This window comes from Acinetobacter ihumii, from assembly GCF_900625095.1.
Taxonomy (GTDB): domain Bacteria; phylum Pseudomonadota; class Gammaproteobacteria; order Pseudomonadales; family Moraxellaceae; genus Acinetobacter; species Acinetobacter ihumii.
Window position 1 is genome coordinate 1,720,798 of record NZ_LR130760.1, and the last position, 461,373, is coordinate 2,182,170.

419 protein-coding genes, 17 tRNA genes, 1 rRNA gene, 6 pseudogenes and 2 riboswitches (2 of these 445 cut by a window edge) are annotated in these 461,373 nt (G+C 41.3%); of the genes and pseudogenes, 167 read left to right on the top strand and 276 right to left on the bottom strand.

The features are described from left to right. A protein-coding gene (gene wrbA, locus E0D95_RS08030; protein WP_130803385.1) for an NAD(P)H:quinone oxidoreductase crosses the window boundary here: on the bottom strand, nt 1–233 show its 5' portion. It extends 358 nt beyond the left edge of the window; 233 of the gene's 591 nt are visible here — the first part of the coding sequence; it begins with the start codon at nt 231–233; the stop codon falls past the left edge of the window. A gap of 109 nt (nt 234–342) precedes the next feature. On the opposite strand from wrbA, the gene E0D95_RS08035 reads away from it, so the two are divergent. After that, on the top strand, nt 343–1,587 hold the full coding sequence (locus E0D95_RS08035) for a YihY family inner membrane protein (protein WP_130803386.1): 1,245 nt from the start codon (nt 343–345) through the stop codon (nt 1,585–1,587). A gap of 76 nt (nt 1,588–1,663) precedes the next feature. Here E0D95_RS08035 and E0D95_RS08040 read toward each other — a convergent pair whose 3' ends face one another. Further along, complete coding sequence (locus tag E0D95_RS08040; RefSeq protein ID WP_130803387.1) at nt 1,664–2,560, bottom strand: LysR family transcriptional regulator; 897 nt, start codon at nt 2,558–2,560, stop codon at nt 1,664–1,666. A gap of 170 nt (nt 2,561–2,730) precedes the next feature. On the opposite strand from E0D95_RS08040, the gene E0D95_RS08045 reads away from it, so the two are divergent. Next, nucleotides 2,731–3,966: an MFS transporter gene (locus E0D95_RS08045; RefSeq protein WP_431830761.1), complete on the top strand. Its 1,236-nt coding sequence runs from the start codon at nt 2,731–2,733 to the stop codon at nt 3,964–3,966. Nucleotides 3,967–4,008: 42 nt separating this feature from the next. After that, nucleotides 4,009–4,389 (top strand): VOC family protein, encoded by a 381-nt coding sequence (locus tag E0D95_RS08050; RefSeq protein ID WP_130803389.1) that lies wholly within the window; start codon nt 4,009–4,011, stop codon nt 4,387–4,389. 52 nt (nt 4,390–4,441) lie between these two features. Here E0D95_RS08050 and E0D95_RS08055 read toward each other — a convergent pair whose 3' ends face one another. Both E0D95_RS08055 and E0D95_RS08060 read right to left on the bottom strand, forming a co-directional pair. Next, complete coding sequence (locus tag E0D95_RS08055; protein WP_130803390.1) at nt 4,442–5,083, bottom strand: fumarylacetoacetate hydrolase family protein; 642 nt, start codon at nt 5,081–5,083, stop codon at nt 4,442–4,444. A 32-nt stretch (nt 5,084–5,115) separates the two neighbouring features. After that, nucleotides 5,116–5,613, bottom strand: a complete 498-nt coding sequence (locus E0D95_RS08060) for a YcxB family protein (protein ID WP_130803391.1) — start codon at nt 5,611–5,613, stop codon at nt 5,116–5,118. A gap of 212 nt (nt 5,614–5,825) precedes the next feature. Here E0D95_RS08060 and E0D95_RS08065 point away from each other — a divergent pair, with 212 nt between their 5' ends. Next, nucleotides 5,826–7,130: an SRPBCC family protein gene (locus E0D95_RS08065; RefSeq protein WP_130804864.1), complete on the top strand. Its 1,305-nt coding sequence runs from the start codon at nt 5,826–5,828 to the stop codon at nt 7,128–7,130. A gap of 81 nt (nt 7,131–7,211) precedes the next feature. On the opposite strand, the gene E0D95_RS08070 is transcribed toward E0D95_RS08065, so the two are convergent. The 4 genes from E0D95_RS08070 to E0D95_RS08085 form a co-directional block, all read right to left on the bottom strand. Beyond that, a tRNA-Arg gene (locus E0D95_RS08070) sits at nt 7,212–7,288 on the bottom strand. A gap of 197 nt (nt 7,289–7,485) precedes the next feature. Next, nucleotides 7,486–7,562 (bottom strand) — tRNA-Arg (locus E0D95_RS08075). 52 nt (nt 7,563–7,614) lie between these two features. After that, a tRNA-Arg gene (locus E0D95_RS08080) sits at nt 7,615–7,691 on the bottom strand. Between the two features lie 15 nt (nt 7,692–7,706). Continuing rightward, nucleotides 7,707–7,796 (bottom strand) — tRNA-Ser (locus tag E0D95_RS08085). Between the two features lie 263 nt (nt 7,797–8,059). On the opposite strand from E0D95_RS08085, the gene rnr reads away from it, so the two are divergent. The 4 genes from rnr to E0D95_RS08105 all read left to right on the top strand — a co-directional run bounded on the left by rnr (nt 8,060) and on the right by E0D95_RS08105 (nt 13,391). Continuing rightward, complete coding sequence (gene rnr, locus E0D95_RS08090; protein ID WP_213073711.1) at nt 8,060–10,477, top strand: ribonuclease R; 2,418 nt, start codon at nt 8,060–8,062, stop codon at nt 10,475–10,477. 156 nt (nt 10,478–10,633) lie between these two features. After that, nucleotides 10,634–12,688, top strand: coding sequence for a M3 family metallopeptidase (locus tag E0D95_RS08095; RefSeq protein ID WP_431830746.1), 2,055 nt, complete (start codon nt 10,634–10,636; stop codon nt 12,686–12,688). Between the two features lie 43 nt (nt 12,689–12,731). Then, entirely contained in the window at nt 12,732–12,941 is a 210-nt protein-coding gene (locus E0D95_RS08100; RefSeq protein WP_130803393.1) for a YheV family putative zinc ribbon protein, read from the top strand. A gap of 12 nt (nt 12,942–12,953) precedes the next feature. Further along, a complete protein-coding gene (locus E0D95_RS08105; RefSeq protein WP_130803394.1) occupies nt 12,954–13,391 on the top strand; it encodes a hypothetical protein in 438 nt (145 codons plus the stop codon). A 421-nt stretch (nt 13,392–13,812) separates the two neighbouring features. Here E0D95_RS08105 and E0D95_RS08110 read toward each other — a convergent pair whose 3' ends face one another. The 5 genes from E0D95_RS08110 to E0D95_RS08130 form a co-directional block, all read right to left on the bottom strand. Next, entirely contained in the window at nt 13,813–16,011 is a 2,199-nt protein-coding gene (locus E0D95_RS08110; RefSeq protein ID WP_130803395.1) for a TRAP transporter large permease subunit, read from the bottom strand. A gap of 162 nt (nt 16,012–16,173) precedes the next feature. Continuing rightward, on the bottom strand, nt 16,174–16,758 hold the full coding sequence (gene rrtA, locus E0D95_RS08115) for a rhombosortase (protein WP_130803396.1): 585 nt from the start codon (nt 16,756–16,758) through the stop codon (nt 16,174–16,176). 115 nt (nt 16,759–16,873) lie between these two features. Further along, the gene (locus E0D95_RS08120) at nt 16,874–17,980 is read right to left on the bottom strand and encodes a hypothetical protein (protein WP_130803397.1); all 1,107 of its coding nucleotides are present in this window, start codon (nt 17,978–17,980) and stop codon (nt 16,874–16,876) included. Between the two features lie 545 nt (nt 17,981–18,525). Further along, nucleotides 18,526–18,909 carry a hypothetical protein gene (locus tag E0D95_RS08125; protein WP_130803398.1) on the bottom strand — a complete coding sequence of 128 codons (384 nt, stop codon included), beginning with the start codon at nt 18,907–18,909 and terminating at the stop codon, nt 18,526–18,528. Beyond that, nucleotides 18,902–19,159, bottom strand: coding sequence for an FAD assembly factor SdhE (locus tag E0D95_RS08130; RefSeq protein WP_130803399.1), 258 nt, complete (start codon nt 19,157–19,159; stop codon nt 18,902–18,904). The genes E0D95_RS08125 and E0D95_RS08130 overlap by 8 nt, the downstream gene beginning before the upstream one ends. A 186-nt stretch (nt 19,160–19,345) precedes the next feature. Between E0D95_RS08130 and E0D95_RS08135 the strand changes: the two genes are divergently transcribed. Continuing rightward, complete coding sequence (locus tag E0D95_RS08135) at nt 19,346–20,518, top strand: acyl-CoA dehydrogenase family protein (protein ID WP_130803400.1); 1,173 nt, start codon at nt 19,346–19,348, stop codon at nt 20,516–20,518. 65 nt (nt 20,519–20,583) lie between these two features. Here E0D95_RS08135 and E0D95_RS08140 read toward each other — a convergent pair whose 3' ends face one another. The 30 genes and pseudogenes from E0D95_RS08140 to E0D95_RS08285 all read right to left on the bottom strand — a co-directional run bounded on the left by E0D95_RS08140 (nt 20,584) and on the right by E0D95_RS08285 (nt 36,785). Then, nucleotides 20,584–22,080, bottom strand: a complete 1,497-nt coding sequence (locus E0D95_RS08140; RefSeq protein ID WP_130803401.1) for a flavin-containing monooxygenase — start codon at nt 22,078–22,080, stop codon at nt 20,584–20,586. 170 nt (nt 22,081–22,250) lie between these two features. Next, nucleotides 22,251–22,628 carry a 50S ribosomal protein L17 gene (rplQ, locus tag E0D95_RS08145; RefSeq protein WP_004924167.1) on the bottom strand — a complete coding sequence of 126 codons (378 nt, stop codon included), beginning with the start codon at nt 22,626–22,628 and terminating at the stop codon, nt 22,251–22,253. 18 nt (nt 22,629–22,646) lie between these two features. Then, nucleotides 22,647–23,654, bottom strand: a complete 1,008-nt coding sequence (locus E0D95_RS08150; protein ID WP_130803402.1) for a DNA-directed RNA polymerase subunit alpha — start codon at nt 23,652–23,654, stop codon at nt 22,647–22,649. Between the two features lie 18 nt (nt 23,655–23,672). Next, a complete protein-coding gene (rpsD, locus tag E0D95_RS08155; RefSeq protein WP_130803403.1) occupies nt 23,673–24,296 on the bottom strand; it encodes a 30S ribosomal protein S4 in 624 nt (207 codons plus the stop codon). A gap of 12 nt (nt 24,297–24,308) precedes the next feature. After that, a complete protein-coding gene (gene rpsK, locus E0D95_RS08160; protein ID WP_001040166.1) occupies nt 24,309–24,695 on the bottom strand; it encodes a 30S ribosomal protein S11 in 387 nt (128 codons plus the stop codon). Nucleotides 24,696–24,714: 19 nt separating this feature from the next. Beyond that, complete coding sequence (rpsM, locus tag E0D95_RS08165) at nt 24,715–25,071, bottom strand: 30S ribosomal protein S13 (RefSeq protein WP_004985363.1); 357 nt, start codon at nt 25,069–25,071, stop codon at nt 24,715–24,717. Between the two features lie 108 nt (nt 25,072–25,179). Then, nucleotides 25,180–25,296, bottom strand: coding sequence for a 50S ribosomal protein L36 (gene rpmJ, locus E0D95_RS08170; RefSeq protein WP_000867907.1), 117 nt, complete (start codon nt 25,294–25,296; stop codon nt 25,180–25,182). 20 nt (nt 25,297–25,316) lie between these two features. Beyond that, on the bottom strand, nt 25,317–26,636 hold the full coding sequence (secY, locus tag E0D95_RS08175) for a preprotein translocase subunit SecY (protein WP_171478580.1): 1,320 nt from the start codon (nt 26,634–26,636) through the stop codon (nt 25,317–25,319). Nucleotides 26,637–26,681: 45 nt separating this feature from the next. After that, on the bottom strand, nt 26,682–27,122 hold the full coding sequence (gene rplO / locus E0D95_RS08180) for a 50S ribosomal protein L15 (protein WP_130803404.1): 441 nt from the start codon (nt 27,120–27,122) through the stop codon (nt 26,682–26,684). 3 nt (nt 27,123–27,125) lie between these two features. Beyond that, on the bottom strand, nt 27,126–27,302 hold the full coding sequence (gene rpmD, locus E0D95_RS08185) for a 50S ribosomal protein L30 (protein WP_004985357.1): 177 nt from the start codon (nt 27,300–27,302) through the stop codon (nt 27,126–27,128). Between the two features lie 6 nt (nt 27,303–27,308). Beyond that, nucleotides 27,309–27,806, bottom strand: coding sequence for a 30S ribosomal protein S5 (gene rpsE, locus E0D95_RS08190; RefSeq protein WP_004657688.1), 498 nt, complete (start codon nt 27,804–27,806; stop codon nt 27,309–27,311). A 2-nt stretch (nt 27,807–27,808) separates the two neighbouring features. Further along, the gene (rplR, locus tag E0D95_RS08195; protein WP_002049741.1) at nt 27,809–28,159 is read right to left on the bottom strand and encodes a 50S ribosomal protein L18; all 351 of its coding nucleotides are present in this window, start codon (nt 28,157–28,159) and stop codon (nt 27,809–27,811) included. Between the two features lie 14 nt (nt 28,160–28,173). Further along, complete coding sequence (rplF, locus tag E0D95_RS08200) at nt 28,174–28,707, bottom strand: 50S ribosomal protein L6 (protein WP_130803405.1); 534 nt, start codon at nt 28,705–28,707, stop codon at nt 28,174–28,176. A 13-nt stretch (nt 28,708–28,720) separates the two neighbouring features. Further along, nucleotides 28,721–29,116, bottom strand: coding sequence for a 30S ribosomal protein S8 (rpsH, locus tag E0D95_RS08205; RefSeq protein WP_130803406.1), 396 nt, complete (start codon nt 29,114–29,116; stop codon nt 28,721–28,723). 11 nt (nt 29,117–29,127) lie between these two features. Then, nucleotides 29,128–29,433 (bottom strand): 30S ribosomal protein S14, encoded by a 306-nt coding sequence (rpsN, locus tag E0D95_RS08210; protein ID WP_130803407.1) that lies wholly within the window; start codon nt 29,431–29,433, stop codon nt 29,128–29,130. A 9-nt stretch (nt 29,434–29,442) separates the two neighbouring features. Continuing rightward, nucleotides 29,443–29,979, bottom strand: a complete 537-nt coding sequence (rplE, locus tag E0D95_RS08215; RefSeq protein ID WP_130803408.1) for a 50S ribosomal protein L5 — start codon at nt 29,977–29,979, stop codon at nt 29,443–29,445. Between the two features lie 15 nt (nt 29,980–29,994). Continuing rightward, entirely contained in the window at nt 29,995–30,315 is a 321-nt protein-coding gene (gene rplX / locus E0D95_RS08220) for a 50S ribosomal protein L24 (protein WP_130803409.1), read from the bottom strand. A gap of 9 nt (nt 30,316–30,324) precedes the next feature. Next, nucleotides 30,325–30,693, bottom strand: a complete 369-nt coding sequence (gene rplN, locus E0D95_RS08225; protein WP_004924120.1) for a 50S ribosomal protein L14 — start codon at nt 30,691–30,693, stop codon at nt 30,325–30,327. A 90-nt stretch (nt 30,694–30,783) separates the two neighbouring features. Continuing rightward, complete coding sequence (rpsQ, locus tag E0D95_RS08230) at nt 30,784–31,041, bottom strand: 30S ribosomal protein S17 (protein WP_004924117.1); 258 nt, start codon at nt 31,039–31,041, stop codon at nt 30,784–30,786. After that, nucleotides 31,038–31,235, bottom strand: coding sequence for a 50S ribosomal protein L29 (gene rpmC / locus E0D95_RS08235; RefSeq protein WP_000849927.1), 198 nt, complete (start codon nt 31,233–31,235; stop codon nt 31,038–31,040). The genes rpsQ and rpmC overlap by 4 nt, the downstream gene beginning before the upstream one ends. Further along, nucleotides 31,235–31,648: a 50S ribosomal protein L16 gene (gene rplP / locus E0D95_RS08240; protein WP_004985344.1), complete on the bottom strand. Its 414-nt coding sequence runs from the start codon at nt 31,646–31,648 to the stop codon at nt 31,235–31,237. Before rplP ends, rpmC begins: the two co-directional genes overlap by 1 nt. Beyond that, a pseudogene (gene rpsC / locus E0D95_RS08245) lies at nt 31,588–32,407 on the bottom strand (30S ribosomal protein S3). The gene rplP and the pseudogene rpsC overlap by 61 nt, the downstream one beginning before the upstream one ends. Before the next feature lies 1 nt (nt 32,408). Continuing rightward, the gene (gene rplV / locus E0D95_RS08250; protein WP_004754247.1) at nt 32,409–32,738 is read right to left on the bottom strand and encodes a 50S ribosomal protein L22; all 330 of its coding nucleotides are present in this window, start codon (nt 32,736–32,738) and stop codon (nt 32,409–32,411) included. Between the two features lie 11 nt (nt 32,739–32,749). Then, complete coding sequence (rpsS, locus tag E0D95_RS08255) at nt 32,750–33,025, bottom strand: 30S ribosomal protein S19 (RefSeq protein ID WP_004678590.1); 276 nt, start codon at nt 33,023–33,025, stop codon at nt 32,750–32,752. Nucleotides 33,026–33,038: 13 nt separating this feature from the next. Continuing rightward, a complete protein-coding gene (rplB, locus tag E0D95_RS08260; protein ID WP_130803410.1) occupies nt 33,039–33,863 on the bottom strand; it encodes a 50S ribosomal protein L2 in 825 nt (274 codons plus the stop codon). 11 nt (nt 33,864–33,874) lie between these two features. After that, a complete protein-coding gene (gene rplW, locus E0D95_RS08265) occupies nt 33,875–34,195 on the bottom strand; it encodes a 50S ribosomal protein L23 (RefSeq protein WP_004985330.1) in 321 nt (106 codons plus the stop codon). Then, on the bottom strand, nt 34,192–34,794 hold the full coding sequence (gene rplD, locus E0D95_RS08270) for a 50S ribosomal protein L4 (RefSeq protein WP_004985328.1): 603 nt from the start codon (nt 34,792–34,794) through the stop codon (nt 34,192–34,194). Before rplD ends, rplW begins: the two co-directional genes overlap by 4 nt. A gap of 11 nt (nt 34,795–34,805) precedes the next feature. Continuing rightward, nucleotides 34,806–35,444: a 50S ribosomal protein L3 gene (gene rplC / locus E0D95_RS08275; protein ID WP_130803411.1), complete on the bottom strand. Its 639-nt coding sequence runs from the start codon at nt 35,442–35,444 to the stop codon at nt 34,806–34,808. 59 nt (nt 35,445–35,503) lie between these two features. Next, nucleotides 35,504–35,815 carry a 30S ribosomal protein S10 gene (rpsJ, locus tag E0D95_RS08280; protein ID WP_004725677.1) on the bottom strand — a complete coding sequence of 104 codons (312 nt, stop codon included), beginning with the start codon at nt 35,813–35,815 and terminating at the stop codon, nt 35,504–35,506. Nucleotides 35,816–36,053: 238 nt separating this feature from the next. After that, complete coding sequence (locus E0D95_RS08285) at nt 36,054–36,785, bottom strand: type 1 glutamine amidotransferase (RefSeq protein ID WP_130803412.1); 732 nt, start codon at nt 36,783–36,785, stop codon at nt 36,054–36,056. 168 nt (nt 36,786–36,953) lie between these two features. Here E0D95_RS08285 and E0D95_RS08290 point away from each other — a divergent pair, with 168 nt between their 5' ends. From E0D95_RS08290 to E0D95_RS08320, 7 genes are all read left to right on the top strand, one after another. Continuing rightward, nucleotides 36,954–38,150, top strand: a complete 1,197-nt coding sequence (locus E0D95_RS08290) for a PLP-dependent transferase (RefSeq protein ID WP_130803413.1) — start codon at nt 36,954–36,956, stop codon at nt 38,148–38,150. Nucleotides 38,151–38,167: 17 nt separating this feature from the next. Beyond that, a complete protein-coding gene (locus E0D95_RS08295) occupies nt 38,168–39,718 on the top strand; it encodes a helicase HerA-like domain-containing protein (protein ID WP_130803414.1) in 1,551 nt (516 codons plus the stop codon). A gap of 322 nt (nt 39,719–40,040) precedes the next feature. Next, nucleotides 40,041–40,940, top strand: coding sequence for a LysR family transcriptional regulator (locus E0D95_RS08300; protein WP_130803415.1), 900 nt, complete (start codon nt 40,041–40,043; stop codon nt 40,938–40,940). Nucleotides 40,941–41,024: 84 nt separating this feature from the next. Further along, a complete protein-coding gene (locus E0D95_RS08305) occupies nt 41,025–41,792 on the top strand; it encodes a globin domain-containing protein (RefSeq protein WP_130803416.1) in 768 nt (255 codons plus the stop codon). 113 nt (nt 41,793–41,905) lie between these two features. Beyond that, on the top strand, nt 41,906–42,346 hold the full coding sequence (locus E0D95_RS08310) for an RrF2 family transcriptional regulator (protein ID WP_130803417.1): 441 nt from the start codon (nt 41,906–41,908) through the stop codon (nt 42,344–42,346). A 91-nt stretch (nt 42,347–42,437) separates the two neighbouring features. Further along, on the top strand, nt 42,438–43,262 hold the full coding sequence (yihA, locus tag E0D95_RS08315) for a ribosome biogenesis GTP-binding protein YihA/YsxC (protein ID WP_130803418.1): 825 nt from the start codon (nt 42,438–42,440) through the stop codon (nt 43,260–43,262). Nucleotides 43,263–43,395: 133 nt separating this feature from the next. Continuing rightward, nucleotides 43,396–44,340, top strand: coding sequence for a metal-dependent hydrolase (locus tag E0D95_RS08320; protein WP_130803419.1), 945 nt, complete (start codon nt 43,396–43,398; stop codon nt 44,338–44,340). Nucleotides 44,341–44,437: 97 nt separating this feature from the next. Here E0D95_RS08320 and E0D95_RS08325 read toward each other — a convergent pair whose 3' ends face one another. Both E0D95_RS08325 and E0D95_RS08330 read right to left on the bottom strand, forming a co-directional pair. After that, nucleotides 44,438–45,673, bottom strand: coding sequence for a dicarboxylate/amino acid:cation symporter (locus tag E0D95_RS08325; protein WP_130804867.1), 1,236 nt, complete (start codon nt 45,671–45,673; stop codon nt 44,438–44,440). A 134-nt stretch (nt 45,674–45,807) separates the two neighbouring features. Next, entirely contained in the window at nt 45,808–46,683 is an 876-nt protein-coding gene (locus E0D95_RS08330) for an acyl-CoA thioesterase (protein ID WP_130803420.1), read from the bottom strand. A 283-nt stretch (nt 46,684–46,966) separates the two neighbouring features. Here E0D95_RS08330 and plsB point away from each other — a divergent pair, with 283 nt between their 5' ends. Next, on the top strand, nt 46,967–49,534 hold the full coding sequence (gene plsB, locus E0D95_RS08335) for a glycerol-3-phosphate 1-O-acyltransferase PlsB (protein WP_130803421.1): 2,568 nt from the start codon (nt 46,967–46,969) through the stop codon (nt 49,532–49,534). A gap of 40 nt (nt 49,535–49,574) precedes the next feature. On the opposite strand, the gene E0D95_RS08340 is transcribed toward plsB, so the two are convergent. Next, nucleotides 49,575–50,567, bottom strand: a complete 993-nt coding sequence (locus E0D95_RS08340) for a putative solute-binding protein (protein ID WP_130804868.1) — start codon at nt 50,565–50,567, stop codon at nt 49,575–49,577. 75 nt (nt 50,568–50,642) lie between these two features. Further along, a complete protein-coding gene (locus E0D95_RS08345; protein ID WP_130803422.1) occupies nt 50,643–51,473 on the bottom strand; it encodes a Rossmann-fold NAD(P)-binding domain-containing protein in 831 nt (276 codons plus the stop codon). 38 nt (nt 51,474–51,511) lie between these two features. On the opposite strand from E0D95_RS08345, the gene recG reads away from it, so the two are divergent. Continuing rightward, entirely contained in the window at nt 51,512–53,557 is a 2,046-nt protein-coding gene (gene recG, locus E0D95_RS08350; protein ID WP_130803423.1) for an ATP-dependent DNA helicase RecG, read from the top strand. Next, nucleotides 53,544–54,224 carry a ComF family protein gene (locus E0D95_RS08355; protein ID WP_130803424.1) on the top strand — a complete coding sequence of 227 codons (681 nt, stop codon included), beginning with the start codon at nt 53,544–53,546 and terminating at the stop codon, nt 54,222–54,224. Before recG ends, E0D95_RS08355 begins: the two co-directional genes overlap by 14 nt. Here the strand turns inward: E0D95_RS08355 and E0D95_RS08360 are convergent. Both E0D95_RS08360 and E0D95_RS08365 read right to left on the bottom strand, forming a co-directional pair. Next, entirely contained in the window at nt 54,187–54,585 is a 399-nt protein-coding gene (locus E0D95_RS08360) for an NUDIX hydrolase (protein WP_130803425.1), read from the bottom strand. The two genes, E0D95_RS08355 and E0D95_RS08360, sit on opposite strands and share 38 nt — an antisense overlap. Nucleotides 54,586–54,620: 35 nt before the next feature. Then, the gene (locus E0D95_RS08365; protein WP_130803426.1) at nt 54,621–55,205 is read right to left on the bottom strand and encodes an LOG family protein; all 585 of its coding nucleotides are present in this window, start codon (nt 55,203–55,205) and stop codon (nt 54,621–54,623) included. A gap of 157 nt (nt 55,206–55,362) precedes the next feature. Here E0D95_RS08365 and E0D95_RS08370 point away from each other — a divergent pair, with 157 nt between their 5' ends. Further along, a complete protein-coding gene (locus E0D95_RS08370; RefSeq protein ID WP_130803427.1) occupies nt 55,363–56,376 on the top strand; it encodes a CorA family divalent cation transporter in 1,014 nt (337 codons plus the stop codon). Between the two features lie 55 nt (nt 56,377–56,431). On the opposite strand, the gene E0D95_RS08375 is transcribed toward E0D95_RS08370, so the two are convergent. The 7 genes from E0D95_RS08375 to E0D95_RS08405 all read right to left on the bottom strand — a co-directional run bounded on the left by E0D95_RS08375 (nt 56,432) and on the right by E0D95_RS08405 (nt 61,983). Continuing rightward, nucleotides 56,432–56,725 (bottom strand): STAS domain-containing protein, encoded by a 294-nt coding sequence (locus E0D95_RS08375; protein WP_130803428.1) that lies wholly within the window; start codon nt 56,723–56,725, stop codon nt 56,432–56,434. Nucleotides 56,726–56,738: 13 nt separating this feature from the next. Next, nucleotides 56,739–57,371 carry an MlaC/ttg2D family ABC transporter substrate-binding protein gene (locus E0D95_RS08380; protein WP_130803429.1) on the bottom strand — a complete coding sequence of 211 codons (633 nt, stop codon included), beginning with the start codon at nt 57,369–57,371 and terminating at the stop codon, nt 56,739–56,741. A gap of 18 nt (nt 57,372–57,389) precedes the next feature. Then, nucleotides 57,390–58,073, bottom strand: coding sequence for an outer membrane lipid asymmetry maintenance protein MlaD (locus E0D95_RS08385; protein WP_130803430.1), 684 nt, complete (start codon nt 58,071–58,073; stop codon nt 57,390–57,392). Further along, a complete protein-coding gene (gene mlaE, locus E0D95_RS08390; protein WP_130803431.1) occupies nt 58,073–58,852 on the bottom strand; it encodes a lipid asymmetry maintenance ABC transporter permease subunit MlaE in 780 nt (259 codons plus the stop codon). The genes E0D95_RS08385 and mlaE overlap by 1 nt, the downstream gene beginning before the upstream one ends. Further along, complete coding sequence (locus E0D95_RS08395; protein WP_130804869.1) at nt 58,849–59,667, bottom strand: ABC transporter ATP-binding protein; 819 nt, start codon at nt 59,665–59,667, stop codon at nt 58,849–58,851. The genes mlaE and E0D95_RS08395 overlap by 4 nt, the downstream gene beginning before the upstream one ends. A gap of 89 nt (nt 59,668–59,756) precedes the next feature. Continuing rightward, nucleotides 59,757–59,945: a hypothetical protein gene (locus E0D95_RS08400; protein WP_130803432.1), complete on the bottom strand. Its 189-nt coding sequence runs from the start codon at nt 59,943–59,945 to the stop codon at nt 59,757–59,759. A gap of 109 nt (nt 59,946–60,054) precedes the next feature. Further along, entirely contained in the window at nt 60,055–61,983 is a 1,929-nt protein-coding gene (locus tag E0D95_RS08405; RefSeq protein WP_130803433.1) for a DEAD/DEAH box helicase, read from the bottom strand. 404 nt (nt 61,984–62,387) lie between these two features. Between E0D95_RS08405 and E0D95_RS08410 the strand changes: the two genes are divergently transcribed. Then, complete coding sequence (locus E0D95_RS08410) at nt 62,388–62,846, top strand: hypothetical protein (RefSeq protein ID WP_130803434.1); 459 nt, start codon at nt 62,388–62,390, stop codon at nt 62,844–62,846. Between the two features lie 437 nt (nt 62,847–63,283). Here E0D95_RS08410 and E0D95_RS08415 read toward each other — a convergent pair whose 3' ends face one another. Together E0D95_RS08415 and dxs are read right to left on the bottom strand one after the other, a co-directional pair. Then, nucleotides 63,284–64,114, bottom strand: a complete 831-nt coding sequence (locus tag E0D95_RS08415; RefSeq protein WP_130803435.1) for an inositol monophosphatase family protein — start codon at nt 64,112–64,114, stop codon at nt 63,284–63,286. 119 nt (nt 64,115–64,233) lie between these two features. Next, complete coding sequence (gene dxs / locus E0D95_RS08420; RefSeq protein WP_130803436.1) at nt 64,234–66,147, bottom strand: 1-deoxy-D-xylulose-5-phosphate synthase; 1,914 nt, start codon at nt 66,145–66,147, stop codon at nt 64,234–64,236. Between the two features lie 309 nt (nt 66,148–66,456). Here dxs and ribA point away from each other — a divergent pair, with 309 nt between their 5' ends. The 3 genes from ribA to E0D95_RS08435 all read left to right on the top strand — a co-directional run bounded on the left by ribA (nt 66,457) and on the right by E0D95_RS08435 (nt 68,541). Next, a complete protein-coding gene (gene ribA, locus E0D95_RS08425; protein ID WP_130803437.1) occupies nt 66,457–67,059 on the top strand; it encodes a GTP cyclohydrolase II in 603 nt (200 codons plus the stop codon). 131 nt (nt 67,060–67,190) lie between these two features. Then, on the top strand, nt 67,191–68,129 hold the full coding sequence (gene hemF / locus E0D95_RS08430) for an oxygen-dependent coproporphyrinogen oxidase (protein WP_130803438.1): 939 nt from the start codon (nt 67,191–67,193) through the stop codon (nt 68,127–68,129). 190 nt (nt 68,130–68,319) lie between these two features. Continuing rightward, nucleotides 68,320–68,541, top strand: coding sequence for a hypothetical protein (locus E0D95_RS08435; protein WP_130803439.1), 222 nt, complete (start codon nt 68,320–68,322; stop codon nt 68,539–68,541). A 174-nt stretch (nt 68,542–68,715) separates the two neighbouring features. On the opposite strand, the gene E0D95_RS08440 is transcribed toward E0D95_RS08435, so the two are convergent. Continuing rightward, nucleotides 68,716–70,152 carry an OmpA family protein gene (locus tag E0D95_RS08440; protein ID WP_130803440.1) on the bottom strand — a complete coding sequence of 479 codons (1,437 nt, stop codon included), beginning with the start codon at nt 70,150–70,152 and terminating at the stop codon, nt 68,716–68,718. Nucleotides 70,153–70,397: 245 nt separating this feature from the next. On the opposite strand from E0D95_RS08440, the gene aroE reads away from it, so the two are divergent. Further along, nucleotides 70,398–71,186 (top strand): shikimate dehydrogenase, encoded by a 789-nt coding sequence (aroE, locus tag E0D95_RS08445; RefSeq protein ID WP_130803441.1) that lies wholly within the window; start codon nt 70,398–70,400, stop codon nt 71,184–71,186. 532 nt (nt 71,187–71,718) lie between these two features. Beyond that, nucleotides 71,719–73,542 (top strand): acyl-CoA dehydrogenase C-terminal domain-containing protein, encoded by a 1,824-nt coding sequence (locus E0D95_RS08450; RefSeq protein WP_130803442.1) that lies wholly within the window; start codon nt 71,719–71,721, stop codon nt 73,540–73,542. Nucleotides 73,543–73,630: 88 nt separating this feature from the next. Here the strand turns inward: E0D95_RS08450 and E0D95_RS08455 are convergent, their stop codons facing one another. Further along, entirely contained in the window at nt 73,631–74,314 is a 684-nt protein-coding gene (locus E0D95_RS08455; RefSeq protein WP_130803443.1) for a hypothetical protein, read from the bottom strand. Between the two features lie 297 nt (nt 74,315–74,611). On the opposite strand from E0D95_RS08455, the gene E0D95_RS08460 reads away from it, so the two are divergent. Continuing rightward, nucleotides 74,612–74,878: a PspC domain-containing protein gene (locus E0D95_RS08460; RefSeq protein WP_130803444.1), complete on the top strand. Its 267-nt coding sequence runs from the start codon at nt 74,612–74,614 to the stop codon at nt 74,876–74,878. A 103-nt stretch (nt 74,879–74,981) separates the two neighbouring features. Here the strand turns inward: E0D95_RS08460 and E0D95_RS08465 are convergent, their stop codons facing one another. Further along, nucleotides 74,982–75,380 (bottom strand): lysozyme inhibitor LprI family protein, encoded by a 399-nt coding sequence (locus E0D95_RS08465; protein WP_130803445.1) that lies wholly within the window; start codon nt 75,378–75,380, stop codon nt 74,982–74,984. An 11-nt stretch (nt 75,381–75,391) separates the two neighbouring features. Continuing rightward, complete coding sequence (locus E0D95_RS08470) at nt 75,392–76,360, bottom strand: CE1 family esterase (protein ID WP_130803446.1); 969 nt, start codon at nt 76,358–76,360, stop codon at nt 75,392–75,394. Nucleotides 76,361–76,541: 181 nt separating this feature from the next. Between E0D95_RS08470 and glyQ the strand changes: the two genes are divergently transcribed. The 4 genes from glyQ to E0D95_RS08490 all read left to right on the top strand — a co-directional run bounded on the left by glyQ (nt 76,542) and on the right by E0D95_RS08490 (nt 80,994). Continuing rightward, complete coding sequence (gene glyQ, locus E0D95_RS08475; RefSeq protein WP_130803447.1) at nt 76,542–77,528, top strand: glycine--tRNA ligase subunit alpha; 987 nt, start codon at nt 76,542–76,544, stop codon at nt 77,526–77,528. Beyond that, nucleotides 77,528–79,627: a glycine--tRNA ligase subunit beta gene (glyS, locus tag E0D95_RS08480; RefSeq protein ID WP_130803448.1), complete on the top strand. Its 2,100-nt coding sequence runs from the start codon at nt 77,528–77,530 to the stop codon at nt 79,625–79,627. The genes glyQ and glyS overlap by 1 nt, the downstream gene beginning before the upstream one ends. Before the next feature lie 70 nt (nt 79,628–79,697). Next, on the top strand, nt 79,698–80,417 hold the full coding sequence (locus tag E0D95_RS08485; protein ID WP_130803449.1) for an adenylate/guanylate cyclase domain-containing protein: 720 nt from the start codon (nt 79,698–79,700) through the stop codon (nt 80,415–80,417). Next, nucleotides 80,410–80,994 carry a hypothetical protein gene (locus E0D95_RS08490; protein ID WP_130803450.1) on the top strand — a complete coding sequence of 195 codons (585 nt, stop codon included), beginning with the start codon at nt 80,410–80,412 and terminating at the stop codon, nt 80,992–80,994. The genes E0D95_RS08485 and E0D95_RS08490 overlap by 8 nt, the downstream gene beginning before the upstream one ends. 55 nt (nt 80,995–81,049) lie before the next feature. Here E0D95_RS08490 and E0D95_RS08495 read toward each other — a convergent pair whose 3' ends face one another. Further along, entirely contained in the window at nt 81,050–81,937 is an 888-nt protein-coding gene (locus E0D95_RS08495; RefSeq protein ID WP_130803451.1) for a DMT family transporter, read from the bottom strand. A 104-nt stretch (nt 81,938–82,041) separates the two neighbouring features. Between E0D95_RS08495 and E0D95_RS08500 the strand changes: the two genes are divergently transcribed. The 3 genes from E0D95_RS08500 to E0D95_RS08510 all read left to right on the top strand — a co-directional run bounded on the left by E0D95_RS08500 (nt 82,042) and on the right by E0D95_RS08510 (nt 84,092). Next, nucleotides 82,042–82,914 carry a LysR family transcriptional regulator gene (locus E0D95_RS08500; RefSeq protein WP_130803452.1) on the top strand — a complete coding sequence of 291 codons (873 nt, stop codon included), beginning with the start codon at nt 82,042–82,044 and terminating at the stop codon, nt 82,912–82,914. An 86-nt stretch (nt 82,915–83,000) separates the two neighbouring features. Continuing rightward, nucleotides 83,001–83,390 (top strand): hypothetical protein, encoded by a 390-nt coding sequence (locus E0D95_RS08505; RefSeq protein ID WP_130803453.1) that lies wholly within the window; start codon nt 83,001–83,003, stop codon nt 83,388–83,390. A gap of 186 nt (nt 83,391–83,576) precedes the next feature. Continuing rightward, nucleotides 83,577–84,092, top strand: coding sequence for a hypothetical protein (locus E0D95_RS08510; protein WP_130803454.1), 516 nt, complete (start codon nt 83,577–83,579; stop codon nt 84,090–84,092). A gap of 116 nt (nt 84,093–84,208) precedes the next feature. Here E0D95_RS08510 and E0D95_RS08515 read toward each other — a convergent pair whose 3' ends face one another. Then, the gene (locus tag E0D95_RS08515; RefSeq protein ID WP_130803455.1) at nt 84,209–85,171 is read right to left on the bottom strand and encodes a 2-hydroxyacid dehydrogenase; all 963 of its coding nucleotides are present in this window, start codon (nt 85,169–85,171) and stop codon (nt 84,209–84,211) included. Between the two features lie 318 nt (nt 85,172–85,489). On the opposite strand from E0D95_RS08515, the gene E0D95_RS08520 reads away from it, so the two are divergent. Further along, nucleotides 85,490–86,077 (top strand): hypothetical protein, encoded by a 588-nt coding sequence (locus E0D95_RS08520; RefSeq protein ID WP_130803456.1) that lies wholly within the window; start codon nt 85,490–85,492, stop codon nt 86,075–86,077. A gap of 125 nt (nt 86,078–86,202) precedes the next feature. Here E0D95_RS08520 and E0D95_RS08525 read toward each other — a convergent pair whose 3' ends face one another. Then, nucleotides 86,203–87,474 carry a hypothetical protein gene (locus tag E0D95_RS08525; protein ID WP_130803457.1) on the bottom strand — a complete coding sequence of 424 codons (1,272 nt, stop codon included), beginning with the start codon at nt 87,472–87,474 and terminating at the stop codon, nt 86,203–86,205. A 177-nt stretch (nt 87,475–87,651) separates the two neighbouring features. Further along, nucleotides 87,652–88,500, bottom strand: a complete 849-nt coding sequence (locus E0D95_RS08530) for an aldo/keto reductase (RefSeq protein WP_130803458.1) — start codon at nt 88,498–88,500, stop codon at nt 87,652–87,654. A 206-nt stretch (nt 88,501–88,706) separates the two neighbouring features. Between E0D95_RS08530 and E0D95_RS08535 the strand changes: the two genes are divergently transcribed. Next, nucleotides 88,707–89,495, top strand: a complete 789-nt coding sequence (locus tag E0D95_RS08535; protein ID WP_130803459.1) for a class I SAM-dependent methyltransferase — start codon at nt 88,707–88,709, stop codon at nt 89,493–89,495. A gap of 18 nt (nt 89,496–89,513) precedes the next feature. Further along, nucleotides 89,514–90,062, top strand: coding sequence for a hypothetical protein (locus E0D95_RS08540; RefSeq protein ID WP_130803460.1), 549 nt, complete (start codon nt 89,514–89,516; stop codon nt 90,060–90,062). A 45-nt stretch (nt 90,063–90,107) separates the two neighbouring features. Here E0D95_RS08540 and E0D95_RS08545 read toward each other — a convergent pair whose 3' ends face one another. Both E0D95_RS08545 and E0D95_RS08550 read right to left on the bottom strand, forming a co-directional pair. Continuing rightward, a complete protein-coding gene (locus tag E0D95_RS08545; protein ID WP_130803461.1) occupies nt 90,108–90,668 on the bottom strand; it encodes a hypothetical protein in 561 nt (186 codons plus the stop codon). A 243-nt stretch (nt 90,669–90,911) separates the two neighbouring features. Further along, nucleotides 90,912–91,385, bottom strand: a complete 474-nt coding sequence (locus E0D95_RS08550) for a Holliday junction resolvase-like protein (protein WP_130803462.1) — start codon at nt 91,383–91,385, stop codon at nt 90,912–90,914. A 121-nt stretch (nt 91,386–91,506) separates the two neighbouring features. On the opposite strand from E0D95_RS08550, the gene E0D95_RS08555 reads away from it, so the two are divergent. Together E0D95_RS08555 and E0D95_RS08560 are read left to right on the top strand one after the other, a co-directional pair. Continuing rightward, nucleotides 91,507–92,151, top strand: a complete 645-nt coding sequence (locus tag E0D95_RS08555) for a ParA family protein (RefSeq protein WP_130803463.1) — start codon at nt 91,507–91,509, stop codon at nt 92,149–92,151. A 133-nt stretch (nt 92,152–92,284) separates the two neighbouring features. Continuing rightward, nucleotides 92,285–93,394, top strand: coding sequence for an AI-2E family transporter (locus E0D95_RS08560; RefSeq protein WP_130803464.1), 1,110 nt, complete (start codon nt 92,285–92,287; stop codon nt 93,392–93,394). Nucleotides 93,395–93,585: 191 nt separating this feature from the next. On the opposite strand, the gene E0D95_RS08565 is transcribed toward E0D95_RS08560, so the two are convergent. From E0D95_RS08565 to E0D95_RS08575, 3 genes are all read right to left on the bottom strand, one after another. Continuing rightward, entirely contained in the window at nt 93,586–93,840 is a 255-nt protein-coding gene (locus tag E0D95_RS08565) for a CPCC family cysteine-rich protein (protein ID WP_130803465.1), read from the bottom strand. A 120-nt stretch (nt 93,841–93,960) separates the two neighbouring features. Next, complete coding sequence (locus tag E0D95_RS08570; protein ID WP_130803466.1) at nt 93,961–94,251, bottom strand: type II toxin-antitoxin system YafQ family toxin; 291 nt, start codon at nt 94,249–94,251, stop codon at nt 93,961–93,963. Continuing rightward, on the bottom strand, nt 94,238–94,498 hold the full coding sequence (locus tag E0D95_RS08575; RefSeq protein WP_130803467.1) for a type II toxin-antitoxin system RelB/DinJ family antitoxin: 261 nt from the start codon (nt 94,496–94,498) through the stop codon (nt 94,238–94,240). Before E0D95_RS08575 ends, E0D95_RS08570 begins: the two co-directional genes overlap by 14 nt. A 331-nt stretch (nt 94,499–94,829) precedes the next feature. On the opposite strand from E0D95_RS08575, the gene E0D95_RS08580 reads away from it, so the two are divergent. The 3 genes from E0D95_RS08580 to E0D95_RS08590 all read left to right on the top strand — a co-directional run bounded on the left by E0D95_RS08580 (nt 94,830) and on the right by E0D95_RS08590 (nt 98,123). Next, nucleotides 94,830–95,441 carry an NAD(P)-dependent oxidoreductase gene (locus E0D95_RS08580; protein WP_130803468.1) on the top strand — a complete coding sequence of 204 codons (612 nt, stop codon included), beginning with the start codon at nt 94,830–94,832 and terminating at the stop codon, nt 95,439–95,441. A 185-nt stretch (nt 95,442–95,626) separates the two neighbouring features. After that, on the top strand, nt 95,627–97,777 hold the full coding sequence (gene yccS / locus E0D95_RS08585; protein ID WP_130803469.1) for a YccS family putative transporter: 2,151 nt from the start codon (nt 95,627–95,629) through the stop codon (nt 97,775–97,777). 58 nt (nt 97,778–97,835) lie between these two features. Next, the gene (locus E0D95_RS08590) at nt 97,836–98,123 is read left to right on the top strand and encodes a DUF3817 domain-containing protein (protein ID WP_130803470.1); all 288 of its coding nucleotides are present in this window, start codon (nt 97,836–97,838) and stop codon (nt 98,121–98,123) included. Nucleotides 98,124–98,194: 71 nt separating this feature from the next. Here E0D95_RS08590 and E0D95_RS08595 read toward each other — a convergent pair whose 3' ends face one another. After that, nucleotides 98,195–98,563 (bottom strand): hypothetical protein, encoded by a 369-nt coding sequence (locus tag E0D95_RS08595; RefSeq protein WP_130803471.1) that lies wholly within the window; start codon nt 98,561–98,563, stop codon nt 98,195–98,197. A 98-nt stretch (nt 98,564–98,661) separates the two neighbouring features. Continuing rightward, entirely contained in the window at nt 98,662–100,071 is a 1,410-nt protein-coding gene (locus E0D95_RS08600; RefSeq protein WP_130803472.1) for an FAD-binding oxidoreductase, read from the bottom strand. A 378-nt stretch (nt 100,072–100,449) separates the two neighbouring features. Between E0D95_RS08600 and serA the strand changes: the two genes are divergently transcribed. The 3 genes from serA (at nt 100,450) to E0D95_RS08615 (ending at nt 103,637) form a co-directional block, all read left to right on the top strand. Beyond that, nucleotides 100,450–101,682: a phosphoglycerate dehydrogenase gene (serA, locus tag E0D95_RS08605; protein WP_130803473.1), complete on the top strand. Its 1,233-nt coding sequence runs from the start codon at nt 100,450–100,452 to the stop codon at nt 101,680–101,682. 94 nt (nt 101,683–101,776) lie between these two features. After that, nucleotides 101,777–102,658 carry an EamA family transporter gene (locus tag E0D95_RS08610; protein ID WP_130803474.1) on the top strand — a complete coding sequence of 294 codons (882 nt, stop codon included), beginning with the start codon at nt 101,777–101,779 and terminating at the stop codon, nt 102,656–102,658. A gap of 97 nt (nt 102,659–102,755) precedes the next feature. Further along, nucleotides 102,756–103,637, top strand: a complete 882-nt coding sequence (locus E0D95_RS08615; protein WP_130803475.1) for an EamA family transporter — start codon at nt 102,756–102,758, stop codon at nt 103,635–103,637. A 65-nt stretch (nt 103,638–103,702) separates the two neighbouring features. Here the strand turns inward: E0D95_RS08615 and E0D95_RS08620 are convergent, their stop codons facing one another. From E0D95_RS08620 to truB, 3 genes are all read right to left on the bottom strand, one after another. Then, complete coding sequence (locus tag E0D95_RS08620) at nt 103,703–104,152, bottom strand: hemerythrin domain-containing protein (protein WP_130803476.1); 450 nt, start codon at nt 104,150–104,152, stop codon at nt 103,703–103,705. A 145-nt stretch (nt 104,153–104,297) separates the two neighbouring features. Further along, nucleotides 104,298–105,068: a sulfite exporter TauE/SafE family protein gene (locus E0D95_RS08625; RefSeq protein WP_130803477.1), complete on the bottom strand. Its 771-nt coding sequence runs from the start codon at nt 105,066–105,068 to the stop codon at nt 104,298–104,300. Between the two features lie 11 nt (nt 105,069–105,079). Then, the gene (gene truB, locus E0D95_RS08630) at nt 105,080–105,985 is read right to left on the bottom strand and encodes a tRNA pseudouridine(55) synthase TruB (RefSeq protein ID WP_130804870.1); all 906 of its coding nucleotides are present in this window, start codon (nt 105,983–105,985) and stop codon (nt 105,080–105,082) included. Between the two features lie 149 nt (nt 105,986–106,134). On the opposite strand from truB, the gene E0D95_RS08635 reads away from it, so the two are divergent. After that, a complete protein-coding gene (locus tag E0D95_RS08635; RefSeq protein WP_130803478.1) occupies nt 106,135–107,169 on the top strand; it encodes a lipase secretion chaperone in 1,035 nt (344 codons plus the stop codon). Nucleotides 107,170–107,302: 133 nt separating this feature from the next. Then, nucleotides 107,303–108,271 carry a lipase family alpha/beta hydrolase gene (locus tag E0D95_RS08640; protein ID WP_130803479.1) on the top strand — a complete coding sequence of 323 codons (969 nt, stop codon included), beginning with the start codon at nt 107,303–107,305 and terminating at the stop codon, nt 108,269–108,271. Nucleotides 108,272–108,339: 68 nt separating this feature from the next. Here the strand turns inward: E0D95_RS08640 and rplS are convergent, their stop codons facing one another. The 12 genes from rplS to ispH form a co-directional block, all read right to left on the bottom strand. Continuing rightward, nucleotides 108,340–108,711, bottom strand: coding sequence for a 50S ribosomal protein L19 (gene rplS, locus E0D95_RS08645; RefSeq protein WP_130803480.1), 372 nt, complete (start codon nt 108,709–108,711; stop codon nt 108,340–108,342). Between the two features lie 147 nt (nt 108,712–108,858). After that, nucleotides 108,859–109,602, bottom strand: coding sequence for a tRNA (guanosine(37)-N1)-methyltransferase TrmD (gene trmD / locus E0D95_RS08650; RefSeq protein WP_130803481.1), 744 nt, complete (start codon nt 109,600–109,602; stop codon nt 108,859–108,861). A gap of 53 nt (nt 109,603–109,655) precedes the next feature. Continuing rightward, nucleotides 109,656–110,204: a ribosome maturation factor RimM gene (rimM, locus tag E0D95_RS08655; RefSeq protein WP_130803482.1), complete on the bottom strand. Its 549-nt coding sequence runs from the start codon at nt 110,202–110,204 to the stop codon at nt 109,656–109,658. A 17-nt stretch (nt 110,205–110,221) separates the two neighbouring features. Then, nucleotides 110,222–110,479, bottom strand: coding sequence for a 30S ribosomal protein S16 (gene rpsP / locus E0D95_RS08660; protein ID WP_004923845.1), 258 nt, complete (start codon nt 110,477–110,479; stop codon nt 110,222–110,224). A gap of 149 nt (nt 110,480–110,628) precedes the next feature. Further along, on the bottom strand, nt 110,629–111,093 hold the full coding sequence (locus tag E0D95_RS08665; protein ID WP_130803483.1) for a type IV pilin protein: 465 nt from the start codon (nt 111,091–111,093) through the stop codon (nt 110,629–110,631). Further along, on the bottom strand, nt 111,087–111,581 hold the full coding sequence (locus E0D95_RS08670) for a type II secretion system protein (protein WP_130803484.1): 495 nt from the start codon (nt 111,579–111,581) through the stop codon (nt 111,087–111,089). The genes E0D95_RS08665 and E0D95_RS08670 overlap by 7 nt, the downstream gene beginning before the upstream one ends. 12 nt (nt 111,582–111,593) lie before the next feature. Next, entirely contained in the window at nt 111,594–115,517 is a 3,924-nt protein-coding gene (locus tag E0D95_RS08675) for a PilC/PilY family type IV pilus protein (protein WP_130803485.1), read from the bottom strand. 14 nt (nt 115,518–115,531) lie between these two features. Continuing rightward, nucleotides 115,532–116,320, bottom strand: coding sequence for a pilus assembly PilX family protein (locus tag E0D95_RS08680; protein ID WP_130803486.1), 789 nt, complete (start codon nt 116,318–116,320; stop codon nt 115,532–115,534). Next, a complete protein-coding gene (locus E0D95_RS08685; protein ID WP_130803487.1) occupies nt 116,317–117,360 on the bottom strand; it encodes a PilW family protein in 1,044 nt (347 codons plus the stop codon). Before E0D95_RS08685 ends, E0D95_RS08680 begins: the two co-directional genes overlap by 4 nt. After that, entirely contained in the window at nt 117,361–117,864 is a 504-nt protein-coding gene (gene pilV / locus E0D95_RS08690) for a type IV pilus modification protein PilV (protein ID WP_130803488.1), read from the bottom strand. Further along, complete coding sequence (locus E0D95_RS08695) at nt 117,861–118,334, bottom strand: pilus assembly FimT family protein (RefSeq protein WP_130804871.1); 474 nt, start codon at nt 118,332–118,334, stop codon at nt 117,861–117,863. The genes pilV and E0D95_RS08695 overlap by 4 nt, the downstream gene beginning before the upstream one ends. 142 nt (nt 118,335–118,476) lie before the next feature. Next, nucleotides 118,477–119,427: a 4-hydroxy-3-methylbut-2-enyl diphosphate reductase gene (gene ispH, locus E0D95_RS08700; RefSeq protein WP_130803489.1), complete on the bottom strand. Its 951-nt coding sequence runs from the start codon at nt 119,425–119,427 to the stop codon at nt 118,477–118,479. 144 nt (nt 119,428–119,571) lie between these two features. Here ispH and gmk point away from each other — a divergent pair, with 144 nt between their 5' ends. The 6 genes from gmk (at nt 119,572) to bfr (ending at nt 124,668) form a co-directional block, all read left to right on the top strand. After that, nucleotides 119,572–120,195 carry a guanylate kinase gene (gene gmk, locus E0D95_RS08705; RefSeq protein WP_130803490.1) on the top strand — a complete coding sequence of 208 codons (624 nt, stop codon included), beginning with the start codon at nt 119,572–119,574 and terminating at the stop codon, nt 120,193–120,195. Nucleotides 120,196–120,262: 67 nt separating this feature from the next. Beyond that, nucleotides 120,263–120,544 carry a DNA-directed RNA polymerase subunit omega gene (rpoZ, locus tag E0D95_RS08710; protein ID WP_130803491.1) on the top strand — a complete coding sequence of 94 codons (282 nt, stop codon included), beginning with the start codon at nt 120,263–120,265 and terminating at the stop codon, nt 120,542–120,544. A 444-nt stretch (nt 120,545–120,988) separates the two neighbouring features. Next, nucleotides 120,989–123,100, top strand: a complete 2,112-nt coding sequence (locus E0D95_RS08715) for a RelA/SpoT family protein (protein ID WP_130803492.1) — start codon at nt 120,989–120,991, stop codon at nt 123,098–123,100. Nucleotides 123,101–123,216: 116 nt separating this feature from the next. Then, a complete protein-coding gene (locus tag E0D95_RS08720; protein ID WP_130803493.1) occupies nt 123,217–123,600 on the top strand; it encodes a RidA family protein in 384 nt (127 codons plus the stop codon). Nucleotides 123,601–123,752: 152 nt separating this feature from the next. Next, nucleotides 123,753–123,947: a bacterioferritin-associated ferredoxin gene (locus E0D95_RS08725; RefSeq protein WP_130803494.1), complete on the top strand. Its 195-nt coding sequence runs from the start codon at nt 123,753–123,755 to the stop codon at nt 123,945–123,947. Nucleotides 123,948–124,203: 256 nt separating this feature from the next. Continuing rightward, nucleotides 124,204–124,668: a heteropolymeric bacterioferritin subunit Bfr gene (gene bfr / locus E0D95_RS08730; protein WP_130803495.1), complete on the top strand. Its 465-nt coding sequence runs from the start codon at nt 124,204–124,206 to the stop codon at nt 124,666–124,668. A 75-nt stretch (nt 124,669–124,743) separates the two neighbouring features. On the opposite strand, the gene E0D95_RS08735 is transcribed toward bfr, so the two are convergent. After that, complete coding sequence (locus tag E0D95_RS08735; RefSeq protein ID WP_130803496.1) at nt 124,744–125,520, bottom strand: hypothetical protein; 777 nt, start codon at nt 125,518–125,520, stop codon at nt 124,744–124,746. A gap of 184 nt (nt 125,521–125,704) precedes the next feature. Here E0D95_RS08735 and E0D95_RS08740 point away from each other — a divergent pair, with 184 nt between their 5' ends. After that, complete coding sequence (locus tag E0D95_RS08740) at nt 125,705–126,397, top strand: DsbA family oxidoreductase (protein ID WP_130803497.1); 693 nt, start codon at nt 125,705–125,707, stop codon at nt 126,395–126,397. A gap of 212 nt (nt 126,398–126,609) precedes the next feature. On the opposite strand, the gene E0D95_RS08745 is transcribed toward E0D95_RS08740, so the two are convergent. Next, nucleotides 126,610–126,972 carry an ASCH domain-containing protein gene (locus E0D95_RS08745; protein WP_228258841.1) on the bottom strand — a complete coding sequence of 121 codons (363 nt, stop codon included), beginning with the start codon at nt 126,970–126,972 and terminating at the stop codon, nt 126,610–126,612. Nucleotides 126,973–127,252: 280 nt separating this feature from the next. On the opposite strand from E0D95_RS08745, the gene E0D95_RS08750 reads away from it, so the two are divergent. From E0D95_RS08750 to E0D95_RS08760, 3 genes are all read left to right on the top strand, one after another. After that, the gene (locus E0D95_RS08750; RefSeq protein WP_130803499.1) at nt 127,253–127,510 is read left to right on the top strand and encodes a hypothetical protein; all 258 of its coding nucleotides are present in this window, start codon (nt 127,253–127,255) and stop codon (nt 127,508–127,510) included. Nucleotides 127,511–127,815: 305 nt separating this feature from the next. Next, nucleotides 127,816–129,018: a hypothetical protein gene (locus E0D95_RS08755; protein ID WP_130803500.1), complete on the top strand. Its 1,203-nt coding sequence runs from the start codon at nt 127,816–127,818 to the stop codon at nt 129,016–129,018. A gap of 136 nt (nt 129,019–129,154) precedes the next feature. Beyond that, on the top strand, nt 129,155–130,063 hold the full coding sequence (locus E0D95_RS08760; RefSeq protein WP_130803501.1) for a selenocysteine synthase: 909 nt from the start codon (nt 129,155–129,157) through the stop codon (nt 130,061–130,063). Nucleotides 130,064–130,172: 109 nt separating this feature from the next. On the opposite strand, the gene htpG is transcribed toward E0D95_RS08760, so the two are convergent. From htpG to E0D95_RS08785, 5 genes are all read right to left on the bottom strand, one after another. Further along, nucleotides 130,173–132,098 (bottom strand): molecular chaperone HtpG, encoded by a 1,926-nt coding sequence (gene htpG / locus E0D95_RS08765; protein WP_130803502.1) that lies wholly within the window; start codon nt 132,096–132,098, stop codon nt 130,173–130,175. 105 nt (nt 132,099–132,203) lie between these two features. After that, nucleotides 132,204–132,572, bottom strand: a complete 369-nt coding sequence (locus E0D95_RS08770) for a lysozyme inhibitor LprI family protein (protein ID WP_130803503.1) — start codon at nt 132,570–132,572, stop codon at nt 132,204–132,206. Between the two features lie 255 nt (nt 132,573–132,827). After that, complete coding sequence (locus E0D95_RS08775) at nt 132,828–133,412, bottom strand: OmpW/AlkL family protein (protein ID WP_130803504.1); 585 nt, start codon at nt 133,410–133,412, stop codon at nt 132,828–132,830. Nucleotides 133,413–133,672: 260 nt separating this feature from the next. Beyond that, entirely contained in the window at nt 133,673–135,094 is a 1,422-nt protein-coding gene (locus E0D95_RS08780; protein WP_130803505.1) for a Na+/H+ antiporter family protein, read from the bottom strand. A gap of 148 nt (nt 135,095–135,242) precedes the next feature. After that, the gene (locus E0D95_RS08785; RefSeq protein ID WP_171478538.1) at nt 135,243–136,121 is read right to left on the bottom strand and encodes an alpha/beta fold hydrolase; all 879 of its coding nucleotides are present in this window, start codon (nt 136,119–136,121) and stop codon (nt 135,243–135,245) included. Nucleotides 136,122–136,241: 120 nt separating this feature from the next. Here E0D95_RS08785 and E0D95_RS08790 point away from each other — a divergent pair, with 120 nt between their 5' ends. Further along, on the top strand, nt 136,242–136,727 hold the full coding sequence (locus E0D95_RS08790; RefSeq protein WP_130803506.1) for a DUF4442 domain-containing protein: 486 nt from the start codon (nt 136,242–136,244) through the stop codon (nt 136,725–136,727). Nucleotides 136,728–136,790: 63 nt separating this feature from the next. On the opposite strand, the gene E0D95_RS08795 is transcribed toward E0D95_RS08790, so the two are convergent. The 11 genes from E0D95_RS08795 to tuf form a co-directional block, all read right to left on the bottom strand. Next, nucleotides 136,791–137,147, bottom strand: coding sequence for a DNA transfer protein p32 (locus E0D95_RS08795; protein ID WP_130803507.1), 357 nt, complete (start codon nt 137,145–137,147; stop codon nt 136,791–136,793). A gap of 177 nt (nt 137,148–137,324) precedes the next feature. Next, nucleotides 137,325–141,518, bottom strand: coding sequence for a DNA-directed RNA polymerase subunit beta' (rpoC, locus tag E0D95_RS08800; RefSeq protein ID WP_130803508.1), 4,194 nt, complete (start codon nt 141,516–141,518; stop codon nt 137,325–137,327). Between the two features lie 123 nt (nt 141,519–141,641). Next, on the bottom strand, nt 141,642–145,730 hold the full coding sequence (rpoB, locus tag E0D95_RS08805; protein ID WP_130803509.1) for a DNA-directed RNA polymerase subunit beta: 4,089 nt from the start codon (nt 145,728–145,730) through the stop codon (nt 141,642–141,644). Between the two features lie 308 nt (nt 145,731–146,038). Next, entirely contained in the window at nt 146,039–146,410 is a 372-nt protein-coding gene (gene rplL, locus E0D95_RS08810) for a 50S ribosomal protein L7/L12 (protein WP_130803510.1), read from the bottom strand. Nucleotides 146,411–146,452: 42 nt separating this feature from the next. Further along, nucleotides 146,453–146,959 (bottom strand): 50S ribosomal protein L10, encoded by a 507-nt coding sequence (gene rplJ / locus E0D95_RS08815; RefSeq protein ID WP_130803511.1) that lies wholly within the window; start codon nt 146,957–146,959, stop codon nt 146,453–146,455. Nucleotides 146,960–147,221: 262 nt separating this feature from the next. After that, nucleotides 147,222–147,917 (bottom strand): 50S ribosomal protein L1, encoded by a 696-nt coding sequence (gene rplA, locus E0D95_RS08820; RefSeq protein WP_130803512.1) that lies wholly within the window; start codon nt 147,915–147,917, stop codon nt 147,222–147,224. A 3-nt stretch (nt 147,918–147,920) separates the two neighbouring features. Beyond that, a complete protein-coding gene (gene rplK, locus E0D95_RS08825) occupies nt 147,921–148,349 on the bottom strand; it encodes a 50S ribosomal protein L11 (RefSeq protein WP_004637639.1) in 429 nt (142 codons plus the stop codon). Between the two features lie 114 nt (nt 148,350–148,463). After that, nucleotides 148,464–148,997, bottom strand: a complete 534-nt coding sequence (gene nusG, locus E0D95_RS08830; RefSeq protein WP_130803513.1) for a transcription termination/antitermination protein NusG — start codon at nt 148,995–148,997, stop codon at nt 148,464–148,466. Between the two features lie 7 nt (nt 148,998–149,004). Then, nucleotides 149,005–149,445, bottom strand: a complete 441-nt coding sequence (gene secE / locus E0D95_RS08835) for a preprotein translocase subunit SecE (protein WP_130803514.1) — start codon at nt 149,443–149,445, stop codon at nt 149,005–149,007. Between the two features lie 69 nt (nt 149,446–149,514). Next, nucleotides 149,515–149,590: transfer RNA gene (locus tag E0D95_RS08840), tRNA-Trp, on the bottom strand. A 57-nt stretch (nt 149,591–149,647) separates the two neighbouring features. Continuing rightward, nucleotides 149,648–150,838 carry an elongation factor Tu gene (tuf, locus tag E0D95_RS08845; RefSeq protein ID WP_130803515.1) on the bottom strand — a complete coding sequence of 397 codons (1,191 nt, stop codon included), beginning with the start codon at nt 150,836–150,838 and terminating at the stop codon, nt 149,648–149,650. On the opposite strand from tuf, the gene E0D95_RS15915 reads away from it, so the two are divergent. Then, the gene (locus E0D95_RS15915; protein WP_284690729.1) at nt 150,837–150,959 is read left to right on the top strand and encodes a hypothetical protein; all 123 of its coding nucleotides are present in this window, start codon (nt 150,837–150,839) and stop codon (nt 150,957–150,959) included. The genes tuf and E0D95_RS15915 overlap by 2 nt on opposite strands. Before the next feature lie 49 nt (nt 150,960–151,008). Here the strand turns inward: E0D95_RS15915 and E0D95_RS08850 are convergent. From E0D95_RS08850 to E0D95_RS08935, 18 genes are all read right to left on the bottom strand, one after another. Continuing rightward, nucleotides 151,009–151,083: transfer RNA gene (locus tag E0D95_RS08850), tRNA-Thr, on the bottom strand. A gap of 13 nt (nt 151,084–151,096) precedes the next feature. Next, nucleotides 151,097–151,172, bottom strand: a tRNA-Gly gene (locus tag E0D95_RS08855). 37 nt (nt 151,173–151,209) lie between these two features. After that, nucleotides 151,210–151,293: transfer RNA gene (locus E0D95_RS08860), tRNA-Tyr, on the bottom strand. 58 nt (nt 151,294–151,351) lie between these two features. Next, nucleotides 151,352–151,427 (bottom strand) — tRNA-Thr (locus E0D95_RS08865). 98 nt (nt 151,428–151,525) lie between these two features. Continuing rightward, nucleotides 151,526–153,019 carry an anthranilate synthase component I gene (gene trpE / locus E0D95_RS08870; RefSeq protein ID WP_130803516.1) on the bottom strand — a complete coding sequence of 498 codons (1,494 nt, stop codon included), beginning with the start codon at nt 153,017–153,019 and terminating at the stop codon, nt 151,526–151,528. A 206-nt stretch (nt 153,020–153,225) separates the two neighbouring features. Further along, a complete protein-coding gene (locus E0D95_RS08875) occupies nt 153,226–153,894 on the bottom strand; it encodes a phosphoglycolate phosphatase (RefSeq protein WP_130803517.1) in 669 nt (222 codons plus the stop codon). Between the two features lie 80 nt (nt 153,895–153,974). Further along, nucleotides 153,975–154,649, bottom strand: coding sequence for an FHA domain-containing protein (locus E0D95_RS08880; RefSeq protein WP_130803518.1), 675 nt, complete (start codon nt 154,647–154,649; stop codon nt 153,975–153,977). Nucleotides 154,650–154,718: 69 nt separating this feature from the next. Further along, nucleotides 154,719–156,986 carry a type II secretion system secretin GspD gene (gene gspD, locus E0D95_RS08885; protein WP_130803519.1) on the bottom strand — a complete coding sequence of 756 codons (2,268 nt, stop codon included), beginning with the start codon at nt 156,984–156,986 and terminating at the stop codon, nt 154,719–154,721. A 42-nt stretch (nt 156,987–157,028) separates the two neighbouring features. After that, entirely contained in the window at nt 157,029–157,865 is an 837-nt protein-coding gene (locus E0D95_RS08890) for a type II secretion system protein N (protein ID WP_130803520.1), read from the bottom strand. Further along, nucleotides 157,865–158,608 carry a type II secretion system protein N gene (gene gspN / locus E0D95_RS08895; RefSeq protein WP_130803521.1) on the bottom strand — a complete coding sequence of 248 codons (744 nt, stop codon included), beginning with the start codon at nt 158,606–158,608 and terminating at the stop codon, nt 157,865–157,867. The genes E0D95_RS08890 and gspN overlap by 1 nt, the downstream gene beginning before the upstream one ends. 163 nt (nt 158,609–158,771) lie before the next feature. Continuing rightward, nucleotides 158,772–159,098 (bottom strand): H-NS histone family protein, encoded by a 327-nt coding sequence (locus tag E0D95_RS08900; protein WP_130803522.1) that lies wholly within the window; start codon nt 159,096–159,098, stop codon nt 158,772–158,774. A gap of 668 nt (nt 159,099–159,766) precedes the next feature. Beyond that, the gene (locus E0D95_RS08905; protein ID WP_130803523.1) at nt 159,767–160,201 is read right to left on the bottom strand and encodes an acyl-CoA thioesterase; all 435 of its coding nucleotides are present in this window, start codon (nt 160,199–160,201) and stop codon (nt 159,767–159,769) included. An 8-nt stretch (nt 160,202–160,209) separates the two neighbouring features. Further along, nucleotides 160,210–161,397, bottom strand: coding sequence for a heme biosynthesis protein HemY (locus tag E0D95_RS08910; RefSeq protein WP_130803524.1), 1,188 nt, complete (start codon nt 161,395–161,397; stop codon nt 160,210–160,212). Between the two features lie 9 nt (nt 161,398–161,406). Then, on the bottom strand, nt 161,407–162,222 hold the full coding sequence (locus tag E0D95_RS08915; RefSeq protein ID WP_228258842.1) for a hypothetical protein: 816 nt from the start codon (nt 162,220–162,222) through the stop codon (nt 161,407–161,409). Between the two features lie 26 nt (nt 162,223–162,248). Beyond that, nucleotides 162,249–163,025 (bottom strand): uroporphyrinogen-III synthase, encoded by a 777-nt coding sequence (locus E0D95_RS08920; protein WP_130803526.1) that lies wholly within the window; start codon nt 163,023–163,025, stop codon nt 162,249–162,251. Between the two features lie 6 nt (nt 163,026–163,031). Beyond that, on the bottom strand, nt 163,032–163,949 hold the full coding sequence (gene hemC, locus E0D95_RS08925; protein ID WP_130803527.1) for a hydroxymethylbilane synthase: 918 nt from the start codon (nt 163,947–163,949) through the stop codon (nt 163,032–163,034). Nucleotides 163,950–164,057: 108 nt separating this feature from the next. Then, a complete protein-coding gene (locus E0D95_RS08930) occupies nt 164,058–164,798 on the bottom strand; it encodes a LytR/AlgR family response regulator transcription factor (protein ID WP_130803528.1) in 741 nt (246 codons plus the stop codon). A 36-nt stretch (nt 164,799–164,834) separates the two neighbouring features. Continuing rightward, a complete protein-coding gene (locus E0D95_RS08935) occupies nt 164,835–166,019 on the bottom strand; it encodes a sensor histidine kinase (RefSeq protein ID WP_130803529.1) in 1,185 nt (394 codons plus the stop codon). Here E0D95_RS08935 and argH point away from each other — a divergent pair. Both argH and E0D95_RS08945 read left to right on the top strand, forming a co-directional pair. After that, nucleotides 166,010–167,443 (top strand): argininosuccinate lyase, encoded by a 1,434-nt coding sequence (gene argH / locus E0D95_RS08940; RefSeq protein WP_130803530.1) that lies wholly within the window; start codon nt 166,010–166,012, stop codon nt 167,441–167,443. The genes E0D95_RS08935 and argH overlap by 10 nt on opposite strands. A 9-nt stretch (nt 167,444–167,452) precedes the next feature. After that, nucleotides 167,453–167,728 carry an oxidative damage protection protein gene (locus tag E0D95_RS08945; RefSeq protein WP_130803531.1) on the top strand — a complete coding sequence of 92 codons (276 nt, stop codon included), beginning with the start codon at nt 167,453–167,455 and terminating at the stop codon, nt 167,726–167,728. A gap of 146 nt (nt 167,729–167,874) precedes the next feature. On the opposite strand, the gene E0D95_RS08950 is transcribed toward E0D95_RS08945, so the two are convergent. The 5 genes from E0D95_RS08950 to E0D95_RS08970 form a co-directional block, all read right to left on the bottom strand. Further along, nucleotides 167,875–168,198, bottom strand: a complete 324-nt coding sequence (locus E0D95_RS08950) for a chorismate mutase (protein WP_130803532.1) — start codon at nt 168,196–168,198, stop codon at nt 167,875–167,877. A gap of 476 nt (nt 168,199–168,674) precedes the next feature. After that, complete coding sequence (gene phoU, locus E0D95_RS08955; RefSeq protein ID WP_130803533.1) at nt 168,675–169,397, bottom strand: phosphate signaling complex protein PhoU; 723 nt, start codon at nt 169,395–169,397, stop codon at nt 168,675–168,677. 100 nt (nt 169,398–169,497) lie between these two features. Then, nucleotides 169,498–170,859 carry a multidrug efflux outer membrane protein AbuO gene (locus tag E0D95_RS08960; protein WP_130803534.1) on the bottom strand — a complete coding sequence of 454 codons (1,362 nt, stop codon included), beginning with the start codon at nt 170,857–170,859 and terminating at the stop codon, nt 169,498–169,500. Nucleotides 170,860–171,186: 327 nt separating this feature from the next. Further along, entirely contained in the window at nt 171,187–171,969 is a 783-nt protein-coding gene (locus E0D95_RS08965) for a hypothetical protein (RefSeq protein WP_228258843.1), read from the bottom strand. Nucleotides 171,970–171,983: 14 nt separating this feature from the next. Further along, nucleotides 171,984–172,814: a hypothetical protein gene (locus tag E0D95_RS08970; protein WP_130803535.1), complete on the bottom strand. Its 831-nt coding sequence runs from the start codon at nt 172,812–172,814 to the stop codon at nt 171,984–171,986. Nucleotides 172,815–173,151: 337 nt separating this feature from the next. Then, nucleotides 173,152–173,286, top strand: a riboswitch (TPP riboswitch). Nucleotides 173,287–173,374: 88 nt separating this feature from the next. Here E0D95_RS08970 and thiC point away from each other — a divergent pair. The 5 genes from thiC to gluQRS all read left to right on the top strand — a co-directional run bounded on the left by thiC (nt 173,375) and on the right by gluQRS (nt 178,499). After that, a complete protein-coding gene (gene thiC / locus E0D95_RS08975) occupies nt 173,375–175,291 on the top strand; it encodes a phosphomethylpyrimidine synthase ThiC (protein WP_130803536.1) in 1,917 nt (638 codons plus the stop codon). Nucleotides 175,292–175,366: 75 nt separating this feature from the next. Then, entirely contained in the window at nt 175,367–175,987 is a 621-nt protein-coding gene (locus E0D95_RS08980) for an NUDIX domain-containing protein (protein ID WP_130803537.1), read from the top strand. Nucleotides 175,988–175,997: 10 nt separating this feature from the next. Beyond that, nucleotides 175,998–176,810, top strand: a complete 813-nt coding sequence (gene cpdA, locus E0D95_RS08985) for a 3',5'-cyclic-AMP phosphodiesterase (RefSeq protein WP_130803538.1) — start codon at nt 175,998–176,000, stop codon at nt 176,808–176,810. A 211-nt stretch (nt 176,811–177,021) separates the two neighbouring features. After that, complete coding sequence (gene dksA, locus E0D95_RS08990; RefSeq protein WP_130803539.1) at nt 177,022–177,555, top strand: RNA polymerase-binding protein DksA; 534 nt, start codon at nt 177,022–177,024, stop codon at nt 177,553–177,555. 62 nt (nt 177,556–177,617) lie between these two features. Next, the gene (gluQRS, locus tag E0D95_RS08995) at nt 177,618–178,499 is read left to right on the top strand and encodes a tRNA glutamyl-Q(34) synthetase GluQRS (protein ID WP_228258895.1); all 882 of its coding nucleotides are present in this window, start codon (nt 177,618–177,620) and stop codon (nt 178,497–178,499) included. A gap of 49 nt (nt 178,500–178,548) precedes the next feature. Here the strand turns inward: gluQRS and ftsW are convergent, their stop codons facing one another. From ftsW to E0D95_RS09020, 5 genes are all read right to left on the bottom strand, one after another. Next, entirely contained in the window at nt 178,549–179,745 is a 1,197-nt protein-coding gene (gene ftsW, locus E0D95_RS09000) for a putative lipid II flippase FtsW (RefSeq protein ID WP_130803541.1), read from the bottom strand. A gap of 26 nt (nt 179,746–179,771) precedes the next feature. After that, nucleotides 179,772–181,118 (bottom strand): UDP-N-acetylmuramoyl-L-alanine--D-glutamate ligase, encoded by a 1,347-nt coding sequence (murD, locus tag E0D95_RS09005; protein ID WP_130803542.1) that lies wholly within the window; start codon nt 181,116–181,118, stop codon nt 179,772–179,774. A 158-nt stretch (nt 181,119–181,276) separates the two neighbouring features. Further along, entirely contained in the window at nt 181,277–181,528 is a 252-nt protein-coding gene (locus E0D95_RS09010) for a DUF6587 family protein (protein WP_130803543.1), read from the bottom strand. Between the two features lie 30 nt (nt 181,529–181,558). Then, entirely contained in the window at nt 181,559–183,412 is a 1,854-nt protein-coding gene (feoB, locus tag E0D95_RS09015) for a ferrous iron transporter B (protein WP_130803544.1), read from the bottom strand. Then, on the bottom strand, nt 183,409–183,675 hold the full coding sequence (locus E0D95_RS09020; RefSeq protein ID WP_130804874.1) for a FeoA family protein: 267 nt from the start codon (nt 183,673–183,675) through the stop codon (nt 183,409–183,411). Before E0D95_RS09020 ends, feoB begins: the two co-directional genes overlap by 4 nt. Nucleotides 183,676–183,823: 148 nt before the next feature. On the opposite strand from E0D95_RS09020, the gene xerD reads away from it, so the two are divergent. The 4 genes from xerD to thrC all read left to right on the top strand — a co-directional run bounded on the left by xerD (nt 183,824) and on the right by thrC (nt 188,338). After that, nucleotides 183,824–184,744 carry a site-specific tyrosine recombinase XerD gene (gene xerD / locus E0D95_RS09025; protein WP_130803545.1) on the top strand — a complete coding sequence of 307 codons (921 nt, stop codon included), beginning with the start codon at nt 183,824–183,826 and terminating at the stop codon, nt 184,742–184,744. A 140-nt stretch (nt 184,745–184,884) separates the two neighbouring features. Then, nucleotides 184,885–185,700 carry a DsbC family protein gene (locus E0D95_RS09030; protein ID WP_130803546.1) on the top strand — a complete coding sequence of 272 codons (816 nt, stop codon included), beginning with the start codon at nt 184,885–184,887 and terminating at the stop codon, nt 185,698–185,700. Nucleotides 185,701–185,836: 136 nt separating this feature from the next. Next, on the top strand, nt 185,837–187,138 hold the full coding sequence (locus E0D95_RS09035; RefSeq protein ID WP_130803547.1) for a homoserine dehydrogenase: 1,302 nt from the start codon (nt 185,837–185,839) through the stop codon (nt 187,136–187,138). Nucleotides 187,139–187,198: 60 nt separating this feature from the next. Next, on the top strand, nt 187,199–188,338 hold the full coding sequence (gene thrC, locus E0D95_RS09040; protein ID WP_130803548.1) for a threonine synthase: 1,140 nt from the start codon (nt 187,199–187,201) through the stop codon (nt 188,336–188,338). Nucleotides 188,339–188,450: 112 nt separating this feature from the next. On the opposite strand, the gene pbpG is transcribed toward thrC, so the two are convergent. Continuing rightward, nucleotides 188,451–189,518: a D-alanyl-D-alanine endopeptidase PBP7/8 gene (pbpG, locus tag E0D95_RS09045; protein WP_130803549.1), complete on the bottom strand. Its 1,068-nt coding sequence runs from the start codon at nt 189,516–189,518 to the stop codon at nt 188,451–188,453. 213 nt (nt 189,519–189,731) lie between these two features. On the opposite strand from pbpG, the gene gacA reads away from it, so the two are divergent. The 3 genes from gacA (at nt 189,732) to E0D95_RS09060 (ending at nt 193,426) form a co-directional block, all read left to right on the top strand. Beyond that, the gene (gene gacA / locus E0D95_RS09050) at nt 189,732–190,367 is read left to right on the top strand and encodes a response regulator transcription factor GacA (RefSeq protein WP_130803550.1); all 636 of its coding nucleotides are present in this window, start codon (nt 189,732–189,734) and stop codon (nt 190,365–190,367) included. Nucleotides 190,368–190,390: 23 nt separating this feature from the next. Next, on the top strand, nt 190,391–191,959 hold the full coding sequence (locus E0D95_RS09055) for a sensor histidine kinase (protein ID WP_130803551.1): 1,569 nt from the start codon (nt 190,391–190,393) through the stop codon (nt 191,957–191,959). A gap of 78 nt (nt 191,960–192,037) precedes the next feature. Then, entirely contained in the window at nt 192,038–193,426 is a 1,389-nt protein-coding gene (locus E0D95_RS09060) for a sigma-54-dependent transcriptional regulator (RefSeq protein ID WP_250645237.1), read from the top strand. 13 nt (nt 193,427–193,439) lie between these two features. Here the strand turns inward: E0D95_RS09060 and E0D95_RS09065 are convergent, their stop codons facing one another. The 4 genes from E0D95_RS09065 to lptF form a co-directional block, all read right to left on the bottom strand. Next, nucleotides 193,440–194,618, bottom strand: coding sequence for a S41 family peptidase (locus E0D95_RS09065; RefSeq protein WP_130803553.1), 1,179 nt, complete (start codon nt 194,616–194,618; stop codon nt 193,440–193,442). A gap of 28 nt (nt 194,619–194,646) precedes the next feature. Continuing rightward, nucleotides 194,647–196,197, bottom strand: coding sequence for a 2,3-bisphosphoglycerate-independent phosphoglycerate mutase (gene gpmI / locus E0D95_RS09070; protein WP_130803554.1), 1,551 nt, complete (start codon nt 196,195–196,197; stop codon nt 194,647–194,649). A gap of 131 nt (nt 196,198–196,328) precedes the next feature. Further along, nucleotides 196,329–197,399, bottom strand: a complete 1,071-nt coding sequence (gene lptG / locus E0D95_RS09075) for an LPS export ABC transporter permease LptG (protein WP_130803555.1) — start codon at nt 197,397–197,399, stop codon at nt 196,329–196,331. Then, on the bottom strand, nt 197,399–198,502 hold the full coding sequence (gene lptF, locus E0D95_RS09080; RefSeq protein ID WP_130803556.1) for an LPS export ABC transporter permease LptF: 1,104 nt from the start codon (nt 198,500–198,502) through the stop codon (nt 197,399–197,401). Before lptF ends, lptG begins: the two co-directional genes overlap by 1 nt. 160 nt (nt 198,503–198,662) lie before the next feature. Here lptF and E0D95_RS09085 point away from each other — a divergent pair, with 160 nt between their 5' ends. Genes E0D95_RS09085 through blhA form a run of 3 tightly spaced genes read left to right on the top strand, consistent with a single transcriptional unit; the run spans nt 198,663 to nt 201,146 of the window. After that, the gene (locus E0D95_RS09085; RefSeq protein ID WP_130803557.1) at nt 198,663–200,111 is read left to right on the top strand and encodes a leucyl aminopeptidase; all 1,449 of its coding nucleotides are present in this window, start codon (nt 198,663–198,665) and stop codon (nt 200,109–200,111) included. Next, entirely contained in the window at nt 200,104–200,511 is a 408-nt protein-coding gene (locus E0D95_RS09090) for a DNA polymerase III subunit chi (RefSeq protein WP_130803558.1), read from the top strand. The genes E0D95_RS09085 and E0D95_RS09090 overlap by 8 nt, the downstream gene beginning before the upstream one ends. Before the next feature lie 29 nt (nt 200,512–200,540). After that, the gene (blhA, locus tag E0D95_RS09095; protein WP_130803559.1) at nt 200,541–201,146 is read left to right on the top strand and encodes a cell division protein BlhA; all 606 of its coding nucleotides are present in this window, start codon (nt 200,541–200,543) and stop codon (nt 201,144–201,146) included. A 75-nt stretch (nt 201,147–201,221) separates the two neighbouring features. Here the strand turns inward: blhA and E0D95_RS09100 are convergent, their stop codons facing one another. From E0D95_RS09100 to glnK, 6 genes are all read right to left on the bottom strand, one after another. Continuing rightward, nucleotides 201,222–201,881, bottom strand: coding sequence for a riboflavin synthase (locus E0D95_RS09100; RefSeq protein WP_130803560.1), 660 nt, complete (start codon nt 201,879–201,881; stop codon nt 201,222–201,224). Between the two features lie 39 nt (nt 201,882–201,920). Continuing rightward, nucleotides 201,921–203,213: a DNA adenine methylase gene (locus E0D95_RS09105; RefSeq protein ID WP_130803561.1), complete on the bottom strand. Its 1,293-nt coding sequence runs from the start codon at nt 203,211–203,213 to the stop codon at nt 201,921–201,923. After that, complete coding sequence (gene ribD, locus E0D95_RS09110) at nt 203,210–204,304, bottom strand: bifunctional diaminohydroxyphosphoribosylaminopyrimidine deaminase/5-amino-6-(5-phosphoribosylamino)uracil reductase RibD (protein ID WP_130803562.1); 1,095 nt, start codon at nt 204,302–204,304, stop codon at nt 203,210–203,212. Before ribD ends, E0D95_RS09105 begins: the two co-directional genes overlap by 4 nt. Nucleotides 204,305–204,307: 3 nt before the next feature. Continuing rightward, a complete protein-coding gene (nrdR, locus tag E0D95_RS09115) occupies nt 204,308–204,772 on the bottom strand; it encodes a transcriptional regulator NrdR (RefSeq protein WP_130803563.1) in 465 nt (154 codons plus the stop codon). A 130-nt stretch (nt 204,773–204,902) separates the two neighbouring features. Next, nucleotides 204,903–206,303: an ammonium transporter gene (locus tag E0D95_RS09120; RefSeq protein WP_130803564.1), complete on the bottom strand. Its 1,401-nt coding sequence runs from the start codon at nt 206,301–206,303 to the stop codon at nt 204,903–204,905. A 62-nt stretch (nt 206,304–206,365) separates the two neighbouring features. Further along, a complete protein-coding gene (gene glnK, locus E0D95_RS09125) occupies nt 206,366–206,704 on the bottom strand; it encodes a P-II family nitrogen regulator (protein ID WP_004656379.1) in 339 nt (112 codons plus the stop codon). Between the two features lie 275 nt (nt 206,705–206,979). Here glnK and E0D95_RS09130 point away from each other — a divergent pair, with 275 nt between their 5' ends. Together E0D95_RS09130 and E0D95_RS09135 are read left to right on the top strand one after the other, a co-directional pair. Next, nucleotides 206,980–207,207: an accessory factor UbiK family protein gene (locus E0D95_RS09130; protein WP_130803565.1), complete on the top strand. Its 228-nt coding sequence runs from the start codon at nt 206,980–206,982 to the stop codon at nt 207,205–207,207. 67 nt (nt 207,208–207,274) lie between these two features. Beyond that, on the top strand, nt 207,275–208,759 hold the full coding sequence (locus E0D95_RS09135; RefSeq protein WP_130803566.1) for a YifB family Mg chelatase-like AAA ATPase: 1,485 nt from the start codon (nt 207,275–207,277) through the stop codon (nt 208,757–208,759). A 45-nt stretch (nt 208,760–208,804) separates the two neighbouring features. Here the strand turns inward: E0D95_RS09135 and E0D95_RS09140 are convergent, their stop codons facing one another. Then, complete coding sequence (locus E0D95_RS09140) at nt 208,805–209,578, bottom strand: TorF family putative porin (protein WP_130803567.1); 774 nt, start codon at nt 209,576–209,578, stop codon at nt 208,805–208,807. A 658-nt stretch (nt 209,579–210,236) separates the two neighbouring features. Between E0D95_RS09140 and E0D95_RS09145 the strand changes: the two genes are divergently transcribed. Beyond that, on the top strand, nt 210,237–211,532 hold the full coding sequence (locus tag E0D95_RS09145; RefSeq protein ID WP_130803568.1) for an OprD family outer membrane porin: 1,296 nt from the start codon (nt 210,237–210,239) through the stop codon (nt 211,530–211,532). Between the two features lie 82 nt (nt 211,533–211,614). Here E0D95_RS09145 and ppa read toward each other — a convergent pair whose 3' ends face one another. Together ppa and E0D95_RS09155 are read right to left on the bottom strand one after the other, a co-directional pair. Next, nucleotides 211,615–212,142: an inorganic diphosphatase gene (ppa, locus tag E0D95_RS09150; RefSeq protein ID WP_130803569.1), complete on the bottom strand. Its 528-nt coding sequence runs from the start codon at nt 212,140–212,142 to the stop codon at nt 211,615–211,617. Between the two features lie 154 nt (nt 212,143–212,296). Further along, nucleotides 212,297–212,695 (bottom strand): MAPEG family protein, encoded by a 399-nt coding sequence (locus tag E0D95_RS09155; protein WP_130803570.1) that lies wholly within the window; start codon nt 212,693–212,695, stop codon nt 212,297–212,299. Nucleotides 212,696–212,808: 113 nt separating this feature from the next. On the opposite strand from E0D95_RS09155, the gene E0D95_RS09160 reads away from it, so the two are divergent. Continuing rightward, a complete protein-coding gene (locus E0D95_RS09160; RefSeq protein WP_130803571.1) occupies nt 212,809–213,195 on the top strand; it encodes a hypothetical protein in 387 nt (128 codons plus the stop codon). A gap of 57 nt (nt 213,196–213,252) precedes the next feature. On the opposite strand, the gene E0D95_RS09165 is transcribed toward E0D95_RS09160, so the two are convergent. The 7 genes from E0D95_RS09165 to E0D95_RS09195 form a co-directional block, all read right to left on the bottom strand. Then, entirely contained in the window at nt 213,253–214,932 is a 1,680-nt protein-coding gene (locus tag E0D95_RS09165; RefSeq protein ID WP_130803572.1) for a long-chain-fatty-acid--CoA ligase, read from the bottom strand. 143 nt (nt 214,933–215,075) lie between these two features. Further along, nucleotides 215,076–217,295 carry a DNA topoisomerase IV subunit A gene (gene parC, locus E0D95_RS09170; protein ID WP_130803573.1) on the bottom strand — a complete coding sequence of 740 codons (2,220 nt, stop codon included), beginning with the start codon at nt 217,293–217,295 and terminating at the stop codon, nt 215,076–215,078. A 165-nt stretch (nt 217,296–217,460) separates the two neighbouring features. Next, complete coding sequence (gene niaP / locus E0D95_RS09175; protein WP_130803574.1) at nt 217,461–218,780, bottom strand: niacin transporter NiaP; 1,320 nt, start codon at nt 218,778–218,780, stop codon at nt 217,461–217,463. Nucleotides 218,781–218,929: 149 nt separating this feature from the next. Next, nucleotides 218,930–219,454, bottom strand: coding sequence for a GNAT family N-acetyltransferase (locus tag E0D95_RS09180; RefSeq protein WP_130803575.1), 525 nt, complete (start codon nt 219,452–219,454; stop codon nt 218,930–218,932). Between the two features lie 37 nt (nt 219,455–219,491). Next, nucleotides 219,492–220,136, bottom strand: a complete 645-nt coding sequence (locus E0D95_RS09185; protein WP_130803576.1) for a trimeric intracellular cation channel family protein — start codon at nt 220,134–220,136, stop codon at nt 219,492–219,494. 49 nt (nt 220,137–220,185) lie between these two features. Beyond that, a complete protein-coding gene (locus E0D95_RS09190; RefSeq protein WP_130804875.1) occupies nt 220,186–220,656 on the bottom strand; it encodes a YchJ family protein in 471 nt (156 codons plus the stop codon). A gap of 77 nt (nt 220,657–220,733) precedes the next feature. Beyond that, nucleotides 220,734–222,329 carry a TerC family protein gene (locus E0D95_RS09195; RefSeq protein ID WP_130803577.1) on the bottom strand — a complete coding sequence of 532 codons (1,596 nt, stop codon included), beginning with the start codon at nt 222,327–222,329 and terminating at the stop codon, nt 220,734–220,736. A 331-nt stretch (nt 222,330–222,660) separates the two neighbouring features. Between E0D95_RS09195 and E0D95_RS09205 the strand changes: the two genes are divergently transcribed. The 4 genes from E0D95_RS09205 (at nt 222,661) to dinB (ending at nt 226,789) form a co-directional block, all read left to right on the top strand. Next, nucleotides 222,661–223,278, top strand: coding sequence for an LOG family protein (locus E0D95_RS09205; RefSeq protein ID WP_130803579.1), 618 nt, complete (start codon nt 222,661–222,663; stop codon nt 223,276–223,278). 204 nt (nt 223,279–223,482) lie between these two features. Continuing rightward, nucleotides 223,483–224,874, top strand: coding sequence for a multidrug transporter subunit MdtD (gene mdtD, locus E0D95_RS09210; RefSeq protein ID WP_130803580.1), 1,392 nt, complete (start codon nt 223,483–223,485; stop codon nt 224,872–224,874). Between the two features lie 89 nt (nt 224,875–224,963). Next, nucleotides 224,964–225,731 (top strand): glycoside hydrolase family 25 protein, encoded by a 768-nt coding sequence (locus tag E0D95_RS09215; RefSeq protein ID WP_431830747.1) that lies wholly within the window; start codon nt 224,964–224,966, stop codon nt 225,729–225,731. Further along, complete coding sequence (gene dinB, locus E0D95_RS09220; RefSeq protein ID WP_130803581.1) at nt 225,728–226,789, top strand: DNA polymerase IV; 1,062 nt, start codon at nt 225,728–225,730, stop codon at nt 226,787–226,789. Before E0D95_RS09215 ends, dinB begins: the two co-directional genes overlap by 4 nt. 217 nt (nt 226,790–227,006) lie before the next feature. On the opposite strand, the gene E0D95_RS09225 is transcribed toward dinB, so the two are convergent. After that, nucleotides 227,007–227,813, bottom strand: a complete 807-nt coding sequence (locus tag E0D95_RS09225) for a hypothetical protein (protein ID WP_228258844.1) — start codon at nt 227,811–227,813, stop codon at nt 227,007–227,009. Between the two features lie 229 nt (nt 227,814–228,042). On the opposite strand from E0D95_RS09225, the gene E0D95_RS09230 reads away from it, so the two are divergent. Further along, nucleotides 228,043–228,396 (top strand): RidA family protein, encoded by a 354-nt coding sequence (locus E0D95_RS09230; RefSeq protein ID WP_130803582.1) that lies wholly within the window; start codon nt 228,043–228,045, stop codon nt 228,394–228,396. Here E0D95_RS09230 and E0D95_RS09235 read toward each other — a convergent pair. From E0D95_RS09235 to rrf, 4 genes are all read right to left on the bottom strand, one after another. Next, complete coding sequence (locus E0D95_RS09235; protein WP_130803583.1) at nt 228,386–228,913, bottom strand: DUF2726 domain-containing protein; 528 nt, start codon at nt 228,911–228,913, stop codon at nt 228,386–228,388. The two genes, E0D95_RS09230 and E0D95_RS09235, sit on opposite strands and share 11 nt — an antisense overlap. Before the next feature lie 437 nt (nt 228,914–229,350). Continuing rightward, the gene (locus tag E0D95_RS09240; protein WP_130803584.1) at nt 229,351–231,744 is read right to left on the bottom strand and encodes a YgiQ family radical SAM protein; all 2,394 of its coding nucleotides are present in this window, start codon (nt 231,742–231,744) and stop codon (nt 229,351–229,353) included. A 191-nt stretch (nt 231,745–231,935) separates the two neighbouring features. Next, nucleotides 231,936–232,541: a lipase family protein gene (locus E0D95_RS09245; protein WP_130803585.1), complete on the bottom strand. Its 606-nt coding sequence runs from the start codon at nt 232,539–232,541 to the stop codon at nt 231,936–231,938. Between the two features lie 322 nt (nt 232,542–232,863). Then, a 5S ribosomal RNA gene (gene rrf / locus E0D95_RS09250) occupies nt 232,864–232,978 on the bottom strand. Between the two features lie 4 nt (nt 232,979–232,982). Here rrf and E0D95_RS09255 point away from each other — a divergent pair. Further along, nucleotides 232,983–233,714: pseudogene (locus tag E0D95_RS09255) on the top strand (electron transfer flavoprotein-ubiquinone oxidoreductase); the annotation flags it as partial. Nucleotides 233,715–233,807: 93 nt separating this feature from the next. Here the strand turns inward: E0D95_RS09255 and E0D95_RS09260 are convergent. Together E0D95_RS09260 and tusA are read right to left on the bottom strand one after the other, a co-directional pair. After that, entirely contained in the window at nt 233,808–234,401 is a 594-nt protein-coding gene (locus E0D95_RS09260) for a LysE/ArgO family amino acid transporter (protein ID WP_130803586.1), read from the bottom strand. A 2-nt stretch (nt 234,402–234,403) separates the two neighbouring features. After that, nucleotides 234,404–234,658, bottom strand: a complete 255-nt coding sequence (gene tusA, locus E0D95_RS09265; protein WP_130803587.1) for a sulfurtransferase TusA — start codon at nt 234,656–234,658, stop codon at nt 234,404–234,406. 191 nt (nt 234,659–234,849) lie between these two features. On the opposite strand from tusA, the gene E0D95_RS09270 reads away from it, so the two are divergent. Together E0D95_RS09270 and lnt are read left to right on the top strand one after the other, a co-directional pair. After that, complete coding sequence (locus tag E0D95_RS09270) at nt 234,850–235,689, top strand: CorC family transporter (RefSeq protein ID WP_130803588.1); 840 nt, start codon at nt 234,850–234,852, stop codon at nt 235,687–235,689. Then, nucleotides 235,686–237,245, top strand: a complete 1,560-nt coding sequence (gene lnt, locus E0D95_RS09275) for an apolipoprotein N-acyltransferase (protein WP_130803589.1) — start codon at nt 235,686–235,688, stop codon at nt 237,243–237,245. The genes E0D95_RS09270 and lnt overlap by 4 nt, the downstream gene beginning before the upstream one ends. 68 nt (nt 237,246–237,313) lie before the next feature. Here lnt and E0D95_RS09280 read toward each other — a convergent pair whose 3' ends face one another. The 4 genes from E0D95_RS09280 to gspF form a co-directional block, all read right to left on the bottom strand. Continuing rightward, nucleotides 237,314–237,652, bottom strand: a complete 339-nt coding sequence (locus E0D95_RS09280; RefSeq protein ID WP_130803590.1) for a tRNA-binding protein — start codon at nt 237,650–237,652, stop codon at nt 237,314–237,316. Between the two features lie 144 nt (nt 237,653–237,796). Then, complete coding sequence (locus tag E0D95_RS09285) at nt 237,797–238,135, bottom strand: hypothetical protein (RefSeq protein WP_130803591.1); 339 nt, start codon at nt 238,133–238,135, stop codon at nt 237,797–237,799. Nucleotides 238,136–238,487: 352 nt separating this feature from the next. Next, on the bottom strand, nt 238,488–239,057 hold the full coding sequence (gene gspG / locus E0D95_RS09290; protein ID WP_130803592.1) for a type II secretion system major pseudopilin GspG: 570 nt from the start codon (nt 239,055–239,057) through the stop codon (nt 238,488–238,490). Nucleotides 239,058–239,065: 8 nt separating this feature from the next. Continuing rightward, nucleotides 239,066–240,271, bottom strand: coding sequence for a type II secretion system inner membrane protein GspF (gspF, locus tag E0D95_RS09295; RefSeq protein WP_130803593.1), 1,206 nt, complete (start codon nt 240,269–240,271; stop codon nt 239,066–239,068). 156 nt (nt 240,272–240,427) lie between these two features. On the opposite strand from gspF, the gene E0D95_RS09300 reads away from it, so the two are divergent. The 5 genes from E0D95_RS09300 (at nt 240,428) to E0D95_RS09320 (ending at nt 247,064) form a co-directional block, all read left to right on the top strand. Further along, nucleotides 240,428–242,656, top strand: a complete 2,229-nt coding sequence (locus E0D95_RS09300) for a primosomal protein N' (protein ID WP_130803594.1) — start codon at nt 240,428–240,430, stop codon at nt 242,654–242,656. A 171-nt stretch (nt 242,657–242,827) separates the two neighbouring features. After that, entirely contained in the window at nt 242,828–244,681 is a 1,854-nt protein-coding gene (locus tag E0D95_RS09305; protein ID WP_130803595.1) for a monovalent cation:proton antiporter-2 (CPA2) family protein, read from the top strand. A 50-nt stretch (nt 244,682–244,731) separates the two neighbouring features. Next, nucleotides 244,732–245,607 (top strand): Hsp33 family molecular chaperone HslO, encoded by an 876-nt coding sequence (locus E0D95_RS09310; RefSeq protein ID WP_130803596.1) that lies wholly within the window; start codon nt 244,732–244,734, stop codon nt 245,605–245,607. A 171-nt stretch (nt 245,608–245,778) separates the two neighbouring features. Continuing rightward, nucleotides 245,779–246,723 carry a DnaJ C-terminal domain-containing protein gene (locus E0D95_RS09315; protein ID WP_130803597.1) on the top strand — a complete coding sequence of 315 codons (945 nt, stop codon included), beginning with the start codon at nt 245,779–245,781 and terminating at the stop codon, nt 246,721–246,723. Nucleotides 246,724–246,734: 11 nt separating this feature from the next. Next, nucleotides 246,735–247,064, top strand: coding sequence for a chaperone modulator CbpM (locus tag E0D95_RS09320; protein WP_130803598.1), 330 nt, complete (start codon nt 246,735–246,737; stop codon nt 247,062–247,064). Between the two features lie 61 nt (nt 247,065–247,125). Here the strand turns inward: E0D95_RS09320 and crcB are convergent, their stop codons facing one another. Both crcB and E0D95_RS09330 read right to left on the bottom strand, forming a co-directional pair. Then, nucleotides 247,126–247,506, bottom strand: a complete 381-nt coding sequence (crcB, locus tag E0D95_RS09325) for a fluoride efflux transporter CrcB (protein ID WP_130803599.1) — start codon at nt 247,504–247,506, stop codon at nt 247,126–247,128. A 69-nt stretch (nt 247,507–247,575) separates the two neighbouring features. Further along, nucleotides 247,576–247,644, bottom strand: a riboswitch (Fluoride riboswitch). A gap of 48 nt (nt 247,645–247,692) precedes the next feature. Continuing rightward, nucleotides 247,693–248,916 (bottom strand): magnesium transporter CorA family protein, encoded by a 1,224-nt coding sequence (locus tag E0D95_RS09330; RefSeq protein WP_130803600.1) that lies wholly within the window; start codon nt 248,914–248,916, stop codon nt 247,693–247,695. Between the two features lie 333 nt (nt 248,917–249,249). On the opposite strand from E0D95_RS09330, the gene E0D95_RS09335 reads away from it, so the two are divergent. Beyond that, nucleotides 249,250–249,465 (top strand): HP1242/YdcH family protein, encoded by a 216-nt coding sequence (locus tag E0D95_RS09335; protein WP_130803601.1) that lies wholly within the window; start codon nt 249,250–249,252, stop codon nt 249,463–249,465. Between the two features lie 63 nt (nt 249,466–249,528). Here E0D95_RS09335 and pnp read toward each other — a convergent pair whose 3' ends face one another. Together pnp and rpsO are read right to left on the bottom strand one after the other, a co-directional pair. Further along, on the bottom strand, nt 249,529–251,616 hold the full coding sequence (gene pnp, locus E0D95_RS09340; RefSeq protein WP_171478583.1) for a polyribonucleotide nucleotidyltransferase: 2,088 nt from the start codon (nt 251,614–251,616) through the stop codon (nt 249,529–249,531). Between the two features lie 281 nt (nt 251,617–251,897). Then, nucleotides 251,898–252,167, bottom strand: a complete 270-nt coding sequence (gene rpsO / locus E0D95_RS09345; protein ID WP_130803603.1) for a 30S ribosomal protein S15 — start codon at nt 252,165–252,167, stop codon at nt 251,898–251,900. Between the two features lie 275 nt (nt 252,168–252,442). Between rpsO and E0D95_RS09350 the strand changes: the two genes are divergently transcribed. Continuing rightward, complete coding sequence (locus E0D95_RS09350) at nt 252,443–253,741, top strand: serine hydrolase domain-containing protein (RefSeq protein ID WP_130803604.1); 1,299 nt, start codon at nt 252,443–252,445, stop codon at nt 253,739–253,741. A gap of 553 nt (nt 253,742–254,294) precedes the next feature. Here the strand turns inward: E0D95_RS09350 and recD are convergent. The 3 genes from recD to E0D95_RS09365 form a co-directional block, all read right to left on the bottom strand. Beyond that, on the bottom strand, nt 254,295–256,061 hold the full coding sequence (gene recD, locus E0D95_RS09355) for an exodeoxyribonuclease V subunit alpha (RefSeq protein WP_130803605.1): 1,767 nt from the start codon (nt 256,059–256,061) through the stop codon (nt 254,295–254,297). Between the two features lie 96 nt (nt 256,062–256,157). Further along, nucleotides 256,158–259,853, bottom strand: a complete 3,696-nt coding sequence (locus tag E0D95_RS09360) for a UvrD-helicase domain-containing protein (protein ID WP_130803606.1) — start codon at nt 259,851–259,853, stop codon at nt 256,158–256,160. Nucleotides 259,854–259,856: 3 nt separating this feature from the next. Next, the gene (locus E0D95_RS09365) at nt 259,857–263,501 is read right to left on the bottom strand and encodes an exodeoxyribonuclease V subunit gamma (protein ID WP_130803607.1); all 3,645 of its coding nucleotides are present in this window, start codon (nt 263,499–263,501) and stop codon (nt 259,857–259,859) included. A 168-nt stretch (nt 263,502–263,669) separates the two neighbouring features. Between E0D95_RS09365 and E0D95_RS09370 the strand changes: the two genes are divergently transcribed. Together E0D95_RS09370 and E0D95_RS09375 are read left to right on the top strand one after the other, a co-directional pair. Continuing rightward, nucleotides 263,670–264,179: a hypothetical protein gene (locus E0D95_RS09370; protein ID WP_130803608.1), complete on the top strand. Its 510-nt coding sequence runs from the start codon at nt 263,670–263,672 to the stop codon at nt 264,177–264,179. A gap of 200 nt (nt 264,180–264,379) precedes the next feature. Then, nucleotides 264,380–265,702 (top strand): MFS transporter, encoded by a 1,323-nt coding sequence (locus tag E0D95_RS09375; RefSeq protein ID WP_130803609.1) that lies wholly within the window; start codon nt 264,380–264,382, stop codon nt 265,700–265,702. 71 nt (nt 265,703–265,773) lie between these two features. Here E0D95_RS09375 and pap read toward each other — a convergent pair whose 3' ends face one another. Beyond that, a complete protein-coding gene (gene pap, locus E0D95_RS09380; protein WP_130803610.1) occupies nt 265,774–267,192 on the bottom strand; it encodes a polyphosphate:AMP phosphotransferase in 1,419 nt (472 codons plus the stop codon). A 166-nt stretch (nt 267,193–267,358) separates the two neighbouring features. After that, nucleotides 267,359–267,694: a type 1 fimbrial protein gene (locus E0D95_RS09385; RefSeq protein WP_130803611.1), complete on the bottom strand. Its 336-nt coding sequence runs from the start codon at nt 267,692–267,694 to the stop codon at nt 267,359–267,361. 301 nt (nt 267,695–267,995) lie between these two features. Here E0D95_RS09385 and E0D95_RS09390 point away from each other — a divergent pair, with 301 nt between their 5' ends. From E0D95_RS09390 to E0D95_RS09475, 18 genes are all read left to right on the top strand, one after another. Then, complete coding sequence (locus E0D95_RS09390; RefSeq protein WP_130803612.1) at nt 267,996–268,529, top strand: fimbrial protein; 534 nt, start codon at nt 267,996–267,998, stop codon at nt 268,527–268,529. A gap of 24 nt (nt 268,530–268,553) precedes the next feature. Beyond that, nucleotides 268,554–269,261 (top strand): fimbrial biogenesis chaperone, encoded by a 708-nt coding sequence (locus tag E0D95_RS09395; RefSeq protein WP_228258845.1) that lies wholly within the window; start codon nt 268,554–268,556, stop codon nt 269,259–269,261. Between the two features lie 12 nt (nt 269,262–269,273). Next, nucleotides 269,274–271,868 carry a fimbria/pilus outer membrane usher protein gene (locus tag E0D95_RS09400; protein WP_130803613.1) on the top strand — a complete coding sequence of 865 codons (2,595 nt, stop codon included), beginning with the start codon at nt 269,274–269,276 and terminating at the stop codon, nt 271,866–271,868. A 1-nt stretch (nt 271,869) separates the two neighbouring features. Then, nucleotides 271,870–272,946, top strand: coding sequence for a hypothetical protein (locus E0D95_RS09405; protein ID WP_130803614.1), 1,077 nt, complete (start codon nt 271,870–271,872; stop codon nt 272,944–272,946). A 103-nt stretch (nt 272,947–273,049) separates the two neighbouring features. Then, a complete protein-coding gene (locus E0D95_RS09410; protein ID WP_130803615.1) occupies nt 273,050–273,754 on the top strand; it encodes a DUF8198 family protein in 705 nt (234 codons plus the stop codon). 171 nt (nt 273,755–273,925) lie between these two features. After that, nucleotides 273,926–274,870 carry a bifunctional demethylmenaquinone methyltransferase/2-methoxy-6-polyprenyl-1,4-benzoquinol methylase UbiE gene (gene ubiE / locus E0D95_RS09415; RefSeq protein WP_130803616.1) on the top strand — a complete coding sequence of 315 codons (945 nt, stop codon included), beginning with the start codon at nt 273,926–273,928 and terminating at the stop codon, nt 274,868–274,870. A 12-nt stretch (nt 274,871–274,882) separates the two neighbouring features. Beyond that, nucleotides 274,883–275,551 (top strand): ubiquinone biosynthesis accessory factor UbiJ, encoded by a 669-nt coding sequence (locus E0D95_RS09420; protein WP_130803617.1) that lies wholly within the window; start codon nt 274,883–274,885, stop codon nt 275,549–275,551. A 13-nt stretch (nt 275,552–275,564) separates the two neighbouring features. Next, a complete protein-coding gene (locus tag E0D95_RS09425) occupies nt 275,565–277,184 on the top strand; it encodes an ABC1 kinase family protein (RefSeq protein WP_130803618.1) in 1,620 nt (539 codons plus the stop codon). A gap of 70 nt (nt 277,185–277,254) precedes the next feature. Continuing rightward, nucleotides 277,255–278,550 (top strand): FAD-dependent oxidoreductase, encoded by a 1,296-nt coding sequence (locus E0D95_RS09430; RefSeq protein WP_130803619.1) that lies wholly within the window; start codon nt 277,255–277,257, stop codon nt 278,548–278,550. 137 nt (nt 278,551–278,687) lie between these two features. Then, complete coding sequence (gene hisIE, locus E0D95_RS09435; RefSeq protein ID WP_130803620.1) at nt 278,688–279,461, top strand: bifunctional phosphoribosyl-AMP cyclohydrolase/phosphoribosyl-ATP diphosphatase HisIE; 774 nt, start codon at nt 278,688–278,690, stop codon at nt 279,459–279,461. A 9-nt stretch (nt 279,462–279,470) separates the two neighbouring features. After that, nucleotides 279,471–280,976, top strand: coding sequence for a UvrD-helicase domain-containing protein (locus E0D95_RS09440; RefSeq protein ID WP_130803621.1), 1,506 nt, complete (start codon nt 279,471–279,473; stop codon nt 280,974–280,976). Between the two features lie 28 nt (nt 280,977–281,004). Next, nucleotides 281,005–282,375, top strand: a complete 1,371-nt coding sequence (locus tag E0D95_RS09445) for an AAA family ATPase (RefSeq protein ID WP_130803622.1) — start codon at nt 281,005–281,007, stop codon at nt 282,373–282,375. Nucleotides 282,376–282,702: 327 nt separating this feature from the next. After that, nucleotides 282,703–285,552 (top strand): monovalent cation/H+ antiporter subunit A, encoded by a 2,850-nt coding sequence (locus tag E0D95_RS09450; protein WP_130803623.1) that lies wholly within the window; start codon nt 282,703–282,705, stop codon nt 285,550–285,552. Beyond that, the gene (locus E0D95_RS09455) at nt 285,549–285,917 is read left to right on the top strand and encodes a Na+/H+ antiporter subunit C (protein ID WP_130803624.1); all 369 of its coding nucleotides are present in this window, start codon (nt 285,549–285,551) and stop codon (nt 285,915–285,917) included. Before E0D95_RS09450 ends, E0D95_RS09455 begins: the two co-directional genes overlap by 4 nt. Beyond that, the gene (locus E0D95_RS09460; RefSeq protein WP_130803625.1) at nt 285,917–287,725 is read left to right on the top strand and encodes a monovalent cation/H+ antiporter subunit D; all 1,809 of its coding nucleotides are present in this window, start codon (nt 285,917–285,919) and stop codon (nt 287,723–287,725) included. Before E0D95_RS09455 ends, E0D95_RS09460 begins: the two co-directional genes overlap by 1 nt. A gap of 2 nt (nt 287,726–287,727) precedes the next feature. Beyond that, nucleotides 287,728–288,258 (top strand): Na+/H+ antiporter subunit E, encoded by a 531-nt coding sequence (locus E0D95_RS09465; protein WP_130803626.1) that lies wholly within the window; start codon nt 287,728–287,730, stop codon nt 288,256–288,258. Continuing rightward, nucleotides 288,255–288,530 carry a monovalent cation/H+ antiporter subunit F gene (locus E0D95_RS09470; protein ID WP_130803627.1) on the top strand — a complete coding sequence of 92 codons (276 nt, stop codon included), beginning with the start codon at nt 288,255–288,257 and terminating at the stop codon, nt 288,528–288,530. Before E0D95_RS09465 ends, E0D95_RS09470 begins: the two co-directional genes overlap by 4 nt. A gap of 10 nt (nt 288,531–288,540) precedes the next feature. After that, entirely contained in the window at nt 288,541–288,951 is a 411-nt protein-coding gene (locus E0D95_RS09475; RefSeq protein WP_130803628.1) for a Na+/H+ antiporter subunit G, read from the top strand. Between the two features lie 95 nt (nt 288,952–289,046). Here E0D95_RS09475 and mhpT read toward each other — a convergent pair whose 3' ends face one another. Continuing rightward, a complete protein-coding gene (gene mhpT, locus E0D95_RS09480; RefSeq protein WP_130803629.1) occupies nt 289,047–290,261 on the bottom strand; it encodes a 3-(3-hydroxy-phenyl)propionate transporter MhpT in 1,215 nt (404 codons plus the stop codon). Between the two features lie 15 nt (nt 290,262–290,276). Next, the gene (locus E0D95_RS09485; protein ID WP_130803630.1) at nt 290,277–291,524 is read right to left on the bottom strand and encodes an OprD family outer membrane porin; all 1,248 of its coding nucleotides are present in this window, start codon (nt 291,522–291,524) and stop codon (nt 290,277–290,279) included. 765 nt (nt 291,525–292,289) lie between these two features. Between E0D95_RS09485 and E0D95_RS09490 the strand changes: the two genes are divergently transcribed. Next, nucleotides 292,290–293,558 (top strand): aromatic ring-hydroxylating oxygenase subunit alpha, encoded by a 1,269-nt coding sequence (locus E0D95_RS09490; RefSeq protein WP_213073712.1) that lies wholly within the window; start codon nt 292,290–292,292, stop codon nt 293,556–293,558. On the opposite strand, the gene E0D95_RS09495 is transcribed toward E0D95_RS09490, so the two are convergent. From E0D95_RS09495 to tpiA, 9 genes are all read right to left on the bottom strand, one after another. Then, nucleotides 293,553–293,960 carry a ribosome-binding factor A gene (locus E0D95_RS09495; protein ID WP_130803631.1) on the bottom strand — a complete coding sequence of 136 codons (408 nt, stop codon included), beginning with the start codon at nt 293,958–293,960 and terminating at the stop codon, nt 293,553–293,555. The genes E0D95_RS09490 and E0D95_RS09495 overlap by 6 nt on opposite strands. After that, a complete protein-coding gene (gene infB / locus E0D95_RS09500) occupies nt 293,960–296,674 on the bottom strand; it encodes a translation initiation factor IF-2 (RefSeq protein ID WP_130803632.1) in 2,715 nt (904 codons plus the stop codon). Before infB ends, E0D95_RS09495 begins: the two co-directional genes overlap by 1 nt. 10 nt (nt 296,675–296,684) lie before the next feature. Further along, nucleotides 296,685–298,169 carry a transcription termination factor NusA gene (gene nusA / locus E0D95_RS09505; protein ID WP_130803633.1) on the bottom strand — a complete coding sequence of 495 codons (1,485 nt, stop codon included), beginning with the start codon at nt 298,167–298,169 and terminating at the stop codon, nt 296,685–296,687. Nucleotides 298,170–298,204: 35 nt separating this feature from the next. Further along, nucleotides 298,205–298,729 (bottom strand): ribosome maturation factor RimP, encoded by a 525-nt coding sequence (gene rimP, locus E0D95_RS09510; protein WP_130803634.1) that lies wholly within the window; start codon nt 298,727–298,729, stop codon nt 298,205–298,207. A 218-nt stretch (nt 298,730–298,947) separates the two neighbouring features. Next, a tRNA-Met gene (locus E0D95_RS09515) sits at nt 298,948–299,024 on the bottom strand. A gap of 191 nt (nt 299,025–299,215) precedes the next feature. Next, nucleotides 299,216–299,292: transfer RNA gene (locus E0D95_RS09520), tRNA-Met, on the bottom strand. Nucleotides 299,293–299,332: 40 nt separating this feature from the next. Further along, a tRNA-Leu gene (locus tag E0D95_RS09525) sits at nt 299,333–299,417 on the bottom strand. Between the two features lie 56 nt (nt 299,418–299,473). After that, nucleotides 299,474–299,803, bottom strand: a complete 330-nt coding sequence (secG, locus tag E0D95_RS09530) for a preprotein translocase subunit SecG (RefSeq protein ID WP_130803635.1) — start codon at nt 299,801–299,803, stop codon at nt 299,474–299,476. Between the two features lie 9 nt (nt 299,804–299,812). After that, entirely contained in the window at nt 299,813–300,610 is a 798-nt protein-coding gene (gene tpiA / locus E0D95_RS09535) for a triose-phosphate isomerase (RefSeq protein WP_130803636.1), read from the bottom strand. A 328-nt stretch (nt 300,611–300,938) separates the two neighbouring features. Here tpiA and pilB point away from each other — a divergent pair, with 328 nt between their 5' ends. From pilB to coaE, 4 genes are read left to right on the top strand one after another with little or no spacing between them, the layout of a single operon-like run. Beyond that, nucleotides 300,939–302,660 carry a type IV-A pilus assembly ATPase PilB gene (gene pilB / locus E0D95_RS09540; RefSeq protein ID WP_130803637.1) on the top strand — a complete coding sequence of 574 codons (1,722 nt, stop codon included), beginning with the start codon at nt 300,939–300,941 and terminating at the stop codon, nt 302,658–302,660. 30 nt (nt 302,661–302,690) lie between these two features. Further along, on the top strand, nt 302,691–303,917 hold the full coding sequence (locus E0D95_RS09545; protein WP_130803638.1) for a type II secretion system F family protein: 1,227 nt from the start codon (nt 302,691–302,693) through the stop codon (nt 303,915–303,917). Next, nucleotides 303,917–304,777 (top strand): prepilin peptidase, encoded by an 861-nt coding sequence (locus E0D95_RS15920; protein WP_130803639.1) that lies wholly within the window; start codon nt 303,917–303,919, stop codon nt 304,775–304,777. The genes E0D95_RS09545 and E0D95_RS15920 overlap by 1 nt, the downstream gene beginning before the upstream one ends. 2 nt (nt 304,778–304,779) lie before the next feature. Beyond that, nucleotides 304,780–305,373, top strand: coding sequence for a dephospho-CoA kinase (gene coaE / locus E0D95_RS09555; protein ID WP_130803640.1), 594 nt, complete (start codon nt 304,780–304,782; stop codon nt 305,371–305,373). Here coaE and E0D95_RS09560 read toward each other — a convergent pair. From E0D95_RS09560 to E0D95_RS09570, 3 genes are all read right to left on the bottom strand, one after another. Next, entirely contained in the window at nt 305,355–306,278 is a 924-nt protein-coding gene (locus tag E0D95_RS09560) for a DMT family transporter (RefSeq protein ID WP_130803641.1), read from the bottom strand. The two genes, coaE and E0D95_RS09560, sit on opposite strands and share 19 nt — an antisense overlap. Before the next feature lie 38 nt (nt 306,279–306,316). Then, entirely contained in the window at nt 306,317–307,066 is a 750-nt protein-coding gene (gene rlmB, locus E0D95_RS09565; RefSeq protein ID WP_130803642.1) for a 23S rRNA (guanosine(2251)-2'-O)-methyltransferase RlmB, read from the bottom strand. Nucleotides 307,067–307,185: 119 nt separating this feature from the next. Continuing rightward, the gene (locus E0D95_RS09570) at nt 307,186–307,512 is read right to left on the bottom strand and encodes a pyrimidine/purine nucleoside phosphorylase (RefSeq protein ID WP_004991681.1); all 327 of its coding nucleotides are present in this window, start codon (nt 307,510–307,512) and stop codon (nt 307,186–307,188) included. A 436-nt stretch (nt 307,513–307,948) separates the two neighbouring features. Between E0D95_RS09570 and recN the strand changes: the two genes are divergently transcribed. The 3 genes from recN (at nt 307,949) to ruvX (ending at nt 310,755) form a co-directional block, all read left to right on the top strand. Next, a complete protein-coding gene (recN, locus tag E0D95_RS09575) occupies nt 307,949–309,610 on the top strand; it encodes a DNA repair protein RecN (protein WP_130803643.1) in 1,662 nt (553 codons plus the stop codon). Between the two features lie 154 nt (nt 309,611–309,764). Further along, on the top strand, nt 309,765–310,319 hold the full coding sequence (locus E0D95_RS09580) for a YqgE/AlgH family protein (protein ID WP_130803644.1): 555 nt from the start codon (nt 309,765–309,767) through the stop codon (nt 310,317–310,319). Next, nucleotides 310,312–310,755 carry a Holliday junction resolvase RuvX gene (ruvX, locus tag E0D95_RS09585; protein ID WP_130803645.1) on the top strand — a complete coding sequence of 148 codons (444 nt, stop codon included), beginning with the start codon at nt 310,312–310,314 and terminating at the stop codon, nt 310,753–310,755. Before E0D95_RS09580 ends, ruvX begins: the two co-directional genes overlap by 8 nt. 68 nt (nt 310,756–310,823) lie before the next feature. Here the strand turns inward: ruvX and E0D95_RS09590 are convergent, their stop codons facing one another. The 3 genes from E0D95_RS09590 to E0D95_RS09600 all read right to left on the bottom strand — a co-directional run bounded on the left by E0D95_RS09590 (nt 310,824) and on the right by E0D95_RS09600 (nt 314,172). Further along, the gene (locus E0D95_RS09590; RefSeq protein WP_130803646.1) at nt 310,824–311,822 is read right to left on the bottom strand and encodes an HlyD family secretion protein; all 999 of its coding nucleotides are present in this window, start codon (nt 311,820–311,822) and stop codon (nt 310,824–310,826) included. A gap of 66 nt (nt 311,823–311,888) precedes the next feature. Further along, a complete protein-coding gene (locus E0D95_RS09595) occupies nt 311,889–312,098 on the bottom strand; it encodes a DUF1656 domain-containing protein (protein WP_130803647.1) in 210 nt (69 codons plus the stop codon). Then, on the bottom strand, nt 312,091–314,172 hold the full coding sequence (locus E0D95_RS09600) for an FUSC family protein (RefSeq protein ID WP_130803648.1): 2,082 nt from the start codon (nt 314,170–314,172) through the stop codon (nt 312,091–312,093). The genes E0D95_RS09595 and E0D95_RS09600 overlap by 8 nt, the downstream gene beginning before the upstream one ends. A gap of 546 nt (nt 314,173–314,718) precedes the next feature. On the opposite strand from E0D95_RS09600, the gene E0D95_RS09605 reads away from it, so the two are divergent. Together E0D95_RS09605 and E0D95_RS09610 are read left to right on the top strand one after the other, a co-directional pair. Then, nucleotides 314,719–315,531 carry an IclR family transcriptional regulator gene (locus tag E0D95_RS09605; protein ID WP_130803649.1) on the top strand — a complete coding sequence of 271 codons (813 nt, stop codon included), beginning with the start codon at nt 314,719–314,721 and terminating at the stop codon, nt 315,529–315,531. Nucleotides 315,532–315,768: 237 nt separating this feature from the next. Next, nucleotides 315,769–317,562: an ABC transporter ATP-binding protein gene (locus tag E0D95_RS09610; protein WP_130803650.1), complete on the top strand. Its 1,794-nt coding sequence runs from the start codon at nt 315,769–315,771 to the stop codon at nt 317,560–317,562. Nucleotides 317,563–317,608: 46 nt separating this feature from the next. Here E0D95_RS09610 and E0D95_RS09615 read toward each other — a convergent pair whose 3' ends face one another. From E0D95_RS09615 to lpxO, 7 genes are all read right to left on the bottom strand, one after another. Then, entirely contained in the window at nt 317,609–318,217 is a 609-nt protein-coding gene (locus E0D95_RS09615; RefSeq protein ID WP_130803651.1) for an alpha-ketoglutarate-dependent dioxygenase AlkB family protein, read from the bottom strand. Beyond that, a complete protein-coding gene (locus E0D95_RS09620; protein ID WP_130803652.1) occupies nt 318,214–319,074 on the bottom strand; it encodes a bifunctional transcriptional activator/DNA repair enzyme AdaA in 861 nt (286 codons plus the stop codon). Before E0D95_RS09620 ends, E0D95_RS09615 begins: the two co-directional genes overlap by 4 nt. Nucleotides 319,075–319,193: 119 nt before the next feature. Further along, complete coding sequence (pgsA, locus tag E0D95_RS09625) at nt 319,194–319,781, bottom strand: CDP-diacylglycerol--glycerol-3-phosphate 3-phosphatidyltransferase (RefSeq protein WP_126624528.1); 588 nt, start codon at nt 319,779–319,781, stop codon at nt 319,194–319,196. A 104-nt stretch (nt 319,782–319,885) separates the two neighbouring features. Continuing rightward, nucleotides 319,886–320,680, bottom strand: a complete 795-nt coding sequence (locus E0D95_RS09630; protein WP_130803653.1) for a thioesterase family protein — start codon at nt 320,678–320,680, stop codon at nt 319,886–319,888. 119 nt (nt 320,681–320,799) lie between these two features. Further along, nucleotides 320,800–322,599 carry an excinuclease ABC subunit UvrC gene (gene uvrC / locus E0D95_RS09635; protein ID WP_130803654.1) on the bottom strand — a complete coding sequence of 600 codons (1,800 nt, stop codon included), beginning with the start codon at nt 322,597–322,599 and terminating at the stop codon, nt 320,800–320,802. Between the two features lie 122 nt (nt 322,600–322,721). After that, nucleotides 322,722–323,138 (bottom strand): PH domain-containing protein, encoded by a 417-nt coding sequence (locus E0D95_RS09640; protein WP_130803655.1) that lies wholly within the window; start codon nt 323,136–323,138, stop codon nt 322,722–322,724. Between the two features lie 169 nt (nt 323,139–323,307). Then, nucleotides 323,308–324,252, bottom strand: coding sequence for a lipid A hydroxylase LpxO (lpxO, locus tag E0D95_RS09645; RefSeq protein WP_130803656.1), 945 nt, complete (start codon nt 324,250–324,252; stop codon nt 323,308–323,310). 517 nt (nt 324,253–324,769) lie between these two features. Between lpxO and fadB the strand changes: the two genes are divergently transcribed. Further along, nucleotides 324,770–326,923, top strand: coding sequence for a fatty acid oxidation complex subunit alpha FadB (gene fadB / locus E0D95_RS09650; RefSeq protein ID WP_130803657.1), 2,154 nt, complete (start codon nt 324,770–324,772; stop codon nt 326,921–326,923). Nucleotides 326,924–326,935: 12 nt separating this feature from the next. After that, on the top strand, nt 326,936–328,108 hold the full coding sequence (gene fadA, locus E0D95_RS09655) for an acetyl-CoA C-acyltransferase FadA (RefSeq protein WP_126624258.1): 1,173 nt from the start codon (nt 326,936–326,938) through the stop codon (nt 328,106–328,108). 63 nt (nt 328,109–328,171) lie between these two features. On the opposite strand, the gene E0D95_RS09660 is transcribed toward fadA, so the two are convergent. From E0D95_RS09660 to E0D95_RS09760, 20 genes and pseudogenes are all read right to left on the bottom strand, one after another. Beyond that, nucleotides 328,172–328,684: a hypothetical protein gene (locus E0D95_RS09660; protein ID WP_130803658.1), complete on the bottom strand. Its 513-nt coding sequence runs from the start codon at nt 328,682–328,684 to the stop codon at nt 328,172–328,174. A gap of 128 nt (nt 328,685–328,812) precedes the next feature. Further along, the gene (locus E0D95_RS09665) at nt 328,813–330,477 is read right to left on the bottom strand and encodes a PglL family O-oligosaccharyltransferase (RefSeq protein WP_130803659.1); all 1,665 of its coding nucleotides are present in this window, start codon (nt 330,475–330,477) and stop codon (nt 328,813–328,815) included. A gap of 76 nt (nt 330,478–330,553) precedes the next feature. Continuing rightward, nucleotides 330,554–331,300 carry a TfpX/TfpZ family type IV pilin accessory protein gene (gene tfpZ / locus E0D95_RS09670; RefSeq protein WP_130803660.1) on the bottom strand — a complete coding sequence of 249 codons (747 nt, stop codon included), beginning with the start codon at nt 331,298–331,300 and terminating at the stop codon, nt 330,554–330,556. Then, nucleotides 331,297–332,967, bottom strand: a complete 1,671-nt coding sequence (locus E0D95_RS09675) for a PglL family O-oligosaccharyltransferase (RefSeq protein WP_130803661.1) — start codon at nt 332,965–332,967, stop codon at nt 331,297–331,299. Before E0D95_RS09675 ends, tfpZ begins: the two co-directional genes overlap by 4 nt. A 65-nt stretch (nt 332,968–333,032) precedes the next feature. Further along, nucleotides 333,033–333,491, bottom strand: a complete 459-nt coding sequence (locus E0D95_RS09680) for a pilin (RefSeq protein WP_130803662.1) — start codon at nt 333,489–333,491, stop codon at nt 333,033–333,035. 204 nt (nt 333,492–333,695) lie between these two features. Beyond that, on the bottom strand, nt 333,696–334,256 hold the full coding sequence (locus E0D95_RS09685; RefSeq protein WP_130803663.1) for a TPM domain-containing protein: 561 nt from the start codon (nt 334,254–334,256) through the stop codon (nt 333,696–333,698). Continuing rightward, a pseudogene (locus E0D95_RS09690) lies at nt 334,253–335,344 on the bottom strand (TPM domain-containing protein); the annotation flags it as partial. The pseudogene E0D95_RS09690 and the gene E0D95_RS09685, both read right to left, overlap by 4 nt. 26 nt (nt 335,345–335,370) lie before the next feature. After that, a complete protein-coding gene (locus tag E0D95_RS09695) occupies nt 335,371–335,961 on the bottom strand; it encodes a LemA family protein (RefSeq protein ID WP_004991738.1) in 591 nt (196 codons plus the stop codon). Between the two features lie 148 nt (nt 335,962–336,109). Continuing rightward, complete coding sequence (locus E0D95_RS09700) at nt 336,110–337,000, bottom strand: metal-dependent hydrolase (RefSeq protein ID WP_104794737.1); 891 nt, start codon at nt 336,998–337,000, stop codon at nt 336,110–336,112. Between the two features lie 172 nt (nt 337,001–337,172). Next, on the bottom strand, nt 337,173–337,511 hold the full coding sequence (locus E0D95_RS09705; RefSeq protein ID WP_130803664.1) for an SDR family NAD(P)-dependent oxidoreductase: 339 nt from the start codon (nt 337,509–337,511) through the stop codon (nt 337,173–337,175). Between the two features lie 243 nt (nt 337,512–337,754). Beyond that, nucleotides 337,755–339,176, bottom strand: coding sequence for an FAD-dependent oxidoreductase (locus tag E0D95_RS09715; protein ID WP_125269331.1), 1,422 nt, complete (start codon nt 339,174–339,176; stop codon nt 337,755–337,757). A gap of 69 nt (nt 339,177–339,245) precedes the next feature. Continuing rightward, nucleotides 339,246–343,727: a glutamate synthase large subunit gene (gene gltB / locus E0D95_RS09720; RefSeq protein ID WP_130803665.1), complete on the bottom strand. Its 4,482-nt coding sequence runs from the start codon at nt 343,725–343,727 to the stop codon at nt 339,246–339,248. 445 nt (nt 343,728–344,172) lie between these two features. Beyond that, a complete protein-coding gene (locus tag E0D95_RS09725) occupies nt 344,173–345,027 on the bottom strand; it encodes a hypothetical protein (protein WP_130803666.1) in 855 nt (284 codons plus the stop codon). A gap of 18 nt (nt 345,028–345,045) precedes the next feature. Then, nucleotides 345,046–346,128 (bottom strand): 3-dehydroquinate synthase, encoded by a 1,083-nt coding sequence (aroB, locus tag E0D95_RS09730; RefSeq protein ID WP_130803667.1) that lies wholly within the window; start codon nt 346,126–346,128, stop codon nt 345,046–345,048. A 39-nt stretch (nt 346,129–346,167) separates the two neighbouring features. Further along, nucleotides 346,168–346,704, bottom strand: coding sequence for a shikimate kinase AroK (gene aroK / locus E0D95_RS15850; protein ID WP_130803668.1), 537 nt, complete (start codon nt 346,702–346,704; stop codon nt 346,168–346,170). A 36-nt stretch (nt 346,705–346,740) separates the two neighbouring features. Next, nucleotides 346,741–348,876 carry a type IV pilus secretin PilQ gene (gene pilQ / locus E0D95_RS09740; RefSeq protein ID WP_165443262.1) on the bottom strand — a complete coding sequence of 712 codons (2,136 nt, stop codon included), beginning with the start codon at nt 348,874–348,876 and terminating at the stop codon, nt 346,741–346,743. Nucleotides 348,877–348,938: 62 nt separating this feature from the next. Next, the gene (locus tag E0D95_RS09745; protein ID WP_130803670.1) at nt 348,939–349,463 is read right to left on the bottom strand and encodes a pilus assembly protein PilP; all 525 of its coding nucleotides are present in this window, start codon (nt 349,461–349,463) and stop codon (nt 348,939–348,941) included. Then, a complete protein-coding gene (locus E0D95_RS09750; RefSeq protein ID WP_130803671.1) occupies nt 349,463–350,176 on the bottom strand; it encodes a type IV pilus inner membrane component PilO in 714 nt (237 codons plus the stop codon). Before E0D95_RS09750 ends, E0D95_RS09745 begins: the two co-directional genes overlap by 1 nt. After that, nucleotides 350,173–350,811, bottom strand: coding sequence for a PilN domain-containing protein (locus E0D95_RS09755; RefSeq protein ID WP_130803672.1), 639 nt, complete (start codon nt 350,809–350,811; stop codon nt 350,173–350,175). Before E0D95_RS09755 ends, E0D95_RS09750 begins: the two co-directional genes overlap by 4 nt. Then, nucleotides 350,811–351,869: a pilus assembly protein PilM gene (locus tag E0D95_RS09760; protein WP_130803673.1), complete on the bottom strand. Its 1,059-nt coding sequence runs from the start codon at nt 351,867–351,869 to the stop codon at nt 350,811–350,813. The genes E0D95_RS09755 and E0D95_RS09760 overlap by 1 nt, the downstream gene beginning before the upstream one ends. Nucleotides 351,870–352,032: 163 nt before the next feature. Between E0D95_RS09760 and ponA the strand changes: the two genes are divergently transcribed. After that, the gene (ponA, locus tag E0D95_RS09765) at nt 352,033–354,588 is read left to right on the top strand and encodes a penicillin-binding protein PBP1a (RefSeq protein WP_130803674.1); all 2,556 of its coding nucleotides are present in this window, start codon (nt 352,033–352,035) and stop codon (nt 354,586–354,588) included. Between the two features lie 43 nt (nt 354,589–354,631). Here the strand turns inward: ponA and E0D95_RS09770 are convergent, their stop codons facing one another. The 8 genes from E0D95_RS09770 to E0D95_RS09805 form a co-directional block, all read right to left on the bottom strand. Further along, on the bottom strand, nt 354,632–355,435 hold the full coding sequence (locus E0D95_RS09770; protein WP_130803675.1) for a putative RNA methyltransferase: 804 nt from the start codon (nt 355,433–355,435) through the stop codon (nt 354,632–354,634). A gap of 57 nt (nt 355,436–355,492) precedes the next feature. Beyond that, a complete protein-coding gene (gene mraY / locus E0D95_RS09775; protein ID WP_004991766.1) occupies nt 355,493–356,611 on the bottom strand; it encodes a phospho-N-acetylmuramoyl-pentapeptide-transferase in 1,119 nt (372 codons plus the stop codon). Next, nucleotides 356,612–358,018 (bottom strand): UDP-N-acetylmuramoyl-tripeptide--D-alanyl-D-alanine ligase, encoded by a 1,407-nt coding sequence (locus tag E0D95_RS09780; protein ID WP_130803676.1) that lies wholly within the window; start codon nt 358,016–358,018, stop codon nt 356,612–356,614. Nucleotides 358,019–358,030: 12 nt separating this feature from the next. Next, nucleotides 358,031–359,530: a UDP-N-acetylmuramoyl-L-alanyl-D-glutamate--2,6-diaminopimelate ligase gene (locus tag E0D95_RS09785; RefSeq protein WP_130803677.1), complete on the bottom strand. Its 1,500-nt coding sequence runs from the start codon at nt 359,528–359,530 to the stop codon at nt 358,031–358,033. Nucleotides 359,531–359,541: 11 nt separating this feature from the next. Beyond that, a complete protein-coding gene (ftsI, locus tag E0D95_RS09790; protein WP_130803678.1) occupies nt 359,542–361,368 on the bottom strand; it encodes a penicillin-binding protein PBP3 in 1,827 nt (608 codons plus the stop codon). Nucleotides 361,369–361,378: 10 nt separating this feature from the next. Continuing rightward, nucleotides 361,379–361,711, bottom strand: a complete 333-nt coding sequence (gene ftsL / locus E0D95_RS09795; RefSeq protein WP_130804879.1) for a cell division protein FtsL — start codon at nt 361,709–361,711, stop codon at nt 361,379–361,381. Between the two features lie 11 nt (nt 361,712–361,722). Beyond that, nucleotides 361,723–362,634 carry a 16S rRNA (cytosine(1402)-N(4))-methyltransferase RsmH gene (gene rsmH, locus E0D95_RS09800; protein ID WP_130803679.1) on the bottom strand — a complete coding sequence of 304 codons (912 nt, stop codon included), beginning with the start codon at nt 362,632–362,634 and terminating at the stop codon, nt 361,723–361,725. Between the two features lie 237 nt (nt 362,635–362,871). Then, the gene (locus E0D95_RS09805) at nt 362,872–363,876 is read right to left on the bottom strand and encodes a sulfate ABC transporter substrate-binding protein (RefSeq protein WP_130803680.1); all 1,005 of its coding nucleotides are present in this window, start codon (nt 363,874–363,876) and stop codon (nt 362,872–362,874) included. 387 nt (nt 363,877–364,263) lie between these two features. Here E0D95_RS09805 and E0D95_RS09810 point away from each other — a divergent pair, with 387 nt between their 5' ends. The 5 genes from E0D95_RS09810 to E0D95_RS09830 all read left to right on the top strand — a co-directional run bounded on the left by E0D95_RS09810 (nt 364,264) and on the right by E0D95_RS09830 (nt 366,865). Continuing rightward, complete coding sequence (locus tag E0D95_RS09810; RefSeq protein WP_130803681.1) at nt 364,264–364,557, top strand: DUF4179 domain-containing protein; 294 nt, start codon at nt 364,264–364,266, stop codon at nt 364,555–364,557. Between the two features lie 126 nt (nt 364,558–364,683). After that, on the top strand, nt 364,684–366,192 hold the full coding sequence (gene gltX / locus E0D95_RS09815; protein WP_130804880.1) for a glutamate--tRNA ligase: 1,509 nt from the start codon (nt 364,684–364,686) through the stop codon (nt 366,190–366,192). Between the two features lie 57 nt (nt 366,193–366,249). Then, nucleotides 366,250–366,325 (top strand) — tRNA-Ala (locus E0D95_RS09820). 26 nt (nt 366,326–366,351) lie between these two features. Beyond that, nucleotides 366,352–366,427, top strand: a tRNA-Glu gene (locus E0D95_RS09825). Between the two features lie 99 nt (nt 366,428–366,526). Beyond that, nucleotides 366,527–366,865 (top strand): zinc-ribbon domain-containing protein, encoded by a 339-nt coding sequence (locus E0D95_RS09830; RefSeq protein WP_130803682.1) that lies wholly within the window; start codon nt 366,527–366,529, stop codon nt 366,863–366,865. Between the two features lie 9 nt (nt 366,866–366,874). On the opposite strand, the gene E0D95_RS09835 is transcribed toward E0D95_RS09830, so the two are convergent. The 5 genes from E0D95_RS09835 to E0D95_RS09855 all read right to left on the bottom strand — a co-directional run bounded on the left by E0D95_RS09835 (nt 366,875) and on the right by E0D95_RS09855 (nt 374,193). Continuing rightward, nucleotides 366,875–367,819 (bottom strand): cation diffusion facilitator family transporter, encoded by a 945-nt coding sequence (locus tag E0D95_RS09835; RefSeq protein WP_130803683.1) that lies wholly within the window; start codon nt 367,817–367,819, stop codon nt 366,875–366,877. A gap of 111 nt (nt 367,820–367,930) precedes the next feature. After that, a complete protein-coding gene (locus E0D95_RS09840) occupies nt 367,931–371,104 on the bottom strand; it encodes an efflux RND transporter permease subunit (protein ID WP_130803684.1) in 3,174 nt (1,057 codons plus the stop codon). Beyond that, entirely contained in the window at nt 371,094–372,326 is a 1,233-nt protein-coding gene (locus E0D95_RS09845) for an efflux RND transporter periplasmic adaptor subunit (RefSeq protein ID WP_130803685.1), read from the bottom strand. Before E0D95_RS09845 ends, E0D95_RS09840 begins: the two co-directional genes overlap by 11 nt. Further along, nucleotides 372,326–373,726 (bottom strand): TolC family protein, encoded by a 1,401-nt coding sequence (locus tag E0D95_RS09850; protein ID WP_130803686.1) that lies wholly within the window; start codon nt 373,724–373,726, stop codon nt 372,326–372,328. The genes E0D95_RS09845 and E0D95_RS09850 overlap by 1 nt, the downstream gene beginning before the upstream one ends. Before the next feature lie 65 nt (nt 373,727–373,791). Continuing rightward, a complete protein-coding gene (locus E0D95_RS09855) occupies nt 373,792–374,193 on the bottom strand; it encodes a cation efflux protein, CzcI-like (RefSeq protein WP_171478541.1) in 402 nt (133 codons plus the stop codon). A gap of 250 nt (nt 374,194–374,443) precedes the next feature. Between E0D95_RS09855 and E0D95_RS09860 the strand changes: the two genes are divergently transcribed. Further along, nucleotides 374,444–374,887 carry an SEL1-like repeat protein gene (locus tag E0D95_RS09860; RefSeq protein WP_130803687.1) on the top strand — a complete coding sequence of 148 codons (444 nt, stop codon included), beginning with the start codon at nt 374,444–374,446 and terminating at the stop codon, nt 374,885–374,887. A 71-nt stretch (nt 374,888–374,958) separates the two neighbouring features. Here E0D95_RS09860 and ettA read toward each other — a convergent pair whose 3' ends face one another. Then, nucleotides 374,959–376,620: an energy-dependent translational throttle protein EttA gene (gene ettA, locus E0D95_RS09865; protein WP_130803688.1), complete on the bottom strand. Its 1,662-nt coding sequence runs from the start codon at nt 376,618–376,620 to the stop codon at nt 374,959–374,961. 223 nt (nt 376,621–376,843) lie between these two features. Beyond that, the gene (locus E0D95_RS09870; protein WP_130803689.1) at nt 376,844–378,565 is read right to left on the bottom strand and encodes a thiamine pyrophosphate-dependent enzyme; all 1,722 of its coding nucleotides are present in this window, start codon (nt 378,563–378,565) and stop codon (nt 376,844–376,846) included. A 369-nt stretch (nt 378,566–378,934) separates the two neighbouring features. On the opposite strand from E0D95_RS09870, the gene E0D95_RS09875 reads away from it, so the two are divergent. Together E0D95_RS09875 and E0D95_RS09880 are read left to right on the top strand one after the other, a co-directional pair. Beyond that, entirely contained in the window at nt 378,935–380,218 is a 1,284-nt protein-coding gene (locus tag E0D95_RS09875; RefSeq protein ID WP_130803690.1) for an O-acetylhomoserine aminocarboxypropyltransferase/cysteine synthase family protein, read from the top strand. Between the two features lie 276 nt (nt 380,219–380,494). Beyond that, nucleotides 380,495–381,385: an SDR family NAD(P)-dependent oxidoreductase gene (locus tag E0D95_RS09880; RefSeq protein WP_130803691.1), complete on the top strand. Its 891-nt coding sequence runs from the start codon at nt 380,495–380,497 to the stop codon at nt 381,383–381,385. Between the two features lie 122 nt (nt 381,386–381,507). Here the strand turns inward: E0D95_RS09880 and E0D95_RS09885 are convergent, their stop codons facing one another. After that, a complete protein-coding gene (locus E0D95_RS09885; protein ID WP_130803692.1) occupies nt 381,508–383,697 on the bottom strand; it encodes a SulP family inorganic anion transporter in 2,190 nt (729 codons plus the stop codon). Between the two features lie 468 nt (nt 383,698–384,165). Then, nucleotides 384,166–386,520 (bottom strand): Tex family protein, encoded by a 2,355-nt coding sequence (locus tag E0D95_RS09890; RefSeq protein ID WP_130803693.1) that lies wholly within the window; start codon nt 386,518–386,520, stop codon nt 384,166–384,168. Between the two features lie 585 nt (nt 386,521–387,105). Between E0D95_RS09890 and ompR the strand changes: the two genes are divergently transcribed. The 4 genes from ompR to E0D95_RS09910 all read left to right on the top strand — a co-directional run bounded on the left by ompR (nt 387,106) and on the right by E0D95_RS09910 (nt 391,631). Continuing rightward, a complete protein-coding gene (gene ompR, locus E0D95_RS09895) occupies nt 387,106–387,870 on the top strand; it encodes an osmolarity response regulator transcription factor OmpR (protein ID WP_130803694.1) in 765 nt (254 codons plus the stop codon). Nucleotides 387,871–387,893: 23 nt separating this feature from the next. Beyond that, nucleotides 387,894–389,351 (top strand): ATP-binding protein, encoded by a 1,458-nt coding sequence (locus E0D95_RS09900; RefSeq protein WP_130803695.1) that lies wholly within the window; start codon nt 387,894–387,896, stop codon nt 389,349–389,351. 207 nt (nt 389,352–389,558) lie between these two features. Further along, nucleotides 389,559–391,076 carry a succinyl-CoA:acetate CoA-transferase ScpC gene (locus E0D95_RS09905; RefSeq protein ID WP_130803696.1) on the top strand — a complete coding sequence of 506 codons (1,518 nt, stop codon included), beginning with the start codon at nt 389,559–389,561 and terminating at the stop codon, nt 391,074–391,076. A gap of 135 nt (nt 391,077–391,211) precedes the next feature. After that, on the top strand, nt 391,212–391,631 hold the full coding sequence (locus tag E0D95_RS09910; protein WP_130803697.1) for a GNAT family acetyltransferase: 420 nt from the start codon (nt 391,212–391,214) through the stop codon (nt 391,629–391,631). A gap of 224 nt (nt 391,632–391,855) precedes the next feature. On the opposite strand, the pseudogene E0D95_RS09915 reads toward E0D95_RS09910, so the two are convergent. The 5 genes and pseudogenes from E0D95_RS09915 to E0D95_RS09935 all read right to left on the bottom strand — a co-directional run bounded on the left by E0D95_RS09915 (nt 391,856) and on the right by E0D95_RS09935 (nt 394,866). Then, a pseudogene (locus E0D95_RS09915) lies at nt 391,856–393,066 on the bottom strand (OmpP1/FadL family transporter). Between the two features lie 174 nt (nt 393,067–393,240). Further along, complete coding sequence (locus tag E0D95_RS09920) at nt 393,241–393,969, bottom strand: class I SAM-dependent methyltransferase (RefSeq protein WP_130803698.1); 729 nt, start codon at nt 393,967–393,969, stop codon at nt 393,241–393,243. 119 nt (nt 393,970–394,088) lie between these two features. Next, nucleotides 394,089–394,164: transfer RNA gene (locus tag E0D95_RS09925), tRNA-Phe, on the bottom strand. A 137-nt stretch (nt 394,165–394,301) separates the two neighbouring features. Next, nucleotides 394,302–394,377, bottom strand: a tRNA-Phe gene (locus tag E0D95_RS09930). A gap of 105 nt (nt 394,378–394,482) precedes the next feature. Further along, nucleotides 394,483–394,866, bottom strand: a complete 384-nt coding sequence (locus E0D95_RS09935; protein WP_130803699.1) for a GNAT family N-acetyltransferase — start codon at nt 394,864–394,866, stop codon at nt 394,483–394,485. Nucleotides 394,867–394,966: 100 nt separating this feature from the next. Here E0D95_RS09935 and hisB point away from each other — a divergent pair, with 100 nt between their 5' ends. The 4 genes from hisB to hisA all read left to right on the top strand — a co-directional run bounded on the left by hisB (nt 394,967) and on the right by hisA (nt 397,720). Beyond that, nucleotides 394,967–395,560 carry an imidazoleglycerol-phosphate dehydratase HisB gene (gene hisB, locus E0D95_RS09940; RefSeq protein ID WP_130803700.1) on the top strand — a complete coding sequence of 198 codons (594 nt, stop codon included), beginning with the start codon at nt 394,967–394,969 and terminating at the stop codon, nt 395,558–395,560. Next, complete coding sequence (gene hisH / locus E0D95_RS09945; RefSeq protein ID WP_130803701.1) at nt 395,560–396,177, top strand: imidazole glycerol phosphate synthase subunit HisH; 618 nt, start codon at nt 395,560–395,562, stop codon at nt 396,175–396,177. The genes hisB and hisH overlap by 1 nt, the downstream gene beginning before the upstream one ends. Before the next feature lie 161 nt (nt 396,178–396,338). Beyond that, nucleotides 396,339–396,848, top strand: a complete 510-nt coding sequence (locus tag E0D95_RS09950; protein ID WP_130803702.1) for a DUF805 domain-containing protein — start codon at nt 396,339–396,341, stop codon at nt 396,846–396,848. A gap of 140 nt (nt 396,849–396,988) precedes the next feature. Continuing rightward, nucleotides 396,989–397,720, top strand: coding sequence for a 1-(5-phosphoribosyl)-5-[(5-phosphoribosylamino)methylideneamino]imidazole-4-carboxamide isomerase (gene hisA / locus E0D95_RS09955; protein WP_130803703.1), 732 nt, complete (start codon nt 396,989–396,991; stop codon nt 397,718–397,720). Nucleotides 397,721–397,918: 198 nt separating this feature from the next. On the opposite strand, the gene E0D95_RS09960 is transcribed toward hisA, so the two are convergent. Together E0D95_RS09960 and E0D95_RS09965 are read right to left on the bottom strand one after the other, a co-directional pair. Continuing rightward, on the bottom strand, nt 397,919–399,337 hold the full coding sequence (locus E0D95_RS09960; RefSeq protein ID WP_130803704.1) for an NAD(P)/FAD-dependent oxidoreductase: 1,419 nt from the start codon (nt 399,335–399,337) through the stop codon (nt 397,919–397,921). A 30-nt stretch (nt 399,338–399,367) separates the two neighbouring features. Next, nucleotides 399,368–400,696 (bottom strand): APC family permease, encoded by a 1,329-nt coding sequence (locus E0D95_RS09965; protein WP_130803705.1) that lies wholly within the window; start codon nt 400,694–400,696, stop codon nt 399,368–399,370. Between the two features lie 100 nt (nt 400,697–400,796). On the opposite strand from E0D95_RS09965, the gene E0D95_RS09970 reads away from it, so the two are divergent. Beyond that, the gene (locus E0D95_RS09970; protein WP_130803706.1) at nt 400,797–401,156 is read left to right on the top strand and encodes a COG3415 family protein; all 360 of its coding nucleotides are present in this window, start codon (nt 400,797–400,799) and stop codon (nt 401,154–401,156) included. A 323-nt stretch (nt 401,157–401,479) separates the two neighbouring features. Here E0D95_RS09970 and E0D95_RS09975 read toward each other — a convergent pair whose 3' ends face one another. From E0D95_RS09975 to E0D95_RS09985, 3 genes are read right to left on the bottom strand one after another with little or no spacing between them, the layout of a single operon-like run. Next, nucleotides 401,480–401,875, bottom strand: coding sequence for a DUF4870 family protein (locus E0D95_RS09975; RefSeq protein WP_130803707.1), 396 nt, complete (start codon nt 401,873–401,875; stop codon nt 401,480–401,482). Between the two features lie 32 nt (nt 401,876–401,907). Beyond that, on the bottom strand, nt 401,908–402,540 hold the full coding sequence (locus E0D95_RS09980; RefSeq protein ID WP_130803708.1) for a DUF1294 domain-containing protein: 633 nt from the start codon (nt 402,538–402,540) through the stop codon (nt 401,908–401,910). 22 nt (nt 402,541–402,562) lie between these two features. Beyond that, a complete protein-coding gene (locus E0D95_RS09985) occupies nt 402,563–403,513 on the bottom strand; it encodes a homoserine kinase (protein WP_130803709.1) in 951 nt (316 codons plus the stop codon). A 113-nt stretch (nt 403,514–403,626) separates the two neighbouring features. Between E0D95_RS09985 and hisF the strand changes: the two genes are divergently transcribed. Continuing rightward, nucleotides 403,627–404,385, top strand: a complete 759-nt coding sequence (gene hisF, locus E0D95_RS09990; protein ID WP_130803710.1) for an imidazole glycerol phosphate synthase subunit HisF — start codon at nt 403,627–403,629, stop codon at nt 404,383–404,385. A gap of 96 nt (nt 404,386–404,481) precedes the next feature. Here the strand turns inward: hisF and E0D95_RS09995 are convergent, their stop codons facing one another. Continuing rightward, entirely contained in the window at nt 404,482–405,135 is a 654-nt protein-coding gene (locus E0D95_RS09995) for a sterol desaturase family protein (RefSeq protein ID WP_130803711.1), read from the bottom strand. Nucleotides 405,136–405,242: 107 nt separating this feature from the next. Here E0D95_RS09995 and E0D95_RS10000 point away from each other — a divergent pair, with 107 nt between their 5' ends. Continuing rightward, entirely contained in the window at nt 405,243–406,241 is a 999-nt protein-coding gene (locus E0D95_RS10000; RefSeq protein WP_130803712.1) for an AraC family transcriptional regulator, read from the top strand. 1 nt (nt 406,242) lies between these two features. On the opposite strand, the gene E0D95_RS10005 is transcribed toward E0D95_RS10000, so the two are convergent. Beyond that, entirely contained in the window at nt 406,243–406,485 is a 243-nt protein-coding gene (locus E0D95_RS10005; protein ID WP_130803713.1) for a hypothetical protein, read from the bottom strand. A gap of 66 nt (nt 406,486–406,551) precedes the next feature. Beyond that, the gene (locus E0D95_RS10010; RefSeq protein WP_284690733.1) at nt 406,552–407,625 is read right to left on the bottom strand and encodes a DNA/RNA non-specific endonuclease; all 1,074 of its coding nucleotides are present in this window, start codon (nt 407,623–407,625) and stop codon (nt 406,552–406,554) included. A gap of 254 nt (nt 407,626–407,879) precedes the next feature. Between E0D95_RS10010 and E0D95_RS10015 the strand changes: the two genes are divergently transcribed. Continuing rightward, nucleotides 407,880–408,323: a hypothetical protein gene (locus E0D95_RS10015; protein WP_228258846.1), complete on the top strand. Its 444-nt coding sequence runs from the start codon at nt 407,880–407,882 to the stop codon at nt 408,321–408,323. 98 nt (nt 408,324–408,421) lie between these two features. Here the strand turns inward: E0D95_RS10015 and E0D95_RS10020 are convergent, their stop codons facing one another. Continuing rightward, a complete protein-coding gene (locus tag E0D95_RS10020; RefSeq protein WP_130803716.1) occupies nt 408,422–410,302 on the bottom strand; it encodes a potassium transporter Kup in 1,881 nt (626 codons plus the stop codon). 123 nt (nt 410,303–410,425) lie between these two features. Here E0D95_RS10020 and E0D95_RS10025 point away from each other — a divergent pair. The 3 genes from E0D95_RS10025 to E0D95_RS10035 all read left to right on the top strand — a co-directional run bounded on the left by E0D95_RS10025 (nt 410,426) and on the right by E0D95_RS10035 (nt 412,588). Next, nucleotides 410,426–410,515 (top strand) — tRNA-Ser (locus E0D95_RS10025). A 184-nt stretch (nt 410,516–410,699) separates the two neighbouring features. Beyond that, the gene (locus E0D95_RS10030; protein WP_130803717.1) at nt 410,700–411,875 is read left to right on the top strand and encodes a tyrosine-type recombinase/integrase; all 1,176 of its coding nucleotides are present in this window, start codon (nt 410,700–410,702) and stop codon (nt 411,873–411,875) included. 119 nt (nt 411,876–411,994) lie between these two features. Continuing rightward, the gene (locus tag E0D95_RS10035) at nt 411,995–412,588 is read left to right on the top strand and encodes a hypothetical protein (RefSeq protein ID WP_130803718.1); all 594 of its coding nucleotides are present in this window, start codon (nt 411,995–411,997) and stop codon (nt 412,586–412,588) included. Nucleotides 412,589–412,653: 65 nt separating this feature from the next. Here E0D95_RS10035 and E0D95_RS10040 read toward each other — a convergent pair whose 3' ends face one another. The 3 genes from E0D95_RS10040 to E0D95_RS10050 all read right to left on the bottom strand — a co-directional run bounded on the left by E0D95_RS10040 (nt 412,654) and on the right by E0D95_RS10050 (nt 421,156). Then, nucleotides 412,654–414,531 carry a DUF262 domain-containing protein gene (locus E0D95_RS10040; RefSeq protein WP_130803719.1) on the bottom strand — a complete coding sequence of 626 codons (1,878 nt, stop codon included), beginning with the start codon at nt 414,529–414,531 and terminating at the stop codon, nt 412,654–412,656. Nucleotides 414,532–414,598: 67 nt separating this feature from the next. Next, nucleotides 414,599–418,021 (bottom strand): DEAD/DEAH box helicase family protein, encoded by a 3,423-nt coding sequence (locus tag E0D95_RS10045; RefSeq protein WP_130803720.1) that lies wholly within the window; start codon nt 418,019–418,021, stop codon nt 414,599–414,601. 6 nt (nt 418,022–418,027) lie between these two features. Further along, the gene (locus E0D95_RS10050) at nt 418,028–421,156 is read right to left on the bottom strand and encodes a site-specific DNA-methyltransferase (protein WP_130803721.1); all 3,129 of its coding nucleotides are present in this window, start codon (nt 421,154–421,156) and stop codon (nt 418,028–418,030) included. Between the two features lie 190 nt (nt 421,157–421,346). On the opposite strand from E0D95_RS10050, the gene E0D95_RS10055 reads away from it, so the two are divergent. Beyond that, nucleotides 421,347–423,476, top strand: a complete 2,130-nt coding sequence (locus tag E0D95_RS10055) for a nuclease-related domain-containing DEAD/DEAH box helicase (RefSeq protein WP_130803722.1) — start codon at nt 421,347–421,349, stop codon at nt 423,474–423,476. A 59-nt stretch (nt 423,477–423,535) separates the two neighbouring features. Here E0D95_RS10055 and E0D95_RS10060 read toward each other — a convergent pair whose 3' ends face one another. The 7 genes from E0D95_RS10060 to E0D95_RS15755 all read right to left on the bottom strand — a co-directional run bounded on the left by E0D95_RS10060 (nt 423,536) and on the right by E0D95_RS15755 (nt 431,703). Then, nucleotides 423,536–423,808, bottom strand: coding sequence for a hypothetical protein (locus tag E0D95_RS10060; RefSeq protein ID WP_130803723.1), 273 nt, complete (start codon nt 423,806–423,808; stop codon nt 423,536–423,538). A gap of 42 nt (nt 423,809–423,850) precedes the next feature. Continuing rightward, entirely contained in the window at nt 423,851–426,688 is a 2,838-nt protein-coding gene (locus tag E0D95_RS10065) for an SNF2-related protein (protein ID WP_130803724.1), read from the bottom strand. A 116-nt stretch (nt 426,689–426,804) separates the two neighbouring features. After that, entirely contained in the window at nt 426,805–427,032 is a 228-nt protein-coding gene (locus E0D95_RS10070; protein ID WP_049174026.1) for a helix-turn-helix transcriptional regulator, read from the bottom strand. 95 nt (nt 427,033–427,127) lie between these two features. After that, a complete protein-coding gene (locus E0D95_RS10075; protein ID WP_431830748.1) occupies nt 427,128–428,204 on the bottom strand; it encodes a recombination directionality factor in 1,077 nt (358 codons plus the stop codon). Between the two features lie 248 nt (nt 428,205–428,452). Next, entirely contained in the window at nt 428,453–429,565 is a 1,113-nt protein-coding gene (locus tag E0D95_RS10080) for a YqaJ viral recombinase family nuclease (protein ID WP_130804882.1), read from the bottom strand. A 232-nt stretch (nt 429,566–429,797) separates the two neighbouring features. Further along, complete coding sequence (locus E0D95_RS10085; RefSeq protein ID WP_130803725.1) at nt 429,798–430,835, bottom strand: DUF932 domain-containing protein; 1,038 nt, start codon at nt 430,833–430,835, stop codon at nt 429,798–429,800. Nucleotides 430,836–430,992: 157 nt separating this feature from the next. Next, the gene (locus E0D95_RS15755; protein WP_213073700.1) at nt 430,993–431,703 is read right to left on the bottom strand and encodes a hypothetical protein; all 711 of its coding nucleotides are present in this window, start codon (nt 431,701–431,703) and stop codon (nt 430,993–430,995) included. A 648-nt stretch (nt 431,704–432,351) separates the two neighbouring features. On the opposite strand from E0D95_RS15755, the gene E0D95_RS10100 reads away from it, so the two are divergent. From E0D95_RS10100 to E0D95_RS10110, 4 genes are all read left to right on the top strand, one after another. Then, complete coding sequence (locus tag E0D95_RS10100) at nt 432,352–432,612, top strand: hypothetical protein (protein ID WP_130803727.1); 261 nt, start codon at nt 432,352–432,354, stop codon at nt 432,610–432,612. A gap of 2 nt (nt 432,613–432,614) precedes the next feature. Further along, nucleotides 432,615–432,746, top strand: a complete 132-nt coding sequence (locus E0D95_RS15925; protein ID WP_262382084.1) for a hypothetical protein — start codon at nt 432,615–432,617, stop codon at nt 432,744–432,746. A gap of 1 nt (nt 432,747) precedes the next feature. Continuing rightward, nucleotides 432,748–432,975, top strand: a complete 228-nt coding sequence (locus E0D95_RS10105; RefSeq protein ID WP_130803728.1) for a hypothetical protein — start codon at nt 432,748–432,750, stop codon at nt 432,973–432,975. Between the two features lie 180 nt (nt 432,976–433,155). Beyond that, the gene (locus tag E0D95_RS10110; RefSeq protein WP_130803729.1) at nt 433,156–433,764 is read left to right on the top strand and encodes a hypothetical protein; all 609 of its coding nucleotides are present in this window, start codon (nt 433,156–433,158) and stop codon (nt 433,762–433,764) included. Nucleotides 433,765–433,821: 57 nt separating this feature from the next. Here the strand turns inward: E0D95_RS10110 and E0D95_RS10115 are convergent, their stop codons facing one another. The 3 genes from E0D95_RS10115 to E0D95_RS10125 all read right to left on the bottom strand — a co-directional run bounded on the left by E0D95_RS10115 (nt 433,822) and on the right by E0D95_RS10125 (nt 437,209). Continuing rightward, entirely contained in the window at nt 433,822–434,097 is a 276-nt protein-coding gene (locus tag E0D95_RS10115) for a hypothetical protein (protein ID WP_130803730.1), read from the bottom strand. Between the two features lie 129 nt (nt 434,098–434,226). Next, nucleotides 434,227–435,150, bottom strand: coding sequence for a YagK/YfjJ domain-containing protein (locus tag E0D95_RS10120; protein ID WP_130803731.1), 924 nt, complete (start codon nt 435,148–435,150; stop codon nt 434,227–434,229). 499 nt (nt 435,151–435,649) lie between these two features. Then, nucleotides 435,650–437,209 (bottom strand): hypothetical protein, encoded by a 1,560-nt coding sequence (locus E0D95_RS10125; RefSeq protein WP_130803732.1) that lies wholly within the window; start codon nt 437,207–437,209, stop codon nt 435,650–435,652. A 273-nt stretch (nt 437,210–437,482) separates the two neighbouring features. On the opposite strand from E0D95_RS10125, the pseudogene E0D95_RS15855 reads away from it, so the two are divergent. The 4 genes and pseudogenes from E0D95_RS15855 to E0D95_RS15860 form a co-directional block, all read left to right on the top strand. Beyond that, nucleotides 437,483–437,663, top strand: a pseudogene (locus tag E0D95_RS15855) (transcriptional regulator); the annotation flags it as partial. Nucleotides 437,664–437,865: 202 nt separating this feature from the next. Beyond that, nucleotides 437,866–438,981, top strand: a complete 1,116-nt coding sequence (gene fic, locus E0D95_RS10135; RefSeq protein ID WP_130803733.1) for a protein adenylyltransferase Fic — start codon at nt 437,866–437,868, stop codon at nt 438,979–438,981. A gap of 176 nt (nt 438,982–439,157) precedes the next feature. Beyond that, complete coding sequence (locus E0D95_RS10140; protein WP_130803734.1) at nt 439,158–439,418, top strand: helix-turn-helix domain-containing protein; 261 nt, start codon at nt 439,158–439,160, stop codon at nt 439,416–439,418. A 550-nt stretch (nt 439,419–439,968) separates the two neighbouring features. Further along, nucleotides 439,969–440,076: pseudogene (locus tag E0D95_RS15860) on the top strand (Arm DNA-binding domain-containing protein); the annotation flags it as partial. An 82-nt stretch (nt 440,077–440,158) separates the two neighbouring features. On the opposite strand, the gene E0D95_RS10150 reads toward E0D95_RS15860, so the two are convergent. Further along, nucleotides 440,159–441,655: a MocR-like pyridoxine biosynthesis transcription factor PdxR gene (locus E0D95_RS10150; RefSeq protein ID WP_130803735.1), complete on the bottom strand. Its 1,497-nt coding sequence runs from the start codon at nt 441,653–441,655 to the stop codon at nt 440,159–440,161. Nucleotides 441,656–441,935: 280 nt separating this feature from the next. On the opposite strand from E0D95_RS10150, the gene E0D95_RS10155 reads away from it, so the two are divergent. From E0D95_RS10155 to E0D95_RS10170, 4 genes are all read left to right on the top strand, one after another. Next, nucleotides 441,936–442,331 carry a nuclear transport factor 2 family protein gene (locus tag E0D95_RS10155; RefSeq protein WP_130803736.1) on the top strand — a complete coding sequence of 132 codons (396 nt, stop codon included), beginning with the start codon at nt 441,936–441,938 and terminating at the stop codon, nt 442,329–442,331. Nucleotides 442,332–442,342: 11 nt separating this feature from the next. Beyond that, entirely contained in the window at nt 442,343–443,779 is a 1,437-nt protein-coding gene (locus E0D95_RS10160) for an NAD(P)/FAD-dependent oxidoreductase (protein WP_130803737.1), read from the top strand. 60 nt (nt 443,780–443,839) lie between these two features. Further along, nucleotides 443,840–445,279 (top strand): amino acid permease, encoded by a 1,440-nt coding sequence (locus E0D95_RS10165; protein WP_130803738.1) that lies wholly within the window; start codon nt 443,840–443,842, stop codon nt 445,277–445,279. 86 nt (nt 445,280–445,365) lie between these two features. Further along, on the top strand, nt 445,366–446,262 hold the full coding sequence (locus E0D95_RS10170) for an EamA family transporter (RefSeq protein ID WP_130803739.1): 897 nt from the start codon (nt 445,366–445,368) through the stop codon (nt 446,260–446,262). A 289-nt stretch (nt 446,263–446,551) separates the two neighbouring features. Here the strand turns inward: E0D95_RS10170 and E0D95_RS10175 are convergent, their stop codons facing one another. The 7 genes from E0D95_RS10175 to E0D95_RS10205 form a co-directional block, all read right to left on the bottom strand. Next, nucleotides 446,552–446,830, bottom strand: a complete 279-nt coding sequence (locus E0D95_RS10175; protein ID WP_130803740.1) for a gamma-butyrobetaine hydroxylase-like domain-containing protein — start codon at nt 446,828–446,830, stop codon at nt 446,552–446,554. Next, complete coding sequence (locus tag E0D95_RS10180; protein ID WP_130803741.1) at nt 446,820–447,812, bottom strand: HEAT repeat domain-containing protein; 993 nt, start codon at nt 447,810–447,812, stop codon at nt 446,820–446,822. The genes E0D95_RS10175 and E0D95_RS10180 overlap by 11 nt, the downstream gene beginning before the upstream one ends. Nucleotides 447,813–447,916: 104 nt before the next feature. Further along, nucleotides 447,917–448,162 (bottom strand): 4Fe-4S dicluster domain-containing protein, encoded by a 246-nt coding sequence (locus E0D95_RS10185; protein ID WP_130803742.1) that lies wholly within the window; start codon nt 448,160–448,162, stop codon nt 447,917–447,919. Nucleotides 448,163–448,179: 17 nt separating this feature from the next. Continuing rightward, the gene (locus E0D95_RS10190; RefSeq protein ID WP_130803743.1) at nt 448,180–449,919 is read right to left on the bottom strand and encodes a fumarate reductase/succinate dehydrogenase flavoprotein subunit; all 1,740 of its coding nucleotides are present in this window, start codon (nt 449,917–449,919) and stop codon (nt 448,180–448,182) included. Between the two features lie 27 nt (nt 449,920–449,946). Continuing rightward, nucleotides 449,947–450,690 carry a GntR family transcriptional regulator gene (locus E0D95_RS10195; RefSeq protein ID WP_130803744.1) on the bottom strand — a complete coding sequence of 248 codons (744 nt, stop codon included), beginning with the start codon at nt 450,688–450,690 and terminating at the stop codon, nt 449,947–449,949. 198 nt (nt 450,691–450,888) lie between these two features. Beyond that, nucleotides 450,889–451,986: an ABC transporter substrate-binding protein gene (locus E0D95_RS10200; RefSeq protein WP_130803745.1), complete on the bottom strand. Its 1,098-nt coding sequence runs from the start codon at nt 451,984–451,986 to the stop codon at nt 450,889–450,891. 121 nt (nt 451,987–452,107) lie between these two features. Next, on the bottom strand, nt 452,108–453,061 hold the full coding sequence (locus E0D95_RS10205) for a TauD/TfdA dioxygenase family protein (RefSeq protein WP_130803746.1): 954 nt from the start codon (nt 453,059–453,061) through the stop codon (nt 452,108–452,110). 229 nt (nt 453,062–453,290) lie between these two features. Between E0D95_RS10205 and E0D95_RS10210 the strand changes: the two genes are divergently transcribed. Both E0D95_RS10210 and E0D95_RS10215 read left to right on the top strand, forming a co-directional pair. Next, complete coding sequence (locus tag E0D95_RS10210) at nt 453,291–454,100, top strand: Crp/Fnr family transcriptional regulator (RefSeq protein ID WP_130803747.1); 810 nt, start codon at nt 453,291–453,293, stop codon at nt 454,098–454,100. Nucleotides 454,101–454,259: 159 nt separating this feature from the next. Then, nucleotides 454,260–455,927, top strand: coding sequence for an arylsulfatase (locus E0D95_RS10215; protein ID WP_130803748.1), 1,668 nt, complete (start codon nt 454,260–454,262; stop codon nt 455,925–455,927). Between the two features lie 403 nt (nt 455,928–456,330). Here E0D95_RS10215 and E0D95_RS10220 read toward each other — a convergent pair whose 3' ends face one another. From E0D95_RS10220 to E0D95_RS10240, 5 genes are read right to left on the bottom strand one after another with little or no spacing between them, the layout of a single operon-like run. After that, nucleotides 456,331–456,738, bottom strand: a complete 408-nt coding sequence (locus tag E0D95_RS10220) for an ExbD/TolR family protein (protein WP_130803749.1) — start codon at nt 456,736–456,738, stop codon at nt 456,331–456,333. Continuing rightward, nucleotides 456,738–457,484, bottom strand: a complete 747-nt coding sequence (locus E0D95_RS10225) for a MotA/TolQ/ExbB proton channel family protein (RefSeq protein ID WP_130803750.1) — start codon at nt 457,482–457,484, stop codon at nt 456,738–456,740. The genes E0D95_RS10220 and E0D95_RS10225 overlap by 1 nt, the downstream gene beginning before the upstream one ends. Before the next feature lie 46 nt (nt 457,485–457,530). Then, nucleotides 457,531–458,370 (bottom strand): energy transducer TonB, encoded by an 840-nt coding sequence (locus E0D95_RS10230; RefSeq protein ID WP_130803751.1) that lies wholly within the window; start codon nt 458,368–458,370, stop codon nt 457,531–457,533. Nucleotides 458,371–458,381: 11 nt separating this feature from the next. Continuing rightward, the gene (locus E0D95_RS10235; RefSeq protein ID WP_431830762.1) at nt 458,382–459,191 is read right to left on the bottom strand and encodes an ABC transporter ATP-binding protein; all 810 of its coding nucleotides are present in this window, start codon (nt 459,189–459,191) and stop codon (nt 458,382–458,384) included. Nucleotides 459,192–459,201: 10 nt separating this feature from the next. Beyond that, the gene (locus tag E0D95_RS10240) at nt 459,202–460,815 is read right to left on the bottom strand and encodes an ABC transporter permease (RefSeq protein WP_130803753.1); all 1,614 of its coding nucleotides are present in this window, start codon (nt 460,813–460,815) and stop codon (nt 459,202–459,204) included. A 476-nt stretch (nt 460,816–461,291) separates the two neighbouring features. Between E0D95_RS10240 and E0D95_RS10245 the strand changes: the two genes are divergently transcribed. Continuing rightward, on the top strand, nt 461,292–461,373 hold the 5' portion of the coding sequence (locus E0D95_RS10245; RefSeq protein ID WP_130803754.1) for a TonB-dependent receptor. The gene runs 2,402 nt beyond the window's last position; only the first 82 of its 2,484 coding nucleotides appear in the window; it begins with the start codon at nt 461,292–461,294; its stop codon lies beyond the right edge, outside the window.

A 461,373-nucleotide genomic window follows, 5' to 3' on the forward strand; every position in this document is an offset into this window, starting at 1 on the left:
GTCGGCGAACCTAAGGCTAAGCCTGCACAATTGGCAAGATCATCCAGCGTACAATAAATATCACCCTCTTGCGGAATACTTGCTTCAGCTTGCTTAACTACTGTGGCTAATTGGGGAACCGTGCGAATTTTGACTGCAATGCCTGTTGCTTCAATTCCGTTGGCAATCAGATGCGCCATATGTTTGGTCGATCCATATTTACTGTAATAAAGAACAAGGATATAAGGTTGCATGTCAGGCTAAATCAGTTTGTTAAAACAAAACTATACGATATTTGCAGCATTTTTTGGTTAAGCTTTGTTTTAATAAGCGAAAAAGATTAAGAAAAGAGACTTTATTTATATGTTGAATTTTTTAAAAAAATTACCTTTTTACGATAAAACATGGTTTCAGTTTATTCTCTTTGTTCTACGTCGTTTTGAAGCAGATCGTTGCCGTGAACATGCAGGAGCATTAACTTACACCACCTTGTTTGCGGTCGTTCCCATGTTAACCGTTTTTCTGGTGATTATCTCCTCAATCAAAGCACTTGAACCTGCCCGACAACAATTACAACAACTGATTTATAGCAATTTCCTTCCTAAAAGTACCATTGCATTTGACCGCATTCTTAATTCATTCACGGACAAATCCAGCAATCTTACGGTCATTGGTATTTTATTTCTGTTTGTGACTACGGTGATGATGCTAAGTACCATCGAAACCGCCTTTAACCGTATTTGGCGAGTGAGGGAAACGCGTGGTGGTATTGTTGGGTTTATGCGTTATTGGACCATTATCTCTTTAGGTCCAATTATTTTGGGTAGTGCTTTTGTACTGTCATCCACAGTCGCGTCCATGAATATTTTGAGTAATAATTTTGCTGGCTATGAGCTAAATGGCGCGTTTATTTTGTGGCTGATTTCTTTTGGTTTAACCATCTTAGGTTTTTTCTTTTTATATTGGACCATTCCTAATCGAACGGTACCACTCTATTCGGCAGCCATTGCAGCTTGTTTTAGTGCCACACTGTTTGAACTGCTTAAAAATATCTTTAGCTTTATTATGTCGAACTTTACCAGTTACGAGCTGGTGTATGGTGCTTTTGCTGCCATTCCAATTTTTCTACTTTGGGTATTTTTGTCATGGAATATTGTGCTGCTTGGCGTTGAGGTCAGTTACGCCTTAACCGCTTTTCATTCAGAAAAAATCCAGACGCGTCATCCTGTCCTCATGTTGCTTGATGTGCTGGAATTGTTTTATAAAAAGCAAAAACTGGGTGAAAGTGTCACCGATTTGGAAGCACTGGATATTTTAGGACGTGGTGAAATTGGACGTTGGCCGAGCTACGTGGAAATGCTGGAAAAACAAAATCTGATTAAACGCACCGACAAAGATGAATATGTGCTGGTGCGCAATCTATCTCAGGTTGATTTCTGGTCTTTTTTCACAGCACTTCCCTTTCCCTTGCCACGCCGTCAGGATGTCGGCAATGTCCATCAAGATGATGAATGGATGCAAAAGCTTGGGCCAGCATTGATTGAAGCTGATGACTATCTGGCAGCCAAACTGGCCATTCCACTTTCTACTATTTTTGAAGATCAATAAAGTGTATTGAAGATACCAGCAAACTTAGAGACTGGTATCTTCAAAAATAATGCATTTGGCATTCATAAATGCCCCACTAATCCAAAGTCTTAACCAAAGACTGAATCAAACTGGAAAAATTAATTGCTGCTTGTGAATGTGTATTGCGCCGATAAGCTAATGAAAATCCGACAGCAGGTTTAGGTTCTGCCACATCCAGATACTGAACGCCTTTAATTCCTAATTGCATGGCCGAAACAGGCACCAGTGATACGCCTAGATTTGCAGCCACCAAAGATACGATTGATAAAATTTGTGGCGCATTTTGTCCAATCTTGGGTTCCAAACCATGACTACGACAAGCCTGTAACACAGCATCATGTAAACCCGCACTGACTGAACGTGGTGCCATAATAAAATTTTCGTGCTTTAAGGTTTGCAGTTGAATCGCAATATCCTTTTCAATAACACGTTCCAATGGCATAACCACCACCAAAGGTTCATTCATTAAGGTCAAAATATGTAAATCGGCAGGAATATGTTGTGGTGGACGAATCAAGGCAATATCAAGCTGATCATTGAGCAACCGATCAATCAGTAGCAAAGAATTCCCTTCTTCGAGTCGCAATTGTATTTTGGGATACTGCTGCTGAAATAAGCGAACACTGTGCGGCAATACAGGATTTAGCATGGCTGTGCCTGTAAAGCCAAGGCGTAATTGACCCAACTCACCATTGGCAACCTGCTGCGCAAGGTTTACGGCGTCATCTACACGTTGCTGGATGGACTGAACTGCATTCAAAAATGCTTCCCCGGCGGGTGTTAAATCTGCACCATGTGCTGAACGAAAAAACAGTTCAGTGCCAATTTCATCTTCTAAATGTTTAATTTGCATACTGAGTGGCGGCTGACTAATCCCAAGTCGCTGTGCTGCACGAGTAAAACTTTTTTCATCAGCAACCACTAAGAAATAGCGAATATGACGTAGTTCCATATATAAAACATATAGAGATTGATATTTATATATATTAGACAAATATCGACTCGATTGCTAATCTATATCCGTTGGCAGAAGGCAAGCACTGCCAACAAACTCCCTCCTTTTAAAAAATTCTGGTTTATTTCATGACGATTCCTTCAACAGCAAGCGAGTCAGACAGCCGTATTGATTCATCGCACAGCATTTCGCCAGCCAACACCGAGCACTGGATTAGCCGTGGAAGCCCAGCTTATCTTAAGGCGGGACTTGCTCTATTCCTGCTCGGTTTTGCCAGCTTTTCCATGATCTACTGTGTGCAACCGTTGTTGCCAGAATTTACCCATACGTTTCATATCAGTCCGGGTACCAGTGCGCTTGCCCTGTCACTCACCACAGGTTTACTGGCTTTTTCAATTGTTTTATCCAGTGCATTTTCGCAAGCTCTAGGACGTAAAGGCTTAATGTTTATTTCCATGGGCTTAGCTGCTTTATTAAATATTTTGTGCGGTTTTGCGCCCAATTGGCATATTTTATTGGTTGCCCGTGCGCTACAGGGTTTCGTCATTGGCGGTGTTCCTGCGGTGGCTATGGCATGGATTGCAGAAGAAATTCATCCTACCCATTTGGGTAAAACCATGGGACTTTATATTGCAGGTACTGCATTTGGTGGCATGATGGGTCGTGTTGGTATGGGGTTACTCACCCAATATTTCTCATGGCGTGTGGCATTGGGTGTACTGGGTGGAATTTGTCTAATCTGTGCTTTCGGTTTTTTATGGTTACTGCCTAAATCGCAAAACTTTATTGCACAAAAAGGGATTCAGCTTCGATTTCATTTATCCGCGTGGAAAAATCATTTAAATAACCCGAGACTGTTACGGATCTATTTCATTGGTTTTCTCATCACCAGTATTTTTGTGACCTTATTTAACTATGTCACGTTTCGCTTGGCTGCTGCGCCCTATCATTTAAGTCAAACTCAAATTAGCCTGATCTTTTTGTCATATAGTTTGGGCATGATTTCTTCATCTTTGGCAGGTTCACTGGTCGATAAGTTTGGTCGAAAAACTGCAATGCTCATCGGCTTCGTGTTTATGTTGACTGGAATTATGTTAACCCTAAATGCAGGCTTGTTTGCAATTGTGTTGGGAATTGCGGCGATTACTACAGGCTATTTTATTGCACACGCGATTGCCAGTAGTAATGTTGGCTTAGAAGCGAAACAAGCCAAAGGACATGCAACTGCGCTCTATCTATTATTTTATTATTTAGGTTCCAGCATTATTGGTTCGGCTGGTGGGTGGTTCTGGCAATATGGCGGCTGGCATGCGGTGGTCTATTTGACCCTTGCATTGGTAGCAACCGCGATTTTGATTGTCCTGACAGCACCTAAACCTGCACAGGCTTCAGTTGTAAAGTAAGACTTTAATAAGCTGGACTACAGGCTACAGGAGATCATTGGTATGCAAATTTCTCATCTTGATCATCTGGTACTGACCGTTGCAGATATTGAAACGACCTGCGATTTTTATCGGCACGTACTAAACTTTGAAGTCATTGAATTTGGAGAGCAGCGAAAAGCGCTTAAATTTGGTTCTCAAAAAATAAATCTACACCAAGCTGGGCATGAATTTGAACCGAAAGCGGCATTTCCAACCCGAGGTTCTGCTGATCTTTGCTTTATCAGCGAAACGCCAGTTGAACAAATCATTCAAGATTTAGAACAACGACATATTGTGATTGAACAGGGGCCAATTCAACGTACAGGTGCATTGGGAGCGATTTTATCCGTCTATATCCGCGATCCTGATCAAAACCTGATTGAAATCTCAAATTATCTTTAAGCTATAAAAAAGCCTGCTTCGAATGTGCAGGCTTTTTTCGTCACAACAATATTTAAGCTTTAACAAAGGTTTCCCAAACAAACTGTTGCGTTTTACCATTGAGTTGCATCTTTAGTTGATCACCACATTCGAGTGGGCCAACACCTGCGGGTGTACCTGTCATCACCACGTCACCAGCTTCTATGCTAAAAGCTTGACTCATATCACACAGATATTCACCAATGCTCAGTAATAAGTAAGCAGTATCACCCTGCTGACGCAGCACGTCATTAATATAAAAACTGTAAGTGACATGCGTCCAGTCTTCAATTTCACTGACATCGACCCAATCTGCCAAGACACAGGCCCCATCAAACGCTTTGGCACGTTCCCATGGCTGACCTTTGTTTTTTAATTCGTTTTGCAAATCACGCAAGGTCAAATCCAGACCTATCGTGACCGCACCAATCGCGGCTAAAGCTTTTGCTGGATCAGTCTCATTCTTAAGCGGTTGATCAATTCGTAAAGTCAATTCACATTCAAAGTGGCAACTTCCATTGGCGGAGTTCCATTCAATTCCATCTTGCAAACCAATCAAGCTACTCGGCGGTTTAATAAATAGCACTGGACGATCAGGAATCGCATTGCCCAGCTCTTTAGCATGCTCGGCATAACTTCTTCCCACACAAATAATTTTTGATGGACGTACGTTCATAAGACTTCCCTATTTGTGGCATTGTATATGGATTATTTTTTAAAGATATTTTCAAACTGAGTTTGTTGCGTCTTGTCACTAAAAGCCCGTTTAGGAACAATCACCACAGTGCGATTTTTCAGTTCAATCATGTAGGTCAATTTACCTTGAGCAAAATTAACCACCTCACTATACGTGAATTGTTGCTTGCGACCATTCGCATAAAGTTCCATACGATCCTGATACAAGTCGATGCCTTGTTCACTTTTACCAAATTGGTATTTTACAAACTGACGTTTAAACATCATTGGTAAAAACCAATAGCGCATCAAAATTTGCATCACCAGAAAAAATGCACCCAGTGCCACGTAATAACGACCTACACCAGAAAAACCTAGATAAAAGCCCCAAATGATAATCGCAAGACTAATGACTGGCGTAATAAAACGGGTAAATTGTTTTTTTCCAAACGTCGCAAGTGCAAAACCATCTTGAGATTCTTCTAAATTTAGTTGATAACGCAATGAAATGGTCGGTTTAAGTTCTGACATAAGATGTTCAACATAAGCGATGAATGACCTGCAAAATACTACACCAGTTCGACTCTTTTATTTAGGGCTGAATCATCTTTGATTAAGATTTTAATACGTCGGACATTGATCGGTATTTACATAAAATGGCTTTTTTTAGAATGTAAAACGTTTTAAACACTTAAGATGCAATTAAAACCATGACCCCAAGCATGAACGATTTCGAGGACACTATGCAACGCTTTGCCTATGGATGTGGCATCTTTTTAACGCTGATCAGTTATAGCAATATCAGTGTTGCCCAACTAATCACATGGAATGAAAATATTCCAAGTAGTCTGGCATTGTTTCAACAAAATCCACAACAACTGGCTGATTTGACTCAAAATAATATCCTGATTTATGCACAACCCTATAGCAAAACCAACATTCCCACCCAGAAGAAAAACCCTCAACCCACCGTTCAATTTGTCAGTGCAGCGATTATTGTACCTGTCAGCATTCAGGAAGTAGCTAAAGTATTAACCGACTACAACCATTATGTTAGGTTATTTCCGACTTTAAAATCTGCAAAAATTGAAGAAAAAAATGGCACTACCACGCGGGTTAAATACAAAGTTCAAATTCCCACCCCCATTCCAGTTTTAAACTTTAATGAAGATATTTCCATGCAACACCAAGTGGGAAATAACAGTGTGGCCAGCTTAATTACCGATGCGCCTGTACCCTACGGTGCAGGCAAATTTGAATGGTTTTCTTTAGCACCACAGAAAACCCTGATTACCTTAACCCAATGGGGCGATCTGAATCAGATCAATAGTTATTTACTGCGTAAGATTTTAGCGGCTGTCCCAGACGCCAAGCTCGGAATTCCAATCGGCAGCAATGCCTTTATATTGGAGTCCTTAAAACGCAAATGGACAAAAAATCAGATCACCGCGCTAGATGCTGGTCAATTTCCGCCTTTGCAACTCAATAACAATCAAATTAAAAAAATAAGTGAACTCAGTCGAAGTACAGGTTATCCCGTTTCGTTTATTCAACCAGCATCTACAGTGCCTTATGCTCATGGACGCGAAAGCATGCGCTTTACCACCACTTATCAGTATTACCCCAAAACACCGCAACAACTACAAAGCTGGCTCAATCCTGTTTCTTTTCAAAGTTTATTTCCACGCCAAATTAAAAAAGTAGAGCTGAGTTCTCCTGCACCACAATTACAAGATGCTCATTTTAAAGTGTCGGTGGGTTTGGGAGTAATGAATATTCCATTTGACTTTAAAATGCGTTTTAACTACATCGATGCCAATCAATCACAGTATAGTGCCATAGGTGGCGATCTTCGTTTTGTTAAAGGAGAAATGCAGCTCCTGCCGCAAAATAATGGAACCCTTTTAAAGATGACCAACGCTGGCAAGATTGACGATAAAGCGCCTTTTTTATTACGCGCGATGCGTAGCTTACCTTACCACGATATATTACCCGCAGCGGGGGGTAATGCCGTATTTAGCCTTAAAATTAAAGAGAAAATGAAATAATTCTGTAAAAAATAACGTTTATGCTAGGCACAAAAAAACCACTTAAAAAGTGGTTTCATTTAACTCATATCGAGTTCAAGTTGGTGCGCTCAGAGAGATTCGAACTCCCGACCCCTTAGTTCGTAGCCAAGTGCTCTATCCAGCTGAGCTATGAGCGCGTACTTGATGGAGCGCATTATACGCGTTTTTTATCGATTGATAAGTCTTTTTTCACAAAACTGTCACTAAACGTTTAGTTATTAAACAAGAATGCATGATTCAGAATCATTTCTAAGATTCAGCGGAGGCCAATCAAATTACTGGTAATAAAATTCAGACACAAAAAAACCGCATCTAAGCGGTTGATTATTCAAGTTGGTGCGCTCAGAGAGATTCGAACTCCCGACCCCTTAGTTCGTAGCCAAGTGCTCTATCCAGCTGAGCTATGAGCGCATTACTTGTGTGCCTATATAAAGGCTTCGTTAATTTCGAATACTTATTTAGTTGGTGCGCTCAGAGAGATTCGAACTCCCGACCCCTTAGTTCGTAGCCAAGTGCTCTATCCAGCTGAGCTATGAGCGCATCATGAGTATTCGTTGGCGGTGAGAGAGGGATTCGAACCCTCGGTACAGTTACCCGTACGCATCCTTAGCAGGGATGTGGTTTAAGCCACTCACCCATCTCACCGTAACGAGCCGCCATAATACAAACTTAGCCTGTGAACTGCAAGTCATCACATCTAATTTTTCTTAGTTTTTTATCCAATCATCTATTTTTTAAACAAAATGATCGTTTGTCGAATTAATCAGTGTTTACAGCTTGTTAATATAATGACTATGTTTGCCCTATACGCATTCAAATTGAAATAACATAGACTTGTCATGATCATCATGCAGAATGTTCCTGCATAAGCTATGCTAAACTTATCTTCAAATATGAAGCCAAAAGACATTATGAAAAACTGGGTCGACCCTGAAGCGAAAGCAGAATCTGAGCGTTACGACAATCCTATCCCAAGCCGTACACTCATTTTAAATACACTAGAACGCATCGACACGCCTCTTTCGCATGCCGAATTGGTCGATCATTTTGAAATCAAAGATCAAAAAAGTATCGACGCCTTAAGTCACCGTTTGAGTGCGATGGTGCGTGATGGTCAAATTGCCAAAGATGGATTTAAATTTCAGCTTCTTGGCGATCAACCGACTTTTGATGCAACCGTTTATATTAATAACAAAGGTTTAGGTTCAGCCCATATCGACGGGCAAAATGACCTATTGCTGCCTGAACGCGAATTACGCTTGGTATTTAATGGCGATCGGGTCAAAGTTCGCCAGACTTCGGTGGACCGCAAAGGCAAAGGCTGGGGTTTTATTACCGAAGTGACACAGCATCGTGTTAAACAACTGATTGGTAAAGTCGCAGAACATGACGGTGAATTTCATATTCAGCCTGCTGCACCGAATGCCCATCAACCGATTCCTTTAGAAAAACAATTGATTGATCATGCCAACGCTAAAGTCGGCGATTATTTGCGGATTGAAATTGATGATTATCCTACCCGTGAAGAATTTGCTACGGGGCATGTGATTCAATCGATGGCAGACAAAGCGGATACTGAGATCATTATTCCTCAAACGATTTTAGAATACGGTCTGCCTTATGAGTTTCCAAAAGAAGTGGTTGAGGAAGCCGAAAGTTTTAAAGAACCCTCTAAAAAAGATATCGAAGGTCGTATCGATTTACGTGACTTACCATTAGTCACCATTGATGGTGAAGATGCTCGTGACTTTGATGATGCGGTCTATGCAGAAAAGCGTGCAGGCGGTGGTTATCGCGTAGTCGTGGCGATTGCCGATGTCAGTCATTATGTGCGTTTGGGCAAACCACTGGATGATGAAGCTCAGGAACGTGGTACTTCGGTCTATTTCCCGCATTTTGTATTGCCGATGTTGCCAGAAGCACTTTCGAACGGTCTTTGTTCACTCAATCCGCATGTAGATCGTTTGTGTATGGTCTGCGACCTGAAACTCTCCCGCGCGGGTCGTGTGATGAGCTATGAGTTTTATCCATCAGTGATGCATTCCCAAGCACGTTTAACCTATACCCAGGTCGGTCAATATTTTGATGGTCAAACCGATGCCATTCCTGCGGATAAAAATATTCAAAAATCCTTAAATACTTTATTTCAACTCTATCAAACCCTCAAAGAGCTACGCGCCAAACGCCATGCGATGGAGTTTGAAACCATCGAAACTTACATGACTTTTGATGAGTTGGGTGGAATCAAGGAAATTTTACCGCGTACTCGCAATGAAGCACATAAGCTGATTGAAGAATGCATGTTGCTCGCCAATGTCGCAGCGGCAGAATATGCTTTAGAGCATGATATTCCAATGCTGTATCGTGTGCATGAAGCACCAGAATTTTCACGGATTCAAAAGGTCAAAGACTTTGTTAAATTGCTCGGTTTGCCATTTCCGGATCAACCGACACAGGCCGATTATCAGCGTGTGATTGAAGCAACTAAAGATCGTATCGATGCACCGAGTATTCATGCGGTGCTATTGCGCTCCATGATGCAGGCTTATTATGGCGCAAAAAATGCAGGTCACTATGGCTTGGCGTACGAAGCCTATACGCATTTTACTTCGCCGATTCGTCGTTATCCTGATTTACTGTTGCATCGTTCAATTAAGGCGCAGTTACAGCAAAAGCCGTATCCTCTTTCTGGTGCGGCACTGGATGATGCCGGCGAGCATTTTTCCAAGACCGAACGCCGTGCGGATGAAGCGTCGCGTAGCGTGACCTCATGGTTGAAATGTCACTATATGCAGCAGCATTTGGGTGAAGAATTTGTCGGAGTGATCAGTGCGGTCACCGAGTTTGGTTTATTCGTGACGTTAAAAGATTTATATGTCGATGGCATGATTCATGTCAGCCATTTAGGTGATGATTTCTTCCTCTATGATCAGGCTAGCCAAAGTCTGGTCGGTCAAAATCGTGGACAAATCTTTGGTCTTGGAGATGAAGTTAAAATTAAAGTGGCTGCGGTGAATCTGGAAGAACGCAAGATTGATTTTGAGTTGATTCAGCAAGTGACACATGCAGGTCGAATCATTCGTAGTCGTGCGCCACGTACCACGAAAACACAAGCGACTGAGCAAGTCTTTAATGCGCAAAGTGAAGCGGTTGAATCCAAAGAACAATCTGCGCGTAAAAAAGACAAATCCAAAAGCAAACCAAGTTCTTATGGCAAAAAGTCAGGCAAAAAAGCGGCTGCTCCTGTAGCAGCGAAAGCAGAAAAGCCCAAGAAAAAGCCGAAACCGAAACGCAAAAAATCCAATGCAAAATCTAAGCAGGAATGACAAACTAAACCATAAAAGATAGAGTACTTCGGTACTCTTTTTTTTCGAAACACACACCGCTATTACTTATTTTCGATCGTCACGAATGGTAATTAAAATCACGATAAACTTGATTTCCCTGCTTTTAACCCTTACATCTAGTCATAAGTTTAAATAATGATGGCAAAGACAATGACCTTAGAACAAGCAACCCTTCCCGTTCCTCAGTTTGATCAAATTCAACTTGATGCCCTTAAATCAGACATTGAAAAAAACATTGCTGATGGTCAGCAATTTTTAGAAAATTTGCAGCAAGTGCCGGCAGATTTTGCGGCACAAGTCAAAGTGCTGGAACAGATGGACGAGCTTGAAAATAACATGAGTGAATCATGGGGTGTTTTATCGCATCTGAATGCCGTCATGAACAATGCACAAACCCGAGAAGTCTATCAATCTTTACTCCCAGCTTTGAGTGAATATTATACGCAACTCGGTCAACACACCGTACTATACCAGACCTACCAACAGATTCATGATAGCGCGAAGTTTTCTAGTCTGAGTGCCGCACAACAAAGCGCCATCCGTTTGGCACTACGTGATTTTAAACTTTCAGGTGTTGCTCTCGAAGGTGAAGCAAAAAAACGTTACGCAGAAATTTCAGCACGTTTATCACAACTTTCTTCTGACTTTTCCAATCATGTGCTTGATGCCACTCAAGCTTATTTTAAACCTTTAAATCCAGAACAACTCAAAGGTTTATCACCAAGCAGCATAGAATTACTCAAGCAATATGGTCAGCAGCGTGAACTCGATCAACCTGTAGCAACACTGGACATGCCAGCTTATCTGGCGATTATGACCTATGCCGATGATCGCAATTTACGTGAAGAATTGTATAAAGCTTATACGACACGTGCATCGGATCAATCAGATCATCGTGAATTTGATAATACTGCGGTGATGGAAGAAATCCTGAAATTGCGTCAGGAAATGGCAGTACTACTTGGTTTTCATAATTTTGCTGAATATTCTTTGGCCAGCAAAATGGCACCCGATGTTCAAACTGTTCATGACTTTTTAGTTGATTTGGCGGAACACGCACACACGCCTGCACAACAAGAGGTAGCGGAACTTAAAGCGATTGCTCAACAAGATGGAATTGAACAATTACAACCTTGGGACAGTGGTTATTATTCAGAAAAACTTAAACAACAACAATTTAATTTATCTCAAGAAACTTTAAAGCCTTATTTCCCTGCACCGAAAATCATTCAAGGGCTGTTCCAGATTGTCAATCGCTTATATGGCGTTCAAATCGTTGAACGTCAAGCTCCTATTTGGCACCCCGATGTTCATTATTATGAACTTCAAGATCAGGGCAAAGTCATTGCTGGCTTCTACTTCGATTTGTATGCACGAAGTGGCAAACGCGGTGGTGCTTGGATGAGTGGCTTCCGTTCGCGCATGCAAACTGCACAAGGTTTACAAAAACCAATTTGCTATATGGTGTGTAACTTTACCCCGCCTGTTGGCAATCAGCCTGCACTCTTGACCCATGATGAAGTCAATACATTGTTTCATGAGTTTGGACACGGTTTACACCACATGCTCACCGAAGTTGATAACATTTCCGTTGCAGGTACGCATGGCGTGGCATGGGATGCAGTAGAGCTTCCAAGTCAGTTTATGGAGTTCTGGACTTGGGACAAAGAAAGTCTGGACATACTCAGTGAACATATCGAAACCAAGCAAGCCTTACCTGAGGAATTACTCAGCGCATTGTTAAATGCTCGCTTTTTTCAGTCCGGAATGCAGACCCTTAGACAAATTGAATTTGCTTTATTCGACTTAAGCATTCATTCTAAAAATCCTGCACTGAATAGCACACAAATTCAGTCTGTTTTAGATGATATTCGCAGTCAATTTTCAGTATTGCCAACTGCTTCCTATAACCGTTTTCAACATAGTTTTAGCCATATTTTTGCAGGCGGTTATGCCGCAGGATATTACTCTTACAAATGGGCTGAAGTCCTTGCCAGTGATGCGTTTGACCGCTTTGAAGTAGACGGTATTTTCAACACCCAAACAGGGCATGAGTTCCGTGAAGCGATCCTTGCGGTAGGTGGTAAAGACACGGCTTTAGAGGCCTTTGTCAAATTCCGTGGTCGTGAACCCAAAATTGATGCATTATTACGTCATCAGGGTTGGACGAGCGACCATAAAACGGCTTAAACTAAGCGTTAAAATTGTTCGTAAGTGGTTAGGAAGTGACAAAATGAAACGTCGGTTTATTGCAGGTGCTAAGTGTCCAAAATGCGGTGCCACTGATCGGATTGTCATGCTAACCACAAACGACGACGAATGGATTGAATGTATCGAGTGTGATTATAGTGAAAATCGTCCCACTCATGTTGAAGAACCCGATGTTCCAGCCATCGCCGATGAAGTCGGCGTGATACAGTTCAAACCGCGTCGCTCAAAATAAAAGGTTTAAGCAATGACGTTAAAACAACGCCATGACTCTCGTTTGTTATGGATGATTATTGGGGGAATCAGCATTGTTGTGTTGCTTTTTTTAGCGGCACAATGGTTTTTTGCTGAACAACACAACACCCAAGAGCCAACCACACCAAAGGTTTCGGCACCAGTCGCCTCTTCAGATCATCAAAATTTAAAAACAGCAGCCACAGCAGATTCTGACGCGGCCAGTGAACCTGCACCCAATACGCTGATTGATGAGTCTATTTTAAAAACACCTGTGCCTGAGCACCCTTCTCTAGCCAAAGAAGAAGTTGCGAAACTGGATGATATTCAAGCACAACTTAAAGATCAGCAAGCCACGCTCAAAGCTCAACATCAGGATGCCGATACGCTCATTAAGCTAAAAGAAGAACAACTTAAGTTACTTGAAACTCAACTTGCTGAACAAAAATAAAGCTTAAATCTCAGCATTGGACTTGCTAACGGAGAGCCCATTATTTCTATGTTTGGCTCCTAAAAGGTCAGCTGATATTACGTATCAGACTGGAAGAGAATGCTTATTGAAGCGATTAAAGTTTTAATTGATATGATTTCATTACTGATTGAACAAAGATTAAATGTTGCATCACTGATTGGATAATTTTGACCAAATCTACGACTTGCCACCTCAATATTCATACATGTAAAAATTTTCATTTTAAATGTACACCTTATGCTCAGCTTGTTTTCCAAATAATGTATCAATTTATTGTTATTTATTAACCTTGTTCCTTAACTCAAAAAAAATGAACAGGATTTTATTCTTAGCTCATCGCGAAGATCAAAAATAAAGCATCCGAAGGTGCTTTATGGTGTGGCTCAGATTAATCTTTCAATTAATGATACCAGCCGAACATCTTAAAGATATAAGGTGCAAAGGTCACAATCATTAAAGCTGGGAACAATACGATGATTGGTAATAGCCAACGTTCATAACGGAAATAGAAACTGGTGTATTTCTGTTTGGCTTCACGATCTGCTGCCGCAACCTCTTCATCGCCCACGGACAGCCTCGTCAGCAAGTGATTTAGTGCCACTGGCGGCGTCACATAACCCAATTCAAATGCTACCAATACAATCATCCAGAAATGAATTGGATGAATACCATTTTCATAAGCCACGGGCGCAATAGTCGCCGCCACCAGAATCACTGCACCAAATGGGTCAGTACACATTCCAATCAAGGCAAGCAACAAGGCAATAAATAACAGTGAAATATAGATACTACCCAAGTGAGTTGGTAAATATTCCACAATTTCAGTTCGTTCGATCAAACCACCGACACTGGCAGAAAGTGCCATCAAAATAATGAGCGCACCGATATGTCCGACTGTTTCTGCGGTAGCAAAGTGCATGGAACCAAAGAAGCCACGACGGTATTGATCACTTTGCGCACCATGCTCACGTAAGTACGGTGAATCTTGTTCGTGTTGTTTCACCAAAGATTCATGTGCCTGTACTTGCGGCAAATGCTCTGGCTCTTTACGCAATTTATCAAACAAAATGATCGCGATCAGAACCAATGGTAAAATCACGGGTGCAGTAAATTCGTTCATGCTGGTATCCAAACCATATTTATAGAACGCCAATACCACCACTGTAATCAAGATATAAGGAATCACAGGAACAAACGCACGTAACATACCTGGCACGGCAACTTTAGGCGAGTTTACCCGGAACTTGGTTTCAGCCAGTAATAATGAAACACCCAAGAAAATAAATGCAGTCAGCCAGAAGACATAAAAACCATGATCGAATAATTCATCTGAGGTGACATGGCGGCTATCCAGCATTGCAATCAAAACGACCAATAGACATGGACGAATGACCACACCCAATGAACCTGACATTGCAGAAACAGCAAGTGCATACTGACGACGCGCGCCTGAGTTCCAGACTTCCTTATAAATGATCGCACCGGCCGCGATTACGAAAATCCCTGATGCGCCGGTATACGCAGTCGGAATTGCTGCTGCCAATAGAATTAACCAAGTTAGTGTTTCAGGTGCAAGATTCCATGGACGTAAAATGTTCAGGAATAAATCCATAACACGCGTCTGAGTCAACAACATCCCTGCCCAGATGAACAAGGCAAGGTTGAGGAAAATGCCTGAGAATTCAACCAGAATGCTCAGATAAATCCCTTGACCCATTGGATAATCCATAAAGAAGGTAAATGCAATACCCGTCAAAATGGACATAAATGCGTACAAAGGCACACTGAGTAAGGCTAATCCAAAATTTCCTCCAGCAGGTGCAGTTTTCGGAATTCTGAAGAATTGATACACACTGATTAAGGTCAGAATGCCAAACAGCCCCATCCATAACCACGAAATCACTAAAGTTTCATGATTCAGCGCCACCCCAGAATTAAGCAATGAACGATATTGACTAATCGTAGATGCAGTCAATAACGCATTACCCAATACCATCGCCGCAGAATACACCTGAAAGTCAATGCGTGTTTTAGGACTGCGCAAGCCAATATGATGGATCTTTAAACTTGCGGTAATGGCCGCAAAGAACACCATAATCAGCAGGAAGATGGTGCGATTTTCTGTACCAAACTTAAAGATCCCAAAGAACGTCGTTTCCATCGTGCGATAACTACGCAGGGAAGGATGCGACTCAATGTGATGAACCGCTTTATCATAGAACTGGTATTTTTCTTCACAGAGTTGCTGCGCCGCGACCAGCGAAGCACGCACATCAGACTCAGATGCTGCACCGAAAAAGTCAGCAAATTCATCATTTTTGTTGGCTTGCATTTGTTGCTGTACTTGCGCATCAATGTTCGGATGACGCTCACACTCAGGTTTTTGTGGCTCAGCTCGCAAAAAGGAATATTGCATCCCACTTGCTGGATCGCCATATAAACGCTCACCCATACGCAGCATCTGACCATGAATCATTTCCCCTGTACCAATAATCAGGGTGAGCAATAACATGATGAGAATGACGTATGTTGAAATCCATTCGTTCCAGATGTAGCCGAGCAACGCCAAGCCAGATCTTTTTTCTTGATTTTCTTGCATGTCTTTTCCAGTTTTTTTTACAGCATCACACTAGCCAGCGATAGCTCAGCGTGATCTCTCCTTGGCAATGAGTCATCCATCCTCATTGCAGTCCTTTTCCATTGACTAAATTTGAACCATACCTTTACATTAAAGAATGGCTTGATCTCAATTTTTAGCCGTTTATTTTGTCACTTTGCCCGATTTTAATTTTGCTTTGAGTATATAAGTACCGCCTAGCAATACTCCCCCTAAAGCACCCAACCAGTGTGCTTCAACCAGTACAGGACTACCAATCAATTGTGCTGTGCTGCTATTTCCCCACGTATTTTCCCAAATCAGCTTCATACTTACCAAAGCCAGAACCAACAGTGCAAAATTACGTTCTTTGGGATATTTCAAATCCACCAGTGCAACAGCAACATACATCCCATGCAACACACCAGAAAGACCGGCATAGGCTTCTATCTGTGGCATGAAAAAGAAAAACATCAAACTAATAAATGGTGATAACAGCAGCAATAAAATTGTTAATAGTCGAGTTTTTGCATGTGGAAAAATGAACGGCAAACACGCAAAAGCCAACATATTTAGAAAAAAATGCATCCAGCCCACATGTACCCAATGTGCTGTCCACAGTCGCCAGAACTGCTCAGGCAAGCTTTCCCGCCAATAAATAAAGGCATCTGAAAAAACTTGTAAACTTGCAGAAATAGAAATGCAAACTGCAATAAAAATCACTTTTTTAATGAGATTCTTATCGTTCATGGCATCTCCTTCATTGACGGATATAAAAGGGATAAGATATTAAATCGTATCTCATCCCTTATATTCACATCAAAATATTCTGGATACTTTGTTACAGTTTATAACGCATGCGATGTTATTCAGCCGGCTGTTCTGCTGGTTGCGGTTCGGCTGGTTGTGATTCAGTTGCTCCTGCATCTGCCCCGCTGTCATTGAATAGATCCTCAAGCTCTGAAGAAGTTTTGCCACTTTCATCCCAGAATGTGGACATGCCAGTGTCACCTGTGCGCACTCCTGTATTTTCAGTCCAATAACGATCAGAAATGCCACGGATCATGACACCAGCCATCGCATCAAATAATCTAAAATCTGGATTCACGGGTTTATCATCAGTACGTGATTCCGCATAAGACCGCAACGCATCACGAATTTTATTGTCATCACCACTGGCTTGAGCTGCAACTGCATACAAGGCATGCGGTAAACGTACGCCTTTTTGTTCACCAATTTGCATGGATTGTTTGAGCGTCACATAAGGATCTGGCTTACCTTCATCCGCTCCTGGTAATAAAGTCCAGATTACAGCACGAGTCGCATTTGGTACGCCCCAGAATTTATTATTATCCAGACAGGCCATACTGCGTTCTACAATGCCAGCAATGTCTTTAGGTACATTCACATCACCGCCTGAGTTAATGTCATTGGTCACCGCCTGTAACCCGCTTAACAGCCCAAGCATGTAAGTTAACTGATCCTTGTCGCTGCGCATTTTTGGACAAGATTCACCTAACTGATATTTATATTTTGTTTGCCAGCGTTCTGAAAATAATTGATACGCATTGTATTGACGCTGTGCTGCAACGGCTGCCCAGCGTTTCTGTTCGATACGAGCATCCTGAGCTTCAGTCACCTGACCTGCTTTAGATGCGCGTAAATAACGTAATTCATTTTCCAGTGCCTGATTTTCTGCACACATACCTGCACCTGCATAAAGCAATACAGCCATGTTAGTTGGATCAGCTCCCATATCTTTGGTCGCCATAATGGCTGGGGTCAACGCATTTCCTGAATTACAGATCATATCCACATCACCCATGGCTAAGATAGGCGGAACGATATGATTTTCACTGAAACTTAATGCAATATTGGCGCCTGACTTGATGACTTGGGAACATCCAGACAAGACGGATGAGGCAAGTACAGCAATGGCAAAACCTTGAGCTATTTTGATTTTTTTTGACATTTCCAATCCCTTAGAATCATTTTATTCTTCCCTTTGGTTTGTACCTTATCAGATGCACAATCCGAATAAAAGAGTAATTACTCTAATATTAATTCTGTAATATGTCACAAATAAATCAGAAAAAGATTGGCAGTTATTACGCCATTTAGTAATTTTTAGGCAAAAAAAAGTAGCATTGCGACGGTTCAGCACATGCTACTTGTTAACTTGAGAATGGGTTGTACTCTTATTTATTGATGGTGTTCAATATAATCCCTGAGTAAAGTTCCTGTTCGTCCTATAACCACTGCCAGAACAAAAGCAATGACTGGAAACAACCACGCTGGAATATCGATCATCTCTGACCTCCTTCATACTTTACGTTGGTGTATTTAATTTAACCGAAGTTTTTCAGATCACATCTTAAAATTGTCTAACAATTCAATGATGTCGCTTATTTTTGAGTTTTTGATTAGACAAGATAAATTTTAAAAGTTAAGTACAATGATAAACTATTGAATATTATTATTTTTATAAAATTTAACTTTTTCTCAATTGTTTAACAATTATAGTAGTTTTGCCATGACTTTTAGCTTTTTCCATGCCTCCAAACTGACTTGATCACGCCAGATTACGTGTGGCGCTGTCTTTTTTTCAAAATGCAATACCATATAAAAATAGTGATCAAACATCTTTTCCAGCTTTAACTGCGAGTCAAGTGAATGATCGCTCCATTGAATTGACCAGCACTTATGATCCAGATATTCAAACGCAAGTACTTGAGGACGTTTTAAAAATAAAAACAACGCCAGTAGAGCAATAACAATCAACATCAAGGCGAGAGAGAAAGGAAAAATACGGATCCAGATCAGACCCATCAGCAGCAGCAATGCCAACTGAAACAACAGGGCAAGCAGGCTGCGTTTCAGTTGAAATTGATGATTAACCATGCACGTAATGCTTAAGCTTTAAAATTAAATCTTTCAGCTCAGGCTTTGGTGGTTCAGATACTTCCATAAACCAATCCAGTAAATCAGGATCTTCTTGATCCACCAGCTCAGCAAACAATGCTTTTTCTTCAGCACTGGCGGCCAAATAATGGTTTTTTACGTAAGGATCAAAGTAAACATCAATTTCTTTTAGACCACGACGTGCACGGTAAATCACTTTACGTTCTTCGAGTGTGAGTTCTTCAGACATTCGTTTCCCCAAGTCGATAAAAACCCAGTTAGTTTAACCGATCAACCTTGGCTTGTGGTCAATTGATTTGACCGAATGACTAAATCCATCATCAAAACACTACTTTTGAGCATTCATCCCATTGTTTGCCCAAGTCAGATGTTTTTTACTTTCTACTGTAAAATAAACTGTAAGGATAAAACAACAATGCAATCAGGTGCGATTCGTCCCATTCCCAATATGCTTGAGCGTCATCTCTTTAATGAAGAGCATGAAGCCTTTCGTGAAACTGTGCGTAGATTTTATGAGAAAGAAGTCGTTCCAAATATCGAAAAATATGAAAAACAACAGCATGTCGATCGGGATGTATGGAACAAGGCCGGCGAACTCGGATTGTTATGCAGCACCATGCCCGAGCAATATGGCGGTTCGGGGGTTGATCGTTTATATAGCATGATTCTGATTGAAGAACAGGCCTATGCGATGGATTCAAGTACAGGCTTTTCCTTGCATTCCGATATTGTCGCTAACTACATCAACAACTTTGGTAATGAAACTCAAAAACAATACTGGCTTCCCAAAATGGCGAGTGGTGAAGTGGTCACAGCCATTGCCATGACTGAGCCTGGCACAGGTTCAGATTTACAAGCGGTGCGTACGACTGCGGAACTTGATGGCGATGACTATGTCATCAATGGGTCTAAAATTTTTATTACCAATGGCTATCTGTGTGACATGGCGATTGTAGTATGTAAAACCGGCAGTAGTGATAAAGGTTCAGCAAACTTATCACTCATTATTGTTGAAGCAGACAGAGCTGGCTTTAGTAAAGGTAAGCCACTCAATAAAATTGGTATGAAAGGTCAAGACACGTGCGAGCTGTTTTTTGACAATGTGCGTGTACCCAAAGAAAATCTACTGGGCATGTCTGGCATAGGTTTTATGATGCTTATGAAAGAATTGGCATGGGAGCGAATGCTGGTTGCCATTATTTGTCAGGCAGGTGCTGAGGCTGCTTTTGCACATACTGTGCAATATACTAAAGACCGCAAAGCTTTTGGCAAAGCTATTGGAACATTTCAGAACAGCCGCTTTAAACTGGCGGAACTGCGTACCGAGATCGATTTTTGTCGCGCTTATCTTGACCGTTGTATGCAATTACAACTCGAAGAACGTTTAGGCATAGATGCAGCCGCAGCAGCCAAGTATAAAATTTCAGAGATGTTTTCAAAAGTGGTAGATGAATGCCTTCAACTACATGGTGGCTATGGCTATATGCTGGAATATCCAATTGCACGTGCTTACATTGACAATCGTGCCAATCGAATTTATGCGGGCACCAATGAAATTATGAAAGAACTCATTTCACGCACCTTATAAAGCCAAATTACCATTCAAACAAAAGGAGCTTTTAATCAGCTCCTTTTATCATTCAGACCTAACGATTATGACACTAATTTGGGCTTAGATTTACGCTCAGTATTGGCGTCTACTTTATGAAACTGTAAAACACCATCATCAAATCGCGCATTTTTAAGTGCCTTACGATCGGCTAAATAATTATTGGTGACTTTCCATGGCGCATGTTTACCTTGTTTTGGCATAACATTGGCTGCACGTGCAATATAACCTGATGATAAACTTCCCATCACGGTGTCATCCATTAATTCAGTCTGATCACCTTGTGGAATCACTTCGTCATAGCCATTTTTATCCATATAATTCATTAAGCGACAAATATAGTCTGCGGCCACATCGACTTTTAATGTCCATGATGCGTTGATATAACCAATAATCATGGCCATATTTGGCACATCACTCACCATAACACCCTGATACAGCATCGATTTTGAGGTATCTAAAGGCTGACCATCAATCGTACCTTTAATCCCACCCAAAATCTGAATTTCCAAACCTGTCGCAGATACCACAATATCCGCGTCCAGATGTTTACCCGATTTTAACTGAATACCCGTTTCAGTAAATTTTTCAATCTGATCTGTTTCGACACTGGCTTTACCTGAACGTAAAATTTTAAATAAATCGCCATCAGGTACGACACACAAACGCTGATCCCAAGGATTATAACTAGGGGTAAAGTGTTTCATATCAACTTTCCCCTTTAATTGCATTTCAATCGATTTTAACAACAACTTGCGCACTAACTTTGGTTGCTTTTGAGAAAGTGCATAAATGCCACGTTGTACCCCAATATTGCGTGCACGAGTCAGTTTATATGCTACGTCTTCTGGTAAAAGCTTACGCATTTTGTCATAAACAAAATCAATTGAAGGAATAGAGGCAATATAAGTCGGTGAACGTTGTAGCATTGTGACATGCCCTGCGCCACCTTTTACCATTGCAGGAACAAGCGTAATCGCAGTCGCGCCACTACCAATAATTACGACTTTCTTACCTGCATAATTAAGGTGTTCAGGCCAGTGTTGTGGGTGAATAAATTGACCTTTAAAGGCATCTTTGTTCGGGAAATCAGGTTCGAAACCATGATCATAATTATAGTAACCCGTACAACCGACTACAAAGTTCGCAATCCATATCTGTTTCTTTTGATTAGCGTCTTCAATTTCAACAAACCATTTTTTTTGAGCTGTGTCATAGTTTGCAGAAAGCACCCTATGTTGAAAATGAATTTTCTTATTCAATTCAAATTCATCAACCACTTCACTTAAATACCCTTTAATTGCCGGACCCGCAGCAAGGACATTGGCACTGCGCCATGGTTTGAAATTAAATCCAAAGGTTGACATATCCGAATCAGAACGAATACCCGGATAACGGAACAAGTCCCACGTTCCACCAATACTTTCACGACGCTCAATAATGGCAAACTCACGTTGCGGGCAGTTCTTTGAAAGATGCGCAGCGACTCCAATACCAGAGATACCTGCACCCACAATTAAAACATCAATTTGCTTGTCCATGTTGTTTTTATAACCTTGTCTAAAGTTCCATTTTATTAAAGCACAAATTTGACAATGTGCAATGTCAAGTTTGAGTCATTTGTCGCTTTTTTTTTATCACTTAAGGACAACTTTAAAAAAGACATAAAAAAAGATCGGTATAAAACCGATCTTTTTTTTGAATAAGTATCTTATTCTGCTGAAGTGTTTACTTCGCGATCTACAAGCTCAACATAAGCCATTGGTGCAGCATCACCTGCACGGAAGCCCGCTTTAAGCACACGTAGATAACCGCCGTTACGCTCTTTGTAACGAGGGCCAAGTACGGTAAATAATTTACCTACAGTTGCAGCTGAACGAGTACGAGCAAACGCTAAACGACGGTTTGCTACTGTATCGTTTTTTGCTAGAGTGATTAAAGGCTCAGCAACACGACGTAATTCTTTTGCTTTAGGCACAGTTGTTTTAATCAACTCGTGTTCAAACAAAGAATTCGCCAAGTTTTGGAACATCGCTTTACGATGGCTGCTGGTACGGCCTAATTTCACACCACTATTACGATGACGCATGGTGATAGTCCTACTTAATTAACGGCTACGATAGGCGAAACGATCGTCCATGCGTAAACTAGCAGGTGGCCAGTTTTCTAAACGCATGCCGAGTTGCAAGCCTTTCGAAGCTAAAACATCTTTAATCTCAGTCAACGATTTTTTACCTAAGTTAGGAGTTTTTAACAACTCAACTTCAGTACGTTGAACAAGATCACCAATGTAGTAAATATTTTCTGCCTTCAAACAGTTAGCAGAACGAACAGTAAGCTCTAGATCATCTACTGGACGAAGCAAGATTGGGTCAACTTCTTCACGAGGCTCTTGAGCCACTGGAGCTTGATCTTTCTGAAGATCAACAAAAATTGCAATTTGTTGTTGCAAGATTGTCGCCGCTTTGCGGATCGCTTCTTCTGGATCAACAGTTCCATTGGTTTCAAGATCAATGACCAGCTTATCAAGGTCAGTACGTTGTTCTACACGCGCATTTTCAACGGTATAAGACACACGTTTAATTGGGCTATAAGAAGCATCTAACTGTAGGCGACCTACAGGACGAGTTTCACCTTCTGGGAAACGCGAATCAGATGTTTCATAACCACGACCTTGAGTCACTTTCAGGCGCATTTTAATTGAACCTGAAGCACTTAATGTGCCGATCAAATGCTCTGGGTTAACCACTTCAACGTTATGAGGTAAACGAAGATCCGCAGCAGTAATATCGCCTGGACCTTGTTTTTCCAACGTTAAATATGCTTCATTTTGATCGAACAGCTTAATAGACAATCCTTTTAGGTTCAGCAAGAGCTCGACGATGTCCTGCTGCAAGCCTTCTAAAGTACTGTACTCGTGCTCGACGCCTTCTATTTCAACTTCAACCACAGCAGCGCCAGGCAAAGAAGACAATAGAATGCGACGTAAAGCATTACCTAGAGTATGACCAAAGCCACGCTCTAAAGGTTCCAGAATCACTTTTGCCGAGGTCCCGCTTACCGCTTCGACCTTGATCGCTTGCGGAGTTAGAAACTCGTTTGCAGTACGCGTCATTTATTGCTACCTCAAGGATTATTTAGAATACAATTCTACAATCAAGCTTTCGTTGATTTCAGCAGGTAAATCAGAACGATCCGGCGCAGCTTTAAACGTGCCTTCAAGCTTAGAATGATCGATTTCGATCCAAGCTGGAATACCACGTTGAGCAGCTAACTCAATTGCGTTTTTAATACGTAATTGTTGTTTAGCACCTTCATGTACTGCAATTACATCACCTGGTTTTACTTGAATAGACGCAATGTTAACACGACGACCATTTAAAGTAATAGAACGGTGAGATACTAACTGACGAGCTTCTGCGCGTGTAGAACCAAAACCCATGCGATAAACGACGTTATCAAGGCGGCTTTCAAGCAATTTCAACAAGTTTTCACCTGTTGCACCTTTTACACGAGCAGCTTCTTTATAGTAATTACTAAATTGACGCTCTAACACACCGTACATACGACGTACTTTTTGTTTTTCACGTAATTGTAGTGAATACTCAGATTGCTTACCACGAGCTTGGCCATGTTGACCAGGCGCTTTAGCATGTTTTTTAGTTTTGACGTCAAATGGTTTAACGCCAGATTTTAGTTGCAGGTCTGTCCCTTCGCGGCGAGAGAGTTTGCATTTTGGACCAATATAACGAGCCATGAATGTTTCTCCTTACACGCGACGTTTTTTAGGTGGACGGCAACCGTTGTGAGGGATTGGAGTCACATCGGTAATGCTGTTGATCTTATAACCCACTGCGCCTAATGCACGAACCGCAGACTCACGACCTGGACCAGGACCTTTTACAAGGACGTCTAGGTTTTTCAAACCGTAATCCAAAGCTGCTTTACCAGCAACTTCAGCCGCTACCTGAGCAGCAAACGGAGTTGATTTACGTGAACCACGGAAGCCTTGTCCACCTGAGGTGGCCCAAGCCAATGCATTACCTTGACGATCGGTAATCGTAACAATGGTGTTATTAAAAGACGCGTGAATGTGTGCAACACCTTCAGAGACGGTACGGGTGACCTTCTTGCGTGTGCGAGTATCTTTAGCCATCTTTTAGCTTCCAGAAATCTTACTTTTTAATCGGTTTGCGCGGACCTTTACGGGTACGTGCGTTAGTTTTGGTGCGTTGTCCACGGACAGGCAAGCTGCGACGATGACGAAGACCGCGGTAGCAGCCTAAATCCATTAAACGTTTAATGTTCATGGAAATTTCACGACGTAAGTCACCTTCGGTCGGAACCTTGGCAACTTCTGCGCGAATCGCATCAAGCTGAGCATCATCCAACTCACGAATTTTTGTTGTTGGTGCAATACCTACAGCAGCTAAGATATTCTTAGATGTGTGGCGACCAATACCAAAAATATAAGTAAGTGAGATAACAGCATGCTTGTTATCCGGAATGTTTACACCGGCAATACGAGCCATTCACTTTTCTCCAAAAAGGCAGTAGATAAATCAACCGCCCCACAAAAAAACTTTGAGGGGCGGATATTAACCTAATTCGCCTACTGAAATCAACAGGTCTTGATCAGATTAACCTTGACGCTGCTTATGACGAGGTTCTGCGCTGCAAATCACGCGAATAACCCCATTACGACGGATAACTTTACAGCTACCACAAATTTTCTTTACAGAAGCCTGTACTTTCATGATGAAACCTCTAAGTGCGCTTATCCCTTAGGATGAGCAGTCGTTTTTCTCATTAACGTTTGGTTGTCATATTGATGTGAGGTCAGATGCGCTTGAAGTTGCGCCATAAAGTCCATCACCACCACGACCACAATCAGCAACGAAGTACCACCAAGGTGAAATGGAATACCAAATGAACTTTGCAGAATCATTGGCATCAAACACACTACAGTAATATAAATCGCACCGATAAACGTCAAACGATTAAGAATATGATCTAAATAACGAGCCGTTTGCTCACCTGGGCGTATACCAGGTACATATGCACCGCTACGTTTTAAGTTTTCTGAAACTTCTTTAGGACTAAATACGAGTGCCGTATAGAAATAACAGAAGAAAATAATTAACGCACCGAAAAGCATGAGATATAACGGCTGTCCAGGCGATAACACGAGTGCCAAATCTTGCAAAGCACGTTTTACAACCCCTGCATTTGGATCAGCACTTCCTAACCATTGTCCCAAGCTCGCTGGAAATAATAACAATGAGCTTGCAAAAATTGCTGGAATTACACCTGCCATATTAATTTTTAACGGCAAATGCGTTTGCTGTGCAGTAAAGACACGACGACCTTGTTGTTTTTGAGCATAGTTGACTGGAATACGACGTTGCGCTTTTTCAATAAACACAATCGCAGCAAGTACAGCCAAAGAGAGCAATCCAAAGACTGCCATGCCAATGAGGCTGCCTTGACCATTTTGTACAGATGTAAAGCCTTGAATCACCAGATTCGGTAAACCCGCGACAATACCTGCAAAAATAATCATGGAGATTCCATTACCAATACCACGTTCGGTAATTTGCTCTCCCAGCCACATCAAAAACATGGTTCCAGCAACCAAAGAGGTTACTGCTGGAACATAAAATGCCAAACCAGAAGTCAAGGTAATACCTTGACTAATCAGTCCAGCACACATCCCTACCCCTTGCACGAGTGCAAGCAATAAAGTGCCGTAGCGTGTATATTGGTTGATTTTACGTTTGCCTTGTTCGCCTTCTTTTTTCAAAGCTTCTAGCGAAGGAACCACTGTTGACATTAACTGCACAATAATTGAGGCAGAAATGTATGGCATGATTCCCAAAGCCAGAATTGACATACGTTCTAATGCACCGCCAGAGAACATATTAAATAAACCCAAGAAGGTTCCTTCATTGGCTTTAAAAAAACGGGCTAGCGCTACATTATCAATACCCGGTAACGGAATATGCGCTCCTAGTCGAAAGACCAGCAATGCACCAACCAAGAACATTAATCGGCGAATAATTTCACGGTATTTCACGTGAAATGGCTGACCCTTCATCATGTGTACATGACCTGAAGAACTAGGAGACATAGACACTCGGTATTACTCCTCGACTTTACCGCCAGCTGCTTCAATCGCAGCTTTAGCGCCTTTAGTCAAAGCAACACCTTGCACTGTAAACGCGCGAGTGATTTCGCCAGAAAGAACAACACGTGCACGAATCTGGTCACGACGAACAACATTTGCAGCTTTTAAAGTTTCAAGTGAAATAATATCACCTTCAACTTTCGCAAGTTCAGACAAACGTACTTCCGCAGTTTTCAATGCGATTTGGCTAGTGAAACCGAATTTAGGCAAACGACGATAAATCGCTGTTTGACCGCCTTCAAAGCCTGGACGTACGCCACCACTTTTACGTGATTTTTGGCCTTTAACACCGCGACCACCAGTTTTACCGACACCAGAACCGATACCACGACCCAAGCGACGATGCTCACGCTTTGCACCTTCAGCAGGTGAAAGCTCATTTAAACGCAGAGTCATGGCTTATTCCTCTACACTAACCATATAGTAAACTTTGTTGATCATACCACGGTTAGACGGAGTGTCCTGAACCTCTACAGTATGACCAATACGACGCAGACCTAAACCTTGTAGGCAAAGTTTGTGATTTTTCAAACGATGCGAAGCAGATTTAGTCTGGGTAACTTTAATCGTTTTCATGATTGATTACCCTTGAATTTGTTCTACTGAAAGACCACGTTTTGCAGCAACTTTCTCAGGAGAAGTCATATCACGCAAACCTTTAAAAGTCGCGTTTACAACGTTCGCAGCATTCGTAGAACCATAACATTTAGCAAGTACGTTATGTACACCAGCCGCTTCAAGAACAGCACGCATCGCGCCACCAGCAATTACGCCAGTACCTTCAGAAGCAGGTTGCATGTACACACGGCTTGCGCCATGACGAGCATTCACAGGGTGTTGCAATGTAGTACCAGCAAGGTCTACAGTAATCATATTGCGACGTGCAGCTTCAAGTGCTTTAGAAATAGCAGCTGGAACTTCACGTGCTTTACCACGACCAAAACCTACACGACCATTCCCATCGCCCACAACAGTTAATGCTGTGAAAGAGAAGATACGACCACCCTTAACAACTTTGGCTACACGATCAACGGCAACCAGCTTTTCAACAAGACCTTCGTTTTGTTCAACTTTAGCCATGATTAGAACTCCAAGCCGTTTTCACGAGCAGCATCAGCCAAGGCTTTGATACGACCATGATATTTAAAACCAGAACGGTCAAATGCAACTTTCGTTACACCAGCAGCTTTCGCACGTTCTGCGATTAAAGCACCTACTTTAGTAGCTGCGTCTACGTTACCAGTTGTACCGCTGCGTAAAGAGGCATCCAAAGTAGAAGCTTGCGCTAATACTTTGCCACCATCTGCAGAAATCACTTGAGCATAGATGTGACGCGGAGTGCGGTTTACACACAAACGAGTCGCACCCAATGCACGAATGTGCAAGCGTGTGCTTTTCGCACGACGCAAACGGGATTGTTTCTTTTCGTTCATAAGAACCTCGCGCCTTATTTCTTCTTAGCTTCTTTACGAAGAACAACTTCGTTCGAGTAACGTACACCCTTACCTTTATAAGGCTCTGGCGGACGATAACCACGGATTTCAGAAGCAACTTGACCAAGTAACTGCTTATCTGCTGACTTCAATACAATTTCAGTCGCAGTTGGAGTTTCAGCAGTTACGCCTTCAGGAAGGTTGTAATCGATTGGGTGAGAAAAACCAAGGTTAAGGTTTACAGTCGTACCTTTAACCGCAGCTTTATAACCGACACCAATAAGTTGCAACTTACGTTCGAAGCCTTCACTTACACCTTTTACAAGGTTGTTAAGTACAGCGCGAGCAGTACCAGCTTGCATCCAAGCGTCTTTCGACTCTTTTGCAGGAGCTAGTTGAAGTTTACCTTCTTCCTGTTTAAGCTCGACCAGCGCATGCAGGTTGAAAGACAATGTACCTTTAGTGCCTTTCACTTCGACCTGCCGGCCGTTCTGAGTAACTGTTACACCGTTAGGTACAGTTACTGGGGCTTTAGCCACACGAGACATGAGGAATCACCTATTAAGAAACAAAAGCAATAACTTCACCACCAATGCCTGCAGCACGTGCAGCGCGATCAGTCATGATGCCTTTGCTTGTAGAAATAATTGCAACACCTAAACCTTGCTTAACGCTTGGAAGTTTATCTTTACCGCGATATTGACGTAGTCCTGGACGGCTTACGCGCTTCACAGTTTCGATAACTGGCTTGCCTTCAAAATATTTTAACGTAATAGTCAAAGTAGACTTTACTTCTTCTTGAGTAACTTCTACGTTTGAAATATAACCTTCTTGTTGAAGTACGTTTGCAATTGCAACTTTCAACTTAGAAGACGGCATAGAAACAGTTTGTTTCTTTGCCATTTGTGCGTTACGAACACGTGTTAGCATGTCGGCAACGGTATCTTGCATACTCATTTAGTCGCTCCTTACCAGCTTGCCTTAACAACGCCCGGTACATCACCCTGCATTACTGTATCGCGTAATTTGTTACGGCTTAAACCGAACTTACGGAAGTAACCATGAGGACGACCAGTTAAACCACAACGGTTACGTAGACGTACTGGAGAGGCATTACGTGGCAATGCCTGTAACTTTAAAGTCGCTTGGAAACGCTCTTCATCGCTTGCATTTACGTTTGCAATCGTTGCTTTTAATTCAGCACGTTTTGCAGCATATTTTGCAACGGTTTTTTCGCGTTTCAACTCGCGATTAATCATACTTTTCTTAGCCATATCGACCTCTTATTTGAACGGGAAGCCAAATGCACGCATAAGCGCACGGCCTTCGTCATCGGTGCGAGCAGTGGTAGTGATAGTAATATCCATACCACGAATACGATCAATCTTGTCAAAATCGATTTCAGGGAAAACGATTTGCTCTTTCAAGCCCATTGAGTAGTTACCACGACCGTCGAAAGATTTCGCTGAGAAACCACGGAAGTCACGGATACGAGGGATTGCGATTGAGATCAAACGGTCCAAGAATTCGTACATTTGTTCGCCACGTAAAGTCACTTTACAACCAATTGGCCAACCATCACGGATTTTGAAACCTGCGATTGATTTACGAGCAAGTGTAACTACTGGTTTTTGACCAGCAATTAGCGTCATGTCAGCAACAGCACCATCCAATAATTTCTTATCAGTTGCAGCTGCGCCTACACCCATGTTTAGGGTGATTTTTGTAATGCGAGGAATCTCCATTACATTCTTAACACTAAGTTCTTGTTGTAACTTAGCTTTAAGTTCTTCATTGTAACGTGTTTTAAGTCTGGCCATCGCCGTTTCAACCTATTACTTCGCTACCGCCACTGATTCACCATTTGACTTATAAACACGAGTTTTCGTGCCATTTTCGTCAATCTGGTAACCAACACGGTCAGCCTTTTGGGTTGTAGCATTAAAAATTGCCACGTTTGAGATATGAAGCGAAGCTTCCTGAGTAACAATACCGCCTTCAGCGCCAGTTACACGGTTCGGCTTTTGATGCTTCTTCACTAAGTTAAGGCCTTCAACCTTAACGCGGTCTTCAGAAACAGACAAAACAGTACCCTGTTTGCCTTTTTCTTTACCTGCGATCACGATAACCGTATCGCCTTTTTTAATCTTAGCCATGATTGCCTCTTATAGAACTTCAGGAGCCAATGAAATGATTTTCATGAACTGTTCAGTACGAAGTTCACGAGTCACTGGTCCGAAAATACGAGTGGCAATCGGAGCTTTATTGTTGTTTAACAATACAGCTGCATTGTCATCAAAACGGATCACAGAACCGTCTGGACGACGAATACCAAACTTAGTACGTACCACAACAGCATTCATTACGTCGCCCTTTTTAACACGGCCACGTGGAATTGCTTCTTTAACAGTAACTTTAATAATGTCGCCAACAGAAGCATAACGACGATGTGAACCACCTAGTACTTTAATACATTGTACGCGGCGTGCACCACTATTGTCTGCTACGTCGAGCATACTTTCGGTTTGAATCATTGCCCTACTCCAAAACCGAGCAACACCGGTCGCAATTTCGAAAGGCTCAAAGAGTACTCGAAATTGACCGATGATGCAACAAGAACGTAATTACTCAGCAGCTACTTCAACTACTTCCACTAAAGTCCAAGCTTTAGTTTTAGAAATTGGGCGGCTTTCTTTAATGGTCACTAGGTCGCCAAGTTTAGCAACGTTGTTCTCATCATGAGCGTGTAGTTTAGTTGAACGGCGGATTGATTTGCCATACAACGGGTGTTGAACGCGGCGTTCAATAAGTACAACAATAGACTTGTCCATTTTGTCGCTTACGACTTTGCCGGTTAACGTGCGGACTGTTTTTTCACTCATTGTCCGTTCCCCTGTTTTTCGGTAAGGAGTGTCTTAATACGAGCGATAGTTTTACGAGCAATTTGCACTTCGTGCGATTTACCCAATTGACCAGTCGCTTTCGCCATACGAAGACGGAATTGGTTAAGCTGTTGCTCATCAAGCAACGCTTTCAACTCTTCTACCGATTTTTCACGTAGATCTTTAGTTTTCATTACATTACCGTCCGAGTCACGATAGTGGTTTTAAACGGAAGTTTAGCAGCAGCAAGCTTAAACGCTTCAGTTGCTAATTCATCGTTCACACCTTCAATTTCGTACAGGATCTTACCTGGCTTGATCTCGCAAACCCAGTATTCCACATTACCTTTACCGTTACCCATACGAACTTCTAATGGCTTTTCGGTAATTGGTTTGTCCGGGAATACGCGGATGAAGATTTTACCACCACGCTTAATACGACGGCTAATAGTACGACGCGCAGCTTCAATCTGACGCGCAGTCATACGACCACGTTCAGTCGCTTTAATCGCAATCGAACCAAATGATACTGTACTACCACGATGCGCTAGACCAGTGTTACGGCCTTTGTGCATCTTACGGAATTTGGTACGTTTAGGTTGCAACATGGATTATTCTCCCTTGTCAGCAGCACGGTCATTACGACGTCCACGACGCTGTTCTTGACCTTCACCACGACCACGACCGCGTTTAGCTGGACGTTCTTCAGCAGGAGCAGGGTTCATGACTTGTTTCATGCCACCTAAAATCTCACCACGGAAAATCCAAACTTTAACACCAATCGTACCGTAAGTTGTTTCCGCACGCATAGTTGCATAATCGATGTCCGCACGAAGTGTATGCAAAGGTACACGACCTTCACGATACCACTCAGTACGTGCAATCTCTGCACCACCTAAACGGCCTGAAACTTCAACTTTGATACCTTTAGCACCAGCACGCATGGTGTTTTGTACCGCACGCTTCATTGCACGACGGAACATTACACGTTTTTCTAATTGAGAAGCGATAGCTTCAGCAACTAAACGCGCGTCTAAGTCTGGGCGATCGATTTCGTTGATGCTTACTTGCGCTGGAACACCCATAATATTGGTAAGTTCGCGCTGTAATTTTTCAATGTCTTCGCCTTTTTTACCGATCACGATACCAGGACGAGCAGTGCTAATTGTTACTTTAGCAGCACCTGTCGGACGTTCGATAAGAATATTGCTGACCATCGCGCTCTTAAGTTTTTTAGTCAAAAACTCACGAACTTGAAGATCTTTAAGCAAGTATTCAGCGTATTGCTTCGGATTCGCATACCAGTTAGCGTTATGACGTTTCACAACACCTAGGCGGATACCGATTGGATGAACCTTCTGACCCATATCAAACCCCTACCTTAACGGTGATGTGACAAGTACGCTTAGTAATACGATCTGCACGGCCTTTAGCACGTGGCATAATACGTTTAAGGCTAATGCCTTCATCAACGTAAATCGTAGAAACTTTAAGGTCGTCTACATCTAAACTGTTATTGTGTTCAGCATTTGCAATTGCAGATTCCAAAGCTTTTTTCACTAGAACCGCAGCTTTTTTGTTGCTGAAGTTTAAGATATTAAGCGCGTGAGCAACAGATTTGCCACGGATTAGGTCTGCAACCAAACGTGCCTTTTGTGCCGAGATAGCGGCACCGCGTAATTTAGCAGTTACTTCCATCATGACACCTATTAACGTTTAGATTTCTTGTCAACACCGTGACCACGATAGGTACGAGTTGGCGCGAATTCACCGAGTTTATGACCAACCATGTGCTCAGTAATAATAACTGGAACGTGGTTACGACCATTGTGAACAGAAATTGTTAAACCAACAAAATCTGGAAGAATCATTGAGCGACGAGACCAAGTTTTGATCGGCTTACGGTTGTTTGCAGCAATAGCAGCTTCAACCTTAGCGAACAAATGCGCGTCGACGAATGGACCTTTTTTTAATGAACGAGGCATTAGTCAGATTCCTTTACTTGACGCGACGGTCGCGGATAATCATCTTAGTCGTACGCTTATTGGTACGAGTCTTGTACCCTTTCGCTTTTTGACCCCATGGGCTTACAGGTTGGATACCTTTGTTACGCCCTTCACCACCACCGTGTGGATGGTCAACTGGGTTCATCGCCATACCACGAACGGTAGGACGAACACCACGCCAGCGCGCTGCACCAGCTTTACCCAATGAACGTAGGTTGCTTTCTTGGTTAGAAACTTCACCAATTACAGCACGGCATTCAACATGCACTTTACGCATTTCGCCTGAACGAAGACGAATAATCGCGTAAGAACCATCACGACCCAACAACTGAACTGATGTACCAGCAGAACGTGCAATTTGAGCACCTTTACCGATTTTAAGTTCAACGTTATGTAGTGTAGAACCGATAGGCATATTACGAAGTGGCAAGCAGTTACCTGGACGAATTGGAGCATCGTTACCAGATTGAACTTTATCACCCGCACGCACACCTTTAGGTGCAATGATGTAACGACGTTCACCATCAGCATATTTCAATAAAGCAATATGCGCTGTACGGTTAGGATCGTACTCAATGCGTTCTACAGTTGCAGGCACGCCATCTTTGTTACGTTTAAAGTCAACGATACGGTAGTTTTGCTTGTGTCCACCACCAACGTGACGAGTCGTAATGTGACCGTTGTTATTACGACCACCAGTACGTTTTTTAGCTTCAACCAACGGTGCATAAGGCGCGCCTTTGTGAAGATGGTCATGAACCACTTTCTCTACAAAGCGACGTCCTGGAGACGTTGGCTTACATTTTTGAATCGGCATAATTTTCGTCCTTATTCCGCTGCGCTTTCAGCGGTATCGCCCAAGTCAGCCATTTCAACATCTTGGCCAGCTTTCAGGGTGACGTATGCTTTTTTAACATCAGAACGACGTCCTAATGTTTTACCAAAGCGCTTAGTCTTACCTTTAGTAATAGTTGTGTTAACTTTAACAACTTCTACACCAAATAGTTGTTCTACTGCTTTTTTGACTTCAAGCTTAGTTGCATTAATATCAACTTTAAATACTTGAACACCAGCAGTATCACCTAAAACTTGTGCCTTTTCTGAGAAGACCGGTCCTTTTAGGACTTGATAGATACGTTCGTTGTTCATCCGAGTTCTACCTCAATTTTCTTAGCAGCAGCTACAGACATGACAACTTTATCAAACGCGATCAAGCTAACAGGATCGATTGCAGCAGCATCAACCACATCAACGTGTGGAAGGTTACGTGCAGCAAGATATAAGTTCTCATCTACAGCATCAGTCACGATAAGTGCACGAGCTGCATTCAAGTCGTTAAGTTTTGCAAGCAATTCTTTAGTTTTAGGAGCAGCAACAGCAAACTCTTCAACCAATACCAGACGATCCTGACGAACAAGTTCAGCAAGGATACATTGCATTGCACCGCGGTACATTTTGCGGTTTACTTTTTGAGACCAGTCTTGTGGACGTGCAGCAAAAGTTTTACCACCGCCAACCCAGATTGGGCTACGAATAGAACCAGCACGAGCGCGGCCAGTACCTTTTTGACGGAATGGCTTTTTACCACCACCAGATACTTCAGCACGTGATTTTTGAGCACGTGTACCTTGACGGCCACCAGCTAAATAAGCTGTAACCACTTGGTGTACAAGCGCTTCATTAAATTCACGTCCGAAAGCAACTTCAGACAACTCAACAGCAGAGCCGGAAACAGTTTTTAAATTCACGTTATTTCCCCTCAGGCCTTGATCGTAGGACGAACGATAACGTCGCCACCAGTAGCACCAGGAATCGCACCTTTAACAACAAGAACTGAACGCTCTGTGTCGATAGATACAATTTCAAGACCTTGTACTGTTACGCGTTCATCACCTAGGTGACCGGCCATTTTTTTGCCTTTGAACACGCGTCCAGGAGTTTGGTTTTGACCTGTAGAACCTAAAACACGGTGAGAAACTGAGTTACCGTGAGTCGCGTCTTGGGTACGGAAGTTCCAACGCTTAACACCACCTTGGAAACCTTTACCTTTTGATTGACCAGTAACGTCAACAACTTGACCTACTGTGAACAAATCAACACCAATTGTGCCGCCAACTTCACGACCTTCAAGCTCAGCTTCAGTTACGCGAAACTCTTTAACCAAACGACCAGCAGCAACACCCGCTTTCGCAAAGTGACCTTTCTGAGCATTTGTTACGCGAGATTCACGACGTTCGCCAGTTGTAACTTGAACCGCTTGATAACCATCAGTTTCAAGCGTTTTAATTTGAGTGATACGGTTAGGATCAACCTCAATCACTGTAACAGGCACAGAGACGCCGGCATCTGTAAAGATACGGGTCATACCGCACTTGCGGCCGACTAAACCAATAGCCATGTGTGTAACCTCTAAAAAAGCAGCTTAATTAATGCCAGGCACTAATTAACCCGAAAGCCTTAACCCAATGCGATCTGAACATCAACACCAGCCGCAAGATCTAATTTCATCAACGCATCAACAGTTTTATCTGTTGGTTGAACGATATCGATCAAACGTTTGTAGGTGCGGATTTCGTACTGATCACGCGCATCTTTGTTAACGTGCGGTGAAGTAAGAACGTTGAAGCGTTCGATGCGAGTAGGCATCGGGATTGGACCACACACTTGTGCGCCAGTACGCTTAGCGGTTTCTACGATCTCTTGAGAAGATTGATCAATCAGACGATGATCAAAAGACTTCAAACGGATACGGATTCTCTGGTTAGACATACCAGTAAACTCCAAGCCAAAATATATAAAGAATCACCCTTGACGCATCTCACCTATTGGTAAGTGTCAAAGGCAGTGAAAATCACTAAGGTCACGATCGATGCCGCGACTGTCATGCATTTACTCCGATTTTACGCAGTAAACGACCTCACAATTTGAGGGTCGCCCATTATAGCGACTGTTTAACTCTTATGCAATTCGATTTAATGGCAAATAAAGAAAAAGACGCGTTTTGTAGTTAAGAGGCGTTCAATACATATTCGATTGCTTGATTCAGCAATTGATTTCCTTCATTGAAATTGATTTTTTTTGATTTTTTAAGTACCACGGGTGATTGCACATATTCTCCTTCAAAAATAGATACTTGTTCATCATCTTCTAAAAATAACTCCAGTGTTTCAGGTGTCATTTCAGGATGGAACTGGAAACCCAGAACATTATTGCCGATTTGATACATCTGGTTACGACAAACGCTATTTTCTGCAAGATGAATCGCACCTTTTGGAATTTCAAAGGTTTCACTATGCCATTGCATCACTTTAAAATATTCTGGCAATGGAAAACAATGCGGAGGAACTTGCGGTACGCGATGCACCGTCGTCCAGCCTAATTCCTGAAAAGTATTACGACTCACCGCAGCACCCAATGCGTTGGCAATCATTTGTCCACCCAGACATAGTCCAATGGCAGGCTTTCCTGCTGCCAGATAACGTCTGAGCCAGCGTTTTTCAATTTTTAACCATGGGAAGTTCGCTTCATCATTCACACTCATAGTACCCCCCATAATGATTAATAAATCGACATCTTCAATACGAGGTAATGCTTCAATTTCCAGTGGCAAATCGACGGGCAATGCAAAAAACTCTGTTGCTGTGATTTTTGCCTGATGTGCTTTTAAAAAATCATAACAACTCCCGAATCCTTCACCGGCAATATGCTGAAAATAATGCACTTTTAAATGCGACTTCATGCACTCAAAACCTATATTCTTGTTGGTATTAATTAAGTCTTAGCAAAAATGAAGCCAACTTTAACTGAGAATGAAAGTTGTAAAGAAATACTCACAAAAATAATCTTAAACTAGCCGAAACGATTTATTTTTTTTACTCTAAGTGTGAATCCATTCGATGATTGCACCATGACTGACAATAAAGAAACGCAGACGCGCTTAATTCATGCCCCAAGAAACGCCCCTCAATATATTCAAACGATTCAACCTCCCTTGTTTCGTGCATCTACCATTATTTTTAAAACCACAACGCACCTTTTTGATCGTCACTGGAGCGATCCTTATGATTATAGTTATGGCACACACGGTACGCCAACCACGTACACGCTAGGTGACCAGCTTGCGCAACTTGAAGGAGGAACTTATTGTTTACTTGCGCCTAGCGGTTTGTCTGCAATTAATCTGGTCAATTCCACTTTTTTAAGTCACGGTGATGAGGTTTGGGTTCCTGATAATATTTACGGACCAAACATGGAACATCTTCGAAATTTGCAGCAGCGTTATGGCATCAGTGTCAAAGTGTATGATGCGCTTGATGTCTCTAGCTTTACTCCTTCTGTCAAAGCAAAATTACTTTGGCTGGAAGCCGCAGGCTCAGTGACGCTTGAATTTCCCGACCTCAAAAATCTGGTCAAAAAAGCACAACAAGCCAATGTATTGACTGCCCTAGACAATACATGGGGCGCTGGACTGGCGTTTAATGCCTTTGATTTCTCTGATGAACATTTGTCCGTCGATCTAACTGTGCATGCATTAACCAAATATCCAAGCGGTGGTGGCGACATTTTAATGGGAAGTGTCATTAGCCGTGACCAAACACTCCATCATCAACTGTTTAAAATGCATGCCACGCAGGGTATTTGTGTTTCAGGAGATGATACCGCACAGATTATCCGCAGTTTGCCACATATGCGCTTACGCTATCAGCAACAAGCGCAGAATGCTCAAGAGATATTGACTTGGTTAAAGCAACAGCCTGAGTTTATGCAAGTGTTGCATCCAGCCGATGCCAGCAGCCCCGGGCACTGTTATTGGAAAGAAACCTGTCTGGAGGGTCAAAGTGCGGGACTGCTCAGTGTGATTTTTGATCCAAAATATGATTTGGCTGCAATCCGCCGTTTTTGTGATGGGCTGAAATTATTTAAATTGGGCTTTAGTTGGGGCGGCCCTGTGAGTTTGGTCATGCTTTATGATTTAAAGCCTATGCGAGTATTGCCAAATACACATTTACAACAGGGCTTGCTGGTTCGCTTTTGCGTAGGACTAGAATCTGCGCAAGATTTAATACAAGATATCCAAAATGCACTCCAACAAATTGAAAAGTGATAAGAATAGGAAAAAGTATGGGTACACCAATTGTCATTGCTAAAAAAACCACTGATATCCATCAGGATATTGTTTTACATTCAGAGTTTGCCAATCGTCACGGGTTGATTGCAGGTGCAACGGGAACAGGCAAAACCATCACCTTAAAAGTCATGGCTGAAAATTTTTCCCGTATTGGCGTTCCTGTTTTTTTAGCCGATGCCAAAGGGGATGTATCCAGTATTGCCAAAGCAGGGAGTGACAATCCAAAATTTGATGCACGTATTCAATCGTTAGGCATAGACAGTATTGCTTTTGCAGCCTCACCGACCATTTTTTGGGATTTATTTGGTGAACAAGGCCATCCGATTCGTACCACAGTCTCTGAAATTGGTCCGCTACTTTTAGCACAAATGCTGAATTTAAATGATACACAGGAAGGTGTGCTTTCTGCGGTATTTCGAATTGCTGATGATCAAGGCTTATTGCTGGTGGATTTTAAAGATTTAAAAGCCATGCTCAGTTATGTCAGTGAAAATGCTGCTGATTTAAAAGCAGAATATGGCAATTTATCCCCTGCTAGCTTAGGTGCCATCCAGCGTAATTTACTGGCTTTGGGTGATCAGGGCGGTGAACAGTTTTTTGGTGAACCCAGTTTAAATATTTTAGATTTTATCCAGACCGATAGCAATGGTCATGGCTACATCAATCTATTAGCTGCTGATAAATTGATGAATACCCCCAAACTCTATGCGACTTTTTTACTGTGGATGCTTTCGGAGTTGTTTGAACAACTACCTGAAGTTGGTGATTTAGACAAACCGAAACTAGTGTTTTTCTTTGATGAAGCACATTTGTTATTTGACAATGCCAGCCCTGCCCTACAGCAAAAAATTGAGCAAGTCGTTCGGCTGATTCGCTCCAAAGGCGTGGGGATTTATTTTATTAGCCAAAATCCACTCGATATACCAGAAGCAGTGTTAGGACAACTGGGCAATCGTGTTCAACATGCCTTACGTGCATTTACCCCCAAAGATCAAAAAGCAGTTAAGACCGCAGCCGAGACCTTTCGTGCTAATCCTGAATTTAAAGTCGACCAAGCCATTACTGAACTTGCAGTGGGTGAAGCACTGATTAGCTTTTTAGATGAACAAGGTACGCCGCAGATTGTAGAACGTGGCTGGATAATGCCGCCCTATTCGGCATTTAGTCCATTAAGTCCTGAAGAACGCAAGGCATTTATGCAGCAGAGTATTGTGGCAGGTGTTTATGAACAAGCCGTTGATCGGGATAGTGCTTATGAAATGCTACAACGAAAAGTCAGCGAAAATGCGAATCAGCAACAACTAGAAGCTCAAGCTGCTGAACAAGCCAAACAACAGGAAGCTTTTGCAAAACAACAAGCCAAAGAACAGGAACGTCTAGCACGAGAACAGCAAAAAGCCGATGAAAAAGCGCAACGAGAACGAGACAAACTGACGCAGGACGTGATTGGCACTTTTGCGAAAAGTGCTGCGCGAAGTCTAGGCGGCCCGACAGGACAAAAAATTGTTCGCGGCTTATTGGGTTCTTTGTTTGGTAAACGCTAACTCATTATTTATTAGACAGTAGGCTTCTTTAAACTTAAAGCACAAAGCTTTTCATTAAAGGTGCCTATTGACTTTGATTATTTTGTTTTAACCGATCAATCAGTCTATGTATTGAAGCGCAGCCTCATTAGATGCCTGTCGATACGTCTTGAATACGGATCTGTCATATTGATTCGCGAGTAAAAAAATCATGAGTATTAAAGCCATAACTAAAATTTTATTGCGCATGCAATTGTCCTAACATTTTCTTAGGATTTAGCATATAAAAACTATTTGATCTGATCTAATATAGAAAAATCGCCTACCTATCTTATTTTTAGATATGTCTACTTTAAAGCAATTCCACTATTTCATAACTATCGTAGAAACTGGAAGTTTCAGTGCCGCGTCAGCACAATTATTTATTGCTCAATCCGCTTTAAGTAGACAAATTATGTTGTTAGAAGATGAACTTGGCTTTTTAATTTTTGATCGGAGTGAGAAAAAAATAAAGTTAACTACTGCTGGCGATCAATTTTATCGAGATATCAAGAAACAACTTTCTGCCCTTCATAATACAATTCTCTCTGCCCAGAATCTGGCTAAAGGTAAAGGACGTATCTTTAGAATTGCACATTCGAGTAGCGTCATACTCAATAAGGAAAAACTAAATCTATTTAAGCAGTTATGTGTTCAACATCAAATCGAGATTGAGATTGAAACGCTGGCTTCAGAATTACAAATTGAAGCGATCGAAAATGGTAGCCTCGATATCGGATTTATCCGTCCACCTGTTTTAACTTCTCTCGAAAAACTAAATCATCAGATAATTTACAGCAGTCAACTTTGTGTTGCGATGTGCATGGAACAGGAACAATTCAACCCTCAAAAAGTGAAGCTAACTGATTTAAAAGATGTTCCTTTTGTTTCAATTCCACATGATGAGCGCGGAGGCTTAAGTTATCTCGCTGCCAATTTATGTTTAAGTCATGGTTTTTCACCAAAACCCGCCTTCATTCGTTCTAGAAAAATTAGCCAATTACAGTTAGTTTCTCAAAATCTGGGCATATGCATTGTCCCCCAAGACTTTGAAAGTGTACTTCCTCACAACGTCCGTTTAATTGAACTCGACAATGAACCCTATTTTTCTTCTGTGGTGTTGTTGTGGAAGAAAGAAACTGATCCGCTACTTGAGCAGTGTGTTGACCATATACTCAAATATTTTTCCGATTCAAAGGTTTGAATGAAAGAGTTAAAGATATATTGCAAATACACTTTATAAAATGTATTTTAAATATATCTTATAAGCCAGATCACAGGTCTCGCCATGACACCACAACAAATCGAACTCGTAAAATCAACTGTCCCTGTACTACGCGAACACGGCGTGACGCTCACCAGTTACTTTTATCATCGCATGCTCAATAATCATCCTGAGTTGAAAAATGTGTTTAATCTGGATCATCAAACGACAGGACGTCAACCACGTGCCCTAGCCGCAGCAGTTTTAGCTTATGCAGAATTTATTGAAACACCTGAAAAATTAGCCAAAGCAGTTGAACATATAACAAACAAACATGTCAGCCTGAATATTCAACCCGAACAATATGCAATTGTGGGTGAAAACTTATTGCACTCGATCAGTGAAGTTTTAAATGTTCCCTTTGAATCGGATTTAATCGAAGCATGGAAGCAGGCATATTTAAAATTAGCGGATATTTTGATTGGGGTTGAACAACAAAAATATGATCAGTTGGCTGCACAAAATGGTGGTTGGGCGGGCTGGCGTAATTTTAAGATTGTTTCAATTGAACAACAGCCTGAAGGTAAATTTTTCATCATTTCCGCAGCCGATCAGCAGCTCATTCCTGTTGCAAAATCTGGTGAATACATCTCGGTCAAAGTGCATGTTCCAGCTAAAGGTATTGATCAGCCCCAACAATTTATATTTAGCTCGGTTCAAGACACAGCTCAACAATATGGTTTCTTGGTCAAATCACAACCTGAACATAGCGAGTACGATGTCGCCAATATTCTGTTAACTCACTATCGAGTGGGTGACGAATTGGCTGTTTCTGCCCCACTCAAGGGCTAAGCTGAATGCATAGAGACTCCTGAAGTCAGCTTTGATTGATGCAGGTCTGGAGTTTCCTTCGGGAAACTTTCAGGCTAAGATGATCTTGATAGATTTCTGGTATTTAGCTCAACATGCAACTCAATAAATTTACCGATTATGCTTTACGTATATTAATGTACATTTCACGCCCCCATGAAATGCCATATACCATTGCAGAAATCGCCCAGGATTTGCATGTGTCTCAAAATCATTTGGTCAAAATTGTACATTTTATGGGAAAACAAAAATGGATTTTAACCACGCGTGGGAAAGGTGGTGGGATCCGATTAAACCCTCAAACACTCGAATTAACATTGGGTCATCTTGTGCGTATTTTACAAGGGGATCAACAAATCGTGGAATGTCATAATCCTCCCTGTGTTTTACGCGTAAATTGTGGCTTAAAAGGAATTTTGGATCAGGCGTTACACAGCTTTTATCAGTCACTTGATCAATATACGCTGGCAGATGCTTTAGCCACACCTGCCACTTTTTCAACTCATTCTCCAATTGAATTGCTCAATATAAATTGATAGCTTGAACGTGTTGATTTTAAAATTCGCGTGAATCGATCTCATCCTTTATAATGTGTTTTGTATCTTCACATTGTAAAAGTTAAGCTCTATGCATCGCTATGCGAAATCCAAAGACACCAAGGCCAAACTCGCACCCAAACAAAAAATTAGTTATGAGAAAAAGGCTGATCCTGCAATTACTGAATATGCAGTGAAATCCCTGAATTGGCTGCGTAAAGCTGAGTTTCTAATGAGTGCACCCAAGCTCGCACTCTGTGTTGAAGATACAGGCTATGAAATTGCCTTTGCTGGTCGCTCTAATGCCGGAAAGTCAAGTGCCATCAACACTTTAACCAATCAAAAACAACTGGCTCGTGCATCAAAAAAACCGGGACGCACCCAGATGATTAACTTTTTTAGTCTGGGCAATCCTAATCAACGTCTGGTCGATTTACCCGGTTACGGTTATGCCGCCGTTCCTGAAGATATGAAACGAGTCTGGCAAAAAGAATTAGAAAATTACTTGATCCATCGCCAAAGTTTACAAGGTTTGGTATTGCTCATGGATATTCGCCATCCGTTACAGCATTTCGACACCATGATGCTGGAATGGGCACATTCGCGTAAACTGTTTGTGCATATCTTATTGACCAAAGCAGACAAATTAAATCGTGGGCCTGCCAATAAAGCCTTGTTAGACGTTAAACAACAACTCAAGAAAATGAAACTGAATTTTTCGATTCAGTTATTTTCATCCTTAAATAAACAAGGTTTGGAAGAACTCGCCAGCGTGATGGCAGGACGTTTAAATTACACGCTAGACCATGAGCCAGAATTTGATTTAACCCAGATTGCAGAAGCCAGTGAAGATGATGTGGATGATGATCTTGCCACTGACCTAGAGAATCATGAGATTGATCAAAAAATAGATTAATCCAACTGAATTTGTATCATTTCATCACCTATTGACAATGGAATGTCCCGTATTGCAAAGAAAAATACAGGGGCATTTTTTATACTCAAAAAAACAGCCAATCGTTCTCAGATGAACGTCTTAAGGTAAACCTATGAGTATTTTGTCTTTTTTAAAGCGTCAATTGCCTGGCTCTTCCATTGATTATCGTATTCAGCCACGTAAAGTAAAATTTGACTGGAAAGAAACCCCTGTTGATTGGATTCCCGAGCAGCCTTTTGCCAGTTATTTCATCAATGAAATTAATAATATTTTGCCCGCAGGCGAGTTCTGGTTTTGTCGTTTATATAACAAAGTCCTTCCGCAAATTAGCGATGAAAAATTAAAACAGGATGTGCAGGCGTTTATTCGTCAGGAAGCCATGCATGCCAATGCCCATACCTCAGCAAATAAAGAATATCTATCCGCGCGCCAGATCGATATTCAACGTAACTTAGACATTATGAATTTTTTATTCACTAAGCTACTTGCTGATCAGCCACTGGATTATGAAGTTCCTAAAGTACTGGAAAAACAATGGGACTTATTTCGTTTAGGCGTCATTGCTACGGTAGAACATATGACCTGTGTACTGGGGAAATATGCACTTTATAATGAAAAATGGCATGCATTGGGTGCTGACCCTGAAATGATCGACCTGATCAAATGGCACGGCGCAGAAGAAATAGAACATCGTACGGTGGCTTTTGATTTATATCGCCATTTGGGTGGCGGCTATATTGCGCGTTATTATTTGAGTGTGATTGTGATTGCAGTGGTGCTTGGTTTATGGGTGGATGGCGCTGCTCATATTATGAAACAAGACCCACGTTTTGCAGATAAAAATCCAAGTTTATGGCGACCTTGGGTCTGGTTGGAATGGTATAAACAAGGGCGAAAAGACAACCAGATTTTACCAAATCCAATCTGGTTAGTCGCACAGCAAATTGATTATTTAATGCCATGGTATGATCCAGTCAAAGAAGGAAGCACTGAAGATGCGGTTCGCTATCTGAATCAGTCACCTGCGGCAAAACGTGCATTACTCAACGCAGCATAACACCGCAAAACTTCATCTTCACAGAAGCAAAAGTGATACATCGCTTTTGCTTTTTTGATTGAAGTGAACTACAACTCATTTTTTATGTTTGATGGATTTAATCTATGTCCTTGGCTTGGGTATAGCGGTCGACCACCACACTAATCATCATATCCCCTTGTACATTGACTACAGTACGCACGGTATCCAAAAGACGATCTATCGGCAGTAAAATCGCAATTGCCTCAGCAGGCAAGCCTACTGACTGTAATACCATGATCATAGTCACCATGCCCGCACTCGGAATGCCAGGTGCTCCGAGTGATGCAATCATCGCAGTCAAACACACGATCAGTTGCTGAGTCAGGGTTAAATCCATTCCAACTAAATTGGCAATAAATAAAGCGGCGGCGGCTTCGTAAAGTGCCGTCCCATCCATGTTGAGTTGTGTGCCAAGCGGAATTACGAAGCCCGCCGTTTGGGGACGAACTTTCAGGTTTTCCTGAGCACATTTCATACTGAGTGGCATGGTGGCTGAACTGGAACTGGTGGCGAAAGCTGTAATCAGTGCCAAACGTGTTCCTTTAAAAAAGGTCACTGGATTCATTTTGCCAAATATCCAGAGTAATAGCGGCAAGACCACTGCACCATGGAAAATCGTAGTTCCCGTGACCACTAAGGCAAATTCAGCCAGACTCCCTAAAATTTTTAAATCTTCAGTTGCAATCAACTTAGCAAGTAAAGCCAAAATCCCCAACGGAGCGAGCTTCATAACCCAACCCACCAGCATCATCATAATGTCAAAAAATTGAAGACTCAGCACACGCACAGACTGAAAACGATCTCCACCTTTAATCAGAGCTGCCCCGACAAATAAGGCGAATACCACCACGGCCAGCACATTGCCATCACTAAATGCTTTGAATGGATTAATCAGGGTATTTTGAATAAAATTAGTAAAAAAAGCTGAAGGCGATAACTGATCTGGGGCTTGATGATTACTCATGGCATCGCTAAAAATAGAGATGTCCATGCCTTTACCAACCCCAAACAAGTGCGCACAGCTAATCCCCAAAATCAGTGCCAAGGTTGTAGTGGTCAAACAGCACAGCGCGGTAATTTTCCAAACTCGTCCAAATTGACCACTGGCTTGTAAATTAGAAACGCCAACCACAATCGAAGAAAAAATTAGAGGAATGAGCAGCATTTTTAGCAAGCCAATAAAAATGCTACTCACGATGCCCAAGCCATAAATACTATGATCAAAAAAAGCCGTGTCTGGGTAAAGATTTAATAAACAACCAAAGGCAATACCCAATATCGCTGCAACTAGAATCTGCGTGTTTAAACTCATCATGATCGTTTCATGTTTTTTGATTTTTTTCACTATGACACGAGTTATATTCAGAATCGAATTATTTTTTTAAGCAATCGACTTATCAAAAATCTAAAAGCCGCATGATTGCGGCTTAAAATGTTTAAATTCAATTATTGGTTGTTGGCAATTTCACGCAGTCGTATCAACCCTTCTTGCGTCGTACTACAAACCAACTGACCATGTTGCCACATGCGACCAAAATTTAGTCCACGCGAATTAGCGGTAACTGTGGCTTCCATATCGTAGAGCATCCACTCATCCGCCCGTACAGCACGATGGAAATAAATCGCATGATCGATACTTGCACATTGCAGACTAGGAGAAATATAGCTTAAACCATGCGGCTTTAAAGACGTCGTCATTAAAGTAAAGTCTGAATAGAACGCGACAATCGCCTGATGTAAAGACTGATCATCCAGATGTTCAGGAATACGGTCATGGGTTCTTAAATAATGGGCATTGCTTGGTGCTTGTGGCTGCGGTTGAAACGGATTGATCGGATCAATCGGACGGATTTCAACATGTCGATCACGCATAAAACTGGCACGTACATTTTCAGGTAGAAAATTGACCAAGCCTTCTTTCAGTTCATTTTCTGATTTGAGCTCTTCGGGTGCCGGATAGTCAGGTTCTTCAGGCTGATAATTTAAACCATCCTCTGGATAGGCAAAAGACACCATTGCAGAAAAAATCTTACGTCCATGCTGAATGGCATGCACCTGCCGACTGGCGAAACTACGTCCGTCACGCAATGGCTCCACTTCATAAATAATCGGTGCATTGACATCACCCCCGTAGAGGAAATAAGCATGTAGCGAATGCGCAGGACGATCTGTTGTATAAGATGCAGCACGTAGAGCTTGCCCCAGAACCTGTCCACCGAATACGCGTTTACCTACCAGATTTCGGCTCATACCGCGGTATAAATTCTCTTCAAGCTTTTCAAGGGATAAAAGCTCGACCAGCTCCTGAGTCAATGTATTCATGGGCTACCTATTAAAATGTCGGCAATTTAAAATCGATATAACTGCGAACTATAGAACAAATTTAGTGTATTTTTCCATAAATTCAGAGCATCACGATATAGATTTGCTGACTATCATGTCACATTTTTAAATTGCCATTCGTATTAAAAATACGTTTTTTAACGATAAACACTGGCGTAGTTCATTCAATTATCAGAAAATAGCCCATTGTTTTTCACATCAATTCGCAAACGCATTTTCCATCCCAGCCGATGGATGCATTGTTGTATGAGTAGGAGTTGTTATGGCCAAGCGTGGTTTCGGTCAAATGTATCGACGCATGTCGAGTAAATTGCTTGACCTCGTGGTAACACCACATGTTCTTGGGGAAGTTCCTTCTGAGCCCACTGCAACCGAAACGGCTGAGCCTACAGCACCGCACAAAATCGTTTGCTACGTATTACAGAATTATTCACGCAGCAATGCTTTGGTCATTGATGGTGAAACACGACGTTTACAGCTCAAACCTGCCTTAGACCCGTTGGTGGTGGGCGAGCATCGTGAAAAAGCATCGGTGTTGTTTTTGCAACATCATGATGAAAAAAATTTACTCAATCCGCCGCCGCATGCCTTTCCACCGCGCTTATTACGTTTAATTGAATTTTTGGATCATCATCCCGAATATGACATTGAACTGGTGCCTGTGACGGTACTGTGGGGTCGTTCTCCTGATAAAGAAGACTCATGGTTTAAGCTATTATTTACTGACACATGGGCCACCCCAAGCAAGGTTAAACAGTTGGTCAATATTGGTTTGCATGGTCGTCAAACCTATGTCGAGTTTCATGAGCCACAATCCTTGCGTCAACTGGTGAATTACGCCACGACGCATTATCCAAATTTATCGCCAGCGACCTATATTGTCAGCACCTTAAATGACTATCTGGATGGTCAGCGTGAAGTGGTTTTAGGGCCTGACTTGTCAGACCGCCGTAATGTGATGGAATCTCTGATCAAATCACGTGATGTACAAGACGCCATTCGCCGTGAAAGTATTCGCGGCAAAGTCAGTATGCTGGAAGCAGAACGCCGTGCGATTGGTTATTTAAATGAAATCGTCTCGGATTATTCTTATTCCGCGGTGCGTTTTGCCGATATGGCACTGACCCGTTTATGGACACAACTGTATGACGGTGTCGATGTACATAACTTCAGTACGGTGCGTGAGCTAGCCAAAGATTACGAAATTATTTACACACCATGTCACCGTAGTCATATCGACTATTTACTGTTGTCTTATGTGATTTATCGTCGTGGTTTGATGGTGCCTTATATTGCAGCAGGCGATAACCTGAACTTACCTTTTGTTGGGCAGTTATTGCGTGGTGGTGGTGCGTTCTTTATACGTCGATCATTTCGTGGCAATGCACTATATACTTCTGTATTTAAAGAATATTTATACAGCATTTTGGCGCGCAATACGCCGTTAGAATATTTTATTGAAGGTGGACGTTCACGTACTGGGCGCTTGCTGCCACCGAAAACAGGGATGCTCGCGATGACCGTACATAGCCATTTGCGTGGTCGTGCCAAACCGATTGTTTTTGTACCGACCTATATTGGTTATGAACGTTTAATGGAAGGTTCTACCTATGTCGGGGAAATGCAGGGCAAACCGAAAGAAGCAGAATCGATCTTTGGTATTGTTAAAACTTTACGCAAAATTGAGCGTATTTTCGGTAAAGTGCATGTCAATTTTGGTGAACCTGTTTTTCTGGATGATGTACTTAAAGCGCACGGCGCAGATCAGATCAAAATTGAAAAAAATGATGATCCTATTCCGCCACAAGTGTCAGATGCCATTAACAGTTCAGCACATGCCATTTTGGAAAATATCAACCGTGCGGTGGTCATCAATCCAGTTTCCTTATTGTCGCTCATTTTACTGGCGACTCCAAAACATACGCTGGATGAAGAGCTGTGCATTAAACAATTAGATGCTTATCGTCATTTAATTAGCACATTACCTTATGATGAACGTGTTCAAGTCACTCCTCTTTCTGGTAAAGAAATCATTGCTTATGGCTTAAAACTGAAACTGATTAAGCGCGTACAACATGTGTTAGGTGATATTATTGCGATTGAAGACAATCAAGCTGTGTTATTGACCTATTTCCGCAATAATATTCTGCATGCCTTTGTATTACCTTCATTGATTGCTGCGTTGGTTGAACACAATGGTAAAATTAGTCAGAAAAATCTGATTAATGTCATTCATACTTTATATCCATTCTTACAAGCTGAACTCTTCTTAAAATGGAAACCAGAACAACTGCAAGAACAGATTCGTCAGTATGCTGAGGCGTTGGTGAAGGCCAAGTTGATTGAACAAAATCATGAAGGCGACCTGATCAGTCCAGCACCTAATTCAGAAGACCATAATCAATTGGTCATTTTAGCTGCACCAGTCAAACAAAGTCTGGAACGTTACTACATGACGCTGGCACTGATTGCCCAACGTGGTTCAGGCAATATTTCGGTTAGACAAGTTGAAGATTTAAGTCATTTACTCGGTCAGCGTTTATCCGTGTTATATGAGTTTAATTCACCCGAATTTTTTGACAAATCCTTATTCCAGAGCTTTATTAAAGTCCTGACTCAACAAGGTTATATTTGCACCAATGAACAAGGCGCGATTGAGTTTGAACGTAATTTTAGCAATATGGCAGAAGGTGCCAAACTGGTGCTAGATGAGGCAACGCTGCAAATGTTGCAACACATTACCACTTTTAATGATGACGAGCTGAAAGCCGCACTTGATGCAGTGGCATCGCAGCAAGCCAAACGCCGCCTAAAACGTAAAAAAGCTTAATTCGACTTTTCAATTTAAATGGCAACTTCGGTTGCCATTTTTATGACCATGTCTGACACTCAAAATATTGAGGTTCATCTTTACAACGTAATTTTTTAATCAGTTTAACAAAGCGTGGATCGTAAAAATAATTCTTTGAATACTGATTTCTAACTCTGGCAATGACGACATCATACGCTTGTCTTTCCGAAGCAGAAACGTCCATCCAGTAATAAGCAGGCAAACGATTTTCCCAGCGTATCACCTGCCCAATCATAACCCCCGCTTGCTCTGAAAACCACTGACGTAAATGAGTGCCAAAGTTTGCCGGATATTCAGCCGAGCGAATCACTATGTTTAAACCCGCATATACCACTGGAAAATTGATCACACGTGTCGATTCGCCAAATTCTTTTTTCAGGTTATAAGGCAATAAACCATAAATAGGAATAGGCAGGATATCGACCTGATTGTTTTTAAAAGACTGGATTGCAGTATCAAGATTCAAGGCAACAGGTTGAGCGCGTACACTACGCACTAGAGCACTTTGCGGTGCCAGTTCAGACAAAACCCCAATTTTCTTATTTTTCAGATCAGTTACTTTATAAATGGTCGGGGTTTTCAGCATCATATACGCCATGCCTAATGGAATAAATCCAGCTACTTCATATTCACCCTGTCGCATTGCCTGACGTAGCGCGGGTTGATCCAGCAACTGAATAAAATTTTGTGCAGTTCTATTATTGGAAATAAAGCCTACCCCTGCTGTACTTCCCATAAATGCATTATAAGATCGTGTATGGAAATTGGTTGCCACCAAACCTGAACATTTTTTTTGTTGAAATTGAGCAAGGCTCTCCGCTTCACGCTGATAAACTTTAAACTGTAAATTCACCTGATCACGTTGTGCCTGAAGTGCCACATCCTTTAAACGACGCGTAATATCGCCCTGTACACCTGCTGGATCATAGACACACCATGTGGTGTCCACTGCCGCAAATGATGACTGGATTCCCCCGAATAAAAACACACTGGCCAACATTTTTTTATACATCATTTCATATCTTCCACTGATCCATTTAAATTCAGTTTTGTTATACAGTGATCCATATTTTTCAGTTTAATTAAATTATTCACTTTGACTATGTTGTTTTAAACACATCAGGTAGTCATTAAAGCAAATAGGGTGCTGGAGCTGAAACCCCGTTTGCATCATTCGTGTCGCATACAGCTGTTTTCCTGAGAGCTTATGGCTATTCAGTTGTAGCAATGGCAACTGTAACTGCTGTTGAAACCACACTATTAGCTCATGCAAGGGCAACGGATGATTATTGCTGACAATATATGAAGGACTTACTTGCTTTGCATGGGCTAAATAAGCCAGAAACCTTGCCAAATCATGGATATGAATTCGGTTACTATAATGAATATCAGGATAGTACTGTGTGTCCTTCGCCAGTTTAATTAAACGTGCAACAGATGTGCCATAAATCCCAGAGGGTCGAATAATGACGGTCTGCTCAGGATATAACGCCTGCCACTTGAGCTCCATGCCACGCAAAATTTGCCCTTGTTCATCACTGGGCTGAATCCCTGAATCATCATCGATTTTTTCGCCTTGATGTTCGCCATATACGCGGGTGGAAGACACCACAATGATCCGTTGCACAGGATGGGCTTTTAAAGCGCGTGCAATCGGTTCAATCGAATCCAGATAAGTCCGTTGATATTGCGCTATCCCACTTTGGGACGGTGCCAATACAATATAGACCAGATCAATCGGTGCAAGATGATCCAATTGAAGCGAATGAACATCCTGACTCAGATGCTGTGCAAATACATCACGTTTCGGGCTACGACTAATTGTGGTAATTTGATCAGATTCAGTCACATCCTGTTCAAATAAATATTGGGCAACACGTTGAGATGTTTTACCATAGCCAATAAATAAAATATGCATGCATGATCCTGATGATGCGGATTGTGATGTGGAGAAATATGACTTCAGTCCAGCAACTACAAGGTGTAGGCGCAGCCGCAGCAACACTTCTTGAAAAGCTTCATATCTTTACGACAGATGACTTACTTTTTCATCTGCCTCGTGATTACGAAGATCGTAGCACGCGTATTCCTATGAACCAACTGGTAGTAGGGCGTAGTTATTTACTTGAAGGCGAAGTTAAATCGCTGGAGTTTCCGCCCGGTAAACGTAAATCTTTGGCCGCTTTGCTTCAGGATGATTATGGTAAAGTCACCTTACGCTTTTATCATATTTATAAAAACCTGACTGATAAACTGAAAAGCGGACAACGTTTGCGCGTGTTTGGAGAGGTTCGCGTCGGTGCACGTGGTCTGGAACTTTATCATCCTGAAATTGAAGTGGTGACTCAGCAGCAAAGCTTACCCAAAACCCAACTGACTGCAATTTATCCAAGCACCGAAGGCCTGACACAGCCTAAACTACGAGAATACGTTAGACAGGCGTTGAAGCAATACAGCGACCATTTACCTGAACTATTGCCTGAACAATATACCAATGGTTATGCCCTTAAACAGGCCCTACACTATATTCATGAACCACCTGTCGATGCCAATATGCAACAATTGGCGCAAGGTTCACATCCTGCACAGCAGCGTCTGATTTTTGAAGAATTAGTGGCCCATCAGGTCAGTTTACTCACTCGACGCGCGTACATCCGACAAATTGCATCGCCCAGCTTTAGTGCCAGTCAAACCTTAGCAAAAGCCTTATTGGCTGGACTCCCGTTTGCAATGACACAAGCACAAAAAAGAGTTTCAAAAGAAATCCTCACCGATTTAAAACAAAAACAACCGATGTTACGTTTAGTACAAGGTGATGTCGGAGCAGGTAAAACTTTGGTTGCTGCTGTGGCCGCATGTCATGCGCTAGAAGCTGGATGGCAAGTCGCACTGATGGCACCGACTGAAATCTTGGCAGAGCAACACTATTTAAATTTTAAGCGCTGGTTTGAACCATTAGGTATTGAAGTGGCATGGCTTTCAGGCAAACAAAAAGGCAAAGCACGCGCGCTGGCAGAACAACAAATTAAAAACGGAACTGCACAATTGGTGGTTGGCACACACGCATTGTTTCAAGACAATGTTGAATTTGCTCAATTAGGACTGGTGATTATTGATGAGCAACACCGTTTTGGTGTGGATCAACGGCTGGCACTTAGAAATAAAGGAAGTGATCAACTCACGCCGCATCAATTGGTCATGACGGCCACCCCAATTCCTCGCACCCTAGCAATGAGTGCCTATGGTGATCTGGATACATCGATTATTGATGAATTACCGCCGGGTCGTACCCCAATTCAAACTGTGACTATTCCACTGGATCGGCGTGAACAAGTACTTACTCGTATTGCCAGTAATTGTGCGGAAGGTAAACAAGCGTATTGGGTCTGTACATTGGTCGAACAGTCTGAAACCTTAGATGCACAGGCGGCTGAGGCAACTTATCAGGAGATGAAACAACGCTTTCCTGAGCTCAATATTGGACTGGTGCATGGCAAAATGAAAGCCGATGAAAAGCAAAGCGTGATGCAGGCTTTTAAAGACAATCAATTACAACTGCTTATTGCCACTACTGTCATTGAAGTAGGAGTCGATGTTCCAAATGCCTCAATCATGGTCATTGAAAATGCAGAGCGGCTCGGACTTTCCCAGTTACATCAATTACGTGGTCGAGTGGGACGCGGTGCAACTGCCAGTTTTTGTGCCCTACTGTATAAAACACCGCTGTCGCAAAATGGACATGAACGTTTGTCCATTTTAAGAGAAAGCAATGATGGCTTTGTGATTGCAGAAAAAGATCTGGAAATTCGTGGTCCGGGAGAGCTACTCGGCACCAAACAAACAGGAGATATGGGGTTTCGGGTGGCTCGCTTGGAGCGAGATGATCATTTGCTGACACAGGCACATTATGTCGCGCAGCAAGTACTTACTCATTATCCAGCGCAGGCAGAGGCTTTGCTCAAACGCTGGCTACCAGAAGCACCACGCTATGCCTATGTATAATCTGTTTAAAGGCTCTGTACATAGCCTTAAACAACGTCTTTTGCCATGTCGTCTTTGCGAATCCAGCCCACGCCTGAAACATTATTTACTTTGTCAAAATTGTTGGCAGAACCTGCCATGGCTCAAACAAAATATTCAACGCCATGAACAAAGCATCATGGTGGCGTGTCATTATCAATATCCAATCGATCGAATCTTGCAGCAATTTAAATATGAGCAACAACTGCATTATCAGCCACTCTTAAAACAACTAGTGGATCAGCTTCAACTCCCCAAAGTACATGCCATTGTGCCTATGCCGATCTCGGAAGCACGATTAATTGAACGTGGTTATAATCAGTCTTTGTTGTTGGCTCAGCAATTGAGCAAAAAACTAAAGGTGCCTGTATGGCAACCTGTCCAAAGACAGCAGCAACATTCACAAAAAGGACTCAATCGGCTGGAACGAATTGAGGGCATCGAACAACAATTTATCCTGCCCCATCGTCCTAAACTCCGCTATCGCAAAGTCTTGATTATTGACGATGTGGTGACCACAGGCAGCTCCATTCATGCATTGGCTCAGGTGTTACGGCAAATCGGCTGTCAACATATCTATGCCTGTTGCGTTGCGGCGGCACAACAGCACGTCAGTAGTATGCTAAATGTTGATGACACCACGGAATAACCACTTCGCGAGTTAGAGGAGCCAAAGCTGTTACGTTATCGTCCAATGTAACCCATTTCATTTCAGCAATTTCAGCCGCAATTTTGGGCTGTTGCTGTAACTGAATCAGATAAAGGTAACTGATCAGCAGATGATCAGGCTCATTGGCTGTCGGCGTTTCAAATCGACCAATAAACTGTTCAATCTGAATGTCACAACCAATTTCTTCTTTAATTTCTCTAATCATGGTTTGTTCAGGGGGTTCATTCTCTTCCAATTTGCCACCCACCTGCATGAATACTCGCGTATTTTGCTTACGCACCACCAGCAATTCGTGGGCTTCATTTAAAATAATAGCAGCCGCTACAGTAATGATATTCACATTCTTCTCAATACAATCAACCAAACATTCAACATTTAGGGCTGTACTTCAGCCTGTGCACCCCATTTTGGTGTGGCAGGTTGATAATGTTCAAATGCATTTAAAATGTTGTCAATCTGATCCGATGCAATCAATTTTTCAACAAAACGGGTTTGAGTAAATCCTTTATCGGCAGTTCCCTGAATCATTTTAAGCAATTCATCGTAAAAACCCTGAACATTTAAAAACGCACACGGCTTTTGATGAATACCGAGTTGCGACCACGTCCATTGCTCAAAAATTTCTTCCAGAGTGCCTGCTCCACCGGGGAGTGCAATAAAACCCTCAGACAATTCAGCCATTTTGGTTTTACGTTCATGCATATTTTTAACCACATGCAATTCAGTCAGGTGTGGATGTGCCAATTCACGATCAACCAATGCAGTTGGAATCACACCAATGACACATCCACCTGCCTGTAAGGCACTGTCTGCAACTACGCCCATTAATCCTGACCGACCACCGCCATAGACCAGTGTTTTCCCTTGCTTGGCAATGGTCTCGCCTGTCATTTGAGCTGCCTGTAAAAATAGCGGATCTGTACCCACTGCTGAACCACAAAAAATACAAATCGAATTCATAAACTTTTTAACCATGTTTTGAAGCTGTCATGCTTAGAATATAAGCTTAAGCAAGATTTTTTCATAAAAAATGACAACAACGAGTGTTTTTCCGTGAATCCTTGTCTAAAATACACCCATCAAATTTACATATACTGCGCAAAGGAGAAAAGACATAATGCTTGAAGCCTTTTACGCCACAGAGCGCGGTAGCCTTGAAGATGCAACCATTAATGGCGGCTTCGACCTGCATGCTGATTTAGTCTGGATTGACCTGATTGCGCCATCTCAGGAAGAGCAACAATGGGTGATTGATGCCTATGATCGAAATCTCCCCACCCTAAAATCACTCGAAGACATTTCATCCTCTGCCCGATTTTACCGCGATGACGATGGAATTTTGCATATCAGCACCTATTTTTTAACGAAAAATAAAAATTATCAGGTCGATGGTGACAATGAAGACACCAGTCATATATTAGCGACCGTACAAACCGTTGCGTTTATTTTGCACAAAGAACGTCTGTTTACCTTACGGGGTGAAAAACTGGTGGCGTTCCGCGCTTTTCGTGCCCGTGCGCGACGTAACGACTACGACATGGATTACAAAGATCCGACGTGGATTTTACTCGGTTTGCTTGAAGCCAAACTGGACGAACTTGCGGATATCCTTGAAGATATCCACAAGGATCTGGAAAAGTACTCCACTGAAGTATTGAACAATCATCATCGTGAAAAGATTTTAGATCTGGATGACATGATTACCCGTCTAGCACAACAAGAAGACGTTTTAGGGAAAGCACAGCTTTGTCTGATTGATTTACGTCGCGTACTGACCTTCTTGGCACGTCCACGTGCGCTAGGTAGTCATATTTATGATGCCGATATTCGCGAATTAAGTGAAGATGTCCGCTCACTGGTCGAACATGATGCCTTTCTTTTCCAAAAAGTGCGTTTCTTACTCGATACCACTTCTGGATTTATTAATACCGAACAGAACGATACCATTCGTCGATTCTCGATTTTACCAAGTATGCTTGCGCCACCCATGCTGGTTGCCAGTATCTATGGAATGAACACGCAGGAATTACCTTTTGCACATGGCGCGATGAGCTTTTTAATCGTCGCCCTCATTATTTCCGTTTCATTTATTGGGCCAATGATGTATTTCCGCTGGAAAAAATGGGTCTAAAATTTTACATATGAAAAAGCACCGAGATTTCGGTGCTTTTTTTATTGAAACAGGTCTAGCTGTGTAACAAAGTCAAATCATCCTGTAAATGACAAGACTGAATAATCTTCAGCATCTTTTCAGGAACATCCTGAAAATGGAGTCCTTTGGCATCGGGTGTTTTGCGCAGCCACTGCACCAGTACCGCCAACGCCAATGTACTGCCATGTTGCAGTTGGCTCAAATTCACCACCAAAGGAAATTGTTGATGTTGTTGAATCAAGCGCAAACCCTGCTGATAAACAATTTGCGCATTGTCAAAATCAATCTTTCCTGAGACCTTTAATTGCTGATCGACGATTTCAATCACAGTAAACCTTCACTTATTTTTTATTTACAGCAGCATCTGCATCTGGTTTAAAGTTAGCAATTGCTTTATCCAGATTTCCACCATTACGTTGTACAGTTGAGGCAAACTGATTGCGGAACTGTAAACCTAAATCGATACCTGACACATTGATGTTACGGATTTTCCACTGGCTTCCTGCATCAGCAAGCTGGAAAGATACCGGAATTTTCTCACCCTTGTTATTAAAATCAATAGTCACCACAGGATTACGACTGCCCGTTTCCTTGTAAGGACGCATGCTATAGCTTTGATTGCTATATTTAGCGAACGCAGTACCATAGTTTTCAATTAAGGTTTCGCGGAAGTTCTTTTCAAACTGAGCGCGTTGAGCTGCTGTACTGTTCTGATTAGTCGCATAAGTACCCATGACAATACGGGTAAACGCCTGCGAGTCAATGTACGGATCAAGGTTTTGGCGCACAATCGCTTTCACGGCTGCCGGGTTATTTTGCAGCTTGGCATGATCAGCTTGTAAACGTGAAATAAAATTATCTGCCACACGTTTAATAAATGCTGGCGGTGCTTCACTTGGTGCTGCAAACGCAGTGCCTGCAATAAGTGTTGATAGCACACTGGCTGTAAGGGTTTGCTTAAACAATGTATTCACTAGAATCGCTCCTATAAATTATTCAACAAAAGAAGGAGTTGCATCATTTGATGCTGCCGCATGTTGCGACTCATCCGAACTTTGTGCTGTGCTATCTGATGATGTCTTGTTTGCACCACCTGTAATAAACTTGCTAATTAAGTCCTCAAGATCCATGGTTCCTTGAGTATTACTCATACTTTCACCACGTTTGAGATAGTTAAATCCACCACCCGGTACAATTTTCAAGTATTTCTCACCCAACAAACCATTGGTCGCTACCATGATATAAGCATCCTCATCGATATTGGTGATGGATTTCATGTTAGCGATTAGTTGCTGTTCCATTTCTTTTTGTTTTGCTGGATCTGCTTGTGTGTAATCTGAACTATACCGCAATTCTTCCAGTGCATTTTTCTCAACGGTCTTTAACTGCTCGGCATTAAATGAAGTCAATTTACCATCCAGATCAAAATTCACCGTTGCCAAACGCGTCACAGGATCAAGTGTAATCGACTCAACTCGTCCCACGGTAACACCGCTCATGGTCACTTTTGCGCGTGGTTTTAAACCATTGACGTTGTCAAAATTGGCCGTCATTTTATAGCTTTCATTCAGGTTGGTGCCGACCAGACCACTGACTTTCATTGCCAGAAAGAACAACGCCACAGCAAAGATAATGACAAATATACCGACGGCCAGCTCACTAGTACGTGACTTCATTAAACACCTCCGAACATGACCGCAGTCAACACAAAATCGAAACCTAAAACACACAGCGAAGAATACACCACGGTACGTGTTGTGGATGTCGCTATTCCCTCTGATGTCGGCTCACAGGCATAACCCTGATACACCGCAATCCATGTACAAATCAGTGCAAAAACAATACTTTTAATAATGGTTCCATTAAAAATATCGTGCATAAACTGAATTGAACTTTGCATGCCACTCCAGAACGACCCGTCATCGGCACCCAAAAAATCAACCCCAACAATTTTCCCGCCAAAAATACCAATCGCAGCAAAAATAATAGAAAGCATTGGCAGGCTGACAATACCCGCCCATAGACGTGGTGAAACCACACGTTTGAGTGGATCCACCCCAATCATTTCCATACTGGAAAGTTGCTCGGTGGCTTTCATAAGACCAATTTCAGCCGTTAAGGCAGAACCAGCGCGACCTGCAAATAACAAAGCCGCAACCACAGGTGCCAGCTCGCGCAACAAAGTAAGCGCAATGGCTGTGCCTAACATCGCCTCGCTACCGAAAGTGACCAGAATGTTATACATCTGCAAGCCTAGCACTGCACCGATGAACAAGCCTGAAACTGCGATAATCAGTAAGGACATGACTCCTACTCGATACATCTGATAGACAAAGCGACCAAAACCACCAGCAGAAGGAAGAGAGAAGATAATTTGCAACAACATGGTGGTGGCAACACCAATCCCTCTGATCCGTTCAATAACGAGTCTACCTAACCATGCAATTGCATTCATGGATGTACCTCGTGATTTAAATAAGCCTGATGACTAAATTGATACTCAACAGGACCTTCAACAGAGCCTGTTAAAAATTGTTTTACGAATGGCGAAGCATTTTCCTGCAATTGTGCTGGTGTACCTTCACCCTGAATTTTTCCTTCAGCAATCACATAAATGTAATCGGAAATCTCCAGCGTTTCTGCGACATCATGTGAGACAATAATCGTGGTCAAATCCAAGGCTTCACGTAATGAACGAATCAAACGCGTCAACACACCTTTTACAATCGGATCTTGGCCAGCAAAGGGTTCGTCATACATAATTAAATCAGGATCAAGTGCAATCGCACGTGCCAATGCAACCCTTCGATTCATACCACCTGAAAGCTCGCTAGGCATTAATTGCTCTGCACCGCGTAAACCAACAGACTCCAGTTTTAAGCCCACCAGTTCTGCAATTAAATGCTCAGGTAAATGCGTATGCGCACGAATCGGGAACGCAACATTCTCATAAACCGACATATCGGTAAACAATGCGCCACTTTGAAATAACATGCCCATTCGCGCCCGAGCTGTAAATAACTCCTGACGAGACATACTCGCAATGTCTTTACCATCGAGTAAAACCTCACCACGATCAGGGGTTAATTGCCCACCGATGAGACGTAACAATGTAGTTTTACCTGTTCCTGATGGTCCCATAATGCCTGTGATTTGACCACGTCGGATGGATAAATCAACATTGTCATAAATGACACGCTCTCCACGATTAAAACTCAGGTTTTTTACTTCAATCAATGCCTGAGCCGTCGAAAGTGTTGGATTATTCATCGCAGTATTTGTTCCTGCATATTTTAAGCTCGCATAATATAGCATTGAATGTGCATTGGATTCTTGTCATTTAACAATGAAACGACCAATTACTTGGTCAATTGAATTTGATTATTTTGATCAGGTTGTGATGCATTTATGCCTGAAAGATTGTGCTGTTCTAAATAAAAACTATATGAAAAGTAAAGCGCGTTTCCAATCACCAGCACCGCACAAAGTTGCGGTAGGTTAAAACCACGCAATTTATTTTTGAGCCATGTTGTGAAATCTTGTTTCATACCAAATAAATTTGAACTGTTTCACATATTATATCTTTTATGTAAAATTTATTACAACAAAAAACCGATGCCTAGGCATCGGTTTTTTTACGATTAAATCGATGTGGTCTTAACGATCATTTTTACGTGAACGGTCACGACCAAAACTTTCTTCGTTTACACCGCGACGTGGACGGTCTTCACCAAAACGCTTTGGACGATCTTCACCACCGAAACTACGTTTAGGACGATCCTCACCAAATGAACGTTGTGGACGGTCACCAAAACCACCTTCACGACGCGCTGGACGATCACCGAAATCACGTTTCGGACGATCACCAAAGCCACCTTCGCGACGTGGTTTATAATCTACGCGGTTACCACGGTTGTCATCATTGGCATCGAAACGCGGTTTATCATTGAAACCACCTTCACGGCGCGGACGGTCTGAATTGAACTCGCGACGTGGACGGTCTTCAACACCGAAGCTACGTTTTGGACGGTCGTCAAAACCACCTTCGCGACGCGCTGGACGGTCACCGAAATCACGTTTTGGACGATCACCAAAGCCACCTTCACGGCGTGGACGATCTTCGCCACCAAAGCTACGCTTTGGACGGTCATCAAAACCACCTTCGCGACGTGGACGATCTGAATTAAACTCGCGACGCGGACGATCTTCACCACCAAATGCAGGACGTTCACCACGTGGCTTATCATCAAAGCTACGACGTGGACGGTCTTCACCACGACCACCATCACGACGTTTAAAGTTGCTTTCGCCTTCAAAACGACGACCGCCACCAAAACCACCGCGACCACCGTCACGACGACCACCGCCATTACCACTGCGGCCACGACCACCACCATCACGACCTGAACGTGCAGGAGGTGGAGATGGCTCTAAACCTTCAATTTCAGACACACTTAAACGTGCTTCTAAATAATCTTCAAGGGCACGGATTTTTCCGCGCTCACGATAAGTCGCCAAAGTAATCGCTTGACCAGTACGACCTGCACGACCTGTACGACCAATACGGTGTACATAGTCTTCGTGTTTCATTGGTAAACCAAAGTTAATCACGTGAGAAATGGTCGGTACGTCTAAACCACGTGCAGCAACGTCAGTTGCCACCAAGATTTTAGCTTTACCTTCACGAATGCTACGTAAACGGCGGTTACGCACGGTTTGTGGCATCGCACCATGAAGCGCAACCACTGAATGACCCGCTTCTGCAAGCTCTTCAGCAAGCATATCGGTATCTTCTTGCGTGCTTGCAAAAACAACAGCCTGATCTAGATTTTCATCGCTTAACCAATGAGTCAACAATTTTTTCTTGTGCTCAAAACCATCAGTCCAGTGTAAAGTCTGGGTAATGTCCGTGTTGGTTGAATGACCTGTTTCAATCGCAATACGCATTGGATCTTGCATCATGCATTCAGCAAGACGAATAATACGATCAGCAAATGTCGCAGAGAACATTAGCGTTTGCTTACGGTTTGCAGCCAACTCATTAATCGCTTCAAGATCTTCAGAGAAACCAAGATCAAGCATACGATCGGCTTCATCGACAATCAACGCATCTACTTTGTCTAATTTAATTTGACGACGATTTACTAAATCCAACAAACGACCTGGAGTGGCAACAACCACTTGCGCGCCTTTTAATTGTTGAATTTGTTTTGCAAATGGCATACCGCCCATAATTGCAGCAATACGAACACCTTTCATGTGACGTACAAATGCAATGGCATCTTGACTCACTTGTTGAGCCAATTCACGAGTAGGTGAAATCACCAAGATATTCGGTTGAGTCACTGCTTTCATGCGCTCTTTAAATGGCACAAAAGTGTCTTGACCCGCAAGTGCATGTAATGTTGGTAATAAAAATGCTGCTGTTTTACCAGAACCTGTTTGGCTAGAGACTAAAAGGTCTTTACCTTCAATAGCGGCTGGAATCGCTTGTTCTTGCACTGGAGTTGGTGAAGTAAACCCAAGATCCTGTAGTGCTTGTTGTAAAGATTCATGTAGAGAGAAATCGGCAAAAGTTTTGCTCATAGAGAGTCTCACCCTGATGGGTGCTCCATTTTAATAAATACAAATATGGACATCGACAAAAGGCGGCACGGCATCTTAGCCTGAATAATTTGATATTCAGCAGCAATCCGAATAACGACGATGTGGACTATACGCACGCATGATTACGGCCGCAACCTGAAGAATCGCTGAGCGATTGGGGCGCAAGATATGGTCCTCTCTATGGACAGCGTGCGCATACAATGAATAGAACAGAATGTTCAGGTAATGAACGGAAATTTAAGTGCGTGGCGAGAGTATAACAGAAAGTTTTTAAAAGTCACCTTTTTTCACGAAAATAATAAAAATGGCATGTTTAAGTTTTGTAGAATGAGTTTTTTTTAATAACCGACGCATAAATCCAACAATACTTCCCGCGATAAATTATGAAAAATCATTATCTCATCACTTTCTTTAAGATCAATCGACTGATTTTAAATATGTTGAACTCTGGAGCTTTCCTTTTAATAGCATGGTTCTTTTCCAGTCTTTATATCATTTATCTGGGCTTTAAGCCTTATCGTGTTTTTGCTAAAGAGGAGCTACAGACGAACTACCCTATCAATGGTGTTATTTTAACCTTAGTTCTTTCTTCTATTTACTATGTATATGCTTTTTTCAATAAAATTTTTCTAGCACAGCATGTTGCTACTTATTCTCAATACCTTAGCAAATCCTGCATCATTATTTTCTTGCTATACATGATATGTATGGGAGCAATGCACTCTCCACCCTATTGGTACAGATTATTTATTAATCTTGCTGTGCTGAGTATTTGTCATTTTATCGTTTACCCCATCCTGTTTTTCATCGATAAATTTATGGGAGCAAAATACCTTGCCTAACTTCATTAAGCAAAACCAGTCGATTCTAATCTTTTGGTTATTGGGATGTTTAAATATTATGAATCAAGGTCGACATCCAAATCACCACGTCTTATCCCATGAACCAGATAAAATTCAGGCCTATCCTACCGAAGGTGTTCTTTTCACCTGTGCCATTTTTTCGATTTATTTTATTGTGATTCTGCTATTTAAACTTTCAGCATTCACCACAAAGCATTCCTTTATTTCTTATTTTATTTGTACGCTAGTGGCTATTATGTTGTTTTTATTAGCAGGATTAGGTGCGATGCATACCCCACCCTATTGGGGAGCATTTATCATGAACACTTTATTTTTAGTCATCTTTCAATTTTTATCTTTCTTCACTTTATTTAAAAACAAAAAAAGGAATCGTGATAATACGATTCCTTAAAATAAATCAGCGAATACGATAAAAATTATTTCGCCATTTCGCCCCAAGCTGGAACTACGGTTTGCATCAAAGGTTTTAACATTTTCAGTGAAGATGCCAGAACCTGACCATTTTCCATGGAGTCGTTACCACCACGTGCATCAACCACCACACCGCCTGCTTCTTTAACAATTAACTCGCCTGCCGCGATATCCCACGGTTTTAAACCCACTTCAAAGAAACCATCAAAGCGACCAGCTGCCACATAAGCCAAGTCCAATGCAGCAGAACCCGCACGACGAATATGTGCGCCCGCTTGAGTCACCGCCAATAAGGCAGCAAAATGTTGTTCTGCATAAGACACGATTTCGCCATTACGTTTGGCACGATACGGATGTCCAACCGCTAAAAAGGTATTTTCCAGACTATCACGGACATTCACACGGATACGACGCTGGTTCATGACCGCACCACGACCACGGCTAGCTGAAAATAATTCATCGCGGACTGGATCGTAAATTACCCCATGTTGGGTAATACCTTTATGTTGCACAGCAATTGAGATGCAGAAATGAGGGAAACCATTGATAAAGTTTTGTGTGCCATCTAATGGATCAATCACCCAACACCAATCGGCATCGTGACCTTTGCCTTCTTGCAGGCCAAATTCTTCGCCTAGAAAGCTGTGGTTCTTATAACTTTTACGTAAGGTATCAATAGTGAGTTGTTCCAAGTAACGATCAACACGTGTTACTGGACCTTCAATGCCTTTTTCTTCAACTTGTAGATCGAGCTTATGACGATTCTGATGCGCTTTTAAAAGCTCTTGACCAACTGTTTGAGCTGCACGCGCAGCCATGACCACCATAGGTTCCATTGAACACCCACTACAAATTTGAAGATTTTGACAAAGAATAATGCATAAAAGCGCGCTAATTCTATCAAATTAGCGCGCTTTTAGGTAAAAAATGTTAGGATTTTTTTTAGCGAAAGACCTTAAACAGTCTGTACAAGCTTTAACCATACTTTTTCAATGGATTTTTGAATCCCTTCTGCATCAAGTCCACAACTTTGTAACATTTGTGCATGTGTCGCTTGTGGCATAAAACTGTCAGGTAAACCGAGATTCAGCGTTGGCTTGAGAATTTGTGCTTTGGCGAAAAACTCATTCACAGCACTGCCCGCACCTGCCATAACTGCATGTTCTTCAACTGTGACAAATAAGCTGGTTCTTGCAGTCAAATCACGAATGATTTGTTCATCCAAAGGTTTGACAAAACGCATGTTGACCACGCGTACACCAATATCATGAGTTTTGCTGAGTTGTTCAGCTGCTTCTATTGCTACGGTCACACGGCTACCAAACCCCAAAATACTGATTTGTTCCTCATATTCAGCATGGTATTCCGCCACAATTTCAGCTTTGCCTATTTCTAGGGTGGTCAATGTCTGCTGAATTTCAACGCCAACCCCATTGCCTCGTGGATAACGCACCGCCGCAGGACCAGCGTGTAAATATGCTGTATGCAACATTTGGCGGCATTCATTTTCATCTTTAGGCGCCATGATTACGATGTTCGGCACGGTACGCATATAGGCATAATCGTAAGCCCCTGCATGGGTTGGACCATCTTCACCGACCAAACCTGCACGATCAATACCAAAGGTCACATCCAAGTTTTGCAAGGCAACATCATGAATCAGTTGATCATAACCACGCTGTAAAAAGGTAGAGTAAATCGCGACCACAGGCTTTAAGCCTTCACACGCCATGCCCGCAGCCAATGTCACAGCATGTTGTTCAGCTATCGCGACATCGAAGAAACGTTCAGGATATTGTTTGGCGAATTTGACCATGCCCGAACCTTCACACATAGCCGGGGTAATGGCCAGAAGTCGATCATCCTGTGCAGCTTCATCGCAAAGCCACTGACCAAAAACATCGGAATATTTTGGTGGCAATTTCTTGCCGGGTACACTAGAAGTTGCTGATATTTTAGTAATGGCATGGTAGGTGATTGGATCTGCCTCAGCAGGCTCAAAGCCTTTGCCTTTTTTGGTATACACATGAACCAGACGCGGTCCTTTGCGTTTTTTCAATGCATTAAATACAGTGACCAAGTGCTCGACATCATGACCATCAAATGGACCAAAATAATCAAAGCCAATGGCTTTAAATAAGTTATCTGCGGCATCCGTAGCAGACTGATGCAAACGTGAGTTGTAAGTCCATTGTGGATGTGGCTGTACATAAGCCTCACCGTCATCATTAATGTTGACTGAATGACCATGTTCCCAAATGGCGGCCAAGTGTTTGGCAAAACCACCGGTGCTACAGGAAATTGACATATCATTGTCATTTAATACCACAATCAGATCTGCATCATGCGCCACAGCGTCGTTCATGGCTTCAAATGCCATGCCTGCGGTCATGGCACCATCTCCTACAACACAGACCACTTCGCAAGGATTTTGCTGATAACGGCGCGCAAGTGACATGCCAAGTCCAGCCGAAATTGCAGTTGAGGAATGTCCAACACCAAAAGTGTCAAATACAGATTCTTCACGCGCTGGAAATGCAGCCAAGCCATGTTGTGCACGGATGCTATACAGTTGATCACGGCGACCTGTCAAAGCTTTGTGTGGATAGGCCTGATGACCGACATCCCAAATCAAACGATCATGTGGCGTATTAAAACTGTAATGGAGGGCAACGGTGAGCTCAATCACGCCCAGATTTGCGCCAAAGTGTCCACCACTTTGTCCTGCCGCATATAAAATAAACTGACGCAACTCATCAGCCACTTGAGACAACTGGCCATGCTCGAGCTGACGTAATTGTTGTGGATGATCAATCTCATCTAACAATGGCGTAACAGGGCGTTGAGTTGGTATTTCGGTATACAACATATGTGGCAAAGCCTTTTTAAGCCTGGCAAATCCTAAGCTGGGTAAATGGGATTCGGTATAAGCAGTTGAATTTACTTATGATCGAATTAAAGTCACCTTCAATCAGCCACATGTCTAACAAGGTCGCATGGCATATTTGCTTGCGGCGTGGTTGGCTAGATTATCCAGAATAATCTGACTATTTATCAACTATTATCGTGCGCATTATACAAAAAAGAAATTATTATGCATAAATTCAGCGCAGCAATTCTACCAATATGTGACCAATACGCTATACTTTAGCCGTTTTCATGACGAGATATGTAACCAGTGGCTATTGAGTTTGTCGCAACTTCAAAACTCCCAACCAAATTTGGTGACTTCAATATTTCTGTGTTTCAAGACCCTGAGACGGGTGAAGAACATGTCGCTTTATCCAAAGGTTTAGAAACTGCACCGAATGAGCCTGTGTTGGTTCGTATTCATTCGGAGTGTTTAACTGGTGATGCATTTGCTTCGCTCAAATGTGATTGCGGTCCGCAGTTACAAGCGACACAACAATTGATTAATGATGTCGGTCAAGGTGTGATTTTATATTTACGCCAAGAAGGACGTGGTATTGGGTTGACCAATAAAATTCGTGCTTATGCCCTACAAGATCAGGGACACGATACTGTGGATGCCAATCTGTTATTAAACCTGCCTGCTGATGCACGTCAGTATGATATGTGCACCATTATGCTGGATCATTTACAGGTCAAAGCCGTCAAACTGATCACCAATAACCCACTCAAATTGAAAGCCTTGACTGATTTGGGTATTCATGTAGTGGAGCGTGTTCCACTTACAGTGGGTCGCAATCCGTTTAATGAGCATTATTTAAAAACTAAACGTGAACGTATGGATCATTTATACAAAAAAGATGATTTCTAATCAAAGTTCACGCTCAGTATTCATAAAAAAATGACTTTATTCAAGTATTTAATAAAATCATTTGTTCACTCCCCACCCTGTTTTTTTCTTGATGCTTTGTTTAAAGAAAGCCAGATCATTTGAGGTTCATTATGCAGCATCCAACTTCGGCTGATATTCTACGAGTTCGCGAATTTTTACTGGACTTACAGGCACGTATTTGTGATGCACTTGAACAGCAGGAGCAAAAAGGCGGTGGTTCTGCACAGTTTGTGATTGACGACTGGCAACGTGTTGAAGGGGGTGGCGGTCGTTCGCGTGTTTTGCAAGAAGGTGAGGTCATTGAGAAAGGCGGTGTGATGTTTTCACATATTGATATTCGCCAACTCCCTGCTTCTGCAACACAGCGTCATCCTCATATTGCTGGAGCTAAAGCCCAAGCATTGGGGGTTTCATTGGTGATTCACCCTAAAAACCCCAACATTCCAACTTCACATGCCAATGTCCGCTTATTTGTTGCACAGCCCGAAGGTCAGCAACCAATTTGGTGGTTCGGGGGCGGTTTCGATTTAACGCCCTTTTATCCTGACAACCAAGACATTAAGCATTGGCATCAAACAGCTTTTGATTTATGTCAGCCTTTTGGTGAGCATGTCTATGCTGAACACAAAAAATGGTGTGATGATTATTTTTATTTAAAACATCGCGATGAACAACGTGGTATTGGCGGTTTATTTTTTGATGACTTAAATCAATGGGATTTTGAGACTTGTTTTGACTACATCAAAGCTGTTGGCAATGGTTATCTTGCAGCCATTCTTCCCATTTTTGAAAAGCATCGCGAACAGCCTTATACCGAAGCACAACGCGAATTTCAGTTATATCGACGCGGTCGCTATGTCGAATACAATCTCGTTTATGACCGTGGTACCTTGTTTGGTCTACAAACTGGAGGTCGGATTGAATCTATTCTCGTCAGTCTACCGAATCTTGCTGCATGGTCATATCGCCCAGAGTGGGAGGAGAATTCAATCGAGAAGCAACTGACTGATTATTATCTAAAACCTCATGATTGGCTAGCTGAACTGTAATATTCACTTGCAAATGAGAGTCTTTATTATTCAATCATCTCTTGTATGTTTTAGGCAATCGTTTATGCTGATCATTACATTATGTCATTACAAAGTTTGAAAAGAGCGCAACAGAGTTGAACACTTAGCGTTGTCATCTTGATTTAATATTGTTTTGATCTAATTTTAGAAAAAAATGAAAGGTCGTTTTATGTCTCGTCGTCTTCTTGCAGATTTTTTAGAGAATCACCGTCTTTTAATTCTGGCAGTGTTGGTGATCACTGTATTCATTTCTACTAGCGTGACTGTGGAATTTGAAAATATTTATTCAGACAGTATCTCCATTTCAGTGACCGTACTTGCAGCAATTGGTTTGGTATTAGCGGCAATCATCTTTTTAATCGAAAAGCTCGAATCAATTTGTAATCCATAATTTTTTTAATTTTATGATTGGCTTCAATGTGTCAATCTTTAGCCTGCGTTTAAACAATCCTAAACCAATTCTGTGCTTATTTTAACGTTATCAGGCATAAACAAAAGCCACCTTGAGGCGACTTCTATCATAAACTTTGGACGTTACATCATCTTTTGATTCTTACCGAGTACTTTACGAACCCGCCAACTTAAACTCAATTCGACGGTTACGGAATTTACCCTGTTCAGTTTCATTGTCTGCTACAGGATTTTCAGCACCATAACCTACTGCTTTGAGTGTCGAAGAACTTACACCTTTGGCTGTTAAATAGTCCACCACCGATTGCGCACGTTTTTGTGATAATGCTTTATTGGTGTCAGCATTCCCAGTTGAATCAGTATAGCCTTCTACATTTAAACTCAGATTTGGTACTTTTTGTAGTAATGTCGCCGCTTGATCAAGTACCGCTTTATTTTCATCTGGAATTGCTGCCGAACCTGTCGCAAAATTAATAATTTGCATATTTAAGGCCTGTACAATTTGTTCTGGCGTTGAAGACTCATTTAAGCCAGACAATGCTTGCGTAGTGGCATCAATACTGCTGGAAACGGATTGTTCAACATTTAAAGGCTGCGCAGCCTCTACATTTAATTCTGGCGCAATGGCTTTAATTTGATCAATTAAACCAGTTAAGGCAGTTGCATCTGGGGCGTTTACGCTGAGATGATCACCCACCCATTCGATGCTGGCATTAGGCACAGCTTTGACCAGATTTAAAATGCCATCAAGTTTATCCTGAGCAGGAAGCTGTGTAGCAAACGAAGCATCTGTATTGATATTACAATTGGCAGCTGTACCAAAGACTTTTGTAAGTGCTGTTTGTAATAAAGAGCCAAGTTGACTATCACCCACGCTAGATTGACATCCCAAAACCTGATTACCTGTTCCTGAAGTTAAGCTCAAGCTAGCAGGAGATGCCGCAGCAACCGTACTCGCAGGTTCAGAGCTTGCCGCAGGTTCAGCAACACTGGCAGGTGCCGGGGTTTGTTTTTGACAAGAACGCCATAAAAATAATAATAACAAGGCTAAAATCAGTAAAGCTAACCACGGCCATATCTTTTTAAATCCGCTACTGGCTGGTGGAGGGGTAGAATTTAAAGGTTGAGCCGAACTGGTTTTAAGCAAACCACCGATGCCAAGCGCAGATAAAATTGGTGCAGCCCACGCAGGCAATTGACTACTAATTTGCGGCAAATAAGATCCCAAATAAGAGACGATATTGCCCTCACCCACCTCTTCTTTTAAGGCACGAGCACTAAATGGAATCGCATGGTTAAATAAAGATTCAATGGTGGCGGGTTGTACACTATGATGCCTTGAAAAACCCTCCAGAATTTGATTTAAAACGCCTTGCTGATTACCTAGTAATTCCTGTAAAGGCGCTTGACTACCATTGAGTACACTGCTTAAACGCTCTGGAAAGCGATGAAAAAGTGCCAGCATGATCGGGTAAAATTGTTTGAGTAATGAGGATTTTTTATCGATATCAATGTCCAGTTGACTCTGATCAACGACGAGCGGAGTTACTCGCTCTACCAGCAACTCAAGTGGATTGAGATTTGAGGTCATTATTGTTCTCCATTTTTGTAGTGCGACTCAATATTTGAGTAATGTTATTTATAGGTATTACGAAATCGCGTTTACATTTTGATCAGAAACAAAATATGAGACAATCACATGCAACATAAATGCACGATAAAGATACAAAGTCACGTACAAGCAGATCTTTTGGCAAATCTCGTTTAGCGCAAATGTATGTCGCTCAGGTTTTAGCGTATAGTGATGGCATTTTTTGAGGTAGATGGATTTTCCACATGGTCAAGCGATTTGCCGTTATTGGCAACCCAATCGAACAATCACGCTCGCCTGAACTTCACTTTGCTTTTGCAAAAAAACTGGGCATTGAACTTGATTATCAAAAACGTCTGGCGCCAATAGATGCTTTTGCCAGCCATGTCACCGATTTTTTTGCACAGGGTGGCTCTGGCATGAATGTTACGGTTCCCTTTAAAGAACAAGCCTATGCCCTGTGTGACGTGTTGACAGAACGTGCGCAAATTGCCAAAGCGGTTAACACGCTCTGGCAACAGGATGGCAAATTACATGGTGACAATACTGATGGACAAGGTTTGGTGGATGCCATTTTAGCTTTGAACTGGTCCTTGCAAGATGCACGTATCCTCATTCTTGGGGCAGGCGGTGCAACACGAGGGGTGATTTATCCACTGGTGAAAGCAGGAGCCAAACAAATCGTGATTGCCAATCGGACTTTACAACGTGCGCAGCAATTGCAGTCAGATTTAAAAGGTGCTGTCCCTGAAGTTGAACTTCAAGTAATGGAACTTACAGCACTGAGCGGTGAGTTTGATCTGGTCATTAATGCGACTTCAGCCAGCTTAACGGGCGAAGCACTGAGTTTACCGCCTGAACTTAAATTTCATCACGCCTATGAAATGGCATACGGAAAGCCTTCTACTTTTATCGATCAGGCTAAAGCCCGTGGTGTTCCTCATACCGAAGGATTTGGCATGCTGGTGGGACAAGCCATAGAAGCTTTTTCAATCTGGCATGGAGTCAAACCAGAACTTAAAGATTTTCTTTAATCAAAATCACCTGTCACAACAAATGTGACAGGTATTCTAGCTTTATCACATTTACAGCATGTTGAAGAGTGATCAGCTATAACACACCTGTCCAGATCATTCGTAACTGATATACATCATAAGGAAGTTGTGTCAAACCCTGAACCGATGCCTGTATCAATTTTACTGATCTACATCTAAAAAAGTCTGAACTAAAATTTTATTGGTCTGGATTGATTTTAATGACATCCGGCGTGCAGGCTAAAAGACTTAAAGCAAGTACACAATAAGTTAAATATTTTAAACGAAGCCTCATGCTTTACACCTTTAATATAATGATGGTTACGAGTTAAATAAAACTGTTTTTTAACTAGACAATAGCTTTAGACTGTATTTAAAAATGCTCAGATCGCGTTTGTCATACACGACAAAATTCGCTTTTCTGACATTTTTTTCATAGATGAGTATCAATGCATTTTTCCCCATGACTAGGAATAATCCAGATCATCGATACAGATAATCCAGAACTATTTCTAAATTAGGATTAAAGATTATGCCAGCGTATAAAGCCCCGCTCCGTGACATTCGTTTCTTGATGAATGAAGTATTTGACTATGCTTCTCACTACAAAACACTTTCTAACGGTGAAAATGCCGACGCAGATACAGTCGATATGATCCTTGAAGGTGCTGCTGATTATTGTGAAAATGTACTTTCACCTCTTAACCAATCGGGTGATGAAGAAGGCTGTCATTTTGACAATGGTGAAGTAAAAACACCAAAAGGCTTTAAAGAAGCTTATGATCAGTTCGTACAAGGCGGCTGGCAAGGTCTGTCTTATCCAGAAGAATTTGGCGGTCAAGGCTTGCCAATGTCTTTGAACCTCATCAAATCTGAAATGATGGGAACAGCAAACTGGTCATTTACCATGTATCCCGGTTTGAGCATGGGTTGTATGAATACCATCATGCAATTTGGTACAGATGAACAAAAAGCGACTTACATGCCGAAACTGGTTGAAGGCACTTGGTCTGGCACTATGTGTTTGACTGAGCCTCAGTGTGGTACAGATTTAGGTCAAGTCAAAACCAAAGCAGAACCACAAGCAGATGGCACTTATAAGATTTCAGGGACTAAAATCTTTATCTCAGCGGGTGAACATGATTTAACGGACAATATCATTCATATTGTGCTTGCTCGTCTTCCAGATGCACCAGCAGGTACACGTGGTATTTCATTGTTTATCGTACCGAAATTCATCCCCACGGCGGATGGCGGTGTAGGTGAACGTAATGGCGTGGTGTGTGGTTCAATTGAACACAAAATGGGGATTAAAGCCTCTGCCACTGCGGTCTTGAATTTTGACGGTGCAACAGGTTATCTCATCGGTGAAATCAACAAAGGTTTACACGCGATGTTTACCTTTATGAACACTGCCCGTATTGGTACAGCGGTTCAAGGGATTGCTCACGCGGAATTATCATTCCAAGGGGCGCTACCATATGCCAAAGACCGTATGTCAATGCGTGCACTTTCAGGTAAAAAAGATCCAGATAAAGTTGCAGATGCCATTATTCACCATGCCGATGTACGTCGTATGTTGTTAACTCAAAAAGCGATTGCGGAAGGTGGTCGTTCAATGATTTATCATGCAGCACAGCTTGCAGATAAAATGACCGATGCTTTAATTACAGGTGATCAGGCAAAATTTGAAGATTACGATGACAAACTTGGTTTCTTCACCCCAATTCTAAAAGGCTTCTTGACTGAGCTTGGTTTGGAAGCGGCCAATCATGGTATGCAAGTGTACGGTGGTCACGGCTATATCCGCGAATGGGGTATGGAACAAATTGCACGTGATGCCCGTATTGCAACACTTTATGAAGGTACAACAGGTGTACAAGCACTCGATTTGATTGGTCGTAAAGTGTTGTTGTCTTCTAAAGGTAAAGTGGTTCGTGACTATACTGCTGAAATTTTGAAATTCTGTGGTCGTCATGCCCGTAATAAATACCTTCGTCGTTTTGCATGGGACTTAACCAAGCTTTGCGCACAATGGAATACCCTAACCGTTCGTATTATGCTGGCTGCGCGTAAAGATCGTGACATCGTATCGTCTGCATCAGTCGATTATTTGATGTTCTCTGGTTATGTCATGATGGCTTTCTTCTGGGCCCAACAAGCCGTGATTGCTTCTGAAAAACTGGAAGCAGGCGACGGTAAAGAAACACCTGAGTTCTATAAAGCGAAGATCAAAGTCGCTGACTTCTATTTTGATCGCTTATTACCACGCGCTCAAGGTCATGCAGAATCAATGGTTACACCATCTCGCACATTGACCTCTTTGGCTTCAGAACATTTTAGCTTTGACTACTAAGGGTAACTAGCCAGCTAAAAAAAGGATGCTTCGGCATCCTTTTTAATTTCTCTTATTTTTGCTTTTTCAAATTCAATCAATATAAAAGCTAAGGCAATTTGGTCAGCACACGTGCTTTTTGAGGCAAAATAAATTGCTCCCCCAAATTCTTGCGATTTTGACCATTTTCAACATGAATGATTTTATCCAAATTGGCTTTTAAATGATTCGCATCGATAATTTTAAAATACAGTTTTCCGCCATCAAATAAGGTCAATATAATTTCTTTGTGCTGTGCATCAAATGCCCAGCGATCTGGCTCATAGTTTTTGGTGTTTTGGCGCTCATCAATACTGATACGTCCTAAACTTACTCGCTTCCGATAAGCTGTTCCGTCTGCCAATAAACTCAGAACATAATCAATTTGTCCTTCTGACTCTTTGCAAAGCGCAACTGGATCACTACAAGGCACATGCACATGATAACGACCCACATATTTCATGGCATTCACAGGAAGTGGCGCCGCCGGATTATTTGTAACTTCAGTGCTTTCAGCAGGCAGCATCGATTGACCCGCAACATCAGCCAGTTTATTGCCCTCTTGCGGTTGGTCAGTTGGAGTTGCTTGATTAGGGACAGACGCCGCAGAAATCTTTTCATCCTGTTCCGCCAGTTTGCTGCTATCGGATGAATGACGATCACAGGCAGATAAAGCCGCACTTAAAATCATTACAATACACAGACGGTTGTAGGCAGTAGATGGGGGAGCTGAGAGAAATTTAAGCTTAATCATAGAAAATATTGTTCACCATTTCTCTCATAATAAAAAAGTCCATTTATCCCCCCGAACTTGATCTCATGATTGTTTTTCAGTTCACCATCAGTGGCTTGAAAAAATCATATTTTTGTAAGTTCATTAAACTGAATTTTTATCGAGTCTTGGACAGACTCAGTGCTTTTCTTTACATAAAATAACTTTTTTCTGGATTTAATGCCTTTAAAGCAGTCAATTGATTCCCCATTTAAAAAATAACACATGAAAAATTCGAAAAAATTTCATGTCATATTTATTTTTGAGGAGATGTTATCGATGGCCAATTCTGGTTTATATCGTTCAAACCGACAACATATGATCGCCGGTGTCATGGGCGGTATTGCTGAACGTTTTGGTTGGAACGCAAATTTGCTACGGCTTATTTTTGTGATTGTATCGCTTATGAGTGCAGCTTTTCCTGGCATTTTGGTTTACCTGATTTTATGGTTAATTATGCCGAAACAGAATCAACGACTGGACTATACATCAGGTTATTCACAATCGATGCGTACTGTTCAAGAAGAACAGCGTAGTAAACGCTAATCAGACATCATTTGACCTTGTCATTTTGGTCGCTACAGTTGTTATCCCCCTAAAACGCAACTGTAGCTTTTTTTTGTCTTCTACATTTGCTTTACGACTACGCTCAATCCACAAAGTGTTTTAAATTGTCTAACCGCTGTTGATATTGCTGCATAGGACAATATCCATACATGGGTGAACCAATATAATCGCCTGCATTTTTGCATTCCTGATCCACATATTGTTTCCACAAACGCTGTGATTTCATAATGTCTTGATAACGTTCAGAACTCCCCTGTTCTTTAATTTTATCCAATAATTTTACAATTTGTGTTTCATAAGCTGCTTTCGCCTGCTGGCTACACACCTCCACGACAGCATTATTGATACTGGCTAACTGTTGTGTCTGTATGGTTTCATCAACACACTGGCTATATAGATCGGGTTCCTCCTGCTGTGCGTTGGCATAGGACACAGCAGTAATCATGCACAGAAAAAGTAATCTAATCTTATTATTCAGCATAGCTCATCCTTTTAACGCGCGTATTGTCTAAAAAAAGACCAAATTACTTGAGTCGCATCAAAACCCTCATCATGATGATCAACTGTTGGCCAAACGTGTTGCCCTTGAGTCACATCATAAAGCACAACATCGGCTTTGCAGTTTAGACCTTTTTCAATCCTCAACATCGCAGTTTTCTGTACCAGCATATTCCCTTGACATTGATTGTTTGTTTTCCAATAGTTCATGGCATAAGTCACTGATTGGAACGACTGTTTTTGGGCTCTGGCAACAAAATGGGTTGGACTCATACCTCCATGAAAAGGCACCACAGAATCCTGCTCACCATGAATCATTAAAATAGGGACAGGACTTTTTGCAGCAGTTTCATTTCCAAATAATGCACCCGAAACTACAGCTACTGCTGCCAGTTGACTTCCCATGCTGATGGCTAGCTGATGCGCCAGCATCCCTCCATTTGAAAAGCCAACCATATAGATTTTGTTATGATCTATTGGGGTATTTCGTGAAACATCTTTTAAAATTTGTTGAACAAATTCAAGGTCATTGACTTTCTTCTTCATGGCTTCGCCACAGCAGCCTTGTGCATTCCATGTGCCCATTCTGGCATTTGCACCTATACCCTGCGGCGCAATTAAAATAAAGTCTTGTTGCTCTGCCATGGTTTGCCAGCGTTTCATCATTTGACTGGCATTACCACCGCCTCCATGTAAGGCAATCACCACAGGTAAGTTATGTATTGTAGAAGAAGAAGCTGGCTCGTAAATTTGATACGTCCGCTGCATGCCATCGAAGTCTATTCGCCGTGTTGACTGTTGCACATGCTGCATCGTTATTCGTTGCTCAATTCTTTGTTTGATTTTCTCTGCTATAAAACCATTGCCATCCCATGCGGCTTGTACGTATTGGCAAGAGATGCTTAAGGCAATGATGGAAGATGTTAAACTCAATGATTTCGCTGATTTTTTTATAGGAGTCATATATTTGAGCCTCTGTGTCCCCTTTATCATGATATTCAATTTACGCTTAAATTCAGTAGAAAAGATGAAGTTTGATCTATGCTACTTTTTATTCATAAGAACTCGACAGAACCTTTGCCACTCTCCTTTAAAATCCTTATACTTGAACGCAATTTTTCTCTAATTTTTTAATGGATGCACCATGAGTCGCGCCATATCGCATATTGATACCTTTCAGGGCTTAATTCTTGCCCTACAAAACTATTGGGCAGAACAAGGCTGCGTGGTTTTACAACCTTATGACATGGAAATGGGCGCAGGAACTTTCCATACCGCAACCTTCTTACGTGCGCTTGGCCCTGAAACATGGAATGCCGCTTATGTACAACCTTCACGCCGCCCAAAAGATGGCCGCTATGGTGAAAATCCAAACCGCTTGCAGCATTACTACCAGTTCCAAGTCGTACTCAAGCCAAACCCAGATAATATTCAACAGCTTTACCTAGACTCCCTCAAAGCAATTGGGATTGATACTTTGACTCATGATATTCGTTTTGTCGAAGACAACTGGGAATCTCCAACCCTCGGTGCTTGGGGCTTAGGCTGGGAAGTCTGGCTCAATGGTATGGAAGTCACTCAGTTTACTTACTTCCAGCAAGTCGGTGGGGTTGAATGTTACCCTGTCACAGGTGAAATCACTTACGGTCTTGAACGTTTAGCGATGTACCTTCAAGGGGTAGACTCGGTTTATGATCTGGTTTGGACCAAAGGTCAGTTTGGCACCGTGACTTATGGAGATGTGTTCCATCAAAATGAAGTGGAACAGTCCACCTATAACTTTGAATACGCGCCAGTCGATAAACTGTTTGAGTTGTTTGATTTTTATGAATCAGAAGCGGTTCGTTTAATAGACGCAAAACTGTCTTTACCTGCCTACGAACAGGTAGTGAAAGCCTCGCATACCTTTAACTTACTCGATGCACGCGGTGCAATTTCTGTCACTGAGCGTCAACGTTATATTTTACGCGTACGTACTTTAGCCCGTGCTATTGCGCAAAGTTATGTTCAGGCACGTGCTGAACTCGGTTTCCCAATGGCAGAACCTCATTTACGTGATGAAGTTTTAGCTCAACTTAAAGCCCAAGCAGACAGTGATGCAGCCAAAGCACAAAAAGCGGAGAACAAATAATGAGTCAACATACGGTCTTATTTGAACTTGGCTGCGAAGAGTTGCCACCAAAAAGCTTAAAAACATTACGCGATGCATTACAGGCAGAAACCATCAAAGGTTTAACCGATGCAGGCTTAAACTTTGCAAGCGTTGAAGCGTATGCTGCACCACGTCGTCTTGCACTTAAAATTATAGATGTGGATGGTGCTCAAGCAGATACGCAAAAACGCTTTGATGGCCCTGCCCTGCAAGCGGCTTATGACAGCGAAGGTAAACCGACCAAAGCCCTTGAAGGCTTTATGCGCGGTCAAGGCATTGAAGCTGATCAAGTTTCAACCTTCCAAGCAGGAAAAGTTGAAAAAGTGTGTTATTACAAAGACATCAAAGGTCAAAGCCTTGATGAATTATTGCCGAACATACTACAAACAGCTTTGGACAATTTACCCATTGCCAAACGCATGCGTTCCGCGGCAGAGCGTAACGAGTTTGTTCGCCCTGTCAAATGGATGGTTTTAATCAAAGATAGTGAAGTGATACCAGCAACAATTCAAGGTTTAACTTCTGGTGTTAAAACAGAACAAGGTTTTGAGACAGGCAGGTATAGTTTAGGACACCGTTTTCATCATCCAGACATGGTTAAGATTGAACATGCAAATGACTACTTAACCGTTCTTGAAAACGCTTATGTCATTGCTGACTTTGAAAAGCGTCAAGCTTTGATTCAAGACCAAGTCAAAACATTGGCAGATGAAGTCAATGCCACTGCGATTGTCCCTGCTGACTTACTTGATGAAGTAACTGCACTGGTGGAATGGCCTATTGCACTACGCGCTACGTTTGAAGAGCGTTATTTGGCAGTTCCGCAAGAAGCCCTAATCACCACCATGCAGGATAACCAGAAATATTTCTGTTTGGTCGATGCTGAAGGCAAACTACAGCCGTATTTCATTACTGTTTCCAATATTGAATCAAAAGATCCAACTCAAATTATTGAAGGTAATGAAAAAGTCGTACGTCCACGTTTGAGTGATGCAGAATTCTTTTTCTTACAAGATCAAAAACAACCACTGGCGAGTCGTAAAGATAAATTAGCCAATATGGTATTCCAAGCTGAATTAGGTACGCTTTGGGATAAATCTCAGCGTATTGCCAAATTAGCCAGCCAAATTGCCACGTTAACGCAGGGTGACAGTGCTGCCGCAGAACAAGCTGGTCTTTTAGCAAAATGCGATTTAACTTCTGAATTGGTCGGTGAGTTCCCTGAATTACAGGGTACTGCGGGAACCTATTATGCACGTTTGGAAGGTTTACCAAGCGAAGTGGCAGATGCCATTGCTGAACAATATTTACCGCGTTTTTCAGGGGATGTGTTACCACAAACCCAAACGGGTACGGCACTCGCATTGGCAGATCGTTTAGATACTTTGGTCGGTATTTTTGGCATTGGTCAAGCACCCACAGGTTCAAAAGATCCGTTCAGCTTACGCCGTGCAGCCATTGGTGTATTGCGTCTATTGATCGAAAAAGAGTTAGATCTGCCATTGGTCGAACTCACTAAAATTGCCTCTGAAAACTATCATGGCAAGTTACGTGAGCCAGTGAAAGCGCAGCATGAAGCATTGAACTTTATCGAAGCACGTTACCGCGCGATGTATGAAGATCAAGGCGTTGCCATTGATGTGATTCAGTCTGTTCAGGCCTTATCACCAAAATCACCACTGGACTTTGATCATCGTGTTAAAGCCGTTAATCACTTTAAAACCTTGCCAGAAGCACAAGCTTTAGCGGCTGCCAATAAGCGTGTTGCCAATATCTTGGCGAAAGAAGGTCAGATTGTCGGTGAAGTAGATGCAAATCTATTGATTGAAGATGCTGAAAAAGCGTTATTTGCTGCATTGCAAACAGTGACTCCAGTGGTACAGCCATTGCTTGAAGCGCATAACTATACCGATGCATTGTCACAATTAGCGTCTTTACGTGAACCGATTGATGCGTTCTTTGATAGCGTTATGGTGATGGCAGAAGACCCTCAATTGAAAGCCAACCGTTTGCGTTTACTAGCACAGTTACGTGGTTTATTTACTGCGATTGCGGATGTAAGTATGTTGCAGGGTTAAGCCTTTAAGATTATTGATTTTTTAAATAAACCTCGCTATAAATTAGTGGGGTTTATTTTTGGAATAACTAATGGAAGCAAACTATAAAGAATATGATTTTGAAAAAAGTCGTGAAAGAATTGATGAAATCTTGAATGCTTCTGAAAATAATTATCTTGAAAGTAATCAAATACCGAGCATTGATAACTTAACATACACAAATGGCTATCATATCAATTGTTCTGCCTTATTTATTGACATACGCGGCTCAAAAGAGTTAGCAACAAAACATCAAAAAAAGGTTTTAGCAAAAATTTATAGAGCCTATATTTCAGAACTTGTTGCCTTACTTAATGGAAATCCAAATATTAGACAAATCTATATTGAAGGTGATTGCGTTTGGGGTGTATTCAATACAGAAACTAAAGATCAAATCGATAAAGTTTTTCAAACTGCTTTTGAAGCTAATTCATTAATTCAAACACTTAATATAAAACTAAAGAAAAGGTCCTACTCTCAACTTAAAATAGGTATAGGATTACATTATGGACAAGCATTAGTTATAAAAGCTGGCTATAAAGGAAGTGGTATTAATGAAGTTACATGGATTGGTGAGCTTATTGGCAAAACAGCACAATATTGTAGTTACGCCAGTAAAGGATATAGGAAAACTATTATCTTATCTGATGTGTTTCATCAAAATTTAAATGAACATAATAGAAGTCTTTGTCAAAAAGTAAGTTATACGGATTACTATGAAGGTGACATTGTTAGTACCTATATGAATGATTGGGTACAACAAAATGGATAAATCCACTTTTTTACAGTCTGCCATTCAAGACACTCAACAAAATATTCGTGCTATTGATTTTAAAATTGGAGCATTGCTAGCAGGTTGTATTGTTCCATTTCCACAAATTAGAACTATTTATGAGTTTTTAAGTTCCAACGGACTTTGGTGGCAACAAGGTTTAGCTTGGATTATTTTTTCAATTTGGCTAATTGCTGTTTTAATTCTATTGGCAGCACTTTCAGCTATTGATAATCCTAGTAAACATATTAATGATGGCTATGCCCAAAAAGGTACTTATTACGGAGGTGGAATTTTTAAATTTAATTTAATTAATGGATTCTTGCGTACAGATATTCGCACCAATAAAACTGTATTAAATTATTCTAATGAATTAGATGATCCCAATTTTCCATTTATAAATGAACTTGCTTTTGAACATCTAAAATTAATCTATATTCGTGATTTAAAATTATTTAGGCTCAAGTTTGCTGTCGGTTTGATTGCTTGCTTAATTTTTCTTGGATCAATTTCATTCCTAGTAACACCAAATGTCAAAAAAATAGAAGTGCAAAATACACAGCAGCAGGAACACTAAGAAAAAATTTCAAATGTTTACTACGAGTTGTTATAGCTATCCAATTAATAATAATTTATATTTTCCAATTCATCCACCCGATACTGCCCACAATCATTAATCCTCCAACCAACACATATATCGATGGTCGTTCTCCTAAAAAAAGCACCGCAATCAACATTGCCACCAACGGCGTACAATACAAAAAATTAGACGCCTGCATTAACGGCATGTGCTTGAGTACATAGCCCCAAAGCAAATACGCCAATGCACTCGGAAAGAGCCCTAATAGGACTACTGCAATATTTGCCTGCCACGTTGCATCCTGCATTTGCGCTATCAGATCAGAACCATAAAACAATAAAGGCAGCGTTCCAAACCAGATCACATAACACATCATACTGATCGAGTCATAAGGCAAATTAAATTTTTTATACAGTACAAAATAAATCGCCCAACACATTGCCGCGAGTAAAATCAATAAGCTATGTGCATTCGGCAAAATCAAACCCTGATCACCACTGACCACCAAAATTGCACCAGCCAATCCCAATACGATGCATACGCTTTGTTTCAGTGAAATTTTATCTTTAAAAACCAATGCTGAAATAATTAAGGTAAACAATGGAATCGACTGACTTAAAATACTTGATGCCGTTGCGGTGACATACTGCTGTCCCGTATTGATCAACACATGATGCAAGGTCACAGAACATAAACCCAATATTAAAAATAGAGGAAGATCACGTATTTTCGGAATCATTATTCCTTTTTGCAATGCAATGACCAGTAATACAGCCGAGGCAATCAAAAAACGCAACAGTGCAATATGTTCAGGTGAATAAGATACTAAAGCACTGTGTACCCCTACAGGTGAATATCCCCAACACATCACCACTAGAGCAATGTAGAAATAGAGTTTGAGGGGCTGGTGGTTAACAAATGAAATGGATAAATGATGCATCGAACATAACCAGATATAGGCTTTGTTGCATCATAAATGGATAGATGATTGAATAAAATTAACTTATATTAATCTTATCATTCATTTTTATTCAATCACAAAACATGGATATCCAACAACTGAGAATGTTTCAAAGCATTGTAGAATGTGGCAGCATGGTGCAAGCAGCCACCAAGCTGCATTGTGTTCCATCGAATATCACCACTCGCATCAAACAACTTGAAGAAGAACTCAGCGCACCGTTATTTTTACGTGAAGGCAAAATGCTGAAACTGACGGCTTCGGGCGAAGTGTTTTTGGAATATTGCCAAAAAATTTTAGCCTTGTGTGATGAAGCCAAACGCAGTATTCACCCTGATGCAGCCCCATCAGGGCCATTAAGAATTGGCGCGATCGAATCTTCAGCAACCACTCGCTTACCACGTCTGCTGGCTGAATATCACCAGCAGTATCCAGATGTTTCGATTCAAATTACCACAGGAACATGGAAACAACTTTTACAAGATGTACTTCAGCATAAACTAGATGGCGCGATTGTCGCGGGACAGATTCAATTCCCATTGCTACATCAACTTGAAATTTATCAGGAAAATATGGTGCTCATTGCAGCACCCTCCATCGGTAAAATTCACTGTCAGGAAGATTTGATCGATAAAGAAATATTTATGTGGACGGAGGGTTGTCCTTATCGTGCAGCACTTGAAGAATGGCTCAAGTTAAAGAAGCTTGCTTTGCCCATGACGGGCATTACCAGTTATGCCACGATTATTGGCTGTGTCAGTGCAGGTTCTGGCGTGTCCTTAGTTCCACAAAGTATTTTTGAACAATATAAAAGTATGACCCATCTTTGCGCTTATCAATTCCCCCATCTTGCCTCCATGCAAAATCAATTTTTCTGGCATGAAAATGTGCAACAGCATAAAGCCCGTGATGCATTTATTGCTTTATTAAAAACAGAATTTTCAAATAAAAAATAGCGTCTTTTTTTGCTGCTTTACTCTAGCTGAATAGTCAAATAGCGTTATACTTATGCTCAATAACAACACATGTAAGCCATTAAATGATGAAACTTAATCCTCTTTTTTTAGTCACCGCGACCTGTTTAACGCTCACAGCATGTTCAACGACTCCCCCTCTTCCAGAAACCACTGTGGGCGTGATTGAAGAAGTGACCAACATCAAAGCCTTTCCTGATACCAAAAACAATAAGGCAAAACTGATTAAGATGGGAGATCACTGTAATATTGAATTTACGGGTGTTCTGGATGCCGCTCGCGCACGTGAAAACTGGGTATTTAAGGGCAATACTTTAATTTCAGCTGGAACGGTGATTGTTGCCAAAGATGGAACCAGCTCAGCCAAGTCGTTTGATTTGTATGACAAACAGGTACAAGCCAATTTCCTTTCACTTCGTGACAATTTCAAAAAAGAAAACGTCGCTGCTTGTGAATAGTGAATAAGTTTGGGGGTTTTGTCCTTCATGTCTGTTAAGGGCAAAACCTGTTTGGTTGTCCTATTTCACTCCTTGAGTGTATATCCCTTGTAGCAAGCTGTATCAGTTTGATCTCTTTTATTTTTAAATTGAGCGGATCTCGCTAAGATGATTCACATTACAGAATCAGGAAAAAGGATGGCTAAAATGCTTAAGCATGCCCTGTATGGTGCAACACTCAGCTTGTTTGTTATTCTACCCATTGCAGCCAGTGCTAATGAAACTGTGACTCCGCAAGTAGCAAACTCCTCTACAGATCAGCCTAAAAGCATGCCTTATGGTGATAATCCCAATATTTTTCGGGTACTCACTTATAAAACTGGACAAAGCATTAGCCGTTTAGGCAACTCGATTCAGCGTGGTGCGGATAAATCTTCCACCAAAATCAGTGAAAAATGGCAAGACAGCAAAGCGTATGGTGCAGAGCAGTCACAGGTTGCTCAACAAAAAGCCAGTGAAGCAAAAACGTATACTGAACAAAAGTGGCAGCAAACCAAAGATGCCGTGGTCGGTACCAATGGGGGTACAGTGCCTATTGAGCAAAGTAGTTTAAGTCAATCTTCAGCCGCACCAGTGGCAGCCGCCCCTGAAAGCACACCTTCTGCAACTGCAATGCCCGCGACAACACCAGCTGCACCATTGCCTGAAAGCGCAAATCCTTAAACATTAGATTTCATCCATCACTGTTTTAGCTCTTTTCGTTTTCGCGCCAAGAGAGAATTAAAAGGAACTGATGAAAGAAATCTATTGAGGGCTTCAAAACTTTAGACTTAAAAAATTTAAGAATTGACCTGACGTACAATTTGACCCGTAATAAATCCTTGTGCATTTTCAGCCAATTGTTCCACCATGCGTTGTCTGGATTGAACACTGCCCCAAGCAGCGTGTGGGGTGATGATTAAATTCGGAAGATCTGCATCTAGTAAAACATTGCCGTCTTTAGGCGGTTCAACGCTGAGTACATCTGTTGCTGCACCTGCAATTTTTCCATGTTTTAAGGCATCTAATAAATCACTTTCATGCACAATACCACCACGTGCGCAATTGATTAGAAATGCAGAAGGTTTCATCATATCAAAGGCGTTTGCATTGATCAGATTTCGGGTATTTTCTGTCAATGGGCAGTGTAGGCTTAAAAAATCGACTTGAGGCAATAACTCAGACAGCTCTAATCCATGGGCATGTTTAGGTCGGTTTGGAATATTTGCAATGCGGATCTGCATACCAAACGCCTGAGCCAATCGTGCGACTTCCTGCCCCAACTCACCGTAACCGACGATGCCCAAAGTCTTTCCAGACAACTCCATAATCGGATAGTCCAGAAAACAAAATTGTGATGATTGCTGCCAGCGTCCTTGTCGAACTGCGCTATCGTAGTGTAGCAATGACGTGGCTAATACAAGCATTAGGGTCAAAGTGTGCTGTGCAACCGAAGCAGTTCCATAGCCCTGACAATTACACACCACAACTCCCTGTGCTGTGGCTGCTTCCAAATCGACATTGTTGGTGCCTGTAGCAGAAATTAAAATCAACTTTAGTTGGGGAAGTTGTTGAATAGTTTGTGCATCAATGACGACTTTATTACTAATGACGACTTCAACATTGGTTAATCGCTCGACCACTTGTTCAGGTGCTGTACTTGCATACAACTGAAGCTCACTAAAACAAGCCCGCAAAGAGCTAAAATCCAGATCATTCATGTCCAGTGAACCATAGTCTAAAAATGCGGCGGCTAAACTCATCATGTACTCTTATGTAAATTGATAAATGAAAAGTCAGCATGCACGATGAACAATGCATACTGTTTATTTCTTCATGTACATCTGACTATCTATCTGAAATTACAATGCGTCAAGGCAGATTTCGCATAAATCCATCATTTTACCTCCTGTTTAAAATCTTATTTTTCTCATTCTCCACAATTTCTCCTTCACTTTAAGATCACGGTTAACTGCTTGTAATTTTTTTGAACTGAGTCACACATATCCCACTTTGTTGATTATGATAGCCACGTCGATCACTTATCATGAGATAAAGTGGATTCACAAAAGGAAAGAAAAATGAAAATGATGAAAACTGCTATTTTAACTGCAAGTATTTTAGCTTCTGCAACCGTGTTTGCAGGTAATGCTTCTGTCAATGTCGGCGCAAATGCTCAAGTCGAATCAGACGGCGTGCTTAGTCGTATTGGCAATGGGGTAAAAACGGGTGTTAGCAATACCGCACATGCAGTTCATTCTACTGCAACCAAGGCAACTGATGCCACAGTCAATGCAGGAAGTCATGTCGCACACAAAACCCATGATGTAGCCGTAACAGCCAAAGATAAAACCGTAAATGCGGCTGAAAAAGTAGGTGACAAAAGTCAGCAAGCTTGGCAAAGCACCAAACAAGGAACAAAGAAAGCTGTTGCAAATACCAAAGATTTCAGCGCAGAGCAAAAAGCCAAAGCTGAATCACGCTGGGATGCAACTAAAAATGCTTCAGCCAACAGTGGCATCAATGCCAACACACAAGCGGGTGTAAAAGTCGGTTCAGTCAATGCCAATGCAGGTGTTGCGGCGAATGCATCAACACGTAATTTAGGTGTTCAAGGTCAAGCAGGCGTTGAAAGACAGCCAACCAAACAAAACACTGCGACTAACTAAGCCGCTCTAGCACTTCTAGCCAATTATTAGTCGAATCACATCAGCACAGGGACGATCAATCGTCCCTGTGTGCGTTTCATCCTCAATTTAAATACACCATAAATTCAATATTCTATGCAGCAGCGCTAAATGGTTTTAAACTTTTCTGCATCTTGTGTTGAATTTTCAGTAAAGCTACAGACGCCATGTTCGTCACTATGCAGATTCAACTGTTTATAACTCAGGACAAAGTAATCTGTGTATTTTTTAATTAAAATTGGGCTCATGTCGGTACTCAATGCATCATCTTCTTTAAATAGTTTCATCACACGTCGGTCATTCATAGCCACGATATAACGTTCAGCATTAATCACAATTTTGACAATACCGCTACTTTTGGCATGAATACTGATGAGATATTTATTATTGAGTTGTACCGCATCTACCCGATAACTTTCTAGCTTATGGCTAATCAGATTAAACACCAGATGTTGTCCAAAACGATCCTGCAATTCTCCACTGGCTTCAAGTTGTGAAATTGGCAAATTCACTTTAATACCTAATTTTTGCAGATCTTGTTCTGTGACTTGTCGTTTGCTTAACATGACACGGGTGATCAGTTGCTTTAAATTGGCATCAAAATATTGATCATCCAGATGCAATTCATTATTTCTTAAAATACGCCCTAGTGCAGCACTATGCCGCGACATTAAATTTGCAATCACGGTACGATAATAAAACTTGCTATTTTTCTTTACGCTACGCATTTGCTGGTAAAAATAGCCCTGATCATACGGGTGGCGAATAAAATCATTCAGTAAACTTGAACTTGCCAAGACCGCAAGGGCATCATGTCCTGTAAAGGGTAGTTTCAGAGTATGTAATGCTGGAATGATTTTTTTGATTTTTAAGTAATGTTCACGATCTTCTTTATAGTAAGGATCATAAACCACAATATACTCAGTTCCAGCACTGACATCGTTCGATTGAATTTGCATATCACGGTTTAAGTTGACATCAAAGAACTCGGCATAACGGCGGTCTTCGACTTGCTGCGGATCAATACTAAATTGCGGAACAAAGGCAATCACACGCTTCATGTTAAGCAATTTGGCATATTTAATGGTGGCATAACCGCCCATCGATCCACCATAGCCGATAATAGATGCAAACTGATCGAGTATTGGCTGCACACTTTCCATCATCTGTTGCATAGATGCTTGCGGAAACCATGATTTGAGTTTGGGCATAATCCCCAGCACATTATAATCATATTTCATCAATGATTTTTCGGCATTAATACTTAGACCTTTGGCACGGCTAATTAAGTCTCCAAATGAAATCACCAATTCGCTGGATGTACCTTTTAGAAAAATAACGCGGATGTGTTCGTCTTCAAAAATAATTTGTTTGTCCATTCGACTACCGAAAAATAGTGACTGCGCTAATGGCACTGGCATCAGTCACAAAAATGCTGGAACTTATTATTTTATAAGGACTGTGGTAAGAAAACAGGGCAAAAGTTACCACAATGTTGCAATCTTGTTTTGCCCAATCCGCTTGCTTTCTCCTGACAGTATCTTTTTTTCGAGGCTTTAAAACTCTTCATACACCGCAGGATCCTGATCGGCTAAACGACCATCGGAACGTGTCAATTGATTAATCTGTTGCATCTGCTGATCACTTAATGAAAAGTCAAAAATTTGCTGATTTGCCAATTGATTTTTATCACTGCTCGATTTTGGAATAGGAATTACCCCCAATTGATGTTGCCATCTTAAAATCACTTGCTGTACAGAATAATCCAGCTCCTGTGCAATCTTTTTTAACGTTTCATTTTCATTGACTTCACTGCCACGACCCAGTGGACTCCACGCCATGGTTAAAATTTGTTTGGATTGATCATATTCGCGTTGTTTGGATTGATTAAAATAAGGATGTAGTTCAATCTGATTAATCACAGGTAAAACCCCTGTTTCACGCTGCAAAGTGTCAATATGTTCAGGCAAAAAGTTACTTACCCCAATCGACTTAATCAGCCCTTCATTCTGGGCATCAATCAGAGCTTGCCAAGCTTCAACATATAAACCCTGTTTTGGATTTGGCCAATGAATTAAATATAGATCGAGATAATCCAGTTGCATCCGATATAAAGATTCTTGAATCGTTTGACGCGCCTCGTCATAGGCATGGTGTCGACCGGGTAATTTCGAAGTAATAAAAAGCTCTTCACGCGCTAAACCCGATTGGCGAACCGCTTCTCCAACAGCTCCTTCGTTTTCATAATTAAATGCCGAATCCAGCATACGGTAACCATGACCTAGGGCACGCAGCATCACCTCAACCCCTTCGCTGGCTTTTAATGTATATGTCCCAAAGCCCAAGGCTGGAATTTGATGACCGTCATGTAACTGCAAATTCGGAATTTTTATGTGTTCAGTCATGTCTGATTCTCTTTTATTCATTACTATTGAGCTTCGTTTTTAGCATGTAAAACACGACTACACTGCTGTATCCCCATATAAAAATGTTATAAAACTCATCAAATTGTATGAGAAATGCTATTGGCTAGCAGGCTTATGTCTTGTAAAGGTACATAATAACGGCATGCTACATCCTGTAATTATTCTTTATTTAATGAGTCTGAGCTATGCAACCCATTCATCACACTGCACAACAGGGTTTTAGTCAAACGGCGGCACTTTATCAGCAAGTACGACCAGATTATCCCAAGGAAATCGTGAATTGGCTCAAGCAGGAATTAGATCTAAATCAGGCTTCGCGTGTGGTCGATTTAGGTGCAGGCACAGGTAAATTTATTCCTTACTTGCAGCAACTCAGCTCGGAGATTATTGCTGTTGAACCTGTACAGGCCATGCGCGAACAACTTCATTTGGCTTACCCTGAGGTCAACCTTGTAGATGCGTATAGCGCAAATATTCCACTGTCTGCCCAAAGTGTAAATGCCGTGCTATGTGCACAATCATTCCATTGGTTTTCTAACCTTCAAACATTGACCGAATTAAATCGAATATTAAAAACAGGCGGACATTTAGGGCTAATCTGGAACCAGCGTGATGTCAGTGTCGACTGGGTCAAAGCTCTGGCCGATGTGTTACAACCCTTGGAACAAGATACGCCACGTTACCATAGTGGCAACTGGAAAAACGTTTTCGAAGATCAACAACTTTTTGAGTTTTCTGGTGTTCAGACCTTTACCCAAACCCAAAAAGGAAGCGTTGAGCAAGTGGTCAGTAAACGACTGCTCTCAACCAGTTTTATTGCCGCGATGCCCATACAACAACAATTAGAACTTAAACAGCAATTTGAACAAATTGTTTTTAAATTTAAAGGGTTACAGGTGCAGGATGAAATTGAATTTCCTTATATTACCTATGCTTATCATTATAAAAAACGTGAACCCCTGATAAATCTTTAAAATGAGGAATCCTTCTTTATGTCAAACTCCAGCAAAATTAATCTGTTTATTCTTCCTGTATTATTGGGAAGTAGCCTGTTGCTTTCTGCCTGTAATAAAAATAAAGAGAATCCTCCAGAGCAAGCCACAACGCAACAAGCACAGGATGAATTACAAACAGCACCCGTTAAAGCCTATCCTGCCACTGAAAATGATGCACACGATATTGCACTGCTTGATGATTTCGATGAAAAATTCACTGCAATGAGTGATGATATGGAAAATGAACTGGCTCAGATGCAACAAGCTGGCAATTTAACCCCAGAATTTGAACGAAATCGCAAGCTTGATCATATTCAATCCGCTTTAAATATGCTCAAAGAACTCGATTTAAAAACCGCACAAGGTCGCTATATTCAAGGCATGTTATATCAATATTGGGAGTCACAAGGACAGTTGATTCAGCAGCACACTGCTTCAGGCACGAGCCAAGATAGAGCTCAAGCCATAACCGCAAAAAATCTAGCTGAATATTTACAAGCACAAAAACAGCTCAAACATTGGAAGCAACAGCAAAAAGCATCTTAAATCACTTTTATACTGTGTTAGGTAAGCGGCATTCCGCTCTGTCGCTTATATTTTTTGGTGCTCAATCCACTGGATAGAGTGAACACGAAATACCTCACATGCGCCATCGCCGACACCACCGGGTGTCAGGGACGATGTCCACACCAGATTATTGTCTTTGACTTCAACCAATTCACCTTTTAGACGAACCAAGTCTCCTCGTTTGACTTGAGTAATTTGTTTGGCAATATCAGGATTGGCTGGAATAATATGCATATTCGACACCAGTTTCATCGCCTGATCAGGCGGCACAGGTAAGGTCTGTAAACTCCAGTTCAGGTAACGATCATACTGGTTAATTTTGATCTGCGAGGCAATTTGAGGATGCGCAAATAAACCATAACTGACTGCAAAATCAATCGGAGAAAACTTGGCTTGTTCATCATCGCGATATTGCTTGGAACCCAAAATTCGAAAATCACCTTTGAAGGGCTTTAATACCGAAATAGATTGCCCCTGTGCTTTTGGTGCAAGTCCTTTCGCAATATTATAATCACTGGAAGCTGAAGCACTGGCTTGCCCAATCCACAACGCAGTCATCAATCCCAAAGCTAGATGCTTCAACATTTTATATGCTCCTCCGCAACCATCGAATATGACACCCAATCATCTCATTTTATTCCTTTCATCTTATGCCTAAAACTCATAAAAAATAGGCATATTGGGTAACATTAAAGATTAATTTGGTGTTTTTTTGTCTGCGGCTTTTTATACCTTATGTAAGGTTGAAGCAGTAAAATTTGCTTTATTCTTTACGTAGCAGGATACACGTACAATAACTCAATAAATTCATTTTTCAAGATAGGCGAGTTAGCCTTGATCATCAAAATCTATTCTTAAGGTTTCAAAACGAACCCGTCCCTCGCGTATTGCCTGCGCAATGGCTTGTTGACCTTTCGTGAGTCGTGCCCCACCGCTTTTTATGTCAATCAGGACGACATCAATATCTTCAGCTAAACCCTCTCCATCACGAAAATCGGTATATCCATCAAAAACAACATAATCCACAGGATCACCCAAAAATTTGGCGTCACTGGGCAAGTAACAAAACTCAGGCAACATTGGTGCGAGTTGCTCTGCCATTTTTCCTTTTAAAACCGCACGACTGGTGTTCACACTACGCTTTTGTGCCTGAAGCAAGCTTTGCTGATGCTCAAGTTGTAACTGTGCAATATATTGTTCGTATTCTGCCTGAATCCGTCCATTTCTCGTGTTGGACAATATGATGGTGGTGATGACGACCCCAATACATACGCCAATTAACATTGCCATCCAGATGGACATGATTTTACCTGCTAGAAACTTTGCTTAACACTTTAAATAAGCGCAAGACTTTTGTCATGTGTAACCTTTCACTGATAAAAAAATGCTAATCTAATTTCAGATACGGAGAATAATCTTAGGCATGAAAACCATACTTATAGCAAATCAAAAGGGTGGATGCGGTAAAACCATTACAGCCATTACTTTGGCATCAGCTCTGGCACAAAAAGGATATAAAGTCGCACTTGCCGATGCAGACAATCAAAAATCCGCTATGCAATGGCTGAAACAGCGACCTAAAACGGCGTCTTCTATTCAAACGCTAGACTGGCGTCATGAAAAATCGATTGGTGATGCACCCAAAACACTGGATTATTTAATTATTGATGCACCGGGTGCGCTCTCAGGCGAACATGCCGAACAACTAATCAGTGAAGCACATGCGATTGTAACGCCGTTACAACCTTCTTTTTTTGACATTGACAGCACCAAGCGTTTTTTAAAACATTTACAGGACATTAAACGGATTCGTAAAGGCAAGGTGAGCATTCATTTACTTGCCAATCGCATGAAAACCAATAGCTCTAGCAGCAAAGATATCCAGCAGTTTTTTGAGAAAATTGAACAACCACCAATTGCAGCCATTTCTGAGCGCAGTGCTTATGGTCAATTGGCGATGCAGGGTTTGAGTATTTTTGACCGTTCCCAAAAAAATTTCCTGACTTTACAAACTCAATGGCAACCTCTTTTAGATGTATTAATTGAAGATCATTCAGAATGGTTCTAGGCATTTTTAGGCGTTAAAAAACCAAGATATTTTTGCATGCATTTTAACAACGTAATGAAACTCAACATTTATTTTCGTATCGCTGTTTTTCAGTTAAGATGAATCGTTCAGTGTTAGCCCAATAGAGAGTTCAGTGCAACAATACGCGCCAACAATACAACGAGCTTTATTGTTCGGATTACTTATTATCCTGATGCTTTTGGGATTCCATATCCTGAAATATTTTATTGTTCCTGTGCTCTGGGCGGCCATCATTGCTTATATGACATGGCCGATTTATCTATTTATCCAGCGTTTGTTTGGAGCACACCGCCCGAGCTTAAATGCATCTATCATGATTTTAATGATTATTTTAGTGATTGGGATTCCCCTAACTTTTGCTGTATTTATTTTGCAGCACGAAGGACGTAATTTATTTTTCGAATTACAAAAACAGATTTTTTCAGGCCATTTAGATGTGCCTGATTTTATTCGGGAATTGCCTATTATTGGTAAAGAAATTAGTCGGACTTTAAATGAGATCAACACTGACCCCAATAGCATCACTCAAAATGTAGCGATCTGGATTCAGGGACATATGGGTTATGGTCGTTTTGTGCTGAGTGAAATCAGTAAAAATCTGGTTAAATTAGGTTTTGCACTGCTATCGCTATTTTTCTTTTATCGTGATGGCCCCACTATTTTAAGTCAGGTCAGCAAAGCCATGGAAATGGTGATTGGTCCTCGCGTTCATCATTATTTAGATACGATTTCTGAAACCACACGTGCGGTGGTCTATGGCGTGGGGTTAACGGCTGTTGCACAAGCCATTTTAGCGGGTCTGAGTTATTTTGTAGCAGGTGTACCAAACCCAATGGTGCTCACTATTGTCACTTTCTTGTTGGCTCTCATTCCTTTTGGAACGCCTGTGGCTTATAGCTCAGTGGCACTTTGGTTATTTTCACAAGATCAGATGGTGGGTGCGATTGGCGTCATGATCTGGGGCGTTTGTATTGTGAGCACCTCAGATAATGTCATTCGACCTCTGGTGATTTCTGGTGCAACCAAGATTCCGTTTTTGTTGATTATGTTTGGGGTATTGGGTGGACTCGCCAGTTTTGGTTTAGTGGGTCTGTTTATTGGTCCTGTCATTCTGGCGATTCTACTGGCAATTTGGCGTGAATGGTTGCATGAAACCATTGAACCAGAACCGATGCCGAAAACCACCATGATTTATGATGATCTGGATGAGCCTAAAATTTAATTACTGAATGTTTTAACGTTTTGAAGCAAATGAGTTGAGCCGATTGATATCAATCGGCTTTTTTATAGAGTTTTTTAAAGGTGAAATTAAATTGATTCAATAGATTTTTTATCAAGGTCATAAAACTAAAAATTGTCTTAAAGAAGACATTTTTGTTTATTTTTAGAATACAACATATAAGCACTATAATATTAATAGGGGTATTCAGACTCATATGGTGTTCGGACATTTTTTATTGATCCTTGTTCTTTTGCTCCAAATTTTTTAAAATTAATACGTGCTTGATTAAGAGATGGAATATTTGCTCCGCCACTAAACTCAGGATCATCATTCTGTACAGGATCATTTTCCCAGAAACAGACAGGGCAAATATCGTAATCGTCATTGCTCGGCTCAGACCTAGTTAAAAAACCACAGCACACACATGGATATGTATCTTCTTTCAATTATTCCCCCCTATGTTTTCTAGAATTAGCACAATACACTTTATGTAAAATCAAAAATGAGCGTTATCAACTCTCATTTTTGAAGATACATTTTAAATTTTGTTGTTGAAATTAGGTCAATCAAATTGCCAATTCACTATGGCTACCCAATCGAATTAATTTCAAAATGAGCAGCTCATCTTCTTCAGTTTTCTTATAGATTAAAACAAGATCTGGCTTGATATGACAATCACGATGACCTACCCAATTACTGACTAAAGCATGGTCACGATACTTTTCAGGTAAAGGTTCATCGGCTTGCAATAACTCTAAAACAGTTTGTAGTTCAGCATCTAGGATTCTTCGATGCTGACCTTTTTTCTCACGCTTATAGTCTTTCTTGAATGCTGATGTGTACTTAATCGTCCGCATTCAGATCAGCCATTAAATCTTTTACAGAAGTAAAGCTTTTTGCTTTGCTGAGATCTTCTCCCATTGCCGCAGTGGTTTCAGCATTCGGTTGCCAAATTTCAAAAGGTAGAGCCTTTTCTTTAGCTACTTTTGTCAACAACAAACGAATTGCATCTGAGACAGTTAAGCCCATTGTTGCGAGAACTTCTGTTGCTTCATGCTTAATGTTCTCATTAATGCGAGTAGTTACTAGTGCATTTGAAGCCATATTAAGCCCCCTTGATTAACATTGTTAATCAATACTATATTCCTAGATGAAGAAAAGTTCAATTCGTATATGCACCATTATGTTAAATGCATATCAAGAATCATCTGGGAGAGGCCAAGTAATATTATTATGAAATTGCTCATACCAATTAGTGTCTTATATATTCATCACTAGCTCTATCAAAATTACTATCCAATTTAAATTTCTTATTCATACTTCAACACTTATACCCAAACTGTTACAGGGCATGGACATAAAACGAACGTAATTTACAGCAGAATTTGTCATCATAAATCTTTCCAAAATTTTATTAGAACAAATGAGGACGAACATGAAAATTGCATTAATTGGCGCAACAGGTATGGCTGGTTCACGTATTTTAGAAGAACTAGTGTCACGTGGAAACTATGTGAAAGCGATTGCACGGGATACTCATAAGGTGGCAGATACAGAACGCGTCCTGACTGAAAATATTGATTTGAATGATCATGAGGCATTGGTAGACGCACTTAAAGGTCAAGATGCTGTCATTAGTGCGGTACGCTTTCAGGGTCTGGATGCCAATGCTCTTATTGAAGCAATTCGCGACTCTAAAGTAAAACGTTACGTGGTGGTAGGCGGTGCAGGCAGCTTGCATGTACCAAATCAAAATGTACGCGTCATGGATACACCAGATTTCCCAGAGGCTTATAAAGCAGAAGCTGAAGGTGCTGCAAATTTTCTGGATAAACTCAAAGAAGTTGATGATCTTGACTGGACATTTATTTCACCTTCTGCCGAATTCGGTCCAGGTAAACGTACTGGCGAATTCCGTTTAGGTAAAGATGAACTATTGGTCGGCGAAGAAGGCAGTAAAATCTCAACAGAAGATTTCGCTGTAGCACTTGCCGATGAGCTAGAACATAACAATCATGTTCAACAACGTTTCACGGTCGGTTATTAAACTGATCATTTCATTTTGATGATTCAATATGAGTCAGATTGAAATACTCATTTTATGAAATATGATTATTTCATGGGATGCAAAAGAAGCAGTTTGCCTGCTTCTTTTTTTGTTTATTTTTCAACAATTGACAGGGCGTTAAAAAAAGCTCAACCTTACTGGGAATACGAATTTTCTGATCTTAAATGAACGGTCTGACCCGATTTTTAAAACCCTATCAGGTGAATGCCACACTGGTATATTGCCTTCAAATTTTTATTGTGTTGATGGGCACTACACTCGGACTTCGCTGGCTCGGACATGATGAATTGATTGTACCTGTCACGCTCGGTGCGATCGCCACTGCCCTGACTGACTTTGATGATCGTTTGAGTATCCGTTTAAGAAATTTACTATATGTCAGTATTTTATTTTTTAGTGTTAGCAGCATTATTGAATATTTAGCACCGTATAAAGCACTACTGATTTTATATCTCTCCCTTTCCAGTGGTTTTTTAATCTTATTGGGTGCACTGGGGCAACGCTATGCCACCATCTCCTTTGGAACGATTTTACTTTCTATTTATAGCCTATTTGGTTTAAGTGAATATCAGCATTGGTACCAACAACCCCTGTATTTTGTTTATGGGGTACTCTGGTACGGTCTGAGCTCCGTTGTCTTTTTTCTAATTAAACCCACGCTTGCTGTTCAAGATAATTTATCTCACGTATTTCAAGGCTTAGCCGCAGTACTCAACACCAAAGCACGTCTGTTTGACCCTGATAATAAAGATAATGTCGAACAGCTTTTGTTTGAACTTTCAAATGAACATGCGCAAGTGGTACAAGGTTTAAATGTCACTAAAGCATCCCTACTCACTCGATTAAAAGCTTCAAGAGTCAATAAAAACAGTATTTATTGGCTAAATCTATATTTTGTTGCACAGGATATTCATGAACAAGTCAGTGCCAATTATTTACATTATGAACAGATCCAACAGAACTTTAGCCGTAGCGATCTGATTTTTCGTTTTCAAAAAAATATTCGGCTGTTAGCACTTTCTTGTCAGCAATTATCTGAATGTATTTTACGTAATGAGGCATTTACTCCTAGTCATGATCCAACAGATGCTTTAGAAAATCTGGAGCTTTCGCTACACGACTGGATTCACGATCATCCTCATAACACCGAAGTTAAAAATCTAAAATTGATCGTTCAGAACCTCAAAGATTTGCATGATCAACTCAGTCATTTACATGATGTGCAGCACACCTACCCTGAACGTTTTCAACAACATGTCGATAATTTAAATCTGCTGGATGATGATATTCACGGCATCAAAGATTTATGGCTTAAATTTAAACAGCACTTGAGCCCTAAATCTGCCTTATTCCGTCACGCAACTCGAATTGCATTTGTCTTTGCCGCAGGCTCTTTAGTCTCACTGCTTCCCTTTGCTCAAAATGGTTACTGGATTGTGCTGACCAGTTTATTTGTTTGTCAGGTGACCTATTTCGCCACCAAAAGCCGTTTAAAATTAAGAACATTAGGAACATTACTCGGTGTCCTTTTAGGTCTGCCCATTTTGTATTTTGTTCCAAGTGTTGAAGGTCAATTGATCATCACCGTCATTTGTGGCGTGTTTTTTTTCTACTTACGCCAAAAGAAATATGCACTTGCAACTTCAATGGCCACCTTAATGGTTTTGCTGATTTTTAATCTTAAAGGATTTGGCTACAGTATTATTGCCCCGCGTATTCTGGATACACTCATTGGCTGTGGTATCGCATGGTTTGCCGTAAGTTTTATTTGGCCTGACTGGAATTTTCGTAATATTTCCAACAACATCCTAAAAAGTACGCAAGCCATTATTGATTATTTCAAGGCGGTGGTTGAACAGTACCAAACTGGACGAAACAACAGTGTACAGTATCGAACGGCTCGACGTCTGGCGCACAATTCGCAAACTGAACTTTCCAGTATGATTTCCAGTTTAAGCGCAGAACCACATCCCAATCCGCAATTAATCCACTCTGCTTTTCGTTATCTGGTCTATAGTCATAGTCAGCTGAGTTATATTTCAGCTTTGGGAAGCCATCGCGAGAAAATTGAAGATCAGCATATTTTAGACTTACTCATCTGGTGCAAAGAAACCTTAGAACAGGCTTTGATTGATCAGCGTCCACTTCATCCTCAAGATATGAGCAACAAATTAGTAGAAATGAAAACTCTGGCGCAGCAAGCTTCGACTTCAGACTATGACCTTTTGATTTTAAAGCAAATTAGTTTATTGATTGAAACCTTGCCAGAGTTATTAATCTTAAAAACAGAATTACTCCATTTAGAGATTAAATAAGGTTGCTATTTTTAGATGGTCGGCTACACTCAGTTTTTGCTTGTATTTTAGGTTCATGATGAACGTTAAAACCTTACGTATCGTTGGATTTTTAGAGGGCATTTCTTTTTTATTGCTGTTGTTTGTCGCGATGCCATTGAAATATATTTGGGGCAATCCGCTTTGGGTCAAATATGTCGGGATGGGGCATGGTCTTTTGTTTATTTTATTCTTGGTGGTGTTATTGGTGGTCTGCCAACGGATGAAATGGTCAGTTCATATGTTTATTTTAGGGTTCATTGCATCCATCCTACCTTTTGGCCCTTTCGTTTTTGATCATAAATTAAAACGATTTACAGATGCATAAAATTTAAGTCAGAAAGCGAATCAAACGATACGCTTTCTCTGCATATCTACGGAATCAAATTTTAATCGATATCAAGAACACAACTTGCTCTGAAAACCTCGAGGATTCTTGCCTCTGGCACATTGGTAACTTTGCTGTTTATTTTGCAACTGCCATTTCTTATCGTCAAATTTAAATAAATATTCAGTCTTAACGGCAGACACAGCATCATCCATTAACCCTGTTTGAATTACCGTAATGCGAGAAACAGTCGGCGATTCAACTCGATTAAACACTTGCTGAATCGAGGTATTTTGATGCTCATGGCTAATCTCAGGTTGTGCTTTTAAAACCTGTTGCATCGGGCTTTCGCCACTACCGAATGACATCAGCTTGGTAGTCGTGGCACAGCCTGTCATCAGTCCCAAACATAATCCTGAAATCGCAAGTAAACGTAACATTTTTTTCACACATCTAAAAACAAAAAGCGTAGCTTTATGATGCTACGCCCTTCTTCATTACACTGTAGAAACTATGTAGCTTCTACAGTTTTGTCCTTTTATAAATCGAACAATTTACCCGGATTCATAATGCCATTTGGGTCAAATGCCAATTTTAAGGCTTTCATATAGCCAATTTCTTCGGGTGAACGTGAATATTCCAGATACGGTTTTTTGGTCATGCCCACGCCATGTTCAGCCGAAATTGAACCATCATATTTTTTCACGGTATCGAATACATATTTATTCACCACCTGACATTTAGCGAAAAATTCATCCTTGCTTAAATTCTCAGGTTTTAAAATATTTAAGTGCAAGTTGCCGTCACCAATATGACCAAACCAGCAAATCTCAAAATCTGGATAATTGTCCTGCACAATCGCATCAATTTCTTTTATAAAAGCAGGAACATGCGTGATCAAAACTGAAATATCATTTTTATAGGGAATAAACGGCGCAATAGACTCAGAAATATCTTCACGCAAACGCCATAAGCTCTCAACCTGATCCAGACTTTGGCTCATCACTCCATCAAGTACCCAACCTTGTTCCATACAATGTTCAAATATCTGCATGGCTTTATCCATAATTGGCTCATACGGCGCTTCAAATTCAAGCAAGACATAAAATGGACATTGGGTTTCAAACGGACGTTGGACATGACCACGATCCAACACTTTTTGCATGGCAAGTTCACCAAAGAACTCAAATGCAGTCAAATCAATTTCTTTTTGAAAGGCATGTAACACTGGCATGACCGCATCAAAATCCGGAACACCTAAAACCAGCACTTGTAAGTTTTGGGGTTGACGCTCCAGTTTAATTTCAGCTTCAGTCACTAAACCTAAAGTTCCTTCACCACCAATAAATAAATGCTGCAAGGCATAACCGGTAGCATTTTTAATCATGCCTTTATTTAAGCGTAAAATATCGCCTTTACCTGTCACCACGGTTAGACCCAGTACCCAGTTACGCGTCATGCCGTATTTAATGACTTTGATCCCGCCTGCATTGGTACCAATATTTCCGCCGATCTGGCTCGAACCTGCCGATGCAAAATCAACAGGATAGTACATGCCTTGTTGTTCAGCATAATTTTGCAGTTGCTCAGTCACCACGCCTGCTTGTACCCGTACCATCCGGTCAGCTGGGAAAAACTCCAAAATCTGGTTCATTTTGTCCATACTGATGACAATTTCACCATTGGCAGCAACAGCACCTGCCGATAAACCTGTACGACCTCCAGACGGCGTAATCGCCACATGAAACTGATTCGCCAGTTTTACAACGGCTTGCACTTGCTCAGTGGTCGATGGAAAAACGATGACTGATGGGTGTGGATCAAAATGCTTAGTATGATCGCGCCCCCAGTTTTCGAGACTATCCGCATCGGTTTTTATACGGTTTTCACCGACAATCGCGGTTAATTGGCTAAGTAACTCAGGTGTTAAAGCGACTGGAGCATTCATCGTTTACAGGCCTAGCAAGAAATAAACAGGTGGGTTTAACAAATTTGGGAAATGTACTGAACTCAAATATAGTCGTTGCAGCTTTTCCAACAAATTTTTAAACATGTTTGATGTTTTAGCAAACATTCGCTTTATTTTACATGTAAGCAGGCGTCGGATAAAGCTTCGCGTCAACATGCCGTCCTACAAAATAGGTTGCACTCAACCTCTCATCTTTCGTATTTTTTTATTTTGCTAATCACAACTTGAATCAGATTGTCAATAAACTGAAATTTATTCATTCATTGATTCCATATCGTCTATTTATAACGCATCAACAACTGGCAGGACTTGTGATATAATTTCGCGACTAAATTTGGCCTTTGTAGCGGAGCCGTAATGAGCCAACATCTATCACTACCTAAAGATAAAATTCGTTTCTTATTGTTAGAGGGTGTTCACCAAAACGCCATCGATACTCTCAATGCAGCGGGTTATACCAACATCGATTATCACAAAACTGCGCTTGAAGGCGACGCTTTGAAAGAAGCGGTCAAAGATGCGCACTTTATTGGTATTCGTTCGCGCACTCAACTGACTGAAGAAGTGTTTGAAGCTGCGAATAAATTGATCGCGGTCGGCTGTTTCTGTATCGGAACAAACCAAGTTGATTTAAAAGCAGCGATGGCGCGTGGGATCCCTGTTTTTAACGCGCCGTATTCAAATACGCGCTCGGTTGCTGAACTGGTTCTTGCTGAAACAATTTTGTTGTTACGTCGTGTTCCTGAAAAATCAACAGATACGCATGCAGGTGGATGGAATAAATCTGCGGTGGGTTCGTTTGAAACACGTGGGAAAACTTTAGGTATTGTCGGTTACGGTTCAATTGGTTCTCAACTTTCTGTATTGGCAGAAAGCCTAGGCATGAAAGTGATTTATTTTGATGCGGTAACTAAATTACCATTAGGTAATGCACGTCAAGTGGGTTCACTCGATGAATTACTGGCTACTGCCGATGTCGTTACCTTGCATGTACCAGATGTACCTTCTACGCGTAACTTCTTTAAGAAAGAACAGTTCGCCAAGATGAAAGAAGGTGCGATCTTCCTGAATGCGGCACGTGGTACCTGTGTGGTGATTGAAGATTTAGCCGATGCGCTTAAATCTGGTCATTTAGGTGGTGCTGCGGTTGATGTATTCCCGAAAGAACCGAAAGCCAATGGTGAAGAATTTGTTTCTCCATTACGTGGTTTAGACAATGTGATTTTGACACCACACGTGGGCGGTTCAACCATGGAAGCGCAAGCGAACATTGGTCTTGAAGTCGCTGAAAAGTTTGTGGCGTATTCAGACAAAGGGATGACGCTGTCTGCGGTCAACTTCCCAGAAATTGCGTTGCCATTGACTGAAGGTAAACATCGTTTATTGCATATTCACAAGAATATTCCAGGCGTATTATCAAAAATCAACAACTTGTTTGCTGAACAAAATATTAACATCTCTGGTCAAAGCTTAATGACCAAAGGCGATATTGGTTATCTGGTGATGGATGTTGACGCATCTGCTTCACAAGAAGCTGTCGATATGTTGAGTGAAGTTGAAGGCACGATTCGCGTACGCGTCCTGTTCTAATTCAAGCTGTTAAAAAAAAGCCACAGCCCTGTCTGTGGCTTTTTTATGTCAAGATGAATTATCATGCTAAAAATATACCTATCGTTCAAAAAAAATGTCTTTATCCAGTCCAAAATCGCAGCTACAGGCACTTGTGTTTCTGCTTGTCGCCATGATTAGTGTGCAAAGTAGCGGTTCTTTGGCCAAAGTGTTATTCCAAAATTTTCCTGTCTTAACGGTGTCTGCCTTACGTTTATGCTTTGGTGCGATCATTCTCGCCATTATTTTTAAGGCTTGGAAAATTCAATGGCGTAACATTCGCTGGAAAGCGATTGTCAGCTATGGTGTTGCGCTCGCTGGAATGAATGCCTTGTTTTATTTATCTCTACAACGCTTACCGTTAGGGATTGCTGTTGCATTTGAATTTATTGGCCCGCTGAGTGTAGCCTTATATTATGCACGACAGAAATACGATTTAATCTGGATTGCTTGTGCCATCGTAGGCTTGCTATTGCTCTTCCCTTTTCATCAGACCAATCATGGGTTAGATTTACTCGGGATTGTATTTGCGGTTGCGGCAGGTGCCTGTTGGGCATTGTATATTATTGCAGGTCAGAAACCCTCTGGTGTCTCTGGCAACCATACCGTATTTTTAGGGATGAGTGTCGGTATGTTGTTTCTGTTACCGATTGCCCTATGCACTGGCTCGTTTGCACATGTTTTTGAATCACCTCATATTTTTTATTTTATTGCACTGGCAATTTTAGCCAGTGCTTTGCCTTTTTCTCTGGAAATGCTGGCTCTAAAGCGTTTAACGGCATTGAGTTTTGGGACACTGATGAGTTTAGAACCTGCGGTTGCAGCGTTTTCAGGTTTTATTTTTCTGGGTGAAAAATTAATGTGGAATCAATGGCTAGCATTAGCAACCATTATTACGGCTTCGCTCGGCTGTACCATTACGACACAACGTGCCAGACAGCGGAATGAATCATTGTGATGGAATTTGCTCTCTTATCTCAACGATCTGGCTTACAGTATTTTTCAGCTTCGCCAACATCTAGTGATGCCTTAGATTTCAGCTTGGAGTGCTGCTGATGTCGAATAGCTCCTTGATTGCTATTTTTGCCATGCTGCTTTCAATGATGTGTTATCAAATTAGCGCGTCTTTTGCCAAGCAACTGATTGCAGTATTAGACCCCTTAACCGTCACATTATTAAGACTCTGCTTTGCCTCAGTTCTGGTCATTTTCATGTTTCGCTCGTGGAAAATCCTGTCCCGACTATCTGACTTAAAATGGCGTGATTTACTGGGTTATAGTGGTGCTTTAGGTCTCATGAATGTGCTGTTTTATATGTCATTGGGCAAGCTACCACAAGGTATTGCAGTAGGCCTAGAATTTATTGGTCCGCTTGGGCTTGCTCTACTTTCGATTCAACAACGCCGCGATTATGTTTGGGTTTTATGTGCCATTTTAGGGATTGCACTTATGGTGCCGTGGCAACAGGCAGCTCAGGCCAACTTTTCCCTCGTTGGTGCTGCATGTGCATTGGGTGCTGGATTATGTTGGGCACTGTATATTTATTTTGGCCATAAAGTTGTTCGTCAAAATATTGGCATGCATGCGCTGAGTATCGCCATTTGTTTATCTGCACTGGTGCTGTTGCCGATTGGCGCGGTTCAACATCCAGATCATTTACTGCAAACCCAATATTGGGACAAAGCATTGCTGATCGCCATTTTAGCCACTGCCATTCCCTATGCATTAGACTTATTTGCCTTAAAACGTTTAACTAAACTGAGTTATGGTACGCTTTCCAGCTTGTCGCCTGCGTTGGCAGCATTGGCGGGTTTATTATTGCTAAATGAAAAAATTAGTGTACTGCAATGGATGGCCCTTGGCTGTATTATGCTCGCATCAATTGGTGTAAGTTTTCGCAGTCAAACAGACGACACAAACCCCTCAACTCAAGGCTGAAATAATAGCCACGAGATCATTCTGCAACACTCAGCCTGATCTCATCATGAGTTAAAACAAATTAGTTAAACCAACTCAGGCTTTTTATATTTGGCATATTCTTTAAGGTATTGTTGAGCCAATTTTTCTTTCTCATGATCAGTTAATATTTTACCCGCCTGCTGGAAAAACTTGTGTTCTTCTTCTTTTAAATGATGATGTACCACTTCACTGAGTTGTTTGGCAACCGCTAACCAACTCGGACTGCTCATATCTGTTTTCTCAAGTTGCTCAACCAATTCGTCCATTTCGTGATGTTCTGACAGCGCATGTCGGGTAATATCCAGTCCTGTGTCATTAAACATCAATGGAATATATAAATAACGATCTTCCGCTACCGAGTGCGCCCATAACTCGTTTTTAAGCGCTTTAAATAATTGTTCCCGCTCTTCACTATGTCCGCTGGTTTGTACGAGTTGCTCTGATAAACGACGTTGATGATCGTGGCTTTCTCGTAAAGCTTCAAAAATGTTCATGTATTCATTAATCCTATTCTGGCTATTTTTATGGGCTATCAATAAGAAAAAAGGCAGCACTTTGGCTACCTTCTAGTTTATTTTTATACATTTTTTAGACTAGTTGTTTCGTGTCAAAATCTGTATCAGAACTTTGCTTGTACGATTAACCTGTAACAAACATTTGATAGCCAATACGACAGATTAAGATGGACACCAAAATCAAAAAGATAATACGTACAAAACCGCTACCGTATTTTAAAGCAACACGCACCCCTACAATTGAGCCAATGACATTGGCAACTGCCATCATCAAACCGATATGGAAAATAACATGACCAGTCGGAGCCAAAAAGCTCAGTGCTGCAATATTGGTCATAAAGTTTCCGATTTTCGACATGGCCGAAGCATGTAAAAAATCAACATTTAAAAACCGGATAAAGAAGAAGATAAAAAAACTTCCGGTTCCCGGCCCAAAAATACCATCATAGAATCCAATCAGTAAGCTACCGATTGCAGCCAATACCAAGACTTTAGGGGTAATGCTTAAAGCCACATGCACCTGACCAAAATTCTTTTTGAGCAAGGTATAAATAGCAATCACAATCAGCATTACAAACACAAAAGGACGCAAATAAGACTGCGGAATCAATGACAAACAGGCCGCTCCTAGAAAAGAGCTGATCAAGGCACAGATGGCAATAACAGCCAATAATTTCCATTGCAACTTGACTTTACGTACAAATGTATAGGCAGCCGAAGCCGTACCAAACACAGAAGATAGTTTATTGGTTCCAATCACAGTCGCAGGCGACATTTGGGGAAAAGTACTCATAATCGCTGGAATTTGAATAAGGCCACCACCTCCAACCGCCGCATCAATTGCACCTGCACAAAACGCAAAAAAGATTAAGCTGAGTATGACTTCAATTTCCATCTGGACTATGCCTATAAATTTAAAAGACGCTTCGGCACCAATCGTTTTTTATCCGTGATTTCAGCCAGCCCCAAACATTGATCTTGATCAAATACCAGTACTTCAGGCGCAGGCGCATGTTCAATATTGCTTTCCTGACCATTGCAAAAATATTTGTGACGACCTTCAGGGATTTGAACTTTTGGTAAATATTCGACGGGTGCGTAGGCCGGCAATAATAGCATATCGCGCTCGGATTCATTCAGCTGTTCTAAATATTCAATGCTATATTCAGGAATGAGTTGAAAATGGCCAGTCTGAATACGATGCAAATGGGTCAAATGCCCACCACAGCCCAAAGCTTCACCAATATCTTCACCCAAGACCCGAATATAAGTCCCTTTAGAACACGTGACATCCAAGGTTAAACTTTCAGCATCAAAATCGACCAGTTTTAAATCATAGATCGTCACTGGGCGCGCTTCACGTTCAATTTCAATGCCCTGTCTTGCCAGTTCATACAACGGGCGTCCATCACGTTTTAACGCTGAATACATCGGTGGAACCTGCTGTGTCTCACCACGAAACTGATTCAGGACTTGCTCAATACGCTCAATGGTTAAGGCAGGAATAGCACGAGTCTGGAGAATTGCGCCCTCAACATCCCCTGTTGTGGTGGTTTGTCCAAGTTTCACCACCGTTTGATAACGCTTGGTCGAATCGAGCAAATAATGCGAAAACTTGGTGGCTTCGCCCAGACAAATCGGCAATAAACCCGTGGCCAGCGGATCAAGTGCACCCGTATGTCCTGCTTTTTGTGCCCGAAACAACCAGCGAACTTTTTGCAGTGCAGCATTCGAGCTTAAACCTAGAGGCTTATTCAGTAAAAAAACACCACTCAAGTGGCGACGAGAAATTTTTTCAGATTTAGCCGTCATGTCGATCCAGTGCAAGGCAGTCAATGCTGCCGCCATGTTATCAAATCCGCTTATCTATTTTTACAGTATTTTAGGTGAACTATGCTATTTTTAATCACGGCTTGAATTTCAGGCTAAAGTAAAATAATTAAATCGACAGGAATGTTGGTATGCAAGGATTTCGCAGCAATTACCTTTGGATCATCATGGGTATTATTGTACTCATCATGATCGCGTTAGTGATAGGACTAAAACCTCAATCGAGTAATGGTTCTACCTCAACAGTTTCAACAGACTTACCAGATCAGCCAATGAATTTTCAATCTGGTGACTCATCTACTTTGACGATGTCAAATTTTCATAGCCAAAGTCAGTCAGACACCCAGATTAATTGTCAACTGCAACTAGATAATGCCAATCATTTAATCGTCAATGAACAAACACGTAATTGTTTTGAGTATTTTCTCACACAATATGGCGAGAAGACGCTGGCTCAAATTGATCAGGACATGAAAAAATACTTAGCTCAGTATCTGATACAACCTGCACGTGATCAGACACAAGATTTATGGCAACGTTATCTCAAATACCGTGAAGAATTAGCAGACTTAAAAGAGCCATCGCTTGCCAAAACTGATGTGGCTTATTATCAAGCCATATTTACATCCAGACAGATGCTTAGACAACGATTTTTTTCTGCTACAGAAATTGAAGGCTTATTTGGCACTGAAGATATTTACAATCAATATACTTTAGACCGCATGGCTATTTTAAATCAGCCTCAACTCAATGAAATTGAAAAAGCCAAACAACTTAAAGCCCTATTTGACCAACTTCCACAGGACTGGAAAGCCAATCTTGAGCAACTCTCAAAACTGGATGATCTCAGGCAATTGACAGCATCCATCAAAAAAAATGGAGGCTCAGCACAACAATTACATGACATGCGAACCAATCTGGTCGGCGCAGATGCCACAGCACGTTTAGAACAACTCGATCTGGAACGCTCAAACTGGAAAAATAATGTAACGCAATATCTTAATGAACGTCAGACAATTTTAAATAGCAACATGAGTGATACAGCCAAACAAAGCGCAATTGATTCTCTTAGGAATCAGGCTTTTGCCACACCACAGGATCAGATAAGGGTACATGCATTTGAATCGGCAAAAGATCAAGGGCAAAGCTTACCCTTCTCTGAATAAATACAAATCGAGGTTTAATATGAGGAGATGCTTTACTTTCATTCACCTTTAACTCCAGCGTTAATGGCAATCATATACGGTTTGAAATGGAGCAATTTTCAAACTTAGAAAAATGAAATTTAGGGAAATTAAAATGAAATTTAAATTATTAGTCATGAGCGTATTCATGGTGGTAACACAACCGATATGGGCCAGCAGTCCTATTCAAAATCCGTCTGCACAATTTGTTATCTCGGATTATGCAAAAACCAAATATCCGCTTGTACTGGCACATGGTTTATTCGGCTTTAATAAATTAGGAACTGAAGCATTAGGCTTAGACTACTGGTATCAAATTCCTCAAGATTTGGCTCGAAATGGAGCAAATGTCTGGGTCACACGTCAATCTGCAGCCAATACATCTGAATTTAGAGGTGAGCAATTATTGGCCGAAGTTCAGGATATTCTCGCAATTACAGGTTCACAGAAAGTTAATTTGATTGGTCATAGTCATGGTTCTCAATCTGTACGCTATGTTGCCGGTGTTCTTCCTGCCCACGTTGCTTCTGTTTCAACCATAGGTGGTCCTGCCAAAGGCGCACCACTGGCGGATCTCATTTATAAGACACTGGGTGGAACACCATTAGAAGCTCCTATTGCAACCATCGTTAATATCGCAACCAGTTTACTGACCCTTGGGCAGTTAGATGACCCACGTAAATATCCGATGAACTCACTAGGCGCAGCTTATAGTTTATCAACTGAAGGTGCGGGTAAGTTTAATGCGATGTTTCCGGCAGGTGTGCCCACTACAGCATGTGGTCAAGGTGCATCTGAAGTGAATGGAATACGCTATTATTCATGGAGTGGTGCGTCTGTATTAACCAATCCACTTGATCCTGTAGATTATGGATTAAGTTTAACCAGTGTATTTAGCGGTAAAAACAATGATGGTCTGGTACCGGCTTGTAGCAGTCACTTAGGTAGTGTCATTCGAGATGATTATGCATGGAATCATCTGGATGAGGTCAATCAAATTTTAGGTTTACGCAATCTCTTTGCACAAGATCCTGTAGCAGTCTTTAGACAACATGCCAACCGCTTAAAAGGTCAAAATTTATAATCCATTTTAGCCAGATATAAAAAATGCGCCCATGAGGCGCATTTTTTTGCTCGAAAACAACGTTAAGATTAACCTTGTTTACGTGCTGGCAATTTTTCACGAATACGTGCAGCTTTACCAGACAATTCACGAAGATAGTAAAGTTTCGCACGGCGAACATCACCACGACGTTTCACTTCAATTTTAGCAACAACGGGTGAGTGAGTTTGGAAAACACGCTCAACACCAACACCGCTAGAAATTTTACGAACAGTGAACGCAGAGTTTAGGCCACGGTTTTTCTTCGCAATGACCACACCTTCAAATGCCTGAAGACGCTCACGATCACCTTCCTTTACTTTAACTTGAACGATGACAGTGTCACCTGGAGCAAAAGCTGGAACGTCTGATTTTAACTGTGAATTTTCAATTGCTTGAATTAAAGGATGTTTACCACTCATTGTGGAATCTCCAATATGTGCGGGAGAGAAGAGGTCTCTTACGCCGCTGGGGACAGAGGCTAAATCGCATATCAACCCGTTTAACTTTCCCTTTATCATTTATACTCAACGCATAAAAATAAAGAGCCTATAAAAGATGTTTCATTTTCATGATTCATCTAAATTTTTTAGCCATTTTTCTTGCTGCTTGGTCAATGTCACTTGTTCGATCAACTCAGGTCGACGCTCAAGTGTCCGTTGATAACGCTGCAAAAAACGCCATTTTTCAATATTGGCATGATGTCCTGATTTAAGTACCTCAGGCACATCTAGCCCTTCAAAATGATCAGGCTTGGTATATTGTGGGCAGTCGAGTAAACCATCCACAAAAGAATCCTGTATATGCGATTGTTCATCAGACATCACATCAGGCAATCGCCGAATAATACTGTCCAACAGCACCATCGCGGGCAGTTCACCACCCGACAAAACGTAATCCCCAATCGACCATTCCTGATCAACATAACGCTGGATTAAACGTTCATCGACCCCTTCATAACGACCACAAAGTACAATCAAACCATCGTATTCAACGAATTGTTGCACTGCGGATTCATTTAAAGTTTGACCTTGTGGCGACATATACACCACAGGGACGTGAACACATCCTGCTTGGCTCGCAAGCTGTTTGGCATGTTGAATTGCTTGCGCCAAAGGCTCAGCCATCATCACCATACCTGGGCCACCACCAAATGGACGCTCATCCACTCGTTTGTAGTTACCCTGTGCAAAATCACGTGGATTGATACAAGTTACCTGTACCATGTCACGCTTGGCTGCACGACCACTAATCCCGTAGGCAGTAATCGCTTCGAACATTTCAGGAAACAGTGTAATGACTGCAAAAAACATCGCAGACTCCTCTATTTCCCTACTGCGTTCGCACTAAACCACTGATATGTAATTTAGTAATCTACGCCCCAATTGACGTAAATACGATTTGCTTCAAGATCCACACGCTGTACTACATCTTTATGCCACGGAATCATGCGCTCTTCAGCATCAATACTGTCAGCCGTGGCGCGAACCACCATGACATCATTGGCACCTGTTTCAAAAAGCTCATGAATCTGCCCGAGATTGACTTCCTGCTCATCATCATTCAGCCCTAACACTGTAAGACCTTTGAGATCAGACCAGTAATACTCGTCCACATCTGCTTTTGGCAATTGTGATTTGGCAATCCAGATATTGGCACCAACCAGACTGTCAGCCGCAGTGCGATCACTCACACCTTTTAAGCTCACCACCAGACCTTTGCCATGCGGTTTCCAACGCTTTACATCAATGGTTTGCCAACCTGCTTTGGTCTCAATGTACCAAGGCAGATAGTCAAACATATTGCTCATGGGTTCTGTATTGGAATACACCCAGAGCCATCCATTTAAACCATAGGCTGAACGTAACTGTCCAATCTGAATACGATCTTCAGGAAGATTCAGCGTTGTTGTCATGGATGATCTACTTCCAATTAAGCAGCAGTCGCCGCTTTTTTAGCTTGAGCAGCTAAAGAAGCAACACGCTCAGATGGTTGAGCACCTTGAGAAACCCAGTGAGCAAAACGGTCTGCATCTAAACGAAGTTTTTCAGCTTGACCTTGTGCAGTCGGGTTAAAGAAACCAATACGTTCGATGAAACGACCATCACGTGCATTGCGGCTATCAGTCACAACGATTTGATAGAATGGACGTTTTTTTGCACCACCGCGCGCTAAACGAATAACAACCATGATAAAAGCCTTATAATTCTTACGGATTATCCCTGCAACCGACCATCGGTTACGCTTCAAACCCCTTTCATAGAGGGCGATATTGTACGCGATATTTAATCTGAATGAAAGATGGTTTTTGAAGTTATCCGCAGCTTTGAATTTAGAGTTTAACGGCCGTCCCAATTGGTAGTTGCGGATGGAGTACAAACTGTACCTCCAGCCTTATCACTTCCCTTAACCCAACAACGCTCTCCTCTATGATTCATTACAATATGTCCATCACCAAATTGACTAGCGCTTGTAATTGGGGTAGCTGTTAAAGTCCATGTCCCAGCAGTGACATTAGATAAGGCTAAGTTATATAAAGGAGTACCAGATTGAGGGCTTACACTACTTCGTCCTATATCCGAAAAGCCAATCGGATTACCATCTGATTTTAAAAAAGTAAAATTAGCTATCTTATATTTCTGTATGCTTGTGGCAATATCAGCCATATCACTTTCAGCATCTGTTCTTTTAGTTTTACGAACTGAATCTTGATAAGAGGGATATATTATCGCAGCTAAAATACCAATAATTGCAACCACAATTATAACTTCAAGAAGAGTGAAAGCCTTAATATCATTCACCATGGTTCTCCTCCTGTTCCACAGGTTGCATTTGATACATTTGTTGCCGTAATATTTCCTCGAGTTTTATTCTTACAGCGCAAACCTGCACTAGTCATCATAAAACTGTAATTAGAGGAATCAGAAGAATCAGCCCGTATAATCCAGCTTTGCCCCGAGGCAGTAGTATCAGTAAGTGATCTAGATGTATTCTCTCCATCTGATATAGTAATTGTATATTTAATGGCTCCACCACTTGCACCAACTGGTAAAACGAATGGACTTGGAGTTGTTAAAAATCCAAGATAATTAAAATTACGCACCTTATTCTTTTCTAGTAAAATTGCAAATTGCTGAATTTGCTGTTGAGCCTGTGAAGCTATTGCCCTTTTTACGTACTCTTGATAACTAGGGATCGCAATAGCCGCAAAAATTGCGACTATTACGATGACAATCATTAGTTCGATTAAAGTAAAACCAGTTTGGGAATGCCTTAATTGATTAATTTTCATTAGACATCCTTTTTATTTAAGCGCTGACAGCTCATACCAGCGTTGCGGCACTAAACAAATTTTACTACTTCCAGCAGAAACAATACCTGAAATAGTAGTAGCGCCGCGATTACCCGTTGAAATACAGTAATTTAGGTTGTTGCTTTTCTCATCTTCTTCATCATCATCATCCTTATCACATTTCTCAATCGCTGGATTACACTTTTTATCATCTACAATCGTTGTACGTTGATCTCCTGGACCAATTGAGCAGCCATCAGGAGATGTACATTCTGGATCTGAATCTGGGTCATTAGCAGTAGTCTTTGCACATTGACCATACGGCATACAAAATTGTTGTAAGAAGCTTTCACCTTTTACACCCGCACCACAATCTCCAGATAAACCTGGTTTACTGCCATCAAATATTGAGACAAACATTCTTGAGTTTAAGACTATAGGTGTTGAAAATACTTTTGCACTTTGTAGTTTTGCAGCTGACCCAGAGGATTTAAAGCGATAATACCACCCGTATTTAGTATACGGTGCGACTAAAGTTGTATTATTATTTCGATTGTCCTGAGTAATTTCACCTAAATCAGTTTTTGCTAAAGTCTTGGTAAATGTTGTAGCGGAGTATAAATCTTTCCGAGTCACATCTTTATCATAGATATTATAAACAGCATCATAATCATAACCAGATGTGCCAACTGTATAATCTTTTAATGGCAAACTCCTATTACCTGTACCAATAGAAATGACTGCAAATGTTTTACCAGCATAATCGTAGATAGAGAATCCAGGCATTTCATAAAACCTCGGACTTTTTTCACTGGCATTCAGATTGAGCAATAGTCTTGGAGTTTTTGCAAATGCTCCTAAACTAGAGGCATTATTATCAAGATCAATTCGGAATAATTGTCCCCCTAAATCACCAAAATAAAGATGATCAACCAAACCGTCCCCATTTCGATCCTCAGTTCGTATTTCACTGACTACACTATATTTTAGGTTCTCATTATTTAAGCCAATGACACCACTATTTGTAGTGGTCGAACTAGATGTTGCATTTTTGCTTGCCCACCACAATAAATCACCATTATCGGCATCAAACATGTAAACGCCACCACCTTTGGCATTAGTTTGGTTATATGTATCACTTTCATAACCCGAATAGGCACCCTTTACACCATTAATACGCGCATCACCATCATCACCGCCAGCATCATACCCCCCTCCTACAAACATGACCCGTTTACGACTTTTACCCCATTTCACCCAAGCAATTGCGGGTTTAGACCAACTCTGCCCCATATATTGTAAAGCTGGGAAGCTTTTACTAGTGCCATTGTAATAAACTTTTTGGTCAGATGGAGATATCTGGAAAAGCAATTTTGGATTATCTATATCTGCAAGGTCTAGCGCATAATAACTTCGCCCTCCCATACGTAAACCACCATAGGCAATTTGCTTACCTTTCTGAGAGTTTCTTCCTGTAGAGACCGTGAGATTACTTGAACTGTCAACGACATATTCTGTATAAGTAGTCCAAGGAGCATCAATACCATAATATAATTTACTTAAGCCTCCACTTGTGGTGTCATATTTCAAGAAAGCCTCTTTCTGATTTTCAACCATTTCATTTGGCACAAATGCAAATTTTTCTTTCCCCGTGGTTGCATCGACTACATGTAAAAGACCTTGTGTTGTACCAAATAAAATAAAATCCTGCCGATTCTCAGACCCTAGAATATTATTGCTATAAGTAATTTTGCCCTTATTGGTCACCAATATAGGTGAAGAATGCATCACAGCACCAACCTGTCTGAGCTCTGGAGCAGTTGATAAGTTGATATTATTGGGATTCGCAGCATCTACAGCATAACCTAGTAAACTAATAAGATAACCACGATTAAAATCATTTTTATAAGTATTATCTGTTAAATCACTTATTTTAACCTGACGTAAAGTTGTACTATTCACAAATGTTGCAGATGAACCAGATCCTTGTGAAATACGATTTGTCAAAAGCTTTCTGTTCTCAGTATTTGCATCTGTACGCAATTTAAGTTGAGATTTAATCCCACCCATGAGTGCAAACTTGGTGCTACCATAAGTTGTTTCATCAGCATCTTTTACACTTGCATCAACATTAGGCGCCCACAAGTCATAATTATCAATAAGACGACCATTCGTATCAACAATCTTATTGCCCCCCTTATCTTTTAATATCCCCTCCACTACATTATATTTTTTTAAATTCCCAGCCCATAATTGATAGGTTTTATCTGGAGTTGGTTGAAACTGGGGGTAGTAAGCCACTTTCTGTAATACTGATGGATTAAGACTGTCTTTAGGTATCGTTGGAGCACCTGTCGTTACAGCTGGGATGGCACTCCCCAAATTACTAATAAATTCATTCACACTCTTAACAATATCCTCAGACTGGCTTCCAGAATACCATCCACCTTCGCCAATTATGCCCCAATAAGCAGCCTTTTTAACATTCTCCTCCGCGTTTGAATCATTAATATTCGCAATATTTTGCTCTTGTGTGAGCGCGCTACTATAAGATGGAATACCATTAAAATCACTACCAAATCCCACAACTGCGGTTTTGACTTTAAGGCCCAATGGATTCTTAGAAGGACTTAATAAATTTTGTACAAAATTAAGCATACAGTCCCATCCAGAGTTAGAATCAGAACAACTCAATGTAGATTGATATTGGGAAGTTAAAGCTGCCTGCATTAGTTTTTTTGCAGAACTATTATTATTAGGTTGACCATCTGTCAATACATATATACCCTGCCCACTACATTTTTTAATATCATCCGTTTGCATTAAAGATGTTGGCTTAGAATATAACGTCTGATCAGAGTTTTTAGTATCATTATATGAATAATAAAATCCACTGGACGAAGAATTTGCAATATTATTTCTATAATAATAGTAATAGGAACCACTTCTCACATAATCATCGTAATTAGGTAGTGTTGTATAACTGCTAGAATAACCATTACATCCTCCTGATGGAGTCTGATCAATGCATTTATAAAATCGACTTGTATCATATATAGAAGTATATCCAATAATACCCTTTTCGGTTCCACCTGTTGTGGAACCAAATAAGTAAGCTGCCGTATCTGCATATGCATTTGCTGTCGGTGTGCCTCCTCGAGCACTTAATTTAGCAATTTCATTGAGCAGTATTTGTCTTTGTGTCACTCCCCCAATGACTGCATCTAACCGTCTCGCTGGTATCCGAATTTGACCACTCACATTGTCAGCATCTGTTGGTTCTCCACTACTATTAAAAGTAGTAGGACGCGAAAATGTACTCAAACCGATTACCTTATCATCTGCAATACGTGCAATACCTGTAACACTATTTCCATATAAGAGATCAAACATTCCATCTTTCAATCGAGTTATACGATCATAATATTTTCGTACCATTCCATCATAAAAGTATGTATACGAGCCTAGAGAGTCACTATAAGGAGCTGTCGTAGACGGCATACTTGTTGTTTCTGAACCCCAAGTGCATGCCGAGTAAGTTGTTGCACTATTTGTACAGAGCTGATAGCGTGTTTTACCGTTACTTTTATAACTCCGATACTTGTATGTCTTTGTATCAATGACATTACAGTAGTAACGCGTATAAGATGGGGAACCGTTTGTAGAAGTTTCCGAACTATTACCATTTATTGTTGCACCATCAGGGACATCACACGAACTACTATTCCCTACTTGCTGCGGGTAACCCATACTTCCTGAAATATCCAACAGCATCATCAAACTAATTGTTCCAGATTTTGCTTGTTGATAAATATCAATATCACTTGCCTGTGTACTACTAGTAATTAATAGGCCGCTACATAATGCAGAAAGGCTGATCACCGCTACATTTTTACAATATGATTGGAGCTTAATTTTATAATTTAACTTTTTCATTTCACTGACTCCCGTTATGTAAAATTCTGCGCAATAGTGTATTCACTTACCTGCGTTGTAAAAGGAATATTTAAACTTGCCAAACAATCTGTGACGCTCACTAATGGATTATCTTTTGGTGCAACATCTGTACCTATAGTTGGAGTTGTTGTGTCAGTTGGAATCGTTACCTCACTCATATGAGATTGAAGGCAAGTATTAATATCAGAACGGGAAGCACTTGCTAAACTTGGCATCAGTGAAACAGCAAATATCTTTACTCGTTTCGTATCCTCAACCCGACCTGTTTTATTATCTGTAGCACGAGTCCTGTCATAAAAAGGATCCAACTCTTCAACAGTTGAGAATTTCACCGATACTTGTGTCATCACTGCACGGCGTCCACTGGTAAACCAATTACTACTTGCAATCTGGCTAGCATCACAATAACCATCCGTACCAAATGCATCATTAGTCGGTTTATCTTTTCCTGATTCCCATTGCATAATATTTGCTCGAGAAATGTCAAAGAAGTTGGATTGATCACCTCGATAGCAAAATACAAGCTCTTTATTCTTATCGCTCACATTACTTATATAGCCAAACATGCCACTACCACTTAGGCTCTGAACCAAATTATTCGTATCTTCTGTACTAAAAAAAGCTGAATCTGAATTCTGCGATAATAGTTGCTGCACCTGACTATTAGTAGCAATACTCAATCCCACCATACTTTGGCGGATAGCAACTGTTCCAATTACCATTATGGCAACTAGAAAAATGAGTATAACAATCAATGTTGCACCAACTTCGTTCTTTCTCATTTCCCACGCTCCCCAATTGAATTCCTTAAAGCTACGGTTTGTGAAACAACTTGACGAACATATTTGGAAGTCGTTGTTTTTGGTTTTTTTACTTGTACCGTTTGATCAAGCACAACAAATTGCTGGTCATCATTAATGAGTGAATCATTGCCTACATTTTGACTCGATCTAGTTAATAGACCGATTTGAACTGAAATTATTCTTGGTCGTGGTTTAGCAAGTAGCATATAATCTTTAATTGACAAATAGCCATATTGACTATTATTTTGAACACCTAAGAGAACTCGAAAATAATCAACTCTTTTTATTACAATTTCACCTGCATCACCATAGCCTGTAACAGTTGTGGGACTCCCCGTGACAGAATAAAAACCAGCATCGCAAGCAAGCGAAAGAGGTTGATTTGGTTCATAAGCCTGATTATTTGCATCTACTCTTAAGAAATAACGTTGTACAATTACTTGAGGACCAAATGGTTTTCCATTCCCTGGATCAACAACTGGAAACTCCAGTTTATTGCCCTCGCAATCAAACCCTCCTATTAAATTATTACCACTTTTTATATATTGAGGAGTATATTGGATAACAAGTTGATCACTGGTTATATCAGTGCCATTAACTTGTACATTTGAGGCGCCTGTCCAAGCTGGAGCAACCCCAACAGGCATCCCACTACCGCGAGAAAGTAAATTTACTCCAGCACTTGTTCCAACAATCGTATTATTAAAGTTGCTCAATGGAGTAGGGGGAGATGTATTATTATCTATGGTTGCATTTAATGATGACGTAAGGACAATTCCCCCAAATGCAGTTTCATCATTTAAAATCGATTTCTGATTATTCAAATTAGCTAATCGAATATCTTTAGTCAAATAGTTTAAACCAAAATTAGCATTATCCTGAATATCTGACAGCCCGCTTTGCATAGACAAGCTTTTTTGGCTTGTCAAAAACAATAATATTGCGGCAGCTGTAATAATTAAACCCAACGTCAAAGAAAGCATGAGTTCAATCAAGGTAAAACCTGATTGCTTTATCATTTAATATGCCTCCATAATTACACAGGTGGAATTGGCATTATAAGCATTGCCATTTGTACAATCCCCTGTCCCTGTTCCATTTGTAGCACTAGTATCGCCCCATGCCACATAGACACAGCTACGATTATTATTATTTCCTTGGCAATTCATCATATTCATTGTCATACTTAAAGAACTAGCTTTATTAACGACTTGAGCTACATCAAAATCAGCTAAATCTTTTTCAGAACAATTCATTGTAAAGCAATTAGTCTTATAACTTTTCTGGCTTTCTGGTTTTTTTAGTTGATTTTGATATTCTAAAAATGCTGAGCGATTCACCCTAATTCTCTCAACTAAATCTTTGGCAATATTAATAGCCTGAACTCTCGCACCAGCTTCAGAAGTTGCCTCTACAGCGCGATACTGCAATGCCACAAAACCAAGAACTCCTATTGCTAAAATAAGTAAAGCAACCAAAACTTCAATTAAACCTGCACCATTTTGTTTTTTAATCAATATCATGAACAACTCCCCTCTATGACTTGCTGAATTGTTCCCATTTTAGAAATAGTAACTATTTTTGATTTGGAGCCATTAGATTTATTACAGATTTCAAAAGTTTTATCAGCAGTTGCAGGAATACATTGAGGTGGTGTAGCTCCATTCAAATCCCCAACCCCCCCAAGTAAATTAAAACAAATGGATGTGGAAAAACTACCTTTTAGTAACGCTTTTCCTGAAGGTGTCCAATTTAATTGTGAAACAGAATTATTTATTTGAGAGGTATTTAGACTAACGATCATGGTTCGACGTTCTAACACGGCTTTTGAGCGGGCCTGATTAAAGGTAAAAATTAAATCCTGTGTACTTCTATTTAAATTTTGAGTAGCCATCATATCTCCAAAAGAAGGCGCAGCCATCGTCGCAATAATGGCCAAAACAGCAATGGTCACCATCAGCTCAATAAGTGTAAATCCCCGATTCTTATCCATTGCTTTACCTACTTTTTTACTTTCCCCATTTTCTAGATTAACTGATATTTTTACAGAACCAATACAATCAAGATTAAGGGCATAAAAAAACGGATGAGTAGCACTCATCCGTTTTTTTAAAAAAATTTTTTCTTATTTAAAATTAAGCTTGTGTCACTTGTATTCTGAGCTCTTTAGGCAAGCTGAAGGTAATATTTTCCTCGCGTCCATCTAACTCTTTCGGTGCTTCAGCGCCCCAATCCTGCAAACGCTGAATCACCTGTTTAATTAAGATTTCAGGCGCAGATGCACCCGCGGTTACCCCAATTTTATCTTGGGATTTAAACCACTCTTGTTCAAGCTGATCCGCATTATCGACTAAATACGCTGCTTTGCCCATACGCTCTGCCAACTCACGCAATCGGTTAGAGTTGGACGAATTTGGTGAACCGACAACTAAAACAACATCACACTGTGAAGCCAAGTCACGTACTGCATCCTGACGGTTTTGGGTAGCATAACAAATATCGTCTTTACGCGGTCCCTGAATCTGTGGAAAGCGCGAACGCAAAGCATCAATGACTTTGGCAGTATCATCAATCGACAATGTGGTTTGAGTGACAAACGCCAACTTTTCAGGATGCTTCACCGCCAACTCAGCAACATCTTGCTCATCTTCAACCAGATAAATATTACCGCCACTTTTTTTGTCATACTGCCCCATGGTCCCTTCAACTTCGGGATGACCTTCATGACCAATCAAAATCGCTTCTGTACCTTCGCGGGCATATTTAGTGACTTCGATATGGACTTTGGTCACCAATGGACAGGTCGCATCAAAGACTTTTAAACCACGCTGCTCGGCCTCAAGCTGAACAGCTTTAGAAACGCCATGTGCACTAAAAATAACAATCGAATCATCAGGTACTTGATCGAGCTCATCGACAAAAATTGCACCGCGCTGACGCAAATCATCAACCACAAATTTGTTGTGAACCACTTCATGACGCACATAAATCGGTGGACTAAAACATTCTAGCGCACGATTAACGATCGCAATCGCACGGTCTACACCAGCACAAAAACCTCGTGGATTTGCCAATACGATTTGCATATGATCCTCAACCAATGATGAATATGAACAATATTTTAACGTTTTAAGAGAGATAGCGAACTAAAACTTTAACCTGAACTCTTTAGTTTAGGCTGTTGGTACACTACAATAGCCAAGATATTTTATCATATCAGGAAAAATATCATGTCGGGTCTATTGTTTGTCGTTTCTGCTGCTTCAGGAACAGGCAAAACATCTTTAGTCAAAGCCCTGCTGGAACGTGTCAGCAACTTACACGTTTCTGTTTCGCATACCACACGTGGCCAGCGATCAGGTGAACTCGACGGCGTACATTATCATTTTACCACAAAAGACACTTTTTTAAGCCACGTCGAACAAGGTGGTTTTATTGAATATGCTGAGGTTTTTGGTAACTATTATGGAACCTCACAAACAACGGTTGAACAACAGCTTGCCAAAGGTCATGATGTCTTACTCGAAATTGATTGGCAAGGTGCGCAGCAAGTTCGTAAGCTTTTTCCTGATTCCAGACAAATTTTTATTCTTCCCCCAAGCCAATTTGATTTGCGTCAGCGTTTGTCCAACCGTGGTACAGACTCAGTTGAGGTCATTGAACATCGTTTGGATTGCGCGGTCGAAGATATGCAACAATATGTTAATTTTGACTATGTCATTATTAACGATGACTTTAATAAAGCACTGCATGAACTTGAATCAATTATTACTGCCAATCGCTTGACCTTGGCGCAACAGGTGTATCGTCATCAGCTTTTGATTGAACAGCTCATCACGCCGAATAACGAATAGGCTTGAGTCTGCACCCAATACATTTTATAATTCGCAGTCTAGTTGTATTTATAACCCGAGAATTTATATGGCACGCGTAACCGTTGAAGATTGTTTAGACCATGTAGACAACCGCTTTGAGCTTGTACTAGTGGCAAGCAAACGTGCGCGTCAACTTGCTCGTCAAGGTATTGAACCGACTGTTGAATGGGACAATGACAAACCAACTGTGGTGGCATTACGTGAAATTGCTACAGGTCATGTCACTAAAGATATCCTAAAGCAGCGTGAGCAGGATTATCAAACCTCTAGCCTTGATCTAGCTTTATCAGCAAACAGCTTAAATCTGGAAGGTTTTTCTTTCCAATAAGTTGCTGAACAATAGCAGTCAGAAAAAGAGTGCTTTGAAGCACTCTTTTTTTATGCGCGATGGTCATATAAAGTATTTAAACATTTGCTTCAATACAATGAGATCGCTTATTGACTTTTTTCAGTTTTAAATAGAATCCAAACCTGCTGCCTACTTAGTCAAATTGAGCCATTAAAATAAATTGAGTCATTGTTTTGCAATGATCATGCTCAAAAATAAAACACTTACTCACTAAAACTGCGCAAAAAACTGTATCTCAGGCATCAAAATTGATGCATCTCATTAAAAGATTTGATACAACTGTAAGATTCGATTGATTCAACCTATCTCCAGCATCGAAATTTATCTATGAATATTTGTGTGAACAAATTGACAAATTTCACAATATGCATTTCATTAAGAGATAGGTAAATTGTTCTTATTCACTGCAATGAAAGGTGATCTATGCCAGGCGAAGAGGTCAGCCAAGCCAAGCAACAGCTCAAATTAATTATCGATGCCTATTTAAAAGTTGAGGACGTCGAGCGTGTGCTTGCTGCCTGTGATTTTGCTGATTTAGCGCATAGCGGAATTATCCGTAAAAGTGGGGAACCGTATGTACTACACCCGATTGCGGTGTGCTGCATTTTGGCACATATGCGTCTGGATGCAGAAACCTTGATGGCCGCCCTATTGCATGATGTGATTGAAGATACTGAATATACCAAAGAAGATATTGCTGAACGTTTTGGTCGAACCGTGTCAGACTTGGTCGATGGTGTGACCAAATTGACCCATTCCAGTGATAAGCAATTTAATAAAGCCGCTTCTTTTCGCAAGATTTTACAAGCAACGCTACAAGATCCGCGTGTCATCATTATCAAACTTTCGGACCGTTATCATAATATGACCACTCTGGATGCATTACGTCCAGATAAACGTGCGCGTATTGCTCAGGAAACTCTGGATATATTCGTACCGATGGCTCGTATCGTCGGCATGAACGAGATGGCAGATAATCTTGAATTATTGTGTTATCAAAATCTTGATCTGGACATGTACAATAACGTGCAAAGTGCCTTGCTTGAAAATAAGCCAAAGCGTTGTGAATACCAGTCTCAATGGGAAAAACATTTAGCCGATCTGTTATTGGCTTATCAAATTAATGGTCGGATTAAAAAGAAAAATAATAATATTGAACTGTTACGCCACTTTGTTAAAAATGAAATCGATTTACATGAACTGACGCATAGCCATGCTTTTGAAATTATCTTACACAGCATTGCGGACTGTGACCGTTTAGTAGAAGCCTTAGAAGAAAATTTTAAAGTGCTGCAATATCAGGATCATATTCGCCGCCCTTTGCCTGGTGGCAATCAATCCTTAGCCATGAAACTCAAAGGCGAAAATACCACTTTATCGCTCACTATTCAGACTGAGTTAATGCGTAAAGCTGCACGTTTTGGTGTGGTACTCGGTGAAAACGCACCTCAAGCGTGTCGTTCAGCCATTCAGGCCTCCATGCAAAATTTAAATACCTTAATTGATGATGCCTGCGCCAAAACTACATTCAATGATTTGCTGGATTATCTGCATCAGGAAAAAATTTGGGTCTATACGCCGCAAGGACATTTACATGAATTGCCTCAAGGGGCAACCGTGGTGGATTTTGCTTATGCTGCCAGTTTATTTCTAGGTAATCATGCTGTAGGTGCGAAAGTTGATGGTGAAATTCGTCCCCTTTCAACCCCGCTGACCAGCGGGCAAGTGGTCGAAGTCATTACCGATGTATTGGCCACCCCAAACCCAGACTGGCTAAGCTTTATCAATACTCAAAAAGCACGGCGCGCCTTGCAAAATATTTTGCGTGATCAGGATATTGAAGAACAGCGTTTAGTGGGTCAACAGGCGTTGAATCGAGCGTTAAAACTGTTTAACCGTTCAATTAACGACTTATCAGAATCTGACTGGCTAGATGTGCTGCAATGGCGACATGTTGAAAGTAAAGATATCCTGTTTGAGCAGATCGCAGTGGGTGATTTATTGCCGCAATTGGTCGCCAACCATTTGTATGTACAACACGATCAAAGTCAATTACACGAACATGAATCTGATCGACTGATTCAGGGTACTGAGGGGATTGATGTCAAATATGCCCATTGCTGTAATCCTGTATTAGGCGATCCAATTCAGGGGCATTTATCACGTCGCGGACTGATTGTGCATCGTGCTCGATGTCATAACTTACTGCATGAACAACATTTACATCCTGAAAATATTATGCCTTTGCAATGGCAATCGGACGATCTGGAAGATGTCAGTTTTAATGCCTATTTATGTATTGAAATGACGCTGGATGATGAGCAGGTTTCAGAACTCATTTATTTGTGCCGAAAATCACATATTGGGGTTGAACAAGTTTATCCAACGCATGAATGTACTTACGTCAACATCGTGGTCAATAATCGCAAACAAATTGCCCAGATTATTCGTGATTTACGTATGCAGTTTAATTTCCCGCGCGTTTCCCGTTTAGCCATTCCTCCTTCAATCATCGAAAATTCTCAAGCCAGTTAGATGCGATGACTTCATAAATGCAAGTACTAATTTATTCCTGATAATTCATGAATCAGACTTTTGTCAAACAGCCGCATGAATTATGATGAGGAAAACATCAGATTTAGGAAAAATCAATGACCCGTCAAGTGATCCATACTGAAAATGCCCCAGCCGCAATCGGAACTTATTCTCAAGCAATTATGGTTGGGAATACCTTGTATCTATCCGGTCAAATTGGCTTGGATCCATATAGTATGGAACTTGTTGAAGGTATTGAAGCTCAAATTCGTCGTGTGTTTGATAATTTAAAAGCAGTCTGTGAAGCGGCAGGCGGTAGTCTTGCGGATATTGCCAAACTAAATATCTTTTTGACCGATTTATCCAACTTTCAATTGGTGAATCAAATTATGGGTGAATATTTTGCCCAGCCATATCCAGCACGTGCAGCCTTAGGGGTGGCGAGTTTGCCTAAAGGTGCGCTGGTCGAAATGGATGGCATTGTCACTATCAATGCTTAAGCTTGTACATTTAATAGATACCACCGATCAGGTGGTATTTTTTTATTCAAAATGACCATGATTAAAATCGTTTTTTCAAATGAATTTCATTGACAAGTGATAATAATTATCAATAATATCAGTTATCCCATTTAACTATGCGAATAAGTCTGATGTACGTTTGTTTATGTCGCGGTATTACTGATCAGGATATTAAAGATGCCATTAGCAATGGCGCTGAAAGCTATCGTGAAGTTCGTGACTTGTTAGATTTAGGCACGTGTTGTGGTCGTTGCGCACCTGAAGCACGTAGCATTATTAGTGATGAACTGGCGGACATTGCCGCACGCATTTCAGTTGCAGCCTAATCAGATTTTCCAAATTTTTATTTTAAGACACAATTATAACAACAGCCCATGATCCTCGGATCATCTTCTCCTCCCCGCTCTCGACTCTAGGCGGGTTTATTTTGTCACTAATTTATATTTGGTTGTTTTTGATTGCGATTTTCATTTGCTGTTCCATAAAATACTCGCCTCGTTTCCAATAGTTGATTAAACTGATCATGATAAGATTGCCTTGAATATTGTTTTAGGGCACAAATTGTTTTTGGGAGTCAGTACAATGAAAGGCAATCGTGATGTGATTAACCAGCTTAATCAGGTGCTTTACCACCACCTCACCGCCATTAATCAGTATTTTTTACATTCACGTATGTGTAATGACTGGGGCATCGAAAAATTAGGATCGAGTGAATATAAAGAATCAATTCGTCAAATGAAGCATGCTGATAAAATTATTGAACGAATTCTGTTTTTAGAAGGTTTACCGAATTTACAACATCTGGGCAAACTTTATATTGGTCAACATACCGCAGAAGTTTTAAAATGTGATGTGCGTAAGGTTAAAGAAAACATCGAAGTTGAAAAGAAAACCATTGAAGTCTGTGAACTGGCTCAAGATTATGTGTCTCGTGATTTAGTTCGTGAAATTCTGGAAAAAGAAGAAGAGTTCTGGGATTGGACTGAAACCCAAATTGATTTGATTGATAACGTCGGAATTGAAAATTACATTCAAAGCCAAATTTGATCTTTTAATATCATTTTAAATTACATATTTGAAATTAGATGAACAGGGCAAATATTCTTAATATTTACCCTGTTGTTATTCGGAAGCGGCAGTTACGTCTTGTTCAAGCACTTCAGCATTCTGGGTTTTAATTTTTTCAATTTTGGCATTTAAGCGTAAAACCTCCTGATACAATAGATTAAACTGTTTAACCTGTGCAGTTTCATAAAAAGAAATTTTTCCATTTTGTTTTTGCCAGCGATGATTTTTGAGCAAATCAAACATCTGTTCGGCTTTGTTATAAATCTGTTGTTCCAAATGAAATAACGCATATTCTTTACGATTATTTTGTTGCTGGTTTAGTTTTTGCAGTAGCGCTGCTTTCATTTCAGGATGAATTGATAGACTTCGCGCCTGATTCAGAAAGTGCTGTTGTAACTCAGTATTATCTTGCAAGTAATTATTTTCAATATCTTTGACCTCTGCCAACATTTGCGTGGTTTCTTTATAATTTTGCTGACGATCATGATCAAGTCGATCGACATCTAAAAATTTATCCCATTGTGCAGTTTTAAGTTCACGTAAATATAAATTTCTGGCTTCAGCATTTTCCATCCAGTAATTCAACATAAACTCAGACATAATTTTATAATCGCCATACAGGCGCTGGTCATGTACATCCAGTTGAATCGGTATTTCCCAATTTTGAGCCTGCTCATAGAGTTGCTGCATTTTTTCAGCCATGACCACATCAAACATCTGACGGTTATAGGCATCATCTTGTTGGCGTTGGGCATTTTGATAAAACCAAAATACAGAGCCCGCAACCAATAGGATAATCACAATGATCCCGATCACTACACGACGCGGCATATTCACCTCCTGACATTCCTATTGTTCTGTTTTATCACTTGACTCAGTGTGTTGTCGCTGTCATTTCCATTGTTCTGTGTTGATAAATGCAAAATTTGTAATGCTGTATTTCATTTTTTAGCCTTTAAACACCGACTAGGCAACCCTATTATAAACTGATGATGGTTTAATTGAGAAAAATAGCATGCGTGTAGATATCTGGTCAGATGTGGTCTGTCCATTTTGTTATATTGGGAAAAAACGACTGGAACATGTTGCACAGGCAGCGGGTATTGATTTGGATATTCATTGGCATAGTTTTGAACTCGATCCACAAGCGCCTGCACGTCATCCCACCTCCAATACTGAGCGTTTAGCAAAAAAGTATGCGCGCAGCGTTGAACAAACGGAGGAAATGCAGCGCAATATTGCCAGCATGGCAGCCGAAGAAGGCATTGACTTTCAGTGGCAAAAAGCCAATTCGGGCAATAGCTTTAATGCACACCGGATCATCCATCTGGCACAAAGCAAAGGTTTAGGTAATGAAGCTGAGGAGGCATTTTTTCAGGCTTACATGACCGAAGGCTTGGCGATTGGTGAGCGAGAAGTGGTTGAGGAAATTGCTTCCAGAATTGGGCTAGATCATGCTGAAGTGGAATTTGTACTCAATAGTGATGAACTGGCAGATTTTGTACGCCATGATGAAAAAATTGCACATGAGCAACTCAATATTAGTGGCGTTCCTTTTTTCATCTTCGATCAAAAATTAGCTCTTTCAGGTGCACAACCTCGTGAGGTTTTTTTGCAGGCATTACAACAAGCCGCTACACAACACCCAATTGAATCGGAAGCTGCCGCAACCTGTCAGGATGATCATTGTGAATTGCCTGATAAATAATAAGTGATAGATAGCCAACATGATTTGTGCAATGCAGCGTTGCATAAATCGACTTTTTGCTCGGTCTTAGAAATTTTAAAATACAAGGCATGTAATAAGCGCTGTATTTTTTATTTCATATATTGATTGTTTGAAATCATGTGAATCCATGGTGAGGTTGTGATCAACCCGCTGCTGTTTAGTCCTCCTTGGCCCCTCTAAGGAGGACTTTTTTATTCGTCTAACGCAATACTGATATCATAGATTTTTCGCTTTGCAACGACGACTTGACGAGGCAAAATAGGACGTACTTGGCTAATTTCCCATGCCCAGTAGCCTGCTTCCCAAGCATTTGCACAAGCTAATTCAACCTCTTCAGGTTTCCATGCATGGATTGCCTCAATGTTAACTATCGCAACTGCCTCACCTTGTTGCTCATCGCCCTCCTCAAGCAAATAGCGTGTATTTTGGACAATTATTAAGTCTTTTAAAGGCAACTGCTCTGGACGCCATGAACGAATTTCCAATGTTTTTTTGCCATTCAGGATATGATCACAAGCAGGAGCTACGATTGATAAAGCCTTAAATTTTTTCACGCTCTTCTCTCCGTGATTTTTTAATATTTTAACTGTCTCTATAATTTCAATCTTCACACAAATATCCATAAAAATACGATTTTAAAATGCTTTTAATATGCGCTTTCACTGAACTATAGCGTGTTGAAACCTAAGCGTCATAGTTGTTACCAAACTTAATGTCTTATTAACAGCGATTGCACAAACTGCCGCCAAAACTGTGTTTAGATAATTTTAATGACTCGTTCGACTCAATTCAGGTCATGGATATTCACTGAAACAAGAGAAAGAGGTAATGAAAATGGCAACAGATCAAAATCAACCCGTACAAGCAAATCCAGTATCAAAAACTGCTGATACAGCAAATACTCCAGCAGCAAAGTACCAGCCCGAATCGGTTAAGAAATCTCGTTTTTCTCCAACGGTAAAGGGTGTCATGATTGGTGCAGTTGCGGGTAGTGTATTACCTGTTTTCGGCACATTTAGTGGTGCACTCATTGGCGGTATCGCTGGAAAATTGTATTCACGACGTCATCAACAAGCAGCTGCTTCTGTCTAATTTGATCAGTTGAATGACTTTAATCAAGTCGTTGAGTCGCTGGCTCAACGGGAACTCTCCTTTTTTAAGGGGAGTTTTTTTATTGTTTTCCCCAGATTTGCCTGCATTACCCCAAAACTAGCACAGGTCTTGTTTTTCAACTTAAAACATAAAATTAAGATGTTGCTCATCATCACAGCATCATTTTTCTAACATTCTGCGAACTTGAGTGAAAATTACTTTATTTTGTTGCGATCGCTTGATTTTATTGTGTAAATCAACAACAGTTGTCTCACAAACGAAATAATAATGATTGTTAGCTCAAGATGATGAAAGTGAATAATTTAAACTTAGGTTCTGGTGTTTTATATGTTTTATTGTGTATGGGGGGAATAAATTCGCTTTCAGCCAATAGCAATACTCAAGAATCCAGCAATGAGGATTCTGCGCATAGCTCAGAAACATTGATTCTCCCAAATGATCCTCGTATTCCGCGTACCTCGGTGGCTTATGCGGTGAAACTACATCAATTAAATCAACCTGAAGATAAAAACCTGCTGGATTTGATTCCAGAATGGATAGACTCAACGCCGACTTTTTTACCGCCAGAATCCAATCAAGCGATTGTCCCGCCGGTAGAAGAAACCAGAGACAAAACATGGATTGATCGTAAGCAACATCAGATTCAAAAATGGGCAGACCGGACTTCCGACAGAATGGATAATTGGTTTGGTGAGGTTGATCCTCAAAAACCAGCTGATGCCACATTAAGGATCATGCTGGATAATTATTGGGACAAATACAATGGTTATGAAATTAAGCCACGTATTCGAGGAAAAATTAAACTACCGACACTGGAAAGACGCTTTAGCGTGGTATTTGGTGATGATTCCCTAGATGACGAGTTTGACAATAATGTGGCCAATACCAATGTCGACCCCAACTCTGAAAACAAGCGACTGGATTCACGTCAAACCCGGGATAATAATGGCTCGATTGCCTTGCGCTGGTCTGATTTTTCTAAACGCTTACCCTTTGAAACCGATGCAGATCTGGGGATACGTTCTGGGGATGACATCTATGTCCGTTTAAAAGCCAAACGGGCATGGCCGCTTCGTAATGACTTTTCATTTTATGCAGAACAAATTTATCGTTATGGCATTGATAGTGAAAACTATCTCAGAACTAACCTTGAATTGACCCATGCACGTCCAAACGAAGCATTTCTGTCAAATCAATTTAGCCTCACCTATGCAGATGATCAGGACGATGATTTAGTTTGGGAAAACCGTCTGTTTAGACAACATCAATTCTTCGCAAATAATCGTTTTAACTATGGCTTGTACACCGGCGGCTACTACAATAATAGTGACTTACGTTTAAATAGTTGGGGACCGTTTATGTCATGGCGACAACAGCTTTGGCGTGAATGGTTTTATGTACAGGGTGATCTGAATTATTTTAATGATCATCGTGAAGATCATAATCACTATGTCAGTACTTTTGTACGCCTAGAAGCTTTATTCTAAAGATTGATAAATACTTTTCAGCACTTGTCATGTTCAGTCATGACAAGTAGCCAATCAAGTACAGCCTGACTTAAATAAAAATTAAGCTTGGTTTTATATCCTCTCCAGATTCATTATTTCTATTATTATTTCTCCCATGAAGCGATGGAATATCGTTCATTTTCAGCTTGCAATCATTTTAGCCGTATGTAGTGTTTATACGGGATCAGTATTTATTCTGGCTAAGTTCCAGCCTTCTTTACAGCCTAAAAGCATTGATTCCTTTCAAAAAAACTTAGCCAAACATACATGTGCCGAAACCCAAGAACCTTCAGATCAGGAGTCGATACTCTCAAATCAACAGATACTATCCAATCAACAATTGAGTCAGGAACTACTTGATGTGTTTGGCAATCATTCCTTATGGGTAAGAACATTACAACAACAACCCAAAAGCACAAAAAAATTTGGAAAAAGTCATACGGCTAAAATGAAGAAAAATAAAGTGAGCAACCCTGATCCTATTAGCGCTAGCATAAGTACGCTCACCAGTCTGCTGCCCTTTCCCAATGATATTCATTTGGGTTCAAATTCAGATAGCGATGTGTATGTACAATTTCTGGCCAAAAAGAAATGGGTGCTACGGCATGATATGAGTATCGATACGCAACAGCTGTTTCGCTATGGTTCAATCAGTAAAAATTATTCTGAAACCACGCTCAATTTAAACCAGAAACTACAGGACAATACTCTTTTTTCTAATCAATTTAGCCTGAATAAGAGTCAGGATGAAGAATATTATTGGGCAAATCGTACCTTTCAACAGTACCAATTTTTGAAAAATCAGCGACTTATTTATGGTGTTTATAGCAGCGGTGTCTATGATCAGGAAAAAAAGGATTGGGAATTACAGCTGTGGGGTCCCTATCTGTCATGGCGACGACCTTTGTGGCGTGACTGGATTTTTATTGATAACCAGATTTCTTATTATCATGACCTGACCACGACAGACAAGGAACTTCAACATGTGTTTAGTACCACATTACAGCTCGAAGCTATTTTTTAACAATGTATATGACTAGAGCATAAGCAGTACTGTGGATAAATCTAACTTTACCCACAATGACCATAAAGGCATAAAAAACCCTGACCGAAGTCAGGGTTAAATTTATCTTTTATTTCAACAATAAATTATTGATGCGTTTTACATAAGCCGCAGGATCTTCGGGCAGGCCACCCTCAGCAATCATAGCCTGATCAAAAATTACATTGGCTAGATCATCAAACTGCGCCGAATCTTCTAGTTTTTTCACCAAAGGATGCTCAGGATTAATCTCAAGAATTGGTTTCATTTCAGGCACTTCCTGACCTGCCTGTTTCAGCATACGAATCAGTTGCGGTGATAATTCCCCTTCTGAGCTTACCAAACATGCTGGAGAATCGACCAGACGCGTGGTCACACGAACTTCTTTGGTTTTATCCTTAAGAGATTCGCCTAGTTTTTCAACCACAGGTTTAAACTGTTCCGCTGCTTGCTCAAGTGCTTTTTTCTCTTCAGCATCTTGCAAGTCGCCTAAATCAACAGCACCTTTAGAGACATTTTGCAAAGGTGTACCGTCAAATTCATGCACAAAATTCATTGCCCATTCATCAACACGTTCAGACATCAGCAGAACTTCGATGCCTTTTTTCTTGAACAACTCTAGTTGTGGCGAGTTTTTCGCAGCATTCAGACTATCTGCGGTCACATAGTAAATGGCTTTTTGCCCTTCTTTCATGCGCGCTTTATAGTCTGCCAATGATGTACTGACCTCATCATGATTTGAAGTTGCATAACGTAGCAGTTTTAAAATACGTTCGCGATTACCTACATCTTCGCCTAAACCTTCTTTAAGTACCGCACCAAATTCAGTGTAGAAAATTTTGAACTTTTCCTGATCTTTTTCATCTTCTGATTTTGCCAGACCATCCAGCAACGTTAATACACGACGTGCATTACCTTCACGAATGGTTTTGACATCGCGGCTTTCCTGTAACAGCTCACGGCTGACATTTAACGGTAAATCTGCACTGTCCACCACCCCTTGTACAAAGCGTAAATAGTTTGGAATCAAGTTATCCGCATCATCCATAATAAAAACGCGTTTGACATACAGCTTGATGCCCGCTTTGGCTTCACGAGTAAAAATATCATGCGGTGCTTTGGATGGAATGTAGAGAAGCTGGGTATATTCAGTGCTTCCTTCAACACGATTGTGTGCCCATGCCAGCGGCGCATCAAAATCATGGCTCAGATTTTTATAGAACTCAATGTATTGTTCTTCTGAAATTTCATTTTTGTTACGTGTCCAAAGTGCGCTGGCTGAGTTAATGGTGTCCCATTCTTCAGTTTTGACCATTTTGCCATTGGCTGCTGGTTCTTCACCTTCAGCAACTTCATCCTCTTGCCAGACTTCTTTTTGCATCTGGATCGGTAAGCTGATGTGGTCTGAATATTTATTGATAATTTGTTTAACTTTATAGTTTTCTAAATAATCCAGCGCATCGTCGCGTAAATGTAAAATAATGTCTGTACCACGGGTCGCTTTGTTAATCTGTTCAACTTCAAACTCACCTGTACCGCCACTGATCCAACGCACACCTTCATCCGCAGACAAACCTGCACGACGCGATTCAACCGTGATTTTATCCGCAACAATAAATCCAGAATAGAAGCCGACACCAAATTGACCAATTAATTGTGCATCTGACTTTTGATCACCGGTTAATTTTGACATGAAATCTTTAGTACCAGATTTGGCAATGGTTCCCAGATTATCAATGGCTTCCTGCTGATTTAAACCAATCCCATTGTCTGAAATGGTAATGGTTTTAAGATCTTGATCCAGACTCACCCGAACATGCAGGTCGGGGTCATTTTCATAATATTCTGGATGATTAATGCCTTCAAAACGCAATTTATCGCAAGCATCAGAAGCATTTGAAATGAGTTCACGCAGAAAAATTTCTGGATTTGAATACAGTGAATGGGTGACTAAATGTAAAAGTTGGGCAACCTCTGCCTGAAAGCTATAATTTTGTGACGTTTTTTGTTCGCTCATGACTCACTCCTCAAATACAATTCATCGTAGCGTATTCTTTGATGCTGTATGTATTGGAGTGAGTCCTCGTTTTTTCAATAGCAAAAGCTAAGATTTTTATCTGGTTTAAAAAGGGCCTTGAGTTAAAATACGATTTTGCACAATGTCATCCAAGTGCTTTTGACGTTCATGATATCGCTGACCGATACAGCACACATTGGCACGGCAGCTATCGCGCTGTTTTAACCACTGGTATTGAGCAGCCTTTTCAGCATCGCGTCCTCCCATAGGTACAGCATGAATCACAATATTATAGGTTGTGACCAGTTTTACATCGGCATCATTTAAAGATCGAGTTTGACAGATAGTTTTCTCGGTTGCCGTTTTTGCTTTATCACAAGAAAAACTGGCTGCATGAGTTACCGTTATTCCGGCACTTAGGCTCAAGGTCAAAATTAATAATTTTTTTCCAAATTTCGTATTGATGAGGTGCATGCTTAATTCTCGTAGTAAGTCGCGTTTAATGTCTAGCTTAAAATAATTTGATTCAGGTAAAGGTAAACTTTCATACACTTATGTAAAAGACTGTAAGGGATATAATGGATATAAAAAAAAGCCCAATAGTTTCCTATCAGGCTTATTATGCCGATGATCATATTGTTATTATTATCGAATATAATTATTATTTAAGAGGCTATAAATCCAGAAACTCAATCTACATCAATAAGTTTCTACTGAGCAAAGTTTTGCTTAGAATTTATAGCTATAACCTAATGTATAAATAACAGGGTCGATATCTAAATCAAAAGTACCCAAATTATTTACCAAACGTACTTCTGGGCTTAAATCAGCATAACGGACGTCGAAATAAACACCCCAGTTTTTCGCATCCGCTGGCTGGAAATTAAATCCAATCTGACCTGCGAAACCATAGTCATTTTTAACTTTATCTGCTACGCCAGATTCATCCCAAGGAATAAATGCAGTAGCACCCACACCAATATAAGGCGTGAAGCGTGTTGCATTTTTAAAGTTATATTTCGCGGTAATCGTTGGTGGTAAATGCTTTACTTTTGCCACTTTATCGCCATCCAGTAACACATCATGGTTAACTGGTGTAGCAAGAAGTAATTCAGCAGAAAAAGGAGAGTTCCCAAAGAAATACTCAACAGACGGAGTAAAGGCAAATTCATTATCTGCTTCAACTTTACCTAAAGCTGTTTGTGTATCACTGGTTGGTGCAATATAACTCGCACCGACTTTAACTTGCCAATCCCCTGCAAAAACAGAAGAAGACAATCCTAATAATGCGATAACTATGGCTTGTTTCAACATTTTCCACTACCTCTTAAAATCTTATAATCATCATAATATTTTATTAATATCAAACGCAATACATATTATATACAGCCTTTAAACATTATTTATAAACCAATGATATTTATGTTTATTTATTTTAAATCTGAGTAAATTTATCAAGTTTAATTGATATAAATTATGCATTTATTATTCAATATTTATTCCCACTATTTTAATCGGTTTTATTATATTAATCCGACAAAAACCGTCAGATTAATATAATAAAAATGGTGCTTTTAAAGCACCATTGCAGCAATCCAACCAAAGATTAATAATGGAATATTAAAATGTATAAATGTAGGAACAACGGTATCCCAAATATGATCATGCTGACCATCAACACCTAAACCCGCTGTAGGCCCTAAGGTCGAATCTGAAGCAGGTGAACCTGCATCTCCGAGCGCTGCGGCAGTTCCGATGAGCGCAATTGTTGCCAAAGGAGAGAAGCCAAACTGTACACACAAAGGCACATAAATGACCGCGAGAACAGGCACACTGGAAAATGATGAACCAATCCCGATTGTGACAAACAATCCAATAAACAGCATGAGAAAAGCAGCAAGTGCATGATTATCGCCAATCACATGTACAACACCATTGACCAGTTGGTTAATATCGCCCGTATGTGTCATGACAGAAGCAAAACCAGCGGCAGAAATCATGATAAACCCAACCAATGCCATCATGCGCATGCCTTGCACAAAGACGTCATCAGCATCTTGCCATTTAAAAATGCCAGCCGTTGAAAGTACCGCAAAACCAACTAGACCACCTAAAATCATGGAACCCGAATAGAGTTGAGCGGCAAGCGTCAATGCGATCGCCAATACCGCCATAAAGATGGTTTTTTTGGAAATATAAGGTACTTGTTCAGCTTCTTGTTGTAATTCAACTGCATCTTCACGCAAATTATGCGTGACATGTTGATCTGAGCGGAGCGGCTTGTCTAGGTCAATGGTAGTCACACGTGCCACTGCACGATCGACATACAAGCGTGGTTTACGATAGCTAATAAATACCGCAACCAATGTTCCGATCACCATTCCCAATACAGGAATCGCCATGCCCATAGGCATCATCCAGCGATCTACATGCAAACCATATTGAGCACCAATCTTATTGATATTGCCCATTAAAATTTGTTCCAGAAAGATCGCACCGAAACCCACAGGTAAAAAGATATAGGTACCGACCAAACCCAGTGTCAGTACGCAGGCTGCTGCACGACGGTCCAACTTCAAATGATTCATCACTTTCAATAAAGGCGGAACCAACACAGGAATAAAAGCAATATGCACCGGAATCAGGTTTTGAGAAAAAATAGCGGCGACTAATAAAATCGTCAGCAACAAATACTTTACTTTTCGCTCTCGGCTCTTTCCAGCTTCCATGCCCAATAAACCAATCAGTTTATGCGCCAATAAATCAGGCAGACCTGATTTGGATAATGCCAATGCAAATGCACCCAATACCGCATAAGCCAGTGCAACTTCTGCACCATCTCCGAGTCCTGCATTAAAGGCTTGAACTGTTTCAGACAAGCTTAACCCTGCGACCAGTCCACCAACAATTGCAGAAACCACTAAGGTCAATACAACAGACACGCGTGCCAGTGATAGAATAAACATCACGGCAATTGCAATAACAACAGCATTCATGAATTAATATCAGGAAAAATAAAAGGCGATATTTTAACAGATTCATTCAGATGATTCTGTAAAACTCGCCAATTGCATGTTTGAGATTTTAAAAACCAGCTGCCGCTACCATCAACGATATACTTAAAATTTATATTTCTAAGTCATCTCAATGTGCTTGGTATTTACTGGCAAATGTTGAAATATATTCCGCCACTTTTTGCGGCTGGCTTAAAATTGCCCAATGATTAGCATTTAATTCGACATGCTCAAAGTGCTCAACCCATTTTGGCATTTCTTGTAAAATATAATCTGTACTCACAAAAGCATCATATTTCAACACAACCGCCTGTACAGGGCATTGTGCAAAGCGTTGACGCGGATGCGTCAGTCTTGGAACAAAATTGGCACGATACAATGCAATTCCGTGGCGACCATCGTTTGTAATATTCGGATTTAAAGGCAAATTATTTTTACGTTCCAGTCCATTTAACACTTTCCCCCATTTTTCAGGATTAAAAAACTTCCAGATTGTTGGCGCAATTAGTGGTAAATGAAAGGCACCGATATACCATGATTTAGACAGCTTCTTCAAAAAGCCAACAGGATGATGCTTCATTTCTTCGCGCAGTAAAAGTGCTGCATGATCCAGACATGGACCTGAAATGGTGGTATACGACAAAATACGGCCTTTAAACTTAGGCTCAGTCACTGATTCCCAGCTTTGAATTGAACCCCAATCATGCGCAGCAAGATGAAAAGACCGATTCCCAAGAATTTGTTGCGTCACCGCCTCCAGATCCAAAGACAATTGTTCCAATCGATAATCATGAATATGTTTGGGCACACTGGATTGACCAGCACCACGTACATCATAGGTCACGATATAAAAATGATGCAGGAGTTCATGAATCACAGGCTCCCATACCTCTTGATTATCGGGATAACCATGCACCAGAACCAAGGCTGGATTTTTCTCATTTCCCCATGTCTTGGCACAGAGCATGTATTGATCTGAAGTTTGGACTGTATGTAGCTGAGGGCGCATGGGCAGTTCCTTTTTATTGTGATTGACCATTTCTTTAGTCGGATTGGGCATTGCCATCAATGCCAGAATGATGATAGTTATTTAGTATGAATAAAGCGTTTAGAAAAACAATTGACCCTTATGAATATTTTAAAGCAACTCCAGACCATACCAGCGGTCTCTAAATTTATCATTAACCGATATTCGCCTTATCGTGGTGCGGGCATCAGTATTGATAAAATCGACCTCGCGAATTATTACATTCGGGTCAAAATGCCACTGACTCGAAAAAACCAGAATATTGTAGGCACCCATTTTGGTGGTAGTCTTTATTCGATGGTGGATCCATTTTACATGCTAATCCTGATGCATCATCTCGGTTCTAAATATATTGTCTGGGACAAATCTGCAACCATTAACTTTTTAGCACCGGGTCGTGGGACGGTCTACGCAGATATTCGTCTTGATGCCATGGAAGTTTCACATGTCCGGGAGCTAGCAGAAAATTATGCACCTGTGTTAAGAAACTATACGGTAAACATTTTTGATGAATCTGGTTTACGTATTGCCGAAGTACAAAAGACACTATATATCCGTCGTAAAAAACCAAAATCATCGATTAACTAAATGTTAATGCCATAAAAAAGACGACAGCGAGTCGTCTTTTTTGCATTTAAACGATAGAAAAGATTATTTTCTTTCCTGAATGGCTGCACCAGCACCACCGCCAATGGCACCACCGACCGCAGCACCGCCATCACCACCAAAGATTGCCTTACCAACCACCGAACCAATACCAGCACCAACCGCACTGCTCGTAGTTGAGTTACTATTTCCACCTTTGGCATTGGCACCCACACCACCACCTAAAGCCCCACCAGCAGCAGCACCGACGCCACCACCGACATGATTACCCACACCACCACCGACAGCACCACCGAGAGCAGCAGCACCAATACGCTGGTTAGATGGACTCATATCTTGGCAACCCGCAAGCAATGCTGTTGACATAGCGGCTACAGCCATCAAACTCATTGTTTTTTTCATCATCATCTCCTCATTTAATCCTTAATAGCATAAGCATATTTCAGGTATTTTTTGATAAGTTCATGTAACAATGCGCTACCGACTTGCAGTGATTTTGTAACTACAGTGGCTTGATTCTCAACAATATCATGCCCATAAAAAAAGACACCCGAAGGTGTCTTTTTCAATCATCTAAACTTAGAACTGATCTGAGTTCAAAGCCTGACTAAATGCTTGATCAACATCGCTGAAGTCATTGTGCAACTCATACTCAGCCGCTTCAGCTTCCTGACGACGACGCTCAAGATGATACGCCAGACCTGTACCCGCTGGAATCAAACGACCCACAACCACGTTCTCTTTCAAGCCACGTAAATCATCTTCTTTACCCGTTACAGCCGCTTCAGTTAACACACGCGTGGTTTCTTGGAACGATGCAGCAGAGATGAACGAGTCCGTAGAAAGTGATGCTTTGGTAATACCCATCAACTGACGTTCAAACTTCGCAGGGAACTTGTTCTGTGCCAAGACCGCTTGGTTCTCTTGAACCACACGGATGTAATCCACTTGCTCACCCTTGATGAAGCTGGTATCACCACCGTCCACGATATCAACTTTACGCAACATTTGACGTACGATGACTTCAATGTGCTTATCGTTGATTTTTACACCTTGTAGACGATAAACGTCCTGAACTTCGTTGACGATGTAGTTGGTCAATGCCACTTCACCTTTCAAACGCAAGATGTCATGTGGATTTTGTGGACCATCAGAAATGGTTTCACCACGGTTGACATGCTCGCCTTCGAACACGTTGATTTGACGCCATTTTGGAATCAATTCTTCGTAGATCTCAGAACCATCATCAGGTGTGATCACCAAACGGTTTTTACCTTTGGTCTCTTTACCGAAGCTAACAATACCTGACACTTCTGCCAAAATCGCATGCTCTTTCGGTTTACGTGCTTCGAACAAGTCAGCAACACGCGGTAGACCACCGGTAATATCACGCGTACGTGAAGTCTCTTGTGGAACACGACCAATAACGTCACCCACACCAATGGTTTCACCATCACGAACAGTGACGATCGTGTTTTGTGGCAAGAAGTAGAACTGTTCGCCACCATCTGTTGTATCCAACACAATCGCAGGACGTAAATCTTTACCAGACGCAGGACGTGCAGTAACAGGTAAGATTTCAACAGTGGTCATACCGGTTGCATCATCAGTTTTCGAGGTTGCAGTCACACCATCAGCAATTTGGCTGAAACGTGCTTTACCTGCAACTTCGGTCACCAATGGATGGGTATGCGGATCCCAAGTGGCAACAATACCACCAGCTTCAACAGACTCACCATCTTTAAGCAGAATGCTTGCACCATAAGGTAGTTTATAGCGCTCACGCTCACGACCTAGCTCATCAGCAATACCGATTTCACCTGAACGGGAGACAGATACCAAGTGACCTTTGGCGTGTTGTACAGTTTTCACATTGTGGAAACGTACGTTACCTTTGTTACGCACTTGGACACTGTTCGCAGCAGAGGTTCGGCTTGCCGCACCACCCACGTGGAAGGTACGCATGGTTAACTGTGTACCTGGCTCACCAATCGATTGTGCAGCCATAACACCCACAGATTCACCCGGATTAACCTGATGACCACGTGCCAAGTCACGTCCATAACATTTTGCACACACACCAAATGATGATTCACATGCAATGACTGAACGCACTTTCACTTCATCGACACCCGCTTCTTCAAGCTGCGCTGCGATTTTTTCGTCAATCAACGTACCACGTGGCAATACCACTTCATTGTCTGATGCACGACGTACATCTTCAGCGGTTACACGACCCAATACGCGATCACGTAATGGCTCGATGACATCACCACCCTGAATGAACGGAGTCATGACCAGACCGCCATTGGTACCACAATCTGGTTCAGTGATGACCAAATCTTGTGCAACATCAACCAAACGACGAGTCAAGTAACCTGAGTTCGCAGTTTTTAATGCAGTATCGGCCAAACCTTTACGCGCACCATGCGTTGAAATAAAGTACTGTAGTACCGTCAAGCCTTCACGGAAGTTAGCTTTAATTGGGGTTTCAATGATCGAACCATCTGGTTTTGCCATCAAACCACGCATACCCGCCAACTGACGAATCTGTGCAGCACTACCACGCGCACCAGAGTCAGACATCATATAGATGCTGTTAAACGATTTTTGCTTCTCGTCTTCACCCTGCTTATTTTTCACATTAGTGAAAGACAAGTTATCCATCATCGCTTTGGCAACTTGGTCGTTGGTACGTGCCCAAATATCGACCACTTTGTTATAACGTTCACCCGCAGTCACGAAGCCTTGTTCGAACTGTTGCTCGATTTCACGAACTTCTGTTTCCGCTTTGTCAATAATGGTGTGCTTTTGCGGTGGAATGACCATGTCTTCCATACCCACAGACACGCCTGAACGTGTTGCTTGACGGAAACCAAGATACATTAACTGATCTGCAAAGATGACTGTATCTTTTAGACCTAATTTACGGTAGCAAGAGTTGATCAGCTTCGAGATGTTTTTCTTGGTCATCTCAAGGTTAATCATTTCAAAGCTTAAACCTTCAGGTACGATTTCCCAAAGTAAGCAGCGACCCGGTGTAGTATCTACAATAATGGTTTGCTTTTCACGCTGACCATCTTCATTGATCACTGTCTGGTGTACACGTACTTTTACGCGAGCATGAATCGCCACTTGACCAGTTGCAAGTGCACGGTTGACTTCATGCGTATCCGCAAAGGTCATGCCTTCACCTTTGGCATTCACTGCATCACGGGTGATGTAGTAAAGACCCAAGACCACGTCCTGAGAAGGAACGATAATCGGCTCACCATTGGCTGGTGACAAGATGTTGTTGGTTGACATCATCAAGGCACGTGCTTCAAGCTGTGCTTCAAGTGTCAATGGCACGTGTACCGCCATTTGGTCACCGTCGAAGTCGGCGTTAAATGCCGCACACACCAACGGATGTAAACGAATCGCTTTACCTTCAATCAAGATCGGCTCAAACGCTTGCAAACCCAAACGGTGAAGAGTTGGCGCACGGTTCAACATGACTGGATGTTGACGAATCACAGAAGCCAGAACGTCCCACACCTCAGGTGTTTCACGTTCAACCATTTTCTTGGCTGCTTTAATGGTGGTTGCCTGACCTGAAGCTTGTAATTTCGCGAAAATAAATGGCTTGAACAGTTCAAGTGCCATTTTCTTCGGAAGACCACATTGGTGCAAACGTAAAGTAGGACCTACGGTAATCACCGAACGACCAGAATAGTCAACACGTTTACCGAGCAAGTTCTGACGGAAACGACCTTGTTTACCTTTGATCATATCTGCCAAAGATTTCAATGGACGTTTGTTTGAACCTGTAATGGCACGACCACGACGACCGTTATCTAGCAATGCATCAACAGATTCCTGCAACATACGTTTTTCGTTACGTACAATAATATCTGGTGCAGCAAGGTCAAGAAGACGCTTCAAACGATTGTTACGGTTGATCACACGACGATAAAGATCGTTCAAATCAGATGTTGCAAAACGACCACCTTCCAGCGGTACAAGCGGACGTAAGTCTGGTGGAAGTACAGGAAGTACATTCATCACCATCCATTCTGGCTTGTTGTTTGACTCTTTGAAGGCTTCCATCAATTTCAAACGCTTAGACGCTTTTTTCAGTTTCGTCTCAGAGGTTGTTTGTGGAATTTCTTCACGTAAACGCGCAATTTCTGCTTCAAGATCGATGTCTTTCAACAAGTCCTGAACCGCTTCCGCACCCATCTTCGCGGTAAATTCATCACCGTGTTCTTCAAGGGCGTTGTAGTACTCTTCATCGCTGAGTAACTGGTATTTCTCAAATGGTGTCATACCAGGATCAGTCACGACATAAGATTCGAAATACAATACGCGTTCGATATCACGCAAAGTCATATCAAGCAATAAACCAATACGGCTTGGTAATGACTTCAAGAACCAGATGTGTGCAACTGGAGACGCAAGTTCAATGTGACCCATACGTTCACGACGAACTTTGGCAGTCGTAACTTCAACGCCACATTTTTCACAAATGACGCCTTTGTATTTCATACGCTTGTATTTACCACACAAGCATTCGTAATCTTTGACTGGACCAAAAATTTTGGCACAGAACAAACCATCACGTTCCGGTTTAAAGGTACGGTAGTTAATTGTCTCTGGTTTTTTTACTTCACCATGAGACCATGACTTAATCATTTCTGGCGACGCAAGACCAATACGGATACGGTCGAATTCAACGGGTGCATGACCGTCAGAATCCGTTTTCTTACGCATGATATCGAGCAAGTCTTTCAATTTATTTCTCCGTGTGTCGGAGAGCTAGGCTCATCCAACTGGGTCACAAATATTGTTTCTTAACTGAAAATTCCCTCCTCAGCTCTCCTTTAACTCAAGGAGACTGAGGAGGTGTATGGTTATTTAGTCACCATTTTTCAGTTCAATGTTGATACCTAAAGAACGGATCTCTTTGGTCAATACGTTGAACGATTCAGGCATACCCGGATCCATGTAGTGGTTACCATCTACAATGTTCTTATAAATGCGTGTACGACCTTCTACGTCATCCGATTTCACAGTTAGCATTTCCTGAAGCGTGTACGCCGCACCATATGCCTCAAGTGCCCAGACTTCCATCTCACCGAAACGCTGACCACCGAATTGAGCTTTACCACCCAATGGTTGTTGTGTCACGAGCGAGTAAGAACCTGTTGAACGCGCATGCATCTTGTCATCAACCAAATGGTTCAGTTTCAGCATGTACATATAACCGACTGTCACTGGACGGTCGAATTGTTCACCTGTACGTCCATCAAACAAGATCTGTTGACCGGTACGTGGCAATTCAGCAAGTTCAAGCAATTCTTTGATCTGATTTTCTTCAGCACCATCAAATACTGGCGTTGCTAAAGGTACACCCTTACGCAAGTTACCTGCCAAGATTAGTACTTCATCATCTGTCAAGCTATCTAAGTCTTCCTGCTCGCCACCCACTTTGTTGTAGATTTTGTCAAGGAAGGTACGTAGCTCAGCAATCGTACGTTGCTGTTGCAACATTTTGTCGATTTGCTCACCTAAACCTTTGGCTGCCAGACCCAAATGTGTTTCCAGAATCTGACCCACGTTCATACGCGATGGTACACCTAGCGGGTTCAAGACGATATCAACAGGTACACCATTGGCATCATGCGGCATATCTTCTACAGGTAAGATGTTAGAGACAACACCTTTGTTCCCGTGACGACCCGCCATTTTATCGCCTGGTTGAATACGACGTTTAACGGCAAGATAAACCTTAACAACCTTCAATACACCTGTGGTCAGCTCATCACCTGTCGCTAATTTGCGTTTTTTCTCTGCAAATTTTTCATCAATTTCAGCGCTCTTTTCTTTCAAGAACACTTGAATTTGACTTAAACGTTCAGCAATGCCTTCATCACTTGGCTGGATCTCAAGTAAATCAACTAACTCTAGGCCTGATAGCACATTTTCAGACAGTTTATCACCACGTTTAGTGGTACCACCGCCGTTAGAATCCTGACCTTTGAGTAAGCGCACAATACGTTCACGTGCGGCTTCTTCAAAGATTTTGTATTCTTCTTTCAAGTCTTTACGGTATGAATCCAATTGCGCTTTTTCAATCGCAAGAGCACGATCGTCTTTTTCAAGACCATCACGGGTAAACACTTGTACGTCAATCACTGTACCTTTGGTGCCAGACGGAACACGTAAAGATGAATCTTTCACGTCAGCCGCTTTTTCACCAAAGATCGCGCGAAGCAATTTTTCTTCAGGTGTTAATTGAGTTTCACCTTTAGGGGTGACTTTACCCACCAGAATATCACCCGCAGTGACTTCAGCACCGATATATACAATACCAGACTCATCCAGTTTAGACAGTGCAGCTTCACCCACGTTCGGAATATCGGCAGTAATTTCTTCTGCACCTAACTTGGTATCACGCGCGACACATGATAATTCCTGAATATGAATCGACGTTAAACGGTCTTCTTGAAGCACACGCTCAGACAACAAGATCGAGTCTTCGTAGTTGTAACCATTCCATGTCATGAAAGCAACGCGCATGTTTTGACCCAATGCCAACTCACCGCCATCGGTAGAAGGACCATCAGCCAAGACATCGCCACGACCCACTTTATCACCCAGATTCACAAGAACTTTCTGGTTAATACACGTGTTTTGGTTAGAACGGGTATATTTGATCAGGTTATAAATATCGACGCCTGCTTCACCCGCAATCATTTCGTTTTCATGAACACGAATGACAACACGTGATGCATCAACAAACTCAATCACACCACCACGTTTCGCAATGACACATACGCCTGAATCACGCGCAACTGTCGCTTCCATACCTGTACCCACAAGCGGTTTATCCGCAAGTAAGGTTGGAACAGCCTGACGTTGCATGTTTGAACCCATTAAGGCACGGTTCGCATCATCGTGTTCAAGGAATGGAATCAGTGATGCTGCAACAGAGACAACCTGTTGTGCAGATACATCCATATGCGTCACTTTTTCTGGTGGCATACGAACAAATTCACCTTGATGACGAACAGAAACCATCTCTTCGATCAGGTTACCATTTGCATCAACACCAGAGTCGGCCTGTGCAATGACAGTACCCACTTCCTCAATCGCAGACAAATACTCAACATCGTCTGTTACACGACCATCTACCACTTTACGATAAGGTGTTTCAAGGAAACCGAAATCGTTGGCTTTAGCATAAACAGACAGCGAGTTGATCAAACCAATGTTTGGACCTTCAGGCGTTTCAATTGGACATACACGACCATAATGCGTTTGATGTACGTCACGGACTTCAAAGCCTGCACGTTCACGTGTCAAACCACCTGGCCCAAGTGCTGATACACGACGTTTGTGTGTAATTTCAGACAATGGGTTGTTTTGATCCATAAACTGAGACAATTGGCTTGAACCAAAGAATTCTTTGATTGCCGCAGCGACAGGTTTGGCATTGATCAAGTCTTGAGGAGACAAGTTATCGGTTTCAGCTTGGCTTAAACGCTCTTTTACTGCACGTTCAACACGAACCAAACCAACACGGAATTGGTTCTCAGTCATTTCACCGACTGAACGAACACGACGGTTACCCAAGTGATCGATATCGTCAACTTCACCCTTACCGTTACGAATCTCAACCAATGTACGTAATACATCAATGATATCCTCATTCGAGAGAATACCTTCAACTTCACGTGACTTTTGATCTGTTCCGACTTCGTATGGACGACCCAAACGACGGTTGAACTTCATACGACCTACAGGAGACAAGTCATAACGCTCAGAAGAGAAGAATAAGTTATTAAACAAATTCTCAGCCGCTTCTTTGGTTGGTGGCTCACCCGGACGCATCACTTTGTAAATTTCAACCAGTGCTTCTTCGCGGTCACGAGTCAAATCAGCGCGTAAGCTGTCTGCCACGAATGGACCATGATCAATATCATTGGTATATAAAATATTGAATTGCTTCACACCGCCTTCGGCAAGCTTCACCATGACTTCATGACTCAGCAAGGTATTGGCAGCAATCACATCACCATCTTTTAAAGTGATATCTTCAGCAGTAATACGCTCATACAAGTATTCATCAGGCACAGACAGCTTGGTTAAGCCAGACGCTTCCATTTGACGAACATGACGAGCATTAATACGTTTACCCTGTTCTACAATCACCTTACCGTCAGTATCGGTAATGTCGAATTGCGCCATTTCACCACGTAGGCGTTCTGGAACAAGGTCAATCTGATAGCTACCCATATCCAGATACACAGGTACTTTTTCATAGAACAAATCCAGAATTTGTTCATTGCTATACCCTAATGCACGCAGAATAACAGTTGCTAATAACTTACGACGACGGTCAATACGCACATAGACTAAATCTTTCGCATCAAATTCGAAGTCTAACCATGAACCACGGTAAGGAATAATCCGTGCTGAATACAACACTTTACCGCTTGAATGGGTTTTACCTTTATCGTGGTCAAAGAATACGCCCGGTGAACGATGTAACTGAGACACGATAACACGCTCTGTACCATTAATGACAAAGGTACCGTTCTCAGTCATGAGTGGCATTTCACCCATGTACACTTCTTGTTCACGCACGTCTTTAATTGATTTCGTTTCACGATCTTTAATGATCAAACGAATTTTTACGCGCATTGGTGCCGCATAAGTTGAGCCGCGAAGAATACATTCGCGTACATCAAACTCTGGTTTACCAAGACTATACTCAACAAATTCTAAAGCAGCATTGCCAGAATAACTTTCTATAGGAAAAACTGAACGAAATGCGGCTTGGAGACCGATATCTTCGCGGTTTTTCGGTGATTTGCCATCTTGTAAAAACGTTCTGTACGAGTCAACTTGAATCGAAAGCAAGTACGGAGCGTCCATGACGCTAGGCAATTTACCAAAATTCTTACGGATCCGTTTCTTTTCGGTATATGAGTATGCCATCTGGAGTCCTCGGAAAGTAAACCAGGCTCGCCTGCAGAACGAGCTTGGATGGAATGACGCAGGCCGATATGGCCACCACTTTTACAAATGCTGCAATTTTTAAGTGGTATTAAAACGCTTAACAATATTTTTAAACCAGAAAAATATTGGTAAGCGTTTGAATTTCATTCATTTGTTCTTTAAATCACACATTTTTATATCGAACAAACAAAAATCGAGCCGATTATTGTAACGCAAAAAGGCTGATGACCCAAGAGCCATCAGCCATTTTATGGAGCCGATTATCAAAAAACCGACTCCCTAACGCATTACTTAAGTGTAACTGAAGCACCAGCTTCTTCAAGTTTCTTCTTAAGTTCTTCGCCTTCTTCTTTAGAAACGCCTTCTTTAAGAACTTGTGGAGCACCTTCAACAAGATCTTTTGCTTCTTTAAGACCAAGACCAGTTGCTTCACGAACTGCTTTAATAACAGCAACTTTGTTCGCGCCGAAAGAAGTCAACTCTACGTTGAATTCAGTTTGTTCTTCAGCAGCAGCAGCGCCAGCGCCTGGAGCAGCAGCAACAGCTACAGCAGCAGCAGATACATTGAATTTCTCTTCGAAAGCAGAGATTAATTCAACAAGTTCAAGAACAGTTTTTTCAGCAACTGCGTTTAGGATTTCTTCGTTAGTTAAAGCCATGAGAATAACTCCAAATGGATATTGAATGGTGGAAAAATGTGATTAAGCTGCTTCTGACTCGTTTTTCTCTTTGAGTGCTGTAAGTAGGCGACCCAATTTCGAAACAGGAGCTTGAAGAACAGAGGCAAGCATCGTAAGTGCTTTTTCTTGGTTCGGAAGGTTTGCAATAACGCTAACATCAGCGCCTTGATAAACTTTGCCGTCAAATGCAGCAGCTTTTAATTCAAATGCTTTGTTCGTTTTTGCAAATTCTTCAAACAAGCGTGCAGCTGCACCCATGTCGTCTTCAGAAGTTGAAAAACCAAGAATTGTTGGGCCTACAAGGTTGTCATTTAAGATATCAAACTGAGTACCTTCAAATGAACGTTTAGCCAAAGTATTACGCACGATACGTGTAGTAACACCTAACTTACGCGCTTCAACACGAAGTTGAGTAAGTTTTTCGACCGTTAAACCTTGATAATCAGCAACAACAGCAGAGAACGCTTTAGAAGCAACTTCGTTGACTTCTGCGACGATCTGTTTTTTGTCTTCGATAAGAAGAGCCATTGTAAAACCTCCTAAGGTGATTTATGCATCCATATCAGATGCACTCCCAATTCGTAAACCTTTCGGTTTACACGCGGAGGAGGAACAAATCACACCACCGCGTCTACTCAGGCTGTGAGATTAAGAAAGAAGTAAAACTTCAATCGCCTGAGGTCTTTGACGCTGGCAAATTAACATTCACCAATTCAAAGTCTGTCTAAAAAACTCGCTCCCTTTACAGAGAAGAAATTTTTCAGACCTTTAAAAATCTTTTTAACTAAAATTAGTTAGAAACGTTGTTTACATCAACAGTCAAACCAGGACCCATTGTAGAGCTTAGTGTGATCTTTTTGATATAAACACCTTTAGACGTTGCTGGTTTTAACTTTTTCAAGTCAGCCACTAAAGTTTCAACGTTTTGACGGATCGCTTCAGCAGTAAAGCCGACTTGACCAATCGCAGCATGGATAATACCTGCTTTGTCTACACGGTAACGTGCCTGACCTGCTTTGGCATTTTTAACTGCGCCAGCAACATCTGGAGTAACCGTACCCACTTTCGGGTTTGGCATTAAGCCACGTGGACCAAGAATGGTACCCAACTTACCTACAACGCGCATTGCGTCTGGAGCTGCAATCACCACATCAAAGTCAAGGTTACCTTGTTGAATGCTTTCAGCAAGATCATCAAAACCTACGATGTCCGCGCCTTCAGCTTTAGCAGCTTCAGCAGCAGCACCTTGTGCAAACACTGCAACACGTACAGTTTTACCTGTACCTGCTGGAAGCGTCGTCGCACCACGAACAACCTGATCAGATTTACGTGGATCTACACCAAGGTTTACTGAAACATCCAAAGATTCTTTGAATTTAGCAGCAGGTAGGTCGTTAAGAACTTGCACTGCTTCTTCCAACGTGTAAACTTTGTTGGTATCAACCGCAGCAGCAATGGCTTTTTGACGTTTAGTTAACTTTGCCATGTCTTATAGCTCCACTTCCAAGCCCATAGAACGTGCAGAACCAGCAATGGTACGAACACGTGCGTCTAAATCAGCACCAGTTAAGTCTGGTTCTTTCGTAGTCGCGATTTCTTCTAATTGAGCACGAGTCAACTTACCAACTTTAGTTTTGTTTGGTACAGAAGAACCCTTTTGAATACCAGCAGCTTTCTTAAGAAGAATAGATGCAGGTGGAGTTTTCATGATGAATGTGAACGACTTATCGTTGTACACAGTGATCACGACAGGAATAGGCAAACCTACTTCAAGTTTTTGTGTAGCAGCATTGAATTCTTTACAGAATGCCATGATGTTTACACCACGTTGACCCAAAGCAGGACCAATTGGTGGAGATGGATTTGCTTTACCAGCTGGAACTTGCAGCTTGATATAGCCGTCAATCTTCTTAGCCATTATAAATTACCTCTGGGTACAAACGCCGCTAGGCTCCCCAACATTTAACACAACATCTAGGATGCTGTAATAACAAATGCCCGACTAGATCGGGCGCTTTCCAACCAATTCAGATTAATTCGCTTTTTCGACTTGACGAAACTCGAGTTCAACCTGAGTTGGACGGTTAAATACATTAATCGTCAACGTTAAACGTGACTTCTCGTACTGAACTTCCTCCACAACTCCTTTAAAGTCTGTGAACGGACCATCAGTCACTAACAATTCTTCACCAGGTTCAAACATCGTCTTCGGACGAGGCGCTTCACCTGTATTACGTACACGCGCTAGAATCGCATCTGCTTCTTTTTGGGAAATTGGCGCAGGTTTTTCTGCTGTTCCACCAATGAAGCCCAGAACTTTTGGACACTCTTTAACAATGTGCCAAGTTTCATCATTCATTTCCATTTCGACCAATACATAGCCTGGAAAGAATTTACGTTCTGATTTACGTTTCTTACCATCCTTCATTTCTACCACTTCTTCGGTAGGAACAAGGACTTCACCAAAGCTATCGGCAACAGCGCTACGCTGGATTCGCTCTTTAAGTGAACGCATCACCTGTTTTTCATAACCCGAATAGGCATGAATAATGTACCAACGTTTCATAGCTCTCTTATCCGATAATTAACTTAATTAACCAACCCAGTCCATAGTCAAAACACCACAATACAATTGCAGTAATAATCACCACTAACAAAACCTGCCAAGATGTGGTCACGGTTTCTTGTTTTGTTGGCCAAGTTACTCGACGCAGCTCAAGACGCGCATCTTTAAGTAAACGAACAAAGCCTTTACCTTGATGGGTGGCGTATAATAAACCTAAAGCAACCACGATACAAGCGATAATTACACCAACACGCACCCAAACATTATTTGCAGGAGGCCAATATGCCGGTAAATATTGATTCACCATGGCAGCACCTACCAAAAGCACCAGTGCAATAATCCACAGAACAATATCAAGTGGAGAACCAGAACTGACCACTTCGGCAGAATTATTTCTTTGAGGGATTGGCGCGTCGCTTAATGCGTCACGCGATTTATCATTCGACATTTTTTTACTCGTCGTTGAACTCGCGACTTATTATATGACACTTAAGTCAGCATCAAGCTTGTCATAACGTGGCAGGCCAGGAGGGACTCGAACCCCCAACATTCGGTTTTGGAGACCGACGCTCTACCAATTGAACTACTGACCTAAGACACACAAGCCGAGAGTCTAGACTCTCGGCTCAAAAATTGCAACCGTAAAGTGATTATGCAGTTACTTTCGCAACAACACCCGCACCTACAGTACGACCACCTTCACGGATCGCAAAACGTAGACCTGGGTCCATTGCGATTGGGTGGATCAATTCTACTGACATTTCTACATTGTCACCTGGCATTACCATTTCTACGCCTTCTTTCAACTGGATTGCACCAGTTACGTCAGTTGTACGGAAATAGAATTGTGGACGGTAACCATTTAGGAATGGAGTATGACGACCACCTTCTTCTTTAGAAAGTACGTATACTTCTGCGTCAAATTTAGTGTGTGGCTTGATCGCACCTGGTTTAGTCAATACTTGACCACGTTGTACGTCTTCACGCTTAGTACCACGTAGCAAAATACCACAGTTCTCGCCTGCACGACCTTCGTCAAGCAATTTACGGAACATTTCAACGCCAGTTACAGTCGTCGCAACTGTGTCACGGATACCCACGATTTCAACAGTTTCGCCTACTTTCACGATACCTGATTCTACACGGCCAGTTACGACTGTACCACGACCAGAAATTGAGAATACGTCTTCGATTGGCATCAAGAATGCTTTGTCAATTGCACGCTCTGGCTCTGGGATATAAGAGTCAAGTGCAGCAACTAGGTCAAGAACTGATTTCTCGCCGTATTCACCAGCATCGCCTTCCAACGCTTTAAGCGCAGAACCACGGATCACTGGAGTGTCGTCGCCTGGGAAGTCATAAGTAGATAGAAGTTCACGAACTTCCATTTCTACTAGCTCAAGAAGCTCTTCGTCGTCTACTAGATCGCATTTGTTTAAGAATACGATGATGTAAGGTACACCAACCTGACGTGAAAGAAGGATGTGTTCACGAGTTTGTGGCATTGGACCATCAGTCGCAGCACATACAAGGATCGCACCGTCCATCTGAGCAGCACCAGTAATCATGTTTTTAACATAATCGGCGTGACCCGGGCAGTCTACGTGCGCATAGTGACGGATTGGAGAATCGTATTCTACGTGTGATGTATTAATGGTAATACCACGTGCTTTTTCTTCAGGAGCTGAGTCGATTTGTGAGTAATCTTTCGCTTCACCGCCGTAAGTTTTCGCACAGATTGTTGCGATAGCAGCAGTAAGAGTTGTTTTACCATGGTCAACGTGACCAATTGTGCCCACGTTTACGTGTGGTTTATTACGTTCAAACTTGGCTTTAGCCATGATGATCATCCTCATTTACGTCGAAAGCAAGCTACAAGAGGCTACAAAAGGCACCGAAGCTACACAGCAGATCGACATTAGTCTAAAAAAACAGACGCCCAATACTTTAAAAGCAGACTAATAAGCCTGCTTTTGAAATTTTTGTGAATTTTCATTCACCAAACTGTATCTGGAGCTCTTATCGAGATTTGAACTCGAGACCTCTCCCTTACCAAGGGAGTGCTCTACCACTGAGCTATAAGAGCGATCATTCTTCGATGGAGCGGGAGACGAGGATCGAACTCGCGACATGCAGCTTGGAAGGCTGCCACTCTACCAACTGAGTTACTCCCGCACAGCGTTGGTACATTTACCACTTCAATCGAAGTTAATGGTGGTGAGAGAAGGATTCGAACCTTCGAAGCTTACGCGACAGAGTTACAGTCTGTTCCCTTTGACCGCTCGGGAATCTCACCAATATCACACTTAACTTTCAGTGCAAGTTCTTTACTTCAACAACAAAGCCACTTAAGATGGTGCCGGCACACGGATTCGAACTGTGGACCTACTGATTACAAGTCAGTTGCTCTACCAACTGAGCTATGCCGGCGTTTCTTAGTGTTTCGTACGTTTCGTATCGGAACGGTGTGCAGTTTAGCAAAACTCAGAAACGATGCAAGCGGTTTTTTTAAAAAAACCGCTAAAAACTCATAAAATCAATCCGTTTGACGATAATTCAACCGCTTTGATCACTGCGCGAGCTTTTATTTGGGTTTCATTCCATTCTGACTCAGGATTTGAGTCTGCAACCAACCCTGCTCCTGCCTGTACATAGACCTTTTGATGTCGAATGACACAGGTACGAATCGCAATCGACATATCCATTTCGCCATGCCAACCCAAATAACCCACTGCGCCCCCGAAAATACCGCGTTTAACCGGCTCAACTTCGTCAATAATTTCCATTGCCCGAATTTTGGGTGCACCAGATAAGGTTCCAGCAGGAAAAGTCGCTTTAAAGACATCTAAGGCATCGATATCATCACGGACTTCACCCTGTACATTCGAGACAATATGCATCACGTGTGAATAACGTTCGATTACCATCCGATCCGTCACTTGCACTTTGCCAATTTTAGAGACACGCCCTACATCATTACGCCCCAGATCAATCAGCATTAAATGTTCAGCAATTTCTTTTTCATCAGCCAATAGCTCTTGCTCTAAAGCCAGATCTTCTTCTTTGGTCTTGCCACGAGGGCGCGTACCTGCCAATGGGCGTACCGTGGCAATTCCATCTTCCAGTCGGGATAAAATTTCAGGTGAAGACCCGACAATATGAAAAGGTTGATCATCAGTCAATGTTCTGCCTTGAACCAAAAATAAGTAAGGCGATGGATTTAAATGACGTAAGGCACGATAAACCTGTAAAGCATCGCCATCAAAATCTGAGACCATGCGATGTCCTGGCACCACCTGCATCACGTCACCTGCCCGAATATATTCTTTGACCTTTTCTACAGATTGCAGAAACTTGTCTTTCCCTGTTAAGGATTCAAAATGAGGTGCAGTGTGCGCCTTGGCTTGCAGACTTACAGGTGTCGCCAATAATCGCTCTAGGGTATCTAATTGGTTTTGTGCAGACTGATAGGCTTCTTCATCTTGCGTATTCGCATGCACAATCAAGAAAAGCGTATCTTTTAAATTATCAAAAATGATGACGGTTTTAGACAACATCATCCAGATATCAGGCAAACCCACTGGATCTGCTTCAGGCACATTGTTTAAACGAGGTTCAATATAACGTACTGCATCGTAACCAAAATATCCAACCAAGCCGCCGGTAAATTGTGGTAACTCTGGAATTAAAGCATGCGGAGGAACTTTAAATTGACTCTGATAATCACGAATGTACTGAAATGGGTCAGCACACTGCTGAGTTTCGATTTGACCTTGTGCATTCTTAATGGTGAGTTGACCTGCATTACAGGAAAAAACAGTGGATTCACCCAAACCAATAATTGAATAACGCGCCCAATTCTCGCCCCCCTCAACCGACTCAAACAAATAAGCCTGTGTATGATCTTTAAGTCGTGCAAAGACAGAAAGTGGAGTTTCAGTGTCCGCCAAACGCTGGCGATACACAGGAATGGTGTTATAACCCGCGGTTTTTAATTGTTCAAACTGTGCAAGTGTCGTCATGAATTTCTCTCAATGGTTTTTAGTAAAGCACGATAATGTTGATAAAAGACGCGATTATCGCCATCGAAAACCCTGAACCAAACTCATTCCACACTCCTTATTCACATGTTCATAAAAGACTTTGATATTTCGTTCATCCGCCCTTTTATTTCTTCTTTAGGAAAAAATAAAGAGGGTCAAAACAGTGATGAAAGAAATCTTTTCATTTAAACCAATAGTTGATCCAGTCGATCGACCACTTGTTGTGGATCACTATCGTAAATATTCTCTCCATGATTATAGCCATAGCTGACTACAATACAATCGATACCTGCACGACTCGCCGCTTCGATATCATTTTTTGAATCGCCGATCATTAATGTGTGTGGCGGTGCGCAATGAAACACCTGCATACTATGCAATAACGGCAAAGGATCTGGTTTACGTAATGGCAAGCTGTCTCCACCGACCACCAAACCAAAGTAATGCTCTATTCCAAGCTTTTGCAATAACTCTTTGGCCAGATGCTCTGGTTTGTTCGTGACACATGCCATCTCAATCTGACCATCTTTGCATGTTTTCAGAAAAGTCTCCACACCATCGAATATGCGGCTGTGAACACATAATTCCTGTTCATACACTTCTAAATATTTTTGCAAAAGTTGTTGATGCTTCTCAGGTTCGATCTGACCAAATAAAAACTGTAAAACTGAATCACATAGCTTTCCTGTGCCCTGTCCCACCCATTGACGAACCTGTGTTTCCGTCACCTTAGGCCACCCCAGATGACTCAAGGTCAAATTCATGGAACGATACATATCTGAAGCCGTATCCACCAGTGTTCCATCCAGATCAAATAAGATGAGTTGCCGTTGTTCCAGATTTAAGAGTGACATGCAGGTTATCCTGTTTCAATTTTAAAACTTAATAAAGGAAAGGCATGCCCGTGCATGCCTTTCACCTTAAAGCCAATGTATTATTTAAAAAACACCCAAGCCAATATGGCTAAAATGACGATGGTAATTACTGTCATGAGTCCTACAGATGCATTTTTCTGTTGTTCTTTTTCTTGCTCAACCCGTGTAACAGGTGGCTCAATAGGCGTTGGCTCTGGTTCAGCTTGCACTTTCACATCGACACCTTCTGGAATCGGTGCTGGCTTTGGCACACCAACAGATTGTGGCATCCCTTCACGACTCACCGATGTTTCAGTAGCTCGCTCAGTTAAACTCGGCATTCCAGCATCATTCATTTCCTGTGCTGGCGTTTTGAGTACTTGTTGTTCTGTTGTTTCCGTCACAGGTTCGACTTCAATTTCTGGAAGATTTTGGTTTTGTTCTGGTAAATCTTGATTTTGCTGTGCAGGCGCCAAGACTGAGAATTTCAGTCCCGCAAACTGAACAATATCGCCTTCTTGTAATTGAACATCCTGCTCAATACGTAAGTCATTGACAAATGTCCCATTTGAAGAATTAAGGTCTTGTACCCAAAGCTGATCATCTTTTAAAACAAGTGCTGCATGTTTACGGGAAACTTCTGCGGCCTGTAGTACAAGGTCTGCATCCTGACCACGTCCGACCAGTAAGTCATGATCTACAATGATCTCTTGCCCCGTAAATTCACCTGTAATTGCCTGTAACTTCCAAGTCATAACCAAGTTCTCTAATTGTGATTTCACATCATCATAACATGCTCAAAATACGATTTCGTGCCGATCCTGTTAAGAGGCAGGTCGTAGCGTGGTGGTGGTCACGGTATTTCGAGTACGCTCAACGTCTTTTGCTGGCAATGCAATTGACTGTTGCTGTACAGCAGGTTCAACTGCAATCGGGGTTGTAACCACCTGATTTTGACCCGAAGACGGCACAACCTGATAATTTGAAGGTTGAACTTGTGCAGGACTGACTAGAGCATTCGGTTGATAGATATTTTCAACATTTTCAGGCAACTTGGCAAAGTTACCATTTTTATCCATCGACAATTGCAAACTGTAAAGCTGGTTGTAACGTTGCTGTGAAATACGACGCACATCATCTGCATCCCCCACAATAGTCGGATGAATAAATACCAAAAGATTACGTTTTTCATTGCTGCGGGCATCGGCACGGAATAAACGCCCCAAATAAGGCACACTACTTAATCCCGGAATCCCTTGACGGGATAATAATGTGTTGTCAGAAATCAGACCACCTAATACCACTGTTTGTCCGTGCTCTGCCAAAACAGCAGTTTTTATTGCTCGCTTACTGGTGACTAAATCCTGTGCCTGACCTTTATTGTCCTGAACCGCAGAGACTTCCTGTTCGACTTCTAAACGAACTGTGCCATTGTCACCAATATGTGGAATCACTTTAAGCGTGACCCCCACATCTTTACGTTCAACTGTGGTGTAAGGATTAATACCTGTGCTATTGGTGGTTACCGAACCCGTGACAAAAGGCACATTTTGACCGACCACAATGTAAGCTTCCTCATTGTCCATGGTTACAATAGAGGGAGTCGACAATAGGTTCGATTTGGTATTGGTTTTCAGTGCCTGAATCAGTGCCCCATAAGCTCGGCGTGAATCAAAATTACCGACACCAAGAGTTGCACCATTGCCTTTATTGGCACCACCCGCTATGGCAGCCGCAGCACCTGCGGTTCCACCACTCGCGTAACCTGCGGCAATTGAGGCCAGACTTGCACCGACATTGCCAAAGCTAATCAGCCCTACACCACTACTTAAATCACCCAACGCCCATTGAATGCCCAACTGATCAGCATCATCACCAGACACTTCAATAATTGCAGCTTCAATAAGCACCTGTTGACGACGTACATCCAGTTGCTGAATAGAAGATTCAATTTCTCGCATAAGTTGTGGATCGGCTTTAACCACCAACGCATTTTGCGAACTATCCGCAATAATACTGACTCCATTGTTACTAAAACTAGTAATCGAGTTTTGATTTGAATTTGAACTTCCATTTAAATTAATGGAAGGCGTTGCAATCGAACTGCTACCAGAACTGCTGTTATTATTTTGATTGTTAATTAAATTACTAATCCCATTATTACTACTTGAGCCCGAACTGCTTCCGCTATTTCGATTGTCGCTATTTGAACCAGCAACGCTTTGACCTGTGACCAAGCCTTGTAAAATTTCTGCCAAATTTTTTGCACTGGCATATTTTAAACGGAAAACTTTGAGTCCACCTAAACGATCCGCGGAAGGGACATCCAGTGTTTCAATCATGTTTCGAATACGTTTGCGTGTGCCTGCATCGCCTTTAATTAAAATACGATTGGTTCGATTATCTGCCACAATACGTACTCGCGAACCACTCAAATCTTTGGATGCACCAGTTGAACTCATTGATTCCAGTAGTGCAATGATTTCTTCAGCCTGACTATTTTGGAGCACTACAGCCTCGACATCATTTTGCCCTGTGCCATCCAGATTACGAATAATCGTTTCAAGTTGCGCAATATTGGCAGCGCGATCTGACACAATCAATGCATTGGTGCCCGGAACCGCAGCCAAACTTGCAAATTGCGGCATAAGCGGACGTAAAGCCGGGATTAAATCATTAGGATTGGTATTTTCGACCCAGATAACACGCGTAACGACCTGATCTCCACGGGCATTATTACGTAAATCATAGGGTACGCCTGAGTTTTTAACATTACTGTCCGGCACCAATTTGACGGTATTCCCCGATGGAACGGCCACAACACCGTTCACATTTAACACCCCTAAAAACAGGTCATATACTTCATTTTTATTGAGTGGTTTATTGGAAATAACGGTGACATTACCACGCACACGCGGATCAACCGCAAAGTTTTTTCCAGTAATATCAGCCACTTCATTAATAAACGCAGTTAAATCGGCATCGCGCAAATTAATCTTCCATGTTTGCGCATAGGTGCTTGTACTGATTGCTGCCATCACTGGAGCAGCCGCCAATAAAGCCCAAAGTGGACGATGATTCAATAAAGCCATAACCTGCTCTTTTTCCTAACGTTGATGATGAATAATCATCAATTAAAAACTTTGTTGTATGGTCATCACCTGATCACCACGTTTTATTTCTATTTTAACCTGACCTTCACGTTTGACCTGTTCTAGCAGTTGGATGTCATTTTGTCCCTGACCCACCGCTTGACCATTCACGGAAAGAATGCGATCTCCGGGTCTTAAGCCTAGCGTATTTCTTAATGCCGAAGGTGTCCGCTCTGTGACTGCATAACCATTCCCCCCGCCTGAGCCAACGCCCATATTCTGTAAATACTGATCACGATTTTGTTGCATTTGCTGAATCGCCTGACCAATAGCAGTATTGGAACTCGCTGCCGCAGCGGGAGGAACTGTACTTGAATGCGCTGCACCCTGAGCATCTGGAACCATCGGTTGATAAAGTCCATTGTCGAGTCCCTTGAAGCGCACTTCACGTGCTGCTCCACTGCTTTGACGCAACACCACATGATCCCAATACACTTCTGAAAGCTGGTAGGAACTACTCTCGATGGTTTCACCGACCCGATAACGTTCAGCTTTGTCATTGACTTTAATGACCGCCGATGAAAACCGATTCGGATAGCCAATCACGACCCCTTGCAGTTCAAGACTTAAATTGTCATTTGCCGCAGTCACACTTGGCTCATTAAATAAAGCAAAACTACTGATGTTTGGAATCTGCGCTTGTTTTGAACCCAACTCAACCCGCTCAAATTGCATTGCCTGCGGTGGTGCAACCACCCACCAAAACAAAGATGCCAATTTCCAGCATAGCCATAGAATTAAAACCACCAGTACCATAGCAGATAACTTATCCAGTTTTTGCCACTGAATCTGCCGCATTCGGTCTAACATTATTTTCATTAAAACCCACCTGAAAATAAAGGTTGACGAGTACTGATCACATAGGTATCCAATCCAGCCTTACCTTCATACGATGGTACATTTAACAATAATCGCTGAGTCAATTGAACATCAAGCATCAAGTTTTGATCCAATGCCAAATTGGCCATTTTCTGGCTACGTTGATCATCAATCGTGATATTTAAGCGTCCATCACTATCCTGTAATTTTCCCTGTAATGATGGCATATTCATACGTTCCTGACGCTGCGCAAAAGTATAAATCAATTCGCCACCACCCCAATGTAACTGCCCTTCAGCCTGAGCAAATCCCTTTTCTTTTTGATAATTTAATTCAACATCCTTGAGCTGAATACTATTTGCAGGCCATTGCCAGTTTACCAGTGTCTTTAAAGTTTCAGGCGCAATCTGACCATTAAATTGACGAATAATCAGTTTTTTCCCAAATCCATAGCCCAACACACCATTCAATTGAGTATTGGCACTGTGAATTTCGACATCTGCTCCAACACGAAGTAAAAACAAATCTAGCGGGCGGCTATTCCAGTGAATTGATCCGTGTAAATCGCCTTTACGCCAGTCAGCCTGTCCCTGCCAAATATTGCCACTGACATTACTTAAAGTTTGATTATTTTTCGAAAATTTGGAAATCAACCAATTTGCAGGAATTTGTAAAACCACAAAGACTAAAAATGCAATGACTGCAAATATCCACCACGTTAAATGCTTCGATTTTTTTTTCATTCAGCCATTACCACTATACACACGGTCTTTCCCTGTAGAGATTTTTCTCTTTTAGACATTATGCATACTTTTTCAACATCGCCAATTCAACACCATAAAAAAACCAAGCATTCTTGCTTGGTTTTTTTCACAATAACGTGAATGCGTGACAAAAAGATGAAAATTAGATTAAGAAATCTTCAAGTTTTGCACCTTTTTCTAATTCAGCCACTAACCAGCGAGGTTGTTTACCACGACCTGTCCATGTTTCTTCGCTATTATTTTTATTGCGATAACGTGGTTCAACCGCTTTACGGGTTGTTTTCTTACGCTTTTGCTCACCATATTCAAGTAATTGTTCAACAGTAAAACCTACTGATTCAGCCACTGCTAAAATTTGATTATAAGCATCATCAATCGCTTGATCATTTTTAGACGCAATTAAAGCTTCTGCTTCTTCTTGTAGACGTTTTAACTCATCAACTGAGAGATCACTAATATCTGGTTTCATTCCGAACCCGCTCCAATATATAAATACATATAGACAAAAAACAAATTAATTCTTTGAATTAAATTTAAAGCAATATTATTTTAAATCGATTCAAATAATCAAGCATCCCCTCTCATTTTAAAACAACAAAATACAAAATCAATTATGATACTAGATGAATTTAAAAAAATACCGACCAGCATATGCCAAAACTTTCCCATTAATGCTGAATGTAATAAATTTAATTACTGCATTTAGATACTCAAAACGAACACTTTAAGATAAGCAGATAAAAAAATGGACAAATGAGTCTGTCTAAAAATAGTGTGTGATTTATCAAATAATTTGTTAAAAATAGATAAAAAACAGATTTATCCGTAATATAAAAATAAAAGCATTTTTATTTATTGATGCACCATATTATAGCGCACCCTTTTGGGATGTAAGCCGTCAAATAGCTACCACACCCAGTCTTGTCCAAACAATGTCAAACCAGCCTAGTTCAATCAAATGCTAACGCATACAGAGAAGCTTTAAACATTTGATATTGGGCAACATACGATTAAAAACAGATAAAAGATCTATTCAAGTACTCCATCAATATATGCTTTTATTTAGTTATTCAAGCATTTCGATTTTAATACTCTATAAGTTTTAAATCTTCGCACCATTTTAAGCTTAAAATAAGATTAAATACCGATTGAATGTCCAGCCCGCTGTTCTAGCTCTATTATTTTTTGCTTAATATGTGCTGGAATGGTCTTTTTCTTTAATTGCTCTGCATCAACAACCACCATGACTGCCTCAGCAGTGGCAACCACTTTTTCCTGCGTACAACTCCATAACAAATAACTCATTCTAAATGCGCTATTTCTAATCTCATCTACACGCACCCCAATTTTTAAGGTATCAGGATAAAATACAGGACTTAAATATTTGCACTGACTTGATGCAACCACGGTATATATTTTTTCCGCAAAGATATTTAACTCATCTAAATATCGAATTCGCGCACTTTCGATATAGCGATAATATAAAACATTATTCACATGACCAAAGGCATCCATATCGCCCCATGCCACCACTTGCTCATGCACGACAGGATATTGTGAAAGTTCATTCATGTGAAAGCTCATATTTTAAATTGGAGGAAGTTGGCATCATTTTCAAACACCAGATTCAGTTGTTGGGCTAATCCATCATCTAATTGAGATTTGATGCGTAAATAACTCATCAATACATCATCTGGATAAAGACTTAATAACTGATCAGCCTCAGGTTGCCGACCTGTTGCCATGTACACATGCCATTTTGCAAAACTTAGAATTGGCATACTGAGATAACGCTGTTCAAACTGCTCAATTTTCGTTTCAACATCTGCATAATCTGGATTTTGTTTAAGTAACTGTTGTTGAAACCATAAATAAAACACGTCACGATCAAACTGCTCATTCAGCAAATGTAATGCGAGCATTTCATGTTGCAGACTCATATCAGGCAAGCGCGCTAAAAGTTTAAGCCACAGTAGTTTGCTGCTGTAGGGACGACTTTTGATTTCCTGCTCCAAGTCATAATAGCGCTTTTGAATTGCATGCTGATCATCAAGAGAAGACTGATCGAATTGCGCCAATAACTGCTGCAACCACAAATCACGGCTTTGCGCATCCAAATGGCCATATTGCATAGAACGCAAATAGATCCATGGCTGTTGTAAAGCCAATTGTCCCCACAATGCAGTCATGCGTTGTTGATATGCCTGTTCAATTTGTTTAAGCCACGGCGACAATTGATGATGTTGCAGAAACTCCAAATGAGTCAATGCCTGCTCGGTTTCACCTTGTGCCAAAAACAGCTCAATTCGTTGCAATTCAGCCAGCTCAAATGCCATTGGAGAGGTATGATTTAATGCCTGATGCGCTTGTCCATATTCTTCATGTTGATAAAGCAGCTTTGCATCTACGATTCCCTTGAGCAAACCTGACGGTGCAAATAACTGAGTGACAAAACTTTGCTGATCTTTAGCTGCTTCCAATAACCAAATTACAGCCAATTGTTCATAAGGATGCAAATGGGTAAAGTTAAAAACTGTTTCTCGTTTGCGTTGCTCTCGGTTTAAATAACGCCTTACGCTCATCCACAACAGTTGTGCCAATAAAGTGACCAGACCGATCAGCAGTAATAGCACCCAAAGATTCGTTTGTAATTCCCAGTCACGCCAGTAAATATAGACATAACCAGCCCCATATCCATAGCTGAACACACTCAGCAATGCCAAGCAACACAGCGCCACAATCGCATAGGTCAGGAGTAATACGCGCATATGATCTCCTTATCCCAATAACTCGAGTGTGATAAGTTTAGGAACAGGTAGGCTTGGAAGCTGCTTGAGCTTTTCCAGTCGTTTTAATAAGTTTTGACTTTGTGTATCAGGAAGCTGAGCCAATTGCTGGATCGCCATACTGAGCACATGTTGATATTCAGTAAGATGCCCATCATTTAAAGCCTGACGCGCCAACAATAAACGCAATTGCACTTCTTTTAAAATAATACGTCGATTAATTAACTCTGCGGGAGCATGATCGACACGTTGCAATTGTAACCAGCCTTCCCAGAAATGTTGCTGCGGCTGTCGTTTCAACTGTACCGTCGTATTACGTTGAGCCGTCTGTAAATCTCGATCAATCAATTGAATTAAATCATCAAAAATTTGCTGTTGCTGGTTCTTTGAAACCACAAACTGTTGAATCGCCTGCTGATCCTGATTAACGCTTTCATGCAAACTACGTTCCAGTGCTGGTGCTAAAGCATAAGACGCCAAAGCCTGATTCAATTGAGTGAGCTTATCAATCGCATAAATATATTGGTGCTGCTGCAAAGCGAACTGGATCAATTCCAAACGTTGTTTAATGACAATCATCGGATTTAAATTGCTGGATGACTGAACCGGCGTTTCTGCATGACCATGAAGTGTCGTCGAGGTGGAAGATGTATCTGCAAGTTGCCGTTGCACTGCCACCAGTTGATCATTCAAGTTCGCATTTTTTTGCTCAATTTGAGTCACGCTGTGTTGCAGAGTATCGAAACGCTGAGAAAACTGGTATGCGTCATAACTTAGCTTTGCTAACCATAGCACTGCCAATATCATGATAAATCCAACAAATTTCCTCATAATCATCCTTCATTTACTTTCAGCTGTGCCAATATGCTATCGGGTTTCAAATCATCGACACAACACACGTGACCGACATGCTGTTGCTCGGCTTGATCGCGGTTGACAATATCGAATAAACGCTTACCCAACACCATATAACAGCAATCATGACACACAGATGGCACACCACGCATTAAACTCTGCCAATTTCGCCAGCTTGTCTCACTACTGATCAGTACCGTAATAGGAGAGATGGTCTGGCGAAGTTGTTGCTGTAAGGCAAACACCTGACGTATCGACTCATCAGGACAATGTCTGCTGTATAACACAAAATTTAAAACATCAACACCTTGCGCCAACAACTGCTGCATCATCAATTGGCGTCCACCTTCACCTCGCCAAAATGCAATTTGCTTTAAGTTTTTGTGATCTTTAAACAAATCCAGTTGCAACATGCCTTCAGACGTCTCAATTTCAGGAACATCAGCCCGAATAGAATACTGTGCCAGATAATCAGCCGTACCTCGTCCAACCGCAATCCACTTTATTTGTGTGAGTTGTGCAATGTTCCAGCCAGATTTTAGCAAATAGCGTAAACCAATTTCTGCTGCCGTTGGACTCACCACAACAATCATCTGGGTTTGCCCAAGTCGCCCATAAAGTGTGGCTAATGCATCCGAATAAGGCTGCGCGACCAGTTCAAGTAAGGGGTAATCTACCACCTGATAGCCTGCTGCGCGTAAGTGCTGATTCAGTTTTTCAGCACGATCTTTAGGGCGAGTATTAATAAACAACATGCTGTTTTAGTGCAAAGCACTGAGTAGTTCACCCGCCCCCTGAGCTAATAGCTGTTGGGCAAGCTGAATGCCAAGCTGTTCTGCTTGCTCAAGATGACCGGATTGCTGTGCACTAAGCAAGGTTTGTCCGTCAACACTTCCTACACGACCTTCGATTGCAATCTGATCACCATTCAAAGTGGCATAACCTGCAATCGGAACTTGGCAACCCCCTTCTAAATATGCATTGAAAGCTCGTTCAGCTCGAACACAGTGCCAAGTTGGCTCATGCAATAAAGGCTGAATCAAATTCAAAACAGTTTGATCGTCTGCCCGACACTCCAGTCCTAACGCCCCTTGACCCACCGCAGGCAAGCTTAGATGTGCAGGCAAGCCATGACGAATTCGATCACTCAGACCCAAACGCTTTAAACCTGCACTGGCCAGAATAATCGCATCATATTGACCATCATCCAGTTTTGACAGTCGTGTCCCAACATTACCCCGCAAGTCGATAATGTTTAAATCTGGACGTTGTTTTAAAATTTGGCATTTACGGCGCAAACTGGATGTTCCGACTCGGGCAGCTTGTGGTAAATCATCAAAATGTGCAACGTGGTTAGATACGAATGCATCAAAAGGATCTTCACGTTCACAGATCACAGGCAAACATAAGCCTTCAGGTAAATGCATCGGCACATCTTTCATTGAATGTACGGCCAAATCAGCACGACCATCCAGCAAAGCAGCTTCAAGTTCTTTTACAAATAGACCTTTACCACCAATTTTTGCTAATGGGGTATCCAAGATTTTATCGCCCTGCGTGACAAATTTGACCAATTCAACGTGCAGATCAGGATAAAGCACTTGTAAACGAGCACGAATATGTTCTGCCTGCCACAATGCAAGCGGGCTTTGTCGCGTGGCGATTTTCAAGGTTTGCATAAATCTTGGGTCAATCAAAAAAACAAGCTCTAAACTTAACCCGATTCACTAAAATTGCAAGTAAAATCTAAGTCGAGCCTGTTAAAACCAGCACATTACTGATGATGTTTAGAGTTTTTGCATTCTTTCACGCAACTGCGGCAAATGACGGCGACTCACCGACAGACGTTCACTCACATCACGGCAACGCACCTGATATTGCCCAGAAGTCACCAGTTCCAGACCTTCTAAATAGTCAATTGAAACCAGCGCATTTCGATGAATACGAATGAAATGGTCCGAAAACTCCTGTTCTAATTCCTTCAGGGTTTCATCAATCAACACACTGCCATTTTTGTGGCGCACCGTGACATATTTTTGATCTGCCAGAAAATAATAAATATTTTCTACAGGAATCAACTCTACACCACGATAGGTTTTGGCGGTAATTTGATGCCGCTGTATTTTTAAGTCGTCCATATCTTCTTTTTGTTTTATCGTACTCAATTGCGCTTGAGTCAGTTTGGTTAATTGATCTAAAACCTGTTGTAAATCTTGTTGCGAAATGGGTTTCAGCAAATAGCCTTTAGCTTGCGATTTAAAAGCCTCTAAAGCATGTTCATCATAAGCGGTACAAAATACAATCGCAGGCATGGGGTCAAATTGCCCCAATTGTTCTGCACACAGTAACCCGTCCATTTTGGGCATTTGAATGTCGAGCAACACCACATCTGGTTCGTATTGCTCCACCAACTCAATTGCATCTTCCCCATTATTGGCAGTTGCAATGACTTGATGCCCCAATTGCGTAACTAACCGTGACAATCGTTCAACAGCAAGAGGCTCATCATCACAGATTAGAATCCTCATCTTTCCTCCTTGTCGTGTTAACTTAATTGATTGATTTTAATCGGTTAACCCTGACTTATTATTTTGTCTTTGGTATTGGTAACTTACCACGGTGGTATACAACCCACGCGCACTATAGGTCTGAAACTTGAGTGTATTTCCATAATACGCCCGAAGACGCTGTTTCACGTTATCTATAGCTATACCGTGTCCTTCTCTTATGTTTATTGTATCGAGACTGTAGGGATTGGTAATGACTATACTGACTTGATTTTGCAATATTTCAACCAATATGCCAATTTGACCCTCTCCGCCAATTTTTTCAACTCCATGAAAAATACTATTTTCCAATAAGGGCTGCAAGCTCAATGCAGGAATTTGTACCTGTTTAAGTTCTTGAACCGTGTAAGGAATTTTCCATTCCACATGTAATCGGTCGCCTAATCGAATTTTTTCAATAAATAAATATTGCTGACAAAGTTCAATTTCATCCTGCAAGCTGACCAGCTTGAGTTGCTGAAAACTGGCACGAAACAGTTTGGATAAACTGATCAGCATATTTTCTGCTTTATCTGGATCGATACTGATCAAACTCACCACACTATTTAAACTATTAAATAAAAAGTGTGGATGGATGCGTGCCTGCATGGCTTGAATTCGGGCATTCAACTCACTATATTGCTGGTTTAACCACTGATCACGCACATACATATACCGTAAGCAAAATGCACCGAGCAAAACTCCATAACTTAAATGCATGCCGACTCCAGCAAATAATCTGTGCCCATTCATCTGCTGAAAATTAAATTGGCTGCCCCAATGTTGCAGCATGTTGGCAACACAGGTGGTTAACACCACAATGATTTGCAAAATAAAAAAGCCAACAAACAGCGCAGTGATTTGATTTAAACGAGTGAATACTGCCTGATAACGATCCAAAATCGCTGAAAATGACAATACCACCCAATTAATAAACACGATGTATTGAATCAGACGTACGCCTTCCAATGCCTGCCATGAACCCGCTTCTGCCAATGCCAGAACCATCGCCAATACATTACTGGCCACGATCAACTCTAATAAATGTTGCCATTGACCGATTTTGCTAAAAAAATAGGAGTTCCCCGCTGCTGAAATTTGTCGCGTTAACTCCGCTGGATTCTGGGCATCGGCAAGCCTTGAGGAATTTGTTATACTGCTTTTTATTTTTCGCTTTTTTTTATCGAGCCGACATGACCACATCTTCGAATTCCCCTCATTCATCTGCCCAGAACCAGACCTCTGGTATGTGGGGCGGTCGCTTTAGTGAAGCGACAGATGCTTTTGTTGCTGAATTTACCGCATCTGTACAATTTGACCAACGTTTTTATAAGCAAGATATTGCAGGTTCAATTGCACATGCCACCATGTTGGCGAAAGTCGGTGTCCTCACCGAAGCTGAACGTGATGACATTATTCAGGGCTTAACTGCAATTAAATCTGAAATTGAAGCGGGTCAGTTTGAGTGGCGTATCGACTTAGAAGATGTGCATATGAATATTGAGTCACGTCTGACTCAACGCATTGGCATTACAGGTAAGAAACTGCATACGGGTCGTAGCCGCAATGATCAGGTGGCGACCGATATCCGTTTGTATCTCCGTGATGAAATTGACGATATTTTATCCATTTTAAAACGTTTACAACACGGCTTGCTTGGCTTGGCTGCAAAAAACACTCAGACCATTATGCCCGGTTTTACCCATTTACAAACTGCTCAACCTGTGACCTTTGGTCATCATTTATTGGCATGGTTTGAAATGTTAATTCGGGATACCGAACGCTTGCAAGATTGCCGTAAACGAGTTAATCGCATGCCACTTGGCTCTGCGGCGCTTGCTGGCACCACCTATCCAATCGATCGTGCCTATACTGCCGAACTTCTAGGTTTTGAAGCGGTTTCAGAAAATTCACTGGATGCCGTTTCTGACCGTGATTTTGCGATTGAATTTAATGCGGCTGCGGCTTTAATCATGATGCACTTGTCACGTATGTCTGAAGAATTAATCTTATGGACATCTGCTCAATTTAAATTTGTGAACATTCCAGATCGCTTCTGCACAGGTTCATCGATTATGCCACAGAAGAAAAACCCTGATGTGCCTGAGTTAATTCGCGGTAAATCTGGTCGTGTATTTGGAGATTTGATCAGTCTGCTCACCTTAATGAAAGGTCAACCTTTGGCCTATAACAAAGACAATCAGGAAGACAAAGAACCTCTTTTTGATGCGATTGATACCGTGCGTGGTTCGCTTATGGCATTTGCAGATATGATTCCTGCACTGGTTCCAAATATTGAAATTATGCGTGAAGCAGCATTGCGTGGCTTTTCAACCGCCACTGATCTCGCTGACTATCTGGTGAAAAACGGTGTCGCCTTCCGTGACGCACATGAAATTGTCGGTAAGGCAGTGGCTTTAGGTGTACAGGAAGATAAAGACTTATCAGAACTGAGCCTTGAACAACTGCAACAGTTTTCTGACTTGATTCGCGCAGATGTCTTTGATAAGGCACTCACCCTTGAAGCGTCTGTCAACGCACGTGACCACATTGGTGGAACTGCGCCGAAACAGGTGACTGCTGCAATCGCTCGCGCTGAACAACGTCTTGAACAACTATACGCTTAAGGAAAACTCATGAGCCGCCAAGTATTTTGTGTTAAATATCAAAAAGAAATGGAAGGTCTGGATTTTCCACCGTTTCCCGGAGCGAAAGGTCAGGAATTGTTTGAGCAGGTTTCCAAACAAGCATGGCAGGAATGGTTACAGCATCAAACCACATTAATTAATGAAAAACGCCTGAATGTGTTTGAACCAGACGCAAAAAAATTTCTGGAAGAACAACGCGAAAAGTTTTTCAACAATGATGATAGCGTAGAAAAGGCCGAGGGCTGGAAGCCTGAGCAAGGCTAAGCAGAGCGTTGCTCTGCCCTTGCGCAAGACGAAGAGCTATGCTCGTAGTGAGAAAAATCAAAGCATCGCTTTAGTTTTTCTGCAAAACAAGGACAAGTCCGCGTAGGTAAGCATATGAGAAGTGAACCCTTGCGCAAGGCGAAGGGCTATGATTTCCCAATATTTTCAGACTTTGCTATCTGTTCATGATTTTGAATGACTTCTTTAATGATAAATCTTAAAAATTTCTCAGCAAATATAGGATCCAGCTTTGAAGCCAAAGCAAGCTCTCTCAGTCTGGATATTTGCGCTTCCTCTCTAGACAAATCAGTTGCTGGGAAATTTGCTTTCGCTTTTAAATAGCCCACCTTTTTCGTACAGGAGAATCTCTCAGAAAGCATATAAATTAAAGCTGCATCAATGTTATCAATACTTTGCCTTAACTCAGCCAACATTGTTTTAGCTTTTTCCTGCGAAACTGACTTGCTCATGATTTCCTCTTATTCCAAATAGTTGTTATAAATATACTTCAAAAAAAGCCATTTCAGGCTAACCACGATCAACATCGTTGCTCCTTTTTACGTTTCTTACATAGAAACATATAACATTACATAGGCTCACAAGACTACGCATGATTCTTTCAATGTTTTTGCATATACTGATTTCATAGTAAGACAACAAGCATCCCCCCAATGCAGTCTTACATTACTTTCTTCCCAGATTTCCTCCCCAAGAAATCTGGGATTTTTTTATGCTTTTTTTAAGATGGTATCTTTTTAACACGCTATCTTTGAATATTGTTCAACATCGCATAGAACTTTGAGCATACAAGGCTAGTACAGTACATTGCAGAATAAGCAAATAGATAATATGAATGAGAACTCAAAGATTTTAAACCTTCAATATTTCGATGGATCAAATAAAAAAACCTTGAATAGATTCAAGGTTTTTTTGATTTTAAACATACTTATCCGCGATGTACTTTTTCTTCGATTTCTTCAATACGGGTATGACGTACATCTGTGCCTTTGGCGATATAAATCACTTGCTCGGCAATATTTCGCGCATGATCACCAATACGTTCTAGTGAACGCAGTACCCACATCACGTTAATCACACGAGAAATATGACGTGGATCTTCAATCATATAGGTCATTAAGGTACGGGTAGCCGATTGATATTCACGATCAATATCCGCATCTGCAAGTAGCACTTGCAATGCCTGTTCTGCATCCAGACGCGCAAATGCATCAAGTGCATCATGAATCATGACGCGTACCTGATTACCAATATGACGAGTTTCCATATAACCACGTGGTGAACCCCCTTCTTCGCATAAGCTTTGCGCAATACGAGCAATTTTTGCAGCTTCATCACCAATACGTTCTAAGTCAGTATTGGCCTTGCTCATGGCAATCACCATACGCAAGTCAATCGCTGCGGGGTGACGGCGGGCTAAAATCAGGGTTAAACCTTCATCAATATCACGTTCATATTGGTTGACAGTATTATCTTTAAACTGAACATCCAGTGCCATATTGACATCGGTATCCAGCAAGGCATGTATGGCATTGGCCACCTGCTGTTCAACTAAACCGCCCATGGTCATAAATTTGGTGTTGACGTCCTGCAAATCTTCATTGAATTGCGACGAAATATGATGACCTAACACAGGATTATGTGGACTCAAGGGAGCCTCCAGTACGGCAGGATGAACAAAAAAAGCTTGGTCGTGATTAAAACATATCCATCATGAAAGTTTTATGACAAAAACTTCTATTTCAGTCATTTTATTGCGATTTATAAGTTAACCATTGATTCAGTTCAATTAAATCATTTTCATTTAACTGCCCAACCGCAGACTTTAATTTTAGTACATTTAAGATATAGTCATATTGAGCATTTAAAAAATCTTGCTTGGCATTAAATGCATTACGTTGCGCCAACAAAACATCCACCATGGTTTTTAGACCTTCACTATAACTAGCTTGAGATGCGCGCGACACCAGATCAGCCGAATCGAGCGCAGCTTTACGTGCCTGCAACTTGGCCTGATCCGTTTGTACTTGCATAAAGGCTTGTTTAACTTCAATATTTGCATTACGTTTTGCAGCATCCAGTTCTGCTTGTGCTTTGGCAGCTTCTACTGCTGCTTTTTTGATTGAAGTTCGGGTGCGCCCACCATTAAAGATATTCCAGTTCATTTCAACCCCGATCTGATCGAATTTTCCATCATTAGAAATCAGGGTTTCTGGGGTTTGTTTGGTGTAACCATAAGCAGCAACTGCTTCAATCTGTGGATAAAGTGCTGCCTTTTCCACACGTTGACCATCTTCTGCATACTGCCTTTGTAATCTGGCTTGCTGAATTGCCAAATTTTGGCTTTGTGCTAAGTTGATCCAATCTTCTACAGAAGCTGGATATGGTTTTTGAAATTGAAAATCATCCGACAGTACTGCCAGTTTTTCATTTTGATTTTGACCAATAAACTGCGCCAGCTTTTCTTGTGCCAGCATGAGTTGTACCTGCCCTCCAATGCGATTGGCTCGGGCATTTTGATACTGGGCATCCGCTTCACTGACATCACTACGTGCGACCAAACCTTCTTTAAGCTTGGCATTCATCATATTGGTTTGTTCCAGCAGCGCTTTTTCTTCTTGCAGATAAGCCGCAGTTAAGGATTGTTGACGCAAAACATCAAAATAGGCTTGTGCGACATTGAAGACATGTTGTTGCTTTTGAAGTTTTAACGTGACTTCACTCAGTAGCACCGAAGTTTTAACCTGTTTATAGCCTTCCCAAGCATCGATGCGAAATAAAGGCTGACGTGCATTGATTGCGATTTGTTTCTGTGTCGACGTATCACTGACTAAAGCATTTGAAAACTCTTCTGAACCTTCAAATCCATCCAAATCAGTTTGTTTGGTACTTTGATGGTTACGGGTAATATTGCCTGCGATGGTCACTGTAGGCAGCAAGTTGCCTGTAGCTAGACCCAGATTCAGTTTATCTGCTTCGAACTGATAAATATTGGCCTGCCATGCAGGATCATTTTTTTTGGCACGATCATAAGCTTGTACCAAATCCAGTGCAAAGCTGGACATGGAAACACTACATAAACTGGTTATCAGCAGTATTTTTTTTATGGTCATGAAACTGGTATCAATCCTAAAAGTTGCCCACTTAGACTAAGAAAAATGAATTAAAAATACAATCCGTAGCGTGTGGGGAATTGTAGATCAACTTATGAAAATGGATAAAAATAGCGTTTCCTCAGCATTCATCCCTCGACTAACATCAGCAAATACCAAGCTCATCAATAAAAAAGAATAACGATAAGAAGCAGCAATATATTCTTACGTTTATAAAGAGCATCATGAACTGAAAAAAGAAAGAACTGCTCCATTCAAAGTTTCTAGTACGGATCAACATTGTTGATCCGTAAAAACCAAATGAAATGCAGTTCCTTGAAGAATTATTTAACCGTTCGGATATTGCTCAGTCATTAACTGCATTCGTAACATGCCCAATCGTGTCGCTAAAGTAGTTAAAATATACAAGTCCCGTTTACGGTTATTTTTTGGTAAGCAAAGCACATCATACTCCATCGGCATTTTCATATCGACTGGAGCAGCCGCTTGTATGCCTTTTATCTTGGAAATATCGACTGCCAGAGCTTGTTGATCTACATGTGTAACCACGGCGACATTGCCAAGGGCCTTAGCAGAACCTGCTTTCAAAATAATGGCAGATATAACTTCATCAAGTGTCGCAATTGTGGTTCCTGCACTTGTTACTTTTGGCATACCAATCGTACTGACTTTACCACTGTCGAAGCGATATTTAGTTTTTAGAACAGATGCGACTTCCCACTGTGCATAAATCGGTGCCTGTGTTGCCTGATAAAGTATATATACAGCATCTGCAATCTGTTCATTAATTGGACCTGATTCTGGCATGGCAAGAGGGTCCAGTGGCGCACGATATCCAAAACTGTACGCCACAATGGTTTGAATTGATTTAGTATCAATAGTCGGTACTATCCAGTTAAATAATGTACTCAGTAAATATTGAGTTTCTGTGTTTGCTAGAGTGGCATCATTCAATTCAGTTGTTAGTTTTGACAACATTTGACGCTGTAATTCTGCATCTGAAATAACCAAAGGTACATTACTGGCGAAAGTATGGCGACCTAAAGCGCATAGACCTATTAAAGATGGTGTTAAGGTCATAAACTGGCGACGTGAAAGCATAATTTTCATTAGTCCCAAATAGGTTAGTCGTTAGGATAAGTCTGGTTGACGAGTAGATTAATCTGGCTATACATTTGGGCATACATGTCGTGGACCAGATATAAACTACGACTACGTGTCCAAGGTTGCCCTGACTCTGGATCATAGATTACAGGTAATGCAACCTCCTGAACGACACTGGCATTCATGCCACGAAGTTTGGATGTTAAAATACATCGCTTGGAGTGGTCACGGTGTCCAACCACAGCAACATTTCCAAGCGCTGAAGCGCCGCCAACCAACTTAATAATTGCAGATGCAACATCATCAGTATTTAAATAAACAATACTACCATCAGGGGCGACAATAGGTTCTATAGACGTTAAAACATCTGAACCTAAGTTATATTTGGCGACTAGAAAACGTGCAATTTCCCATTGTGCATAAATCTTGACGGGTTTTAGTTGATAAATCTGATAAATAGTATCAGCAAGTGCTTCATTTACAGGTCCTGGATCAGGCATTGCTGATTGATTAGCGCCAGTACTAGGTGTATTCCCACTAGCTGCATTGGGACGGTTACCAAAGGCATAAGCTACAATAGAATTAATTTTTGTCGCAGCAATCATTGGTAGCTCCCAAGAAAAGCAAACATCCATTAGCGTTGTAGCAAGCTGACCAGCTAAAAATGAGTCACCTAGTTGAGTACCTAATTTAGCTGCCATTTGCTCGTGTAAATTGGCATCGTTAACAGGTACAGATATTTCCTCATTTGATTCACTGTTATCGTTACAGCCACTGAGCAGGGCTACCCCAGCCAAAGCCGAGCCAAGAGCCAGAAACTCTCGACGATTGTTACCCGTTAGATCAGTCATAACTTGCTTTACCTTTTAAATATTGTTGAATCGTGGTGATAAAAAATTCATCTTTAAATTCGAAATAAAGATCTCATTTCGGTTTACTTAGAAAATTTTTTTATAAGCAGATACTTTTATACAACCTTCTAAAATCATGAAATGAGGCTCATATCTAAGCGCTTAAAATTTTTAGAAAATCTAAAGGGGGTTGGTTGCAATGTGATGACAATGACGGATATTTAGGTCGTATTTATACTTTTTACTCTCAGCCTTGTAACCATACGCAGAATATTACTTAATCAATACTTTTTATTTCTATATCGCTTGTAGCGCATTAATCCATGTTAGTATTGAAGCATGCTTGACGGAGCGCGAGTAAGCACTCGCTGAGATTGGGTAAAGTTGTTCAATCGTTTGAATATCTTTGATCCCAAGTACCGTTGAACCTGATCAGGTTAAAACCTGCGTAGGAATCAAGCCATCTAAGAAACTTATATATTTGATTTATCTCATACGATAATTTTATTTTCGTTTTTTGGTTGCTTGATTCGTAATTGTTCTGCCAAAGGATTAAAGCGATGAACCAATTAACGAATCTTTCCCCTGCTGATGAGCCAACACAATATGCACAGGCTTCAGCACAACACGAACAAGATGCCAAAGACTTGACCCGCATTTTGCCTGCCTCAAAAAAAGTTTATATTCAGGGTTCCCGACCCGATATACAGGTTCCGTTTCGTGAAATTTCATTGACTGATACCCCCACAGGTTTAGGCGGTGAACATAATCCTCCCGTGATGGTGTATGACACTTCAGGTGTCTATACCGACCCAAATGTCAAAATCGACCTCAATCAGGGCTTACCTTATGTCCGTCAAACATGGATTGAAGAACGTCATGACACCGAGGTTCTCTCAGGTCTAAGTTCTGAATTTGGACAAGCACGACTCAAGGATATTCGTACCGCTGAAATTCGTTTTGCGCATATCCAAAATCCGCGTCGTGCCAAATCAGGCAAGAACGTGACGCAAATGCATTATGCCAAACAAGGCATCATTACGCCTGAAATGGAATATATTGCGATTCGCGAAAATCAGCGTCAACGTGAGGGTGTCGATATGCGCCAACACGCGGGACAAAACTTTGGGGCTAAAAATTTAACCGAGATTACCCCAGAATTTGTGCGTCAGGAAATTGCTGAAGGACGTGCCATTATTCCAGCCAATATTAACCATCCTGAATGTGAACCGATGATTATCGGACGTAACTTTCTGGTGAAAATTAATGCCAATATCGGTAACTCTGCCCTCGGCTCATCCATTGATGAAGAAGTTGCAAAAATGACATGGGCAACCCGTTGGGGCGCAGATACCATCATGGATTTATCAACAGGTAAAAATATCCATGAAACCCGTGAATGGATTATTCGTAATTCACCTGTTCCAATCGGTACGGTTCCTATTTATCAGGCACTCGAAAAAGTCGATGGTATTGCAGAAAACCTGACATGGGAAATTTTCAAAGACACCCTAATTGAACAAGCTGAACAAGGCGTGGATTACTTTACCATTCACGCTGGTGTATTACTCCGTTACGTTCCTATGACCGCCAATCGTTTGACAGGTATTGTCTCACGTGGGGGTTCAATTATGGCACAGTGGTGTTTGGCGCATCATGAAGAAAATTTCCTCTATACCCATTTCGATGACATCTGCGAAATTATGAAAGCCTATGATGTCTCTTTTAGTCTAGGCGATGGTTTACGTCCGGGTTGTATTCAGGATGCCAATGACGAAGCACAATTTTCAGAATTGAAAACATTGGGTGAGCTCACCCATCGCGCATGGGAACATGATGTTCAGGTCATGATTGAAGGTCCGGGACATGTCCCAATGCACATGGTCAAGGAAAATATGGACTTACAACTTGAAGTCTGTAAAGAAGCACCATTTTATACACTTGGGCCTTTGACCACTGACATTGCACCGGGTTATGACCATATTACCTCTGCGATTGGTGCTGCCATGATTGGCTGGTATGGTACCGCCATGCTGTGCTATGTCACCCCTAAAGAGCACTTAGGTCTACCCAATAAAAAAGATGTCAAAGATGGCATTATTACCTACAAGATTGCGGCCCATGCTGCTGACCTTGCTAAAGGACATCCGGGCGCACAAGCACGTGATAATGCGTTGTCAAAAGCACGTTTTGAATTCCGTTGGGAAGATCAGTTTAATCTTGCGCTCGATCCAGACACTGCACGAAGTATGCATGACGAAACCATGCCGAAAGAAGCACATAAATCAGCTCACTTCTGTTCAATGTGCGGTCCAAAATTCTGCTCGATGAAAATCACACAGAATGTGCGCGATTATGCTCAAAATCTGGAGACTGCCAACCCGATAATCAGTGATCGTTCCGAGGTTGAACAAGGTCTCAAAGCGATGAAAACCGCTTATCATGAAAATGGTCAAAAGCTCTATCAAAAGGTCTAATTTTTTAAAAAAAATATTGTCTTTCAGTTGATCTCGGTTAGGATGAAATGAATCTATTTCATCCTGATCAAAGTTATGACAATTGTTGAACGTGCTACTTTTTCTCATGAAGATGTCAAAATCAATTCCCGTGAATCTCTATTTCAGGGATTTGTACAGGTTGAAAAAGTCGGTCTACAACATCGTCTGTTTGGTCAAACAGGGTATATTCCAGAAATTCAAAGAGAACTCATTCAGCGCAAGACAGCAGCAGGCGTTCTCATTTATAATGACCAACAACAACGGTTTGCATTAATTGAACAATTCCGTGTCGGCGCACTGGATGATCCCGACTCTCCATGGCAGCTTGAGATTATTGCGGGTGTTCTGGATGGTCAGGAATCCCCTGAAAACTGTATTCGCCGTGAAAGTCTAGAAGAATCAGGCTGTGAAATTGAGACCTTGCAGCATTTATTCAGCTTTTATCCATCGGCTGGGGCATGCTCTGAAGTTTTTCATCTGTATGCCGCACAGGCTCAATTGCCTGAACATGGTGGGGTACATGGCGTAGCAGGTGAAGGAGAAAACATTCAACTGCACATATTTAATTATGCGCAACTCGATGCCTTATTTGCACATGGGCGTTTAAGAAATGCGCCAGTGATCATGGCATTACAATGGTTACATCAAAAAATTAAAAATGACAAAAGATTTTAAGGGGTAATACGTGGCTTTTCAGGTTGCACCATTTTCAGCACAAGAATATGTCCTGATCCAGATTACGGACACCCATTTGCTCGAACAACCTGAGCACGAATTTGTGGGGATGAATCCTGAGCAAAGTTTTCATCAGGTGATCCAACACATTCAAGATCATTATCCTCAGGCCGATATGATTATTCATACAGGCGATCTGGCTCAAGCTCCTAAAGCTCGAACCTATCATCGTTATCTGGAGTTTATGCAAGCACTGGGAATTCCTTTTTTTCAGACGCCAGGCAATCATGATGATCAACAATATTTTCCATTTCATGCGGCACATGCACAGCAACCTACACTGATTCAGCTTGGCAACTGGCGCATCATTTTACTGAATAGTGCACTGAGTGATCATATCGATGGATGGATCTCGGATACCCAATTGGAGCAATTGACTGCATTGCTCACAGCGCATGCAGAGCATCCGACCATTCTCGCCTGTCATCATCATTTATTTGAAATGCACTCCAAATGGATTGATCAGCATAAGCTCAAAAACAGTCAAAATATTTTTGCAGCACTTGAACCATTTAAACAAATTAAGGCCATCGTGTATGGTCATGTCCACCAACATTCTCAAAACTTCTGGCAGCATATTGAATGTTTGTCTACACCTTCAACCTGTGTGCAGTTTAAACCGCTCAGTGAGCAGTTTGCACTGGATCCGATTGCACCGGGTTATCGTGTGATTAAGCTCAAACCGAATGGTGAATTTGAAAGCCACGTTCATCGTCTGGAAAATGAGATTCAGAACATAAATACTGAAATATCAGGCTACTAAGCTTTTATTTTTTGGGGTTTGGCTTGTATTGCACCAGCGATAGAAAATCTTTGCAACGAAATCCCATGAAAGATGACTATCATCTTGCAAAAAAAATCTATATGATGACGACCCCGATCGAAAATACGCCGACGGGATGGAATAAAAAACACTTGCATACCACCATATTTTTTGCGTATAGATAGTACGTGTATGATGAGGAATGCCCTATATGGCGAATGACAACCAAAACCAAGTCTTGGACGAAAACACTGATGTTTTAGACGGTGATAAAACCGCGGCAAAACGTGCGCGTAAACCAAAGCCAAAGGCTGCTGAAGGGGGCACCACTGCAAGTTTATTTGGTATTGAACCTTATCAACCAAAGAAAAATGAAGAATATATGTCGGATGGGCAACTTGAGCACTTCCGTAAAATTCTACAGGCGTGGAAAGCTGAATTGATGTCTGAAGTTGACCGCACCCTGAACACCATGCAGGATGAGTCTACAGCTCTGCCAGATGTCAATGACCGCGCGACGCAAGAAGAAGAATTTGCAATTGAACTGCGTACTCGTGACCGTGAACGTAAACTGATTCGTAAAATCGAGCAATCGCTAGAAGATATCAAATCAGGTGATTACGGCTACTGTGAAACCTGTGGTATTGAAATTGGTTTGCGTCGTCTTGAAGCACGTCCAACCGCAACTCAATGTATTGACTGCAAAACACTTGCTGAAATCAAAGAGAAGCAAAATAACGGTTAATTTTGACCGTGAATGATTCCTTCGCTGAGCATGGCTCGGTTCTTGTAGAGGGGCGAAACAGTATTTCTGATGTTTCGCCTACTCACTACTCAGGGCGTTTTGCGCCTTCTCCAACAGGACCATTGCACTTTGGTTCATTGATGACTGCGGTCGCCAGCTATTGTGATGCAAAATCACAGCATGGCAGCTGGTTGGTTCGTATCGAAGACACCGACATTCCGCGCATCTTTCCCAATAGTGAAACACATATTTTAAAAAGTATTGAAGCCTTTGGTTTTGAGCCCGATGCCGAGATCATTTTTCAACGTCAGCGTTTATCTATTTATGAACAGGTCATTGAGCAACTAAGACAGCAACATTGGGTCTATGCCTGTCAATGTACCCGAAAGATGCTGGGTTCCAATGCCATTTATCAAGGGACTTGTCGTGACCTTGATTTAGACTTTCAGGATCAGGCGATTCGGGTCAAAGTCAGTGACGAACTGATCTGTTTTGAAGATCGTTTGCAAGGTCGACATTGTAGTAACTTGCAACACGATTTAGGCGATTTTGTGCTCAAACGCCGTGATGGCATTATTAATTATCAACTGGCAGTGGTCGTGGATGATTATTTGCAGGGCATTACCCATGTGGTACGTGGTGCAGATTTACTGGACAATACTGAGCGTCAAATCTGGCTAGGTCATTTACTAGGCTATCCACGTTTAAGTTATATGCATTTGCCGCTCGCCATGAATGCCAGTGGTCAAAAACTGTCTAAACAAAATCTGGCACAGGCACTGGATTTAAAACAGGCACCATTATTATTATCACAAGCCATTCAGGCATTGCAGCAACCTGCAGTTGAGCTAGATACTCCTTCAAATATGCTCAAACAAGCCATTGTACAATGGAACATTGCACATATTCCAAAGCAAACCGAGTTGGCTGGAACTTATTTTTAGTGCATAAAAAACCCAGATTTTCATCTGGGTAAACTCTTAATTTAAATAATTAGAAGTTCGATTCTTCACGATCAGGATTAAGCTCTTGTGTTGAAGCATCAATTTTAAGTACTAAACTAATCATGGCAGCACACATCATTAATGAGGTTCCCCCATAACTAATAAATGGCAGGGTTAAACCTTTGGTGGGCATCAAACCCATGTTCATGCCTGCATTAACAATGATCTGAAGTAGAAAAATAATACTGATCCCATATGCCAGATATCCTGCACGTAAAAAATTATGCCTTAAGGCACGGTGACCAATCTTGATACAACAGGTGAGCATACCAAAGGATAAAAGCAGGACAATTGAAATTCCAACAAACCCAAATTCCTCCCCCAATACAGCCAGCATAAAGTCAGTATGTGCTTCGGGTAAATAAGAAAGTTTTTGAACACTATGCCCTAATCCTGTTCCAAACCATTCACCACGCCCAAATGCCATCAGTGCATTGGAAAGTTGATAACCCGTCCCAAGTGGGTCAGCCCATGGATTGGTAAATGACATGGCACGTGCTAAACGATACGGCTCAAATAAAATCAGGAAACCAATCCCCATGACGACTGCGCCGAGCATAATCGCAAACTGGGTAGGCGGTGCACCAGCCAAAAAGAAAATGCCGACCATCATTAACACAATCACCACTGTCGCGCCTAAGTCAGGCTCTGCAATGATCAAACCGACGGTAATCGCCATAATACCACTCAGTCGCACCAAGCCTTTCCAGTGCGTTCGGACTTCTTTGGCACGGCGTACCACATAATCTGCAGTAAAAATTGCCATCATGACTTTTGCCACTTCGGTTGGCTGCAAGGTAAAACCTGCCAGTCTAATCCAGCGTTTGGAGCCATTGACCTCAGCACCAATCACCAAAACTGCCAGTAACAGCACAATCGTGATCAGCCATAAAGGAAACGTGTTTCTAAACCAGAGATTGAGCGGAACCTTATACACCAGATATGCAATGATGGCTGCGCTGGCAATGGAAATCGCATGGCGCACCACATAGTGAAATGGATTTTCATGCATATATTCAGCATAGGGCATGGAAGCAGAGGCCACCATGACCGAACCAATACACAGTAAACACACCACGCAGAAAATTAGTACATTTCTGGCAGTCATTTCTGCAGGAAATTTGGGAATCCAGCGGTCATACCACTGATTAATTTTCGTTATGGTTGTCTGAGCAAAGCCAGCCATCGCATATTCCTTATTTTTTGTTCTGATTAAACCAGTGCATTGACACAGGCAACAAACTGATGCCCACGATCTGGATAGCCTTTAAACATATCAAAACTTGCACATGCAGGCGATAATAATACAACATCATGTTCGGTGGTTTTAGACTGTGCCAATTCAACCGCTTGTTTTAAGCTTTGCGCTTGAATCAGTTCAGTGCTGCCCTGTAAGGCTGTTGCTATTATAGGCGCATCTTCACCCATCAAAATCGCAGCTTTTACATATTTAGCAACTGAAGCTTTAAGTAAACTGAAATCCTGACCTTTGCCTTGTCCACCCAAAATCACCACCACTTTGGCTTGTTGCGGCTCTATCGCTGCCCCCAAACCATCAATTGCGGCTAAGGTCGCGCCAACATTGGTTCCTTTGGAGTCATTATAATAACGTACCCCATGCACAGTTTTGACATATTCACAGCGATGTTCCAGACCTTTAAATTGCTTTAAGGTCTCTAACATTGAATCTCGCGGCAAACCAATCGCCTCACCTAAAGCCAAGCAAGCCAGTGCATTGGCAACATTGTGTGTGCCTTGAATATACAGCTCTGAACTTTTAATCAAGCGTTCACGACCTCGCGCTAGCCACAATGTGCCATTGTCTTCACGTAAGATCCCATATTGATTTAAATCAGGGGCATTTAAACCAAAACTTTGCATCGGTGTTTGATCTGGGACTAAAGGTCGAGTCAAACTGTCATCACGGTTATACACGACTTTTTTGACTCCCTGAAAAATGCGGTGCTTGGCTTTGTGATAACCGAACATATCACCATGACGATCTAAGTGATCTTCACTCATGTTCAGCACCACCGCGACGGCTGCATTCAGGTTAGATGTCGTTTCCAGTTGAAAACTAGATAATTCAAGCACAATCAATTCAGGCTGATCTTTGAGTAAATCTAAGGCGGGACGACCCAAATTTCCACCCACTGCAACTTTACAACCTGCATCCAGTGCCATTTGTCCAATTAAGGTCGTGACGGTACTTTTTGCATTTGAACCTGTAATTGCAACAATCGGCACTTCGGTGGCGCGGCGTAATAATTGAATATCACTCACCACAGGAATCCCTTGGGCAATCGCCTGTTGAATTTCAGCAAGTTGTGGAGCAAGACCAGGACTTAAAATGATTTCTTCAGCTTGTAACAGCAAGTCCAGATCAAGTTTACCAAAGCTGGTTTTGACTTCGGCAGGAATCTGGTCATGACCGGGTGGAGTTTCACGGGAATCAGTGACCGCAACACGGTAACCCTGTTCATGCAAAAAATTGACCGCAGAAACACCTGAAATACCAAGCCCTGCCACCACTTTTAATCCACCCCGTTGTATTAGCATATACGCCCCATATATTGATGCCAGAATTGAATGGCAAAATGTTAGCACTTCTAGGTTTTGAATACTTTTTCAGTTTTCAGCTTATTCATCGTTTTTTGTGTCAGCGCGTAAAAAAAGCCATCAATTTGACGGCTTTTTAGACATTTTAGCTGAAATGCTTAATTCCACTTCACAGGTTTAACTTCAACATTTTTGCTGATTGGCTTGTCATCGACCGAACAGCCACAACCGCCTGCACAACCTGATGCTATTTTGGGTTTCAAGCATTGAGACAATCGCTGCCAGCCGTGCTGCTCACAAAAGATCGACATTTTGGAAAAAACGGAATTTGATGTTTTTGGAAATACTTTTTTAAATACAACCACTGCACTCCAAATCACCAATACCGCAATAATCAAATATTCAATCATTTCAGCCTCCGTTAGGCGTAGACATACGCCTTAAACAAAAATACGTGACGCCACTTGATAGGTTAGAAATGACATCAAATATGCCAAACCAAACAAATAAGCGGTCATCATTGCCACACTTTTCCATGAACCTGTTTCACGGCGCACGGTTGCCAATGTCGCCAGACAATGAGGTGCATAAATAAACCAGACCAGTAGAGATAATCCTGTCGCCAATGACCAACCTGTATCTGGTGCACTAATCAACTGGCTCAGACTTTGTGCAACTGCATCATCACTCGTTGCTGAAAGTGCATAGACTGTTCCTAGTGCTGCCACCACCACTTCACGCGCAGCCATGGCAGGAATTAAAGCTATACAGATTTGCCAGCTAAAACCAATCGGGGCAAATAATGGCTGAATCAGGTGCCCTAACATCCCAGCAAAACTATAGTCAATGGCAGGTAAAGTCGCCCCTTCTGGCGGTTGCGGAAAGGTACATAAAAACCATAACAACACAGACAGCGCAAAAATAATGCCACCCACACGCTTTAAAAAGATCTTGGCGCGATCAAGCAAACCAATACCGACACTTTTAAAATTTGGAAAGCGATAACTCGGCAATTCCATCAATAACGCATGTTGAGACTTGTCTTTCTGCAAAAACTTCATCACCACAGCCACCAATAGCGCACTTAAAATACCCGCCATATAGAGACCGAATAACACCAATCCTTGCAGGTTAAAAATCCCCCATACGGTTTGACTCGGAATAAAAGCACCAATCAGTAAGGCGTAAACAGGCAAGCGAGCCGAACAAGTCATAAGAGGTGCGACCATAATCGTGGTAAAACGATCACGCGGGTCACTAATACTTCGGGTCGCCATAATACCGGGAATGGCACAAGCAAAACTGGACAATAACGGAATAAAAGCACGTCCACTCAAACCTGCTTTAAACATCAGTTTATCCAGCAGAAACGCTGCACGCGGAAGGTAACCAGACTCTTCCAGAACTAAAATAAAAAAGAATAAGATCAGAATTTGTGGCAGGAACACCACTACAGCGCCAGCCCCAGCAATAATTCCGTCCACCACCAGACTGTGCAGTAAAGGTTGTGAGATAAAACCACCAACGACTTCACCGAACCATCCGAAAAAGCTTTCAATGCCATCCATAAATGGAGCAGCCCAAGCAAATACAGCTTGGAATACAACAAACATCAAAATGGCAAGACTGAGTAATCCAAGCACCGGATGCAAAAAGATTTTATCCAAAAAGTCGGAACGTTTATCTTCCTGATCGGCATAATTCACGACATCATTTAAAATCATTTCAATTTTTTGATGATGGGTGCCTTTTAAACCCGAAAGTTCTGTATGCGGAATGCTAAATTTATTCTGATCCAGCGCAATCTTCAGGTTTTCAATACCTGCATTGCGCACAGCCACCGTCTCGACCACTGGGACGCCCAAACGTTCAGATAGTTTTTGTGCATTGACCTGTATCCCGCGACGGCGTGCTTCGTCCATCATATTGAGTACGACCAATACGGGACGACCCAGTTCCAAAACTTCGAGCACCAAACCCAAATGCAGTTTTAAGTTAGTGGCATCGACCACACATAAAAATGCATCCTGTTGTTCTTCGCCTTCAACTTTTCCCAGACAGACATCACGGGTAATGGCTTCATCAGGACTGGTGGCATTTAAGCTATAAGTTCCGGGCAAATCCAGTACACGAACCGTTCTTTTTGAAGGCAATTCAAAAAAACCGACTTTACGTTCAACCGTCACGCCTGCATAGTTCGCGACTTTCTGACGTGTACCTGTCAATTGGTTAAATAACGAGGTTTTACCACAGTTCGGATTTCCAACAAGTGCGATACGAAGCGCTTCACTCATGCTGGAACCTCATCGTTCTGGTGAATTTCAATTTTTTCGGCTTCAGCTTTACGCAACGCAAAACGGGTAAAACCCAACTGAACAAGAATCGGATCTCCTCCAAATACGCCTTTGGCGATCACTTCTACCTTTTCACCAGAAACAAAACCAAGGGTTTCCAAGCGACTTGCGACAAGGTCTTGCTGATCTGCATTGCCATCTACGGTACGATTGACCTGAGTGATGATGGCAGTTTGCTTAACTTTTAACTCTGATAAACGCACCGCATCTGATCCTGAACTCTTTTGCATAGTATAACGTCAAATGAGAATAATTAACAAATAAGGAAGAATTACAATTCTCATTTTTTTTGCTGACTCGACAGCATTTCTGATTTCACCTAAAGTGTTCTGGATATAAGAGATCGATTATATGACCGTCACCAAAAAGCCACGTGTTCCTGCGGCCGTGCACATTCCTGAACAATTTAGTTTCTTACATGGTTTTCGTGATTATCTGGTCGCGCAAAGCGTGAGCCCTCATACGCGCAATGCATATTTAAGTGACCTCATTCAGTGTGGTCATTTATCTGACGTAGATTTGAACCAATGGTCAGCAGATGATGTCTCAGATGTCATGATTGAACTGACCAAACTGGGCAAAAGCCCGCGCTCGATTGCTCGTTACCTCTCCGCACTGCGTCAATTTTATAAATTTATGCGTGAACAAAAGCTTCGTAGTGATAACCCTATGGCGAATCATAAAAGTCCCAAATTAGGTCGAGCTTTACCTAAAGATTTATCTGAGCAGGATGTTGAGGCACTGATCCAGGCGCCTGATACTGAAACTGCATTGGGTTTGCGTGACCGAGCCATGCTGGAAGTTTTATACGCCTGTGGTCTACGTGTTTCTGAGTTACTCAATCTACGACTCGATTTAATTAATTTAAAACAGGGCTATTTGCGTATTACGGGTAAAGGGAATAAAGAACGTCTGGTGCCAATGGGACAATTTGCTACAGAATGGATTGAACGTTATTTAGCAGAGTCACGACCGCAGTTGTATAAAACCAGTACCGATTATTTATTTCTAACCCAACATGGCGGCATTATGAGCAGACAAAACTTCTGGTATGCCATTAAGCGTTATGCCCTGCAAGCCCAGATTCAGGCGGAGTTATCCCCACATACCTTGCGTCATGCCTTTGCCACACATTTACTCAATCATGGTGCTGACCTGCGGGTCGTACAAATGTTACTCGGACACAGCGATTTATCCACCACGCAAATTTACACCCATGTTGCTCAAGTTCGGATGCAACAACTCCATGCCCAATATCATCCACGCGGTTAATCAATCAGCAAAAATGTGTGTGCAAATCTACAAAAATACTGATTATTTTTTACAGTTCAGATTGAATAAAGCACATGGCTGATTGTTTTTTTTGCTATTCTTAGCCCTTTCCACATAGAATTTTGATATAAGGGTTGTCTATGTTATTTACCCGATCCCGCCTTTTTTTAGCTTGTGCTATCGCATCAAGCCTTGCTGTTACTGCCTGTTCTAAAGAAAATCAAGCACAAAAACAAGATACCTTAACTGCCAGCGCACCTGCGACAGGAGAAGCCTCAAATCTGACGGAACGTAATGCCCAGCAACGTCTTGCTAAGACATTGCAACAGCAGTTTCAAAAGGCCAATATTAATGCCAAAGTGATTGATATTAAACCAACTGAAGTGCCTAACTTATATTGGGTCAATCTGGAAGGAATGAGTTCTGTCTATGCCACCAGTGACGGTAAATATATTATTCAGGGTGAAGTCATCCGCTTAGGGGACAAAGAACTCACCAATGTTGGAGATGCTTTGCAATCTTCGGAAAATAAAAAGCTGTTTGCCACCCTAAAAACCGAAGATTTAATTGTCTATCCAGCCAGCAATGGTAAAGCCAAGCATGTGATTTACGTGTTTACCGATTCAAGTTGTCCGTATTGCCACAAGCTGCATGAACATATCAGTGAAATCAACAGCAAGGGCATTGAAGTTCGTTATATCGCATGGCCACGTGGTGAGCAATTTATGCCAACCATGGAAGCAATCTGGTGTAGCGAAGACCGTAAATCGGCATTTGCCCAATCGGTTCAAGGTCTGCCTGTGCAAGCAGCTCAATGTAAAAATCCTGTACGTGATCAATACCAACTGGGTCTCAATATTGGGGTGAATGGCACACCTGCAATTTACAACAGTGAAGGTCAATATTTGGGTGGATATCTCACCCCTGATGAGTTAGTGAAACGACTGGAAAAATAAATATTCACAATCATTACCATAATTTATAAAAATTTGACATAGGGTGAAGATAAAGCACACTTCGCCCTAGAGTCTGACGCTTTTTTTAGCTATGATTTAGCCATGTTTATTTTTTAACGCATGTATGGAGTGTGACGTGAAACCAGTTCGTCTGGCAATACTCGGTCTTGGAACCGTTGGTGGTGGAGCCCTTAAACTATTACAAGAAAACGCTGCTGAAATTAAACGTCGCACCGGTCGTGAAATTCAAATTACCCATGTGGGTACTCGTCGTCCCCGTCCAGATCTTGAGCTTGAAGGCATTCAGCAAAGTGCAGACTTGATGGACATCGTACGTCAGCCCGATGTTGATGTGGTGGTTGAAGTCATGGGTGGCATCCATCCTGCTTATGAAGTCATCATGGAAGCCATTCAGCATGGCAAACAAGTGGTCACTGCCAACAAAGCCTTACTTGCAGAACATGGCAATGAACTTTTTAAAGCTGCTGAAGACAATGCAGTACAAATCGCTTATGAAGCCGCGGTGGCTGGTGGTATTCCCATTATTAAAGTGATTCGTGAAGGTTTGGCTGCCAATCGTATTGAATGGTTAGCGGGTATTATTAATGGTACAGGTAACTTCATCCTGACTGAAATGCGGGATAAAGGTCGTGCTTTTTCAGATGTGCTGACTGAAGCGCAAGAGCTGGGTTATGCCGAAGCCGATCCAACCTTTGACGTTGAAGGAATTGACGCGGCACATAAACTCACGATTTTAGCTTCATGTGCATTTGGTATCCCTTTACAATTCGACAAAGTGTATACCGAAGGCATTAGCAAGATTACCGCTCAGGATGTCAAATATGCAGAAGATCTTGGCTTCCGTATTAAACATCTCGGGATTGCCCGCCGTGCTGAACATGGTATTGAACTACGGGTGCATCCAACCCTGATTCCAGAAGAACAATTGATTGCCAATGTCAATGGAGTCAAAAATGCAGTGCTCGTACAAGCGCATGCAGTTGGTCCAACGTTATATTATGGCGCAGGCGCAGGTGCAGGGCCTACAGCTTCTGCGGTTGTTGCGGATATCGTAGATATTGTACGCGATATTTCTTATACCGAAGACGGTGCAGGAACCATTCCTCAGTTGGCGTTCGAAGCGTTGACAGACTTGCCAATTTTAAAACGCGAAGAAATGACCACTGGGTACTATCTACGGGTCGATGCCGAAGACCAGACTGGTGTACTTGCAGATATTACGACTATTCTCAGCCGTGCGGGCATCAGTATCGATGCCATCATGCAACAATCTCGTTTAAAAGATTTAATCCCGATCGTTATTTTAACCGATCCAGTGCTTGAATCTAAAATGGATGACGCGATTGCAAAAATTCAGGCTTTGCCTGCAATTCGTGGCGAAATCGTGCGAATTCGTTTAGAATCGCTGGATAGTTAATCAGGTGGAGAGGGTTGCTCCCCTCTCGCCAGCTCTACCTCACACTTGGAACATCATTTCATGTCTAATGCCAATCGTTATACCGGTCTTGTTGATCGTTATCGTGACCGTTTGCCAGTTTCAGCAACGACGCGTGCTATTTCTTTAGGAGAAGGAAATACTCCACTGATTAAACTTGAGAATATTCCACGTCTGATTGGCAAAGATGTTGAAATCTATGTGAAATATGAAGGTTTAAACCCAACTGGTTCATTTAAAGACCGTGGTATGACCATGGCAGTGACCAAGGCGGTTGAAGAAGGCTCTAAAGCGATTATCTGTGCGTCTACAGGGAATACTTCTGCGGCAGCAGCGGCGTATGCCGCGCGTGCCGGTATTAAAGCCTTTGTCTTAATTCCAGAAGGCAAAATTGCAATGGGTAAAATGGCACAAGCCATGATGTATGGTGCAATCACCATGCAAATCCGTGGTAACTTTGACGATGGTATGCGTCTGGTTAAAGAAGTCGCAGATCAAGCTCCTGTGACGATTGTCAACTCGATTAACCCATATCGTTTACAAGGTCAAAAGACCATTGCGTACGAAATCGTAGAAGCATTGGGTCGTGCGCCAGATTATCACTGCTTGCCAGTGGGAAATGCAGGAAACATCACTGCACACTGGATGGGTTATACCGAAGCGGTTGCCAATCAGCCTGCGGATCAATTTGAACAAGTCATCTATGATGCTGCAACCGATCAATTCACAGGCCCTAAACCAGAAGATTTACCAACCATGGTGGGATATCAGGCCTCTGGTGCTGCGCCATTCTTACGTGGTGCGCCAGTTGAACAACCTGAAACCGTTGCAACAGCGATTCGTATTGGGAACCCACAAAGCTGGAACCATGCCAAAGCAGTGGTACGTGATTCTAAAGGCTGGTTTGATGAATTAGCTGATGCTGAAATTTTAGAAGCACAGCGCTTACTGTCGATGTATGAAGGCGTGTTTGTAGAACCTGCTTCTGCGGCATCGATTGGCGGTGCAATTCGTGACATTAAAGCGGGTAAAATTGCCGAAGGTTCTGTGATTGTTTGTACAGTGACAGGCAATGGCTTAAAAGATCCAGATACAGCCATCAAACAATGTGCAGATGCTGTGATGCTCTCGATTGATGCCACTATGACTCAAGTGAAAGATTCTATTTTGTCTAATATGTAAATTTAGATCTGAGCTAAAAAAACCAGTTGCTTGCAACTGGTTTTTTATAGAAACATGATTTGAAACTGTGGTCATCAATCGAATGCGATATATGACCATTGTTCAACATATTTTAAATGCGTTTAGGCTGCTGAGATAACCACGTTAATAAGTTGGTCGCATCATTGGTACGTGCCTGCGAACTTGAAGCCCCCAATAACACCACCACTGCTGGACGTGAGTTCACAGTGGTGTGCATCACTACACAACGCCCTGCTTCATTGATATATCCGGTTTTAGACAAATTAATATTCCAGCCACCGTTACGAACCAAGGCATTGGTATTATTTGATTTTAGGACACGGTAGCCCAAATTAAAGTCATAGCTTGGTGTCGTTGAAAACTGACGAATCAAACCATACTGCGATGCAGCACTGGCTAAAATTCCAAGATCACGTGCAGATGAAACATTGTGTGGATCAAGTCCTGTAGATTCAACATAACGTGTGGACGTCATGCCTAATTGACGTGCTTTGGCATTCATCGCAGCGATAAAAGCACTACGACCTCCGGGATAGGTTCGTGCCAATGCCGCCGCCGCAGGATTTTCAGACTTCATTAATGCAAATAACAATGCTTCAGCACGGTTCATGGTATCGCCCGCACGTAATGTCGAGCTGGAGTTTTTGCCCCCTGCCCCGGCAAAATCAATTTGCTGCAAAGTAATTTCTTCTGACATGTCCAAACGCGCGTCTGATGTCACCACAGCTGTCATCAATTTAGTCAAAGACGCGATTGGGAACGCAGTGTTGGTATTTTTGCTATACAGTACCTCACCCGTCTGCGCATCCATCACCAACGCCGCACGTGCGTTCACAGAAGGCTGTGAACCAAAGCCAGAAGTATCACGAATGACGACTTTTGGCGTGGCCGATATCGACGCATTTAAAGTAGACGAGGGTGTAGTCGTCACGGTACTACGTACTGTGGTTGTGACACTGGTTGATCCTTGCGGACTGATCTCAGCTGTCTGTCGATCTGCATTTAATAGCTGACTGGCTTCATCTGCTGACCAATTTAACGATGCAGAATTACTGCCCGCAGGAGGATTCACCACGATCTCTGCAAAGCTAGCCGAGCTGAATGCCACAAGAACAGACATGCTCAAAACATGCATGAACGATTTTTTAGAATTTTTCACGATCAATTACTCAACTCAGGGTATACACAAATTTGCTTCTTAGCTACATTATGCCTTACATTTGTGCTAACGGCATATAGATAATGTCCACAGCATTGTGTACAACGATTCTCTCAAATTTATGTGAATAGAATTGCTAATTTTGTCATTACAATGCAAGTAAATTTTGCTTTATGTAACAAAAAAACATCTTTTTTATCCAAGGAGGTCAGGGTGATCACAGTTTTAGTGGTTGATGATCATGAATTAGTGCGTACAGGGATCTGTCGTATGCTTGAAGATCAAACTGATGTCGAGGTTATTGGACAAGCAGAATCTGGCGAAGAAGCCATTGCGATTGTACGTCAACAACATCCGCAAGTGGTGCTATTAGATGTGAATATGCCGGGTATTGGTGGCGTTGAAACCACACGGCGTTTATTACAAAGTGCACCTGAAACCAAAGTTATCGCTGTCAGTGGACTGGCTGAAGAGCCTTATCCGTCGTTATTACTGAAAGCTGGAGCAAAGGGTTATATTACCAAAGGTGCACCGATTACCGAGATGGTTCGTGCCATCAATAAAGTCATGCAAGGCGGTAAGTATTTCAGTGCCGATATTGCAGAACAATTGGCCAGTTCATATTTATCCGATACCCAGCAATCACCGTTTGATGCATTGTCAGAACGTGAAATGCAAGTTGCCATGATGGTGGTGAATTGTATTAGCGCACAAGAAATCGCCGATAAGCTGTTTGTCAGTGTCAAAACCGTCAACACTTATCGCTATCGTATCTTTGAGAAGCTGGATATTGATAGTGATGTCAAACTTACGCATCTGGCGATTCGTTACGGTCTGATCAAGCCTTAAAACTTTCAACTGAGAACCCGACAATGCCGGCGCATCATTCCAAGCCATTGTCCTATACAATTTATCGTTTAGGTCTTTGGTACACGCTTTATCGTCTGGTCATTGTCACGGGTTTACTGATTATTTTTCAGCTGGTTTATGAAAAATTATCGGTTGATTTTAGCCAGCCTCATTTATATTTTTATACGCTGATTGGCTATTGTACGGTGTGTAGCCTGCAATTTATTGTTTTTAAATTTTTTCCAAAGTTTATTCATCAGCAACTGATTGGTCTATTTGTGGTCGATTTGATCGCACTCAGTCTTCTCACCTTTTCACTCGGGACGTCTAATTTAAATCTAAGTTTGCTGTACCTGATTGCGGTATTTTCAGCATCGATTTTACTGAATCGAAAAACCTCATTGATGATTACCCTGATTGCAGTCATTGCCGTGGTTTATCAGCAATTTGTTGGCAGCCTTTTTGATTACAATGATTTAAACAATATTGGTAACAGCGCTTTACTGGCTTTTTTATTTTTTGTGATGTACGGCATCGGACGGATTGCGGTACAACGCTTTAGACTATTAGAAAATATTACCTTTCGCCAATCTGTGGCACTTACTCAACTTCAAAATATCAATCGTTATATTTTAGAACAAATGGAAGATGGCTATCTGGTGCTCGATCAAGACTACCATGTGGTGCTCAGTAATCCTGCTGCGCGTATGCTGCTGGGCATTCCCACTTTATTTGCTCAGGAACAACTTCCTCTAGCCAAAGTACAACCTGATCTTTTTGAATTATTACGTTTTGACCCACTGGATGATGGTGAGCAATTTACGTTTGAGTCACAATTGTCAGCATACCATATGCACATTAAAGTGCAGCATCTGACCATTGCACAGCAAGCATTGATTCTACTCCGCTTACAAGATGTACAGCAATTGAATCAACAAGTACAAAAGCTAAAACTGGCGGCATTGGGACAATTATCTGCCAGTATTGCCCATGAAATCCGAAATCCTTTGGCCGCAATTGTACAGGCGAATGAATTATATCTGGGCAGTCATGCTGAACAGCAATTGTTGTTACAAAACATGATTCGTAAACAATCCCAGCGCATTAATGACATTATTGAAGATACTTTACGTATGGCACGTAATGACAGCACACACCCCATACGGATTGAACTGAATAGCTTTCTGCCACATTTAATCACAGAAGATTTAGCCGATATACAACATCTGATTCAATTGCAATTATCTGAAAATATCTCGATTCAGTTTGATCCGAAACAGTTGAATCAGGTCTTGATTAATCTGATTCGTAACGCGGTGCGTCACAATTCAGCAAGTGCTGAACCTGTGCTGATTAAAGTACAACTGACTCACCCCAAAGTATGGATTGACGTGATCGATTACGGCAATGGTGTAGAAAAACGTGATATTTCGCAACTATTCAAACCATTTTTTAGTACCGAAATCAAGGGAACTGGTTTAGGATTATATTTGTCCCATAGTCTCTGTGAAGCCAACCATGCCAAACTCAGTTATGTGGAACAAGAAAAAGGAGCATGCTTTAGAATTGAATGCTCAATAAAGGATAAATGAACAAATTTTCATGGGGTTACGGTGAATAAACAACCGCTGGTATTATTGGTTGACGATGAAGAAGATCTATGCGCATTAATGCAAATGACATTGGCGCGTATGGGCATTGCCACACATTGTGCTTATCGTATTGAACAGGCTAAACAGTTACTGCAAAAAAATACCTATGATGCCTGTTTGACCGATCTTAATTTACCTGATGGTCACGGTCTAGATTTGGTACAGTATGTGTCGCAGCATTTTAATGCTTTACCCATCGCTGTATTAACGGCTTATGGCAATATGGATATCGCAATCGCAGCACTCAAAGCGGGTGCTTTTGATTTTGTCAGTAAGCCTGTTAATCAATTGCATTTAGAGCAACTTCTGCAAAAAGCACTAAACAAGCCGATTAAGCCTGACCATGATGACGAAGAGCGTTTAGAAAATAAATTACTGATTGGTCGCTCTGAACCCATTCAACATTTACGTACCACACTTAAAAAAATTGCCCGCTCACAGGCACCTGTGTTTATTACAGGAGAGTCTGGTACAGGGAAGGAAGTGGTCGCAACGCTGGTTCATCGTTTAAGTAATCGTTGTGAAGGTCCTTTTATTGCCATCAACTGTGGTGCCATTCCAAGTGAACTTTTGGAAAGTGAACTGTTTGGGCATAAGAAAGGTAGTTTTAGTGGTGCCACACAAGATAAACAGGGGCTCATTTTATCTGCACATGGCGGCAGCTTATTTTTGGATGAAATTGCTGAATTACCGCTCAATATGCAAGTCAAACTGTTACGTGCCGTTCAGGAAAAGAAAGTCCGGCCAGTCGGCTCTGAACATGAAATTGATGTCGATTTTCGTGTGATTAGTGCCAGTCATCAGGATTTAGAAGGCTTAGTCAAACAAGGTAAATTTCGTCAGGATTTATTTTTCCGTATCCACGTCATGGATCTTGAGCTGCCGCCCCTGCGTGAACGCGGTCAAGATATTCTATTACTGGCCAAACATTTTATTCAAAAAGTGTGTGAAGAATGGGAAATTCCAGTCAAAGTATTGTCAGAACGTGCGCAAGCCTTCTTGTTGGAACAGTATTTTCCGGGCAATGTGCGTGAATTACGCAACATGATGGAACGTGCCATTACCTTAAGTGATGATCAATCTATCGATTTGCCTCATCTACAAACAGCACCATTTCGCTATACCCAACAGACCCACATCACAGAACCCACTTCCCCAGCGTCTTCTTCTCATTATGTTTCTAAACTTGAACAGTTAGAGCCCATTACAAGCCCTAGCCCGACCAAATTACCGCGAGAAGGTTTAGAGCAATATCTGGAGAAAGTGGAAAAAGAAATTTTGTTAAATGCGCTGAATATTACGCACTGGAATCGTACCTTAGCCGCGAAAAAACTAGGCATGACTTTTCGATCGTTACGCTATCGTCTGAAAAAGTTTGGACTGGATACCGAAGAAATTGAAAGTTGATCTAATTGAGCCCTTATTTTTGTTTGAGTAACATCTCAGCGACATTATCCAGATAAGTTTCATCGCGCATTTCATTGGGTAAAGGATACAGCATATCAGGCTGAATGCCTTTACCTTCAATCATGGAACCATTCGGGGTGTAATAGTGAGACACGGTCATCTGTAGAGCCGCGCCATCTGGCAATGGAAACAGCTTTTGAACCACGCCCTTACCATAACTTTTTTCACCGACCACCCAAGCACGTTGATGTTCTTTCATCGCTGCGGTAAATACTTCAGCAGCCGACGCAGAGCGATGGTTAATTAACACCCCCAATTTTACTTTTTGAAATTCACTGCTAGGCAGTGCCTGAAATTGTTGATTACCTTCGGAACGGCTTTTGGTTGAAACAATAATGCCCTGATTTAAAAATAAATCAGCCGTTTCAACCGCAGCTGACAGTAGACCTCCCGGATTATTACGCAAATCAAGGAAAACTGCTTTTAAACGTGTAACATCATATTCTTCTAAAAATCGCTTAATTTCATTTGCTGTATCTTGTTGAAAAACTTTTACTTTTAAAACCAGAACCTGATTATGCAGTAAAACGGGTTGAATATCAGCTTCTATTTTTTTGTTACGAACCAATGTCTGTGCAGTGGTCATTAATGACGTTTGTAATTGTAGGGTTGAACCAATCGCCCCATACAGCAAGCCATGCACTTGATCATGATTCAGGCTTTGAATATTTTGCTCATCAATTTTTACAACACTTTGACCATTTCTTAAGCCTAATTTGTAGGAATCCGATCCATCCTTTAAATCACGAATTTGCCATTGCCGAGTATGTGTATCGAAACCCAAGGCAAAATCAACCGATGCTAAATCACCTTCGGTATATTGAAGTAGTTGTTTGTAATCTTCGGGAGATAAGTAACGCGAATAGCGATCCAAACCACTGACCAAACCTTTGATGGCTTGCTGAAACAGCACGTCATCGGGTTTAACATCGACATAATTATCTTTGACAATGCCATAAATCTGTACAAATTGCTGAATCGCATCGACGGGCACTTCAACATAATGTTGATCGGTGTCTTCATCAAAATCGAGTGCTGTCCCCTTTTCAATAGGTGCAGCCACAGTAGAAAAACCACTGCAACACATCAAAATGCCTGCAAAGATTGCACTGAATTTTATGTGTTGCGTCATTCAATCACCGTTTAATTAGAAGACCTTTTTAAGAAGAACTCAAGGTTAATAAATTACGTCCCTGCATTTCAGCAGGTACTGGAATCTGCATTAAATGCAATAAAGTCGGGGCAACATCAGCCAAAATACCACCTTGAGCAATCTCTGCTTGAGTCGGCCCGACATAGATAAATGGTACGGCTTCAGTGGTATGTTGAGTATGTACTTGACCACTTTCGTAATCCTGCATCTGTTCTACATTACCATGATCAGCTGTAATCAGCATATGCCCTTTATTTGCAATGACAGCATCATAAACACGACCTAAACAAGTATCTACGGCTTCAACTGCTTTTACCGCAGCATCAAATACCCCGGTATGTCCAACCATATCACCATTAGCATAATTCACCACCAATAAGTCATATTCACCTGAGTTAATGGCATTCACTAATTCATCGGTGACTTCATAGGCACTCATTTCTGGTTTTAAATCATAGGTGGCCACATCTGGAGATGGAATCAGGATACGTTTTTCCCCCGGATATTCATCTTCACGTCCACCACTAAAGAAGAAAGTCACGTGTGCATACTTTTCAGTTTCGGCAATACGTAACTGCGTCTTGCCCAAATCAGACAAATATTGCCCAATCGAGTTATTCAATGCTTCTGGCATATATGCCACAGGCGCATCAATGGTGGCTTGATAACGTGTCAGCATGACAAATTTAGATAAACTTGGCACAACTTTACGCTCAAACCCGGTAAAGTTCTGTTCAACAAAGGCACGGGTCAATTCACGCGCACGGTCTGCACGGAAGTTCATAAAGACCACACTGTCGCCATCTTGTATGTTAGCAGACTCACCAATTCGGGTTGCCTTGACGAACTCGTCACTTTCACCTGCGGCATAGGCTTGTTCAAGCCCCTCTCGAGCACTATTCACGACACGAACGGCTTCACCTTCAGTGAGCAAACGATAGGCTTGTTCGACACGATCCCAACGATTATCACGATCCATAGCAAAATAACGACCAATCATGCTCGCAATACGCCCCTGATTTGGATATTGGGCAAAGACTTGATCCAGCTTTTCTAAAGATGGTTGAGCACTTTTTGGCGGCGTATCACGACCATCTAAAAAAGCATGTAAATAGACTTGCGCACCACGTTTGAGTGCCAATTCACACATGGCAATAATATGATCCTGATGCGAATGCACACCACCTTCGGACAACAGCCCCATAATATGAACTGCGCCACCAGCCGCTTTGGCTTTTTCAACGGCATCGATCAAAACTTCATGTTCAAAAAAATCACCATCACGGATTTCTTTGGTAATGCGCGTGAAATCCTGATACAACACACGACCTGCACCCAGATTCATGTGCCCAACTTCAGAATTTCCCATTTGACCATCTGGCAAACCAACATCTTCACCAGAGCCAGAGATTAGACCATGCGGATGCTTTTGTTTCATCATGGTTAAATTCGGGGTTTTTGCTGCTAAGAAAGCATTGTCTTTGACCGCTTCACGATGACCCACTCCATCCATAATCACAAGAACGTGAGGGATTTTGCCAGCAGTTGCATCCGTCATGATTAATACTCTTTTTTGTCTACAATTTCGTCGCACTATCTTACCGAATTTTGCGTCAAGACTCTATGCGTAGATGATTACTTTTCGCATTTGGCGAACATGAATATTCGCTATTCAACTACGTTTCAACCTTAACGCGCCCGATACAGCAAATAACTGCCAGCCGCGAACATCATTAAAATAGGAATAAAAATAAACCACGCAGGGGATGGCGAATATACCAGACTGGCATAGCCTAAAAAGTCCTGTAAATAGAAAATACTCAAACCGACAAATAAGGCAATGACCAAACGAAAGCCCATTGATTGCTGACGCAACGGTCCAAAAATAAAAGAACAAGCAATTAGGGTCAGTGCAATCAATGAAAACGGCGAACCTACTTTTTTCCAGAATGCGAGCTGATAAGTTTTAGGAATCTGGCTATATTCATGCATATATTTCATGAAATTCACCAACTCACTCGGTGCCAACTCTTCAGGGTCTAAAGTCACCATATGCACAAACTTTGGCTGTAAAGCTAAAGATAAATCTTGGGTGGGCACATTTTTAAAGCTTGCATCACCATTCGCTAAAATATTCAATTGCTGATTATTTTTTAAAATCCATTCCCCATCTCGAACAAACTGTCCTTGTTGGGCTTTTACCACCGAATTTAAACGATAGTCATCATCAAAAGAAGCCACCTGAATACCGTTCAGATTGCCTTTGGAATTGGCATAATCAATATAATAAAAATGATTACCTTCTTTGGTCCAATAGCCACGAACTTCGCCTAATGCTGCGACACTACTTTGGTTTTTAATGCCTTTGGCTTGTTCAGTGGTATAAGGAATGACCCATTCACTAATACAGAAGGACAAAATCACCAACAAAAATGCAGGACGCATTACCCAACCAACAATTCGCCATAAACTCACACCCGAGCCACGCATGACAATCAATTCACTGTTGGAGGCCATTGAGCCCAGACCCAACACCGCGCCAATCAAAGCAGCAATCGGAATCAGCTTGATAATATTATGCGGTGAATCCCACATCACGTATACAAAGGCGTCCCATGCGCCATAACCGTCTTTGAGTGACCCCAATTCACCAATATAGGAAAATAAAATAAACAGAAACACCAATACCAGCAGGGTTCCCAACATCATCAAGGTGGTCGTCTTGGTCACATATCTGGCTAATATCTTCTGGACTAACATTATGATGATCTCACTTGTCTAATCTTACGCTTGATTTTTGGAGCAAGACTTTGTTTACGCGCAAAGAGTAATGCCGCAACAAAATAGGTGATTAAGATGGCTGGATAGACCCAAATGCCAAATTCTCCGCGACTAATTCGGGTTTGCGCAGCAATCATTAATACAATCATACTGGCGAAAATCATCAGCGCGGGAAAGAGCTTGAGATAACGTCCTTGACGTGGAGTCACTTCAGATAACGCCACTGCCAGCGCCAAAGCCACAAACATACAAAACGGCGCAAAAATTCGCCAACCCAATTGGCTGGCAATCACAGGATCATCACGATTTTCCCAAAGTTTGGACATTTGCAAAGCCGAAACATCAGTGGTGTCATAATTGGCTTCTTTGTTATTTTCGATACGAAAACGCCAAGTTTGAAACTCCGCCTGTGCATATTTAGCCGTATTAGGATAAATTTCATAACGTCGACCCTGAGTCAGATCAACCACACTTGCGCTCTGATCCGCCATTTCCACCCGAGTCGCTTCCTTCGCCACCACCAACTGATCAGGCTTACCGGCTTTATCCGATTTAATATAGACAAAAATATCTTTTAGATTTTTACGATCTTCCGATAACGATCCAGCATAAATGGTATAAGGTCCCGACGAAATAAATTCTTTGGGGCGGACCAAATCAAAACCAGTACGTAAGGCCTGTGTGGAAGACAATTGATTAAACTGACGTAAGCCCCATGGAGAAATCCACATCATCAGCGTCATTTCAACCACTACAAACACGATGGTCATAGGTAGTAATAAGCGCGCCAGTTTATGCTTACTCACCCCACTGCTGTTGAGTACCGCCATTTCATGTTCGACATATAAACGACCAAACACCAGCATCAAACCAATGAAGAAACTCAGAGGTAATAACAAAATCAAAAATTCGGGAAGTCGATAGCCAATAATGCTAAACAAAACGCTGACATCCAGACGCCCTTGTGCTGCGACACCGAAATATTTGATCAGTCTTGCACCCAGTACAATCAGGGTCAAAATACTGACCACCACCAGACTGGTTGACACCACTTGTTTGACGAGATAACGCCGAATAATCAAAGTAAATTCTTCCAAAAAAGGGCAAACGTAATGAACGATAGTTTACCCGAATGTCAAAAATATAAAACCTATCCTACACTTGCCGATTGAAACTGATATCAGGAAAGTGTTTCAATGGTCTTCATCAATAAACATATTTAAATAGGCATTCAGACCGCATATGAAATTTACCCTTAATTCCGCATTGCCACAAAATCTATCTCCAGAATACTTGTGTATTCTATTCGCCAATACACATCTTGAAAGCATTGCAAACACATATCAAATCAAGACATTAGCGTCAATTTTCAAACAAGCCCATTATAAAGCTGGATTGAATGAGAGCCTACCTCTTATCGGAAATTTAGCCCATATTAGTCATTTAAGTCTACTCGGTTTAGGAGAGATTACTGAACTTAAGGCCACCAAAATGGCGAAACTGGCGCAGACCATTATTAAAACCACACAAACCAAATTTAAACAAATTCATATCGATATTTCAGCGTTGCCAGCAGAATTGCATTATCTTTTTGCATTAAGCTTATCTCAGGCTGCCTATGCTTTTGACGAATTTAAATCTAAAAAGAATGACTTCGTTTTAGACAGCATTCACTTGATTACGCCTCAGCATAGCCTGACTGAAACTCAACTCAAGCTGATTGAAGCCTTGCAATCAGGACAAAATCTGGCACGTGATCTGGGAAATCGTCCGGGCAATGTGTGTTTTCCTGAATATCTTGCTGACCAAGCCAAAGCTCTTGCCGCTGAATTTCCTGACTTGCTGAAAGTGACGGTCTTAGATGAACAGCAAATGGCAGACTTAGGCATGAACGCCTTTTTAGCCGTGAGCAAAGGTTCAGCACGTCCGGGGCGAATTGTCACCTTGGAGTATCAAGCGCAACTGGATCAAGCACCTGTCGTGCTGGTCGGTAAAGGTGTGACTTTTGACACAGGCGGTATTTCAATTAAACCTGCGCAAACCATGGACGAAATGAAATTCGATATGTGTGGTGCGGCTTCGGTATTGGGTACCATTCGTACTTTGTGCGAAGCACGATTACCTATCCATATGGTGGGAGCGATTGCTGCGGCAGAGAATATGCCTTCTGCTCAAGCCACACGTCCGGGTGATATTGTCACCACCATGAGCGGTCAAACTGTAGAAATTTTAAATACCGATGCTGAAGGTCGTTTGGTGCTTTGCGATACCCTGACCTATATTCAACGCTTTAACCCTGCTTTGGTGATTGATATTGCCACCTTAACTGGTGCTTGCGTGGTCGCACTTGGTAAAGTCTTGAGTGGTCTATTCTCACCTGATGATGAATTGGCAACTGAGCTGTTACAAGCTGGTGAGCAGTCTTTAGACCGAGTGTGGCGTATGCCCGTCAGTGATGACTATCAAGAACTTTTAGACTCACCATTTGCCGATATCGCCAACATTGGTGGTCCTTATGGCGGTGCGATTACCGCAGCCTGCTTCCTGCAACGCTTCACCCGCGATTATCGTTGGGCACATTTAGATGTGGCTGGAACTGCATGGTTATCAGGTACGAATAAAGGTGCAACAGGTCGACCTGTGCCTTTGTTGGTTCAATTTTTAGCAAATCGTGCAGCGCGTAATGGCTAATATTAGCTTTTATTTATTTGAAGCCAGTCAGGAACGGCAAGTCGAGAGTGCTTGCCGTCTGTCACGAAAGCTGTTGAAAAAGCAGCCTAAAATCTGGTGGTATTGTCCAGATATAGCACAGCAGCGTGAACTGGATGATGCTTTATGGTGTTTTGATCCACAAAGTTTCATTGCCCATGGCATCGACCAATTCAATGCACCTGTTTGTATTTCGGCACAATTGCCGCATCAATCTGACTGGTTTGTGTTTAATTTTAACAATCAGGCACTTGAACAAACTCAGCAGTTTAGTCACATTATTGAGATTGTTGAAAATAATGAAGCAGCCAAACAACTTGGGCGAGAAAAGTTTAAATTTTATCGCCGCTTAGGGATTGAACCCCGTACCTTTAAACTGTAAAGATCAATGAATATCTAAGGAGATGGCGAGTGGCACTCAATGTCGGTCAGGATTTTAAAAAACGCTGGTTAACTGCACCTGAAGCTGTGCGTCAAACTTATCAGGATGATCTTGCCCGTATTTGTGATTTGCTGTTGCCACAAACGGCAATTGAAACATGGACGACGCAGGATCAGAACGCCCAACAAGCTTCTTTTGAGAAAATTGATCAAGCCTATGCTGATTTAAAAGCAGAGCTGATAGAGCAGGCACGTATTCGTAAACAACTTGCTTTAGAGCAGTCTCTGGCAGAAAAACGTCAGCAACAAGCGCAGTACGCTGCTTCGCTACAGGCAGATGAAGTACAACAATTTCAACAACAAACACATGAGTTAATCGCGTTACAAAGTTCGATTCAGCAAGAAATTGAAAGTCATACAGCGCGTTATCATCAAAATCCTGAGCAAGGTGGGATAGAGCATTCGCACTCCCCTCAAGTGTCCGATGAACATATTCAATCTGACTTAGAAAGTTTACGTTTAAGACTGGAGCTCGAAGCAGATGGTCTGATTGAGCAGGCTATCACTGTTTTTAGAGCCAAGCTCTATACCGCCGCACAAGAAGAAATAGAATATATTTTGAAAAATTCAAATTGACGCGATAGTGCCTTCTCATCTCGTAGAGCTAAAAATACCTAGTTCAAAGACTGGGTATTTTTTTATGCAGCTTATTTATTTTAAAAAGCCATTTTCAGCTAGAAACGCCATGCTGATATCTGAAGATTGACCTTGATCTGCGGCTTTATCCCCAAGTAATAACCGTTCGATATAACGTGCCAACACATCCACTTCCAGATTCACTTTTGAGCCAGTTTTCCATGTAGAAATATTGGTACGTTCAGCCGTGTGAGGAATAAGATTCAGGCTTAAAATGTTGCCGCGCAAATGGTTAATGGTCAGACTGATGCCATCGACCGTGATGGATCCTTTTTCTGCCAGATATTTAGAAATTTCAGCAGGAGCAGTCACTTCATAGTAAATTGAGCGCGCATCTTCACGTACCAAGGTAATTTCACCTACCGCATCGACATGACCACTCACAATATGTCCGCCAAAACGTGTGGTCGGCAGCATTGCCTTTTCAACATTCACTGGCTGTCCGACTCGCCATTGTCCCAGTGTCGTACGGTTCAGGCTTTCACGGGATACATCGGCAGCATACCAGTTACTCCCCCATTCAATCACTGTTAAGCAGATTCCGTTGGTGGCAATCGAATCTCCTAAATGCACATCAGACATATCCAGATCGGTCTGGATGCGTAAACGCACATCACCACCGACATTTTGCAGGCTTTCTACTTTACCCAAACTTTCAATAATGCCTGTAAACATATACTGCTCCAAATTTTTATATGAGGTACTGCCGATGAACTACCACAACGCAAGCTGAGTACTTGGTCCAGAGGTATCTACGCCACCCAATTCTGCAAAGTGATACAGTTGACCCAAAAGCTGCCGTAATGGCGGTCCAGATTTGGCATGCGTATCTGTAATGACAATAAACTCAAGCACTCTTGCCCGTTCAGACTGACGCTGCTTGCTGACACGATATCGTGGTACATCCTGTGTTAATAGGGTCACTTTGCCGCGTTTCAAATTGGCAGTAAGTAAATCTTTTGGATCAATATTACCGTCAGTGGAATAACTGGTCAGAATGTAACGGGCATTAATCGTTGCCAATAATTTTTCATAAGCATCTTTGGCATGCCTGGAAGAATTGTACTGACTTGGTCGTTCTTTACGCCAAGCACGGTCAATTCCACTTTTATAACCTTTGGTATCTGGCGGTGGTAAGTCGACCTGATCCCATAGCGTGAGTGCATTTAACACATGATAATTACTGCTATACGCATGTTGATTATATGGAGGATCCAGATAAGCCACATCCACCTCAAAACCACTCATTTGATTGGCAAGATGTTGTGCATCAACACACCACATTTCAGCCGCAGGTCGTTTGCTATCGCCAATTTCACAAAAGCGACTAGGCGTCAGCCAGAGTAAAGATTCAATACGTTCCAGTGCGGTCTGGGTTTTGCCGCCCCAACCCTGATGGAAACTTTTAAATACTCCACTGGTGTTGCTGACAAAGCTGGCGGAATACAGTAAGGGGGCCAGTAAGGCACTCATCTCAACATCATTAATTGCGCCCTGCGCTTGCCATGTGGCAATTTGCTGACGAATCGCATCAATGCGCATGCCATTACGGCGTTTAAAGAACAACCGATCACGACTTGGATCATAAACATCATCATTGCGCGGGCACAGATTATGCGTCACCCAGCCTTTGACTTCTGGCAACCGATTCAAATCATCAATGGCTTTTTGATAACCACCTAATTCTTTAAATGCAGGCGCATCCACACAGGCCAAAACAGCATGATTCAAAGCATGGCTATAAGGTTCCCAATCATTGGCAATCACCCGATAACCATTTTGGCGGGCCAAACGTGACACCACACCACTGCCTGCAAAAAAATCGGCAAAAATCGGCGGATTTTTCTTCTTACTGTTGAGTGTGCCTGTAATTTCCAGTGCTTCTAAAATCAGATGCAATAAGCGTCGTTTGTTGCCCAAATACGGCACAAGCTGATGAAACAAATATTCATCTGTAGTACGCGCCGCATGACGACGCTTGTGATAAACCGAAGCCTCTGAATTCATAGTGTCTCTTGAATCGGGATAAGTCTTAAGCGAATGTCCTGACCAATTTGAGTCACATCAAACAGCTTAAATCGAAGTTGCTCCGACATTTTCTGAAAATCTGCTGCGAACATACTCCGTGCAGATTGCCCTAAAAAAGTTGGCGCGATATAGCTCACGATTTCATCCACCAGTTTTTCCTGCAAAAATGCAGTGGATAAGGTCGCACCTGCCTCAATCATCACATCATATAAATGATGCTCTTTGGCAAGGGTTGCCAGTAAATCTGGCAAGGGTTGAATGGATAATTGTAGCACACCCAAATCCGAAAGTTCCTGACGAAACGGCCCCATGACCATGACAGTTTCTGGCGAGTTCAAGATGGCCGCACTCAAGGGTAAACGCCCCTGACGGTCCAATATAATTCGTTTGGGTTGAACAATCTGTTCAATATCATCCAGATCTGGCAAAAAGCGGACATTGAGTTGACAGTCATCGGCCAGTACCGTCTCGATTCCTGTTACAACGGCTGCTGAACGCGCACGCCAATATTGCACATCCAATCGGGCATCGACGCCTGTAATCCATTTTGATTCGCCTGAGGCCATAGCAGTACGACCATCCAAGCTCGACGCCATCTTGAGTCGAACGTAGGGCAAACCACCCGCCATCACTTTCAAAAATCCGCGATTAAGTTCGATCGCATCCTGCTCCAGTACACCCACCTGCGTGGTAATCCCCGCATTATTTAAAATCTTTTGTCCTTTCCCTGCAACGAGCGGATTTGGATCAAGCGTTGCAATCACCACGCGCGCCACTTTAGCAGCAACCAAAGCCTCAGCACAGGGTGGGGTTCGTCCATAATGGGCACAAGGTTCCAGGGTCACATAGGCAGTCGCCCCTTCTGCTCGCTCACCCGCTTCACGCAGTGCAAATACTTCTGCATGTGAACCGCCTACAGGTGCTGTCGCGCCACGACCAATAATTTGATCATTTTTGACAATGACACAACCCACGGCAGGATTTGGACGGGTACGAAACAATGCTGTTTTGGCTTGTGCCAAGGCTTGCGCCATCCAGTAATGATCTTGAGACGGATCTAAATGGGTCATAGCTTAATGTTCTTGTTCACGCTGCTGCATTTGTTCAATTTGACGTCGGAAAGCTTCGACATCCTGAAAATCTTGATAGACCGAAGCAAAACGTACATAGGCCACATGATCGAGTGCGAATAAGGCTTGCATAACAATTTCACCGATCATCCGTGATTTCACGTCACGTTCACCCAAACGTCTGATTTGAAGTTGAATATCACTGAGCACACTTTCAATTTGTTCCTGCGTCACTGGACGTTTTTGTAAAGCATGCATCAACGAACGGCGCAGTTTGGCTTCATCAAACGGTTCATTTTTACCATTTGATTTAATCACACGTGGCATGACCACTTCATAACTTTCAAAAGTAGTAAACCGTTCACCACAATTTAGACATTCACGACGACGACGGATTTGACAGCCTTCAGCAGCAAGACGCGAATCGATGACTTTACTGTCTGCGGCGTTGCAGAATGGACAATGCATAGCAGCTCAAAATGAATTCATACCGAGCTAGTGTAGCAAATAATGCTCGAAGACTGAATTAAATCGCGATACATCATCCTCACCATTAAAAAAGCAGCCTCTGGGGCTGCTTTTCTTATTATGATTTTAATTATTCGATACGTTCACCATGCTGACTTAAATCAAGACCCATACGTTCATCATCTTGTGAAACACGGATTCCGATAATCAAATCAATGACTTTAAGGATAATAAAGGTCATAACACCACTATATACGATGGTAGCAAGTACACCTTCAAGTTGTACCCACAATTGACCTGCAAATGTTGGTGCAAGGGCAACATTGGCTGCTTTAATAATTTCATCGCTGTAGAATACGCCAGTTAAAATCGCACCGACAATACCACCCACAGCATGTAGACCGAATGCATCCAGCGCATCATCCGCTTTCAACATACGTTTCAATGCAGTAATCCCCCAGAAGCAAACCACACCACCGATAAGCCCCATAATAAGAGCACCGCCTACGCCAACAAAACCAGCAGCAGGTGTAATGACCACTAGACCCGCAACCGCACCAGACGCACCGCCAAGTACAGAAGCTTTACCACGAACCACACGCTCAACAATTAACCAAGAGAATGCAGCAGCAGCAGCAGCAACTTGAGTGACTAAAATAGCCATACTCGCACGTGCACCAGCACCTAGAGCACTACCACCGTTAAAACCAAACCAACCCACCCAGATCAAGCTTGCGCCAATTACAGTCAGTGTCAAGTTGTGCGGCGCCATTGATTCTTTACCCAAACCAATACGTTTACCCAACATATAAGCAGCCACTAAACCTGCAACACCCGAGTTAATATGAACGACTGTACCACCAGCAAAGTCAAGTGCACCTGCCTTGAATAACCAGCCATCCGCTGCCCATACCCAGTGAGTAATTGGGGTATACACCACGAGAACCCAAACCGCAATAAACAACATGAATGCTGAGTATTTCATACGATCTGCGATTGAACCGCTAATAATGGCAACGGTGATAATCGCGAAAGTCATTTGGAAAATAACAAAAAGGGTTTCTGGAATCGTACCACTCAAGGCATCGAATGCCACACCATTTAACATGGCTTTAGACAAATCGCCAAAGTAAGCCCCAGTACCTGAGAACGCCAGTGAATAACCTGCAATCACCCAGATCAAGCTCACAAGAATTGCAGCTGAAAGACTGAACATCATGGTGCTTAACACATTTTTCTTACGAACCATACCGCCGTAAAATAATGCCAAGCCCGGAATGGTCATAAGTAAAACCAGCGCGGTTGAAACCAGAATCCAAGCGGTATCGCCTGTATCAAGTGTTGGTGTTGCAGCAGCCTCAGCAGGTGCTGGTTCAGTGGCAACAACAGCCGTAGTCTCTGGAGCTTCTGTTGTCACAACAGTGGTTGTTTGTTCTGTTGGTACAGGTGTCGATGCAGCTTCCTCAGCCCACGCAGCCGACCCGCCCAAAAGCGCACCGGTTAAACCGAGTGCTAAAAGCATTTTTTTCATTTGTATCCCCCAACCTAAAATTTTGTGAGTTATGCCGTATTCAGCAAACTTTGTGCCAACACTTAAACAGCGTCTGGACCAGTTTCGCCAGTACGAATACGGATCACTTGTTCCAGATTTGTCACAAAGATTTTTCCGTCACCAATTTTACCTGTACTCGCAACGCGAGTAATGGACTCAATTACCGCGTCAACCATTTCGTCGCTGATCGCAATTTCAATTTTAACTTTTGGAAGAAAATCAACGACATATTCAGCACCACGATACAGTTCAGTATGTCCCTTTTGACGACCAAAACCTTTCACTTCAGTGACAGTAATCCCCTGAACACCAATTTCAGAAAGTGCCTCACGCACATCGTCTAATTTGAATGGTTTTACAATAGCAGTTACGAGCTTCATGTTTGTTTTCCTTCGGCTTATTTCACCAGTAAGGTTTTATGTTCAATTTTCATGCCAATATTTCTTAAGTTGGGGGAAAAGAAATGTTAAAGCTGATTTTGTCTTTATAACCTATTTACTGCGCAAGATGTAGCATCCCTCTTAAAATTAAACATTTTTCTGCGGTGTTTAACGCCATCATCCATAAAAATATGTTGATTATTCACACAGTACTAGGGGCAAATCCAGAGCAATGATAAACTGCCTGAGAATAATATGATTTATATGGACAACTCATGATTGAAACTTTATTACAAGCCATTCTGGAACAAATCGATCAACCCAAAAAAGACATTGAACACAACCTAAGAGCTTTATTGAATGAGGCTGTAGAGAAACTGGATCTAGTGTCCAAGCAGGAAATTGAACGTCAACATTTGGCATTACAACAAGCCCATCAACGTATGACTCAATTACAGCAACAGATGCAAATATTGGAAAGTAAAATTCAGAACAAAAATTAAGCACCAATTTAGCGCAACAATAATTGAGAACGATGAATAATAAAGCACCAAAATGGAACAGTACCACATGTCTTTTGCAAAAATTTTAACCCGAGGGGTGTTAGGGCTTCATGCTCCACTCATTGAAGTGGAAGTTCATTTAAGTCAGGGATTACCCTCTCTGACGATTGTAGGTTTGGCTGAAGCAGCAGTGCGAGAAAGTAAGGATCGGGTGCGTTCAGCCATCATTAATAGTGGCTTTCAGTTTCCTACTAAACGTTTAACGATTAATCTGGCTCCAGCAGATTTACCCAAAGATGGTTCACGTCTGGATTTGGCTATTGCACTGGGAATTTTAATTGCTTCAGGTCAACTGCCAGAAGGCTGTACAGATGGATTTGAATTTATCGGTGAATTGGCACTAGATGGACATTTACGTCAGGTGAGCAGTGCTTTAACTATTGCTATGGCTTGTCAACAAGATGAACATCAGTTGTTTATTCCCCAGGATAATCTTCAACAAGTTGAACAGCTTGCTGCATTTCCCTTATATGCCGCAACGCATCTCAAACAAGTCTGTGAACATTTTTTAGGAAATCAACTGATTGCGCAACATGTGACTCAACCCTCTGATTTAAATCAACGTTATAAATATGATTTGGCAGATGTAAAAGGTCAATTACGCCCTCGTCGTGCATTGGAAATTGCAGCCGCTGGCGGACATTCTTTATTATTTAAAGGCCCACCTGGTACAGGTAAAACTTTATTGGCCTCACGTTTGCCTAGTATTTTACCGCCGCTGTCTAATCAGGAAAATCTGGAAGTCGCCAGTATCTATTCGATTGCCAATAATCAGCATCACTTTGGTCTACGTCCCTTCAGGGCACCACATCATACTGCTTCAGCGATTGCTTTGGTCGGGGGAGGTTCGCACCCCAAACCAGGTGAAATCACCTTAGCACATTTGGGGGTGTTATTTTTGGATGAGTTGCCTGAGTTTGACCGAAAAGTGTTAGAGGTTTTAAGACAACCGCTTGAATCTAAAGAAATCGTGATTTCTCGTGCTTCTCGGCAAATTACCTTTCCTGCCAATTTTCAACTGATTGCCGCCATGAATCCATGTCCATGTGGTTATGCATTTAATCAGGATAATCGTTGTCAATGTTCAGCCGAATCAATTCAGCGTTATCAAAATCGAATCTCAGGTCCATTATTGGATCGTATTGACTTGCATATTGATGTGCCTCCTTTACAAGTCAATGAGTTACAAAGCACTTCACCAGTCGAAAATTCGGCAACCGTACGAGCGCGTGTGATTCAAGCTTATCAAGCTCAAATTAATCGTCAAGATAAGGCCAATTTTGCGCTGTCTCCACAGGAACTAGAACAACATGCTATTTTGGACCATGCTGCGCAAAAAATGATGGAGCTGGCTCAACAGCGAATGAATTTATCTGCTCGAGCGTATCATCGTGTGTTACGTGTGGCGCGAACCATTGCAGATTTATCTCAAAGTATTGATATACAAACCATACATTTATCTGAAGCATTGTCGTATCGTCAAACGATTTAAAACAAAAAAGCCGCTTTAAAAGCGGCTTTTTGGAACAAATAAAACTTAGAAAGTTTTGGTCAACGTAAACACTGCACCAGTTTCAAGACCACGCTCTGTTGCGCCACTCAAACCGTCTGTATCCACATTAGTACCCACTGCCGCAAGCTCAGCAGTTAAACCTGGAATAGATTTGACCGCATAGTTTACGCCCACTTTCCAATCAAAGTAGTTGTCGTCGCCATCAGGAAGAACTGATTTATCCATAGTGGTATAACCTACGCTACCTACTGCACCAAAACCTGTATCTGCAATTGGAGCTGAATAACCTAAAGTAAAGTTCCAGCTACTACCACCGATTGCTGCCCAGTCATCGGTATAGTTGACATTGGTTAATAGGCTACCACCTGGCACCAACACATCTGCAAATGTTAGTTTTGCGTAGAATTCTGTCCAGTTAAAATCATCTGTTGCACTTGGATAGTTATATTCAACTACACCTACATCAAGAACTGGCTTTAAAGTAGAAATATTAAGTGGTGTAGTAAAACCAATAGAAGGATCAAGCTCTAGGTGCGGATCATCATAACCAAAATTTACATTTGAAGCGAAGACTCCGACATAAACACCTGATTTATGAGACAATAAAAAACTACCTTGTACTGCTGGATCTGACTGAGTTTGAGTCATACCACGGAAACGATAATCTGAAGTTAGAGCTGCGCTTCCAGAAAAGCTTAATCCCATATCTGATAATGCGGTGCTTTCAGCAGCCATTGCAGCAGTTGAACCTACAGCCATAACACTCAAAGCCAATACTTTACATGCAAATTTTTTCATTCTGATCTCCCCCATAATCGGATCACTCCGACGGATATGTGTTTTAAATTGCATCGCTATAGGTTTAGCAAATGCTATGCCAACTTTTTACCTCCTATCTTTTTTATAAATATGTGCTCGATCTTAAAATAAATTAAATATCCTTATTTTTTTAAAAAATGATTAAATTCATATAGATATAAATTATTCTAAAGATATAAAAATCCTTAATTTGAGTGATGTAATATATGAAATAGCAACTAAAAAGTTCGATTCAACTCAACTCGACAATGCTGTTTTTTTACAGTGTATTGTCATCACTGCATACACATACCCTATAAACATGCCTAAAAAGATAGGTAGAACGGTCTAATTACATGGCATTAGCTTCTGGCATGTAACAAAAAATATTGTTTGGCTCTATTTTGGGTCTTTTAAGAGAGGCGTTTAATTTTCATGCATAATTTAAGTGCATAAATTTTTATTTAAATTTTGCTAAAAAATAAGCGAAGTATTGATAAAAAAATTAACCAAATAGCATCTATTTCTTAAACAGATATATACATTAGTAAAATAATTTAATGAAAAAGATATCTTTTCTACAGATTATCTATACAATTTTCTCATTTTCTGAGCCCTGCTCAGAATCCCTTTTTAGAGTTATTTTTTGAGGTATTCGATGATAAAAGCACAAAAGCTTAGTTTAGTCGTTTTGATTCATGCTGCCCTTATTTCCTCAGCATATGCAAGTGAACAAAGTGAAGCAAAAGGTTTTGTTGAGGGTGCTAGCGCATCCGTACTGCTGCGTAACGGTTTTATTCAACGTGACAAAAAAAATGGCATTGATGATACTAATTCATGGCTCCAGTCGGTCATGTTAAATGCTGAATCAGGCTTTACTCAAGGTCCAATCGGTTTTGCAGCAGGTGTTGTCGGTGATTTTTCTTTTAAATTAGGCGATAACTATCATGCGGGTAACAGCATGATTGTACTAAAAAATGATGGTCAAAAAGATGCGAATGGTCGTGTAGACCCACATGATCAGTGGACTCGTGGCGGCGGTTATGTTAAAGCACGTGTTTCAAATACCACCGCAACTTATGGTACTCAAATATTGGATTTACCTGTACTTGCCAGTATGACCACACGTAACGTGCCTGAGTATTTTGAAGGTACTTTAATCACGAGTCATGAAATTAAAAATCTGGAAGTAGTGGCAGGTAAATTTACTAAGAACCAATTACCTGAGCATATTTCATCTGATCAAAACCATTTAGATCGTGCATATGTCTGGGGTGCAAAATACCAATTTAACGATCAATTAAAAGCGTCTTATTACGGTGCTGACCTGAAAGACAAACTTGAACGTCATTATGCCAATGTCAATTATAAGCAGTTGTTAAATAACAAAGACTCTTTAACTTATGACGTGAGTGGCTACCATACTAAGTTTGAACCAGGTACAACGTATTCTGCGACTGGTCCTGCGGATGAAGACAAGAAAAATAATATCTGGGCGGTGTCTGCAACCTATAATACAGGTGCTCATACTGCGATGCTGGCTTACCAACAAAACACAGGTAATGTAGGTTATGACTATGGTCAGAATGCTGATGGTGGTCAAAGTATTTATCTACCAAACTCATACTTATCTGACTTTATTGGTAACCATGAAAAATCGGTACAACTTCAATACACCTATGACTTTGCTGATTTAGCAATTCCGGGTCTTTCATGGACAACCGCGTATGTGTACGGTTGGGATATTCGTGTTAATAACTTGACTGATGATGCAAAAGAACGTGAGTTCTTCAATCAGGTGTCTTATAAAGTTCAAACAGGTCCAGCGAAAGACTTGAATATTCGTGTACGTAATTCAATTTATCGTGCTAGCGATGAATACCAAACCAATGCCTATATTGGTGATACCAACGAATGGCGTATTTTTGTTGATTTCCCGATTAAATTTTTCTAATCGATTACAATCAACTGAATATAAAAAAACCCTACATTCAAAAATGTAGGGTTTTTTGTTTTATTACCTGTTGTAATAAAACTTATTTTTTAGCAGCTTCAATCGCTTTTAAAACTTCAGCTTTGGCTACATCAGCATTTTCCCAACCACTGATTTTGACCCATTTGCCTGGCTCTAAATCTTTATAATGTGCAAAGAAATGTTCAACCTGACTAATCAGCAATTGTGGAAGGTCGGTATATTCTTTAACGTCTTTATAAAGTGGAGACAATTTTTCATGCGGAACAGCGATCAATTTCGCATCGATTCCACCATCATCTTCCATATTCAATTTACCCACAGGACGGCAACGAATCACTGAGCCTGCTGCAACTGGGTAAGGTGTTACAACCAATACATCTAAAGGATCACCATCTTCTGACAAGGTATTTGGTACATAACCATAGTTCGCTGGATAGAACATCGCTGTACCCATAAAGCGATCTACAAATAATGCATCTGAATCTTTATCAATTTCGTATTTGATTGGCGCAGCATTTGCTGGAATTTCAATGATAACGTAAATATCATTTGGTGCATCTTTGCCCGCAGGGATATTGTTGTAGCTCATAGCAACACTCTTTTTAACGGTTAAATCTGATTTAAATCGCGACAATTATAACGGTTTTCTTGGACAAACTGAGGGGATTATACAATTTGGCTAAGGATTTTTTCATCCTGCCCCTCTATCCCAGCCCGCGTTTTAAAAGACAGCGTAATCGCAATTAAAGTAAACGGACAATCAGAATCAGTAAGGCAATTGGGCAAAGCATCGACAATAACCAGATAATTGAACGTAACGTCGCCCAATTTACCAGATAACAAATACCGTAAAGAATACGTAAAACCAGATAAGCGATACCAAAAGTCATGATAATACTTTGTGGTAGCACCATATATTCTGCCATAAGTACTGCTGCAATAAATAACGGTAAACTTTCAAAACTATTTTGTTGCGCAGCATTGGCACGTGCAGCCAAACCTTTGGACTGTGCCAGAAATTCACGGGGATTCTGGTTATCTTTGGACTTAAATCCAGCACTAAATTTGGCGATAATGGTAAAGACATATGGCAATAAACATGCCGCTAAAATTAAATAAACAATGCCACTAATGCCTTGCATAACCCTATTCTCAAGATGTATTTATTTAAATTGTCTTATCATAGCATGGTGTTTTACAGGGAAATTCGCTTAAATAGTATGTTTTTATAAACAAGCCGATAAAGAGACTGTATATGACCTCTCCAGATCAGGATCAAATGTTCAAGATGCTGGACAAACAGCGTCAGAACCAGCTTCAGGTTGATCGTATTTTAAAAATTGTGCTACCGATTACTGCATTTTTACTCAGTGTCATCTGTGCCAATCTGAACTGGCAATCAACCCTTGGGACGTTTATCATTCTCTGGGTTGCATTTTATGCTGTCGCAATTAAACGTCTAACATTATGGTATTGGTTGCTGATTTTGACGGTTTATGCAGTGTTAGACAATTATTTAAGTTTTGCTCAGCTCAATTTCACTGCCCTTCGTTTACAATTGGGTTGTATGCTGATCTTCACTTTTGTGATTGGTATTGGACGCCCCTACATTGACCGTTGGTTCATCAAATCTTCGAAGTAAATAGGTAAAAAAACGCCTGATGGTTCAGGCGTTTTTTTGCTTTTGAAAGCCTAAAGCTTATGCACTTTTACGCAAATCTTTACGCAGGATTTTACCGACATTCGATTTTGGCAATTCATCCAAAAACTCAACATAACGTGGACGTTTATAACCTGTCAGATTTTCTTTGGCAAAGCTTAAGACTTCGTCCGTTGTCAATGATGGATCTTTTTTCACCACAAACAATTTTGGCACTTCACCCGATTTTTCGTCTGGCACACCAATGGCTGCAACTTCCAATACTTTAGGATGCTTCGCCACCACTTCTTCAATTTCGCTTGGATATACATTAAAGCCAGATACCAAGATCATATCTTTTTTACGATCTACGATTTTGACATAGCCGCGGTTATCCATCACCCCAATATCACCCGTACGGAAGAAGCCATCTGGCGTCATCACTTTGGCAGTTTCATCAGGGCGATTCCAGTAACCTTTCATGACTTGTGGGCCACGGATCGAAATTTCACCTTGTTCGCCTAAAGCCACTGGGTTGCCATCATCATCTAAAATCGCAACTTCTGTTAATGGTAATGGAATACCAATGGTGCCACTAAATTCTTCAGAAGCAGGCGGATTTGCTGTTGCCACAGGTGATGTTTCAGACAGACCATAACCTTCAATAATGTTAGTGCCTGTAATTTTTTTCCACGCTTCCGCAGTCGATGGCAGAACCGCCATACCACCACCCATTGCCATTTTGAGCTTACTGTGGTCAAGTTGCTTGAATTCTTCATTATGAACCAAAGCATTGAACAACGTATTCACCGCAGGGAAGAATGAAGGCTGGTATTTACTTAACTCTTTAATCACCGCAGGTAAATCACGCGGATTAGGAATTAGAATATTGGCCTGACCTTTATACATGCCATACATGGCACATACCATGAAAGCAAAGATGTGATAGAGCGGCAAAGCACAGAAGATACGATCATTTTTATCGCCATCCTGAGCACCAAATTTGCTTTGGAAAATACCATCACACTGCAACATATTTGCGACTAGATTACGATGAGTTAGCTCAGCACCTTTAGAAACCCCCGTCGTACCGCCTGTATATTGTAAAACGGCTGTATCGCTTAAAGTGAGGTTTGGACGCTTATAGCTATTCGGACTAATTTTATTGAGTGCAGTGTTGAACTTGATATGACCCGGCACGTTCCACTCTGGAATCTGTTTACGCACTTTGCGTAACACAAAATTCACCAGTGTTCCCTTTAAGGTTCCCAACATATCACCGACAGAAGCGATGACCACATGTTTGACAGGTGTTTTACCGATGATACTTTGATAAACACTGGCAAAGTTTTCAATAATCACCAAAACTTCAGTGCCTGAATCATTCAACTGATGTTCCAGCTCGCGTGAAGTGTACAGTGGATTGACATTGACCAATACAAAACCAGCACGGAACACGGCTAAAGCGACCACTGGATATTGCAAGACGTTTGGCATCATGACTGCAACACGTGAACCTTTTGCTAGACCCAGACTTTGCAAATAGGCAGCAAATTTACGGCTTGCTTCTTCCAATTCGCTAAAAGTTAAGACTTTATCCATAAAGATAAAGGCATCACGTGAACCAAATTTTTGAAAATTACGTTCAAATACATCATTTAACGAAGTATTTTCTGGTGGTAATTCTACTGTTTCTGGAATCCCTGTTCTGTGGTACTCAGCAAACCATATTTTTTCCATAACGCCTTTATCTCCAATCAATAATCCTTAAATCCAACTGTTCATCAATGTGAGAGACTATTTTTACATTTCTGCTCTCTACACTGCATCCATTTGCGCGCATATGACTATATATAGCCCAAACCGCGTCAAAAATGCCAGTTTTATCTCTGAATCAACAGTCTATTTGCTTTTTGATATCCTCGTGGTAGGAGTTGACCTTTGGTCGCTCGTTTACCTATATATTTAAGGATATCATCGCCCTTTAATTTTAATTGTTGCTGTCCTGCAACCACCTGAATTATTTCATTTAAGTTTAAAGTTGTCATGAATAAAATTTGCTCTTTGGGGTCAAGTTGTATCAACTTGTTACCCTTGCCTTTATTCAATATTGGTAATTCAGACATTTCTATAATTAACAGTCGCCCTGCGGAACTGAGTATCGCGAGATGGGTTGCCCCTTGTACCGGCAGCAGCGGAAGAGCCTCAGCATGTTCAGGTACACTCAGAAATGCCTTACCCGCTTTGGCATTAGTATCCAGCTGTTTCACCTGACTTTTAAAGCCGTAACCTGTGCTACTTGCTGCAATCAATTCTTGTTCGTCATCACCAATATAAACTTGAAGAAAAGAAACACCATTAGCAGGAGACAATTTCGAGCTGACTGGCTCACCTGAACCTCTGGCTGAAGGCAAGTTACTAATTGGCAAGGCATAGCTTCGACCTGTTTCATCGAGTAAATAAGCACGCTGATTGGATTTGCCAACTGCGTGACTTAAATATTGATCTCCCGCACGATAATTCAGATTTTCAGCATCAATGTCTGCCCCTTTGGCACATCGAATCCAGCCCGCTTCTGATAAGACCACGGTCACAGTTTCGGCTGGCATCAAATCTTGCTCACGAATCTGCACAGCATCTTCACGCTCAACAATGGGGGAACGGCGGTCATCGCCAAATTTTTTCGCGTCTTCTTTAAGCTCGTTAATAATCAGATTTTTAAGGGATTCTGGATTGGCGAGTTGTTCTCGAATGATGGCAGCTCTGGCTTCTAGTTCTTCTTGTTCACGACGAATTTCCATTTCTTCAAGCTTGGCTAAATGTCGTAACTTTAACTCTAAAATGGCTTCGGCCTGTATTTCATCAATCCCAAAATGTGCCATTAATTCTTGTTTAGGCTGATCTTCTTCACGAATGATGCGAATGACGGTATCAATATCCAGATAAGCAATCAGTAAGCCTGCCAAAATATGCAAACGTTTTTCAATTTTATTTAAATGGTATTGCAAACGGCGTGTGACGGTGGCCTTACGAATTTCAATCCATTCCAATAAAATACGTCGAATCGATTTAACTTGTGGACGACCATCCGCACCAATCATGTTCAGGTTGACACGATAACTGGATTCCAAATCCGTGGTGGCAAATAGATGACTCATCACTGCTTCTGCATCGACCCGATTGGAACGCAGCACAATCACCAAACGTGTTGGATTGGTATGATCAGATTCATCACGAATATCACTCACCAAAGGTAATTTTTTGGCCTGCATTTGATCAGCAATCTGGGTAATCACTTTGGAACCAGAGACTTGATAAGGTAATTCAGTAATGACGATTTCACCTTTTTCCATATGATAAATCGCACGTACCCGATAGCTGCCACGTCCTGTGGTCTGGATTTTGAGTAATTCATCACGCGGGGTGATAATTTCCGCTTTGGTCGGTAAATCTGGTGCTGGAATATATTCAGCCAGTTTCTCATCGGAAGTTTCAGGATTACGAATGAGCGCTATGGTACCTTTGACCACTTCACGTAAATTATGCGGTGGAATATCGGTTGCCATGCCCACCGCAATTCCTGTTGTCCCATTTAATAAAATATTAGGAACACGTGCAGGTAAATTCACAGGTTCTTTCATTGAACCATCAAAGTTATCCTGCCAGTCGCAAGTGCCTTGACCCAGCTCATTCAATAATAATTCGCTAAATGCAGACAGCTTGGCTTCGGTATAACGCATGGCCGCAAAGGATTTTGGATCATCCGGAGAACCCCAGTTGCCTTGACCTTCAATTAAGGGGTAGCGATAGCTGAAAGGCTGTGCCATTAGCACCATCGCCTCATAACATGCCGAGTCTCCATGTGGATGATATTTACCTAAAACATCACCCACCGTACGTGCAGATTTTTTCGGCTTACCACTATGTTTCAGTCCAAGCTCGCTCATGGCATAAACAATACGTCGTTGCACCGGCTTTAAACCGTCACTAATATGCGGCAAAGCACGATCCATAATCACGTACATGGCATAGTTGAGGTAAGCTTGTTCGGTAAATTCAGCAACGGAACGATTTTCTGTCGCATGGTGCGAAAGGCTGGACATAGGGGCGAATGATCCTAGTTAGTTTTTTCTATTCATGGTTATGCTAAGTGGCAGCGCATCACGATACAAGTCTCTATGATCATGCACTGCGTCAAATTGTGTCTTATGGACTAAAACTATCCATTTTAGATGAGATGAGCAACTGATTTTTACGATTACTCATTTTCATAGCCCGATTGATTCAAGTGTTTTTCCTTGAGTTTCTTCACCCAGAATCAATACCACCGCAGCGACAGCCAACAAAACCACCGTAAACATCATAAAAACGTGATGAAACCCGTTTTGCGCCACCATCATATGCGTCACGATGAATGGCGCGGCAATTCCACCCATACGACCAATTGCCGATGCCCAACCTGACCCGAAAGCACGGATATTGGCAGGATATTGTTCTGGTGTGTAGGTATATAGTACGCCCCATGCACCCAGATTAAAAAAGGACATCAGACATCCCCAGAACATAATCATATTGACGCTTTGCGCCTGTCCAAAGAAGTAAGCTGCTATCGCACACCCCCCAATAAAACCAGCCAAGGTCATCTTGCGTCCCAAACGTTCGACCAGCCACGCCGCTGCAATATAGCCCGGTAGCTGTGCCAATATCATAAACAACACATATTCAAATGACTGCACAATGCTATAGCCTTGTTTGACCAATAAACTTGGTAGCCATGTAAAGATGCCATAGTAAGAATAAACAATACCAAACCAGATGAGCCACAACATCAGGGTACGTCGTGCAAATGGAGACGACCAGAGCTGACGAAATGAGACTTTTCGCTGTTCAGCCACAGCTTTCACTTCAATTTTTTCAACAACAGTTACCCCCGCCTGATGCTCAAGTTTTTGTACCAATTCATGTGCTTCATCAATACGCCCCCGATTGATTAAATAAGGAATTGATTCGGGTACTTTTTTGATAATCACAAAGACATAAAGCGCAGGCAAGCCCCCTATCAAAAATGCAATGTGCCAGCCAAATTGAGGAATAATAAAATAAGACACCAATGCAGCAACCAACCAGCCTAATCCCCAAAAACTTTCCAGTAATACAATAAAACGTCCACGGACTTGTGCAGGGATATATTCACTGACCAAAGTCACAGCAACAGGAAGTTGTCCACCTAAACCGAGCCCAACCACAAATCGGCAGACCAGTAACCACGTCAAATTAGATGCCAAGGCACAGGCTGCTGTAGCTAGGCTATACAGCATTAAAGTACTGGCAAAAACAGTTTTACGTCCGAAACGATCTGCCAAACCGCCAGAACAGACCGCACCAATCGCCATGCCAATAAATCCAATACTGACAATCCAGCCACTTTCTGCTGGGGTCAGTGCCCAATCCTTCACTAAAGTGGTCAGGATAAAAGCAATAATACCGGTATCCATAGCATCAAACATCCAGCCCACTCCTACCACCCAAAGCAGCGTGTAATGGAATTTACCAATGGGCAGGTTTTGTACACGTGAAATTAAATCCATGGGCAAGCTCATCTATGGCAGGATTTTCGTTAAAACAAATCGATCACTTCAAATAAATTTCGGCTAAAAGATCAATTCATTCATGATCATTTTAATCAAGCCAAACATGCTTAAACTGTAAGATTACACAGGTTAGATGATTTCAACTTTTAACAATCATGTTCAGCCAGATCTGTATGTTTAATCAAATTTAACACAGTTAAATCTTGGAACAAGGGCTGACCAACATTTGCATGAATCGGATAAGCATCGACCTGATGGGTCAGTGCATAACCACGTCTTTGATAAAAAGCGATGAGTTCCGTCCGAGTTGAAAGAACTGACATTTGAAAAGTGCTGACCCCATATTTTTGTTTTAAATAGGTTTCCGCAGTCTGTAATAGTTGTTTGCCTAATCCTTGATTCTGCATAACTGGATGCGTAGTCAACATCCCAATATAGCCACTCTTTTCACAGTTTTTTACATGCACACAGGCAATTAGTTGCATACCCTGAAACATCAGTAAAATATTTGAGTTATTTTGGATCAATTCCCTGATCTGCTGAGCATTGGTTCGATCTCCATCCACAATCGATGCCTCAGAGGTCCAACCCTGCTGAGCTTTGGAACGATACGACAAATTCACCAATTCCACGATCTCGCTGATATGTTGCTCAGTGGCTTCTATGAACATTTAGTTTCTCTTATGGAAATCAGTGGAAATAGCTAAATTAATGCTGATCTGTCGAGGATGCAGAATCGCTGTCATCATCCTGATAAATAAATTTCGGCATTTCTAAACCAAAATAAATTGCAATACACCGCAGTGCAAAGCCAAATACCAAGGTGAAAATTACGGTTAACTCAAGCGAAATACCAATTTCAATACAAACCCAATAACAAATCACAGCAACGAACGAGATACTGGCATATAACTCACGGCGAAACACCAGCGGTACATCATTACACAAAATATCGCGTAAAATTCCCCCAGATACGCCTGTTAACACTCCCGCGACCGCAGATACGATAAAACCATGCCCCATTTGTAAGGCAATTTGACAGCCAATAATGGTAAATCCAATTAACCCCAAGGCATCCAGCAATAAAAAGATATTACGTAAATGGCGCATCCATTTCGCAATTAAAATTGTGATAAACGCCGCAGCACAGGTCAGCATTAAATATTCAGGATGCTTGACCCACGTCAAAGGATAATGTCCAAGCAATACATCGCGTACTGAACCTCCACCTAATGCAGTCACACAGGCGATCAACATCACCCCAAACCAGTCCATACTACGCCGACCTGCTGACAATGCGCCCGTCATGGCCTCAGCCGTAATCGCGATAATATAAATAATGGTCAGTAACATGGGCCTTCATCCACATCGGGGAAAAGATGGCGGATATTCTACGGTAAAGTTATAAAAATTGCGCACAACACTGCTTAAATTTTTTGCCTGAACCGCATATACACGGTTGTTTCATGGTCATGCTCATCTCAAGGGTCGGATCGAGAAAATACCAGTGCTGATCATGCAGCACAAAATAAGACTGCTCATGATGTATTTGTCGTGCCTTACCATCATGATAATGTGCTTTAAACTCAACAAGCGCATGGGTTTTGTCCAGTTTAGGCTGATGTTGTATCACATCAAGTTTCAGCCAATCATTTTGCTGGCTCCATGCTTCAATGGCAGCACGATCTAAATATTGCTGTTGACCCAATGCGGTGGTTTCAATCAAATAATCAATATGCTGTAAAGCAAATGCACTGTAGCGTGACCGCATGAGTTGCTCGGCAGTTTTGGCAACACTGTTTTTTAAATGTAAGGGTGCGCAACAATCTACATAAGCCCCCTGACCACAGGGACATTGCTTATCGGCATTCATTTCGGCTTTCAAGTTTCGCGCTCCACACCGTCAAAAAAAGCCCATTGCTGGGCTATTCGGGTTTAATACGGTCAATATTAATCATTGTCCTGTGATTGATCTTCATCGACCACAATATGGACTTTTTCAATTTTATGTCCATCCATGGTCACCACTTCAAAGATATAACCATCGGCATGAACTTTTTGACCATTTTCAGGCAAACGCCCCAAGTGAAACAGAATATAGCCTGACAAAGTCGAATATTCTTCGGTTTCATTGACCAGATCACGATTCAGCAATAAGGAAACATGACGGATATCGGTTGACCCTTCAAGCATCAATGAACCATCTTCCAAGCTTTCAGCAACCGCTTCCAGCTCATCTTCATCAGGGAATTCACCTGCAATGGCTTCAAGCACATCAATAGGCGTGACGATACCTTCGATCGAACCATATTCATTCAATACAATAGCCATTTGCAAAGGAGCCTGACGCAATTGCTCCATCACCATCAAGACTTGTGCATTTTCATGCACGATAACAGGTTCGCGTACATGATGACTAAAGTTAATGCTTCCTGTTTCAATGTATTCATTTAACACTTTGTGAGTTAAGGCAATTCCTTCAATATTATCCAGCTCGCCTCTAGCGACAATCAGACGTGAATGTGTCATGGAAAGCAGTCGCTGTTTGAGTGCCTCTGGTTCTTCATCCAGATCGATCCACTCCAGCTCAGGACGCGGGGTCATGACAGATTTGGCTGGTCTTTCAGACAATCCCAACACGCCCTGCACCATCACGCTATGATAAGCACCATTATCCTCATCAAACATTTCATCGGCAAAGGCCTGTGTGGCAAGCACATCTTCTTTTTCATTTTGTTGACTGTCCGCGCCACTGGAACCATTTTTACCACCAAGCATTTTCAATACAGCTGAAGCCGTGCGATAACGTAGATCTGTGGTAGTCACCGCTTTTTCCTGATTGTGACGCATCGCCTGATTGGCCATCTCAATCAGGACTGCAAAACCAATGGCAGCGTATAAGTAACCTTTTGGTATATGAAAACCAAAGCCTTCCACCACCAGCGAAAAACCGATCATCATCAAAAATGCCAGACATAGAATCACCACAGTTGGATGTTTATTGACAAACTCCATCAATGGCTTAGATGCCCAGAGCATGATGCCGACTGCAATAATCACGGCAATCATCATCACTGACAAATGTTTAACCATCCCCACTGCGGTAATGACGCTGTCCAGTGAGAACACCGCATCCAGTACCACAATCTGAACGATGACCATCCAGAATGTGGCATGTACAGGGTTTTCTTCTTTTTGAAATTGCTTGCCTTCTAAACGCTCATGAAGTTCCATGGTGCCTTTAAATAATAAGAACACACCACCGAACAGCAAAATCAGATCACGTCCAGAAAAAGGATGGTCAAAAATATGAAATAACGGACTGGTCAGCGTCACCACCCATGCGATGGAAGCCAGCAAAATCAGTCGCATGCCAAGTGCCAGAATTAAACCGACTACACGGGCAGTATTTCGTTGCTCAGGCGGTAATTTTTCGGCCAAAATGGCAATAAACACCAGATTGTCAATGCCAAGAACAATTTCAAGGATGACCAGCGTTGCCAAGCCTACCCACGCTGAAGGATCAGACATCCATTCAAAAATCATAGATTCTGCTCCCACGCTCGCTGTTATTTTTATTGAGGTTTCTTGAGATCAATAAATCGCTCAAATGACTGGTGAAATTTTGTTGTATAGACAAAGAAGAAACGAAGTGACGACAACCACTACCCATGGGCGTAAATTTGTTGTTAAACAGGATTTCAGTATAGGCAAGATTTTTTAAAAATTCATCTTTTTTTAGCAGAATACACGGTAGCGATTCACTCAGTCGATACAAAGCCTTGCAAAGTTTATGCGCTCTACGCATAAAGTTGTCATATTTCTTGCTTAATGTAGTGAAGTCGAAATGAACGTGATAAGGTAAAACCAAAACGAGATGAATAGTGTAGTAGAAATGACATCAGAGCGAAATGTAACCGTAAAAACAACTCAACCTTTAATTGCTTTATATTGTGGATCACGTAGCGGTAACAAACCAATTTATCGTGAAAAAGCCATTGAACTGGCACAGGGCATTGCTGATCAGGGTTTTGGTATCGTTTATGGCGGTGCCAGCATTGGTCTGATGGGTCAAGTTGCTGATAGCGTGTTAGAACATCAGAGTGAAGTAGTGGGCGTCATACCTGAGTTTATGCTGGACTATGAAGTCGCACACTCTAAATTAACTGAACTGCATGTGGTGCAAACCATGCATGAACGCAAAGCCTTAATGGCTGAACGTGCCAGTGCCTTTGTTGCGCTACCAGGCGGCTTAGGAACCTTTGAAGAAATTTTGGAAATTGCCACTTGGGGGCAATTAAATCAACATCAAAAACCCATGATCTTATATAACATAAATGGTTTTTATAATGCCCTGATTGCACAGCTTGATCATGCAGTTCAGGAAGGTTTTTTACCGCCTCAACACCGAGCCAAACTGATTGTGTGTAACTGTATCGAAGAAATCTATACCACCATTAAAAACTTGAACATGCCAAGTCGTTTTGTGGTTTAAATTTTTCTTATCCCTAAAGCGAGGAATTATCCTCGCTTTTTTATGGACAAGCTATTATTTTGCTATTTCGGCTACTTTATAAACATCAATCATGCAAATTAGATGACAGTTTGATGGCAATTTAATGTCAGCATATTTACAACAGCTTTATGTCGCTGTTCTATGTTATTTTTAAATCCCTAATATCCTTCTTTATATTCATTTATGAATGCTGCGCCAACGCACCAAGGTTTACAGCCCGAATTTAGACTATTGGCATTTTTAGTTTCCATCGGCTTTTTTATGCAGGCACTGGATACCACCATCGTCAATACCGCAATTCCTTCCATGGCACTGCATTTAAATGAAAATCCATTGCGCATGCATGGTGTGGTCGTGGCTTATGTGCTCACAGTAGCTGCATGCATTCCACTGAGTGGCTGGCTGGCAGATCGCTTTGGCGTTAGAAATACCTATTTTGCCGCGATTATTATTTTTACCCTCGCCTCCTTGGGTTGTGGGCTCTCGAACACGCTGAACCAGTTATTGTTTTTCCGAGTTATTCAAGGCATAGGCGGGGCATTATTGTTGCCTGTGGGGCGGCTTGCCATGCTAAAGCTGATTCCACGTTCGCAGTTTCTAGCGGCGATGAGCTTAATGAGTCTGGCAGGGTTAATTGGTCCTTTAATTGGACCGACATTAGGAGGATGGCTGGTTGAAGTGGCCACTTGGCATTGGGTGTTTTTAATTAATATTCCTATGGGGTTATTAGGGATGTTAGTCACCTTTAAAGCCATGCCAAATGCAAAAGAAGCGACCGTCAAAACATTTGACTTCAGTGGATTTGTTTTATTGGTCATCGCCATGGTGGGGCTATCGTTAGGCATTGAACATCTGACCAATCGCGAATATTCGCAGTGGTTCAGCATTGGCTTACTCATGGCAGGGCTGGTTGCGGCGGCTGTCTACGCCTATCATGCGCATACCCATCAAAATGCTTTATTTCGCAGTCATCTATTTAAAAATAAAATTTATTCGATCGGGATTTTAGGCAATTTCTTTGCCCGTTTTGGCGGAAATGCCGTGCCCTTTATTTTACCCCTGATGTTGCAAGTAGCTTTTGGCTTTGAACCATTTTATACAGGTTTAATGATGATTCCATTGGTCTTGGGTTCATTATTTTCAAAACCGATAATCCGTCCAATGATTCAAAAATTTGGTTACCGCAATGTACTACTCACCAATACGATTTTAGTCGGTGCCTGCATTGCCAGCTTTGCCCTCACTACTGCTGAAACGCCAAATTGGATACGTGCCATTCATTTCTTTATTTTCGGTATTTTAAATTCCCTGCAATTTGTTTCCATGAATACTTTGACGCTGAAAGACTTATCACAGCAAGATGCCAGTAGTGGTAATAGTTTTTTATCGATGATCATGATGCTTTCCATGAGTATTGGCGTAGCATTGGCAGGAACACTGATTAATTATTTTACACAACAGTTTGGGTCAGATCATTTAACCCGTGCCTTTCATGCAGCATTCATTTGTCTGGGTTGTATCAATATCATTACTGCATTGGTTTTTTCAAGAATTCCACGCAATGTCGCAGCTTAACATTGCCCGATCATATCCCACACTAAAAGCGTTGCATTTTCATCATAGTATGTGCTTATGGTTCACGTTATGATAAGCATTCATCCGACATGCGAAAGATTATGGTCAAAATCAATCCTGCTAAATCCAAAGCATATATTCCGTATATTGGTGGGCTATTTGCCTTGCTGATGTTGCTATTGATTTATTTTGGACTGTTTTTTCATCGTCAGGCCTCAGCACAAGATTATCCTGTACAAGGTTTCGATGTTTCACACCATCAAGGCGAGATTAACTGGTCTAAAATTTCTCCTGAAAAATTTCAGTTTGTTTATTTAAAGGCAACTGAAGGCGGTGATTTTAAAGACACCAAGTTCCAGCAAAATTGGTTAAAAGCACGTGAAAAAGGCTTTCATGTCGGCGCGTATCATTTCTATCGTTTATGCCGTGATGGTAAAACTCAAGCACAAAACTTTATTGAAAGTGTGCCTAAAAAGTCCGATGCACTGCCACCAGTCATTGATCTCGAATATGACAGTAACTGTATTAATACCTATACCAAAGAACAATTACTGCAAGAAATTCAGACCATGCATGATTTGCTGAAACAGCATTATGCCAAGCAACCGATTTTTTATGTCTCCAAGAATTTCTACAATATTGTATTGGTTGGGAGTTTTAAAGAGACGCCTTTGTGGATACGTGATTATGAGCAAAAGCCTCAGCTCCAAGATCAACGTGACTGGCTATTTTGGCAATATACCAATCAGGGTAAAATGGACGGTGTGCCCAAAGCAGTCGATTTAAATGTTTTTTCAGGCTCACAGCGTCAATGGCACCGTTTTATTGAACAAAATGCTGACACGGCAACCCCATGAATTTACGTAAAATCATTCACATTGATATGGATGCATTTTATGCTTCTGTTGAATTACGTGAACGACCTGAGCTGAAACATTTACCTGTAGTGGTGTCTTCACACCATCCACGTGCTGTCATTGCGGCAGCGTCTTATCCAGCGCGTGAATATGGTCTACGTTCTGCCATGTCGATGGGGCAGGCACGCAAACTTTGTCCAGAGGTGGTGGTCATCGAACCAAACTTTGAAAAATATCGTGCTGTTTCTGCGCAAATTCATCAAATTTTCCAGCAATATACGTCAATTATTGAACCTTTGTCGTTAGATGAAGCTTATCTGGATGTGACTGAAAATTTGAAGCACTTACCGAGTGCGACCGATGTTGCGATTCAGATTCGTCAGGATATTTTTAAAGCAACTGGGCTAACGGCCTCCGCTGGCGTTGCGCCCAACAAATTTTTAGCCAAAATTGCGTCTGACTGGAATAAGCCCGATGGTTTGTGTGTGATCAAACCCAGTCAGGTACAAAGCTTTATACAGAATTTACCACTCAAAAAAATTCCGGGGGTGGGTCGAGTCACTCAGGAAAAACTACAGCTACTTCAACTCGAAACATTGGGTGATTTACAGCAGATTGAAGAAAACGTATTGATCCATCATTTTGGAAAATATGGCAAACAGCTGTTTCTCTATGCTCAAGGCATTGATCATCGTACGGTACAAGCCGAACGCGAACGTCAGCAAATTTCCAAAGAAACTACCTTTGATGGTGATTTATATTTGAACGAATGTCTCGCCTATTGGCCACCTTTAGCAGAAAAGGTCTGGCATAATTTACAGTATAAACAACTCACTGCACGTGGCGTGAGCATTAAACTTAAACTCAAAAATTTTCAAATTTATCAGCATAGTAAAAGTTTTAAACGTCCCATTCAGTCATTGACTGAGCTACTGGATATTTTACAAGTATTGCTCTATGAAATGCATTTGCCTGCCGAATTTCAATATCGTTTGATTGGCATGGGGGTCTATCAACTTGCACCTCAAGCCAGTGAACATCAACTCTCTCTATGGTGATCTGCCGTTTTTTTATACGAATGGCGAAAAAACCAAGCGTTTTACATTTCACTTCTGTTTTATTTTAGAGTAATCTAGCCACGCAAATGCATTTACCCATGTATCTGCGGTTATGCTAAAACCTTACCTCTATTTTTAGCATGCTGTCCTGTGGTGAGCGTGACGAAAAAATCCGAATATTACAGGGCAACACGTAGGCTCTATCTAGGTAACCCATTTAAATACGACACTCATGCTTATCCATCTTAATTTCTGTTGCTAAAGTCTGATCAGAAAAATAATATTTGAGCTTAATTGTGCCATCTTTCTCTAATAATTCTTTCATTTTATTTTCCTTACAAACATTCTTTATAATTTCTGGAACAATATTAATTTCAATCATTTCAGATGGGAAATCATGAGGAGTAAAATGAATCAATCGAAAAACTATGGTTAATTCCTTATCTTTTGCTAGCATATCTTCTAAAACAGTTTCTTGATCAACTTGTTTAGGCAAATTCTTCTTCATCATACTTACATTTAAAGCCAACTGTAGGGCTAAATCATCTTTGATTCCCTTTTTACATTGATTTTCTGAAGGTATCGTCATATTTTCTTCAGTGATATAAAGTTTGTTATCTGCTTTTTTTGTGATGACCATATAATATTCATTATCAGTAAAGCAATTCCTCGTGCTATATTTTGAGGCAGTTAGCTTTGCTGTATTTTTATTTTTTTTGATTTTGATATTTGTGAAACTAATTTGAGAAGGAAGTCTCTTAATAATTTCAAGATTTTCCATGTTCAATTCTTTCAGCTTCTTTCCAGACATTGATGTTGTTCGCTCTATGCCATCAGATGTAATTTCCCTTGAATGAATTTTGGCATCGTCCGCATACATTTCTAAACCTTCAATATTTACTTGATTAGACAAATCCTCGTATTTTTTCAAAAACATCATATATTCTTGGTTTTCTGAACTAGATGCGTGAACTACTGCACTAACCATAAATAATATGAAAAAAATAAAAGTTTTTCTTTCCAAAATTAATCCCTTAATTTTACTTTCCAATTAAAATAGCAAGCATATTAAACTGGAAATTATTGCTTTTCAATTTGTAAATAGATTTCTTTCTGGTAATATCCTAATTAGAAATATTGTACTTTTAAACTTTTTTGCTGTACTGAGATAATTTATATTCTGATTTTTCTTATAGTTGGTTACTTTTTCTTAATCCCTTAAAATTTCAATGAAAACTAATTGGATAGAAACTATGCAAATTCAACGTTTACATATCACCAAACGTTTTTCTGAAATCGCCATTTCTGGTAACCTGGTGCATCTGGCGGGTCAACTTGCTGAAGATTTGACTTTAGATATTCAAGGTCAAACCCAACAAACCCTCGATTTGATTGATCGTTTTCTGGCAGATGCAGGTACAGATAAAAGTCATATTCTGTCTGTCATGATCTTTCTAAAAGACATCGAAAATGACTATGCAGGTATGAATGAAGTCTGGGATGCATGGTGTGCCAATATACAGGCACTGCCTCGTACCTGTGTTGAAGCTAAAATGTATCGTCCAGATGTATTAGTCGAAATGACTGTTGTGGCAGTTAAACCTTAAAATTAGTCACAGTATCCAGTTTTAAACCGCGTGTCTGTAAAGGCAATGCCTGAAATGACGATGCAGGTACAGCTGCTGGCGTGTCATTGCCAAATTGCATTTGTAAATCTGCCAACTCAGGTACATAGTCATAGCGAAAGACACGATACCCTGCCAGCTCAAGTAACCGATCCTGATAATGATCCGCTTGAATACGTCTGGCATGGTTTAAGTCTGAAAAGCCAACAATGGCAAACACCTGATAGTTGTGATCCAATACCACAAAATCTGCAACCATGGATTGATATTTGTGACGTGTCCTTGAATACTTGGTTGTTAGCAAGGCATCAAAAGAAACACGTGTTAATAGCGTAAACTGTGGAAAGGTCTGTTTTAAACGTGAAAAAAATAGCTGTTCTTGACCATTCATGACAGCACGACGTTTTAGAGCACTGTCAGAAAGTTGCTCACGTTTTAGACCTTTATAGGCCATCAGTGAAATCAGCAATAATATGCCAATTGCTAGAAAGTAATACATCTGAATCAATCCTTTAATATTTTTTATGTTCGGTTTCAAACCGATTTGTTCTCATTCACCTGCTTATTTTTCATTTTGCAGGCTTTCATTCAATCTAAATTAAAAGTTTTTGTCCTTTCATCAAGTTAGACCAAAGCCTAGAACACCATTCCATGGTTAATGTCATGATAATTCATTGATCACAACATGCAAGTGCTACATATCGGATTGTGAGTGATTGATTGTGCAAAAATGCTTATGCAAGTTTATAAATTTCTTGTATTTTTATTTCATATTTAGCCATTCAACTAAATGCGTAATATTTTGTATATCTTCATTCAAATTTAGATGCGTTTCAGTTTTTAAAAATGATCTGGTTTTCAATCCATTTTTTCATTCATCCAAATAAAAAAAGCACCCCTTAATAAAGAAGTGCTCTGATTTTTGAATTCTCTCATTTAAGCACGAGATCGATTTTTTGATTTACCTTTAGACTTGGTTGAATCAAATGGTTTCTTTTGACCTGTTTCACGCGGGGGCAATCCCGTATGCTGGGTCAAGATTTGACCTTTTTCTGGACGTTTCGGCTGATGATTTGACTGTTGATGCGATTGCACATGACGCTTAACGGAATCCCCTGCACTGCTCGAATTTTTCTTACGTGCAGATTTGTATTCCCCTTCAGCCGTACCTTGGGGCTGATAAGTAGGAATCAAATGCTGTTTAGAGTTACCAATCAAATCGGCACGTCCCATTTCCTTCAAGGCTTCACGTAATAAAGGCCAGTTATTGGGATCATGATAACGTAAGAACGCTTTATGTAAACGACGACGTTTTTCACCTTTGACGATATCCACATTTTCAGTGTAACGTGCCACTTTAGACAGTGGATTTTTGCCCGAATAATACATGGTGGTGGCAGTTGCCATTGGCGATGGATAAAAGGTTTGTACCTGATCGGCACGGAAACCGTTTTTCTTCAACCAAACGGCCAGATTCATCATATCATAATCCGTTGTACCCGGATGCGCCGCGATAAAATAAGGAATCAAATATTGTTCTTTACCCACTTCCTTACTAAAACGCTCAAACATTTGTTTAAAACGATCATAAGTGCCTATTCCCGGCTTCATCATTTTAGAGAGCGGACCTTGCTCGGTATGTTCAGGTGCAATTTTTAAATAGCCGCCGACATGATGTTGTACCAATTCCTTAACATATTCAGGATTCAGTACTGCAAGGTCATAACGTAACCCAGACCCAATCAAAATCTTTTTAACGCCTTTAATGGCACGCGCCTTACGGTAAAGCTGTACCAATGGTGTATGGTCAGTATGCAGATTTTGGCAAACACCCGGATAAACACACGAAGGTTTACGACAGTTCTTTTCAATTTCTGGATCTTTACAAGCCAAGCGATACATATTGGCAGTTGGTCCACCCAAATCAGAAATAATGCCTGTAAATTGTGGTGCAGTATCACGAATTTTTTCAATTTCTCGCAAAATTGAATCTTCTGAACGGTTTTGAATAATACGTCCTTCATGCTCAGTGATTGAACAGAACGTACAACCACCAAAACAACCACGCATGATATTGACTGAAAACTTGATCATATCAAATGCAGGAAAACGGGCATCGCCATAAGCAGGATGCGGCAATCGTGCATAAGGCAGATCAAACACATAATCCATTTCTTCAGTGGTCAACGGAATTGGAGGTGGATTAATCCAGACATCACGCTCACCATGACGTTGCACCAATGCACGTGCATTACCCGGATTGGTTTCCAGATGCAAAATACGATTCGCATGCGCATACAACACCTGATCATTGACCACTTCTTCAAAAGACGGCAAACGAATCACTGCTAATTCGCGCGGCGGTAATTTATGTTTAATCGCTTTTGATGGTGCAAGTTTGAGCTGCACAATCTGGGTGTTTTCATCCAGTTGATCACCTTCACGTACAATCGGATTGGTGACGATTTCTTTTTGAAAATTTTGATATTGCGCTAAAGAATTACCTTTTTCTTTTTCAACTTCGCAACCATCAATATCCTCTGTCATGACATAAGGATTAATAATTGGATCGACACGGCCAATACTATCGACATCATTACTGGCGATTTCGACAAATTGTGCTTTAGAGGCTTTATTATGCTTATTTACAATAAATGCCGTACCACGGACATCCGTGATCTCGTGTATTTTTTCGCCTTTGGCTAAACGATGCATGACTTCAATAATGGCGCGCTCACCGTTGCCATACATCAACAAATCCGCCTTGGAATCCATCAATACAGAGCGGCGGACCTTATCAGACCAATAATCATAGTGAGCAATACGACGTAGACTTGCTTCAATTCCACCCAATAAGACAGGCACATCTGGAAATGCTTCACGACAACGCTGACAATACACGGTTGCAGCACGATCAGGACGTTTGTTGGCTTCATTATTTGGAGAATAAGCATCATCCGAACGAATTTTACGATCAGCCGTATAACGGTTGATCATCGAATCCATATTACCCGCGGTCACTCCCCAAGCAATGGTCGGTTTGCCCAATACCCGAAAACTGTCCACATTGGTCCAATCAGGCTGTGCAATAATTCCAACGCGATAGCCTTGTGCTTCGAGTACACGACCGATAATCCCTGAAACAAAGGACGGGTGATCAATATAGGCGTCACCACAGACCAAAATAAAGTCACACGCATCCCAACCGAGCTGATCCATTTCTTCACGTGACATCGGCAAAAATGGCGCAGGTTCAAAACACGACGCCCAATATTTGTCGTAATCAAACAACGCTTTTGGCGCAGTCTGCATGGTATAAGCGGTAGACATAGCTTGCGATTCTCGGCTTGCTGAAATGGAGGGTGACATCAAAGATGAAAGCCGATCATTTTAACATGAATTTCATTCACTTTTCAGAATTATAAGAATCGAAGAAACAAGGAGATAACAATTAATTTGATTATTTTTTAAACTAAAAAGTAAATCAGCATCCATTTATACCCAATGTTCTTTTCAGCACATTAAACTGATGCACACTGCTCAAGTTTTAATAATTCGTGCTCAATACGAAAAATGAGGTGTTGTTTAACCAGATGGTGAATACGCTGTTTTGGGTAACAACGACTTAATTCGATATGTCCCACTTGTGCACTTTGATCAAAAATAATATTTTCAATCAATTGATCATGATGTGAAGCTTGAATGAAATTATCTTGATAACAGCGATCTGAGCCAAGCGTATCACTCAATGAAAAGAAATTTAAACTTTTTCGCACATTCTCAGGAATCTGACGTGGATTGTATCGCCATTGTTTGGGTAATAAACGCCCTTTACCGCCTGCTGCTATCGTGAGTAATAAATCAACAGGATGTCTTACATGCTCAAGTGCTTGAGCGACTTTAACTGCTTGAAATCCACCTTGGCTATATCCAAGTAAAACCAACTTTTGATTTTGAGTTTGATTCAAACAAATTTGTTTCGCGATTTGTTCAGCTGACTGTAAATGCCCCAACAGTTGTACATCTGGATAACCTAATTCCGCTAGATAATGTAGCCAATGACGTTGCATATGTTCACGCGCCATCAATCCATGAAACAACATAATCTTTAAATTCTGTTTGGACATTTTGCTTTGAATCAATCCTATAAAACAGTAAACAACTTAATGTATTTAAAGCTGATTCACTATGCCCCAAATGACCAGCACCATCAGCTAAAATGACAATCATCATTAGCTAATAAAAGATCGGATTTAAAAAAATCACTTAGGTGATATTAGAACAAGTTGAAGATTTATCAATAGTTGGGTCGATGCCAATCAGACCGATGACTAAAGCTATAGTACGCTCCAAGCGACGGCCAAAATGGTCATTTGGCATTGATGAGACTTTTTTTATCGACAAAAAAAAAGCACCCCAACATTTGAGTTGAGGTGCTTAGTATTTAAAAGCTGGCGATGACTTACTCTCACATGGCCAATGCCACACTACCATCAGCGCGAAGAGGTTTCACTTCTGAGTTCGGGAAGGGATCAGGTGGTTCACTCTTGCTATTGTCGCCAGCAAACTTAATTGGTGATGATGCTGGCTTCTTAAACTTTGCCAAAATCAAAGGTTCTCACACCGCCATGAAATCAGGTATGTTGTGTGGTGAAGCTGTATTTGAAGCGATTGCTCGTGGTGTAGAAAAAGGGGGCGATCTTGCTATTGCCCGTGTGCTGGAAGGCGAAGATTTCTTTGATAAAGAACTGACCGCCTACACGCAAAAGTTTGACAATAGCTGGTTGAAAGAAGAGTTACATCGTAGTCGTAACTTTGGCCCTGCAATGCATAAGTTTGGTTTATGGATTGGTGGTGCATTTAACTTTCTGGATCAAAATATCTTTAAAGTGCCTTTCACGTTGCATGACTTACAGCCAGATTACAGTGCGCTGAAAACACAAGATAAAGCAACCTTTAAGCCAACTTATCCAAAACCAGATGGCAAGTTAACTTTTGACCGTTTGTCTTCGGTGTTTGTCTCCAATACAGTGCATGAAGAAAATCAGCCATCGCATTTGAAATTGACCGATGCAAGCATTCCAGTCAATGTGAATTTGCCAAAATGGGATGAACCTGCACAGCGTTATTGTCCAGCGGGTGTGTATGAGATTGTGGATGAAGGTGAAGGCAACAAACGCTTCCAGATCAATGCAGCCAACTGTGTCCACTGTAAAACCTGTGATATTAAAGATCCATCACAGAATATTACGTGGGTGACGCCTGAAGGTGGTGGTGGTCCGAATTACCCTAATATGTAATATTCGTCTTTGCGAAGCGGTCATCGTTTCTGATCGTTGCGTAAAGATTTAAATACCCTGCAATAAAAATTGCGGGGTATTTTTAATTCGGACTTAAAATAATAATGATCCAGCAATTAGCCACATCACGATACCAATGATGATATCCAGAACTTTCCAAGCCTTCGGATTTTCAAATACAGGCTCAAGTAAACGCGCGCCATAGCCCAAACCAAAAAAGAACACGAAAGATGCAGTTACTGCACCTGAAGCAAAGGCAATTTTATTTTGGTATTGCGAAGAGATCGAGCCCAATAAAACCACTGTATCCAAATACACATGCGGATTAAGCCACGAAAAGCTCAAACATAAAATTAAGGTCTGTACCAAAGAGTTCACTTTTTGTCCCGCAGCATGTAAACCATCTTTGGCGGTATAAGCATGATAAAAACTGCGCAAGCCATAGATAAATAAGAAAATCGCACCAAACCATTTCATGGCTTGAATCAGCCATAACTGCTGACTCAGTAAACTGGCAAAGCCAAAAACGCCAAGTGTAATCAACAATGCATCAGAAATGGCACAAATTAAGCACACCCAAAATACATGCTGTTTGAGTAGACCTTGCTTTAAAACAAAGGCATTTTGTGCACCAATGGCTAAGATTAATGAGAACCCAAGCAGTAAACCGGCGAAATAGGTAGACATCATTAACCCTTTTGCACCAGATAACGATATTCCTTTAAACCATCATTCAGATGTTCTTCCTGAACCAATAACTCATGTCCCAAATGCATACAAAACTTTGGAATATCCCATGATGTTGATGGATCAGTCGCCAACACTTCAACCACATCGCCTGATTTGGATTTACGAATCGCCTGATGCAGCATCATCACCGGTTCAGGACAACGCAAGCCCCGTGTATTCAGTTGAATTGCAGGTGTTAAATCAGGTTCAGACATAGAGGTACTTTGACTCAAAAAACTGAGCCATAGTTTAACATAAACCCAATCTATCAAGAAAACCCGAAGCCTTGTGACTCATCAATTTGAATCATTTACGTTTTCCAATCGTTTTAGTAATGCACAAGCCATATTTCTTCGGTATGATTAAAGCTCATTTTTTGGTAAATCAAGAGTCTTTAGGAAAGATCATGCAAGAGGAATCTGGTCCATCATGGGGTATGCGTGGCTTAAGAAAATGGTTAGGCACTGCACCTGAAACACGTGATGAATTGTTAAAACTGGTACAGGACTCACAACGTTTCTTAGAACCAGATACTGTGGCAATGCTTGAAGGTGTACTTGATTTACCTGCCACAAAAATTCGTGAAGTCATGACTCCCCGCACTGCCATGATCAGCTTGCAGGAAGATGATGAACTGTTGGACATTTTACATGTCTTGGTCGAGTCAGCACATTCACGCTTTCCCGTATTTTCATCCGACCAACCCGATAACGTGGTGGGCATTTTATTGGCAAAAGATCTGTTGCCATTTTTGACTGAACCAACGGCCAGACTCGATATCCGCACCTTGATGCGCCAACCTTTATTTGTACCTGAAAGCGCACGTTCCGATCAGGTATTGCGTATGCTCAAACACACGCAGACCCATATTGCCATTGTCATTGACGAATACGGTACGACCTCAGGTCTGGTCACACTTGAAGATATTTTAGAAGAAATTGTCGGTGAGATTGAGGATGAACACGACAATGCCGATGAAGAAGCACAATATATTGTGCCAGACCACACACATACCACAGCAAATGCATGGCTGGTACAAGCACTTACACCAATTGAACACTTTAACACTGTTTTAGATGCTGACTTTTCTGACGATGAAGTTGAAACTGTGGGCGGTTTACTGCTTCAGGAAATTGGTTTAGTGAGTGATTTACAAGGTCAGACTATAGAACTTGAAAATTGGCAATTTACGATTGTTGAGGCAGATGCACGTACCATTCATTTGATTCGAGCTGTTCGTCAATGAGAACATACTTTGATACCTTGTTAGGATCATCCCAGCAACAAAAACAACTGCCTTTTATCATTCCCCTGCTGATTTCACTTTGTGCAGGTGCAATTTTTAGTCTAGCCCTTGCTCCATATTATTATTGGTGGCTGGCAATTTTGTCGCCCGCACTACTCTATGCATCCCTTAAAAAGCGTTCAGCCAAACAAGCTTTTGCAATGGGTTGGGCGTATGGTTTTGGCTTATGGTTTGTGGGAGCTTTCTGGCTCTATACCTCCATCCATGTGTATGGCGATACTAACGCCATTTTAAGCGTGCTAATGATTGCCTTTATGGCATTGGTCATGGGTTTATTTACCGCAGTACAAACTTGGCTATACCGTCGTTTTTTCCCAGAAACACCCTTAACCTTCGCGCCACTCTGGATCTTGTTTGAATGGGCAAAAACATGGGTGTTTACAGGTTTCCCATGGTTGTTTGCAGGTTATGCATTTACTGAACGTTTTTTAGATGGTTATGCGCCATTGTTTGGTATTTTCGGTGTTTCTTTTGTGGTCATCGTATTGGCCTGTGCTTTGGTTGAAATAATCAATCGGCGCATCTTTTGGGTGATTCCATCTGTCTTGCTATTATTAGGTGCATGGGGCGCGTCAAAACTCGAATTTGTACAGCCCAAAACCAGCAAACCCTTATCGGTTTCCCTGATTCAAGGCAATATTCCACAAGACTTAAAATGGCTCACCGAATATCAGGTCAAAACCCTGATGATTTATGCCAATTTAACCCGCAGTGAATGGGGACGCGATTTAATCGTCTGGCCTGAATCTTCAATTCCGATGTTTCAAACCGATATCGAACCATTTTTAGATGCCATGCAACAACAAGCAAATAAAACAGGTTCGGCTTGGGTCACCGGAATTCCATATTGGGATATGCAGGCTTCTCAGCAAGTTGGAACGCCGCAGTATTACAATAGTATTATGGCTTCGGGCAGCGAGTCATCAGGACTATATAAAAAACAGCGTTTAGTGCCCTTTGGTGAATATATTCCGCTTTCGGGACTGCTCAGTTGGGTCTTACCTGCGCTACAAAATGATCCATCTATGAGTGGATTTAGTCAGGGAGCTAAAGATCAAAAACCCCTAATGATTAAAGGTCATCCTTTAGCTGCTGCCATTTGTTATGAAATTGCGTATCCTAATCTGACCCGCCGTAATGCACAGAACAGTGACTTTTTAGTGACCGTTTCTAACGATGCGTGGTTTACTGGCACTGCGGGGCCGATGCAACACTTACAAATGGTACAAATGCGCGCCAAAGAAAATGGACGCTGGTTTATTCGTGCCACCAACACCGGTGTGACGGCGTTTATTAATCAACACGGGCATATCGTCAAACAAGCACCAATTGATAAAGAAGCCGTGTTACGTGGTGAATTACCTGCCATTCAAGGTGAAACTTTATATACCCGTTTAAGCGACTGGCCTATTTTAGGCTTTTCTCTCTTCCTATTAATTTTAGGATGGTTATATCGTCCCAAACACGTGGATGTCAGTTTTAAATCACGACGTTAATTTTTATTGATCATTTATAAAAAACCGGGATTTCAAATCAATCTCGGTTTTTTATTAAGCGTATTAAATTAAAGCAATTTCGTTCCCAAAGGCACATCAAAATCAGGTACACACAGTGCCACGTTGCCCTCTGCATTATGAAAACCTGTGACCAAACATTCAGACTGGATGGGGCCAATTTGTTTTTTAGGAAAATTGACCACAGCAACCACACGTTTATTGATTAAATCTTCAGGTTGATACAGTTTGGTAATTTGCGCACTGGATTTCTTAACACCCAGTTCTTCACCAAAATCAACATGCAGGATATAAGCAGGTTGACGTGCTTTTTCAAAAACTTCAGCACGTATAATTTGCCCGACACGTAGTTCTACTTTTAAAAAATCCTGCCATTCGATTAATTCCATCGACTTTATTCCTACCATTGATTTCAATATGGATTATGCATACATTATAAACAAATTGAAAAGAGTAAAATCTAAAACCAAACTACAATAAAAAACGAGGCATTGTGCCCCGTTTCAATCATTCGCTATTGTCAATTCATCGAGTTAAAATGTCGTAGTCAGATAAGATAACATGCCAGCCAGACTCAACATGGGAACATAACGGTAAATCGAAACCAGCATTTGCTCCATCTTTGAAATATGCGCTTTAATGGCAACTTTAAACACAGTCATTTTTAATGCTGAATAAAAGCTTAAAATCAGAATCGCGCTAAATAAACTCAGTGCAATGAAACCCACCATAATTTGGCTAGTGGCATCTGACATTTGCCAAATGGTTAAAATTCCCTGACTGATCGGAAGTAAGCTCAAAATCAGAAGCACAGATTTGAGCATTGTCCAATGAAATTGATTTATTTCATCCAAGAAAAATAATGCTTTCATGTGACTCCCCAACAATAAACTGACTCAGTTATAAATCATTATGCAAGGTTTTAATCAAATAAAAAGTCTATTTTCATTCATAATTTATCTATCGTGTAACCATTAAATATGGGAATAATTCTTATTATAACTCTCATATCTCAAAAACCTTATAATATAATTATAAATCAATAAAATAGATCATTTTTTAAAACTGAGATGTATTATCATTCTAAAGTTTTATTCTATCATCCGATACGGTAAACCGAAAATTCCCATCAAACCCAGTTCATTATTCTGCATAGATAATACTTCCCTTGAAAGCATTATCTATATTTTTAGATGATTTTAAAACTGGTCTTTTCAAACACTGTTAAGGGGTATAGTAAATATCGGCATCATTACCTTCGCCGCCAGACTGCCCATCTGCACCAAAAGAATATAAATCATAAGCACGACCTTCTGTACCTGGAATCACATACTGAATGTCATTTTCCCAGCTATCTTTTGGATACCCCCCTTTGACATAACCACCCGGTAGCCAGTTCTTTGCGGTCGCAGGTTGATTGACCAGTGCATCCAAACCGCCCTCTTGCATAGATGGATAATGACCATTGTCCAACTTGTATTGATCTAACGCGCCTGCTACACCTTTTAAGGTAATTTGCGTGGTATCTACTTTGGCTTTTTCACCACGACCCATGACATTTGGCACGATTAAGGCAGCTAAAACCCCTAAGATGACGATCACGACCATCACTTCGATGAGGGTAAAGCCTGAGCGAGAATGAACAAAGTGTAACTTTGTCCGAGCGCAAGATGTAGAGCTTTGCTCAGAATTACAGGATGTCGCAAGACCGAAAGCGCTGCTTGGGTTTTGAGCATTATCCACGATCACTTTTTCCTGCTGTATTTTTTGCTTATTCATATCCATCTCTAACATACAACTTATTAAATCATATTATTCATATTTACAATTGGCAGCATCACCGCAATCACAATCACCAGTACAATCGCCGCCATAAACACTAGCATTAACGGCTCAAGCAAAGCCAGTAAGGTTGAAATAAAGGTCGTGACTTCACGGTCTTGCATATCGGATGCGCGTTTCAACATTCGATCTAGTTCACCAGAGGCTTCACCACTACGTATCATTTGTACCATCATTGGTGGGAAATAACCACAACGCTCAAGCTGAGTTGCCAAATTGCCGCCTTCGGTGACTTTTTCAGCCGCAATATTAATTGCATCGCGAATCACCCAGTTGCTACTCACCGCAGCGCCAATTTTGAGGGCATCGACTAAAGGGACACCCGATTGCGTCAAAATAGATAAGGTACTGGCAAACCGTGCCGAGTTTATACCACGTGATAATTTACCAAATAATGGCAGTCTGAGCGTTAAACGATCAAATGCATAATGCCCTGCGGTGGTTTTTAAAAACCGAATAAACGCAATCACCGCAACCACACTGATCAGCAATAAAAAAGGCCATGCGTGACGAATGATCTCACTGGCCTTCATCAACGCAACTGTAATCCACGGTAATGCTTGTTTGCTTTGATCAAAAGTTTTGACGATATCGGGTACGACATAAGTCATCAACCCCATGACGATCGCAAATGACATCAGCATGAGAATGATGGGATAAATCATCGCGCCCTGAATTTTCTTTTGCATGGCAAAGCGGTTTTCGGTGTAATCCGAAAGCTGCTCCAAAATTAGATCCAGATGACCTGAACGCTCGCCTGCGGCAATGGTGGCAATGTATAAATCTGGAAAGCGTCCTGATTGCTGCATCGCCTGTGCCAAAGAATGACCTTCTAATACTTTGGAACGTACCGAGAGTAATAAATTTTGCACATGGGCTTTTTCACTTTGTTTGGCAACCGCGCGTAATGCTTCTTCAAGCGGAATCGCAGCCGCCACCAAGACCGAAAGTTGTCGGGTCATCAACGCGAGATCATACGCACTAAATTTTTTTTGAAACCATGCGCGTTGTTGATGTTTATGTTTTTGCTCAACAGGTTCAACGGCGATCGGTGTCCAAGTTTTATCACGTAATTGCTGGCGAATTTGTCGTGCTGAATCCCCTTCCAGCACCCCTTTTTGCTGTTTTCCCGAAGCGTCAATGGCAGTAAATTGATAGGCAGGCATGATCTTTTCTAATTTTTTCCAAAAAATAATCGGTTAGCTGTTGCATCTTTCCTACAGAATCCTTCATATTTCGGAGCATTACAGCTTTGCACACTTTAGCACAGCCCCTATCATCCGAAAACGAATCATCTTAAAAAATAGTGACGAAACAGATTTATGCCAAACATGCCGCCACCTCAAACAGAGATTTACCGCGTTCGGGTCGCGGTGCCGGTTTATCTGTATGACACATTTGACTACAGCTTAACTGCGGCACAGTATCAACAAGCTCAAGTTGGCGCACGGGTGGCCGTTCCTTTTGGTCGACAAAAACTGATCGGGATGATTACTGAAAAAATCACGCCAGATGTTCCACTCGATCCACGTTTTCAGCTCAAAGCAATTGTTGAGCTTCTCGATGATGAAGCCATTTTAGATGATCAAGTTTTAACTTTATTGACATGGTCAGCGCAGTATTATCAGTTCCCCATCGGTGAAGTGATGCAAGCCGCTTTGCCTAGTTTATTGCGACAAGGCAAACCACTGGATATCTTGGCACATATCTGGAAAATTAAGCCGTGTGAAGATGCCGAATCTAAACTCAAACGCTCACAAAAACAGTTTGAAGCCTACCAAATTTTAAAGCTACACCCTGCTGGAACCACCGAAAATATTTTAAATTTAAGTGGTGTCGAAACCGCGACTTTACGCGCTTTGGCAAAAAAAGAACTGGTGGAATGCCAGTTGGAAGCGCAAGACTTTCGTCCAACACCAGTCCAATTGGCACAAATGCCTTTAAAGCCCAATGAAGACCAGAAAAAGGCCATTGAACAAGTGTTGCATTCGCTCAATCATTATCAGGCATTTTTACTGGATGGCCTAACAGGCAGCGGTAAAACCGAAGTGTATTTACACATCATGCATGAGGTGTTGAAACAAGGCAAACAAGTACTGGTGTTAGTGCCTGAAATTGGACTCACGCCACAAACCATTTCCCGATTTAAATCCCGCTTTCATTGTGATGTTGCGTTGATGCATTCTGGCTTAAATGACTCGAAACGTCTGCAAGCATGGCAACAAGCCAAAATGGGCAAAGCCTCGATTATTTTAGGCACGCGCTCTGCCATTTATACGCCTTTGCACAATCTTGGCTTGATCATTCTGGATGAAGAACACGATATTTCCTATAAACAGCAGGAAGGCTTTCGTTATCATGCGCGCGATGTTGCGCTATATCGGGGACATCTGGCACATTGCCCAGTGATTTTAGGCTCTGCCACACCGAGCATTGACAGTTATCATCTGGTCGAGCAAGAAAAATTAAAACTACTCCAGTTGAATCAACGTGCAGGAGTGGCACTGATGCCCAAAATGCATGTGATCGATTTAAAAGTTGCCAAGAAAAAGCATGGTTTAAGCCAACAACTGATTGAACATATTCAAAAGACACTGGATAAAAAAGAACAGGTTCTGATTTTTCTGAATCGGCGTGGCTATGCGCCTGTCTTGGTCTGTGAAAGCTGTGGCTGGCAAGCCAATTGTCCGCATTGTGATGCGCATTTTACCCTGCATACTCAACCTTACGCCTATCTGCACTGTCATCACTGCGGAACGATTCAACGCGTACCTGATCAATGCCCTGAATGTCAGCATACCACGTTAAAAACGCTGGGCATGGGAACGGCTAAGGTCGAAGAACATCTGAATGAATTATTTCCAGATCATGATGTGATTCGGGTCGATCGTGACAGTACCAGTCGAGTGGGAAGCTGGCAAAAAATTTATGATCGAATTCAACAAAATAAGCCCGTGATCTTACTGGGTACACAAATGCTGGCCAAAGGTCATCATTTTCCTTATGTCACTCTAGTTGCAATTTTAGATATCGATGCAGGTTTACTCTCGGTTGATGTCCGTGCGCCTGAACGCACAGCACAATTGATTGTACAGGTATCTGGTCGTGCAGGTCGCGGTGAACATAAGGGTGAAGTGTATTTACAAACCTTAAGACCCGATCATCCGATGCTTACAACCTTGATCGAAAAGGATTATCGTGCTGTTGCCAAGCATATGCTACATGAGCGCAAAACTGCGTTATTGCCCCCTTATCGTTATGCGGTATTGATTCGTGCAGATTCTAAAAATCGTGACTATAGCCAACAATTTTTAGCGGACATTGCTGCACAGCTACAAGCGCTTGCACAAGATATTATTGAGATTTGGGGGCCAATCCCTGCGCCGATGGAACGCAAAGCAGGACGTTATCGCGCACATATGGTGATCTTGTCGCCAGATCGCGCACGGATGCATTTCTTTTTACGGCAATGGTGGGCGCAAGTGGTGCATTTACCCAAACAGCATCAACTACGTCTATCGATTGATGTTGATCCACAAGAATTTAACTAAAACGCTCATGATCTTAGCTCTGCCATCTTTAAAATGATGCTTATACTAAAGTTATTGGTGAAGTCCTTTTTATTTCTCCCTTATACAGAAAAATAAAAAAGGGCTAAAAAGTGATGAAACAAATCTACTGCTGAAAAAAACCAATCAGCATCTCAACGATTAGGGCCATACATGTCGTTATTACTGCAAATTACCATTTTTTTAGGCGCAGCTTTACTCTTGGTGCCATTGGGTAAACGCTTTGGGATCGCGACCGTCTTGGGTTATCTGTTTACAGGAATCTTACTCGGGCCTAGCGTTTTAAATATCGCCAGTGATGCCAATGCCATTATGCATCTGGCCGATTTTGGCGTGATTTTGCTGATGTTTATTATCGGTCTGGAACTACGCCCACAACGATTGTGGGAACTGCGACATTCGATTTTTGTCATGGGCAGTTTGCAAGTGGTGATCACAGGTGTGGTCTTGATGGCGATCATTGTCATGCTGTTTAAGCAAAATCTAGCCAGTAGTTTTATTATTGGTTTTGCGCTGGCGCTGTCTTCAACTGCTTTTGTATTACAGTTACTCAGTGAAAAACAACAACTCAACACCACCTATGGGCAATCTTCTTTTTCTATTCTGTTATTTCAGGATATTGCCGCTATTCCATTATTAGCCATGATTCCACTTTTGGCAGGTAGCCAGACCACACATCATGGTATTGCTTATTTCGCTGCAATTATTGCGACCTTTACAGGTTTGTTTTTATTTAGCCGTTATGTGTTGCGTTACTTTTTCCGTTTCGTGGCCAACAGTGGTGCCAAAGAACTCATTACCGCAGTCGGTTTATTTATTGTGTTGGCCGTGGTGTTACTGATGGATTTGCTTGGTATTAGCACCACACTGGGCGCTTTTTTAACAGGTGTATTACTGGCTGATTCTGAATTTCGGCATGAGCTTGAAGCCAGTATCGCGCCGTTTAAGGGCTTACTGCTCGGTTTATTTTTTATGACCGTGGGGATGACCACCCAGATTTCGCTTTTTGTCGATATGCCGTGGCTCATCATAGGTGGTGCGATCAGTCTGATGCTGATCAAACTCATGGTTTTAATGGGAATTGCACGATTTAATCAATTCAGTTGGAAAAATAGCCTGCTGATGGGAACCTGTCTGGCGCAAGGCGGTGAATTTGCGTTTGTGGTGCTGAGTGCCGCCAAGAGTGAAAAGTTACTTTCTCAGGCTTTGCTTGAACCATTAACCTTGATTGTGACCTTATCGATGATGCTAACGCCTGTTTTATATTGGCTGATCGCATCCAAAATTGCTCCCCTTATTTTTAAAGATAAAGCACCTGAGTATGATGATATTCCAGCGAATGATCATCCAATTATCATTGCAGGGTTTGGTCGTTTTGGACAGATTATTGCGCGAATTGCACGATTGCATCATTTTAGCTTTACGGCGATTGACAATAATATGCAACGCATTGATTTCGTTAGACGCTACGGCGGAACCTTGTATTATGGCGATGTCACACAGCCAGACATCTTACGTGCCGCAGGCATTGAAAAAGCCAAAATTTTTGTTTTGGCGATCGATGATGTGGAGGATAATATGAATGTCGCGCGACATATTCGCCTGAATTATCCCGAACTGAAACTGTTTGTACGCGCCCGAGATCGCCATCATGTACATTTGCTGCGTGATCTGGGCATCGAATATATCTGGCGTGAAACCTATTTATCATCACTGGGTATGGCTTATCGAGTGCTATGTGATCTGGGCGTTTCTGCACAGCAAGCCTATGACAATATCGAAACCTTTCGTGATTATGATGAAAACTTGCTGACACGCCAGCAAAGCATTTATACCGATGAACAAAAAATTGTAGAAACGCATCGCAATATGCTAGCGGAACTTGAACATTTATTTGAAAGTGATGAAAGAAATCAGCCCATGAGTTCGGGTGTCAATTTACAACGTGGTTTAGAAAACGATACACAAAATCATCGTATTAATGTGACACAGGATGATCGTGATTGACTTGTGTTTTACAATAAAGACACCATTAAGACAGGGTTATGGAGAAAAATATGTCTGATCTACGCCAACGCTTTTATATCGAGGACTGCCCTGTTCGTGGAGAAGTGGTTCATCTTGAAGAAGCCCTGCAAACTATTTTAGCGCAACGCGATTATATGCCTGCGGTTAAAGCACTGTTGGGGGAAATGCTGAGTGCGACGGCATTATTGGCCAGTACCCTAAAAATTAAAGGCCGTATTAGCTTACAGATTCAGGCGTCTGGCACTTTAAAATGGGCGATGGCGGAATGTAATCATTTGGGTGAAGTTCGTGCCTTGGCAGACTATGAACAAGATCCACACTTTATGCAGGGAACAGATAGCAGTGTTGTATTGAGTCATCTGCAAAATCCAATTTTATTTATTAATATTGAACCTGAATTTGGTGATCGCTATCAGGGTATTGTGCCGCTTGATCAACCAACATTGGCAGGGTGTTTGATGCAATACTATGATTTGTCTGCACAGATTCCAACACGTATTGTATTAGCGACGACGGCTAAGCGTTCGGGTGGCTTACTGATTCAATTGCTTCCACGCAACAATGAAGAAGAGCAACAACTGATTGATGAAGACATCTGGCCGCGTTTAACCATGCTCACCGAAACGCTTAAAACGGATGAGTTAACTGAACTTTCAGCCAATGAAATTTTGTATCGTTTATACAATGAAGAGCAAGTTCGTTTACCTGAAATTGAACAGCTTAAGTTTGGCTGTACGTGTTCCAGAGAACGTTGTGAAGACGCCCTAAAACAAATTGGGGTGGACGCTGTTCGTGAAACACTGATTGAGCAAGACCCAATTCGAATGGATTGTCAGTTCTGTAACACGCAATATGTATTTACCGCAGAGCAAGCCTTGGGTTTATTTGGTGAGCATTTAAGTTAAATACTTGCCTTTAAAAGCCAGATTAAAGCCTCCAATGCCCTCGCTTTGGAGGCTTTTTTTATCGCTGGCATTTTCTAAAAATCAACATATTGTCATGCGAACCATCTTGTAATCACTTGTTTCACCACCATAATAAAAGAATAAATAACACCCAATTTTAAAAGAGCTTATATGGCAAAAAACTATTATGAAGAACTTGGGGTTTCACGCAATGCAACTCCAGATGAAATTAAAAAAAGCTACCGTAAACTTGCGCGCAAATATCATCCTGATGTCAGTAAAGAAGCTGACTCAGAAGCAAAAATGCAAGCCATTAATGTCGCCTATGACACTTTAAGCAATCCTGAAAAAAAAGCGGAATATGATCAAATGCTAGATCATCCTCAAGGCTTTGCTGGATTTGGTCAAGGGAGTCAGGGTGCATCTGGTGGTTTTGATGGCGCACAATTTTACCGTCAAGGTAATACGTCTGATTTTCAAGGCTTTGAAGATCTATTTGGTCGTTTTGGTTCAGGTTTTGGGGGTGGTGATTATCACTATCAACGTCAAAATCGAAGCTATCGTGGTGAAGACCAACATGCCAGCATCGAAGTGGATGTCGAGATTGCCTATCATGGCAGTACTCAAAATATCACGCTGCAAATTCCAACAGTCAATGCTTATGGCGAGCCTGAAGTTCAACGCAAAACCTTGCAGGTAAAAATTCCAAAAGGTATGAAGGAAGGTCAGCAAATCCGTTTAAGTGGTCAAGGTCAAAGTGGCATTAATGGCGGTGAAAATGGCGATCTTTATATTGAAATTCAGTATAAAGACACCGATCGATTGCGCGTTGATGGTGTAGATGTCTATGCAACAATTGATGTTGCACCTTGGGAGGCGGCACTTGGGCAAAAGGTAGAAGTCACAACACCTGCTGGAACACTAGGTGTGACTTTGCCGAAAAATGCCAAAACAGGTCAACAACTACGCCTAAAAGATAAAGGCATTCCCAATAAAACGCCGGGCAATTTGTATCTGGTCTTGAATATCGTCTTGCCTCCAGCAACGACCGAACAACAACAACAGGCCTATGAAAGCTTTGCTCAAGCCTTCTCATCCTTTACACCGCGTTCATAAGGAGCTGAATGATGCCCTCTATTCATTATCGTGAAATCGTCTGTAACGGATTGAACGAAGCAGAAATTATTGATGAACAATGTACCTTTGATTTGACTCATTTTGCACAAGTCAGTGGTCAAAGCCCAGAATGGATTTTGCAACTGATTGAATACGATATTATATCCAGCTCAGGTCAGTCACAGCAGCCACTTTTTTCGGGTATCGATCTCATTCGTGCCAGACGTGCTTATCGTTTACAACGCGATTTTGATGCCAGTCTTTCTGCGGTCGCAGTCATGCTGGATCTAATTGATGAAGTACAACTATTACGTCGGCAACTCCGCTCAAGTCAATCCTAACTTTCATATTCGCGATAACTTCATTATCGCGAATTTTCTTTTATGGATTGAATACCTGTATTTAATGCTGTGCAATCCATTGATAAGACAATAGACCTAAAATGGTACAGATGAGCGAACCCAACAAATGAATACAAATCAGAAAAATCGCGACTGAAAATTTTTGCTGTTGTAATAGGCCGACCACTTCTGCCGAAAATGTCGAAAATGTGGTGAGTGCGCCACAAAAGCCCGTAATGATAAATAATTTATAGTTTGGACTGAGATTGGTATTGGCAAAAAATGCAATCGCGAAACCAATGATAAAACCGCCAATCAGATTGGCCAGTAATGTCCCAAGTGGAACATTTTCAAAAGTCGCATTAAATTTTAGGCCCAAAAACCAACGTGACCATGCACCGAATATAGAACCTAAAGCAATAGAAAGAAGGGAATAATACATCGCACATGCTCCAAAAATCATTTTTATTCAACAGAGCACGTACACCTACGCCCCCTGTTTTTAAAATTAGGGTACGTAGGCATCATTAGCCATTAGTTGGCGGTTTGTTGCAGGAGGAATGCCATCTCCTGTGGCTCTAGTCTAACCGAGTAAAATTTAAATGTGAAGCTGAACAGCCATGAGGTTTTATTTCAGTTTAGTCATCTTTTCTACCTCTTTAAGCGTTTGCTTTAAAGGCTCATAATCCAAAAACCAAAATAAATTCACATTATGCTGACGTTTTTGCTGCGCCAGCATTTCAATTACACTCTTTTCACCACGCCCTACCAGATGTTGTCGGTAAAAATAATACAGTAATAACACTGTACACAGCAGCATGACAGCCAGCATCATCCAGAAACCCAGAGGAGATTTTAAACCGGGAATAAATTCAAAATTCATCCCGTAAACGCCAGTAAGTAAAGTTAAGGGCGCAAATACAGCTGTGATAATCGCCAAAATCCGCATGTTCTCATTGGTTTGATTGGCAATCGCGTTAAAGTGTAAATCAATCGCGGATTGAATCGCCATGCGTAAGCGTGAGGTATGTTTTTGGGTGCGTTCTAAATGGCTGACCAAATCATTCATTCTGACCAACAATAAATCGGGGGATTCGGTGGCTTGCTCTCCCATCAAATGATGATAGTTTTCGACCAATTCATCACGCAATTCTTGTAAGGTTTCAATCTGCTCCTCACATAAGTTTTCGACTTGCTGAAATGCCATATTTTCCTGAAACAGTTGCGGCCACTGATTAAAACGCTTCCGACCTTGTAACAACTCTCGTTGCCAGTGTTCAACCCGACGAGTAAGCGGTGTTCGTAGTGCCAGATACCCATCAATAATGGTGTTGAGCAATCTTAAAGCCAGATCAATGGGACTCATGGGCAGTTTTCGGGGTTTATTTTGTTCTTGCATACTGCGCTGTAAGATATTTTGAAAACGTTGCACGTAGTTATCAATGGCTTTGTTGCCATGTTCGCGAACGCTCACCAAAATATGCTGACTCACGATAAAACTGATCGGGGTGGTGGCTAATCCAAACAAGCTTTCATGCTGTTCACCATTAGAGTTATTATTTTCAATATGATCGTCTGGAGTAATAATTTTTCTAAAAATTAGAACATCGTAGTCTTCCATGGTGTCAAAATCACACGGATGTTCGATATTTAAAATATCACGAATATGAAATTCATTAATGCTTAAACCCGTGACTTGTTTAATTTGTTTTTGCCACTGATCTGCATGATTCACCACATCTTCGCGCACACTGTCGACCCACTGAAACACCAATGGATGCTCAGATTGAGGTTCATGACTTAAAAAAATATACTGTTCTGTCGTGTGCTGATAAAAATAGTAAATCTGCATAACACCATCTCTTCATTTCTCATGGTATTTTTAGCATAAATAATCAAATAAAAACTTAATCGGCTGGTAATTTAGACGACAACAATATGCACATGAACAGGATTTTTCTCAATCTTATAAAACAATTCGGAACTTTTTAATTTGATGATGAGCCTAAACCCCGCTATAAAATCGCTTGACCAAACATAACTGGCATATTTTAACATAAAGGCATACTATTTTTAAGGATTAATCATGTATGCTCAGATCATGCTTTTACAACCCGATTAGTCGTCGTTTCAAGCATACTGATGATATCAAGATAACTTTAAACATGTCATAAAAGGTGAGTATATGTTTCCAGAGTACCGTAGTCTCATTAGTCAGTTAAAACAAGAGGATGCTCATTTTTCTAAAGTCTTTGAAGAACACAATGCACTAGACCATGAAATTATTCGTTTAGAGCAAAACCCTGTCACCAGTGGTTTAGACGAAATTGAGGATTTAAAACGCCAAAAATTAAAACTCAAAGATGAGCTCTATAAAATGCTGAAACAAGCAGATCAATAGTCGATTATTCTTCAATAAAAAAATCCGCCGAGGCGGATTTTTTTATACTTTACAAAACCTTATTTAAGCTTGTGCAATGTCTTTCATGGTCAATTTAATACGACCACGATTGTCGACATCCGCGACTTGAACTTTGACTTCCTGACCTTCTTTCAATACGTCAGTCACGTTAGCAACGCGCTCATTTGAAATTTGAGAGATATGAAGCAAGCCATCTGTACCCGGCATAATGTTGACAAACGCACCGAATTCAACGATACGAATCACTTTACCGTCATAGATTTTACCCGGCTCAACTTCAGCAGTCAGTGCTTGAATCTTGGCAATCGCAGCACGTGCAGCCGCTTTAGATTCACCAAACACGCGTACCGTACCGTTGTCTTCGATATCAATTGCCGCTTTGGTTTCTTCTGTAATTTGACGGATGGTCGCACCACCTTTACCAATCACATCACGGATCTTGTCTGGATTGATGGTAATGACTTCAAATGTTGGCGCGAACATTGAAATTTCTGGACGGGCACGAGAAATCACTTTGTTCATTTCATTCAGAATATGCATACGACCTGCATAAGCCTGATTCAATGCAACTTCCATGATCTCTTCGGTAATCCCTTCGATCTTGATGTCCATTTGTAGCGCAGTAATACCATTGGCAGAACCTGCTACTTTAAAGTCCATGTCGCCCAAGTGATCTTCATCACCCAAGATGTCTGAAAGTACAGCAAAACGCTCATCTTCTTTGACTAGACCCATTGCGATACCCGCAACAGGTGCTTTAAGTGGAACACCAGCATCCATAAGAGATAATGAAGCACCACAAACCGAAGCCATTGAAGATGAACCATTTGATTCAGTAATGTCAGATACAATACGGATCACATACGGGAAGCGATCTGCTGCTGGCAATACGGCCTGTACACCACGACGTGCCAAACGACCATGACCAATTTCGCGACGTTTTGGCCCTGATTCACGACCTGTTTCACCCACTGAGTAAGCAGGGAAATTGTAGTGCAACATAAAGTTGTCAGTTTTAGTCCCTGCAAGCGTATCCACCATGAGGGCATCACGGGTATTACCCAAAGTGGTGGTGACCAACGCCTGAGTTTCACCACGTGTAAACAGTGCTGAACCATGCGCACGCTCTAATACACCGACTTGTACATCAAGTGCACGAACGGTTTTGGTATCACGGCCATCAATACGTGGTTTACCTGACAAAATATTGTCACGTACCGTACGGTATTTCAGATCTTCAAACAATTCGTTCAAGTCGTCTGCAATACCAGTTTCATCATTTTCAGGAACAAACTGTGCAACTGCTTCAGCTTGTAAAGCATCAAGTGCAGCATAACGCTCATGCTTCACTGCAATGGTATATGCTTCAGAAATCTTCGCTTCAAAAGTTTCTTTTAGTTTGGCACGAAGTTCTTCATTTTTCGCTGGCGCAGTCCAAGTTGACTCTGTTGCACCCGCAGCCGCAGCAAATTCTTTAATCGCTTGGATGGCAATTTGCATTTCGTCATGACCGAAAAGCACCGCACCCAACATTTGGTCTTCTGAAAGCTCTTTTGCTTCAGATTCAACCATAAGTACCGCAGACTCTGTACCTGCAACCACAAGGTCAAGATCTGATTGAGCCAATTGCTCTAAGTTCGGGTTAAGAACATATTCACCATTAATTAAACCAACACGCGCACTACCAATTGGACCACGGAACGGGGTACCAGCAATTGCTAATGCAGCCGAAGTTCCCAACATTGCAGCGATGTCAGCTTCCATGGTTTTATCAGAAGAAACGACCGTTGCAGTGACTTGAATCTCGTTGTAATAACCTTCTGGGAACAAAGGACGAATCGGACGGTCAATCAAACGCGAAATGAGGGTTTCTGCTTCTGATGCACGACCTTCACGTTTACCATAACCACCAGGAATACGACCTGCTGCATATTGCTTTTCTTGATAGTTCACGGTGAGTGGGAAAAAGTCTTGCCCTGCTTTGGCAGTAGGTTGTGCAACCACTGCAACCAGAACAGTCACACCGCCCATAGTAATGAGGACAGTATTGGCTTGACGAGCCACACGACCCGTTTCTAAAACGACTTGATGTTGACCATATTGAAATTCTTTACGAATCACATTAAACATTGACATGTATTATATTTTCCTAGTTCTATTTGACGAGTCAGTCTAGTGGAGACCCCTAAGGTTTGGCATTCAAACCATTGCAATCACAGGATTTTCAGCAATGATCAATGACAAAGCTTAGAAGCCGACCTCACTAGCGTATAAACACAAAGAAGGAGCGAACATTCGCCCCTTCCAGATTCACTTAATGCCCCGCACTAAGCGATACTCTTTTTTCAGTACAGTTTTCAGCATGGAAACACACTGTCATATACAATACCGAAAAGAAAGCATAAATCGAATTAACGACGTAAGCCTAATTCGTTGATTAGACTTAAATAACGACCGTGGTCTTTACCATTTAAGTAATCAAGTAATTTACGACGTTGGTTAACCATACGGATAAGACCGCGACGGCTATGGTGGTCGTGTTTGTGCTCTTTAAAGTGACCTTGCAAATCATTGATTTGAGCACTTAAAAGCGCAACTTGTACTTCTGGTGAACCAGTGTCGTTTTCAGCACGAGCAAATTTAGCGATGATCTCTGCGCGATCTGCGTTTGTTAAAGCCATTCGATTTCTCCGAGATGCTTAAATAAAGTGAATTGATACGAATCAGGCGACTTATAGCAATAACTTAAGCCCACTGACTGCCGTGCATCACTACAGCAGTCCGCTATTTTAAAGGATTCAGACGATATTGACAATTCTTAAATGGATTTGCTCAACATTTAGACCTTTTTATCTGACATTTTTTTATAAATGGTGCTGTCATTTTGGACACTGACAACTGCCTATAAATTATGCAAACTCTCTGATGTAAATAAAAAAAATAGTGAATGGAAACCGTGAAATTATTATCAACCAATACTTGCTTTGTGCCCAAGGATTTAAATTCAGTGATGCGTCGTCAGGATGAAGTCGAAGCTGAACAAGGCGGCATGACCCAGCAACAATTGCAAAAAATCTGGCACAGTGTCGAAACTACTTATAAAACAGGCAATTACCCACTCATCACTTTTTGTCTGCGGCGTAAAGGTAAAATTTTGCTGAATCGTAGTCTGGGGTATCGTTGTGGAAATTCGACACAGGGCTTACAGCCCAATGCCCAAGTGGGTACACCAGATACGCCTATTTGTTTATTTTCAGCCTCTAAAATGGTCACTGCGATGCTGATTCATATGCTGGATGAACAAGGCGTTATTAACCTGCTTGACCCAATTAGTTATTATATTCCTGAATATGCTACGCATGGCAAACGACGCACCACAATCTTTCATTTGTTGTCACATCGAGGTGGAATTCCTAAAATTGAAGGTGAAGTCACTCCCGAATTATTGTTTGATAAAGATGAAATTTTAAAGCGTTTGTATACGTCTAAACCTGTTTCTGCCTCTGGCTCACGGCTGGCTTATCATGCCGTGACCGCAGGTTATATTTTGGGTGAACTGATCGAACGTGTCACTGGTCAGGACTTGCGCCAATTTCTACACCAAACCATCGAAAAACCGATGGATATGCCCTATTTTAATTATGGTTTAGCACCCAATTATCGTGATCAGGTTGCCATGAATTATCCAACAGGCCTGCATCCACGCTTGGGAACCGATCATTATTTAAATCATGTGCTGGGAGGTGGCTTACAACTCGCGGTTGATGTGACCAACGACAACCGATTTATGGACACCATCTGCCCCGCAGGGAATATTTATACCAGTGCTGAACAAGCTGGACGTTTTTTTGAGATGCTCTTGAGTGGTGGGCGATATCAAGGTAAACAAATCATGACCAGTCGTACTGTGTTTCGCTCGACCCTACCCACTTCGGCAACCACGCTTGATCGCACCCTGCTTGCTCCGATGCGTTATGCGCTAGGACCAATGCTCGGCAGCAATCCTGTGGGTTTATTTGGACCAAACACAGGACAGGCATTTGGTCATATTGGATTCTCGAATATTTTATGTTGGGCAGATCCTGAACGTGATATTAGTGTGTCCTTTTTGACCACCGGAAAATCAGTGATTGGTACACATCTTCCAGCATTAGCCAATATGCTGTACCAAATTTCCAGTCAATGTCCACGCATTCCTAAAGAAGCCCGTCGCTCTTTATTTGGGTCAGATCAGACTGAAAACGAGATGGTGTAGGCAAAAAGAAGCCCAAGCTGAACTTGGGCTCTTTTGCGCTGTATTTTTATTTTGGTCAGTTTATTGTTTTATTTTATTGTTGTAGGAGGATTTTTTCTCATCCTCATGCATTATTGATGAACAGCTGATTCAATAATGTTTCCCCTACATTTGCCATTCTGCCACAACTCATTATGAAGAAAAGTGGTAGTTTTCGTATCAAAGTGTAAGTAAAAACTTACACTACTACAATTTTTTGATATTTAAGCATTTTTAAAGCTTTATTTTTTACTTTTGATTCAAATTTATACAAAAACATAATCTTTAGCACATAAAAAAGCCCTGTAGTCTCTCCCAAAACTACAAGGCTTAGCGGCTGTAAATTTCCTCTTATGACTTACTTCACTGTAAGCTCGCTATCTTTCGACTTTATCGTTATTGTTTTGCGATTTTCTCAGCATTCCTTGCTGAGCTTTTGTGCAAAACTATAATCTCAAAAAAATGCATGACACTCTATCAGCAAATTTCTCGAATCCATGTAAGCATTTTCGTACAGACCTGTCTACAAGAGCATTCAACTTAACAATTTGAATTTTTTATTAATTTTACTAATTAATCCGCTTTTTCGTGTGGTTTTGACCTTGAGTGCTTGCGCCAGTGCCTCCCGATCCACCAATAAACTGACCACGGTTTTGGCTCGCGTAATTGCTGTATAAATCAGCTCTTGACTGAGTATTTTCTGAGCAGAAGAATCAAATACCACTGCCGTATGTTGAAACTCTGAACCTTGAGATTTATGAATCGTCAATGCAAAAGCAGTTTGAATATTTTTAGGTAAACGATGTGCTGCAATCCATTTATCCAAACTTGGAAAATATACTTCAAACTGTTCCGCGTCATGGCGATGACGGAAACACAGCCCAATATCGCCATTGGAAATGCCGAGTTGGTAGTCATTATAAGTCATCATGACAGGACGTCCGATGTACCATCCACCTACTGCCATAATAGACAACTGCTCAGTCAACCATTGTTGCGCGTAGCGATTAATCTGTTCTAGTCCAAAGTCACCAAAACGAATAGCCACTAAAATTCGATACTGATTAAAAGCATGAATAATCGATGGGATATAGGATTCGTCATAAGCTGCGTGTTGATAGGCTTTTAAAGCGGATAAAAACGCGTGAAATCCCAGCATCAGCCGCTCGTAATAGCTTGCCACATTCGGCATGGCGACATCTGGTAAATACTCCAGTTGCACCACATCTTGCATGGATGCTTTGAGTTCGATGGATTGTAAGTGCGTAGGAATAGCGATCTGTTGTTCAAATTGTTGCAATATCTGCTGTGAAGATTGTTGCGTATCAAGGGTTTGAATCAATCGGGCAAACTGACCAATACGAGCCTCGCTGTTAAAACGACGACTCGAAATCAGATGAACCCGTTGACTTTGTAATGGTGTGACCTGTTGTAAATCAGCCAGAACTGATCCCACGTCCACTGAAGCCAATTGTTGAGCATCGCCTAGTAAAATTAAACGACAATTTGCTGGAATCGCTTCAAGTAATAAGGTCGCCAGATTTAAATCCAGCATGGATGCTTCATCCACCACAATCACATCATAAGGTAAAGGTTGTTGAGCATGAAAGCGTGGAATCTGTTGGTATCCCAAGCCGAGTAGACGATGCAGTGTTTGAGTGCTTTGTTGGCGCAATGCCTCAGTTACCAGCCCTGAGTCCAATAGTTTAGGATCATTAAAAGAAGCTTGTAATGCTTCCTGCATACGCTGCGCGGCCTTACCCGTCGGTGCCGCCATGGCAATACGAATATCTGGAATAGCCTGACTCAAAACCGCAATAATTCGTGCCAGTGTGTAGGTTTTTCCTGTTCCGGGCCCACCGGTAATCATATTCAAAGCGTGGCCCGCTACCATTTCTAAAGCAGCACGCTGCTGTGGATCCGTCAATAAATCTTGATGATGCGTAGTTAAAACAGGTTGAATCGTTTGTGTACTTAATCGAACAATTTGACTCGCCAAACGTTGTTCCAATGACCAGTAACGATATAAGGCCAATAGCTCGCCGTCATACACCAGTGGTGCAATCTGGGATTCAGCCTGAGCCTCATGCACCCAATACGTCTCTAAATCAGGCAAATCTGTAGAAGAAATCGCCAAACCGCTATCGCCTTGCAGGCTTGCTTCAATTAATGCTTGCAACAAGATTGCGATTTCGGCAGAATTGCGCTCCCGAACGTTAAACGGTGCTTGGGCAAGATAGTGGCTCCAGTGCTTGAGCCATGTCAGATCTGTATCTTCAGATGTCGTATTTTGCTTGTCCACACAGTTATCCTCAAGCTTTTCCACAAGCTTATAAACACGTTTATCCACAAATTAAAAAATTGATTTTTATCAAGTTATAAGATATATCCGCATCACTCATAGCATTTTATCCTCAGCAAAATATCCCAAAATTGCATCTAGTCTTAAAATAAACTCTGTCTCAGGCTGCCAATAAAAATAACCCTGCTGTGGCTGGCCATTCATCCCACGTAAATACAAGTAGCTGGCACCGCCCAGATGCTGTTCAATTTGATAGTTTTGCAATTTCACTTTCAGATAACGATGTAAGGCCACCAGATAAAGCGCAGCCTGCAACCAATAACTGGATTGACGCATATTTTGCTGAATTGACTCAGCAGCATAGTCAGTCAGATCTTTGCCCAAGTAGTTACTTTTATAATCAGCGATATGAAAACGTGTGCCGTCAAAATACATGAGGTCAATCGAGCCATTTAAGTAACGCGCTGAATAAGCATCCAGAAAATCAGGCATTTCGATTTGATATTCGACAAATAGCTGTTGCACACGGCGCATTGCCAGCACTCGATCAGACAATGACAAATAAAAAGGACATTCGGATAAAAACTGACCCGCCTGTAATTGTTGTAACTGAAAACCCTGATGCAATGGCGTTTGCAATACCTGTTTGAACCAATCGGACAGCCACTGATACAAAATACCTTCATCCTGTTGCGATGTAGGAAAATCTTGCTGATAAACTGCGTACAGTTGATCCCATAGACTGCCATAGTCATTTTTAAAACGACGACGTATTTCTATGATCCAGTCCTGTTGATTTTGAAAATCCAGATGTTCAAACATTTCATGTAAAAAGTTTCCCGCAACTGTCCCTTTCGGAAAGTTTTGCTGAATCCAGCCAATCGGCTGAGTACTAAGCGTAGAATGAAGATCATGTTGATCCATTTCATCCTCAGCTTGTGCTAGCGGTAAATCACTTGCGACCAAGCGATCTTTTAAATTATGTCCAGATTTTAAATGTTGGACCAAATAACTAAAACTGGTTTTCGCTCGGGCATAGAAGCGTTGCTCTGGTAAAGCCTGTGCAACTAAGCCATCGTTTTGGTGAGAGGGTTGACGCATTAAAATAACTGGGCACTCAGTGAGTACCGCTTCATCCATACTCTCTGCATGTGCAAAAGTGCCATTGTGATATTTCCAGAAGGCTAAAGCATCCCGTGATTTTTGCTGTTGATCCTGCATGACTGCATATACCCGATGGCTGGCTCGGGTCAATGCCACATACCACAGCCGATTTTGCTCTGCCTGATTGCGCTGCTCATGTTGCAAAATGGCCTGCGGGCTTAAACGTTGCTGATCTGCAATCGCTACCACCCTTTGGGTTTGAGTGTGCCCATTTTCAACCACATCCATCGTCGAAAAATTTAAGGTCTTGTTTTGATCTTTAAACGGTTTATCGGCACCTAATAGAAATACGATTTTGAATTCCAGACCTTTAGACTGATGAATGGTCATGAGCTGAATGCCTGCATCACTGGAAAGTTTACGTTCCAGTTCCCAGTCACGTTCGCTCGGTGACTGAAGCTGTTTTAAATACCAGTGATATAGATTTTGCGCGCCCTGATAACGCTCGCTATGTTGACTCAGAATTTCACTCAAATGACGTAAATTAACCACTTCACGTTCATTGTCTTTATGATAGTGCGCCACCAGCGTCTGCCAGACATTAAATTGGCTCATGCAACGTTGCCAAGCTGCCAAAAAGCCCTGATGCGACCAAAGCTCGCGAATTTCATCAAAGGATGAAATATAGCGACTTAACCCTTCTGCACTTTGCTCTAACTCAGTCAGTTGCTTTAAGTTGAATCCCATGAGGCGACTTAATAACGCACGTTTGAGTTTGGCTTCATCATAAGGATGCAAAATAGCAGTGAGTAAGGCACCCACATCCTGTGCAATGGCATGATCAAATACACTACGACGCGAAGGGCGGTTGACCCGAATACCCAAAAACTCAAGGGCAGATTGGACATCGTCTAGTCCTTTATGGTTTTTAGAGAGAACAGCAATATCATCCTCAATGATATGAATACGTTCATCCCCTTCTAAGCATAAATCACCCTGTTGTGACTGATTGAGCAGTGCACGAATTTTCCATGCCACTTGCTCTGCTTCTTTGGATTTATCTTGCAACATTAACCAACGCAACGGTGCAACATTGTGCTGCCCATGATCAACTAAAGCAGGATGCTCACGTGAACCTGCTTTAATTGGGTCATAAATGACCTGTTCACCGAAATCAGGCTGTTGCTGAAATAAATGATCGACCACATCCACCAATGCTTTCACAGAACGGTGATTAAAACTGAGTTTGTATTCACGTCCTTGTTTGGCTTTTATGTCTTGATATGCGTTTAAAAAGGTCAACATATCACCGCCACGAAAACCGTAAATGGCTTGTTTACGATCCCCCACCATAATCATGCAGCCTTTGTGATAACGCTGCGGATGACGCCAGATACTGGCCAGCATATCATCCTGATCCTGATTGGTGTCCTGAAATTCATCGACCAAAATCAGGGGATAACGCGCTTGTACAAATATCGCAAAACGTTGTCCTTGCTCCCCTTTCAAAGCCTCTGCCAAGCTTCGAATTTGCTGTGAGAATGTGGTTTCCCCTTTTTCCTGTAAGCGTTGTGGTAAACGTCGTTTGACTTCAAGGCAAATATACGCTTTTAAATCAGTATGTAATTGTTGTAATTGGCTTTGCAGCTGCTGTACATGGTTTATCATCTCAATCAGGCGTTGCAAATCCGTATGCTGATAAAATCCTGCACGGACATCTTCAGGGCATTTTTTAAAGATTTTATCCTGTTCAAATTTTTCCAGAAATTTAAACACGGCTTCTCGCGCAGTGCTTAAATGCTGGTCAAAAATCTGCAATGGTTGTGCGCTGTGTAAGGCATTTAGAAAAGCAGGAATATGCTGTTCAAATAAATCTGAAAAAGCTGAATGACGAAATGACGTGCCATGAATATAACAACGATATACTCCGTCTGGGGCGTAATATTGATCCAAGTCATCCAGATTGAGCTGTTGTACCAGCTGCTGAACAGCGAATAGTCGACTAAAATCCAAAACCGGCAATGCATATTGCTGAAAATGGGCAGAACTAAAATTTAATGCCGTTTCGACCACATCGACAAAGGCATCGACACTTTTTAATGCCCCGATCTGGTACAACCCGTCAATGACCAGTTGCGGCTGTGTCTGAATCCATTCACGCAGTACATCATGAATTAATTGCCGTGTATAACGTTTGGCATCATCGGTAATTTGTGCAGCTTCAATTTTTCCGCTTTCAAACGCGAATTCACGCAATAACTTTTGACTAAAACTATCGAGTGTTCCTACAAACAGTTCATCCAGTTGATCGAGTACTAATTTTAAACGTTCGCTGGCATAGCCCATTTGTGTTGAAAAACGGCGTAACACCTGCTGTAGCAAAGGATCATTCAGTTCATCCGCTTGTTTTAAAATCTCTTGCTCGGTCAGTCCCTGATACTGTTGTAAAGTCCGATAAACCTCCTGTACTCGCAAGCGAATCCGAGTTTTGAGTTCAGCCGCAGCAGCACGCGTAAAGGTGGTGGCAATGACTTGATTGGGCAAATATTTTTCCAGAAAAATTCGCACCATTAAACTGGAAAGGGTAAAGGTTTTCCCTGTACCTGCGGAGGCCTCTATCAGGTGCAACCCTGAAAATTCAATATCTACAATCGGATGATAAGACACAGCATGTTGGCTTGCAGTCATGACTTATTCCTCCGTGCGCACATGTTGAAAAATCGGAGCATACAAGGCATAGGAAAACCGAGCCAACGCGTCTATCAGTAAAGCTTGAGCATCCTGTTGCTGCAAAATAAATGACCAGTCACGATGGTATTGACTACTCTCATCCTGCGTCACATCAATGGCACTAAAGTTTTTTTGATCTTTCCAGTCTTTTAAAATACTGTCCCGGTCTGATGGCATCAGCTGCATTTGTCCCGTCTCATCTTGCTGCCACTGATACTGCTTGCCTTTTGCTAAAGGTTTAAGCAGTAAGGCAGCAGGTAAAACCAAAGGCTGTTGCGAAGCGTATTGCCATGCCTCCAGCCATGCATGCAAATGTTGACGTGCTGCCTGTGAAGTTAAGCCTTCACAAATCACGGTTTGGTCACTAAAGATGATGATTCGGCGTTTATTGCATATTGAGTCAAACTGATCTAAAACAGCCAGCCAGATTAAATACTCCAGCCAGACTTTGGCAATACGTTGCGCACGTGCGCTGGACGCTTGTAAACTGACCCAATCATTGACTTCATGAGCAGGAATTTGCACATTCATATATAACTGCTGTGAAATACGCCAAGTCCGAAAGGTGGTTGGTGTTTCCTCTATCGCATAGTGCTGTAACCGCTCCTGTAAACGTTGTTGCTCCAGCACGCTCTGCTGCCATGCACTGTTTTTAATTTTACTCACAGGCAACTGATCAAGTAGTAAATCAGGGGTTGCATCAGGATTTTGCTTGTGCAAAAAATGACGAATCGCATATTTGCCTAAACCATCCAGAAATAAAGGTTCATCCTGATCCAGCAGATCATGATTTTTCAGATTTTCGACACCCAGCGTTTTTAAATATAAACGGGCAGGAAAACAGATGTCCGCCATCCATTGCTGGCTATTGAGCACAGGAAGTTCAGAGGATGCTGCTTCATATCGCATGTTGACCCAAGGCTGGCGTGTATTTGGGCGATGTTGCCTGTTTTGTTGTTGAATCTGCTGCGCCACCTGATACCAGTGATCCTGATAACGCTGCAAAGCAGCAGCTTGAGTAAAACCTGAAACATCAAAAGGTTGTAAAGCATGAATATGATACAAGGAAGCAATCTGAGGCGGTACATCCAGTTGTTTGAGTTGCTTTGCTCTAAGCTCGGCATGTTCATGATCCTGCGCTAAAGTCAGATCCTGATCAGGTGCGACAATCAACGCCAGATGAGACTTAAACTCTTGCACAATACTCGATGGTTCACGCACCTCACCATCATTGACATCATAACCATTATAAAACAGCCATAGGTTGTCTTGTGCCAACAATATCGCGTCCAGAAAAGCCCCATGATCGTCCTCTAAGCGTGAACGATCTCCAAGTTGTGGTCGAAGCAGATCCATTAAATCAAAAGGAATGTGCGCATCACGATTTGGAAATTTGCCCTGATCCAGATGCAATAACACCACCAGCCGATAAGGAATTGGACGAATCTGACCAATCTGACTAAAGGTAATCTGTCCCGTTGGTTCTGCTTGTGCCACCTGATTTTCCAGTGTGCGCTGAATTTCATCGATTATATAAGGCAAAGGTAGCGTAATCTGGCGTAAATGCTGTGTTTCGGCTTCACCATAGTAGCTTGCCAAAGTCACCATTCGTTCTTGTTTTTTAATCGCATCACGCACAGTTTTTAATGCGGTTTCACCTGCCTGCTCAAATGCACTCACATCAGCCATTAAACGTTTTAGCCATGTTTCTACCGTCAGTTGCTCGTCCAATTCGTGTGCTAGCATCCAGTGACGACGCTCATCAATATCCTGATAAATCTGAATTAATCTGCCAATCAGCTCAAAATCATCGGGTTGTACCTGTGCAAAGCTTAGAGTTCCTTCAAATAATACATGGGCTGGTATGGCAATACCTAAGACCAGACGATCCAGCGCAAACTTAAAACTATAACGATAATCCTGATCTGCCTCGCTCAAACTTTGCTGTAAATGCAGTGCATCAAAACCACGTTTAAACCCAGCTTCGGCGAGTAAAGCCAGTGCACGCATCACTTGCTGATCATCCAGTCCATAATACAATTTGCTTGCTGACAAATTTAACCAGTCCGCAAATTCATCATAATTAAAACGCTCCTGAACCAGTTGTATCCGTCCCAAAACTGCACGCCATGCATTGAGTACATCTAACTGTGCAACGCCTGCAATTTTAATCGGCAAGAAAATATCGTCATCACTGGCATGCGCTGGAAAGACACTGCGAATGTGCGGTTCTATCTCAGCTAAATTGGGAACAAGCACCAAAATATCACTCGGTCGACGTGGCTGCGCTGCGCCGCCATGAGTCAACCAGTAGATCAATTGATCACGCAAAACTTCCACTTGACGCAAGCTTGAATGACACACGTGGAACTGAATTGACTGATCTTGAGCTTGAAGCACATATTCAGCCGCTTGCGGTTCAACCAGATGTAAAATATCTGACTGGATTTTCCCCAAAAGTGTTTGAGGAAATTCGTCCACAAATGCATCCACCCAGCGACCTTCCTCACCTGTAGAAAGACTGGACAATAACGAAAAGTGATCACGCGCCTGTTTACCTAAACGGGTCAATAAAGGATGCCGCGAATCACGGACTTCTGCATTAAAATGCAGGGTGAATTGCTGAAAAAATTCTGCAATTTCTGCATCACTTGCTTCAGGGTTTTTATCAATAAAACGCTGTTTGACTCCCAGATCATATCGCTGTTTCCATAAAGGATCGACACTATCGGCCCAATATTCCTGCGAAGGGTTGTAATGTAAAATCAGCACATCCAGATATTGTCCCAAACGGCGCAAAAACTGAAGTTGCGTTGGTGGTAAATCCAGCAAGGTAAACACCACCACTTGTTTAGGCAGACGTTTTAAAGCTTGCTCACGCGTCTGCTCAGATGCGAGTTGTTGCCAGAACAGATCATCAATCTTTTCAATGTCCAAAAAATCCTGATGAAAATACTGCTTCCATAACCAGCGTTGCCATGCTTCAAGTTGCTGTGCCTGCTCCAGTTGAAAAGCTGAAACGCCTTGATCTCGATTAACAATTAATTCTTCAATATCCAGTGTTTGATCTTGTCCCCACGCATGCAACCAGTGATGACCACGGTACAACATATAGTTGTTGAATAATTGAGAAACTTGCTCACTGACCCAATACAACATTTTCTGTTTTTTTAATTGTTGCTCTAAGGGGTTAGAAAGCCGCTCAGCACTGTCGTAGATTCGGGCGATAATCGAATGTAAAGGATGAAGTGCATCAATCTGAATCTGCTCAGGCTGAATATAAGAATAAAGTGCCTGATATACACGCCATTTTAAAATTAAGCGCGGGATATTGGCTTTACGCACCTGATCTTTATGTTCAGATAAAACCTGTTGATAGGCATACCACTGAAAACCGCGAATTCGTTGATGAAACTGATAATTGGCATGAATACCTTGCTGTTCAGCAAGTTTTTGTGTCAGCCATTGCTCAACAGCCACATTGGGTACAATAAAATGCTGCGGGCTTAGCACCTGAAAAGCATCAGAAGTCGCAGTATGTAAAATCTGCACCATGCCTTGTACCAATATTTCGATACGCTGACTCTGAATGACATGTATTGCCATGTAACTCACTACCTTGCTAAGTTATGCTTTTATGCACAAAATCATAAACATTCGTCACTATACATCTAAATGTAACTATGTCACGTTTAGCGCATGAAATAAAAATTGCAATTGCATTTAAAAAATCATATTTGAATGACAAGAAAGGACCGACTTGAGTATAGCCTTATGAAAATTGAAAATATCCCAGATTCAATTGATCCAAATTTAAATCTTGAACAGATCCGTGATGAATGTCTGGAAATGGTCAAAAAGCGCGCCTATTTTTCCGCAGGAGCTGCGGTTGTGCCGATTCCATTTTTTGATGTGGTGATTGATATCGGCATTCTGTCACAACTGATTCCTGAGATTAGTGCACGTTTTGGTTTATCGCCCGACCATATTACCGTTTATGATCCACAAACCAAACAAATCCACTGGAATGAACTGCGCAAACGTGGTTTTGAATTCTCGGGTTTAGTGGTGGCTCGAACCGCAGTCAAAAAATCACTCAATGGAATCGTGGGCAAAGTACTCACCAAACAAGTCACCAAATTTATTCCCTTAGGTGGACAAATTGTGGCTGCAAGCTTAGGTTATATTGTGATGAAAAAAGTCGCAGAAGCCCATGTACAGGAATGTTTTCACCTTGCCAAACGTATCCAGCAAAAAAATGTCAATGCCAATATTGAAGCCTAGAACATAACACCATGAGAGATAAATGACTGTTGCGCGCTCTTGCCCTTCATTTATCTCGAATCATACGTAAAGTGCGCTTGATGTAATATGACGCCTTTCATTTAAATTTTACTACATATCTCATCGATTTTTTTAAGTTCCATTAAAGATTGCTTTTCTACTCTGCCTCTACGATGACAATAATGTTATGGAGAGTCGTTGTGGAACATGGATCATCTACCTCGCGTTTACGCGCCATCTTTAACGTAACCAGCGGTAACTTTCTGGAACAGTACGATTTTTTTCTTTTTGGCTTATATGCCAAAGCCATTGGACAAACGTTTTTCCATGCTGATAGCAGTTATGCAGCACTGATGAAGACATTTCTGATCTTTGCAGTGAGTTTTCTTATGCGTCCAATTGGTGCTCTGGTTTTAGGTCCCTATGTCGATCGGATTGGGCGTCGCAAAGGTTTAATGCTGACTTTAAGCATTATGGCGATTGGCTCGCTTCTAATTGCGCTGACACCCGGCTATGCTACGATTGGTTTTGCCGCAACTGTGCTTATTTTTATTGGACGTTTAGCTCAAGGTTTTTCCGCAGGTGTCGAACTAGGCGGCGTTTCCGTGTATTTATCTGAAATTGCAGAACCGCATAATCGTGGTTTTATTACTAGTTGGCAGTCCGCCAGTCAACAAGTTGCTGTCATTTTTGCTGCGGTTCTGGGCTATCTGGTCAGTGTTGCCTTCACCAAAGCGCAAGTGGACGCTTGGGCTTGGCGCATTCCATTCTTTGTAGGCTGTGCGATTATTCCGTTTATTTTCTGGTTAAGAAAATCATTACAGGAAACCGAAGCATTTACGACACGTAAAGAACACCCGAGTACGCGTCAAATCATGGCAACGTTGGCAGCCAACTGGAAAATTGTGTTGATTGGCATGTGTATGGTTGCCACCACAACCACCATGTTTTATTTCATTACCGTTTATACGCCCACTTATGGTAAGGAAGTGCTGCACCTGAGTACCGCAGAAAGTTTACTCGCAACGGTCATGGTAGGAATCAGTAATTTTATTTTGCTGCCGATTGGCGGTTATCTATCAGATAAATTTGGACGCAAGCCTTTATTAATTGCGAGCACGACACTGATTTTTGTGAGCGCATATCCGTTACTTAGTTGGCTAACTCAACACATTAGTCTGGGTCATATGCTGATATCTCTACTCTGGTTATCCCTTTTATACAGTTTCTATAATGGTGCTTTGGTGGTGTCACTCACAGAAATGATGCCAAGTTCAGTTCGTATCGCTGGTTTTTCAGTGGCCTATAGTTTGGCAACCTCTGTATTTGGGGGCTTAACACCAATGATTGCCACTTATTTGGTTGAACAAAGTGGTAGCAAAAGTATGCCGGCTTTCTGGTTAATGTTTGCCGCGATTATCAGTCTGATTGCGACATTAATTGTGTTCCGTCAACGTCAATCCCAAACTAACCGCGCATCTAAAATCAAAGGAAAACTTATAGTCAATCCGTCTCATTCATAATGACTTCACGCTTTCTTAATAAACTGATGCTGACTCGAATCCTGCATTTGAGTCAGCAGTCATCCACAGCTCTAATCTGCTTTTAAACATTTCAAAATCGTCTTTAGCACTTGAATACGCGCACTATATTTATCGTCGGTTGCCACGATATGCCAAGGCGCATTATCAGTACTGGTATATTCAAACATATCTGCCGCAGCGTTTAAATATTCATTCCATTTTGCACGATTACGCCAGTCATCGTCAGTAATTTTAAAGCGTTTATGTGGTGTTTTTTCTCTATCCTCAAAGCGTTGTTTCTGCTCATCTTTACTAATGGATAACCAGAACTTGATCACCACAGTCTGGCTATCTATTAAATCTTTTTCAAAGCGATTGATTTCCTCATAGGCACGTTGCCATTCACAGTCATTGGCAAAGCCTTCTACGCGCTCGACCAAAACACGACCATACCAACTCCGGTCAAAAATTCGAATATCACTGCAATTATCCAGCTTGGTCCAAAAACGCCATAAATAAGGATGTCGCAGCTCATATTTTTCAGGTGCGCTAATTGTGAAAATATCGTATTCACGCGGATCTAGCCGTTTAATAATCCGTTTGATTGCCCCACCTTTGCCTGCGGCATCCATCCCTTCAAATACCACAACGACTTTACGTTCATCGTAGCGCATGGCATCGGCAACACGTCGGGTGAGTTTTTTAAGCTTTTTCTTGTATTTTTCCTTTGGCATCTGTTCAGAGTCAGGATGCAATAATTCTTTTGGAATGAGCGTTTGCGTCCAGTGTTCAACACCTTGGGTAGGGTGTTCTGGTAAATCTTTGAGGGCTTTTAAAATGCATTCAGCAAAACTTTGATCTCTGAGCTTGGGATCTTCGCCCTCAATTAAAATCCAGTCATCACTAAAACGCTGGCGTAACTTCTGTAAGTTGTCATATTGTTTTTTGTTGCGCCAGTCCAGACCGTGCAGTTTATGCCATTGTCGTTCCGATGCATCAATATGATCTAAACGTTTTTGTAGAGATTTCCACGATAAATCAAACCAGACTTTAATTACATCCACCTGATTGTTTTTTAAGTCTTGTTCAAAAGCACGCATTTGTTCCACATAGGCATCAAACAAGGTTTCATCCAGCGGTTTGGAAACATGCATGGCCGTAGTTAACAAGTCGCTATACCAGTTACCAAACATCACGGCGATCTGTCCTTCACGCGGAATAAAATTCACATAAGGCTGCCAAAATGCACGATCATTTGCCAACATATAAGGAGGATCTGCTTTGACCTTCAAATAACGTGGATCCACCCATTCTCTTAACTGTTTAACCGATTCTCCTTTACCCGCCAGTTCAATCCCACTCACCAGCACCAATACACTTTTGGCATTACTTTTACCCCAACTGTTTTTTAGCTGGTATTGGGCTTCAATCAAATCTGAAGAAAGGTGATTTTCATTACGAGGGGTCGTAACAGTCTTTGATTGACTCATGCTTAAAGCCTTAATCTTTTGTTTTATGTGCTTTGTTTAAGTTATCAATTTAAAAAAACAAAATCCAGACCATGACACCTATCTCAAACTTTTGCCTATAAATAGATACAATGACATCGATCTAGGTGATTTGATCATCTGGGCAAAGAACTGGTTTCAATGTGACTTAACGGTATTTAACCATAAGATTGGCAATATTTTGGGGTTTGGCTGAATTGTCCATGAGCTCGATTGACCACATTGAACCATGCCCTTTATTTTGATGCTGAACAAACTGCTCTACTTGATCTTTAGAGATAAACGCATCCGTATTCAGCATCTGTGCATGTATTTCACGTTGATGAGCAATGGGGTGACAAGAAATTTCCTTTTGCATTAACACATCACATGCGGGTTCAACAATTCTGCCCTGAAAATGAACTTCAGCAGCCGCTGCAAACCTGAATAAACACAGCAATAAACTCATTATACTGATGAGTGTAATTTTTATATTTTTATTCATTATTTTTTCCTATGTTTTATTTATCTGTTTATCTCCATATTTTTAGCAAATTTAGTTTTATAAAATAAGTGTTTAGAGTTATCACAACTTCAACAAATAACTAATTAAGTCAAAATAAGTTTAAAAATTACAAAAAAAATCACAGTTTTTTTATAAAAAATAGTTTCTTTTTACCTAAATGTTGTATATTTAAAAACGTGAACTTCGTCACAAAATTATTTTATTTATTTTTGGTGTTGGCGAATTCCTAAAAAAATGCGAATTGTATATTTGTTAAGCTATTTTAAAAAGGGTCGTACCAATGAAATCTCTTCTTACACTTCTTGCAGCAACAGCAGCATTCACTGTATCTACACAAAGTTTTGCTGATGCTGGCACCATTAATTTCAAAGGCAGTATTGTCAATGCGGCTTGTGATGTCGCTGTAAATGGTAATTCGGCATCTGATGTTATTTTAGGGGATTGGGCAACCTCTACCTTTAAGGCAGCAGGCGACAAATCTCGTCCTCAACCGTTTACCTTGACTGTTGCAAACTGTAACCCGGGTAGTTATCAATTTGCTTTCACTGGTACAGCTGATGCGACCAGCACCAATTTACTTAAAGTGAGTAATGCAACGGGTGTAGGTATTGCAATTACAAGTGCTGATGGTGCAACACCTGTCACCATTAACACAACTGCAACAGGTAATTCAAATGCAGCAATTACAACTTCAGGTGCTGCCGGCGCTGCAACGGGTACTTTGAATTTACAGGCATTTTACCAAGCAACAGGTGCAACCGTTGCTGCGGGTGCTGCAAATGCGACTGCACGCGTGACTATTCAACAAAAATAAGATGTAATCATAAAGGTTGAGATCATGATGATGCGCTTGAATCGGTTTTTTATATCTACATGTTTAACTACTGCGGTATTGTGTACAACTCATAGTCATGCAGCGATTCAAGCCTTGGCAAGTCGTGTGATTTATAATGCGAATGCGAAAGCAGCGACTTTAAATATCCGAAATAATGCATCTCAACCCTATATGGTACAAAGCTGGCTAGAGACTGGTGAAACAACCCTTCCAGATAATAAAGTTCCCTTTGTGGTCACACCACCTTTATTAAAGCTTGATCCTAAAAAAGAATCTGTTCTTCGTTTCATTTATTCAGGAACTGGCTTGGCTTCAGATCGAGAGAGTCAATTCTGGATTAATATTCAGGAAATTCCACCCAAACCAGAAGTTGAAAATACCTTACAACTTGCAGTTAGATCAAAAATCAAACTGTTCTATCGTCCTGCTCAAATTGATATGGAGCTTGTCGATGCGGTTAAAAAATTACGCTGGTTTGTCGATGGAAAGGTTTTAAAGCTTGAAAATAAAAGCCCACTGTTCGTGACTATCGGTGACTTAACGCTAAACAATGAAACTCAGCCCGTTGCGAATATGAATCGGGATATGGTTCCGCCCTTTGAAACGATTGAAGTGCTAAAAGGCTTACCTTCCAACCTTCATCAGATTCAATATACCTATATCAATGAATATGGTGGCAACACCCCAATGCCGCCTGTATCAATTAAATAATGAGTGCGGGGTATGCCTCATTTACACCCAAGGTTAAACGGGATGTACTTTAGATTAACAGTACTGTATTTTTGCATGTCTTGCACACTGTCCCATGCTGCTAACGAAGAGTTTAATACTGAATTTTTACAAGACGTGACCGATCAGGTTTCTGTTGATGCCGTCAAATATGGTTATCGTATTGTTCCTGGCACTTATGATTTTTCAATTTTTATTAACAATGAAAAGGTGGATACTCGCCCTGTTCAGTTTTATAAAAATGAACAAAACCAAATTGTGCCTTGTTTTGATCAGACATTTATTGATAACTACAATATTTTGTTTCTATCGCCAGAACAAAAAAAACAAGATGCTCAGGGATGTTATGATTTAACGGCCATTCCAAATGTTTCTATAGATCAAGATATCAGTCTACAAAAACTGAGTTTATCTATTCCACAAGTTAATCTACAGCAATATGCTCGCGGTTACGTTCCGACACGGTTATTTAATCAGGGCATTAACGCCGTGATCTTAAATTATGCAGCGAACTCAAATTATTTCAATAATAAAGACACACAAGACAGACATAACAATTCTCTATTTCTCAATGGCGGTTTTAATTGGGGTGCATGGCGTTATCGAAATCAAAGTAATTTTACTCAATACTCAGGTCAGTCTGGACGCTGGCAAAATATCTCCAATAAACTAGAACGTGACTTACAAACCAGCACGCCAACTCGTTTAGAAATTGGCGATAGTTTTAGCAATAACGATGTATTTGATAGTACCAATTTTAGAGGAATTCAGTTGAGTAGCGATGCCATTCAACTTCCGATTGGTCTACAAAATTATGCACCAGTCATCCGTGGGGTGGCTCAAACCAATGCCACGGTCGAAATTCGACAAAACGGCTACATCATTTATAGCACCAATGTTGCACCCGGTAACTTCACTATCAATGATTTATATGCCGCCAATGAAAGCGGAAATCTGGAAGTTTCAGTCATCGAAAGTGATGGTCGTATTCAAAAATTTGTTCAACCCTATTCCTCAGTTCCCAATATGGTACGTGCAGGACAAAGTAAATTTCAGGCAACTGCTGGACAATATAGAAGTGGTTTAACCGACACCTATCGGCCGTATTTTGGGCAGTTCACCTATGCATACGGCATCAACAACGCTTTGACGCCTTATACTGGTATTATTGCCGCAGAAGATTACTATTCAGCAGCAGCAGGTCTCGCGTGGTCACTTGGAGGATTTGGTGCATTTTCAAGTGATATCACGTATGCCCAGAACAAAACTGCTCAAGGACTTACCAAAGAAGGGGTGAGTTTAAGATTTTTATATGCAAAATCCTTGAATTCACTCGGTACCAATGTTCGTCTGGTTGGTTACCGCTATTCGACACAAGATTATTACAGTTTAAGTGATGCGGTTCAGGAAAAGTCACAATGGAAAAATGGTCTTTATCAATATAGCTATGATGATACTAACGCCCTAAATAATGAGCAACTGACAGAACAAGAGCGTCGTCGCTATTTTTACTCTTCTACATATTACAATAAGCGCAATCAATTTCAGATTTCGGTGAACCAAAGTCTAGGCGATTGGGGACAAATCTATGCCACTTTAGCTAAAACTGATTTTTGGCAAAAAGAGTATGATCAGGAAAGCTGGCAAATTGGCTATAACAAAAACTACAAAGACATCGCCTATGGACTTTATTATCAAAAAAATAAATCCATGTTTCAGGGCGAAGACTATAATCTTGGCTTCAATATCAGCATTCCATTGGAACGTCCTCGTGCTGCAAAAAAATATGATCTGATCTCGAATAATAACTATCAGTATTCTCATATCACTGGAAGCACAGCCACGACTGCCCTTTCAGCTTCTTTTCTGGAAGATAAAAATCTGAATGCTCAACTTCAATTCAGTCATGCTGAACAGAGCAATAATGACAGTCTGGCGTTAAATACCAATTATAGAGGCACAAAACTCAACTCAAGTTTTGGCTATACCTATTCGGATCAATATCAACAAATCTCGGCAAGTGTGAATGGTGGAGTTTTGATACATTCAGGTGGGATTCTTTTTGGTCAGCAAATGTATAGTAATCCAATTATTATCGAGGCCAAAGGTGCTCAAGGTGTTCGTATCGACAATCAGCCAGGATTAAAAATTGATGCGTCTGGATATGCCGTGGTGAGTGGCTCCAGTGCTTATATGCGAAACCGCGTGGCACTCAAAGCCGAAGATTTAGGTCAGAACATGAATATTGATGACCCTGTGATTACCGATATCGTACCGACCAAATTTGCCATCGTAAAAGTTAAATTTGATGTGAAATCAGGACACAGTGTTCTGGCCAATCTAAGATTTAATGATAAATATTTAACGACTGGAGCTTCTATTTTAGATGCCAAGACTCAAAAAAATGTAGGGCTCGTCGGATTAAACGGTCAGGCTTATCTCACTGGGGTACAGTCTCAGCAGCAGCTTGTCGCCAAATGGGGAAACACCGATGATGAACAATGTAAGTTTATTCTGCCGACCTTGAGCAATCGGGAGATTGGTTATGACGAAATTAATCTTGACTGTCATGTAATAGGAGCACAATAAAATGAATCATTTCATATCAAAATTACACCTATTACAGTGTTGTCTATTTTTAGCTTTGAGTATCGTTGGCATACAATCAAGTTGGGCAACACGCTGTCTGGAAGGTCAAAAAGCCACATCAAACTTTAATATTAATAGTGCAACCAATACCACCCACACCACATTGGTTACGCCTATCCGTGTCACCAACTCGAACCAGACTGCGGGTTCTTTATTATGGCAGTCGCCCGTTTATAGTACTACGTTTACCTGTTACGATGACTACTCAACAAATAATACTGAACAAGCTTATCTTTATTTGGACGATACCGCTAAAACGCTGGCAACCGCTTTTCGCAATACCAATTTAATTTTAGGTATAAATTATAATGGCACTGAATATCCGATCGACTCACTTATTGAAAATAGGATAAATACAGGTTTGACTGCCATCAACAAGCAAACCAATTCCAAGACTTCAAGCGCAAATTGCAAATTAATTGGTCGTTCAGGAAACTGTTCCGATCCTCAAACCATTACCATTAGTTATTCCTTATATATTAAATCCCGAGGTTCAGGAAATAACTACACCTCAAACGCACAAACCTACCAAGTCTTTCAACTTGATGGTGAAGGTGGTCGCAATGCAAACGGTAACTTTCAGGAAAAAGTATCAAATGTCAATGTAACTTATATTGACTGTATTACTAGTCTGAATACACAAAATGTAGATCTTGGAAGCTATTATGCCTATCAGGACACGGGCAGTATTTTACGTCGTACTCCTTTTACGATTAATGTCACCACCACAGGCAAAGATTGTGCAAAATATTCCTTTGTTGGCAAATTTACTTCTAATCAACGTTATGATGCCACGACCCTAACAGCATCCGAAACTGGTATGAAAAATGTCGTTGGAATTAAAGTTTTCCCCCAAGGAGGAACACAAGAAATTCCACTTGATACCAATTTTGACTTTGGGAGTAGTAACGGTTCAAACCTAACCAAGAGCTTTGAAGCGGGTGTTCTATTTTTCTCAAAACCAACAGTAGCAGGAAGCTTTAGCTCAACCTTAAACTATGAAGTCTATTTCAAATAGACTTCATTCTGGACTTATTGCTTAGGTTTAGCTCTATAATAGCCATAGTGTTATGCATTTAAGCCTTTTATGCTCTTATCAATTTTTGAAAAAAACGATATCTATGTCCAAACTTGCTCCATTTGACGACTTACTTCAACAATACAATGCCTTTGAATATCATCATGATGCAACACTAAAACAACGTCTTCATGATGCCCAAGACTGGCTCAAACAACGTATAAAACATACGCATCAGGACTACTTTAATCAACCTGAAAATCAACTGATGGCGCAATATTTTCTCAACCGTTTATATGGTGGTCCAGATTTTGATTCATTGGCTTTACAAATTGAACGCTTACTTAAATACGCACATAAAGCCGAAAATTTAATTCCAGATAATGCTATTAAAACAGGCACCAAATCGGTTGGTTTAGCCATATTATCGATGCAACTCGATCAACAAATCGCGATTCAACTCCTTAAGGACTACCCTGCCGAAGCACCAATCACCGATGAAATGATGCGCCAAACCCTGATCAAGCTAGATCAGAAAGAACAGCGATTAACCCAGTTACAGGCACTGGATGATTTAGGGGAAGCACTCGATAAATATATGCGTTCATTGATGATGTATGCTGCTTTTAAAATGTGTAAAAGCGCTGCGCATAAATACAATTTTGACCTGATGTATGAATTTATTCAGGAAGGTTTTATGGCGATGAAACCACTCAAATCGGCAGAACAATTTATTCGCACCTTTAGCGCGGTTGAACGTGATATTATCGAAAAAGTGCATTCAGATCATCCCGATCCTTTTCGCTAATTCCTGATTGACACACCTTGCAAGAAAAGGCATTAAGTGCCTTATTTTTATAATTTTCTGTATAGTATTGATAACGATTGCATGATGATGACTGTAAAACCCGACTAAACTCTGTCATCATGCGTACAGCCATAATCACTTTATAATGTGTTCAAACTGAGGAGCGACAAGATGTCTAACGAAAATCAAAAGCCCACGTCTTCAACTGAGCAGGCATCGCGTTCAGACAGTCATAGTCCTTTCCTCAATGAGCCTCTACCACAGGGTACTCCTCAAGGTCAGCAACAATCTCTACAACAAGGTTTTTCTGATTCGCAAAACAATCATGTGCCGAAATACAACCTCCCACGTGGTGCAGGTCGTACAGGGAATGTCGGTGAAACCACCCACTTTGGTTATCAGACCGTAAGTTCAGAAGACAAAGCACAGAAAGTGGCAGAAGTATTCCATTCCGTTGCCAGCAAATATGACATCATGAATGACCTCATGTCATTTGGTATCCATCGTCTATGGAAACGCTTTGCCATCAATATGTCGGGTGTGCGTCGTGGTCAACAAGTGTTAGATATTGCAGGCGGTACAGGTGACCTTGCCAAAGTGTTTAGCCGTGAAGTAGGCCCACAGGGTCATGTGGTGTTATCAGATATTAACGAATCCATGCTCAATGTGGGGCGTGATCGTTTATTGGATGCAGGCTGTACCAATGTCGACTTTGTACTGGCCAATGCTGAAACTTTAGAACCTTTTGCAGATGAAAGTTTTGATCTGGTTACCATTAGTTTTGGTTTGCGTAATGTCACGGATAAAGATGCGGCACTGGAAGCCATGTATCGTGTGCTTAAGCCGGGCGGTCGTTTACTGATTCTTGAATTTTCAAAGCCTGTCTTTGAACCTTTTTCAAAATTGTATGATTTATATTCATTCACTGCATTACCTATCATGGGTAAGCTGGTGGCAAATGATTCGGAAAGCTATAAATATCTGGCTGAATCCATTCGTATGCATCCTGACCAACGTACCCTCAAAGGCATGATGGAAAAAGCAGGCTTCCAAAGCTGTGACTATCATAATTTAACGGGCGGTATTGTTGCGGTGCATCGTGGTTTCAAACTTTAAAGGTCAATGATTATGTGGTCGATTCTTGCGCTTGGTGCAATCGAACGCGCTATTCATCATTTTATCAATCTGGATGTCATTACCCGTATTCAACTGAATCAATTACAAGGTCAATTGCTGCGCGTTATTATTGATAGTCCGCAGCTTTCGGTTGATGTATTTTTTGATGACAATAAAGTTCGCCTTGAACCGACAGTGACGGGGCATAGCTTAAAACCGTCTCTATTCGAAACGCGTCCTTTTGATGAGCAAGTTAGAATTCATGAGGCAACCGCGACCTTGCATGTCAAAAACGTGGTTGAACTCCTCAAGCTTTTATTAGGTGATGCTGAGCAGATTGGCAATATCCCTCTGACAGGTGATTATCATCTGTTACAGAATATTCAACGCATTATGCAACAGGCTGAACCCGATCTGGCTGCACATTTAAGTCCGTGGATTGGCCCGACACTCGCCCATGAGCTGGCTAAAATCAGTTTAATGCCCAAACAGATGAAACGTAGTCTGCAAAGCCATTTGTTTTTTGCAGAAGATGCCCTCAAAGAAGATAGTGGTTTGTTTGCATCACGCTGGCAAATGGATGATCTTAATCAGTCCACTCGACAGTTAAATCAGGACATTGATCGTCTTGAAGCCAGACTTCAACAGCTTAATTCACAATTTAATGAAACAAACGATTAGGTAATATCCCATTATGATTCCGCACGTTACACGGTTATTCGAACTTTGGCGCATTGCAGCACATTATCGACTTGACACCCTGTTTCCTGCGGAAGAATTACCAGCCAAAGCACGTCATGCTTTAGCCTTGATCCGTTTGCATCCTGCGGCTTGGTCGAGCCGTGAACGCAAGAATCCGCTGAAGCTCAAGCAAGCACTGGAAGATATGGGACCTTTGGCGATCAAATTAGGGCAATTATTGTCCACACGCCGTGATCTAATTCCACCTGAAGTATTATCGCAATTGGTGTTATTGCAAGATCAGGTCAAACCATTCGATGCTCAAGTGGCCAGACAACGCATTCAGGAATCATTTAAAGCCGATGTAAATACATTATTTGCACGTTTTGATGAGCAGCCTTTGGCCGCTGCTTCGATTGCGCAAGTACACACCGCAGCTTTACACGATGGTCGTGAAGTGGTGGTTAAAGTCACACGTCCTGATATTCGCGTACAAATTTTACAAGACTTTGAAATTATTACTTGGCTCGGGCAATGGCTGGAAAGTCGATTAGAAGCTGCTCGTGCCTTGCATTTGACAGAGATTATTCAGGACTATCGCCAGATCATTTTAAATGAGCTGGATTTGACCATTGAGGCCGATAATACCCGTCGTATGCGCCATTATTTTACGGGCTCTAGCATGATGTATGTGCCAGAAGTCTATATGGACAGCAAAGATGTGATGGTTGCCGAGCGAATTACCGGTGTGCCTATTTCTGATACGGCCACTTTTGATCGTTTAGGCATGGATCGCGCTGATTTGGCGGAAAAAGGGTTAATTATCTTTTTCACCCAAGTTTTCCGCGATAATTTTTTCCATGCTGATATGCATCCCGGCAATGTCTTTGTCGAAACCATTAATCCTGTGTCACCGCGTTATATTGCACTGGACTGTGCGATTATGGGTGAATTGTCCAAACAGGATCAAATGACTGTTGCGCGGATGTTGCTGGCGGTCATGAATAATAATTTCATGCAACTGATCCAGATTGTGCACCAAGCAGGCTGGATTCCACCGGGAACTGACCAAGATGCATTAGCCCGTGAAATGCGTCGCACTGTGGGTCCAATGGTGTCAAAACCAATGGATCAATTGGATTTTGCAGGAATTTTATTGCAAGTCATGGATATTGCGCGTCGTTTCCGTCTGGAAATTCCACCTCAATTAATGCTCTTGCTTAAAACATTGGTGCATGTTGAAGGATTGGGAACCGATCTTTATCCACAATTAGATATCTGGAAACTGGCGAAACCAATTTTGACCGAATGGGTCAAATCCAATATGAATCCTGTCAAAAACATGAAAGAAATTGGTCAGCAAATTCCAGATTTATTACTGGGTGCACATGACTTACCCACTTTACTGATCGACAGTTTAAATGGTCTAAAAAATCAGTCTGCATGGCATGACCGCCAAGTTCGGGAAATTCAACAACTGCGTATGCAGATTCAGCAACAACAGCAACGTAGCTGGTTATTCGGCAGTTTGATGCTCATTTTGCTCAGTATCGCGCTGATTGCACCATGGTATGTGTCGATTGTTCTGATTGCAGTGACTGCCGTGTTAGCAATTTGGCGCATTATTAAATAAAACCACATCTATAGATGAGGAAGAGCTATTTTCCTCATCTATTCCCTAAAAAAATAAAAGATCGACGATCATGAAAAAAATTAAAAATATTGCCATTATTGGTGCAGGAACAGCAGGTTTAGCCACCGCCATTTTATTTGCACGACAGGGCATTCATGTCAGCCTATTTGAAAAAGTTGACTGCTTACAGCCTGTCGGCGCAGGATTATTGTTGCAACCTGCGGGCTTGGCAGTCTTTGAACATTTAGGCATCTTACAGGACACCTTAAAACTCGGCGCAATGGTGACAGGTTTGCAGGGTCGACTGGCCAATCAACGCTTGCTGGTCAACAGTCATTATCACGAAGTCAATCCACAACATTACGGTATCGGCATTCATCGCGCGACCTTATGTCATTTACTCAGTTCAAAATTAGCAGACTACGCCGCCAATGTGACATGGAAAATGTCGCATGAAATTCATTATTTAAAAGAGAATAATGACGGTGTAAACATTTTTGGTCAGCATCAACAACACATGTTTGAGGACAATTTTGATGCGGTGATCGTTGCCAATGGTGCGCGTAGCCATTTACGTCCTAACGCTTGGGTTAAAGTCGATAAGCCTTATCCGTGGGGTGCAGTCTGGCGTATTGTTCCAGAATGTCAGGATTTTGACCCTCAGATTCTTCATCAATTTTATGACCGTTCACAGATTATGATGGGCATTTTGCCGACAGGTGCTATTCCTCAAGCACCGAATCAACGCCTATCAAGCGTATTTTGGAGTTTACCAAGTCATCAGTTACAACAGTTCTTAGATCATCCACTTCAACATGAATGGCTTCTTCAGCAGGTTTCTTCTCGCTGGAAACCCGTTGCAGATTGGCTTGAACAGACCATACACCAAGATGAAAATCTGCCATGGTTATCGGCTCAGTATCGAGATGTAGTGATGTCAAAATTTGGACAAGGTCGGATTGGCGTTATTGGGGATGCCGCACATGCAATGAGTCCACAATTAGGGCAAGGAGCAAACATGGCATTATTGGATGCTTGGGCCTTGGGACAAGCCATGCAACAATTCCCAGATCAGCAAGTCGATTGGACAATGTTCTGGCAGCATTATCATCAGTTACGCTATTCTTCCACGCAGTTTTATCAATTTTTAAGCCGTTTACTCACTCCACTGTATCAATCAAACTCTTCTTGGACAGGAAGTTTTCGCGATTTTAGTTTTTACTGGATGTACCAAATTCCTTACCTACGCAAACAGATGGCACTGACCATTTCTGGTTTAAAAATATCATCACTCAGCCAGATGAATTATGCAAAGATCGCTCAATCTGATCATCAAAGCGCTATTTTCAGTCAGAATTTAAGCTAGATAGATTTAAAGCGCCTCCATCCTCATCATAAAAAAGATGAGTTTTTTTCCGAAATGTGACACAGATGCCGTACACTATAGCGTGCGATTGATGATCGCAGATGAACTTATTTATTCCATAATTCTGGTGAGATGTTATGAACAACGTGCAATGGCTCGATGAAGTAAAATTTAACGAACAAGGTCTTATTCCTGCCATCGCACAGCATCATCTGACAGGCCGTATTTTAATGGTCGCATGGATGAATCGTGAATCGCTTGCGCTGACCGCAGAAAAACAACAAGCGGTTTATTTCTCACGCTCTCGTCAAAAACTTTGGCATAAAGGTGAAGAATCAGGCCATTTTCAAACGGTGTATGAAACCCGTTTGGACTGTGATGGCGATGTGATCATTTTGCAAGTGGAACAACACGGCGGCATCGCCTGCCATACGGGTCGTGAATCGTGTTTTTATCGTAAGCTCACCCCACAAGGTTGGGAAATTGTCGATCCACAACTCAAAGATCCAACTGCGATTTATGGTGCATCGGCCAAAACTGAAGCGCATGATCACGGTGCCTTACAAGAACAAGTCGATGTCTTGGCGCATCTGGGACAACTCATGCAACAGCGTAAACAAGCAGATGCCGATAGTTCCTATGTCGCCAGTCTTTACAAAAAAGGCTTGAACAAAATTCTGGAAAAAGTCGGTGAAGAAAGTGTTGAAACCATCATTGCCGCGAAAGATTATGCCATTCAACCGACACAGGAAAACTTAAATGATCTGATCTATGAAACAGCAGATTTATGGTTTCATAGTATCGTCATGCTCGGTCATTTTGATCTTGATCCACAACGGGTACTGGATGAACTGGCACGTCGTCAGGGACTTTCAGGACTGGTTGAAAAAGCCAATCGCACACAAGGATAATAACGGACTGTGTCTAGCACTGAAAAACCCAAAGCGACCTATGAACAAGCGACAGCCATTGATAATGCGCGTCTGGGTGAATCATTTAAAGTCATTGCATATGCAGGCACAGGTAAAACCACGACTTTACAACTGATTAGTGATGCCATGCCGCAAAGACGTGGTATGTATCTGGCATTTAATAAAGCCATTGCCAGTGAAGCACAACAAAAGTTTCATCGTAACGTGGACTGTCGCACTTTTCACTCATTGGCTTTTCGTAGTGTGCCACGTGGGGTGACTGATAAATTACGTTTACCCCGTCTCAGCCCCAGTTTTATGGCAAAAGATTACCGGCTAGAACCGATTACTTTACGCCGTATGATGGGTGGACGTTATGAAAAATATGTCATGATGCCCAGCCGTCTGGCCAGTTTAGTCGCCAATGCGGTCAGTTATTTTTGCTCGACCAGTTCGCAATATCCAGCACCGCGACATATTCAAGCGCCAAGTTGGCTGCATCCCGATGATATTGAACAATTACAAAAACATCTCTATCCCGCCGTCGAACGGCGCTGGCTAGAGTCGATTGATCAAACGCATCAGGCAGGAATTGGACATGATATTTACCTCAAATTATGGGCATTGTCTGAACCGAATATTCCTGCCGATTATGTGCTCTTTGATGAAGCACAGGATGCCGATCCTCTCATGCTTGGCATCCTGCTTAGGCAGCGCAGTACACAAGTCATTTATGTAGGCGATGCACATCAACAAATTTATGCATGGCGCGGTGCGGTCAATGCCATGCAGCAACTTCCCCTGCCCGAATCACGTTTAACCACGTCATTTCGTTTTGGGGAACAAATTGCAGATGTCGCCAACTATTTATTAAGCGGACTGGATGAAAGCGTACCTTTACTCGGTAATCCTCAGCTAGACTCAAAAGTGGTCAATAAACCGCATACCAAACAACGTGATGCGATTCTGTGTCGCACCAATGCACGTGCGATGGAATTATTACTGGCAGGTTTAGTACATGGTGATAAAGTCAGTTTGCAAGCCGATCACAATAAACTCAATCGTTTTGTCGATGCAGCCAGTTTACTCAAACAAGGCAAACGCGTGACCGATGTGCCTGAATTGGCATGGTTTAATTCATGGCATGATGTGCATGAATATTGTGAAACCAACGATGGTAGTGATATTAAACCGTTGGTCAAACTGGTCGATGACCATGGTACTGATCCACTCAAACGCGCTTTGGCAAAAATTACCCCGATCGAGCAGGCAGATTATGTTATTTCTACCGCGCACAAAGCCAAAGGTCTGGAATGGGATCGGGTGCATCTGGAAGATGATTATCAATTTAAAATCAATGGACTCGAACATAAAATCAGTGATGAAGAACTAAGATTGCTTTACGTGGCCTGTACACGTGCTAAAGTAAGTTTAAATATTCATCATATTTACGACCTTGTTCAGCAGCTCAAACTGCACGCACCGCAAAGTTTGCGTAAATCCGCAGCGGTCTAAAACCTCGCGTTCCAACTCTGGTGGGCATATGAAACTTGAATCTATTCGTCTTAAACACACAGGCTTGTTTAGCAATTTACAGGTTCAGTTTCATCACTCAGATCATCCCGTGACCTTAATTTTAGGGGAACAGGCCACAGGTAAAACCACGCTCCTCAAGCATATTTATCAGGCATTAAGTTGGTTTCCAGCCCGATTAAAAGATAGTCGTACCGCGGGTGTGGTGATGCTGGATCAAGATATTTTAAACTCAAGAATCCAATCCAGAATCGAGCTGAGTGTCAGGATTCCAACTGAAATCGGACAACTTCCTGAAGGCAGCCAATCACAGGAAACTGATCCTTCCGTCTGTACATGGAAGCTCTATAAAACCCTCAATAGTCAAGCTATTGGCATCAGTCAGGCCGAAACGCAACAGCTTGAGGAATTAACTAATTTATATCAAAAAGCCATCAAACAGGATCCATTACAAGGCTTACCCTGTATCGCTTATTATCCTTCTGATCGATTTATCAATGAAATCAATCTACTCAGTAAAAATATTCCTGCTGTTTTTCAAGCTTCATCTGCCTATGATGTCGCAGCGATTCCATTTACCACCTTTGCCCGTTTTTTTGAGTGGTTTCGGGAAATCAGTGATATTGAAAACGCGCAAAGTGCACAATTGCTGCAACATATTCTGAGCAAATTTAATGCTCAAAATTTACAAAATCTGGAACAGGAAGTTTTTCAGACACATGCTCAACTTAACTCTCCCAATTTACAGGCCTTGAAAACCAGTTTAAATACGGTATTTCCTGATATTACTGATATTTACTTACAGTATCAGCCAAAACTACAGCTCATGGTCAACTATCAAGGGCAAAGTTTTAGCTACCAACAACTCTCCAACTCGATGAAAACATGGATTGCATTGGTCGGCGATCTGGTTCGTCGTTTATGTTTGCTTAATCCATTAAGCCTATACCCGTGTCTTGAGGGGGAAGGTATTGTGCTGATTGATCAAATTGATGCTCAACTTGATCAGAGCTTATGCCGCGAAATTCTGCCACGTTTACATCAGGCTTTTCCATGTTTACAACTGATTGTGACGGGAAATCGCGCAGCACTTCTTGAACATGCACAAGATTATCAATGTTTGAGTTTGTCCAATAAACAGATTTCACCGTTACAGCTCGAACATTCCCAGCAGCTCTATGACGATATTTATCAAAATTTATTTGATCAGACTTCAGAACCAGATTTAAATGATTTAACTCCAACCACTAGGGTTGAAACCGATTTGGATCAGGTACTGCACTTATTAGAACAGTTAAGCGATACACAAAAACAAGACATCCTGCAACATTTACAATCCAGTTGTAGGCATCAAGATGAATCACGATTGTCTGAAAAATAACTGGTTTCACAATTTAGACATTAAATCATTTTTCGTGTTATCATTGGAAATAACTATCAATGAGTTTAAGATAATTTGTTTATCTAATTTTCTTAAGTGATTGATATTTTGTTTTTTTAGTGTAAAAACAGTAAACACATTGATCGTCACTGCTGTATACTTTTTTGACACTTATTTTCGTTTCTTGCAAGTCGCGCAATACAACTTGTTTTTTCTTTTTATCCACATTTATGGTTTTCAGGCGGTTAAATGCTTTGGAATTCTCTTTGATTTCCTGTACACCCTGAAAAATAAGATTCACGCTTAGGTTTCGACCTAAATCACGACATGGATACGAGTGTGCTACCGATTATTATCTTGTTACCGTTAATATTAGGCACCACCCTTGTCGCATTGCTACAGCGTTTTTCGCGGGAAGCAACGGCTTTAGGGGCAATCGCAGTCAGCTTAACCAGTTTTGGGTTATTGCTGACTGAGGCAAAACAGATTTTTGCTGGTGCGGCCATTCAACAAAGCTGGAATTGGTTACCACAGCTTGGGTTGAATCTTAGCTTTCGACTCGATGCGCTAGGATTGGTGTTTAGCCTGCTCATTACAGGCATTGGCACGCTGATTTATATTTATGCTTATTATTATTTAAGCCCGCGTAATTCACTCGCTAAACTGTATATGCTGCTGATGGTTTTCATGTCAGCCATGCTTGGAATTTCACTCTCTAATAATTTGATCCTGCTCTTGGTGTTTTGGGAGCTAACCAGTATTTCATCTTTTTTGTTGGTGGGTTACTGGAGCCATTACGAAGCAGCGCAACGTGGTTCTCGGATGGCACTCACCATTACGGGCATGGGTGGTTTAGCCATGCTGGGGGGCTTTATTCTGATTGGGCAAATCACGGGGACTTATCAGATTGATCAACTGGTCAATATGAAAGATACCATCCAATCACATGCTTTATTCGTTCCTGCACTGCTGTTAATTTTATTGGGTGCATTTACCAAAAGTGCGCAATTCCCTTTCCATTTTTGGCTTCCAAATGCCATGGCGGCACCTACTCCTGTTTCGGCCTATTTGCATTCCGCAACCATGGTCAAGGCGGGGATTTTTTTACTGGCTCGTCTTGCCCCGATTTTTATTGGTGCAGCGCTTTATCATAATATTGTGACCTTTGTCGGTTTATTTACGCTATGTATGGCTGCTTTTTTTGCCATTTTTAAAGAAGATCTGAAAGGCTTATTGGCATATTCAACCATCAGCCATTTAGGTTTGATTGTCTGTTTGTTAGGGATTGGTTCACCATTGGCTGTTGCCGCGGCCATTTTCCATATTATCAATCATGCAACCTTTAAAGCTGCGCTATTTATGATCGCAGGCATTATTGATCATGAAACAGGAACTCGCGATTTACGAAAACTCAGTGGCATCTGGCAATTGCTGCCTTTTACCGCCACGCTCACCATGATTACCGCGGCTTCTATGGCAGGCGTACCGCTGACCAATGGTTTTATTTCCAAAGAAATGTTTTTTACTGAACTGGTCAGCAGTTTAAATGGTGGTGCTTTAATTTTTTCTGTGATTGTAGCGACTTTGGCAGGTATTTTTGCAGTCAGTTATTCCATTCGCTTGGTACACGGCGTATTTTTTGATGGCCCTGTCGGTGAGAAAGTCCCGAACAAAGACGCACATGAGCCTAGTTTGGGCATGCGTTTTCCCGTCATTTTACTCGCTATACTGTGTATTTTAGTGGGGATTATTCCTGCCTTACTGGTGGAAAACATTGTCAATGGCGCAACACGTGCCAGCCTTGCGATGCCAGAGTTTGCAGGTGTACATCTGGCGATTTGGCATGGTGTTAATTTACCACTGATCATGAGTCTGATTGCCTTAATCGGCGGCGCAATTTTCTATTTTGCGCTTGCAAAAGATGGGCGTATTCGCCGTATTGACCTAGATCCTTATTTAGGCAATCTTCAAGGCCGAATCTTATTTGATAAATTTTTAAAATATTTATTACTGGGTAGCCGCAATATTAAACGCCGCACAGAAACAGGTTCTTTGCAGCTGTATTTGTTTTTGATTGTCCTTTTTAGCGTAGCGATTGTAGCAGTGCCTCTATTTAATCAGGGATTGACCACTGGATCGCGTGAACTTACCCATGCACCGATGATCGCTATTGTGTTATGGCTGATTTTATTCTCAGCCTGTTGGATGATGCTTTGGTTCCATCACGAACGGATTAAAGCAGTATTGATTAGTGGCGCAATTGGTTTGGTTGTCACCATGATCTTTATTGGGTTTTCCGCGCCTGATCTTGCTTTGACCCAAATTACGGTCGATGTGGTGACGACTGTCTTATTATTAATGAGCCTCTCTTTACTGCCTCAACTTACGCCTTATGAATCCAAACGATCCAGACGTTGGCGCGATGCCATGATTGCGATTATTGGCGGTTTAGGGATTGGCTGGATTGCATGGCTAATTCTGACTCGTGATCACAACTCATTGTCATGGTTCTTTATGCAACAATCGCTGCCGTTAGGTGGTGGCTCAAACGTGGTCAATGTGATTTTAGTCGATTTCCGTGGTTTTGATACTTTTGGTGAAATTACCGTGTTGGGGATTGCCGCTATCGGCGCACTCTGCCTGATGGATGGTATGCGGATCCATGGGACAAGCGTGACTCAGGGTTTGACCTATCGTTTTAATCCATCCCCGCTGATGTTACGTACCACTGCATCATGGGTTTTACCGATCGCCTTAGTGGTTAGTCTATATATTTTCTTGCGTGGTCATAATTATCCTGGCGGTGGTTTTATTGCAGGTCTAGTTACCTCTATGGCGTTGATTATCCAGTATGTTGCACAAGGTCAAGACCGAGCCGAACACATGCTCAAAGCAAAATCGGGGCGTTTATATGAACTCTGGATCGGTATTGGTTTATTGATTGCAGGTCTTTCAGGCATGGCGGCATGGTACTGGTCACGACCGTTCTTAACCAGTGCGCATATTTATGTGGAAATTCCCCTGATTGGAAAATCACATCTTGCCTCAGCCGCACTGTTTGATGTGGGTGTCTATGTCACGGTGGTCGGTGCAACCATGCTGTTAATTTCGGTACTTGGAGATTCACGCCACTCAACCATGTCTGGCCCTGTGCCACGTGAAGGAGATTCGTCATGATAAGTCTGGAATTTTTACTTGCTTCCGCGATTGGTCTGCTGGTTGCTTCTGGTATTTATTTGATCTTACGTGCCAGAACTTTTCCTGTGGTGCTTGGACTGGCCATGATTGGCTATGCGGTCAATTTGTTTTTATTTGCCATGGGACGCATTCAAACCAATGCCCCTGCGATTTTGACAGAAACGGTTAAATCGACGGATCCTTTACCCCAAGCGTTGGTTTTAACCGCGATTGTGATTGGTTTTGCCACCACTGCGTTTATCGTACAACTTGCGATTCGTAGTCGTTATGAATCAGGAACCGATCATGTCGATTCAAAAGAAGACCCCGCTTTAAACTATGACCCGCGTGAGGATGAGCCTTGATGATTGACTTTATCAATTTCTGGAACATGCACGCGCCGATTTTTAGTCTTTTGATTCCTGCATTTACGGCCTTTATTTTAATTATTTTAGGCAATCCCGGTTCAGGTGCTTTAGAAACTGATCGCCGTCAGCCGTGGCGCAGAGCAATTAGTCTGGTTTCTGTGTTACTTGGCCTAGCGACCGCGATCAGTTATTTTTTGATTGCACATACAGGTCAGATTACCGTTTATCAATTGGGTGAATGGTCAGCGCCGTTTGGTATTGTTTTAGTCTTGGATCAACTGTCTGCGTTTATGCTGCTGTTGACCTATGTGCTTGCGGTGCCTGTGTTGTGGTTTGCAAGTAAGGAATGGGATACCCGTGGACGCTATTTCCATGCCATGTTTCATTTTCTACTGATGGGAATTAGTGGCGCGTTTTTAACTGGGGATTTATTTAACTTATTTGTATTTTTTGAAGTGTTGTTGATGGCTTCTTACGTGTTACTTCTGCATACGCAAGGTAAAGCGCGTTTTCAATTAGGCATTCATTATGTCACGATCAATTTGCTCGCTTCCGCGATCTTTTTGATTGGTCTGGGCATGATTTATGGCAGTGTTGGTAGCCTAAATATGGCCGATGTGTCACGTCTGGTTCCAACACTTGAACCCGATCAACATAAATTAGCCGTTGCAGGCGGCTTGTTATTGTTTGTGGTATTTGGCATCAAAGCCGCGATATTACCCGTTGGTCTATGGTTACCGAAAACCTATGCGGTTGCCACAACCCCTGTTGCAGCCATTTTTACCATTATGACCAAAGTGGGTATTTATGCAATTTTAAGAGTCAATGGCACAGTATTTGATGATGTATTTGCACAAAACATCCTAAAGCACTGGCTACTTCCGATTGGCTTAGTGACTTCGCTTTATGGCGTAATTGGTGCGATTGGCGCAGATCGTTTACGCCGTTTTGTTGGCTTTATGGTCCTCTCCTCCATCGGGACAATCATCATTGCAATTTCCATGTTCAATACCCAAGCATGGGCAGCAGCATTGTATTATCTGGTCCATAGTACCCTGATTGCAGCGGCATTCTATTTACTCTGTGGCTGGATTACCTCACAACGCGGTAGTTTTAAGGATCATCTAAAAGTTGCACCAAGAATGAAACAAGGCAAAATTGTTGCTTTGGTTTATTTCCTGATCGCGATGATGATGGCAGGTCTGCCTCCATTTAGTGGTTTTCTGGGCAAAGTCTTTATTTTACAAGCGACACATGATCAACCTTATCAAGCATGGATCATTGCTATTGTACTGATGGTGAGTTTGCTCAGTATTATTGCCTTAACCCGTGTTGGTTTTGTGTTGTTTTGGCGCTCCACTGCCCCAGAAGAAAATGAACAAGAACCTGCATTTGCTGCATATCAGGATTTGCCTGAACAAGCACCTGCACGTAACGATTTGACCATTTATACCCTGTTAATTGCTTTAACGGTTTATGTCATTTGTGCGCCTTCGATTTATGCGTATACCTTAAGTACAGCCACACAAATTCAGGATCACGCGCTGTATAGCAATACTATTTTAAGCAAAGATCGTTTTGGTGAAGTGATCAGCGTACAACCTTATGATCCAAGCTATGTGCCTGAAACCAAATATGGCGGTGAAACGATTGATCCATACGCGCATTATATTCCTGACGTGATTTCGGATGATACGCTTGAGGGTGAACATATTTCAGAATATAAGAAACGGCAAATTGAGCAGGAACAGCAAGATCAGGACATCGTGCCAAATGAAAGCCAACTCAAACCGATGGAGCCTTAAACATGGAAAAAAAGAGTCCTTTATTGGAACGCTGGTTCCCTCATCCATTTGTTTCAGTCATTGTGGGTTTGAGTTGGGTGATGCTGGCACATAGCGTTTCGGCGGATAATATTCTGATTGCGATGATTTTGGCGATTGTGATTCCACGACTGGTACAACCGTTTATTACCCGTACCCCCCATATTCACTGGAAACAAGCGATACATTTGTTTTTTGTGGTGCTTTGGGACATTGTTATTTCAAATATTCGTGTTGCAAAATTGGTACTCGGGCCAACAGATCGCTTACATCCTAAATGGTATCGTGTGCCTTTAGAAACCCAGCATGAACAGGTCAATAGTATTTTGGCGATGATTATTACCACCACACCTGGCACCGTGTCTGCGGGTATCGATCAGGAACGTGGTGATATTCTGGTGCATTCTCTCAGTACCGATAACGAAGAATTGGATATTCAGGAAATCAAATCTCGTTATGAAGCACCACTGATGGCGATTTTTGATGTAAAAGCAGGTGAAGGAGGAGAAGCATGATCATCTTACCTTATGCTTTGGGCATTTGTATGGTTGCGATTACCATCTCCATGTTCATGTGTCTGATTCGACTGGTCATCGGCCCTTCAATCGTGGATCGGCTACTGGCTCTGGATACTTTATTCCTAAATGCAACCTGTTTAGTGGTGGTGTTGGGGATTTATTGGAGCAGCACCAATTTATTTGAAGGCGCACTGTTAATTGCAATGTTAGGCTTCGTATCCACCGCAGCACTGGCACGTTATTTCACGACTGGTCATGTGATCGATTAGGAGAATGAACATGCAATTATTTATGGAAATTCTGGTTTCGTTTTTTCTGTTGGTCGGGGCATTTTTTATGCTGGTTGGTGGGATCGGCATGATTCGGCTACCTGACTTGTTTATGCGCCTGCATGCACCCACCAAATCCAGTACTCTTGGTTTAGGTAGCTTCTTGCTTGCATCAATCGTGTATTCGGCTTTTCAAGGACGTTTTGGTTTTTCAGAGCTGTTAATCACCTTATTGGCTTTTATTACCGCACCTGTTTCAGCAAATTTGATGGCACAGGCCGCTTTACACTTGCGCTTACGTTCTTTGAGTGGTGAAGTGCCTGAAACATTAAATCGACCCTTACCGTGGGATCGTTATTCATTTTTAAATCGCCGCAGAAACTCAAGCATCGACTCTCATTCAGAACCACCTAAAGAGTAAAATAAAAAGAAGCTTAAATTGCCTGAGCCGATTTAAGCTTCTTGCTTCTCATCAAATATTCACTCAAATATCGACTCAAATCTCTATGCCAAAGGTCAAATCCGCTGTAATTTTTTAGACAGTACCAACATGCAAATTGCCGCAATCAGAATACAAGGGATTGCCGCTAAAAAAATCATCGACGTACCACTTCCTAAAAATAACAACTGCCCCACAATCATCGGCCCTATAATGGCTCCAAGTCGACCAATCGATGATGCAGCACCGACCCCTTGCCCGCGAGATTCTGTGGGATATACAAAACTTCCAAACGCATACATGACTCCAATACCGCCGATCATAAAAATCCCTGTGAATGCAGCGGCTAAATACATCATGTTCAGTTGGTTAGAGCCGCTTAACAAAAATAGACCCGTCAAAATTCCAACATACATCATTAAAATCACAAATGATTTATTCCATCGATCGATGAGATAAGACAGCAGAATCGTTCCTATCGTTGCTCCAATCAGAAAAAATAACTGTGCTTTACTGCCTTGTTGTTTAGTAAAGCCTAATTCCACAAAAAGCGAAGGTAACCAGCTCAACATAATATATTGCACCATGGTGGTAAAAAAATTACCGATCCAGAACAAGATAGTTTTATGGCCCATGCCTTTTTGAAATAACGCATTAAACATCGTGTTATTTTTTAATTGTTCAGTTTTCACCCCCATAAAATCCTGAGATTCAGGTAAAAACTTGATCAGAATTGGAATGAGTAATAAAGGAATACAGCCACCGAGATAAAAAATAGATTTCCAGTTTTCACTTAAATCATAGGCGACCCAGAGTGCAACCAATGCCGCACCGACAGGCATTCCACAATACATTAAACCGACCGCTTTTCCACGATTTTGCGGCGTTACGGATTCAGATGCTAAGGTAATTAAGTTAGGTAAAGCGGCTCCAAAACCTAATCCCGCCAAAAAACGAACCACTAATAAACTATGATAGCTTTGAACCCAAACCATACACAGCGTAAAGACCGCAAAGCATAATACCGAAGAAACCAATACTTTTTTGCGCCCCATCTTATCTGCATAATATCCTCCCATTACAGCGCCAGGTAATAACCCCAAAATACCTGCACTAAAGACCAGTCCAAGCTGAGATTTATCTAATCCAAACACCTCTTTAAGAGAAGTTGCAACCACACCAACAGCTTGTATATCCATCCCTTCAATCACTGCAATCAGAAAACATAAAAGAATCGTGATATTAAATTTTGCTGTTTTCTGAGTCTCAACCACCGATGATGCTGCATTCATGATATTCATTCCTCATTAAAAATTCCACGTGTAATCAATACCTAAACGCAACTCGTGGTCAGGTTTGAAGGCTGCTTTCGAAGAAAAATTATTGTCATATAGCGCGTATCTTGCTCTCACGGCTAAACCCTTTAACTTTCCTTCTGGCACGGCATATTGAATGTCAAAAGCGGTTTCTTTTTCTTTCAAATTGGTCCCGCCTAAATTTGGTAAATGAATATTATGACCTTCGCTATATCGCACCATACCTTTTAATCCTGAAATATAGTTTTTAAAATCATAGTCATAGCGAAGACTAAACACATCTTCTCTTGGGTTTAAAAAATCAGTGCTTATACCATCAAGAAAAAATAGAACTTCTCCACCCGTAATATAAGGAAAGGCCGTATCTCCATAACTCTTTAAAAATCCAGCAGAAAAGGTGTGCATACCTTGTTTCAGACTAAAATTGGCAGCGATCAAATCGTTATCCACTTTTCCAGCCAGTTTTCTGCCATCGGCATGGTTCATATAAAACTTGAGATCAGGAATGAAATTTAATGTGTCACTTAACGCAATCACATGATTTGCCATCAATACATGTTGTTGATAGAGATCATCGAGTTTGATGGAATAGAATCCAGCAGAGTTTGAGGGATCAAATTGATATTGAAAGCCGCCGTAGTAAACACTGTCTGTTTCTGCGGCTTTGAATTTACCATTGGCAGTTGAAATACGAATATTTTCAAAATTGGTAGAATCGCGCTGATTAACTTTATCTACATATCCCAGTGTCACATTTGTATTTTCTAAATCTTTTGATTTTAATTCGATACCTCTAAAAGTTTGTGGTAACAGCCTTGCTCGCGAAGAAAAAATAACCGGCGTAAATGGCATAAGCGTCCCAGCCTTTATCTCGGTTTGGCTATATTTGGCTTTAAGTGTCCAGCCAATTTCACCATAACTATCTGCCGCTTCACGTGTTACCTTATCCACAGGTAACAGACCTGCCCCAGTCTGTCGCGAATCTGCATGCAACTTGAAACCCGCCATGGCTTGAAGATCCAAGCCTAATTTGACTGTTGTATCTGTATATCCAGATTCAAAGCGATAGACAAAACCTTGTGCCCACTCTTTTAAGGCAGGTACTTCCGAGACCTCTTGATAGTCTCGGTCAAAATAGTAGTTGCGCATCCACAGGCTATTTTTTGCATCATCAATAAAATCACTCGCACTTGCATAGCTACATGCTAATGCGGAGAAAAATAATAATTTCTTACCCATCTTAATCTCCTCAACTCCCCATCCCAAACCTTTTGCATGGCTAACTTTTAAATTCTTGGTCTACTCAAGATCAGTCCAGAGAAAATCATCACACTTTCTCCTTCGAACCCATTTTGACTCTCCAGAAGTCCAAGCTCACTTAGGCGTTCTATTTCACAGACCAATGAAAAAAGATCAATATTTAATCTTTGCATGCTCATTCGTCTGCGTCTTACTGAAATAAAAATTTGAATCTCAGCATAGCGTTTTTATAAAATTTAAATGTTTCATATACAAAACATCATTTTTTATAAGAAACTGAAATACGCTTATAGCTGCTTTTTTTTTGTCTTGTCAATGCTTAAAAAACAAACATTTTTATTTGCTCAGGAATGGATCAAATTTCATTTTTTATATAAAAATGATGCACCAAATTTAAACAAATTAAAATAAAATATTTATTTTCAATAGCTTAATTTATTGAAAAATATTTTTTTAAATTTTTTCTCTCAACACTCTCTTTTTTTAACTCGTAATTTGCACCATCAAGATTCAAAAAAATTTAGTTTCAATGAAAAAATATTTTCTTTTAATTTTTTTTTGAATCTTGGAAAAAAGTGTGCTATCTATATTTAATATACAAACACAAGTTTTATTAACAAAACAAACCTAGTCCATTTAAAAGGCAAGGAGTCTTATATGTTGACTCAAGAGAAGAATGATCGATTAACACGAGTTGGTCCCCATAGCGAAATGGGTCAATATCTGCGACGTTAATGGCATCCTATCGCTGGTGAATCAGAATTTGACTCCCAAGCCATTAAGCCAATCCGAATACTCGGTGAAGATTTAGTTTTATATAAAGACTTGAGCGGAAACTATGGTCTGGTCGAACGGCATTGCCCTCATCGCAGTGCAGATATGTCCTATGGATATGTTGAACAAACAGGAATTCGATGCAGCTATCATGGCTGGCAATTTAATCAGGCGGGAGAATGTATCCAGCAGCCTTATGAACAAGTCTGTGATCCAAGTGCCCGTATGTGCAAAATGACAAAAATTGTAGCTTATCGAGTACAGGCAAAAGCTGGCTTATTGTGGGCTTATATGGGACCAGAACCTGTTCCTGAACTGCCTGATTGGGATTTATTTAATTATAAAAATGGTTTTGCTCAAGCAATCTTTGCTGAACTACCATGTAACTGGTTTCAATGCCAAGAAAACTCAATCGATCCCATCCATTTTGAATGGACACATAATAACTGGACGATACGTCAGGCAGAATCAGAAGAACCCTATGTCGCCACCCATATTAAAACCAAGTTTGAAGAATTCGAATATGGTTTTACCTATAAACGCCTACGCGATGGAGAAAGCGAAGACAATCCAATGTGGACCGAAGGGCGAGTTACCTTGTGGCCAAATGGTTTTTATTTAGGACATCATTTTGAATGGCGTGTTCCAATTGATGATTACAATACGCTTAGTGTACTTTGGGTATTTAGCAAAGTTCCGCGCGAACAGGAACCTTATATTCAAGAAAAAATTCCGTCTTGGTATGGTCCATTATACGATGAAGATGGGAAATGGATTACCACCCACGTTGCCAATCAGGACTTTGCGGTTTGGGTCGGTCAGGGACGCATTACTAATCGTGAACGCGAATTTTTAGGACAAAGTGACCGTGGTATTATTATGCTACGTAAACGCTTTTTTAAAGAACTGGATGAGCTCAAAAATAACCCAGACTTTATCCCTAAAGCTTTAATATTCGATGCACAGAAAAATAAAGATATATACCTACCTTCTGCCTGTGGCAAAGAGCTTAGAGAAGGTTTGACTCGGGAGCAGTTGGCCTCACATCCATTACTTGGACCATATCTTCATGATTTCATTGGGCAAGCAGGTCAGCCCAAAGAAGTACAAGAAGCTTATGAAAAAGCAGTCGGACAGAAATGTCAGGTGCTAAATTCTTTAGCGTTCATGGTGGAAATAAAAAAACAGCATAATCAAAAATGCCACCCGAAGGTGGCATTTTTTTGTTCAAACTTATGATTCAGAATCATCTTCTTTCTTATGATCAGGTAAGTCCTGTACTGCTTTTTCAATCAAACCAAACATATAGTTGCCATAAGCATTGGTTTTGTCATAATGAAAACGCAGGCGCGGTGTAATACGAGTTTTGATACGACGACTAAGTTCATGACGCAAGAAACCAGACGCTTTATTTAATACATCTAAAGTTTCTTTATTTGCGGCTTCACTTTGTTCATCACCTAGCTCACGTCCCATTACCGTGACGTAAACCTCAGCGTATCCCATGTCTGCGCTCACTTTCACCGCAGAGATGGTCACTAGACCACCCAGACGCGGATCTTTCAACTCTTGGCGGATCAGCTCAGACAACTCGCGTTGTACTGAATCCGCCATGCGTTTCAAGCGTTGTCCACCCGCCATTAAAGACTCCGTTTCACCATTTGGACATCATACACTTCGATCTTATCGAGCGCTTTGATGTCATTATAACCTTTCACCGCGAGACCACATTCCATGCCTGCACGAACTTCATCCACCACATCTTTATAGCGACGTAATGATTCAAGTTCACCTTGGAAGACCACCACGTCATCACGGAGGACGCGAATTGGTTTATTACGGTGAATCACACCTTCCATCACCATACAGCCCGCAGCAGCACCAAACTTACTAGAACGGAACACTTCACGAACCTGAGCCACGCCCAGAATCGTTTCACGATGTTCAGGGGCAAGCTTACCGCTCATGGCATTCTTCACATCATCAATCAATTCATAAATGATGCTGTAGTAACGAATGTCGATACCGTCCTGATCACTCTTCTGACGCGCAGTCGTATCAGCACGAACGTTAAAGCCAAGCAAGACCGCTTCTGAAGATTCAGCCAGTGTCACGTCAGATTCAGTGATCGCACCGACACCTGAACTAATCACGCGAACTTTTACTTCATCCGTTGAAAGCTCATCTAAAGCAACGGTCAAGGCTTCTAAAGTACCACGAACGTCTGCTTTTAAGATGACATTCACCGCAGGGACATCTTTTTTGCCCATAGATGCCATAATGTTTTCAAGACGCATTGCACTTTGACGATCGATGCGTTTTTGACGCTCACGATCTGCACGAGCATCGGCTACTTCACGTGCTTTTTTCTCGTCATTGACAACAAGAACTTCGTCACCTGCCATTGGTGCATCAGGCAAACCTAGAATTTCAACAGGAATTGACGGCCCTGCCGATTTAATTGGCTGACCATTTTCATCTGACATGGCACGTACACGACCATACGATGAACCTGCAAGAACAAGATCACCAATGTTCAATGTACCGTTTTGTACCAGAATTGAAGTAACAGCACCGCGACCTTTGTCAACACGTGCTTCAATGACTACACCTTGAGCCGCACCTTCACTTGATGCTTTCAATTCCATCAATTCAGCTTGGATCAGAATCAAGTCAAGTAACTCATCGATGCCTTGACCTGAATGTGCAGACACCATCGCGACTGGAACATCACCGCCCCATTGTTCAGGTACGATCTGTTTGGTGGTCAATTCATTCAACACGCGATCTGGGTCAGCCGATTCTTTGTCCATTTTGTTGATGGCAACAATGATCGGTGTACCCGCAGCACGCGCATGATCAATCGCTTCTGCTGTTTGAGGCATGACACCATCATCAGCCGCAACCACCAATACCACGATATCGGTTGCTTTGGCACCACGTGAACGCATTGCAGTAAACGCAGCATGTCCCGGCGTATCAAGGAAAGTAATAATACCTTTGTCTGTTTCAACGTGATAGGCACCAATGTGCTGGGTAATCCCGCCTGCTTCACCCGCAGCCACTTTCGAGCGACGAATACGATCAAGTAATGACGTCTTACCATGGTCAACGTGACCCATGATAGTCACGACTGGAGGACGAGTGGTTTGCTCACCACGCGCTTCTTCAGCAGCAACCAGTAAGTTATCTTCAGCTTGTGTATCAGACACTAAAACTGGATTGTGTCCTAGTTCTTCCACCACAAGTACTGCGGTGTCTTGATCAATGGCTTGGTTTTGAGTCACAAGCTCACCCATTTTCATGAGTGTTTTGATGACTTCACGAACCTTAACCGCCATTTTCTGTGCCAGATCAGCAACGATGATTTTCTCACCGATCTCAACATCATAAATTTGCTTTTTAACTGGTTTTTCAAAACCATGTTTGTTGGCTTGGCTGGTTTTTAAGCCACGTTTGTGATGACTTTTGCTAAAGCTTTGTTCTGCTTGTGCATCACCACCACGACCGCCTTTCTTACCTGCACGTGGGTTGGTTGTTGCACCACCACGTTTGATTTCACGGTCTTCTTGATTGAATGAATCTTCATACGCCTGACCGACAAGACCAGCAGCCAATGGAGAATCATCAATTACACGAATGGTCGCGCCTGTATCGTCATTGGAATATTTCGATGCCATTTGACGCATTTGCTCAAGCGTACGTTGTTGCGCTTCTTCAGCCGCTTTACGACGTACAGCTTCTTCAGTCGCTTTCAACTTGGCAGCTTCAGCTTCACGTGCTTTCTTCTGTTCAGGCGTTTCTGTCGGCTTCACCACAACAGGCTTAATCGGCTTGTTGGTTGAACGACGTTTTACCACCACTTCTGTGGTTGAAGTTTCAGCCTTCACTGTTTCTTTTTTCTGCGCAGCACGCATTGCATCTAATGTTGCTTGTGCTTTATTTTCAGCTGGTTCACGCGGCTGTTGCGCGGTTTGCTGATTGACTTTTTCATCAGCACGACCTTTCGCTTCCGCTTCTACACGTGCTTTCGCTTCAGCAGCAATTTGGTCTGGGTTTGGCTTGGTAAATGTATGTTTCTTACGAACTTCTACATTAATGGTTTTTGCCTTACCCGAAGTACTGGCGACTTTTGCCGTACTGGTTGTTTTACGTTTCAACGTGATTTTTCCTGCGCCACCTGCATCCTGACCGTGAATTTTTTTCAAATGGTTCACCAGTGTGTCTTGTTGCTCGGTGGTAATAGTGTCATTTGCGTTACGCTGTGGTAGACCTGCTTCGCGAACCTGTTCTAGAAGCTTGTCGACAGGACGACCAACTGTTTGAGCCAAGTCTTGAATCGTTTTGTCTGTCATACGCTACTCCTTAGTTAAACCATGATTCGCGTGCTTTCATAATGAGCTGACCTGCTTTTTCTTCACCAAGCCCTTCAATATCAGAGATATCATCGGTTGCCTGATCGGCCAAATCATCGACTGTAATCACACCACGCGCTGCAAGGGCATAAGCAAGCTCCTGAGTCATTCCTTCCATTTCCAGAAGTTCTGCACTCGGTTCCTGAATATTTTCTTGCTGTTTTAATGCATCTGTTAATGCAGCTTCTTTGGCACGACTTTGTAACAATTCAACCAGATCAGCATCTAGTTCAATTTCATCAAAAGTTTCAGCAGGTACATAGGCAATTTCTTCAAGTGAAGTAAAGCCCATTTCCACCAATGCCATTGCCAAATCTTCTTCGATATCCAGACGTTCTACGAACATATCCAGATATTGCTGTGCTTCGTTTTGCTGACGTGCACGATATTCATCTTCAAGCATCATGTCGAGTTTATAACCCGTCAATTCAGATGCCAAACGTACATTTTGTCCCTGAGAACCAATTGCACGCGCCAATTGATCATTGGTTGCAAAGATAATGTCTGCACTACGTGCATCTTCATCCAATACAATACCAGATACATCAGCAGGCTCTAAAGCACTGGCAATGTACTGCGCAGGATCATCTGACCAGACCACCACATCAATACGCTCGCCATTGAGTTCCTGTTGTACTGCCTGAATACGTGTACCGCGCATACCAATACACGCACCAACTGGATCAATACGATGATCGTTGGTTTTTACCGCAATTTTAGCACGCACGCCCGGTTGACGTGCAGCAGCTTTAATCTCGATGATTTCTTCAGAAATTTCTGGAATTTCTTTTTTCATCAAGGCAATTAGCATTTCAGGTTTCGCACGTGACAATAATAATTGCGCACCACGGCCTTCACGGTTAACGTTATACAAAATGGCGTTCACGCGTTGTTTCGGACGAAGTAATTCTTTAGGAATCATTTCTTCACGTGCCAAATACGCTTCTGCGTTATCACCCAAATCGATGATAAAACCGTCTTTGGTTTGCTTTTTCACTTCACCGTAAATTAACTCACCCACTTTGGCTTCATAAGCATCTGCCACCAAAGCACGTTCTGCTTCACGGATTTTTTGTACAATCACTTGTTTCGCAATTTGCGCAGCGATACGACCAAACTCAATCGATTCAACTTCAAGCTCACGTACATCACCAATCGACCATTGTGCAGGATCGACATCAGAAATCGCATCTTGACATGCTGGCATTTCATGGTCTTCATCTGCGACAACTGTCCACTGACGGAAAGTGCGGTAGTCACCAGTTTTACGGTCAATTTCAACACGTAACTGTGCTTCTTCAGAATGAGTGCCTTCGTAAAATTTCTTCTTCGTCGCGGCAACCAGTGCCTGTTCTAATGCTTCGAAGATTGCTTCACGACCAACACCTTTTTCATTACTAACCGTTTCTACAACGGTAAGAATTTCACGGCTCATAAGTCACCTACAGATTCTTATAAATTTAAATGAATTTAGTCCTGATAGATCAAGTTTGCTTTATCAATATTATGACTATCAATTTCAAGCACATGCTTGCCTTCTACTTCAACCTGAATCACTTCATTTTCAAGGTCAACGCTGAGCAATTTGGCTTGGAACTTACGGCGATTTTCAACTGCGGTAATCAATCGTAATGCAACTTGCTGTCCAATATAGGCAGGCATTTGTTCAAGTTGAAAAAATGGACGATCCCAACCCGGAGAGGAGACTTCCAGCGCATATTCACCAGAAATTGGATCATGAACATCGAGCATTGCGCCGACTTGTTGGGTGACAAGCACACAGTCTTGCACGCCAATACCACGCCCTTGTTCTACTTCACCATCTTCATTCAGTACGGGTTCAGCATTTTCATCGACCACTTTATCGATATAAATACGCAACAAAGAACGCTTACCCTGAGGAATAAATTCAATTCCCCACAGGTCGACGTTACAGGCTTGCACTGCGGGTGCAATCAGATCATGCAGTGCTTGAGTTTTATTTGATAGCTTCATTTACTCTCGTCATTCTCGCGCGGTTCAATCGGCTTATGCCCATTCAGACTCATCTATAGTGAAGCATGACTATTTCACCTTTACGACATCTTAAGTCTTATGTCACCGCTACACGATAGCCAATAAAAAAGGGCGTTTAATCGCCCCTATATTTTACACAGAAAACTATCGCTCACTGTGCAAAAAGGCCCACCTATTTGTGAGCCCTCTTAGAAACTTGGTAGCGGGAGCTGGATTTGAACCAACGACCTTCGGGTTATGAGCCCGACGAGCTACCAGACTGCTCCATCCCGCATCAACGTGCAAACATTATATACAATTATTTCAAAAAGTCAATTTCAATAATTGCTGACTAAACTGTTGCGACTTAGTCATTTAAAACTTGGTAGTGGAAGCTGGATTAAACCAACCACCTTCGATGATTTTATGAAGTGTTGAGCCCAACGAGCCAAAACCGCATAATTTACATCACCCATCATTTTAAAATGGTAGCGGGAGCTGGATTTGAACCAACGACCTTCGGGTTATGAGCCCGACGAGCTACCAGACTGCTCCATCCCGCATCAACATCACTGCAACACCAACTTTCTTTCTGGATCAAGTTGGTGCGGAAGGGGGGACTTGAACCCCCACGCCCGAAGGCACTACCACCTCAAGGTAGCGTGTCTACCAATTCCACCACCACCGCAGCTTGTGGGACGCATTCTAGTCGCTTCAACTACAAAAGGAAAGTGTTAATTCTAATTATTCACCGGTTTTTGGTGCATTTGGCGAAGTTTCAGGCGAAGTCGTTTGCTGAGCTGGAACTGTTTGTACAGATTGTAAGCTATATGCATCTGTGGTTTGTTTCTTGGCAAATACTGCAAGCGTCAAACTGGTGATAAAAAATAATGCCGTTAAAATTGCGGTCATGCGGGTGAGGAAGTTACCTGAACCTGATGCACCAAATACAGTTGCAGCACCACCACCACCGAATGAAGCACCAGCATCTGCACCTTTACCATGCTGAACCAGCACCAGTGCAATAATCAAAATGGCGAGAATAATATGTACGACCAGCACAAAAGTATGCATGCTGAACTCCTATTGTTTTGATTGGGCAAATGCCTGAGCAATTTGATAAAATGATTGTGCATTTAATGATGCACCGCCCACAAGCGCACCATTAATATCTGGACAAGCCGCTAACTCTACCGCATTCTCAGGCTTTACACTACCGCCATATAGCAAGGCAATCTTTGCACCATGCGCGGTGATCTGACATAAACCTTCACGAATTTTGGCATGCATCGCTTGTGCATCTTGCGGCGAAGCCGTTTTACCCGTCCCGATTGCCCAGATTGGCTCATAAGCAATCACGATTTGTGTTAACCATTGTTCAGCATCAACAACACTGGCGATATCACAAATTTGCTGTAATACCACTTGTTCTGCCAAACCTTGCTCACGCTGTTCAAGGCTTTCACCTACGCAGTAAATAACCGTCATACCTGCCTGAAGAGCATTGTGGAGTTTCGCTTTTAAAATTTCAACCGAATCACCCAGTAAATCACGACGCTCTGAGTGACCAATAAGGACGTATTGAATCTGGCTATCGACTAAAAGTTCAGCACTCATTTCACCCGTATACGCACCTGTACCTGCAAAGCGCGAAACATCCTGAGCGACGGTATAAATACTACGCGGTGCTGAATTTAACGCTTGATAGGTACGATCCAGTGCAAGGGCTGTCGGTGCAACCCCAATATGGCAAGACTCGGCCTCAATTGTTGATTGCGCTAACAAGGTGATTAATTGTTGAATGAGCTGTGTGGCATCAGACTGTATTGGGTTCATTTTCCAATTGCCAACTACCCAAGGAATAATCGTCGAACCCGACATACTGCTACCCTTTTTTCGAAAATGCTGCACATTCTACACGCATTTTAGGCAAATGTTAGAATGTTTTTCTTCCTTGAATGAACCTGCCAATATTTAAAATACCATTTACGAATCGCTTATTGTGAAAAAAGAAAATGTTAATAAAGTGTTCATTAGTTTTAACTACTTAAAAGAAAATGTTCTATTCTGTTAAATATTAAGCAAAAAATAGTTAGGAAAGCCAACTTTGATTTAGGCATTGAAGATTGTTTAATAAAAGTAGTATACGTATAATTTCATAACATAGTTTTTAAATAATTTTTATACATTTGTATTTTGGGGTCAATTGATGGCGGATGATGAACTGAAGTCGAAATATCCAACCTATTTGGACCGTTTAGTAACGACTGGATTTCTGACGAAAGAGCAGATCCATCGAATGTTTTATGAGATAAATAAAAATAATAAGTTTATTGTTCAGTACTTAGTAGAAGCTTTTGATATAAAGCCATCAATTATTGCAGAAGCTATCTCTATCGAATATGAAGAACCTTTATTTGATCTAAGTGTATTCGATCTTTCCTTAATCCCCCATGGTGTGATCGATGAAAAGCTAATTACAAAACATAAGATTTTACCGTTAAGTGTTAAAGATCATACATTATATGTTGCAGTTGTCGATCCTACTCTTACTCAGGATCTAGACACAATTCGGTTTAACAGCAAGAAAAAACTAGAACTTGTAATTGTTGAGCATGATAAATTAGAAAATGCACTTGAAGAAACTTATGGCACAAATGCTCAACTTGAATTTCTTAATGGCCTGCATAATGAAGATGGCGAAAATACAGAAGACATCCTCAGTGAATTTAGCTTTGATATCAATGCTGACCATGAAAAAGATGATACCATTGTCGTCAAATATTTAAATAAAATGCTTTATGATGCCATTAAAATGGGGGCATCCGATCTTCATTTTGAGCCTTATGCGAAGATTTATCGTGTTAGATACCGAATCGATGGGGTCTTACATGCGATTTCCTTTCCACCATTAGTGTTAGCACCAAGGCTTACTGTCCGTTTAAAAATTATGGCAAAAATGGATATATCTGAAAGGCGGTCACCACAAGATGGTCGAATAAAATTACCAGTCTCTCAATTTAAATCTATCGACTTTCGTGTCAGTTCATTACCTACACTATATGGTGAAAAATTAGTTTTACGTATTCTAGATGCATCTAGTGCTACATTAGGTATTGATGCACTTGGCTATGAGGAAGATCAAAAAGCATTATTTTTAGAAGCTTTGAATAAACCACAAGGCATGTTACTCATTACGGGCCCAACAGGGTCAGGTAAGACAGTTTCGTTATATACAGGGTTAAATATTCTGAACACCGAGAGTTCAAATATTTCTACCGCAGAAGACCCAGTAGAAATTAACCTTGAAGGCGTTAATCAGGTCAATGTCAATCCAAAAGTAGGGTTAACTTTTGCCGCTGCATTAAAATCTTTTTTACGTCAAGATCCTGACATTATTATGGTGGGGGAAATTCGTGATCTGGAAACTGCTGAAATTGCAATTAAGGCAGCTCAAACGGGTCATATGGTGATGTCAACGCTGCATACCAACAGTGCACCAGAAACATTAACCCGTTTACGGAATATGGGAGTGCCTTCATTTAATCTTGCAACATCAGTCAATCTTGTGATTGCCCAGCGTCTAGCACGACGGCTGTGTAATAAATGCAAACAACCCATCGAAATTCCTAAAAATAGTTTAATAGAGATGGGGTTTACAGAAGATGATCTTGCCAACCCAAAACTTCGCATTTATCAGCCTATAGGTTGCTCAGAATGTCGTGAGGGTTATAAAGGGCGTGTTGGGATTTATGAGGTAATGAAAGTCACACCTGAAATTTCGAGAATTATTATGGAAGATGGTAATGCAATTCAAATTGCAGATGCATCGGAAAAACTGGGGTTTAATAATCTTCGTCGTTCAGGGCTAAAAAAAGTGATGCAGGGGATCACTTCCTTACAGGAAGTCAACCGTGTCACCAGTGAGTAATGCAAAACTCTAAAAACTAAGGATGAAATAATGGCAATTCAAAAAACACAAATGATGCCAACTTTTGCTTATGAAGGAGTTGATCGCAAAGGGGGAAAAATTAAAGGTGAACTGTCAGCTCGCAATATAGCATTGGCGAAAGTGACTTTGCGTAAGCAAGGCATCACTATTAAAACAATTCGTCAAAAACGTAAGAATATTCTAGAAGGACTTTTAAAGAAAAAAGTCAGCACACTGGATATTACCATTTTTACCCGACAGCTTGCGACCATGATGAAAGCTGGTGTACCCCTAATTTTAAGTTTTGAAATCGTGGCAGAAGGGTTAGAAAATCCTGCTATGCGGGATGTAGTGATTAGTCTAAAACGAGAAGTTGAAGGTGGAAGTACTTTTGCCGATGCTTTACGTAAATATCCACAATATTTTGATTCCTTATTTTGTTCGTTAGTAGAATCAGGTGAAATATCAGGGGCTTTAGAAACTATGCTAGATCGTGTCGCGATCTATAAGGAAAAAAGTGAGCTGTTAAAACAAAAAATTAAAAAAGCCATGAAATATCCACTTACTGTCATCGTGGTTGCTGTAATTGTCACGATTATTCTCATGGTGAAAGTGGTTCCAGTCTTTCAGGATTTATTTAGTTCATTTGGTGCCGAATTACCTGCTTTCACTCAGATGGTCGTGAATATGTCAAAATGGATGCAATCCTATTGGTTTATTATGATTATTGGAATTGGTGTCGTTATCGCTGTATTTTTAGAAACCAAAAAACGAAGTAAAAAATTGCGTAATGCCTTAGATAAATTGGCATTAAAACTGCCAATTTTTGGTGATTTAATCTACAAATCAATTATTGCGCGTTATAGCCGTACGCTCGCCACGACTTTTGCAGCGGGTGTGCCATTGATTGATGCTTTAAAATCGACTGCTGGTGCAACCAACAATGTAATCTACGAAGATGCTGTAATGAAAATTCGTGAAGATGTGGCTACGGGACAACAATTGCAATTTGCCATGAAAACTTCCAACTTATTTCCATCTATGGCAGTGCAAATGGTCGCGATTGGTGAAGAATCTGGTGCATTGGATGCCATGCTGGATAAAGTGGCCACGCACTATGAAAATGAAGTGGACAATGCAGTCGACGGACTGACTTCCATGATGGAACCATTGATTATGGCGATTCTCGGTGTGCTGGTCGGTGGTTTGGTCATCGCCATGTATCTTCCAATTTTCCAGATGGGTTCAGTGGTGTAATGCTCGAAATTCTCAATTATTTTATTCAAAACCCAACCGCGCTTTATATCGCCGTTGGGGTTTTTAGTTTGTGTATCGGTAGTTTTTTAAATGTTGTGATTTATCGCACACCCAAAATGATGGAGCAAGAATGGCATACTGAGTGCCAGATGTTGTTACATCCCGATCAAGCAATCATTGATCCAGACAAACTCACTCTGAGTTCTCCTGCATCAACCTGCCCTAAATGTCATCAACCTATTCGCTGGTATCAAAATATTCCAGTCCTCAGTTGGCTTTTTTTAAGAGGTCAATGTGGCAATTGTCACAATCCGATCAGCATTCGTTATCCACTGATTGAACTGCTAACTATGTTGTGTTCTTTAGTGGTTGTAGCGGTCTTTGGCCCGAGCCTCCAAATGCTGTTTGGTCTCATCTTCACTTGGGTACTGATTGCCCTGACATTTATAGACTTTGATACGCAACTGCTACCTGATCGTTTTACTCTGACCTTAGCAGCCTTAGGACTGGGGATAAATAGTTATAGCATTTATGTCTCGCCAACCGCCGCGATCTGGGGCTATCTGATTGGCTTTTTATGTTTGTGGGTGGTTTATTATGTATTTAAAATCATCACTGGCAAAGAAGGCATGGGCTATGGTGACTTTAAGCTACTCGCGGCACTTGGCGCATGGATGGGGCCTTTGATGCTCCCCCTGATCGTACTACTTTCCTCAATGGTCGGTGCAATTATTGGGATTATTTTGCTTAAAATCCGTAAGGAAAACCAGCCTTTTGCTTTTGGTCCCTATATCGCCATTGCAGGTTGGATCGCTTTTTTATGGGGTGAGCAAATTATGAAAGTGTATTTGGGAGGCTGAGCATGAGTTTCATACTGGGTTTAACAGGTGGTATTGGTAGCGGTAAATCTGCTGCCAGCCAATGGTTTGAAACCCAAGGCATTAATGTCGTTGATGCTGATGTGGTGGCACGTGAAGTGGTCGAGATTGGACAGCCGGCTTTAGAACAGATTCAGCACACTTTTGGAGATTGGGTACTTAATGCGGATGGGAGTCTAAATCGGCGAGCCTTAAGAGAACATATTTTTCAACATCCATCTGCCCGACACCAACTCGAACAAATTACGCATCCTGCCATTCGCCAATCAATTATGCAGCAACTACAGGATGCCCATAGCCCTTATGTCATCTTGGTTTCGCCATTATTATTTGAAACAGATCAACATCAACTCACCAATCGAACTTTGCTGATTGATGCCAGTGAAGCCATTCAGATCGAACGCGCCAGCCAACGTGATGGTCAGGATTCAGAGCAGATTAAAAAAATTATTGCGGCACAAATGCCACGTGAGCAGAAACGTCAAATGGCAGATGATATTGTAATGAATGATGGACATCTGGATCATTTATATCAACAACTTGCAACTTTACATCACCATTATTTGGAACGTTCCTGATCTTTTTGACGTTCTAATTGTAGCGTTAAACTATCTTTTAAACGCCAACGCCATGGTTGTAAGGCACCTATTCCCATCCCAATTAAACCACAGGCAATTGCAGGACTTAAAGGCTCGCCCAATAGTGGCACTGCAATCACTGCGGCAATAAACGGCGCCAGTGTGACAATACTTCCTGTTTTAAATGCCCCTAAACGCTCAATTGCCGCGACATAAGTAATGGTGGCGATGATGACCACAAAGACCCCATGAAACACACCTTGAATCGCAAAATGCAGCGGCTCAACCTCAGAATAATGTTTAGGAAAAAACAACACATAGATGGGCAAATAAATCATGGCTGACCAAATTGCGACACTGGCCATGGAGTGCCACGCGGAAAGCTTCCACTGTTTTAATAAAACTGTAAAAATACCCCACCAAATTGCACTCACTACAAATAAGACATCGCCTACACCAAAATGAGATTGCCCATCTTTTGACATTAAATAGCTCATGAGTGCAATGGCTGCCAGCATAATGCCGACACTCCACCACGTATGTCGATCAAAAGGTTGTCTAAATAATAAATAAGCTGCCAGCGCAGTACACAATGGAATACAACCATTTAAAAAGATCGCTGCATGTGCCGCGGGGGCATAAAGAAAGGCACTATAGGCCGTGAGGCAGTAGCCTACCCCACCGATGAGTGCCAAAATCACCGATTCTTTTCGACATAAAAATGCCAAATCTTTTTTATAGATCAAGATTGGCATTAAAATGACAAACGCAATCGCAAAACGAAGTGCAGTAATGTCCCATGCGCTAATATGCCACTGTGCATTTAAACGGGAAAAAATGGTAAAACCACCCCAGATGCACATGGTAATGGCAACAAAAGCATAGCCTTGGGCTCGCGGAGACATAGCGTCCTTCTTTACAACATCAGGTTTAGCTTAAAAATTTATACGGGATGGCGTTGGCGGCTCGCTTCATAAAGCGCCATTCCTGTTGCCACACTGACATTTAAACTTTGTAAGTTGCCACTCATGGGAATATACACGGTTTGATCACATTGTGACTGGGTAATGGGGCGCAATCCCGTATCTTCAGCGCCCATCACAATCACCAGCCCACCTGTTAAATCACATTTTTGAATTGGAAGTGCTTTTTCATCCAGCATGGTGCCAATCACGCGTACAAAAAACTGCTCTTTGACGTGTGCGAGTGTTCGTGCCAGATTGGTCACCTGAATAAATTTAACCTTTTCTGCACCACCTGCTGCGACTTTTCGTGCGGTTGGGGTCAAACCTGCGGAGCGATCACGAGGAACGATCACCGCTTGCACCCCCATGGCTGCGGCAGTACGGATACATGCGCCCAGATTATGTGGATCAGTGACTTGGTCGAGTGCTAGAAGTAAGGCATCAGGGGTTGACTGTAACAGTTGATCCAGATCTTTTTCATTTAAAGTTGGATGCGGTCGAACAGCGGCCACCACCCCTTGATGAAAAGGCAGACCTGCTAATTTTTCCAGACTATCACGGCTGGCTTTTTGCACACTAATTCCAAACGGTTCAGCCAGTTCCAAAATTTTCTGTAAACGTTGATCATCACGTCCTTTTAGGGTGAATAAGGTCAACACCCGCTCAGGTTCAAGCTCAAGCAATGACTCAACCGAATGTACGCCATAATAATATTCTGGTTTTGCCATGCCTGACCTCTATCTCAACTTTATTGAACTCAAAATAAAAATCCTGTAAAGCCAACTTCACAGGATTTCTTGATTTACTCATTTATGCAGCTAGTTTAACCGATTTTCGGGCAAACAGGTTAGCCTTCTAAATGACAAACATAATCGAGCACATCATCCGTCTCAATTTTAAATAAGCTGTTGCCTGGCACATAAAATGACTGCCCTGCACGGAACAATTCACTTTCGGTACTGTCAGCAATTTTCACACGGCACTCACCCGAAATAATTTCCATACGTTCAGGGACATGCGTCTCAAAAGTTAACGCTTGTTCACTTGGTAAAATCACACCAAGTGTCTTTTTTGTTCCATCTTCAAATTGAACCGTATGGCTAATGCACAAACCGCCAAAATAAACATTTGATTTTTTTACTACCGTTACATGATCAAACTGAGCTGAACTCATGCGTAACTCTCCAATTTTGCCGCATTTGTATTAGGGGGTGATGACTGACGTAGTTTAATTCTGGGCAAATAACTAATCAATCTCTTTTATCTTGCGTTTGCTATCTAAGCAATTTTTATGCCTTTTTTATATATTGATTATTCTCGTTTTAATTCGTATCGATGCTTTGTGCTTGCTCTTTTCAGTGGTCAACATTTTAAATATGCGATACAGAATTTTGATCATTTTAAAGACGAATCAAGACAGTCTCGTGACAAATCTAGCCGACCTCGGCTTCATGCAAACAAGAGCTGATTTCATTTAAATCTTGTTAGCCTGCTTGAGTAATTCAATCGATGATGTCACTGGTTCATGAGATTTTATTCAGTTTATGCCTTGTGGCGATGATAAAATTTATCTATCTTAAACAAAAAAGACCAACGCTCTGGACGCGTATATGCTGACTCATTTAACTCTGATTAACTTTGCGCTGGCTGATCATCTGGTACTCGATATTGAACAAGGATTTAATGTTTTAACGGGTGAAACAGGTGCAGGGAAATCCTTGCTGCTCGATGCACTTTCTGCCTGCTTGGGCGAACGCACAGATACTAACTATGTTCGATATGGTGCCGAAAAAGCCGATATTACCGCAAGTTTTAGCTATCAGCCGCAAAGTCCAGAATCACGCTGGCTTGAAGAACATGAAATGGATGACGATACAGGTGAAATCCATCTACGCCGTGTCATTTTTGCCACAGGTCGTAGTAAGGCATGGATTAATGGTCGTCCCAGTAGCTTATCTGAACTCAAGGAAATTGGGCGTTTGTTGGTGCAACTTTATAGTCAACACAGCCAGCAGCAATTGCTGGAACCGCCCTACCCGAAGCATTGGTTAGATCGTTATCGTAATTTTTACCAACCTGCGCAAGACGTTAAAGAAGCCTATCAAACATGGCAAGCCACGATTCGCCAGCATCAATCGGCACTCGATGCTCAAGCCACTCGTCAGCAGCGTATTCAAACACTTGAACTACAACTCGAAGAACTCGAAGACATCATTCAAACTGATTATAAAGAAACTGAACAGGAGTTTGATCGCTTAAGTCATCATGAACACATCATGCAGGACTGTGCGTATAGTTTAAATGCACTGGATGAAGCTGAACCCAGCATTAATCAGGAACTGGCATCTATTTTAAAACGAATTGAAACACATGCGGGACGTAGCGAACAGCTCTCTGAAATTTATAATTCAATCGTCAATGCCCAAAGTGAACTGGACGATGCAACTGCCAATCTACGTCAATTTATGGATCGTCAGAGTTTTGATCCTGAACGCATGGAAGCCTTAAATACCCATTTGGAAGTTTTTCACCGTTTGGCTCGCAAGTATCGTATTCAACCTGAACAACTTAAACAGCAATATGAACACTGGCAACTTGAGCTAGAAAAGTTACATCAGCTTGAGGATCCAGAAACACTGGCTGAACAAGTTGAAATTGCGCATCAAAGCTTTTTGGAAAAAGCACAACATCTGGATCAAATTCGTCGTGATGCCGCCATTCCTCTTGCCAAGCAGCTTACAGAACAAGTCAAACCTTTGGCGCTGCCTGAAGCGCATTTTGAGTTTAAATTTGAACCACTGGAGCAACCGAATGCTGAGGGCTTAAGTTTTATTCAGCTTTTATTTACTGCCAATAAGGGTATGCCGCCGCAACCTTTGGCTCGGGTTGCTTCGGGTGGGGAATTATCGCGTATTGCACTGGTCATGCAGGTCATGAATGCTGAAAAAACCGAAGCAGAAACCCTGGTCTTTGATGAAATTGATGTCGGGATCAGTGGCGGTACAGCTGAAGTGGTCGGTCGCTTACTGGCAGATTTGGCGCAACATGTGCAACTGCTGTGTATTACTCATCAACCCCAAGTTGCAGCTCAATCCGATCAGCACTTACTGGTGAAAAAACAACAAACTGACCCTGCCAGTAGTACCATTATTGAATTAGATGAACCACAGCGCATACTGGAATTAGCCCGTATGTCAGGCGGTGTCGAAATCAATGACACCACCTTGCAACATGCCAAACAATTACGTCAGCTTAAATTCCAACACAGTTAAACCATTTCATTACATTTTCTTCTGCTTTTTTCGTCAATTATTTTTCTATCATAAAACACTGAAAAATGATTGGCGAAATCCATTTACTCTTGTATGTTGATAAGAACATCCTATCTCAATACAAAGCGACCACGTTTTAAGGAGAACCGCTTAGGTGACCAAACAATATTTGACACACCGTTGTCTGATTGCTCCTCCAGAAATGGCCGATGATTTCTTTGCGAATACTGTAATTTATTTGGCACGTCACGATGAAGACGGTGCTCAGGGTTTAATTATCAATCGTCCATCCGGTATTCAGGTCAAAGAACTGCTGAATGATATGGATATTGACGCAGACCATGTCCAGCCACATGAAGTGCTACAAGGTGGGCCTTTACGCCCTGAAGCCGGATTTGTGCTGCACACAGGGCAGCCAACGTGGCACTCTTCGATTGCGGTCGGTGAAAACCTGTGTATCACCACCAGTAAAGACATTTTAGATGCAATCGCACATAACGAAGGTGTCGGTCGTTATCAAATTGCATTGGGCTATGCCAGTTGGAGCAAAAACCAGCTTGAAGATGAAATCTCACGTGGCGACTGGCTGGTTTGTGATTCAGATATGGATCTGATTTTTAATTTACCTTATGACGCGCGTTGGGACGCTGCCTATAAAAAGCTAGGCGTTGACCGCACATGGCTCTCTTCCGAGATTGGTCATGCCTGAATCTGTAACACCACAAATGATTATGGCGTTTGACTTTGGCACGCAGAAGATGGGAATGGCCGTGGGTCAATCTGCGATTGAAAGTGCCAACCCATTAGCTTTATTTCCGATGAAAGATGGAATTCCTGACTGGAATCCATTGCTCAAGATTGTTAAAGAATGGCAGCCCAGCTTATTTCTGGTTGGTTTGCCATTAAATATGGATGACTCGGAATCAGAACTTTCGACGCGTGCACGTAAATTTGCACGGCGTTTACGTCATCAAACCAATATTGAAACATGGATGGTCGATGAACGTTTGACCACACGTGAAGCGCGAGATGAACTTGACTCTTATCATGATCAGGGTCGTGGCAAACGCTTATCGGCAGATAGTTTAGCTGCCGCCCTTCTGATTCAGAGCTGGTATCATCATCCTCAAGGGATTCAACCCTAATAAAATGGCGGATTAAAATCCGCCATTTTTATTTCATCAAGCAACCATTGTTGTCTTGTATTCAAACCTTAATTTTCAATACGTACTGTTGCAGTACGACCTGCCACAAAGGCCAAGGCATTTTGAGGGGTTTCATCCAGTACAATTTTGACAGGAACACGTTGTGCCAAGCGTACCCATGTAAATGTTGGATTCACATTGGCCAGTAAAGTGGAACTACTCGAACGCTCACGGTCTTCAATACCACTGGCAATCCCTTGTACATGGCCACGAATTTTTTGTGAATCTCCCATCAATTGAATGGTGGCTTTATCGCCGACATGAATATGATTGAGTTTGGTTTCTTCAAAATAACCCACCACATACAATTGCTCACGATCAACCAATGCCGCAACAGCATCACCAATTTTGACATAATTACCCACACGTAAACCAAAGTTGGACAAGGTACCATCCGCAGGCGCAACCACCTCAGAACGTTTTAAATTCAGTAACGCCAAATTAAGTGCACTTTGAGAGACTTCAATTAAGGCATGTTGCTGTTTAATCGTGGCCTGTGCCTGTTCAATCGCAGCTGCCATTTGCGCATCTTCTGCTTTGGATTGATCGCGTGTGGCATACATTTGATCTTGTTCTTGCTTGGAAATTGCACCATCCATCAAGTTTGAATAACGCGCTGCATTTTTTTCAGCCAGTTGCGTTGTGGCACGTGATTTTTCTAAATTGGCTTTGGCTGCAATGGCATTGGCTTCTGCTTGAGCCAGACCTGCTTTGGCTTTGGCAAGATCAGAACGTGCTTGCTCGACATCCAGTTGTTGACGTGCAACATCGATTCGAAATAAAGGCTGTCCTTTTTTCACGGTCTGGTTATCCTGCACCAATACTTCGGTCACTAAGCCTGACACGTCGGAAGAGACCTGTACGACATCACCTCGCACCCGACCATCACGTGTCCACGGTGCAGAATTGTAATAATTCCACAAATGAACAATCGCAAAAATGGCTAAAATTGCAATGATCAATGTCACCAGAGGACGGACAATTTTCCGTGCATCAAAAGAACTCATGTTGCTTACCTTAAATTTCGTCTGAAATGTTCGCCAAAATCAATTTTAATGTGCCATCTATAAACGTTATGCTGTCTGAAACAACAGAAATACATAATGTACCAATAACAAGATCAGGATGTATAAACTCAGGTTAAAAATCCCTGGAAATCCAATCCAGCCTGAAGCAATCAAGCGATTGGTCAGTAGCGATACCAACCTAAATAGCACGTAGGCCAAAATCGCCTGAATCAGCAAAGTTGGAATATACACACCGTACAGATTCAACTCACCCATGTGCAGCTCCCTGAAGCTCTTCACCGTGTGTCTGTACATGGAAAATACTACTGCGAATATTGTTCATACCCATTTGAATCCGCTGTTGAACTTCAAAATCTGGTTCACGCAAAACCAGTGTTTCAATCTCATGTATTTGTGCCAGAACATTGCGCTTCAATGCAGGATTTAACGCAATATGTTTTTCCTGATCGCGGAAACTGGCATCAAGTAGCTGTTGTAACTGTTTCAGTGCCTGTTTGAGCTCAGGCAAAGTTTTGTCATTTCGACTTAACTCGGCAATACGACTTAAATTCACCACGGCACTGCTTTCAATTAAAGCCTGATTCATGGCACGTTTCAGTTCATCTGACTGAACCAGCTTACTGTTTAATATTCCGATACGATCCAACATACTCCGCAAATGAATTCGAAAACCCGTTCCATAGGGAATATACAGGGCATCTTTCATTGCTCGATAATGCAGGCTCAAGATACGTCGGGCACTGGCTTCTGGTGACATGGCACGAATAAAATAAATCGCCAAAATCGAGATAATGGGTCCCATCACACCCGCCATTGCCGTATCCATCAGGGTCACAGCATCCATCATGTATCGGTTTTGCAGCCCTAAACTCATAATAAAGTTAATCAGCATTGGCAGTGCCAACATCATCAGCATCGGGGTTGGAAACATACTGGCTAAATAAATCGTTAATGGTGCCAACACTAAACCTAATTGCCAAAAATCATGAACCTGCGGCATGATCACAAAAGCATAGAAAATCGTAATCATTGCAGCATACACCGAACCCCGAATAAATGTTTTCAGAGCGGGAATTGGGTTATCCAGCATGGACAAAATACAGGCACTAACGGCAGTTAACTGCGCCATCATATAACCCGCATGCCAACCCGTATAAATCCAGATTAAAAAGGAAACGGCAGTGGCTAAAGCAGCCGCAATCGAACTGCGGACAGCAATCCCATGATCACGATGCAAACTCGGATATTGTGTAGTAATCGTTGCAATGGTCGATGGAATCCGTTTTTCACCTTTTTGAATCAATTGCCACAACAGTTTTACTGCCATAACATTTTGAATAAAATGACGAATATCCATTTTCAAAGCATTCATCATGACCTTTTGTTCTGGTGTAATCAGACTAAATAATCGGTCAAAATCTTGCTCAAATTCAGGTGGTAACTGGTTCAATTGATCAGCTTGAATCTCGGTTTGGGCACGTAAAAACTGAACCACATGCTCATATAAAATCTGTAAAGCAGGTCGATAGTCCTGATTGATCTGATCCAGTTGAAAAATACGTTCCGACATTGACACCAGATTGGATACCACCATAGTTTCCTGATGCAGTAATTCCTGTATCGGTTTGGTCATGCCTTGCAATTCACCACTTTCATATGCCAGATGCACAGCCAAACCATGAATATCTGTCGTGTCGCGAGTAATGCCACCTAAAAGCTGGGTATAACTTTGACTATGTTCAGCATCAGTCAAAATTCGTTTAAAAACATCCCGCGTATCATCCAGTGTTTTTTGGACACGCTGTTGCAGTTGTGAACCCAAATGTGCCGGAAAAATCGTGGCAGAAACCACAGCACTACAAATCACCGCAATCGAGATTTCAAGCACCCGACTTAAGGCCATGTCAAATACACTATGACTATCAATATTATAAATCGAGCTACAGGCGATCATGACCGTGGTATAGCCTGCCAGCATAAAGACATAACTGCGCGGCGTGCGATCCAGCAAAGAAATATATAAACACAATCCCACCCAGACAGAGAGGATACAGGTAAATAAAATCGGCATATCGATCAAACGCGGGGTAAAAAAAATGGCTAAAACCCCGCCTAATATGGTACCAACTAAACGATAAAGCGCTTTGGATGACACCATGCCCGCATAAGGCTGCGCGATAATAATGACCGTTCCAGCCGCCCACATCGGATAAGTCAGATCTAGCGAAAATGCCACATAAAGTGCCATCATCATGGCGATAAAGGTTTTGACTGCAAAAATCAAATCCATTCGCGAGGGTCTGAATGCCAATATCTGTTTCAATAACATGCAATGATCTCAACACTACAATGCCGTGGTGTTTTGCTTATATATGCCTATAAAGGATTGATCTTTGAGTCGCCTGTTTCATCACAGTACAGCACACTTAGTCCGTGATACAAAGTTTGATAACCGACACAAAAAGATCTTTTTGTAACCAGATGATCTTTTTATCGACTCACAAACTAGTGCTTTTACAGATCATGTAAAAACAAATTACGATGTCAATGAAAGATCAATCAGAGATGAGATGAAAAAAGTTTTGATAGCCTTACAATCTTTTACCTTTTACTATCTTTTCAATCTGTAGCACAGATTAAAAACTTTCTTCATTGGATATTTTACAGCATAATTTTGTCAAAAAAATAAAAAATAGTCAACAAAATATCTTATTATGATAATTAATTACATTTTAATATCTATATTGTATCCAAATTTGATCATGCTGCTGTCAATCAATCATTTAAATTACGCTGTAAAGCACCACGTAATTTGTTATTTTGTTATGATCAATACGCTCGTGTTTCTGATGGTTCTTTAGCAAAGTAGGTAATCATGGCGCTTTCAAGCTTTGGCAAAATTCTCACCGTTCTGGATTTATTTTCAGTGTCCCGTCCTGTGATTAATGTCGATATCATTTGTGATGAACTGGGTTTGTCCAAACCCACCAGTTATCGTTATCTCAAAGAACTGGTGTCAGCCGATATTTTGCAACGCATCAGTGGAACTTCAGGCGACTATACCTTGGGGTCGAAAATTGCCGTGCTGGATTATATCTCACGGACGACCGATCCTTTGGTACAAATCAGCAGCCCATTCATGCAGGAAATTGCTGAAAGAACGGAATTATGCTGTTTACTCACACATTTAAATCGGGATTATTGTATTGATATCCACCATGAGGTGTTTCGTAATACCGATTTACTTTCTTATGGTCGTGGCTGTCCACGTCCAGTGTATATGGGTTCATCGCCTAAAGTGATTATCGCACAACTACCGAAACGACAAATTCAGGATTATTATCACCGTTTTGCCTCACAACTTGCCGAAGTTGGTTTTGCGCAGGATGAAGAAAGCTTTTTAAACCGTATGAAGAAAATTAAAAAGCAAGGCTATTATTTGTCTCATGGCGAACTGGATCCGAATGTTTCCGGCTTGTCCGTACCCATCAAACTCTCGACCAATAAAGAATCGCCTTTGGCACTGACCATTGTGGCATCCAAAAATCGCTTTGAATTTATACATATCGAGAAGTTGATTGAAATTCTGAAAAGCAATGCGGCGCAAATTGAACATAAATTTTTGACACTATCACAGAGTGAAAAAGCTCAAAATATAGAACATGGCTTACAGAATTTGAACATTTAGTCTCGAAGTTAGCCTGTCGCAATTTGAAAAATCAAGCAAATTCTCATATAATGACATTGTTCTTCAAAAAAGCCTTAATTTTTCCATGAGATTAAGCTATTTTCAACTGAAGACACTCCTCCTCAGAGTAAAAGCTCATGTGACCACATGGGCTTTTTTCTGGTTACATAACTCCCTCTTGAGCCTAAAGCCGATCCTTTTTAGACTAATCTTCACAAATAACAAAAAAATGTGCTTATGAATTTCTGGCTTCTCTTTCAGCAACTTCGCCCTTTTGTCAGACCTTACCGACTGCTGGTGATCGCAACGCTGATTTTAACGCTGATTGGCGCAGTCACTGCGCAGGTCAACGCGCTGACCTTGCAATATGCAGTGGATCGTATTAATGCCTTGGTGAAAGCGGGACAAGGACTCCATGAAGGCTGGAGCATTCTGGCTTTGATTTCGGCTATTCTCCTTGGTAAAGAAATTTTAAATGCCTTAGTTCAGTTCGGACAAAAGTACTATGGAGAAAAACTGCGCATCTATGTGTCTCAGGATTTGGCCCAAAGCATTATTGAAAAATTTCTAAAGTATCGCCTCAGTTTTTTTAGTCAGGAACACAATCAGGCAGGAAAATTACAGACTCGAATTGATCGGGGGATTGGTTCTTTAACTCGACTGGTACAAATATTCTTTATTGATATTTTACCGTTATTTGCCAGTGCCATTATTGCTTTGGGGCTGATGTTCTACGCCAATTTCTGGATTGGGCTGGTGGCATTATTAATTGTGCCAATTTATTTCTGGATTACCTTTAAACAGGCGGAAAAACTGGGTGGCTGGCGACGACGTTTACGTGATGGTCGAGAGAAAAAAAGTCAGGGGATTTTAGGCATTATTCAGTCCATTGCCGTGATTAAATCATTTAATCGTGAAGCGATTGAATCAGACAAACAACTTAAATTACAACGCGATCTTACTGATAACCAGATGCACACACGGCAAACCAGCTTTCTGTTCGACGGCTTAAAAACCTTTATTGAACAGATTGGGATCGTGCTGATTATTATTTTAACCTCTTATTTTGTGCTGGCAGGAAAAATGAGTATTGGTATGATTATGTATCATATCTTATTGTTTAATAATGTTTCTGCTCCCATTCGTTCGCTACATCGAATTTATGATGAAGTAAATGATGCCATGATCTACTCGGAAAGCTTCTTTCAGATTTTAAATGCCGATGAACAAATTGAAAGTAGCGGCCCACTTCAACCACAGATTCACGGTCAATTTCAATTAAACCATGTCAACTTTAGCTATGAAAATGGACATCAGGCGTTAAAAAATATCAATATGACCATTCAGCCCAATAAAATTACGGCGTTGGTCGGACTTTCAGGTGCAGGTAAATCCACATTAATTAGCTTATTGGATAAATTCTATTTACCTGATTCTGGTGAAATTTTACTGGATGGGGTAAATCTGAATCAAATCGATACCCATTACTTACGTGATCATATTGGATTAGTCCTGCAAAAGAATCATATTTTTCAGGGTTCAATTCTGGACAATATTCGTTATGGAAAAATGCAGGCAACATTAGATGAAGTGATTGTGGCAGCTCAAAAAGCCTCGATTCATGAACAAATTAGTCAATTAAGTCAAGGCTATGATACCGATGCCCTCATGCTTTCGGGCGGACAACAACAACGTATTGCATTGGCACGCATGTTTTTAAAAGATCCACCCATTATTTTTCTGGATGAACCGACTGCAAGTCTGGATGCCATTGCCACCGAACAAATCAAACATAGTCTGGATGAAATCAAACAAGGGCGGACAGTGATCATGATTTCGCATAGCCTGTCGCAAATTATTGATGCCGATTATATGTATGTCATGCAGGACGGTGAAATTGTAGAACATGGTGAACATGAACAACTGTATTTGCAAAGTGGCGTGTATAAAGACATTTTTGATGCGATGGCGAAAAGTTTAAATATCGACAAAATTGCCAAAACACTCGAAGATGAAGAAACCCATAGTTAATATGTCAACATTGAAGCGTTCAACACTTAACTAAAGCTAAAACAAATTATCGCAAAAACTGCCTAAAGGTTAAGTTAATACGGGGTTGCAGAATTTTCTGTGACTTCATAATTGCATGTTGCCAATGCTGTTGCGTTACACCACGCATCACAATCAACTGTCCTGATTGCAGCATCATTTCAATTTTCTGTTTATTGGCCATATGCCGAAAACAAAACTTTCGGGTCGCGCCCAAGCTTAGAGAAGCAATTGTGGTTTGCTCTGCCAGAGAGATGTCACCATCGCTATGCCACGCCATACCTTGTGTACCTTCTTCATATAAATTGGCCAAACATGAATTAAATTGCTCTCCCAATAACTGCTCAATCCCTTGTTTCAACTCAAATAGTTTGGCATCCCAAGCTAGAGAATCACGCATGACACCTGAGTAAGCATAACGATAGTGTGCATCGCCATACCATGCCACTTTACGTGGTGTGATAAAATGCTTGCCATAAAGTTTGGCTTCATCATGTCGCCAATGTAAATGCTCAAGCAAATAACGGAAGTAAAATTCTGCCTGTTCGGCATCCAGAAATAAACCATAATCCTGTACTTCGCCATCATAGGGCAGCACATTCCTCTGTGGCTCTGGCGCAAACAAATCCTGCGTCATTGTTGCTGCTCCTGTTTTGCCATTTCCCAGCTTAACAAAGCCAGTTTACGTCCTGTATGCCAATGATATTCACCAATCATGCCTGTAGATCGAATCACCCGATGGCAAGGAATTAAATAGGCTATCGGATTATTTGCAATCGCACTCGCAACTGCGCGTACCGCTTTGGGGTGACCAATGTGTTCAGCAATTTGTTGATAACTTCTTAACTGCCCCTCTGGAATACTCAGTAATGCTTCCCAGACTTTTAACTGAAAGGGCGTGCCTTGTAATCGCAGTGGAATCTTTTGCTGCATTTTTAAGCTTAACTCATCGGCAATCCATGCAGCTACTTGTTGATGTAATGCAATTGAATCCGCCTGAAACTGTGCCAAAGGAAATTTATGTTTCAGCTCTTGCAGTGCCGTGCTTTGTGAACCAGTCGCTTGTGTAAACTGTAAGGCACAAATCGACTTTGAGGTGCTAGCGATAAACACATCCCCAAAAGGCGTTTGCTCAAAGGAATAACTGAACAGCAAATGCTGACCTTGTTGTTTGTATTCTCCTGGGGTCATGCCTTCAATTTGTACAAATAAATCATGCAAACGCCCAGTTCCAGACAGTCCAGTTTCCAGCGCCGTATCCAAAATACTATAACGTCGATTGAGTAAAGCTTTAGCACGTTGCAAACTCAGGTATTGCACAAATTTTTTCGGGCTAATACCCACCCACTCCTGAAACTGACGCTGCGCATAGCTCGGACTTAATCCCACAGTAGCAGCCATTTGTTCCAGACTGGGCTGATCTTCAAAATGCTGATAGGCATATTCAATCATATCTGCGATCAGACTAAACTGACTGGAGGATAAATTTTTCATCAGCAAAACTCCTATATTCAGTTTTACTGTAAATCAGGCTGTGTATCTTGACGACCCGATTCTTGCACTAAGATAACGATCCAATTAAAAAAGCCTTTCATCAGAAAGGCTTCAAAAGTTCAAGGCTGCTTGAGATACGGCCAAGCTGCTTTTAAATAAATAAACATCGACCACAGCGTTAAAATGACCGCGGTATATAACAAGGCATAAGCCAATAATTCCAAAGGTTGCCAATTCAGCAAAAACACACTAATCGCAATCATTTGAAAAGCTGTTTTATATTTACCCACTGTGGATACGGCCACATTGGTACGCGCCCCCAATTCTGCCATCCATTCACGCAATGCGGACACGGTAATTTCACGTGAAATAATCACAATTGCGGCAAAGGCCATGGCAATGGTTGGTTGCCATTGCACCAGTACAATCAATGCAGCGGCAACCATGAGTTTATCTGCCACTGGATCTAAAAAGCGTCCAAAGGCTGAACTTTGATTCAGTGCTCGTGCCAGATAACCATCGAACCAGTCTGTAATCGCAGCCAAAACAAAGATTGCCGTCAAAATCATGTGACGCAAAAAACTGCCTTCGTGTTCATTAATACCAATCGCAGGAGGCCAATAGGCAATTAATAAAAAAACTGGAATCAGTGCAATACGCGCAAGCGTTAAGATATTCGGGATATTCAGGATGCGCCCTGTTGTCATAGACATCGCCAGTTTAGTCCCCTCATTGCCGCTACAACGCGCGTGCAACATTTAAAAATCATCATGTATGGCCCAACTTTATACGAAATACCCAGCAGTGTCGACTAGGCGAAAATGGTAACCGTCTGACGGCAAATTGCAATTAACTGATCCTGATGATCCCACACATGAGCATATTCAGTGGAATAACCATGATCTGCATATTCAGTGACCACCTTATATTTAAACCAATCCAGCCGCTGCTGCTGAATCGGACGAACAAAAGTGAGATGCCATGTGAGTGAACTGGCTGGCGCAAGTTGCTTAAACATCGGTAACACGCCCGGCGGCCAGATGTCGGTTAAAATCAGAAAATCTGCATAGCTTAAATCCCGATTGTGGTATTGCTCAGGATCAAATCGCGCCCAACCACCAAAGTCAGGTTTGGAACTACCCGCAATCGGATAAGCCCCTTCTGCCCAGCGTAGCTGAAAATGTCGATAACATTCAGGCATCATTTTTGCATAAGGCAAAGGATGTAATTGCTCTGCTGGTGGATAATCTGGAAGGGTGGGTTCATGATGAACCTGAATGTTGGAGTCTCGTAATGTGCCAAAGCTTGCAACCAAGATCGTTTGCACCGCATCATGTTGCCATAAACGCACTTCAAGTGTAGTCACTGATTTGCCCTGACGCAGGACTTCAGCCGTTAAGCGCGCCTTGCCAGCCTGCACTGGGCCAATAAAAGTAATACTACAGCTTAATAATTGTTTGGTTGCATCATTCAGCGTCACAAGGGCCTTGTGCATTAAAACGCCTGCCGCCAAACCACCATAAATCGTTCTGCCCTGCAACCAGCCTTCAGGTAAATCAATCCATTCTTGCCGCTCAATTTCAGCAAACAATTGCGTGAGTGACATGTTCTCGTCCAATTTGTTTATCTTTCACCTATTGTGCCGCTTTTTTTGAAGCTGTGAATGATCATTGAGATGAAATTTTATGTGAATTTTGGTCATTGCCATGCGGTAAAACACAGAAATTATTCATGTAAAATTTTATAAATGGTTCTTGCCATGGCCGGTCCTAATCCCGGAACCAAAGTCAGCTCTTTTTCCGAGGCTTTAAGAACACCCTGTATTCCACCAAAATGAGTCAGTAAATCACGACGACGTTTGGGTCCAAGTCCCGGAATGGCTTCCAGCACCGAACCTGCACGGCGTTTATCGCGTTTAGCACGATGTTTGGTAATCGCAAAACGATGCGCTTCATCGCGTACCTGTTGAATCAAATGCAAGGCTTTATGATCTTCAGGTAATTGAATCTTGGTACCATCGGTAAAATGCAAAGTTTCCAGACCGGGTTTACGTCCCTCTCCTTTGGATACACCGAGCATAAATGCATCCAGTTGCAAATCTTTCATCACCTCCATGGCCATATGCAACTGCCCTTTACCGCCATCAATTAAGAGTAAATCGGGTAAGATATGCTTTTTATAACGACGTGTTAAGGCTTGACGCATGGCTGCATAATCATCGCCTCCCGTAATATCCTGAATCGCAAACTGACGATAATCACGCTTACGCGCACCGCCTTGATCAAACACGACACAAGAGGCAATTGGGGCTTCACCCATAGTATGGCTAATATCAAAACATTCAATCCGGTCAATGGGTCGACCAACGACTTGTTCTAATTGATGGAAACGCTCATTTAACTCCAGATGATTGCTCAATTGGCCTTTAATTGCATGTTGCACATTCATCTGTGCCAGTTCTAACCATTCGGCACGGGTTTCACGTACTTTGTGTTTAATCTGTACTTTCTTTTCAAATTCAGTCTGTAATGCCTGCTCTAGCTCTTTAGCATCAGGCAATGCCACGTTAATAATCAGCTCAGTGGGGACTTCATCTGCCACCTGAAAATAAAAGTTCGCCATAAAGTCACTGAGCATATGTCCCAGATCATCACTGAGCATATCTGGAAAATAACTTTTTCCGCCTAACATTCGCCCATTGCGTACATGCATGATCTGCACACAGGTCACCCCTGCCTGATGCGCAATTGCCAAAATATCGGCTTCACCTTTGACTTTAAATACGGCTTGCTGTGCTTGAACATCACGTAATAATGCCAAACGATCACGATAAAAAACGGCTTTTTCGAACTCAAGCTGTTCTGCCGCTTGCTCCATTTTGCTAATCAGTTCCTGATTGAGCTCTTTGGTATCTCCCTGTAGAAAACGAATCGAGTTATCCACATCTTCCTTGTAATCTTCTGGAGAAATTAAACCAACACAGGGTGCGGTACAGCGTTTGATTTGATATTGCAAACAAGGTCGTTTACGTTGTGAAAAGAAACTGTTTTCACACTGGCGCACATTAAACAGTTTTTGCAGCACCAATAAAGTATCACGAGCATTGTAAGCACTGGGATAAGGTCCAAAAAATTTTCCGACTTGATGTTTACCTTTACCTCGTCCACTGGCAATACGTGGATAGGGTTTATCTGCCGAGACAAAAATATAGACATAGGACTTATCATCGCGCAGCATAATATTGTACGGCGGGCGATGCAGTTTGATCAGGTTTTGTTCCAGTAATAAAGCTTCTGTTTCTGAACGAGTGACCAGCGTTTCGATATTGTGGATTCGCGCAACCAAAGCCTGAGTTTTCGGGTGTTCAATGGTTTTGACAAAATAGCTCGATACCCGATTTTTTAAATTTTTGGCTTTACCCACATACAAAAGCTCTCCATCTTTACCCAGCATTTTATACACACCGGGTAATTGGGTCATATGAGCAATAATTTTTTCAATATGTGGGCGCGCGGCTGAATTCACAATGATTTGGCTTTCCTTGGGTTACCTTGTCTATGTTGCGCTACCCCAGCCGATTTTCAAGCTCAATTTTGTTGGAAGTCTCCTGAGCATCAAAATAATCAGCTGATAAAAATCATCGTATCTTAGTCAATATAATTTAATTTTAATGCTTCAATAAACATCTGTTTATCCTTGGGTGAGACTAAAACCGATTTGTTTTTTCCGTCTTTCTGATAATCAATTTGAAGTCGATCCAGCGACAAGGCAGGAGCTGATAATGGATTATTGGTTGGGCTCATCTTTTGAATCTGATCTCGTGAAATTGTCCATTTTAAAAACATACTATGAATAATCAGTTGATCTTGAGTCACGATATAACGGGTATTCAGCAAAGGCCACCACATTATGGCAATCGTTAAGGCATAGACAATGCCGTGTTCAGGATATTCCGCTAAAGTCCCTCGTAGTTGCATACTCCACAGCATTTGCAACAAAATACCTGTTGCAGCCACAATAAAACCGACAATCCACCAGTCTTTTTTTGAACGAAAAGTCTGCATATTGCACTCCCCAAAACATAGACATCATTTAATATTTTATGTGATTTTAAAATCTGGACTCATCTTCTCATGAACACATGACAAGCGCAAAACTATGCGAGTGATCATTTTTAATCGTTCGAGATCCATTAATTTTCACTATAAAAAAACGCCCTTTCGGGCGCTTACATCACATCAACTTTTGAAAGAACTCAATGATCTGTGACATATAAGGTCGAATGAAAATTAGGAAGAAAATACCTAACATTAAAAACCATTTCAGAAAATAATAAAGCTTACGATTTTTGGCTTTTAACGCTTTGGCTTTTAAACGAACTTGATAGACATAAGCAAAGGCTTTATTTAAACCACCCGTCTGGTCACCTGTTTCATTGGGTGAACTGGCGGCAGTCATGACATTTTTACCAAACCAGTGATTAAACTTTTCCATCAAACGGGTTTTCAGTGGACGTTCGACATCGGCGAAGAAAATAATACGGTTTTCATCAGTCCCATTTTCAGCATAGTGAATATACGTCTCATCAAAAACCACACTTTGACCATCACGCCATGAATAAATTTGTCCATCCACATCAATAAAGCAGCGGTCATCATTCGGCGTGATTAGCCCTAAATGATAGCGCAATGAACCTGCGTAGGGATCACGGTGACGTACCAAACGGCTATGTGGCGCAAGTTCAGTAAACATCGCTGCTTTAATACTTGGTAAAGTTTTCAGTAAAGCTGTTGTTTTTGGGCATAATTCAGCAGCAGACGGGTGCGCTGAGTCATACCATTTGAGGTAAAAACGTTTCCAGCCGGTTTTAAAAAATGAATTAAACCCTAAGTCGTTGTAAGTGCTGGATGCCTTAATTCCGCCCTGTGCATATAAAGCTTGCGCTTCATCGCGAATCATTTCCCAGTTTTCATCCAATACTTGCAAATCTTTAAAATGCTGGGTGTCGATATACGGCTGATTTGGTACTTTTGAAAAGAGATACATTAAAAAATTGATCGGTGCCAATATCGTAGAATGATCAAAAAATTGACGATAAAACGAATGACGTACTTGACCGCGATTTTGGATATATAACGCTGAAATCACAAAAATCGCCAATATGATCCATTTAATCATATAGCTACTCTTTCAAAAATAAGGACAGATTTTTTCGACACTAGCCACACAAGAATGGATGAACATCTCACTTTTCGTTGTCTAACTACTTAATTATATGGCACAGGATTTTAGCAAAAATGAAACAAAAAAGGGAAAAATCATCTTTTTATATCTAATTTTTTCGATGCACGAGCTTAAACCACAGGATTAAATTGACTTTTTTGACAGAATAGTTACAAAAATAGGACTACTTTTTTTAGGCTGAATCCATTATAAAAATACAGGTTTTAATTAAAAACTTGAATTGAAACAGGAAGTTCATTATCTACCGTTAAGATTACGGAACGTGACTTTACTTGACACGCAATAACAGGTAACAAAAATTGATGACCCTTGCGTCACGGCTTGATACAACTTGTTATGCTGTTTTTGGATATAGTTATCGTAAGATTAGCGGAGCATAACTGTGTGCAGCAACAGCATACACGCTTCATCACATCAACGTAGAAGTCCTCCAAAATAAAGGAGATCAGGCATGATCCACGCTGGCAATGCCATTACCGTCCAAATGCTTTCGGACGGAATTGCAGAATTCCGCTTTGACTTACAAGGTGAGTCAGTCAACAAATTTAACCGCGCAACCATTGAAGATTTTCAGGCAGCGATTGCAGCGGTTAAAGCCAATGCTGAAATCAAAGGCTTAATCGTCACTTCAGGTAAATCGACATTTATCGTCGGCGCAGATATTACCGAGTTTGGACAAAATTTTGCACAAGGTGAAAAAGCCATTGTTGAATGGTCACTGCCTGTTCATGAAATTTTTAATAGTTTTGAAGATTTAGACATTCCTAAAGTCGCAGCCATTAATGGTATGGCTTTGGGCGGTGGCTTCGAGATGTGTCTGGTTTGTGACTACCGTGTCATGTCTGAAGCTGCGCAAGTCGGTTTACCAGAAATTAAACTCGGCATTTTCCCGGGCTTTGGTGGTACTGTTCGTCTAAGCCGTGTCATTGGTATCGATAATGCCGTTGAATGGATGGCGATGGCGGCACCGAAAAAACCTGCTGCTGCACTCAAAGATGGTGCGGTTGACGCGGTTGTTGCAGCTGACAAACTTCAAGAAGCAGCAATTGACTTGGTGAAACAAGCACTTGCAGGTCGTTTAGACTGGAAAGCAAAACGTCAGGAAAAACTTGATCCAATTAAGTTAAATCCGCTAGAACAAATGATGGCGTTCAATACTGCGAAAGGCGCAGTGTTGGCAAAAGCAAATCCTGCACAATATCCAGCTCCAAAATTAATGCTGGATTCATTACAAGCAGGCGCAAGCTTAGGTCGTAATGATGCACTTAAAGCAGAAGCTGAAGGTTTTGCTAAAGCTGCAATTACACCTCAGGCAGGCGCGTTAATTGGTCTATTCATCAATGACCAAATCGTGAAAAAAGCATCAAAGCAACACGAAAAAGGTGCTCACCCAGTCAATCAGGCAGCGGTGCTTGGTGCTGGGATCATGGGTGGTGGTATCGCTTACCAAGCTGCCAGCAAAGGCACGCCAATTATCATGAAAGATATTGGGAATCCACAACTTGCTTTAGGTATGAAAGAAGCGAATGGCTTGCTCACCAAGCAAGTTGAGCGCAAAAAAATGAAACCTGCGCAAATGGGTGAAACCCTATCTCGTATCCGTCCAACTTTAAGCTATGACGAGTTTAAAGAAGTGGATATCGTGATTGAAGCCGTAACTGAAAATCCAAAAGTAAAAGAAATTGTACTTGCGGATACTGAAAAGCATGTTCGTGAAAACACGATCATTGCATCGAATACCTCTACAATTTCAATTACTCGTTTAGCGAAAGCATTACAACGTCCTGAAAACTTCGTAGGTATGCACTTCTTCAACCCGGTACACATGATGCCATTGGTTGAAGTCATTCGTGGTGAAAAGACCTCTGAAGAAGCGATTGCGACGACTGTGGTTCTTGCTCAAAAAATGGGTAAAACACCAATCGTGGTCAACGACTGCCCAGGTTTCTTGGTGAACCGTGTCTTATTCCCTTACTTTGGTGCATTTGACCTTCTTGTCAAAGACGGTGCAGATTTCCAGCAAGTGGATAATGTCATGGCGAAATTCGGCTGGCCAATGGGTCCTGCATACTTGATCGACGTTGTCGGTATCGATACAGGTGTCCATGGTGCAGAAGTCATGGCAGAAGGTTTCCCTGACCGTATGAAGCCTGACTACAAAGGTTCGATCGAAGCGATGTATGAAGCAAAACGTTTGGGTCAAAAGAATGACGTTGGTTTCTACAAATATGTATTAGACAAGAAAGGCAAGAAAGCGAAAACTGTTGATCCAACAGCCTACGAAATCATTGCGCCTTTTGTCACTGGTGAAAAACGTGAGTTTGATAACCAAGAAATCATCGACCGCATGATGCTGGCTTTCTGTAACGAAACGGTTCGTTGCCTAGAAGACAACATCGTTGCGACTGCATCTGAAGCAGATATGGCGATGATCATGGGTGTAGGTTTCCCTCCATTCCGTGGTGGTCCATGCCGTTACATCGACCAAACAGGTGTTGCTGAATACGTTGCGCTTTGCGACAAATATGCATATTTAGGTAAAGCTTATGAAGCGCCACAAATGTTGCGTGACATGGCTGCCAATAACAAAAAATTCTACGGTTAAGGAGCGACGTGAATGGCTACTTTAAATCCACGTGACGTTGTGATTGTTGATGGCGTTCGTTCTGCCATGGGCAAATCGCGTAACGGTATGTTCCGCAATGTACGTGCCGACAGTTTATCTGCTGAATTAGTACGTGCACTTGTTGCTCGTAACCAGTTTGATACCAATGAAGTTGAAGATGTAATCTGGGGCTGTGTTAACCAGACTTTAGAGCAAGGGATGAACATTGCTCGTAACATCGGTTTATTGGCTGATATTCCAAAAACTGCTGGCGGTCAAACCGTCAACCGCTTATGTGGTTCTTCTATGCAAGCAATCCATACGGCTGCTGCACAGATTGCAACCAATCAAGGCGATGTGTTCATCATCGGTGGTGTAGAGCACATGGGCCACGTTGGGATGATGCACGGCATCGACCTGAACCCAGAAGCGTCTAAACACTATGCCAAAGCATCGAACATGATGGGCTTAACCGCTGAAATGTTAGGTCGTATGAATGGCATTACTCGTGAAGAACAAGATGCGTTCGGTGTTGAATCTCACCGCCGTGCTTGGGCTGCAACTCAGGAAGGTCGTTTCAAAAATGAAATCGTGGGTGTAGAGGGTCACGATGCCAATGGCTTCAAAATCCTGTGTGACATTGACGAAGTGATTCGTCCAGATGCTAACCTTGAAGCATTCCAAGCATTGAAACCGGTGTTTGATCCTAAAGGCGGTTCAGTGACTGCGGCGACGTCTTCTGCACTTTCTGATGGTGCTTCTGCAATGTTGCTCATGTCTGCTGAACGTGCTCAAGCACTTGGTTTAAAACCACGTGCCGTGATTCGCTCAATGGCAATTGCAGGTTGTGATGCTGCGATTATGGGTTACGGTCCAGTTCCAGCCACTCAAAAAGCACTTAAGCGTGCTGGTTTAAGCATGGCAGATATCCAAACTATTGAGCTTAACGAAGCATTCGCTGCTCAAGGTTTATCAGTGATGAAAGGCTTAGGTGTATATGACAAACAAGACATCATCAACTTGAATGGTGGTGCGATTGCACTCGGTCACCCATTGGGTTGTTCTGGTGCGCGTATCACTACAACCTTGTTGAACGTGATGGAACAACAAGATACACAAATTGGTCTTGCGACCATGTGTATCGGTCTTGGTCAAGGTATCGCGACCATTATCGAACGTGTTTAAGTAACGCTGAGATAGAAAAATCCCCGCATTTTGCGGGGATTTTTTATTACTAGGATAAAATTTTTAACGTGGAAACCAAGGATTTTGTGGTGGATTTAATCCCTCTCTAATTTGTTGCTGCAATTTCAAAATATCTTCAACATTGACTTTGATCGTACCATCCCGAAAAGCATTGACATTATTTCGATTAATATTCAAAGGTTCGAGCATATTAAATATGCCACTGGTTGGATCAGATGATTGTAATCCTGAGGTAATCGATAAAAGGTACTGCTGTAAAAACGGAGAAAGTTGACTTAAATCAGGTGAGGTCGTAGGTTGATAATCAATCGCAATGTAAGGCGTTTCACTGACACTAGGATTTTGTATATCATTTTGAATTTTATCAACATGATGTCTAAGAGACTGGCGCACTGCTTTATCCTCTTGAAAAGGAACAACGCCAGTTTCCTCACGTAACTCCGATTCAGCCATCACATGAATACTGGGCAAAATAGGTACTTCTTCTGCATGAACGAAAGATAGATTCGTAAAAATCAAGATCATGATAAATGCAGACTGTTTAGAAAATTTCATCGCATACCCCACATCTCAAGTTCGTCACGCAGAAGTTTATTCCAGATTAGCCTTCTTTATAAAGATACCGCAAAAACTACCGTTAAACAGTAAAGCTTAGATAAATGGTAGCTAAAGCACTGTCTTATTTAGCGGGTCTTTTCATCTTCACCATAAATGGCAGAAGCTGCATTTTCCGCACTCAAGTCCTGAAGCGTATAGTGTTGAGTGTATAACTTATTTAAATAAAATAAATACTGCTGTGCTTGTTGTGGCTGACCATTTGCCAATAAAAGCTGCGCATATTTATGCAAATTGTAGGGTGATGCCCGATTTTTCACCATAGGTTCCAATTGACTCAATTGCTCATCACTTAGTTGTGTGGTCGGGCTCATTTGCAGCCATAGTAACCGATCTTTAAATGGTGTAAGTAAATAGATATCGCTAGTACCCCATACTGTTTGTGTCGGCTGCTCACCACGGAAAGCCAAACCATTATTAAGTTTATATACCGTATAATCACGCCAAATTACTAACATAAAGATGCTGCCAATAACAACAATAGCCTTCACTATGTGTTTTGACAAAATAAATGCTTTAAGAGTTGGGGACTCCGATTGCACGAAACCAAGTAAGAAACCAAAGGGAAATAAGAAATAGGCATAGCGCAATGGAAACTCGAGTAGGGCATGAATTAAGATTGCTCCAACCATGAGTAAAGCAATAATCGACTCTAAACTCTTGGCTTTTTGATTTAACCATAAAATCCAGCATGCCATATAAGCAATGATCAATAAACCGAGTGGCAAGCCATTCCAGACGATAATATCCAGTAAAACATTATGTCCACTGGTCACCCATTCATGAGATGGATGTAAATTAAACACCGTGAGCTGCGCCAGACTGGTTTTTCCCCATCCATACCCCATAAAAGGATGTTGTTGAATAGCAAGCAGCATTTGTGCCCAAATATCAAAACGCAAATAGCCCGTCGTGGCACGTTCAGTGGCTGAAGAAGTTTCTACAACTTGTATAACGCCTAACGAAGCAACAAGCTGATTAATAATTGGCAAAATCGCAATGATTAGCGCAAAAAAAACCACCCAAAGCAGCATATATGGACTACGCAAACGAACTGGATACTTGTAATTCTTATACGTCCAATAAGCCATAAAGAATAAACACACCACCCATGCGGTACGCGATTGGCTAAGGGCAATTGCAAACAGAATAAATATAGAGACCAAAATTAAAAGTGATTTTTTGAGTTTTTGTTGTTCAAATAAATACAAACATGCCATCAGTCCCATAACCAAAAAGGTCGACATATTATTGGGTTGAGCAAAGTTAGCAAAAGGGCGATTATTATTTCGCATATCCATTACACCATATACATGTTGATCTAGATTGAGCCATTGCAAAATCGCAATCACACTAGAAATAGCAGCAACCACCATGATGATAAAACTGATACGTGTAAATAGCTTGGCTCGATCAGTTTGTAGTGCAAGATTATAGCCAGCGACAGCGACAAACCAGAAACCAAGTAGATAAAAGCTAGACAATAACGCGCTACTAAAATCTATCATGTCACCACAAATCCATTGCAATAACGGAATGAGTGTTAAGGGTAGAGCTAACCATTGGATCTTAGGTACTTTGAAGTTTTGATCACACAGTCCAGCCAATAGACTAAGCAGTGCTGCAAAACTCAGGATCTCACTGGAAAAAGTCAGCCATGGAAAAGCATGATAGGGAGACAGCCATGCAAGGCTGATCAGAATAGACGCCAAAAATAAGAAAAAAGCGCGCATAGGAATAAGATGAAAATTTGGGTGGTGAGATTATACACGGATTTTTCTGATACAAGATGAGAGGAAAAGCTCCCTCTTATTTCCACGGTCTTAAATCGACAATTTTAACCACTTGACCCTTTTGTTTATTCAGTAAAACCGCCATATCAACAGCACTCGCTTTGAGTGGAACCCAGCCATCTGCTTCTGGATATTGTTTGAGTATTTTTTCTACATCTTGTTTATCGTTAAATTGATTCAGTACATTTAAATTCTGGGCGCGTTGTTGTATTTGTTGTTTTACTTCACTAAAAGCCACATAACGCTCAGGCTTTTGTGCAAGAGAAATACCACCTAATGCTTCTACAAACATATCATCATTGCGTGTTTTAATATCTGAGGCCAGTTGGGTCGCTACATATTGTGGTTTAAACCAAGAAGGATGCCGATATTCAGGTTTTGCCTGCTGAATATTCTGGTCGATAATTTCATTATTACGAACCAGCTCAAAGCGATCAACATTATAGACTATCCATACAGGGCGGCCTTGACCAATAATATAAACCCCATAACAAAGTGCTGCGAACTGGATAAAAATAATCACGGCCAAATCAAACTTAAGCGATTTCTTTCCTTCTTTATAGACAATAAAACCAAGTAGCGGTCCCACAATTACATCAATCGCTAGCATCATTAAAAAAATATGGGTTACACCTACTGCTTTAGCTAATGGAGAAGGATACCAGCAGAAAAACACCCACACGAGAATAATCAGGGCAAATGACAAAGATAAGCCCAAATGCCCCAAAAAGAACTTTTGTTTCTTCGATAAACGATCACTCATGGTTTAGGCCCACTCTTATTTTGCCATTCAAAGGCTAGCGATTGATTGACTTGATATAGCGACTCAAAACTATATTTTTGACCATGCAACTTTTCTAAAATTAATAGATATTTTTTTGCAAGCTCTGGCTGATGATTGAGTGCTAAAGTCTGTGCATATCTATACAAAGCCGCAGATGTCGAAAATCGATAAGTCACTTTGCGCATCCAATCCAACTGCTCAGAGGTCATATTTTCTTTGGGTGGGGTACGAATAAATCTTATGTACTCTCTTAATTGCGTGAGCAAAATCACATCTGGAGCAGCATGCTCTGCATGTATTGTACCTATATTGAATATCTCAAATCGAACCAATTGCACATCTTTCTCAATTATTTGATATTCAATAAATATCCAAATATAGAGAACAACGAAAGTAGTCCATAAAGTTGCTACCATTGTTCTTGGAATTTCAACTACTTTTATCATTTTATCTTGTGCTTGTACTAAGCCCAATAAAAAGCCTACAGGCAATAGAAAGAAAGCATAATCTAATGGATATTCAAGCATGGCATGTACCAATACGGCTCCAACCATTGAAAGTGCAATAAAGGCTTCAACGGATGTTGCTAATTGACTTAAACGATATAACCACCAAGTAAAAAAACCAATAATTAAAATCCCCAATGGGATACCATTCCAGATCAGCAAATCCAAAAGAATATTGTGACTATGTTCAGTCCACTCGGTCGTTGGATAATCTAGATAAACCGAAAGCTGAGCAACACCAACTTGGTTCCAACCATAGCCCAATAATGGCTGCTCTTTGATCGCCAATAACATTTGATGCCACATTGGAATTCTTAAGTAACCGGAACTTGCTCGTGTAAGCGCATCTGTTGTATTGGTAACCCCTAAATAATCGGAAACATAAGGAGTAATCAAAATAAAAAAGATAAATATACCGACAAAATAAAACACTGAATATTTAGACAATCGCGTCTGAAAATATCGAGTTTTCCAAAACCACCAAATTAAAAAAGCCAGTGTAAACACCCATGCTGTACGAGATTGAGTAAGCACAATTCCAAATAAAATAAAACTTGCAAGTAACACTCCGCAAAAGTGATTAATGTATTTTTTTTCATATATATATAAACATCCAATTAGCCCCATACACAGAAAAGTTGAACAGTTATTTGGCTGGGCAAAATTTGCATATGGCCGTGCACCCAATGGTAAATCTGCCAACCAAATTCCACCCTGTGTTAACAGTAACCATTGTTTTAAAATAACATAAAGTGAGATAGTAGAACTCAAAACGAAAATACTTGAAATAAAAACCAAATAATGCCTTATATTGTCTTTTCTTCCCAAATTTAAAGTCGCAATATAAGCTAAGCTAAATGAAAACATATAAATAAAGGCAACAAAACCGTCACCAAAAAAATATATTTTATTAAACAAGACCTGAATTAAAGGAACTAAAGAGATCAATAAAAGAAATAAAAATTTTAGATCTAATACTAGTTGTTTTTTTAAGAAAATGGAAAATACTATAACTAATACTAAAAAAGATGAGAAATCTTGGTAAACTGTGCGCCAAGGATAATGATGATTAGGCAAGACAAAACAAATCACACCTATAATAAAAACTATTATCAAATAATAAAAATTCTTTTTTTCCACGAATACTACACCATTAAAAAAAAGGGATGTCTAAAGCATCCCTTTTTAAATCTGCTTAAGAAAAATTAACCACGGCAAGATGATGGTAAATATTTAGCAGGCATACCAGTTCCTGGAGCACAAACCCATGAACCTACACCAGTACCTACTGCTGGTGTCTCACCGGTAGCGGTTTTAGGCGTCATCACAATAGTTTTATTTGCTGCATCTTTTAGACTCGCATCATTTGCTGTAGTGACAGTAATTACACCATTATTATCTGTTGTTACACTTGCTACATACTTAGACACCTGACTTCCTGAAGTTGATTCACAGCCAAAATTTCCTGCTGTAGGAATAGAAGATGCTGCTTGAAATGCCTCTGTAACCGCTGTACGACAAGTAGAACCTGCTAATACAGCTTCAGACATTTTAGCACGTACTGTGTAATCCTGATAAGCAGGTAGTGCCACTGCTGCCAAGATACCAATGATCGCCACAACGATCATCAATTCAATTAAGGTAAAACCTTTTTGTGCGTTCATAACATTCTCCACGAATTGTGTATTTTTTATAAAGCTTTGTAAGCTAATTTATATGAGCATAAAATATGCCAACTCTGATTATAATCATTTCAAAAGAAAAAACAGTAGTTTATAAAAAAGTTTTTTTATTCGTGTTTTTTTAAGTATCTAAATAATAAAAAAGTGACAAATAATGTCACTTTAAAGCAATTCAGATATTTCTCGTTAATTTAAAATAATTGGTGAATTATCCAACTCATCATCTTTATCTGTGATCTGTTTATCATAAAATTGATCTAAAATTTCTCCAATTTCCAACACACCCTTGACCACCGCTTGTCGATAATTTTTTACTTTAAGTTCAGTCACGATATGCTGACAAATCATTTGCCATTCAGCTTCATGCGTCAAAGCACAAATACCCCGATCAATTACGATTTCGACCTGCCGTTCACACAAATTGAGATACAACAATATCCCACTATTGTATTCCGTATCCCATACACCTAATTCAGCAAAAAGCTGTTCTGCACGACGACGGGTATTTTGATAATAAGCCTGAGAACAAGGAATATGCCCTTCAATCACCACCTGTATCTCACCAATATGACCATGTTCTGCATGTTTGACAGCATTTGTGATCTCGAGTTGATCCTGTTTTGAAAACAAGCGTTTACTGGCTGAAAAATAAAATGCATGTTTCAACCAGCGTTTTAAACTCGGTTGTGCTTTTTCATCCAGTTTCGGCTGGGTAATAATTTGTGTTGTATCTGTTTTCGTTCCCATGATCCTGACGCTCCCCCACCACCAAAGCTACCACCGCCGCCACTATAGCCGCCCCCTCCACCAAAGCCTCCACCGCCGTAACCTCCGCCTCCACGACCACCTCCGCCAGAAGCAAAGATTTGCAAGATCAATTGTGCTAGTGAAGTAATCAATAAAAAGAAAATCCCAAAACCCGCCAATATACTGGTAACCAAACCGACACCACTGACCAGTCCAGCCACGATACCCGCCACACCAGCAGTTGCCGCACTCACGCGATTTCCTACTATAAATGATGCAAATACCCCAACGACGATAATGATCAGAGAAAAGACCAGCATATGTGAACGTGCTTCTTGTTCATGCATGGCCTGCGCCTGACGTTCTTTTAAGTCAGCCGCAGCCTGTTGAGCAATTTCAGGATCAAGATTCAGCACTCGTTCAATTTCATTTAAACCTGCTTGTATGCCTTGTGCGTATTGTCCTTGCTGAAAGTACGGTGTCATTTGATTGCGAATAATCCGACTGGCGACAATATCTGGGATGACGCCTTCCAGACCATATCCTGTCAAAATCTGGATACGTCGATCATTGACCGCAATCGCCATCAGCAAGCCATTATCACGCTTGGCTGAACCTAATTGCCATTTTTCTCCGACTCGCATGGCATAATCAAAAATATCTTCCTGCCCCGTAGTCGGAACAATGACAATACCGATTTGCGCTTTATTGTCCTGATAAAGTTTTAATATTTGCTGTGAAATCGCCTGTTTTTGTTCTGCCGTGAGCAAGTTTGCCTGATCAATCACAGGTTCATTCATACTTGGCAAACCTCGAATCGATTCACCATCCGCCATATCATTGGCAATTTCAGGCTGTTGAACCGTAGTCGAGCTTTGCGGTGTGGATACTGCTGACTTTTGTTGCTGCGGGTTTTGTTGCTGTTGAATGATCTTGCCTGCAATGATGGTATCAGCATCATCCGAATCCTGTGCAGTGGCGACTTCGCTCCAGACCGTGGTCGAGAATAAAAATCCACAACAACACAGCAGCATCAAAACCGCTTTTTTCCAGCGATTTTGCATCTCCAACATAGCAGTTTTAATCATCACAGCACCTATTTACCTAATCAGGTTTAGTTAAACGAAACCGTTGGTGCCTTTTCTGCGCCAGCTTCTGCGCTAAAATTTGGTTTTTCATGCATACCAATCACTTTGGCAGTCATGACTTGTGGGAACTGACGCACATAAGTGTTGTAATCCTGAACGGTGGTGATATAACGATTACGTGCCACTGCAATCCGGTTTTCTGTGCCTTCAAGCTGTACCTGTAAATCACGGAATTGCTCATTGGCTTTGAGGTCTGGATAATTTTCTGATACTGCGATCAAGCGTGATAATGAACCCGTTAATTGGCTTTGTGCTTCCTGATATTTTTTAAATAGTTCTGGATTTTCAAGTACGCTTTGATCAACTTTTAGCCCTGCAACATTCGAGCGAGCCTGAGTGACCTCGGTTAATACTTTTTCTTCATGTGTGGCATAACCTTTGACCACATTGACCAGATTGGGCACCAAGTCTGAACGGCGTTGATATTGGTTTTGCACTTCTGACCATGAAGCAGTCACCGCCTCATCTTTGGCCTGTAAAGTGTTATAACCACAGCCAGAAAAAGCCAAAGTACTCGCAAGTAAAGTTGCAACCGCAGTCTTTTTTAAAAGATTCATGATGATATCCTCTTAGTATTTCTTGGAATTTTTTTACATAAATGCATTTTAGCGAGGATTGAAAGTGATGTTTGTTTCTTTTCTTTACATCATCAAAAAACGGACATTGCATCCGTTTTTGTGAAACTTATCTTTGTAGTCAATTAATTTAACTATAGAGCTTTGGCACGACTTCTTCCTGAAAGCTTTGCATGTGATATTCAGTTGCCATTTTCTCTTTCCAGTATTTCACAATCTGACTATAGTCCTGTTCCGCTGGATGAAAGTCCGCTTTGTAATAGGACAAATATTCAGGTAATAATTGAATGAGCATCTTAGCTAACAAATACAAGCCAAATAGATTGCCTCCAATTTTAGGTAAACTACGCCATTTATCTTGCCAAAATAAACGCGTAGTTGAATACAGCGTTAGGCTCGCAAAGCCTGTCGTGACGCTACGCATCAACAAACGACGAACACGGTCATCGCCGTACACTGCCTGATACACCTCAAAAGCGACTGCGCGATGTTCGATTTCTTCAATCGCATGCCAGACCCAAAGTTTGATCGCATCTTCATCGAGCGTACTCAGCACTTCAGGATGACGCAAAATATAGCCACCTAATAATGCGGTAAAATGTTCAAAGGCACAGGTAATGGCCAACTGAATTTTAGGATGTAAGCTGCGGACATGAATATTTTTTCGCGCTAACCATGCCTGAAAACGATCCAGATTATAGTGATCACGTCGCCATGCATCATTAAATTCACTATGCGCTTTGGAGTGCATGGCTTCTTGCCCAATAAAAGCCGCAATCTGCGCCTGCAATGTTGGATCAGTTACTTTATCCCGAACATTACGTACGCTATGTACAAAAAATTGTTCACCAATCGGAAAGGTCGAAGACAAGGCCGTGAGCATATGTGACATGACAGGTGAATTGGCAAAGTAATGTCGTTTAATTTTTTCAGGGTGAAATTGTAGACGACGTACGGTAATACCAAGCGCTTTCGGACGATTTAGATATGATTTTTGTTTCGTCACTTGAGCTAAGCTCATGGGAATTCCTCAACAATACAACGGAGAAATCAGTATTAGAAATTTCTATACATTTGTATATTGCATAAAAACTCAGCCATTTGCCAAAGTGCTCATTTTGACCAATAAATCCGTTTGATTCTATTTGAAAGCACTTTATCGTTGCGTTTTAAATGAACTATATTTAAGTAATTTAAATCGGATTTAGGCCTACGGTCATGCCCCCACAGACATATAAAATTTGTCCCGTAATAAATCCTGATTTTTCACTGAGAAAAAAATCACAAGCATGAGCAATATCTTCAGGCTGTCCGAAACGTTGTACTGGCACATTCTTTAAAATCTGTTCCGTTTCTGGCGCATCCTTTGGATTGGCTTGCTTAAACAGCTCTGTTTCAATAGGACCAGGCCCAATCGCATTTACAGTAATACCATAAGCACCCAATTCCAAAGCTGCAACCCGAGTCAGCCCAATCAAAGCGGCTTTACTGGAAGCATAGGCTATGCATGAGGTTCGGAACTGGCTCACCATCGTGGAGTTCGTAGAATTGGATTTAGGGATTGCGCTCGTGCCCAAATCGATGCAGTCGTTAAAAAGGATTATGTGCGATTTATTGAAATTGAAAATAATGACATTCTTTCTGAAACACACTGTATTTGGAATAAACGTAGCTCGTCTATTTTACTCGATCATTTTCTTCAGCTTTTACCTTTTGGCGCAGTATAAAAAGCCCGCATCACTGCGGGCTTCACATCGCTTTTGAATCTCTAGATTTTAAACATCAAGATAATCCAAAATGCCTTCTGCTGCTTGGCGACCTTCCCAGATGGCTGTCACCACTAGGTCAGAACCACGTACCATATCACCACCCGCAAAAATTTTCGGGTTAGAGGTCTGGAATTTATACTGTTGTTGTTCAGGCGCAATCACACGACCTGAACCATCCAAGCCGATGTTCGCACCAGTGAACCAGTCTGCTGGACTTGGGCGAAAACCGAATGCCAGTAAAACTGCATCGGCTGCCAAAACTTCTTCAGAACCCGGAATTGGCTCAGGACTACGTCGACCACGACTATCAGGCTCGCCCAATTGAGTGGTCACAACTTTAACACCAGTCACTTTGCCATTTTCACCAACAACTTCGATCGGTTGACGGTTAAATAGGAAGTTCACCCCTTCTTCACGCGCATTATTCACTTCACGACGTGAACCCGGCATGTTGGCTTCATCACGACGATAGGCACAGGTCACCTGTTCAGCACCCTGACGAATCGAGGTACGGTTACAGTCCATCGCGGTATCACCACCGCCCAGTACAATCACTTTTTTACCTTCGACACTGATGAATTCGCCAGCATCTTTTTCCCAACCCTGACAACGATTGACATTTGCAATCAGGAAATCCAGTGCATCGTAGACACCGTCCAGATCCTCACCGGGGAAACCACCTTTCATATAGGTATAGGTTCCCATTCCCATAAACACTGCGTCATATTCTTGTAGCAGTTGTTCAATCGTAACATCTGTACCAATTTCAGTATTTAAACGGAATTCCATCCCCATACCCGTGAAGATTTCACGGCGGCGTTTCATGACGTCTTTTTCCATTTTAAATTCTGGAATACCGAATGTGAGCAAACCTCCAATTTCAGGACGTTTGTCAAAAATCACCGGTTTTACGCCACTACGCGCTAGAATATCAGCACAACCTAGACCCGCAGGGCCAGCACCAATAATCGCCACTTTTTTATCTGTCCATTTGACATGCGACATATCTGGACGCCAGCCCAGTGCAAAAGCAGTATCATTGATATATTTTTCAGCATTACCAATCGTCACTGCACCAAAACCGTCATTCAGGGTACATGCCCCTTCACATAAACGGTCTTGTGGGCAAACACGACCACAGACTTCTGGCAAGGTATTAGTTTGATGGCAAAGTTCTGCCGCTTGGAAAATCTGACCCTCAGCAATCAGTTTTAACCAGTTTGGAATGTAGTTATGCACTGGGCATTTCCATTCACAATACGGGTTACCACAAGCCAGACAACGATGTGTCTGATTCGCTGCAACATCAGCAGTAAAAGGCTTATAAATTTCCACAAATTCTGCTTTGCGGACAGTAATATCTTTTTTCTCTGGATCTTGGCGTGCTACATCCAGAAACTGAAAGTCATTATTGAGGCGTTCTGCCATGTCTCTCTCCGTGGGTAGGTGCAGAGTTCGCTGTTACCTGCACCTGCCTATGTATATGCAGTAGTGGAATTATTGAGGATCAGCTTGAGTTGCTTTCAAAAGCGTGAGCAAATTAGCAGCTTTTGGTTTTACAAGCCAGAACTTCCGACTGTAAAAATCGAACTCATTGCGGATCTTATACGCCCAAGCACTACCTGTTTCTTTAATGTGTTCATCCAGAATACGAAGCAGGAATTGTTGATGCTCTTCCATCGACTCAGTCGAGATACGAGTCAGGTCAATCAACTCATGGTTGTAATAATCGACAAAGTCATTATCCAGATCGAGTACATAAGCAAAACCACCTGTCATACCCGCACCGAAGTTATGACCGACTTTACCGAGCACAGTCACAATCCCGCCTGTCATATATTCACAACAGTGGTCGCCTGCACCTTCAATCACGGCAAACGCGCCAGAGTTACGTACTGCAAAACGCTCACCCGCCGTACCTGCTGCAAATAACTTACCGCCTGTTGCACCGTACATACAGGTATTACCAATAATCGCAGTATGTTGGGTCTGGAATGGTGAACCTTTTGGTGGGAAGATCGACACTCGACCGCCTGCCATACCTTTACCAACGTAATCGTTGGCATCACCTTCAAGTTTGATATGCAAACCACCCGCATTCCATACACCCAGTGACTGACCTGCTGTACCTTTTAAGTTCATAATGACTGGATGTGATTCCATGTCCAGATTGCCATAACGACGCGCAATCTCACCAGAAACACGTGCGCCAATTGAACGATCACAGTTACCAACTTCAAAATTAAACTCACCACCTGTACCCGCTTCAATGGCAGGAAGCATTTCTTCTACCATACGTTCAGCCAGCAAGCCTTTATCAAATGGCTCATTACCCTGAACTTCACAGTATTGTGCCTTGCCTTGTGCCGCAGGATGTGACTGCAACAATGGTGTTAAATCAAGATGTGCATGTTTATCAGTTTCACCCGGCAATACTTCAAGTAAATCCACACGACCAATCAAGTCTTTCAGGGAAGCAACACCTAATGCAGCCAACCACTCACGGGTTTCTTCAGCAATGAAATGGAAGAAATTGATGAGCATTTCAGGCTCACCGATATAATGATCCTGACGCAGCTTATCTTGCTGAGTTGCAACACCGGTCGCACAGTTGTTTAAGTGGCAAATACGCAGGTATTTACAACCTAATGCGATCATTGGGGTTGAACCGAAACCAAAGCTTTCTGCACCCAAAATCGCCGCTTTTACCACATCCAGACCGGTTTTTAAACCGCCATCCGTTTGTACACGAACTTTACCACGTAAGTCATTGACACGCAGAGCTTGATGCGCTTCAGATAAACCAAGCTCCCATGGAGAACCTGCATGATGAATCGATGAAAGTGGAGAAGCTGCTGTACCGCCGTCATAACCTGAAATGGTAATGAAGTCAGCATAAGCTTTAGCAACACCAGCAGCAATGGTACCAACACCCGGTTCAGACACCAGTTTTACTGACACCATTGCTTGAGGATTGACTTGTTTTAAGTCAAAAATCAATTGTGATAAATCTTCAATCGAATAAATATCATGATGCGGTGGTGGTGAAATCAGGGTCACGCCCGGAACTGAGTAACGTAAACGTGCGATTAAGCTATTAACTTTACCACCCGGTAGCTGACCACCTTCACCCGGTTTTGCACCTTGCGCGACTTTAATCTGTAAGACTTCCGCAGAAGTCAAATACGCTGGGGTTACGCCAAAACGACCCGATGCGATTTGCTTGATTTTTGAGTTACGAATCGTACCGTAACGTGCAGGATCTTCACCACCTTCACCAGAGTTTGAACGACCACCAATGGTGTTCATGGCAATGGCAATGGCTTCATGTGCTTCTGGTGACAATGCACCTAAAGACATACCCGCAGAGTCAAAACGCGGCAGAATAGCTTCAATCGACTCGACCTGCTCCACTGGAATTGAATCCGTGGTTTTTAACTTAAATAAGTCACGAATGGTCGCGATCGGACGGCTATTGACCAGTTCAGCATATTCTTTGAAGTCAGCGTAGTTACCTGAACGCACTGCCTTATGTAAAGCATTGATCACATCCGGGTTAAAGGCATGATATTCCTTACCGAATACAAATTTAAGCAAACCACCCTGATCAATTGGCTTACGTGCTTTCCACGCGAGATCTGCCAATTGTTTTTGATCATTTTCAAGGTCAGCAAATGTTGCACCCTGAATACGGCTTGGTACACCAATAAAGCATTTTGAAACCACTTCACTTGACAAACCAACCGCTTCAAACAATTGACCGCCACGGTATGATGCAACGGTTGAAATTCCCATTTTAGAAAGAACTTTCAACAAGCCTTTATCAATCCCTTTACGGAAATTTGCTTGAGCATAGACAGGATCACCCAGCAACTCACCTTTGGCGATTAAATCATTAATGACATCATAAGCCAGATATGGATAAATTGCAGAAGCACCGAAACCAAGCAAGACCGCAAATTGATGGGCATCACGTGCCACACCTGTTTCCACAATAATATTGGCGTCGGTACGTAGTCCCACCTGAATCAAATGATGGTGAACTGCACCCGTTGCCAATGCCGCATTGACTGGTAAATAGCCCTGACGAATATTTTTATCCGACAAAATAAGCAAAGTAAGACCATCACGAACCGCTTGCGCAGATTGCTCACAAATACGATGGATGGCCGCCTGTAAACCTTCTTCTTCAGGATAATTCAAATCAATTTCTGCAAGCTCATAACCTTTACGGTTGAGTGTGCGCAATTGATGCATTTTTGAATTAGACAAAACTGGGCTGGATACAATCAAACGATCCGCATGTTCAGGTCCTTGTTCAAAGACGTTTTGTTCGCGACCCAAACAGGTTTCAAGGGACATCACAATTGATTCACGAAGTGGATCAATCGGTGGATTGGTCACTTGTGCAAACTGTTGACGGAAATAATCTGAAACATGACGAACCTGACGAGATAAAACCGCCATAGGTGTATCATCACCCATTGAACCGACAGCTTCTTGGCCACTTTCTGCAATTGGACGCAACATTTGGTCACGCTCTTCAAACGTCACCATAAACATTTTTTGAGCTGCTTTTAATGCATCGCCAACCAGACCTTGCTCGGCCATTTTTTCTTCAAGCTCAGGATCTGCTTTTAGGCGTAGCGAATGTTCGCGTAACCATTCACGGTATGGACGCATTTTTTTCAGATGATTACTGACATCACTGGTATCTAGCAATTTACCCGTAAAGGTATCAATCACTAAAATTTGACCCGGCCCTACCCGTCCTTTAGAAACGACATCTTCAGGTGCATAGTCCCAGACCCCAATTTCAGAAGCCAGCGTAATGTAATCATTTTTTGTAATGACCCAACGTGCTGGTCGCAAACCGTTACGGTCCAGCATACAGATTGCATGACGACCATCCTGAATCACGAGACCCGCAGGACCATCCCATGCTTCCATGTGTTTCGAGTTAAACTCGTAGAATGCACGTAAATCAGCATCTAGCGTTTCTACGTTCTGCCAAGCAGGTGGAACCAGCATGCGCAATGCACGGAATAAATCCATACCACCGCCAACCAGAATTTCCAGCATGTTGTCCAGACTAGAAGAGTCCGAACCAGTACGGTTCACAATTGGATTAAGCTCAGTTAAGCCCGGCAATAACGGGTTTTCAAACTTAGGTGTACGTGCCATGGCCCAATTACGGTTGGCCGTAATCGTGTTAATTTCACCATTATGCGCCAGATAACGGAATGGCTGCGCCAAAGGCCAACGTGGCAAGGTGTTGGTCGAGAAACGCTGATGGAAAACCACGATGTGTGAAGTTAAACGCTCATCGGCAAGATCTGTATAAAAATCTGCAATGGCCGCAGGCATCATCAGACCTTTATAGCTGATGACATTTGAAGAAAGTGTCGTCACATAAAATGAGCTGTCACTGACTAACAACTGCTCAGCACGACGACGTGCCAAGAATAATTTACGGTTAAATTCAACTTCTGTGACACCCATTGGGCAGTTCACAATAATCTGTTCAAAAACAGGCAATGACTGGAGTGCAATTTCACCCAGTACATCATTATTGGTTGGCACAACACGCCAAGCCAAAACTTTTAAGCCTTCAGCTTCAATTTCTTTATTTAAAATATTTTTTGCATTTGCCGCCAGTGCAGGGTCGACATTTAAGAAGACCGTACCCACAGCAAAAATTTCGCTTAGCGTCACATCGCTCAGCTTTTTCGCTTCATCTCGGAAAAAAGCCTTGGGCATAGCCAATAATAGACCACATCCATCCCCCGTTTTGCCATCGGCGGCAATACCACCACGATGCGTCATGCAACTTAAACTGTGAATTGCGGTTTGAACAAGATGATGACTTGGTTGACCCTTCATTTGGGCAATCAAACCAAAACCGCAGTTATCTTTAAACTCATCTGGTTGATATAAACCTTGAGCGGGAGCTACAGTATGAGGCGATGGCAAGTGCATAGCGTACCCTTCTTTCAACATGGCCCTTTCGAGCATAAAACGATCAATTTACTTTGCGACGTTGTCGATGACTCACGTAAAGCTAAATGTTTTACAATCCATTTTTGCGTTACCCTCTGACTATACGCCGTTTGGCGTATTCAAGCAGTAACTTTCTTGGCAAAAACGTGTTGAGTTATTTCGCACTGTTTTAAGGCAGTTTAAAATGACGATTTCGCACACTAATTAAAAAAATAAGCTCCAAAATAGGGACAAAGTGATCAATTAGCGCATGGGTAATGCAAAAAAAATGCCAACATTTATTAAACCCAACTAAGTGATTTAATTTTAAAAAATAAATATTTTTATAATTTTGTACAAGGCTTAAACTAGTTCAAATTAAGACCCAAAATTGTGCAAAATACAATATGTAACATTATTTAAGCACCATAAAAGTGCATTTATTTTAATTAAATGGGTCGCTAATTTCTCGTTCAGTATTTCGGACAGGTTTGTTATCAGGATTGACGCTCGCGGACGGTTTCGGTGTAGATTCCACACTATTCACTTGTCGATGAATATCAATGACATTCCCGTGTTCATCACGCTGTGTAACTGTAGTAGAGGTCGTTGCAACAGTTTGATCGGGTGTGTTTACAGACGGTGTTGGCACAGACACAACAGGAATCGGAGCATTCCTTAAAACCACGCTATATAATTGACCTGTTCCAACGCCTTTAATTTCATCCATACCCAAATCATTCACTAACGGTACGTAGTTAGAAAATGTACTTGCTTGTGGATGTACTGAAGCAGGCAAATTCAAATTTAACTTGGCTAACTGACTTTTCGCTTGTGACTCATTGCTAAATACACCGTAACTTAAGACAAACTGTTCTTCCTGATTCTCACCACTTAAACGAAAATAAAGAAAATTTTGTCGATCTGTTTGACCTTTCAGATAGTTTTTTACAATATTTTCATCAGATGAACGAAATAGCTCAATCGTCCAATTGCGCTGATTTTCCTGAATAAACTTCGTTCCACGAAATTCAGCCTCATGATTACCTGTGGTAATCACGCGCATGGTTAAATCCAGTGGCTTAACCTCATCCGACAAAGTCCCAAGATTGGCAGTCGCTGTGACTTTTTGGGGCTGAATTTGAGTTTGGGTTTCTGCAATATCTTGCTTTTCAACCTGTTTCACTTGGTCCGAACTGGCCATTGCCCAAAAAATCAAGGCAAATAACAAACAGATCAAGCCACATACCAGCCAACCATAATGCTGAATATTTTGCCAAACAGAACGCGATACTGTCATTGCCACACCTAAGTCTCTCTATCCAGCCTGATTCGCCAAAATAGCCTGTTTCATTTGCTCAACATCAAATTCTTTGGTAATTACCGCCTGACCCAGTTGTTTGAGCAGTACCAAACGCAATTGACCATTCAGGACTTTTTTATCATGCGCCATGTACGACAAAAAGGCATCCAATGGAATTTTTGGACAGGATATCGGTAATTTCGCACGTTGAATGATATTTTTTGTACGCTGCACATCTTCAACAGAAATCCATCCCATGCGTTGTGACAAATCGGCGGCCATGACCATGCCTGTTGCAACTGCTTCACCATGTAGCCATTCACCATAGCCAAGATAAGATTCAATCGCGTGACCGAAGGTATGTCCCAGATTTAAAAGTGCACGTTCACCTTGCTCTTTTTCATCATTGGCCACGATTCGCGCCTTATGTGCACAAGAACGATAAACCGCCTGAGCCAATAAATTTTCATCTCCTGCCAGTAAACCGTCCATATGCTGTTCAAGCCAAGTCAGAAAATCAAGATCACCCAGCAAGGCATATTTAATCACCTCAGCAAGTCCTGCTGAAAGTTCACGTGGTGGTAAGCTTGCTAACTGAGCCATGTCTGCCATGACCACTTCAGGCTGCTTAAAAGCCCCAATCATATTTTTACCCAGTGGATGATTAATCCCGGTTTTACCGCCAACACTGGAATCGACTTGAGACAGTAATGTAGTCGGCACCTGTATAAAATAGACGCCGCGCTGGAAACAAGCAGAGGCAAAGCCAGCCATATCTCCAATAACGCCCCCACCGAGTGCCAACACCGTACAATCCCGATTAAAACCAGCTTCAAGCAGCGCATCGAAAATCAGATTTAAATGTTCAATATTTTTATATTTTTCACCATCGGGCAACACACAGGTCGCGACATTTTTACCCAATGCTTGCAAATGCTGCACATAATGAGATAAATACAGTTGTTCTAAGGTGGTATTGGTCACAATCATCACCTGCTGCCCTTTGATATAAGGTGCCAGCAAGGCTTCTACATCTAATTGACTACCAATAAAAATAGGATAACGACGATCACCGAGCTCTACATGAAGTGTTTGCATGAAACGTTTATGCCAATAAAAAAGAATTCATAGACTGTGTCATTCTTCTGTCAGAATCACACGTAAAATCTGCTGCGCCAAATCACGTGCAGCGCCCTGATTGGTCTCGACCACATAGTGTGCAACTTCACGATACAGTGGGTCGCGCATTTTCAGCAAATCAGCAAGACGTTGTTCTGGGTTTTCAACCTGTAATAATGGTCGATTTTTATCACGATAGGTACGCTGTAACTGTAATTCAACTGGCGTATATAAATAAATCACAATCCCTCTTTGTTTCAGGTACTGTCGATTTTCAGTTTGAGTAACCGCTCCACCGCCTGTTGCAACCACCAGTTGCGTGCGCGATGTTAAATCATTAATCACGGCTTTTTCACGCGCACGGAATCCCAGCTCTCCTTCTTTTTCAAAAATCCACGGGATACTTGCGCCAGTTTTACGCTCAATTTCATGATCACTATCGAGAAATTCACGCCCTAACAGTTCAGCTAGGTGCCTTCCTACTGTGGTTTTTCCTGCTCCCATTGGCCCTACCAAATAGATATTTGGTAGAGCTTTAAACTCTTTGCCTAGCAAGGAGTCACCTATTGTATTACTTGAATTAAACTTATATTACTGATTTCTGACCTGAGTGTCATTAACAATTCTTGGCGTGACAAAGATCAATAACTCTTGTTTATCATCCTTTTTGGAGTCTTTTCTAAACAAACGACCGACCCAAGGTAAATCTCCCAAAAATGGCACTTTGGTCTGTTGGTTGGTGGTGGTTTGCTCAAAAACTCCACCAAGAATCACCGTCTCGCCGTTATCGACCAGTACGTTGGTATTGATGGTATTTTTATTCAAAATCAACTCACCATTTGGCGCTTCACCGCCAATCGAATCTTTTGAAATATCCAATTGCATCTGAATTTTACCTTCAGGAGTAATACTTGGTGTCACTTCCAGACTCAATAAAGCTTCCTTGAATGAAGTGGTTGCCGTTGAACCGGCCGCTGAATTGGTGGTAGATTGATATGGAACTTCCTGACCAGTTGCCACTTTGGCGGTTTGTTTGTCTGCGGTCATGACTTTTGGCGTTGAAATCACTTCACCATAGCCATCGGCCTGTAATGCAGACAACTCTAAATCCAACATAAAGTCAGATAAACTAATCAAACCAAAGGCAATTTTACTCGCACCTGCGGAGGTCACTCCCAAGTCTACGTTTAGGTTGTCTGGACGTTCGATGGTATATTTACCATCATCATCAGGCTCGCGCAAATTCCATAAGGTGGTGTCACTTCCGCCCACCAATAAATCATTGTTTCGAGTAATCCCCTGAGAAAGAATTCCCCATTTCACGCCCATTTCTTTGGTAAATGAAGTGCTTGCTCTGACAATACGTGCTTCAACCATAACCTGCTTCACACGCACATCCAGCAAATCAATCATTTTACGGATCTGATCAATTTTCTGTGCCGTGTCATTCACAATTAAGGTATTGGTTCGCGGGTCAATCGACACTGTGCCTCTTGGACTCAGCAAACTACCAACACTATCACCAAGCGGTTCTGAACCACCTGAATTAGATGAGCCTGAACTTGAGCTATTCTTGCCTTGAGTCATCAATTTTTCAATATCCGCAGCTTTGGCATAACTAAGTTGAATATATTCGGTTTGCAGTGGAGCGAGCTTGACACTTTGTGCAATGGCTTTGGCTTCTTCTTCTTCCGCTTTGGTCAACTCAGTAACAGGTGCAATCCAGATCACATTACCATTGCGACGTTTATCCAGATTTTTGGTTTTTAGGATAATATCCAGTGCCTGATCCCACGGTACATCTTTCAAGCGTAAGGTAATATTGCCTTGCACTGAATCGGCAGTAACCATATTGATATCAGTAAAATCAGCCAATAACTGAAGTACACGGCGCACTTCGATATCCTGAAAGTCTAGCGAGATTTTCTTACCGCTATAATTTGGCGCAGAACGTGTCCGTAATTGATTGCGTTCTTCAGGACGTTTTAGGCTTAAGGTCAGTTTATTTTCCGCCTGATAAGCCATATATTCATAACTACCCGATGATTGCACCACAATCACCCCATTGCCACCTTCATTATAGGCATCGACACTGGAGACAGGCGTTGCAAAATCATTGACATTTAAACGTCTTGCCAAGTTAGCCGGAATTTTATTCCCCAACAAGCGCACCACAATTTTACTGCCTTGTTGTTGTACATCAACTGGGGTATTGCTTCCCAACAAGTCGATCACGACCTGACCTTCACCTTGTGAACCGCGTTGAAAGCCAATATTAGATACACCCTGTTGTGCCATTGCATTTGATGGCATGGCAATCGCAGCAGGCATCATGGCTTGTTGTGCACTATTAATTTTTAAGATAAACGTATTGCCTTCAACACGTGTGGTAAATGCACCAGCATCTTTTAGGTTCACAGTTAAGCGCGAACGTTGTGCATCGGAAACCACATTTACACTACTGGCTTCATTGGTCGCCACGGGGATATTGGCTTGCTTCAAGCTTTGTTGTGCTTTGTCAAAATCCAGAATTAGCCTAGATGGTTGCTCCATTTGATAGGCTTGTGGTTGCGGTGGCAAACCATTGAACATCACACGGATTTCAGTTCCCTGACCTGCGATATTCATGGGCACAATATTGGTAATATTGACCTGCGCACTCGCCACTTGCATGATTGCAAAGGCAACTGCCCCCATAGAAAATTGTCGAACTGTAGTATGACTCATTGATTCACCATCCCCAATCAGAATTTTTTTTAAAACCTTTGTCATTGTTATTCCTTTAATACTTAAGGCTCAGGACCAATCAGAACTAATGTACGTGGTCGTTCTACATAACCCTCACGACCATCTGGTACGATCTCCACCAAATCAATTTGTGTTGGACTGATATTGACAATACGCCCCTGATTCATGCCCATATAACTGCCTCTCTGGACTCTTTCAATTTGTCCATCAGGCGTTTGTATTAAACCCAGAATTTGTCCATTACTATTACGCATACTTCCTTTCATGTTTAAAGATTCAAGTGCGTAACTTTCCAGAGGCTGAGACTGTCGATTAAAGTTCGGATAAACACGTTTACCCGCCATAATCTTAAGTTCAGCAGCCAATGAACTAGGTAAAAATGGACTTTTCAATTGCATTGCTGAATAAGTAAAGGTCGGAACAGGTGCAAATACAGGTGCAGGTTCAATCGGCATTGGTGGCTGATTTCGGATCGCCGCCATTTGTTCATTCACGGCATCAATACGCGAATCACACCCCGCCAGACCCAGGCACACCAGACTCAATATGAGATAATGCTTTTTCATTATTTTGCCCCCTCTGCAACTGGGGCCGAAGCACCACCCGACTGCTCATCTGCACCGATATAACGATACGTCTTGGCCTTAACCGAATAACTGATTTCAGGAATATCCGCTTTTTCTTTGACTTGTTTTCCTTCAATCACAAAATCATGCAAAGTCACAATTCGCGGTAAAGCTGCAATTGCACTGGTGAAAGCACCAAAGGCATGATAATCGCCGGTCGCCTCAATTGAAATCGGCTGCTCAATAAAGAACTCTTGCTTGATTTCATTTTCTAGACGAATATTTTTAAACTTAAGACCTGAATTCACCCCTGTCATATTGATATCTTCAACCAGACTTGGAATTTCAGTTTCTTTGGGCAATTGAGCCAATTGCTGATTAAAATTCGCTTCCATTTCCTGCAATTGTTTTTGATATTGCTGCAAATTACGAAGTTTGGAGTCTTTTTCACGAAATTCGTTCAACAAATTTTGCTCTTGCGCCTGAGCTGTTGAGATATCGTCCAGCTTAGAACGAATCGCAAGAAAATAACCCAACAAACACACAGCAACAAAAGTAAAAATCCAGCAGGTAATTTTGACTGACAATGGCCAACTGCCATAGTTGTTCATATCCAGCGTATTAAATTGCTGTAAAAATTTATCCAGCGTCAGTTTATTTTTCTTCGGTGCAGCAACATCCGAATCTAATTCATTAAATTCATCACGACTCATTGTGCTGCCCCCGTGTTTGAATTGTTGTCAATTTTATTTTCTTGCGCAATCGGCTGACCAATTTCATCCAGATCGGCACTGACCACAAAACTACCGTAACTTTCCTCTACACGCGGTACCACAGAACTTGGCGCTTGATCTTTTTTGTCATCGGCTGCCAAAAATGAGTTCATAAACACGTTACGATACCAAGGCGAAGCTTCCAGATTTCGTAATAACTCTGCCACGGTATTTGGACTTTCAGCTTTACCTTCAATGGTAAATTTATCCCCTGTGCGGGTAAATTTGGTCAAATACATACTGCTCGGTGTCACGCGTACTAATTCATCAATCAAGCGAACACTAACCGGACGTTGTCCTTCTAGCCCCTGAATTAATTTCATGCGTTCCACAATTGCATTTCGGCGTTCTTGTAGACCATCCAGTGATTTAAGCTGTGTATCCAGATTTTGATTGGTACTGGTAATCAGTTGATTGGCCTGTTCCTGATCATTGAGTTTATGATCATAGAACAACCACGCCATGACTACGGCGACAACCCCAAGCATTGCAACAGCAGCAGAAAATAAAATAAATTGTTTTTTTCGTTGTTCTCTTAGCTCTTCGCGCCAAGGGAGTAAGTTAATCTTTACCATTAATCAAAACTCCTCAATGCCAAACCACATGCCACCATAAGAGATGAGGCATCATTTTCAATTTTTTTAATATCCACTTGTGGGGAGAAACCCATTTGTAAAAATGGATTGGCAGTGGTCACGCGATAGCCTAGTTTCTGTTGTAACAGTTTCGCTAAACCTGAAATATTGGCATTTCCTCCTGCCAACAAAATATGATCAATTTCATTAAATTGTGAGGAAGAAAAAAAGAATTGCAGCGAACGCGCGGCTTGTTGCACCAAGGCTTCTAAAAAGGGTTCGAGCACCTCAGTATCAAAATCATCTGGCAATGAACGTTCTTTTTTGGCACGTCCTGCTTCTTCAAAAGACAAGCCATAGCGGGTTTGTACATCCTGAGTCAGCTGTTTACCACCAAAGACCTGTTCACGGGTATAAATAATTTTGCCGTTTTGCATGACAGACAAGGTGGTCATGGTATGTCCGATATCCAAAATACCAACCGTTTTTACGCCCATCGGTAATGTATCGGCAAATACACCAAATGCCCGTTCCATGGCATAACTTTCAACATCTGCAATTTTCGGCGTTAAGCCAGCCAGCTCAAGCACTTCAACACGAGTTTCGACATTTTCTGTTCGAGTTGCAACCAACAGCACATTGACGCGTGCTGGATTTGCTAAACGATCTGGCAGGACTTCAAAATCCAGACTGACTTCATCCAGTGGAAAAGGAATATACTGCTCTGCATCCATACGAATCTGAACTTCACGTTCGTCATCCGTCATATCGGCATCCATTTCGATAATTTTATGGATGACCATGGATGTCGGAATGGCAATAGCGGCGTTGATCGACTGTGGATTGGCCAAATTAATGACGCGCTCCAGCGCCTCACCCACGGCTTCTGGGTTAAGAATATTCTTCTCAACCACACTATTTTCCTGCAAAGGTATCAAGGCATAGCTTTCCACCCAGTAGCGACCGTTTTTTACAGAGAGTTCTAATAACTTAACAGAAGTCGAACTAATATCGACCCCCACTAGCCCCTTATTTGGTTTACGATATAAACTGCGCACGATAGCATTATCCTATTATTTTTTTATCCCCAAACAAAACAACAAGCTGATCTCGGTCTATAATTTTATACGGATACAATAAGGCATCTAACAATCCGCATGTCTAAAGGATATACTGACCATCAATTCGTTTGCTATTAGCTCTTATTAAAACTTACTTGTTATGAAAAAGCTATCCAGTTCAGGTCATGTTCACCCCTTTTTTTTGCTGCTTATCATTATATTAGTCTCAGTTCCGATGGGTTTTTATGGCATGTATCTCTATATTGCGCCATCTCTGCCTGAAATGAGTTCTTTAAAAAAAGCACCTTTACTTAAACCATTACAAGTGTACACCGCAGATAATGAACTTATTTCAGAATATGGTGGCAAACTTTCGGTACCGGTCGAATACAAACAAATTCCGCCTACATTCATTCATGCCTTTCTGGCTGCGGAAGATTCTTCTTTTTTTGAGCATAGCGGCATTAGCTTTAAAGGACTCGGACGCGCCATTAGTGAAACCATTACCGATTCAGATGTACAGACTGGCGGTTCGACCATCACGATGCAGGTGGCTAAAAATTATTATTTAAGCCCTGAACGCACGCTAAAAAGAAAACTGACTGAAATTTTTCTGGCACGTAAAATTGAACAAAACCTCAGTAAAGAAGAGATTTTAACGTTATATGTCAATAAGATTTTTCTAGGTAAAAATGCCTACGGTATCGCTGCTGCTGCAAAAATCTACTATAACAAAACCCTCGACCAGCTCAGTATTGCCGAAATGGCGATGTTGGCTGGTTTACCTAAAGCCCCTTCCCGTTTTAACCCTGTTGCCAACCCTGAACGCGCTTTGGAGCGACGTAACTGGATTTTGGGTCGTATGCTACAATTAGGCTATATCACTCAAGCACAGTATCAAACTGCGGTAGCTGAACCAATTAAACTTAATATGCCTGATCGTGGGTTGACCAATCGCTTTCCTTATGTGGGTGAAATGGTACGTTCAGAACTGGTTGCCAAATTTGGTGAACAAGCCATCGATTCAGGCTATAAAGTTTATACTACCATTGACAGTAAACGTCAGGCTTATGCCGAACAGGCGGTACAGGATGGACTTGAAGCCTATGATCGTCGTCATGGCTGGCGTGGTGCTGAAGCACATGACAAGCCTTTAAATACCTTTATGGCTTATGCCAATACCTTTCCCGCGCAGGTAACCAAAGTCGGCAGTTCATCTTTTGAGGCATTAATGCAGGATGGCTCGACCATTACCGTGCCATGGTCTGGGATGTCATGGGCACGTCCATATCGTAATGCCAATAGTGTAGGTGCAGCACCTAGCCGCGCTTCTCAAATTGTGAAAGTCAAAGATATTGTACGTTTACGTCCAAACGCTGAAAAAACCTCTTGGGCATTGGTTCAAATTCCTCGCGTACAGGGTCAATTGGTTGCCTTGAACCCCAATGATGGCGCAATTGAAGCGATTGTGGGAGGCTATAATTTTTATCAATCTAAATTCAACCGAGCGTTACAGGGCTGGCGTCAACCGGGTTCAACCATTAAGCCATTTATTTATGCGCTAGCGTTAGAACGTGGAATGACGCCTTATACCATGGTGAACGATAGCCCAATTACAATTGGACGCTGGTCACCACGAAACTCAGATGGACGTTATTTGGGGATGATTCCTCTACGTCGTGCTTTATATTTGTCGCGTAATACTGTGTCCGTACGATTATTGCAAAGTGTCGGTGTAGAACGTGCCCGACAGTTACTCATGGATTTTGGTTTGCAGGACAGCCAGATTCCGCGCAACTTTACCATCGCACTGGGGACACCACAGGTCTTACCAGTTCAAATGGCGACAGGCTATGCAACTTTTGCCAATGGCGGTTATCGTGTACAGCCTTATTTTATCAGCCGTATTGAAGATGCCTATGGTAAAGTGATCTTTGAAGCAAAGCCTGACTATGCTTGCATTGCATGTATTGATCAAACTGAAACAATGCCTTCAGAGGAACAAAAAGCACAAACACCTGATGATGAAGTCATCGAAGTGAATAATCAGTCGCTTCAGCAAGATGAGACAACTCAGACCGCCCCACCCGTCAATCAAGGTGATTATCGTCAGGCACAACGCATCTTAAAGTCCAGCTCTGCTTATGACATGTCCAATATTCTGCGTGACGTAATTCAGCATGGTACAGGACGTGCAGCACTTAAGATTGGTCGCGATGATTTGGGTGGTAAAACTGGAACCACAAATGATGCCAAAGATGCCTGGTTTGCTGGTTTCAATAGTAAACTGGTTTCTGTGGCATGGGTGGGTTTCGACCGTCCTACGACTTTGGGTCGACGCGAATATGGTGGAATTGCAGCCCTTCCAATCTGGATCAATTTCATGGATAAATCCTTACAGGGTACGCCATCTGCTTGGGTACAACTGGATAAAAATGCCAAAGCACCATTATCACGTGAGCAACCAACGCTTCAGGAAAACAACCGAACTGGGGTAGATCGAGCGTCTCCACCGTTAGCCCGTCCGCTGTATGTGCCAGCACCTAAACCCGTTGAGACGCCAGATAATGATTTTGCAGATTTACCGGGCGAAGAGATTTTGCTTCCGTCTGAACAGACGCCACCACCGTTAAATCAGAATCCACAAAATCAACCAAAACGCGCTGAACCTGCAAAACGTGATGCACTTGAGGGATTAATCAATCAGGTCACCTAAATAAAGAATGCCTCGTATTTTAGAGCCATCTTTCGAGATGGCTTTATTTCTTTTGGAAAAGGTAGAGTTGAAAATGTGCTGTTAACCCAAACTGAGTGTGCTGCTCAAGTTGCTGTCTTTTTTCAGGTTTGGCTTTGTAGGCATAAGGGGTCATTGCGATGAGGTTCTTCAATTGCTCCTGATCCAAATTAAACTGACTTTCAATATGCTGTTCCAGCACCAATTCAAAATCAGACTGCAACTGTTCAACAAACTTATTCGGTTGATGCGGTTTGACTTCATCAAACAATGCTTCACGCAGCGCATATAAATGTTCAGGTGCAGGCGTCACCACCAATAAATAGCCCTGTGGTTTTAACACCCTTAAAATTTCATCTTTTGGAATAGGACTAAATAAACTGGTGCAAATATCAGTGCTTTCATTCAACACTGGCAAGGTTGCTCCCGTTCCAACCACCCAAGTCACTTGGGAATTGAGCTTAGCTGCGCGTTGTACAGCCGTTTTCGCAATATCCAGCCCGATGCATTGCTGCACCTGTTGTTGCATGGCCGTGGTGTAATAGCCTTCACCACAGCCAATATCGAGCAAGGTGTTAAGTTGAAGGTGTTGTAACTGAGCTACCACCGCATCACGCAAAGGCTGATAAAAACCTTCCGACAAAAAAAGACGTCGTGCCAATACCGATTCGGGCGTATCACCCGGCGTTTTACTGTGCTTGTGTTGAACCACATGTAAATTCACATAGCCTTGCTTAGCCAGATCATAACTATGGCCCTGCTCACATCGCCATGTCCGCTGCTGCAAATTCAAAGCCTGACGACACACAGGACACATCAACACACTCATGTTTTTCTCTCATATAAAAAAGCCAGCAATGCTGGCTTTTTGAAACCGTTTTTCAGCTTAACGTAATTTTAAAGTCATGAGACCCAAAACCACCAGCATAATGGTAATAATCCAGAACCGAATCACGACCTGTGTTTCTTTCCAGCCCTGTTTTTCATAATGATGATGTAACGGTGCCATCAGAAACACGCGTTTATTGCGCATGCGCAGTGAACCAATTTGTAGAAACACTGAAATTGCTTCCATCACAAATACACCGCCCATAATTGCAAAAACGATCTCCTGACGTACCATGACCGCAATTGTACCCAGCATTGCACCCAATGCCAATGCACCGACATCCCCCATAAAGATTTGTGCAGGATGAGCGTTGTACCATAAAAAGGCCAGACCTGCCCCCACCATGGCAGAGCAGATGACCACCAGCTCAGAGGTATATTTCACATAGGGAATATGCAAATAGTTGGCAAAACGAATATCACCCGCTAGATACGCAAAAACACCCAAACCTGCTGCAACCATCACAATTGGCATAATCGCCAAGCCATCAAGCCCATCGGTGAGATTGACTGCATTGGATGCACCGTTGATCACAAGGTAAGTGAAGATAATAAACGCGATCCCTAATGGCACAGCCGACAGTGGAATAGACAGATTTTTAAAGAATGGAATCAACAAATCCAGCATGTTCGCGGTATGAATCGGATTCGGTTGATGAATCGCAATTACATACAGCGCAATACCTGCACCCAGTGAAGCCAATGATGTCCAGAAAAACTTTTTGCGTGCAGGCAAACCCGCATTGTCTTTATATCGGATTTTAATCCAGTCATCCGCCCAACCCACAGCACCAAAAACCACCATCACGCCCAATACAATCCAGACATAAGGATTGGATAAATCTGCCCAAAGTAAGGTACTGATGCCGATCGACAATAAAATGAGTACCCCACCCATGGTCGGTGTACCCATTTTTTTGGCGTGGTTTTCAGGTGCGTAAGAGCTCACCGCCTGACCATATTTGAGTGCCTGTAATTTACGAATCATCACCGGACCAAGTAACCAGCCAATCGCCAATGCGGTCAATATACTCAGTAAAGAACGTAGAGTTAAATATCGAACCACCTGAAACGAACTGTTATAGCCCGCAAGATGTTCAAATAGCCATAACAGCATTTAGAGTTTCTCCATCAAATCTGCCATCAACGTTTCCATATGGGTATAACGAGAGCCCTTAAACAGGAAACTCATTGACTCGGGTTGATGTTGTTGAATTAAATCAGTTAAAAAAGGCAGCGCATCCGCCTGAGTTGCAAATGCTTTTAATTTTTCTGAATGGTGACTGTGGCTTGCCCCTTGTAAAGCGGCTTGAGCAAACTCACCGACTGCCACAATCAGATCCAGAGAATAATCGACCAGATCACGCCCTAAATCATGATGTTCTTGTACACTTGCATCGCCCAACTCGCCAATGTCACCCATCACCATGACCTTAAAGCCCGTCTGCTGACTCAGAACCTCTGCCGCAGCACGCATGGAAGTTGGATTGGCATTATAGGTATCATCAATCAATAGATGTTGCTGATGCTGAATAAAGTTTAAACGACCTTTTGCACCTTTGGCCTGTTCCAGACCGGTCACAATATTATCAAGTGTCACCCCAATCGCCAGCGCAAAAGCCGCAGCTGCCGTTGCATTATGCACATTATGCAAGCCTGCAAAAGGCAGATTAATCTGCTGTGTACCCTGTGATGTATGCAAATCAAACTGACAGGATTGCGCATTTATCTGGATATCTGTCGCAAAAACATCTCCACCCTCACCAAAGGAAAGCTGTCGTGCTGTTTCTACAGCTTGGCGAATTTGCTGAGTAAAATCATCATCGGCTGGAATAATAGACACGCCATTTTTGGCAATATGCGCATAGATTTCTGACTTGGCTTTGCAAATGCCTTCGCGCCCGCCAAACTCTCCCAAATGCGCTGTACCAATGTTAAGAATACCAGCCACCTGTGGCTGTACCAGATTGGAGGTATAATCAATTTCCCCTTGATGACTTGCACCAAGCTCCATCACCGCATATTGATGTTCAGGTTTCAGTTCAAGCAACATCATCGGCACACCTAAATCATTATTCAGATTACCACGCGTCACCAAAGTCGGTGCAATTTGCCCAAGAATACTGCCTAACATTTCTTTGGTGGTGGTTTTGCCACTACTTCCCGTCAGGGCAATCACCTTTAAATCTGGATATTGGGCACGACGATAGGCAGCTAAATGACCGAGTGCCAAACGCGTATCCGCTACAATCAGTTGAGCAATATCGACATTCACTGGACGTTCAACGATGGCAAGCTGACAACCCTGTGCAGCGACCTGCGCGATAAAATCATGTGCATCAAAACGCTCACCTTTTAAGGCTAAAAAAGCATCACCCCATTCCGCGTGACGCGAGTCGGTCAAAATCCGCTTGATCGGCTCAGGTGGCTGTTTATCTTGATACCAATCGCCTTGGGTTGCCTGTTGTAATTGTTCTAGCGTCCACGGTGTCAAAGCAACCGTACTGGTGGTGGATGTATGCATAAAACTTAAAACCTATTGTGCTGGATATGCGCGATGAACTGAATGTGCTTGCGCATCAATTGCCGATTGCACTTCTACGACATCATCAAACCAATGACGTACCCCATCTATTTCCTGATAATTTTCGTGCCCCTTACCGGCAATCACCACAATATCACCGTTTTTGGCTTCATTCACTGCAAACTTAATCGCTTCACGGCGGTCACGAATTTCAAAAACATCATGCAAACTAAAATCAACAGCCTGACGCATATCAGCAAATATTTGATTGGGATCTTCCGTTCGGGGATTATCTGAGGTCAATATCACAGGATTAGCACCATCGAGTGCAGCCTGTGTCATTAAAGGTCGCTTGCCACGATCACGATCACCTCCACAACCAAATACCGCCCAAAGCTGATGGCGAGTATGTCGTTTTAAGGTGCTGAGCACTTGGGTGAGCGCGTCTGGGGTATGTGCATAATCCACTACAAATAAGCGTTCACCATCGCGAATGACCTGCATCCGCCCCGGTGCGCCCTGAAGTTTAGGCACTGTTTTGGCCAATTCAGCCAGTTCAAAGCCTGCGGCTTCGACTGCAATTAAACTGGCAACCAAGTTTTCGACATTAAATTGCCCCAAAAACGGACTTTGGATTTCAAAAATCCCACGCGGACTGCGCAATTGAATCTGTGCGCCTTGCAATTGGTAATCAACCGATTGCACCCAATAATCTGCATGTTGGTCATGCATGGAATAGGTATAAATTTTCGGCTGTGCTGGATTATTTCTTGCAACTTTGAGCATTAAATCTGCATAGTCATCATCTAAATTGATCACTGCGACCTTGAGTTGCTCAAAAGCAAATAATCTGGATTTTGCTTCTGCATAGGCTTGCAAAGTGCCGTGATAATCCAGATGATCACGACTTAAGTTTGAATACACCGCAATTTCGATGTCGCAGCCATTTAAACGGCCTTGCTCCAAACCATGCGAACTGGCTTCCAATGCTGCAAAACTCGCACCCTCTTGAGCATAATCATGCAATAAGCTTTGCAATTGCAAAGCATCCAGCGTGGTATGCGTCGATGGATTTAAATGCGGTAAAATACCATTGCCTGTGGTGCCAAAGACTGCACAGCGTTGTTGTTGCAGACTAATCAGCTCCGCCATTAAACGTGAAATCGTGGTTTTGCCATTGGTTCCCGTGACGGCTAAAATCCGTGACGGCTGCACGGGTGCAGTACTTTGTAAGTAATCTTTTTGCCACTGTCCCATTTGCAAACGTACATCTGGACAGACCCACTCGTTGGCAACACCGAGAGGATATTCACTAATGATACCCAATGCCCCCAATTGCAAAGCTTTTTCGGCGAAAGCCCGCATTTTTTCAGGTTGCGAATAACTTTTTAATGCAATAAAAATTTGTCCTGAGCTGACTTTACGGCTATCCAGATTAAAACCAGAAAAAGCACGTTGTAACCATTCAGCTTCAAGTGGTTGGTGATAAATATCCTGAAAAGAAATCGACATGATTCACCTAATTACGGCATGGTTGAAGTATCGAGCGGCTTATCCAGCGGCACATTCATTAAGCGTAAAGATTCCTGCATAATTTTAGCAAAAACTGGAGCCGCAACCAGCCCCCCATAATAACGACCCTGTGGATTTTCGACGACCACAATAATGGCTAAACGCGGATCACTGACTGGCGCAACCCCAGCAAATAAGGCACGATATTCATTATTGGAATACCCTTTACCATCTGCACGTAATTTATGCGCTGTTCCGGTTTTACCCCCAACACGATAGCCCGGAATATTGGCTTGACGCGCCGTACCACCCGGCATGGTCACTTGTTCCAGCATCAACAAAACTTCATCTGCAATTTTGGGCGATAAGACTTTTTCACCCTTAGGTTCTTCATCCAGCTTGCGCAAACTAAGGGGCATTTTCACCCCATGATTGGCGAGCATGGCATAGCCTTGTGCCAACTGTAAAATGGTCGCATTCAAACCGTAACCATAGGCCATGGTGCCGAGCTGTGAGGGGTTTAAACGACTGGCTGGCAATAACAAGCCACCACTTTCACCGGGAAACTTCACTGCTGACCGCTGGCCGAATCCAACGCGACGAAAGAAGGTCGGTATGGTTTCTTTCGGTAGTGACAACGCAATTTTGGCAGAACCGACGTTGGATGATTTAATAATCACACCACTGACGGTCAAAGCACCATAATTATGCGTATCCCGAATGGTATGCCAGCCCAACTTCATTGAACCCGGTGAGGTATTCACAATGGTGTTTGGGGTATATTGACCTGTTTCCAGAGCAGCAGATACGGTAAAGGGCTTCATGGTTGAACCGGGTTCAAACATATCAATCGCCCCACGGTTACGCATGGCATCTTTGTTTGACAGACCATTTTTATCATTTGGGTTGTATGACGGCCAACTGCTCATTGCCAAAATTTCACCGGTTTTGACATCCACCGCAATCGCAGAAGCAGAACGTGCATTATTGGCAACACCTGCCGCTGTTAACTCTCGATACATAATATATTGTAAACGCGAGTCAATGCTGAGGGTGACATTTTCACCCGGTTGAACTTCTTTAATAACCTCAGAAATTTTGAGACGGTTGCCGTGTTTATCACGAATAATTTTTTGCTGGCCATCTACCCCCGACAACTGCTTATTCAGTTGCATCTCCAAGCCTTCAATTCCTTTACCCTCTTTGTTGGTTAAACCAATAATCTGGGCACTGGGTTGCGGCTGTGGATAGTAACGCTTATAGCTTTTTTCTGTATAAACACCCTGAAAATTACGATCCAGAATCAAATCAGCCTGTTGAGGAGGTACTTCTTGTTTAAGCACCAGATAACGTGAACGCGGACGATCATTCATCATTTTTTTCAAATGTGCACGATCAATTCCCACAGCATCTGCCAATTCATCCAGATTAAGATTTTTATCAGGTAGTTCTCGTCTTAAACGACGCGCATTTTCAGGTTCTTGTTTAATCTTTGCGGTGACTTCATCAAACAGTTTTTTATTATCAAAATAATCACGTGGATCAATCACGATATTCATAATAGGCGTACTAATGGCCAACGGCACACCATGACGGTCACTAATGACCCCACGCATGGCTTTTAACTGTTCCGTACGCAAGATATTGGCATTGGCTTTATTTTGTAAAAAGTCCTTATTGACCACTTGTACATAAAACGCACGTGAAACCAAGATGACAAAACATAAAAGTACCGTGCCCCAAAGCAAATAAAAACGCCACATATCAAAAGCAAGTGTGGGCTTTTCAGTAATGGACTGCTGTTTTTTTCGTGTTTGCTTAATTCGCTTATCTACCATACAGCATGCCTTACTTTTTTTGCTCAGGAGTCATGGGTAATGAAATTACAACGGTTTGTGCAGCAGGCGGTGAAAACATGCGTAACTGTGTCACGGCACGTGTACCAATTTGTGCAGTTGCACCAAAGGTTTGTTGTTCAATTAGTAAGCGACCCCACTCCGCATTCAAGTCATCTTTTTCACGCATATAGCCACTAAGGTCACGATAATCGTGACGATATTCAAATACCTGAAACACCACCATCATCGCACTAATAAACACCGCAATAATCAGTGCAGCATACACCATAACTTTTTTAAAGGTCATTCGACTCAGTGGTGACGTTTGTTGTTCTGATTTCATCATCTGCCTTTTCATACTAATCGTTCGGCAACCCTAAGCCATGCACTACGTGAACGAGGATTAGCTTTTACTTCTTCTTCACTGGCGCGCACGCGCGCAATTTTCTTCAAGCGTCTGCTATCGGTTTGTTTTTGAGGCAATCCCCAACCTGTATCTTCCCCCAGCGTAGACTCTTTTTGAATAAATTGTTTAATCAAACGATCTTCCAGCGAATGAAAACTGATCACGGCTAAACGAGCCTGAGGTTTTAATAACTCTACCGCTTGAGGTAAAAAGATTTCAATATCTTCCAGCTCTTTATTTATGGCAATTCGGATGGCCTGAAAAGTTCGAGTCGCTGGATGTTTATGTTTTTCCCATTTAGGATGAGCCGTTTTGACCAGTTCAGCGAGTTGTCCTGTGGTTTCAATATAACCCGCCTGTTTAATCGCTTTGGCCAAACGACGACTATATCGTTCCTCACCATATTGATAAATAATATTCGCTAAATCTTCTTCTTTAATTTCAAGTAGCCACTCTGCGGCGGTTTGTCCCTGCGAATTATCCATGCGCATATCCAATGGGCCATCCTGCATAAAACTAAAACCACGCTCGGCCTGATCCAGTTGCGGTGAAGATACCCCCAGATCCGCCATAATGCCATCGACCTGCATAATTCCAATTTTATTTAATTCGGCTTTTAGGTCAGCAAAACTGGCGTGAATAATTTGAAACCGCGAATCACGTTGTGCTAACTCATGCGCAACGGCTAAGGCCTGAGGGTCTTTATCAAATGCATAAACACGCGCATTGGCATCCAGTTGATCGAGCAAAGCCTGCGTATGACCACCACGACCAAATGTACCATCGACATAAATTCCCGTATCACGTTCAGCCAATAGAGCATCAACAGTTTCATGAAGTAAAACGGAAATATGTGACATAAGGACAAGATCATAAAAAGCTAAAATTTTAACTGCACATTATTACCTTGTTTTGATAAAGCTCCAAACGACTTTTTGTTGGGAATTATTATTTTTCATAGGCAAAACCGTTTTATTTGCCTTTATACGGTCAAAATGGATCGTTCATTTTGGTTCTTTTTATTTTTTACATGAACACCCCATTTGATCTGTGCTGACCAAATGGGGGGGGGGAATCGCTTGAACCAAAGTTGAGGTTTAAGGTTTTTCTGCGGAGATTTGATCGTAAATTGCACCATTCACAAAATGAGTCTTCTGCGCTTTGGCCCAACCACCAAATACATCACCAATGGTAAATAATTTTATTTTAGGAAACTTCGTTGCATATTTGGCTGCGGCTTTCGCATCCCGTGGTCTAAAATTATACTTTGCAGCAAGATCCTGCCCCAAAGGTGAATATAAATAATTCAGATAGCCTTTGGCTAAGTTACGGTTACCGTCTTTATCAACAGTTTTGTCGACGATAGCAACTGAAGGCTCCGCCAATATAGAAATAGAGGGATAGATAATTTGATACTGATCTTTACCCAATCCCTGCTGAGTCGCCAATAATGCTTCGTTTTCCCACGACAACAAAACATCGCCTATACCGCGTTCAGCAAATGTAGTCAGTGAACCACGCGCGCCTGAATCCAGCACCTTCACATTATGATAGAGCTTTTTCACCAATTCACGTGCTTTGGCATCATTACCGCCGGGTTGTTTTAAGGCATAGCCCCATGCCGCCAGATAAATCCAGCGTGGCGCGCCACCTGTTTTCGGATTAGGGGTAATAATTTCGACCCCCGGCTTGATTAAATCGTTCCAGTCTTTAATTTGCTTAGGGTTACCCTTACGCACCAAAAATACAATGGTTGAGGTGTATGGTGCTGAGTTATTCGGAAATTCTTTCTGCCAGTTCTTTTTGATTAAACCTGTATTGGCAATTTCATCAATATCATTCGCCAGAGCCAATGTCACCACATCGGCTTGTAATCCGTCAATCACAGCGCGAGCCTGCTTACCTGAACCCCCATGCGACTGCTTAAAATCAACTTCTTGTCCTGTACGCTTTTTCCAATATTCAGCAAAGCTTTTATTGTATTCCTGATAAAACTCACGGGTCGGGTCATATGAGACATTCAAAAAAGAGGTCGCCGCATACGCGACACTTGCACTTGCCCCAAGCCATGTCAAAAGTATGGCTGATAAAATTTTATTCATTATCGTCACTCAAATTAGTATTTTTATACTATATTTTATTAAAAATATTTTACAATCATACACTTATATAATTATTTTCAGACCATATCAGATTTTATGCTAAAGTCCTGCCGCACGAGCAGTCATTTGCTATCCCATGCAACATGTTTGATGAATGGAATTCATCTTCATGCTTTATTCATATTTATCTGCTAAAAAGCGTTGTTGCAATACGTATCCATGACGCAATATCTTGACGGATATTTTTTGTATTTTTGTAAAAATTGTGACGGAGTTCCTATTTTTATTGTATATTTATAGTGGATTGGTAAGTTTGTATTTGGTTTACAGCGTATTGTAAACTGTTAATTCAGCAATAAAAACACTCAGATGCTGGGGGATATTTGCATGAAGGTGCAATGGTTTAAAGTACTTGGTTTAAGTTTAAGTCTGGGTGTATTTTCCCAAGTGACAACTGCTGCCGTGATTAAAGACACTCAAATTAAGCCGTCTGAAAAAAATAGCATGGTTGAAAAAGCCTTAGATCAACAAAAACGCAATGTCGCTGCTTTACCGACGACAGATGACGAACTGATCATGCTCAGTACTATTCGTGTTGCCCCGAGCCAAAGTTTTTTTGCTGTTCAACACCAACGTTTTTCTCGTTTTGTACAAGCCATTTTCCAGCCACATACTTCTTAATTTATATTTTAAAATTTGTATTTAAAATTCAGTCTGCCTAGTGTGTTTTGACAAAATAAATGGTCAAGCCACTGGGCTTTTTCCGTTATAATCACGCTTAATTAATTTTGATTTTATTTTTAAATGATGAAAGTCCGTACGCGTATTGCTCCGTCTCCAACTGGTTTTCCGCATGTCGGAACCGCTTATATTGCCTTATTTAACCTATGTTTTGCCAAACAGCACGGCGGCGAATTTATTTTACGTATTGAAGATACTGACCAGCTACGTTCTACACCTGAATCTGAAAAAATGATTCTGGATTCATTGCGCTGGTTAGGTCTAAATTGGTCAGAAGGACCCGATGTCGGTGGGCCACATGCACCATATCGTCAATCTGAACGTATGGGCATTTATAAACAATACGCGCTGGATTTAATTGACAAAGGTCATGCTTTTTATTGTTTTGCCACAGCAGAAGAACTGGATCAAATGCGTGCGGAACAAATGGCACGCGGTGAAACACCTAAATATGATGGTCGTGGCTTAAAATTGTCTCAGGATGAAGTCCAGCAACGTCTGGCTGCGGGTGAACCGCATGTAATTCGTATGAAAGTACCAGAAGATGGTATTTGTAAAATTCATGATTTGTTGCGGGGTGAAGTCGAAATTCCCTGGACACAAGTGGATATGCAAGTTCTACTGAAAACCGATGGCTTGCCGACTTATCATCTAGCCAATGTGGTCGATGATCATTTAATGGAAATTACCCACGTTTTACGTGGTGAGGAATGGCTACCATCGGCACCTAAGCATCAGTTGCTCTATCAATATTTTGGTTGGGACATGCCAACCTTGTGCCACATGCCGCTACTACGCAACCCAGATAAATCCAAGCTGTCTAAACGTAAAAACCCAACTTCCATCAATTATTATCGGGATATTGGTGTACTACCAGAAGCTTTACTCAACTATTTGGGTCGTATGGGCTGGTCAATGCCAGACGAGCGTGAAGTGTTTACCTTAACCGACATGATTGAACATTTCGATATTCAGCGTGTGTCTTTGGGTGGCCCCATTTTTGATGTGGAAAAACTCAACTGGCTCAATGGTCAATGGATTAAGTCGCTGACAGCAGCACAATTGTTAGATCGCCTGCTGAACTGGAAAAGTGATCGAAACACCCTAGAAGAAATTGCTGCGGCCATTCAACCCCGAATTCACTTATTGTCAGAAGCGGTGAATTGGGCAGGTTTCTATTTCAACCATATGCCAACCATCACGGCTGAAATGTTTGAAAGCAAAAAGCTGACTCAGGAACAAGTCCGTCAGAGTCTACAATTTGCGATTTGGCGCTTGGAAAGTCAGTTTAGCTGGAACAATGATACAGTCAGTCAAACCCTGATGGATTTAGCCACTCAGATGCAAATTAAATTACGCGACTTTATGCCTGCGTTCTTTATTGCGATTGCAGGATCAACCAGTTCAACGCCTGTGATGCAGTCGATGGTCACTTTAGGTCCCGATTTAACCTTTGCTCGTTTGCGTCATGCGCTTGAAATTGTTGGTGCACCGAGTAAAAAAGAGCTTAAAGCGTGGGAAAAACTCAATGAAGCGCTAAAATTGCCGAAAAATGATGCAGTTGATGAGGCTTAATTGATTTTTTTATTGACGTGCTAGCGCAATACCCCTAATATTGCGCTCACACAGACTGGGGTCATAGCTCAGTTGGTAGAGCGCTACAATGGCATTGTAGAGGTCAGCGGTTCGATCCCGCTTGGCTCCACCAAATCTCAGATTGTGTTGCCTCAATAAGTCCCTATCGTCTAGAGGCCTAGGACATCGCCCTTTCACGGCGGTAACCGGGGTTCGAATCCCCGTAGGGACGCCAAATTCTTAAAAAAGCCGCTGTTATGAACAGCGGCTTTTTTATTATTTCTGCTTTTACTCACAATTGGGTAAAATACAGAAAACGCCATATGGAGCACTCATGCAGTATCGTTGTCCAAAATGTCAAAGTGTTAAAATTATGCCTGTCGGACAGTCAGGTCAATCTGCTCGCCCTGTCATTCCTAAAAGTCTGGTCATTTTATTGCCTGCTATTTTTATTCTGTTGTTTTTGGTTTTAATGAGCATCGGCATGTGGATTTTTAGCGATGGTGCTGGTTCCAAGCTACAAATTGCAACGGTGGTGGTTTTTGTGATTACCGCAATTGCAGGTGTTATGTTCTGGCGTGATCTTCCAGATTTTAAACTATCCATGCAAGCGTTTATGCAATCACAAAAAAACTGGAAATGCCGTGAATGCCACCATGAATGGCAGATTTAAAGCAGACTGTCATTCGTGATGGTGCTGTTCTGAATGTGAGCTGTGCTGGTGCGAGTTTTGATGGGCTTGTGCCATACACTCATCCTCTTCAATTTGTAAGGTAATTTCAGAAATTCCATGTTGATGAGACAGCATTTCATAGGCATCGTGATATAACAAAGTACGATCCGCATGAGGTGCAAATAGATGTACAGTCAAATGTACATTTTTAGAGCTAATCGCCCAGACTTTAAGCTGATGAATACTCTCAACTCCCTCAAGTGCCAATAAATCATGGCGTAATTTTTCGATATCAATTTCTTCTGGTACCCCTTCCAGTAAGATATTAATGCTTTGCTTGAGCAGAATCCATGTTCTCGGTAATACCCAAAAACCAATCAAGACCGCAATAATGGTATCGACCCAGTACCAATGGGTGAAATAAATAATCATCCCACCAATGATCACGCCAACTGAGCCAAGCGCATCACTGAGCACTTCCAGATATGCACCTTTTATATTTAAGCTTTCCTGTGCACTAGAAACCAGTATCTTCATGGAAATCAGATTAATCACCAGACCAATCGCAGCGACAATCATCATACCCACACTTTGAATTTCAGGGGGATGGGTAAAACGCTGATAGGCTTCGTATAAAATATACATCGCCACCATGAACAGCATTAAGGCATTAAATAAGGCCGCTAAAATTTCAAAACGCGCATAACCAAAATTTCGTTTATCATCGGCTGGACGTTTAGCAATTTTAATGGCAACCAATGCAATTGCCAAAGCAGCAGCATCGGTAAACATGTGTGCAGCATCAGACAACAATGCCAAACTTTGGGTCATAAAACCCGCAATCACTTCAACAATCAAAAAAATGACCGTCAAGGACAATGCAATGGTGAGTTTTTTGGCATTGTCTTCAGTGACGACTGCATGACTATGGTCATGCCCATGCTGTCCACTCATGAACAACTCCTTATCATACGATGCAGATTTGTCTCATCATTTGTAAATCTGCATCAGAATTGGAAGGCTGAATATCAACCCATATATAGATCAAAATAGCACAACGCTTTTTTAATGCGGGTCTACAATTACAGGATGCTGACGATCATCTTTTTCATTCATCCAGCGATAAATCACCGGTAATAAGACCAGTGTTAAAAGTGTTGAGGAAATAATCCCGCCAATCACCACAGTGGCCAGTGGACGCTGCACTTCAGCCCCTGTCCCCGTTGCCAAAGCCATCGGAACAAAACCCAGCGAAGCAACAAATGCCGTCATCAGCACGGGGCGTAATCTTAAAATGGCACCACGCCATGTGGCAATGTGTACATCATACTGCTGGCGCAATTCCTTGATAAAGGTCAACATCACCAGACCATTGAGTACCGCAACACCTGACAAGGCAATAAATCCAACACCTGCTGACATCGACAACGGTATATCACGCAACCACAGTGCCACCAGACCACCAGATAAGGCAAAAGGCACCCCACTAAACACCAACAAACTGTCTTTAAACTGTTGAAAGACAGCCATCAACAGGACAAAAATCAGAATAAATGCCAATGGCACTACAATTTGCATGCGGGCTTTGGCAGAAGTCAGATTTTCAAATTGTCCACCATAACCAAGCCAGTATCCACTCGGGAGTTGTTGCTGGGCAAGTGTGCGCTGCATTTCTTCAACAAAGGAGCCTAAATCACGATCACGTACATTGGCGGTAACCACCACACGACGTTTACCATCTTCACGGCTGACCTGCGCCAGACCTGCAATGGTTTCAACTTTGGCGACATCTTGCAGTTGAATCAGCCCACCATTCGGCAGTTGCAAAGGCAACATCGCCAACTGCTGTGGAGTACGCATCTCATCATTTAAACGAATGACAAAATCAAACCGGCGATCGCCCTGTAAAATCTCTCCAACACGTTGTCCTCCAATACTGGCTGCCACTACATCCTGAATTGATTTCACCGACAAACCATATTGTGCAGCCAAGGCATGATTGATATCGACATTGAGCAAAGGCAGTCCATCGGTTTGTTCCACCTTAACTTCACTCGCTCCATCAATAGTTCTCAATTTTTGCGCAATCTTTTCAGCTTCCTGACTCAAAATCTGCATGTCATCGCCAAAAATCTTAACGCCAATGTCACTGCGAATCCCAGAAATCAACTCATTAAAACGCAGTTCAATCGGCTGTGAAAACTCACTGTTATTGCCAGGAATAGTATCAACATAACTCATCATCCGAGTTCGTAATTCATCCAGTGTTTCTTTAGGGTTTGGCCATTGCTCACGCGGTTTTAATAGTACAACCGCATCCGAAATATTAGGTGGCATGACATCCGTTGCAACTTCAGCCGTACCAGTTCGCGCAAAAATAGCTTTCACTTCTGGAAAGTCCTTGAGTAATTGCTTTTCTACGCCTTCCTGTATCCGTAATGATTCCTCAATTCCGGTGCTTGGCGCACGCATAAGTTGTAGAGCAAAATCCCCTTCACTGAGTTGCGGCGCAAACTCACTACCGACTCGGGTAAAAATCGCAGCAGTGATCACTAAAATTGCCACAGCAATTGCCACCACCACATATTTAAAGTCATAGGCAAGATTGAGTAATTGTGCATACTTTTGCTTTAATACCACCATCCAGCGGCTTTCTTTTTCCTTCACCTCACCTGTAATAAACAAGGCAACTGCGGCTGGAACAAAACTCACCGATAAAATAATTGCACCGAGTAATGCCAAAACCACCGCCATCGCCATTGGATGAAACATCTTGGCTTCCACACCGGTCAGTGCAAAGATGGGCAAATACACCACCATAATGATGAGCTGACCAAAAATAAGCGGACGGCGAGCCTGTCTTGCCGCCAGAAATACCTCGGTAAAACGTTCAGAACGGGTTAGTAATCTTCCCTTCTGATGCTGTGCTTCTGCTAAACGCCGAATACAGTTTTCTACAATGACCACAGCACCATCAACAATAATGCCGAAATCCAGCGCGCCCAAGCTCATCAGATTGGCACTGATGCGTTGTTCAGCCATACCTGTGATAGTAAATAACATGGACAGTGGAATAATACAGGCAGTGATCAGTGCGGCTCTGAAATTTCCCAAAAAGATGAATAAAATGACGATCACTAAAATCGCCCCTTCAATCAAGTTTTTAGCGACTGTTTTGATCGCTTTATCGACCAGTGAACTTCGGTTATATACCGTCTCAATCACCACGCCCTTTGGTAAAGACTGTTTCAGTTCCTGTACTCTGGCATCCAGTGCCTGCGCAACCGTTTTACTGTTTTCCCCCATCATCATCATGGCGATCCCCAGTACGGTTTCTTCACCGTTATAGGTTGCACCACCCGTTCTTAAATCATGTCCAATCGAGACTGTTGCGACATCAGCAATACGAATAGGTAAACCATTTTGACTGTTGAGCGTGACATTTTCGATATCCTGAATACTGTTTAAAGTGCCAGGTACACGAACCGTTAGTTGTTGACCATTGTCCTCTAAAAACCCTGCACCCCGGTTTTCATTATTTTCAGATAAAGCGGTTTGCACATCAGAAAATGGAATGTTTAATTGCTGTAAGCGTTTTAAATCAGGCGATACCATATAGGTTTTGTTATAGCCACCAATACTATTCACCTCGGCCACTCCGGCAACGCGCTGAAGTTGTGGTCGTACAATCCAGTCCTGAATTTCACGTAAATCCATTGCGTTATATGCCGTTCCATCCGCTTTCCTTGCATTCGGTTCTGCTCTAATTACCCATTGATAAATTTCCCCCAAGCCTGTGGAAATGGGAGACATTTGCGGATCGACATTCTCAGGCAACGCACCACTTGCTTCCTGCAAACGCTGATTAATCAGTTGTCTGGCCCAATAAATGTCAGTGCCATCTTCAAAAATAATCGTGACTTGAGATAAGCCATAACGTGAAATTGAGCGGGTTTGTTCCAGATGTGGCATCCCAGCCATGGCGTTTTCAATGGGATAAGTAATCCGTTGTTCGACTTCCGCTGCGGTAAAGCCATTGGCCTGAGAGTTAATTTGTACCTGTACATTGGTAATATCTGGTACCGCATCAATCGAGAGCTTTTGATAGCTATATAGTCCAACAGCCACCCACGCCAAGCTAAACAACATGACCCAAATCGCGTTACGAATAGAAAACTGGATCAAACGATCAAAAACACTCTGCGCAGCTGGAAACTCAATACTATGCTTAGTGTCCATGTTCGGCCTCTCCTTTTTGCATTTCTGATTTCAAAAGGAAACTGCCCTGAGCGACATATTGTTGTTGATGACGCAGCCCAGATTTAATTTCAACCCATTGTCCATCGCTAGAATATTGTCCCAGTTCAACAGCTTGCGGCGTGAAATGGATACGATCTTGTTCATTTTTCGCAACAAACACCACCGTTTTGCCCTCAATCTGCTGTAGCGCATTTTTACTAACACGCAGTACAGACTGGCTGTCTTTGCCTTGCAACATGACCGTGACCATCAGATTGGGACGTAACTCCTGCGCGGGCGTCAACACTTTGGCACGTACTTGTAGGCGACCTGTTTGACGATCTGCCTCAGCCGTGAGTGCCTGAACCTGAGCGGTAAATGTATTTTGGGTTTGTAAGGACTTAAAACTTAATTGCTGATTAGGCTGAATATTGACACCCGCATCACTTGGCATCACAAATTCCAGCCAAAGTTGATCCAGTTGATCGATCACGAATAGCTGTTTGTCTGAGGTGATATATTCGCCCACCACAATATCTTTTTGACTCACCACACCACTTAAGGGTGCTTTTAAACTGTAACGTCCTTGACTGTTGCCTGTCGCACCCAAGGCAGTCAGACGACTTCTTGCCGCCTGCACCTGTATTTGGGCTTGCCGATAGGCATTATAGGCTCTTTGGTAATCCTGACGGGCTGAAACGCCCTGATCAAACAATTGTTTTTCACGCTGATAGTCCTGCTGCGCCAAGGTCAATGCCTCTTGGGCAATACTTAAATTGGCTTGCTGATCCACCAGTTCTGGAATAAAAACGGTGGCTAAAATCTGACCTTTTTTAACCTGCTGACCGAGCATGGCATGAACACTGTCCACACGCCCTGCAAAGGTTGAGACGACATGTGCCTGCTGATCGGTATTCGCGACCAACTTTGCCGGATATTGCTGTGACTGTTGTACCGCACCTTGTTCGACACGCGCCAATTGGAGTCCAAATTCAGTCATTTGCTTAGGCGTCAGACTCAGCTCTGTTTCACCTTCTGTATGTCCAGCTTCTGCCTCACCTTGGTTATGTGGCTCAGATTTTTCGTGATCTGTATGACTTTCTTCAGCATGTTCATTTGACTTTGATGAACCCTTTAAATAAATCCAGGCACTCAATACCACACCAGCGATAACGACCAATGCCACCCAGAATCCTTGTTTATTGATCTTCTTGATTGTCATTATTCGGCTCCTGAGCTGCTGTTAAGGTTGTAAGTGTCTTGCCATAAAGTTTGATTGATTTGATGGAGTGCATCATTAGACGTCACTTGTTCAGGGGAGATGCCCAGTACCAAACTCTCAGTTTCAATGGCTTTTTGCCATGCGCTTTTAAGCAACTGCATCTTTTTAAGACGCTGTTCCTGTAGTTGTATACTGGCTTGCTGTACATCGGTGATAGCGAATTTACCCGCTTTAAAGCCCAATAACATTTTGCGCTGTAGGTCTTCAGACAAAGGAATTTGCTGATCATTCATCAGGTCATATTGCTGTTTCAAACCTTGCATTTCACTCTTTAAGGTTTGCATCGAATTCAGTTGTTGCTGGCGATAAAACTGCTGTTGCTGAGTTAGAAAATCTTGCTGTGCCTGCGCAATGCGCAAGGCATACTGCTGGCGGTCAAAAATATTGAGCGGAATGTCCAGCCCTACCCGAAACTGTTGCTCAGTTTGACGAGTATCTGCCGACTTGTTGTTGACCATACCAACGTTCAACGTTGGATTGGGGCGTGCTTTGGCCTTGAGATAATCCATTTTAGAACGTTGTTGTTGTGCCTTGAGCTGAATCGAACGTTGTATTAGATTTTGCTGTAAATATGCAGCAACGTCAGTTTGGGTATTTACAGGCCATGCACTATCACTGTTGTTTCCTAGCGCAAAATTGGCTTGCGTCTCGCCCCATAAATTTGCCAGCCGTTTTTTGGCTATCTGTAGATTTAAGCCAATCTCTTGAGCAGTACGCTGATTTTCAATATGCGTCATCAGGGTTCGGTCCTGATCGACCTGAGCAATGCTTCCCGCCCGATAACGCAAGCGAGTGGCATCCAAAATGGCCTGACTATTGTCGAGTTGTTGTTGAGCAATCTGATTTTCCAGCTCAAGTATTGCCATTTGTGACCACAGGTATTTCACTGCGAGTTTAAGCTGCGCATCATACAAGGCCTGATTCAGATCGACCTGCTGGCGTTGAACTCTCGCCAACTGTTGTGCCGCTTTGCGTTCTCCAAAAATGTCGAGTTTTTGCGACACACTGATTTCTAGTTCACGATCCTGATCCGATTCAAAACCAGTTTGTTGTATCGAAAAACTTGGATTTTGCCACAGACGACTTTGTTGAAGATGCGCATCTGCAACATTCTGCTGAACTTGCCATACGCCCAATCCAGCCTGATATTGTTGTACTTTCTGCAAGACTTGGGCAAATGTCAGACTTTGGGACTTCACCATATATGGGTGGGTCGTCTGCTGCGCGACATAATCTTGAGCAAGCGCTGAATATGGGCACAAACCCAGCAATAACACTATACCGAGCGATTTAGCCACACTCAGCCCACGGTGATTGTTTAAATTTTTTTGATGATACATACCATAACCCTTTCGCTTTAAACGCTTTAAACATCGAAAGGTGGGTTATTTTTCGGCTACCCCACCTATAGCGGGGTCAGGACAGGCGGAGGATTTAAATCTGTTAAATGTGGCGATTGATAAGAATTGGCCCAGTCATACACAGGCTGAGTTAAATCACCCACCCTGATTGGCTCTTGCGCAGTTTGTTGAATCTGGGCAATCACAATATGTAAACATGAAGGCAAATGATCATGATGATCTACAAACACCGAAGCCTGCTTTACGCTGTCGCTTTTTATAATATCCTGTGTGGTGTGTTGCAAGGCAACATCCTGTTGCAGCATATCCAGATGATGCCCAAAATGATAACCCCCTGTGCTATTGCTAGCAGCCGTTTCATGCGCGCAAAAAGCTGCTGCCACGTTCCATAAACTTTGGAACATGAACACACTGAGCAACATCGCAATAAATACAGAACGCTTCATAGCTGTGGGCAACAAAAGATCGGCTTTAATATAGCAAGTGAAAACAGTGTAATAAAATTACATTTTATAAAAATATTGTATAGATCAATCACAGAAATCCATCACTGTTTCATGATGATTTGCTCACCCATAACATATTTAAAGTTTATTCTACATACTCATTGCTTGTTACAAGAAATGGATGCATGTATTGGAAAACTATCTTATATTGAAGATGTTAGCTTAATCTTTAAGCAGCAAGGAGCAGAATATGAAGTTTGATTATCTAAAAACAGTATGGACACTGTTGTTTCAAGCTCAAGACTCTAAAAACGATGTGTTTTTACTTTTAGATCATGATGCTGAGCACGAATATCAACAGGGTCTGTATTTTGAGCAGATGGCACTCAACGATCAATATCAGCACTTTATGCGTCAACATATTTATCGTCGCATCAATGAAGAACCGCAAGCACATGCAACCAGCTTTGCCTATCTCAATGAGCGTAATGCAATTTGGTGCTTTTTAAGATCTGCGCTACGCGGTCATCCAGAAGCTGAGTATAAAATGGGGATTGGCTATTTAAATGGTCAACTGGGTTTAGATCGAAATTACATAAAGGCCGAAAAATGGCTTAAAAAAGCAGCGCAAGATGGTCATCCTGATGCCAAACGCTGCCTGCATGATGCTTATAGCCAATTAGCATTCTCTTAATGCCGCAAAAACTAAAGTATAAAAAACCAGCCCGAAAGCTGGTTTTTTTAATCACATTCAATCACACAAGATTAGCCAGTGATTTTTCTGTATTTACTAGGTTTTTGCACCGCATCATCGCCTAAACGTGACTGACGATAAGCCTCATATTCAGCATAGTTACCGGTATAAAACTCAGGCTGTTCATTTTCAAATGACAAAATATGCGTTGCAATACGATCAAGGAACCAACGGTCATGCGACACCACCATTACCGTACCCGGGAATACTAAAATTGCATCCTCAAGCGCACGTAAGGTTTCGATATCCAAGTCATTCGATGGTTCATCCAGCAAGATGACGTTTGCCCCCATTTGCAGGATTTTAGCGAGTTGTAAACGGTTACGCTCACCGCCCGATAATTCACCAACACGTTTTTGCTGATCTTGGCCTTTAAAGTTAAAGCGACCGATATAAGCACGTGATGCGATTTCGTAATCACCGATTTTTAAGATATCCAAACCGCCAGAAACTTCTTCCCATACAGTTTTATCATTATCCAGTGTATCGCGAATCTGACCGACATACGCCACTTTCACAGAATCACCCAGTGTGACAGTACCAGTATCTGGTTGTTGCTCACCGGTCATCATACGAAATAATGTGGTTTTACCCGCACCGTTTGGCCCCACAATCCCCACAATCGCGGTTGGCGGTACGGTAAAAGTCAGGTTTTCGTAAAGCAAGCGACCATCAAATGATTTGCTGATGCCTTCCACTTCCACCACTTTATTACCCAAACGTGGACCCGGTGGAATATAGATTTCAGAGGTCTCATTACGTTGCTGGAATTCTTTCGAGTTCAATTCCTCAAAACGCTCCATACGCGCTTTGTTTTTCTTTTGCTGACCTTTGGCATTTGAACGAACCCATTCCAGTTCTTTTTTCAATGCTTTAGCAAAAGATTCTTCTTGTTTTTGTTCCTGCTCTAAACGGGCATTCTTTTGTTCCAACCAAGAAGAATAGTTGCCTTGATAAGGAATACCATGTCCACGGTCAAGCTCTAAAATCCACTCAGCTACGTTATCCAAGAAATAACGGTCATGCGTAATCGCGACAATCGTACCCGGGAAATCTTTTAGGAAACGCTCTAACCAAGACACAGATTCAGCATCCAAATGGTTAGTCGGTTCGTCAAGAAGTAACATATCAGGCTTAGACAGCAATAAACGGCACAATGCCACACGACGACGTTCACCACCAGATAGTAAGGACACATCTGCATCCCACGCTGGAAGGTTCAAAGCATTTGCTGCAATTTCCAACTGGTTGTTTAAGTTGTGTGCATCCCAAGTCTGGATAATCGCTTCCAGTTTTTCTTGTTCTTTAGCCAGCTTATCAAAGTCTGCATCGGGATCTGCATATTCAGCAAATACCTGATCTAAGCGCTCTAAAGCATCCAACGCTTCACGGACACCATCTTCTACATTGCCACGCACATCCTTATTAGGATCGAGTGGTGGTTCCTGCTCAAGATAGCCAATTTTAATGCCCGGCTGTGCACGTGCTTCACCTGAGAAATCTTTGTCCACGCCCGCCATAATACGGAGCAATGTCGATTTACCTGCACCGTTTAAGCCGAGCACACCAATTTTGGCACCCGGAAAAAATGATAAAGAGATATCCTTAAGGATTTCGCGCTTTGGCGGAACCATTTTGGACACTCGGTTCATCGTATAAATATATTGGGCCACTTAGGACTCCTCAATAGAAAAACCAATACATCGCAGTGAGCGAAAAATAGCAGTTATTATATGCTGAATATGTTAAAAAAATAAGGCGTGAATGCGTTTAATCAGAGTGAATGGCTGATAAATCTTGGCTAAATTGTTTCCTGATATAAACATGCATGGTCTGAGATCATGCATGTTTATGGTCTTGCGCTTGTACGCACCAAGACCTGATTTTAAGGGTCATTTACTTAATAAAATTATTCACCAGTAAATCTTTAACATCATCCACCCGTCCAGACATCAGTGCCTTGATGGCATATAGCGAAGTTGAAGACACCTGATTCAGGTTTGGATCAGGCGGCATGACCAATTCCATCGGATTGGTATGTACATCCAAAAGTGCTGGACCATCATGTTTTAAGAAGTTTTCTACTGCCTGTTCTAGTCCATCACCATGTATCACGGTCTGCCCATGCAAGCCAATCACACTGGCAAGTTTGCCAAAATCAGGATTCAGCAAATCGGTATAATGATCCAGCAGTCCTTCAACTTTTTGTTCAAGCTCGACAAAATTCAGTGAACTATTATTAAACACCACAATTTTGATCGGCAGTTTTTCCTGAATGGTGGTGAGTAAATCCCCCAATAACATGGCTAAACCGCCATCGCCACAGAGTGCGATAATTTGACGTTCTGGAAATGCTTTTTGCGCACCCAAAGCCTGAGGCATCGCATTAGCCATGGTGCCATGCAACAAACTGGTAAAGGTTCGGCGTTTGCCATTGACATCGACATGGCGTAATACCCATACCATCGGTGAACCACCATCGCCAAAGAAAATTGCATCATCATCGGCATAACGATTCAGCAAAGACACCAAGTATTGCGGATGGATCAAGCCATCTTTTCCCACTCGTTCTTCTTTACGGCGAATTTCATCACTTTGTTGTTTGAGTGCTAAACAATGATCAAGAAAGCCTCGTTCGATACGGGGTTGTAATAAGGGCAACAAGGCATTTAAGGTCGATGAAATTTTTCCAACTGCGCCGAATGTAATTGGATGCCGTCGTCCTAAATGGGTCGGATCAATATCAATCTGCAAAATTTTGGCGTGGCTTGGATAGTACTGTGCCCATGCAAAATCTGCTCCGAGTAAGATTAGTAAATCACAATCCATCAATGCTGAATAACCTGCCTTGTTACCAAAGATGCCGGTCATGCCCATATTGTAGGGATTGTCGTATTCCACAAAATCTTTGGCGCGTGAGGTGTGTGCAACAGGTGCTTTTAATTTTTCCGCAAATGCCACCAATTGATCATGTGCGCCTTCACAGCCTGCACCTGCATAAATTGCAATTTTTTGGTGTTGTTCAATTAACTCCACCATATGCTGAAGTTCAGTTTTATTGGGCAAAATATCAGGTTCAGCATGTCGCGGAATAAATGGCAGACCCGCTTCAGCCGAAGCTTCACTAATATTGGCTGGCACGATAACTACAGCCACACCTCGTTGACTTAGGGCAGCCTGACATGCCATTGTCATAATATGTCTAGCTTGTGAGGGTTGAGTAATTTCTTCACAAAACACCGAGTTTTTGGCATACACCGATTTAAAATCGACATATTGCGGAAAATCAATAAAACCTGCCATTTCCGTAGAAATTTGACTGGCAATGAGTATGACGGGTGCACGATTGCGATGTGACTCATATAAACCATTGATAAAATGCAGACTGCCCGGCCCACATGAACCTGCACAAGCTGTTAAATGACCACTCAATAAGGCATCCGTACCCGCGGCAAAACCACCGACTTCCTCATGACGAACATGAATCCATTCAATACTGCTTTTTGACATGGAATTTGTGACATGATTTAAGGTATCACCCACAATGCCGTAACATCTTTGTACACCTGCCTGTTCGAGAACTTCGATGATAATATCGGATACTTTTTGCGTGCTCATTACTTGACTTCTCCAGCTTTTTTATCATAAATAACATTAGCTTTAGTTTTATAGTGAGCTGCCAGATGCAGAACCGCCAGTAAGTTTTTGTGCTTTTATTAAGGCTCAATGTAATTGGAATCTTAAAATAATTTTTTGTTTATTTTTCTTAAATTTTTTCAATTTTAAATCCTGATGATTTTCTTCATTCATCCGATTTACCCCGACTTTTCCCGATCAATTCAGGGCTAAACGTCACTATACAGATTGGCTTTGCTCGATGCTTTATTTTAAAAACAGCTGAACTCCTCATAAAAACAGATAAATTGTGTATAAAGAATATGCTAAAACAGACACTTGCTTAATTTTGATGCATCAATGGATATTAGAATGACACAAACTTATAAAGATGAAACCCTTGCGATTCATGCAGGCTACTCACCAGAAGCCACCACCAAAGCAGTGGCTGTTCCCATTTATCAAACCACGTCCTATGCCTTTGATAATACGCAGCACGGTGCGGATTTATTTGATCTTAAAGTTCAGGGTAACATTTATACGCGCATTATGAACCCGACTACAGCCGTACTGGAACAACGCATTGCTGCCTTAGAGGGCGGAATTGGCGCATTGGCTTTGGCTTCGGGTATGGCCGCGATTACCTATGCCATCCAGACCATTACTGAAGCTGGGGATAATATCGCTTCGGTATCGACGCTTTATGGCGGGACTTATAATTTATTTGCGCACACCTTGCCCAAACAAGGCATTGAGGTGCGCTTCTTTGATTATCAACAACCAGACAGTCTACGCAAGTTGATTGATGACAAAACCAAACTGGTCTTTGTTGAATCCATTGGTAATCCACTTGGCAATATTATTGATCTGGAGGAAATTTCCAGAATTGCGCATGAATATGGTGTACCCGTCATTGTGGACAATACCGTTGCCACGCCTGCATTACAGAAATCTTTCGATTTTGGTGCAGATATTATCGTGCATTCATTAACTAAATATATTGGCGGTCATGGCAACAGTATCGGCGGTGTGATTGTCGACAGTGGCAAGTTCCCATGGGGACAATATCCTGAGCGGTTTAAAGTGCTCAATACACCCGACCCAAGTTATCATGGAGTCAATTATGTTGAAGCCTTAGGTGCTGCTGCTTATATAGCCCGTGCTCGTGTAGTGCCATTACGCAATACAGGGGCAGCAATTAGTCCACTCAGTGTGTTCCTGATTTTACAAGGGCTGGAAACCTTGTCCTTACGCATAGAACGTCACACTGAAAATGCCCTGAAAGTCGCTGAATATTTACAACAACACCCTAAAGTCAAATGGGTCAACTACGCAGGCTTAAAAGATCATCCACAGCATGCATTGGCACAAAAATACGTAAAAGGTAAACCATCTGGCATTTTATCTTTTGGGGTACAAGATGGGCGTGAAGGGGGAACTCGTTTTATTGATGCCTTGCAGCTGTTTACACGACTGGTCAATATTGGCGATGCCAAAAGTCTGGCCTGTCACCCTGCAACCACCACACATCGTCAGTTAAATGCGGATGAATTAAAAGCTGCTGGGGTCAGTGAAGATATGGTTCGTCTGTCTGTTGGCATTGAACACATCGATGATTTAATTGCCGATCTGGAACAGGCTTTAGCCCAAGTTTAAAGAAAAATCCATTAAATTGCCTCTGTAAAACAGAGGCTTTTTCATTTTTAATGCCTTTAATTTTAGGTTAAAAATCCATTAATCTCTATTTTTATTTAGAGCAATTACTCTAAAAACATTTGTAAATTCATACACTTAAATATAGACTTTTAAAAAAATAAGTCCAATAATCATTTATACGACTTTAGTTAAATCAATATTTTTTTGATAAGTCGCTCAAACACAACAACAATTAAAGCTGTTGGATTAAAATCTTCAGGCTCAGGGAACATACGCGTGAATACAAAACTTGAAGCTCTTTTTCAAGAGAAAGTTAAAAATAAGGTAGTTCTAATCACAGGTGCGTCCAGTGGTATCGGTTTAACAGTTGCAAAAAAAATGGCGGCCGCTGGTGCACATGTGCTGCTCCTGGCACGAACGCAGGAAACACTGGAACAAGTTCAAAATGAAATCATCTCCGCGGGCGGTCAAGCATCAATCTATCCGTGTGATTTAAGTGACATGCATGCCATTGATACGGTTGCCAAACAAATTATGCAACAGGTCGAGCACATCGATATTCTGATTAATAATGCCGGACGCTCGATTCGCCGCGCAGTGCACGAATCAATTGATCGTTTCCATGATTTTGAGCGCACCATGCAGCTCAACTACTTCGGTGCAGTGCGTTTGGTGTTAAATATTTTGCCGCATATGATTAATCGTAAAGGCGGACAAATCATCAATATCAGTTCGATTGGGGTATTAGCGAACGCCACCCGTTTTTCTGCCTATGTTGCCTCTAAAGCTGCCTTGGATGCCTTTAGTCGCTGTTTATCTGCTGAAGTACATTCACATAAAATTTCAATTACTTCAATTTATATGCCATTGGTACGTACTCCAATGATTGCACCCACTAAAATTTATAATTATGTACCGACGCTTTCTCCTGACGAAGCGGCTGACCTGATTGCATATGCGGTGGTGAAACGTCCTAAGAAAATCGCCACCAGCTTAGGTCGTTTGGCTTCAATTACTTATGCAATTGCACCGGATATTAATAATATTCTGATGTCGATTGGCTTTAATCTGTTCCCAAGCTCGGACGCAGCAGTCGGTAAAAAACAGGAAAAACTAAACTGGATGCAAAAAACCTATGCACGGATTTTTCCGGGTGAGCATTGGTAATTGCCGCTTTCAACCCACATTAACCATACGGGTTGTCATGTCATCTTAGTAATGATGTGTATTTTGTCAAATAAGCCGCTTCCAGTCAGCGGCTTATTGTTAAAGATGATGATTGACTGAAGTTAGTCATCCAGAAATTTTACCTGACCCGTTTTGACATCATAAATTGCACCGACAATATCAATCTCACCACGTTCCAGCATGTCATTTAATACCTGACTTTGCTTCACGATATATTGAATATTGTAATGTACATTCATCATGGTGACCTGATCGATAAATGCCTTGCTTAATTCACGTGGTTGCATAATCTGGTACACGCTGTCCGCAGAATGCATCAACGGGCCAAGCACATATTGAATGTGAGGCATTTCTTTTACATCCGAGATATGTTTATGCTGCAATTGAAGCTTACAAGCACTGGTGACTGCTCCACAGTCGGTATGACCCAATACCACTATCACCTTTGAGCCTTTGGCCTGACAGGCAAATTCGAGTGAACCCAACACTTTTTGTCCCGCGATATTACCTGCAATTCTTAGACTAAATAAATCACCAATACCTAAATCAAAAATCATCTCAGTCGGTGCACGTGAGTCCATACAACCCAAGACTGCCGCAATGGGATGCTGCCCCTGATCCGCCGTCACACGAATTTGCTGATAAATATCACGCTGCAAACGCTCATTATTTACAAAGCGTTGATTGCCTTGTTTTAATAAGCTTAAAACATGTGATGGGGTTAAATTACGCTGTAAATCCTGTGTGCTGATATCAATATCCAGCACTGCATCGTCTGCATCCTCGTAATGTTGTCTAAAGCCAATGAGACTCAAATCAATCTGACGCTGTACCGCAATTTCATTCTGATACTCCTGAATCACCTGATAAATATCCGGGTCAATCGAAATACACTGGGTCGCATCAATAATCAGTTTTTCATGTGGATGTATATGCTCAAGTGCAGTAATGAGTGCCGAACGGTTTAAAAAAGTCATTTGTGGTTGCAATTCAATCCGCGTCACTTTGCCATGCAAATGATTTTCTTTGTAGACCCGCACACCTTTATGAAAATTGCCATACAAAATAAAGGCACTACTGGTGAATAAACCAATCAGGATACCCACCAAAAGGTCGGTCATCAAAATTGCAATTAAGGTAATAATGAACGGTAAAAACTGCTTCCAGCCCTTTTGATAAAGCTGCTTAAACAACTTTGGATGGGTCAGTTTAAATCCTGTCAGAATTAAAATGGCAGCCAATGTCGACAAAGGAATCATGTTCATCAGCGGTACAAAAAATAAGATCGCCAGTAACAACAACACACCATGAATGATGGTGGAACATTTACTTTTTGCACCTGTATTGGCATTGACAGAACTACGTACAATCACCGAAGTGACGGGCATACCACCAATTAAACCAGAGACAATATTGCCTGTGCCCTGCGCCCATAATTCACGATTGGGAGGAGACGAACGCTTTTGTGGGTCTAACTTATCTGCTGCCTCAAGATTCAATAGGGTTTCTAAGGAAGCAACCACTGCCAGCGTAATTGCACCTGTATAAATTAACGGTTCAGCCAAGTAAGCAAAGTCTGGAAAGACCAGTACCTGTTGTGGTGCATCTAAAAGATTGGGTAATTGAATCAGATTTTCAGTCTGTATCGCCCATGCAGAACCCATTTTTATTAAAATAAAATTCAGCAAGGCCGCCATTACCACCGCAATTAAGGCAGAAGGTAAGGTTAATTTTTTTAAAGGACTGCTGTCCCATGCCAACATTAACAATAAACTGAATAAACCAATCAGTGCTGCCCCCATGTCCACTTGGCTTAACAATCGTTCTGGAGTGCTATTCAACACGGATGTCCATGAAAAATCAGAAATGCCCAGTAAATAAGGCAACTGAGTCATAATCAAAATAGTACCAATGGCGGCCAATAAACCTAAAATGACATTATTGGGAATAAAGTTGGCAAAGAAGCCTAACTTAAATAAGCCAAACAGAATCTGTAAGATTCCTGCAAATATAATACACAATAAAAAAGCGGCATAATTGCCGCCTAATTGATCAAGTTGCACTAAAATCACTGCCGTCAGTCCGGCTGCGGGTCCAGCGACACTAATATGGGAGCCACTTAAAAATCCCACCACAATCCCCCCAACAATTCCAGCAATAATACCGGAAATAATCGGAGCACCTGATGCGAGCGCAATCCCTAGACACAGGGGTAATGCAACAAGAAAAACTACAATTCCAGAGAGTAAATCTTTGAAATAAAATTTCTTTTTCAATTGAAAAACTGACATAGACCCTTCTCTTATAATAAAAATTATTCAAACCGCATGAATCGCTACAACGCGTAATGCACAAGCCGTTCAAGGCTGTATTGATAGTGTTGAACTCTTGAGAGGAGTTAAAGTTGAGTTATGATGCGGCGATGTGAGGATTTAGATAGTTTTCACGTTTTTTTGTTTATCTTCATATTCACCTCATATTGTGGAATGGATTCAAATAAGATGAGATTCCTGTATCGGTTGTTGTTATTTTTTTAGGTAGAAAAATAAAGAGGGCTTAAATAGTGATGAAAGAAATATTTGAATAAACAGAAGATATTCAATAGGAAAGCTCATCAAATATTCAGTCGCGACAGTAGTCAATCGGTGTAATAGTCAATAGCGCAAATAAAAAAAACCGCACTTCTCACACCGACAGATATTGCAATATCTGTAAGCGTGAGAAGTACGGTATCGAGCACAAGGTGCCCGAACTTTAATTTATTTCGAGCCTTTAATCCCGGCTTGTAGCAACAACGCGCCTAAACCACCAATTTTATTATCTTGTGGCTTATCCTGTTTAGGACGCTGTGGTTTTTTCGCCTGATCATTTTGGCGTGCCGCTTGAGGACGTTTACCCTGCGGTTTACGATCTTCGCGTTGCTCTTGTTGCTCACGACGTGGCGTACGTTGTGCTTTTGCAGGCGCTTGTGAACCTTCAGGACGCATACTCAAATTTACACGGTTACGTTCAGCATCCACAGTCAGTACACGCACCTGTACAATTTGACCCGGTTTCACCACTTTATGCGGATCAGACACAAACTCATTGGCTAATTCCGAAATGTGTACCAATCCATCCTGATGCACACCGATATCCACGAAAGCACCAAAATTGGTAACATTGGTCACGACCCCTTCAAGCTGTATGCCCTCAGTCAACTGAGCCACTTCAGTAATGTCTTCACGGAATTTAGCTGTACGAAATTCTGGACGTGGATCACGTCCCGGTTTTTCAAGCTCTGCCAGTACATCCTGAATGGTAGGTAAACCAAACTTGTCATCAACAAACTCATCGGCTTTGACTTGGCGAATAATTTCACTGTTGCCAATAATGTCTTTCAGAGTGGTCGCTTTGGCAGCCACAATTTTTTCGACCAGTCCATAACTTTCAGGGTGTACCGCAGAGGCATCTAGCGGTTCTGAACCATTTTGAATCCGCAAGAAACCAGCAGCTTGTTCAAAAGTACGCTCGCCTAAGCGTGGTACTTTTTTCAATGCTTGACGATTATCAAAACGACCATTCTCTTTTCGATATTCCACAATCTGTTGTGCGATAGCTTTGTTCAACCCTGCGATATAACCCAGAATGGCAGATGAAGCGGTGTTGACATCGACACCGACCGCGTTCACACAGTCCTCAACCACAGCATCCAGTGTTTTCGCTAAGCCAGTTTGATTGACATCATGCTGATATTGACCCACACCAATTGATTTTGGATCAATCTTGACCAGTTCCGCCAGCGGATCTTGCAAACGACGTGCAATTGAGACTGCACCACGAATCGAAACATCGAGTTCAGGCAATTCAGCCGCAGCCAATTCACTGGCTGAATAAACCGATGCGCCTGCTTCGCTCACGCTCACTCGAGTCAGTTTTAGGTCAGCATTTGCGGCCATCATTTCTGCCACAACGGCTTCTGTTTCACGACTTGCAGTGCCATTGCCAATGGCAATCAGGTCGACATTATATTCACGACACAAACGCGCCAATTCAGCAATTGAACCTTCTTTATCTTCTTTGGGTGCAAATGGATAAATGGTGCTATGTGCCAGCACATCACCAGCATCACTGACCACCGCCAGTTTCACACCAGTACGAATACCAGGGTCAACGCCTAGCGTGGTACGTCCACCCGCAGGTGCAGACAGGAGTAAATGACGCAAGTTTTCAGCAAAAACATCCATTGCTTCCGCTTCGGCATTCAAACGTTTTTCTGTTAATAATGAATGTTCAATTTGTGGACGAATTTTGCCTAACCAGAATAATTTAGCCGTTTGCTTTAAGAAATCCTGACGCGCTTGCGGCTGGATTTGCTCAATATTATATTCAGTTTCGATACATGCCAAAGCTGCATCATCTTCACCGTCGACTTTTAAGCCCAGTACATTTTCCTGACGACCACGAAGCATGGCCAATAAACGATGCGATGGAACTTTGTTCAGATTTTCTGAAAATTCAAAATAATCACGGAATTTTTTACCGACTTCTTTTTTCTCATCAGATGCCACCGCACTTTTCAAAATCGCAGTTTTGGCAAAGAGTGCTTTTAACTCTGTGGTGAGCGCAATATTTTGTGCCCATTCATCAATGATAATATGTTGTACAGCATCCAGTTGAGTTTCTGTATCTGCATAATCTTCATGGCTAAAACCAGCCAAAGCCTCTACAGGTTCAATGTTTTCGTTCAGAATTTTTTCTGCGGCAGGTCCAAGCCCAGCTTCTTTAGCTTTAAACGACTTACTGGTCCGTTTTGGACGATACGGCGCGTAAATTTCTTCTAAGGCATTTTTAGTTTCAGCCGCATTGACCCGTGCCAACAAATCATCTGAAAGTTTATCTTGTTCTTTTAATGACTCGATGACTTTTTCACGGCGTTCATACAAATCACGTAAATAAGCCAAGCGGGTATCTAACTGGCGCAGTTGCGTATCATCCAAACCCTGTGTTACTTCTTTACGGTAACGTGCAATAAAAGGAACACTGGCACCTTCATCAATTAAACGAATGGCAGCTTCTACTTGGTTTGGACGTACGGCAAGCTCACTTGCCAACTGCTGAACTAAGTCAGTCATCGTATTTGATTCCACAAGGCTAAAGTTTAAAAGCAATGATTATAAAGACCGAGGCTATAAAATCCACAATTGTTTTGCGTATTAAAAACGAAATTTTGAATTAAACCGCTGTATTTTTCAAATTTTAGCCGATTTCATCACGATTCATCCGCATTTGTCCTGTATAGATCAGATGAAATACTCAGACTCGATGGGCTAGGTACTGTAATTGACGGCAACGCTAATACCAATGCCTTTAGAAAATATACAACATCTGCTTTGTTTAGCATGTCACATTCGGCCCAATGCTGTGCATATATACCCGTTTAAACACGGCTGGGGATCGTCCATAACTTTGCAAAAAGATCATTCATGAAACCATGGTTGAATGATATCGGCAGATTTAAAAAATCAAATTTCGGCAAGTACAACAAAATGGCTCAGACTATTCATTAAAATGTGCTTTAACATGTTGTTTTTTGGTTTCAAATCGCACGGGAAATTGTAATTTTGAGCAAATTGATACATAGTCTTTCACATAGTATCCGCATTATACTGCAAGCATTGAATAATCTATAAATATTGACTTGATTAAGGGAGTACATCATGAGTTTAGTTGTACCTGCTGAAAATAATGAAGCTGTACATAACGAAACCGACCGCGTCGAGCGCATTTTAGTCGTCGATGATGATGTGCGTTTACGCACCCTTTTACAACGCTTTCTTGAAGATAAAGGTTTTGTGGTCAAAACTGCGCATGACGCGACTCAGATGGATCGCTTATTGCAACGTGAATTATTTTCACTGATTGTTTTGGATTTTATGTTACCTGTCGAAGATGGTCTTAGCATTTGCCGCCGTTTGCGCCAGTCCAACATTGACACCCCGATTATTATGCTAACCGCACGTGGCAGTGACTCTGACCGTATTGCAGGTCTGGAAGCAGGCGCAGATGATTATCTGCCAAAACCATTTAACCCGAATGAATTACTGGCTCGTATTCGTGCGGTGTTGCGCCGTCAGGTTCGCGAAGTACCCGGTGCACCGAGTCAACAAATGGAAGTGGTCAGTTTTGGCCCATGGTCACTGGATTTATCAACACGTACTTTAACTCGTGAAGGACAAGTGGTGACCTTAACTACGGGTGAATTTGCCGTGCTTAAAGCCTTGGTGCAGCATCCACGTGAACCTCTCACACGCGATAAACTGATGAATCTGGCACGTGGTCGTGAATGGGGCGCGATGGAGCGTTCGATTGATGTACAGGTTTCACGTCTGCGTCGTTTGATTGAAGAAAATCCAGCACGTGCACGTTATATTCAGACTGTGTGGGGCATTGGCTATGTATTCGTACCCGATGGTGCTGAGTAATCATCCTGTTCTAGGATAATGCCTTGAAACTTGATCCAGTCAATCCGCAGGACTACACCGACTTTGTCGCTTACTCAGAGCGTAAACGAACGCGCTGGGAACGTTTCCTCGATAAAATTAAACCTCGTTCAGCCGCCATGCGTACTGCCGTATTGGTGGTCTTTGTGGTTATTTTCAGTTTAGTGATGTCACTGTGGTTTTTCTGGCGTACCTTGTATTTACCTGAAATTCAACAACATGCACGGTATTTGGCAGTTGAACTTGAACTGGTCAACAATCCCGACATCCGTATTTTTCACCGCAATAACGAAGTCGATGTGGATACATGGCTGAAAAATCGCATTGGTATTGAATATATTACCAATCCCAAAGAGTTCCCAAATGTGCGAGAAAAAGTCATTGCCGACTTTTTTACCAGTAATGTGGAAGACAAACTCGCCAAAGAACTCAATGTTAAAGATGTGACGGTGTATTTTCAGTTTAAACCCAGCCCTCGCATCTGGATTCAAACTCCTGAAATGCAGGGCAACTGGGTACGTGAACCCCTGAAAACCTATGCCAACTACAGCCCTGAATTGATTTTTGGCTGGTTACTCGGTGTGCCAATTATTGCCTGTATCATTATTTTAACCCTTGTGCGGCAACTCAACCGTCCATTACGGCGCTTACAAAATGCTGCCAATGAGTACAGTAAAACGGGGAAAGCACCGTATCTGGAAACCAATCATGGGCCGCAGGAAATACGTGAAGTTAACCAAGCATTTAACCGCATGATTTATACGCTTGAACAAACGGAGCGTGATCGACGGATTATGTTGGCCGGTATTTCTCACGATTTACGCACGCCCCTCACACGCATTCGCCTGACTGCTGAAATGTTACCCGACGAATTTTTCCGTGAAGGTTTAATTTATGATGTTGATGACATGGATGCGATTTTGAATCAGTTTATCTCGTATATGCGTGATGGTTCAGATGAAGAATTGCGTGAAACCAATATCAATATCTTATTACAAGAACTGGTGGTGCAATTTAAACCACTGGATATTCGTTTTCAGGCACAAGATGTTCCCATCATTCCTGCACGAAGCTTGTCGTTAAAACGTCTGATTGCCAACCTGATTAATAATGCCAAACGCTATGGTGCTGAACCAATTGAACTCAGTGCGCATGTCGAAAATGAACATATTTTAATTAGTGTGGCCGACCATGGCGAAGGGATTCCTGAAGATCAAATTGATGAATTAATGCAACCCTTTGTTCGAGGCAATGCTGCGCGTACGGTACAAGGTAGCGGTTTAGGACTCGCGATCGTGAAACGAATCGTCGATATTCATCAGGGTGAATTATTGATTCATAATCGACCTCAAGGCGGTCTGGAAGTGATTATTTCCTTGCCATTACCCAAACATTTACATTCAGAACAGCCATCTCACAATCCACTTGAAAAGATCAAGCAGACCCTGTCCGATCGGCTCTAAGACTTTTGTCTAAAAAATAGACATGCAAATAATAAAATATTTTAAATCACTCAATTTTATCCTTTATAAATTAATAACTTAAAAACATCAATAATATTTATACCCACATTTATTTAAAAAATTAGACCTTAGCCTAACATGCCTCCATATCTGCTAAAGAGTGGGTACAATCCACTGCTATGAAATAAACCAGATTGAGAGTAAGCCATGTCTTTAGATCGTATCCGATTAGCCTCCCTCCATGACAAAGTCATCAGTGCAGATCAAGCCGCTGCATTTATCCAAGACGGCATGACAGTCGGTATGAGTGGTTTTACTCGTGCAGGTGAAGCGAAAGCTGTTCCGCAGGCACTGGTTCATCGTGCAAAAGCCAACCCATTAAAAATCACCTTAATTACTGGGGCAAGCTTAGGGAATGACTTGGACAAACAACTGACTGAAGCAGGTGTTTTGGCACGTCGTTTACCTTTTCAGGTTGATAACACCTTGCGTGGTGCCATTAATAATGGCGAAGTGATGTTTATCGATCAGCATTTGTCTGAAACTGTTGAACAAATGCGTAATTTGCAACTCAAACGTCCAGATGTTGCAGTCATTGAAGCCATTGCGATTACTGAAGATGGCGGCATTATCCCAACCACATCGGTCGGTAACTCTGCCAGCTTTGCGATTTTTGCGGAAAAAGTCATTGTTGAAATCAACACATCTTTAAGCGAAGCATTTGAAGGCTTACACGATATTTATATTCCTACCTATCGTCCAACCCGTCAGCCGATTCCATTGACTAAAGTGGATGAACGCATTGGTACGACTGCTATTCAGATTGATCCAGCAAAAATTGTTGGTATTGTCTTTAATGACACCGCAGATTCACCTTCAACTGTGACACTACCTGATGATGAAACTCAAGGTATTGCCAACCACCTGATCGCTTTCTTTGAAAAAGAAGTCGCAGAAGGCCGTCTACCAAAAAATCTTGGGCCACTTCAGGCAGGTATCGGTTCGATTGCCAATGCGGTATTAACTGGCCTTAAAGATTCTAACTTTGAAGATTTAGTGATGTATTCAGAAGTGCTTCAAGACTGTACTTTTGAATTGATTGATGCCGGTAAGATGAAATTTGCCTCAGGCAGCTCAATTACCTTGTCTGCTAAATGTGGTGAAAAAGTGTTTGGTAACATCGAAGCATACAAAGACAAACTGGTGTTACGTCCACAAGAAATTTCAAACCATCCAGAGTTGGTACGTCGTTTGGGAATTATCGGGATCAATACCGCGCTTGAATTTGACATCTATGGCAACGTGAATTCAACCCACGTGTGCGGTACCAAAATGATGAACGGCATTGGCGGTTCTGGCGACTTTGCCCGTAATGCACATTTGGCTATTTTTGTGACCAAAGCCATTGCCAAAGGTGGTGATATTTCATCGATCGTTCCAATGGTGTCGCATGTGGATCATAGCGAACACGATGTTGATATTTTAGTGACTGAGCAAGGTCTTGCAGATTTGCGCGGTTTAGCACCACGCGAACGCGCTCGTGTCATTATTGATAATTGTGTACATCCTTTGTATCAAGGTGCGTTAAACGATTACTTTGATCGTGCCTGTGCCAAAGGCGGTCATACACCGCATTTACTTCGTGAAGCATTGTCTTGGCATGCCAATTTTGAAGAAACAGGTCATATGTTGGTAGCAGATCAAGTTCAGGTCAAATCTGCTTAATTTCTCGCCTACACTTTAAAAAAAGCACCCGACTGCCCTTGGGTGCTTTTTTACGTTTGGAGCCCTCATCAACACTTACCAAATTTCATTTTTTCTTTTATCTTTGAAGCAACACAATAACAAGTAGAACAACTTATGTTTATCATTCGGCAGTTTATCAATAGCGATCTGGAAGACGTGATTCATCTCTGGGAAATCTGTGGATTGACCCGTCCATGGAATAATCCAGAAATTGATATTTTTCGAAAGCTCAGTCAACAGGATGATTTATTTCTGGTTGCTATCAAAGATGAACAGTTGATTGCAGTATTGATGGGTGGCTATGACGGACATCGTGGCTGGATGAATTATTTAGCGGTTCATCCACAACAACAACGTTTAGGCATTGCCACGGCATTGGTACAACAACTGGAAAAACGTTTAATTGCACGTGGCTGCCCGAAAGTGCAACTGTTGGTGCGTCAGGATAATTTGCATGTGCAAAGTTTTTATGAAGAACTGGGCTATGAAGAAGCCGAGGTGGTCTGTCTTGGCAAACGTCTGATTCAGGACTAAATCGGATGAAAATCATTTAAACCTTCAACAGGCACTTAAAAATAAAGCACAAACCCATATTGAAACTTATCAAAAAAGTAAAAAGTGTAAACTTTAAAATCTGATCAAAAACATATAAATATTATATTGTTTAAAACTATAAATCGTTAAATTTAAATGTTTAACTCTAGCCAAGACCTGATTGTTCAGCATCTTGGCTTTTTTATATTCTAAACTTTGCCTGTTTAGAAATGATAACCATAAGCCAAACCAAAAATATGCTGACTCATCTCTAAATCTGCATTGCCGCCGCCAAATTCCGCAGGAATCGAATGATCCCCTTTCAGCTTATTCTTAAGTCCATATGTATAGGCAACGCTCAATTCTTGTTTGGGATCAAATTGCCAAGTTGCACCTAGGCTGACATGATTTTCAATCACACCGGGCGCCAAAATATTGAGAAAGGTTTGATCTTTCGAAATAGGCTGATCATTGTGGCTAAATCCTGCCCTTAATGTCAGGGTTGGGTTCAGTTGATAATTCGCCCCAATTTTATAGACGTAAATATCATCCCAGCCAAAGCCCTGTCCTTGCTCAGAGCCAAACACATGACCTGCATACAATGAGTCAAGACTAAAACGATTGCCAACAGAATCCACATCTGAATAATTAATTCGCTGTATGTCTGCCAGCAGATTTAATTTAGGTGTTGCCTGTAGCTTTAAACCCACGCCATAGCTTTCTGGCACATCAAAACCACCTGCCTCTGCAAACAGTCCACGGTAATCATCAAAACGATCTGCTTTAATTTTTGAGCTATAGTTTGCCCAAGGCTGATCCGATCATTGAGTTGTGCCGTCCAGCCAATTCGCGCACCAATGCCAGTCGAGCTATCCTTGCCTTGATTGCTTAAATGTTGTCCATCACTTGAAAAAGGGGCAAAGCCTGCAATACCTTTGGCTTCAAAACGCTGATATAAAAAGTTGGCAGCCACCCCTATCGACTGGTGTTCACTATAACGCCATGCGACTGCTGGTGAAATAAATAGCTGCGATAAATCTACACCAGCCGAACCGGTATTGCCAAAAGCGGCATAAGGGTTTTGTTTATAACTGGTATTCATGCCCCCATTTCCATAAATCGCCAGACCGAGTGCAACCTGATCATTCACTTTTTTATTGACTGCCAATTCAGGTAAAACAAAATATTCTCTGCCATTGGCATCGTATGTTCCGTTCATACCCGCCTGATTTCCTTCGACTTGGCTAGAACGCTTTGGATTAAACACGGTCGCGCCAATATCCAAACGGCTGTCCAACCAAGCCAAGCCCGCAGGATTATTGGCAATCGTTAATGCATCGTTAAATTGTGCGATGGCTGCTCCAGCATTACCCTGTGCTTTCACACCATAGCCATGCATAAAATAGCCTGTCGTTGCAAAAGCAGGTGAACTCATCACGCTCCCCACCACACCCAATAAGGAGATGGAACCAATAAAAGATAAAGATTTCATAAGATTAATTAATTTTAAAATAATATATGTTTAAGTATATTGATTTAAGTTCATTCTGTATCCTGATAAAAAATGCGTATCTTTTCTATTTTTTTCATAAGCAAGGATTACCAAGCTTTATTCAAGTTTTCCCACTCTCAACAACACAGGAAATTCGATGTTTAGCAGTTGATCATCTACATATAATGACTCGATCTGATCAATCGGATCAATGCCATTCTGTTCCATATAATGTTTAACGGCTGACCATGTATGTAAATAATTGATGAATTGCTGAAAGCTCCACTGTAGCTGAATTTTAAAAGCAGGCATTTCGATTTCCTGAAAGGGAAAAGGAATGGTTTGATAGCCTTCATCAATATAATGCCGTTCTGCATCCCAAAAATTTTTGAGTGTGACTGAATATAATTTCTGAATAGCGTCGTTCAGTTGAGGCTCATTGACTTGAAGCAAACCATAACCCACCACCGCAAACACACCGTCTGGTTTAAGGGTACGTCGCACTTGCGCGTAGAACGCATCAAAATCAAACCAGTGAATCGCTTGCGCAACGGTAATTAAATCAAAGCATTGTGCAGGGAAACTGTTGCTTTCGGCTGTTTGTACCTGATAGCTGACATTTTCAAAATAAGGCGCATGTTGCAACTGGCTGGCACTCAAATCTGTCGCCACAATTTGGTCAAAGTACGGCACCAAAAGTTGAGTAAACTGCCCAGAACCCGCACCGCAATCCCAAGCAAATTGTCGTTCGGGGACAAATGTAAGTAAGCTCTGAACCAGCTCTTGTGGATAAGTCGGTCGTGCCTGTTGATAAAGTCGACTGTGTGCTGAGAATAAATCCTTCATTCGCTCAGCTCCTTGAAATCACTTCCTTGCTATTCACTATAAAATAAAAGTGATCCGTTTTTTGAAAAATTGTCGGACAATAAAAAAACCCCAAACAAGGTTTGGGGTTTTTTTGAATATGGTGGCGTGAGGCAGGATCGAACTGCCGACACACGGATTTTCAATCCGTTGCTCTACCGACTGAGCTATCGCGCCGATGGCGTGTATTAAGCCGTATCTGACCCCATTAGTCAATCAAAATCAGCATCTTTTTCATTGAATGTCTTTTTTTTACTCAAAAAAAATCCCTGATGGGATCAGGGATTGAAAACACAAATAAGGTTTTAAAAATATGGTGGCGTGAGGCAGGATCGAACTGCCGACACACGGATTTTCAATCCGTTGCTCTACCGACTGAGCTATCGCGCCGATGTGGGCGTATTAAACAATGTTCAAACCATTGCGTCAAGCCACTGCGCTCATTTTTTACTTAATCGTTTAGTTTTAAAGCAGCAATATCTGTAAAATTTATGCTTAAACCGATAATTTTCCAATATGTGCCAAACAGCGATGAATCGCGCCGCAACCCGGTTCAAAAAACTTCACCCCTTTTTCTTCTTCCAGTCGACAGACCTCACCGACTAGTCGCTCAGCCACACCCCGTCCACGATTGGCAGGATGTACAACAATATATTCCAGCATTCGGCTTTCACCTTGTCCTGTACACCAGATTGCACCTATAATCTTGCTGTTAAATTCAGCGGTATAGACTGTGGTATACTGCGCCAGATTTTGTTCTAGCTGCTCAAGTGCATCTTGCCCATCGCCAAATTCGGGACTTGTGTCATACAGTCGCTCAAGCTGGCTGCGCATTTCTTCGTTTTCAAGTGAAGTATAAGCATGTACGGTTATAGGCATGGATTAACCCTCCTGAGCAATCTAGGATGCTGTCACTTTTTCGTCACAGCGAATTGAGCTTTATATTCATCATTTTTAACGTTTTTTGAGGAACGTGTCCATGACAGAGCGTATCAGTGAAGTGGTAAGAAATACCAATGAGACCAAAATTCGAGTTCGTTTGAATCTCGATGGTTCTGGTCAAGGCACACTGAACACTGGAGTTCCATTTTTAGACCATATGATTGATCAAATCAAGCGTCACGGTCTATTTGACATTGATATTCACTGTGACGGTGATCTGGAGATTGATGATCATCATACTGTAGAGGACTGCGGTATTACGCTCGGTCAGGCATTTGCTCAGGCTTTGGGTGATAAAAAAGGTTTACGCCGTTATGGACATTTTTATGCGCCACTGGATGAAGCCCTGTCACGTGTGGTGGTAGATTTGTCTGGTCGTCCGGGCTTATTTATGGATATTCCATTTACCCGTGCCCGTATTGGGACATTCGATGTCGACTTGTTTTCTGAATTTTTTCAGGGCTTTGTCAACCATGCGTTAATGACTCTACATATTGATAATCTTAAAGGCAAAAATAGTCATCACCAGATTGAAAGCGTATTTAAAGCCTTTGCTCGCGCGCTGCGCATGGCCTGTGAAATTGATCCACGTGCAGCAGGCACCATTGCATCGACCAAAGGTAGCCTGTAATGACGCGTATTGCTTTACTTGATTATGGCATGGGCAACCTCCACTCGGCAGCCAAAGCGCTTGAGCATGTCGGTGCAACGGTTGATGTGACCAATGATCCAAAACTAATTGCCAAAGCAGATAAAATCGTTTTCCCGGGCGTCGGTGCCATGCGTGATTGTATGCAAGGCATGCATGAAGCAGGAATTGACGAGGTGGTGAAGCAGTCGGTATTTAATAAACCCGTATTGGCCATTTGTGTCGGCATGCAAGCCCTCATGCAACGTTCTGAAGAAAATGGTGGTGCTGATGCCCTCGGTATTTTTCAGGGAGTGGTGAAACATTTTCCCCATGTGGAAGGTTTAAAAGTGCCGCATATGGGCTGGAATCAGGTCCATCAAACTGACCCCACCCATCCGATGTGGAAAGATATCGAACAAGGTGCGCGTTTTTATTTTGTGCACAGCTATTATGTGGAACCACAAGATCCTGCATTGGTCGCTGCAACATGTGATTATGCATTGCCTTTTTGCACTGCAATTCATCAGGATAACCTATTTGCCACTCAGTTCCATCCAGAAAAAAGCCATACCGCAGGTTTGCAACTTTTAAAAAATTTCGTGGAATGGAATATTTGATCTTGATGTGGATCAGGTCAAAATACTGACTTGATCCACCAAATTAATCACAAAAAATACAGATACTATAAGTTACTTTTTATTTTTGTTTTATACTTTACACTTGTTCTCATTCACGATTTATTAAAATAAAGGTCGTCAAGATCAATTAGGGAAAAACCATGCGTTCTTCGGCTCAGGGTACTCGTCTTGCCAATGATTCTCCTTTAAATCCGAAAGGTCGATTTAGTCGACTCTCTTATGCAGCTTGGTCACTATTAAGCACTCTTTTTTTTCTCATCGCCTGTATCAGTCTCGGTTTTGGTATTCTCCAGATGAGTCAGCGGGAAGTTACACTGTCAAATCAGTTTTCATTTTTTGTTTTTTTTGCAGTCGGTAGTTTGTATCTGATTTTTCTTTATACTAATTTTGTTTTTATTATCCGTCGTTTACATGATCGAAATCAAAACGGCTGGCTGTCGATCCTGTATCTTATTCCTGTGGTGAATTTGTTCTTTATTGCATACTTACTCAGTGCGAGAGGCTGTGAACGTCTCAATGATTTTGGTCCAGCACGTTATACATGTTCTTGGGAAAAAATTCTCGGCTGGATTTACATTGCGTTTATTCCTGTTGCATGCATCGTGGCAATGTGGACTGCGATCACGCTACCGAGCTATCAAAATTATTAATCTAGTGCATTGAACTGACATTGCCACATAAAAATATCTGTAATTAAACGAAATGTTGACATCGCTGACTTAGCAATTGGGTTAGAGTTTGTTAAGATGACGCAAATTTTTATTTTTATGATGAAGCAAGGAGCGAAAGCATGCTGATCATCCCTGCAATTGACCTGAAAGATGGAAAGTGTGTTCGTTTAAAACAAGGCCGCATGGAAGACGATACTGTGTTTTCTGATGATCCTGTCGCGACAGCACAGCATTGGGTGAATGAAGGTGCCCGCCGTTTGCATCTGGTCGATTTAAACGGTGCTTTCGCTGGTACCCCCATTCATAAACCTGTGGTTGAGGCGATTGCCAAAGCTCAACCAGAACTGCCAATTCAGATTGGGGGCGGGATCCGTTCACTTGAAACTATTGAGCACTATCTGGATGCGGGCGTATCTTTTGTCATTATTGGCACCAAAGCCGTTCAAAACCCTGAATTTGTAGAAGAAGCATGCAAACAGTTTGGTGGACATATTATTGTCGGGATTGATGCCAAAGAGGGCTTGGTCGCAACTGATGGCTGGGCGAATGTCACCAATGTCAAAGCCACAGATTTAGCGAAACGCTTTGCTGATGCAGGTGTGTCTAGCATTGTCTATACAGATATTGCCCGTGATGGCATGATGCAAGGTGTGAATGTCGAACAAACTGTGCATCTGGCGCAATATTCGGGTTTACCCGTGATTGCCTCTGGCGGGGTGACCAATCTTGAAGATGTTCGCTTACTCAAAGACCAACCGGGAATTTTGGGGGCAATTACAGGTCGTGCGATTTACGAGGGAACTTTAAGCCTACGTGAAGCACAGCTTTTGCTTGACCAACAAGCACTTTAAATACCTTCAAAACCAAAACGGGCGATTTATTCGCCCGTTTTTTATGGTCTGATCTGTCTAATAATGCGCGATTCAACTCAAATTGAGTGGATGAATCAACCTAGCATCCTTTAGATGCTTAGCTACAACTCACACATTCCGAACCCATATACTTGAATCGGTCTTTAGCAATGTCTGAACATAATGAAAGCGTGGCAATTAAAACGATACCATCTTTCCAGGATTCATCATGGCACCTAAGCCATAAGCACCTTTGGCCATAGGAATGACCACAGGTGCCAAAGCTCTACCCCAGAGAATGTCCTGATGCTGAATTTGTGTGAGCATCTCGAAGTCTGAAGAATTACCACAGAAATCATCGGCAATGGCTTTACCAATACGCACTGTTTGCGCAACACCATGACCACTCCAGCCATGTACAGCATAAATTGGAAATTTACTTTCCGATTTACGACTATCCGTTGCACCATTGACAGTCAAATCAGTGGTACCACTCCATACGAAGTCTAGCTCGACCTGTTCAAGCTGAGGAAATACATGCTGAATACGACCTTTTAAATAGTGTCCAGTTTTTTCAGCATTCCAACAGTTGCCTGTTCCCTGCCCCCCAAACAGTAGACGATTTTTAGACACTCCACGATAATAATCAATTTGAAATTGCGTATCATAAACGGGATGATCATGCGGCAATAATTCATTGATCTCTATTTCCAGCGGAGCAGTAGTACACACATAGGTGTAAAATGGAATCGTTGTCTGATTTTTTTCTTGCAGTAATTTAAAAGAAGCATGATGTACAGCCAACACCACACTTTTTCGGGCTTTAATACATCCATTGGTTGTTTCTACATAAATACCATCTTCTCGTTCCTGCATCGAGATGACTTCGGTATGTTCATAGACCTGTCCGCCCTGCTGGCAAAAACCATAAATTAGACCACGATTTAAGGCCAATGGATGAATATGTCCACCTAAGCGATCGATTAATCCTCCAAAATAATTTTTAGATTTTACATACTCATATAATTCATGTTGACCTACAACTTGAGTATGATCTTCACCCAGATATTTTCGGGCATCCCCGCTCTGGGTTAATGCAACCAGATGCCCTTGATGTACCGCAGCCGTGATGTGACCTCGTTTTCTAGCAGTCTGGATGTCATAGCGTTCTAAAATCGAGTCAATTAAATCCATTGCTTCCGTGGAAGTGAAATGCCATAACTTTTTGGCATCTGCATGACTTAAATGCTCAATCATTTCTTCAGCTTCCCAACGGGCAAGTCCCGGTGTGAGCTGCCCACCATTACGTCCTGATGCTCCACTGCCAATACGATTTTTTTCAACTAGAACGGTATCTACACCCTGCTCTGCCAGATGTAATGCGGTCGAAGCACCCAGTAATCCGCCACCAATCACTAACACATCACATTCTACATCCGCATTCAGACATTCAAATTGATGCCAATCGGCCAAAGAACTTTCATAGTAATTGGCTGGATGCTGTATATCACCATGTTGCGGATTCAACCAGTTCCACTCTTTGTGACTGGTAAGCGTTTGGCTGGCTTTAAACTCTACATCGTTCAATAAAACAGGTTGATTCACAAGATTTTTCATTTTCCAACTCACTCTTCATTCATACAGGGCTTAGGCATTGCTCATGACAACGCTTTGCTTCTTGAATTTTTTATAGATAAAAATAGCCATACCGATCGCTAGCCATACACAACCAAAGTGAAGCGCAGCCGCATCAAGATTCAGCCAGAGACAAATAATGGCAGCCACAGAAAGGATCGGAAGCAGCAGATTTTTCATGATGTTTTTCCAGCCATGACGTTGTCTTTTTTTCACATAAAAGTGCATAAAGACCGAGAAATTTACCGCCGTAAACGCAATTAGCGCGCCGAAACTAATTAGGCTCACCACCGTCGCCAAGTCCAGTAACATGGCTGACATGGAAATACAGCCAATCACAAGCACCGAATACAGCGGCGTACCTAGTTTTGGACTAAAGCTGCCAAAGATTTTTTTATAAAAAATGCCATCTTTACCCATAATATGAATCAGACGCGCAGCACTGGCATGGGTCGCCAAACCTGAAGCAATGGTATTCATGATCTGTCCGCATAAAAAGACCGCCTGAAAGAACGCTCCACCCACGTATAAAACAATTTCAGGTAGAGCTTCACTCGGATGTTTAAAGCGCGTGTTATCTGGAAAATACAATTGAATAAACCATGACGCACTGATGAAAATAACGCCCCCTGCCAAAGTCGTTAGAATAACAGCTTGAGGAATGACTTTTTTAGGCTGCTGAGTCTCCTGCGATAGCGTAGTCACTGCATCAAAGCCCAAGAAGGAGAAACACAGAATGGACGCTCCTGCAATTAAGGGAAGCAGTTGTGAATCTCCATTCCATAAAGGAGCCAGAGTCAAAACATGCTCATAGCCTTGGCTTGTACCAATTCCTTTAATGACCAGATAAATAAATACCAGCATTAGCACAATCGGAGCAAACACAAAAAGCAAACTTAAATGAGCTAAAATCTGGATACGGAAACAATTCACCAATGTCACAAGTCCAGCTGCCAGCATCACCCAAAACCAGTAAGGTATGCTGGGAATTAAGGCGTGTAAGTAAATTCCTGCCAACAGGGCATTGATCAATGGCAATAACAGATAGTCCAGTAATGCACACCATCCCACAAAAAAACCAGCCGTCGCACCGCAACTTTCAGCGGTATAACTATAGGCGGAACCCGGTCGTTCTGAACAACGACTAAAACGCGCATAGCTGATAGCAGTCAGGAGCATCGCGACCAAGGCAAATATATAGGCGAGTGGAACACGTCCATCTGTAGTGTCTGACACAATCCCAAACGTATCAAAAACCGTCATAGGCGTCATGTAGGCGATACCGACAATCACCACCTGCCACAATGTCAATTTTTGAATAGAGGCTTTCTCAGTTTTCACTTTATTTTCACCTGAAATAAAATAATGTTCAGTTGATTATTCTTTTGCAATAACTATGCCATATAATAAAAAAACATTTCTTAATTCCAGTGAGAATAAAATGCCACGTTATTCGATTGAAACCCGAAAAGCTGCCATTGCAGCGTATAAAAAAACCGACTACAAGGTCGCCGTTTGTAAAGAATTCAACATCTCCAGAGTGACCTTGGACGCATGGATAAAACTTGAAGAAGAAACAGGTAGCTTACAGCCAAAACCAACCAAAAAACGCGGAGCCCCCTCACACATCAAAGACTGGGAACAATTTCAAACATTTGTTTATCAAACAAAATTTCAAAATATTAGTGACTTAATTCCCTTATTTGAACAAACCTTTGGATATGCTGTTTCCTACGCTGTTTTGGTTCGCGCGATTCATGTTTTAGGCTTGCGTCGCCGTAAAGGTCGCTTCTATGGCTAAAGAAAATTCTGGATTGATGAGGCATACATTCACACGAATTTTATGTACATTTAAAATATTAAAAACGTAAAGTATATTTATTAAAAATGTAAAATTGTTAATATAAATACGTAATGTGATTAAAATAAAAAAGTAAATTTTATTTATTAAAAATGTATATTTTAAAATATAAAAAAGTAAAATAATTAAATTAAATTTGTTAAGTTATTTTTAACACAGTGTTCAAAATAGCACATCAAAGTGCGCAAAGATCGCTCAAGATGCACCATAATCCGACAAAAAAAGAGAAGCACGTGGCTTCTCTTATTCAATCATGAGTGAAATTATTGATACATCGCCCTATTATCATTTAAGGCGATAAGTCCGCGAATAGCACGATAAACAATCCAGATCCATGCTCCGCCAATAACAGCAACACAAAAGGTACTGGCAGACAACGCAATTCCTGCAAATAAGTTATCGTTATCACCTGTAAAAAATAAGAAGAAGAACGGTACAAAGGCAATGATATTCCAAAACAAATACCACCAAAATGTACGGATCTGCCAAGTAAAGTGACTGGCCAGCCATGTTCCTTCAACATCACGACGTTTTACGTAATTAATGATGAGTGCAACAATGGCCAGAAGCCCTGCACTAAAAATCGCGGCAATATATAAGATATAAAGAACAAGAGTTAGGGTTTTATTGGATTGGAGTTGTTCTGAGGGAAAATTCATAGATGCACCTTCTGATTTATTTTATTGATCTCCTAACGTACCACCACATTGAAAGGAGAAATCAGCCATAACAATAAAAGTATGTTCAAAACTATGCTACAAAAATAAATCTTCCTAAACGGTTGTTTTTGTGTTTTATGTCGCAGTTTTTGTTGTGCTAACCATGCAGCAGGCCAGCCGCCTAAAAATGAGACAATATGTAAAGTTTGTTCAGGTACTCGCCGATTTCCCAATTGAGCAGCTTCTTTATCCTGTGCATATAGCCAGTAGCTCAATGCATTCATCAGCGCGATAAAAATAAAACTATAGGCAGGAAGCAGATGCATCGCACTTAGAATAGCCACAGCCACAATATAAATAATGGCGGCAAGTTGCATTGGAGCGAATCGTGCCGAACTCGTCGCGGTGTTGTGCACTTGTTGTGTATTTGGCGAGGTAACACGCGTTTGAGTTGCTTTCAGATACGTCGCTTGTTTGGCACGATAACGACCTTGTTCGTCCAGAATCACCACATATTCCAAAGCACAACCCACAATAGGTCGTGGTCCGGGACGCGCAAAATCTTTGATATGTAAAAATACACGGTCTTTATCTATATCATTAGGCTGAATAAAACCATAGCCTTTTTCATCGAACCACTGAACCAGACGTCCTTGATCACGCATCTTGTATTCCCTTTTTCTTGGTTTAGTCGCTTAGACGTGCCATACGGTTTTCCAATAATAGTCGCATTTCCAGTGGATTTTTTTGCAAAATATCATCCCCCTGCCGTGCTTCTTGAGCATTACGCTGCGCAACCTGCAAGCGTAATAGCCAAAACCGACAGGCCGCCATCGCCAAATAAATCGCTAAACAGGCGTGTTCATCGGTACTTAATGGACGAACTGTTTGATAACCCTCTATAAATGCATTGAGTTTATTCAAATTAAGTTCAACACTTGGATGTTCAGTACAAAAATCATTGATGGCAATTGCAATGTCAAATAACCAGTCATCCCGATTCATTTCAGAAAAATCTAAAATGCCTTGTAACTGATCTCCTTCAAACAAGGTATTGTCACGAAACAAGTCTGAATGAATCCAGCCCTGTGGTCGATCAGGATGTTGCTCACGTTGACGGTTAAAATGCTGATAAACCTGATCTAATAATGCTAAATCATCTGCATTCATCTGGGTTTTAAGTTGTTCAGCCACACCTGTCCAATAGAGATGGTTTCGATTACTCTGACGTTCAAATTGAACATCTTGTAAAACCATATGCAACTGTGCCTGAGCTTTGCCAATCTGTTTAATTTGTGCAAGCGAAGGTGGAATGGGATGCTGTCCTGCAATTCTTGGTGCAATTTGCGCAGGTTTATCCGCGATAAAATGAATAAAGTTTGCTTCATAGCTCAGGGGTACAGCTACGGGAATGCCGTGTTGTCCCAAATGCTGTAACACGGGTGGCAGTTCATTGGCACCTTGTTCATCAAGTTCTTCAAACACGGTCAGTACAAATTGCTGGGCGGTGGCCGTGACTAAAAAATAATTGGTGTTTTCAATTCCACCCTGAATTGGAATCAAGTCAATTACCTCTAACCCGTAAGGTAAAGCGAAAGCTTGAACTTGTTCTAGACTCAAGGGAGTGTAAACCGACATAAAAAACCTGCGTGCAACAAATATAAGTTTGGTAGAATAGGGCTACAGTTTATCAAGATTCTGTTGAATCTCGTGAACTTTATTGATTTAGACCCATACCGCTGGATGTCACCATGCTTGCAAAACGTATTATTCCCTGTCTTGATGTCGATAATGGCCGCGTCGTTAAAGGTGTTCAGTTTTTAGATATCCGTGATGCAGGTGATCCTGTTGAAGTAGCGCGTCGCTACAATGAACAAGGTGCAGATGAAATCACTTTTTTGGATATCACAGCAACGCATCATGAGCGTGACACCACGTATCGCACGGTAGAACGGATGGCAGAAAGCGTGTTTGTTCCCTTAACGGTGGGAGGCGGTGTCCGTAAAGTAGAAGATATTCGTTTACTGCTAAATGCAGGAGCGGACAAAGTGAGTATTAATTCCGCTGCGGTCTTTAATCCAGAGTTTGTACAAGAAGCGTCTCAACATTTTGGCGCACAATGTATTGTGGTGGCAATTGATGCCAAACGAACTGGTGAAAATAAATGGGAAATTTTCACACATGGTGGTCGTAAGCCCACGGGGATTGATGCATTAGAATGGTCAGTGAAAATGGCAGAATACGGCGCAGGTGAACTGTTGGTCACCAGTATGGATGCCGATGGCACCAAAGCAGGCTATGACATCGCCCTGATGCGTGCCATTAATGACCGAGTTTCAATTCCAACCATTGCTTCGGGGGGTGTTGGCAATCTGCAACATATGGCCGATGGGATTTTACAAGGTGGTGCAGATGCGGTTTTAGCTGCCAGTATTTTCCATTTTGGACAATATACCATTCCCGAAGCCAAAAGCTTTTTGGCGGAACAAGGAATTGAAATGCGTTTGTAAAAAATGCACTGGGTTGAAGCTGGTATGATGTCTAAAATCATACATTTTCAGCTCTACAGATGAAAAGGCAGCCTGCTGATCAGGCTGCCTTTTTATTCATGCCACCGAATCCGTTGCAATGCTGGACTGATTTTCAGGTGAAATATTTTTGGCCAAAGATGGCTTTTGCTCGACGTATTTGGCTGGAAAAAATCGTTCGATGGCAACGGTCAATTTTTCAGACAATATTGCAGGGAATGGTAAACCTAGCGGATTGGCTTCTTTTAAATCGGGTGATGACACCACACGTGTCCCCAATATATAGTCAAACCATGGACGGGTAACCCCCCAATTGGCATCCTGATTTGAGTTCATATGATGATCATAGTGCCATGGAATACGACGTTTTGCCCATTCGGGTTCTAGGTGCGAACGGCGATGTACATAGAAATAATTGCCTGCACTATACCAAAAGGCCAATGCCATGCCTTTTGAAAAAGGGTAAGCTGCTGCACTTGAGACACTGGCAACCACCACCAATGCGGCTAACTCATTACGGGTTCGCCAGTTCTGTAAGCCTTCAACATAACAATCATCCTGAAACTGGGTTTTGCGGACTTCCCGATGATGCGCCCAGTGTGATTCCATTTGCTTCGGTGTTGGACTAAAGCGTGGTTTGCCTTGACGATGTACACCATGTAATAAATATTTATGTGCCACCCACTCAAAGCCATTGGCCAAGATTAACCCTGCCACAAAACCTTTAATCATTATAAAATCCTCCCTTTAGACTTGAATATAAGAATTTTTCTGTGTTATGTATTGACGGATGTGAAGGATTCATTGACAAAACACGACAAAAACAAGAGTGCACAGGGATGTCGAAACTAAAAAGCTATGCAGGCTCAGTCTATGGGGGACTGGGACATTTACTGCAACTGTATTGTGAATCAGAAGGAATTGAGCAACCACAGCAGTTACAGGAAATCCAGAATTTAGAACGTTTTGACTATGTGATCTGGCGTGAACTATTACAACAGATTAATCAACAACATCCTCAAGCGGGACTTGGTTTAAAAATAGCTGAATATGTTCAGCCTAAACATTTAGGGATTTTGGCCTATATTGCATTATCCTGCGAAAGCTTGGGAGAAGCGTTAAAACGTTATCAGGACTTTCATCGACTGGTTTATGATGGCAGTCTATTGCAAGTGGAATTTATAGCACCTTATTTTTCAATTCGCTGGGAAGAACCCGAACTGCATCCTACCCAACTGACTGACGAAATCGCAATTGCTTTAATGGTGCAGTTTTTACAGCAATTTATGTGTAAAGAACGTATTCAGTTACATGAAGTCCATTTCATTAACCCAGCGCCCAAAGATGTACACGTCTATGAACGTTATTTTCATTGTCGGGTACGTTTTTCTCAAGCCAAGACCCAAATCCTGATTCCAATGACTGAATCCAGCAAAGTGATTGGCAATGCAGACCACACTCTTCAGCAGTTACTGATGCAGCAGGCACAGGCACTTCTGCAACAACTTCCGCAATCCTCTCAACTGGATCAACGCTTACAACAGGCGATTTTAAAAGGGCTGCAAAAAAATGAATGTCAGATTGAGCAAGTTGCAAACCAGCTCGGTTTGTCTGTGCGCCAATTACAGCGACACTTACAACAACAAGACATGACCTTTCAGCAAAGAACACAGCAAGTACGCTATATGCTTGCGACTGAATATTTAAAAGATCCACATTTAAGCTTACAGGAAATTGCATTATTGCTTTGTTATTCAGAACAAAGTGCATTCCAACGTGCTTTTAAACAATGGAGTGGACAGACACCACAGCAATGGCGACAGCAACGATCAAGTTAAATTATAAAAACGGATTATCAATTTCTTGTTCAGATTTGAGTTGAATGTTTTCTGGAAGCGGTTGTTTTTCTAGTTCAGCCACAATGCTATTCACAAAGGACTGTAATACATGAGCGGTTTTAAGCCCTGCCTGATCTTTGGTGATCTGCAAATTGCCATATAAACTGACACAATCTAACTGATTTTCCAGAGTTAAATCATGAATACTGGAAGACTGGTTACCCTGTTCAAAAGGTTTAAACATTTATTTATGTCTCTTTTATTGGGTTTGATTTGAAATTAACCGATTTTTAGTTTTAGCGCGGCATCTTTATCTCAAAATTTGTAAAAAATAATGCAAGAGCGCGTCAACTAATTGTTTGATAATGGCTTGTTTAGTGTCGTCATCTATGCCTTGTGCCTCAAGGGTTGGCGCTTGCTGTTTCTGCTGAGTAAACTGCTTTTGCACTCCACTCATGGTTTGTTGTTCAACTTCTTCAGCGCACTGACTTTCACCATCCCAATGTAAATAAGTCAGCGGTTTTTGCATTTTCACTTGCGACGCACTCAGCGGAAGCTGATAAACATTGCGTTTTTGTTCTTCTGTTAATTGCGGGAAAAGATTCATTCCCAGTTTTTCTTCAAGATAACAAACACTGACCACTTTAACCTGCAAAGAGTTGTCGTTTGGCGCGTAATAAGCTCCTATCGCCCCCGTTTTTGGCAAATAAATGGCTTTATAGACTGCACTTGGAACAATCACCCCTCGTCCAATGGTTTTAAGTTTTCTACCTTCAAATACCGGCCCTGTGATGACATACACATCTTGTTTTTGCTTGGTGACCAATGCACGGGTTGCCTCCTCCAGTTCACGCCAAACTTGTTGATTGTTTTTTGGGGCTTGTGGAACGATATTCACCAATGAAAAACTGTCAAATTGTGCTTGAGTGTTCCCCATATCACCATTAGGTGCCATGTGACCACGATCATATCCTGAACTTCGATAATCACTTAACAATGCCCGATGCATTTCTGGAATTCGGGTTTCTTCATGAAAATTATCTTCGCGTTTAATCCGCTGACTCAATCGTTGTGGAGTGAGCTTTTCAGATACCCAAAGCGGCGTTTTTGAGAGACCTGAATACATCACATTGAAATCATTCAAACACAGTGCATAACTGTTTTTCTTTAGACTTTCTTTAATTAAAAAGGGTGGAATGTCCCGATAAAACTGATTGAGACAAGCAGCATTGCCCGACATTGGACTCATCCATTGAGAAACCTTGCCTTCACCAAAAGCAATCACAAAACTTCCCGCCGCGACAGTGCCCAAAAAGAATTTACCGATATGTTCTTTGATCCAAGAGACTTCTGAACGTGCTCTGGTCTTTTTGCGTGCCACAATCTTCTACATGAATTAAAAATCTAGGCAAGAGCTTAGCAACTCAAGGTTTGACTGTATATTCAGCCATTGGTCATTTGAGCAAAACATCAACGCAAATTGATGAATAAATAAGCTATGCGCGTAACAGTTTGTCGTTTTATTTTTATGTTTCACGAAGTGATCGGTCTAAGTTTCGTATATTTGATTGAAAAGTTTCAACACAGTGTGTCAAGGTAAGCTCACGACACACAAAGAATGATTGAATGAAGGAGACCATGATGCGCTCTAAGTTATTAATTGCTGCTGGTTTAATGACAGGTTTATCAAGTATGGCTGTTTTTGCGGAGCCGCCTGTTCAAGCAGGTGAGACTTTAGAAAGCCTTTCGCAAGCTAAAATTACCACCACAGTCAATGGACAACCGGGCTCTCTGGCAGACTTAGTCAACAGTGGTAAAGTTCAGCTTATTTCGGCACAGTCCGCACCCGTACAGGCTCAACCTATTCAGCCACAAGATGTACAGGCGGTGACACCGCATCAGGGTGAAATAGCAGACCCTGCGGCGAGTGCAACACCAGCGATTGATCCAAATGCACCAGCTCAAGCCATGCCTGAAGCCGCTAATCCTGAGGCACCAGCCATGCAGGCAGCACCTGCTGAAATGCAAGATCAAAATTTGAATGCTACTCCTGAGCAAATCTCAGAACCTGCTGCTCAATAATATTTAAAAATTTAAATATCTAAAAAAACCAGAGTCTGAATAGACTCTGGTTTTTTATGCTTTTCGTTTAGACCTGAACAAAAGATGAATATAAACTTTTAAATTTCGATCTGACTGCCCAACTCAACCACACGGTTCGGTGGGATCTGATAAAAATCACTGACTGGACTGGTATTGCGCTGCATCGAAATAAATAGTTTTTCACGCCAAGGTGACATGCCATCTCCAACCGTATGAATCAGACGATCACGTGAAATAAAGAAGCTAATTTGCATCATATCAAAATCAAAGCCCCATTCCTCATAGGCTTGTTTTAAGGCCTGAGGAATATTCGGCTGATCTTTAAAACCGTAATACACAAAGATTCGATAAAAATGCTCATCCAGTTTTTCTAATTGAATACGATCCTGATCGGCGACATACGGAATATCTTGCGTATATACAGTGACCATGACATTGCGTTCATGTAGCACTTTATTATGTTTAATATTATGTAGCATCGCATGCGGGACAATATTCGGATTTCCCGTCAAGAAGATGGCTTCACCCGGAACAAAATGTGTTTCATTACTTGAACCTATACTTTGAATAAACAGGCTCATTGGCAACGCATCGGTTTCCAGACGATTGTAGACAATTTCACGACCGCGTTTCCATGTCATTAAGATGGTAAACACGACAATACCAATCACAATTGGTACCCAACCACCTGCTAAAATCTTGAGTGAGGTCGAAGCCACAAAAATAGTATCTAATGCCAAGAACGGAATGGCAAACATGGCCACTTTCCACCATGGCCACTTCCATGCGCCATAAGCCAGCACAGAAATTAAGATGGTGACACATAGCATGGTCATGGTCACCGCCACACCATAGGCACTGGCCAAACTACTGCTGGTTTCGAACAAAATGATCAGAATAAAAACGGAGATATACAACACCCAGTTAATAAAGGGGACATAAATTTGTCCTTGCTCAACATCGGAAGTATGTATCACACTGAGACGGGGTAAATAACGTAGCTGAATCGCCTGATTGACCATGGAAAATACACCCGTGATTACTGCTTGTGAAGCAATCACGGCGGCAGCCGTTGCCAAACCAATTGTTGGGAAAAGTGCCCATTCAGGAACAAGTAAATAAAATGGATTGGATACTGCTTCTGGATTACGAAGTAATAAAGCGCCCTGTCCTGCATAATTCAGTAATAAACAGGGACACACAATAATGAACCATGCCAGACGGATCGGTAAACGTCCGAAATGTCCCATATCGGCATATAAGGCTTCACCACCTGTCATGGTGAGCACCACTGACCCCATGGCAATAAATGCAACGAAAGGTTGATGAATGGCAAATTCTATTGCCCATAAGGGATTGACAAACAAAAGGATATGCGGAGTCTGAATAATACTCCATAGCCCCAAAAGCCCTATTGAAATAAACCACACCAGCGTAATCGGACCAAAGAATTTGCCCATGGTGGCTGTGCCATGACGCTGTACAATAAATAAAGCAGTGAGAATGCCCAGAGCAATTGGCATCAGCCATTGATCAAATGCAGGAGTGGCAATACTTAAGCCTTCAATAGCAGACAAAACAGAAATTGCTGGCGTGATAATACCATCACCAAAAAAGAGCGAAGCCCCGACAAAACCCAAAGCAATTAGACACATTTTTTGCTGAGGACCGAGTTCTTTAATACGCAGTAACAGTGCCAATAACGACATAATTCCGCCTTCGCCATTATTATCTGCACGCATCACGATAGTGACATACTTGAAACTAATGGAAAGCGTGATACACCAGAAAATCAGCGAGAGAATACCTAATACTGTCGCCTCAGAAATACTAACATGTGCACTGGTAAAAGTTTGTGCAAAGGCATACAAGGGACTGGTTCCAATGTCACCAAACACCACGCCTAATGCTGCCAGCGTAATCGCAGGTAATGCGGCTTTTTTTGCAGGACTTTGCATACTTAATCTTCAATATTGAAACAGTATTTTTGCGCCATATTAGCACTAAGTTATTTTTTTTTCTTCAAATCAATTGTTTTCGGCTTGGCAGCTCGCCATTTTTTAGCTATTATCGCTCGCCTTGGTGAGGTGTCCGAGTGGCTGAAGGAGCACGCCTGGAAAGTGTGTATACGTTTACGCGTATCGAGGGTTCGAATCCCTCTCTCACCGCCAAGATCAGTACTAACAACATCCAATGTTGTCCTAAAAAGCCTGAATTTAAAAGATTCAGGCTTTTTTTGTGTCTAATGCAATCTGACCCAAACTATTGCAATCTTGATATAGTTGGGGGTATAACTGGGGGTAAAATAATTTACCCCCAGTTTTTTACCCCCAGATTCTAAACGGAATGATCACAATGCTTACAGATGCAAAGATCAGAAAAATAAAACCATTAGAAAAGAAGACCAAATATCCTGATGAAAAGGGTATGTATCTAGAAGTTAGCCCTTCAGGTGGTATGCACTGGCGTATGAAGTTTCGTCTTTTTGGCAAAGAAAATATTTTTAGTATTGGCACCTATCCTGATACCTCACTTGCACAGGCCAGAAGAATTCGGGATGAAGCTCGATTTCGAATAAAAGATGGAATTAATCCGAATGAAGCGAAGAAGCAGAGAAAACTGCAAGTAGATGAAAGCACCCTTTTCAGAGCACTCGCGATGGAATGGATGGAGGATCGGAAAGCAGTGATTAAAGAGGCGACTTATTTACGTGATTTATCGGTATTTGAAAAAGACCTTTTCCCTGATCTAGGTGATATGCCGATTGATCAGATCAAAGGTAAAGATGTGCTTGCTTGTGCAAAAAAAATTGAAGCGCGTGGTGCGCAAGAAATGGCTAAACGTTCCATTCCTTTAGCGGGTCGTATTTTTCGATTTGCAATTCGTAAAGGCATTATCGAGAATGATCCAACTCCCCACTTAGGAGAGGCGCTTAAACCACGTAAAGTAAAAAATATGGCGCGTATAGATATTTCTGAGTTCCCTGCGTTCCTTGAACGAATGGATCGTTATCATGGTAGCCCTATTATTCGATCTGCTTTACAACTCATGACCCTAACCTTTGTACGGACAGCAGAGCTCAGAATGATGGAGTGGAATGAGATTGATTATAATAATTGTTTATGGCGTATTCCTGCTCACAAAATGAAAATGGCTCAACCACATATCGTGCCATTATCTAAACAAGCACTTGAGCTATTAGAAAAACTGAAACCTCTAACGGGCAATAAACAATATGTTTTTTATAATTACAGCACAGCCAAGCCTATCAGCAGCAACGCACTTTTATGTGCAATTCGAACAATGGGTTATAACGGTAAAATGACTGGTCATGGCTTTCGTGGCCTTGCCTCCACTACGCTGCATGAGCAAGGTTATATGCATGATGCCATTGAAATTCAATTAGCTCATAAAGTTGGTAATGCTGTTTCGCAGGCTTATAACCATGCTCAGCATTTAGACTATCGGATTAAGATGATGCAGGAGTGGTCTGATTTTGTTGATGGGCTGAGGAATAAAATTAAAGGCTGATTATCAAAATTATCCAATTAAAGGAATTTTTATTTGCATAAATTTGTAGGATACCCTATAATCAAAATAAAGTAGGATATCCTACTTTATTTGATATAAAAATTTAAAAGGGTTCCTTTATGGTAAAAACTAGAACTGAGATTAATCAAGAGAGCAATGAACGTCGCGGAATAGTTAACAAAGCATTTAAGTTACATCAAAGTACAGTTGATGCTATTCGTAACTTTGCTGATGATTCAGAAAAGTCTCAAGCTCAACTTGTAACTAATGCCTTTGATGGCTTTTATACTCCCTTACCTGCGGGTTATGAAAATGAAGATGGTGAATATATTTCAGCAGATATTTATATATATCATCCATATAGCTTAGAAACATGGCTAATTATCACTAATGTAAGTGATGAATATGATGAAGAGAGAGCTATTGATTTCTACGAAATTAACTTTGAAAATATGGTGAATTATTTTATCAGTCAGCACTTACCTGGTCTTCACATTAATCATGTCAAAGTTTTCTATACACCAATACTTGGCTCAGGCGAGTTCTACAGACCAGATTTCTCTAAATTAAAACAGGAAATGTACAAAGAATCAGTATCTTTCTTTTTTGACTTATTTCATGAAATGCCAACGTTGTTCAGATATAAAAATCTTGAAATGATTCCATTAACAGAAAATGCAAAAGAATATAAATTACTAGAAAAACTTTATTAATTAATCTTCACAGTTTTTCACAAATTAAGCCTTATTTACATAAGGCTTAATTATAAATTTAGTAATTAAGCAATTAATAAGTCATCATCCACTTCCAGATCATCAATATCTAAATCCACTGACTTAGTCTCTTGTTGAACATTCTGAATGTATACTCTTTCAATAAACCTTTGTTTCAATGCCTGCCTTCTAGCTTTATAGAAGTCTTCAAAATCTGCAAAACCAAGTGAAATAGAATCATCTATAAGTAAATCTTTATTTGCAAAACTATAAGTATTATTTTTGATCCAGCTTTCTAAAGACTGATCACTTTTTGAAAGATTTAATGAGTCATTTAATAAATGCAGATTTGAAATAGAATTCCAATGATTAGCATTCATATAAAATTCTTTCTGCTCATCTGTCAGGTTTTGTAACTTTGTTATATTTTTCTTAGCAAAAAGCATTTGAGGGTGCAAATGATCTATATGGAAATTTTCTGTTGATTTCAACTCTGGAAATAATAAGTGCAAAACTGCCCTACAACGAGCTTCGCCATATTGGATATTCAACATATTCTCAATATATGCATCATCAAAACGCAAATCTTTATTTGTAGCCTCATAAGTCTTAATAATTTTTTCCAATGGAAATAAGGGTTCTGACAAGTTAGTTTTCATAACTCGTCGCATACTTGAAATAATTGAATCAGCTTGACCGCCAAATACACCTTTTAAAAGCACCATATAAAACCATTGACTAATTTTGTCTCTTTGCTCAATTTGCTTAGATAAATCATTAATAGTTAAATATAACGGTTTCCCAAATTCATCATTTTTTTGGTACAAATAATAGCAGATTGGTATTACTGCATTCTTCGAAGTTAAAGATTGAGCATTAACCCCAAACCTTCTAATCAACTTAAATGTTTCTTTTATACAGTCTTTTATTTGCTCCCATTGTGTTTGAATTTGCTGTACTCGCTCAGCAGTAAAGTTTTTTACTTTAAAACGCACATCTTCATCTATCAACATTAATGCTGTTTTTAAGATCCAATCCCGCTCAATATAGAAACCCAAGTCTTGTGACTGATAAATCCAATTAGTTAAATTTTCAATTTCTTTTCTAAAGTCACCATTCCAATTCGCTACTGCAATAGACATTAACAAATCTGAAAAAGCTAATTTTGTACCACCACTATTTGTGCGAATAAACACATCTAATACATGATCAACTTCTTGGCTTTTTTCATTAAAATAATGAATCAATTGTTCTTTATGAACAGCCATATACAACTTCAAAAGAGTTTCAGAAGCAAAACTATTCGTAGATAAATTTCTATGTGACAACTCTGGAAAAACTACTTTTAATATAGCATCAGCTAAATCTACATTAGGCATATTTAGTACATCATGCACGCATAACCAGTTTTTTATACCCGAGTTATTCAACTGTTCAAACTGAATATCAGTTAAAAATTTAAAGTTATAGTACATCATTGACTCATCATCATCTAAAGGTTGAGATAAATCTAAATACAATTTACGTGGTGGTAAAACACTTTCATCATAAGCTGTAGGCCACCATACTCTTGGCTGTTTATAAGCATAAGTACTACATAAACCAATATATAATGATGTTAATCTTTGTTGGCCATCAATAATTGCCTTAAAGTTTTTACTACTCGCATTAATTTCAATATAGGGATTTTCCTCATTAAACCGCTGACAATATTTTGTCAAAAATTCATAAAATTTATAATCTTTCTTAATTTCAGAATCTGTAATTTCCCACATCATAAAAGAATTTATTGGGTATCCTCTTAAGATTGAATCAAATAACTGACAAATTTGATTACTTGTCCAAACAAATTTTCTCTGAATTGCAGGTAATAAAAAGTCATTTGATTGAATAGCATTTACAGCTTCTTTTATCGTCAACGGTTTTTCATATTGACCAGACATAACTCCCCCTAAGGCGCAATATATTGAATTAATATTCTAAAATTTTAAAAATTAAGAATACTTCGAACTACGATCGAAGTATTCTTCTAAGCATCTGCCCAAGATAAACTGTACCATTCCCCACCATAAACAAAACATTTTTTTCAGCAAACTCTCCTTCAGAAAGAGTGTTATTTAAAATATCTTTCATTGGCGTAACAGATAAAATAAAACTGTTCAACGTTAAATCAGGATGCTCAAGCTTAGCCTCAATATTTTTAATTTCTTTATAGAACTCAATTTTAGCATCATCATGATTCATGTTTCGGATGCCTTTAGGATCAACTAAAGTTAAATATTGCTGCCCTGTTTGTTTGTTCACTAGCCACAATAAAAAGTCAGGGTAAAAATTACCAGCTAAGGCAAAACCCAGTCCACGATACTTATTATCAGCATTACGCAACAAATAGAGTTCATGATCTTTCAAAACTTCATTGGCATCTGGTGTATTGATAAAAGTCTGTAAATCTACAACAAACCTTACCTCACTACTTTGCGTATGACTCGTATAGTCAAATAACATTGGCGACCATGTAAACGGAAGACTTTCATCCCTTTTATCTAATAATGGATAAAACAGATGACGATCAAACGTAATTGCTCTAAAGCTCCCATCTTCTTTCCAAGGCACTAGCTTTTCAACTTCACCGTTACTTACTAATTCTTTCAAAGTTTCTAATCGGTCAAAAACTTCTTGAGCTTCGTTATTTTTACCTTCTTTCGCTGTGAGGGTATATTGCTCACAAATTTGTACAGGTAAATCTTTATCATCTAGACTAAAATCAGTCACTTCATAAAACTGTCCTTCATAGGCATTCTTAATCGCATGGTAGAACTTATCCATATAGGATTGTAAAAGCTCCGTTAGAATAGCTTGCTGTTTTCTAATTCCACCTACATCACTAGTTAACTCAGACGCATCGACCAAAAGCTTATACCAGTCTTCCCTAGACGATTTGATCTTTCTTAGACAAAACTCTTGTAAATCATCAACGTTGAGCTGTAGGTTGCTATATCCTCGCTGGAACTTATATTGCTGAAGTTGCAAGTAAATTTCATCAAAATCAAACATACACATGATTTTTGGTGAAATTTCATGTTCTTGACGCTTATCTTTTATGTCCGTTTGGCGCTTGGATTTATCTGTATGAAAGGCCTGCAAACGAGGATACAAGTCCAAAACAACAAAAGGTTTTTTAATTTTTCCTTCATAGTGTTTTGGAATTTTGAACATTGACAGTTTTGACTGAGCCTTAAAACCATTGGCTTGATTATCTTTATAGCCATCTTTTAAAGTCAGCGTTTTTAAACGAGGCGCTTTAATTTTATTTGTTGGAAAATCCAATGTGACCACATCCTGATTCAGGATAATGCCTTCATCATTCAAGTATTCACGGAATTTCTCCATGTAGTCAGCACGTAAACCAAAAATATTAATGGTTTGCATCAAATCTAAATGTAGCCCTTTATACTCAGCTTTATTGTAAATTTCTCTTGGTGTTCTTTTTAAAGAAAAATTCTCACCTTTTAAACGCACGCCTCGACCAAAGAGCTGAATAATCTGTGCGCCTTCACCAGTCCCCATGTTCAATAAGCCCATAGTGGAGACACGCCAGCTACTCCATCCCTCAGTAAATTTACGAGAACCAATCAGAAGATGTGTTTCACTATCATCATTATTTAATGTAGGAAATAATGAATCCGCAAAATCATCAGTACGTGCATTTAGATAATGTGTCTGACTTGATTCTTCACAGTTATCATATAAGCCTTTTTCATCACCGACATTAATGACTGCAAAAGGTGTACTTTCACCAACCTGTAAGCGCAACTCGCCTTTATTAGCAGTAATACGAACTACATTCAAACGTTGATTCGACGTCGCATTGAAAAAGCATTTTAAAATATCTTGATAGAGTTCAGTTGCATTTTGACCGTATAAAGGTGCAAAACGATTGGCAAAAATATTGTTTCCTTTAGGATCAACCAAACGAGATGTATTAGTAATTAAGTCATGCAGCCAACCGATCACCTTAGGCTTACGTGATGAATCCAAGAAGTCTGCCAAAAATTTGACGATGGTCAAAATGTCAGAGTCCTCATCATTAACTTTGTTACCAACAAAGACCCATAGTGGTTTTTCAATATTAAATTTCGCTAACTTTATTTGATTCTTTTTAAACAAATATTGCTGTTGATAAAAAGAGAGTAAACATGCTGTGAGATATAGATTACGCTCATCATCCTCATGATATTCCTTCATATTAAGGATATTAACTTCTTTACCATAACCATCCGCATAGAAATATTTGTACGAATAATCGAACAAAATACTTTTAGCATAGACTTCTCTAAGCGCTTCCCGACGGTATTTTTGCTGTTCTAAATCATCGAGCTGAATATTTTTTTTCTGTTCTTCGGTTAGCTTATTAATCGCCACACCATACAACATTTTTGCTTTCTGTTTTTTGGCATCTTCAAAGCGTTTATAAACGTTGTCTGCCTTACTCACAGCTTGACCAAAGGTAGCTGAATACTCAAAACTAAAACCATCTTTAGTAAGAATATCACGACGCTCCATCCAAGCACCTGCACTACTGCTCGTACCACGGTGCCCTTCGTCGATCAGAACAAGATTCTTACCTTCCAAGCTCATCGTCGCAACAGTTTTATCACCATCCGTATCACTCAGCTTATTCATATCGATGATTTGAATTTCATCTCTATAAAGACTATTACGGCTTTTTTGCTTATCAAACAAGGTCGCTTGAAAACCAGAGTCAGTGAGTTCTTGCAAATGTTGCTCACTTAGACCTTCATCCGGTGTAAGTAAAATAATTTGGTCTGGGTAAGTGCTATCGCCATTTTGATGTTGGAAATAGTCTAAATACTGCAAAATATTGACATGCATAAGCAGTGTTTTACCACTACCTGTCGCATTCCAATAACCAATTTTATTTAGGTCTTCAGGTAAATATTGCTGAAATTGATCTGCATCAATTTTCTGATCATCATTATATTGTTGAAGTTCAACATTTAGCTCATTGAGCATGTCCGCTTGATGATTAAAATATTGATCTAAATACAGTTCTGTAAATAGCAATGAAAGGTATTGGAAATATTTTAGGTTTAAAACATGCCCTTCTATTTCATTACGTTTTTCAGTGATTTTTTGCCAATGCTTCACAATGTTTAAGTCATAACGACGTAGAACATCAATATCAAAAACTTGTTTATTAAACAGTGTGTTGGTGATTACACTAAAAAATTTCGTTTGCCCTGCATTATCACCTTCATGCTCGATTCCCTCAAACTGAGGATAGTCTAGCTGTTGCTTCATGCCTTCCAAACGATTCGGATTAAACTTCGACCACAACCATTTATTCAAAATCAACTGATCATGAAAATTAACTTTAACCGCTTTAGTCTTTGCTTTTGGAGCTTTTGCCACAGTGCATTACTCCTCAAACATATTCTTTAAGAACATTTGTTCAATTGAACGGACTTTAAGTTGTTTTTCTTCACCCTCTTTGGTTGTGTACTTACTCGCGATGTTGTGATCACCATTGATATAAATCAATTGGTACTCGCCATCATTTGGATTAATTTTAAGTTTTGCAAGTAATTGATCGAGCTCTGCATAGCCAATTTTTTCACAATCACGCCATAAAACTGTGGTGTATTCACCTGTACGCAATTTACCAGTGATTTGTACATAGCCTTTATCTAACTGATAATCTGCATATTGAACATTCAGTCCAATGAGATAGTTAAACGTTTCAACCAAATCAATAGTTTTACGCTCAAAAGCGCCTGCGCTATCAGTTGTGATATTCATTTGATAGCTAAATGGCTTTAGGAAATCTTTAACATTGAGCAATGAATCTTTGCTTTCTAGTTCAAGCATATAGTGCATGAGATAATCACTATAAGCATTTTGATCTTCAGGCTTGGTTGAAGCTTGTTGCTCAGCTAAAAGATTTTGCTGTGCGCCTTTACGTACCAATTCTAAGTTGTTTAAAGTGTCCTCATAACTTTCAAGTTTGATGACTTTTAAGCAGTGGCTAATACAAGATTCAGGACTGGTTGGTTTACCATCTTTCCAATCTGCTGAATACACCACTTTTTGGATACGAGGTTTAATCACTGTATCAAAATATTCCCCTTGTTCTACAAGGATATACTTACGATTTCCATTATCCTCACGGTTTAAAGCAATCGTTGCATGAGCAGTTGTGCCTGAACCTGCAAAGTAATCACAAATACAGCTTTCTTTATTATGATGTGTAGCAGCCTCAATAGCAGTTTTCACGGTATATAATGATTTAGGATAACTAAACTTCCCACCTGAGCCAAATAAATTAGTTAATAAGTTTGTTCCATGACTAACTGCACTAAATTTAGAATCAACCCATAAACTTGGCAATAGCCATCTTGAGGCTTCATCAAAATACCTTCTTTTAATAACAAGATTTTGGCTAGAGAATAATATATTTTTATCTTTCTCTATTATTTGTTTTGCTGTTTCATAACTTAATGTCCAGCATCTTTCACTGCCATCTTGACCAATAGGATAAACCCTTTTACAGCCATCAATTGTATCATTAGTTGAATAACTTTCCCCTAGCTTAGGAGGTTCCTCTACACCGATAATTTCATAAGTTTGAGGATTAACTAAAACTGCATAAAAACTATTTGGACGCCCATATCTGAAATTATTTTCACCTTGCCCACTTCTGCAAAATCCTCTTTCACGAATACCACCTTCCGAGGCTTCTCCTCTCAAAATATCCATATCTTTGGGAACCATAAATAAAGCATATTCATGAGTTCTAGTTACATTAGAACGACCAGTTCCCGAGCCAGGATAATGATTAACGATGCTTTTATATTGTTCAAAACTAGTGTAGTTTTTATCCAAAAAACTACTAAGGTTACTAAGTTCTGTATCATCGATAGCTAATGATATTACTCCATCATATTTTAAAAGGTTAATAGAACTAGTTAATCTGTTTTCCAACATAGTCAACCAAGTCGAACTTTTATACCCATTTTTATAAATAATAGGTGTAGCATCTGTATTATAAGGGGGATCTATATAAATAAATTGAATCTCTTTTTGATACTTCTCAGATATTAACTTTAGAGCCTGAAAATTATCACTATGAATAATTACACCATCAGTTTGAGCATCTAAATCATCAACTTTTTTTAGAAGCTTGGCTTTAAACTCAGGACTAAATAATGAAGTGTCCACCATTAAAGCTTGGTGTTGTTTTAAATATTCAACCGTTCCCCAACCTGCATCTGTACCTTTAAAACCTAAATCTTCCCATTGTTGCCACTGTGCTGTATTGCCTGCAATATCAACATATAAAGACTCGTCCACTCGGTCTAAAGTAATGCAGTATTCAGCACTAACGACAAACTTTTTCTTTAACCACAACTTTTTCTGAAAATCTTCAAGCGATGCTAAGAAACTGATAATTTCTAAACCAATTTGACGCAAACATTTGATAATACTGAGCTGACGTTCAATCTGAATAAATTGATCGGTACTCACCACATCATCTAAATGCATCACTTCATTTTTAATATAGAAATCAAGCTCATGACGTAGGAATTTACCTAAGTCTTTATGAATAAAATAATCTGCTGTATTTTTCTGCGTGTAAGTACTTAAGTGCTTTTGCAACACAGTACGTTTTGGTTCTTTTTCTGTTGGTGCCGGTTGAGCTAAATCACTTAACCAATCAGCAGTTAAAACATTCGCTTTCAAAATTTTATTATGCGATTCAGTATTTAGTGCTTCTTGCTTCGAGCCTTTCGGCAAAGTCGCATATTCAAAAAGAATGGTTAGTTCGTTATTTTGAATAGAAAATGGAACAATCGTTTCTTCAAACTCTTCACCGTCTTCATCTATACGAGTGAAGGTCTTTGGTTCAGTCACAATAATAAAGCGACGGTCTTTGTCATTATCTTTACGGTTTTCACGAGCTGTATCTGCACTGACCAAGCGGAATAAAACTGAACGCTCCTCATTCAGCTTAAAGCGATAATTGCTAAACATCTCACCAGACTTTGTGTAGTACTGGTCTTTATTTGCCCAATGTAACATCACTTCCTCACCTGAGTAAGGAATAGAGTAGGTATCACCCTTATAACGACGTTGGCTAATGAAATCACCTTCGTCATAGTAACGGCTAAAAAAAGTCCGCAAATGACTATACACTTTCGACTGATCTGTCATTTCATTGACATCGACTTGAGTTAACGCAATATATTTTTGACCTAATGCACTTTCTATTGCTTCAGCAGCAATAAGTTGGCCTTGCTCATTAAACGCACGTTTGCCAAATTCTGCTTTCAGCTCAGCTTCTAATTCTTTTAAAACATTTTCATCAAGACTCGACTTTGCTTCGCCAAGGTATTGTTCAACTTTGATTTTTAAACGCTTATCCAAAAACTCAGCAATTTCGGCACTACGTGCATTTAAAATGCGATAAACCCCAAAATCCAAATCAGGACGATTGATTTGAAAAATTTCTTTAAGTTTAGAAACGAGTGCAGAAAACCGAGTACTCATAAATATTTCCTATTTTTCAAAACCTTATGATAAATAGGTTCTGGTGAAACGAGTTAAATTTGCAAAAGCAAAATTGGATACTATTTTATAGTATTTTTAGATGTACCACCACATTTTGAAACTGGCCCAATAATTGATAAACATAAATTAAAATGTTATATTTTAATCACTTAAATTAAAAACTATTCAAATGGCTAATTTTTTCCCAAGTTTAGAAATTATTGATCAACTCACAGTCAAACCAACTGAAGGTGAATCATTTCTTTTAAATAAACTAGCACAAGAATTAGATGATACATTTGATGTTTATTTCAATCCTTATCTTGATGGAGATCGTCCCGACTTCTTAATTTTAAAAAAAGGGCATGGTGCAATTATTATTGAAGTCAAAGACTGGGATATGTCAAATTATTTTATAGATAAAAATAATCATTGGCGCACAACTCACAATCCAAAAATAAGAACCAGCGCACCAATGCAACAAGCATTCAAATATAAGTCACATTTATTTGAACTCCACATACCATCATTAGGCTTTGCAAATATATTAAATTCTAACTTTTATAAAACAATTCAATGCTTTGTATATTTACATACTACAACAAAAGATAGATTATCTGCACTCTATGATCGTCCTATCAATGAAGTAAAACAACTTATAAGTTCAGCCAATCAGCAAAGATACAGTTTCAAAAAATACCAACTAGAAAGGGATAGATTTAATACCTTTGCTCAAGACAATATCTCTAGTTTAATTAAAAAAATAAATAGCATTAAAAAAAATCCTATATTTCAAGATCATATTTATGATGATTTTACAAAAATCTTACTTCCTCCTAAGCATGTTGAAGAACAAGGTCATTACTATACTTTCGATAAATATCAAACGAAATTACTTGATAGTATTCCAAATACAAAAATGAAAATTCGAGGTGTTGCTGGTAGCGGAAAAACAACATTACTAGCAGAAAAAACTGCTCGTGCATTTAAGCGGCACAATAGTACTGTGCTAGTGTTGACATATAACTTAGCTCTTCGAAACCTAATACGTGATAAAATTAAAAAATCATTTCGATTTAATAATTTAGAGTTTGACAATAAATCAATTGAAATAAGCAACTATCATTATTTTTTTAAATCCCAACTTAACAATTTAGGCATTCCTTTTCCAACATCAGGTGATCAAGATGAGGATCTTGAAAACTTTGAAAATAATGAAATTCTTGACTTAGACTTTCCAGAAAAATCAAATGCTGAAATTATTGGTCTATCAAGTAAAGACTTATTTGAAATTGAAAAAAATGCCCGAGATGAAAAACTAGTTTTAGAGGATTTTTTTGAAAGAGTATTTAAAACAGATCTTTTTAAAGAAGCTAATGAAAGTCCAATAAAGTACCAAACTATTTTTATTGATGAAGTTCAAGATTTTGAAGTAGAGTGGTTAGAAATAATAATTTCCAATTTCTTAGCTGAAGATGGGGAGATGGTGTTATTTGGTGATCAAAATCAAAATATTTATAATAGACTAATTAATAAGCAAGATTATCCTGTTACGCGTGGATTTGGTCATTGGAAAAATTTAAAAATCTCACATAGGCAAGATGATAAAGCTTTTGCTGATCTCTGTAATGCATATAAAGACACTTTTCTAAAGGAATATCCAGACCAATTAGAGCATGACATTATTGAAAACCTAGCTTTTTCGTTTTCAGATAAAAAGTATTTACAAATTCCTCAGGCAGATAGTGTTCAAGCAACCTATGACTTTATTGTTCAGACATTAAAAACGTTAAGTATAAGTCCAAATGATATTAGCATTCTCTCTTCAAAAATTGATTTTTTGAGAAATCTACAAAATAATTTTAAATTTCAAAAAACAGATAGTACTTTTGAGACACCTGCTGAATATGAAATAATTCAAAAAAATTTTAATGAGAGAGTTGAAAAATTTCTAAAAAACAAAATTCAATTAGAAGAAAAACTAAAGTCTTGTCATCTATCTGATATTAATCAGATTCAATCTGAAATCCAAAAATTAATGAACTATATGAAAAATGTAGCAAAACAGAAATTAAAAGCACTAGATAAGTTTCGCAAATTTAAAAAAAGAAGTTTTAATGCCAATTCTGGTTTAATGAAGATTGCAACGATTCATAGCTTTAAAGGTTTTGAAGCTGACACCACTTTTCTGATCATTCAACCTAATGATAGTCCAGAAATTGTTTATGCTGGACTGACAAGAACAGCGAATAACTTATATATTATTGATTTAGACACGAGCAACGTATATAAAAATTTCTTTGAGAAGCAACTTTCTTAAAACTCATAGAATGAATAGAAATTCATTGAATTATAGTCGTTCTTAGTTGAATTAAAAATTTAATTCGGTTTATTTCGTTCTAACTCCAATAAATCTGCATATTCAGGACGGTCTTTAAAGAAATCAAAAATTGTTGTTTCTTCAATACCTACTTCTTTCTGCTTTTTATTTATCTCAATTAATTCACCTTTAATTTTATAAAAATCCTTAACTCTTTCTTCCTCAGCATAATTTTTAGTATTTTCAGCCAGTTTTGCTGTTTTTTCTTCAAGTTTAGAAGCACCTTCAGCACACTTAGTTGCGAAGCTATTTAATTTATCTAAGATACCCATTTTTAATCTCAACATCAAAAGTTTTAGTAATCCATTTTTATTTTACACAACTTTCCATTGAACTATAAATAAGTTTTCAGCTTTGCTAGAACGATGCAATCTTTGTTCTAGTGCATCAATCATCGCCTCACGCTTATCCGCTATTTCATCTTCAACATCAAAAATTTGCTGTCGCATGCGTCGTTTTTCTTTTTCAGCTTTTTGTATTTCTTCCTGTAGCCGTTTTTCAGTTTCAATATCAGGTGCTCTTCGAGACTCTCGTTTAAGGCTAGATATTTTTAACTTTGTATCTTCAAGCATTTTCTCCACGGCAAGCAAACTATCCTCCGCCCACTGTTCTAGCTTATCCCGTTCCTTTTTGAAAAACTCATCATTCAGCTCCAAAGCATGATTCAAAGCAACTTGATACTGCTTATCAATATTTGCCTGAAATATTTCAGGTATCTGATCTGCCTCATCAGACAACACTGTTGCATTGACTTGAAGCAAACGCTCACACAAGTCTACATCTAAAACCTTGCCATCATCAGTCATTGCCGTGATAACAATATGCTCCTCTTCTTGAAAAGAATCCAAACTCAAGACCGTAATAGATAACCAACCTTGTTGTCCTTTCAAAGCCTCTAGTAGCGTTACTTTCTGACCATATCGACTATAATTAAACTGAATGAATTGTTTCGGTGTTTGTAAGCCTTTAGCATTATCCAATACAAACTCACCCAATGGATGAGTTAAACGATAAATGAAAGTATTTTCGGGAATCCGCTCACCTTTACGTATAAGTTGATATTTTCCTGATGGCATATTCAGAATAGGTGATTTAGTTAAATCAAAACTTAGCCTTTCATTATTAAATTTAGCGTATTTCTCAAGAATATATTTCGTAGAAATCCAAAATAAACGGCTAATCTTATCAAGTTGGTGCTCAGCTCGTTCTTTTTGTATTTTCAACAAATCATGAATATCAGCATCAAAATGCTCAAGTAATAATGCTTGAGTCCTTTTCATTTTATCGTTGATTTGCTCTTCAAGCTCATCTCTTAATTGCTTAAAGCTTTGTTCTATTTCTTCTGGACTACGACACTGATCATAAATCTCAGAAATCCGCTTTTCAAAATTTATACCACTTTCGACTGTTCCTAAAATATCATTTGAAGCACCAAATACGCCATCAAATAACTGAAACTTGTCCTTAAGTAGTTCTAGAACACGTTGGTCAGCTTCATTTCTTTCATTTAAAAAATTAACGACAACAACATCAAACTGTTGCCCATAACGATGGCAACGTCCTATGCGCTGCTCTACACGTTGTGGATTCCAAGGCAAATCATAATTAATAACTAGAGAACAAAATTGTAAATTTACGCCTTCGGCTGCTGCTTCAGTGGCAATTAAAATTTCTGCATCATTTTTAAAAAAATCAATGAGAGCTGTCCTTCGATCAATTGCTGGAGAGCCTGTAACTTGACTACTCCCCATATACTTACCCAGCCATTTTTGGTAGATACCCGTATTCACAGGTGATGTATTACTACCATTGAATCCTATTACTTTTCCGTTGTATCCACGAGACTCTAGGAATGCTATAAGGTATTCCTGTGTACGCTTAGACTCAGTGAAAATTACCGCTTTACGTTTTGCGCCCATTTCAAACATTCGAGCAAAACCCTGTTCAATTGCTGATAACAAAGCAAACGATTTACTATCATCTTTAATCTTATATGCCTGCTGTATATAACGTTCAATTTCAGCAATTTCAGACTTTATTAGATTGGTATCAATTTGCTCGTTACTTAAGTCATCCTCAATATCATCAAGCAATTCCTCATCCATATCTTCATCAATAATAAAATTACTCAGCCAATCTTCATCTAAAGTTTGTTGATCCAACAATTTCTGAAGACGTGTTTGTATTGCCTCTAAAGTCGCAATAACAGCAGGAGTTGACGATGCGAGAAGCTTTCTTAAAACAATTGATATTAAATGTTTTTGTTGCTGAGGAAAGGCATAACTCACCTTACGTTGCAAATATGCACTAATGGAATTGTATAAATTTTGCTCATCATCGCTAGGTATAAATGGAACGGTTAAAGCATGTCGGTTTGTGTAAGGTACATATTCCAAAACATCTTTACGCAACGTCCTTTGCATAAATTGTTGAATTCGTTTCTTAAGTGACTGAATGTCTCCGTCAACTACATACCTTGCACGAAATGCTTTTTCATCCCCAAATAAATGTTCATCAATAATTGTGCTTAATCCATATAGCTCCATCAATGAATTTTGTAGGGGAGTAGCTGTTAATAATAGCTTTTTCTTACTAGCCAAAGAGCGTTTTAAACTATTCCCTATTTTATTACTGGAACGATGAGCATTACGCAATTTGTGTGCTTCATCAATCACCACTAAATCCCATGGGATTTGTGCTAAGGCATATTCCATCCGATTTGCAAATGAATAAGAGATTATAGAAATTTTTCCATTATTAAATGGATCATAGACACCATCTTTACGTGCCATGCCCCATGTTTTTAGATCCAAAACTTGTGTAGGCAAATTAAATTTGTCTTGTAATTCTTGTGCCCATTGTTTTCGTAAAGATGCAGGACAAATAATTAATAAATTTCGACGTCTTTCTGCCCAGTATTGACAAAGTACTAAGGCGGCTTCAATCGTTTTTCCCAAGCCAACTTCATCAGCAAGAATAACACCTTTACTCAAAGGATTATTTAAAGCGAACAGGGCAGCCTCAATTTGATGAGGATTTACATCTACTTGAGCATCAAACAATGACTGTGATAAACGATCAGCATCTGTTGCTGAACGCTTCTTTGTTATTTCCCATGCGAAATATTTTATTTGGTGGTTAATGTAAGACATTATTCTTAGATAAAAATTTTGTTAAAAAAATTATCTACAATATAAATATATATAACCTTTGTAGCAAGAAATACACATTTCAAACAAAAAAATAAGGGAGCAAAAGCTCCCATTGACTATCGACTCTGCATCTTAGCCTCAATCCACTGATGGATTTCCCACGCCGACCAACCGATACGGCTTTCACTCAATCGGACAGGTTTAGGAAAAGTAGGATCGTAGTACTTTGAAGTTTCATTAATCATTTCATAAATCTTAGCTCGACTTATGCTAGTAAATGCTACTACTTCCTTGAGATTGATAATTTGATTCATTTGAAAGGTTTGACCTGTGAACGCATTCATGATGTTTTTCTCCTATCGATGATGCGAGCGCATTTCGCTCAAATGATTGGGCAATCTGATAAAATCTTACTGAGTCTGCATTTATCCAGCCTCTTCTAACCCACCGCCCGCACACTCTGCTGCAATCCCTTCTGAATCTCCTGAACCTGATTTAAACTATTTTGACGCTGCCGTTGCCGTGGCTTGGTCAAATTGGCCTGATTTTGGGTTTCAACTTTGTCAGGTTTAATACTGTTTCCTACATTTGCATCCGCATTTCCCTTATCTGCATCCGCTCCGTTACCCTCTACAACCTCATCCGAATAAAACTCCTCAATCACATCAAAGTTGTCTTCACCCTGCATATTGCCTAAATCCATATCTAAGCCTGCAAATCCTTGTGCAAAACCCACTCTTGCTACATGATCTAATGCCTCCTGATAAAAGCCTGCGACCTTGGCCTGTTCATCCATCTTTTGAGCTTGGGTAATCGCTTCCTGCAAACTGGTATTGTCCCTTAAGGTTAAATCCACGTAGTAAATCGGCGTGCGATAACTTTGTGTGGTGCTTTTACCTCTTAAGATCAGTTGTAGTGGTAAACAGGAAAGTAAATCCCCTGATGCCGCTTGGTAGTAACTGAGCCGTGCTGCCAAAGTTCGAATACTATTAATGCCTGTGGTTCTAAAGATAAAGGTGCCGAACTCATCACTTTCATCTAGATTGACATAGAGCCGTCCAAAGGCTTTGCACAGTCCACCTTGTGCCAATGGACAACGCTCGGGTGATGGACAAGGATATTGTTCAATGCCAGTTGGGGTTTGTCGCTGACAAGTTTCGCCATTACCGATACACAGTGGTCGTCCTGTCTGACGATCAAATAAGGTGTACTCTGCACGTAGACTGAGTTCAGGATCATTAAAGATCATCCGTACAGGAATGCTGCGTAGTTTTGGGGTTTGATTTTGGCTTTGATTGTTATTGGCATTGGACTGTTGACCATTACTTGCAGCGGACAGTTTAGCTCGAAGCTGTTCATCCAGTGGATGTTTGATCCAGCCGTCCTTACTTTTAATCTGGCTGGTAATAGTGAATTGATCATCCTTTTCAGGAATTCGTTTACCGTTCTTCTCGACCACTTTACCAATACTGATTCTGCCGAGGATGGGTGGTGTAATCATTAAACCTTTAATCATGTTGGGTACTCCTAAATATATTTATTTACGGGTTTAGGCTTTTATTTGAGACGTTCCCCGTATGGCATATATCGATGTTGAATAAATAAATTGCTGAAATCGTGGAACGCTTAATTTGTATCGATACACGCAAAAGCTTCTCCACCTGCCCGCTCTTGATTGAGCGGGCAGTCAGGGGCGGCTTTTGCGGATTTTTGGGATATGTGTAGTTATGGAAATAACTTGAGCTTAGGCTATTGGATTGTTTATTAATCTCCATGTGCATAGATGTTAAAACGCCGTGTTCCCACCTTGGTTTGTGGAAACTGCTGAAGCAATTCAGGGTGTTGTTTCAATAATGCTTTGCTATCTAAGGTGGTGGAGTCTTTAGCCCGTTTCCATGTCACTGAGCCCTCCAAGAAAATCGCACGTTCAGACTCCTTCATCAGCATCTGTAGTTGATGTTTGAGCTCATCAAATTGCTGTTGCTGTACCTCGATCTGTTGTTTGGCTTGTAACAGTTGTTTAAACATCTGGTTGGCAGATGCATCCTGTGTTAAGTCTTCGGTTTGTAAAGGCACATGTTCAGGGTAAAGCAGTTGTAAGGCTTTGGCTGCTGATTCACTGGCATCGACACTGGGTGGTCGATCCTGTTCCACACATTCCCAGAAATGTCGTTCGGCATTAATCAGGTGATTGATCACGCTTTCGTTGCGAATGACTTTATAGATTTTGGTCTGGTGTCCACAAATCAGGACACAAATATGCGCCGCTTGTTTACCTGTGACTGCAAGTTGATGTTGCACCTGACACAGTACATACAGCGGTACGCCATCACGCCACAGTTTAGCGCCATGTTCGCCAACGCTTTTACATTCCAATATCTGGACTTGATCACTTGCCACCACGGCATAATCTAGATTGGCCAGCATAAAGTGTTTGTCTTGGTCGGGATGTTGTAACACTGCATTCACTCGACGGAGTTTGCTGTTGGTGTGCAAGCTGTAGAATTCCGCGATTAAAGGTTCCAGTTGTTTACCCCAATATAGAGGTGCATAACCTGAGCTTTCATCGTCAATATGTTGTTGCATCCGTCCTGTTTTAATCATCCATAGTTCCAGCATCGACATATAGGGATTCAGTCCACAGGCAGTAGCCGCATCACTACTGCCAATGCCCTGCTTTCTGACCTCTAGCCATTGTTGGTAATTCATCTGGGTGGTTTTGGCGAGGCGTTTGGCGGTGGAATTAGAACGACGGGATTTGGAACTGGGCTTTTGATTGAGGCGGGTTTTTCGGTTTGGGTTTGTTTCAAGATCAGGCTGGTAAGTCTGTAACGGTGGATGATTGAGTGCATCCTGTATCTGTTGAATTGGATTGATCGAGTTCATCGGTTATTTTCCTTTGAAATTTACATCAGTGAAATTAGGTAGGTTGGCTTGAAAATTTGCGGCATAAAAAAAGCCACCTCGGGTAAGGTGGCTATCAAGGGTAAAATCAGAACTGTTTAAAAAAGTGAATCAGAGGCAAGCGTGAATCATAAAAGTAAAGAAAGGCTAACTAATAACCATCAAGTTGAAGTTAAACTGGATAAATTAAAATCAGCTTAACGGTCTACCCCACAAGCCGTAATGCCTGCTCAAGTCCACGTTGTTTAATTGCTGCACCCATGCCAAACCAAGCTGAATCAAGTCGGTGATCCGTACTCATCGCTCGACGTTCGTGGTCACAATACTCCGTCACAGCGCAAAGTAAACCATAGGCGGTGTCTTTGGCTGAACTGAGTTCGGCACCACGCCCCTGCCCATTAAACATTTGCATGACTTTAGATAAGGCACGTCCATTCGGTTCTGATTTATTATCAGATTTGGCTGCGACATTTTGGTAAAACTGGATGATGCTGTCTTCCTGTTCCATCACAGTCAGGTTGGTATTGTTAAACACTGCCTCAAAGTAAGCTGCGGCTTGGGTTTGGCTGACTTTACGTTGACTGAGTTGTTTCATCTGGTACATGTGTTCATCCCAACCGCGTACTGAAATCCCCAGTTGTTGTTTGACTTTGTCTGCATCAAAGCGGGTACTGTGTGGAACTTTCACTACGCCTGTATTGTTCGAGGTAGAGTGCTGTGCTTTTAGTGCAATGGCTAAGGTGTTATTACACACCACACGGATCGAAGTGAATTGTGCAGTGGTAGCTAATGTGCCATCACAAGCGGTGGCCAATAGAATATAGCCATTACTGACATCTTTGCCTTTCAGTGCTGAAGTTTGTCCTGTCCGTGCCAAGGCCCAGAACTTTTTACCGCCTTTGAGTACCCCTGCGGTTTCCAGTTCAAAACCTGATTGTTCAGTTAAATCACGATAAAATTCTAAAATCGAATGTGGTTGTACTTCCTGAAAACGTTGGCTGACTACTGATAACGGTGCGTGAGTATCTGATCGATAAAGGACTCGTTGTTCTTCAAACGGCAAAATGATGTTTTGTCCTTTGTCATTCTTTGCCATATAGCTGACATCGGAGGATTCAATCCGCCAGTCCATGCCTGCCTGCTGTGCCCAGACTTCGATCGGTTGATTGGGTGAAAGTTGATTGCCCAATCCATGCCAAGGGGTAGCTCCGACATACGCCATTTGTTCAAGTTGATGTGCCATAGTTTTAAACCTCTGTTCTAGATGAATGCTGTTGCAATAGAAATTTGCAGCATAAAAAAGGCCTGCTGGGGAAGCAGGCTAAACTTGTGTATGCAGATCAAAGTATGAAGTTGAATCTGCAATGGATTCATCTAGATGGTGTATATCTGAGATTTTTTTAATTAATTTTTAAATTGAGGAAAGGAATTTTCACACGAGGAGTGTTTTTCTTTTGTTTAATAATCAAAAATCTATATTGTTTATCTGCATTTTGCAGTTTTGTTATAAATTGATCTGCATGATTAAGGTCTGTACCCTCAAACAATGCCATGACTGCTGCTAATAGTCCAAAAACACTATAGATGGCTGTAAAGACAACAAAAAGAAAAGGTGTATTCTTAGCTGTTAAGAAATTATAAAACCAAGAGGAGAATACAAGAGGAATGCATATTAAAGAAGCAAAAATAAAATATTGTGCGTTGTAAATAAAAATTTGCTTCTTCAATGATCGGTTTTTCTTAATTTTCAACTTAAAGCTTTTTGCTGATAATTTCTCAGATGAAGGTAAATATTCAATGAATTTATGCCCATTACGATAATGCTGCAAGATCTCATCAATATTTATCAAATATTGCTCATCCAAGATAATTAAATACTCAACAAGCCTATAGTCCACGATATCCAACCGAACCACTTCTTGTGCTGCCCGATCCAATACAAGCTTCCTGTGATCATTATTCCCATAGAACTCTTTAAAAAATCTTATTGTCGAATCCAGCTTCGCAGTGTAATCCTTATTTTTTAAAGCTAGAATTTCCTCCCTCTTAAAGAAGATACCAACAATAGCAACTGAAGCCGTAATAACGCTAAAAAAATGAGAAACTTCCATAAAATTATTAACTTGTAGTGAAGTAAGTTTCTTCTAGACTATTTTATTAGAAAATTAATGTCTATCTGATAGTAAAAATTAACAGATGATAAATACAATTTATTCAATACGTAGAGTTTTATCCTATAAATTTTACAACAAATTGACTCCCCTCATTGCACAGATTATGATTCTCCTGCTGGCCTACATTGCCAGTCGGTTTTGACAGACCGAGCGTATAGCGTATCAGGTTACTTACTTCTGAGTATGTTGCTTGTGCGAAACCTTCTCGTCCCCCTTTGCGGTAGAACGGGAGGGGGACGCGTCCGCGCGTGCTGGTTCTATATGCCCAGTCTGTCAACCCTCTTTCGTTCTGCCACCATTATTTGACAGTAATTGGTAGAACTTCTTAATGCATATAGGAGTAGTCGCCATGACTCATCATTTTCAAATCTATCCACTCCCTGATCTTTATCGGCTTGGCTTTAGGCAATCTTTTTAGCCTAAACCATTCTATTCAGCCGTTTTTAGTCTTTGCTCAACGCTTTGATACTTTCGTATTGAAGGAATGATCTTTGCTGTCTGTCCATTGTAGGGCAAACGCAGTACTACAAATACGCTGAATTGAATACTAACCAAAGCAACAATAATTAAATATCAGGGGAAATCATGAATATAAAACCGTGTCTTTTCATTATCAGTATTACAACAATAGTTTTGGCTGGATGTTCAAGCCGAGCCGAACGTGAATTTGTCAATGGCTGTAAAACAGGTGGTCTTGAGAGCAGTACCTGTGAATGTATCTATGAAAAGTTGGAAAGCAAATATGGTGAGGATGGTTTAAAGGACAATCTTTATACCCTCGCCCAAACTGAGAACTTTCAACATGACATGATGCAATCCAGCTTCCAGTGTGCAGCAAGGAGGTAGCCATGCGTGCAATAGCAGGAATCATCTGCGTCATCGCAGCCATCTGTTTTCTGGGATTACCCTTCATCGGGGTCATGATTGTTTTATGGATTTTTGTGGTTTTAGCACAGTACGCATTGGGTGGAGATAAATAAAATGAATAGTAATTTAAAAGGTGTGTTAATTGGTGGCTATCTCGTGATTGGCTTCTTTTATGCGATTTACCAACATTTCTGGGGAATGGCCAGCTATAAAGGTTTTGCCTACAACATCGGTCAGGGATTGGGATGGCCTTTTTCCATGTTTCCAACCTTTGGCAAATTTGTAGGAGGCATACTCTTATTGTTGTTTTTAGTCTTCGTCGCCTTAAAACCTAAATCATAAATCTTGATGAGAAATAAAAAGCGGTAGTTTCGGTCAATGATCTCCATGCATCGATCTAATTTTTATTGACCTGAAGCTACTGCGAATATCACATTTATTCTAATTTTCATATTGACCTCTTGAACTGATCTTTTGAGACATCTGAATCAGTACAACGGGTGTCTAATAGGATCATACTTTATGAATCATAAAATCATGTTGGCTCTGGTGATAAGCTGTTTAGCACTTCAAGGCTGCACAAAAAAAGAAACACCAGAGAATACATCTGAAACCGAACAAGTCAGCCAAGATCAGTTAAAACTGGATACGATCAAAAAAATGTATGCCATCAATCAGAAGCACCACTTCGAAAATGAAACCCTCTACCATTTCTCGACAGATTATTTTCAATCTCTTCTTGATAAAAAACTTCAGTCAGGCGTAGCAGGGTGCGGTTTTGAACATAATTTACTCATGCAAACCCACTATCCTGATTATACTTCTAATCAGTATAGTTTTAGTCTGACGCCTGAAGGACATGTCCTTGCAAATGTTCCATCAGGTGGACATGTCATTTTTGTACTTGAATGTCAAAGTGATCATTGTGCAATCAATGATGTCATCAGTAATGATCATTCTGTTGCGGAAATAATTAAACAAGATAATTTCGATCGAATAAAACGTTTAGAAGATATGCCACCCTTCACACATCCTCGTAATCAAACTGAAACTTCTACACCACCAGAATCTGCAAATGATCTTCAGATTCAAGATGGCGAGGAAATTCAAACAGCCTCAAATTCAAATTAGCTCTTATCCTGAGTTATTCATTGTTCAGGGAAAGATTCTCCCTGAACAAATTAACCATCAATAAAACAACTGACCACAGCTCTGACATTGAAAGCAGCTACTGGTACTTTGGGTGGTAGGCGCATTATCAAACAAACTATTGAATAAACCTCCGACTACGACTCCTGCTATGCCCCCAATTAAGGGGGATATAGGCAGGCTCTTTGATAATGCTGCACCCATGGTAGCAAACGATGCTGATGCAGTCAGATGCTGCTGTGATCCCTGTGATGTGGTCTGTTGTACTACACGGACAATGTGTTCTGAATGACAATAAGGGCAAGTGATATTCATAATATAAACCTCTGAAATATAAATGGGTCTAGCCATTCAGTCATTCACACAGTGATACTGATTGAGCTAAACCCATTGAAGAGAATCATCTTCTCTTCTAGATGTTGTATATTTCAGATTGATTTTAATTTATGCATTTAAGCTAGGAATACCCCGATAACGACGATAATTGCGTTTATAACTTCCCGTACCAAAGGTGTGCATCCTTAGCAACTTAACCCGTAATTGTTGATTCGACTTTTCAGGGTTCACCAGATAACTACAAGCTTGAATCGCATTTTGAACCTCCCTGTCATTGTCACGATGGATCATGCCAATCCCTAAGCTATCCATTTTTCTAAACTGGCTTTTATGCTCAGGGGTATTACAATTAAAGCCATAACCATTACCTTCGGTAATCTCTTGCCAGCGTTGAATAGTTTGATCTGCTAAGTAATAGTCTTTCTGCCGCGTTGATCCGTTGTAGATTAAAAGCAAATGACAATGAAAGCCTTTCTCCTCGCCCTGCTCTAATGCCCATGCATAGCCTTCTAAATCCCGAAAGCACCTGTCCCCATCTTGAATAAAACCCAATAGCTCACGCACATCTTGCTGAAATTGCCATACATTCACTTTATGCTGTTTGCCCTTCAGATAGGCTAAATCCACTCGCACAAATAAAAGCTTGCTGTAATGACCAAGCAAATCATCTAGATAATCCCTCAGTCTTTCACGGTTACGGCTTTCTAAACGACAAAAGTCATTAATCTCCTTGTCCCTACTTCGTTTAAAACGATCAAATCCTTGCTGTACCTGTTTAAAGCTTAAAGCCTTAAGCTGGTCGATATCAATTTTACACGCTATGTTATTTTGCCAAATCAGCTCCAGCATCGCTTCGACATAGGCAGAATATTGAAGTTCAAAATCAAAAATAGCATGCAGGTCGAACAGCAAGTCAATCAGTTCATCATGAAACTCACGCCATGCATATCTTGAGGCGATAGTTCTTTCGACAAACTGTTCAATATTGATCAATACTCTGGAAGGATTCAGATACTTCTGTTGTGAATTCATGCATTTCTCCTATGGTTGATCAACTCACATAAGAGAAGGCAAATCTGTTTAAAGTTACTTTTAGGCTAAATAGAGAATAAGTTGGTTAGGATGATTTGAGTTGTTTTAGGTCTTTGATCAAGTCAGGGTATGCAGATACTGGCATGTTATCTGGCGATGTGTGTTGTCACTGTAGTTGGATCATGATCTGTCATGGCAATTAGCTATAGTACGATGTGTGTTTATGATTGAATGAAATATTGATGATTAAGCATTTGAATTATTGTTAATTGATTGCTTACGAGCTTACTGCTGTGGAGTAGTTAATAGCGGCATAGATTAATAATATTAATAACCCACTAAGCCTACACCAGCCTTACCAATATAAGAATAGCTGCCACATGTCAAAACCCATGATCCAGTCATGACAGGTTTTTCGGTTTTGCCCTGAATCATGGCAAATTAGAGTGGGCCAACTGCGATTGGCCCACTGCTGAGTGATTTTGGGTGGAAGCGGAAGTTATGATTCTGTAGAACTGTCAGTTTTTTTAGGCTCGTCAGCAACTGACTTTTTATCTTGAGTTTTTTTCTCTGGTTTCTTAGTCCGATCACGCGAACCCGAAGCACGGTTTTTAATGTCATCCGTATATACGCGTTCATAGCTGCCTATCATGGAAAAATACGGAATTAACTTATCATACACATCTTGCCATTTAATATTGCACTGACCAACCAACCAGACTTCTTGCTCAGAAACAATACTGAGTACAGGTATCTGCCGAATGCGGATAAAACAATCCTCGAGATACGTTTTGTCTTTGTCCTGTTTTTGATCCTTTAACGAATCTGTAAATTCTTGAAGTAATTGACCCATATTTTGGAAATAAAAATCAACCTTTTCATCAGCCATAGCTAGCTCATTTGCATCAAAAAATAATGCGACATCACACTGCAATACCTGATTGTCAAATTCTTTCCAAACATTGATCTGTTCAAGTAATCCAGTCAAACCATTTGACTGTTTTGCCTTACTTATCAAATCCGTAAAAAAGATTGAAAACTCATCATAACGTATAGAATTAACGTTTCTATCTATTTCAATTTGAAATCTAAAAATAGCAATATCTTTACGCTTATGATGCGATAAAAGATTTTTAAAACGCTCAACCCACAATTCCATATTCTGCATTTGTTTTTTTAATTCTTTTAAGTCTCTGAATTGAGCCCCCTCTTGATTTCGGAACCATCTCCGTGAAACACCTATCGGAACTAGATCATATCTACCTTTATTTAAAGAACTTGTTAACGTATCAAGTAGATCACTTACTTCATTAATTGAGCGTCGATCAATATCTTGGTTAAAACTTAGATGATAGCGGTTTTGATGGAGCATTTTGTTTCTTACAAACTCAACAAAAATTTTGACACAACCAGTCAAATATTCATGATCAAATGTTGAAATGTATTCATACTCAGAAAGTAAATAAATAAATTCCTTACCGATATCAGTTATATTCTTGTCAAAGTCACACTCCTTAGATCCTAAGTAAAAAGGCAATCGTTTAAAAGCAAGTGTGACCATGAACTTTTCAATTCGATTTAACAGATTTAAACAAGTATTTTTATAATCATAGTCTCTATAATCACGGTCGTACGATGGTCTATACGGTCGACTACTCGGGAAGCCTTCTTGATAAGCATCTTCATACAGTTCAAAATTTGTAATCTCAACGACTTTTAAGTAATTATTAGCAAAATCATATCGGCTGTCTAATTTTTTTAAGTGCTCGTCATTTGAAACTAAATCACGTAGACAAGGGATTCTTTGAAAATCATGCTGAAGATTTTTTTCATAGCGGTCACTAATGTTAGGCCTTGCATAATTTCTATCTAATATTGGTCTTGGAGTACGGATATTTGGAGGTAAATTTTTAATTAAATCCATTAATGGTATTTTTGCTATAATGGCATCTGATAGCTCATCAATGAATTCTTCACGATCCCAATCAGATGGTAAAGTAAACTGAGTATCTAAAACAACATGATCCTCAGCCGCTAGTAAATTATTATCATTTTCCATGGTTCCCTCCAGTTTCATTTAACATGTACAGTAAAAAACACTATACTTATTCTTGGGTTTTAAGTCATTAATTCCCAATGTTTTTTAGTCTTATTCTTGGGGTTTTTTAGGTTTATTCTTCTGTTTTTTTGATGTGGAATAGATTTTTAGTATAAAAATACATATAGAAACTGGACAAATTACAGCGCAATTTTTCATTAAAACTCGCTAAAAAAAATTAGCGACTACCATACAATATTAGCTATATAGCTAACATAAAACTAATCAATAATGATGGTAACCAAAGCCGAGATAGGTAAAAAAAGTATGTGCAGCAAGAAAAATTTTGGCATACAGACAACAGAACTTATCTGAATTGACAATGATTAATAAGACTACGATTTCCGAAATTGAGAATGGACGTTTTACTGGAGCTTTTTATATTTTTGAATATGTATTGGATGCTGTCGGCTTAATGAGCATTTTACATTCATTCTTTTTATTAATTAATAAAAATACATTCCATTTTCTTATTATTAAGCAGTTAATGTTTGTATCATCAACATATCTTCAACCTCATGTCGACTTTTCGCTGCTTTATCGACATGAAGGGCTTCTCATGTTTACGTTATCGACATATCATGAATGTCATGTCGATTTTTTAGTGTTTTATAAACATGAACTCATGGAAAGCAAACGAACCGTATAATAATTTGCCGATTCTGCCACCATTTCAAGACGTGGAAAGCAAACTTGTTTTAAAGGCCTGTATCGAAGCTCGTGCTGCACTTGCTGAATTAAAACAAGCAGGTGAACTCATCCCGAACCAAACCATTCTAATTAATATCATTCCCTTACTTGAAGCAAAAGACAGTTCGGAAATTGAAAATATTGTCACAACAACAGATAAACTTTTTCAACATGCTCAAGGCAATGAAGATCAAGCCGACCATGCAACCAAAGAAGCATTACGTTATCGGGCGGCGTTATATCACGGTGTAAATGCAATTCAGGAACGACCGTTAAGTACAGGCACAGCCATTGATGTATGCCAGACCATTAAGGGGGTAGATTTGGGTATCCGAACAACTACAGGCACAGCACTTAAAAATAGCTATACAGGTGAAATCATCTATACCCCACCTGTAGGAGAAGATGTCATTCGGAGATTACTGGCGAATTGGGAAACATTTTTGCACTACCATGAAGATATAGATCCATTAGTAAAAATGGCGATTTCACATTATCAATTTGAAGCTATCCATCCATTTATTGATGGTAATGGTCGTACAGGACGTATTTTGAATATTCTTTACTTGATGGACTGTAAGCTGCTCACCCTACCTATTTTGTACCTAAGCCGTTTTATTATCATGAATAAGGCAAAATACTACGAACTGCTTTTGTCCGTGACCACACAAGAAAACTGGCAAGAATGGATCTTATTCATGTTGCAAGCAGTCAAGAATACCAGTGAATGGACAATCGCCAAGATTAAGAGTATTCGAAAATTACAAGAACATGCCATTGAATACATTAAAACCCACGCTGAAAAAGTTTACTCAAGGGAATTGGTTGATGTAATTTTTGAACAACCCTACTGCCGTATTGCCAATCTGGTAGAAAAAGGCATAGCCAAAAGGCAGGCTGCATCCACCTATCTAAAGACATTAGTTAAGTTAGGAGTCCTGCAAGAAATCTCTGTAGGCAAAGAAAAGTTATTTTTACATCATAAGTTATTGCATCTTGTAACCAGTGATGAAAACCAATTTACCCCTTATAGCAATCCATAGATTTAGTTCAAGTTAAGCTATCTGCATTTTTTACCATAGTGCATATTCATGCCTAAATATAAATGATTTTATTTATAGTAAATTAATAAATTCTATTTTATTAGCCATATAGCAAACATTAAATGTTTATAATCAATATTAGCTATATAGCTAATGTTTCATTAATGGGAAAGACTATGGCAAGTAAAACAGAGATCGGTAAAAAAGTACGGGTAGCAAGAAAAACTTTGGGGTACACACAACAGAACTTATCTGAATTGACAATGATTAATAAAACTACGATTTCCGAAATTGAGAATGGACGTTTTACTGGAGCTTTTTATATTTTTGAACATGTATTGGATGCTGTTGGCTTACAATTTGAAGTCACTGAAAAGAAACATACTCTACCCGATTGGGATCAGATTGAGAGCATGTTCTCTGAGGATGATGAATAAATACTTTTAATTTTACCCACATACGGAATGTATTCCTATTTTTCTACAAAAACTGGGAATATAGTCCCAGTTTTAAAAGACGTTCTGGGAAGAAAAGATTTATACAGGGTGTTATTCACCAAACAATTGATCTTACTGTTGCTAGTGTCTATCAGCTCATCTTTAAGATACTTAGGGGAAAATAGAAATTCATGTATAATTAAGAACAACAAGGGTGGGCCTCGATGTAAATTGTTCCCTTTGCGATTCAGTTTCCCTACCTTCATACAGTTGGGGGTAAAACTGGGGGTAATATCAAAAATCACCATAATAAATTATATTTATTTTCAGCATATTAGGATTAAAAGTTTATTCCCTCTCTCGCCAAGATGAGTACTAACAACATCCAATGCTGTCCTAAAAAGCTTGAATTTAAAGGATTCAGGCTTTTTTTGTGTCTAATGCAATCTGACCCAAACTATTGCAATCTTGATATAGTTGGGGATATAACTGGGGGTAAAATAATTTACCCCCAAATTTTTACCCCCAGATTCTAAACGGAATGATCACAATGCTTACAGATGCAAAGATCAGAAAAATAAAACCATTAGAAAAGAAGACCAAGTATCCTGATGAAAAAGGTATGTATCTAGAAGTCAGCCCTTCAGGTGGTATGCACTGATAAATAAAGCTTCGTCTTTTTTTTAAAGGTTAAAGACTCTATTCCTATATAGCTTCAAATATAGCAACGCCATAATCATCTAATTATATAAATAATATTCATCTAGTGCTTTGGCTAAGTGCTGCACTCCTTCGGATATTTTATCCAAAGCAATTGAGCCAAAACCTAAACGCATAAAATTTTTATTTTCATGCACTTCCAGAAAGAAAGATTCTCCTGCTTCAATAAATACTCCATGGCTCGCGGCATATTGTGCCAATACACTGCAATCAATTTCTTTTGGGGTTTCAATCCAGCATGCGGAACCGCCATTCGAGGCACTTATTCGCCATGTGGGTAGCCCACGGCGTAAGGCATCCAATAAAACATCTGCACGTTGACGGTGTAGTTGGAACTGTCGTCGCAACATGCTGTGGTAATAACCTTGATCGATAAAAAATGCAAAGACCCGCTGATTAAACACATTGGGATGGCGTACCATTAAGCGTCGTAAATGACGTAATTCCTCAATCAGCTCGGGTGCAGCCACGATATAACCCAGCCGTAATCCGGGCGCTAAAGGTTTAGATAAGCTTCCGACATAGATGACTCGACCATGTCGATCCAGACTTTTAAGTGCAGGAATAGTGGTGTTTTCCACTAAAATTTGGGCATCATATTCATCTTCAATAATAATGCTATCGAACTGCTCCGCTTTTTGCAGTAAATTTTGACGACGTTGTGGTGATAAAGTGACACCTGTCGGACATTGGCGTCCGGGCGTGACATAAAAGTAATCACAATGCGTGGTCTGCTCTGAAATGATCACACCTTCATCATCCACAGCGAATGGCACAATATTTTGGCTATGCAGCATAAAAATATTACGTGCATCGGGATATCCCGGGTCTTCTATACCAATAACATGTCCTGAATGGATTAAAAGCGCAGCTAACATATACAAGGCATGTTGACTGCCCACCGTGAGTAAAATTTCGTTGTCACGTGCCACGATGCCCCGTGTAGGTAAAATGTGCTGACGGATAGCATTGATCAGATAAGCATCATCACCCTGTTGAGTTAAGTCTTGCGCCCAGATCGAGGCATCACGTGCAGATAAAGCCTTGATTGAACATTCACGCCAAGCAGAAGCAGGAAAACTCTCAGGGTCAGACTGCCCATAAATAAAGGGATAAGGATAGCTACTCCAGTCAGAGGGCTTGGTCAAATGCCGTTGTTGAGAAGGTTGTATGGCAAAGCGATGCGACCAATTGGTGCTGTGTGAAGTGGTTTTCGTGGTTTTGTTTTCACTGCGATCGACATAGAAACTGGGATGAATAAAATGCCCACTACGTTGACGTGATTCTAAAATGCGCTCAGAAACCAACTGTTGATAGGCAATTGTCACCGTATTGCGTCCAACACCAATCTGTTCAGCCAGTTCACGACTTGATGGAACGGCCATTCCTGAACGTAAATGTCCTTGTACCAAGGCAGAAAACATCATACGACAGATGCGCCCTTGCAGATTAAGACCACTCTGCGCAGTTTCTTCAAATAATAATGTCCAAATATTGGCTGAAACAGGAGAGGTCATTTTCTTTTCTCAGTGCATTTTTTGAACCATTTTGAGTCCTCACTGACTAAAGCAGTGCAAAAGTGGCTGCAAAGCATATGTTTGGACTTCATCTGGACTTATTACTGTGCAAGCAAAAGCCATTCCAAAGCAGAAAAATTAAAAATAATTTTTATAAATTAGATAGTTAAATACAAATAAAACTGGCTCTATCAAAACTACTTTTCTGGTACTACGTCAAGCTGCTGACTTTTCGTACAGTCAACTCATCAAACAGATCTTCATTTTTGGAGTTGACTACATGAACCAGAACGCCCTTTTAGAACTACTTAACACTTTCTCTCAAGCATGGAATGCACATGATGTGGAACAACTGATGAGTTGTATGCATCCCGATTGCTGTTTTGAAACTGTGGCAGGCGATGAAGTCTATGGTACCCGCATTCAGGGGATGGATGCTGTGCGTCAGGTCTTTGGTCAAACTTTTCGAACTTTTCCAGATGCACAGTGGCGCAATGCTAAACACTGGATTAGTGCAGATGGACAATCTGGCATTTCTGAAACGACATTTACTGCCACTAGCCCAGAGGGCGGACAGATTGAAGCCAACATGGTCGATGTTTTCCAGTTTAAAGAAGGAAAAATTCTGCTCAAAAATGCATTTCGCAAAAACCGCCCTGTACAAACTGCCGCTTAAGGAGACGGGTTATGAATCAATCTATTCAACATTTAACTGCCTTGCGGGATTTTGCTGAGCAAACTCCTGTATCAAAACAGGCTGGCTTTAAACATTACAACGGGCAATTTGATCCCTTAACTGATCGGGTTTTACAGGGCAATGAACAATATGCACCGACCTATTGGGTTGCCACAGCAGGAACACCCCCTGAAGATGATGGGCCGTTACAGAGCGATGTGGATGCCGACATTGTCATTATTGGCGGTGGCTTTACGGGACTTTCTACTGCGCTGACGTTGGCTGAACAGTTTGGTGCGGCACCGTTAGTGCTAGAAGCCAATCGTAGTGCATGGGGCTGTACCAGTCGCAATGGTGGACAAGGTCAAAATGCTTCGGGACGGTTGTACCGTTCACAATGGATCGAAAAATGGGGACTGGATACCGCAAAACGACTGGATGCCGAGATTCGTGAAGGTTTTGATTATTTCAAAGACTTAGTCAGTGGCATTCCATGTGACGCACAGGATGGCGGGCATTTATACATTGCTCATCGTGCTAAAAAAATGGCCTTTTTAGAAAATGAAGCCAAAGTCATGAAAGATATCTTTGGCTATAACACCCGCATGCTGAGTCGTGAACAATTGCATGAAGAGTATGTAGCCGACCAAGAAGCGGCAGGTGCGTTGCATGAACCTGATGGTGTTGGGGTACATCCTCTTAAATTGGCCTTTGGTTATTTAAAACGTGCTCGTGCTGCGGGAGCTAAAGTCCATACATCGACCCCTGTGTTAAGTTGGGAAACACGACACGGTATTCATTATCTTAAGACACCTTATGGTGTGGTCAAAGCCAAACGTGTTGCTGTTGCCACAGGTGGATATACGCCAAATGGTTTACATCCGAGTTTGTCTGGCAAGATCATGCCGATTTTGTCCAATTCAATTGTGACCCGTCCTTTGACTGCGGCAGAACGCGCTGAAGCAGGCTTACACAGCACCACTTTTATCACCGATACCCGCACCTTACGCCATTACTATCGTTTATTACCTGATGGTTCAATGCAATGTGGTAGCCGTAGCTCACTGACTGGTGCAGATGCTAACAATCCCGTGCATCTGGAACGCTTAAAAGAAGGGCTGTACCGTAAGTTCCCTAGCCTACGTGGTATACCAATTGCATATTCATGGTGGGGTTGGGTCGATGTCAGTCATGACATGATGCCAAGAGTCGTACAGCCCAATCCCGATGAAACTATTTATTACGCCATTGGTTATGGTGGCAATGGCGTCTCTTTTTCTGCAATGGCGGGTCGTCGTCTGGCTGAACGAGTGATGGGGGTACAGCGTCCACAGTTTGATTTACCGATCTATCAGTCACCTTTGCCTTCGCATTTGTTTAGACCGTTCCGTAGATTGGGGCAAGCACTGTTATACCGTTGGTATTACTTAAGAGATGAAGTGATTTAAGCATCATTCAAATTTTTGATCTGTATCTCACAGCAATAATTATATTGAGAGGAATCCATCATGTATGACTCAAATTCAAATCAAGATTTAAAAAGTGCGCTTAAACCTCGTCACGTGCAAATGATGGCTTTGGGGGGCGTGATTGGCATGGGGTTGTTCGTCGGCAGCTCAGTGGTGATTCAATCTGCGGGGCCTGCGGCAATTTTATCTTTTCTCATTACTGGCGTGCTGATTATTTTAGTCATGCGTATGCTCGGTGAACTGGCCACAGCCTCACCTGTGACAGGCTCGTTTTATGCTTATGCACGTTATGCTTTTCAGGACTCACCATTTCTGTCCAGACTGGCAGGTTTTATGACGGGTTGGATGTACTGGTATTTCTGGGTGATCGTGATTGCACTTGAGGCCATTGTTGGCGCAAAGCTGATGGCCTATTGGCTGCCTGATATTCCGCAATGGATTGTCAGCCTAACGCTATTAGTTTTACTTACCGCGACTAATTTATTTTCGGTTAAATCCTTTGGTGAGTTTGAGTTCTGGTTTTCTTCTATCAAAGTTGCCGCGATCACCACTTTTATTTTCTTATGCTCGATTTATTTATTTGGACTGTGGCCAAATCATCAAGCCTCTGGGTTTGGCGAATTGATGAATCATGGTGGATTTATGCCCAATGGCTGGGGGCCTGTCTTGTCAGGTGCTGTTGCCGCGACCGCTTTTTATTTTGGAGCAGAAATTGTCACCATTGCTGCGGCAGAAACTGAAAATCCTGAAAAGTCAGTTGCTAAAGCCACTCAGTCCGTCATCAGCCGTGTTTTGATTTTCTATGTATGCTCGATTTTTCTTGTGGTCTGTATCGTGCCTTGGAATAGTCCTGATATTGCAACACCTTATGTTAGTGCTTTAAAAGTTTTAAATATTCCTTTTGTCGCTGACATCATGAATGCAGTCATTTTAATTGCGGTATTAAGCTGCTTAAACTCTGGAGTATATGCGGCAAGTCGTATGCTATTTGCTCTGACTAAACATGGTGATGCACCACGTAGCTTAACCAAATTATCTAAAAAAGGTGTTCCTGTCCGTGCCATTTTGTTTAGTACAGTTTTTGGCTATATCTCGATCTTAGCTTCCTATTTTTCTCCAGAAGGGGTATTTCCTTTCTTGGTTGAATCCTATGGTACGGTTGCACTGTTTGTGTACATCATCATTGCGTTCTCACAAATTCGTCTACGTCGCCATTTAGAACGTGTTGCACCTGAACGTTTAAAAGTCCGTATGTGGTGCTTTCCTTACCTCAGCTATTTTGCCATTGCAGGGATGCTGTGTATTTTCATTGCCATGGCCTTTATTCCAAGTCTACAAAAAGCGTTCTGGTTTGGTATTGCCAGTGCCGTAATTCTGTTTTGTATCTTTCTGGTTCGTGACTATGTTGAGCTAATCAAACTACGCAAACAACATCCCAAATTTGAAGCCTTAATTCCTGCCAAACATACCGAAATCTGATCTCGCCCTCTATATGACTTTTAGTCACAACGACCTGTTGCGATACAGGTCGTAACCCGTCGTAAAATTTGCTTAGGAAATTCTCCATGTTACTTAAAGATAAGTTCGCGGCATTTGCTGTCGTGTTCATCTGGGGCATCAACTTTTATTTTATGAAAGTGGGCATCAGTGAAATCAGTCCGATGATGCTGGGATGTTTGCGCTATCTATTGGTCTTGCTGCCAGCAGTTTTTTTTATCCGAATGCCAAACGTCAGTTGGAAATGGTTATTGCTGTATGGATTGATTAGTAATTTCTCTCAGTTTGCGTTTATGTTTAGTGCTATCGCCACAGGAATGCCAACGGGTCTAGTGGCATTGGTGGTTCAGTCTCAAGCCTTTTTTACCGTCATGATTGCCGCATGGGTATTAAAGGAAAATGCTTCGTGGAATCAGTGGCTGGCTATTGTGATTGCATCTTTTGGATTATCCCTAATTGCGCTTGGACAACAACACAGTCATGTTCCTCTACTAGGCTTGCTTTTGGTATTGGGTTCAGCCCTGTCATGGGCTTGCGGGAATATCGTGGTGAAACGGATCGGACAAGTCAATCCTATTGGCTTGGTGGTATGGGGTAATATTTTAACGCCTGTCTGGTTTTTACTATTGGCATTCCATGATCATGGGTCGCAAGGCATTATTGCCGATTGGTCTGCATTGACTTGGAAAGGCTTTACTGCTGCGGCTTTTTTGGCTTATTTTGCGACGATTATTGGCTATGGCTTATGGATTTATTTACTCACTCGTTACCCTGCTGCCAAAATCAGCCCACTCTCACTTTGGGTGCCTGTGATCAGTATGATTTTTGCCTATGTGTTTTTAGATGAACAACTCAATACGTGGCAATGGTTAGGTTCAGGGGTGATTATGCTGGGCTTGATGGTTCATTTATTTGGGCAAAAGTTTAGACTATTGCTACAAACTCAAACTGTGATCAGATTTTAATTCTCGCGATCATGTGCGTTGAATTTGTTGAGGAAAGTGGCAACTGTTCTCAATCATTTCTATGCTGCCCTGTTTTGAAATCAACAACATCCACTGTGTTCTGTCATTTTCATCGACTCAGTGGACATTTCTGATCATAAATCACCTTTCCATACATTTATGAAACATGTCCTTGCTTTGCAGACAGCTCATCAATCATCTCAAAACGTCAGTCCATATCAACTATGATGAAAGAACCATCATTCAACACATTCAGTCTCTTGAATGAGATCATCAGATCAGTAAAAAATTACAGCTCAAGATTTTTAAGAAAACTCCATGGAAAAATGCCTGTGTCATGTCCATCACTGAAGCAGATTTGCGCTCCATATCCCTGATCAAACATCGCGACAACCTGAATATGATGTTCTTTGACTACAGCCGTCTGTTTGAGTCGCTTGGCCTTACAAAAACCGCAAGGACATATTTCTCGCAGCTTTTGCTGAGAAATGGTCAGAGTTTGATCTTGCCATTGAAATTTCACCGAATGTGCTTGTGTATCTACCTGAATATCGGGTCTAAGTAACATCTCCAGTCCTCCTGATTTGTCCCAAACCAATTCGTATCGATTTACGGACTTCCGGATCTGGATCATGCACATGTTGCAGTAACAGTTGTTCAGCCTGTTGACCGCCAATTTCGCCAAGTGCCAATGCGACTTCTTTACGCAAGTTACTCATTTCATGCTGGAAATTCGTAATAAAACCATCCAGTGCAGATTGAGATTTGAGCAAGCCCAGACTTCGTACCGCCGCAATTCTGACCTGCCAATACGCATCTTGCAGCAATGTCACCAAGGTTGTTTCAAGTGCCTGTAATTTCAATTTCCCAGTAGTCAATGCCGCCTCAACACGTAACTGCCAGTCTTGAGCGTGTAACGATGACATTAAGGCTTGAATTAGTTCAGGTGAAATATGCTGACTATATGCCAGTCCTCCTGTGGCTATACGACGGACTTCCACATCATGATCATATTGAGAGATATCCGCCAATAAAGAAATCGCTTGTGCTTGTTGTAACCAACTGAGCGCACTCACTGCTTCTCGTCTCACCTGAACATGTTCATGCTTAATGTGCTGGCAAATTTCATCATAAAGAAATATAGGACGTAATGGTTTCAAGGCTCGTAATATTGCCACTTTGACCTGATAATTTGATGACTGTAGATAAGGGGCGAGTACATACGCGGAATCAAGCTGTTTAACCTCACTTAAACTGTGGGTTGCAGCCTCAATCACGTGGATACAAGGATCCTGAAGAGCGTGCGCCAAACTCTGTAAAGTCAATGTATCTTCCCACCCTTCCAGTCTTTGTGCTGCTTCCTGACGCACCCGTGCAGAGGGATCATGTTGTAATGCATAATGAAGCCAAGGGAGTAATGCTTCACGTTCTTCCTCTGCAACATTCATTAAAGTAATAAAACGTATTTTTTCATCGGACTGATTCAATTGTGTCCATAACACATGATCTTGCTGATCAATATCATCTAATCGCGGGTAGTGAATCGTCATTTTTTATTTCTCGCCTATCTGCACTTCTGAGGGAATCCCCATGAGCAAATTCTCATGATTAAGCGTGTTGATTTTTTCCAAGCTCATCATCTGTTGTGATCTTATTATTTCAATAAATACGGAATATTGACCCTGATCGCATCTGTCGGACAGTCTTTTTCACACGGCATGCAATACCAACATTCATCAAACTGCATAAACGCTTTCTGGGTATGAGGATCTATCGCCAATAAGTCCATGGGACACACATCGACACAAACTGTACAGCCTTTATCGGCAATACATTTATCTTCATCGACCAGAACAGGAGCAACAGTGCGATGGTGAATTTCCTTAAAAATAAGTGCCATAAGTTAAACTCCTGTTTTTAACCTGTCACAAGGTCATTTTGATTTTTCTGAATGCGCAATTGATCATAAGAATCCGCTTCACTTTCAAGAATCGGAATCAAATACGGTTCGATCGGCTTTTTAAAACTGACCATATTGCTCTGTTCATCTTTTTTTAAATGTGCGTGGCAAAACCAGTCCTGATTATTTTTTTCTGGAAAATCTGCGCGATAATGATATAAACCCCAACGGCTTTCAGTACGAAAAAGCGAAGCCCTGGCAGCCATTTCAGCACAATCGCGAATCACGGAAACTTCCGCAGCCCGCATCAGCTCATGTGGGTGATGTGCACTGATCTGTTCAATATCATGTTTAATATCTTCAAAACGTCGTAAACCGATTTCCATTTTTTGACGGGTTTTTGGCGGCTGTAAATAATCATTCACCAAACGTCGCAACTTATATTCCACTTGATCGGCAGCTAAACCTTCTCGTCGTGATAAGGGTGCAAATATGCGCGTCTTTTCAGCATCAATTTCTTGTTGATCAAGTTCACTGTCTGCTACATCTTGTACATATTGCGCTGCGTTCACTCCAGCAAACCAACCATACGTAAATGCACCCAGCATGTAGTTATGAGGAACAGCCGCCATATCTCCTGCACTATATAGCCCCTTGACAGAGGTCTCCGCTTTTTCGTTTACCCACACGCCTGAAGCACTGTGCCCGCTACAAAAACCGATTTCAGAAATATGCATTTCCACCATGTCATGACGGTAATTTGTGCCACGTCCTTCATGAAAACGCCCACGGCTTGGACGTTCATTGGTGTGCAAAATTTCTTCAATGGTCTGAATGGTTTCTTCTGCCAAATGATTTACTTTTAAAAACACGGGGCCATTGCCGCTTTCGAGTTCCTGATAAAACTCCCACATCATTTGCCCACTCCAGTAATCGCATTCAATAAAGCGTTCACCTTTGCTATTCGCGGTATATCCTCCAAGCGGTCCCGTCACATAAGCACAGGCAGGTCCGTTATAATCCTTGATCAGAGGATTAATCTGGAAACATTCTAAATTGGAGAGTTCAGCCCCAGCATGATAAGCCATGGCATAGCCATCCCCCGCATTGGTTGGGTTTTCATATGTTCCCATGAGATAACCTGATGCGGGTAGCCCCAAACGTCCAGCCGCACCACAACATAAAATGGCAGCTTTGGTTCGAATCACATAAAAATCACCACTGCGGCAGTCAAATCCGAGTACACCATTAATTGCGCCATGTTCATTTTTCAATAATTTCGTAGTGACAATCCGATTATTAATTTTGACCTGCGCCCGTTTTAACTGCCGATATAGCACCTTTTTGACATCATGCCCTTCTGGCATCGGCAATACATAAGCTCCCATATGATGTACTTTCTTAACTGCAAATTCACCCGTTTCATCCTTTTCAAACTTAATCCCCCATTGGTCTAGTTGTTCAATGGTTTTAAAACTATGTTTGGCATAAGCATAAATGGTGGCCTGATTGACCACACCATCATTGGCAATCGTAATTTCACGGGTATATTGTTCTGGTGTGGCATAACCAGAAATCACAGCATTGTTAAGACCATCCATGCCCATCGAAATTGCCCCACTGCGTTTCACATTGGCTTTTTCAATTAACAGGACATTTAAATGAGGATGTTCATGCTTGGCTTTAATGGCCGCCATGGGGCCTGCCGTCCCACCGCCAATGACCACGATGTCATAGTCTAAATATTTGGTTTGCATGGTGTTGAGACCCTATAAAAACTGAAATTAACGATAAATACGTAGCTGGTATTGAAAGCTTTCACTGGAAAAATAAAGATATTCATAATCCAGTGGCTGGTTCTGGGCATCGTGTGTCAAGCGTTCAACACGTAAAATGGGAGTATGGATATCAATGGATAGAAGTTGAGCCAGTTCATCATCCGCAGTAATCGCATCAATATTTAGATCCGCATAACCCAATGGAATATTTAAATTTTCTTCTAAAGATTTGAAAATATCTGTGGTACACAAATCCACTTGCTGTTCAAGTAGTTGCTGTCCAATATCTTTGGGTAAGTAAGTCAATTCATAAGACACCGGTTCATTATTGAGTAAACGGACACGTTTAATTTCAGTGACTTCACTACGAACAGGTAATTTCAGCTTTGCAGCAACTTTAAGCGGCGTACTGACCCACCTGATCGACAGAACTTCATTGACAATATGATGTCCTGAGTCTGCCATAGCTTCTGCAAAGCCCTGTAATTGACTAATGTTTTGATACGCTTTGGGCTTGCTTACGAAAGTACCCTTACCATGTACTTTGAAAATGACACCTTCTTGTGAAAGCTTGTGCAGTGCCTGTCTTACCGTAATACGGCTGACATCAAAATGTTCTGAGAGTTCATGTTCTGATGGCAACTGACTTAGAGGTGGATAAACTCCACTTTGAATCTGGGCCAGCAACTGATCTTTGATCTGATCATACAAAGGTGGCTGGCCACTAGATGTGCTTGCTGAATTTGTCATTTCACCCAACTTGTTATAACAACTTGGTTAAATAATAATTAAGCACCTTATTTTATTGAAATAATCAATCTTCATATGCTTAGATCAAAAAAACAAAAAGAGGAATGTTCTGAATGCTTAACATCATTCAATTTTTCGACACTCCCCCCATTTCATGGAACTGTTGCAATGCTGATGAAAACAGGTGTAGTTTCAGCCTTATTTCCAGAAATTTTCATAACTTAATTGTTTAATTCCTTCATCGACAAATTTGGAATTTCCCCACTGTTTAACTTCGAAGCCCTGTTTAATCAACTTAGTTTTGAGTGCTGTATTCACCCCTGCCTGCAAATGATTAAGATAATGATCATCCAGAATCGGTGAATACATATTCTTTAAATCGACATGTTCAAGGCTTAAACGAAATAATTGCTCTGGATATCCTGCATTTTGTGTTACCAATGCAATTGCCTGTTCACGGTGCTCAGGCTGTGATGCCCAATGCGCAGATTGCAACACGACATTGACAAATTGTTGTACGGCTTCTGGATGCTGTTGTACAAATTGACTACGTGCAATTAAACCTGCCTGAATAGTTCCAGCACCATCCTGACGATCCTGAGTGCTGACAGGCACATCAATAATGCCTTGCTGCTTTAATGCCAGTATGGGGGTAAGTCCCCAACTCGCGTCAATTTGTTTTGCTGCAAGTGCTGCATTTGCCGCAGAAGAATCCAGATTAACAATACGAAAATCTTTTTCTGTATAGCCATATTGATCAATAAATTGATCAAATGACAGTTGCATCGCAGTTCCCTGAAACAAGCCGATGCGTTTCCCTTTCAATTTTTCCAGACTGTCGTAACCTTGATTAGGCAACACGCCCAAATAAGCCTGTACATTACGCCCTGTTGCCGCAAGTAAAGTCGTATCGGTATTGTTGGCTTTGCCAATAATCGCTGCTAGATCCCCCAAAAAAGCAACATCAATTTGTCTATTGACCAAGGCTTCATTAATTGCAGGGCCAGCACCTTTAAAAAACTGCCATTCCACTTGAATATTTTGAGCTGCAAATTGTTTTTCTAACAATTTATTGACGTAGATGTAATCGACCAAGGGGGTTCCACTACTATGTCGCTCAGTAGCGCCTAAATCCGGGACAGCAACTCGAATGCGAACCAGTTTCGTATCATCCGATGTTGCAAGTCTGGTATGAGAAGATGGAGACGATGGCTTGAAAATAATAAATAAAAATATAATGACAATAATGCTAGGCAAAGCCCAAATATATCGACGATGATGACCTAAATGCGCCATATTTTCTTTCTCCGGAGCCAATATCGTTCAGATACAAGATGCATTGCCCCGATCTGAAGACCACTGAGCATGCATCTATCGATGTTTTTTGATCTACTATATTTTTAGTGATTAACCGATATTATTTTGAATTTAAAACAGCTTGTCGTTTCAACTCATCTAACTGTTGTTCTGATAAGCCTTTAGGCAAAGTGATTACGCCTTTTCGACCATCCACTCCGGTTGTGGTTTCTCCAGCCAAAGTGACACGGCGAACAATACGATGCTGATCACCATAATCATTGACGGCATAATGCTGAGTCGCCCGATTATCCCAAATCGCAACATCACCCACCTGCCATGACCAACGCACTGTATTTTCTGGACGTACAACCTTGTCCTGTAAAATATTGAAAATACGTTGTGAATCCTGTTGATTGAATCCCACTAAACGCTTAAAGAAGTGACCGACTAACAAACTTTTTTTGCCTGTTTCAGGATGCACAATCACTACTGGATGTTCTGTTTCATATTTGGTCGATACAAAGGTTTTTTTATAATTTTCAATTTGTTCAGCACTTACATTTTCTTTTACGGCCGCGTAATCATATTCATTTGAATGTACGGCTACCAGTTGTTCTACAAATTGTTTGAGCGTTTCTGGCAAGTCATTATAGGCTGTTTCCGTATTTGCCCATGTGGTGTCTCCTCCTGTTTCAGGAATAACCACGCCGCGTAAAATACTAATTTTGGGATAGGCATCAATAAATGTCACATCGGTATGCCATGAATTTGCTCTCGCTCCTTTTTGAGAGTCGAGTTCCAAGACAAAATGGGTGCCTTCAATTGAAGGTACTGTGGGATGTTTAACCGGTTCACCCAATAAAGCAGCAAATTTTTCCTGTTCAAGATCATCCAGATGTTGTTGTCCTCGAAAAAATAAGACCTTATGTTGTAGTAAAGCCTTCTGAATGAACTGAACACTGTCCTGATCTAGGGTTGAACTTAAATGAATCCCTGATATTTCAGCACCAATCCGTCCAGTTAAGGCTTTAATCTGAATATGTTGTTGTGGTTTTTGAATAAATGTGGTCATTGTTTAATACTCTGTTTGCATGAATACATACAATTTTGCATAGCTCAATGACTAAATCTGTTATTTGAATGACAAAGCAAATGATAAGTTTCTATTTACTTATTCACCTTGAAGATAATACTTTTTAGCATTATTTTTGATAGCATTAGCATTTTTAAAAATTTGACCGCTTTATTTATTTATTAGATATTCATCAATTGATCAGCTATCGGTAAATCATAAGAATATTATGAGCCAGATTATTTCTTTTAAAAACCCCATTTCAAAATATCAAAAAGAGACTTTGTTATATAAGAATAACCGTGTCTCACATTCTGAATATATTGAAAGTGCAGCTAAGATATTAGAAAACTATGCATTTATTCAATATCTCAGCCCACAGGAAAAAAATACTTTACTTCAACATATACGAATAAAAAAATATTATCATAACCAAACGATTTATCATCAAAATTCCGCCTGTGAAGATATTAATATTATTATAGAGGGCGCATTAAAATTAGGCTGGGCTTTACCAAGCGGCAAATACCATACCAATATTTTTATTCCATCAGGCACAATCATTAATATTGTACCGATTGTCACTGAAAAGCCTTTCCTACATGACCATATTGCGCAGGGAAACACCATTGTTGCCAATATTTCAGGCAGTGTCTTTATGCAGATATGCCAAAAAAATGCACAGGCGCTTTACAGTATTTTAAAACTGATTTGCGTCAGGGCACAGTTAAATCGTGAACAGGAATTTTTTCACTCCACTGAACCTTTAAGCATTCGTTTAGCCAAAAAGCTGGTATTTCTGGTGGACTATCATTCCTATCAACATCAAGATAAAATATTATTAAGTCTAAAATTAAGTCAGGAAAATCTGGCTGAATTATTACAAACGACTCGACAGAACATTAATAAAGAGCTTTCTTATTTAGCTAGAGCTCATATTTTAGAAATTAAATATAACCAAATTTATATTCTCGACTATCAAAAGCTCAGTCAGGTTGCACAATGTCAACATCTGACATTTGACACTAAATTTCTTTAGATGGATTCATAATTTAAGTTAACACATTCAATCTGATATTGAATTAGCTCATCTCCAGATATCAATATGATTTTATCCGCTATCAACTGTCAGCGCTGAAACAGAATCTATCCAGAATCTCCTTAAAATAAGTATTTTATCATTCGTTCTGGATCGTACATGTCAGATCATATTCTTACTCAAAAACAACCTAATATTTTACTGATTGTGGCAGATGATTTGGGTTTTTCCGATATTGGTGCCTTTGGTGGAGAAATTCAAACTCCCTATCTGGATCAACTGGCACTTCATGGACTCAGACTGACCAATTTCCATACTGCCTCGACCTGCTCACCGACACGCGCCATGTTACTTTCGGGTACAGATCATCATTTGGCAGGTTTGGGAACCATGGCAGAGGCCTTAACACCAGAGCTTGAAGGGAAAGAAGGTTATGAAGGCGTCCTCAACCATAAAGTCGCAGCCTTGCCCGAATTATTGCAGGATGCCGGTTATTACACCATTATGTCTGGAAAATGGCATTTGGGATTAAAACCTGAATTCTTTCCTGCTCAAAAAGGTTTTGAGCGTTCATTTGCCTTATTACCCGGTGCTGCCAATCATTATTTATTTGAAGCCGATATTCCTGAAGATGAAATTCCACGCTTGCTTAAATCGACACGTGGCTTATATGCAGAAGATGATCAGTTTGCAGCCGAATTACCTCAAGGTTTTTATTCATCAGATTATTTCACTACGCGTCTTCTCGATTTTTTACAGGATGATGAACAGCGTGATGGGCGTCCATTTTTCGCTTATTTACCTTTTTCCGCGCCGCACTGGCCATTACAGGCACCACAGGAAGATATCGCCAAATATAAAGGTCAATATGATCAAGGCCCAGAAAAGCTCCGTGAACAACGCCTTGAAAAGCTAAAGCAACTCGGTTTGGTTGCCACCGATACCACTATTCATCCTGTCTTGGCACGTACTCCATTTTGGGAAAGTCTGACCGATGAAGCACGACAAAAATCTGCCCGAATTATGGAAGTCTATGCGGCAATGGTCGATCGTATGGATCAAAATATTGGTCGGGTGATTGAGCATTTAAAAAATACAAGTGAGCTCGACAATACCATCGTGATCTTTCTATCAGACAACGGCGCAGAAGGTGCGCAGCTTGAAGCCTTGCCTGTATTTGGTGGTCATCTGGATGAAATTATCGAAAAATATTATGACAATCGTCTGGACAATATTGGACGGGCGAACTCTTATGTCTGGTATGGTGAACATTGGGCACAGGCTGCAACCGCACCATCACGCCTATATAAGGCACATACCAGTGAAGGTGGTATCCGCACGGTGTCCTTTATTCACTATCCTGCATTTCAACGTCAGCAACAAATCAGTCATGAGTTTTTGACGGTCATGGATGTATTGCCGACATTACTGGATTATCTGAATATTCAACATCCAGAAACAGAATATAAAGGTCGTCAACTGGTACCACTACGTGGCAAATCAATTCTGCCGTATTTGCAAAATCAGCAAGCACATATTCACAGTCAGGATCACATTACAGGATGGGAACTGTTTGGGCAAAAAGCCTTACGTAAAGGGGATTGGAAAGCGTTGTTCATTCCTGCCCCGAATGGCCCAAATCGTTGGCAATTGTATAATTTACAACTCGATAAAGGCGAAACTCAAGACTTGGCAAAACAGCATCCTGAAAAGTTACAAGAGTTATTACACGACTGGGCGATCTATGTGAAGGAAAATGGTGTCATTGAAAATGTCGCACAAAAGCGTCTATTACAAAATGACCAGTTAGAACCCTTCGAAGTCTAATATTCTCCGTTTACGATTAACCAGTTGCTCATCAACTGGTTTTTTTATATATCGACCTTATTCAAAATACATAAACGATAGATACGAAACCAGTGCATTGCCTAAATCCCAATGCGGATCAATTCACTATCATTTTATGAGAACAGATTTAAAAACTTTTGTACGCTTTCAACGCTAGCCTCCAATCTTTTAAGAGATCGCCACGATAGAAAATTTAAGCGATAAATAAAACTCAATCATTTGAAAAACTGAAGCGAAAATAAAGCTTAGTAAGCGAGAGTCTAAGACAGATAAAGTTAAGATTGGCATCTAAAAGATAAATATATAGATGAAACCCAATAAAAAAGGCTTTAATTCAATTAAAGCCTCTATTATGTATACGATTTTTTAATCATGTTGTTATTCATGATTTCGGTTGGGTAATGACAGACAGTCTATCCACCCCAACACGCTCAATACTCGCCAATAATTTTGCTACCGTGCCATAAGGCACAGTTTCATCGGCATTTATATTCAGTGCCAACTTTGGATTGAGCTGCTTGCGCTGTTGAATTTGTTGCTCAAAATGATCCAGACTGACTTTGTCCTGATCCAGAAAAATATCACCATTTGGTTTCACGCTCACCACCACTGCTTTGGTTTGGTCTGTGGTCTGAGTCGGTGCGGCCTTAGGCAAATTGACTTTTACACTGTTGGTCAATAACGGTGCTGTGACAATAAAAACTATCAGTAAAACCAGCATCACATCCACTAAGGGCGTGATATTAATTTCACTGACAACATCATCATCTTGAGAGGTTGAAATTGCCATTATGCCAATACCTCCTGATCCTGTTTCTTATTGACACTTGGGTTGACTTCAAACTGCTTTGAAGCACGATTTGCAAGATGCGCACTGGCATTTGCAGGTAAATGAAAACCTGTTTTTTGGGTTAAACTGACCAGATCGGTTGCAAAATCATCCAGATCAGCCCCAATGCCTTTCACTTTACGCACAAAATAGTTATATGCCAGCACCGCAGGAACAGCCACCGCAATGCCCAAGCCAGTCGCAATCAGTGCTTGACCAATTGGCCCTGCGACCACATCCATGCTGGCATTTCCAGATTTTGCAATTGCCTGTAAGGCATGAATAATGCCAAAAACGGTTCCAAATAAACCAATAAACGGCGCATTATTGCCAATAGAGGCTAACAAAGCCGAGCCTTTCTCAAGTTGGCGACGTTCAGACAAAATCTGTTTACGTAAGTGACGTTCTAGCAAATCCTGACGACTCCAGCTATTTTGCAAATCCTGATGAGTTTGATCATCTGCGTCTGCCAGCGTTTTAAATCCAGTTTGGGCAATTCTTGCGGTTGGGCCTTGTTCTGTATTGGCTTTCTGAATCGCTTCTTCAATATTTTTGGCTTTCCAGAATTGATCGACAAATGCCTGACTTTGATGACTGGCTTTTTGCGTTTGTATCAGCTTAACCACCACCAAAACCCACGTTACAATTGAAAATCCAATCAGTAACCAGATGGTTGCATCGTGGATCACACTATTAATATCACTCATGATTGATTCCTCTTTTATATCTGTAAGTTCAATTTCTAAATTAAAATTAGTTCGGTAATTTGAAATGGATCGGAACATCCACCCAACCTTCGACTGGGGTGCTGCCTTTTAACGCAGGAGAAAACTTCCAGCGTTTGACGGTATTGATGGCAGCATCATCCAGCAGTTTTTTGCCACTGCTCGATTGCAGATTGACCACTAAAGGGCTCCCTGATGGAGAAACTTTGACCCTTAACAGGACCGAACCTTCCCAGCCCCGATCCAGTGCTTGTTCAGGATATTCTGGGGAAGGATTACTCAAATAGCCTGCATAGCCTTTGGCCTCTGTTACAGGCAAATCTTTGATGACGGGTGCAGACGGTGCAGCTTTCACCACTGGTTCAGCTTGCACTTGTGCTTTCGGTGCAGCTTCAACAGGCATTGGAGCCTCTTGTGAAACGGCTTTTGTCGGTTGTGCTTGAGCAACGGGTTTGCTTTCAACTTTTGCGACTGGCTGCGCAGGTTGTACGTTTTGAACCACAGGAGGGACTTTGGGCTGCTGTGTCACAGGTGGAATTTTGGGTTGAATGACTTTGGGCTGAATAATTTTAGGCGGTTGCTGTTTAGGCTGAATCAGTTCCACCAAAACAGGTTCAGCCTTTTTCTCAGGCAAGGTCGGAGTTGGAAACTGCTGTCCCAGATACCAGATGCCATAATGGGCCGCTAAAACCACTGCGGTTGCCACAAGCAGTTTCTTTTGCCATGTAAAATCAGGTTTAGGGGCGTGAGTCGATACATGTTGGGCAAACAAATCAACAGCTGTATGCGAGTGAGTCCCTTCTACCGCAGGTGTCAATTGACTCAAAAACAGGGCTTTTTTTGATAATGAAGTTCTTATGTCAGTCATGGCGTGTCCTCTTAGTGAACCTGATCTTGGGTCAAGATTGAAAAGACTTGCTCTTTGAGCTGATGTAATTCAAAACTGGCTCGATTACGTGGACGGGCAAGCGTAACAGGAATAATCTGTTCTATACGTCCAGGTTTTGGCTGTAAAATCACCACGCGATCCGCCAATGTGACCGCTTCCTCTACATCATGAGTAATAAAAATCGTGGTGATTTTCTGCTGCGCCTGAATCCTCAATAATTCATTTTGCATTTGATGACGGGTTAAGGCATCCAATGCCCCAAATGGTTCATCCAACAGAAAAATTCGCGGCTGTGCCACCAGACTACGGGCAATCGCAACCCGCTGGGACATACCTCCTGAAAGCTGATGCGGATAGGCTTTTTCAAAACCATTTAAACCAATTAGTTCAACAGCCTGTGCAATACGCTCAACTTTTTCAACAGGCGGAATCGTTTCATTGATTAAACCCAGTTCAATATTTTGCTCAACATTCAACCATGGAAATAGACGATGTTCCTGAAACACCACTGCACGGTCTTTGCCAATACCTGAAATCGCTTGACCATCAATCTTGATTTGACCTTCAAAATCCTGATCCAGACCTGCAATTAAGCGTAACAGCGTCGATTTCCCACAACCACTGCTGCCGACAATCGCAATAAATTCACCTTCAAACACATCCAGATTAAAATCTTGAAGCACGGGTAGAATTTTCTGGTTGACATTAAATGTTTTATCGACAGCACAAAATTCAATCAGTTTTTTATTCGGCTTCAGCGTGATTAATTCGCTATTTTGCTCATTTAAATCAATACTCATATTCATCTTGTTACGTCCTATTGCCACGCCATGCGGTTGCATAGCTTTCAATGACTTTGCCTAGCCATGCCAATAATCCACCTGTAATTGCAACCAATAGCGTTGCAGCAATGACTCGATTCATCTCAAAATTTTGTTGCGCTGCAATCATATAGCTTCCAATCCCGGTACCCGATCCCATCAAATATTCCGCCCCGAAAGACGCCATCCATGAGTACAACAACGCCAGCCTTAATCCAGCAAAAATTGCAGGTGCAATACTCGGTAAAATCAGCAGTTCCAAGCGTTGTACAATTGAAAGTCTTAAAATGTCGGAAGCTTCGGTTAATTGTGTAGACACCATCGCGCTACCTTTCCATGTCGCAATAAACAGGGGAAAGAAAGTAGCCAGCGAGATAAACACCAGCTTTGAGCTGTCTCCTAAACCGAACCATGCGGTAATCAGCGGAATCCATGCAAAAATTGCGATTAATCTCAAAATATTTAAAGTGGGCGCAAACATCAGTTCCAGCGGTTTGAACAACCCCAAAATTAAACCGGTGATCACCCCAATACTTCCACCAATCATTAAGCCCAATAAGGCGCGATATAAACTAAAATGCATGGCATTGCTTAAAGAACCATCCTGTAACCCATGCACGAGTGCCTGACTCACTAACACAGGGGAAGGAAGCACCGATGCCGATATCCAATGGAACTGACTAGAAAAAAACCATAAGCTCAGCAATAAAACTGGAATAAGCCACGGTTTTAACGATGATTTTTTATAATGATTATCTTGATGGTGTGCCGAAATCACTGCATGTGGCCAAAATACCGTTTTCGCTTCTAACCATTGCAATGTGGTATCTAAGACAATGCCGACCGCTGCAATTAAAATGATGCAGACAAAGACAATATCTAGTTGAAACAGCTGGCGCCCTGTCACCATCAAATAACCAATCCCTTCTGAAGATGCCAACAATTCGACCGCAATCAAGGATGTCCAGCTTGCTGCGATTGCTAAGCGTAAACCTGTAAAAAAATACGGGAGTGATGCGGGTAAAATTAATTTGAAAATCAACGCTTGTTGGGAAAATTTTAGAATTTCAGCCATTTCCCTCAGTTTAGGCTGGATATCCCTGACCCCTGCCTGAACATGAATGGCGATGGGAATCAAACTGGCTTTAAAAATAATAAAAACTTTCAGTGCATCTTCAATGCCGAGCCAAATCATCAATAAAGGCAACCACGCCAAGGTAGGCACAATCGCCAGTGCATAAAATATGGCAGAAACATATTGCTCAAAGTTACGGCTATAACCCAGTAAAACACCGATCACAACACCTGCCACTAGCCCTGAACATAAACCCAGTGCTAATCGCTTAAGACTTATGGCAAGATGCCACCATAAATCCTGTGACGACATTTGCAAAAAGCTATGCCATGTCTGCTGTGGGGTTGGCAAAATCTGTGCAGGCATCCAACCGTTGTTGGCGGCAATCCACCAAAGTCCAAATAAAACGACAGGTACAATCCAGTAAATTGCAAGCGTGTTTATAGACGCCAGCACATTTAAAATAAATGACTTATATACATCATGATTTAATCTGTCATGATTTTGATTTGAGCTTATTTCTTTCATATCTGACACACATATTTATTTTCATATACATCATTTACACTATAAGTTAACTTGTTATGAACCCATTTCACATTTAATGCTTTGATCTATTAAAAAATGAATGAACTTCAATTGTGCAAGCCACATTGTTATTTTAATTATAAAAAATTATCCTGTTTGGACTGTCTGAATAAATACAAACTTAATCATTTATAAAGATGAGTAAATAAAAACAATGAATAATGAAAAAATCATCTAAAACAATCAAATAAACTAAAAACCATCCAAGTATGTTCATTCCGCTTATCTTTTTTCTTTAAATCGTTATCATAAATTCTCTCAGTGACTTATTTATCTGATCAGCATTTTTAGATGTATATTCAATAAAATTTATATCTTCATCACAATATAGAATGAATTGTGTATTCTCAGTGACAGTCTCAAATTAAATAAAAAATAGAATTAACAAAAATTAAACACTTTATTGGAGATATTAAATGCAACAAAAAACTGCATCTCATTTTAGTGGTGATGATCCACTTATATTAAATAAAATCACACAGAGTATTTTAGCTTCAG

Excerpts from the sequence above, each read along its gene's own strand:
- E0D95_RS08035 (WP_130803386.1), top strand. The coding sequence starts at position 343 with ATGTTGAATTTTTTAAAAAAATTACCTTTTTACGATAAAACATGGTTT.
- E0D95_RS08040 (WP_130803387.1), bottom strand. The coding sequence starts at position 2,560 with ATGGAACTACGTCATATTCGCTATTTCTTAGTGGTTGCTGATGAAAAA.
- E0D95_RS08050 (WP_130803389.1), top strand. The coding sequence starts at position 4,009 with ATGCAAATTTCTCATCTTGATCATCTGGTACTGACCGTTGCAGATATT.
- E0D95_RS08055 (WP_130803390.1), bottom strand. The coding sequence starts at position 5,083 with ATGAACGTACGTCCATCAAAAATTATTTGTGTGGGAAGAAGTTATGCC.
- E0D95_RS08060 (WP_130803391.1), bottom strand. The coding sequence starts at position 5,613 with ATGTCAGAACTTAAACCGACCATTTCATTGCGTTATCAACTAAATTTA.
- E0D95_RS08065 (WP_130804864.1), top strand. The coding sequence starts at position 5,826 with ATGCAACGCTTTGCCTATGGATGTGGCATCTTTTTAACGCTGATCAGT.
- E0D95_RS08095 (WP_431830746.1), top strand. The coding sequence starts at position 10,634 with ATGATGGCAAAGACAATGACCTTAGAACAAGCAACCCTTCCCGTTCCT.
- E0D95_RS08100 (WP_130803393.1), top strand. The coding sequence starts at position 12,732 with ATGAAACGTCGGTTTATTGCAGGTGCTAAGTGTCCAAAATGCGGTGCC.
- E0D95_RS08105 (WP_130803394.1), top strand. The coding sequence starts at position 12,954 with ATGACGTTAAAACAACGCCATGACTCTCGTTTGTTATGGATGATTATT.
- E0D95_RS08110 (WP_130803395.1), bottom strand. The coding sequence starts at position 16,011 with ATGCAAGAAAATCAAGAAAAAAGATCTGGCTTGGCGTTGCTCGGCTAC.
- rrtA (WP_130803396.1), bottom strand. The coding sequence starts at position 16,758 with ATGAACGATAAGAATCTCATTAAAAAAGTGATTTTTATTGCAGTTTGC.
- E0D95_RS08120 (WP_130803397.1), bottom strand. The coding sequence starts at position 17,980 with ATGTCAAAAAAAATCAAAATAGCTCAAGGTTTTGCCATTGCTGTACTT.
- E0D95_RS08125 (WP_130803398.1), bottom strand. The coding sequence starts at position 18,909 with ATGGTTAATCATCAATTTCAACTGAAACGCAGCCTGCTTGCCCTGTTG.
- E0D95_RS08130 (WP_130803399.1), bottom strand. The coding sequence starts at position 19,159 with ATGTCTGAAGAACTCACACTCGAAGAACGTAAAGTGATTTACCGTGCA.
- E0D95_RS08135 (WP_130803400.1), top strand. The coding sequence starts at position 19,346 with ATGCAATCAGGTGCGATTCGTCCCATTCCCAATATGCTTGAGCGTCAT.
- E0D95_RS08140 (WP_130803401.1), bottom strand. The coding sequence starts at position 22,080 with ATGGACAAGCAAATTGATGTTTTAATTGTGGGTGCAGGTATCTCTGGT.
- rplQ (WP_004924167.1), bottom strand. The coding sequence starts at position 22,628 with ATGCGTCATCGTAATAGTGGTGTGAAATTAGGCCGTACCAGCAGCCAT.
- E0D95_RS08150 (WP_130803402.1), bottom strand. The coding sequence starts at position 23,654 with ATGACGCGTACTGCAAACGAGTTTCTAACTCCGCAAGCGATCAAGGTC.
- rpsD (WP_130803403.1), bottom strand. The coding sequence starts at position 24,296 with ATGGCTCGTTATATTGGTCCAAAATGCAAACTCTCTCGCCGCGAAGGG.
- rpsK (WP_001040166.1), bottom strand. The coding sequence starts at position 24,695 with ATGGCTAAAGATACTCGCACACGCAAGAAGGTCACCCGTACCGTCTCT.
- rpsM (WP_004985363.1), bottom strand. The coding sequence starts at position 25,071 with ATGGCTCGTATTGCCGGTGTAAACATTCCGGATAACAAGCATGCTGTT.
- rpmJ (WP_000867907.1), bottom strand. The coding sequence starts at position 25,296 with ATGAAAGTACAGGCTTCTGTAAAGAAAATTTGTGGTAGCTGTAAAGTT.
- secY (WP_171478580.1), bottom strand. The coding sequence starts at position 26,636 with ATGAAGGGTCAGCCATTTCACGTGAAATACCGTGAAATTATTCGCCGA.
- rplO (WP_130803404.1), bottom strand. The coding sequence starts at position 27,122 with ATGACTCTGCGTTTAAATGAGCTTTCACCTGCTGAAGGTGCAAAGCGT.
- rpmD (WP_004985357.1), bottom strand. The coding sequence starts at position 27,302 with ATGAAAACGATTAAAGTTACCCAGACTAAATCTGCTTCGCATCGTTTG.
- rpsE (WP_004657688.1), bottom strand. The coding sequence starts at position 27,806 with ATGGCTAAAGTTGAACAAAACGAAGGTCTTGTTGAAAAGCTGGTTGCC.
- rplR (WP_002049741.1), bottom strand. The coding sequence starts at position 28,159 with ATGAACGAAAAGAAACAATCCCGTTTGCGTCGTGCGAAAAGCACACGC.
- rplF (WP_130803405.1), bottom strand. The coding sequence starts at position 28,707 with ATGTCTCGTGTGGCTAAAGCCCCAGTAACTGTACCTAACGGTGTAACA.
- rpsH (WP_130803406.1), bottom strand. The coding sequence starts at position 29,116 with ATGAGTATGCAAGATACCGTTGCCGACATGCTAACACGTGTTCGTAAC.
- rpsN (WP_130803407.1), bottom strand. The coding sequence starts at position 29,433 with ATGGCTAAGAAAAGTATGATTAATCGCGAGTTGAAACGCGAAAAAACC.
- rplE (WP_130803408.1), bottom strand. The coding sequence starts at position 29,979 with ATGGCCAGACTTAAAACACGTTACAATGAAGAACTTAAAGCTAAGTTA.
- rplX (WP_130803409.1), bottom strand. The coding sequence starts at position 30,315 with ATGGCTAAGATTAAAAAAGGCGATACGGTTATCGTGATCGCAGGTAAA.
- rplN (WP_004924120.1), bottom strand. The coding sequence starts at position 30,693 with ATGATTCAAACCGAAAGTATGCTCGACGTAGCAGACAATAGTGGTGCA.
- rpsQ (WP_004924117.1), bottom strand. The coding sequence starts at position 31,041 with ATGAGTGAAAAAACAGTCCGCACGTTAACCGGCAAAGTCGTAAGCGAC.
- rpmC (WP_000849927.1), bottom strand. The coding sequence starts at position 31,235 with ATGAAAACTAAAGATCTACGTGAAAAATCGGTAGAAGAGTTGAAAGCG.
- rplP (WP_004985344.1), bottom strand. The coding sequence starts at position 31,648 with ATGTTGCAACCTAAACGTACCAAATTCCGTAAGATGCACAAAGGCCGT.
- rplV (WP_004754247.1), bottom strand. The coding sequence starts at position 32,738 with ATGGAAGTAACTGCTAAATTACGCGGTGCCGCTATCTCGGCACAAAAG.
- rpsS (WP_004678590.1), bottom strand. The coding sequence starts at position 33,025 with ATGCCTCGTTCATTAAAAAAAGGTCCATTCGTCGACGCGCATTTGTTC.
- rplB (WP_130803410.1), bottom strand. The coding sequence starts at position 33,863 with ATGCCGATTCAAAAATGTAAGCCAACGTCTCCAGGACGTCGCTTTGTA.
- rplW (WP_004985330.1), bottom strand. The coding sequence starts at position 34,195 with ATGAACAACGAACGTATCTATCAAGTCCTAAAAGGACCGGTCTTCTCA.
- rplC (WP_130803411.1), bottom strand. The coding sequence starts at position 35,444 with ATGGCTATTGGTTTAGTCGGCCGCAAGTGCGGTATGACCCGTATCTTT.
- rpsJ (WP_004725677.1), bottom strand. The coding sequence starts at position 35,815 with ATGTCTAACCAGAGAATCCGTATCCGTTTGAAGTCTTTTGATCATCGT.
- E0D95_RS08285 (WP_130803412.1), bottom strand. The coding sequence starts at position 36,785 with ATGAAGTCGCATTTAAAAGTGCATTATTTTCAGCATATTGCCGGTGAA.
- E0D95_RS08290 (WP_130803413.1), top strand. The coding sequence starts at position 36,954 with ATGACTGACAATAAAGAAACGCAGACGCGCTTAATTCATGCCCCAAGA.
- E0D95_RS08295 (WP_130803414.1), top strand. The coding sequence starts at position 38,168 with ATGGGTACACCAATTGTCATTGCTAAAAAAACCACTGATATCCATCAG.
- E0D95_RS08300 (WP_130803415.1), top strand. The coding sequence starts at position 40,041 with ATGTCTACTTTAAAGCAATTCCACTATTTCATAACTATCGTAGAAACT.
- E0D95_RS08305 (WP_130803416.1), top strand. The coding sequence starts at position 41,025 with ATGACACCACAACAAATCGAACTCGTAAAATCAACTGTCCCTGTACTA.
- E0D95_RS08310 (WP_130803417.1), top strand. The coding sequence starts at position 41,906 with ATGCAACTCAATAAATTTACCGATTATGCTTTACGTATATTAATGTAC.
- yihA (WP_130803418.1), top strand. The coding sequence starts at position 42,438 with ATGCATCGCTATGCGAAATCCAAAGACACCAAGGCCAAACTCGCACCC.
- E0D95_RS08320 (WP_130803419.1), top strand. The coding sequence starts at position 43,396 with ATGAGTATTTTGTCTTTTTTAAAGCGTCAATTGCCTGGCTCTTCCATT.
- E0D95_RS08325 (WP_130804867.1), bottom strand. The coding sequence starts at position 45,673 with ATGAGTTTAAACACGCAGATTCTAGTTGCAGCGATATTGGGTATTGCC.
- E0D95_RS08330 (WP_130803420.1), bottom strand. The coding sequence starts at position 46,683 with ATGAATACATTGACTCAGGAGCTGGTCGAGCTTTTATCCCTTGAAAAG.
- plsB (WP_130803421.1), top strand. The coding sequence starts at position 46,967 with ATGGCCAAGCGTGGTTTCGGTCAAATGTATCGACGCATGTCGAGTAAA.
- E0D95_RS08340 (WP_130804868.1), bottom strand. The coding sequence starts at position 50,567 with ATGTATAAAAAAATGTTGGCCAGTGTGTTTTTATTCGGGGGAATCCAG.
- E0D95_RS08345 (WP_130803422.1), bottom strand. The coding sequence starts at position 51,473 with ATGCATATTTTATTTATTGGCTATGGTAAAACATCTCAACGTGTTGCC.
- recG (WP_130803423.1), top strand. The coding sequence starts at position 51,512 with ATGACTTCAGTCCAGCAACTACAAGGTGTAGGCGCAGCCGCAGCAACA.
- E0D95_RS08355 (WP_130803424.1), top strand. The coding sequence starts at position 53,544 with ATGCCTATGTATAATCTGTTTAAAGGCTCTGTACATAGCCTTAAACAA.
- E0D95_RS08365 (WP_130803426.1), bottom strand. The coding sequence starts at position 55,205 with ATGAATTCGATTTGTATTTTTTGTGGTTCAGCAGTGGGTACAGATCCG.
- E0D95_RS08370 (WP_130803427.1), top strand. The coding sequence starts at position 55,363 with ATGCTTGAAGCCTTTTACGCCACAGAGCGCGGTAGCCTTGAAGATGCA.
- E0D95_RS08385 (WP_130803430.1), bottom strand. The coding sequence starts at position 58,073 with ATGAAGTCACGTACTAGTGAGCTGGCCGTCGGTATATTTGTCATTATC.
- mlaE (WP_130803431.1), bottom strand. The coding sequence starts at position 58,852 with ATGAATGCAATTGCATGGTTAGGTAGACTCGTTATTGAACGGATCAGA.
- E0D95_RS08395 (WP_130804869.1), bottom strand. The coding sequence starts at position 59,667 with ATGAATAATCCAACACTTTCGACGGCTCAGGCATTGATTGAAGTAAAA.
- E0D95_RS08400 (WP_130803432.1), bottom strand. The coding sequence starts at position 59,945 with ATGAAACAAGATTTCACAACATGGCTCAAAAATAAATTGCGTGGTTTT.
- E0D95_RS08405 (WP_130803433.1), bottom strand. The coding sequence starts at position 61,983 with ATGAGCAAAACTTTTGCCGATTTCTCTCTACATGAATCTTTACAACAA.
- E0D95_RS08410 (WP_130803434.1), top strand. The coding sequence starts at position 62,388 with ATGAAAAATCATTATCTCATCACTTTCTTTAAGATCAATCGACTGATT.
- E0D95_RS08415 (WP_130803435.1), bottom strand. The coding sequence starts at position 64,114 with ATGGAACCTATGGTGGTCATGGCTGCGCGTGCAGCTCAAACAGTTGGT.
- dxs (WP_130803436.1), bottom strand. The coding sequence starts at position 66,147 with ATGTTGTATACCGAAATACCAACTCAACGCCCTGTTACGCCATTGTTA.
- hemF (WP_130803438.1), top strand. The coding sequence starts at position 67,191 with ATGCAGCATCCAACTTCGGCTGATATTCTACGAGTTCGCGAATTTTTA.
- E0D95_RS08435 (WP_130803439.1), top strand. The coding sequence starts at position 68,320 with ATGTCTCGTCGTCTTCTTGCAGATTTTTTAGAGAATCACCGTCTTTTA.
- E0D95_RS08440 (WP_130803440.1), bottom strand. The coding sequence starts at position 70,152 with ATGACCTCAAATCTCAATCCACTTGAGTTGCTGGTAGAGCGAGTAACT.
- aroE (WP_130803441.1), top strand. The coding sequence starts at position 70,398 with ATGGTCAAGCGATTTGCCGTTATTGGCAACCCAATCGAACAATCACGC.
- E0D95_RS08450 (WP_130803442.1), top strand. The coding sequence starts at position 71,719 with ATGCCAGCGTATAAAGCCCCGCTCCGTGACATTCGTTTCTTGATGAAT.
- E0D95_RS08455 (WP_130803443.1), bottom strand. The coding sequence starts at position 74,314 with ATGATTAAGCTTAAATTTCTCTCAGCTCCCCCATCTACTGCCTACAAC.
- E0D95_RS08460 (WP_130803444.1), top strand. The coding sequence starts at position 74,612 with ATGGCCAATTCTGGTTTATATCGTTCAAACCGACAACATATGATCGCC.
- E0D95_RS08465 (WP_130803445.1), bottom strand. The coding sequence starts at position 75,380 with ATGCTGAATAATAAGATTAGATTACTTTTTCTGTGCATGATTACTGCT.
- E0D95_RS08470 (WP_130803446.1), bottom strand. The coding sequence starts at position 76,360 with ATGACTCCTATAAAAAAATCAGCGAAATCATTGAGTTTAACATCTTCC.
- glyQ (WP_130803447.1), top strand. The coding sequence starts at position 76,542 with ATGAGTCGCGCCATATCGCATATTGATACCTTTCAGGGCTTAATTCTT.
- glyS (WP_130803448.1), top strand. The coding sequence starts at position 77,528 with ATGAGTCAACATACGGTCTTATTTGAACTTGGCTGCGAAGAGTTGCCA.
- E0D95_RS08485 (WP_130803449.1), top strand. The coding sequence starts at position 79,698 with ATGGAAGCAAACTATAAAGAATATGATTTTGAAAAAAGTCGTGAAAGA.
- E0D95_RS08490 (WP_130803450.1), top strand. The coding sequence starts at position 80,410 with ATGGATAAATCCACTTTTTTACAGTCTGCCATTCAAGACACTCAACAA.
- E0D95_RS08495 (WP_130803451.1), bottom strand. The coding sequence starts at position 81,937 with ATGCATCATTTATCCATTTCATTTGTTAACCACCAGCCCCTCAAACTC.
- E0D95_RS08500 (WP_130803452.1), top strand. The coding sequence starts at position 82,042 with ATGGATATCCAACAACTGAGAATGTTTCAAAGCATTGTAGAATGTGGC.
- E0D95_RS08505 (WP_130803453.1), top strand. The coding sequence starts at position 83,001 with ATGAAACTTAATCCTCTTTTTTTAGTCACCGCGACCTGTTTAACGCTC.
- E0D95_RS08510 (WP_130803454.1), top strand. The coding sequence starts at position 83,577 with ATGCTTAAGCATGCCCTGTATGGTGCAACACTCAGCTTGTTTGTTATT.
- E0D95_RS08515 (WP_130803455.1), bottom strand. The coding sequence starts at position 85,171 with ATGAGTTTAGCCGCCGCATTTTTAGACTATGGTTCACTGGACATGAAT.
- E0D95_RS08520 (WP_130803456.1), top strand. The coding sequence starts at position 85,490 with ATGAAAATGATGAAAACTGCTATTTTAACTGCAAGTATTTTAGCTTCT.
- E0D95_RS08525 (WP_130803457.1), bottom strand. The coding sequence starts at position 87,474 with ATGGACAAACAAATTATTTTTGAAGACGAACACATCCGCGTTATTTTT.
- E0D95_RS08530 (WP_130803458.1), bottom strand. The coding sequence starts at position 88,500 with ATGACTGAACACATAAAAATTCCGAATTTGCAGTTACATGACGGTCAT.
- E0D95_RS08535 (WP_130803459.1), top strand. The coding sequence starts at position 88,707 with ATGCAACCCATTCATCACACTGCACAACAGGGTTTTAGTCAAACGGCG.
- E0D95_RS08540 (WP_130803460.1), top strand. The coding sequence starts at position 89,514 with ATGTCAAACTCCAGCAAAATTAATCTGTTTATTCTTCCTGTATTATTG.
- E0D95_RS08545 (WP_130803461.1), bottom strand. The coding sequence starts at position 90,668 with ATGTTGAAGCATCTAGCTTTGGGATTGATGACTGCGTTGTGGATTGGG.
- E0D95_RS08550 (WP_130803462.1), bottom strand. The coding sequence starts at position 91,385 with ATGTCCATCTGGATGGCAATGTTAATTGGCGTATGTATTGGGGTCGTC.
- E0D95_RS08555 (WP_130803463.1), top strand. The coding sequence starts at position 91,507 with ATGAAAACCATACTTATAGCAAATCAAAAGGGTGGATGCGGTAAAACC.
- E0D95_RS08570 (WP_130803466.1), bottom strand. The coding sequence starts at position 94,251 with ATGCGGACGATTAAGTACACATCAGCATTCAAGAAAGACTATAAGCGT.
- E0D95_RS08575 (WP_130803467.1), bottom strand. The coding sequence starts at position 94,498 with ATGGCTTCAAATGCACTAGTAACTACTCGCATTAATGAGAACATTAAG.
- E0D95_RS08580 (WP_130803468.1), top strand. The coding sequence starts at position 94,830 with ATGAAAATTGCATTAATTGGCGCAACAGGTATGGCTGGTTCACGTATT.
- yccS (WP_130803469.1), top strand. The coding sequence starts at position 95,627 with ATGAACGGTCTGACCCGATTTTTAAAACCCTATCAGGTGAATGCCACA.
- E0D95_RS08590 (WP_130803470.1), top strand. The coding sequence starts at position 97,836 with ATGAACGTTAAAACCTTACGTATCGTTGGATTTTTAGAGGGCATTTCT.
- E0D95_RS08595 (WP_130803471.1), bottom strand. The coding sequence starts at position 98,563 with ATGTTACGTTTACTTGCGATTTCAGGATTATGTTTGGGACTGATGACA.
- E0D95_RS08600 (WP_130803472.1), bottom strand. The coding sequence starts at position 100,071 with ATGAATGCTCCAGTCGCTTTAACACCTGAGTTACTTAGCCAATTAACC.
- serA (WP_130803473.1), top strand. The coding sequence starts at position 100,450 with ATGAGCCAACATCTATCACTACCTAAAGATAAAATTCGTTTCTTATTG.
- E0D95_RS08610 (WP_130803474.1), top strand. The coding sequence starts at position 101,777 with ATGTCTTTATCCAGTCCAAAATCGCAGCTACAGGCACTTGTGTTTCTG.
- E0D95_RS08615 (WP_130803475.1), top strand. The coding sequence starts at position 102,756 with ATGTCGAATAGCTCCTTGATTGCTATTTTTGCCATGCTGCTTTCAATG.
- E0D95_RS08620 (WP_130803476.1), bottom strand. The coding sequence starts at position 104,152 with ATGAACATTTTTGAAGCTTTACGAGAAAGCCACGATCATCAACGTCGT.
- E0D95_RS08625 (WP_130803477.1), bottom strand. The coding sequence starts at position 105,068 with ATGGAAATTGAAGTCATACTCAGCTTAATCTTTTTTGCGTTTTGTGCA.
- truB (WP_130804870.1), bottom strand. The coding sequence starts at position 105,985 with ATGACGGCTAAATCTGAAAAAATTTCTCGTCGCCACTTGAGTGGTGTT.
- E0D95_RS08635 (WP_130803478.1), top strand. The coding sequence starts at position 106,135 with ATGCAAGGATTTCGCAGCAATTACCTTTGGATCATCATGGGTATTATT.
- E0D95_RS08640 (WP_130803479.1), top strand. The coding sequence starts at position 107,303 with ATGAAATTTAAATTATTAGTCATGAGCGTATTCATGGTGGTAACACAA.
- rplS (WP_130803480.1), bottom strand. The coding sequence starts at position 108,711 with ATGAGTGGTAAACATCCTTTAATTCAAGCAATTGAAAATTCACAGTTA.
- trmD (WP_130803481.1), bottom strand. The coding sequence starts at position 109,602 with ATGTTTTTTGCAGTCATTACACTGTTTCCTGAAATGTTCGAAGCGATT.
- rimM (WP_130803482.1), bottom strand. The coding sequence starts at position 110,204 with ATGACAACAACGCTGAATCTTCCTGAAGATCGTATTCAGATTGGACAG.
- rpsP (WP_004923845.1), bottom strand. The coding sequence starts at position 110,479 with ATGGTTGTTATTCGTTTAGCGCGCGGTGGTGCAAAAAAACGTCCATTC.
- E0D95_RS08665 (WP_130803483.1), bottom strand. The coding sequence starts at position 111,093 with ATGGTGAATGATATTAAGGCTTTCACTCTTCTTGAAGTTATAATTGTG.
- E0D95_RS08670 (WP_130803484.1), bottom strand. The coding sequence starts at position 111,581 with ATGAAAATTAATCAATTAAGGCATTCCCAAACTGGTTTTACTTTAATC.
- E0D95_RS08675 (WP_130803485.1), bottom strand. The coding sequence starts at position 115,517 with ATGAAAAAGTTAAATTATAAAATTAAGCTCCAATCATATTGTAAAAAT.
- E0D95_RS08680 (WP_130803486.1), bottom strand. The coding sequence starts at position 116,320 with ATGAGAAAGAACGAAGTTGGTGCAACATTGATTGTTATACTCATTTTT.
- E0D95_RS08685 (WP_130803487.1), bottom strand. The coding sequence starts at position 117,360 with ATGATAAAGCAATCAGGTTTTACCTTGATTGAACTCATGCTTTCTTTG.
- pilV (WP_130803488.1), bottom strand. The coding sequence starts at position 117,864 with ATGATATTGATTAAAAAACAAAATGGTGCAGGTTTAATTGAAGTTTTG.
- E0D95_RS08695 (WP_130804871.1), bottom strand. The coding sequence starts at position 118,334 with ATGGATAAGAATCGGGGATTTACACTTATTGAGCTGATGGTGACCATT.
- ispH (WP_130803489.1), bottom strand. The coding sequence starts at position 119,427 with ATGCAAATCGTATTGGCAAATCCACGAGGTTTTTGTGCTGGTGTAGAC.
- gmk (WP_130803490.1), top strand. The coding sequence starts at position 119,572 with ATGTCGGGTCTATTGTTTGTCGTTTCTGCTGCTTCAGGAACAGGCAAA.
- rpoZ (WP_130803491.1), top strand. The coding sequence starts at position 120,263 with ATGGCACGCGTAACCGTTGAAGATTGTTTAGACCATGTAGACAACCGC.
- E0D95_RS08715 (WP_130803492.1), top strand. The coding sequence starts at position 120,989 with ATGCCAGGCGAAGAGGTCAGCCAAGCCAAGCAACAGCTCAAATTAATT.
- E0D95_RS08720 (WP_130803493.1), top strand. The coding sequence starts at position 123,217 with ATGACCCGTCAAGTGATCCATACTGAAAATGCCCCAGCCGCAATCGGA.
- E0D95_RS08725 (WP_130803494.1), top strand. The coding sequence starts at position 123,753 with ATGTACGTTTGTTTATGTCGCGGTATTACTGATCAGGATATTAAAGAT.
- bfr (WP_130803495.1), top strand. The coding sequence starts at position 124,204 with ATGAAAGGCAATCGTGATGTGATTAACCAGCTTAATCAGGTGCTTTAC.
- E0D95_RS08735 (WP_130803496.1), bottom strand. The coding sequence starts at position 125,520 with ATGCCGCGTCGTGTAGTGATCGGGATCATTGTGATTATCCTATTGGTT.
- E0D95_RS08740 (WP_130803497.1), top strand. The coding sequence starts at position 125,705 with ATGCGTGTAGATATCTGGTCAGATGTGGTCTGTCCATTTTGTTATATT.
- E0D95_RS08750 (WP_130803499.1), top strand. The coding sequence starts at position 127,253 with ATGGCAACAGATCAAAATCAACCCGTACAAGCAAATCCAGTATCAAAA.
- E0D95_RS08755 (WP_130803500.1), top strand. The coding sequence starts at position 127,816 with ATGATGAAAGTGAATAATTTAAACTTAGGTTCTGGTGTTTTATATGTT.
- E0D95_RS08760 (WP_130803501.1), top strand. The coding sequence starts at position 129,155 with ATGAAGCGATGGAATATCGTTCATTTTCAGCTTGCAATCATTTTAGCC.
- htpG (WP_130803502.1), bottom strand. The coding sequence starts at position 132,098 with ATGAGCGAACAAAAAACGTCACAAAATTATAGCTTTCAGGCAGAGGTT.
- E0D95_RS08770 (WP_130803503.1), bottom strand. The coding sequence starts at position 132,572 with ATGCACCTCATCAATACGAAATTTGGAAAAAAATTATTAATTTTGACC.
- E0D95_RS08775 (WP_130803504.1), bottom strand. The coding sequence starts at position 133,412 with ATGTTGAAACAAGCCATAGTTATCGCATTATTAGGATTGTCTTCTTCT.
- E0D95_RS08780 (WP_130803505.1), bottom strand. The coding sequence starts at position 135,094 with ATGAATGCTGTTGTTATTGCAATTGCCGTGATGTTTATTCTATCACTG.
- E0D95_RS08785 (WP_171478538.1), bottom strand. The coding sequence starts at position 136,121 with ATGCGCCCTCAGCTACATACAGTCCAAACTTCAGATCAATACATGCTC.
- E0D95_RS08790 (WP_130803506.1), top strand. The coding sequence starts at position 136,242 with ATGAATATTTTAAAGCAACTCCAGACCATACCAGCGGTCTCTAAATTT.
- E0D95_RS08795 (WP_130803507.1), bottom strand. The coding sequence starts at position 137,147 with ATGAAAAAAACAATGAGTTTGATGGCTGTAGCCGCTATGTCAACAGCA.
- rpoB (WP_130803509.1), bottom strand. The coding sequence starts at position 145,730 with ATGGCATACTCATATACCGAAAAGAAACGGATCCGTAAGAATTTTGGT.
- rplL (WP_130803510.1), bottom strand. The coding sequence starts at position 146,410 with ATGGCTTTAACTAACGAAGAAATCCTAAACGCAGTTGCTGAAAAAACT.
- rplJ (WP_130803511.1), bottom strand. The coding sequence starts at position 146,959 with ATGGCTCTTCTTATCGAAGACAAAAAACAGATCGTCGCAGAAGTCAAC.
- rplA (WP_130803512.1), bottom strand. The coding sequence starts at position 147,917 with ATGGCAAAGTTAACTAAACGTCAAAAAGCCATTGCTGCTGCGGTTGAT.
- rplK (WP_004637639.1), bottom strand. The coding sequence starts at position 148,349 with ATGGCTAAGAAGATTGACGGCTATATCAAGCTGCAAGTTCCAGCTGGT.
- nusG (WP_130803513.1), bottom strand. The coding sequence starts at position 148,997 with ATGAAACGTTGGTACATTATTCATGCCTATTCGGGTTATGAAAAACAG.
- secE (WP_130803514.1), bottom strand. The coding sequence starts at position 149,445 with ATGTCGAATGATAAATCGCGTGACGCATTAAGCGACGCGCCAATCCCT.
- E0D95_RS15915 (WP_284690729.1), top strand. The coding sequence starts at position 150,837 with ATGATGATCATCCTCATTTACGTCGAAAGCAAGCTACAAGAGGCTACA.
- tuf (WP_130803515.1), bottom strand. The coding sequence starts at position 150,838 with ATGGCTAAAGCCAAGTTTGAACGTAATAAACCACACGTAAACGTGGGC.
- trpE (WP_130803516.1), bottom strand. The coding sequence starts at position 153,019 with ATGACGACACTTGCACAGTTTGAACAATTAAAAACCGCGGGTTATAAC.
- E0D95_RS08875 (WP_130803517.1), bottom strand. The coding sequence starts at position 153,894 with ATGTCACTCTTAAATCTGGAACAACGGCAACTCATCTTATTTGATCTG.
- E0D95_RS08880 (WP_130803518.1), bottom strand. The coding sequence starts at position 154,649 with ATGACTTGGAAGTTACAGGCAATTACAGGTGAATTTACGGGGCAAGAG.
- gspD (WP_130803519.1), bottom strand. The coding sequence starts at position 156,986 with ATGGCTTTATTGAATCATCGTCCACTTTGGGCTTTATTGGCGGCTGCT.
- E0D95_RS08890 (WP_130803520.1), bottom strand. The coding sequence starts at position 157,865 with ATGAAAATAATGTTAGACCGAATGCGGCAGATTCAGTGGCAAAAACTG.
- gspN (WP_130803521.1), bottom strand. The coding sequence starts at position 158,608 with ATGAAAAAAAAATCGAAGCATTTAACGTGGTGGATATTTGCAGTCATT.
- E0D95_RS08900 (WP_130803522.1), bottom strand. The coding sequence starts at position 159,098 with ATGAAACCAGATATTAGTGATCTCTCAGTTGATGAGTTAAAACGTCTA.
- E0D95_RS08905 (WP_130803523.1), bottom strand. The coding sequence starts at position 160,201 with ATGAATGAACTTTCACAATATCCTGTCGTGCATGAGCAAGTGGTGGCA.
- E0D95_RS08910 (WP_130803524.1), bottom strand. The coding sequence starts at position 161,397 with ATGCGCGTATTACTCCTGACCTATGCGATTGTGGCGCTGTGTTGCTTG.
- E0D95_RS08915 (WP_228258842.1), bottom strand. The coding sequence starts at position 162,222 with ATGATATTGGCAGTGCTATGGTTAGCAAAGCTAAGTTATGACGCATAC.
- E0D95_RS08920 (WP_130803526.1), bottom strand. The coding sequence starts at position 163,025 with ATGTTGTTTATTAATACTCGCCCTAAAGATCGTGCTGAAAAACTGAAT.
- hemC (WP_130803527.1), bottom strand. The coding sequence starts at position 163,949 with ATGCAAACCTTGAAAATCGCCACGCGACAAAGCCCGCTTGCATTGTGG.
- E0D95_RS08930 (WP_130803528.1), bottom strand. The coding sequence starts at position 164,798 with ATGAGGATTCTAATCTGTGATGATGAGCCTCTTGCTGTTGAACGATTG.
- argH (WP_130803530.1), top strand. The coding sequence starts at position 166,010 with ATGACCACATCTTCGAATTCCCCTCATTCATCTGCCCAGAACCAGACC.
- E0D95_RS08935 (WP_130803529.1), bottom strand. The coding sequence starts at position 166,019 with ATGTGGTCATGTCGGCTCGATAAAAAAAAGCGAAAAATAAAAAGCAGT.
- E0D95_RS08945 (WP_130803531.1), top strand. The coding sequence starts at position 167,453 with ATGAGCCGCCAAGTATTTTGTGTTAAATATCAAAAAGAAATGGAAGGT.
- E0D95_RS08950 (WP_130803532.1), bottom strand. The coding sequence starts at position 168,198 with ATGAGCAAGTCAGTTTCGCAGGAAAAAGCTAAAACAATGTTGGCTGAG.
- E0D95_RS08960 (WP_130803534.1), bottom strand. The coding sequence starts at position 170,859 with ATGACCATAAAAAAAATACTGCTGATAACCAGTTTATGTAGTGTTTCC.
- E0D95_RS08965 (WP_228258843.1), bottom strand. The coding sequence starts at position 171,969 with ATGAAAATTATGCTTTCACGTCGCCAGTTTATGACCTTAACACCATCT.
- E0D95_RS08970 (WP_130803535.1), bottom strand. The coding sequence starts at position 172,814 with ATGACTGATCTAACGGGTAACAATCGTCGAGAGTTTCTGGCTCTTGGC.
- thiC (WP_130803536.1), top strand. The coding sequence starts at position 173,375 with ATGAACCAATTAACGAATCTTTCCCCTGCTGATGAGCCAACACAATAT.
- E0D95_RS08980 (WP_130803537.1), top strand. The coding sequence starts at position 175,367 with ATGACAATTGTTGAACGTGCTACTTTTTCTCATGAAGATGTCAAAATC.
- dksA (WP_130803539.1), top strand. The coding sequence starts at position 177,022 with ATGGCGAATGACAACCAAAACCAAGTCTTGGACGAAAACACTGATGTT.
- ftsW (WP_130803541.1), bottom strand. The coding sequence starts at position 179,745 with ATGGCTGGCTTTGCTCAGACAACCATAACGAAAATTAATCAGTGGTAT.
- murD (WP_130803542.1), bottom strand. The coding sequence starts at position 181,118 with ATGCTAATACAACGGGGTGGATTAAAAGTGGTGGCAGGGCTTGGTATT.
- E0D95_RS09010 (WP_130803543.1), bottom strand. The coding sequence starts at position 181,528 with ATGATTGAATATTTGATTATTGCGGTATTGGTGATTTGGAGTGCAGTG.
- feoB (WP_130803544.1), bottom strand. The coding sequence starts at position 183,412 with ATGAGTGAAGCGCTTCGTATCGCACTTGTTGGAAATCCGAACTGTGGT.
- xerD (WP_130803545.1), top strand. The coding sequence starts at position 183,824 with ATGACCGTCACCAAAAAGCCACGTGTTCCTGCGGCCGTGCACATTCCT.
- E0D95_RS09030 (WP_130803546.1), top strand. The coding sequence starts at position 184,885 with ATGTTATTTACCCGATCCCGCCTTTTTTTAGCTTGTGCTATCGCATCA.
- thrC (WP_130803548.1), top strand. The coding sequence starts at position 187,199 with ATGTCTAATGCCAATCGTTATACCGGTCTTGTTGATCGTTATCGTGAC.
- E0D95_RS09055 (WP_130803551.1), top strand. The coding sequence starts at position 190,391 with ATGCCGGCGCATCATTCCAAGCCATTGTCCTATACAATTTATCGTTTA.
- E0D95_RS09060 (WP_250645237.1), top strand. The coding sequence starts at position 192,038 with ATGCAAATGACATTGGCGCGTATGGGCATTGCCACACATTGTGCTTAT.
- E0D95_RS09065 (WP_130803553.1), bottom strand. The coding sequence starts at position 194,618 with ATGACGCAACACATAAAATTCAGTGCAATCTTTGCAGGCATTTTGATG.
- gpmI (WP_130803554.1), bottom strand. The coding sequence starts at position 196,197 with ATGACGGATGCAACTGCTGGCAAAATCCCTCACGTTCTTGTGATTATG.
- lptG (WP_130803555.1), bottom strand. The coding sequence starts at position 197,399 with ATGTTAGTCCAGAAGATATTAGCCAGATATGTGACCAAGACGACCACC.
- E0D95_RS09085 (WP_130803557.1), top strand. The coding sequence starts at position 198,663 with ATGAAATTTACCCTTAATTCCGCATTGCCACAAAATCTATCTCCAGAA.
- E0D95_RS09090 (WP_130803558.1), top strand. The coding sequence starts at position 200,104 with ATGGCTAATATTAGCTTTTATTTATTTGAAGCCAGTCAGGAACGGCAA.
- E0D95_RS09100 (WP_130803560.1), bottom strand. The coding sequence starts at position 201,881 with ATGTTTACAGGCATTATTGAAAGTTTGGGTAAAGTAGAAAGCCTGCAA.
- E0D95_RS09105 (WP_130803561.1), bottom strand. The coding sequence starts at position 203,213 with ATGAATTCAGAGGCTTCGGTTTATCACAAGCGTCGTCATGCGGCGCGT.
- ribD (WP_130803562.1), bottom strand. The coding sequence starts at position 204,304 with ATGACCCATTTAGATCCGTCTCAAGATCATTACTGGATGGCGCAAGCC.
- nrdR (WP_130803563.1), bottom strand. The coding sequence starts at position 204,772 with ATGCATTGTCCATTCTGCAACGCCGCAGACAGTAAAGTCATCGATTCG.
- E0D95_RS09120 (WP_130803564.1), bottom strand. The coding sequence starts at position 206,303 with ATGAAAAAAATGCTTTTAGCACTCGGTTTAACCGGTGCGCTTTTGGGC.
- glnK (WP_004656379.1), bottom strand. The coding sequence starts at position 206,704 with ATGAAGCTCGTAACTGCTATTGTAAAACCATTCAAATTAGACGATGTG.
- E0D95_RS09130 (WP_130803565.1), top strand. The coding sequence starts at position 206,980 with ATGATTGAAACTTTATTACAAGCCATTCTGGAACAAATCGATCAACCC.
- E0D95_RS09135 (WP_130803566.1), top strand. The coding sequence starts at position 207,275 with ATGTCTTTTGCAAAAATTTTAACCCGAGGGGTGTTAGGGCTTCATGCT.
- E0D95_RS09140 (WP_130803567.1), bottom strand. The coding sequence starts at position 209,578 with ATGAAAAAATTTGCATGTAAAGTATTGGCTTTGAGTGTTATGGCTGTA.
- E0D95_RS09145 (WP_130803568.1), top strand. The coding sequence starts at position 210,237 with ATGATAAAAGCACAAAAGCTTAGTTTAGTCGTTTTGATTCATGCTGCC.
- ppa (WP_130803569.1), bottom strand. The coding sequence starts at position 212,142 with ATGAGCTACAACAATATCCCTGCGGGCAAAGATGCACCAAATGATATT.
- E0D95_RS09155 (WP_130803570.1), bottom strand. The coding sequence starts at position 212,695 with ATGCAAGGCATTAGTGGCATTGTTTATTTAATTTTAGCGGCATGTTTA.
- E0D95_RS09160 (WP_130803571.1), top strand. The coding sequence starts at position 212,809 with ATGACCTCTCCAGATCAGGATCAAATGTTCAAGATGCTGGACAAACAG.
- E0D95_RS09165 (WP_130803572.1), bottom strand. The coding sequence starts at position 214,932 with ATGGAAAAAATATGGTTTGCTGAGTACCACAGAACAGGGATTCCAGAA.
- parC (WP_130803573.1), bottom strand. The coding sequence starts at position 217,295 with ATGTCCAGCCTTTCGCACCATGCGACAGAAAATCGTTCCGTTGCTGAA.
- niaP (WP_130803574.1), bottom strand. The coding sequence starts at position 218,780 with ATGGATTTAATTTCACGTGTACAAAACCTGCCCATTGGTAAATTCCAT.
- E0D95_RS09180 (WP_130803575.1), bottom strand. The coding sequence starts at position 219,454 with ATGTTCATAGAAGCCACTGAGCAACATATCAGCGAGATCGTGGAATTG.
- E0D95_RS09185 (WP_130803576.1), bottom strand. The coding sequence starts at position 220,136 with ATGTTACTGACCATTATTTATATTATCGCGATTACGGCTGAGGCCATG.
- E0D95_RS09190 (WP_130804875.1), bottom strand. The coding sequence starts at position 220,656 with ATGAATGCCGATAAGCAATGTCCCTGTGGTCAGGGGGCTTATGTAGAT.
- E0D95_RS09195 (WP_130803577.1), bottom strand. The coding sequence starts at position 222,329 with ATGATTTTTGAATGGATGTCTGATCCTTCAGCGTGGGTAGGCTTGGCA.
- E0D95_RS09205 (WP_130803579.1), top strand. The coding sequence starts at position 222,661 with ATGAATAGTGTAGTAGAAATGACATCAGAGCGAAATGTAACCGTAAAA.
- mdtD (WP_130803580.1), top strand. The coding sequence starts at position 223,483 with ATGAATGCTGCGCCAACGCACCAAGGTTTACAGCCCGAATTTAGACTA.
- E0D95_RS09215 (WP_431830747.1), top strand. The coding sequence starts at position 224,964 with ATGCGAAAGATTATGGTCAAAATCAATCCTGCTAAATCCAAAGCATAT.
- dinB (WP_130803581.1), top strand. The coding sequence starts at position 225,728 with ATGAATTTACGTAAAATCATTCACATTGATATGGATGCATTTTATGCT.
- E0D95_RS09230 (WP_130803582.1), top strand. The coding sequence starts at position 228,043 with ATGCAAATTCAACGTTTACATATCACCAAACGTTTTTCTGAAATCGCC.
- E0D95_RS09235 (WP_130803583.1), bottom strand. The coding sequence starts at position 228,913 with ATGTATTACTTTCTAGCAATTGGCATATTATTGCTGATTTCACTGATG.
- E0D95_RS09240 (WP_130803584.1), bottom strand. The coding sequence starts at position 231,744 with ATGTCTACCGCTTATACCATGCAGACTGCGCCAAAAGCGTTGTTTGAT.
- E0D95_RS09245 (WP_130803585.1), bottom strand. The coding sequence starts at position 232,541 with ATGTCCAAACAGAATTTAAAGATTATGTTGTTTCATGGATTGATGGCG.
- E0D95_RS09260 (WP_130803586.1), bottom strand. The coding sequence starts at position 234,401 with ATGTCTACCTATTTCGCCGGTTTACTGCTTGGGTTCTCATTAATCTTA.
- tusA (WP_130803587.1), bottom strand. The coding sequence starts at position 234,658 with ATGTCTGAACCTGATTTAACACCTGCAATTCAACTGAATACACGGGGC.
- E0D95_RS09270 (WP_130803588.1), top strand. The coding sequence starts at position 234,850 with ATGCAAGAGGAATCTGGTCCATCATGGGGTATGCGTGGCTTAAGAAAA.
- lnt (WP_130803589.1), top strand. The coding sequence starts at position 235,686 with ATGAGAACATACTTTGATACCTTGTTAGGATCATCCCAGCAACAAAAA.
- E0D95_RS09280 (WP_130803590.1), bottom strand. The coding sequence starts at position 237,652 with ATGGAATTAATCGAATGGCAGGATTTTTTAAAAGTAGAACTACGTGTC.
- E0D95_RS09285 (WP_130803591.1), bottom strand. The coding sequence starts at position 238,135 with ATGAAAGCATTATTTTTCTTGGATGAAATAAATCAATTTCATTGGACA.
- gspG (WP_130803592.1), bottom strand. The coding sequence starts at position 239,057 with ATGTTAGAGATGGATATGAATAAGCAAAAAATACAGCAGGAAAAAGTG.
- gspF (WP_130803593.1), bottom strand. The coding sequence starts at position 240,271 with ATGCCTGCCTATCAATTTACTGCCATTGACGCTTCGGGAAAACAGCAA.
- E0D95_RS09300 (WP_130803594.1), top strand. The coding sequence starts at position 240,428 with ATGCCAAACATGCCGCCACCTCAAACAGAGATTTACCGCGTTCGGGTC.
- E0D95_RS09305 (WP_130803595.1), top strand. The coding sequence starts at position 242,828 with ATGTCGTTATTACTGCAAATTACCATTTTTTTAGGCGCAGCTTTACTC.
- E0D95_RS09310 (WP_130803596.1), top strand. The coding sequence starts at position 244,732 with ATGTCTGATCTACGCCAACGCTTTTATATCGAGGACTGCCCTGTTCGT.
- E0D95_RS09315 (WP_130803597.1), top strand. The coding sequence starts at position 245,779 with ATGGCAAAAAACTATTATGAAGAACTTGGGGTTTCACGCAATGCAACT.
- E0D95_RS09320 (WP_130803598.1), top strand. The coding sequence starts at position 246,735 with ATGCCCTCTATTCATTATCGTGAAATCGTCTGTAACGGATTGAACGAA.
- crcB (WP_130803599.1), bottom strand. The coding sequence starts at position 247,506 with ATGTATTATTCCCTTCTTTCTATTGCTTTAGGTTCTATATTCGGTGCA.
- E0D95_RS09330 (WP_130803600.1), bottom strand. The coding sequence starts at position 248,916 with ATGCAGATTTACTATTTTTATCAGCACACGACAGAACAGTATATTTTT.
- E0D95_RS09335 (WP_130803601.1), top strand. The coding sequence starts at position 249,250 with ATGTTTCCAGAGTACCGTAGTCTCATTAGTCAGTTAAAACAAGAGGAT.
- pnp (WP_171478583.1), bottom strand. The coding sequence starts at position 251,616 with ATGTTTAATGTGATTCGTAAAGAATTTCAATATGGTCAACATCAAGTC.
- rpsO (WP_130803603.1), bottom strand. The coding sequence starts at position 252,167 with ATGGCTTTAACAAACGCAGATCGCGCAGAGATCATCGCTAAATTTGCT.
- E0D95_RS09360 (WP_130803606.1), bottom strand. The coding sequence starts at position 259,853 with ATGACTGCAAGCCAACATGCTGTGTCTTATCATCCGATTGTAGATATT.
- E0D95_RS09365 (WP_130803607.1), bottom strand. The coding sequence starts at position 263,501 with ATGGCAATACATGTCATTCAGAGTCAGCGTATCGAAATATTGGTACAA.
- E0D95_RS09370 (WP_130803608.1), top strand. The coding sequence starts at position 263,670 with ATGAAAATTGAAAATATCCCAGATTCAATTGATCCAAATTTAAATCTT.
- pap (WP_130803610.1), bottom strand. The coding sequence starts at position 267,192 with ATGAGTCAATCAAAGACTGTTACGACCCCTCGTAATGAAAATCACCTT.
- E0D95_RS09385 (WP_130803611.1), bottom strand. The coding sequence starts at position 267,694 with ATGAATAAAAATATAAAAATTACACTCATCAGTATAATGAGTTTATTG.
- E0D95_RS09390 (WP_130803612.1), top strand. The coding sequence starts at position 267,996 with ATGAAATCTCTTCTTACACTTCTTGCAGCAACAGCAGCATTCACTGTA.
- E0D95_RS09395 (WP_228258845.1), top strand. The coding sequence starts at position 268,554 with ATGATGATGCGCTTGAATCGGTTTTTTATATCTACATGTTTAACTACT.
- E0D95_RS09400 (WP_130803613.1), top strand. The coding sequence starts at position 269,274 with ATGCCTCATTTACACCCAAGGTTAAACGGGATGTACTTTAGATTAACA.
- E0D95_RS09405 (WP_130803614.1), top strand. The coding sequence starts at position 271,870 with ATGAATCATTTCATATCAAAATTACACCTATTACAGTGTTGTCTATTT.
- E0D95_RS09410 (WP_130803615.1), top strand. The coding sequence starts at position 273,050 with ATGTCCAAACTTGCTCCATTTGACGACTTACTTCAACAATACAATGCC.
- ubiE (WP_130803616.1), top strand. The coding sequence starts at position 273,926 with ATGTCTAACGAAAATCAAAAGCCCACGTCTTCAACTGAGCAGGCATCG.
- E0D95_RS09420 (WP_130803617.1), top strand. The coding sequence starts at position 274,883 with ATGTGGTCGATTCTTGCGCTTGGTGCAATCGAACGCGCTATTCATCAT.
- E0D95_RS09425 (WP_130803618.1), top strand. The coding sequence starts at position 275,565 with ATGATTCCGCACGTTACACGGTTATTCGAACTTTGGCGCATTGCAGCA.
- E0D95_RS09430 (WP_130803619.1), top strand. The coding sequence starts at position 277,255 with ATGAAAAAAATTAAAAATATTGCCATTATTGGTGCAGGAACAGCAGGT.
- hisIE (WP_130803620.1), top strand. The coding sequence starts at position 278,688 with ATGAACAACGTGCAATGGCTCGATGAAGTAAAATTTAACGAACAAGGT.
- E0D95_RS09445 (WP_130803622.1), top strand. The coding sequence starts at position 281,005 with ATGAAACTTGAATCTATTCGTCTTAAACACACAGGCTTGTTTAGCAAT.
- E0D95_RS09450 (WP_130803623.1), top strand. The coding sequence starts at position 282,703 with ATGGATACGAGTGTGCTACCGATTATTATCTTGTTACCGTTAATATTA.
- E0D95_RS09455 (WP_130803624.1), top strand. The coding sequence starts at position 285,549 with ATGATAAGTCTGGAATTTTTACTTGCTTCCGCGATTGGTCTGCTGGTT.
- E0D95_RS09460 (WP_130803625.1), top strand. The coding sequence starts at position 285,917 with ATGATTGACTTTATCAATTTCTGGAACATGCACGCGCCGATTTTTAGT.
- E0D95_RS09465 (WP_130803626.1), top strand. The coding sequence starts at position 287,728 with ATGGAAAAAAAGAGTCCTTTATTGGAACGCTGGTTCCCTCATCCATTT.
- E0D95_RS09470 (WP_130803627.1), top strand. The coding sequence starts at position 288,255 with ATGATCATCTTACCTTATGCTTTGGGCATTTGTATGGTTGCGATTACC.
- E0D95_RS09475 (WP_130803628.1), top strand. The coding sequence starts at position 288,541 with ATGCAATTATTTATGGAAATTCTGGTTTCGTTTTTTCTGTTGGTCGGG.
- mhpT (WP_130803629.1), bottom strand. The coding sequence starts at position 290,261 with ATGAATGCAGCATCATCGGTGGTTGAGACTCAGAAAACAGCAAAATTT.
- E0D95_RS09485 (WP_130803630.1), bottom strand. The coding sequence starts at position 291,524 with ATGGGTAAGAAATTATTATTTTTCTCCGCATTAGCATGTAGCTATGCA.
- E0D95_RS09495 (WP_130803631.1), bottom strand. The coding sequence starts at position 293,960 with ATGGCGGGTGGACAACGCTTGAAACGCATGGCGGATTCAGTACAACGC.
- infB (WP_130803632.1), bottom strand. The coding sequence starts at position 296,674 with ATGACAGACAAAACGATTCAAGACTTGGCTCAAACAGTTGGTCGTCCT.
- nusA (WP_130803633.1), bottom strand. The coding sequence starts at position 298,169 with ATGAGCCGTGAAATTCTTACCGTTGTAGAAACGGTTAGTAATGAAAAA.
- rimP (WP_130803634.1), bottom strand. The coding sequence starts at position 298,729 with ATGAAGCTATCAAATAAAACTCAAGCACTGCATGATCTGATTGCACCC.
- secG (WP_130803635.1), bottom strand. The coding sequence starts at position 299,803 with ATGCATACTTTTGTGCTGGTCGTACATATTATTCTCGCCATTTTGATT.
- tpiA (WP_130803636.1), bottom strand. The coding sequence starts at position 300,610 with ATGTCGGGTTCGACGATTATTCCTTGGGTAGTTGGCAATTGGAAAATG.
- pilB (WP_130803637.1), top strand. The coding sequence starts at position 300,939 with ATGGCGGATGATGAACTGAAGTCGAAATATCCAACCTATTTGGACCGT.
- E0D95_RS09545 (WP_130803638.1), top strand. The coding sequence starts at position 302,691 with ATGGCAATTCAAAAAACACAAATGATGCCAACTTTTGCTTATGAAGGA.
- E0D95_RS15920 (WP_130803639.1), top strand. The coding sequence starts at position 303,917 with ATGCTCGAAATTCTCAATTATTTTATTCAAAACCCAACCGCGCTTTAT.
- coaE (WP_130803640.1), top strand. The coding sequence starts at position 304,780 with ATGAGTTTCATACTGGGTTTAACAGGTGGTATTGGTAGCGGTAAATCT.
- E0D95_RS09560 (WP_130803641.1), bottom strand. The coding sequence starts at position 306,278 with ATGTCTCCGCGAGCCCAAGGCTATGCTTTTGTTGCCATTACCATGTGC.
- rlmB (WP_130803642.1), bottom strand. The coding sequence starts at position 307,066 with ATGGCAAAACCAGAATATTATTATGGCGTACATTCGGTTGAGTCATTG.
- E0D95_RS09570 (WP_004991681.1), bottom strand. The coding sequence starts at position 307,512 with ATGAGTTCAGCTCAGTTTGATCATGTAACGGTAGTAAAAAAATCAAAT.
- recN (WP_130803643.1), top strand. The coding sequence starts at position 307,949 with ATGCTGACTCATTTAACTCTGATTAACTTTGCGCTGGCTGATCATCTG.
- ruvX (WP_130803645.1), top strand. The coding sequence starts at position 310,312 with ATGCCTGAATCTGTAACACCACAAATGATTATGGCGTTTGACTTTGGC.
- E0D95_RS09590 (WP_130803646.1), bottom strand. The coding sequence starts at position 311,822 with ATGAGTTCTTTTGATGCACGGAAAATTGTCCGTCCTCTGGTGACATTG.
- E0D95_RS09595 (WP_130803647.1), bottom strand. The coding sequence starts at position 312,098 with ATGGGTGAGTTGAATCTGTACGGTGTGTATATTCCAACTTTGCTGATT.
- E0D95_RS09600 (WP_130803648.1), bottom strand. The coding sequence starts at position 314,172 with ATGTTATTGAAACAGATATTGGCATTCAGACCCTCGCGAATGGATTTG.
- E0D95_RS09605 (WP_130803649.1), top strand. The coding sequence starts at position 314,719 with ATGGCGCTTTCAAGCTTTGGCAAAATTCTCACCGTTCTGGATTTATTT.
- E0D95_RS09610 (WP_130803650.1), top strand. The coding sequence starts at position 315,769 with ATGAATTTCTGGCTTCTCTTTCAGCAACTTCGCCCTTTTGTCAGACCT.
- E0D95_RS09615 (WP_130803651.1), bottom strand. The coding sequence starts at position 318,217 with ATGACGCAGGATTTGTTTGCGCCAGAGCCACAGAGGAATGTGCTGCCC.
- E0D95_RS09620 (WP_130803652.1), bottom strand. The coding sequence starts at position 319,074 with ATGAAAAATTTATCCTCCAGTCAGTTTAGTCTGATCGCAGATATGATT.
- pgsA (WP_126624528.1), bottom strand. The coding sequence starts at position 319,781 with ATGACAACAGGGCGCATCCTGAATATCCCGAATATCTTAACGCTTGCG.
- E0D95_RS09630 (WP_130803653.1), bottom strand. The coding sequence starts at position 320,680 with ATGTCACTCACGCAATTGTTTGCTGAAATTGAGCGGCAAGAATGGATT.
- E0D95_RS09640 (WP_130803655.1), bottom strand. The coding sequence starts at position 323,138 with ATGCAGACTTTTCGTTCAAAAAAAGACTGGTGGATTGTCGGTTTTATT.
- lpxO (WP_130803656.1), bottom strand. The coding sequence starts at position 324,252 with ATGATTAAATGGATCATATTGGCGATTTTTGTGATTTCAGCGTTATAT.
- fadB (WP_130803657.1), top strand. The coding sequence starts at position 324,770 with ATGATCCACGCTGGCAATGCCATTACCGTCCAAATGCTTTCGGACGGA.
- fadA (WP_126624258.1), top strand. The coding sequence starts at position 326,936 with ATGGCTACTTTAAATCCACGTGACGTTGTGATTGTTGATGGCGTTCGT.
- E0D95_RS09660 (WP_130803658.1), bottom strand. The coding sequence starts at position 328,684 with ATGAAATTTTCTAAACAGTCTGCATTTATCATGATCTTGATTTTTACG.
- E0D95_RS09665 (WP_130803659.1), bottom strand. The coding sequence starts at position 330,477 with ATGCGCGCTTTTTTCTTATTTTTGGCGTCTATTCTGATCAGCCTTGCA.
- tfpZ (WP_130803660.1), bottom strand. The coding sequence starts at position 331,300 with ATGAGTGATCGTTTATCGAAGAAACAAAAGTTCTTTTTGGGGCATTTG.
- E0D95_RS09680 (WP_130803662.1), bottom strand. The coding sequence starts at position 333,491 with ATGAACGCACAAAAAGGTTTTACCTTAATTGAATTGATGATCGTTGTG.
- E0D95_RS09685 (WP_130803663.1), bottom strand. The coding sequence starts at position 334,256 with ATGGGAACGAAAACAGATACAACACAAATTATTACCCAGCCGAAACTG.
- E0D95_RS09695 (WP_004991738.1), bottom strand. The coding sequence starts at position 335,961 with ATGAATCTTTTAAAAAAGACTGCGGTTGCAACTTTACTTGCGAGTACT.
- E0D95_RS09700 (WP_104794737.1), bottom strand. The coding sequence starts at position 337,000 with ATGAGCTTAGCTCAAGTGACGAAACAAAAATCATATCTAAATCGTCCG.
- E0D95_RS09705 (WP_130803664.1), bottom strand. The coding sequence starts at position 337,511 with ATGGTGAGCCAGTTCCGAACCTCATGCATAGCCTATGCTTCCAGTAAA.
- E0D95_RS09715 (WP_125269331.1), bottom strand. The coding sequence starts at position 339,176 with ATGGCAGAACGCCTCAATAATGACTTTCAGTTTCTGGATGTAGCACGC.
- gltB (WP_130803665.1), bottom strand. The coding sequence starts at position 343,727 with ATGCACTTGCCATCGCCTCATACTGTAGCTCCCGCTCAAGGTTTATAT.
- E0D95_RS09725 (WP_130803666.1), bottom strand. The coding sequence starts at position 345,027 with ATGACAGTATCGCGTTCTGTTTGGCAAAATATTCAGCATTATGGTTGG.
- aroB (WP_130803667.1), bottom strand. The coding sequence starts at position 346,128 with ATGCAAACACTTCATGTAGAGCTCGGTGATCGTCGTTATCCTATTTTT.
- pilQ (WP_165443262.1), bottom strand. The coding sequence starts at position 348,876 with ATGAGTCATACTACAGTTCGACAATTTTCTATGGGGGCAGTTGCCTTT.
- E0D95_RS09745 (WP_130803670.1), bottom strand. The coding sequence starts at position 349,463 with ATGAAAAAGCATTATCTCATATTGAGTCTGGTGTGCCTGGGTCTGGCG.
- E0D95_RS09750 (WP_130803671.1), bottom strand. The coding sequence starts at position 350,176 with ATGAGTCGTGATGAATTTAATGAATTAGATTCGGATGTTGCTGCACCG.
- E0D95_RS09755 (WP_130803672.1), bottom strand. The coding sequence starts at position 350,811 with ATGGTAAAGATTAACTTACTCCCTTGGCGCGAAGAGCTAAGAGAACAA.
- ponA (WP_130803674.1), top strand. The coding sequence starts at position 352,033 with ATGAAAAAGCTATCCAGTTCAGGTCATGTTCACCCCTTTTTTTTGCTG.
- E0D95_RS09770 (WP_130803675.1), bottom strand. The coding sequence starts at position 355,435 with ATGAGTGTGTTGATGTGTCCTGTGTGTCGTCAGGCTTTGAATTTGCAG.
- mraY (WP_004991766.1), bottom strand. The coding sequence starts at position 356,611 with ATGCTGTTATGGCTATTTGAACATCTTGCGGGCTATAACAGTTCGTTT.
- E0D95_RS09780 (WP_130803676.1), bottom strand. The coding sequence starts at position 358,018 with ATGCATACATCCACCACCAGTACGGTTGCTTTGACACCGTGGACGCTA.
- E0D95_RS09785 (WP_130803677.1), bottom strand. The coding sequence starts at position 359,530 with ATGTCGATTTCTTTTCAGGATATTTATCACCAACCACTTGAAGCTGAA.
- ftsI (WP_130803678.1), bottom strand. The coding sequence starts at position 361,368 with ATGGTAGATAAGCGAATTAAGCAAACACGAAAAAAACAGCAGTCCATT.
- ftsL (WP_130804879.1), bottom strand. The coding sequence starts at position 361,711 with ATGAAATCAGAACAACAAACGTCACCACTGAGTCGAATGACCTTTAAA.
- rsmH (WP_130803679.1), bottom strand. The coding sequence starts at position 362,634 with ATGTCACATATTTCCGTTTTACTTCATGAAACTGTTGATGCTCTATTG.
- E0D95_RS09805 (WP_130803680.1), bottom strand. The coding sequence starts at position 363,876 with ATGAATAAAATTTTATCAGCCATACTTTTGACATGGCTTGGGGCAAGT.
- E0D95_RS09810 (WP_130803681.1), top strand. The coding sequence starts at position 364,264 with ATGAAGGTGCAATGGTTTAAAGTACTTGGTTTAAGTTTAAGTCTGGGT.
- gltX (WP_130804880.1), top strand. The coding sequence starts at position 364,684 with ATGAAAGTCCGTACGCGTATTGCTCCGTCTCCAACTGGTTTTCCGCAT.
- E0D95_RS09830 (WP_130803682.1), top strand. The coding sequence starts at position 366,527 with ATGCAGTATCGTTGTCCAAAATGTCAAAGTGTTAAAATTATGCCTGTC.
- E0D95_RS09835 (WP_130803683.1), bottom strand. The coding sequence starts at position 367,819 with ATGAGTGGACAGCATGGGCATGACCATAGTCATGCAGTCGTCACTGAA.
- E0D95_RS09840 (WP_130803684.1), bottom strand. The coding sequence starts at position 371,104 with ATGGACACTAAGCATAGTATTGAGTTTCCAGCTGCGCAGAGTGTTTTT.
- E0D95_RS09845 (WP_130803685.1), bottom strand. The coding sequence starts at position 372,326 with ATGACAATCAAGAAGATCAATAAACAAGGATTCTGGGTGGCATTGGTC.
- E0D95_RS09850 (WP_130803686.1), bottom strand. The coding sequence starts at position 373,726 with ATGTATCATCAAAAAAATTTAAACAATCACCGTGGGCTGAGTGTGGCT.
- E0D95_RS09855 (WP_171478541.1), bottom strand. The coding sequence starts at position 374,193 with ATGAAGCGTTCTGTATTTATTGCGATGTTGCTCAGTGTGTTCATGTTC.
- E0D95_RS09860 (WP_130803687.1), top strand. The coding sequence starts at position 374,444 with ATGAAGTTTGATTATCTAAAAACAGTATGGACACTGTTGTTTCAAGCT.
- E0D95_RS09870 (WP_130803689.1), bottom strand. The coding sequence starts at position 378,565 with ATGAGCACGCAAAAAGTATCCGATATTATCATCGAAGTTCTCGAACAG.
- E0D95_RS09875 (WP_130803690.1), top strand. The coding sequence starts at position 378,935 with ATGACACAAACTTATAAAGATGAAACCCTTGCGATTCATGCAGGCTAC.
- E0D95_RS09885 (WP_130803692.1), bottom strand. The coding sequence starts at position 383,697 with ATGTCAGTTTTTCAATTGAAAAAGAAATTTTATTTCAAAGATTTACTC.
- E0D95_RS09890 (WP_130803693.1), bottom strand. The coding sequence starts at position 386,520 with ATGACTGACTTAGTTCAGCAGTTGGCAAGTGAGCTTGCCGTACGTCCA.
- ompR (WP_130803694.1), top strand. The coding sequence starts at position 387,106 with ATGAGTTTAGTTGTACCTGCTGAAAATAATGAAGCTGTACATAACGAA.
- E0D95_RS09905 (WP_130803696.1), top strand. The coding sequence starts at position 389,559 with ATGTCTTTAGATCGTATCCGATTAGCCTCCCTCCATGACAAAGTCATC.
- E0D95_RS09910 (WP_130803697.1), top strand. The coding sequence starts at position 391,212 with ATGTTTATCATTCGGCAGTTTATCAATAGCGATCTGGAAGACGTGATT.
- E0D95_RS09920 (WP_130803698.1), bottom strand. The coding sequence starts at position 393,969 with ATGAAGGATTTATTCTCAGCACACAGTCGACTTTATCAACAGGCACGA.
- E0D95_RS09935 (WP_130803699.1), bottom strand. The coding sequence starts at position 394,866 with ATGCCTATAACCGTACATGCTTATACTTCACTTGAAAACGAAGAAATG.
- hisB (WP_130803700.1), top strand. The coding sequence starts at position 394,967 with ATGACAGAGCGTATCAGTGAAGTGGTAAGAAATACCAATGAGACCAAA.
- hisH (WP_130803701.1), top strand. The coding sequence starts at position 395,560 with ATGACGCGTATTGCTTTACTTGATTATGGCATGGGCAACCTCCACTCG.
- E0D95_RS09950 (WP_130803702.1), top strand. The coding sequence starts at position 396,339 with ATGCGTTCTTCGGCTCAGGGTACTCGTCTTGCCAATGATTCTCCTTTA.
- hisA (WP_130803703.1), top strand. The coding sequence starts at position 396,989 with ATGCTGATCATCCCTGCAATTGACCTGAAAGATGGAAAGTGTGTTCGT.
- E0D95_RS09960 (WP_130803704.1), bottom strand. The coding sequence starts at position 399,337 with ATGAAAAATCTTGTGAATCAACCTGTTTTATTGAACGATGTAGAGTTT.
- E0D95_RS09970 (WP_130803706.1), top strand. The coding sequence starts at position 400,797 with ATGCCACGTTATTCGATTGAAACCCGAAAAGCTGCCATTGCAGCGTAT.
- E0D95_RS09975 (WP_130803707.1), bottom strand. The coding sequence starts at position 401,875 with ATGAATTTTCCCTCAGAACAACTCCAATCCAATAAAACCCTAACTCTT.
- E0D95_RS09980 (WP_130803708.1), bottom strand. The coding sequence starts at position 402,540 with ATGCGTGATCAAGGACGTCTGGTTCAGTGGTTCGATGAAAAAGGCTAT.
- E0D95_RS09985 (WP_130803709.1), bottom strand. The coding sequence starts at position 403,513 with ATGTCGGTTTACACTCCCTTGAGTCTAGAACAAGTTCAAGCTTTCGCT.
- hisF (WP_130803710.1), top strand. The coding sequence starts at position 403,627 with ATGCTTGCAAAACGTATTATTCCCTGTCTTGATGTCGATAATGGCCGC.
- E0D95_RS09995 (WP_130803711.1), bottom strand. The coding sequence starts at position 405,135 with ATGATTAAAGGTTTTGTGGCAGGGTTAATCTTGGCCAATGGCTTTGAG.
- E0D95_RS10000 (WP_130803712.1), top strand. The coding sequence starts at position 405,243 with ATGTCGAAACTAAAAAGCTATGCAGGCTCAGTCTATGGGGGACTGGGA.
- E0D95_RS10005 (WP_130803713.1), bottom strand. The coding sequence starts at position 406,485 with ATGTTTAAACCTTTTGAACAGGGTAACCAGTCTTCCAGTATTCATGAT.
- E0D95_RS10015 (WP_228258846.1), top strand. The coding sequence starts at position 407,880 with ATGATGCGCTCTAAGTTATTAATTGCTGCTGGTTTAATGACAGGTTTA.
- E0D95_RS10020 (WP_130803716.1), bottom strand. The coding sequence starts at position 410,302 with ATGCAAAGTCCTGCAAAAAAAGCCGCATTACCTGCGATTACGCTGGCA.
- E0D95_RS10030 (WP_130803717.1), top strand. The coding sequence starts at position 410,700 with ATGCTTACAGATGCAAAGATCAGAAAAATAAAACCATTAGAAAAGAAG.
- E0D95_RS10035 (WP_130803718.1), top strand. The coding sequence starts at position 411,995 with ATGGTAAAAACTAGAACTGAGATTAATCAAGAGAGCAATGAACGTCGC.
- E0D95_RS10040 (WP_130803719.1), bottom strand. The coding sequence starts at position 414,531 with ATGTCTGGTCAATATGAAAAACCGTTGACGATAAAAGAAGCTGTAAAT.
- E0D95_RS10050 (WP_130803721.1), bottom strand. The coding sequence starts at position 421,156 with ATGAGTACTCGGTTTTCTGCACTCGTTTCTAAACTTAAAGAAATTTTT.
- E0D95_RS10055 (WP_130803722.1), top strand. The coding sequence starts at position 421,347 with ATGGCTAATTTTTTCCCAAGTTTAGAAATTATTGATCAACTCACAGTC.
- E0D95_RS10060 (WP_130803723.1), bottom strand. The coding sequence starts at position 423,808 with ATGGGTATCTTAGATAAATTAAATAGCTTCGCAACTAAGTGTGCTGAA.
- E0D95_RS10065 (WP_130803724.1), bottom strand. The coding sequence starts at position 426,688 with ATGTCTTACATTAACCACCAAATAAAATATTTCGCATGGGAAATAACA.
- E0D95_RS10070 (WP_049174026.1), bottom strand. The coding sequence starts at position 427,032 with ATGAATGCGTTCACAGGTCAAACCTTTCAAATGAATCAAATTATCAAT.
- E0D95_RS10075 (WP_431830748.1), bottom strand. The coding sequence starts at position 428,204 with ATGATTAAAGGTTTAATGATTACACCACCCATCCTCGGCAGAATCAGT.
- E0D95_RS10085 (WP_130803725.1), bottom strand. The coding sequence starts at position 430,835 with ATGGCACATCAACTTGAACAAATGGCGTATGTCGGAGCTACCCCTTGG.
- E0D95_RS15755 (WP_213073700.1), bottom strand. The coding sequence starts at position 431,703 with ATGGAAGTTTCTCATTTTTTTAGCGTTATTACGGCTTCAGTTGCTATT.
- E0D95_RS10100 (WP_130803727.1), top strand. The coding sequence starts at position 432,352 with ATGAATATAAAACCGTGTCTTTTCATTATCAGTATTACAACAATAGTT.
- E0D95_RS15925 (WP_262382084.1), top strand. The coding sequence starts at position 432,615 with ATGCGTGCAATAGCAGGAATCATCTGCGTCATCGCAGCCATCTGTTTT.
- E0D95_RS10105 (WP_130803728.1), top strand. The coding sequence starts at position 432,748 with ATGAATAGTAATTTAAAAGGTGTGTTAATTGGTGGCTATCTCGTGATT.
- E0D95_RS10110 (WP_130803729.1), top strand. The coding sequence starts at position 433,156 with ATGAATCATAAAATCATGTTGGCTCTGGTGATAAGCTGTTTAGCACTT.
- E0D95_RS10115 (WP_130803730.1), bottom strand. The coding sequence starts at position 434,097 with ATGAATATCACTTGCCCTTATTGTCATTCAGAACACATTGTCCGTGTA.
- E0D95_RS10120 (WP_130803731.1), bottom strand. The coding sequence starts at position 435,150 with ATGAATTCACAACAGAAGTATCTGAATCCTTCCAGAGTATTGATCAAT.
- E0D95_RS10125 (WP_130803732.1), bottom strand. The coding sequence starts at position 437,209 with ATGGAAAATGATAATAATTTACTAGCGGCTGAGGATCATGTTGTTTTA.
- fic (WP_130803733.1), top strand. The coding sequence starts at position 437,866 with ATGAACTCATGGAAAGCAAACGAACCGTATAATAATTTGCCGATTCTG.
- E0D95_RS10140 (WP_130803734.1), top strand. The coding sequence starts at position 439,158 with ATGGCAAGTAAAACAGAGATCGGTAAAAAAGTACGGGTAGCAAGAAAA.
- E0D95_RS10150 (WP_130803735.1), bottom strand. The coding sequence starts at position 441,655 with ATGACCTCTCCTGTTTCAGCCAATATTTGGACATTATTATTTGAAGAA.
- E0D95_RS10155 (WP_130803736.1), top strand. The coding sequence starts at position 441,936 with ATGAACCAGAACGCCCTTTTAGAACTACTTAACACTTTCTCTCAAGCA.
- E0D95_RS10160 (WP_130803737.1), top strand. The coding sequence starts at position 442,343 with ATGAATCAATCTATTCAACATTTAACTGCCTTGCGGGATTTTGCTGAG.
- E0D95_RS10165 (WP_130803738.1), top strand. The coding sequence starts at position 443,840 with ATGTATGACTCAAATTCAAATCAAGATTTAAAAAGTGCGCTTAAACCT.
- E0D95_RS10170 (WP_130803739.1), top strand. The coding sequence starts at position 445,366 with ATGTTACTTAAAGATAAGTTCGCGGCATTTGCTGTCGTGTTCATCTGG.
- E0D95_RS10175 (WP_130803740.1), bottom strand. The coding sequence starts at position 446,830 with ATGTTACTTAGACCCGATATTCAGGTAGATACACAAGCACATTCGGTG.
- E0D95_RS10180 (WP_130803741.1), bottom strand. The coding sequence starts at position 447,812 with ATGACGATTCACTACCCGCGATTAGATGATATTGATCAGCAAGATCAT.
- E0D95_RS10185 (WP_130803742.1), bottom strand. The coding sequence starts at position 448,162 with ATGGCACTTATTTTTAAGGAAATTCACCATCGCACTGTTGCTCCTGTT.
- E0D95_RS10190 (WP_130803743.1), bottom strand. The coding sequence starts at position 449,919 with ATGCAAACCAAATATTTAGACTATGACATCGTGGTCATTGGCGGTGGG.
- E0D95_RS10195 (WP_130803744.1), bottom strand. The coding sequence starts at position 450,690 with ATGACAAATTCAGCAAGCACATCTAGTGGCCAGCCACCTTTGTATGAT.
- E0D95_RS10200 (WP_130803745.1), bottom strand. The coding sequence starts at position 451,986 with ATGGCGCATTTAGGTCATCATCGTCGATATATTTGGGCTTTGCCTAGC.
- E0D95_RS10205 (WP_130803746.1), bottom strand. The coding sequence starts at position 453,061 with ATGACCACATTTATTCAAAAACCACAACAACATATTCAGATTAAAGCC.
- E0D95_RS10210 (WP_130803747.1), top strand. The coding sequence starts at position 453,291 with ATGAGCCAGATTATTTCTTTTAAAAACCCCATTTCAAAATATCAAAAA.
- E0D95_RS10215 (WP_130803748.1), top strand. The coding sequence starts at position 454,260 with ATGTCAGATCATATTCTTACTCAAAAACAACCTAATATTTTACTGATT.
- E0D95_RS10220 (WP_130803749.1), bottom strand. The coding sequence starts at position 456,738 with ATGGCAATTTCAACCTCTCAAGATGATGATGTTGTCAGTGAAATTAAT.
- E0D95_RS10225 (WP_130803750.1), bottom strand. The coding sequence starts at position 457,484 with ATGAGTGATATTAATAGTGTGATCCACGATGCAACCATCTGGTTACTG.
- E0D95_RS10230 (WP_130803751.1), bottom strand. The coding sequence starts at position 458,370 with ATGACTGACATAAGAACTTCATTATCAAAAAAAGCCCTGTTTTTGAGT.
- E0D95_RS10235 (WP_431830762.1), bottom strand. The coding sequence starts at position 459,191 with ATGAGTATTGATTTAAATGAGCAAAATAGCGAATTAATCACGCTGAAG.
- E0D95_RS10240 (WP_130803753.1), bottom strand. The coding sequence starts at position 460,815 with ATGAAAGAAATAAGCTCAAATCAAAATCATGACAGATTAAATCATGAT.